Source organism: Colwellia sp. BRX8-7 (assembly GCF_014077275.1).
Lineage (GTDB): Bacteria > Pseudomonadota > Gammaproteobacteria > Enterobacterales > Alteromonadaceae > Colwellia_A.
In genome coordinates this window covers 1-359,700 of the sequence record NZ_JACGVP010000002.1, presented here as the reverse complement: position 1 = coordinate 359,700, position 359,700 = coordinate 1, and the positions used below count along the sequence as shown (strand labels likewise).

The following is a 359,700-nucleotide window of genomic DNA, read 5'->3' as shown; positions in this document are numbered from 1 at the left end:
ATTCGCGCTAAAAAACCGGGGCCCACTATTTTTTTGAGTGCGGCGGTACATGGCGACGAATTAAATGGTATTGAAATTATTCGACGCTTGATCCACGAAAAGAAACTTAAAATAACGCGAGGCACAGTTATTGCTGTTCCTATGGTTAACGTTTATGGCGTGGTTAATCAAAGTCGCTATATGCCTGACCGTCGTGATCTAAATCGCTGTTTTCCCGGCTCTGCGAAAGGCTCTTTAGCAGGGCGTGTCGCGCATATATTTCTCAATGAAATCGTTAAACATTGTGATTACGGTATCGATTTACATACCGGGGCAATTCATCGCTCAAACCTGCCACAAATTAGGGCGGATATGTCTGATCCCGATACCAAAGCCTTGGCGGAAGTGTTTGGCGTACCGGTTGTGTTAAATTCTACTTTAGTTGACGGATCGTTAAGAGAATCAGCCGTTAAAAACGAAACGAAAATACTATTATATGAAGCGGGTGAAGCGCTGCGTTTTGATGAGTTTTCAATTCGAGCGGGCATGAAAGGTATCTTAAATGTTTTACAATATTTAGGTATGACCAGAAAAGTTGTCCGCTCTAAGAAGAAAAAACTTGTGCCTTTTATTGCTAATGGTAGTCAATGGGTGCGCGCTAACGCTAGTGGTATTGTTCATAATATTGTAAATTTGGGCGATCAGATCACTAAAGGTCAAGTGTTAGCCGAAATTGGTAGCCCATATGGTGCAATATTTGATTCGGTTAAAGCAACACGCTCAGGCATTTTAATCGGTAAGCAAAATATACCGCTAGTACAAGATGGAGAAGCTATGTTTCATGTCGCTTATTTCAGTGAAGACGATGAAGAAATCGCTGAACACATTGAAAACGTACAAGAGCAGCTTTTACCTGAAAATGATGACAGTTAGGAAACCGTATGAAAAAAGCAAATAAAGTTGTTATTGGGCGTTTAGAGTCAATAGCTTTGCCAGACTTAGCTATTGATGACTTACAAGTGCGGGTTGATACCGGCGCAAAAACGTCGTCGTTACACGTTGATAATATTACAAAAGTTATTAAAGATGGCAAGCCTTCGGTGATTTTTGATATTCATCCTGATGCGCATAATGTTGATACTATTGTTAAATGTAGTGCGCCAATTAGTGATATCAGAAAAATAAAGTCTTCTAATGGCACCGTAGAGCAACGTTACGTTATTGAAACATTAATCGTACTTGGCGAAGAAAAGTGGTCAATTGAAATAACCTTAACCGATCGCTCTGATATGAGTTATTTAATGCTGTTAGGAAGAGAAGCTTTAGGCAAACGTTTTCTTGTTGATCCATCAAAAGTTTTTTTAGGATCAAAAATAGAAAGTGAGCTAGGTTAAGCCTTATCTATACGTTTTTTATATAAAAAGCGATTCCTTGTCTGCGGTAAACACCACAAAAGATGAATCGCTGTCCGACAATCAACGTTAAAAGTAGCGCGTTATCTGCCGTCAAATAACCTAAAAATATGCAGAACATATTACCGCTACTTTGTTGTCACTAAAAGTTCCTTATTGCTCCCTGTCTGCCAAGACCTTACATTCTAAAGTGCATATTGAGAGCGGCTGCTGAATTATTGTTGCCACTCTTTTTAACTAATATAGCTCACGCTTTAACGAGCTCGTTATAAAAATATCTATTGATTAGTGACTATGTACTTAATTGAAAACACGTATTATAGTTATTAAAAATAATTAGAATAGACTTCATTGACTTGTAATAATTTGGCGCATTCATTTAGAATAAGCTTTATAAGCAGTGGTTGTAGCCGCTAAATAATTAAATTAACTTGGTACTACTTTTGAATATTCCTGACTTACCTAATAATCATGCATTAGCGGTATTACTCATTACCGTATTTGCCTTATACCTCTTTCGTCGAGATGATATCCCTTTAGAAACCTCCTCTTTGGCTGTTATCGCTATATTGTGTTTGGCGTTTGCATTCTTCCCTTTTTATATAGATGGCACACATTTCGAACCTAGCTCATTATTTTTTGGCTTTGGTCATGAAGCCTTAGTGACAGTGTGTTCGTTAATGATCATTGGTCACGGTATTGTGCGTACAGGAGCATTGGAGCCCATTGGTCGATACTTGGCTAAATTATGGAAAATAAGCCCAACATTATCTTTGTTGCTAACACTCGTTTTAGCTGGAGGTTTAAGTGCTTTTATTAATAACACCCCAGTTGTGGTGCTGTTACTGCCTATCTTGATCAGTGTATCACTGCGTACTAAAACAGATTCTTCGCCAATGCTACTGCCGATGGGATTAGCAACCTTAGTTGGGGGAATGGCGACAACTATAGGTACATCGACCAATTTATTAGTGGTTAGTATTGCAAAAAATATGGGGGCGGTTGAGTTTGGGCTCTTTGATTTTATACAACCAGCACTCATTGCTTCTGTTGTTGCCGTACTCTACTTATGGCTAATTGCGCCTAAACTTCTCCCAAGCAGAACACCATCAATGCCTGACACTTCGCCACGTCTGTTTAGCGCTTATCTTAATATAAATGAAGAAAGTGTGGCTAACGAGAAAACAATTACCGAGATAATTGCTTTGACTGATGGCCAGCTAAAAATTGAGAGTATTCAGCGTGGCGCCAACTATCGGAATATAATGCCTTTGCCCGATACCGTGCTTATCGTTGGTGACCGCCTAAAAGTTCATGACTATCCAGACCGTTTAAAAGAATATGAGTCAGTATTAGGAGCCACTTTATTCTCAGGACTGCATAAAGTTGATGACGAACACCCTCTAAAAGCCGAGAAACAAACGTTGGCAGAGATTGTTATTATTGCTGGCTCGGGGGTTGAAGGGCACACTTTACAACAAGTCAATTTTATACAAAAACACAGCATATCAGTGATCGCTTTGCATCGAGCAGGTAAAGCGATGGAAATTGGTCGCAGCAGTATCGGCAATACCCGCCTGAAAATTGGCGATGTCTTACTGGTACAAGGAGAGCAAGAGCAAATTGATTTATTAAAAGCTAAACAAGGACTACTCATTATTGATGGCGCGGAGTCATTACCTCAAACAAGTAAAGCACCCATTGCCTTAGGTACCTTGTTAGCCGTAGTTGTATCGTCAGCCTTGGGTATTTTACCTATAGAAATTAGTGCGGTTTGTGGTGTACTCGTCTTGTTATTAACAAAATGTTTAAATTGGCAAGAAGCTTCATCAGCGCTTAGTACGCAAGTTATTTTAATTGTTGCCGCCTCTTTAGCGTTAGGCTCTGCAATGATGACTACCGGTGGCGCTGAGTACATAGCGCAAGTGTTTGTCGCATTATCATTTGGTTTACCACCAGGAGGTGTCTTATCGGCCCTAATGCTGTTACTCGCGATATTAACTAATATTGTTTCTAACAATGCTGCTGCTGTTATTGGTACGCCTATTGCTATTTCTGTTGCTAGCCAACTCAACCTACCAGCAGAACCTTTTATATTGGCAGTACTCTTTGGTGCTAACTTAAGTTATGCAACGCCTATGGCTTACAAAACTAACCTATTGGTAATGAACGCCGGTGGTTATCGTTTTTCTGATTTTATGCGTGTTGGTATTCCATTGATTATTCTAATGTGGGTAACGCTATCCTTACTGTTAAATTGGTTATATCTTTAAGATAAACAAAGCAGTCTTTTATTTTAGGCTGCGGTCATCTTCGTTAATACACTAATGATGAATGATGAATGATGAATGATGCATTGGTAAGCAAAAAGCCTCATTAATAATGAGGCTTTTTTGTAACGTTGAAGTCGGGTGATGTTTGTTTTGGGGCTTGTAAATAAAGCACAACAAGCTGTTGTGCTTATTGTGTAGTTACAAAGATTAATATCTATCACAAGACGATGTCTGTCGCTCTTTTATTTATTAATACTTTTTAAAGCTTTATTCTCAAACCATAGTTTCATAAAGTCAGACGTTAATTTCTGTTCTATTTCCATAGCACTTTCAGTGGGGCAAAAAATAGTAAAAAACACCTGAGTGTCACCCAGCTCAGAGGTAGCTACTTGAATGTGCGGTTTTGGACCTGCAATTTTTATATCTAAGCGGTTTTCAATAAGATGATTATAACGAACGGCCACATCTTTAAAGTCATGACAATATAAGTCTGCTTTCTCATACAAGGTATCGATAAAGTCAAAGGGGTTAGCACTGTCATCACGTACTATAGTGAAATGATGTACCGCATAACGCTTGAGGAAATTAAGATTTTTAATTACTGAAGTAATTAACTGGCTATTAGGCAAATATAACGTTTTGCCAGTATATTCATAATCATCTTTATTGACCTCTAGTAAAGTAAGTTTAGCCCAATCGGTAGAATGCACCTCACCAACATAGTTACCTACTTGTATCCAGTCACCAATACGAAAGGGTCGACTCGATAATATATAGATAAAGCCAATAAAACACTGAATAAACTCGCGAGTCGCTAATACAATTGCCACAACAAAAGCGGCAATAGAAAAGGCAAACTTTTGGATTTCTTCGGACCATAGATTAAAAAGTAAAATAATGATCAATATGGTGAAAATATTATTCACCATATTAATTTTTAATCTTTTGGTTTGTTTCGATTTTAGTTTTATAACTTTTATGATTAAATTTTTAATCAAAAATGAAGTCATCAACAGTAAAAAAGTAACAATAAATTTATATTCAAACAATAACTCGGTAAAACTGTTTAAATTGAATATTTTGTCTAACCATTCCATTATAAATATTTAACCTGTTTATTTTATATTAGGAAGCATGCCTTTAAGTAGCAAACCAAAAATGTCTGCGCCAGTAATAATACGTTTGGTTTCTCCCCAGATAAGCAATACATCGTGTTCTATCACACCATCAAAGTTTTTGTCAGTAGACGTATTCACTTTCATTTTCAGTATAGCTTCATTTAATGGTGTTGTTTCATCCGTTATCACAACAGGACGATGACAATAATTGTAAGGGTCAAAATCGCCTGGTTGATATAACGCAGCTCGAGAATAACCGTCTGCATCAAGCACGAGTAAAGGGTAGCCAGCTTCATTGGTCAATATTACCCAACTATGGTTAGTTTCATTGACCAGCATTAAAAATGGGTCGTCTGGACCTTGTGTCGTTACCGGAATAATAGGTAAGTCTAACTTTGTCGGTAAGGCAATAATTGATTTAGGATCAATTATCTCACCTTCTTCAGTGACCTGTATCTCATCTAAAGCAAAAAAGTTTAACGCGCCGATACCTTCAACATGATTAAGGTCGGCTTCTTCCGCGGAAATGTGCTGGCGAATAATACTTCTAAGTTCACTTTCTTCAAGATAAGTAATCCCTTCTTTGCCGAGCCAAGCATCTAAAATAAGTGCGGTTGGTTTGGCTACTGGGTAAAAAAGGAACTGATAAAAACGAATGATAGGGGCGAGCATACTGCCCATTTTCAAGGCATTTCTTGAGAAATAAGCTTGCGGAGTAATTTCACCAATAATCGTAATGGCAATAGTTGAAAACAGAAAAGCACTGACGCCAGTAAGAACAGAATCAGAGAGCATTGTTAACAACACATTAATTCCAACATTACCCCATAATATTGTTGTTAATAAAAAATTTGAGTCGTCTCTCAGACGTAAAATAGTTTGTGCTGCTTTATTACCCTTTTTAGCTTCAACTTCTAAATGCAGGCGACTTATAGAAAAAAATGCGAGATTTAATCCTGAGAAAATGGCTGATTGAGTGATACAAAAGGCGATGGCACACCAAGTAATAATGTCAGTTGACATGTAATAATCCTAATAGGAATGTTAATAGCTGTAATTGGATGAATTATTAACTTTACTTGCTGAGATAACAACTAATTATTTGACCTTTACTCTAAAATATTGCTTATAATGGGAAAATTTATAACGTTTACTATCAGTTATTATTTTTAATGCTGACACCCGCATTATTTTGTAATTATACCTAGGATTTATCATGATTAAATGTATGTTAATTTCACCTTCTGCGCCTGTTAAAATTGGTGGCGAAGAATTAGTCAGTGAATGGCAACAAGATGAAAGCACCGTGCTATGGATTGATCTTGATAAAGTCGAAAAATCTCAAGAAAAAGAAATATTAACTCAATTTGGCTGTCACCCATTAGCTATTTTAGATGCTCAAAGAGAAAGACACCCTCCGAAAGTTGAGCTGTTTGATGATTTCATCTTTCTGCTTTACCGTGGCTTTGTTGCCAAAGAAAACAATTTAACCTTTGAACATGTACAAATCAGTATGTTTATCGGTCAACGGGTGTTAATTACCGGTCATCCTGAAAGCTCGATAGCGATAAATACCTTGTTTACTGCCAGCAGTGAAAAGTATTTAGCGAGAAGCCCAGTACACTTAGCATTAAAAATATTTCACAGCAGTTGTGGTAATTATCTACAGCAATTATTTGACTTTGAACAAAATTTAGAAAAAATAGAAGATCAATTTCAAGTCAGTGGTAACGATAAAATGATGCGAGAAATCACTTCACATCGTTCGAGATTGGTTAAAATTAGAAGAACTTTTAATTACCATGTAACTGTTGGTAATACCCTAAACAGTTATCTTGAAGATGACGAAACATCCCTTATTACAGAACAAGAAATACATACAGTAAATGACTTAAGAGAACGACTTGATCGATTATTGAGCCTCTCTCAAATGTATTATGATATTTGTGGAGATTTAATTAACGGTTATATGTCGGTTACTTCACATCAGCTAAACGCAACAATGAGAGTGTTAACGGTTATCACCGCTTTGTTCGTACCTTTGACTTTCCTCGCAGGAATATATGGGATGAATTTTGAATACATACCCGAGCTTAAATTTGAACACGGTTACTTTACTTTACTTGGGGTGATGTCGGTTATCTCTGTTGGTCTTATTGTTTGGTTTAAGAAAAAACGCTGGTTGTAATAACCACTAATTTAATTAAAAAAAGAAGACAGATATTGAGCGATTCAAAAACACTTTATGAAGCAAAAGTCATTAACATCAGAAAAAGACAACCGATAATGGCTTGGTTACTTTCTATAACACTGATTAGTATGGGCTATTATTTGTCAAAAACTCAGTTTTTAGGACTAGAGTGGCTTTCTAGAAGTGGTTGTTTAATTGTTATCATTGGTGTTTGGTCAAGTATTGGCGCCATTATTGCTGAACGTGTTCTTATCAGTAAACTCAATATTCAACATCGCTTGGTATTGTCACGAGCCAAAATGAAACTCAGAAAAATCAATGTGCCAACAGAGTACATCGACAAAGAAATTGCAACGATTGAAGATGACTTTGACGATAAAATTGATGTTGTTAAAGATAATGTTAGATACCAGCTCGGTATTTTAGAAGTTTCATTGTTGATAACAGGCACCTTTATCTGGGGATTTGGCGATTTATTATTTAAAGTTAATTTTTAATGAGTAAACTATGAGTAACAACATCTGGTGGGGCGAGTTTACCTTTGATGACAGTCATGAAAAAAAATGTTGGAGTGTTGGTCAACGCGCGATACTCATAAAGCGCAAGGCAACTGAGTGGAACATTTGGAATATTGAAAATGAAGAAGAAGACCAAGACATTGTGGTTTCTGCTGGCGAAAACTTTGCACTAGAAAGCGATGCTGATATCGGTCGTTTTTTAGAGAAAACCAGCTCTGATAAAATAAAAGTATTTCCAAAATTAGCCGATCGTTCTGTTATCGCACGTCCTTCATCACCGCTAACTATTTTAGCGGGTGAAAAAGTTCAGCTGTTTATTAGTACACCTATTTGGTTTTATGCTGAAACATTTCCAAGTGCTAAATGCTTAGTTGATTTACCTTTTTGGCGTCCGTCAGATTCATGGTTTGGTAGTTCAACCATCGACGGGCAATTGTGCTATGCAAAATATACCTCTGCAAAAACTAAACTTGAAGAGCTTAATTTACATCCCCACCGAGCAACAACGTCAATTACGGTGATTAATAGCCATAACAAAGAACTTATCATCAACAGGATTAATGTTCCTGTTAATTATTTACATTTATATAGTGATGATAAAAACCAACTGTGGACATCTGGCATAACCATTGAAAGAAATAATGAATCGGCCGATATTGAATTAATTATAGAAAGAAATGTTTCAGTTGAATTTCAACCCCTTACCGCGATAAGTTCTCCGCGAGAAACCTCTGAACACGGTAAATTAATTCGCAGAATCAGTAACTTATTTGGGTAAACTTTAGTTAGGTAAATATTATATGGAAGTCATTAATGAGTTTTTTAATATGCTCAAAGCATCTCATTTATACACTTTAACACAGGCACTTATTTTATTTGTGGTCGGCTACTTTATTGCTAAAGCGCTCAGTAGCGCGATGGAAAGAATTGTTAGCAAGAAAATGACGACACACGGAGTGTTCTTGTTAAAAAGAACGGTGTTTTATACCTTACTGGGCTTGTTTGTCTTATCGGCTTTAAAGCATATTGGTATCGACTTAACGATATTACTTGGCGCAGCGGGAATTTTTACTGTCGCGATTGGCTTTGCTTCACAAACATCAGCATCAAATTTAATCAGTGGTATATTTTTGATGATAGAAAGACCTTTCTCAATCGGTGATGTGATTAAAGTGAATGACATCTTAGGGGAAGTTATTTCAATTGATTTATTGTCTGTTAAATTAAGAACCTTTGATAATTTATTTGTTCGAATACCCAATGAAAGCATGATAAAAAGTGCGGTTACCACCATGACAAAATATCCTATTAGAAGGGCAGACTTAAAACTAGGTATTGCTTATAAAGAAGATATTGAAAAAGTGCGTGATTTATTATTAAAAATTGCCGAAAAAAATGTTATTTGTTTGGAAGAGCCAGCACCTTTATTTATTTTGACCGGGTTTGGTTCATCGTCAGTTGATATTCAATTTTCAGTGTGGTCAAGAAGAGAAAATTTTCTTGCGCTTAAAAATGAAATGTATCAGAACATTAAGAAAACATTTGATGAACAGGGCATTGAGATCCCATTCCCGCATATCAGCCTTTATGCCGGGAGTGCAAGTAAACCTTTTAAAGTTGCTATGAATGAGAACTTGAGAAGTACGGCAGATGTTGTATCCAAAGAAGAGTAGTGACTGAATCAACGTTGAGCATTAACCTTACTGGTTAATGCTCATTATTTATTTTACTGTTTAATAAGCAATAAATCACATGGCGGCTCATATAAAAAATTTGAGGTAGTACTTCCCACCCAAAACTTATCCAGCATGTTTCTATTAACTAGACCGATAAATAAAATATCGATATGGTTTTTGTTAATATATGACTTTAAGGCCTCTTCAGGTAAACCTTCAAGTAATTGATATTGATCCCTCTTAATGCGGAACTGATCAGCGAACTCTTTTAAACCGTCTTGGTGCATCGACAGTACTTTGTTTTTGTATTGGTATAAAACTGATGAAATGTAACAACAGTGGATAAGTTTCCATTTTACTGAAAGCGAATCTTCCCAGCTTTTTAAATGCTGAACAATATGTTCATCAATTTTTGCTGGCCGATCATTTTCGTGTAATGGGTCAACAGCGCCAATGGCATTGATGTTTTCTTTCCATACCTTGTCAGTTAATAATAATACGGGTGCGTTTATTTCAGTGAGAGTTTGAAAAATGGGATGTCTTTGTTTAGGTGGTGTGTCTTCTAAAATTAGCAGGCCATTATTTGTTTTTGCTAATTCAGTATTGATTGTTTTTATGTGATCTGCAGACTCTGAAACGATAATTTCAGCTTTAATTGCACTCATTTCTAATGCTTTAAGCAAGGTTTGTTTTTTCTTGTTAATCACCACTAAATCTTCATTAGCCGTTGGTGAGTCGCCAACCATGGCATGCCAATACCACCGTTGGGTAGATTTTACTTTAGCATCGATGATTATTTTAACGCGCATTTTATGAGTGTTGGCGAGGTGAATAACTTTATCTAAAGTAATGCTTTTATAAAAATAACGTCCATCTATAAACCAAATTAATTGCTCAGTTATCATTCTATTCCCTCATTTTGGATGTTAGTTCCCGGGTGGGATTGACCTAATTTTGTTAAAACGGTCTGGCGACTTTGCTGAAGAAGTCAATATTGTGTAAATTTATCGTAAGGTTGAAAGTATAGATAGTTATTTCTACCTTAAAACTTTTCTATCAGCAAAACCACATAAACTGTTATGCTATGCTTTTATTTAATTACTGCAAATTTCACGGATAATCTAGCATAATGTATAGTCGTTTTTTTTTGTTCATCTTGTTTTTTTTAATCTCACCATTTGCAACATCGAACACACTTATCGTTCAACTTTCAGATAACTTATCCAGTGCAGCAAAACAAAATATTTATGCTTATCTAGGCAATTTGCCAGAGAATGACACCGAACGAACAGCATTTGTTTTTACAGCGAAAAAACAAGCCTTAAATGCGCTCAAGGCACTGGGTTATTACCGTGCTGAGGTAACAAGTTCAATTGACAAGAATTTAGATAAAAATATCTGGACGCTTGGTCTTGTCGTGATACTCAATCAGCCAACAAGAATAAAACACGTGCGTATTAACCTAAGTGGCGACGCTTTAGGGGATAGTGCTTTTTCAGATATTATCAAAGAGGTGCCTATTGCCAGCGGAGATATATTACATCATGGCATTTATGAGCAATTTAAAACGGACTTGGTTTCCTTAGGTTTAGAACGAGGTTACTTTGATAGTAAGTTCATTAAAACTAATATCGCTATAAACAAAAATTTGGATACCGCAGAGATTATTGTTCACTTTGACAGTGGACCTCGTTATCGTTTTGGTGAGATAAAGTTTAATGATTTTGATATAAATACAGATATTTTGAAACCTTTGATTTCTTTTAAGCAAGGTGATTTTTATCAACAAACCTCACTGCAAAACTTACAAAATGAACTGGATGAAACTCAATACTTTAGCAATGTTGTTGTTCGCCCTGAAACAGAGAATAGCGCGAATAACATCTTACCAATAGATGTATCGCTGGAAAAAGCGAAACGCCATCAATTTAATTTAGGACTAGGCTACGCGACTGACACCAAAGAAAGGTTTTCTTTCGGCTGGAAAACACCGCTAGTCAACCGTTATGGGCATCGTCAAGAAACAAGGTTGTCCTATTCAACCATTAATCCGACCGGGCATTTTATTTACAGTATTCCTTTGTCACACCCCAACAATGATGTGTTGCAATTACAAACTGAACTAGAAAAAAATGACTATGGAGACTTAACCAGTCGATTTTTTTCTTTTCAAGTAGGACGCGTTTATCTAAAAGATGATATTTTACGCCAACCTTATTTAAGACACTTAGATGAAGAGTGGGAGACTGATAATGTTTACGATGATGCCAGTTATTTTATTCCCGGGTTTACTTGGTCTGATATTGATCGTGATGGCCCTTTACTCGATCCAACTAAGGGATTTAGACAATACTATAATTTAGAAGGAAGCTATGAAGGTTTATCTTCAGAAACCTCATTTTTACGTTTTAATGCGCGTTGGAAATATATTTCTCTGTTTGCTCCTAAGCACCGTATTGTCGCAAGAGTAGAGCTTGGCTATGTTATTGTCGACAAAGACTTTGAAGAGGAACTGTCTCCTTCATTACGGTTTTATGCTGGTGGTGACCAAAGTATTCGAGGATTCGACTATCAATCAATTGGCCCTAAAGTGACTCTTTCAGAAGGTATTAACCAAGGGAAGGAAATCGTTATTGGTGGCACTAATATGGTCGTTGCTAGTTTGGAGTACCAGTACTACTTTTCAAATACATGGCGCGGCGCACTGTTTATTGATGCTGGAAGTGTTAATGATAATGACAAACTTGAACCGGTATACTCTATTGGTCCCGGTCTTCATTATATTTCTCCCATTGGGCCGATCAGGTTTGCTTTAGGGTATTCATTAAGCGAAGAAAACCCATTATGGCGTCTTCATTTTAGTATTGGTGCTGAACTATGACTTATAAACGTGCCAGCTTCACACTTATCGGCGTGTTAACCGGCTTACTGTGTTTCTTTGCCATACTACTTTCAACGCCTTGGGGAGCTCAGTTATCACTTTATTTTGTCGGTAAGGTTTCCTCGCTGCAAGTTGAATACAAAAGTGGTGCCCTTTTAGATGACTTAGCGTTACGTAAACTAAAAATTGAAAACGATAATGCGCTAATTAATGCCAGTAACATTCGTTTAAAATTGCATTTGCGCTGCCTATGGAAAAACCAGATTTGTATTGATGAACTCAGTATAGGCGCACTACAAGTCAACATAAAAGAAGCAAAGCCAGCGGAATCATCTGAGCAACTTGTCGAACAAACGATTAACTCAACCAATTTCACCTTACCCTTTAGCGTTAAATTAAAGAAGTTTTCTTTAGCTCGCGCCCAAATAACAACTCAGGGGCTAGCGATAAACTTAACCGAGTTTTCTAGTGCTTTATCGGTCAATAAGAATGTTGTGAGTAATATCGCTATTAATATAGATAATGCTCGGTTGCTTAAAGCACATATTAATTTATCTGCGGCGAAGACCTCATCAACCCCGCAACCCGTTACCCCTTGGCCACTGGCATCACTGCCTAAGATGTATTTACCAGTTAAGTTAGCGCTAAAGTCGTTGGTGGTAAAAACGCTAATCGTTAATGAATTAGACAATACGGGCAGTGAGAAAACGCTAATTAATACCACGAATAATGTGGCACGTTTATCATGGTTCAAAACGCAATTATCTATTGAAGAATTGTCATCAAAAGTAGCGGCAGTAGGAGAGTTTTCATTAAAAGGAAAAGTTGACTTTGTACCCCCTTATCTTGTTGATTTAGCCTTGAGTAGTTCCATTGATAACTTTGAGTTATTACCACAACTCAGTCATTCTGAACAAAAGGTTTCATTAAAAGGTGATTTAGCTGATTTAGTAACAACGATTAGCAACGTGGGTGAATTAACACTAACCGCTAAAATGTCAGTGGATGTTACTAACGCAAACTTACCTTATAAATTGAAAGCTGATGTTAGCCAGTTTATTTTACCTGATGATATCGCTAATGTTATTACTCCATCAACACTGTTATTAAACAGCGAAGGCGACCTTAACCGACATGTTATTGATTTAAAAAGTAACATTAGTGGCTTTGGTTACCAAGATGCCGCATTGGAACTACAGGCAACTTACAGTGAACAAACCTTTAAAATAAAGACCTTATATTTTGAAGAGTTCAAAGAAAATAGCCGCTTGGATATAACCGGAGAGTTACAGTTAGGCAATCGATTCTTATGGGATGTTAAGGTGAATTCTTCGGGCATTAGCTTACCTAATATTGATAAACGTTTATCGGGTCGACTGCAGGGAAATATTTACAGTAAAGGATTTTGGCAAGATAATGAATGGGCGTTTACGCTTGCTGACTCTAAGGTCAAAGGCGAAATTAATAAAATAGCTTTTAACGCAAACGGTAATGTTGATATTAACCATAAAGGTCAATTAGCGCTAAGTAATATTAAGCTCAATTATGGTGATATAGCGCTTAACATAAAAGGCCATAGCGATACCCATTGGCATGTCGATGGTACGGTTAATGTTGGAGATAGCAGTTTATGGTTAAAGGATATTGAAAGTGGAATAGCGGCCAATATTTCAATATCTGGTCCAATTGAGCAGCCAGAACTCAATCTACAAGGTGAATTAAAAAAGTTGTTAGTGGCTAATCTTGCCAGTGATGCCATTAAGGTCGAGGTCAAATATCGACCGCTGGATAATCATCAACATCAGGTAGCGTTTAGCAGTGCGCTTATCAATTGGAACGATCACACCATCAATGGTGTTAATTTGTCGAGTAGTGGTGATTTAAATCAACAAAAAGTAAAGCTAGCATGGCTTGGCGATTCAGCGATTGACTTGTTAATTAATAGTGACTATTCACCTGTGGGAGAGCAGTGGCGAGTACAAACTGATCAGGTAATTTTTTCGATAGGTGACGATGTTTTTAAATCAAGTCAGCCACTTAATATACTTTATAATAATAGCCTTAAAACGCTTGCTGTTAATAAACATTGCTGGCTTGGTGACGGCGCTCAGCTCTGTCTAAAAGACGATGCCACCTTAAAAGTAGCTCAAGACGAGTTAACGTTAGCCGTTCAATTAGACACAGACCTTTTAACGCCCTTTATTCCTAAAGATATAACTGTGCAGAGCACATTAGCGGGGAATGTTGCTGTGGGTTGGCAACAAAACAAAATGCCAACCGTTAATGCTAAATTACTTATTAGTGATGGCGATATAAAGACAACTAAAGAAGGCGAATTACATCAATTACTTGAGTGGCAAAAGGGTGAGTTAACGTTAAAAGTTGATAATAGCAGTGTTGCAGGCAAACTTGCTTTTTTTGCTCAAGACAGTGCTGAAATAGTCAACCTTAGCAGTACGATTGTCTTTGCCGATAGTCGCACTATAAATAGCCAGCTTAATATTAATGAATTCAACCTTTCACCCTTGCAAGTTTTTTTGCCAGAGTTAACCTCATTGGAAGGCCTATTAAATAGCCGTTTAACTGTGAATGGTGATTTAGATAAGCCAATAATAACAGGTGACATTACGTTAACTAAAGGTAAAGCTAAAATTTTAGGAAATATTAATACCTTAACTGATATTAATATGGCTTTAAAATTTAAAGGTCAACAAGCCGTTATTTCTGGTGGGGTAAATATTAATAATGCCTTAGCTAATCTTAAAGGAGACGTTGACTGGCAAGATGAATTGCAAGGTAATTTTGATTTTGATGGGGAATCATTAAAGTTATCAGTTCCCCCGGATCTTAGCATAACCGTTTCTCCTCACCTTAACGCCCAAATCAAAGCATCAGAGCTGAAAATATCGGGCCGTATAGAAGTGCTCGAAGGTAAATTACTGGTTAATAAATTGCCGCAAGGAAGTGTTAGTTTAAGCAAGGATGTCATTATGGTTAATGATGCAGGCGAACAAGTTGCTAATGAAAAACCATTTAAATTATTTACCAATGTTCGTGTGGTTATTGCCGATGCATTTAAAGTTGAAGGGCAAGGGTTTATAGGTCGTCTAGGCGGCGAATTACAAGTGAGTCAGCAGGCAAATCAACCCTTGCAGCTCTTTGGCAGCTTAAAGATCCCCGAGGGTCGCTATCGCGCTTATGGGCAAGATTTGTCGTTAACTAAAGGTATTATTTCTTTTAATGGCACAGCGAATAACCCCTATGTCTCAATGCAAGCGACACGTAGCATTGAAAAAGAAAACATTATTGTCGGTATTGATGCAACTGGATTAGCCAACAGTTTGAATATCAAGCTGTTTTCAAAGCCAACCATGCAACAATCTGAAACTTTATCGTATCTGGTGAGAGGGCGCGGTTTAGATGCAGAAACCAGCGATAGTAATACGGCTATAGGTGTGGCTTTAGGTTCAGCGTTAACAAACTTTTCTGGTGTGCTCACTCAAATAGAAAAATTACCTTTGATCAATAGAATCGAAATAGACGGAGACAATGAGCAAGCCTCCATCGCTGGCTATTTAGGTGAGCAGGTTTATATTAAATACGGGGTTGGTATTCTGAAGCCTATCAATGAATTAACCGTGAGGTTTTATTTATTAAACAGACTATGGGTTGAAACAGTTTCTGGGCTAGAAAGCTCTGCCGATATTTATTACTCATTCGACATAAAGTAAGCTGGTAACAGGTAAGCTTTATTTGCTAAAAACACTCGATAAGTTAATAAACGCTTAGCTGCGTTAATCAGCAACTGTTGGATTTAAACTAGGAAATAGCAGCACTTTATTACGGCCTTTGTCTTTAGCTGAGTAAAGTGCAATGTCGGCTTGTTTGTATAGTTCGTCGTAATTAGCGTTGTTCATATTACCAAACGTAACACCGATACTTGCTGTGACTTTAGACTGAAAGGGGTGGGCCATTTTTTCAATACTACTTCTGACTCTTTCTGCAAATAAGCAGGCAGACACTTCATTACTATTCATTAATAAAATAACAAACTCTTCTCCACCAATACGTGCAAATAAATCATCTTTTCGACACAGTCTTTTAATTTTATCAGCAATTGCCACCAAGACTTCGTCACCAGCATCATGACCAAAGTTGTCGTTGATATCTTTAAAATAATCTACATCAAGCAGCAAAAAGGCCATTTTTATATCTCGCCCTCTAAAGGTATCAATTTGATGCTCTAAAAAACGACGGTTACCAATGCTTGTTAAATGGTCGGTTTCAGAGGCTTTTTTTAATGTTTTGTTTGTGGCTTCCAAACGAGAGATCACCTGTTTTCTTAGCATTAATACTAGGAATAGCACTAAACTAATCAGTGAAATAACAATAACAGCAAATAGGTACATTGAAGCGTGGCGAGACTCTCGTTCGCTGATCAGTAATTCATCTTGTAGTTTTATGTAATCTCGTTCCAAGAGTAGTTGACTCTCTAATTTTTGTAATAGACCCTTTTGTGTCAACGGTTGAACTTGATTTCTTCTGTTTATGTACTCTGTTTGAATAATCGCTGCTGCTTCAAAATTTTCTTGGCTTAATTCTAATTTTGCTAAATTTTCATAAAGCGCCATTTCACTTTCCACCGATATTTTATTTTTTACCTCAACAATGCCTTTATGGTATAAATCGATGGCGGCTTTTATTTGGTTTGTTTGGATATAAATATCAGCGAGGCCTAAGTATGCTGATGCGACAGCCGGTGGATAAATACTACCTTTCTCATCGTTAATAACAAACTTATATAGAGATTCAGCCGCCGTAAAGTTTTTTAAATATTTATAAACATCAGCTAAGTTGGCTGATGCTTCACTAAAGCTAAAGTCATTGATGTAATCTTTATTTCTTAGCACTTCTTCAAGTAATTCTTGTGCTTTAAGAGGGTTATCGGATCTTAAGTAGGAGACACTTAATCCAACAGAAGCATTCATCTGCATTGCAATATCATTGAGTTCAGTGTTGATTACGATTGACTTTTTAAAATATTTAACAGCATTAGTATAATCATTTTGAGAATTAAGTACATTCCCTAAGTTATTATAAACCATCGCTAAATCTTCTTTTTGATCGCTTAATTTAGCAAACTTCAATGCTTCTATATAATATTTTACTGCATTTTTGTGATCGATAATGAGCTCGTGAAATACTCCCATTGCTCTATTAGAGACTGAGATTAAATGCACGTTCTCACTCTTATTGGCACTATTTATCGCTTGAGTGAGATGTTTGAAAGCTTCAAGGTTTAAACCTTGGTACATCTGTGATTGTCCAAGCAAGCGTAATAGTTTAGCTTTATTGAAATCATTATCTTCAATATTAGTAAAGGCTAGGGCTTGTGTTGCATAAGCGCTTGTTTCTTTTGGAGCGATATAAAGGTAATAGCTTGCTAGCTCAATTAACGGCGCTAAGCGTGCTTTATCATCTTGAGGAAGTGCTGTTAATGTCGCTTTTAATGAATCAACATTTACCTCGTTTGCTAAACTTTGTGAGGTGATAATCAGTGACAGTATCAATGCTATTAACCATTTTATCACTTTAACTCCTAGCGCTGATGTTGTCCTAAGGTTACTTTCTCATATTTTAATCAATAGATAAAACAAAAAAAAAGCTAAATAATGGCTGGAAACTCATTATTCATTATTAACTCAAACTCTTCTTTATAACCAAGCACTCAGTAACGAGCTTAGTGTTAATTACTGCGGGCCATTTAATTTTCAACAAAGGCGGTTAACTTAACCAGCATGATGCTTAACTTAACCAGCATGATGCTTAACCTATTTGCTTTAATTCTTTTCTATATTGATGATTGCTTTGAACGTAATGTGCTGCGCCTGCTGCGATCATCTCTTGGGTTTTTTCGTCGAGTTGTTTAATTACTTTTGCGGGTGAGCCTAAGACTAAACTCCCATCAGGAATGACCATGTTTTCTGTCACTAAAGCATTAGCACCAATTAAGCAGTTTTTACCAATTTTAGCGCCATTTAATACCACCGCATTGATACCAATTAAGCTCCCTTCACCTATCGTACAACCATGAAGCATTACTTTATGACCAATAGTTACATTTTCAGCAATATTAATGGGGAAGCCTTTATCAACATGCAGAATAGAGCCATCTTGAATATTAGAATTTTTCGCTATCTTCACTTGTGCTAAATCGGCTCTGATCACAACATTAAACCAAATACTGACATTTTCGCTTAAGTCTACATTTCCTATTACAGTGGCGTTTGGTGCTATAAAACAGCTTTTTGAAATACGAGGAGAAAGTTCACCTAATTGATAGATCATATCTTGATACCTTAATATTAATGTATTGATTTAATATAACTAATTAGAGATTAACAATCATTAACTTTGTCGCCTAATAATCTGTGGATTGTTGTTGGTATCTCATTAATTAACTAACTCAAGGGGATATATTCGACACTTTCTTTTTAGTCTTAGGCAAAGGCGAAGGATAGGTTTCGTTTAAGTATTTAACAATATTCTGTCTGCCCATGCCTTTATCAACAACTAAAGGGATAACTTCTTTAGTTGTTGATAAAGTAAATAGGGTGGGGCTTAGCACTGTCGTATGAGCAATACGATCCACAAGTATCTTAAAAAATGGCGATTTTTTAGGTAGGAAATGCCCAAACGTAATTATATTGTGTAAGCTCGTCAGATTATTAACGTTTTTATTTAATGGACACTAGGATTTTTATTGTTAGCCATGCCATTCATAGTGTAGTAGATGTCGTTAATCGCAATTAGCTTTTATCACCAATGTTAAAGGGATAACTTGAAGCTAAGGTTTTTATTTACATTACTTTTTGAGGTTTAGCATATGAAGTTTTCATTAGCGTGCTTTTGGGTTGTTGCGTTAGCAGTTTGTGTTAAAGCAAATTCAGTAGAGCGCAGTGAATATACAATGGCCAGTGACGGTCCTTTGCCTATATCTCAGCAGGGTTTAACACTTGACCATGCCGATTTATACTTTCGTATTTTTCCTAAACAAAAAACTATTTCAGGCAAAGGCGTTTTAACCCTTAACAGTCAGCGTGCAATGGGGCAGGTAGGCATAAATCTCGATAATTTTTTTACTATAGAACAAGTGCTGGTAAACGATGTGTTGATAGAAAAAGCACAATACAGCAACCTTGAAGGGCTTCTGGTGATAAATCTTACAACCCCGCTAAAGGGTCAGTTTATCGTCGAAGTACAATATTCTGGTACGCCGCGCGAAGCGGTAAGAGCCCCTTGGGATGGAGGCTTTGTGTGGTCTAAAACATCGACAGGGAAAGACTGGATAGCTACGGCTGTGCAAGGTGAGGGTTGTGATTTGTTTTGGCCTTGTATCGACAACCCTGTTGGTGAGCCTAAAACAACCACAATGCATATTACTGTGCCTAAAGATTTGGTTGCTGCCGCTAACGGAAAGTTAATTTCGGTAACAGAAAATGATACGACTAAAACGTATCATTGGCATAGTTTATCGCAACTAAACACTTATGGTGTCGCCATTAATATTGCACCGTATGAGGTCATTAAAACCACATTTGATAGCCAGTACGGCAATAGTATCCCTGTTGAGTTTTACCATTTACCCGAAAACAAAATGAAAGCGCAGCGTTTGACACAAGAGCTTATTGATATAACAACATTCTTTGAGAGAAAGATCGGGCCATATCCTTTTGCTCAAGACAAAATTGGGATAGCAGAAACCCCACATTTAGGGATGGAGCATCAAACCATTAATGCCTATGGTAACAAGTACCAAGCCGACAAATATGGGTTTGATTGGTTGCTTTTCCATGAATTCGCCCATGAATGGTTTGCTAATCAACTAACCAATAAAAATGCCGATGCTATGTGGCTACATGAAGGTTTTGGCGCCTATATGCATCCGCTATATGAACAGTATCTCCATGGCGAAGTTGCTTATATGGCTCACATGTACGACATGCGTTTGAAAATACGAAATAAAGCTCCTATTGTGAGTAAAACATTGCAAACCGTAGAAGGGGTTTATCAAGAGGAAAAAGGTGGGCCAGGTGCCGATATATACGCTAAAGCGCCTTGGGTACTACATACATTACGTAACCTTATTGGTGATGAGGCTTTCTTTAGTGCAACAACTGAGCTTGTATATGGTGTTGCTGAGCCAAAACCAGGGCTGTTCAAGCCAGTACTGGCTGATACAGATGATTTTCTTAGTATTGTCAATCGTTTAACAGGTCAAAATTATCGCTGGTTTTTTGATGTGTATTTTTATCAGGCTCAATTACCTAAAGTGATTGAAAAAAGAACTGAAAATAGTCTGACGTTGCAATGGAAAATACCACATGATTTATTTTTTCCATTACCGTTGGAAGTATCAGTTAATGGTAAGATCACGACATTAACCATGAATACACCACAAACGATTAAAGTGTCCGCCAATGATTTAGTGATTATTGATCCTATGAGTAAAGTATTAATAGAAAAGCCTCATATTGCGAAATATCAAGATTTTTTGAAAACAAAAGAAAAGTAGCTTTTAGACTCGCACATACCCCACTAATAAAGTGCAAGGAAGCACTGCTATTAATTTAGCCATTCTTTTTTTCTTAACGCCATCATAAAATGAGCGGACTCTGAAATGGTTAAAGTTGCCAATTAGTGTGGTTAAAAATTAGGCCAATAAGATTAGGTCGATAAATGTAAATATTGTTAAATGAGAATGGAATTAGGTTGCATATTTGTTAAATACTTAAAGATGATGGAAGCGCTTTTAGAAAGAGAGAAGAGTATAGTTTCTCTTATTCAGTTTGTTCGGAGTTTATAGCCAGGTAGCATCAAATCCATTACCATCGAACAAAACATTCCTGTATAATCCTTCCCATTAAGCAACTGCCTAAGCAAACACACTAAAGTTAGCTATAAAGACAGTTAAACCAACATTTATGACGCTGCTCTTCATTAGTAAAAGCACCAGTTACACAATAAGAGTAAGTTGAGACACTATATGACCGTAGAACAATTCGATCCACAAGCAACTAAAAAAAGCAGTAATTCAGCCGAGAGCCAGACAACCACATTAGACATTCCGTCTAAGATGATTGAAGAGCAAAAGAATAGTCAACAGCCCTCTAAAGCGGCTAAAATCGGATTTGTTTCATTGGGTTGCCCAAAAAATCTTGTTGATAGCGAGCGCATCCTTACTCAGCTTCGCACTGAAGGTTACGATGTAACCAATAGCTACGATGATGCAGAATTAGTGATTGTAAATACCTGTGGTTTCATTGATTCAGCCGTTCAAGAGTCTTTAGATACAATTGGTGAAGCACTTGCTGCCAACGGTAAAGTATTGGTTACTGGCTGTTTAGGTGTTAAGAAAGACGAAATCATCGAATTACATCCCAATGTTTTAGGTGTTACGGGACCTCATGCTTACGATGAAGTGTTAACACAAGTACACAAACATGTAGCCAAGCCTGTTCATAACCCTTTTATTGATTTAGTGCCGCCACAAGGCGTTAAACTTACCCCTAAGCATTACGCGTATTTAAAAATATCAGAAGGGTGTAACCACCGTTGCACGTTCTGTATTATTCCTTCAATGCGTGGCGACTTAGACTCTCGTCCTATTGGCGATGTCTTAGGTGAAGCCAAACGTTTAGTTGATGCTGGCGTTAAAGAATTATTAGTTATATCTCAAGATACTTCGGCTTACGGCGTTGATGTTAAGCACAAAACTGATTTTTGGGATGGCATGCCGGTTAAGACTCACATGCAGCAGTTATGTGAAGAATTAGCCAAGCGTGGTGTTTGGATCCGTCTCCATTATGTTTACCCATATCCGCATGTTGATAAAATAATTCCTCTTATGGCAGAAGGTAAAATACTGCCGTACTTAGATATTCCTTTTCAGCATGCTAATAAACGTATCTTAAAATTAATGAAACGTCCTGGTAGCTCTGACCGTGTATTAGAACGCATTGCTAAATGGCGTGAGATTTGCCCTGAATTAGTTATTCGTTCAACCTTTATTGTTGGCTTCCCGGGTGAAACAGAAGAAGAATTTGAAGAGTTATTAGAATTCTTAGAAGAAGCGCAATTAGACCGCGTCGGTTGTTTTAAATACTCACCTGTTGAAGGTGCTACGGCTAATGCTTTACCTGATCATAATTCAGACGAAGTAATGGAAGATCGTTTACAACGTTTTATGGCAGTACAAGCGAGAATAAGCGCGGAAAAACTACAAGCACGTATTGGCCAAGAATATTTAATTCTTGTTGATGAAGTAAGTGCCCTTGGTATTGTTGGGCGTTCTTATATGGATGCGCCAGAAGTTGATGGTAAAGTGTATTTGTCTGATGATTATGACGCTAAGCCAGGCGACTTAATGTGGGTCCAAATAATTCATGCCGATGAACATGATGTTTGGGGCATTCGTGTAGAAGATGAAGAAAGCGAAGAAGCTTAAGTCACCTAGGCATAACCCTTAATGTCCCAGTTTTAAATCGCTCTGAAATATAAAGCAATAGCCATAGTGTTATTGCTTTATTTTTTGCCAAAATAACGCTTGTAACATTATATCCGCTATCTTACGGGCTACATATTTCTCCCATCGTTACATCTGCTTTTACACAAAAACCTCTCCTGTTAACCTTTTATTGATGAGTGATGACTTCCATCGAATTGCGCTTTCTTACAATTTTTCACACAACGCTGACATTTGATAGACAAAAAGCCTCAGGAACCGAACGCAATAAGTTTTTATAATACCCCCATAAATTACAAAACATAAACTTTAGGGAACAATTATTATGAACAAATCACTTATTAGCACGGTATTACTTTTAGCTTCATCGACTGTTTTTGCAGAAACTGAATATCCTACCAATCCAATATTAAGACCTTTAACATTAACTGATGGCACCATTGCCGTCAGTGGTGCCTTAGCGTGGGGAGAAGAGAAGGATGAAAGACACGCAGCGCTAAATTTAAATCTGGGCTACGGGCTGACTGACAATTTAACGATTGGTTTGAATGGTATTAGTTACCGACTTTTAGCTCGCCCTGACAATGAAGCAGGCTTTGAGTTAGCGGTTGGGTTAGGTTTAAGGGGCTTTCAAGAATCAACCATTAATGGAGATTCGGTTGCTTATGGTACCGACTTAAAGGGTAAGTATGTCTTTGATAAAAACTTAGCTCTGATTTTTTCTTTAGGTTATGTAAAGTGGGATGAAGAGAAGCTACAAAATAAAGATGAATACCGTTACTCTGTTGGTGTGCAAACCCACTTAGCAAAAGATTGGACGGCTAACGTTAACTATACTTATCGAGATTTAAAAGACTTTCAGCAAAAATCCGCTCATGAAGTTAGTCTTGGTGTTAATTATAATTACAGCAAACAGACCGACATTGGGATGTTTGTTGGTTATTCAAGCTTCGATGCCCAAGAAAATGGTTATCAATATGATAATAATTTTGATCGTGTGGCAGGTGTTTACGCTACCTATCGTTTTTAACTAATTGGGTAACTACCCTTGTTAGTCATATGAAAGTGAGTTGAATAGGCTCACTTTTATCATTAAAAACATCTTCTTTTTAATCATCAGTCGTCACTAAGTCATTTTCTCTTTAACACCAATTTGTTACATTCGTTGGCAAGACACAGCTAATATTCGTTGCTACACTGGCCGATATAAATAAGGATAGTATTATGTGTGGTCGGTTGAATACGACGTTTGATAGCGGTGTAAAAAAGCTTTATACCCGCTTAAAAATAAATAAGGTTATCGATAGGCCGATTGATCGTCGCTTTGTTAAAGCTGCAGACACTGTTTCCATTGTGAGGAATGTGGGTGAACAACGCCGAGTAGAAAATGCTATGTGGTGGTTATTGCTAGATCAAACTGAAAATGACTTTAAACCCTCTCGGTTTACTTCATTTAATACCCGATTTGATAAGCTTAATACTCCCCAAAGTGCAGGTTATCAGGCGTATCGGAGCGCTAGGTGTATTATTGCCGTTAAAGGCTTTGGTGAAACTGAATTTGTCGATAAAAAGCCGGTTCATTACTTTGATATGCAAGCAGAGTCTGGCGGTTTAATATTGGGGGGCTTGTATAGAACATGGCAGCACAATAAAACGGGTGAAATAAAACTCAGTTGCTCGGTGATAACACTGCCCGCACATGAAAAATTAAAACATATCCACAGCAAAGCCATGCCACTGATACTCCCGCAAAATTTATCACTCATAGACAAGTGGTTAGATCCACAATGTGATGAACTTGATCAATTTGAACATTTGTTACATCCGCGTTTGCCTCAGTCTTTGATTGCCCATCAAATTGATAGACCCATGACTCATCAGCCAATTTCTTTGCCGCAAACAATTCCTTATGATTGAAAGTCGATAATACACTAAGTTATCTGAGATAATTGATAGTAGGTGTAAATAGCGTAAAAGGAACAGAAGGTTTTAGCGTAGAAGCACATTTAAAAGCTGGTGTTGTGTGTTTAATAACCGTTTCTTATTTAGACTTAGTTGATGTAATATTTTGAAAAGCCTAAGGTATTATTATTGAGGGGATCAATTTTTAAGAAGGGATAATTACCTTAATTAAAATCGTTTAGAAAGTCTATATCTTGTATACTTCACCAGTTTTCGACTTAAATAATACAATCGTGTTTTAAACTTTTCTAAATCTGGGGGACATGTAAAATGATAGATATTTTAGCGGTTTTTATAACATTCTTTGCTGTTGTAGATCCAATTGGCACAATACCAGTATTTATAGCTGTAACAGCTCAATATGACCAAAAAACTAAGCGTCGTGTTGCCTTACTCGCCACCATTGTCTCTGCGTGTGTGTTGTTGTTTTTCTTGATTGTTGGTGAAATAGTCTTAACGGCGTTATCCATTCCATTACCCGCATTTCAAATATCTGGAGGGATCGTTTTGTTTCTTTTTGCTATCAATATGATTTTTGGCGATAGTAAACCCGATGAAGAAATAAAATCATTACAAAACTCCCATAAAGAAACTGCCATATTTCCACTTGCGGTTCCTTCCATTGCAAGCCCCGGAGCCATGCTAGCGGCCGTACTCTTAACTAAAAATTCTGTATATTCACTCTGGGAGCAAACGCAAACTGCATTAGTTATGTTATCTGTCCTAATTTTAGTTTATATCTTAATGTTACTTGCTGGCTTCATTAACCGCATTATAGGGACAAGTGGAGCAAGTGTGATCAGTCGAGTTATGGGACTCATTCTTTCATCTATTGCTATCACGAATATTTTAGCCGGCTTTGGTGATTATTATAAACTGCTATAGGTAGGGGGAAATTAACTCGCATTTAGGATGAGTGTCTTGTTAATTTTTTATTTAGGATAGAGTATCTTGTTAATTTTTATTAAAGGTAAAATGAACAGTTGGCTTTTTCCGCTTGTTGCGGTGTTAGATGTAAGCGAAATCATCAGCGTTCAACTATTTTAGGCTATTGTTAACATGGACTTTTTTTCTCTAATACTTCTTGTCATAGTTATTCTAATCGTATTATCCATTGTTTGGAGTACGCTGAAAACGGGGATTTCCCCTATGATGAGTTCAAGCAAAGCGTGCAAAACCATGCTTGCTGAAATAGATACGTATGAAAAAGGACCTTTAATTGATCTAGGCTCTGGTTGGGGCACGCTGGTTATAGCTGTTGCCCAAAAACACCCCAATCAGCAAGTTATCGGCTACGAGTTATCTTGGTTTCCGTGGTTGGTTTCAAAAATTTTGAAACACAGTTTACGTTTAGATAACCTTACTCTCTTTCGTAAAGACTTTAAAAACGCTGATCTCAGTACTGCCTCGACCCTAGTTTGTTACCTTTTTCCTGAAGGCATGGTCGCTCTTCAAGAAAAGTTAGTAGATGAAGTCTTTAATAAGGTTACTATTGTGAGTAACACCTTCGCCTTACCTTTATGTCAACCAACAAGAGTCATCAGGCTTAGAGACTTCTATCAAACACCTATTTACGTATACCATTGGCAACCAAAATGAGCTTTGGCTTTATTAAGGCGTAATGACGATATACTATATTCTAAATTTCAGTATCTAGCTGACAAGCCACTCAATAATGAAAACTAACAATTGGCTGTTTTTATTTCGTTCAACATTTCAGTAAACTTTTTACCTCTCCTTATTGGAGCGTAGTTAAATAGTATGGGTGTGTTTCACCCTTGGAGAATAAATGAAAAATGGATTTACGGGCGTTTTTGACATTGTATCAGTAGCAAAAATTTTAGCTCTTTGTATTCTAAGTATCGGCTCATATTTGATATATAAGCTCTACCTGTTGTCTAAGCAAATTAATAAACATACAGCGTTAAAAATATCTAAGACTTTTATTTTTATCACTATATTTTTATATATTATTTCGTTTGGCACTCTAATTCACGCACTAGTAAACTGGCAAGAGCCTGGTATTTTAAATTTCACCTTAGGTTTTCATATTATCTCATCTATTTTCGATATCACCTGGATAATTATGGTGCGTAATCGTATTAATCTAATTGCAGGCGCTAATAAAGGAGACAAACTTTGGTTAAACCCGTTTATTACATCGTTGTTACATGTGGTTTATATGCAACATAAAATAAATCAAGGCTTGGCTAAAACGGCTACTGAGTATCAACGTTGAAGTGCGACCAAATATGAAAGCCCAAATAGCGATACAAATCAACTGTAGAACTAGACGAGTTAATATCTGCAGTTGAAGTACTAATAAACGTAGGCTTCTTCATTATTATTAGTGTGATATTGTTTTTATTAGGTATTATTCTAATTTTTATAGATATAATGAAACACAGTTATAATAAGTTGTTAGCTTAATAAGGGCAGTTAATGGGTGTAGGTGTTAAAAAGTTAGCAGAAGATGATTGTTATTTTACCAGTAAAATCGTTTTATTCGGCGTTGTTATATTATGTGCACTTTTTGGGCTTGGTCTAAGTCTATTGGTTAGTTTAGTTCTACTTGAGCCATCAACAGGGCAGTGGGCTAATTTATTAAGTTCTATTATTTTCCCTGTACTCGCTTCTGGTTATGTTTTGCATTATTACTATAAGCAGGTCTTTACTCGCGCTAAGTAATACAACCATAGCTTCAAACTAAACCAATAGCTTATTTGTGTGACTTATATTAATCACAGACGCTAACTTGGGTTTGTTCAAATAAGCTTAAATCTTCGAGAATAAGTTCACGTGCCTTTTCCATCGTAATAGGCGCAAAGCGTACTTTACCGCCTTGAGATAACTGACCTAATTTGGCGGTATCAAGGGATATAACTGCACCGATTTTAGGATAGCCACCAATTGTTTGACGATCATTCATTAATGCTATTGGTTGGCCATCGCTAGGAATTTGCACGGCACCATGACAAATACCCTCGGATAAGATGCCGTTAATATCAGAGACAATTTTTTGACCTTCTAAACGATAACCCATCCGATCAAAGCTTTTACCAACGCTATATTCACTTGAAAAAAACAATTTTTGCTGTTCTACACTGAAATGATGTTGCTGATAACTAGGAATAATACGCAGCAGTACTTCTTGGCTATATTTAGGTTGGTCTTCTATAGATAAACTAACTAATTGAGAATCTTTTGTTGTTACACAAGGGAGTATATCGTTCGCGGCTAATTTTTTGCCCTTTAATCCCCCGATACCTTCACGGCAAACGGTTGCAGTGCTGCCAAAACTGGGTGTTATATTAAAACCACCAGCAACAGCAAAATAACTTCGCATACCAAGGTTAGTAAAACCTAGTTCGATTAAGTCACCGGCTTTCACCTGATAACTGCGCCATAACGTTTTTACTTGACCGTTAATGGTTAATGGCATGTCAGCGCCTGTTACGGCAATAACAGCATCTACTTGTGCAATGATGGCAAAACCACCAACACTCACTTCAATAGCACTAACATTAAGGGCATTATTACATAAGCGGTTTGCCCAGTGAAAAGCCAGCTTATCAATCGGACCACCATTGGTTAAACCGACATTAAAAGCACCATAACGACCCTCATCTTGAACAAGACTTAACATGCCTGGTCGTTTAACAATAAAACCTAAGTTTATTGCCGGTCTTCTTAAAGAAGCTTTACTTTGACTAATCATATGTTGCACCTAATACACCACCTAGTGCAAAAAATTCATCTTTGGAAATCGCTTTAAATTTAACCCTATCACCTACTTGAACGGGCATTGTCGGCGCTTTATTGGCGTTAAACATTTCAATAGGGCAAAGACCAATAATATTCCAACCACCGGGAGAAGTACTTGGATAAACAGCTGTTTGCCTGTCAGCAATACCAACAGCCCCTTTAGGCACTTTTATACGAGGAGTGCTTAATCTAGGCATCGCAATACGCTGATCAACTTCGCCTAAATAAGCAAAGCCCGGCGCAAAGCCAATCGCATAAACGTTATATTCTTGTTGCTGATGTAGGGTAATTATTTGCTCTATGGTTAAGTCTTTAGATTTAGCCATAGCCGCTAAATCGGGTCCTGACTCGCTCGAATAATAAACAGGTAATTCGATGAGTGCCCCTTGATTATGATTAATTATTGGTGAGTTTATTAATAGCTTTTGCAATTTGTTAGTGATCTGATGATGGTCGATATTGTGTAAATTAAACATCACTAATATTGAAGCATAAGATGGTATTAAATCAATAATATCATTGCTCATCTCTTGCCTGATCAGCCATTGTGCTTGCTGTACTTTTGCGGCAACTTCATCATTAACGGGTTGGTCAAAATAAAGGATCAAGCTGTTTTCACCGGCAATTTCTATTTTAAATGTTGCTGACATTAACGAATAAGCTCCCTAATAGTGGCTATTGCTTCTACGCCCTCGAGGTTGTCACCGTGCACACACAAGCTGTCTACTTCTAAAGGTAAGCGCTTACCATTAATAGTGATGACACTGCTTTGCTCTTTTAACAGTTTAACTTGTGCGATCATTTTTTCTCTATTATGCACCGCACCTGTTATGTTGCGTGATAACAAGCTGCCATCATCGTTGTAGCATCTGTCAGCAAAGGCTTCAGTGAGTATTTCCACGTTAAATTTTTCTGCTTGAGCGCGATGTTTTTTAATATTTGAGCTTGCTTGTATCATTAGCTTAAGTGGTTTGTGATATTGGGCTATGGCTGAAAGTATCGCCTCGCGCACTTCAATATTAGTCATCATGTCGTTATATAGTGCACCATGAGGTTTTACATAGCTAAGCTCAATATCTAAAGACTGAGCAACGCCATCAATAGCCGCCACCTGATATAAAACTAACGCAATAATTTCTTCTGTGGAGCACTTCATTGAGCGACGACCAAAACCAACTAAATCAGGGTAACTAGGATGAGCGCCAACACTAACGTTGTGCTGCTTAGCTAATTGTAATGTTTTTTGCATGACCAAAGGATCGCCAGCATGGAAGCCACAAGCAATATTTGCTTGATCAATGTGCGGCATTACTTTTGCGTCTGAGCCCATATTCCAAGAGCCAAAACTTTCGCCGAGGTCGCAATTTAACTTCATTTCATTTCCTAAAAATATTACCGTATATGCAGTGAAGAATTATGATTACTTTAACGATACTCTGACCAAGCATCCTTATTTCAAATCTTTAGCATGCTATTAAGTGACAAAGATTAGCCAGCATCTTACTAAATTTTAGGTGTATAAGGCTAATGGTATCTAAATAAGAGAGGCTAGTTTACTTAAATCAAATGGCTGAGATAAATATAAAAAGATGTTAATGATACTTTTGAGGAGTGTATAACAATAAAATCAATGCAATAAGACACTTGCCAGTTTAATAAATAATCATTTTTGTGTACTTATTGATCCTACATAACTTATTTTCGCAAGTAATAAGATAAAATGTTACCTGTACATTTCCTTGCATGTGTTAATGTCATCATTTTAGACTTTACCGGCAGTTATGGTCTGTAGTCCTGTTAAGGCAAAGACTTGATTTAATGCTAGGTTTTCAAATAGGTAGTTGCCACTGACATGATAAAATAACAGGGTGTATTGATTACAATCACGGGATGAGTGGCCAGTTGTTTGACGAGCGACTTTACATTAGCAATGCCTGTAAGGTATAAATTGGTATTGTTACCTTTGACCCTAGTAACAAGTAATCGGTCGTTTCTGTTAAAGTTACTGTTAAAGTTAAAAATAAGCTAATCTTTAACAAGCTAAAGGCTGACTATTGTTATAATTATTAACATACCAATAGATCTACTTACATTCTTATGGGGGGGCCTAATTTCACCGTTGAAATTAGGTAAAAACGATGGTGCTAAATGTCGTATAAATATCTATTATTTATTGTTTTTTCATGGTCACTGCAAGTTGGGGCAAATGACACCATAAACATTGCTTCAGACGAATGGTGTCCTTACATTTGTAATGAAGATGATAAGCCAGGTATATTAATTGAAATCATCAGTGAAATTGCTGAAGCTCAAGACTATGATGTTAATTTTACCCTTATGCCGCTGGCTCGTTCATTAAGGCTTCTTCAACAATCAAAGTTAGACATGGTCCTCGCTTTAACAAAAGAACACATTGAAGCTTTTGATTTAAGGCAAAGCCAACAAGTTTATGGCGGCTTGTATAATGACTTTTATGTTAGTAACGAAACTCAATGGAAATTTTCTACCATAGAGAACCTTAAAAACTTCATTGAACAGGGTAATATTCTTGGGCTTATTAATGGCTATGAATACGGCAGTGCAGTGAGTCGCCTAAAAGAAACCTCGGGTGAATTTATATTTTTAGCCTCGGGAGATAAGCCGTTATCCAGTGCTTTAAAAATGCTCAGTAAGCAGCGTATAACTGTGCTGCTTGATTCGCGTTTTAATGTTGAATATGAAATTCAGGATAAAAAAATAACTAACTTACAATATGCCGGTACCCAAGGTATATTTGTTCCTCTTTTTATCGGCTTTGCACCAGACACTAAGCTTAAATATATTAGTGCCTTTGATAAGGGCTTAATAAAACTAAGAAAAAAAGGAAAACTGTCAAAAATATTGCAGCGTTATGGTATCTCAGATTGGCACTCAAAAAGTAGCCAGCCAACGGACTAAATAAAACCCTCAGGCAAATATTTTTACCACTTGTTTACCGGTAAAACCTCCATCAACTTGAATGTGCAGGGCACGAGAAACCTGCTGTGCGTTAAATTCAATTAAGGTAATATCAGGCGTTTGAATACTGCCTTTTGCTAGTGCATCAAGTAATTGATTACTCTTAAAACTCATTTTTTGTTGTGCGCACAAGCTATTGGCTAACCACGCACCAGCGAGTGATACTATGCCGATATTGGGCGCTTTTCTAAACATGAGCTCTTGGTCAATGTTAGGCAAGGGACGCAAGCAAGCAATACGACCACAAAACCTCATCAGCTCAATATTACGCATTGTTGAGTCACCACCAACAGAGTCAAGAACTGCATCAAAACCTTGTGGTCCTAATGCTAGGCGAATTTTTTGACAAAGTTTTTTATCGTGGTAATCAAATATTGCATCAGCACCGAGTTTCTTTACTAATTTATGATTATGCTTAGCAGCCGTGGTAAACACATCTGCACCACGTTCCTTGGCAAACTGAATAGCAAATTGCCCAACAGCACCTGCACCAGCCTCAATTAAAATAGTATCGCCTTGTACTACTTGTAATTTATCTAAAGCAATTAAAGCCGTCATACCGGCACAAGGAAGTGTTGCCGCTTCACTTGCTGTAACATTTTTTGGCACAATAGAAACGGCAAAGTTAGGGACTTTAGCGTACTCACTTAGCACGCCTTGTTGACCAATATTGGCATGCCACATAACGCGGTCGCCAATATTAGGAAACAGGCCTTTTTTAGCTTGAACGACAATGCCAACTGCATCTAAGCCAAGAATATGAGGATATTGCCATTGAGAAAATCCACTTTTAGCGAAATGAGCATCAATAGGATTGAGACCTACATATTCAACCTTAACTAACAGCTCGTGTTCATCGCACTCAGGTAACGGCAATTGCACATCAGATAAATGGATTTTTTCGTTTGCCTTTTCAAGCACTATAGCTCGCATAGAAGTAGGTTGGTCAATGTTGGGCAATATCTCAGTAGTTAGCATAAAAAAACTCAAACTTTACAAGGTGATTAAACCGTAACTCCACCGACCATTAAAAGCCTGATAGGCACTTACTTTGGCCAGAGATGAAGAAATGGTCGCGTTTACTGCATTTTCTTGGGCTATTAAAACATCCTGCCGCGCATCTAACAACTCTAAGTAAGGAATTTGCCCCTCTTGATACATAGCGTTAGCTTGCATAAAAGCTTGATGAGCAAATTGAAAACGTTTATCTGCAAAGCGTTTTTGTTCAAGGTGCTTTGTCAGCAATTGTAACGATAGTTCACTGTCATTAATAGCCGCTAAAACAACCTGCTGATATTGGCTATAAGCCGCTTCACTTAAATATTGCTGCGCGTCACGTTGCGCCAGTAAAGCTGGATAGCTTAATAATGACCATTGTATTTGTGGCGCGACTTGCCATTGATGCTGGCTATTATTTAATTGACTACTGCCAAGGCTTAGCACACCAACAAAGGCACTTAAACTAATGTCAGGTAACAAGGCTTTACTTGCGGCTACACTTAACGAATTAGCTTGGCTAAATTGATATAAGGCTTGGCTAATATCAGGACGTAAAGCTATAGCCGAACTGGGTTGCGCTAAAGTGACCTCAAAGGGTAAGTCAAAGATCTTTTGTTCATTATTAAGCTTTATATCGCCGCTTAAACGACCGGTTAATAAGGCCAACGTAGATAAATCGTTATATAATGCATAACTTGTTTCAGGTAATAATGCTTGTTGTTGACTTAACTGGGCACGAGTGCGGTTTAAGTCAAGTTCATTAGCAATGCCTTCTTCAACTCTGGCGGAAAGAACCAAGATACTTTTTTTAAGCGCAGCAACTTGCAGACTAATAATCTCTTGCTTTTGCATATTGCCCTGATAACTAATGAAACCTTTAACAACAGACGAAATCACTTCGATTTGCAAGGCGCGTAATTGTTCAGCCTGGCTCATCGCTGATGCATTGGCGGCATCAACTAACGCATTAATACGACCAAATAAATCGAGTTGCCAACTTAAGGCTAGATTAGCGCTTGATTGACGACTAATATTATCAGCTATGCTGGTGCGTTGCGCACCAATCTCAAGCCCACCTTGTGGTAGAAAATCACTCTTTTCTACCTTGAGTTTAGCTAAAGCACTTTGCAATTGTAACTGACTTGTTTTTAAGTCATGGTTATTGGTAAGTGCATCTTTAATCAATTGATTCAATTGTACTGAGTTGAGTTGTTGCCACCAATTAATCTCGTCTTGACCGGTCAACTGTGTAGCTATATCAGCATCAGCAATAAAACTTTTCATTAATTGTTGATGCTGTTGCTCATCAATTTTGGTGGCACATCCCGATAATAAGCTGGCGACTAAAACGACACCGACAGTTAACTTCGTTTTTAGCGGTTTAGCGCTAAATTGCTTGGCTTTTAAACTACGGGTAAGTAACTTAATCATTGGCTACTCCTCAACCTTTTTTTGTTTAGTCTTGGTCACTAAAATATAAAATACTGGCGTAAAGAGCAGGCCAAATACAGTCACGCCTATCATGCCTGAGAACACCGCATTACCCATAGCATGGCGCATTTCTGCTCCAGCACCTGTAGCAAAAACTAACGGTAGTACCCCAGCCGTAAAGGCTATCGAAGTCATGAGTATTGGACGTAAACGCAGCTTACATGACTCAATAATAGCGTCAAAGTGAGATAAGCCTTGCTCGTTTTGATCCTTAGCAAACTCTACCATTAAAATAGCATTTTTCGAGGCCAGTGCGACCAGAACAATTAACGCAATTTGGGTGAAAATATTGTTGTCTGAACCAACGAGCCAAACACCTAACAAAGCAGAGAATATAGTCATGGGTACAATGAGAATAATGGCTAAAGGTAAACGCAAACTTTCATATTGTGCAGCTAAAACCATAAAGACTAAAAGCACCACTAGCGGAAAAACATACACCATAGTGTTGCCGGCTAATATTTGTTGGTAAGTCACTTCTGTCCATTCATAAGCAATACCTTTGGGTAGGGTATTGGCCAATATACCTTCTATTGCCGTTTGTGCTTGGTCTGAACTATAACCAGGGGCAGGGCTACCATTAAGCTCAGCACTTGGGTAACCATTGTAATGCATTACACGGTCTGGACCTGTTGTTGGCGTTACGGTTAAAACAGAACCTAACGGCACCATATCACCATGGCGATTGCGCACTTTGAGGTTTAATATTTGTTCAGGGTCTTGGCGAAACTCAGCTTCTGCTTGCGCTTTTACTTGATAAGTACGACCAAACATATTGAAGTCATTGACATAAACTGAGCCTAAATAGACTTGCAGCGCATTAAAGACTTCATCGAGTGGAATTCCTTGTATTAAGGCTTGTTCACGGTCGATATCTATATCCATTTGTGGAACTTGAATTCTAAAACTTGAAAACAGTCCTACCAATGCAGGGTCTTGTCTTGCTTTGTCAATAACTGCCTGTAAGCTATTAAATAACACTTCAAAGCCTTTGTTACCACGGTCTTCAATTTGTAACTTAAAGCCGCCGGTTGTACCTAAACCTTGGATTGGTGGTGGTGTAAATACCGCAACAAAAGCTTCATCTATGGCTGTAAAACGTTGGTTTAATTGCGCTGCAATTGCCATAGCTGATTTACTATCATCAGTTCGCAGAGAAAAAGCATCTAAAGGAAGAAAAACAATCGCACTATTAGGACTATTAGTAAAACCATTGATCGACAAGCCAGGAAAAGCAACAGTATGAGCAACACCTGGTATATCTAGAGCAATTTTTTCCATTTCTCTAACCACCGCATGGGTACGGTCAAGACTTGCTGCGTCAGGTAATTGAGCAATAGCGATAAGATATTGTTTATCCTGTGCTGGAATAAAGCCACCGGGCACACTGCTAAATAACTGTACCGTTCCACCCAAGAGTGCGATATAGGCAACAATAACGATAACACTCATACGCATTAATTTTTTAACCAGCTTCTGATAACCATGGCTACCACGTTCAAAAACACGGTTAAAAGGCGCGAATAACCAACGGCCAAAAAGTTTATTAAGTAGGCGTGTTAATCGGTCTGGTTTACTATCGTGTGATTTTAATAACAATGCCGCCAATGCTGGCGATAACGTTAAAGAGTTAAAGGCCGATATTATCGTTGATATCGTAATAGTTAAGGCAAATTGTTTATAAAATTGCCCCGATAGGCCACTAATAAATGCCGTTGGTATAAATACCGCACTTAATACTAAGGCGATAGCGATAATAGGTCCGGTGACTTCTGTCATGGCAACGCGTGTTGCTTCTAAAGGGCTTAGCCCTTTTTCGATGTTACGCTCGACATTCTCAACGACAACAATAGCGTCATCGACGACAATACCTATTGCCAGTACTAAACCAAAAAGTGATAGGGTGTTAATTGAAACGCCAAGTAATTGCATTACCGCAAAGGTACCAATTAACGACACGGGTACGGCAATTAACGGGATAATTGAAGCACGCCATGTTTGTAAAAATAGTATTACCACAATCACAACTAAAACAATGGCTTCAATTAAGGTCGTTATTACTGCATCGATAGAGTCACGGACGAAAATAGTGGGATCGTAAACTATGTCGTATTCGACACCAGCAGGGAAGTCTTCAGATAATAACGCCATAGTTGCCCGTACTTGATCTGATAACTCAATAGCATTAGAACCAGGTCGTTGAAAAATAGGCATAGCTAAAGCAGGTTGCCCGTCTAACATGGCACGCAAGGCATAAGTATTTTGTCCTAGGTCAACACGAGCGACATCTTTTAATCGAGTAAGCTGGCCTTGTTCGCCGACTTTAATAATAACTTGTTCAAACTCTTCAATGTTATCAAGACGGCCTTTTACATTGAGTAATACTTGAAATTCACTGTCGTTAGCAGCAGGTTGAGAGCCTAAACTACCGGCAGCAACTTGTTGGTTTTGCTCACGTAATGCATTAATAACATCGGTTGCGGTTAATTCACGCGCAGCTAATGCATCTGGGTTAAGCCAAACGCGCATCGAATATTGACCACCACCAAATAATTTTATATCACCAACGCCGGGTAAGCGGGAGATTTTATCTTTAACGTAGAGATCGGCGTAGTTAGATAAATATGCGGTATCATGGCTTTCTTGGGGTGAATATAAATGTACCACCATAGCTAAATCAGGCGATGATTTTTCTGCAACCACACCCAGACGTTGCACTTCTTCTGGTAAGCGAGATAATGCACTATTAACGCTATTTTGTACTTGTACTTGCGCGCGATCTAGATCAGTTCCAAGAGCAAACGTCACCGTTAAGGTCATACGACCATCGCCAGTGGCTTGTGAAAACATGTATAGCATGTTTTCAGTGCCGTTGATTTCTTGCTCAAGTGGGGTTGCCACTGTTTGTGCAATAACCGAAGGATTTGCCCCCGGGTAATTTGCCGTAACCACCACGGTTGGTGGCACAACACCAGGGTATTCACTAACGGGTAGTTGAAAAAGTGAAAGTCCACCAGCAAGCAGAATGACAAATGACAAGACAGCTGCAAATATCGGGCGTTGTATAAAAAAATGGGAAAAATTCATGGTTAACTCTTATTCTTCTGACGTTAGTTTTGCCGTTAAACTGGCATCAGCAACAGGTGATAAAGTAAAGGCAATACCAGCACTATCAATGGTGACATTATTAGGTGCGACAGGTATACCCGGACCTACGCGCGCAGGGCCATTAACAGCAATAACATCTGTTGCTTTTAGCCCAGAAGTAATCGCCTGTAAACTGCCGTAACGCTCACCCAATTTAACCAGCTTATATTGCAAAATATTATTTTCACCAACAGTTAAAACAAAATTATTTTTTAAGTCGGTACCAATAGCGCGTGAAGGCACGATAATTTTTTCGGTAATGGCATTTGCAGCCAACTTGATGCGTGCAAAAGAGCCTGCACGGAGTTGGTTTTTCTCTTCATTAAATACCGCTCTTACCCGCAATGTGCCGGTTGCCGAATTTATTTGGTTATCAATAAAATCAATATAGCCTTGGTAAGCAAACTCACTTTGTCCTACTTTTTGCATCATGACTTTTTGCTGATCGGAGGCACTAATATTAGCAAAATCGCTATTCCAAGTGCGCTCGTCAATGTCAAAGTAAGCAAACATCGCTTGGTTAGAAACAATCGTTGTTAGCACACTTTGTCCGGCGATAATGTTATTGCCTTTGGTAATGTTGGCGCGAGAAATAATACCGTCGATAGGTGAACGAATAGCGGTAAATTCTAAATCAAGTTGTGCTGCTGTTAATTGTGCTTGTAATGCAGCGAGTTGTGCTTCGCGCTGACGTAATGTTGACGTGCGAGACTCTGCTTGTTCAGTGGATATCGCTTTTCGTTGAGTTAAACGTATTGCACGTTCTTCTTCACTTTTTGCTTGATCAAATGCAGCTTTTGCACTGTTTACTTGTGCTTGAAGGCTAGCAACAATAGCTAAAAATGGTCGATCATCTAGTTTAAACAGGAGGTCGCCCGTTTTAATTTGCTGACCCTCATCAAAAGCAATCGACTCTATTACCCCTGAAACACGTGGTTTCAAAGCAACTTGCTCGGGAGCTTCTAAGTGGGTGGTATAGGTGTGCCAATTTTGTACAGATTTGACTAGCACTTCTGCCACATCAATCGACTGTAGTTGTTGCTGCTGTGTTTTTTGACTAGGCGCTTCTGAGCAACCTAATAAAGTTAAGCTTGCCATAGCAATAGCTACTGCGATTAAATGTTTATTCATAATAAGACCTCTTTTAATTTGAGCGCAATTTTACGTAACAAACCTGTTGATAAAAACCATAGATTTTGCATTTGATTAGTGCCAAAATGGCATCAATTGAATTGTGATGGTAATAAAGTATGGATACGACTAGCCGATTATTGATGTTGCTTGAAGTGGTTGAACAAGGTTCTTTTATTAAAGCGGCTGAAGTACGTAATATTGACCGTTCGGTTATTTCTAAACAGCTCAGCCGCCTTGAGGAACAATTAGGCGTTAGATTACTTAATCGCACTACACGTTCATTTTCCTTAACGGCTGCTGGCGCTGAGATGGTTAAAAAAGCAGCTGAACTTAGAGAGTTACTGGGCGAAACAGTACGAATGGCTGAAAATTATCATTTGGAGCCCCAAGGAGTCCTCAAAATAACGTCTTCTACCTTATTTGGGAAACGTTACTTACAGCCAGTCATTAACGATTTTCAAATGCGCTTTCCGCAGGTTGAAGTAGAATTGCGTTTAGATGATCGTGTTATTGATATTGTCTCAGAAGGGTTTGACCTTGCGTTTCGTATCGGAGAGCCCAAAGATTCGTCGTTAATTGCTCGTAAAATAGCGCGTAATCGTTTGTTAATTTTAGCGACCCCGACATTTATTGCTAATTATGGTTTACCTCAAACTATCGAAGATTTAACGCAATTACCGGCGGCAAGTTACGCTAGCACCTCGTTTAAAGTCGAAGGTGTTCGCTACTATGATAAAAATGGTGAAGCCAAGGAACAAAAACTCAATAGTATTTTTAGGGCAAACGATGCCGAAGTTTTATTGATGAAAACATTATCAGGTAGCGCTTTTTTTGTTGCGCCAGCTTTCGTACTTGATAACGAAGTGAAAGATGGTCGTTTAGTACCTTTATTGACCGACGTTAGATTAATGGAGTATGGCGCTATCTATGCAGTATATCCACATCGCGATCTACCCGTTAGAACGCGATTATTTTTTGATGCGGTTCGTGAGTATTTAGGAAAAGAAATACCTATTTGGGAACGGGCTATTCCTAACTTTGAACAGTTATATACCCGGTAGATATTTGTCTGTGCTATTAAATATTAACCCGCCAATTTTACTCGTTTTATTTGCTTGTTTACCTCAGTTAAATTACCTGTCTTAAGCCAAATTCTTGCGCCAGCGCTACCAGCGGTTACCGTTAAGGTATCGCCTAATGGCAAACGTACCCAACTATGCTTTTGTAATAAATCACTGGGTGTTTGTAACTCCCCTGATAACACTAAAACTTCAGCCCCTTGAGTCGCGACAATATTCATTACTGCGCTCGGTTCAAAAGATAAAATAGCGACCTCTTCGATTGTATCTTGGTGTAGTGGGATAATTGAAACGCCTAGTATTTCTGTCGGTGTTGCAGACATTTGCTGTGTTTGTAAACAAACATGGCTTCTATCTTCTGGCTGAAATTGCCAAAGTTTTACAAAAATAATACAGCCTTCATCAGAACGTGGTGTATGAGAAGATTGTGGTGGGTTTCTAATATATGAGCCGACAGGGTAGTCGCCGTGCTCATCTTGAAATACACCTTCAAGTACAATAAATTCTTCACCACCGGTGTGAACGTGGGCAGAAAACTTACTCCCTTTTACATATCTTACTATTGATGTTGCTCTGGCCACTTCACCGCCTACTCGGTCTAATGGTCTTCTGTCTACGCCAGGCATAGGTGAAGCTAACCACGCTAATGAGGTACTGTGCACGATAGCTCTTTGTTCAAAGTTAGCTAAAATTTCCATAATCAATCCTATTTTGAAACAGTAAGGGTGAAAGTGAGCCATTTTACATTTAGTAAAAACCTTCATGTAAAATGACTAACAGTCATTTTTTATTTAACGCTTGGACGTTCAGCAACCTTAGCACGCCAATTGAGTAAATGTGTGTATTCATCGGGTACGGCTATTTTTGCAAAGTCAGCAAAACCAAGACCGGCAAACAGGGTAATATCAGCGACAGTAAAAGTGTCACCTGCGACATAAGTCTGGTTGCTTAAAACAGTGTTAAAGTATTTAAAACCAGCAAGGGCTTTCTCGGCTTGTTTCTTACCCCATTCTTTATTTTGATATGTTTCAAGTTCAGGTCCTAGGCCGTCGGTAGCATGATGAAAATAAGTAGCGACAGCATCAAGTACCATTAATTCAGCTCTTCGTTGCATCATGCTAATAACGGCACGCGATTTTGCCGTTGACCCTGTTAACGATATCCCCTCAAAAGTGTGGTCGATATATTCAATAATAGCAGAACATTCAGCGATGTAAGTTCCATCATTTAATGCCAATACGGGGACGCTGGCTAAGGGGTTCATAGCGAGGAAAGCGTCACTTCGATGTTCTTTGTTCATCACATCAACAGCAATAAAAGTGACCTTGTCAGAGGCGTTTTTCTCTGCTAACGCCATGCGGACACGCAATGGGTTAGGAAAACCTTCTACATCATATATTTTCATTTTATATTTCCAATTAATTTGGTTATCGTTGTTTACTTAACTACCTACTGGTAGGTAGTTTGCGTATTTTTAATTATATTGTCAAATTTTATTTAAAACTCAAGTCTCTTAAAAATTAAAGTTGCTTTTACAAGTCGAGCTAGTTAATATTTATCTATCAGTAGATAGTTTTTTTTAAAGTTTACATATGAATAATAAACGTGTGATTATTGTCGGTGGGGGATTAGCGGGTTTATATACCGCTTATCAACTAGAACAGTTGAATATTCCTTATCTTCTTTTTGAAGCAAAAGATGTTTTTGGTGGCCGTATATATAGCGAGCAACCGAAAGTGTATGATGAAAATGAACCATTACATGATTTAGGTCCGACGTGGATATTTCCGCATCATCATCAGATGAAAGCATTAGTGGCTGACTTGCAAACACATTTGTTTGACCAACATATTGAAGGTGCTGTTGTTTATCATTCGGATCAGCATACTCAGCCACAAATTATTGAAAATGGTCAAGGGCCACTTTTACATCGTTTAGCTGGCGGATTATACAAGCTCATTTTAGCTTTACAGGCTAAGCTATCTAAAGATAACTATCAGCTTAGTTGTCAAGTCGAGCAATTAACAAAAGTGCACGATAGCTGGCAAGTGACAGTAAAAAATACTAAAGATGACTCGACATCTATTTTTGAAACCGACCATTTAGTTTTAGCTTTACCACCGCGGATCATTAATGAATTTTTAACACCCGTTCATTGGGCAAGCAAAGCTTTAACCGCAGCCCTTGTCGCTGTGCCGACTTGGATGGCAAGCCAAGCTAAGTTTATTGCAACTTATGAAGAGGCTTTTTGGCGAACGAAAGGCTTAGCAGGGCAAGCCTTTAGCCGTGTTGGACCTATGATAGAAATTCATGATGCCTCGGCACAAGTACAGCAAGATTTCGCTTTATTTGGTTTTATTGGGCTTTCGTCACAAGCGATAGAAGGTTTATCTGTAGAACGGGTTAAAGCTTTGTGTATTAATCAACTGAGTTTATTATTTGGTGATGAGGCCCAGCAATACTCACAGTGTTATTTAAAAAGCTGGGGTAATGATCATTATGTTGCCGTTGAAAAAGACAGAGTGGAGCCACCAAATCATCCTTATTTTAATATGAAGGGGTTTACTGGCGAATTATCCTCATTAAATTTATATTTAGCCGGTAGCGAATTTGCTCAGCAAGAAGCCGGTTACCTTGAAGGCGCATTATTTGCCGCAAATACAACCATTAAGTCATTAGAAAAGAATTTAATGACCTTAACTAGAGAGAAAATATAATGAGTAAAAGTTCTTATGCTTTATATCACAAGGTTCATTGTCCATATTGCCGACAAGTCATTGCCGCAATGGAAACTAGCAATGTTACGCTTGAATTACGTGACACAGAGAAAAATTTAGCCTTTAATAAAGAGTTAATCGAACAAGGGGGAAAGAAACAGGTACCTTGTTTAAAAATTACAGAAAATGGTCAAGAATCTTGGCTGTATGAATCTGGAGATATTATTAACTATTTGAATAAAATAGCCTAGTCATTGATAATGGATGAAATTATTAAATTTATTTAATAATTTCATCATTTACTTCACCTTCAAATAGCATTTATTTATGAATAAAAAATCTCAAATACTCAAATTAGCTGAAAATAAAGTAAGATCTGGTGGCTATGGTAATTTTAGCTTTAGGGAACTGGCTGATGAAATTGGCATTAAAAGCTCAAGTGTTCATTACTATTTTCGTACAAAAGCTGATTTAGGTGCCGCACTAGCACACCAGTACGTAGATGATTTTTTAGCGTTATTAAATGCTGAGAAAGCAAAGTTAAAGGGCCGTAGCGCGATTAATCTCTATATTAATGCTTTTAAAACGGCATTAGAAAAAGACAATCAAATGTGTTTATGTGGATTATTAGGCGCACAGTCTGATGCACTGCCAGAGCAAGTCAACATAGAAATAAAACGCTTTTTTGAATTAAATATAAACTGGTTACAAGCCGTGTATATAGACGAAAAAGGTTTAGCAGTAGACATTGCCAAAACTAAAGCTATTCAGTTATTAGCTACTTTAGAAGGGATGATGATTTTAGCAAAAGTGTTAGACGATACATCGGCTTTTGACAGCCTTAATGATTATATCAATGAGGACATTTAATCGAGTCTATTGATGATAGTGTTACTTGCCACTCATCATATTTAGCTGATCATTTCTTTACTTCAAAGTGCAGAAAAATAGTGAGGCTAGGTAGTAGATCATAGTTAAGGAGGTTCTTAAAAATATAAAAAATGCCATTAAATATAGAGGCATTTTTACAACACTCTTTTTATCGTGGTAACAACGGCTAAGGGACTGCCAAATGATTAACACTCTTTTCATCTAAACTTTCTTGCCACGTTTCTGGCATTTTCTCCATAATTCGCACTAATAATTGCTTAGCCACTGCCTTATCTTCTAATTGCTCTGATGAGTGTGACAATATTGTTGCCCATAAATAGCTTTTTGCTAAAAGCTTATCTTTATTGATTTGTGCTTTGGTAAACACTTGCCAATACAATAAAGCGGTTGGCATATAAGCTTTTTTGTATTTTCCTAATGCCGCGATTTCATACCAGTGCAAAGCCTCTTTCTCGTCAACATTCATGCCAATTCCTTTATCATAAAATTGTGCTAACAGATAAGCTGAACTGGGCGATTTTTCACTCGCAACATGCTGTAGCCAGTTAAAAGCTTGTTGATAATCTTGCGGGAAATATTGACCATAAAAATACCACTGAGCAAGCTTGTTTTGTGCACTAATCGAGCCTTGCTGAGCGGCCTCAAGGCAAAGCCGTTGCCCAGCCATTAAATCAACTTTAAAGCCATCACCAGAAAGTAATAATTCGCCAGCCTGGCATGCTCCTGACGGTATTCCTTGTTCAAACGCTTTTATAAACCAATGGTAAGCCAATTTTTTGTTTTGCTTAACTCCTTGTCCTTCAAAAAAGCATTGCCCCAATGATTGCATAGCGCCTGGCATATTATTTTTTGCTGCTTTTTGATACCATTGACAGGCGGTTGAACGGTTGGGGGTGATCCCCCAGCCTAGATCGTAAAATAACGCGACAGTAAATTGCGCAAGACCATTTTCTAAATTGGCTTGTTCTTTAAAGGCTATTAATGCGGCTTTATATTGCTGCTTTGCCAGTAATGCTTGGGCATTACTTAATGGGCCTGCCCAATCATCAACATTGTTGGCAAAAACAGGTGGTTTGAAGAGTATTAGTAGAATAAAAATAACAAGGCCGGTAGTTAATCGACCTTGAATTATTTGACCTTTAGATGATTTAGTCATATTAATTACGCGACGGGAAAATACCTTGTAAGGCAATTAACCAAGTGAGCGAAAGGTAAGGGCCGCGAATATTAAAGGCTTGACTACTCCCATTATTATTAACCACGGTATCAGATGTTGAACTTACCTCAACACCTAAACTTAATGCAATCGCATCAGCTCTCATATCGACATTAGGAGCACCATTACTATATATATTTTCCCTATTCGGACTATTTGATAAAACCGCATCCGTCGGTGAATTAGTTGTACTACTTGATGCTAATGCACGTAATGCTATTGTGGTAGCACTGGTATCGACAACATTGCTCGTTGTGGTTGTTGCGGTATGATTATGAGCCGGCATTTGTAAAATATTCAAGACATGAGTTTCTGACCCACCTCTTTGTCCTAAACGGTAATTACCAAGTCCGGGTCCTTGTCCCTGACCAATAGGAGAGCGGCCACGTAAATCGGGTAAGCCAAAAGTTGAACGACCATCGCCCCCAAAGGTTGTGCCAAGAATGGAAAATAACGCGGTATTACTTGAAATAGCCAGTAATTGCCCTTCAGCTTTTGCCCAACTTCGAATAGTAAAATTACCACCAAAAGCGCACATTCCACCCAAATATGGTTGAGAAGAGCAGGCCAATGCTTTCATCGGCATCGTGATAGCCGTGATACTAAATCCTAAAATGCAGCTTAATTTTATTACTTTTACAATGTTCATTTCTATTATCCTTAATTTGTAAAAAACCATTAATTAATTATTTATTTTTCGCTTTACTTGTAATAGTGCCATCGCCATAAAAAACAGTATAAATGTGCTAGGCTCTGGCACTTGTGACGGTGGTTGTACCGCAGTTAAATTATCAGCAGATAAAATACTGATAAACGCGCTACTGCGCCCATTAAAAAAAGCATCATTGCTAAATGCCCCTCCATCCATTCTTACCAACGCTGAGAAGTTATTTGAAGCTCCTGCCGCCAACGTAATATCAAAAAGAAATGTACCACTATCTGATAACGAAGCTCCATTGGTGCCGGGAAATGTGCTACTTAGTACATCACCTATTTCATCACCAAAACGACGATCGGAGGTTAAATCAGAAGCGAATATTTCCTCGGCTAAGTCATCAAAGAGATTAACTTCTGCATTAACAAAAGCATCAGAGCCGTTATCAATAAAAGTACCATTACCTTGTGCATGGGCAGAGACTGAATAGGCTAATTCAAAAAATATTTGATAGGTATCTGTTGCCGAGCTATTGAGTAATGAAAAATCGATATCAAAGAAAAAATCAGGAACTTCACTTATTGCACCCGCAGTAGAAGACCCAATAGCACTAACACCAACGCCATCTCCAAAATCAGTCAATGTCCCTGCTAAAGGGTTTGCACCTGTTGGCGTGAGATTAGCAATAGAGGTAAGTGTCGTGCCGCCACCAATAACAAGTGACATATTGGCACTTTGACTGGCGTTACCTGTGGGAGAAGCTGAATTAAGAGTATCGAGTTCAGCGTTACCGGTAATAGAGATATCTAGCGGAATTAACCCCGCAGTAACTGTTGGTGCAATTAAACTAAAAGCACATAGAATAGAACAAAACCTGAGAACTTTACGCATCCGTGTAATCCTTTTTAAAGTGGTTGATGAGTCATATGCAAGGTTTAAACCCTTTTACTAATTGATTATAAAAACAACAGTTTGTAATGTGTAGCAAAATGACAAAAAGATAAAATGTAAAAAATACTGACATATTTATTGTTTTAAAATCGTTCTATAAAAATATTAGCCAATAAAATAAGTATCTTCTGAACCTTATGTGAATTTCATACGTATTTAGTTTAATTTAATCAATGTTGTATGCTTACTTTTTACTGAATTAGAAAGTATCTTACTGAATTAGAAAGTATCGCTTTATTTTATTGTTTGATCAGGTGTTTAGTCTAACAACTCAATATTGAATGGGCTAAAAACACTCAGGAATAACAGTAGTGAACATTAATAGTTTTTCAATTATAAATAAAAAATGGGATTTATGTATGCCACTAATAATTAAAAATGGTTTTTTGGTGATTTTTAGTTCATTTTTGCTATCAGCCTGCAGTTTTAGTTTTATTTATAACCACTTAGACTGGTGGAGCAATTGGTATCTTGATGATTACGTTACCTTAAGCCAAGAACAGCAAAAAACATTTGATACGACATTTAATGAGCTGCATACATGGCACCGACGAACACAACTCAGTGAATATAGTCGGCAACTTATCACGCTAAAAGACCAAGTAAATCGCGGTATTACCGTAGAAGAAGTCGACGATCAGTTAGTCATCATCAAACAGCATTGGCTTGCAGTGCGAGAGCAAGCAAAACCGGCACTGATATCGTTAGTTCATACCCTGAGTAGTCGCCAAAGAAAACAAGTTGTCGATGAAATTGCCAATAATAATGAAGAACGTCTCGACGACTATGATGAGTTATCTCAAGAGCAATGGCTTAACGAAACATGTATAGAACGACAAGACCAGTTCAAAAAATGGTTGGGGAAGTTAACTGAAAATCAAAAAATTAAGGTATGTCAACTGACCAAAAGTCTATCACCGACATTTAATCATAGAATGGATTATCGAATAAAATGGCACTCAGGTTTAAAACAAGTATTAGCCATGGGATTAGATAGACAAGAATATGAAGTGATGTTTACTGAACTTATTTCTGAACCAGAGTCATTAAAGTCAGAGCAACACAAAACATTATCTAAAAATAATAGTGATACCTCTGTAAAAATATTTCATATTATGATGAACAGCTTAACAGATAAACAATTGAATCGATTTAATAATAAACTTGATGATTTAATTGAGGACTTAAAAGAACTGGCTATAAACACTTAGCACCAAATCTTATTTTAAAGCACTTATATAAGACAACTTTGCGTTGACGTTGTTATTTTCCCTCGTGTTTAATTTTAATGATCTCTTCTTGGTTGTACCCGCCTGAAAATAAAACTATTTTTTCACATGAAAAGTAAACTTAATCTTAGTTTTATCGTATAACATATATTAATTTATACATATCACCGGTAGTAAGTGCGATTAACGTGCAGACACCAGCAAAAATAATTTAAGAGAGTGCTAAATGAACGATATTAATTCACCACAAAAACCGGTGGAAGTGACCCAAAAACCTGTTGTTTGGGGAATACATTTGATTGTAACCATCGTGATTTTTGCTATTGCTTTTGCAATTATTGCAGCGATGTTTGCTAGTAAACCTACTCCACGTAAATGGGGAGGAGGACCGCCGGCTTCTGTTGGTGTTGAAACAGTACAACTAACGGCTACGGATTACCCTGTTTGGATTGAATCTTACGGCTCAGCTGAGCCTTTAACTAGAACGCAATTAGTTTCAGATGTCAGTGGGCGTGTTATTGAGGTCGCTAATAATATTCGTGCAGGAGCATCATTTAAAGCGGGTGATGTTTTACTGGCGATCGACCCTCGTGATTATCAGATAGAAGTTGATGTTGCAAAATCAACGGTCGCTAATGCTTGGGTAAAATACAAAGAAGAGTTGGCTCAAGCAGATGTCGCTGAGCGCGACTGGAATGTTAGACCCGGTAGTAAAGCGGGTCGCGATTTAGCACTTCGCATTCCACAAGTTGCGGCTGCACTCGCTTCTTATGACGCATCTAAAGCGCAATTGGCGAAAGCCAAACTCAACCTTGAGAGAACTCAAGTTAAAGCCCCCTTTGACGGAAAAATTTTGAAGCAAATGGTTGATTTAGGGCAAGTTGTTAATCCTTCTCAAACTATTGCTGAGATATATTCCACTGATTATATTGAAGTAAGATTACCGGTAAAAGCCCAAGACCTAGCGCACATCTACTTACCCGATGAATACAATGCACCAGGCAACGAGCCTACAGACAACAAGGAACATCAATCTGTTGTTCTTTTTGAAGGTGAGTTAGGTGGTAAAACTTATACGTGGAAAGGTAAATTAGTACGTAGCGAAGGAGCTTTTGATTCATCTACTCGTATGCTTTACGTTGTTGCCAAGCTCGATAATCCTTTTGTTAGCTCTCCACAACTCCCCGCATTACGTGTTGGGCAGTTTTTAAGAGCAAAGATTGAAGGCACACAATTGAAGAATGTCTATGCTATTCCAAGAAGAGCCGTAAGTCAGAATAATATGATTGCGGTTGCAGAAGATGGTTTATTGCAAAAACGTGCTATTGAACCTTTATGGACAGATGTTGAGTCTGTCGTTATTTCGGCTTCTTCACTTACTGGCGACATTTATAATTATGCTGGCGCTATTGATTCTACCGATAAGCTTATTTTAACGCCAACGGCCAATTTAGCCGCGGGTACCCGAGTTAAATCACTGAATGACATTAATTCGACAACCAATGAAGAATTAGCTAAAAAGAAAATGACAATACCTGCAAGAAATCAAGAGATACAAGACAGTGATAGTGAAAAGCAAGAAGGTTTACCGGCTTTAAAAAAATCCCCAAGTAATTCATCCACTTCGACTACGGACTAGGAACTCATTATGCATGGTTTAATCGCTTGGTTTGCTCGTAATGACGTCGCTGCTAATCTTCTTATGGTGGTCATCGTTGCCGTTGGACTTTATAGTTTGTCTAACAAAATCCCTGTAGATTTATTTCCTGAATTTGAAATAAATACTGTACAAGTTAGTGCTGTTTTACCTGGCGCTTCACCACAAGAGGTTGAAGAAGGTTTAACCATAAGAGTGGAGGAAGCGATTCAAGATATCGAAGGCATTCGTGAAATGACTTCGCGCTCTAATGAAGGCAGTTCAACCGTGACTGTTGAAGTAGAAGATGGTTTCGACGTTAGAGAAGTACTCGACGAAATGAAAGTTCGCGTAGATGCGATTAATAATTTTCCTGTTGAAGCTGAACGTCCTTTGGTGACAATGCCTAAGCGTATGCGTGACGCCATTGGTGTGGTGATGTATGGCGATTATGACAGCTTAACATTACGCCGCTTTGCTGAAGATGTTCGAGATGAAATAGCTTCGTTGCCTGGGGTTACTCAAGTCAGTGTTGATAACTCTCTGCGTTTTGAAATATCGATTGAAATACCTGAATGGTCATTAAGAAAATATGATATTACCTTAGAGCAGGTTGCCGACGCTTTACGACGTAACTCTACAGATGTATCCGCCGGTAATTTGAAAACTGAAGGCGGAGATATATTTATCCGCAGCATTGGTCAAGCTTATAAAGCAAGTGACTTTAGCCAGCTACCGATATTAACTGATAAAGATGGTACATTAATCCGTTTAGGTGATATTGCTGTTTTACGTGATGAATTTGAAGAAACCCCCTTGAGAACAAGATTTAACGGTATACCCGCAATAGAGGTAGAGGTCTTTCGCGTTGGTGATCAAAGTATTATCGAAGTAACCGATGCCGTTAAAAATTATATCGCAGGTAAACAACAAGCATTACCGGTAGGGTTAACGATGACTTACTGGCGCGATCGCAGTAAGTCGATAAAAGCACGTTTAGCTACGCTTACTACAAGCGCTTGGCAAGGTGCGCTATTAGTTATTCTCCTATTAGCTTTATTTTTACGACCCGCCGTTGCATTTTGGGTGTGTCTTGGCATTCCAATGTCATTTATGGGCGCATTTATATTGATGCCATTTTTTGGTATATCTTTGAATTTAATGAGCCTATTTGCTTTTATTTTGGTGCTAGGTATTGTTGTCGATGATGCGATTGTTACGGGGGAAAATGTTTACGAACATATGCAACGTGGTACTGATCCCCTAACCGCTGCCATTAGAGGTACTCAAGAAGTTGCCGTACCGGTTACCTTTGGTATTTTAACGACTGTTGCGGCCTTTATACCCCTGGCTTTACTTGAAGGACGAGGCAGTTGGTACCAGAGTATTCCTTACGTTATTGTGCCGGTTTTACTCTTTTCATTGATCGAGTCTAAATTGGTATTACCCGCGCATCTTAAACATATTAAACCGCGAACAGGCGCGCCATCGCGGCTAACACGTATTCAAATGGCAATATCGACCTCTTTAGAGACGTTTATTGCTAAATTTTATCAACCAACATTAGCATTAGCGCTGCGCTGGCGTTACGCGACGCTGGCAATTATGTTGTCGTCACTTTTTATAGTTATTGGTGCGCTTTCAAGCGGACAAACAAAATTTGTATTTTTCCCTCGTGTGCAAAGTGAAGTAGCAACAGCAACACTAACAATGCCAACAGGTACCGCCTTTGAAAGTACCGATCGTATTGTTCAACATATGACTACGCAAGCAAAGTTATTACAAGATAAATATATTGATCCCGAATCTGGTGAGTCTATTATTAAGAATATTTATTCTATTAGTGGTGGACGTAATTCAAGTACGGGACGTGTTCGTGTCGAAACAATCCCTCCAGAAGACCGCAGCACAGATATTGGCACGCAACAGATAGTTGCAGAATGGCGTAAAATGGTTGGACAAGTCGCTGGCGCTGAGCAATTAAATTATCGAGCTGAGATTGGTTGGAATAGACCCGCTATTAATATCGAATTGCGTGGCAAGAATGCTAATGATTTAGCTGAGCTAGGCGATAAATTCAAAAGTAAATTAACGCAGTACTCAGCAGTTTCAGATGTTGAAGACTCAATGTCTGATGGCAAAGAAGAACTACAATTAAAACTTAAGCCCGAAGCAACGTTACTTGGACTTAATTTAAATATGGTTGCAAGACAAGTTCGTCAAGCAGTCTACGGTTTTGAAGTTCAGCGTATTCAACGTGGGCGTGAAGAAGTGCGAGTTATGGTGCGCTATCCTATTGCTGCTCGACAGTCGATTGAGACGTTAGAGCAGATGATGATAAGAGTCGAAGCCGGTCAAGAAGTTCCGCTATGGCAGATTGCTGATATCGTGCCTGGATTAAGTCCTTCGAGTATTTTACGTATTGATCGACAGCGAACACTTTCTATTACGGCTGACTTTAACAAAGAACAAGGTAATTTGTCTGCGGTACAGGAAGAGTTAGAAGAATTTTTACAACAATCGATAAGTACGTATCCAGGCATGAATTATGAAATGGCTGGTGAAGCTAGAGATCAAAAAGAGTCTTCTCAAGAACTGAAATTTGGTATGTTTGGCTTGTTATTGGTGATTTATATCCTACTTGCTATTCCGTTTAAAAGTTATTCTCAGCCTTTAGTGGTGATGATGGTTATTCCTTTTGGCATTGTCGGTGCGGTTATAGGTCACTGGATAATGGGCATGGATTTAACCTTATTGAGTCTGATGGGGGTCTTAGCGTTATCGGGTGTGGTGGTTAACGATTCACTGGTCCTGGTCGACTATATTAACAAAAAGCGTGCTGAGGGGAGTGCTGTTTTTGAGGCTGTTTATGCGGCAGGTGGTCGTCGCTTTAGGCCGGTTTTACTGACATCATTAACAACGTTTGCTGGTTTAATGCCACTTTTATTTGAAAAGAGTACTCAAGCACAGTTCTTAATTCCGATGGCAGTAAGTCTGGGATTTGGTATTTTATTTGCGACAATCATTACATTGTTTTTAGTGCCGATAAATTATTTGATTATGGAAGATATCAAACGCTATTGCGCTCGTTATAAAAATGACATGCGTTGGTTAATACGCAAAGGCGTTGATAAAGGAAAGTCGTCATAACGACAGCCGTTAAACGCTTAACTATGTTGTTGCAATAACACTAAAAAATTGCCAACCTTTCATTAGGTTGGCAATTTTTTTATTTATCATAAAAATTTAACTTCACTATTATCTGCAGTGCTGATTTTTTCAAATTTTATTAAAAATATGCTCAGTAGAGTAAACTGTTTACTTAAAATAACGCTTTGGCTACAATATTTCATCAAGGTTAGCTGAAATACTGATATTTATTAAAATATTTCTTGACCAATCCCCCCCCTCAACCCACTCTTTGCCCACGAATTTATTCAAATGTAGAGATTTAATTAGTGAGCCAAGAACTAATGTACGACAAAAATAGCATTATCATTATTATTACCCTTTTTATTTTGATGTTAATTATTAACCAAATAGGCTACAGCTTCGGTTTACGTAATAAAGACGCAGAAAACACCGAGATGAAAAGTCAATCGACGGCTATTCAAGCCGGTATTCTTGGTTTATTGGCTTTGTTGCTGGGTTTCACGTTTAATATGTCGCTGCAACGGTACGATGGACGAAGTAGCGCGGTTATTGAAGAAGCGGGTGCTATTTCAAGAGTAGCCATGCAAGCAAAACTATTGAGTGGTAAAGTAAAAGATGACGTTTTTGATGAATTAGAGTCTTATCTAGCACTACGTATTTCACTGAGCCAAATAGATTTGAGCAATGCAGAACAACGTATGGCTGTAAACAAAAAGGTCAGTAAATCACAAGCGAAACTGATTGAATTAGCACAACAAGAATTAGAAAGTCCAAGATCACTGTTAATTGCAAATGGCTTTTATCAGTCATTGTCTAGCATGATTCAAATTGAAAACAAACGATCGGCTATGCTTAGACTCCATGTGCCCGAACCAGTATTGTTTTTGTTGTTTAGTGTTTTTGTTACTGTTGGCGGCATGCTTGGTTACAATAGCGGGTTAGGGAAGAAGCGTCCCGCATTTCCCACGATATTATTATTCACCTTAATCATCTTGGTGGTCTTTATTATCATTGATTTAGACAGACCTAAGCGCGGTATTATCCAAGTAAACCAAGATAGCCTGCATGATGCGGTTATGACCCTTCAAGATTATAAAACTGAATAATGTTAACGTTTATTTAAGCTAGGGATAATAAAATTTAATAGCTATTTTTGGTCATTTAATAATGAATAGCTATTAGATATTCCCCTTTAAAAGGACAAAATACCTAAGGTTTCGGCTACAACCTCACCTTATATTTGCTCGAAAATATAGATACTAGTCCTGTCGATACTAGCCTACCTAGCTAAGCGCTTTATAGGGACAATAAAGACTATAAAAGTCGATAACGACCAAGCTATTAAAGTTTTTTTATTTAAAAACATCGTCTTGCAAACTTCCTCTTGATTTTTCCTCAATATATTCCCCGATCATTTGTCGAGCTTTCTAAGACGCATTAACACCATCTAATGCAGCCAGTTTTTCAAAGTTCGCCTTTTTATGATCAATGAATACCGTAAGTCTGACTGTTGTTTTTACCACCTTTAATGTTTGTATAGCGACATGTTATTTTCATTATCATTTAATTAGAATTGTATTGTCTTTTAATTGGAATATAATTGTCGTTTTGTTGGCTGTCGTGTGAAATATTAACCGATAAATTACGCTTATATATTGATGATATTTACCCATATTTATTTTATGTAAGCAAGACATGCAGATAAAACCCCAACATACTTATATTATGGCTGTTTTTAATTTTCAGCCTTTAAAAGCGTTAGCCACAGGCTTTTTTTGATGGTGACCGTTGCCTTGTATTATCTTTGCCTACTCTGTCAAAGAAATATCTAATGCAGCGCTGCTCGCTGAGATAAAACGTTTTTTGACAAATTTTAAATTAACTCAGAGAAATATCGTGAAAAAATTAATAACGACTGTATTGCTGCTCCTCTTTGCAACACCTGCTTTTGCCGCTGGAGCCGGTGAAATTGATCTCACTAACACTATTGCAGGATTTACTGCATTAACGATTTTTATTATCGCTTACCTACTGGTTATTAGTGAAGAGTTTCTTCATCTGAGAAAGTCAAAACCGGTATTGGTCGCGGCTGGTGTCATTTGGCTGATTATTGGTTGGATTTACACCCAACACGGCATTCCTAAAGCGGCAGAAGAAGCTTTTAATCATAATTTATTAGAATATGCTCAGTTATTATTATTTTTATTAGTCGCGATGACTTATATAAATGCGATGGAAGAGCGAGGGGTGTTCGATAGCTTACGGGTTTGGATGATTTCTAAAGGGTTAAGTTTACGCAGTTTGTTTTGGGTAACAGGCATGATGGCATTCGCTATTTCTTCATTTGCTAATAATCTAACGACGGCAATGTTGATGTGTGCCATTGTCCTTAAAGTGGCTCCTAAGGACCTTAAGTTTATTAACATTGCCTGTATCAATATAGTGGTAGCCTCTAATGCTGGCGGGGTGTTTAGTCCATTTGGGGATATAACCACTTTAATGATATGGCAGGCAGGCTTAGTTAAGTTTGAGCAATTTTTCGTACTATTTATACCTTCCCTGGTCAACTTTTTAGTCCCTGCTATTATTATGAGCTTTTTTATCTCTAATGAAAGATCAACACCTATAACCGATGAAGACTTCATGCTAAAACGTGGCGCGAAGCGAATTATTTTCTTATTTATACTCACCATAGCTACGTCAGTTGCCACCCATAGTGTTGTTAACATGCCACCCGTGTTAGGAATGATGATGGGCTTAGGTTACCTCAAGTTTTTAGGGTTTTATTTAAGAAGAAGCCTTCCTCGTTCATTAGATAAAAAACGTACCTTAGCAACTATCCGTCATGATGAAAAAGCCCTGAAAAGGTTAGGTAATATCGTTCCTTTTGATATTTTTGAAAAAATAGCACGCGCAGAGTGGGATACCTTACTGTTTTTTTATGGGGTTGTTATGTGTGTTGGTGGCCTCGGTTTTATGGGCTATTTAAGTTTAGTATCAGACTTATTATATACCAACTGGGATCCGACCTATGCCAATATTGCTGTCGGCGTACTTTCAGCCATTATTGATAATATCCCTGTTGTTTTTGCTGTCTTAAGTATGAACCCCGTGATGGATTTACAGCAATGGTTATTAGTTACAATGACCGCTGGGGTAGGGGGAAGTTTACTGTCGGTTGGCTCTGCGGCGGGTGTTGCTTTAATGGGGCAAACGAAAGGCAAATACTCGTTTGTTGGCCACCTTAAATGGAGTTGGGCTATCGCTTTAGGCTATAGCGCCAGTATCTATGTTCATTTTTTAATTAATGGCTAAGTAATCTGGAACACCTTTAATGTAACTGCTTTATATTAAAGGTGTTCTCTTAGGATATTCATCGACTATTAGGCCGTGCTTGGCCCCGCTAAACAAAGTAATAATTCCCGCACGACTTTCGCCGCAAAAACATCACTATTTCCTGTACTGTCAATTTTAGGCGCTAACTCGACTACATCGCAGCCAACAAAATATTTAGATCGCAATATTTTGCATAAGCTAATCAATGAATGAAAATCTTCTCCACCTGGCTCAGGTGTTCCGGTACCTGGAAAAAAGCTTGGATCAAAATAATCTAAATCTAAGGTTAAATAAACAGGAGTATCTTGTGCAATCGCCTCAACACTGGCAAGAAATTCAGCTCTGCTTTTTTTGAGTGTTTGATGTGCTTTCATCCATTGATATTCTTCACGAGTACCTGAGCGAATGCCGTATTGTATTAGCTTATTATCTTTACCAAAATGATCGGTAATACGGCGAATAATAGCGGCATGGGAATAATGATATCCTAAGTAACCATCGCGTAAATCAGCATGTGCGTCGAGATGCAATATGACCAAGTCAGGGTATTCGCTCAAATACTTCTTTATTGGAGCGTAAGAAATAGAATGTTCGCCGCCTAAGGTTACAATGCGAATATTATTTTCTTTTAAAGCAACATTTTCAAATAAGGTGTTAAAAGCATCATTAGCATTACTATAGGCGTTTTCTATATCAGCTTGACAACTTTGTTCATTAATAGATAAATCAATCGGTAAATTACCTAGATCAACAAATGAAATATCTTCAAGGTCTGCGTCTAAATACGGAGAATACGATTCAATACCATCAGAAACGGCTCGAAGTGCGTTAGGCCCAGCTTTAGTGCCTTTTCTAAAGCATGCGGTACCATCAAACTCAAAGCCGATGATGTGGCTGGTATTTTGAAAAATACCTCGCTTATCTTTAGCTCCTTCAAAAGGTGTTGGCGGGGATATTAAACCCACATTAATTTCTTTAACCATATTCATCGAGTCGTGATACCTAACGGCAATATTTTCTTAATTATCCAAAATAAAGGCTAAATGTATAGTTTTATTTATAAAATATAGTGTTGTGAATAAAAGTAGGGCTATTGGATGGCAAGCTTGTTGTTTATTTTTTAGATGTTAGCTACATTATTTTATTGATAAAAATGAAATAATTTGTAAAATGACGCACTATTTTTTTAATGAGGAGTTGTTATGTTTTTTGAGGGTTCAGAAAAAAAAGCTGAAATCTTAATCGATGGTAAGCAGCTTTCTTTACTTAACGATATTGACGACGAATTTTGGTCGGCATTAGTTAATCGTAGTCAAGCTCAAATACTATCTTCGATTGAAAATGAGTATTGCAAAGCTTTTTTACTGTCCGAGTCGAGTTTATTTGTCTGGTCAGATAGAATATTAATATTAACCTGTGGTGAAACGCAGTTAGTTAAAGCGGTAGAGTTTTTTATTCAAAAATTTGGCACAAAAGTGATTAAACAGCTCACTTATCAGCGTAAGAACGAATATTTTTCAAACGCTCAGCCTAGCTGCTTTGGTGATGATATCAAATTAATTAATCAATATTTACCGGGTAAGGCTTATCGTTTTGGTGAAATGGACAGTCACCACAACTACGTTTTTCATTTAGATAACGACTTTACTGCTGATACTGATGACATTACCTACGAGTTACTCGCCTATCAAATAAGTGAGCAGGCTTCGAAACATTTAACACAAGCTAATTTGTCAGCTGAAGAAATTCGTCAGTTTTTGTGTATTGATAGTATTCTACCTGGCTTTATTATTGATGACTTTGTCTTTTCCCCTTACGGTTATTCACTTAATGCGATTAACGAACAGCAATATTTAACCATTCATGTGACGCCTCAAATGGACAGTAGTTATATTAGCTTTGAATCGAATATAGATTTACTTTTGCTTGCGCCAAAACTTTTAGAGATACTGGCACCAAAATCTTTTGATTTAATGAGCTTTAATGAACAAGCTTTTGAGCAAAAATTAAGGGTGTTAATTCCAACACAATATGTGAGTAAATCACGTGTTTGTAAAAAGCTTGATAATGGCTATTTAGTAAACTTTGCCAACTATATTCTGCCACAGACAGTCTTTGCTGAGCCAATTATGATTGATATTTCAGGAGAAAACCATGCACTCTAATTTATGGGTAGAAGAAAAGTTTGAAGACTTTTTGGGGATTAAATTTAAAGTAGAAAAAGTACTTTTCTCTGGGAAAAGTGAATTTCAAACCGTTGATGTTGTTGAAACTAAAGGTCATGGTAAAATGTTACTAAATGACGGTTTGATTATGGTCACCGAGCGAGACGAATTTGCTTATCACGATATGATAAGCCATGTGCCCTTGTTTGTGCATCCTAACCCTAAGAATGTTTTAGTGATTGGTGGTGGTGATGGTGGAACGGCAAGAGAAGTCATTCGTCATCTATCGGTAAAAAAATGTACTATGGTTGAAATCGACGTGATGGTTGTCAACGCCTGTAAAGAGCACATTCCACAAACCGCTTCAGCCCTCGATGATGAACGCATAGATCTTATTATCGGTGATGGTGTGCAATTTGTTAAAGAAACCACTGAGAAGTTTGACGTTATTATTGTCGACAGCACTGATCCGATTGGACCGGCTCAACCTTTATTTGGCGAAGCATTTTATAAAGATGTTTTTAACTGTTTAGCCGATGACGGTATCGTTGTTGCCCAGGGAGAGTCTTCTTGGTATGCTATGGATATTCAACAATCGCTATTGAAAGTATTAAACAATGTCTTTCCTAAAACTTATTTGTATAGTTTTAGTAATTTAACTTATCCAGGCGGCTTATGGAGTTTTACTTTTGCGTCTAAGCAATACCATCCTATTAAGGATTTTAACGCTGAACGGGTTGAAAAGTCAGGCTTAAGTTTTGATTATTATAATGCTCCGCTTCACTCTGCTGCCTTCGCCTTACCTAGCTTTGTCAAAAAAGGTTTGCTGGGTTTAATTGATAATTAAGTCATTTTAAACGGCCAATAATCTTTAGACGTTTGTGTTGCAACTGTGTAAGTAAAAATCACCAGACAAGCTATAGCTAAGTAACTCGCTTATTTTGCTATAGCTTATGATTACTCCCCAAGTGATCCCCTTATTTTGCTATAGCTTATGATTACTCCCCAAGTGATTCCCTTATTTTACTGTAGCTTATGATTATTTCCCAAGTGATCCCCTAATGCTCTTTTACTTATATTTATACTTGTGCAAAGGATATTGTTCATTTTTACAGGGACTCATTAAACTGATGATAACGATTATTTTTACTGATGCTTAATAGGTAAAGCGCTAAGTCTTTTAACATTACTATTATCGTTAAGTATAAGTTATTACACCGTTAACAGGGGATGTATTGATTATTACCTTAATAAAATTAGACTCTTGTCATATGTACAGGTATGATTTAAAACCGAAAAAAAATCATTTTAGGTCATCATGATAATGTTTACGTTTCGATTGTTTATGGTTATATCTTTCTGTTCAGTAGTATTCCTTGAAACTGCTTTTAGCCAAACACTTATAAAAATTGTTGATCAAAATAACGACCCTCTGCCCGATGCTGTTATTGAGTATGTCATACCTCAACCCGTTATAAATCAATCAATCGATGATCGTATCTACGTGATGGATCAAATAAACAAACAATTTTCCCCTCATGTTTTAGTTGTGCCGGTTAATAGTCAGGTTAGCTTTCCCAATAAAGATGATATTAGACATCATGTTTATTCTTTTTCGCTAGCTAAAACATTTGAATTAAAATTGTATTCAGGTAAACCGAAAAGTCCGGTTCGTTTCGAAGATAAAGGTCTTGTCGTCATGGGCTGCAATATCCATGATGCTATGGTTGGCTATATTTATGTTTCAGATGAAAATAATGCCTACTTAAGTGATACCAACGGAGAGGTCTTGTTAACGCAACCATTAGCGTTAGATACCCAGTTAAAAATTTGGCATCCTAATAGCACTGTAGGTTTAACAAAACATACCCTGTTAACCGTTGATCAAAAAATGATTGATAACAATGAAATTTTTATCACTATAAACGTAAATGCACCTCAAGCAAGAGGCAGTTTTGAAGAGTTAGCTTTCCATGAACACTAGGTTTAGTTTTAAAGCACAAATTACTTGGCTATTAACCAGTTTAATTTTATTAACCGTAATTATTTTAACGGGGAGTAATTGGTTTAGGTTTGCTGATTATGCCGAAAACCAAATCGAACGCCAAATGTATTTTGCTCAAAACGTACTCGACCAAACATTAAGGTCGCAAGAGCGAGTGTTAACGACTACCGCCAGTGTTTTAGCCGCAGACTTTGGTTTTAAACAAGCGGTAGCGACTCGCGACAAAAACACCGTGGAGAGTGTTCTCTTTAATCACGGTAAACGTATCAATGCTGATTTGATGTTGATTCTAGACTTAGAAGGTAAGTTATCGACGACCAGTTCATTACACTCATTCGATGAAAAAACAATTCAAGCAAATATTACTAAACTTCCTTTTAGGGAGGTTCATGCTCAAATTCTAAGTATCGAAAATAAAGTTTACCAAGTTATTGTTGTCCCGGTTAAGGCGCCAAGAGTTATTGCTTACACCGTGATTGGCTTTGAATTTGACCAAGTTGCACTATTAAAATTGAAAGACCTCATCGCTTTAGACTTAACATTAGTGCAAAACAATCAACTGATTGAGTCAAGTATCGAACGTGAAGACATTATAAAACAATTGTTACAAGGCACTAAACAACAGTCGCCAAACTTATTGCTAACACGAGCAGATTACTTCCACAAAACCATCAACTTCGGTGGTTCTAAAGATATAAAAGCAACCTTGTCTGTGCCTTTAACACAAATTCAAAGTGATTTTAATCGGCTGATTTTTTCTATGTTGATAATAGCGGTGATTGTCATCGTTATTGCTATCACCTTTTCTCGCCTGTTATCTCGAGGCTTATCTACGCCGTTACATATTTTAATGGAAGTTACGAAAAAAATTGGCCGCGGTGAACTTAATGTGCCTAAATTGGCCAACCGTTTGCCTGTTGAATTTAGCGAACTTTATCAAGGATTTTCATTGATGGGCGCGGCTATTGAGAATCGTGAGCAGTCAATTGTTTATCAGGCAGAGCGCGATATATTAACCGGCTTATACAACCGTCATAAAACATTAACGAAAGTAGCTGACTACTTTAATAAAGATATTCACTTAGTGGTGATTACTTTTAATATTAAAGCCTTTAAGGCACTTAATGACACCATAGGATTGACTAATGGTGATAATATTTTAAAAGAAATTGCTGCCCGTATTTTAGTCTATATTGAAAAATCAAATCATAACTTAGAGCACGATATTATTGCTGCGCGCACTAATTCAGATGAATTTTTATTGGCTGTTCCTATACAGAAAACCAATGAAATAAAACATTTTATCGAATTGCTGCAGAGTGAACTTAATCGTCCTTTTTGGCTTGATGACATTAAAATTAATTTATCACTTTATTTTGGTGTCGCCAACTCTATAGAGCATGGTGTCGATGCGGAGCGATTGATCAGGCGATCAACCATGGCAGTTGCTTCAGCTTATCAAGACCAGGTCTTATTGCGATTTTATCAAGATGGAGAAGACGAGGCTTACCTTTATAAGTTGCGCTTAATAGAAGAGTTAAAAGAGGCACTTGAGTGTGAAGTAAGTCCACTTTTCATGAATTATCAGCCAAAATTAAATATGAATACCGGTAAAATTGATAAACTTGAAGCGTTAATTCGTTGGATAAATAAAGAAGGTAACTTTGTAAACCCAGAATTGTTTATTGATTTAGCTGAAAAGGCCGGTTTGATTGTATCCTTAACACGCTGGGTGATCCTACAAGTTATTCAACAAACTGAACAATGGAATAAGATGGGCTACCGTTTTAAGGTAGCGATTAACTTATCCGCACAAGATATTCAAAATGAGCAATTTGTTGATTATTTACTTAACACAGTAAATAATCACGAAGTGTCAACATCGCAAATCACTTTGGAATTAACAGAGAGAGATATTGCCGAAAACGAAGCATTAGTCGTTGCGCGTTTATCTCACCTAAAATCATTAGGTTTTCTGATTTCAGTCGACGATTATGGTATTGGTCAATCTTCATTAGCTAAGTTAAAAAGTTTACCCGTCGATGAACTGAAAATTGACAAAACCTTCATTTTAAAGTTAGAACAATGCCAGAAAGATCAAGATATTGTTGCCTCAACTATCTCTCTTGGTCATAAACTTGGGCTGAGTGTGGTCGCTGAAGGTGTTGAAAACAAAGAAAGCTTAATGTTATTAAATGACTTTCAGTGTGACTATGCACAAGGTTACTATTTATCAAGACCTGTTAGCGCTGAAAAATTTATAGAATGGTATAAAACTTATGAATCGCCTCTTTAGCCTTATATTACTCCTTTTACCTTTGACTAGCTTCGCTAATGGTAAAATATTAGCAACCCCTGGTGTTTCTCAAGTCGAGGGCTCAGGAGGCGGTGGTCTAGTGCCTTGGGCGCAATTAGCGGGTTATGCAACGGAAGACGAAATAGCCTTTTCTGCCTTTTGTTCGCAGGCTAACGTGAAAGACTTTCAATTAAATAGCTGCGGAGGGCAAATTAATTTTTATGACCGTGTCGAGTTTTCATTTGCTAAGCAAAATTTTCAGGTCGACCCATTATCATTAACCTTATCTCAAAAAATTTTAGGTCTTAAAGTACGTTTGTACGGTGACTTGGTTTATAGCACTTGGCCACAATTATCAGTAGGTATACAGCACAAATCACTATCAACTGCCGATGTCGCTTTTTCATTAGGCGCGAAAGATGACACAGGTACCGATATTTATTTAGCAGCGAGCAAGCTTCATTTAGGTTTGTTGGCCGGCTATAACGTGTTATGGAATGCCACTGCTCGTTACACAAAAGCAAATGAAATGGGGTTACTCGGTTTTAGTGGCCCAAAAGGTAATGGTGCATTACAAACCGAAATGTCAGTAGCCGTATTAATGAATAAACACTTGGCGATTGGCACTGAATATCGCCATAAACCAGACAATTTAGGTCTTGGAGAAGACGACTGGCAAGATGTTTTTGTTGCTTGGTTCCCAAACAAACATTTGAACGTTACTCTCGCCTATCTTAATTTAGGCACTATAGCTGCATTAGCCGATCAAAAGGGTTGGTATTTATCTTTGTCGGGATCTTACTAATGATTAAATATGTTAACGGTTTTTTTATTGTCCTAGTCCTGCAACTTTGCCTTGGCTGTAGTAGTAAGAATTTAATACCAAGTGATGAACTTTATCAAGATATTGGCGGTCATCAAGGGATAGAACAACTTGTTGATGCTTTTGTAAAAAGAATTGTCAAGGATAAAGCAATACTGCCTTATTTTGCCAAGTCGAGCGTCAAACATTTCAAGCACGGTTTTATCAACCATCTGTGTGGTGTGGTTAATGGTCCCTGTAAATATAATGGCGATAGCATGATTGATATTCATACCGGCATGAATATCAATGAAGCTGATTTTAATCGTGTGGTAGAGTTGTTAATAGAGGCGATGGAAGATGTTGATATCTCTTATCAGTCCCAAAATAAAATATTGGTTAAATTAGCTGCTTTGAGACCAGAGATAATAAAAATGTAAAGTCGGCAACTGTTTCTATCTGTTGCTTAAGTTAGCCCTAACAACATTATTTGCGTTTAGTTTTAATCGATTACCTCTATACCTTAATATAAACGAAAAATAAGCAAACATAATGATGTTAATTATGTAATAGCGAAGGTAAAATTGCGCCAATTGTGTCAACAGTCATTTTTATGTTGTCTTGCTAAAGGTAGTTGAAATTTTATGGATTATTTTGAACAGTTAGGCGTGAGTAGGGTGTCAACCACCATCGAAATTAAAAAAGCTTATCGAAAACTTGCCAATAAATATCACCCAGATAGAAATGATAATGTTGAAGCCAAAGAAAAGTTTCAACTTATTCAAAAAGCATATGATGTTATTTCTGATCCAAAAAAACGGTCATTATATTTAAAAAGTAACTATACGGTAATAACCGATCCGCGAGAAATTGCTGATTCTTTTTGGCAAAGTGCTTTTAATCAAGCGCAGAATTAGCCTTTTTACTAGGAGATTTGTATGCAATCCCAAACTAACTTACCAGAATATTTAACGGATGATTTCTCTATGTATTTAGAGAATATGAATTCATTATCGGATCCAGAAAATCCTGATCTATTATCAAATTATTTATCAAATTTGTTTGAACAATTAAAGCAAATGCCTTTATTATTTAATGGCATGGTTGATCAGTTGGCGATGGCTATCTCAACTAAGGTAAGAATCAATAGTAAAAATTTATCGACAATCGAGCTTAACGATGAACCAGAGTGGGCTGACGTTAAGCCTTTTGTCGGCGTTCATGCTGATGCTCGAGCATGTATTACTGAAATAATGGCGCATGCTGAAAACGACTTGAAAAAAGCTGTTTTGCTGATTCATTTCTATAATGGTTATGATGCAACGCCCTTAAAAGCCGAAGAAGATGATTACGCTCAAGTCGATGATGACGATGAATCTAATGATTATGATGAGAACTACTAAGCTTAATCAATAAGAGTATAATTAAGTTTAACTCACCATTAAAAACCGAAATAATCGACAAATAAATATAAGTTTTAAGGAATCAACTTGACAAAAAATGCATTAATTCTAGCTAGCGATATTATAGAACAAGCACAACACAGCGGTAGACGTGCAGGCACTTCATTAGAGGCTATTGCCTCTGAGCACGGCGACGAAAAAATGCTGGCAGTGTTAACCGAGATGGATATTTTAACGGTAGCAAAAATTGTCAGAGAGCACGATGCCACCATTCCCTCTATTGCCACATGGTTAATGGATGCTGAGTCAATAAAACAACTCTTAAATGTTGAACCATCTTACTGGCAAAATATTGATGAAGACCACGTCTTTTGTGCACAAACAGAAGCGCATAGTTTGTTAACGCAAATATTTCTTTCTTCTGATGATGAAGAAAAACAACGAGAAGTATTAACGGCGATAGTTGAAGACGACTTTGGTCTTTTATACTTGTCTTTACCATTCATCGGCCATGATTTTTCAGAAATTGAAGAAGATGAAGAACAAACCTCTGGTAGTATTGAAGAATTATTAATGAAAATAAAATCCTTAAGCGAAGAAGCTTATCGTGAAGTAATGACGGTTAGTACCAATGGCACACTCGATAATATAGAGAATGCATTAAAGCAAAATGCAAATAAACAAAGAGTGACTGCTGTAGAAATGGATACCGACGATATGTTTGCGCCTCTTTAACGCTAAACTGCCACCGTATTTATTTAGCTTATAATAACCGCTTTAATTGATTGGAATTCATCAATGAACATTGCAGAGTTAAGAAATTATCCGTTTTTACTTTTAGTATTAAGAGACGGCGAAAGTGAAGGTTTTTTTACGCCTGAATTTATGCATAAAACCAAGCAACAGTTATCTGATATGTCTTTGAGAATAGCGTCTGATAATCTATCAATAATTTATGCTGATCAAATTAAAAAAGGCTGTGAAATTGTTCTGGGAATGAGTAATTTAGGTTTGTTAGACCTTTGTGATAACGACACAGATAAGGCAAAAGAAATTTTAAAAAGCCAAGGTGTTGTTTATTGCTTTCGGGCAGGCTGGGCAAAGTATGCTCAATTAAAAACAATATCCCCTTCATACTTCGAAGAAATATCTATTCGCCGTTACGCTTTAGCCATCAATGATACAACTGATATCAGAGTAATGCATACAGCGTTAGTTAATGAAGGGTATAAAAGTGCCAAGTTATTACAAGTTTATAAAAGCATTGCCACAGATTATTGTGCAACCAGTTTACTTGTTGACGATGATGAAGAGGTATTGTTGTTTGAATTACAAAAATTTCTAAACACCGCCATTGCATTATTACTTATTGATAGTGATAAAAAAGTTTTTACTACAAGTTTGTACGAGCAGTTGAATACTTACCTGACCAAAACAGATAAACAGGCCCTACTGACTAAAGTCGATACTTGTATTGCCAGTTTTACTGAACAATTATCAGTTTTAACTAAAGGTTACCTGCAAGATATAAAGTTATTAACGTTCACTGAACTTAAGGGCATTATTGATCAACAGGAAAATCTCTCTATTTATATTCAGGAGATATTAGAACTGCCTATCACTGTTGCTAATGAGCTCAATGGCGACTTTGACGGTGGCTATGACTTTCATGCTGACGATGAAGATGATTTGGCTTATTTAAGACCTGAAGGGCAATAATAAAAGTATTAACCAATACTTAAAAGTAAGCGATAACTTGTTAAATAACCGTGCACTAGTGCGGTTATTTCTTTGTGATAACTCAACTCCAGATAAAATTTTCAATGCTATTCATTATTAGCGCTTTTTTTTAGTTTTTGTTAATACAATTAAACCTTCCCTTTATTAAGTTTAGACCTGTCGGTTGAAATATTACTTTCTGTGTTGATAAAATATATCTAAGGCAATTACTTGTACAGATTGGTTGACGTAAAGTTTAGGTTTAAGCTACCTTACTCATCATATTATTATTTTTGGATAAAGGGTTATGGATGAATAGAATAAAGAGGCGTTTTTTACCTGTTGTTTGTTGGGTTGCTGGTAGTGTAATAGTGAGTGCTTGTTCTTCTTTACCTGTTTATCAGAACTTGTCTAGTGACGCGATAGTGGTTAATGCTAAAAAAAACAGCCCTGAGTTAGCCGATGAATTTACAGTAGACATAGGTGATAACTTATTAACTAAAGTGTCAGGTAGCTACTTAGAAAAAAAAACGCAGTCTGTTAGTTTACTTACTCATATTAAATTTATTTACGATGAACACCCAGGATTAAGCAAAGGAAAAACCACCCTGTTAGGCATGAGTCGCTCAGGGGGCAATGCCGCTTGTTTTAATGACGCTGAATATGATGATGGTTTGGTTAAATTTTGTTTATTTGATGAAAACAAAGATGGGTATTTTGAATTGGGAACTTTTGCTGGCGATGAAAGTGTTACTTTAAATATCCCTTATAATATTTTTAGCGATAACAGTAAGACCCCTGAGAAAGGCTATTTCAGAAAAACACTCTCTTATAAAGGATTATCAAACGGTAAAATTAACTTTAACTATGCTGAATACTCAGCAAACATGGCTAAAGCGACTTTTAGCCAAGATTTTTCTATAGAAAATAAAGAAGGTGCGCATATCCTATTTAATTTCAAAGGCGCTGAAATAAAAATCAAGCAAGCGACGTTGTTAAATGTTACCTATGAAGTCATCCAATACTTTAAGTAATTATTTTAGTTCCCATTCTCCCCAATAAAAAAGCCTGATAAGTCAATTATCAGGCTTTTGTCATAAAAAATTATAATGGCATTAAAAGATTAGAAACCACATTGCTTGCCTTTGTTCTTCTCTTTTAACCAGACTTGTAAAGGAGCAAAGTAATCGAGTACTGCGGTTGCGTCCATTTGTTTACTCCCAGTCAACACTTTATAAGCTTCTTGCCAAGGCTGACTAGAGCCCATTTCTAACATGGTATTAAGTGCTTTACCGGCAGCCTTAGAGTTGTAAATTGAACAGCGATGAATGGGATCGGTATTACCTGATATTTCACAAAGCGCTTTATGAAACTCAAATTGTTGAATATGCGCTAAGAAATATCGACTGTAAGGTACGCCACCAGGCACATGGTATTTCGCACCGGGGTCAAATGCATCAACTTCACGAGCTACGGGTGCAGCAATGCCTTGATACTTTTGACGTAATTCCCACCAAGCTGTATTGTAATTCTCTGGTGTAATTTCTCCTGAATAGACTTTCCAACGCCATTGATCAACCATTAAGCCGAAGGGGATGAAGGCTATTTTCTCTAACGCCATTTTCATTAATAAACCAATATCTTTTGATTCGTCAGGGATAGTGTCGATTAAGCCAATTTCTTTCAAGTATTTAGGTGTTACTGAAAGTGCAATGGTGTCACCAATCGCTTCATGAAAACCATCGTTGGCACTATTTTGAAAATAAACGGGTTGATCTTGGTAAGCGCGCTGATAGAAATTATGACCAAGTTCGTGGTGAATAACGTTGAACTCTTCGCCGGTTTTTTGAATACACATTTTAATGCGAATATCATCTTTTGCATCAAGATCCCAAGCGGAAGCATGACAAACAACATCGCGGTCTGCTGGTTTAGTAAATAATGATCGCGTCCAGAATGTTTCAGGTAATGCATCGAACCCTAAAGATGTAAAAAAGGTTTCAGCCCCTGCAACCATTTTAATTTCGTCATAGTTATTTGCAGCTAACTGCTCGGTAACATCATAACCTGGATCTGCATTTTCAGGAGCAACTAACTCATAGATATTCCCCCATGATTGTGCCCACATATTACCCAACAAATGAGCGGGAATAGGTTGGTCTTGTGCTACCTTATCTTCTCCATAGGTTTTGCCTAGTTCGCTGCGAACATAGCAGTGAAGGTCATCGTACAAGGGCTTTACTTGTCCCCATAAACGGTCAAGTTCTTTAGCGAAATCGTCAGCAGGCATATCGTAGTTTGAACGCCACATGGCGCCTAAGTCTTTGTAGCCTAGCCCTTGTGCACCCTCATTGCCTAATTCAGATTGACGAACAAATAAAGGTTTCATCTCTGGACTAATTGTTCGCCAGCCTTGCCACATTTCTAGCAATTCGTCGTAATCACGTGATGTTGCCATCGTCGAAGTCATTTCACCCAAGCTTAATTTTTTTCCAGCTTGGGTCGTGTATGTTCCTTTACCGTACATGCCGCCAAGTTCAGAGCCAATTTTTGCCAGTTCAGCTGACTTTTCAGAATCTTGTGGCGCTGGCATAACTAAGCTTTGCTTTAAGGTATTTAATTTTCTACGTTGTGTCTCTGTAACATCGACATCGTCAAATTTAGCCGCTGCCATAGCGAAACGAACGCCAGCTTCTGTTGATTTTTGGTTTGCTGCCGCAGATAGGGCGGCTGTATCATCGGTAATAAAATTTGAATAAATCCATTCGGCACGGCTCCCCTCAATACCTAGAGCGATTAATTCTTTTTCGGTAGCGTTAAGAAATACATTCGCATCTTTTGCTGTTAATGCTGGAGCTACTTGCGTTTGTGCTTGTTCAGTTTGTGTAGAATTTTCATCATTACATGCAGTAAGTGAGGCCAATACACACAAGGCTACGCTTGTTTGTTTGAATAGTTTTATCATAACAGTCTTATATTTTTATTATTAATAGATAATGAATCGCCAGTATATAAAATTGTCTAGTCAGCTTAAAGCTTTGACCGCAAAAACTGATCAAACTTTTACAATACTCTGTGATTAAGTAAGTTTGAACATTATCTTACTAGGTAATTAACGGGCAAACGTTAACGCGATTAACGTTAAATAAAAGTCGAGATTAAAGATAACCGATGTAGATTAAATCAGATAAACCAGTAGGGAAGTATCAACGTATCTAAACGTTTTAGTTGTTTCGATAAAAAGCACTAAACACTTTTACGTTGAGTGCTTTATATCGCCATATTATGCTCTTTACTTTCAGTGTGTAAAACTTAACCTTAGCGAATGTGATTAAGGTTAAATTAGGCTTATAAACGTAGAATTTAATGCTAGGGCTTAACTTTTATTCTTGGACTGAACTGATCGTCATCTCCAGTACTTTGTACGCTTCAATATTCTCTTCAATAAAGCGTAAAGGTCTACGTTGCGTTTTTTACGAATATAACAACGTTTGGTCTGTATTGTGATCGTTGCCATATTCATCTGGCTGTGAATAGGTAATAGAGGAGGTGGTCATACCAAAACAAAGGCTATCTTGTTGAATTTAAATGTAAATTTATTGATTTGTATATTCATTGTTGCGTTATTTCAAACGCTTGTTTAAACTAGGCTTAATTAATGATGAATATTTTCATTTAGGGCGCAGGTAAGAGGTACCGTTGGCACATGAGTACAAAAAACAAAATTTTAGATGCAGCAGAAAAATTATTCGCAACGCAAGGTTTTAATGGTACATCATTAAGAGAAATTACTAGCCAAGCAGAAGTTAATTTAGCCGCAGTAAATTACCATTTTGGCTCTAAAAAAGAGTTAATAAAATCAGTAATGTCTCGTTATATGAACGAGCTTTCACCTCGTTTAGAATTATCGCTAGTGAATATATGCGAACAAGATGATTTAACCTTACTTGAAGTGTTTTCAGCTTTTATTGAACCCTTGTTATCATTAAATGAATTTAAAGAAAATGGTACCAGTAATTTTTTACAATTATTAGGACGAGGTTATAGCGATAGCCAAGGCTTTTTGCGTTGGTTCTTAACGACACAATACCCAGGCGTTATTAATAACTTTGTTAAAGCGGTGCAAAAAGCTTATCCAGAGCTTACTGCTGAAGAAATGTTTTGGCGTTTGCACTTCACTATGGGCACAGTGGTTTTTACCATGTCTTCGAGTGATGCTTTAATTGATATCGCTAAAAGTGATTTTGATCGTAATATGGACATTGCCGGCGTGATTAAACAAGTTATCCCTTATGTCGCCGCAGGTGTTGCTGCTCCTTTACTTTAATCTTACTCTTTTATCATTTTTATATGATATATCCGTGATACTTCAATCTGTCAGCGATAATTTTCAGGTATCACCGTTATATATCAATATCAGCCTTTGTAATTACTATTGATTTAGGTAAAGTAGCAACATCAAAAACTTATCATCTTCAAAGTGTGTATATGGGTCCTATTATGCTAGATGTGCTTGGCACATCTTTAACGGCAGAAGACAAAGAGCTTCTGCAACATCCTCTTGTTGGCGGGTTAATTTTATTTACTCGTAATTATGAATCCCCTGAACAAATAGCAGAATTGACTGCTGATATCCGCCGTGCCGCTAAAAAGCCATTGATTATTGCCGTTGACCATGAAGGTGGTCGAGTTCAGCGATTTCGTGATGGCTTCTCTCTTATTCCGGCAATGGGTAAGATTTGGCACTTTGCCGAAGAAAATATTAGTGTGGCGCAAGAGCTGGCTAAACAAAGTGCAATATTAATGGCATTAGAAGTTCAAGCCGTCGGTATTGATATCAGTTTTGCACCTATTCTTGATATTAACGATATTAGTGCTGTTATTGGTGATAGAGCTTTTCATAAAAATCCAGAAATTGTTTGTCAACTCGCTAGTGCTTTTGTCGATGGCTTACATTTGGTTGGTATGAAAGCTACGGGTAAGCATTTTCCTGGTCATGGCAGTGTTGAAGCTGATTCTCACCTTGCTTTACCTATTGACTCTCGTTCACGTGATGAAATATTCGCTGTTGATATGTTACCTTTTAAAACGTTAATTAATCGCAATAAGGTCGATGCATTAATGCCTGCCCACGTTATTTTCCCTGACGTTGACCGCGAAGCTGTCGGTTTTTCTCCTTACTGGCTCAAAGATATTTTGCGTAAGCAACTTGGTTTTAGTGGCGTTATTTTCAGTGATGATTTATCGATGGAAGGTGCTGCATGTGTTGGTGGTTATGTTGAACGTGCTGAAGCAGCCCAACAAGCAGGTTGCGACATGCTATTACTGTGTAATAACCGAGATAGCTGTATAGATGTCATTGACCATGCCAATATCACTATTGATGAAAAAAGTAATCAGCGCTTATTACGTTTATTGAAAACGTCTACGAGTGGGCTCAGTGAGTTAAAGGCGAATACTCATTGGCAACATGCTCGACAAGCATTAGCCGAATACTTATAAAATAATTTTGTCGTCCTCTTAAAAATAATAAAAATAGAGAGTTAAATGAAGTTAACTAAACAAAGTTTTATTGTCTTAGCACCCGCACTAGCCTTTGGTTTTTACTTTTTGCTACTTTGGTTAGGCTTAGCAGAAAAACCCGCAACTGCGGCGGCAATAACATTACTCACCGTTATTTGGTGGGTTAGTGAAGCGATCCCCATTCCTGCTACATCTTTAGTCCCTTTCGCTTTGCTGCCATTATTGGGGGTTGTTGATCATAAAACAGTAGCTTCATCATTAGGTAGTCACGTTATTTTATTGTTAATGGGGGCATTTATGCTCTCTAAAGCGATAGAGAAAAGTGGAGCACACCAAAGACTTGCTGTTTACATGGTTAAGTTAGTTGGCGTATCAAGTGGGCGGCGATTAGTCTTTGGTTTTATGTTAGCGTCTGCTTTATTAAGTATGTGGATTTCAAATACCGCAACGACGTTAATTATGCTGCCGATTGCATTAGCTATACTTACTCATGTAGATAACAAAGAACTTAAAGTCGCTTTAATTTTAGGTATTGCCTATGCTGCGTCGGTTGGCGGTATTGGTACCCCGATTGGTACGCCACCCAATGTTATTTTTATGGGCATATATGAAGAAAATACAGGCCGAGAATTTGGGTTTTTATCATGGATGAAAATAGGCGTCCCGATAGTGTTAATCGCTTTACCTATTATGGCATTCTGGCTAACAAGAAAGGTAAAACTCGACCATGAAATAAAGTTACCCGCGCAAGGCGAATGGCGAAGTGAAGAAAAAAGAACACTGTGGGTTTTTGGCCTTACAGCACTCGCATGGATCACTCGCTCAGAGCCCTTTGGTGGCTGGAGTGACCTATTAAATGTTCAAATTGCGGGTGACAGCACCGTCGCTTTATTTGCCGTGGTGTTAATGTTTTTAATCCCTAATGGTAAGGGCTCGCGCCTGCTTGATTGGGACACTGCTAAATCAATACCCTGGGGAATGTTGCTGTTATTTGCTGGCGGTATTGCCATTGCTAAAGGGTTTGTTGAATCAGGTTTAAGCCAGATACTAGGCGAATGGCTGTCTTCGTTGGCTAATTTACCGGTAATTGTGATGATACTGACAATTTGTTTAGTGGTTACTTACCTCACAGAAATTACCAGTAACACCGCGACAGCAACCTTACTTATGCCTATTTTGGCTGTCGTTGCCACCTCTGCTGGTTACGATCCTATGGTATTAATGGTGCCCGCCGCTATGTGCGCGAGTTGCGCTTTTATGCTGCCTGTTGCTACTGCGCCTAATGCAATTGCTTATGGTACCGGTGAACTTGAAATTAAAGATATGGTGAAAGAAGGGGCAATATTAAGTTTTATCTTGTCTTGTTTAATCGCAATTGTTTGCTATTTATTTTTGTTATAACAAAAGTAAGGGGCTAAATTTTAGCCCCTTTATCTTAATTACCTAGCATAAATGTAATGGCAAATTATGCTTCTATTATAACGCCATTATGATTTATGTTGCCGTTAACATTAGCCCCAACATGCCGAGAGTAAAGCCTAACACAGCGCCCATCGGTGGAGCCCAATGATTTTCTAGTTTTACTTGTGGTGCCAAATCTTGAAATATTGAATAAAGAATTCCGCCTGAAGCGAAAAGCATAACCGCGCCAATAATCTTGGGGGACTCAGATAGCCATAAATAGCCAGAAACTGCGGCGATAGGCCCAAGTATTGCCATTAAAGCAAAGACCATGATAATTTTTTGCGGTTTATAACTTGAAGATGCACTTAACTCACGATAAGCGCTAAATCCTTCAGGTAAGTTTTGTAAGGCAATTAAACCAGCTAGCAAATATGCACTACTACTTCCTGTTGCGAATGCTGCTCCAAGTGCTATTGATTCTGGAATGAAATCAGCAAGCATTGCTGCTAGTTGACTGGCAGGTGTATCTATTTTTTTTAGATAAATATCTAGTGCCATAAAGCTAAGCCCGCCAACAATAAACCAAATGCATGCGGGTAATATATCAAGATTTTCCATTCCTTCAGGTACTAATACTAAGGCAACTGCCGACAACAGCGCTCCGCCACCAAAAGCCATAACGCTATGTCTGAGCTCTTGTTCAAGCCAGTCATTGCCAATCTTTTCGAAGCAGGCAAGGGCAGCACCAAGTGGCATAGCCAAACCAGCAAGAAATGTTGATACGATAACAGTGAGTAATATAGACATGATTTTATCACTTAAGCAGTAAGTGCCCCATTGTGAGGCTATTGTTTAATACAATGAGATTAGTTAGGCCATTAAAGGCCTTATAATTTGACTACTGTGTTCTGTGACCCTTTATTAAAAGCAGCGAGTAAATCGACATTTTAAATGATCACAGTGATTTTTTATTGATCAGTTGAGCTAATACAATTACCACTAGCGCAGCAGTAAAACCACCAAAAACAACAATCATCATTTGTGGCATAGTATAACCGAAGAATTGCCAATTTATGTCACCACAATCTCCTGTTGCTTCAAACAAAGAAGGTAACCATTCGTGTAAAGGGGCCCAACTTGGGAAGTTAGGTACAAACTCACAACTATAGAGAAATGATAATGTAGCTGATTGAATTTCAACGTGCTCAATGGCAATCAATAACCCCCATATAGCGCTAACACCCCAGAGTGTCAATGCGACTGAGCGTAAGAGAGTATTTTTATTGCCCATGCTGCCAACTATGCCAGCAAAGAATATTCCCCATAGTGCTGTACGTTGGTAAATACACATAATACAAGGAGCTAAGCCCATTACGTATTGAAAATAAAGAGCCGATAATTCTAAACCAAAAACGGTTAGGCTAAGTAATTGCCAAGCGCGAGTGTTTACTGATAAATCACTTAAAAATTTCAAAAGTTTTCCTTAATCATGTTCAATGTTGTTATTTTAGATTGTTATTTTAGATTGTTATTTTAGATTGTTATCTAGTTAACTATAGGCATCATCACATATTGATACTTAAATTGATGTGATAGTGACATTAGCGTGATAGTTGCTAGCACTTAGTTTTTTGCACAAAAATGACTTGTATCATTAGTATAAATAAAGCGCCATAAGGGCGCTTTATTGATACAAGTTAACAGTAAAACTACTAGATGTTAACTTTAGTGTTCTTGTGAAGATGAAGCCCCACCTTCAGTCATGTGATGCTGAATTAAACCCGAGTCATAAAAATCTTGTGTCGATTGCTCCAAATGACCTGAAGAAATAGCAAGTAAACCAATAATGGTCAATACGATAGTATAAGGGAAAGCCATAATAACCATACGACCATATGACAATCTAACTAAGGGAGCAAGCGCTGAAGTTAATAGGAATAAAAACGCAGCTTGGCCATTTGGCGTAGCAACACTCGGCAAGTTAGTGCCTGTGTTAATAGCAACAGCAAGTAAATCAAATTGGTCACGGCTTATTATTCCTGAAGAAAGTGCTTTTTCAATTTCAGTAATGTATACCGTGCCAACAAATACGTTGTCACTGACCATAGATAATAGGCCATTAGCTAAATAAAACATGACTAATTGCATGTTACCTTCAAAAGTTAATACCCAAGTGATGACGGGCGTAAATAATTGTTGGTCAACAATAACGGCAACGATGGACAAAAACACCACTAATAGCGCGGTAAAAGGTAATGCTTCTTCAAAAGCATGACCAATTTGATGTTCTTCAGTTACACCTGTGAAAACGGTTGCAAGTATAATAACGGATAAACCAATTAAGCCAACTGGCGCTAAATGTAATGCTAAACCAACAATCAACCAAACGGCGATTAATCCTTGCACGACTAATTTTACATTATCACTTTTATTGCGTTTTTTACTTTCTTCAATGTCGAAGTCACGTAATATTTGATAAACATTTTCTGGCAGGGCAAAACCATAACCAAACCATTTGAACTTTTCTAATAAAGCACATGTGATTAAACCTGAAACAAATACAGGAATAGTAACGGGTGACATCCGAATGGTGAATTCAATGAAATCCCAACCGGCTTGCTGACCAATAATCAAATTTTGTGGTTCGCCCACGATAGTACATACACCACCTAAAGCTGTACCAACACCCGCGTGCATCAATAGGTTACGTAAATATCCTCTAAAGCTTTGTAAATCGCTTTTTATATCATCATCATCGGGATTGTCATGGGGATGGTCTTCACCTATAGAGGCAGCTTTATGATAGACAGAATAAAAACCTAGGCCAACGCTGATTATTACCGCAATGACGGTTAATGCATCTAAAAAGGCTGATAAAAATGCCCCTGAAAAACAGAATAATAATGACACCACTATTTTTGAACGGATCTTAGTGACTATTTTCGTGAACAAAAAGAGCAACAAACTCTTCATGAAATATATTCCAGCAACCATAAAAATCAGCAGCAGAAGTACTTCGAAGTTAATCATTAATTCATGTTTTACATGAGCGGGTGAAGTCATCCCTATGGCAATAGCTTCAATCGTTAATAAACCGCCGGGTTGCAGCGGGTAACATTTTAATGCCATTGCTAAAGTGAATATAAACTCTATGACTAATGCCCAACCTGCAATATAGGGGTCAACATAGAAAAAGAGGATAGGGTTAATCACTAAGAATGAGATAATTGCCAGCTTGTACCACTCAGGCGAGTTGCCAAGAAAGTTTTTATAAAATGCACTCATGAAGGATTGTTGCATAATTGACCTGTTTATTTTAAGTATATGACGAATTGTGTCTCGCCTTGAATGGATCTTGTTTCTGTTATTTTGATAAAAAATGCATAGTAGTTTAAGTACCATTGAAAAGCTTGTAAATAATCTATCTTTATAGCGTAATCGTGGCCTTTTCTTCTGAGAATATAAGGCATGAGTCCTTTATATTATTTAATAACTTAGCCGCAGTGATATTTATTGAATTGCCGTTTTGCTTGAAATGCTTCGACTCTGCAGTATTAAATTAAATATTGCCTTTATAAATACACACTTTAGCCCCGCGTTAAACACCATCGATTGAGCTATAAATTCACAATGAGCAAGCTAATTCTAGATTTTCCATGCTATTTCGCAGAATATAGCATGTTAATATTGCTAAATTATTGAGTTAATCGATGTTTATGCATAATAAGTACTTTAATAAGATAAAAATTTATTAGGGGGGCTTTCGTGACTTAACTCATCGCTTCTTATCAGGCATTAGCTTTAAATATTAATAGTTTTTTAGACGCTAGTTCAGTATTGACTTAAAAATAAAATAGTAAATTGCATTTTGACTTACTGACTTTATCTACAAATAAAATTATTTATTATTCTTAAATTAAAGGCTTATCTCTCTACAGCCGCTAATAAACAGGGATTAACTCTGTTGTTTTTCACAAAATATAGTGTGAGGTTGCCACTGAGTATCCACATAAGTGACCAACGTTGACAGTAACGTCGAATTTATCCGCTTGTGCCAAATAGATGTTCTGGTACAATCAGTTAAAATTTTAAGATTAAGATATTGTGTGGAGCAGTATGGTTATCAAAGCACATAGCCCAGCAGGGTTTGCAGAGCAATATATTGTTGAGTCTATTTGGAACGGTGGTTTCCCCCCCGGTTCTATACTTCCGGCTGAACGAGAGTTATCTGAACTCATTGGCGTTACGCGTACAACATTACGTGAAGTTTTACAGCGCTTAGCACGAGATGGCTGGTTGACTATTAAGCACGGTAAACCCACCAAAGTGAATAACTTTTGGGAAACCTCTAGTTTAAATATTCTTGAAACCTTGGCTCAACTCGATCAAGAAGGCATACCTGATCTGGTTGACAATTTAATGTCAGCTCGGACAAATATTAGCGCCATTTATATTCGTGGCGCGATTAAAAATAATGCTGAAAAGGTGATTGAGCTCATTAAAGCTTATGAAGATGTAGAAGATAACGGAGAAGCCTTTGCCGAGTTTGATTATCGATTAAATAAAGAGTTGGTGGTTGCCTCTGGAAATTCTATCTATTTATTAATCTTAAATGGCTTTAGAGGCTTATATTCTCGTCTAGGTACTTTATATTTTTCTCATCCTAAAGGTCGTGAGATATCTCGAGTCTATTATAAGAAATTAATTGAATTAGCTAGCGAAGATAAGTTTGATGAGTCTATATTTGCCGTACGTAAATATGGTATCGAGTCAGGTAAGCTTTGGCTAGAACTTAAAGATGACGTATTAAAAGAGCTATCTGAATAAATTATCTATAGTGATTAAAAGGCAAGGGTTAACTTGCCTTTTAATTATCTTCACTGCTCTCTCATTCTGGATATTGTGCAATAACTTCTTCATCCCCCTCTTCATTGTTCTGTACTAACCGCACGTCAAATTGCCATAAGGTATATAAATGTTTCATCACTTCATCTTTTGAATCGTCTAGCGGAACATTTTGGTGTGGTGTATATTTCAATGTTAGCGATCGGTCACCATCAACATCAGCATTTGTTACCTGAATATTAACCTCTAGATTACTCAAATTATACTGTTCAGATAACGCGCTTCTTACTTTTTTGTAGCCACTTTCATTGTGAATAGCCGCCACGTCAATAAAATTTTCTTTTTCATCATCGTGTAAATAAAATAACTTGAAATCGCGCATTAGTTTTGGTGATAAATATTGACTAATGAAGCTTTCATCTTTGAAATTTTTCATGGCAAAATGTAAAGTATCTAACCAATTACTATTGGCTATTTCTGGAAACCATCGTTTATCTTCTTCTGTTGGGTGTTCACATATTCTTCTAATATCTATAAACATATTAAAGCCTAACGCATAAGGATTAATACCAGAATAATGAGGACTGTTGTAATTGGGTTGAGCGACAACATTGGTATGGTTATGTAAAAATTCCATCATGAACTTATCGGTAACTAAGCCTTCATCATATAAATGGTTTAGCAGTGTGTAATGCCAAAAGCAGGCCCAGCCCTCGTTCATGACTTGTGTTTGTTTTTGCGGATAAAAGTATTGCGAGATTTTTCGAACAATGCGTACAATTTCTCTTTGCCATGGTTTTAGTAAGGGCGCATATTTTTCAATGAAATATAAAATGTTTTCTTGCGGTTCATTTGGAAATGTCGGTTTCTTATCCTTAGCATCATCTTTGTTTTTGGGTAATGTTCGCCATAATGTATTCACCTGCGATTGTAAATATGCTTCACGGTCCTTTTGACGTTGTAACTCTTCCTCTAATGATATCTTTTGTGGACGTTTATAGCGGTCAACACCGTGATTCATTAATGCATGACAAGCATCTAAGCATGATTCAACCTCACTAATGCCAAATTTTTGTTCACATTCGCTAATGTAGTTTTTAGCAAACAATAAGTAGTCAATTATTGAGCTCGCATCAGTCCAGGTTTGGAATAAATAATTACCTTTAAAAAAAGAATTATGTCCGTAACAAGCATGTGCCATAACGAGTGCTTGCATGGTCATAGAATTCTCTTCCATTAAATATGAAATACAAGGATCAGAATTGATAACAATTTCGTAGGCTAATCCCATTTGACCACGTTTATAGTTTTGCTCTGTTTGAATAAATTTTTTACCAAATGTCCAATGGTTATATCCAATAGGCATACCGACACTAGCGTAAGCATCCATCATTTGCTCTGCGGTGATCACTTCAATTTGGTTGGCGTAAGTCTCCAATCGATAATGCTTTGCAACCCGTGCAATTTCAGTTTGATATTGATCAAGTAAATCAAAGTTCCAGTCACACTGGTCACTTAAGGGGTTACGTTTGTTCATTATTTGCCTCCTTTGCCATTATTAACTTAGGCTGCTTTACTCTGATTTTTCTTGAAAAGCTTTCTAAAAACAGGATAAATATCTTCAACGCTTTTAATATGTTGTATTGCAAAATGTTCTGTATATGCTGCAATTTCTTGATATTGCTGCCAAAGTGTTTGATGAGGTCGTTGTGATATTTCAATGTAACTAAAGTAGCGTGCTTTAGGTAGAATATGCTCTGTGAGTAATTTTTGACAACGAGGAGAGTCATCGGCCCAGTTATCTCCATCAGAGGCCTGTGCGGCGTAAATATTCCATTCGCTTTCCTTATAACGCTCATCCATTATTTTAATCATTAAATCTAATGCACTTGAAGCAATAGTGCCGCCAGTTTCTTGCGAATAAAAAAACTCTTCTTCATCAACCTCTTTTGCTTGCGTGTGGTGTCGAATATAGACCACATCAATCGTTTTATAGGTGCGGGTGAGAAACAAATACAATAAGAGATAAAATCGTTTGGCAATATCTTTAGTGGCTTGGTCCATAGAGCCAGAAACATCCATTAAACAGAACATCACCGCCTTTGATGTAGGTAGGGCTTGTTTTGCATAGTTTCTAAAACGTAAATCAAAGGTGTCAATAAAAGGGACTTTACTGATTTTACCTTTAAGCATGTCGATCTGATTGTTTAGGTCTTTAATTTTTTGGACATGATCATGTTTATCAGCCATTAATGCCGCTAAGGCGAGTTCAAGGACTTTTAACTCTTTACGCTTGGTTGATGTCATGGCAATACGTCTTGCTATTGATCCCTGTAGCGACTTTACAATATCTATATTTGAGGGGACGCCTTCAGCACAATAACCCGATCGAACAGTTTTATAATCAATTAACGTATCCAATTGGTTCTTTTCTAAATTTGGCAACTCAAGATCTTCAAAAAGTAAGTTCAAATATTCATCTTTAGAAATAGAAAAAATAAAATCATCATCTCCCTCACCAGTGTTACTGGCATCACCTTTACCGCTACCTTGTCCTTGCTGTTGTGGAGGGCGTTTGATTTTATCGCCGGTTGAAAATTGGTCATTACCCGGGTGAACTCTATCTTTAACCCCCCCTTTGCCCTGGTGAAAAACAGGTTCAGATAAATCTTTTTTGGTGATGGTAATGTCCTCACCACGATCAACATCAGTAACACTGCGTTTATTAATCGCTTGTTCAACGGATTTCTTTATTTGGCTTTTATAGCGTTTAATAAAGCGCTGGCGATTAACCGTGCTTTTGTTTTTGCTATTTAAGCGTCTATCAATAAAATTCGCCATATTGTCCTCCTACTTTATTGGCTTTTTAAAACAATAAAGTACAAGTTAAGAAGACTTTCTTACCCGTAAATACCACTCTGACAGTAACCGCACTTGTTTTTTTGTATAACCTTTACTCATCATGCGTTCTATAAAATCGTCATGTTTTTGCTGGTCGTCATTCGATGTTTTAGTGTTAAACGAAATAACGGGTAATAAATCTTCAGTATTCGAGAACATTTTTTTCTCAATAACCGTGCGCAGTTTTTCGTAACTTGTCCAGTTGGGGTTCTTACCGTTGTTATTGGCTTTAGCACGTAATACAAAATTGACAATTTCATTACGAAAATCTTTAGGGTTACTAATGCCAGCAGGCTTTTCTACTTTTTCTAATTCATTATTTAAGGCTTCTCGGTCGAAAAGCTGTCCAGTTTCAGCATCGCGATACTCTTGGTCTTGTATCCAAAAATCAGCATAAGTGACATAGCGATCAAAGATATTTTGTCCATATTCAGAATAAGACTCTAAATAAGCCGTCTGAATTTCCTTGCCAATAAATTCTATGTATTGAGCTGACAAGTAACCTTTAATGAACTCTAAATATCGCTCGGCTGTTTCTTGGGGTAATTGCTCTCGTTCAATTTGTTGCTCGAGTACATAAAATAAATGTACTGGATTTGCGGCAACTTCTAAATGATCAAAATTAAAAACGCGTGATAATATTTTAAAAGCAAAACGTGTTGATAGCCCAGACATACCTTCATCCATGCCCGCATAATCACGGTATTCTTGATACGACTTAGCTTTTGGGTCGGTGTCTTTTAAGCTTTCGCCGTCATAAACGCGCATTTTAGAATAAATACTAGAGTTCTCGGGATCTTTTAAACGTGATAGTACAGAAAACTGCGCTAAGGTTTCTAACGTATCTGGCGCACAATGTGCATTTTTTAATTCACTGTTTTCGAGTAATTTTTTATAAATTTTTACTTCTTCAGAAACACGCATGCAGTAAGGGACTTTGACCATATAAACGCGGTCCAAAAAGGCTTCGTTGTTTTTGTTATTTCTAAAGGTTTGCCATTCTGACTCATTAGAATGCGCAAGCAAAATGCCATTAAAGGGCAGGGCTGATAATCCTTCTGTTGGATTATAGTTACCTTCTTGTGTTGCTGTTAACAACGGATGCAATACTTTAATGGGGGCTTTGAACATTTCAACAAATTCCATCATGCCTTGATTCGCTCGACACAATGCGCCTGAATAGCTATAGGCATCAGGATCATTTTGTGAAAAGTGCTCTAACTGTCGAATATCAACTTTACCAACCAGGGCTGAAATATCTTGATTGTTATCGTCGCCAGGCTCTGTTTTTGCAATGGCTATTTGATCAAGAATTGAAGGATATAACTTAACCACCTCAAATTTTGCAATATCACCTTGATATTCATGCAGCCTTTTAGCCACCCAAGGCGACATAATGGTCTTTAAATAACGTTCTGGTATTTTATATTCTTTTTTTAATATCTTACCATCTGCATTTGCGTCGAATAAACAAAAAGGGTGGTCATTTACCGGGCTTCTTATGCCATTAGCACTGAGCACATAGATAGGCTCTTGCTGCATTAATGCTTTTAATTTTTCAGCTAATGATGATTTTCCTCCACCCACAGGACCTAATAAATAGAGTATTTGTTTCTGTTCTTCGAGTCCTTGTGAAGCATGCTTAAGGTAGGCAACAATCTGCTCTATAGCTTCTTCCATGCCATAAAATTCCTTAAAGGCAGGATAGCGAGCAATTACCCGATTAGAAAATATACGGCTTAAGGTAGGTTCATTTGAGGTGTCTATCATTTCAGGCTCGCCAATGGCCTTCAATAAGCGCTCAGAAGCGGTGGCGTAAGCAAGTTTGTCTTTTTGACAAATAGCTAAAAATGCTTGAATACTAAAGTTCTCTTCTTTAGCTTCATCGTAACGTGATTGATAATGCTGAAAAATACTCATAACTGCCTCCATAAGGAAAAAATTTGCAGATGAGTAAAAACTTACCGTAGTACAAAGTCGATATTGTTTAACTCATTCAAATAAGACCGAGAAACTATCGATATTCGCCCCAACAAGACACTAAACTTTGCATTGAAACGAGTATGTCTACCATTAAGTCTAGACGGTATTTTTTAAGGTTGAGAATAATTAGAGATTTTTTTTGTAAGCAAAGAGGAAAATATAAAAATCTTTTATATTGAATTAAAAAGAAAAAGGACACTTTTATTGAATTTTAAGCATAAAAAAACCAGAGTAGGTACTCTGGTTTTCAATAAAATTCTTACTTAAAGGTTAATAAATTAATCTTTAATGAATATAAATTAAGCGAAGTTTGCCGCAGCAAAATCCCAGTTAGCTAATGCCCAAAAACCAGCCATGTAGCTTGGACGAAGATTACGGTAATCAATGTAGTAAGCATGTTCCCATAAATCTACTGTTAATAACGGTGTAACGCTCTCATCAGTTAATGGTGTTGCAGCATTTGAAGTGTTAACGATAGCAAGGCTACCATCTGCTTTTTTCACTAACCATGTCCAGCTTGAACCAAAGTTGTTGATTGCACTTTCAGTAAATTTTGTTTTAAATTCAGCGAAAGAACCAAAGCTTGCATTGATTGCATCAGCTAAAGCGCCTGTTGGTTCACCGCCGCCGTTAGGGCTTAAGCTGTTCCAGTAGAATGTGTGATTCCAAATTTGTGCTGCATTATTGAAAATTCCTGCTGATGAAGTCTTCACGATGTCTTCTAAAGACTTGCCTTCAAAATCAGTACCTTCAATTAATCCATTAAGCTTTACAACATAAGTGTTGTGATGCTTACCGTAGTGAAACTCAAGTGTTTCAGCTGAAATATGTGGTACAAGTGCATCTTGTGCATAGGGTAATGCGGGTAATTCAATAGCCATTAGTTTCTCCAGAAATGGGTTATACAAATTTATTTTTGCGCAAAAATAAAGAAGTTGTGTGCTTTTATTTAAAAACCAGTTAAAACCTAGTAAACTAGTCAAGTATTATTAAAGCCTGACTAGTGTACCCATTTATATAGGTTTTGCCAGTGTAAATATCAAGCCTGTTATTGTTTATTCTACTAAATAAGTGCTTTTTAGTCTTTATTACCTTGATTATTTTAGTGTCAGACTCCATTAATCAAAGTAATAAACATTAAATTTTATATTGTAAAGATCGAGGTTTTTTCGGTCGTAATTAGAGGTATCCCATGGAAACTATTGAACGTATCAAAGAACAACTTTCTGAAAACACTATTTTGCTTTATATGAAAGGTTCTCCTAAATTGCCTAGCTGTGGCTTTTCTTCACAAGCATCACAAGCACTAATGCAGTGTGGTGAAAAATTTGCTTATGTTGATATTTTACAAAATCCTGATATTCGTGCCGAATTACCAAAGTATGCTGATTGGCCAACATTCCCACAATTATGGGTTGACGGTGAATTAGTCGGTGGTTGTGACATTATTATGGAAATGTTCCAACAAGGTGAATTACAAACCTTGATCAAAGAAGCTGCAGAAAAAAATAATTCTGAAGAAAAAGCTTAGTATCATTTTTGAAACTGACGTTAGTTAAATTTTTTATTAAAAAAGATGAAAATAAGTTGAAAATCACCTTATCGTCTCAATAATAGATGTACGTCAGTTTTATGATTTAAATCAATTTAATAAAAATATTGGAGAATAGAATGAGTGTATTAGTTGGCCGTGCAGCACCAGATTTTACTGCAGCAGCAGTTTTAGGTAGTGGCGAAATTGTTGATAGCTTTACGTTATCGACAGCAATTAAAGGTAAAAAAGCCGTAGTGTTTTTCTACCCTCTAGATTTTACTTTTGTTTGTCCGTCTGAGTTATTAGCTTTTGATCACCGTATGGAAGAATTCAAAAGCCGTGGTGTTGAAGTTATTGGTGTTTCTATCGATTCACAATTTTCTCATAACGCATGGCGTAACACTCCAGTAAACGAAGGCGGTATTGGCCCAGTACAATATACTTTAGTTGCTGATACAAAGCATGAAATCTGTAAAGCGTACGATGTTGAACATCCTGAAGCGGGTGTTGCATTTCGTGGTTCTTTCTTAATTGATGAAGAAGGCAATGTACGTCATCAAGTGATTAACGATTTACCATTAGGTCGTGACGTTGACGAAATGATCCGTATGGTTGACGCATTACAATTCCACCAAGAGCACGGCGAAGTTTGTCCAGCTGGCTGGAACAAAGGTGATAAAGGTATGACTGCTTCTCCTGAAGGCGTTGCATCTTACTTAGCTAACAATGCTGACAAGCTTTAATATTATAGCTTAGGCTTTAGTTAGCCGATGTAATTATTAAAAGTAATAAAAAACCGCTTAATTGCGGTTTTTTTATGTTCAGGAAGAACGGTATGTCACGGTGCCAAGGATGGCAAAGAGTGACGATGTTCAATCCCGTCATGCTGAATTTATTTCAGTATCTATTTTTTTTTGTCAACAACGAGATCCTGAAACAAGTTCAGGATGACAGTGTCTTTGCGAGTTGTATTTCAGTATCTGTTTTTGTTTTGTCAACAACGAGATCCTGAAACAAGTTCAGGATGACGGTGTCTTTGCGAGTTGTATTTCAGTATCTGTTTTTGTTTTGTCAACAACGAGATCCTGAAACAAGTTCAGGATGACGGTGTCTTTGTGAGTAGTATTTCAGTACTTAAGTATATAAATACAGGCTCTTGAGATCGTCATACTGAATTTATTTCAGTATCTAAAGCACTAGATCCTGAAACAAGTTCAGGATGACGGTGTCTTTGTGAATTGTATTTACGTATATAAATACTGGCCCTTAAGATCGTCATGCTGAATTTATTTCAGTATCTGTTTTTTGTTTTGTCAACAACGAGATCCTGAAACAAGTTCAGGATGACGGTGTCTTTGTGAGTTGTATTTCAGTATTTAAGTATCAACGTATATAAAGTACTGGCCCTTAAGATCGTCATGCTGAATTTATTTCAGTATCTGTTTTTTGTTTTGTCAACAACGAGATCCTGAAACAAGTTCAGGATGACGGTGTCTTTGTGGGTTGTATTTACGTATTTAAGAACTGGCTCTTGAGATCGTCATGCTGAATTTATTTCAGTATCTAAGCACTAGATCCTGAAAAAGTTCAGGATGACGGTGTCTTTCCTCGTTGTATTTTAATATCAGTACGACGGTGGCTTCATTGAGAGGGTAAATAATAGAAAGTGACAGTGTTTAAAATTAAGCCAATCAAAAGTTGAAAATCAACCTACACTTAATTTATCACCTTATTGATTTCTGGAATCGTTTTGTTTGTACCTAAGACGCTTTATGAGAACTTACCGTTCGCGTATTTTATTGTAAGTGGTTATTTACTTACCTTTAATATGACATGGCCTATGCTTATTTCTGCGGCGCTATTTTATAGTGCTGCTTGTGTTACATTAGTTACTCGCTCGGCTTGTCGAAGACTCGATAAACAAAAAAAACTCGGTATAAAAAATAAAATACCTGAACTCTTCTATGAATATTTACCCTATATTTACAACGCTATTGGGGTATTTACCCTGATGGTCACCAAAAATCCACTCTTTCAATTTTTTGCATTCACTTTGATTGTTTTAGCGGTTAGAAATCTATTGTGTCGACATAATAACCGCAGTAGCTCAGCTAAATTATTTTAATCGCTTGCCGGTGTATCACTCTGTTGTTCTTCATCGACTATTGCTAGGGGCCAACCACCCATTTTTTGCCATTTATTAACGATAAAACAAAAAAGTTCAGCGGTTTTTTCGGTATCGTATAATGCCGAATGAGCTTCACTATTATTGAAGTCTAACCCTGCCGCTAAACAGGCTTTTGCAAGAACAGTTTGTCCAAGCGCTAAACCAGATAATGTTGTGGTATCAAAGCTAACAAAAGGATGAAAGGGTGATCGCTTTATCAAACAACGTTCTACGGCTGCATTGACAAATCCCAAATCAAAAGCGGAATTATGAGCAACCATAACGGCACGCTGGCAGCCGGCAATTTTCATCTTTTTTCTAATTAACTTAAAAATCTCTGTTAACGCTTTGTGTTCATCAACAGCACCACGTAATGGGTTTGTTGGGTCTATGCCGGTGAACTCTAATGCCGCTTGCTCTAAATTGGCGCCTTCAAAAGGTTCTACGTTAAAGTGAATTGTTTCATCAAGAGAGAATTGACCTGTACTTTCATCTAGCGATAAAGTTGTCGCTGCTATTTCCAGTAAAGCATCAGTTTGTGAATTGAAACCTGCTGTTTCAACATCGATGACTACTGGGAAATAACCTCTAAAGCGCTGTGCAAAAGCACTTTTAATATTTTTATCAGCAGAACTCTTATTTTTAGTATCAGGATTTATACTCATGTTTACATCTTTTTTAAGTTAGCATTCAATTTCAAGGAGTAAATTATCGCAGAAAAAAAATGTAAACTCTATGCGAACGCTATGATGAAGCTTTAAAGTTATGAAAATATTGCTGATAACTGCTAAAGTTATAGAATATTGGGTCGATAACAGATACGTGGCAGGATAAAAGATAAATATTTTATGAAAAAAACTATCATCACATTATTATTATGCGTATTTGTTAGCCAAGCTAATGCTGGTATTCGTCAGTATGGTGCTGACTTAGAACACGCTAATTGGCAGTTAACTAATAACTCAAGGCTAGAGTGCACCTTATCACACCAAATACCTAATTATGGTGAAGCAAAATTCTACAGTACGGCAAACCGTAAAATGAATATGGAATTTGAACTCGATATGATGCGTTTACCTGATACTTATTCATTAGCAGAGGTTCGTTCTGTTGCGCCTAATTGGCGCCCTGGAAAAAATGGTCGAACTCTTGCCAATATGAAACTTCATAAGCAGTTTGCGCCAAGTCTACCGAAAAAGGTTGCTTGGAATATGCTTAATGAATTAGAGCAGGGCATGAACCCAACGTTTTACTATAACGATTGGTATAGCGACAACGATCTTATTTCTGTTGGTATATCAACGGCTAAGTTTAACCGTGCCTATCAAGAATTTATTGGTTGTGTCAGTAACTTACTTAATTACAATTTTGATGATATTTCTTATACGGTATTAAATTATCAATTTGGTGGTGATAGCTTAACGAAATCATCTAAAAAGCGTTTAACGATGATCGCAGAGTACCTTGCTTTAGATCAAAACTTAGAGTTGGTGCTTATTGACGGTTATACTGACAGTTATGGTGGCAGAAATGATAACTTGAAAATATCAAACCGCCGAGCAAACACGATTCGAGAGCATTTTGTTAAGAGTGGTATTGACCCCAGTCGAATTGAAGCAAAAGGTTATGGCGAAAAGCGTCACATTGCTGCTAACAATACCGTTATTGGTCGTGCACAAAACAGACGTGTTGTTATTAGAATGGAACAACCGTAAAGACGAATGTACTGCAAAAAAATTATTTTATAAAGAATCAGTTGAATAGGCTGGTAGGTTATCTTAATCTATCAGCCTATTTTTTTATTGGATCTTCCATAATGCGACCATTGTTTAAGTCTTTATTTGCACTATTGGTTTTATCGAGCTTTACAAGTTTGGCAAAAACCAATGACGCATACACCTATGCTAATTACGACCAAGTAAAAACAACCCACATCTATTTAGATCTAGCGGTTAATTTTGATGAAAAATCACTCGCTGGTTTTGCAGAATTATCGTTAGAGTGGTTAAGTAAAACTTCGCAGCCGATTATTCTCGATACCCGAGATTTAATCATTGACCGTGTAATGGCTCAAACTGAAGCAGGACAATGGCGTGGGGTAAGTTTCACACTGGCTAATCGTGATAACGTGTTAGGTTCAAAACTCACCATAAACAATACTTTTAAAGCACAAAAAATTCGTGTTTATTACCAATCAACTGAAAAAGCATCAGGTTTGCAATGGTTGTCAGCTGAACAAACGGCAGGGAAAAAGTATCCTTTCCTATTTAGTCAAAATCAAGCGATTCACGCACGTTCATGGATACCTGTGCAAGACACACCTAGTGTTCGCGTAACTTATACCGCTCGTATTACTACGCCTGATAATTTATTAGCGGTAATGAGTGCTAATAACGAACCTAATACCGCTCGTGACGGCGATTACTTTTTTAGTATGCCGCAAGCAATCCCTCCATATTTAATTGCAATTAGTGTCGGCGATTTAGAATTTAAAGCGATGAGCAAGCAAACGGGTATTTATGCTGAAGCCAGCATTTTAGATGCAGCGGTTAGTGAGTTTGACGATACACAAGCGATGATTGATGAGTCAGAAAAAATCTTTGGTCCTTATCGTTGGGGACGTTATGACTTACTGATATTACCGCCTAGTTTTCCTTTTGGTGGTATGGAAAACCCACGTTTGTCTTTTATTACCCCAACAGTTATTGCTGGTGATAAAAGCTTAGTCAATTTAATTGCTCATGAACTCGCTCATTCTTGGTCGGGTAACTTAGTGACGAATGAAAGTTGGCGTGACTTATGGTTAAACGAAGGTTTTACCAGTTATGTTGAAAATCGTATTATGGAAGCGGTATTTGGTGAAGACCGAGCTGTTATGGAACAAGCGCTTGGTGCACAAAGTTTAAATTATGAAATTGCTGAATTAGCGCCGGGTGATACTCAACTTTATATCGACCTTAAAGGACGTGATCCTGATGACGCATTCTCAGGTGTTCCGTATGTGAAAGGTCAGTTGTTTTTAATGTTTTTAGAGGCTAAATTTGGTCGAGATAAATTTGATACTTTTATTTTAGATTACTTCAACAGCCATGCCTTTGAAAGTTTAGGTACTGCCAATTTTGTTATTTATTTGAAAAAAAATCTTACTGATAAATATCCAAATATTGTCAGCGATAAAGAAGTTAATGAATGGATTTATGAACAAGGACTACCTAGTTATGCGCCGCAGCCTACATCAAGTGCATTTACCACTATCGACGGTCAAATTAATAGTCTGTTAAGTGATAAAATAACGTTAGCGCAATTACCAACTAAAGCATGGACCTTGCATGAATGGCTGCATTTTATTAATAACCTACCGGTAACATTACCGACTGAGCGGATGAGTGCACTCGATAAAGCGTTTAACCTTACCGCCAGTACTAATGCTGAAATTGCACATGCTTGGTACTTATTAGCATTAAGAACAGGTTACGATACTGTTTACCCTGCGATGTCAAAATATCTAATTGCTATCGGTCGTCGTAAGTTAATTGTACCGCTTTATAAAGCGTTAGCTGAGACACCTGCAGGTAAAGCTTGGGCACTTAATGTCTATGAAAAAGCGCGTCCTGGTTATCATGGTTTAGCGCAAGGCACTATTGACGGTGTCTTAAAAGCTAAATAACATTCAACTAAAATGATAAAATAAAAACGCCACGTTAACATTTATTAACGTGGCGTTTTTTTATGTGATTTTTTGATGTTTATATTATTTATTGCTGTTTTCTTCAACGATCACATCAACTTGTCGTAGCTTGTTTTGCTGTGAAATAACAACTCGGATGCTATGTTGTTTTTGGTTAAAGTTTAGCGTTAAACGGCCACGTTTCCTTTCTTGGTTTAACGCTTGCCCATATTCTTTTTGATAAAACTGGATAACTTCCTCTTCGGTACTTCTTGTAAAATAGTTTATAACCGCAGGTGTCTCATCGGTAAATTCAGCAAAAACTCGCGCATCACTCATGGCCGGTATGGTCACCATTGCTGTTTCTTCTGCGATAGCAAGGTTGACGTTTATCAACATAAAAGCGACTAATAGTGTTTTCAAGGAACAAGCTAATCGACTTGATAAATTTACGGTACTTAGGTTAAACATAATATTTGATCCTTTAACGGGCTTAGCTAAATCTAGTGTGTTGCTAGGTAATTATCAAGAATATTGTTAATAATCTAATCATTACCGCTATATAAGGCATTGTTTAAATAACAAATAATAATAGCGGTAATAAGTACCTAATCGTATAAATAACGCTAACTAACTGATTAATAATTAATTAACATGAACGGTCAACAAAATCATCTCGAGAGTTCATTCGGTATCAACAAAGTCATTTCTGTAATGATCAACCCATAGCGCGGTTGCACCACATATAGCGACAGGCATGACCACTAGATTAATAATAGGGACCATTGAAAATACTGCCGTTGTGATACCAAAGCTATAACTTAATCCTTGCTTTTGTTTGAGTGCGTAACGCATTTCATTAAAGTCAATTTTATGATTATCAAAAGGATAGTCTTTATATTGAACGGCCATCATCCAAGCTAAAAATAAAAACCAAAATATTTGTCCTATAACCGGCAGTATCCAATAAAGAATAAAAAAACCAATAGCGCGCGGTAAATAGTAACGTAATTTACACCATTCCCTTGATAACGTTCGTGGTACATCTTTTATAACATCGAGGGTTGAAGCGGGTGGTATTGTTTTACCACAGAGCAATAATTCCATCTTTTCTGATAGCAAACCATTAAAAGGTGCGGCAATCCAGTTGGCGACTGAGCTAAATATAAAAGAAAACATCACTAACAAAAATAATAAAGCGACTGGCCATAAGAAAGCACTTAACCAAGACAGCCAATCAGGAAGCCAGTTATCGAGCATAGTCATATAGGTATCAAGTTCCAAAAATAGACCATAAAAGGCGACACTAAATAATACTAAATTAACCAGTAGGGGTATAAACACAAAACGGCGAATACCTTTTTCTCTGATTAATTCAAAGCCCTTAATAAAATATCCGGCACCACTGTTAGCTAACGGTTGATTAATAATTGTATTCATTGGCTGATTTTTATCCTTACATGCTTTCTTTAACTGTGATTATAAAATAAATTGATAAATTGAACAGATGTTTCATGTTACAAAATATAGATAACTCTGGTAAAATTTTATTGCTGAGTATTATCAAAGTATAACAATAAAAGGTTTCTGTGTTTTATGCGTTTAAAGCATATAAAACTTGCTGGTTTTAAATCATTTGTTGACCCGACTAAAGTGCCATTTGAACAAAGAATGACAGCTATTGTTGGGCCAAACGGTTGTGGAAAATCGAATATCATTGACGCTGTTCGTTGGGTACTTGGTGAAAGTTCAGCGAAAAATTTGCGTGGTGATGCCATGACCGATGTGATTTTTAATGGCGCAGCAACACGCAAGCCGGTCGGACAAGCATCTGTTGAATTGTTATTCGATAATATTGATGGTCGCATACAAGGCAATATGGCCGATCGTAATCAAGTTTCTATTCGACGCGTTATAAATCGAGATAGCCAAAATACATATTATTTAAACGGTAGTAAATGCCGCCGTCGAGATATCACCGATATTTTCCTGGGTACCGGTCTTGGTCCTCGCAGTTATGCGATTATTGAGCAAGGTACTATCTCAAAACTTATTGAATCTAAGCCGCAAGAGTTACGAGTTTTTATTGAAGAAGCCGCGGGTATTTCTAAATATAAAGAACGCCGCAGAGACACTGAAAATAGAATCAGACATACGCGAGAAAACCTTGAACGTTTAAACGATATACGTGTAGAGCTTGGTTTACAAATCGACAAACTGCATCAACAGGCAGAAGCCGCTAAGCGTTTTAAAACGTTAAAAACTAGAGAGCGTAAATATAGAGCTGAGTTGACTGTTTTAAAATGGCAAAAATTTGATCAGCAAGCTAAAGAGCAAAAACAACAAGTAAGTCAATATCAAACAGAAATAGAAGCTTTGATTGTTGAACAGAAAAAAATCGATATCCAGTTGTTTGATGCTAAACAAAAAGTGACCATAGGCGGAGAGTCTAGCGGTGAGCTACATCAACAAAAATTACTATTAAGTAATGATATTGCTCGTGCAGAACAAAACATCAAACATTTAAAGCAACAAAAACAGAAAGCCCAACACGATAACAGTGTTACCCAGCAACAGCTGATTAATGCGCAACAATTGGTGCTAGCCGAGCAAGAACAGCTCCAAAAAAGCACTTTAAAAATTACCGAACACGTACCTGAACTTGAACTTATAGAGCAGCAACTGCTTGAGAGTCAAATTCAGTTAGAAGGCTATATTGAACAGCAGCGAAATGAGCATCAGCAATGGCAAGCTTTACAACGCCAACATCAAGATACAAATGATCAACAGTTGAGTGTTAATCAGCGAATCTCTCAGTTAAGCGAGCAGATAAGTCAGCAGCAGCAGCGCCAACAATCATTAACACATTTATTAGCGAATTTAACCAAAGAGAGCTTCAGCGAAAATGTCGAGAGTACTGCTGAGCTTGGAAATAAGCTACTTAAGCAAGAAAAACACCAGCAATCTTTACTAAAACAATATAAAGATAATGAATCAAACCAACTCGTACTCGTTACCCAAATCAGCCTAGCCTCGAAGCAGCAAGCACAGTACAGTGGTGAAATAGCAGCATTAAAGCTTTATTTACAGCAGTTACTGACACAACAAAATCAACAAGCAGGTTGGCGCATTAAGCAAAAAGAATGGTTAAGTGTGCGCGGGCAAAAAGTTCTTGGCGCTGTTTTTCAATTATTAACCGTAGAAACAGCCTGGCAGGCAAGTGTCGAATTAGTGCTACATCATTGGTTACAAGGCGAGTTGGTTGAATATTTCCCCACAGAAGTCACCATTGAACCACTATTTTTAGTGCTTGATCAACAAATAAACAAGACTAGCGCGACTCGTTCAGTGAAAGCAATAACCGGCACATTGGCCGAACAAGTTAAAGGTTTACCGGCAATAACGGCCTTGCTAAATAATATTTTTATTGCCCAAGATTACCAACAAGCGCAACAGATAATGTTAACGCTCGCTGATCACCAGTCAGTTATTTGTAAAGATGGTACTTGGTTAAGTCGATATTTTCTGCGAAAAGGAAGCGCTGAAAATTTTGATGCCTTGCTACAGTTAACGGATAATATCAGCCAGACCTCAGAAAAAGTGACTGAATTAACACTCAGTATTCAAGAATGCCAAGATAAAGAAAGTCAGCTGATAAAAAGCAAAGAACAATTTGTTAGTGACGCTAAGGCACTTAAAACGGCAATCGAACAATCTACTTATCAAGTTCAGGCTTTACAGCAAAAAATTGCTTTGGCTAAACAAGCGGCAGAGCAACGCGATAAACAAAGTACCCTTTATCAACAAGAGCTAACAACGCTAGAAAGTTTACTGAGCCAAAACAAAAAATTATTATCAGTACAAGAAGATGCGCTTACAAAATTACCAAAGCATGATGCCGAACAGCTTATGCATATCAGCAGTGCACAAGAGAGTTTACAAAGAAAAATTCAAGACAGTCAAGAAAGTAGCCAAAGGTTCCATCAACAAAAACATCAGCAAGCGTTAATGATTGAAAAATTGAATCATGAGCAAACTCAAGGCCAATTATCCTTAGTTCGTGCGCAAGAAAGTATTCAACAACTCACCAAACAACAACGCATGCATCAAGAAATCGTTGAAGAGTGTGCATCGCCGTTGCAAGTTGATGAGCAAAAGTTACAAGCATGGTTAATAGACGTTGCGGAACTTGATGGAAAAATAGCAAAGATACAGCATGATACAACAGACTCTAAGACACTGATTAGTGATGCAGAATTAAAAGTTCAGCAACTAACTAGAAATATTAATAGTAAGAAAGAGCAAATTAATGCTGTTCATTTAACCGCAGAAAGTTATCGTTTACGTGCTGATGCGGCACTCGAGCAACTTAATGAAATGCAACAGAATTTATTGGCGGTGCAAACTGCTATGCCAGATCAAGCGAAAGAGCCTTTATGGCAGGCTCATATTGTTAACTTAGGTAAAGATATTAATCGTTTAGGGGCAATAAATCTTGCAGCTATTAATGAATATCAAATACAATTTGAGCGAAAGACCTATCTTGATCAACAAGATGAAGATTTAACCCAAGCGATTAATACGTTAGAATTAGCTATTGCTAAGATAGATAAAGAAAGCCGTCACAAATTTAAAAATACCTTTGAAAAAATTGATAGTGATCTTAAAGCATTATTTCCTAAGGTTTTTGGTGGTGGTAGTGCCTATTTAGCCTTAACAGATGATGATATGCTTGAAACGGGTGTTACTATTATGGCTAGACCGCCAGGTAAAAAAAATAGCACTATTCACTTATTATCTGGTGGCGAAAAAGCGCTGACCGCATTATCATTAGTGTTTGCAATTTTTAGGTTAAATCCTGCACCATTTTGTATGCTTGATGAAGTCGATGCGCCTCTTGATGATGCTAACGTTAGTCGTTTTTGTAACTTGGTGCGAGAGATGTCGCAAACTGTACAGTTTATTTATATCAGCCATAATAAAATAGCGATGGAAATGGCGAGTCAGTTAACCGGTGTTACTATGTTTGAACCGGGCGTATCAAAAATGGTAGCTGTAGATATTGATGAAGCAATCGCTATGGCTGAATTAGAATAAGTACAAAATTAAGCAAAGCTAAACAAAGCTGAAAATAGAATAATAAAAGGCTATCCGATGGAATATAATTTCAGAACTGCATTGATTGTTATCAGTGCTGTGGTTATCACGGCAATATTTGTTCATGGTTTTTGGACCATAAGAAAAAATAAAAACCCTTATAAGCTTAAAGCAAAAGCTGAAAAAGTTGAGCCTAATAACCGAGGTTTTGATGGCTCAGGCTTTGATCAAGATGGTGTTAGTAAACCAAGAGTTGTTGAAAACTCACTTGGTGCTCAATCATATGATGAAGAGATGCCTATGCCATCGACAGCTGAATATGAAGAACAAGCTACATCATATCGCGAATTTAGTGCCGAAGATGATGAACCAAGTTTGGGGGACATGTCTTCTTTTGATGAGACTTCTGCTAAAAAAGATAACAACAGTGCTGATTTACGTGTTCATGATGCATCATTATTTGGCTCGGTTACCGCCAAAGAAGCCGCTGTTATTGAGAGAATTGAAACACCTGTCTATCAAACACCGATAACATCAGCTAAACAACCATTGAAAACGTCGGCGCGTTTTACTGAAAAAGCGCCTGTTAAGCGAGACCAAATAGAGATAAATTTTGGCAGTGAAAGCAAGGAAAGTAAAAGCGCGGCCAAAAAAGAATCGATAATCCCTCAGCATAAAAAAGTGGAAGTTGAACCCGAAGTACTGGTTATTTCAGTGGTTATGCCTGAAAAACAGCAAATGTCAGGTGCCGCACTTTTACCGACATTATTAACCTTGGGTATGAAATACGGAGAGATGAACATCTTTCACCGCCATCAAGATAATGCTGGAAATGGTAAAGTTACCTTTAGTTTAGCAAACATCATGAAACCAGGAACATTTGACCTCGACAATATGGAAAGCTTTACTACACAAGGTATTAGCCTTTTTATGATGTTACCTAATGCGGGTGATGCTTCCGTTGTCTTTGAGCAAATGCTCAACGCAGCAAAGCAACTCGCTTTAGAATTTAATGGTCAATTATTAGATGACAAACGTAATGTTATGACCAAACAAACAGAACAACATTATGTGGGTAAAATTCGCGAATTTACGCGAAGAAATTTAATCGCCTCATCTTAAAACTAAGCAAACTCTGACAGGTTAATTAATTGATTAACCTGTAATTTAAACTCTTTCAAAAGTAATTCATTCTTATGTCATCACCTGCTAATGCGACTCGAGTACAAGAGCTTCATCAACTTATCAATCAATTAAATCATCAATATTACGACCTAGATGAACCCAGTGTTCCTGATGCAGAATATGATCGCTTAATGCGAGAACTTATTTCAATTGAAACAGCAGAGCCAGAATTAAAATTACTTGATTCACCGAGTCAAAAAGTCGGTGGGCAAGCGTTAAAATCTTTCAGTCAAGTGACACACCAAGTACCGATGTTATCGCTTGATAACGTGTTTTCTGGCGATGAATGGCAAGCTTTTGCTAAGCGTGTAAAAGACCGTTTGCTTTCTAAAGAAACTATTAAATACTGTGCTGAGCCAAAACTTGATGGTTTAGCGGTGAGTTTACGCTACGAAAATGGTGTTTTAGTACAAGCAGCTACGCGCGGGGATGGCGCTGTTGGTGAAAATATCACGGTAAATGTTCGCACGATCAAATCGATACCTTTAAAATTAACCGGTGATAACTACCCTGACATATTAGAGGTTCGCGGCGAAGTTTTTATGCCCAAAGCCAGCTTTAATGCGTTAAATGCTAGTGCGCTAAAAAAAGGGGAAAAGATTTTCGCAAACCCAAGAAATGCAGCTGCAGGTAGTTTACGCCAATTAGACTCAAAAATAGCCGCTAAACGCAACTTAGCTTTTTATGTCTATGGTATTGGTTATGTTGAACAAGCATCAAGTCAAACATTAGGTGAAGAGTGGTTAGAAAATTCACACTATCAACGTCTTTGTCAGTTAAAAACATTGGGTTTACCTATGTGCCCAGAAGTTAAGTTGCTGAGTGATTCGTCAGAAGTCGCCAGTTTTTATCAATATATCATGCAAGAACGTGACAATTTAAGCTATGAAATAGATGGCACGGTTTTTAAAGTTGATGATATAGCCCTGCAAAAAAAATTAGGCTTTGTTGCTCGAGCGCCGCGCTGGGCAACCGCTTATAAATTTCCGGCACAGGAAGAGACAACACAATTACTTGATGTTGATTTTCAAGTTGGCCGAACAGGGGCGATTACTCCGGTTGCGCGTTTAAATCCTATTTTTGTTGGTGGTGTAACCGTCAGCAATGCGACCTTACATAATCAGGATGAGATTGAGCGTTTAGGTATCAAAATTAATGATTTTGTTACGATAAGAAGAGCGGGTGATGTCATTCCACAAATTGTCAGTGTTCAATTACAAAAGCGCCCTGAAAATTATCGTGACATCGTTTTTCCGACAACTTGCCCAGTATGTGATTCTGCTGTGGTTAAGGCTGAAGGCGAAGCCGTGTTACGTTGCACGGGGGGCTTATATTGTGGCGCACAACGTAAAGAAGCAATTAAACATTTTTCGTCACGAAAAGCCCTCGATATAGATGGTTTAGGCGATAAATTAGTTGAGCAATTAGTCGACGAAAATTTGATTAAAACCCCTGCTGACTTATTTAAGTTAACAGAACTAGACGTGAGTACCATGGCTCGTATGGGTAAAAAATCGGCAGATAATTTAATTTCAGGTCTAGTAAAAGCAAGAAGTACTACATTGCCTAAATTTATTTATGCACTCGGTATTCGCGAAGTAGGTGAAACCACGGCAACCAATTTAGCCAATTATTTTCTTAACTTCCCTGCAATCAAAGTAGCGAATGAAGATACTTTGCAAAAAGTGCCTGATGTTGGGGCGGTTGTTGCTAAGAATATTATACAATTTTTTCAGCAAGACCATAACATTGAAGTGGTCAGTGAGCTTGAAAGCATAATGTCGTGGTCAGATATTGAAGTGAAATCTGCAGAACAACAGCCCTTGAAAGATAAAACATTTGTCTTAACAGGCACCTTGACACAAATGGGGCGCAACGAAGCTAAAGCAGAATTACAAGCACTGGGCGCTAAAGTCTCAGGCAGTATCTCAGTAAAAACTGACTTTTTGGTCGCTGGTGAAAAGGCTGGGTCAAAGCTAACTAAAGCGCAAGACCTAGGGGTAGATATATTGACCGAAGATGAGCTGGTAACCTTACTTGCAAAACATAAATAAGGTTATTACTGATCCCTAGGTGTTAAATAATAAATAGCCGGTTAAACAATAAATAACCGGTTAAATAACGATCAGTGCGTATACAAACAAAAGCATAGGTAAAGGTAATATAACGGTAAAAATAATGGCCTCACACCATTCGATTGTTGAATAAAACTTTCGCCACGGTTTATTTTCTTGTTTATTTGATTGTAAAGTCACAAAGAAGAAAATAAAACTTGCTACCACTAAGGTCTGTAAAGCCGCAAATAAAATAAATATAGCGAACCACACCAAGACAATAGGGGTGCTTTGTTCAATTTGCTTACTTAACATAAAAAATAGTGCAAACGAGAAACCGCTCCACGCTAATAGTTTCCAGCGATATGAAGAACAAGTAATGGCGATATTATTGAATAGTGCTGGTGTTAACCGATATTTCATATAAATTCTAAAAAATGATAATGATTAATAATTTTGTCACGCTTGCTGCGGGACTTGCAAGATTTAATAAATATTATCAATACATAGAACCTCTTTCTCTAAATAAATTTCATTACTTTTATAATTAATTCTTGTGATGAATTCGTGATAACTTCGTGAAACCTTCGTAATATTTGCTGCGCATACTGAATGTGAAATCATTTAGTCATCAAAGGAAAGTTATGAAATTTTTTAAAGTCGCATCAGCTATCGCATTAGCTTGTTCAAGTTCAGCATTAATGGCACAAACCATTGATATTCAAATTACTAACCTCACCCATGCACAACATTTTACGCCACGCTTAGTTATAGCCCATGATAATTCTGTTGATGCTTTTGAACCCGGTGTTGAAGCTACATCAGCATTAGCATGGCTTGCAGAAGCGGGTGTCATTGATGATGCGCAAAATGCCGCATCAGAAGGTCAAAACTTTGAAGCACTTTTAGGGCCTACAGATACCGATAATACAACGAATACATGGCACCGTTTTGGTGGTTTAGTCGCGCCATCAACGTCTTTAAGTTATGCCTTTGATACGATGGATAAGCCTTATCTTTCAATTTTATCTATGTTGATCCCAACGAATGATGCATTTGTTGGCTTAGACAGTATTAAAATTCCAACTACGCCAGGTACTTATACTTATATGTTGCACGCATATGATGCAGGTACAGAATTAAATGATGAATTAAACAGTATGCGTACTGATATTGTTGAACAAGGTGGTGCTGCACTTGGTGGTTACGGTGTTCCAGGTGTTGCAGGTGCAGGTGCTTCTCCAGTGCCATTAGGTGTTGGCGGAACAGGTGTTGCAGTAAAAGTTGGTTTTGCTGAAGATGGTAGTGCAATTGGTGTTAATGAAGTTGTTGATGGTACCGATGGTCCCGTACATATTCATAGAAATATTCTAGGCGATACCAGTCTTACCGATGGAGCAAGTGATTTGCAATCGACAGAGCATCGTTGGTTGAACCCTGTTGCCCGAGTAACCATTACTATCCCAGCATCTTAATTTAGGGAGAATAGAACATGAATATTAATAAAATAAGTTTAGTGTTATTGCCTCTTATTGCTGTATTAGCTACGGGTTGTGGCGGTGATGATGGAAGTAATGGTACAGCTGGTCAAGCCGGTGCTGCCGGTACTGCGGGTGTTGATGGAACTGATGGTACTAACGGTACTAACGGTGCTAACGGTGCTGATGGTACTAATGGTACTAATGGTAATCTAGCTGTTTTCACTGTTCAGTTAACTAATTTAACCTACAGTCAGCCATTTTCACCTGCGGCGATTATTCTACATGAACCTGGCTACCATGCCTTTATCGATGGTGAAGCCGCCAGCCTTGGTTTAGAGCAGCTCGCTGAAGGTGGTGACCCTACTGAACTTCTTGCTGAAGCTTTAGCTGCAACGCAGTATTTAGATGCTACCACTACAGATGGTGCAACGGGACCTCGCTCTGTTGGTACAATGTCGACACTCGTTGTTCCATTACTTGACGTAGATGATTTAAGACTTAGTTTCACAACAATGTTAGTTGACACTAATGATGCGTTTACCGGTCTTAATGCGGCAGACATAAGTAATATGACCGTCGGACAATCAATGAGCTTTATGGCTCCTACATGGGACTCTGGCACTGAAGCTAATACTGAAACGGCAACGACTATGCCTGGTCCAGCAGCAGGTGCTGCAGGTGGCGGTGGAGCAAGTGCTGGTTTTGATGCAGCACGTGATGATCTTTTTGACTTAGTTCATTTCCATCGCGGTGTTGTCACTAATGCCAATGCTAATGATGAGAGTAAGGAAGGTTTAAGCACGTCGGTATTAACAGAAGCGGATCGCTGGGATAATCCAACGTCACGTATCATAGTAACTCGAACTCGATAAATTGGCTGGCGTCCTTACAGGCGTCGCTATTTCTACATTGCTAGTGATAGATAATAAAGTCAAAGAGTTGATAAAAAATAAAATAATAAATGTATCGAAAGTATTTATGCCCGAGCAAGTTCTTATGCTCAGGCATAAAGAAAAATAATGCAGAACATATTGATGTTGTTGGTATTGGCTTAGGTGTATCGATGGAGAGTTAGCTTAATAATAGCTTAACTTGAATCGATGAAGTTTATAACTCCTGCTTGGCTACCTAATAATATTGATGAGCATTAAAATTGTCCCATAAAGTATATTCAATCAATAGTTGATGATATTTTTTTCTTTGTGCTGTAATTCTTAATAATAAATAGAATAAAACGGAGCAAAGCATGGACACTATTTTAGTGGTTGAAGATGATCAAGATATTGCAGATTTAATGATTTTAAATTTACAAGAACTGTCATTAACGGTTGAACACTGCTTAACCGGAGAGCTAGCGTTGCAGAAACTTGTTGATAATAACTATGCTCTCGTTTTACTGGATGTGATGCTACCAGGAATTTCAGGTTTAGATGTTTGCCGACAACTACGTGAACAAAAACCAGAACAAGTGATCTTAATGATAACCTCTCGTGATAGTGAAATTGATCGTGTATTAGGGCTTGAATTGGGCGCAGACGATTATATGAGTAAGCCTTTTAGTGTGCGTGAATTACAAGCTAGGGTAAGAAGTCAGCTGCGACGTTTACACTTAGCGGCTCAGAGAGAGCAACAACACTCACAACAACAGCAACCAGAACAGCATTTAACAATAGGTGAATTGCAAATTAATAATACCACTCATCGAACGCTATTGGCTGGAAAAGAACTAGAGCTAACCTCCACTGAATTTGACTTACTCTTATTTTTGGCTTCTCATCCTGAGCAAGTGTTTTCTCGAGAACAGCTACTTAGTAATGTCTGGGGATACCACCATAGCGGTTATGAGCATACTGTAAATTCTCATATCAATCGCTTACGTAACAAAGTTGAAAGAAATGCCACTAAACCTGAAATTGTGCAAACAGTTTGGGGGGTGGGTTATAAATTTAATAAAAAAGGTGTTGCCGCATGAAACTGTCTTTATATCACCGTTTGTCTCTTTCTTTATTGGTGGTATTTATTGCAATTATTAGTGTTTTTTATATTTGGGCGCAACAGCTTGAGCAAAAAACAAGATATGAATCAGAGCAAAATTTACACTTATCTTTAGCGGCTAATCTAGCCAGAGACAACCCATTATTACAACAAGGTGTTTATGATCACCAAGCGTTGAAAAATTTATTTCATACCTTAATGGTTTTAGGCCCCGCCTTTGAATTTTATTTTGTTGACCCCGCAGGTAAAATTATAACCCATTCGATTACTCCAACATTAATTAAACGTACAAAAATTGATTTACTCCCACTTATTCAACTAACACAAAATCAAGCTGCGTTACCTATTTATGGCGATGATCCGCAACACATTTCTCGTAAAAAAATATTTTCTGCCGCGCCTGTTTTTAATGGCAGTAGTTTGCAAGGTTACTTATATGTCATTGTTACAGGAGAACGTTATGAATCTGCTTTTAAGCGATTGCAGCCAAGCAGGCAAGCCGAACTTTCTATTCTGGCAATGTTTGGTGCTATGCTATTCTTTTTTGTAGTAATGTTAGGAATATTTGCTTATTTTACTCGCCCATTAAGACGCTTGAGTAGAGATATTAAAGCACTAAGAGCTGTTGGTTTTGACAAAAGTAAAGTGAATCTCGCTAAATGGATGCCTAACAGTCGTAATGAAGTACACCAACTGGGCGAAGCGTTTGAGCAAATGGTTAAACAAATTAATCAACAGTTTGGCATGTTACAAAAAAATGATGAGCATCGACGAGAGCTGTTGGCTGATATATCTCATGATTTACGAACACCACTGTCGTCTCTGCAAGGTTATATTGAAACCCTTGAATTAAAAAATGATCAGGTCACTAAAGAACAACGACAAAAATATATCGAAATAGCATTGAAAAACGCTCAACAATTGAAAGGGCTTATTGATCAAATATTTGAGTTAGCCCATCTTGAAAGTGGTCAAGTTTCTTTGAATCTTGAAGCGTTTAATTTAGCTGAACTTTTATATGATGTTGTTGCTAAATTTAGTTTGCAAACCTCAGCAAAGCATATAGAAATTAATATCGTACCTGAGTGTTCTTACACCCAAGTTCATAGTGATATTGGAAAATTAGAGCGGGTATTAAGTAATTTACTAGAAAATGCTATTCGTCATACTGCTGAGTTAGGAAAAATCACCTTATCTATTTCTGAGGTGGATAAAAACCACTGTCAATTAAATATTACGGATACGGGCACAGGTATTAAAGAAGATGAGCTGCCCTATATTTTTGATACGCGTTATCGTGCAAGTAATGCAGTGCAAGACAAGCAGAAGCATACTGGACTTGGGCTTGCTATCACTAAAAAACTATTGGAATTATTAAAATCTGATATAAAAGTAACGAGTACGTTAGGCGAAGGGACAACATTTTCTATTAATTTAAGTAAAGTTTCGTTATAAATTGAATTTTAACAGTCGAATTGTTTGGCAACATTCCTTAGAATACCTATTAGGATTTCATTTAAAAAATTTCACCTAAGGAAATATCGTGAATAACAAAGCTACCCTCTTATTAACACTTGCTGCGCTTATCGTTTTAGCAAGCTGTGCAAAATCTTCGACTGGACGTAATCAAATAACGCTTTTCTCAAGTTCAGATCTCAATAAAATGGGTGCCAGTTCGTTTGAACAAATGAAAGAAAAAGAAAAAATCAGTACCGATATTGCAGTAAATAATTACGTACAATGTGTCGCGAAAGCCATCACTAAAAACGTGCCTAAATCTGCTCATAAAGGAGAGTGGGAAGTTGTTGTTTTTGACTCTGAACAAGTCAATGCATTCGCTTTACCCGGCGGGAAAATTGGCGTTTATACGGGTATTTTAAAAGTTGCCGAAAATCAAAATCAACTTGGGGCAATTATTGGTCATGAAGTAGGGCATGTTATTGAAAGTCACTCTAATGAGAGGATGTCATCTAGTAAAATTTCTCAAACAGGTATGGCTGTTGTCGATACGGCCCTATCAGTTGGAAATGTTGAAAACCGCAACTTGTGGATGTCTGGTTTAGGCTTAGGGTTACAATACGGTATATTAATGCCCTATGGACGTACCCATGAAAGTGAAGCTGATATAGTTGGGCAAGACTTAATGGCAAAATCAGGATTTGAACCATCGGCAGCTATTAGTTTGTGGCAGAACATGGCTAAACTTTCAAATGGTTCACCACCAGAATTTATGTCAACACATCCATCAAATGAAACCCGTATTACTCAGTTAACAGAACATTTGCCGAAATCCCAAGCTTATTATAAGGCCAGTAACGCACCCAGTTGTAAAAAGCCAAAGAATATTTAAAGACTTATATAGAGTCTTTACGCTCAAATACAGCAGTAATTGATTCTTTTACCTCTAATTGAGAAACGTATTATAATTATATTGATGGCTGGCTTTAGTAACACTGCTACAAATGTTATTGATTTTTGTTTAAACAGTTAAATATCAGAACTTAACATGGTAAAATACGCTATGGTCATTGGAATATAGTTTAATGTAATCTTCTGTTTTTCCTATAAACGTAGTTAATGCAACCTAAGGATTTGCGTATTATGATAAGTGCTGAGCTGCACCCCGAAGAATTACAACGTATTGATGAATTACTCAGATACGAAGTATTAGACACTGAAGATGAAAAGATGCTCGATGAACTTACTCAGTTGGCTAGCGCCATTTGTGGTACTTCTATTTCTCTCATCTCTCTTGTCGACAAAGACCGCCAGTGGTTTAAATCTCGAGTAGGTCTTAATGCTCAGGAAACGCCAAGGAATATCGCTTTTTGTTCACATGCTATTTTACAAGATGACGTTTTTGAAGTACCTGATACCTTAGCGGATGAACGCTTTGTCGATAATCCATTGGTAACAGGTGCTCCAGATATTCGTTTTTATGCGGGAGCACCACTGGTCAGTACAAACGGCATGCCTATCGGCACCTTATGTGTTATTGATACAGTTCCCCATAAACTGGATGAAAAACAACAATTAGCATTAAACACTTTAGCAAAACAAGTGGTTAGCCAATTAGAACTAAGACTACGTAACCGTCAGTTAGAGCGGATGCAAGCAGATCAAGAAAAAATATTTGCTATTTTGTCTCATGATTTACGCTCTCCTTTTAATGGTATTTTAGGGTTATCAAAAATTTTGCATGAAAATGCAGACACTCTTGAGCCTGAGCTTATTGCTGAAATGGCCGATGGAATTTTAGAGTCGTCACTGACTTTTTATCAGCTACTAGACGAAATTTTGCAATGGTCGCGTAATCAATTAGGCGCCGTTCATGCGGAATTAAAAACGATAGCGTTAAAGCCACTGTTAATAGAAACGCTCGACTTGATGACAGAAAGTTTCAATTTAAAAAAAATCAGTATTAAACACAACATCAATGAAAATACTACTGTGATGGCGGACGTTAATTTAACAAAAACTATTATTCGTAATTTATTAGCAAACGCCATTAAATATACGCCAGAGCATGGCAGTATCGACATTGAAGCTAAATCTAGTGATGGCCAGGTTAAACTGGTTATAACAGATACTGGTGAAGGTGTTCCTCAAAATATACAAGACCAACTATTTAGTGATTGTGTTGCTAGTCAGTGCGGTACTCAAGGTGAATCAGGTCATGGCTTAGGATTAAGTTTATGTGGTGATTTTGCCCGCAAGCAGCAAGGTTATCTCTCTCTAGATAAAACCTATACTGGTGGTGCTAAATTAACCCTTAATTTTCCAAAAACTGCTGAATAATAATTAACTAAATGAATGACGGCTTTAGCATAGTATAAATATTGAAAAATAAAGACGTTTACCCAGGCCCCATCTAGGGGCTTTATTTTGCTAACTATTTAATAAGTTTAAGCCATTGGTTGTTTAAATAGTTTTTTGCCTTCGGTTAATAAATGTTGAACCGCTGGATGTTTGACTTTACGTTCGGGTGAGATCAAGTAGTAATGTTCGGTTATATCATTGGTTTTTCCGATAATGCTCACGTTAAACTGTTCCATAACGTGATCTTCAATAATTGTTGGGGCACAAAAAACACCATAACCCGCCTGACCAAAATACTTAGTTAATATCGAATCATCAAACTCTCCAATAATTAATGGCGAGATACTCAATTGATTAAACCAAGAAAGTACACTTAAACGTTGATTTGTACCTTCACCAGCAATGAAAAATGATTGTCCATCGAGTGAGTAAGGAAAGTTAGCCTGTAATTTATCAGCCAAATTATGGTGAGCAAAAAAGCTAAAACCGCTTTTTCCGATAGCATGGCTATATGCCTTTAACGGGGAAGTCGTAGGCAGGGGAGTATCAGTTAATATCGCGTCTAATTTATTTATCGCCAACTCTCCAAGTAATACCTCTAAACTCGTTTCCTTACAGATTAATTTTATCGAACTATCCATGGTATAAATTTGCTTTAGGAAATGAAAAGAAAATACTTTTGCTATCACATCTGTAACACCTATTGAAAAGCGGGAAGCAAAATCTGCTGAGTGATTTTTAAGTGAATAAAGTAATTCGTCTCCTAAACTAAAGATTTCTTCGCTATAACTATATGTCAAGCGTCCCATTTCGTTCAGCACTAAACGTTTCCCTTTTCGTTCAAATAACAGGTAGCCTAATTGATCTTCAAAAGTACTGAGTTGGGCACTCAACGTTTGCGGAGTTATATGAATAATTTTTGATGCTTGGGCAATACTGCCATGTTTTACTATCGCATTAAAATACTGTAGGTGGTGATAGTTTAGTTTGGCCATAATGTTCTCTTAATGATTTACCTATAGCTATTAAAAATAATAATCCTTAGATTTTTTGTCAACTTTTTTCTAATAAAGAAGTAACAACAAACAGCTTTTATTGTTTTACTTTCGGATTGTAAAATATCTAGAAAGATAAAACTGCTTAGGTTAGGATGGTTAAGCACTAAAGTTGGCTATTATTGTAGTTTTTGCCATTACTTGCAGAATATTAATACGAGTGGTTATCTGGAAAATTAATTGAATTAAGGGATTTTAACAATGAAGTTCACTAAAAATTTTATAGCTAAATTTATTTTCGTTGGTTTTTTATTAGCAAGTGGCTCAGTATTTGCCGACTTTAAGTCTGATATTATTAAATCGTGTAAAGCATACCAACAGGGTATAGACCGTAGTGAAATTAATCCATGCAAACTTTATATCGATGGGTTTATCGATTCATCTTTACTTTCAGAAAGTGCGGTAGTAAAACCAGAGGCGTTAATTGATAATCCTCGAGCGCCAGTCAGTGATTTTGTCAAAAGAGCCTACAATACTCGTGTTACAGCGAGGTCATCATTGACAGAGAAAGGCGGTGAACATGAGTTTTGCATTCCTCTTGAAGAAGACCGAAGGAAAGTGGTCTCTAAAGTAGCCAAGTCGATGAAAATAGATGACTTACAGACGAAATCTTTGAAAGAGGTATTATTTGAAGCGTTAGTTTCAGAATTTCCATGTTGATCATCAAGGCAGATAAATCGCTGTCTAGCGGCATGTAGAGCACTTCGCTACTTTGGTGTTTCACTTATCGATAATCACGTTATAACGTCTTATTTACTGTTGTTTAGTGCCGATAGCGCTATGTCGTTAACTTGGCATTTTTATTGTTGCCAACAAACTTGAATTATTGCTCAATAACCCGTAATGCTTAAAGGGCTGTTATATTAGCAGTTAGCTAATATTTAGTGAGTTGTGTAATTAAAAGTATGACAACTCTGCTTACCTTTTTCCTTCGCTTGGTACATAGCCGAATCAGCTTGTTGCATCAGTAATTCCGGTGAGCTAGTTTTATCTTTATTCCATGCCATTCCAACACTTGCGTGGCAATATAAAGATAACTTATCAATAATATAGGGTTCGTTCATTTTAGCTAAAATACGCTCGGTTACCTCATTAATTTCACTAATACAAACAACGTCTTTTAATATAATGGTAAATTCATCACCTCCTAAACGAGTCAATCACGCAAGAATCTAGAATAGAGTAACGAAAGCCTAATATTGGTAAGCTACTTAGTGATGCGCCAAAAAGCTATGCTGGCGACAACTAGCAAGATCATCGGATAAAAAGCACTTGATACCACTTCAATAGGTGATATTTTCAAGGTTGCTCCTAGCAGTAAAGCTTGCGCACCATAAGGCAGTAAACCTTGGTTAATACAAGCGTAAATATCTAATAAACTTGCCGAGTGTGCTGGGCTGACTTGTCCATCTTCTGCTAACTCTTTCGCTGTTTCACCAGTAACAATAATTGATACGGTATTATTTGCGGTAAAAAAGTTACAAGTAAATGCTAACGAAGCGATACCTAAACCGGCGGCACGTTTTTTATTGTTGGGGTTGAGCTTTCGCGCAAAGTGCTCAATTGCATGGGTTAGCGCGGCTAAGCCTCCTTGGCGTTTGATCAGTTCGCTTAAACCACCAATAAACAGCGAAAGAATGAAAATGTCTTGCATACTAGCAAAGCCAGCATTGATATCACTGACCCATGCCGATAATTGATAGCCATTGTCGTACATGCCTATTGCAGCCGCGAGGATAATACCAACAATTAATACGACAAACACATTAAGACCCATTAACGCTAACGTTAGTATGACCAAATAGGGTAATAAGCCAAGTACGTTAATATCTTGGGTTTGTTCATGCAGAATACTAATTCCCATTGAAGCATAAATAATGAGACATAAAATTGCCGCAGGTACGGCAAATTTAAAATTGACTTTAAATTTGTCTTTCATGTGCGCACCCTGACTGCGCGTCGATGCTATGGTGGTGTCAGATATTATTGATAAATTATCGCCAAAAATAGCGCCTGAAATAATACAGCCAGCAACAATTGAAGCGTCTAAATCAGCAGACTCTATAAAGCCTAATGCCACCGGCGCAATCGCAGCGATGGTGCCCATTGAAGTACCCATGGCGGTAGCAATAAAAGCCGCAACTAAAAATAAGCCTGGCAGTAATAAGTAATCAGGGAAAAAAGATAAACCTAGCTGAACGCTCGCATCAACACTCCCAGTTGTTTTGGCAACTGTTGCAAAAGCACCGGCGAGTAGATAAATAACACACATAGTAATAATGTTTGCATGGCCAGCTCCAGAAATAAATTGGCTTACTTGATCATTAATACTGTCTTTACCTAAATATATAGCCACTAAGATGGCTGGAATAATAGCGATGCTGGCGGGGAGTTGATAAAAAGCAAACTCAACGCCTTGTAGGGTAAGGACAATACCGGTGCCCAGAAATAAACCAAGAAAAACCCCAAAAGGTAACAGGCTAAGTAAACGCTTCTCTGGAGAAGAAATAACGATATCTTTATTCATAAAATTTATCTTTAACATTAAGTTAACGCTAGTCTATCGTAAACTAAATCGATAGCAAAATAATAACGAAAGCATAGCCATAACCGGAAATTATATAAAATAACCAAATGTCTTAAGTTCAAGCTACAGACCAGTAGCTGTTTATGTTATCCTATCGCGAATTTTTATCTAATTGCCATTTTTACACAATAACTGTGTCGGCGAAAACATAAGGAATATCATGTCAGAGAATACATTTGAAACAATTGAGCAACGTGTAAGTTACGGCGTAGGTCGTCAATTAGGTGATCAATTACGTAATAACCCTTTTAAAGAGTTTGACGTATCTGCTGTACAAGCAGGTTTGGCCGATGCTATTGCTAATTCAGCAAGCCAAGTATCAGACGAAGATTTAAATGCCGCGTTTTCTGTTGTTTCTAAAAAAATGCAAGAGTTAGAGCAAGCCGCAGCTAAAGAAATGTCAGCTGAAGGCGAAAAATTCTTAGCTGAAAATGCTAAGCGTGATGAAGTAACTGTTACTGAATCTGGCCTTCAATATGAAGTTTTAGCAACAGGCGATGGCGAAAAGCCAACAGCAGCAAGCACAGTTCGTACTCATTATCATGGTACTTTCATCAATGGCGACATTTTTGATAGTTCTGTAGATCGCGGTCAACCTGCTGAATTCCCAATTGGTGGTGTTATCCCAGGTTGGACTGAAGCATTACAGTTAATGACCGAAGGTTCTAAGTGGCGTTTATACGTTCCTTACCATTTGGCATACGGTGAGCAAGGCTCACAAGGTGCTATACCACCTTATTCAACGTTAGTATTTGACGTTGAATTATTAGCAATTGTTAGCTAATTAGTTTTTAAAGCCCTCCGTTGAGGGCTTTTTTATGCCTGTATGTCGTGATGTCATAGATGGCAAAGAACGACGAATACGCTAAAATAATAAAATATAAACCCATAGTGATTAACCATAACAAAGCAATCAAGTAGGGATGTATGTTAGAGCAAGCACTGATCAAATTATTTAAAGATTATATTACTGCCTTTGAACATTGTGATTTAGAGGCAGCCCGCGCTTGTTATCATTTACCTTGTACATTACATACCCCAGATAAAATTGCTTATTTAGTGAATAGTGAAAGTTTCAATCAAGAGTTTAAAGATATCTTTACTGTTTTAACGCATGCAAAAACCCGAAAGATAATACCAACTACAGCAAGTTATAATTATGCAGATAATTCGTCTATCGATATATGTGTTGATTGGGCTTTCTTTGATGACAAAGATCAAGTTTTTGCTGATTTTACCGCATTTTTCCATGTAGTTAAGATAGATGAGCAGTTTAAAATAATGAGTGTGGTTTCACACGACTTATCCAATAGTATTGAATTAGCATTGCCATTAGCGTTAGTACGCTAAAGTAATCTAGTAGATAAAATAATTTTATAGAGATTAAAATGAAAGTAAAAGTAGCCATTTTAGGATGCAGCGGCCGTATGGGCCGTAACTTAATTCAAGCAGCCGTTGAGCATAAGTCTATTGAACTTGTTGGTGGTACGGTTCGAGCGTCTTCATCGTTTGTTAATTTTGACTTAGGCGAACTCGCCGGTATTGGTGCTATTGGCCAAAAAACAGCAACTAACTTAAACGACTTACTCGATGCTGATGTTTTTATTGACTTTACGGCTATTCAAACCACTTTAGACAACCTAAAATGGTGTCAACAACATCATAAAGCTCTCGTTATTGGTACCACGGGCTTCAGTGACGAGCAAGTGAGTATTATTGAAAAAGCAGGCGAACTTATGCCGGTGATTTTAGCGCCAAATACTAGTGTCGGTGTTAATTTAATGTTTAAGCTACTAGAAGTTACCGCAAAAGCAATTGGTGACTATACTGATATAGAAATATTTGAAGCACACCACAGATTTAAGAAAGATGCTCCATCAGGTACAGCAGTAAAAATGGGGCAAGTTATAGCAGACACTTTAGGTAGAGACTTAAATAAAGTGGCTGTTTATGGTCGCGAAGGTATCACAGGAGAACGTGATAAAGAAACCATAGGTTTTGCGACAGTAAGAGCTGGAGATATCGTTGGAGAGCACACCGCTTTTTTTGCTGATATTGGTGAACGGTTAGAAATCACCCATCGCGCAAGTTCAAGAATGACTTTCGCATTAGGTGCTATGAGAGCCGCATTCTGGTTAAGTGAAGCAGATAATGGTTTTTATGATATGCAAGATGTTTTAGGCTTGAAGTAATTTATTTTTAGAGAAAACAGTTACTTTTGGCTGTTTTAACTGAATATTCAATTAAACGCTTAGTTTTTACAATTATCGCTAGACGAACATGTGATACAAGCGTAAAATAAGTGGATTTTGTCAAAAATTTAGTAGTTCTGTTAGTAATAACGAAATTTTTGGCATTTTTTATGGGTGTTTCATTAGGAAACAGCCGACACGTAATTTGTACTTAATGATGTTTTTTAGTTGCATCGTTAAGCTTCTTTCTTCTTTACGGAGGTTAAATTGACTAAATCTGCCATTTTAGTGCTTGAAGACGGCACTGTATTTAAAGGCACCGCTATTGGTGCAGACGGAGCGGCTGTTGGTGAAGTAGTATTCAATACTTCAATGACCGGTTACCAAGAAATTCTTACCGACCCATCATATGCAGAGCAAATTATTACCCTAACTTACCCGCATATTGGTAATACAGGTACCAACAGTGAAGATGAAGAATCAAACACTATTTGGGCAAAAGGTTTAGTTATTCGTGACTTACCGCTATTAGCGAGTAATTTTCGAAATGAACAGAATTTAAGCGACTACCTAAAGGCACGTAATGTTTTAGGTATTGCTGATATTGATACGCGTAAACTAACACGTATTCTTCGGGAGAAAGGTGCTCAAAACGGTTGCATCATGACCATAGATACAATGTCTGAGGCTGCAGAAACAGACGCTTTAGCTCAAGCAAAAGCATTTCCAGGTCTTAAAGGCATGGATTTAGCCAAAGTTGTTTCAACCAAAGAACAATATCAATGGACAGAAGGTAGCTGGGAATTAGGAAAAGGTCATATTACCCCTGAAAACTCGAAGTTTCATGTAGTTGCTTACGATTTTGGTGCCAAACGCAATATTTTGCGTATGTTAGTAGACCGTGGTTGTAAGGTAACAGTAGTGCCAGCACAAACACCAGCCGCTGATGTTTTAGCAATGAATCCAGATGGCATATTCTTATCAAATGGCCCAGGCGATCCAGAGCCTTGTGATTATGCGATTTCTGCTATTCAATCATTTTTAGAAACACAAACGCCAATCTTTGGTATTTGTTTAGGTCATCAACTTCTTGGCTTAGCCAGTGGAGCGGGTACCATTAAAATGAAATTTGGTCATCACGGTGGCAATCACCCCGTGAAAGACTTTGAACGTAATGTCGTGATGATAACTGCGCAGAACCATGGTTTTGCGATTGATGAAAATAAAATGCCCGCGAATTTGAAAGTAACGCATGTGTCATTATTTGACCAATCAATTCAAGGTGTACATCGCACCGATAAGCCTGCATTTAGTTTTCAAGGTCATCCTGAAGCAAGTCCTGGTCCTGCAGATGCGGCACCATTATTTGATCATTTTATCGATTTAATGAACGAAGCCAAAGCTTAGCCCTTAAACAAGATATAGAGAGAACTGAAAAATGCCAAAACGTACCGATTTAAAAAGTATCTTGATCTTAGGCGCTGGCCCAATTGTTATTGGTCAAGCATGTGAATTCGATTATTCAGGCGCACAAGCCTGTAAAGCACTTCGTGAAGAAGGCTACCGAGTTATTTTAGTTAACTCAAACCCTGCAACTATCATGACAGACCCTGAAATGGCCGATGCAACTTACATTGAGCCTATTCACTGGGAAGTTGTGCGCAAGATCATTGAAAAAGAACGTCCTTGTGCGGTTTTACCGACTATGGGTGGGCAAACCGCTTTAAACTGTGCTTTAGAACTTGAAGCAAAAGGCGTATTAAAAGAATTTAATGTTGAAATGATCGGCGCAACAGCTGATGCGATTGATAAAGCTGAAGATCGTTCTCGTTTCGATAAAGCTATGAAAGCAATCGGCTTAGATACGCCAAATGCTGAAATTGTTCATACGATTGAAGAAGCGCACGCCGCTAGTAAAATCTTAGGCTTTCCTTGTATCATTCGACCTTCATTTACTATGGGGGGTACCGGTGGTGGTATCGCTTATAACCGCGAAGAGTTCCATGAAATTTGTACTCGTGGATTAGATCTCTCGCCAACCTCTGAATTATTGATTGATGAATCATTAATTGGTTGGAAAGAGTATGAGATGGAAGTGGTTCGCGACAAAAATGATAACTGTATTATTATTTGTTCGATTGAAAACTTTGACCCTATGGGTATTCATACCGGTGATTCTATTACGGTTGCTCCAGCACAGACGTTAACTGATAAAGAATACCAAATCATGCGTAATGCATCGATTGCGGTTTTACGTGAAATTGGCGTAGAAACAGGCGGATCTAACGTACAGTTTGGTATTTGTCCTAACACTGGCCGCATGGTTATTATCGAGATGAACCCACGTGTTTCACGTTCATCAGCACTTGCTTCAAAAGCAACAGGTTTCCCAATAGCTAAGATTGCTGCAAAATTAGCGGTCGGTTATACGCTTGACGAATTAACTAACGATATTACCGGCGGCGCAACTCCAGCGTCATTTGAACCGACTATTGATTATGTTGTTACTAAGATTCCACGTTTTAATTTTGAAAAATTTGCTGGCTGTGAAGACCGTCTAACCACGCAAATGAAATCTGTTGGCGAAGTAATGGCCATTGGCCGTAACCAACAAGAATCATTACAAAAAGCGTTACGTGGCTTAGAAGTTGGCGTAAATGGTTTTGACTCTATGGTTGATGTTACTCAGCCGGGCGCTAAAACTAAAATTATGCACGAACTTCAAGAAGCTGGCGCTGACCGTATTTGGTATATCGCTGATGCGTTTCGCTTAGGTTTATCAGTTGATGATATTTATCGCTTAACTATGGTCGACCGTTGGTTCCTTATTCAAATCGAAGATATCGTTTTAGAAGAAGCTAAAGTTGCTGCCGGCGGTTTAAAAATATTAACCGCCGACTATTTACGTAAACTTAAACGTAAAGGTTTTGCTGATTCTCGCCTTGCCGATTTAATTGGTATAGCCGAAGCTGAAGTGCGTAAAAAACGTCATAAAGCTAATATTTTCCCGGTATACAAACGTGTTGATACCTGTGCGGCTGAATTTAGTTCAGATACAGCTTACATGTATTCAACCTACGATGAAGAGTGTGAAGCAAACCCAACCGATAAAGAATCAATTATGATCTTAGGTGGCGGCCCAAACCGTATCGGTCAAGGTATTGAATTTGATTACTGTTGTGTACATGCGGCATTAGCATTACGCGAAGACGGTTATGAAACTATCATGGTCAATTGTAACCCTGAAACTGTTTCAACCGATTACGACACATCAGACCGTTTATATTTTGAATCTATCACTTTTGAAGATGTGCTTGAAATTGTTCGTATCGAAAAACCTAAAGGCGTTATTGTGCAATACGGTGGTCAAACACCGCTTAAATTAGCGCGTGCTTTAGAAGCAGCCGGAGTGCCTATTATTGGTACCTCTCCTGATGCAATCGATAGAGCAGAAGATAGAGAACGTTTTCAACAAGCCGTTGAACGCTTAGGTTTATTACAACCAGAAAATGCGACGGTGACTTCATTAGAAGAAGCAATGGCTAAAGCTGAAGGTATTGGCTTTCCGTTAGTTGTTCGTCCATCTTATGTTTTAGGTGGTCGTGCGATGGAAATTGTTTATGACCTAGATGATTTACGTCGATACATGACAGAAGCTGTTAGTGTTTCAAATGATTCACCAGTCTTGCTTGACCATTTTCTTGATGATGCGATTGAAGTCGATATCGACGTTGTTTGTGATGGTACTGACGTTGTTGTTGGCGGTATTATGCAACACATTGAACAAGCGGGTGTTCACTCAGGTGACTCAGCATGTTCATTGCCAGCTTATAGCTTAAGCCAAGAAGTCCAAGATGTTATGCGCAAGCAGGTTACCGACTTAGCATTTGAGTTAGGCGTTATTGGCTTAATGAACACACAAATGGCGGTTAAAGATAACGAAGTTTACATTATTGAAGTAAACCCTCGTGCTGCACGTACCATACCGTTTGTTTCTAAAGCGACATCTGTGCCACTAGCTAAAATTGGCGCACGTGTCATGGCTGGCAAGTCACTAAGAGAACAAGGGATAACGAAAGAAATTATTCCTCCATACTTTTCAGTGAAAGAAGTGGTTATTCCGTTTAACAAGTTTCATGGTAGTGATCCTTTGGTTGGTCCTGAAATGCGCTCTACGGGTGAAGTGATGGGCGTTGGCAAGACATTTGAAGAAGCATACGCAAAAGCTTGTTTAGGTGCCGGTGTATCTGTGCCTAAATCAGGTCGTGCGTTAATCTCTGTTCGTAACAGTGATAAAGTACGTGTGGTTGATTTAGCGAAACAGTTGGTCGCTTTAGGTTATGACGTCGATGCTACTCATGGCACAGCGATTATCCTAGGTGAAGCTAATATTCCATGTCGCTTAGTTAATAAGGTACAAGAAGGTCGTCCGCATATTCTTGATAGAATCAAAAATGGTGAATATAGCTATATTATTAACACCACAGAAGGTCGTAAAGCGATTGAAGATTCTAAAGTCTTGCGTGGAGGAGCATTGCGCTATAAAGTGGCATACACGACTACTTTGAACGCAGCATTTGCAACATGCCAATCTCATGCAGCTGATGATAGAAATACGGTAACATCAATACAAGAATTGCATAAGCAATGTAATTAATATTGAAGTATGTAAGGCATTTATTTATTATGAGATAAATGCTTTATAAAAAATTGTTATATAAGGGTGGTTATACTTTTTAAGTAAGCCACCTTTATCATTTAAAAAGAAGAGAGAAATGACAAAATATCCAATGACACTTCTTGGTGCTGAACAGCTGAAAGAAGAGCTTAGAGTTTTAAAAACAGAAAAACGCCCACGTATTGTTAAAGATATCGCTGTTGCCCGTGAACATGGTGATTTAAAAGAAAATGCAGAATACCATGCGGCTAAAGAAGAGCAGGGCTTTTGTGAAGGCCGAATTCAAGATATTGAAGGTCGACTGTGTAATGCTCAAGTTATCGATATCACTAAGATACCCAATCATGGCAAAGTGCTTTTTGGTACAACAGTTACCTTATTAAACATTGAAACCGAAGTTGAAGTCACTTATAAAATTGTTGGCGATGATGAAGCAGACTTTAAAACCGGTCGTATTTCATTAAACTCACCGATTGCCCGTGGTTTAATTGGTAAAGAAGTTGATTCTGAAGTTGAAATCACCATACCTGGTGGCGTTGTTGAATATGAGATTGTTTCAGTCGAATATATTTAATATACAGCTAGAGTAAACCCAGTTACAAGAGACCAAGCCCATTATGAAAATAATGGGCTTTTTTATGTTAAGCCCTGTTATTTTAGTACCTAAATCACGAAATATTAAGGTTGTTATTTCGTCATGCTGAATTTATGTCAGAATCTAAGTGACGATATCTTAAGGCTTGTTATTTCGTCATGCTGAATTTATTTCAGTATCTAAGTGACTAGATCCTAAGGTCGTCATGCTAAATCTATTTCAGTATCTAAGTAACTCCGTAACCAGATCCTGAAACGAGTTCAGGATGACGGAGCTTTTGTTATCTACAAAAAAGCACTACCACACTATTAAGTTCGTCATGCTGAACTTGTTTCAGTATCTAAGTATCTAAGTACCTCAGTAACCAGATCCTGAGACGAGTTCAGGATGACGGAGTTTTTGTTATCTACAAAAAAGTAGTACTAGACTATTAAGGTTGTCATACTGAATTTATTTCAGCATCTAAGTGACCAGACACTAAGGTCGTCATGCTGAACTTGTTTCAGTATCTCAGTATCTCAGTACATCAGTAACTAGATCCTGAAACGAGTTCAGGATGACGGAGTTTTTGTTATCTACAAAAAAGCACTATTAGACTATTAAGGTCGTCATGCTGAAATTGTTTCAGTATCTAAGTGACGAGATCCTAAGATCGTCATGCTGAATTTATTTCAGTATCTAAGTGACTAGATCCTGAAACAAGTTCAGGATGACGGAGTTTTTGTTGTCTACAAAAAAGCAGTACTTCAGTATTAATTTGAGAGAGCTCAGGTTTAGAATAATATTTATGTCAGTATCTAAGTAACGAGATCTTAATGTCGTCATACTGAATTTATTTCAGTATCTAAATGACCAGATCCTGAAACCAGTTCAGGATGACGGAGTTTTTGTTATCTACAACAAAGTATGAATAATTCCAATCGTGTCAATAACAAAGAAAAATGATGTTTATAAAACGATTACTATTAATTGTTATCAACTTTTCGTAGTATTTAATGAATGAGAATATAGGTTTTATGAGCTGATTTATCGTGGAGATAATATGAAAAAAGTAGCATTTGTTGGTTTAGGCGTTATGGGCTATCCAATGGCCGGACATTTACAAAAGGCAGGCTTTGATGTTTGCGTTTATAACCGTACGACTGCGAAGGCAGAACAATGGGTGCAAGAGTTTGGTGGCTGTTTAGCTCAAAGTCCAAGAGAAGCCGCCCAAGGTTGCGAGATCGTCTTTTCCTGTGTTGGTAATGACAATGATGTTAGGCAAGTTGTTTTGGGGGATGACGGTATATTCGCTGGCTTAGCTGTTGGCGCTATTTTGGTCGATCACACTACCGCTTCAGCAGAGCTGGCAAGAGATCTTGATGCACTAGCAAAATTGCAAAAAAAGCACTTTATTGATGCACCCGTATCCGGTGGCCAAGCAGGCGCAGAGAATGGTGTATTAACGGTTATGGCCGGTGGTGACTTGACTATTTTTGAACAGGTAAAGCCAGTCATGGATGCTTATGCCCGCTTTAGTCAATTAATGGGGCAGGTAGGCTCGGGTCAGTTAGCTAAGATGGTTAATCAAATATGTTTTGTAAACACCGTACAAGGCTTAGCAGAGGGCCTTAACTTTGCCCAGAAGGCAGGTCTTGATACTGATAAGCTAATAGAGACCATTTCTAAAGGTGCAGCAGGTTCATGGCAAATGGATAATCGTGGTAAAACGATGTGTGCCCGAGAATTTGATTTTGGCTTTGCCGTCGATTGGGTGAGAAAAGATTTAGCTATGGCGTTCAGTGAAGCAGAAAAAATCGGCGCTGACTTAACCATTACTAAACAATTAGACGGTTATTATGAAGAGGTACAGAACAAAGGCGGTAGCCGTTGGGATACATCTAGCTTGATCGCTCGTCTAGATGATTAACAAGTTAACTTGTTAATCATCTGACAATTAAGATAGCCAAAATAACTATTAGTATAATTAACGTCTTAAATTTAGAGTAAAAAAAGCCTGCATACAATTGCAGGCTTATCTTATGTGGCTCCTTAGCTCTTTCTTTGACTCTTTCTTTAGCTATGGACTTGAACCAGGGAGAAACGCTGACTTTATATAAGCACAGTCCGTTGCTCTACCAACTGAGCTATTGAGCTTTCTCAGATAATTAAATTTAGTGTAAAAAAAAGCCTGCAAATAATTGCAGGCTTATCTTATGTGGCTCCTCAACCTGGACTTGAACCAGGGACAAACGGATTAACAGTCCGTTGCTCTACCAACTGAGCTATTGAGGAATTGTTCTTTTCTAAAGCCGCTTTAAAATTCAAAGCCACTTATCTTAATTTGGCTCCTCAACCTGGACTTGAACCAGGGACAAACGGATTAACAGTCCGTTGCTCTACCAACTGAGCTATTGAGGAATTGTTTTGTTTGCCAAGGGTCTTGGCTAACGGGGCGAGATATTAAATGTCCGTGGCGGAACTGTCAACACAAAATGTATAAATAAATCATTATTTTGTTTGTTTGCTTGTTTTGTCGACACTCAGTCTGCTTTATCTTCAAGTTCAGTGCTTTTTTTACACTTGGGCTATATAAGTTACTATTACACAAAGTTATCCACTGAATCTGTGGATAACTTTGTGAGTTAAAGTGTAAAAAAGCGTAACTTGGGTGAAGAATGCACGTTACAGCTAAATGGCTATATAAAGATGATTTATCTTTTTATATTTATAACAGTGACTTAGCTAGTTTTGTTGTCTACTTTACTATCTTAGTGTGATTTTTGTTCAACGTCAGTTTTTATACCCATTTGCAGTGAGTTATACAAAAGTAAAGATATTTCAACGTTATTATTTATTTCTTTTTAACATTAAATTTATATAAAAAATTAAAATGAAGTTGAAATAAAATATATACATAGCGAGTCTTATCACTATCTTTTACAATACTTTGCTATTCTCCTGCAAAGACAAGCAAAAGCTACCTTTAAATGACCGAAATAAATAAAAAGAAAAAAATCAATTTACTCGAAGACCCTGTTGCAGAAACCATTAAACGTATGACTATACCTATGATATACGGTATGGTTTTGTTAATGACTTTTAACTTGGTCGATACTTTTTTCGTTGGTTTACTCGGTACACAACCTCTCGCAGCAATCAGCTTTACCTTTCCTATTACCTTTACCGTGATCAGTTTAACCATAGGTTTGGGTATTGGCACATCAGCTGTTATTGCCAAAGCCTTAGGTAAAGGTAATGATGATTCTGCAAAAAACTCAGGCACAGCAGCGATATATTTAGCGGCAATAATTGTCGGTATTATATCTTGTGTTGGTTATTATTTTATTGATGAAACCTTTTTATTACTGGGAGCGAGTGAAAGTTTATTACCGCTTATTCATCAATACATGGATATCTGGTTTATTGGCAGTATTTGTTTAATTGGACCTATGATAGGTAACGCTATTTTAAGAGCATCTGGTGATACCAAAACGCCAAGCATAATTATGGGCAGTGCCGGTTTAATTAATGCGATATTAGATCCTATTTTTATTTTTGGATTAGGTCCTATACCGGCCATGGGAATACAAGGTGCGGCTATTGCGACGCTAATCTCTTGGGTTTTTGGACTCTTATTGGTTTTATATATTGTTGGTATCAAGCGACAATTAATTCACACTACGCTGTTACCTTTGAAAACATTTATTGCGTCGAGTCGAGGTATTTTACATATCGGTTTACCAGCAGCGGGGGCTAATATGCTTACGCCAATAGCCGCAGCTATTTTAACCGCTATTGTAGCAAATTATGGTGAGTCGGCTGTTGCAGCCTTTGGTGTTGGCTCTCGTATTGAATCTATAGCTTGTTTAGTTGTGCTGGCTATGTCGATGACTTTACCTCCTTTTATTAGCCAAAATTTTGGTGCTGGTAATATGCATAGGGTTGAGACAAGCTATAAAGCATCAACAAAGTTTATCATGGTATTACAATTACTTATTTATTTGCTACTGGTGTTAATTGCGCCATTTATCGCCGATGTTTTCTCTAAAGAACAAGCGGTAGCAGATATTATTGTACTTTTTATTTGGATACTTCCCTTAGGTTATGGTTTTCAAGGCGTCATTATTTTAACTAATTCTTCTTTTAATGCACTTCATAAGCCGTTAGTCGCATTAGTGCTTAGCGCTATTCGACTTTTTGTCTGTTATGTTCCTTTAGCCTATTTAGGCAGTGTTTATTATGGTCTTGAAGGGTTTTTCATTGGTGGAGTCTTTGGCAATTTTATTATGGCGATGATCTCATACCGTTTATTTGATAAACAATTTCCGCATGAACTTACCCAAGCAAAGGATGTTTCTTAATGAAATCAATGGATTTAAAGTCAGATTACACCCCTAATGGTGACCAACCAGCAGCGATTAAACAGTTAGTTGATGGTATTGAAGATGGCTTAGCGCATCAAACGCTATTAGGCGTTACTGGCTCAGGAAAAACCTTTACTATTGCCAATGTAGTTGCGACCTTAAATCGTCCGACAATGATGATTGCCCCTAATAAAACCCTTGCTGCACAACTTTATAGTGAGATGAAAGAGTTCTTTCCAAATAATGCGGTCGAATACTTTGTTTCTTATTATGATTATTATCAACCAGAAGCTTACGTGCCAACAACAGATACTTTTATAGAGAAGGACGCCTCTGTAAACGAACATATCGAACAAATGCGCTTGTCGGCTACTAAGGCCTTGCTAGAGCGTAGAGATGTTATCATTATCGCTTCAGTGTCTGCTATTTATGGTTTGGGTGACCCCGACTCGTATTTAAAGATGATGCTACACATTAGTGTTGGCGATATTATCAACCAGCGCGATATTTTACGACGCTTAGCTGAATTACAGTACAAGCGTAACGATGTCGCTTTTCAACGAGCAACTTATCGGGTGCGCGGTGATGTTATTGACATATTTCCTGCTGAATCAGATCGTTTGGCGTTACGTGTTGAATTGTTCGACGAAGAAATAGAACGTTTGTCGATGTTCGATCCGCTGACTGGACAAGTTGACCGCACGCTAGATCGAGTAACCGTATACCCTAAAACACATTACGCGACCCCAAGAGATAAAATTTTATCAGCAATAGATAAAATTAAAATCGAGTTAAAAGAGCGAGCAACTTTTTTAAAGGATAATAACCGCTTAATTGAAGAGCAACGCATCGTGCAACGTACTCAATTCGATATTGAAATGATGACAGAGCTGGGTTATTGCTCGGGTATTGAAAATTATTCTCGTTACTTATCAGGGCGTGGGGAAGGGGAAGCACCACCGACTTTATTTGATTATTTACCTGACGATGGTTTATTAATTATTGATGAATCGCATGTAACCGTGCCGCAAATAGGTGCTATGTATAAAGGCGATCGTTCTCGTAAAGAAAACCTAGTGAACTATGGCTTTCGTTTGCCATCTGCATTGGATAACCGTCCAATGAAGTTTGATGAGTTTGAAGCGTTAGCGCCACAAACTATTTATGTTTCAGCGACACCGAGTAATTACGAGATTGAAAAGTCAGGTAATGAAATTGCTCAGCAATTAGTTCGTCCAACAGGATTACTTGATCCTATCATCGAAGTTCGTCCAGTCGAAACACAAGTTGATGACTTATTATCAGAAATTCGAAAACGTGTCGTGATACAAGAGCGTGTTTTAGCGACCACGCTAACCAAGCGAATGGCAGAAGATCTTACTGATTACTTAGATGAACATAATGTAAAAGCCCGTTATTTACATTCTGACATTGATACCGTCGAGCGTGTTGAAATTATTCGTGACTTTCGTTTAGGTAAGTTTGATGTGCTCGTTGGTATTAACTTATTACGTGAAGGTTTAGATATGCCAGAAGTCTCCTTAGTGGCGATTTTAGATGCAGATAAAGAGGGATTTTTACGCTCAGAGCGTTCACTTATTCAAACGATTGGACGTGCTGCCCGTAATATTAATGGTCGGGCTATTTTATATGCGGCGAAGATCACTGGCTCTATGAAAAAAGCGATTGATGAAACTGAACGAAGACGTGAGATGCAACATCAATACAACCTTGATAATAACATTACGCCTCGGGGAGTCATTAGCAAAATTAGTGATGCACTTCATAATGGTACGGTATCTTCAAGTAACACCTTATTAAATGTAGCTGAGCAAGCTTCAGATTATAAAATATTATCAATTAAAGATATTGATAAAAAAATTAAGCAGCTTGAAAGTGAAATGCTTAACCATGCTCAAAATCTAGAGTTTGAACAAGCTGCTAATTTACGTGATGAAGTGGCAAAATTAAGAGAACAGCAGCTATCTCGTTAAATAGATTTGTCATCACTTAAGCTCAAACATCATATATTGGCTGATGATGTTTGAGACGGACTCACAATTGCAATATGGCAAGTGGCTAATGTCATTGATTATTTTATCTTGAATATCTAAAGGAAACAGCATTAGCTGTTCAAGATAAAGATGTGCTTGAACTTCGTTATTATTATTAACGAAGTCCACCAGTCGACTTGCATGATTCTTCCAAATAACACTCATATACATTACCTCTGAAACTTAAATAACTTTATGCTCCTTTATTCATAAGCCAATCTAACGGTGATTAATGGTATGAGACGATGATCTTACCCCATTAAGCTCAGTTTAAGTTTAGAGTATCTCAGCGGAAGGGTTATATGTTTTAGGAATTAAAACCCTTTGTTTGCAATCTTGTTTTATAAGTAAGAGGGACTTTAGCGCTAACTATGTGATGTTTGATGATATTTAAAATTTTATGATCGCTGTAGACATCTCCATTAAGGTCAATTTAAATTTCCCTTAGGCGTTTTTTATCTCAACAAACGACCCTTTACCGCTTTGTAAAGGGTGTTTTACTCTATCGTAGACAATAAAAAACCAGTCTAGTGACTGGTTTTTTTAATTTTACCTAGTGGTAAATATATACGCTATATAGGCCTATGGTTTAGTTGGACCTGCACCACTACGACTTACTGCGTTAGATACTCTTGCCATTTTACCCGATGAAGCATGCTTGACACGATCTTCACTAGCAATGAAGTCCGTAGGAACTTCATTCATGGTGGTAATTGATTCTGTTTTAGTCATTGGCGCAGATGATTTACCTGGCTTACTACCTTTACTAGAAACTTTCCCTGCCTTTGAGCTCACTTTAGGGCTTGGTTTTCTTGAAATAACGCGCTTTGGCTTTTCAACTGCAGTTTCAACTTCTTGCTCTGCAACTTGAGGTTCATCAAAAGGTAAATCTTGTTGAACTTCTGCTTTGCTTGTTTCAACTACGGTTGTCTCAACCACGGTTGTCTCAACCGTAGTTGTTGCTACAACAGTAGTTTCAACTGCTGGCTTTTCAGCTACCGGTGTATCAACCGTGGTCGTTTCAACGATCGTTGTTTCAACTAACGGTGTAGTAACAACAGTGGTTTCAACAACAGGTGCTTCAACAACAGGCGCTTCAACTACAGGCGTTTCAGGATATCTTGCTTCAACAGGGTCTTCACTAACTTCAGTTGTTACTACTGCTGCGTTAACATCAACTGCCTGATTTTCGGCAGGTTGACGACGACGTTGTCCATTAGAGCGTAAGTGCCTAGGTGAACGACGGTTTCTAGGACGCTGTTCATCACTAGTTTTAGTCTCACTAAGCTCTGGCTGGGTAGCATCGGCTTGTGTAGCTACTGTTTCAACGGTTACCGCTTCGTCGATAGTCGCGACTACTTGAGCCTTTTCTTCTGCGGCTATTTTGCTTAACGCAGCGTTATTAACAACCGTTGAGTTTTCATCAACAATACGTACTTTTTTACTGTTGTTACGACGTTGACGACGTACTGTAGTTTTTTCTTCTTTAGGCTTAGTATTACGCTCTACTGGCGCTTTACGAGGCTGTTTATTCGGCTTGTTATCTTTATTTTCATTAATGTTGTCTTTATTGTCATTAATGACTGGCTTGATATCAGCACGATCTTCATTTTGAGTATCATTACGTTTGTCGTTACGATTAACATTTCTGTTATCGTTGCGGTTTTCGTTACGATTATTATTGTTACGACGTTGACCTTGACGACCACGTTGCGGACGACGTTCACTGTTGTTGCTTTCAGGTTTCTTTGCAGGTTCAACAACTTTAGGTGCAACTTCCTCTTCAGCAGCGAAGAGTGATTTACCCCACTTAATTAAACCATCAAATAAGCCCGCAGATGCTTTTACTGGAGCTACAGGCGCTAAAGGTTTTACGGCGGTTAACGGTGCTGATTGCTTAGGTGAAGACATGCCTTGTAAGGCTGGTTCGTCACGTTTAGCGGCTTGCTTATCGAATTTAGGCATTACAGCTTCTTCAACTGAAGCTTCAGTAATGGTTCTTTCGTAGCTTGCTTCTTCAACACTTTCGTCGGTTCTTACTCTAATGACTTCATATTGTGGTGTGTCCATATGAGGATTAGGAATAATAAGAATATTAACGCCGTGATGTTTTTCGATATGAAATACTGAACGACGCTTTTCATTCAAAAGATAAGTCGCTACAGGTACAGGTACTTGAGCTTGTACATGTTGCGTATTTTCTTTAATGGCTTCTTCTTCCATTAAACGCAAAATAGACAAGGCTAATGATTCAACACTACGTACGTGTCCAGTACCATTACAACGAGGACAAACGCCTTGGCTAGTTTCACCGATAGAAGGGCGTAAACGTTGACGCGACATTTCTAATAAACCAAAACGAGAAATTCGACCTAATTGAATACGAGCTCTATCTTGTTTTACAGCATCACGCATGCGATTTTCAACTTCACGTTGATGACGCACAGGTGTCATGTCAATAAAATCAATAACCACTAAACCACCCAAATCACGTAAACGTAATTGACGAGCAACTTCTTCAGCAGCTTCTAAGTTAGTGTTAAATGCGGTCTCTTCTATATCACTACCTTTAGTTGCGCGGGCAGAGTTAACATCGATTGATGTCATTGCTTCAGTTGGGTCAATAACAATTGAACCACCAGAAGGAAGTCTTACTTCACGCTGAAACGCAGATTCGATTTGTGTTTCAATTTGGTAATGGGTAAATAGGGGAACATCGTTCGTGTAGAGTTTTATTTTACTTAAGAAATCAGGACGAACCACTTCTATATGTTTTTTAACACTTTCGAATGTTTTCGGGCGATCAATTAATACTTCACCGATATCGCGGCGTAAATAGTCACGAATAGCACGAAGGATAACGTTCGTTTCTTGGTGAATTAGGAAGGGAGCAGGTTTAGTTTCTGCTGCTTCTGAAATGGCTTTCCAATGGTGTAAAAGAACGTTTAAATCCCAGTCTAATTCTTCATAGTCTTTACCAACACCAGCAGTGCGAACAATTAAGCCCATGCCTTTAGGTAATTCTAATTTGTTTAAAGAGGTTTTTAAATCTGTGCGTTCATCGCCTTCAATGCGACGAGAAATACCACCAGCACGAGGATTATTTGGCATTAATACCAAGTAACTACCGGCTAAACTGATGAAAGTCGTTAACGCTGCGCCTTTCTGGCCGCGTTCTTCTTTATCAATTTGAACGATAACTTCTTGGCCTTCGCGCAAGACTTCTTTGATATTTGGACGACCCTGAAAGGTATAACCTTTAGGGAAATATTCGCGTGCGATTTCTTTCATCGGTAGGAAACCATGACGTTCGGCGCCATAGTCAACAAATGCAGCTTCTAGAGACGGCTCTATACGCGTAATTTTTGCTTTATAAATATTTGATTTCTTTTGTTGATGACCAGGACTTTCGATATCTAAATCATAAAGTTGTTGACCATCGACAAGTGCTACACGTAACTCTTCCGATTGTGTAGCGTTAATTAACATACGTTTCATAGTTTTAGTGACTCATTTTAGTCACAACACTATAAGCTTCGAACACAAAGCAATTTATCGCTATGGTAACAGCAATTTGTCAGCCTCTCGGGTGTCATATTACAGCGCCATAGTGCGCTGTAAGCTGTTATTTAATCTGATTGTACTCTCAGGTGATATTCACCCAAGAAAAATTGTTTCTTCATGCGCGCAGCAAATTGTGCTGTGCTCGATATTATCAAATTGATATTTGTTGAGCAGTTTGAAATTCGGCGTTTTGGCTTACTATTCGGTTTGTTGCTCGATGGAAATTTATCTAATTTGGTTTATATCATTACAAAATAGCTTTCGTTGCGCGGGACTAAAATGTTTATGCCGTTTTTTGACTTGTTATTCAGGTCAATTCTTGCAATAGGCCGTTCGGTTAATGTGTCGTCGATAATAATTTATCGTGATAACGCACATTAATGTGGCCGCATTTTGCCTCTTACGTTTCGCTAAAAGCTTCTATTTTTTACCTTATTGTCTTAAATAAACAATAACACCAAGATTATCCCACTTAATTGAGGCAAAAGGCAATTAAATCGCTGAGTTAATTACGCTAAAATGAAAATATATATGTTAAACTCGCTTTTATGAATGAAAATACAAAACCCCAAGTTCGATTTTATACAATCGATAGCGAAGACGCTGGTCAAAGAATAGATAACTTTTTATTAAAAACCTTAAAAGGTGTGCCGAAAAGCATGATTTATCGCCTATTAAGAAAAGGCGAGATAAGGGCTAATAAAAAACGGACTAAACCAGAATACAAAATACAAGATGAGGATCTGATTCGTGTTGCGCCCATTCGTATTTCTGAAAATACTAATGAAGTGTCTACTAAGTTAAATATTGTCGCTAATTTAGAAAAACAAATATTGTTCGAAGATGACCGTTTAATTGTTATTAACAAACCCTCCGGCATGGCAGTTCATGGTGGTAGTGGTTTAAGTTTTGGTTTAATTGAAGCCATGCGAGCTTTACGCCCCGACGCAAGAATGCTTGAACTTGTTCATCGACTGGATAGAGATACTTCAGGCTGTTTAGTTATTGCTAAAAAACGTTCAGCTTTACGTCACTTACATGAACAGTTGCGTAATAAAACGGTGCAGAAATTTTATCATGCCTTAGTTAAGGGGCAATGGTCGACGAAATTAACCCGTGTAACGGAAGGCTTGAAAAAGAATGATTTAAAATCGGGTGAACGTGTCGTTGTTGTCGATAACATTAATGGTAAAGAATCAGAAACGCGTTTTAAAGTGTTAAAAAACTTTGAAAATGCCACACTCATTCGCGCCTTTCCGGTTACGGGTCGTACTCATCAAATTCGTGTGCATTGTCAAATTAAAGGTCACCCTATCGCTTGTGATTCAAAATATGGCTATGAAAACTTTGACGAAGATATGAGAAAACTAGGACTTAAGCGCTTATTTTTACATGCGGCTAGTATCGAATTTACTCATCCAAGTACCGATGAAAGAATTAAAATAGAAGCACCGTTAGAGCATTCTTTACAAAATTTACTAACAAAACTAAAGTAATTCCTCTGGCGTGATACTAAAGTAAATTTAGCTTCACGCCATATCTTCCTTATAAACCTAAACACTTCTTAGCAAATAGACCTTAATTATTAAATGACTAAAAGAGAAAATATGCACAACTATAAATTAGTGATTTTTGACTGGGACGGCACATTAATGGACTCTGTCGATCGTATTGTTTTCTCAATGCAAGCCACGGCTGTTGCATTATCACTTGCACCACCGGGTTATCATCAAGCGAAACAAATTATCGGCTTAAGTTTACCTAAAGCAATTGCAACGTTATTTCCTGAGGCTAATGAAGAGCAGGTACAATTATTAACGGCACAATATAAGCACCAATATGTTGAAGTAAATACCACACCAACCCCATTATTTGATCATGCGCTTGAATTATTAGTTAATTTAAAAAATGAAGATAAGTTTTTAGCGGTTGCGACAGGAAAAGCGCGAGCAGGTTTACAACGTGTTTGGTTAACGAGTGATACCGAACACTTTTTCCATGCCTCTCGATGTGCCGATGAAAGTATTTCTAAACCTGATCCAGATATGATCAATAGTTTGTTAAAAGAATTAAAGATTGAAAAGCATCAAGCGGTGATGATAGGTGATACTTCTTTTGACCTTGAAATGGCGCAAAGAGCAGGGGTTGATAGTATTGGGGTAACTTATGGTGTCCACGATGAAGACGTGCTGTCAAAGTATCAACCAAAAGCGATTGTTGGCTCATTGGCTGAACTACATCAATTATTGTTAAATATGGCGGTTAAGGGGTAACACCTGTCGCTATTGTCATTAACGGTTTGCTATTTGATTGCTTAGTCAAATAGCAAACGTTGCTCCCAGCAACTAAGCTCAGTTAACTCGGCTATTATAGACACCGATTAAACGACGGGTACTATTGCTGTTTTCGTTGCTCTTGTAACACATCTAACCCCTGCGCTTTAAGTAAACTAATCAGTCTAATTAACGGTAAACCTATTAGGGTATTAGGATCATCCCCCTCAAGCTTTTCAAATAAGCAAATACCTAGTCCTTCACTTTTAAAACTCCCTGCGCAGTTATAAGGCTCTTCGGCATGCAAATAGGCAGTAATTTCTTGTGCAGAAAGTTCTTTAAAGTGTACGGTGAATAAATCAACCAACGAGAGGCTTTTTCCTGTTGAACTGTCGAACACACATAAACCCGTATGAAACTCTACCGCTTTGCCGCTAAAACTGCTCAGTTGTTTAAAGCCATTTTCAAAAGTATGCGGTTTACCTAATATCTTTCCTGCAGACAAAGCTACTTGATCTGAACCAATAATCAGCGCATTCGGAAATTGACTGGCAACAGCCTTTGCTTTTTCTACGGCTAAACGTTCGACAAGTTCAATGGCTGTTTCGTTAATTAATGGTGTTTCATCGACATTAGGTTTTGCACAATCAAAAGCTAAATTTAACTTTTCTAAAATAATTTTTCGAAAAGGCGATGTAGAAGCTAAAACTAAAGTTTTCACAGGAATTACTCAAAATATAAACAGTTATACAATAATATGTGGGCTTTCTTTAATTTTTAAACAAAAATTGTTATTTTTCTTTTGACAGCAGGGGGCAAGCACATTAATATGCGCGCCTTATGCAAAATCTTAAACTCCCGATAATGATAAACCCCCGAAAGAGCGCCCAACGCAGGTTGGTGTGTGACGGCTTCTTTGAAGTGTCGGGGATGAATAGATTGCTTGAAGTGTGTACTCCATGCAATGAGCAGATGCAGGTTAATGTTAATTTTGATGTGGACGATCTCGGCTTGAATGTCATATCAGGAACAGGATCCGTATCAGTAGCATTAACTTGTCAGCGTTGTACTGAACCATTGATAATAGATTTGGATGTAGAGTTTACTCTAAGTCCTGCTAAAGATGATGAAGCCGCTGAAGCATTGCCGTCATATTATGACGCAATAGAATTAGATGAAAATGGTGAAGTTAACCTGCTAGAATTAGTGGAAGAAGAGTTATTACTCGCAATTCCGTTAATTGCAATGCATGAGCCCAGTCAATGTCAGGCATCAGTTGACAGTGTATGGGGCGAATTGCCTGAAGAGCTTGAAAAACCAAACCCATTTGATATATTACAGAAATTTAAATAAACAACTTATTTAATTAATAACGATTAACCGATTTTTAGGAGTAGCTAATGGCAGTTCAAAAGAGCAAAAAGTCTCGTTCAAGACGTGGCATGCGCCGTTCACATGACGCAGTAACAACAGAAAACTTATCAGTAGATCCAGTATCTGGTGAAACACACCGTCGTCATCATGTAACAGCTGATGGCTTTTACAAAGGTGTTCAAGTAATCAACAAGTAAGCTGATTGCTTTGAAAAGTCTAACCATAGCGTTAGATGTTATGGGGGGCGATAAAGGCCCCCTTATAACAATTCCTGCTGCCATCTTAGCAGTGAAAAACATTCCAGAACTTCATCTCATTCTTTGCGGTGATGTCGATATTATTAACGCTGAATTATCTAGACGTCAGTGTGCTAAACATCCCCAACTAACCATCTTTCCAACCACTCAAATAGTGGCTATGGACGATAAACCTATTGTTGCCTTGCGTAACAAAAAAAATTCTTCAATGCGAAAGTCACTTGACCTTGTTCATGAAAAAAAAGCACAAGCCTGTGTAAGTGCTGGCAATACCGGTGCACTTTTTTCAATGGCCCATTTCGTTTTGAAAACACTTGTTGGTGTTGAACGTCCAGCATTAATTTCTTCTCTTCCTACTCATGATGAAAACAAACATGTTTTTATGCTCGACTTAGGTGCAAATGTTTTTTGTGACTCTAATGTTTTGTATCAGTTTGCTGTTATGGGCTCTGTTATGGCTGAGCAGGTCGATGGCATTAAATCGCCACGTATAGCTTTGTTGAATATGGGTGAAGAAGAAATGAAGGGCAGTGACCATATAAAACAAACCGCAGTAAAATTAGCGCAAAACAGTGACATTAATTATATCGGCTTTGTCGAAGGTAATGATATTTTCACCAACAAAGCAGATGTGATTGTTTGTGATGGCTTTGTCGGTAATGTTGCACTGAAAACCTGTGAAGGTGTTGCTCGTTTAGTCTACCAAAAAATGAATACTGTGCTGTCTCGCAACCTTTTTACCCGAATTGTTGGACGTTTATTGTCCTCAACGTTAAAAAAACTCTTTAAACCCCTGAACCCCGACCAGTATAACGGCGCAAGTCTGATAGGATTACGCGGTATTGTGGTCAAGAGTCACGGTGATGCCAGTTCAAAAGCTTTTTATATGGCGATATTAGAGGCGATAAAAGAAATTGAACGTCAAGTGCCAGAAAAAATAAAAGACAAACTTGAAAATGGTTTTGCTTGTGGTCGCAAATAAATTATTAGTATTGAGTTAACGTAAAGCGTATTTAAAGCATTATCTTTTTATCAAGAAAATAATCCATTAAGTATCATCAATACACCTTTAATTAAAACACAAATAAACATTAGGTAATAAAATGCAAAATAATTTAGCGTTTGTTTTTCCCGGCCAAGGTTCACAAACTGTTGGTATGTTAGCTGATTTTGCTGACAATGAAGTCGTACAAAATACTTTTTCAGAAGCGTCTGCTGCTTTAGGTTATAACCTTTGGCAATTAGTTGCGCAGGGTCCTGTTGAAAAGCTCAATCAAACAAACTTTACTCAACCGGCACTATTAACGGCCAGTGTTGCATTATGGCGTTTATGGTCATCACAGTCTGATTGTAAACCGGCAATGTTAGCGGGTCACAGTTTAGGGGAATATTCGGCATTAGTTTGTGCGGGTGTTATCTCTTTAACAGAAGGTGTTAAGTTAGTAGAGAAACGTGGCGAATTTATGCAAGCCTCTGTACCTGAGGGCGTCGGCGCTATGGCTGCTATTATTGGTCTTGATGACCAAGCGATTATTGATGCCTGTAAAAAAGCACAAGATAACGAAGTAGTTGCGGCTGTTAATTTTAACTCGCCAGGACAAGTCGTTATTGCCGGTCATAAAGCTGCGGTAGAACGTGCCGGTGTCTTATGTAAAGAAGCGGGCGCAAAACGCGTGCTACCTTTACCTGTAAGCGTGCCATCGCATTGCGCATTGATGAAAGATGCCGCTGACAAGCTCGCGGAAGCATTTAATAATATCACTTTTAATACACCAGAAATTCCCGTGGTAAATAATGTTGATGTTGTTGCAGAAACAGATGTTGAAGCAATAAAATTAGCCTTGATAAAGCAATTGTACAGTCCAGTACGTTGGACAGAAACGATAGAGCTACTCGCAAAAAACGGTGTTTCACTCGTCGTAGAAGCTGGCCCAGGTAAAGTGTTACTAGGGTTAATTAAACGTATCGACAAAACAATCACCAGTGTTTCAGTTAATGATCAAGCATCATTAACTAAAGCATTAGAAACAATTAAATAGGGTAAATTATGTTTTCTTTTGAAGGAAAAGTCGTCTTAGTTACTGGCGCAAGTCGCGGTATCGGCAAAGCCATTGCAAGCCAATTTAAAGCTTTAGGTGCAACGGTATTAGGTACAGCAACATCTGCTCATGGCGCTGATAACATTAGTGAATATCTAGGCGAAGGTCATGGTTTAGTGCTTAACGTTACTGACAATGATTCTATTGCCGCTATGTTTGTAGCGATCAAAGAGAATCATGGTGGCATTGATATCTTAGTCAATAATGCGGGTATTACGCGTGACAATTTATTTATGCGAATGAAAGATGATGAATGGCAAGATATTATTGATACTAATCTTTCATCTGTGTTTAAAATCAGTAAAGCGGTTATTCGCGCTATGATGAAAAAACGCAATGGTCGCATTATTAATATTGGCTCAGTAGTTGGCACTATGGGCAATGCAGGGCAAGTAAACTATGCAACCGCAAAAGCTGGATTGATTGGCTTTACAAAATCATTAGCGCGTGAGGTTGCATCTCGTGGCATAACTGTTAATACTGTGTCGCCGGGATTTATCGATACCGATATGACACAAACCTTAACAGATGAGCAAAAAGAAGGTATTTTTTCTCAAGTACCGGCAAATCGCTTAGGTAAGCCAGAAGAAATTGCTAACGCAGTTGTTTTTCTAGCTTCCGATGGTGCAGCATATATTACTGGCGAAACATTGCATGTAAACGGCGGTATGTATATGGTTTAATTAGTTGGCTTAATATTATTGAACCAACAAATTGAACAAATTTAGAGCAGTCAACAGGTTAGACCAGACGAAAATTAAAATTAGAAGCTTGCAAGCTAGGCTGTTGACGAATAAACTACACACAATTACGAAAAATTATATTTTCTAGAAAGGAAAAAAAATGAGTACTATTGAAGAACGCGTAAGAAAAATTACAGTTGAACAATTAGGTGTAAGTGAAGAAGAAGTTAAAATTAGCTCTTCTTTTGTTGACGACCTAGGTGCTGACTCTTTAGACACTGTTGAATTAGTCATGGCGTTAGAAGAAGAATTTGATACTGAAATTCCAGATGAAGAAGCTGAAAAAATCACAACTGTACAAGCAGCTGTTGATTACGTTACTGCTAACCAATAATTACAACGTTAATTATTAGTTTTTAGTTAATGGTTTTCAAGCCAGGCTTTTAAATGAGAATTTAAAGTACACATTCAGGCGGTTTTTACCGCCTGTTTTTTTATCTACGATTCATACTCGTACCACTTCAAGATGCAGGTTTCAGCAGTCGATAAAGAGTAAGCGACACAGGTTATCGTTCCACACATAACTTAAGTACTTATATCCGTATGGCCAAAACATTGATTGAAGAGAATAGTTATTCTATTGTTGAAATCAATAACGTTGCAGATAAGCTATAAAGCGAGCTCAGCGTTACAATACTTGGTAAGGGAATAACTACTGTCCTCGTTCGCGCCTTGTCTGACTTCCTAGCTTAATTCTGAAACTGCATCTTGAAGTGGATCGGGTATATATTGTTATTTTCTCAACATGAGAATATAACGATTTCTTTTCCTTATAAACTCTTAGCGGAGGCACATAGTCATGAGACGCGTTGTTGTTACCGGTCTTGGTATGTTAAGCCCTTTGGGCAACTGTCCTGAATCTACTTGGCAAAATTTACTGCTGGGTAAAAGTGGCATTAGTAATATTGAACATTTTGATACCTCTGTATACACCACTAAGTTTGCAGGTTTAATTAAAAACTTTAATGCAGAAGATTATATTGCACGAAAAGAAGCCAAGAAAATGGATCTTTTTATTCAATATGGTGTTGCCGCAGGTATACAGGCTTTTAAAGACTCAGGTCTTGAAATTGATGATGTAAACACCCACAGAGTTGGTGTTGCTGTTGGTGCTGGTATTGGCGGCCTAGGATTAATTGAAGAAAACGTTGAGAAAATGCTTAATGCAGGTCCTCGCAAGTTATCACCATTTTTTGTGCCTTCCACCATTATAAATATGATTTCTGGTCACTTGTCGATGATGCACGGCTTAAGAGGTCCTAATATTTCTATTGCAACGGCTTGTACAAGTGGTGTGCATAATATTGGTCATGCGGCTCGTATGATATCTTATGGCGATGCTGACGCTATGTTAGCCGGTGGAGCTGAGAAAGCTTCAACACGGACGGGTATTGGCGGTTTTGGTGCTGCACGAGCGTTATCAACGCGTAATGATGCACCAGAGCAAGCTTCACGTCCTTGGGACAAAGACCGTGACGGTTTTGTACTGGGCGATGGCGCAGGTGTTCTAGTGCTTGAAGAATTTGAACATGCAAAAGCGCGTGGTGCAAAAATTTATGCTGAGCTGGTTGGCTTTGGTATGAGTGCAGATGCTTACCATATGACCTCGCCACCTGCCAATGGCGAAGGTGGCGCGCGCGCGATGATTAATGCAATTAATGATGCAAAAGTTGACCAAAGTAAAATTGGTTATATTAATGCTCATGGTACATCAACACCCGCAGGTGATATTGCCGAAACCAACGCAGTAAAATCGGTATTTGGCGACAATGCTTATAAACTTATGATGGGTTCTACAAAGTCAATGACGGGTCATTTGTTGGGCGCAGCAGGTGCGGTTGAAACTATTTTTACTGTGCAAGCCTTAATGAATAATGTGGTACCACCGACAATAAATTTAGATAATCCCAGCGAAGGTTGTGATTTAGATTATATTGCTCATACGGCACGTGATGCCAATTTAGAATATGCTTTATGTAATTCTTTTGGCTTTGGTGGTACGAACGGTTCATTAATCTTTAAAAAAGTTTAAGCGCAATAACCGAGAAATATCATCAACTAAACCTTGCAGTTAATTGTTTAAGCCTGAATACTAGTCATCAGTATTCAGGCTTTTCTATTTCTAATGAAACCCAATATGTATTATCAAAGTGTTAATGGTCAAGTAGAGCAACACCTTTCAATCAATAATCGCGGCTTAGCTTATGGTGACGGCGTTTTTACTACTGCGAAAGTGCTCGATGGTAAAGTTGAACAATTAGCGGCTCACATTGAACGATTAACCATGAGCTGTAAAACGCTCAATATTCCCTTGCCAGATATGAATAAAGTCATTATTGAATTAATGGCTGTAGCAGAGCGTTATACTTTGTCTGTAGCAAAAGTGATTATAACGGCAGGTGATGGCGGGCGAGGATATTCTCGACAAGGCTGCCAAACAAGTAACGTTATTATTACTTTTCACCCTTTTCCTGAACATTATGCAAACATGCAACAACAAGGTCTTCATTTGGGCGTATCTTCATTGAAGTTAGGTATTAGCCCTTTACTCTCAGGGATAAAACACCTTAATCGTCTTGAGCAGGTGCTTGTTCGCCAGGAAGTCGATAACCGAGCAGAAGATGATTTATTAGTACTAAATTATTTTGATAATATTGTTGAAGCAAGTGCGGCGAATGTCTTTTGGCTGAAAAATAATGTTTGGTACACACCAGAACTAAAAGAGTCAGGTGTCGAAGGGTTAATGCGTAATCATATCTTACAGACTACGGGTAATTATTGTAAAATTGAGATCGTTAACGTAAAACTTGCTGCGCTTGTTAATATCCAAGCGATGTTTATTTGCAACAGTGTTATGGGTATTATGCCGGTTAGACAATTTCAACATCAAAAATTAGCATTAATGCCTTGTCGTGATATGGCTAAGTTTATTGAGGATATTTGCTAAAAATGAAAAAAATTAAGATAATATTTGCTGTGTCGTTTTTCACCGTGGTGATGTTAAGCGCCTCTTTAGTTGCCTATACCTTTTATCAAATGAAACAGCCGCTCAATATTTCATCCACCCAACTATTAACCATTAAAGACGGTACCTCGTTTAGTCGATTTTCAGAACAACTGATCAAAAATGGCTGGCTCAATACGCGCTTTTGGATGCGTAATTATGTTCGACTTAAGCCCGAGTATGCGAATATAAAAGCGGGCACTTATCAAATTAATAAAGACGTTTCTGTCGAGGTTTTGTTGGCGCAATTAGTTGCCGGTAAAGAGCATCAATTTAGCGTGACTTTTATTGAAGGAACAACCTTTAAGGAATGGTTAGTGCAGTTGAATGAAACGGATAACCTAGTGCATACGCTTCAGCAAACTTCGGTGGCTGATATCGCGAGTAAACTCAATATTGAACACGTTAATCCCGAAGGGCTGTTCTACCCAGAAACTTACGCGTTTACTGCCGGTACTACCGATATAGAATTGTTAAAACGTGCTCAACAACAAATGTCCGTTGAATTAAATCTAGCGTGGCAAAATCGCGCCGAACCTTTACCTTATAAAAATAAGTATCAAGCGTTGATCATGGCATCGATAATTGAGAAAGAAAGTGGCAAAAATGCCGAGCATGGCATTATTTCATCGGTATTTTTTAACCGTTTAAACAAAAAGATGCGCCTGCAAACTGACCCAACCGTTATTTACGGTTTAGGTGAACGTTACCAAGGAGACATCAAATATCGTCACTTGCGCGAGAAAACACCGTATAATACTTACCGAATTAATGGTTTGCCACCTACACCTATCGCTATGCCTGGTAAAAGTGCCATACATGCCGCGTTAAACCCATTAACAACAGATTATTTATATTTTGTCAGTAATGGCAAAGGTCAGCATATCTTTTCAACTAATTTAAAAGATCATAATGCGGCAGTAAAAAAATATCAGTTGAACTAAAAATTGCATAAGAAGTAAAAAATGAATAAAGGTCAATTTATCGTCATTGAAGGTATTGAAGGGGCAGGAAAATCTTCAGCTATTTCAGTGGTTAAAAAAATACTCACCGAGCATGGTATTGATTTTATTAATACTCGAGAGCCGGGAGGCACTCCTTTAGCGGAGTCATTGCGCGATATCGTGAAATCTGCCGATCACCAAGAAATATTGACACAAGAAACTGAATTATTATTGATGTATGCTAGCCGCAGTCAGCTAATGGCGAATCGAATTCTTCCGGCATTAGAAAAAGGTCAATGGGTCATCGGTGACCGCCATGATTTAAGCTCAAGGGCTTATCAAGGGGGTGGCAGACAATTTAACGATGAACTTATGGACACGATTGCCCAAGTGACCTTAAAAGGCTTTAAGCCGCAGTTAACACTCTATTTAGATATATCTCCTGAGCTAGGTTTAGCAAGAGCGCAAGCTCGAGGGGCATTGGATCGTATCGAATTAGAAAAAATAGAATTCTTTCATCGTGTCCGTAATAAGTATCTTGAAATTGCGTTAGCCGATGAAACGATTAAAATTATTGATGCCAGTGCGCCTATGCCTGTTGTACATAATAATATTCGCTTAGCGGTAAACGAATTTTTAAAAAGTCATTAATGACTATCACCGTTAGCAGGAAACACTAATGCACAGTTGGTTAGAGCAACAGCAACTTTTGTTATCAAAGCAAATAACGCAAATAAAATTACCGCATGCCATCTTGATCAATGGTGTCGAAGGCGCGGGTAAAAGTGATCTTTCGCTATGGCTTATTCAGGTTTTATCTTGTACTAAACCCCAAAACTCGCAGGGTATTATCTTACCGTGCAACGTCTGTAAGGCGTGCTTACTGCATAAAAGTCATACTTACCCAGACCATTTGCTTATTGAAAGTGGCGGAAAAAGTATTGGTGTTGATCAAGTGAGACAAGCGAGTCGTTTTTTCGAAAAAACAGCGCAAATAGGTCATTGTAAAACGACATTAATAACCGCAGCACATCATATGACTATCTCTGCGGCCAATGCCTTATTAAAAACCCTCGAAGAACCTAATGCTAATAACTATATTGTTTTATTAACCTCTGAAGTTGAAACGTTATTGCCGACCATTATTAGTCGTTGTTATGTGATTGATATTCGGCCGCCGGTTGGTGAAAAATTATTAGCTGAGCTTAAGCAATCTGGTAGCGACCCTTTTGTTAACTTGAGTCACTTAAAAGAACTCTCTGACAGTTTTGTTAATGACCAATACCTACATTTTGAGAGCTGTTTCTTTACTTTTTTGCAAAATAAAACCATTAAACGTAGTGAAATATTAAGCTTACTGGTTGATAACACCAATAGCGTTCGCTGGTTAGAAAAAGTCATGGTTAAGTTGATGCGCCAACAATATAATTGGCTAAAAGGCGACATTATCTTGAATGAGCAGGTAATATGGTCAATATATCAATTAGTTTTGTCTGCTATTAAACAACTTAAATTGTTAATGCAAGCAAACAAACAATTCATCTTTGAAAAGCTACTGGTTGACATAACAGCAGTTATAGAAGAAAAATAGAAAAATAAGTGCATGCGAATAGCAAGCAATATTAGCTCAATTCATCTTTGAAAAGCTACTCGTTGACATAACAGCAGTTATCGAAGAAAAATAAGATTATAATAACTAGCTCATAAGATAAATTTTGAGGAATAATGATGAAACAATTTAGCTTAGAATTTTTATCTGACAGAGAATTATATCAATACTATATGCCCTTTGTTAAAAATGGTGGGTTATTTGTTCGCAGTACAGAGCAATTTAATTTGGGCGATGAAGTAACACTTGAAGTCACCTTGCCTGACGCCCTAGAGCCATCAAGTGTTGTAGGCAAAGTATGCTGGTTAACGCCAACAGGTGCTCAAAATGGTACACCAGCGGGTATTGGTGTTAGTTTTGAAGAAGATAATGACAATGTACGTAATCAAATTGAAAAGTTGATAGGGCGCTTACTGAGCTCTTCAGATCCAACATTATCAATGTAGGGTTTTGTTTTAATTAAAAAATTATTGGAGAAAGTTGTTTGTTTATAGATTCACATTGCCACTTAGATAGACTGGATTTAACCGAGTTTGATGGCGAGTTAGACAATGTTTTAAAAGCCGCCGCCGCCGCTCAAGTAGACGAGATTTTGTGTGTTAGCGTAACCTTAGCGGAATTTCCTAGCATGGTAGAAAAAACGGCTAAATATGATAATGTCTGGCTGTCGTGTGGCGCTCACCCACTAAATCAAGATGATTTAATTGACCAAGAAGAGCTTGCCCGTTTATCACAAACCGACAAAGTGATTGCGATTGGTGAAACTGGCTTAGACTATTTTTATGCCCCTGAAACTAAAGCGGTGCAACTCGATTCTTTTCGCAAGCATGTCCGTGTTGCGAATCAATTAAATAAACCGCTAATTATTCATACTCGTGATGCTCAGCAAGATACCTTAGATATTCTTCGTGAAGAAAATGCCGCAAATGTTGGTGGTATTTTACATTGCTTTACCGAAACTTGGGATATGGCAGAGCAAGCGATTGACCTTGGTTTTTATATTTCATTTTCTGGTATCGTTACCTTTAAAAATGCCAGTGAATTACGTGAAGTTGCTAAACTTGTCCCCGATGATCGATTTTTAATTGAAACAGATGCACCTTACTTAGCGCCAGTTCCTCATCGAGGAAAGCAAAATCAACCCGCTTATGTAGTCGATGTCGCTAAATTTTTAGCAAGCGTTCGTGGACAGTCAGTTGAAACGATAGCCGAGCTTTCAACGGCAAATTTCAAACGACTTTTTAAGCTAAAATAAAGGCAAAAAAGTGCCCGAAACTATTGCTAGCTCGGGCCCAAGGGAATGGCTCGTAAAGCATGAGCCGTGCGCTAATAAACACTATTTACATCGATAAAATTCAGTAAAATAAAAATGAAAAATCGCGAGCAATTGATTAATATTTACACTGTGTGATTAATTGTAGTGTAAACTTTTTTAAAAGCTAATTTAAATTTCATTTATTATAAGTTACTGATAAATAGTATTTGTTTTGTTATCTTGTATTTTACGGCTAACACCCACACCGCTAGTGTGCCGTTATTTCTCTCCACTTGTCTACAAGCGTATTTGACTGTAATTACTGCCGCTAATATGTCATGATAATTTCATTATCTATGACTAATAAGATTATCTTTGTGTTAAATCGTTTGTGGATCAGTTTCTTTTTTATTGCTTTTGGCTCGGCGCTTTATCAATGGTTTTTTCTTGATAATCTTTTAATCTTTGAAGAACTCGTGCAAGCGCTTTTTTCAATGTCAAAAGTGACCGTTGACATTGCTATTGGCTTAATTGGTATTTTAAGCTTTTGGTTAGGTATGATGAAAATTGCTGAAAACGCCGGTTTAATGGATAAGCTTGCGCGCGCTATTTCGCCGTTATTCACCCGTTTAATGCCAGGCGTCCCTAAAGGTCATCCGGCTATTGCTTCTATGACGATGAATTTATCGGCTAACTTTTTAGGTTTAGATAATGCAGCAACGCCGCTTGGCTTAAAAGCCATGCAAGATCTTCAGCAATTAAATCCCCAAAAAGATACCGCAACCAATGCACAAATATTATTCCTGGTTTTAAATACCTCAAGCGTTACACTTTTTCCTGTTGCTGTGTTTGTTTATCGCGCTCAGCAGGGAGCTGCTAGCCCTACCGATGTTTTTGTCCCTATTATATTGGCAACGTTTGCTTCAACTTTCGCTGGCTTATTAGCGGTGGCCACAGTGCAAAAAATTAAGCTATATAACTCCATTATATTACTCTATTTATCTGCAGCAATTGCTTTAGTAGGAGGTTTAGTGGTCTATTTTTCGATGCTGACCTCACAAGCACTTGCCGAACAGTCGTCATTTTTAGGTAATTTTTTAATTTTTTCGACCTTAATTATTTTTATTTTGGCAGCGGTTCGAAAAAAGGTCGATGTCTACGACAGCTTTATAGAGGGGGCTAAAGAAGGTTTCGACACCAGTATTAAACTTATTCCTTATTTACTGGCGATGTTGGTCGCTATTGGCGTCTTTCGTGCCAGTGGCGCATTAACACTAATTGTCGACAGTTTTAGAGAGTTAGTGATGTTTTTAGGATTTGACACCCGCTTTGTTGATGCGATGCCTACGGCGTTAATGCAACCGTTAAGTGGCTCTGGTGCCAGAGCTATGATGATTGAAACGATGAAAACCCATGGTGCCGATTCTTTTGCCGGTCGATTAGCATCAATTTTTCAAGGATCAACAGAAACAACTTTTTATGTACTAGCCGTTTATTTTGGCTCTGTGGGTATTCGATATAGTCGACATGCCATTGCCTGTGGCTTACTTGCTGATTTAGCTGGGATTACTGCTGCAATAGCGGTTTGCTATTGGTTTTTTGGTTAACCCCCTCAGCGCCTACACCTAATTTAATGAGTGAATTGTCGACAATTATACTTTGGTCTACTTGACTTTTAAGCTGTGTGCTTTAGTATGATTTTTAAAATCGGTAAATGTCGACAATTACCTCATTAAGACAATTATGGCGCTAGCATACTTATGGCATTAGACAATCCAACCTTACAAGAACCAGTGACCACTGCAGACAAAGTTTTTTATGCCATACTTCATGCGATTGTTGATGGAAAAATAGCGGCAGGCAGTAAAATTAGTGAGCCCGGGTTAGCTAAGCAATATGAAATCAGTCGTTCTACTCTGCGAGAAGCCCTCAATCGTTTAGAAAAATGTCATTTAATTGAGCGTAAAGCCAATGTTGGCTCAAGAGTTGTTGATTGCACCATCGAAGGCTTATTAGAAATATACGTGGTTCGTGAAGCGCTTGAAGGCATGGCTTGTCGAGAAGCGGCAATTAACATGAGCGATGATGAAATAGCCGAAATGCAAGATATGCTCGCTCAACACGCCAACTCACAAGACCTTATTGATGGTGTTGCTTATTATCAAGAAGAGGGCGACTTAGACTTTCACTATAAAGTGATATTAGGTAGCCATAATCAACAATTAATCAATATTCTTTGCGGGCAGCTCTACCACTTAGTGCGTATGTACCGTATTCAATTTGGCATGCATAGCCCACGCGCAACCCGTGCCTTTGAAGAACATTCACATATTATCCAAGCGATTTGTGACCGAGATGGCGAACTTGCTGAAATTTTGATGAGACGTCATATTGCCGCATCAAGAAAAAATATCGAAAAGAAAATAGCGCTACAAAATAGCGCGACACAATAAATAAAAGTAAAGCTGACCAGTGGCTTTAACAAATAGCACAACAATTATTTAACAAAAACTAAGAGGAAACCCTATGTCTACGCAACTTTCACCTGGCGCTAAATTCCGTCAAGCATTAGTAAACAATAAACCTTTACAAGTAGTGGGTACTATCAACGCTTATTGCGCGATGATGGCTGAGCAATTAGGTCACCAAGCGATTTACCTTTCAGGTGGTGGTGTTGCCAATGCTTCATATGGTTTACCAGATTTAGGTATGACGTCATTAAATGATGTTATTGCTGACGTACAACGTATTACTGCTGCTTCAAGTTTGCCTTTGCTGGTTGATATAGATACCGGTTGGGGTGGCGCGTTTAATATCGCTAAAACTATTCGCGATATGGAAAAAGCAGGGGCAGCCGCGGTTCACCTTGAAGACCAGGTGGCACAGAAACGTTGTGGACATCGTCCAAATAAAGAAATTGTTTCAACCCAAGAAATGGTTGACCGTATTAAAGCCGCTGTAGATGCACGTATTGATAAAGACTTCTTTATCATGGCTCGTACTGATGCCTTTGCTCAAGAAGGCTTAGAAGCGGCACTTGAAAGAGCTAAAGCTTATGTGGCAGCGGGGGCCGATGGTATTTTCGCCGAAGCAGTTAAAACAGAAGAACATTATCGCGCTTTTACCGAAGCGTTAGATGTACCAGTGCTCGCTAATATTACCGAATTTGGTCAAACCGAATTGTGGAACAAAGCGCAACTAGGTGAGTGGGGTTGTGCGATGGTACTTTACCCATTATCAGCATTTCGTGCGATGAATAAAGCGGCTGAGTCGGTTTACAAAACCTTACTTGATGATGGTGACCAAAAAGCTGAAATCGACAATATGCAAACGCGTATGGATTTATACGATTACTTGGGTTACCACGACTACGAGCAAAAGCTTGATGCTTTGTTCACCGAAGGCAAAAATAAGTAACAGATATTATAATAAAATAAAATTAAGTTAGCAGCGATACAAGCGACTAACCCAACAAAAGAATATGAGGAAAATAGTATGTCAGATGTAAAAGTAGCAGATAAAAAAATTGGTGGCGCAGGCTTACGTGGTCAAAGTGCGGGTGAAACTTCGCTTTGTACCGTTGGTGAGTCAGGCTCAGGTTTAACCTATTGTGGTTATGATATTGCTGACTTAGCTGAAAACAGTACCTTTGAAGAAGTCGCTTATTTACTCTTTCATGGTGAACTCCCTAATGAAAAAGAACTCGCCACTTATAAAACTGAGTTGTTTGCCATGCGCGACTTACCGCAAGCATTAAAAGCGGTATTAAAACTGATCCCAAAAGAAACTCATCCAATGGATGTTATGCGCACCGGTTGTTCATTTTTAGGTAATTTAGAGCCAGAAAATGATTTTAGCGAGCAAAATCAAGCAGCCAATCGCTTATTAGCCGCATTTCCTGCCATCATGTGTTACTGGTATAAATTCTCCCATGACGGTGTAGAAATTGACTGTACTTCAACCGAAGACTCTTTAGGCGGACATTTCTTGCGCTTATTAAATGGTGAAAGCCCATCAGCACAGCATCAACGTGTTATGGACGTATCATTAATCTTATATGCAGAACATGAGTTTAATGCTTCAACCTTCACGGCGCGTGTATGTGCTTCAACCTTGTCTGATATGTTTTCATGTGTCACCGGCGCTATTGGCACATTACGTGGTCCACTTCATGGTGGTGCTAACGAAGCCGCAATGGATATGATTGAATCATTCTCATCGCCAAGCGACGCTAAAGAAAAAATGGCGGGTATGCTTGAACGTAAAGAAAAAATTATGGGCTTTGGTCACGCAATTTACCGTACTTCAGACCCACGTAATGTCATTATTAAAGCATGGTCTGAAAAGTTAGCGGCTGAAAATGGTGATACGTCACTTTACGATATTTCAGTGGCCTGTGAAGAATTCATGTGGGATACCAAAAAATTATTCTGTAACGCTGATTTTTTCCATGCTTCAACGTACAGCTACATGGGTATTCCAACTAAATTGTTTACCCCTATTTTTGTCTGTTCACGCGTAACAGGTTGGTCTGCTCACATTATGGAGCAACGTTCAAATAACCGTATTATTCGTCCAAGTGCTGACTACAAAGGCGCTAAGCCGAGAACGGTTCCACCTATCAGCGAAAGGTAATGACTATGAATTATGAACATCGCAAACCGCTGCCCGGTTATAAAATTGGTGGCATCAATATAGATTATTTTGATACTCGAGGGGCAGTTGAAGCAATAAGCGCCGGTAGTTACGCAAAACTACCTTATACCTCACGCGTATTAGCTGAACAATTGGTACGCCGTTGTTCACCTGAAATCTTAACAGATTCACTTAAGCAATTAATTGAGCGTAAGCAAGATCTTGATTTTCCATGGTATCCGGCACGTGTTGTTTGTCATGATATTTTAGGTCAAACGGCTTTGGTTGATTTAGCGGGTCTGCGTGATGCCATTGCCGAGCAAGGTGGTGATCCTTCAAAAGTAAACCCGGTTGTGCCGACGCAATTAATTGTTGATCATTCTGTTGCTGTTGAACATGCTGGTTTTGAAAGTGATGCATTTGAAAAAAATCGTGCCATTGAAGACCGCCGCAACGAAGACCGTTTCCATTTTATTGAATGGACCAAAACAGCGTTTAAAAATGTTGATGTTATTCCTGCGGGTAATGGCATTATGCATCAAATCAATTTGGAAAAAATGTCACCGGTTATTCAACTCCGTGACGGTGTTGCTTTTCCTGATACTTGTGTTGGCACCGACAGCCATACCCCGCATATCGATTGCTTGGGTGTTATAGCTATTGGTGTCGGTGGTTTAGAAGCTGAAACCGTCATGTTAGGTCGCCCGTCGATGATGCGCTTACCTGATATTATTGGCGTAAAACTGGTAGGTAAACGCCAACCGGGTATTACAGCTACTGATTTGGTTTTAGCTATTACTGAATTTTTGCGTAATCAAAAAGTGGTATCAAGTTACTTAGAATTCTTTGGTGAAGGTACCAAAGGTTTAACTATAGGTGACCGCGCTACTATTTCGAACATGACACCTGAGTATGGCGCTTCAGCAGGAATGTTTTATATTGATCAACAAACTATTGATTATTTAAAACTGACCGGCCGTGAGCCAGAGCAAGTTGAACTGGTAGAAACCTATGCTAAACATACCGGTTTATGGGCTGATGACTTAGCTGATGTTGAATATGACCGCGTTATCGAGTTTGATTTATCATCAGTTGGTCGTAATATGGCTGGCCCGTCTAATCCGCACAGTCGTTTACCGACCAGCGAATTGTCGTCAAAAGGCATAGCGAAAGACCTTGATGCCTGTAAAGCACAAGAAAAAGCCGGAGAGATGCCAGATGGCGCGGTTATTATTGCCGCTATAACCAGTTGTACTAATACCTCGAACCCTCGCAACGTTGTGGCGGCAGGCTTAGTGGCTAAACGCGCTAACGAGCTTGGCTTATTGCGCAAACCTTGGGTTAAATCATCTTTTGCACCAGGATCAAAAGTCGCGAAACTTTATTTAGAAGAAGCCGGTTTATTATCTGAAATGGAAAAAATGGGTTTTGGTATTGTCGGTTACGCTTGTACAACTTGTAACGGCATGTCGGGCGCGTTAGATCCAAAAATTCAACAAGAAATTATCGACCGTGATCTTTATTCAACGGCGGTTTTATCGGGTAATCGTAACTTTGACGGACGTATTCATCCGTATGCTAAACAAGCCTTTTTAGCTTCACCACCGTTAGTAGTTGCTTATGCTATTGCCGGTACAATGCGTTTCGATATTGAAAAAGATGTACTCGGACAAGATCAACAAGGTAATGATATTACCTTAAAAGATATTTGGCCAACTGACGAAGCCATAGATGCGATAGTTGCAAGCTGTGTTAAGCCAGAGCAGTTCAAGAAAATTTATACGCCGATGTTTGATTTAGGCGCTTTTGAACCGGCTGAATCTCCGCTTTACGATTGGCGAGAAATGAGCACTTACATTCGTCGTCCACCTTATTGGGAAGGCGCCTTAGCGGGTGAACGTACCATGAAAGGTATGCGTCCGTTAGCAGTTTTAGGTGACAACATCACCACAGATCATTTATCACCCTCAAATGCTATTCAACTCGATAGTGCTGCAGGAGCTTATTTAGATAAAATGGGTTTACCCGAAGTAGACTTTAACTCTTATGCAACGCATCGCGGCGATCATTTAACCGCGCAACGAGCAACTTTTGCTAACCCTAAATTGTTAAATGAAATGTGTCGTGATGACAAGGGTGACATTAAACAAGGTTCACTGGCGCGTATAGAGCCAGAGGGCACTGAGTCACGTATGTGGGAAGCGATTGAAACCTACATGGAGCGTAAGCAACCGTTAATTATCGTTGCTGGCGCTGACTATGGTCAAGGTTCATCACGTGATTGGGCGGCTAAAGGTGTTCGTTTAGCCGGCGTTGAAGTGATCGTTGCCGAAGGTTTTGAGCGTATTCATCGTACTAACTTAGTGGGCATGGGCGTTTTACCTTTGCAGTTTGTTAATAACGAAACACGCCATACCTACAATATTGATGGTACCGAAACGTTTGATGTTGCAGGTAACGGGGAAATGTCACCGGGCGCTGAAATGAACGTGTTAATGACCCGTACCAACGGCGAATTATTAACGATACCAGTTAAGTGTCGTTTAGATACCGCCGAAGAAGTGTCAGTTTACAATGCGGGTGGCGTATTGCAAAAGTTTGCGAATGACTTCTTGGAGTCTAATAGATAATTGATTTTTAATGTTTTATCTAGGTTTAAAGTGCTCATTGACCTTAGTCAACGGCGCGTTGGCCTTGATAAAACACTTCTTATAAAAATCAACTCGGTGTAATTTTAATTAAAGCAGCAATTTAGGTAACTAATTTGCTGCTTTTTATTAGTGACAAAATCGTAAAGCAAAAAGCTTTTTAGTCAGGATAATGACAGCAGCATAGACCGCTATGTGACATCATTCAACCTAGCTAAAGCGTCTTTTGAGAAGCGAAAAATATTGAAGGAAAACTTATGATTCATACTCCCCAAGTACACATACCTCAAGTAAAAATTCCTGCTACTTATATGCGTGGCGGCACTTCAAAAGGCGTGTTTTTTAATTTAACTGATTTACCTGAACGTTGTCAGGTTGCCGGCGAAGCACGCGATAATATGCTGCTACGCGTTATTGGTAGTCCAGATCCTTACGGCAAACAAACCGATGGTATGGGCGGCGCAACCTCAAGCACCAGCAAAACCGTTATCTTAGCAAAATCAAACCAAGCCGATCACGATGTTGATTATTTATTTGGTCAAGTAGCAATCGATAAAGCATTTGTTGATTGGAGTGGTAACTGCGGTAACTTAACCGCTGCAGTTGGCTCATTTGCGATTAATTCTGGCCTTGTTGATGCAACGCGTATTCCTGAAAACGGAATTTGTACCGTACGAATTTGGCAAAAAAACATCTCGAAAACGATTATTGCCCAAGTACCTATCACCAACGGTGAAGTACAAGAAACCGGTGATTTCGAGCTCGACGGGGTTACTTTCCCTGCGGCAGAAGTACCGGTTGAATTTATCGCGCCCGTTGATCCATCAGAGGCGATGTTTCCAACGGGAAATATTATTGATGACCTAGAGGTACCCGGTGTTGGTGTTTTTAAAGCAACGATGATCACTGCAGGTATTCCAACCATCTTTTTAAATGCAGATGAAATTGGTTATACCGGCACCGAGTTACAAGAAGCCATTAATGGCGACCCTGCAGCACTAGAACGCTTTGAAACGATTCGTGCTTATGGCGCGATTAAAATGGGCTTAATTACTGAACTTTCAGAAGCAGAGGCTCGCCAACATACCCCCAAAGTTGCTTTTGTTGCACCAGCAAAAGATTATGTTACCTCAAGTGGTAAAGCTGTTTTAGCAAGCGATATTGACTTACACGTTCGCGCATTGTCTATGGGTAAATTACACCATGCGATGATGGGCACAGCTGCAGTGGCTATTGGCGCAGCAGCCGCTATTCCTGGCACTTTAGTTGCTCTTGCTACGGGTAATGCCCCAGGTGAAGGCTCAGAATCTGTGACTTTTGGTCATCCATCAGGCACGCTTAAAGTGGGCGCACAAGCCAGTGAAATTAATGGCGTCTGGATTGTTGATAAAGCCGTAATGAGTCGAAGTGCTCGGGTATTAATGGAAGGTTGGGTACGTATTCCTGGCGATTCATTTTAGCTAAGCGTCTTTCATGCTATCAATAAAATGGAGCGATTAGGCTCCATTTTTATTAAATAATTACCTTATATGAGATACAACATAAATAACAAGGTAATCTTAAGACTGTAAGTATTGATAAAGCGCTTTAAGCACCTTCATTTTTCCTGCATCGCTCTCATGTTCATGCGCTAAATTCTCTAACGTGATCATAAACTCATCAGCACTTAATAAGCCTTTGCCACCAAACTGAATTTTGTCTTGGCAACGCTGCTGCCACTTTTGTTGTTCAGCACTGCTTAAAGTTAATGGATAATTTCTGGCTCGATATAAAAATAATAAAGGCATTAATCGTTCATCTTGAAAAATAAACGGGTGAGTCGCTAATTGTTCAGGTGAAAGCTCACGTAGAATATCCATTTGTGCTTTGTCACCGTGCGAAAAGAAATTACCACCATACAGAGAGTGCTCAGCGTCTGGCTTTGCTTGGTCGCTATAGTCTTCGGCAGCAAATACTTCCGCTAATTTATCTCTTACTTCTAAATGCTGTTTTAACTTAGCCAAATTTGATAAACAAAGTTCGCGAGGGATCTTCAAACGTTCGGCATTTTCAGGCAATAATGTTTTTGCTGGCGCAACAATAGGGCACTTGTTGAGATGAATAAGTTTTATGGGAATGGGTAATTCGTCATCGGCTAATTCATCGTGTCGAGTATACAATCGCGCTTTGATTTCATCGCTACTTAAATCAAATAATGGCTGTGGATCTAACGCTAAGTCTACAGCGATAATGGCATTTTTATTAACAGGATGATAAGCAAAAGGGGCGAACCAGCTGGTACAGCCGTGCTCCGATGAAATTTTACTTGAGGTATGCACAATCGGCGTCATATTATAAACGTCAATTAATTCAGCAACCTGCTTTTTATTTCTCAGATTAAAAATAAAGTCATAAAGCTTAGGCTGTTTTTCTTTAATCAACTTTGCCATCGCAATAGTGGCATAAACATCACTCATCGCATCATGCGCGGCTTCATGAGTAATATCATTGGCTTTAGTTAGTAACTCAAGACGAAAACTAACCACTTGTTCGCCATCTCGCTCAACGGTTGGCCAGTTTATGCCTTCAGGGCGAAGGGCATAACAAGCACGCACCATATCAATAATATCCCAACGAGAATTACCATTTTGCCATTCCCGTGCATAAGGGTCGTAAAAATTACGATAAAGCAGGTAACGGGTAAATTCATCATCAAAACGAATACTGTTATAGCCAGCAACGCAGGTATCAGGTTGGGTAAATAACGTATGAATACGTTCAGCGAACTCAACCTCAGATAAACCCTCTTGCTGAGCTTTCTGCGGAGTAATACCCGTAACTAAACAAGCTTCTGGCTGCGGAAGATAATCTTGTGGCGGCCGACAATAAAACATTTCTGGTTTGCCAATAATGTTTAAATCATGATCGGTTCGTATACCGGCGAACTGAGACGGTTTATCAAACTTCGGCGATATACCAAAAGTTTCATAATCGTGCCAAAGAATAGTAGCTTGGTTACTGATATCGTTCTTTACTGGAGAATATTGTTTAGTCATCCGTATTTACTGGCCTTTAATCAATCCACTGTTATTTGTTTTTTTATTGTCATTAAATGATGTTTTAAATTTTTATTTACTCAGCTGTGCTCATAAAGTTTTTATGTGACTGCAGAAAATATGAAGCTTACAGAAAAAGAATTAAAGAAGCTACTGGACAAACATAAGATAACCCACTGATGTCACCGACCGAGACTCTATAAGCCTTAGGGTATCTAAATAGGTAAAGTTGTTTAGCAATATCGAGATAAATTTAATAATAAGCCTATTCGCTTAATATTAGGATATTACCCTAGCATGTCATTGAGTGAGATACGAAGTAAAGTACATCACTTAAAGGTTTGTTACTCGGCCACACCAGTCTCGCCTCGAAGTTTTAATTAAGTTATATAACTTTAACTCTGTCGGTTACTAATCAAGAAGCATATTTTATCGTTCTTGATAGGTAACCGATATATCTAGCTAAGACCTATTGTTGGTTATCCATTTTTTCAATAGATATTGGTATCGATTTATATGTTGGGGTACCGCATTCATCAGCGATACTTTCTAACGGCACTAAGGGATTTGTTTCTGGATAATAGGCAGCTACACAGCCTGGGGGGATAAGGTATTCAACAATTTTAAAATTAAAGAGCGAACGTTCTATGCCATCGTTTGATACCGTTGTTATTTTGACATAATCTCCATTTTTTAATGCCTGTTTATCTATATCTTTTGCACTCATAAAGATGATGTTACGTTCACCATATACACCACGGTAACGATCATCCATTCCATAAATAGTGGTGTTGTATTGATCGTGTGAACGCAGTGTTTGCAGCGTTAGTACCAGCTTTTTAGTCATTAACTGTGCACGCTCATGTACTAATTGGTCTGGTAATCTAGCATCACTAAAAATGGCTTTTTTTATTGGAGTACGCCAATGACGTTGTGCTGCTGAATTTTCTAGGTGGAAACCTCTACCTGCTTTTATTCGGGTGTTATAGTCATCAAAACCGGGTATAACAGCACTTATTTCTTTACGAATTAACCCGTAATTACCGGCCAACGTATTCCAATCGACTATTTTATCGCCTACTGATGCCATGGCTATTGCAGCAACAATAGCTGTTTCTGAACGAAGAGTGATAGCTGCTGGTTCATTTTGACCCGTTGAACTGTGTACCATACTCATCGAGTCTTCTACCGTAATACATTGTTCGCCGCTAGATTGGCGATCTATTTCTGTACGGCCCAAACACGGGAGAATGAGCGCACGTTTACCTGTTATCACATGGCTTCGATTTAATTTAGTACTGATTTGTACGGTTAAGTCACACTTTTTTAAGGCCTTGTGAGTACGCGTGGTATCAGGTGTTGCCGCTGAAAAATTGCCGCCCAAGGCAATAAATACCTTAGCTTTACCCTCAAGCATGGCATGAATAGACTCAACGGTATTAAAACCATTATCACGAGGAACATTAAAAGAGTAACGATTCTGTAGTGCATCAAGAAAGTCCATTGACGGATTTTCATTGATACCCATAGTACGATTACCTTGCACATTTGAATGACCGCGTACCGGACATGCACCAGCCCCTGCTTTGCCAATATTACCCCTGAGCATTAGTACGTTCAATAACTCTCGTACTGTAGCGACAGAGTGGCGGTGTTGGGTAATCCCCATCGCCCAAGTGAAAATAACCTTATTACTGCTGGCATATATTGTTGCTATTTGTTCAATATTTTCTCGAGTCAAACTACATTGGTCAAGAATTTTGTCCCATTCGCTTGCCGCAACACTTTGTTGATATGCTTCAAAACCATGGCAATGTTTATTGATAAAGTCGATATCGAGTACTGATTTATCATGCTCAAATCTTTCAAATAAACATTTAGCGACGCCACGTAATAACGCCATGTCTCCGCCTAAGCGAGGGGTGAAATAATATTGACTGATGGTAGTGCCAGTTAAGAAGATCATTTCTTTTGGGCTTTGTGGGTCTGAAAACTTTTGCAATCCACGTTCTTTTAAATTGTTAACGGAGACAATTTTAGCTCCGCGTTTACTTGCCTCACGCAAGGTTCCCAACATACGAGGATGATTAGTGCCTGGGTTTTGGCCGAAGACAAAAATGGCGTCAGCTTTAGAAAAGTCGTCCATAGTCACCGTACCTTTACCTGTACCTAGACTATTTTTCATGCCTACGCCAGAGGCTTCATGACACATATTAGAGCAGTCAGGAAAGTTATTTGTGCCTAATACTCGACCAAATAATTGATATAAGTAGGCCACTTCATTACTCGCTCGACCAGAGGTATACAATAATGCTTCATTAGGGGAGGAAAGTTGCTGCAGGCTAGTGCCAATGACTTTAAAAGCTTCTTGCCAATCAATTGGCTGGTAGTGATCACTTATTCCATCGTAATACATAGGTTGGGTTAAACGGCCACTTTTCTCTAGTGAATGATCATCCCATTGTTGTAATTCTGTTATTGAATACTGTTTGAAAAAATTGCTATCAACACGTTTACTGGTGGCTTCCCATGCAATGGCTTTAACGCCATTTTCACAGAAGTCTACTTTCCCGGCAGTGGTAGAATCACCCCATGCACAACCAGGACAATCAAAACCACCTGGCTGATTTGCTCTGAGTAATGCTTTAACGCTTTTCGCGGCATTTTCACTTTGAATTAAGTGTTTAGCTGAGCTTCTTAGTGCTCCCCAACCACCAGCAGGTGAAGAATAGGCAGGATTGTTTTTTGATGACTTAGACATATAAATCCTTTATTAGGCGTAACGTTTTAGTTGCCCATGTTGGAAGCAAAATAAGGCTATTTGAGATTTGCGAGCTGAATTAACAGCTAAGTCAGTCGGCTGTGCTAGCGTGACTAACGTTGTCAGAGATAAGCGAGCTGCCTTGGCAATTAAATCATGACTGCAGCGGCTTGTTATCAAAGCAAAACCATCATAAGTCAGTAATTTTTTATGTGACAAACAACCTAGCAATTTATCTAACGCTGAATGACGACCCACATCCTCTCGAAAGGCGATCATTTTAGCAGATAAATCAAAAAATGCGGCGCAATGATTTCCTCGGACACTCCCCGATTTTTTTAAAATACTAGGTAAGGCATCTCTTGCTTGAATAATAATTTTATCAGAGGGTAATTGAAACGATTTTACCTCTTTTTGATGAGGCTGATGTAATGACATAGCAGCTTCAATAGAGTCAAGCCCACAAAGGCCACAGCCACTTGGCCCAGCCATCGTTCTGCGTCGTTGCTTTAATCGATGCTGAACTCGTGCTAAAACCAGAATATCAACTTGCCATCCAGAGACATGTGAATGAACAATGATATCTAAAACTTCGTTAACCGAATGAATTAAGCCTTCGCTTAAACTAAAGCCAAGTGCAAAGTCTTTCAAATGCTCAGGAGATGCCATCATTACCGCTTGGCTAATGCCATTAATACTAATTGCAATAGCTGCCTCTTTAAGCTGCGCTTGGTGCAACTCTTTCTGAGGAAGTTCAGCAATTTGTTTAGTGCAGCTAAGATGCTCTATAATAAAATTCTCCAAAGTGTTTTTATCTTAAAAGAGTGGCGCTTTGCCATACTATCGACAAAGCCATTCTATTATACAATAGGACCAGTAAGGTTTTTAATTACCTCCCGCATATTTTCTCGAACGCTCAGTGTTTTAAACCATTACACTTAAATCTATAGTATTAATTTCTCTCCAGACATCATCATCAATTTCAATACCATATTCAACAGTAAATTCTTTGTTTTTTTAATTTCTTCAGAACCAATAAAATAACTTTTACTTTTTTGTAAAGAAGAGGTTAAATCTAGCTGTGAGCTAATAATCATCAGAAGAATTAATAAGAGAATTAATAAGACACTCATGTTAAAAAGCTAAACATATGACAAATATACTTCAACATTTATGGAATCCTCACCTATAAGATATATTGTGACAATATACTCATGTATTAAAGAAAGATGTGGTCAATTTGCTCCCAAAATAACAATTTTTTGGCAAGGCTATTTATCCAAAATCATGGTTTTATAATTCACACCTGTTTTTAATGTCTTCAAGCAAAGAGTTTATTGCAATGGCTTAAGTTATGTCGTCGCTTTAATTGCTGATGCTCGCAGTAATCACTCAGCACATCTTCGTGGCCGATAGCACCATGAAATTGTGTTCTAAATTCGGTGGTGATGATTAACCAGTTGTCCGCTGAAATATTCAATCGCTTGAGTATCTCTGGTTGTTTTTGTTCGATGAAACCCCGTTTATCTCCGCTAATACAGCGGCCAGTTAACGTAATTAATTGAAGATAGTCGGCGAGTTCAAAAGGTAGGCCCTTTGGCATGTTTTTCCTGGGGTTACCAATAAAGGGAAATAGGGTATTGGGCTGTTGGCCCTTTTTTGCCCCTTTACAACGACGTTTTATGCTTGTATAGGCTGAGCTCTCTGGTGTCTTTGCGATATTGGCTCGAATAGGGTTTAAATCAACATAGGCCATACAAGACGCTAGCGCAGCTTCATCCAATAACGCTTGGGATTTAAAGCGTCCTTCCCAAAATCTACCTGTGCAGTTATCTTCTTGGTTAGCCGCTCTTGCAATACTTTCATTGATATACCCCATAAACCAACTGATTTTCATCAGGCGTTTTCGATAGACCTTCGCGGTTGCATTAACCTCATCAAGTAAGGGTTGAGCTAAGCGCTCACCGTTGCAATATTGTTTGGTCAGTAACGTGCCTTTGTGTATGCGGTGCCAACGCAAAAGTACGTCAGTCATTGTCCACTGCTTCGCTTTTTCTTCATCAATAAATAACACCACATGATAGTGATTACTCATCACCGCATAAGCACAAACCTCAATCGCAAATACTTGCGTTAGAAAATGCAGTTTGTCTTCCACCCAACCTCGCCGGTGTTCAAAGCTTTGACCTGAAAAGGTATCTTCACCACATAAGAAAGCGCGTCGAACACAACGTGCCACACAATGGTAATAAGGCGTGTCGACTAAACTGATTTGTTGCTTCCTTGGCGTGGCCATAACTCACCTAAGATAAAATAACTTGGTTACTTTAGCTTAGTACAAAGGTAAAACTTGTTCAATTTAGGATGAGTGTCTTGTTAATTTATTTGTTAATTTGTTGTTTGAAGAAACAGCGATTGATGAGGTGATTTATATTTGTTCTAAGTTGTTTCGTTTGTGTATCAAATAAATTAAAAAAAGCAAAATGTGATCACTTTGCTTTCTTGATTGTAATAATTTACTTATACCTAAATTATTTGAAACCAGTATATGTATATGGTTTAAGTATACAACTAGAAACGGTATTCAGCACCGGCGTAGAAATAAGCACCATTAAAACCAAAAGGTGCTGAACGGCGTGAATAAGTAAACACACCAGGACTACTGACAACAACATTACTATTGGCGTCAACAATAGTACCAGAGCGAGAATTTCCTATTTCATTTTTATCAGGGTACACATCAAAAATGTTATTTCCACCAAAGTTAAATGAAAGCTCATCGTTAAATTGATAATTCACGCGTAAATCTGTTAATACTTCTGCGCCATACGTTTGTCTTTCACCATCAAGAACCGTGTATTCACCGTAACGATTAAAGGCTAAGTTAACTGTGAAATCGCCAATTTTATATAAGCCACTTAAACTTATGCGGTCTTGAGGTTGCCATTCTTCAATAATAGAAATCGCCTGCTCTGAAAAAACATCCTCAGGTGAAATTCCACCTAATGCACTACCTGCTGGAGTATAAGTATCGGTAACTTCTGTTTCTGAAAAATTTGCGGCAAATGTTAAGTCTAATGTGCCAGACATTACTTCTGTATTCCATGTTGCTATAATATCAACACCTGTTGTTTTAGTGTCAGCACCATTTAAAAAGAATTGCCCTGCACCTGCTCCAGAAGAAGCTAATGCCGCATCAAGCGCTGACGATAAACCGTTACCTAATGAATTACTCAACACAATGCGGTCTTCAATTTTGATAGAATAAAAGTCAACAGTTAAATTAATATCATCGGTAACTCTTACAACAGAGCCAATACTAAAGTTGGTTGATACTTCTTCTTTTAGCTCAGGAATACCAATAGCTTGCGCTAGAATACTGTCATTTCGGAAAGTACCAATTTGTACTGCAATTTGGTCCCCACCATTAGGATTTGTCTGGAATTGAGTACTAATATTATCAGTATAAAGTTGTTGCATTGACGGAGCTCTAAAGCCAGTACTTGTGGCGCCACGCAATGATACATCATCAGTAATTGACCAATTAGCAGCAAGTTTAAAATTAGTGCTATCACCAAAGCCGTCGTAATCATCATAGCGAACCGCTGTGCTAATAATTAGGTTATCAGTGACTTCTGCTTCTGTGTCAATGTAAAAAGAAATTACATCACGAGATTCATCAACAGATTGTAGTGGGGCTGTACCACCAAATCCTTGTGTTCCTGCACTGCGGTCTGTCTCATATATGCTATTACCGAGTTCATCGGTATCATAGTCTCGGTATGAATATTCATCACCTGCTTTTACTCTGAATTCATCCGTGCGAAACTCGGTACCCATAGCTAAAGAAAACCAATCAAAATTTTGAGTGTAATCCATATTAATTGTTTGTAAGGTGAGTTCTAAGCCGTAAGCAAACGCTTCGCGAGGAATTGAACTACGAATCTCATTAGCGGATAGTGCAGAGGTGTAGATGAGTGAATTAGCATAAGATGAATTTATTGTATCCCGAGTCGTGTAATCAATATTATTTTCACCATAGGTATATGATAAATCTAATGATGAATCATTACTAAATTCAGTTTTATAACCAAAGTTGTATGAAATATCTTTTATTTCAGTATTGATTTTAGGTAAAAATCCAGCAGGAATAGTTGCATCACCATCTTGAAGCTGTGCGTTACCTCCGCCGTTCGCATTATGGCGAAAGAAAGCTGCAGATTCGTTATCACGGCTTGAATAAGTAACAAAGCCATATAAATGACCATCAGCTAAATCGTAGCCAGTATTTATCGTTAGTCCTATTTGCTCGGAGTCTGCGTCGCCAATACGAAATGTTTCACGAGTAGCGGTAGCTTCACGCGGATCGCCTAATAAAAAATCGCCATTATCAAGCTGGGTACAACCTGAAAATTGACATGAACCATGTAAGCCTGCTCTGTCAGAGTAGCCTCTGTCACGTATATTTAACGTGGTATTAAGGAAGCCATTATCGCCAAGTGCAAAACCCTTAGAAATATCGATATTCGTAGTTTCACCATCGCCAGCTGAGTTCTCGCCATAAGAAACACCGACACTTCCACCTTCACTTTGATCTTTAAGAATAATATTAATGACACCGGCAATTGCATCTGAACCATATTGTGCAGCGGCGCCGTCACGTAATACTTCAATACGCTTAATAGATGTGGCAGGAATAGCATTCATATCTGTACCAGCAGTACCACGTCCAACTGAGGTGTTAATGTGAATTAAACTCGCTTGATGGCGGCGTTTGCCGTTGATTAACACTAATGTTTGATCAGGACCTAAGCCACGCAAGGTTGCAGGGCGCAATGCATCAGTTCCATCACTAATCGATGAGCTTGAAAAGTTAAATGATGGGGCTATGGCTTGTAACATTCTACCGACTTCTGTTTGCCCAGTGTTAAGCAAAGCTTCAGCAGACAAAATGTCTACGGGAACAGGTAAGTCTTCTGCAGAACGACCAGCAACACGGCTTCCTATAACCGAAATTTTTTCTACTTCTTGCTCACTGACTTGAGCAGGCTCTTGGGCAAGTGCTGTTTGACTTGCTGCGCTTAGCATTAGTGGAACTAAAGCTGCTTTGAGCATTGTGCTTTTATTCATTGTTATATTACTCCTGAGATGTTTATGTAGTTTTATGCTCAGTTGACCAGCGTTATCTATAACAGCGGTTAAGTTGGTGTTTTTTAAAAGTTGTTGTAAACCGTCTTTAACCGAATATTTGCCCTTTAACTCATTTGCATAATGTTCTTTTGTTAAGTCATAGGAAAATAAAATCGTTTTATTTGCCTGTAATGCAAATGAAATGAGCGCTTTATCAGCACGCTGTTCCTTCACTGTAAAGTTGATCAAGCTTTCGGCAAATGCTCCAGACGTGAATATAAGACAGGTACATATAAAAAATGTAGCGCTTGTTAACGGCCGAAATACAGAAAGTTGAAAACGACAAAATAACTTTTGCCAACCTTGCAGTGTTAATAAACAGTTCAGAAGGAAAATTCCTCTATAATATTTTATAAAAAATATATTGAGTTAAAAGATAGGGAGTATTTAAAGTTATTTCGTAGTATTTAAGCTCAAATGAATTGAGTTTTCATTTACTTTTTCAAATTGAATATTGAAGTTACTACTTAACGATTTAAGGAGTCCATCAATATCATTCGCCTTAAAGTAACCGGCCACTTTTATTTTATTGAGTTCAACATCCTTAATTTCAAAGGTTGTGGTGGTATAACGACTGATTTCGGCTAACGCTTCATCGAGTGGTTTGCCATTAAAAACTAACATACCTTGTTGCCAAGCAAGTTCTCGTTGAATTTGCTCAAATGAAGTTTTTTTATTTGATGTTTGAATATTATTTTCGATGGTGGCAATTTCACCAGATGTTATCAATAAACCAGGTAATTTTTCTTTAGGTAAAGTAGATAACATCTTTGCTATTTTATTTAATGGTTGGTTCGACTTGGTCATTAATACTTGACCTTCAGTGACAACAAGCTCCATGTTTTCATTAGATTTTCTTTTTACATTAAAGATTGTGCCTAACGCGGTAAATGATTTTTCGCCAACTGTTACGGTAAAGGGTCTACTTTTATCTTTGGCAACATCAAAGTTTGCTTCGCCTTTAATCAATGTTAATAAGCGATTGTTTTTTGAATAACTGACTTCAACTAAACTATTGGTATTAAGTTTAATTCTGGAGCCATCGGACAGTGAAAACCGGGTTTGCTGTCCTATCTCTGTTTGCAACGTTCTTACTTCAACAAATCTTTTTTCGATATTGTCATCAATAAAAGGTGTGATGTTCACAAAGAAGTTACCCGCAAATAACAGAATAAAGGCAATGCCTGCTGCAACGGCATATTTAGCGATAACATTATGCTTTTTTTGAATCGGTTTTTCTAATGTAAATAGTGCACTTAACTCATTGAGTACACTTAAATCATCCCAAAGTGCAGCTAAAGAAAATAAGGTTTTACGATGAAAATCACTTTGATTCACCCATAGTTGAAAATCGAGTTTATCCTTGTTGGAAAGACCCCGATCAATTTTGCTTACCCAAAGACTTGCTTGTGCTTTGATGTCGGCTTTACTGGTGAATGGTTTAACTGTTGTCATACAATATTCTTTTTTAATTTATACTTTATTTTATAATTGAACGTGCGTTGTTTTTTAAGGTTGAAGCTTTTGGTGTACTATTTTGCTCAATCCTTTCCATATATTCAGCGCACTTTAATAAGCCCTTAGCGACATGTTTCTCAACCGTACTTTCACTAAGGTTTAAATAGTTAGCTATTTCCTTTTGGCTGAAACCGTAAACTTTTTTTAATATAAATGTTTTGCGGACTACGATAGATAATTGCTCTGTCGCTCGGCAAAATAATAAGAAACGCTCCTTACTCTCAAATTGTTCTTCAAATTTCAGTGAGGTTAATCCAGTCAAAGCGTCAGCAGAATCATCTAATGAATCACTGTATTTATTATCCCACTTATTTACGTGATTTAGCGCAAGATTTTTAGCTGTTTTAAGAATAAAACTACGAGCGTATTTTATTTCTTCTTTGAGATCGGCTTCATAAGTTCGAATAAACGTCTCTTGTATAATATCATCAATGTCATCAGGACTGGCGATTTTATTGATATAGCGTTTAATATTAGCCGTGTAATTAACAAACAGCGTAGTGAATTTATTATTCTGAGCCATTGTTGTTCTTGTTATTCTTATTTTATTGTGAAACCGAGTGTAGGGCGGGAAGCAAAGAATTACAATGACATTAAATAAGATTTAGTTTGTAGATTAAGTGATGACAAATTTGTAACTCTTATTGAACACCTTGATCTATTTACAGAAAAAACTGGGGCAAATTTGAATACCTTAAATGGACGGCAGAGGCTGAGTACTATGATATTAAACATGTCTTACCTAGAAAGTTAAGCTAATTAAGGTTTAAGCTTAAAAGTAAGTGTGTCGTTTTTTGTTTTTGATAATGAAAATAAGCTTCAAGCTACTTCAGTTTAGGATGAGTGTCTTGTTAATTGTTTTATCTATTATACGCAGGCCCTAGTAGATAAAATAATTATATGGTTAATGGAGAAGGGTAAATAATAAACAGATCAGCGGTAGATTATTATTTTATAAAATTTAGACGCGATTATTTGTTGTGCGTAAATGAAATTTGGTCTGCTTAACACAGAATTACCTTTAGACTAGTGGTAGAATTGCAGCTTAGGGTAAGTCGAATTTTTCTATATCTAGGTTTGTGCTGTAAATGAAATGTATATCTTCAAGTGTTTTTGGGCGCTTTATTGGTAAAACTACGAAAATTAATATTACTGAAATCGGCTTATCTATTGATGTTGAAAACACCTTAAGCCAAATTAAATGGCAAGAACTTATAAAACCGCCAATGTTTCATATCAGCTTTTTTGGGCACATAATGACATTGCAAACAGCAGATAAAAGTTATGCTTATAGTATGCTTGCCTTCAATGCTAAACGCGAACATAAGAGCCAGTGTGAGAAACTTTGGGCGTTAGCCAACATTAAGCCAGTTAATGCCTTATTAACGACCATCAAAAAAATTATCACCACTCGCTATTTACGTCAGTCAAATATTGATGTTATTCAGTCATTAGTCAATCAAGAACTCAAACGTTGGTTTCCTTGGATTAACACCAGCAAAATACTGCCGATGGTTGCTAAGCAGCTGCAGCAGCTGTCGAATTACCATCACTGGCAAGAGCAAGCTATAGAGGATTGTCGTGAACGTTATATTAAGCAACAGCTTCAAGCCCACCAAGCTTTCTTTGATCGTATCGAGTCTAATCCTTTAACGTTATGTCAACAGCGCGCCTGTATTATCGACAATGATAATAACTTGTTGTTAGCTGGCGCAGGAACAGGTAAAACCAGTGTGATGGTTGGCCGAGCCGGTTATTTAATTAACAGCCAACAAGCGCAGCATAGTGACATTTTATTATTAGCTTATGGCCGAAAAGCGGCTGATGAAATGGATATAAGAATAAAAGAAAAATTATCGACTAATAAAATTAGTGCAACGACCTTTCATCGTTTAGGCCTTAATATTATTGCTCAAGTTGAGGGAAAAAAGCCTAGTTTATCGGTATTCGCCGAAGATGAAAAAGCAAAAGCTAAGTGGATTCAAAGGTGTTTTGAAACCTTGATTAATGAGCAAGCCCAATATCGTCAACTTATCATAGAGTATTTCAGTAAATACTATTACGTTGAACGTAATGATTCTGACTTTGAAAGCCTAGGTGAGTATTACCAATATTTAAACGATAATGATATTCGTAGTTTAAAAGGAGAGAAGGTTAAACGTTTTGGTGAGCTTTATATTGCCAATTGGTTATTTAACCACGGAATAGAATACCAGTATGAAGCTAGCTACGTTCATGATGTAAAAACAATAGAGCGCAGACAATACCAACCAGACTTTTTTCTACCTGAACTTAATGTTTATATTGAATATTACGGGGTAGATGAGAACGGGAATACAGCGTCTTACATCAATAAAAGTGAATATCACACATCTATTCAGTGGAAACGAGACACCCATAAGAAATTTAACACTCATTGTCTTGAATTTACCTATGCTCAGCATAAAAAAGGGCAATTAATTAGCGCTTTAGAATCATTTTTTAATGCTCATCAAGTTAAATTTGAATTACTCCCTGATGAAGTGATACTCGAAAATTTAAAAGAAAGTGGGCGGATAACAATACTTGCCCAAATGTTTTGTCAGCTAGTAGGACTTTATAAAGCCGCGTGTTTAGACCATTCGTTAGAAAATAATGTGATCATCAATTCTTCTGATCCAAAACAGACCACGAAAGCATTAACGTTACTTAAACCGATTTTAATCGCTTATGATGAACACTTAACATCTCGCGCTGAAATTGATTTTGAAGATATGATTAATAAAGCATTAGGGTATGTGCAAGAGGGGAAATTTAATTCGCCATGGCGTTACATCATGGTCGATGAATTTCAAGATATATCAGAGCCAAGAGCACGGTTAGTTAAAGCCTTACGTGACAATAATAAAGCCTGTTCAGTTTTTGCTGTTGGTGATGATTGGCAGGCGATATATCGCTTTAGTGGCGCTGACATTACCTTAACCACAGGGTTTGCCCATTACTTTGGCGTTACCACTCAATCAGCTTTAGACCAAACCTTTCGATTTAATAATCAAATAGGCAAGGTGGCAACAGATTTTATTAGCCAAAATCCAGCTCAAATTAAGAAAAAAATAAAATCGTTAAAACAAGTTAAAGCACCTGCAGTTTCATTACTTAAACGAGAGAATGGCGCATTAAACTCTTCAAAAAAAGGTATTGTTGATGAAATGGCCAATGGTGCAATCGATGATGTTTTAGCGGCTATTTCAGCTAAAGCGTGTAAGCCGGTAAGTGTTTATTTATTAGCGCGTTTTTGGTTTCAATTACCAGACAAAGTCGATCTAAATCGGTTAAATAATCAATATCCGCTATTAACTATTGAATCTCAATCTTTTCATGCCTCTAAAGGAAAGGAAGCCGATTATGTCATTATTCTTGGACTCAAAAAAGGTGCTCATGGTTTCCCTTCAGAAAAAGTAACGCCAGCATTACTCGACGCCTTACTCGCGAAAAAAGAAGCCTTTGCTTATGCCGAGGAACGACGATTATTTTATGTTGCACTAACGAGGGCTAAAGATAGGGTTTATGTTATTGCCGATATGACTGAAGCAAGCTGTTTTGTTAAAGAGCTTGTTAGCGATCATAACATCGAACTTGATGAATTTGACAGCACAGCCAGTCAATTATTTATAGATGAGATCAACTGCTTGGTTTGTGAAACAGGCACCTTAAAGAAACGAACAGGGCGTTTTGGCGATTTTTATTCATGTTCACACTTTCCTCGCTGCGAGCATAAAGAGAAATCCTGTACTAGCTGCCAAAGTCCGATGACACGAAAACGTCACCCAGGTTTTAAGTTTTGTTTGAATGACGCCTGTAAAAGCGTCATACCGACGTGTGAAAAATGTCATGCTGAAATGGTGTTACGCTCAAGTAAAAGTGGTGAGTTTTGGGGATGTAGAAACTATAAAGGTAATGAACCAATGAGCTGTAAAAATGGCCTTGATACCGACAAAATAAAATGGCCATAATTGGTAAGTTAACTAACGCGAAATAGTTATTAAATGGGATACAGATAAAGCCAATGAATTCTCTATTTAGTCAGCCATCATATTTTTAATAATGATAAAAGCTGTTGATAGAGTCCAGTTTGATTCATTAAAATCCTTTTAAATTTAACACTTTATTAGTTCCAGGATATCTGAAAAGTTATACACCATTATAATTAGCGTGATGAAATATTGAAAAAATTTCATACTTCAGCCATTGTCATCATCTTTGTTTGTATAAGATGTAGCATTTACTATTCATCACAAAAATAGAGGTCAACAAACTTAATTATTAGTTAACTAGGTTGCTGACCTGTATTTACACGTACAAAGACTAGTGTCAGAAAATTTCTAGCACGTCTTTAACATGAGATACGGGTATCAAGGTAACCCCTTTAGTTTCTAAACGTTTATTGTAATTACGTTTGGGTAATATGATGACTTTAAAGTCGTTACGAATTGCTTCTTTGACGCGTTCTTCACCTGAAGGCACGGGTCTTACACTACCGTCTAACCCTATTTCTCCAAAGGCAATAGTATTGACCGAAAACTTATGCTCTCTTGATGACGATATCATTGCGAGGATCAAAGGCAGATCTGAGCCAACATCTTTGGTTAAGTTAACACCTGATACCACGTTTACGTAAATATCATTACCGCCAATATTCACTCCCATGCGACTTCTCAATATGGCTAACAGCATTTGCATGCGTTTATAATCAAAGCCAACACCACCTCTAATAGGATTTTCAGCTTGAGATTCGGTGACCAGCGATTGAATATTGATTAATAAAGTTCTTCCGGTATCGTTTGATGCATAGGCCATATTCCCACTCGATTCAGCACCATCTTTATCTAAAAAGATGGCCGATGGGTTTACAACATCTTGCATACCTTTGGCTGTCATGGCAAAAGTGGCTATTTCTGTGGTGTCACCAAAGCGGTTTTTAGAGGTTCTAAGTGTTCGGTATTTGCTGTCAGCTTCTGGCTCTATTTTACACATACAATCGCCGATGTGCTCAAGTACTCTAGGCCCAGCCATATCTCCGGATTTAGAAACATGACAAACTAATATTACGGTAACGCCATGCTCTTTCGCTAGTCGGTTTAGCATAGCAGCGGATTCTTTGACTTGAGTAACACCGCCAGGAGAATTGGGCAGTGAACTAATAAATGCCGTCTGGATAGAATCAACAACAAGGAATTTATAACCATCGGTGACCATGACATTACAGATAAGCTCAACGTCACCGGAGTTCATTATGTCAATTTTAGAAATGTCGGCTTGTAGCCTTAAACCGCGGTCTCTTACTTGCCCTTTAGATTCTTCGCCTGAGGTATATAAAGATTTACCTATTTGACTTAAATGAGCACATGTTTTTAACAATAATGTACTTTTACCCGCACCAGGGTCACCCGCTACAAGAATAACAGAACCTTCAACAATACCGCCGCCCAACACTCGATTGAATTCAGAGCTACCGGTGTCAAATCGAGTTAAGTCCATATCAGAGACTTCACTCAACTTATCTATCTTTGCATCTTCTTTAGAGTAACCTCGGTGAGCGTTTTTACTTGGTGTGCGCTGGGTTATTACCTTGGACTCTTTAAATTCTGTGATGCTGTTCCAAGCTGAACAACTTGAACATTGACCTAACCATCGAGGATGATTTTCACCACACTCGGTGCAAACATAAGTTGTTTTATCTTTTGCCATAATATTCTTAATAATTTATTTGTGGGGTTATTATATCGCGCTTGTCATACTAGTTTAACTAGCCAGTTACTTGAATCAATACAATTAATCGACTGACAAGTTTTGAGTATATTCATATCGCTCTCGCACATTTAACCATAAGCTCAGGTGAAGAAGCAAAAATATAGTCTATGTCCCATTGGGAGTCTTTTCAGACTAAGCTATAGCTATTTCATTAATGCTATTATATGGAGTATGTCTTGGCGTTAATAGATGATGAAACAACTTTAATTTAGCATGATTTATTTTATTTATTGATGAAAAACCTGTTTATTGATTTCAGGTGAAAAATATTATTAAAGTTATTTTTTATTATTTGCAATTAATATATCACGCACAGACAAACACTAATAAAGAGTGTTTTAGCCTTGCTTTAGATCATGTTATACCTATAAAGCGTTTGATTTTATTAATTTTATAGGTATTATCACAATCATATAACAATGGAAGTACGAGTTCAAAAAATGGAATTACTTGCTAGTCATTTAACATCAAAACTCCCCTTTATTATTGGTATTACTGGCCATAGAGACATACTGACTAATAATGCAGACGCAGTAAATGACAATAGCGCGGAACTTAAATCTACCATTCGAGCAACGCTACTTCACTGGCATCACCAGCTAAACTCAGTAGCTAAACCCAATACAACTTCTGTTAACGAAAGGCAAATAGTCACGCCAATTTGGCTCATGTCTGGTCTAGCAGAAGGAGCAGATTTATTATCTATTGAAGTGGCATTAGATTTACAAGCTGAATTAGGTTGTGAGGCGATAAAAATTATTGGCTGTTTACCTATGCCACTGATAAATTTTGAACAAGACTTTCGACCCAATAGTAATAGTTACTTCCAGCTTAAAAAAATGGTTTTAGCCCTCCAGAAAAATGGTAATGAATTACTCGAAATTAAACACTCGTTGGTTGATAGTGACTATCAGATTGCGATTGATGATCTAGATTATGGCGATCTCAGGAATAGCCTGTACCTTAATCAGGGATTATTTATTGCAAAATATGCCAATGTGTTAGTTGCTTTATGGGATGGATGTGATGCAAATGGATGTGGCGGTACCGCTGATATTGTAAAATATAAACTGGGTATGGAAGTTCATTGGCCTGATAATACTGAAAATCTATCATTAAAAGCCGTTTCCGAATTTGATGGTCAAATTGCAGGCCTTGTTCATCATCTTTTTGTCAAAAGAGTTAGCGTAACTAATAATATATCTCCGTTATTATTAACGGATCTCCCCCAGAGTGACGCATTAGCGCATTTAACACCCGAAGTGGGCGAGCTCTATGCATATAGCTATGCTGGAAATGAAAACGCATTGACTGACTTTATCTCTACAGAGTTTATTCAGTTATTATCTGAGCTACGATTTTATAATAGTTATAGCGCATCAGAGTCGATTGATGTTGCTAATACCTTTACTGCTCCAGACGTCGATAATGGCCTTTCAATTTCAAACCCTATTTTTACGTTAGCCGATGATCTTGCCTTAATTGGACAGCAAAAGTATCGAAAACTTATTAAATTGTTTTTTTGGTTTGCCATTGTTGGATTTGCTTGTTATGAATTAGCGGGTAATTTAGTTAATTCAGAAGAGGGAAGTTGGGTCATTCTAGTGACCTTATTGTCTATTATCGCTTGTTGGCGAGTTATTCGTTACGCCGGTAAAAAAGAATTGAAATGGAAGTATCAGCTTAGTCGAGGTGTCGCAGAAGCCATGCGTATTAGGGGGTTTTTAAACTTGTCTAATATCCCGCCATCGGGAGAGCCTATTATTCCAAGACGTTATCGGAGCCACTTACCATTATTTAATCATGCTATTGCTATAACCGAAATCGATTGGTGGCGCTCATCCGCTGATAAAAACCTCGATGAGATTCGAGATACTTGGATAGGCGATCAGCGAAGCTTTCTTCAAAGCCGATTACAACTAGGAGCTAAAAATTTAGTTGAGCTTCTTTATAAACGACCACTTTATGCGGCATTGCTATGCTCATCGTTCTCAAAGAAGTGCTTTATTCTAGCGATTGGTCTTGGCGCGATTCTTTTATGCTCTATGTTAGCTCAGCAGATATTCAATTTTTCTACCTTAAATGATGCTAATAACATACTGATGATGATTGTGCAGTATAGCCTTATGGTAGGTGGTGTTGTTGCATTGTGGAGTGAATTATTTGGTTATGAAAGCACTGCCAGTGGCTACAGCAGTATGGAAGAACTTTACGCTCGAGCTCAATCTTTATTAAAAGGAGATATGACATCAGCAAAAGAATTAATGCTATTAGCCCTAGCGAGAGAGGCTATGTTTGAACATGTTAACTGGTCAAGTTCAGAATCGAATAACGATATTAAAAATCGTAACTAACTAACTAACTAATAAAGAATACAATAGGATATTAATTCAATGGCCAATAGTTACCAGCGCTATAAAACCCTTACGGATAAAGAGCTAGAAACAGAAGAAGTTAGACGATTAGACTTGGGTATCTATGAGATAGAGTGGGGCTTAGACAATAGCTTTAATTGGGTTTGTAAAGAACAAGATGAAAAGCAAACCATTGCTCGCCACAATGAACGTATCATATGTACCATGGCGCTAATAAATATAGAGTATAAAGATCATTTTTTGACTGTTGATTTAGAGCATGCGATTCAAATTTCTAACAACAAAGATGGTCGATTAGTTAAAAGGCTTAATGGTCATACGGGTAAAGTTATTGGTTTAATTGAACTTCCTAATGGTAACTTACTGTCTGTCAGCTTAGATGGAACGATTAAGCATTGGGACATGAGAAGTTATAAATGTATTGCAACCATTGAGGCTGATGTTAGCTGCTTAGATGATGTTGATTTTGCTAATGCGAAAACACTTATTATTAAGAATAAGTTGGACACAAAAATCTGGCGATTAACGGGTGAATTACTCGCTGAATTAACGGGGTTTACTAAAACTGTAGAGTACATCAAGTGGTTTAAATCAGACACTTGGATTGTCAAACCTAAAAATGAAAATCCAAGTCAATGGTCTGCTAAGGGTGAATTGATTCATCAGTATAAATTCTCTTTTTCTCCTCGTACCGATGTACTTGAATTAGATAATCTTCAACTGTTAATTAAAGATACTCATAATATACTTCAGTTGTGGTCTAAAGATGGGGAATTGTTAGAGAAACATGTTAAAGATGTTGGTATTACTGATTACTTCGATAAGTTAGTGACCGCAAGTAAGGAAAGCGAGAATTGGATTGAATCACATGCCAGTACTGATGATTATCCACTAACATGTAATAGTTTTGAATTTGGAGACTTCCACTTAAAAAGTGGTAAAAAAGAGATTGAAAACCAAGAATTGTTGTTCAAAAAAAGTAGCGGTAATCGCATCATTTGGGATTTCTTTTACCGGCCAATAGAAAGAAATATAAAAACGGCATTAAAAGAAAATATTGATTTGGCGCGTCAAGCTGAAGAAGAGTTAACACTACAAAAATCTAAAACCGAAAAAAGCATAGAAAAACATCGTAGTAAGCGAAAATTTGCTAAATTTACAGCTTTATTTTTCTTTTTTCTCGCGATTACTCTTGGCGGAATTGGTGTGGTAGCACTGTTTTTAACTGATAACTTTGACATGCTTGTCAAATCAATCAGTCCAATAGTAGATAAAATGCTTGAGTCCAAAAACACACTTAAACATATCAAGCTACTAGATTTACAAATTATATTTGCTACAGGTACAGTGGCGTTACTGTTCATTTCCTTGCTCTGGTTTATTCGCAATCGACGTCAGAAAAGTAAGCAGTTTAAAAACGTGGGTAACCTTTCGCTTATTGAAGTGATGTTAACAACCTACGGTAACTTGATTGAAACAATTAAGACACACCGCTCTGAGATACTCAATAATTTACCTAGTCACCAAGATAATGAGTTATTTAGCGGTGTTAAAATAAATAAACTTATTGAACAAAAAATCGAAAATGAAATTCAGCAAGCGGCCATGCAAGAGTGTAATATCGATCAGTCAGATATTACTTATCAACGAAGTGATGGTCAAAAAAGTGAGTCGATTGTTCTGCAAGATTGGTCGTATATCCAAGAAAATAGTCATCCTCGACTTAATAAGCAAAATGAACAAGCGGTTCGTTTTGATAGCAATGGGCAATTAGTTTGTGCGGTAAGATCAATACAATATATTTTCTTAACTAAAGAAAAAGTTGATGTTTTCTCCACCTACTATGATTTTATTGCTGATAAATACATTGGCCGCGAGTCAAACTCTTTTTACTACAAAGATGTCAGCAACGTCACACGTAAAGACGTTCATCGTAATCGCTTTGGCCAAGAATTAACGGGAAGTGAAATTACACTTTCAGTCACTAGTGGGGCAAAAATTAGTCTAACACTGATGAATGATGAGAGTATTAGAGAGTTTTCTGAAACCTTAGCTGAGAATGACGCACATAGTATCGAGCAAGACACCGCCGGTGGAATTGCTGCTGTTAAAGAACGACTTGAAGTTGAATCAGAAGAGTTAACCGTATACTACCAAGCAGAAATCGCTCGTGCTAAAGAAGCAAACAAGAGCGAGTTAGTGAAAATGTTAGATATCACTCAGCAAAAATTAATGAGTTATATCGAAGAACAATGTGATATTTCCAAGAACTATGATCCAGGTGACTCAATAGCAAAGTCTCAATCTAAAGATAGTTTAGTTGATTTAGCTTATAAGAATATCCGTACACAAATAGAAAGTCATAAAAGGTCTGAAGCCGTCTTAAGTTAATTTATTACAACACATGAAGTTAACCGCATCGGAACATTTTAAAAATTTAAATACGGAAAATTAAAGATGAGAAACATATTTTTAAGTTACAGCACCAAAGATTCAGACGCAGCAACCAAGATTGTAGAAGGCTTAAAAGCAGCAGGTCATAAAGTTTGGTTTGCACCCAATAAAATTTTAGGTGGCGAGAATTATGCTGAAAATATTGAAGAGGGTATCGAGCAGTGCGAGCTTTTTGTACTATTAGCTTCAAAGCATTCTATTGGAAATAAATTATTAAAGGTCGCAGCTTCAGAAGAAGTTAGTAACGAAATACAACTCGCTAAAAAACATGGCTTAAAACAAATTCCTTTAAAGTTAGATGACAGTATAGTTTCAGGGGCTGCAGGTGGAAACAATTATCACTTTATTCGTAAGCAATGGATCGATGTTGTTGTCTCATTAGAATCTGGTGACTTTGCTCCAATTGTAGAGCAAATCATAGCAACAGCGGATAACATTGAAACTAAAAGTTTGGATATGCAGTACATAGAAAAAGCGGAAATCGATTTGATTATCGGTGACTTTGAGCAATCTGTTCGAGCACTGGGTGAATACAGCTTTTTAGATAAATATGTTCCGCGAGTAGAATTTATAAGGTTAATTTCAAACTTATTACGTAAAGGTATAAAAAACCTTAATATTAGTGAAGCAGACGAGTTCACTTCTGAATTCCAACGATTACGTAATACCCATATGGCATCTTCTGCAGCATATATGCTGGCGATATTGAAACTATATTGTTATCAGCCAAAGGGGTTTAAAAATGATATTGAAGACTTCGCTACTTTAAAAAATTCAGTGAAGTCATGTAAACCAATAAATGTTAAATATCGATTTGTCGCAGATAAATTATTACCAGCAGATAGTCAGTTTGCCGTTGAATGGTTAATATAGTTACTTTCATATCAAAAGATTAGCAACATGAGCCTAATTGTTCTTAAATAACAAATAGGCTAGGTTAATAATATCATTAACTTTACATCTAAGTTGATGATATTATTAACTATACATTTTTTAGTTACCTATTTGTTAGCCCATACTATTTAAAGAGTGAACTTATGTTGCCTCGTGCATTTCGATTGTTTGTATCTTCAACTTTTTCTGATATGGCTGAGGAACGAACTATACTACAAAATGATGTTTTTCCTGAGCTTGAAGTTTATTGTGCTAATCGGGGCTTTAGTTTCCAGGCTATAGATTTACGTTGGGGAATAACGGAAGAAGCTCAGCTTAATCAAAAAACATTGGATCTTTGCATACGAGAGGTATCTGAATCAAGAGCACATCCACGGCCTAACTTTCTTATTCTCTCTGGCGAACGATACGGCTGGGTGCCATTACCTAGAATAATAACAGAAAAGGATTTTGTTAAAATAAAATCACACCTATATAAGTCTGAACAAATAGTTAATTCATATGTTATTAGTAAATGGTATCAGTTAGATGAAAACTGTGTTCCTGCAGCCTTTGTTTTACAAGGTCGCTACGGCATTGGTAGACAAAGTTTTCAACCTTATGAAAAGTGGTTAGAAGAAGAGAGTAAGTTACGTGCAATTCTGCAGGAAGTTGTAACAGCTATTCGACTTGATTCACGCGAGGTCTATTTTTTATCAGCAACAGAGCAAGAAGTAATAGCAGGTATTCCTGGTTTTAGCACAACAGCAGAAAATATATACTCTAATGCCCCGTGTAGTGAAAATCACCAAATCTTAATGGAAGATATTTATGCTGTTTTACGCTCCGTAAAGCCTTGTGAAGATAAAAAATCGAGTGATTTTTTCGAATTAGGGGGGGTAGCAGCTGAAAGGGTAGAAAAGTTTAGAAATCGACTATTTACTTTTTTGCCTAATGAACAATTAATCCCATTAACAGCATCGTTAGCAACGTTTAATAATGGAGGATTTGATAGCGAATACAAAAAACAATTCAAGTTTATGGTAATTACAAAGCTTAAAAACGCTATAACCAAACAGATTGATACTCTAGCAGAAAAGTACTCAAGCCCAGTGAGTATTGAAAATGAAGAACATTTATCATTTCGTGATAATAGAGCTCGAATTTTTTTTGGACGGGATGATTTATTTAAAGCGATTAACACTTATATTGTTAGCCCCAACGATGCCCCTTTTATAATTTCTGGTCTATCAGGTGCTGGAAAATCTGCATTTATAGCCAAGCTTTCAACTCAACTGGAAGACCAGGGCTACTCTTGTGTTGTTCGCTTCGTAGGAGCAAGTGCAAGAAGTGTTAGTATGCGAGGACTGCTCAGTTCTATTTGTGAAGGTATATCTCTTACAGCAGAACCTATGCAGGCACCAAGATCCTATGAAGGTATCGATTTACAAAGTTTGAGTAAGATTTTTAACCAGAAATTAGCAGAGCTAGCTGAAAAGGGTAAGACACTTATTTTGCTTATTGATGCATTAGATCAGCTCGTCGATAATGAAAATTTGTTATGGATTCCTGAATATTTACCCAGTCACTTGAAATTAGTGATTACTTCATTAGAGGGGCATTATATTGATAACCTGAAAAGTATCTATAAAAAGAAACCATATTATATGCCCGCTCTATCATCTCACGAAGGTGAAATTGTTCTTAATAAATGGTTGGAGTATGAGCAAAGAACACTAAGTACTTTGCAGCGTTCTTATGTTATGGCGCTATTTCAAAATGTAGGGACACCCTTATACCTTCGTTTGGCATTTGACGAAGCAAGTCGCTGGAGTTCGACCTGTATTCCAAAGCTAGCCTCTGATGTGAGTGGCATCATCTGTGAGTTTATTGATAACCTATATCAGATTAGTCACCATAACGTTCTTGTTGTAGAAAGAAGTTTGGCATACCTATGTGCTGGTAGATATGGGATGACAGAAAAAGAACTTTTGGATGTGCTTTCGGATGACCCTGAAGTTATGAAGGCGATTAAAAATGAGTTTCATCAGTTAAATTTACAGAATAAGTTACCGATTGTTATTTGGGCGCGTCTTCGCGCGGAATTAAAACCTTACTTAATGATTCGAAATCTTCAAGATGTTGAGGTGCTTTGCTTTTTTCATCGACAAATAGAGCAAGTAGCTGAAAAAAAGTTAAAAGACAATAGTCATCATTTTCATCTTGCTAAGTATTTTGATAGTCAACCACTTACCTTAGGTGGGCAGATAAAGATTTATAATCAACGTAAATTAGTTGAATTACCCTATCAGTTATTTCAAGCAGGTAACTTAGAACGATTAATTCAAGTTATGGATCAATCATTTATTACTGCAAAAATAAATTCAGGTATGGGATTTGAATGTCTTGATGAAATATCACATCTTTATCAACATATTATTAATCAGAAGCTTCTCAACTTAAAGGTTGAATCTCTTATATTTTCTTTAATTGATGCTTTAGTATCATTAGGCAATGTAGATAGTGATATTCTTAGTGTCGAAGATGTACATGCAAATTTCATTTACCGAGAGAACCTTTGCTTTTATAAAGCATTTTTGAAAACAGGTTCAGAGAATAGGTGGTTAAAATTAAATCAGACCGAGCACAGTAAAAATATTCAGCTTTGTTATCAACAAGCCTTCATGGCTCGTCATGGTAATATGCTACGAAGAGATAATGATCTAAAAGGTGCCACCAAGGTTATTCAAAAGGTTCTTTCTCAGCTCATTGCTACGGCTCAACCAGATCAAGCTGAATGCTCGAGAATCGAGTATGATCTTGGATACATTAATTATCTGAGAGGTGAATTCTGTGAGGCTGCAAATTGGTTAGAAAAAAGTGCTAATCGTGCAGATAATAACGGGAACAAAATAGGTGGCTCTATAAGCCGATGTGTTGAATTTCGTATTCGGTGGTTCGATGATAGCATTTCAACAAATGATTACGTTACACAACTAGATATAGCCTTACAAATATTTCAGGATGAAAGTGATAGAAGCCCAACAGCTAAACGTTGGATCATGAATATTTGGGCTCATAAATTTGAAATAGCTTACCGCTACAAAATTTTGTCAGATGCAGAAGCCGCTTTTAAAAATATTGAGCAAAATCGTTGGTTAAAATCTGAGAGAGGTCCCAAAGAACTATTACCTTATCAGGCTAGATTAGCGTGTTTGAAAAAAAATTCACAAGCAGCTGTTGCATATTGGCAAGATTACTTTTTTGAACGTGATATAGATATAGAGTCTAATCGTGAAGCTGCTGCACGAGATTACTACGATTTTGGCATTGCACTTCGACAAGCTGGAGATGAAACTAAGGCCAAAAATATTTGGCAGCATGCATTAGGGTTTCCATCAGATCCAGGGAATCATTACTGGCATGCAGCGATCAATAAATCACTTGTTTGAAGTTTATAAACTCATTAATGACTGAAAACTATTAATGTAAAGCACACTTGTATCTATTTTTAATATGTTAATTTACAACCTAGCTGGCCAAATAGTCGTCGATTTTCCCTATAATATCTCACTACTAAAGTGAAAAAAACGTACGTTAACCAAGCTCACATTAATGCATTATATTTTACTTTAAAACTTTATGTATAGCTTCACATAAATTTACTGCGACATAGGCTTCAAAATTTTCCGCTGGATCAAATGAACGCTCATGGGTGATATTAATAGAGGCTAAATGCTTGATTAATATTTTGAGTTTTTCTTCTTTTGATTCTGCAGATTCATTTAAGGTATCGCTGATAGAAAATAGTTGTTCCCAAAGGTTATTATTCATCGAAAGGTCTCTCACACACTTATGCCGTAAATAAAGTTATCGGCAGAAAAAATTAGCTTTTAAGCTACAAATTGTGGAGGCGACTTTAAATGAAATAGATAAAAACGTCTACTCTTGTATTAATGATATTTATATTAATAATTAAAGGCTTAAGGTTAACTATTATTGCTAGTTTATTGTGCTGATAAGATAGCGATTAATTTTTTTAATCCTTTACCTTTGTTGGTTATTTTCCATGCCATAAATAAGTCTTGCAGTGGGCGCTCTTCTGCTAATTTAATAACTACCAGCTGGCCTGATTCAATATGATGTTGGATGAGGTTTTTGGGTAAGTATCCGATGCCAATCCCTGCAATAATCGCTTCAATTTTTATCGCAATCGAGCTAACAAAGAAATGTTGACTGCCTTGGATAATATTAACTGACCAGGGGATCTCATGTTGGGCTGAGTCATGAACGACGACATTCCTATATTTTGATAAGTGTGCTGATTCAAGCGGCCCTTTAATAAAGGCTAATTGATGTGCTTTGTTAACCACTAAAACATTTTCAGACACTGTAATTTTTATTGCCCTAATACCTTTTTGATTGGGCACAGGTGAAGGAGCGCCAATAACTAAGTCGACTTTGTCTTCAATTAATGCCTCCCACGTGCCGTTCATTACTTCTTCTCGCACATCAATTTCAATATTTTGATGGGCGAGTAAAAAAGCTTCTATGCCTTTAAAAATAGTTTTTATATCAATAATGGAATCGCAAGCAATACGGATCTTGGGTTCCCAGCCATTAGCAATTGTTTGAGTTTGTTCTGAAAGGGTATTAATGGCCGTTAGTACTTTACGGCCCTCTGATAATAAATGCTTGCCTGCTGGCGTTAATACGGCGCGACGGCCTTGTCGTTGAAAGAGTGTCACGTTTAACTGTTCTTCTAACTTTTGAACGATATAAGAAAGCGCTGAAGGAACTTTATTCAATTGTTCTGCTGCGGCCGCATAAGTGCCACGCGTTTCAATAGCATCTAATACAAGTAATGCTTCAATACTAATAGGTGGCGTTTTCATGGCTATTATCCAGATATTTAATTGTTCAAATTATTTGAACATAACAAACAAATAATAGGGGTTATTCGATATCAACTCAACCTTTACAATAGCTACATATTAAATCATTAGTCATTAAAGAGTATTAAAATGTTATTTATAAATACCATCAATAGTATCACTAAAACTGAACAATCTTTATCAAGCTTACCGCTACGATTAATTGCCGGGTTAATTTTTACCGCTCATGGTGCGCAAAAGTTATTTGCTTGGTTTGGCGGTTATGGATTAGAGGGTACCGGACAGTGGATGCAATCTATAGGGCTTGAGCCGGGTTTCTTTATGGCATTAATGGCTGGTAGTGCTGAGTTTTTTGGTGGCATATTATTATTGATTGGTTTTCTCACTAGACCTGTCAGTTTTGTCTTGGCTATTACTATGATAGTGGCCATCTTTAGTGTTCACATCAGTAATGGCCTGTTTATGAGTAATAACGGTTATGAGTTTGCTTTATCGTTATTAGCGATAACGCTTGCGCTATTTGTGCAAGGTGGCGGAAAATACTCTATTGATCGTCACGTATACCGAAAGCTAATTAAAAATACGTAAAATGTAAAATAGCTAAATCACCTGCCAGTAAGAGTAATAATGGCTAAATAAATAAATTTAAGGAGTTTGTTATGGGATTAATCGTTAACGGTAAATGGGTCGACCAATGGTATGACACGAATAAAAGTAAAGGGCAGTTTGTTCGTCAAGATAGCCGCTTTAGAAGTCAAATTTCATCAGATGTTAATAGTCAATTTAAACCAGAAGCGGGCCGCTACCATTTATATGTTTCGTTGGCGTGCCCTTGGGCACACAGAACACTAATATTTAGAAAGTTAAAACAACTTGAAACAATTATTTCGGTGAGTGTTGTTGAAGCTAAAATGATGGAAAATGGTTGGACGTTTGGTGATAAGGGAGATCCACTTTATAAGTTAGATTATGCCTACCAATTATATTTAAAAGCAGATCCTAGCTATGAAGGACGCGTGACTGTCCCTATTTTATGGGATAAAAAAACTCAGACGATTGTTAATAATGAATCCATTGAAATCAGTAGAATGTTTAATTCAGCATTCAACGAGTTAACAGGTAATGTTGATGATTACTATCCCGTTGAGCAACGAGAAGCCATAGAAACGGTAAATACGCGTATTTATGACACTATTAATAATGGTGTTTATAAAGCAGGTTTTGCGACGACACAAGCGGCTTATAATGACGCATACCACAGCTTATTTGACAGCTTAGATTGGCTAGACGTACTCTTATCAAAACAGCGGTATTTAGTGGCTGACAAAATAACCGAAGCTGATTGGCGCTTGTTCACCACACTGATCCGTTTTGATGCGGTATATCATGGGCACTTTAAGTGTAATCGCCAAAAAATCAGCGAATTTCATCATATTAAGAACTATGTTAATGAACTTTATCAAGTACCTGGCATTAAAGAGACGGTTGACTTGGAATACACTAAGACTCATTACTACGCGAGTCATTTAACGATTAATCCAACAGGTATTGTTCCTTTGGGCGCAGCGGAACACTTTGATGCGCCACATGACCGTAAGCGTCAATACTAAGGGTTAATAGGTTTAAGGTTTGACTGGTAAATGAAGCTAGATAAATAAATACTGAGGAAATTTGATGATAAAACATTATCTTTATAAAAGCTTAGGTAGCGCTAACCATGGCTGGCTTAAATCTAAACATCATTTTAGCTTTGCTAATTATTACAATCCAAGCCGGATGGGGTTTGGAAAGTTACGTGTTGTTAATGATGATTGGGTTGAACAGGGCATGGGCTTTCCTTCGCACCCACACCGTAATATGGAAATTATCAGTTTTATTCGTTCAGGTGCGCTCACTCATCAAGACAGTACCGGCAATAAAGGCACAACGAAAGCGGGCGAAGTTCAAGTGATGAGTGCAGGTACAGGTCTTGTGCATTCAGAATATAATCGCACTAAAAACCCATTAACTTTTTATCAAATTTGGATTGAAACTAATAAAATCGATGTGGCACCTCGCTGGGAAAGTAAGAGATTTCCTACTGAGCAGCTATCAGCACTGACATTGTTAGTATCAGGCTACCCAGCAGATAAAAATAAGGCGCTGTTTATTAACCAAGAAACGCGCATATATGGAGGGAAATTAGCGAAAGGAACCGTTATTGAGCATAACATTGACCATCAAGCTTATATATTAGCTTCAGCAGGTATGTTTAAAGTAGAGGATAGCTCAAAAATTATCACCATGAACGCAGGAGATGGCGCTGAAGTCACTCAGTCAACGACAATTTTACTCAGGGCGTTAATTGACTGTGAAGTGATTATTATCGACACGATTAATTAGCTAAATCAAGTAATGTAAACCACGAACGTTCTCTTAAAATCGTATGTTCTGAACATTTTAAGCGCTGGCGTTCGTGTCTAGCATTCGCTCTTTTATTATCTAGCAATATTTTATTACTACAGTAGACCTAATGTATAACGCGTTGCTGCTTGTCCCAACGACTTCCTTGCCAATGAGTAATCGTTCCACAAGCTTGGCAAGTGTCGCAATGCCATTCAATTAGCCCTAAGGTTATTGATTTAGCTTCAATTTCTCCAGAACACGAGAGTTGCTTAGCACGAGTATTACATTTTAAGTTAACGTGAACGAGCGGTTGCTCAATATTTTCAGAAAGGGCTAATACAATTTTACTCAGAAAAACAAAAACTACTTTTGCTTGGTCAGTAAGTTCGAGTACGTTGCCCTCGTCGTCAATAAAATGTCTAAAATCTGCTGCTAACGTCATCGGTTTTTCCATAGAATACTCATGCCGCTAAGATATAGTAGTTAACGCTCTTGGTACAACACTTCTCAGTAAATATAACATCAGTAATTAATTTAGGTAGCTTGAATGTTATAAATATTAAGTATAAAATTAGTGTTGTTTTAGATATGTGTATTTTCGTTATATATTCAGGCCCGAGTCTCCATCGGGTTTTTTTGTGCCTTAAAATACATAGACGAAAAGCAATAATGGCAAGACTGCCCCTGCAGTAATTTATTAATAGCCCAAGCTTTGTACAATAAGCAATAAGGCCAATAAAGGAAATTCACCATGAAAAAAATAATCACCACCGCATCTGCGATATTATTGCTACAAGCCTGTACAACATTTGATCCCTACACAGGTGAAAGTAAAACCAGTAAAACGGCTATAGGCGCAACTGCAGGCGCAAGCTTAGCAGCAGTCATTGCCTTTATAGACAATAAAGACAAAGACAGCAGAACACGTAACAAACGTATTTTAGCAGCAGCATCAGGTGGCGCCGCAATCGGCGGTGGTATTGGCTACTATATGGACACTCAAGAAGCTAAATTGCGTAAGCAATTACGCGACAGTGGCGTGAGTATTGTGCGTGACGGCGACAAAATTAACCTTGTTATGCCAGGCAACATTACTTTTGCTTCGAACAGCTCAAACATTAACAGCAACTTTACTAGCGTATTAGATTCTGTTTCTTTGGTGCTTGAAGAATATAACCAAACCATTATTGTTGTTTCTGGTCACACTGACTCTAGCGGCTCTGCCCAGCATAACCAGAAATTGTCTGAAGACCGAGCTGGCTCAGTTGCTAATTATCTTCGTGGACAAAAAATCCTTAGTGATCGTTTAGAAACTGTTGGCTTTGGCGAAACACAACCGGCAGTAACGAACAAAACAGCTGCAGGTCGCGAGCTTAACCGCCGTGTTGAAATAACTTTGTTACCGATAGAACAGTCATAAAGCGTCAATAAAATAAAGCCATTATCACCGCGTTATATGCATTGATAATGGCTTATTGCTTAAGACGCTTGGCGTTAAAAGGGCGATACCATTAACATGACTTTATTAGTGTTAACCATCAACATTTCAAATCAATATCTACAATCAACATTTCAAATTAATATCTACAATTAATATCTACAATTAATATCTACAATTAATATTTCAAATCAATAAGTTTTCTAACGCTATCTAAAGTCTCGATAAGCTGGCGACTAAAATTAAAGGTCATGATATGGCTTTCCTTTTTCCCTTGACGTAACAGTTCATTAAAATGGTTGATTTGATGATCGTAGCCATATGTTTTGCCATTAAAAGAGATAACTTCTTCTTTTGTATCGGTTATTAAAGTGACGGTTGAAGGGCTGTTAAAGCCACTGTTAATTTTAATATTGCCTTGTTCACAATAAAACACCGCTTCACTTGGCGTCGACTCCAAGAGTGTCGATTTTAATAAGGCTACCACGTTATTTTTATAGTTAAAGACCATGGAACAGGAAGAGTCTGCGCCATTAGCAAAAAATGTTGCATCAGCGGTCATGGTCTCGGGCACGCCAAGGGTAGTTAGTGCTGCAAAAATAGGATAAATGCCAATATCTAAAAGACTGCCTCCGCCTAATGATTTATTAAACAGCCTAGCTTCTTGGTTAAATTCTCTTGCGAAACCGAAATCTGCTTCAACTTTACGTAGATTGCCGTAAGTTTTATCAGTCAGTTTATTTAAAACAAAATTATAATGGGGAAGAAAATAGGTCCAGAGCCCCTCCATTAGCAGAGTATTATTTGCCGTTGCAGCATCAATCATGCATTGCACTTCATCTGTATTCATGGCAAAAGGTTTTTCACATAGCACCGCGATACCCTGCTCTAAGCACAGCAGCGCATTTTCTTTATGCATTGAATGTGGTGTTGCTATGTAAATAGCGTCAACATTTTCATCATTTACGAGCGCCTTATAACTGCTGTAAGCTTTAGTCGCGTGATATTTATCGGCAAAATCATTGGCTTTTTTCTGTGTTCTTGAAGCGACGGCATATAGCTCAGCATCTTTTACCGTTAATAAGTCTGTTGCAAATTTATTGGCTATGTTACCTAAACCGATAATTCCCCAACGTATGTTTCTATTTTTTAGTGATTTCATTAACTATTACCAAGATAAAAGTACAAAAAAAATTATTTTTTCATCGAGCTGATGCTCTTTGTTCCACAGACTAGCTATCTTTAATAAAGCGTCATTAGCCCATCGATGCTTAAGCTCGATAGTTAAGCCTGATACTAAGCATAATGTTAACCAACATAATCTTGGGCGCAAAATAAAATACCACTCCCTTGCTCTTTTTCCAATAGTATGGGAATAAGTGCGCCGGGCATTACTGAATCGACATCGTTAGGGGCAAATGTGCCGCCAAGGTCTGTTTTTAACCAACCAGGGTCGAGCAAGTTCATTAAGACGTTAGTGCCTAATAGCGTTGGCATCATGTCGCGCACATACCTTTCAAGAGCGGCTTTTGAACAACTATATGCCATCAATTCAGGTTGGTTACTAATACCTGAAGAAACATTAACAATACGTCCCCAATTACGCGTTAGCATGCCTGGAAGAAAAGCATCACATAATTTAGCCGGAGTAATACTATTAACCATAAAACTGTCTAGGTATTCCTCTGCCGTCGGGGCAAAGAGCGGCTGATACTTGGTCATGATTGCTGCATTATTATACAGTATATCTAGGTGATTATTACTCAAGGCTTTCACCTCGGTAATTAAATGCTCTACTTGAGAGATTGAATTAAGTTCAGCCGCTACAGCATAAACTTCATGACCCGCTGTGGTTAATTCATTAAGCAAATCTCTAGTACCAGCTAATTGTCGAGAATGAATGATGAGTTTACAGCCTTGTTTAGCAAGCTCTTTCGCAACACGAAGACCGATCCCTCGACTAGCTCCCGTTACTAGCGCCCATTTATTTTCTATATTTAACATTCTTATGCCTATTTTTATTCAAATTGGTTAATCAAGTTATTGATTTGTCGTTTTTTGTTTTACTATTTTATGCCGTAATACTTTAGTGACTGCATTAGCGTCTGCTGGTGAAATTAATTACAGCCATGCATAAAGCAGGTAATAACAAGACTAGGTATTTTTCACTAAAAATTTGCAAATGAATATATAACAAAATAAAATTCATTGTTTTATATAACACACAATAAGCGCAAAAGATGATGAATAAAGAGCATAAAAAACTTGAGCGATTAATGTTATTTAGTGAAGTTGCCCGCCATTTAAGCTTTACGGTCGCGGCACAACATTTACAAATATCTAGAGGGCATCTATCTGCTCAAATTCGTCGATTAGAAAAGGAGATGGGTTTTGCTTTGTTGATCCGCTCGACACGGAGTGTTCGCTTAACCGCAGAAGGTGAAAGTGTTTTAACGGGTGTAAATAAAATTCGTCATTCTGTTTTAGAACTAGAGCGAAATGCTGGTCATAAAGGCAATGCTATTGAAGGTGTTATAAAAATTACAGCACCAAGCCTCTTTACTAAAAGGTTTTTACTCGACATTTTTTCTAAGTTTAGCGCCTTACATCCAGCCATTGAGTTTTCTATCGATACCAGTTACACCCGTTTTGATTTAAATCGTAGTGATTTTGACTTGGCTTTTCGTGCCACAAACTCCCCGCCTTTAAACATGGTTGCAAAAGCTATCTTGCCCTATAAACATTGCTGTTGTGCTTCTGCTGAATATTTAGATAAATACAGTAAACCAAAGGTGCCCAGCGATTTAAAAACGCATCAATGTTTAAGGGGACAAGAGCAATTAACCTGGTCATTCTTAAACGCTGAGGTGCCTGTAGATGGTTGGTTAAAAATAAACGATAACCATATGCTGAAAACATTAGCATTAAATGGCGAAGGTATTATTAGGGTGCCTGACTATTTAGTCGACCAAGAGATTAAGGAGGGAACGTTAGTCGCTATACTTGAAAGTGAAATGCCAGCAGGGCAGACCATTTTTATGATTTATCCACAATTAATTCACCAGTCGAATAAACTGAACGCTTTTATTGAGTTTACTAAAGAGTATTTTAATAAACTTAATTATTCTCTTTATGGACCTTGATTTATATGAGTAATAATCTAAATTCTACAAGAAGTCTTTACCTTTACGCCATATTTTTATGTGCCTAACATTACGTTAAGATTTAAAAATAATTAAAGTTATGGTCTGAAATATTATTAACTTATTTGGATAATTAACAATATTTAATAAAGAGATAAAATTATTAAAACTAATGTTAATAAGCTCATCTTTTTAACCGTATTTCAGATTTTTTATTAACATTTATTTACGCCTCTTGGATAAGCGTTTCTGTGAATAATCGTTATAGCTTGATTATGTAAATAGACAGTCGAAATAGACTGTGAATCGCGTTATGTTATAGGTAACTCTATTAGCGCTGGGAAAGCGATGGAGGTTACAGCGATTAGCCTACTGGATTTTTTAACTGTTAATTTTAAAAACGTAGCTGAGTTTTTTTACACTCTGTTTAGTAAAAAATAAGTATTCTCGGGGGTATACATAGTGAATTTTCAAGTGATAATACCAAAGATTAAAAGTATAGTTAATGTAGCGATATTTTTAATCGCTACTTCAATGACGCTCGGATCTTTTGTCTGTAGTGCGACTGAAACTGTTACTAGTACTTTAAAATATGATGTTGGCAGCACCAAGGCTTGGGTGCCGTTTGGTTATAGTGGTAATCAACAAAAACCCGGTATTATTATCGCGTTAATTGAGCTTATTATGATACAAGCAGCCATTCCTACTGATACCAGCTATCTCCCAGTAAAAAGAGCGGTTACCGCATTGGAATTAGGACAAATTGACTTCGATGTTGTTAGCCCAAATTGGTTTAAAGATAAAATCATTGGTGTTGATTATGTTAGTAGTGTTCCTTTATTTGAAGTAACAGAATACTTTGTTACATTGCCTAATGTTGCAGTAGAGTTCAATCAACCAGAAATGGCTTATGGGCAGTTAGTCGGCACAGTAGCAGGCTATGCTTATTTTGATGATGACAAATTTATTCGTGCTGATTTTTTATCAGAAAGTGAATTAGTCAAAGGGTTGGTAAAAGGGCGCTTTAAGGTTGCCATTATAGAAGAAAGAGCGGCTCAATATTGGGCTGAAAAACATCAAACGTCTATAGCACTCGCTTCTTTACATACTAAAGGTGATATCGTTATTAGATTAAGAAAAGAACACGAAAATTTACTTCCTCGAATCAACCAAGCTATCTCTGTATTGAAAAATAATGGTCAATTTAAAAAAGTATTTGATGATTACTAACAATAAAGCTGGCGAAGATATTGATCTTATATTAACGCACTATTCTTGTGGTGTAAGGTGTATATAAAGCACAGGGTCTTAAGTTTATTTTATTGTTTGTTATAAAATAAAGCCTTAATGACAGACTACCTATTCTTCTTGTTCAGGGTTATAAGTAATCGCTTTATTGGCAATGGCATATGAAAATCCTTTGGTTGCCGTTAAATGGCGTAAAGCTTTTTGCTTCAACTTTATATCGGTAATAGGCTCTTCACCAAATTTTCTTATTTTTAACGCCAACGCTTTATCAAAATAGTCATCTTCTGACGTTTCAAGTTCATTGACACACTCATTAATGGTTGTTGATTGAAAACCCTTAGCATAAAGTTTCTCTTTTATTTTATTTGGGCCTATTTTACTTTCGGCCAGACTAAGCGTTAGTCTTTTAGCATAACGAGCATCATCTATAATTTCGTGTTCAATTAAATAATCTAAGGCAGTTTGATTATATTGAGTATCATCTTTGAATAATAAATTGGCTTTTTGCAATAAAGATTTTGCTGAGTAATCACCGTATCTCTCGATCATCCACATCATGTATGATTGAACACGTTTGTAAGAAATTTCTTGGGGTTTGGTGCTTTTTTTAGTTTTGTACATACGGCCACTTTTGTTAAGGAACGTATAACCGTTCAGCGTTGGTGTAAATATTGCAAATATGGATGTTTATGTTACGACTAGGTGAGTAAATTGGCCAAGCTATTTTAGCTAAAGCCTACTATAACTTCATCATAGTAACGCCTGACCTGCTTTAGGGTCAAACTTTCCTGTTATCTCTTTGAGGAGATTATTGGCTATAAAGGGGGAGGTTCATTAGTCGATAAACTATTATTGTGCTTTATTAAAAGCGAACATTTAATTTAAGGGGGCATACGTTAACCGTTAGAACTTAAACCGATACTATAGTACTTTATTTTTATAAATATTTAACATTATCCTTATCCTATGTAGTATAATGAGAATCATTCTCAATTGCGTTACAGAGTTATTCATGACTTATTATTTTTCTCGCTATTTTCAAAAATTAATGACTTTTTCAATGCGCTCATTTAAGCGCAAATTTATTCATGTTTTTTTTGTTATTGGTTATCTTATATCAACGCAAACATCGGCAAGCAGCGATACAGAAGGATTACGTCAACTTTTACAACTCACCGAATATATTAGTGTTGATTATGCTTCTGCCATCAGTAATGGCAAAGTTATTGATCAAGGTGAATATCAAGAAATGCTTGATTTTTCTAACATTATTGCTGAAAGATCGGTGAGAGAGCCGGGTGAACAAGCCATGATTACGTTATCGAAATCACTTCTCTCTGCGGTACAAGCGAAAAAAACACTTGTCGAAATACAAATGCTGACCAGTGAATTAAAAAACCTGCTGATAAATAACTCTTCGCAGTTATCGTTACCAACATCTTTACTTTCAGCATCTAGGGTAAAGCAATTATTTCAAAATAATTGTGCCAGTTGTCATGGTGTAACGGGTAAAGGAGACGGGAAGCTTGCAAGGCAACTAAGTCCACAGCCTACTAATTTTAACGAAAGAACACGTGCTTTAGACCGTTCTATTCTAGGATTATATGATGTGGTAACCGGCGGTCTTGACGGCACTGCTATGCCTTCATTTAATAACTTAACGGCAAAACAACGTTGGTCGTTAGCATTTTATACGGGTAGTTTAGCTTTTGTTTTTGATGAAAAACGACAAGAAAATAATGCACTTGAACTCTCACTCGCCGAACTTGTTCAGTATAGCCCTAACGAATTGTATAGGGCGAAAGCTGACTTGGAAAAAGGTTTTGTTGAGCAGCTTAGAGCTAACCCTGAGGAACTGTTTTCTGCAACTAAGGCGCCATTAACAATCGCGCGTGATCAACTTAAAAAAGCACTTGCCGCTTACAAAAATAATGACGTTATACTTGCCCAACAATTTGCGGTGAGTGCCTACTTAGATGGGTTTGAGCTTGTTGAAAATAACCTCGACGCTTATGATAGTTCGTTACGTAAAATGATTGAATTTAACTTGTTAGGCTTGCGTAATGAAATTAACAACGAGGAAGGCTCGGGTGACGTTGCTGTATCTGTATCTGCAATTTTGCTGCAAATAGAACAAGCTGAATTTTTACTCAATGACTCAGCTATATCAGACACAGCTTTATTTAGCGCCAGTTTTATTATTTTGTTACGAGAGGGCTTAGAGGCGCTATTGGTTGTGCTGGTACTTTTTACCATACTGGTACGGTCCAATAAAAAAGAAGCCATTAAATATCTTCATTTTGGCTGGATAGCAGCCTTAATTGCGGGTGGGTTAACTTGGTTAGTGGCACAAAAATTAGTAACGATTAGCGGTGCTAGCCGTGAAACCATGGAGGGGGTTGCCGCGCTGTTAGCTGCAATTGTGCTCTTTTATGTTGGTTTTTGGATGCACAGTAAAACGCAAGCCGATCAATGGCAACGTTATGTTCAACAAAATATTAATAAAAGTTTAAAATCAGGTGCTTTATGGGGAATATCTGGCTTAGCGTTTATTGCGGTTTATCGTGAGGTTTTTGAGACAGTACTGTTTTATCAATCATTGTTAACCCAGACAACCCCCTCACAGCAAGTTGTTCTTTTTAGTGGCTTTGGGGCAGCAGCGGCTATGCTAGTTGTCGTGGCCTGGTTAATGATTAAATATTCTATTAAATTACCAATAGCGCGATTCTTTTCAATAACAACGTATTTACTATTAGCCTTGTCATTTATTCTCGCAGGTAAAGCGATAACAGCGCTGCAAGAAGCCGCTATTATTAGTATTACGCGCTTTCCTATTGACTTTCATTTAGCGTGGCTAGGTATTAATTCAACGTGGCAAGGCATCACGACGCAAGCTTTTATCTTGTTTTTTTCCAGTGCGTTATTCTTTAAACCTTGGTTAAAAAAGACGAGCAGGGGAGATGAATAAATTGAGCATCGACTTGAAAAAAATTTATAGAATAGCAGTAGCGAACCATTTTGAGTATGGATGATAGGTGATTTTTTAACTCGTTAAATGCTAACCCTGCTAAGGGTAAATCAATAAAGCACCGTAGTGATATATATTGATTATAAAAATGACAATAGACTGATATTTCAAGGCGCTAGATCTGCCATAAATATAAGCTAATGGTACTGAGGAGGTACTTATGAAAACCTTAACGACAGACGTTGTAATTATTGGTGCAGGCCCTGTTGGTTTGTTTCAAGTATTTGAGCTTGGTTTACAAGGATTAAAATCGGTTGTTATTGACAGCTTGCCAGAAGTTGGTGGCCAATGCACTGAACTCTATCCAGATAAGCCTATCTATGATATTCCTGCTTTGCCTAATGCTAAGGCAAGCCAAGTTATAGAAAATCTCTATGAGCAAGCGGCTCCCTTTAAGCCAACTTTTTTATTGGGCGAGCGGGTCGAAGACATTAATAAATTGTCGGATGTTTCTTTTTCAGTTACCACGCACAAGAATACGCTTATTCACTGTCGCGCGGTGATTATTGCTGCTGGTAATGGTGCCTTCTCACCCGTTAAATTAAAAATACCCTTAATTGATAAATTTGAAGATAAACAACTGTTCTACCGAATCAATAATATAGAACACTTTAAAGATAAAAACGTCGTTGTGCTAGGTGGCGGAGATGCCGCACTTGATTGGAGTTTGAGCCTACAAAAAACGGCTAATAGTGTCTTGCTTATTCATCGTAGTACAAAATTTAAAGCCGCTACAAGTAGCGTGAATGAAATGTTCGCCTTGTGTGAAGAACTAAAAATGCAATTTTTATGTGGTCAAGTGAGCGACTTTCAGCAAGAAGATAATAAGCTAACTGGCCTAACAGTAAATTCAAAAGATGGCATCAAACGTAGAGTGGAACTTGATGAACTTGTTATATTCTTTGGTATGTCACCCAAGATTGGCCCGATAGCAAATTGGCAACTTGCCATGCACCAACACCAGATAAAAGTAGATACACAATCTTTTCAAACCTCAGTGCCGGGTATCTATGCCGTTGGTGATATTAATTATTACCCAGGTAAACGAAAGTTGATTTTAAGTGGCTTCCACGAAACGGCCTTAGCGGCCTTTTCGATTGCGGAAACTGTTTTAGAAAAAGACCGTATTCCAACGTTATACACCACAACAAGTCCAGTAGTACATCAACGAATGGGCGTTACACATTCACTCGAAAGCCTGTTGGATGATTAACGTAAAAACAGGCAATTGATCATTACTACTTTACTTTTATTGCTGTCTCTTTATCTGCGCGGCATGACTTTGGAGGCTTAGGTGGAGTGTATGTAAGATAATAGCGGCAAACCTAACCGCTACTATTTTATGTTATGACTTAAGCTTTACAGCCTTGTTCGGTAATTTAATAAAGCTGAAGATTAAAGTAACTGTTCAGCTAAGTAATCAACCAGCAGTCTTATTTTAGGCGATAAATGGCGATTCTGAGGGTAAATTGCCCATATTCCTTCATCAGGCGCACGGTAATTATCTAATAGGGTCACCAGTTCACCACTTTCTATGCGTTGTTGAACATAATAATCGGGTAACTGAACTATCCCTAAGCCCTTTAGTGCGGCGTCCATCAGACTGTAGCCATTGTTGTATCTTAATCTACCGGTTACGCGGATACTTTTTTCTCGGTCAGACTCTCTAAAATGCCAGTAGTCTAATGTACCCAACAAACAACTATGTTTATTAAGCTCTGATATAGAATGGGGTACTCCCTGTTTTTCTAAGTATTGTGGTGATGCACAAAGGTAGTTTGTTCTTTTGCCAAGTTTTTTTGCCATCATGGTCGAGTCACTTAACTTACCAAGGCGAATTGCTAGGTCATAGCCTTCTTCAACAATGTCTATTTGGCGGTTGCTTAAATAAGCCGACACTTCAACATCGCTATATTGTTTTATGAAATTATTCACTAGCGGTAATATTTGTTTTTCACCATAGGCAACAGGCGCTGTTAATTTAATTTTGCCTTGGGGTTTTGACTGCAAATTTGTGATGGCCCGCTCAGCAGCATCGAGACCATCGAGAACACTGCGACAATGCTGATAAAAAACACGGCCTTCTTCTGTTAATGATACTTTGCGAGTTGTTCGATAAAATAACTTAATATTAAGGCGTTTTTCTAATGCACTTATCTGTCGACTCACCTGTGCGGTAGATATCGCCATTTCCTTTGAGGCGAGGGTAAAACTTTCATTTTCCGCAACGTAAACAAATTCGCTGATGCCATCCCACTGCATGATTATTACCTATATGTACAAGTGAATTTACAAATTAGCATATTATCATTTATATAGAAATAACTATACTAGCCACCAACAAGACATTGTTAGTGGCCACAAAAGTAGCTTATTTAAAATTACTTTAGACCTTTGACAGTGACCGTTCGTATAACATTATAGGAAATAAAGATGAGTTGGTTATTCCTTTTTTTAGGTGTCGCTGCTGAGGCGATGTCTCATGTAGCATTAAAAGAGACTGATGGTTTTAGTAAACCACTGCCAAGTGCTTTAGTTTTACTTGGACATTTAGCAGCATTCATTTTTTTAGGTCAAGCAATGAAAGGCATGCCAGTTGGTATCGTCCATGCGCTATGGGCCGGGCTTGCCATTATAACCGTGACTTTATTGTCTGCTTTGATTTACCGTCAGCATCTTGATTTAACAACATGGCTAGGCATGGGGTTAGTTGCTGTTGGTATTGCTATGATAAATCTTGCCCAAGGACACAGTCATTAAGATGAATAATGTAGATCAAAATTTTTAACCAAAATGCTTTCACTTTTTGGTAACTATGACCTTTAGATTGTTACCAAGGGGTAAAAGTTAATTACGTATTAGGCGTATTATCATCTTTAAATAAGTTGAGTAAACTAATGTTACTGTAACAAATTCGACTAGATGCTAATCCCATCAAAATATCTATTAATTGAAAAGTGAGAATAACGATGTCAGATAAATTTATAAAATCGAAAGCGGCTATTGCTTGGGGCCCTAATCAGCCACTATCTATCGAAGAAGTCGATGTCATGCTACCTCGCAAAGGAGAGGTGTTAGTTAAGGTTATTGCCTCTGGTGTTTGTCATACCGATGCCTTTACCTTATCTGGAGAGGATCCAGAAGGAATTTTCCCCGTTATTTTAGGTCACGAAGGCGGTGGTATTGTTGAACAAATAGGTGAAGGTGTAACCAGTGTTAAGGTAGGCGATCACGTTATTCCATTATACACACCAGAGTGTGGTGAATGTAAATTCTGTTTATCGGGTAAAACCAACCTTTGCCAAAAAATTCGTGAGACACAAGGCAAAGGTTTGATGCCAGATGGCACGACCCGCTTTTACAAAGATGGTCAGCCTATTTTTCACTATATGGGCTGTTCAACTTTTTCTGAATACACAGTCTTGCCAGAAATTTCATTAGCGAAAGTTAATAAAGAAGCACCATTAGAAGAGGTTTGTCTACTAGGGTGTGGTGTTACCACCGGCATGGGCGCAGTCATGAATACGGCAAAAGTTGAAGAGGGCGCAACTGTTGCTATCTTTGGCCTTGGCGGTATTGGATTGTCTGCAGTGATTGGCGCGACCATGGCGAAAGCTAGTCGAATTATTGCTATCGATATTAACGAAAGTAAATTCGAACTTGCGAAAAAATTGGGTGCTACCGATTTTATTAACCCCAAAGACTACGACAAGCCTATTCAAGATGTGATTGTCGAAATGACCGATGGCGGTGTTGACTACTCTTTTGAATGTATTGGTAACGTTAACCTAATGCGCTCTGCCTTAGAATGTTGCCATAAAGGATGGGGAGAATCAGTGATCATTGGTGTTGCCGGTGCCGGACAAGAAATATCAACCCGTCCATTTCAACTGGTAACGGGGCGAGTATGGCGTGGTTCTGCATTTGGCGGTGTTAGAGGTCGTACTGAGTTGCCAGATTATGTTGAACGTTATTTAGCCGGTGAATTCAACTTGAGCGATTTTATTACTCATACCATGAGTCTTGAAGACATTAATGAAGCGTTTGAGTTAATGCACAAAGGAGAAAGTATTCGCAGTGTTATTCATTTTGATAAATAGGCGATATAAATAACCAGCATCTATCTTTAGAAAGATAGTCACTCACATTAATAGTATGGCGTTCTCCTTTTTTTGCAGTAATTAGCAGGGGAGCGTCTTGAGGTTACCCTATGACAATTGATCCTTTAATTGAAAGTATCAGTGTAAATAAAATTTTTGGTGGCTGGCACAAGCAATATAGCCACCATTCTAAAACCGTAAACGCTAACATGCGCTTTGCCATTTTTTTGCCTCCACAGGCTAATAATGGTAAAAAAGTGCCTGTGCTTTACTGGCTTTCAGGTCTAACCTGTACCGATGAAAACTTTATGCAAAAAGCCGGCGCACTGCGAATAGCTGCTGAGTTAGGCATTGCTATTGTTTCTCCTGATACGAGTCCAAGAGGTGAAGAGGTAGCTGATGACAATAGTTATGATTTGGGTCAGGGCGCAGGATTTTATCTTAATGCCAGCCAAGCACCTTGGAGCCGTCACTATCAGATGTATGATTACGTGGTTAAAGAACTGCCAGCAATTATTGAAGCCACATTTCCAGTGTCAGATAAGCGCGCTATTAGTGGACATTCCATGGGCGGACACGGGGCGCTAACTATTGGTTTGTTAAACGCTGAACGTTATCGTTCAATGTCAGCCTTTAGTCCGATCTGTAACCCGATTAAGGTGCCTTGGGGCAAAAAAGCTTTCAGCGCTTACTTGGGGAAAGACCAAGCAAGTTGGTACCAGCATGATGCCAGTGAATTAATGCGTATAGCAAAACAGTTTATTCCTGCCAAAGTTGATCAAGGTGGTGCAGATGACTTTTTGAAAGAGCAATTAAAACCAGAAACGCTAGAGGCTGCAGCAAAAATGAGTGGTTACCCATTAGAGTTAACCATTCATGAAGGCTATGATCACAGTTACTATTTCATCTCTTCATTTATTGAAGCGCATTTGCGTTTTCATGCCGAGCACTTAGAAAGATAAGTATTAAGGGAAAATGCCCTAAGGGGCAAGCGGTTGATTACACTTAACCAGAACAAAATAATGTTGTTCTTGCTAGGACAAGTGTTTGTTAAATATATTATCCAACATTAGCCAAGCCAATATCCAAGCCAATATTTCGCAGTCCAAGATTCGCCATTTATTTTGCTGATTAAGCACAGGTTTATGCGCTGTCTCCCTGAGACGATCCTCAAAAGTCTATTAATTCAAAACACAGACGTTAACCTAGCACTCGTTAAAGAGGTCTTGGTATTTTATGGCCGAACAATAGGCAAATAAATGAGCTATCTGTTATCATCAATATCTTCAATATTATCAAACGAAAAAAGGCTGCTACCTTGTATCGATTTATTATCGCCACAGCTTTAGTTTTCACAGGCGTTACTTATAATTCCTATGCCGATGACATAAAAGTTGAATTTAGTGGTTTTGCCTCTTTAGCTCTTAGTTATAGTGACGATCCTGATATTGCTTTTAGTCCCAATTATTTGAATATTGACGATACAGGCTGGTCAGCTACCCGTGACTCAATTTTAGGTGGGCAAGCCAATATAACCTTGGCTAATAACTGGGATTCTGTTGTGCAATTTGTCCTAGAAGATCACGCGAATACAGACTTTGAAAACTACCTCGAATTAGCTTTTTTGCGCTACCGTCCTTCTCGTAATTGGGCTATTCGTGCGGGCAGATTAAACAGTGACCTTTATTTACTTTCAGAATACCCGCACGTGGGATACGCTTATTTGTGGGTACGTCCGCCACATGAGTATTACTCTTTTGCAAGTACAGCGGGAAAATTTGATGGTGTAGATATTGAATACAGCCAATCAATTAATGATGGTTTTTTACGGTTAAAATTAGCTGCGGGTAACACGACTGCGAAATTAAAAGCGAGTGGCCAAGATTTTTTTATTGATTTTGACCATTTAATGACTTTTAGCGCAACCTACGTACTTGATGCTTGGACCATGCGATTTTCTATATCACAAGCCGATGCCGGGGATTATAAGTTAGAGGCATTAAATGAGTTTATTGATTTATTAAACTCTGTGCCAGCCCCTGTGTGGCCGCAAGCAGCGTCGCTATCAGCAAGTTTTGACACAAAGAACCATAGTATTGAATATGCTGCTTTAGGATTAACCTACGATAATGATAATTGGTTAATTCAATCTGAAATAGGTATTTCAGAGTCTCCTTGGTTGGTTGCTTCATCAAATATTAATGGCTATGTGAGTGTCGGTTATCGTTTAGATAAAGTGACGCTTTTTTCCAGTGTTTCTATTTCAGAGAACCGCCATAAGATAACCACAGTTACTGCGCCCCAATTTCTTCCTGGTACGCCAATACAAGTAACCTTTCCATTACAACAGTTAGCACTTGCTTCAAAAGAGGCTGTTGACCGATTAGTGGTGCACCAACATTCAATTAATGTTGGTGTAAAATGGCAGGCGTTAGAAAACTTGATCGTTAAAGCGCAAATTGATCACTTTGATATTCAACCTTTTGGTGGTGGGTTATGGGGGATAAGTGATCCGGTAAATGTTGAAAAAGAGCATAGAATCAATGTGTTTACTGTTAGTGCGAACATGGTGTTTTAACGATGAAAAACCCCCTGTTATTAATGATTGGATTGTCTATTTTTAACTTTGATGCTGTGAGTACCGAGTTTGTTGTTGTGGTCAATAAAGACAATGCGATTAACTCATTATCTAAGCGCGAAGTGATTGACATTTATATGGGGCGTTATTTAACTTTTCCTGACGGTGAAATGGCACAGCCACTAGATTTGCCCCCTGAATCGCTATTGAAGAATGACTTTTATCTGCAATTAGTTAATAAAAATGAGCAAAAAATAAACGCTTACTGGGCAAGGTTACTGTTCTCTGGGCGAGCTAAACCGCCGATCGCGGCTATTTCAATTGAAGATGCTTTGAACAAGTTATACAGTTCACCATATTCTATTGGTTATATACCTAAAGACCAGCTCACTGATGCTGTAAAAGTGGTTTATCGATTTAATGAAAATTAGTCAAAATCTTTATGTCAGAGTTCCATTGGCCATCGCTATTGTTGCCGTGCTAGTTGCGTTGGTTTCTTCAACGTTGTCCTATTATGCTGGCCTTCAAGAAAAGAAAGATACTAACTATTTGCTTGTTAAACAATTAGCCCAAACGATGGCAAAAACGGCGACGATATCTGCCTATTTAAATGATCGCGAGCTCGGACAGGAAATTATTAGTGGCTTGTTGAGTAATGATTTAGTTCAAGGGGCTAGACTCTCCGGCGAGGGCGAAATGAGCATTTCCAGTGGTGCTCTTAACAAACCACAAGATGGCATAGTTATCCAATTAATCCATCCTTTTATTGATGATACCCTTGTTGGCACACTTACTGTTTATCCAGACAATAATTATATTCAACAACAGGTAGAAAACTCACTTAAAAAAGAAGTGGCATTGATACTAATACAATCCATCATTATTGCTTTTTTTGTCTCTCTGATCGTGCACAGATGGCTAACTAAGCCGATTCAAAAGTTAACCGATAGCTTTACTACCATCAATCCTAGTATACCTAAAACAATGCGGATGTTGTTGGTGAAGCAAGGTGCCAAAAATGAAATTGGTAAATTAACAAAAGGTATAAACTCTTTGATGCATGAGTTACACCTTACTATTAGTAATGAGCGAGCATTGCGTGAAAAAACTCAAGAGTTAGAGCGTAAATTCAGGCTTATCTTTGAACAAGCGAGTGCTGGAATTTGTTTGCTCGATGAAAAAAACACCATTACCACTTTCAACCCGGCATTTTTACAATACTTCAGTGTTGCAGGACAGACAGACTTGGCCTCTTTACACTTTCCAACCTTATTAAATAATGTCGACAAACTCGAGGAGTTGTTATTGAGTATTCGCGCCGACAAGAATCGTCCACAAGTCACTCTAGACATAGAATGCCGCATCGGCAATAAAACGCTGTGGCTGCACTGTTTATTCGCAAAATTAACGGAGCAGCGCAGCAATGAACGCAGTAGTGATCAAGGTAATTTAGTTGAAGTGATAATACATGACGTTACTGAACGAGCAGAACGGGAATTTCAAACACGTTTTGAAGCGGATCATGACCCTTTAACCCATCTACTTAATCGACGCTCCGGCGACAAAAAATTAGATAATACCTTACTTTATTGTTTAGAAAATCAACAAAGCTTAGTGTTGATGATGATTGATTTAGACAAGTTTAAACCTGTTAACGACACTTATGGCCATGAAGCGGGGGATAAGGTATTAATAGCAATAGCAAAACGTCTTAAAACACATTTTAACTTGGCAACAGACCTCTGTATTCGATGGGGAGGGGATGAATTTATTGTTGCCCGTCAGTTGACGAACTTTGACCAAGAGTTAATGCTTGAACAAGCCAATAATATTCTTGCTGAGATAGAGCAGCCCATTCATATTTCAAATAACATGCAATGCCAGGTAGGCGCAAGTATTGGTATTGTTGTTGCCCCTAAAGACGCTAAGGTACTCCACGAATTGATGGTTAAGGCAGACGACATGATGTACCAAGTTAAAGCATCAGGACGAGGCCAAGTAGCATTCTATCAAAACCCATAATTAGCGTGCCATTGATAATCTTGTGCGGTTAACCTGTTTTAGATAGAGAAAAAATTAGCTGATTGTTTTAAACGTGTTTAAGATTATAACGAGTACTGTTAATAGTTATCATTAATTTTTGTTATCTTTTGGGGCGAAACCAAGGGTAACTCTAAGGTAAAGCAGGTGTTTTTTCCTAACGTACTGGCCACGCTAATTTTACCACCGAGTAAATTGACGACAATATTAAAGATGATGCTCAGGCCTAAACCTGAACCCCCTTCACCAAGCTTAGTAGTAAAAAAAGGTTCAAAAATTTTGTCAATAAACGCTTTTGGTATGCCTTTACCATTATCTTCTATTTTGATAATGACAATTGAATTATTTAGATAAGCTGATATAGCGATAATGCCAGAGTCTGTACTTTCAAAGCCATGAATAATGGCGTTATTAAATAAATTAGTCATCACTTGCCCCAAAGGACCTGGGAAACTGTCCATCTCTATTTTTTCATCGATTACGCAGTCGAAGGTTATCCCGAGGCGTTTTATTTTATGATGATGTATACGGATCACTTCGTCTGCGACATCAGATAAGAAAAATATACGTCTTGCCTCACTCGTTTGGTCAACAGCCACTTGCTTAAAACTCTGAATGAGGACAACAGCTCGGTCTAAAGAATTCAGTAAAATATCTAAGCATTCATTGACTTCTTTTTCGAAATTTTCCAAGTCAGAACGCTTTACTTTTTTTTCTTTAAAACGAATTGAAAACTTTTGAAAGTTATCTTTGATTGTACTGCCTATCGTGACAGCTATACCTAATGGCGTATTAATTTCATGAGAAACTCCTGCAACTAATGAACCTAAAGAGGTTAGTTTCTCTGTTTGGATGAGCTTGTTGTGCGCATGAAATAATGACTTAAGCATAGTATTAAATGACTTAGCTAATTCGCTAATTTCATCTTTACCTTCAATGTCGAGTTGAAGGAGAAGATCACCTGAATGAGTAAGACTTGCTATATGGCACTGTATTTTAAGCAGTGGCTCTAATATTGTGCTGATCAATAGCCAACCAATAAATAAGCCAATGGCAATAATAATAGCGGTAACCAAAATAATAAGAGAACGCGTAGTTTGATGATGTTGATGATGTTGATGATTACTGTTGTATAGGGCTTGAGCTCCATCAATATTAGTTTCTAGCATGCCCGCCATATTGAGTTGCATGTCATTAAAAAGCACACCATATTCTTCATTCGCTAGTCTATCTGCAGCAATATCTTGGTTGCTTTTACTTAAAGTGATAATTCGCTCGGTTAACAACTCAAACGTTGTTAATTGAGTTTTGAATTTATAGAGTAATATGGTTTCTTCGCCACTGTCTAATGTTTGTTCAAATTTAGTCAGTGAAGCACGGAAGTTGGCTGATGCATTACTGATTTTTTGCTCTGTGTCTCTCATAGACTTATCGTCAGGAGAAATAATATGACTTTTTATTAGTACAAACTCTTCATATAAATATTTTCGAGCGTCGGTAAGATTAACAAAACTGACAAAATAATTATCATAAATATCTTGACCGTTTTTGTTAATGGTGTTCGTTGAATTTATTGCAATAAGGGAGATGATTAAAGGTAATATAATAAAAGCACTAATAGATAATGGGATTTTTTGTGAAATTTTCATGTTGCGAAAAAATTCAATCATCAATAAGACTCTTTATAAAATTTACATGTTTCACGGTTTAGCTAATAAAAATACTAATAAATATTAACTGATTAGCTTATTAAAAGCCGATAGTGGTGTGCTGATTACCTTTTAACAATAGCTTAATATGAAGGTTAAAAACATCAGTAAATAACCTTTTGCCGTTAGTTTAAAAGCTATCAGCGGTTACAATAGGCTATGAAGCCTATTTTTAAAGTGTTGCTGCGCTTAATAGTGTTAAAAACTTGCAGCCAATTATATTTTTATTAAAACTTTTTCGCTTTGTGGCTAATAAATATTGATAGTATGAAAATCGATGATATATTTAATTTTAACACATTTAATAACCTGCAATAAATGAGTTGATAAGTTAACTTATCAATTTAAGACTCTACAGGGCATGGCTTATTAGGAGAACTATCAATGATTCGAGAAGATGTAACAAAGTCATTGTCAATGCTAACCCCTGGCTCTGCCATTATTGTCGAAGTCTCAATTCCCCCCAGTAAAAAAATAAAATTTAAAAGTGTTTTTGTTGGTTTTTTACCCAAGCAATTTATGTTGATCCAATTACCTGATTTAAATCGTCATGTTGAGCTTACTGGCAATATTAATCAAGGGGTAGCCTGCACCGTTAGAAGTATTGTAGAAAAGCATGAAGGCGCGGTTGTTGCTTTTGTTACCAGTATAGAGCGCACGATAACTGTTCCAGCAAAAATGATTGTCTTGAACATTCCGCAACAGGTGGCCGTTCGACCGCTACGAAAAGAAGCGCGAATTGATACGCAATTAAATATTGAAGCTTCGGTCAATAATTCGTTATTAAAAGGCATTATGGTTAATCTTTCATTAGAAGGCTGTTTATTAAATGCCAAGAAGGAAGAAAATGTTGTTATCGCCAAAGACGATACTATTACCTTAGCTATTACTGACAAGGCCTTAAGTGATATCACATCAATAAAAGGTATTGTTTGCAATGTTAAGTCATCGCCGACGATTGATTATTTTGGTGTTAAATTTGAAGATGAATCTTATGATGTTATTAAAAATTTGCTGATGAAAGTGATGTTTTCAAATTAGCCCTTACATTTTAGCCGTTAATCACACTTTTGCTGTTTTTTTATCCTTAATTTAGCTTATTAATATATTAATCTAATTGATAAGATGAAATGTATCCAAAGCATGCTCAACAGTGTTAGATTATATTGACCTGAGCAGGGAAATTTACAAACTCAATTATACTTTGATAAAGACGAGAGCCCAATATTGCTAAGCAAGCTTTACACTCTTACAAGGTTAGCATTAGATAGTTGAGTCAAGGAGTTATAGTGCAGCATCATAATATTATTTTATACACGACCGAACGTGAAGATAGCGAGCTGTTAATTAAGGTGTTGATTGAACATTTTGATAAAGTACTTGTTGTTACTGCTTTGCCAGAGCTTGAGAAACAGCTTAAAGATGAAACGCCTAAAATAATTTTAATCGACGCAACCTCTTTTCAACGATCTTTAATGATTTATTATAGCTCGCTTAAATCAGTTTTAGTAGGACAAACGTGCGAACATTTTATTGTTTCTGTTGTTTCTGCAAGGGAAGAAAACGAAGCTTATGAAGCTTATGATAACGATATTATTGATGACTATATAATTACCAATCCGCTTTATGAGAAAAAACGTGCAGTTGTTGTTTGTTCTAATTTACTGACTAAGCTGGGCATTGGTCTCAAAAAAAATGCTGCCTTAGACTATATTTATAACAAAGAGTCATATGCAAAAGAAATTAGAGAAACGGTATTGCACGGCTTAGAGCTGAAAGAAAGACTTAGGTTGTCTTTTGAAGAGAGTATTACCGACGTTGAACTTTCTATCAGTAAAGCAACAGAGCAAATTAAACTCAAACACAATGTTAATATTAATCTTGATGTGGTCAAAAATATTTTAGCGTCGATACGTTCAAACGAAATTCGACCTAGACTGGTGGAGCTGCAAAGTAAAGCATTAGACTTGCTCAGTGGGCTAATCAGTGATGTGGAAAATATAGCACAAGAAAGTAATGACGCGGCTCAATCTGATAAAAGCGGGCAGGTACATCCGCCAACTTCTTTTAACAAGCTTTATAATGCAAGTAACGCCGATGCGGTAAAAGAATTAGATAAGGTACAAGAGGATAATAAATCAGCCGCTATTAATATTCTATTGGTTGAAGATGATCCCATCAGCATACATTTAACCAATACATTGTTGCACAAGTATAAACTTAATGTTCAAACCGCTAGTACCGGGAGAACAGCCTTAATTTGTCTTAATAATATACGTTTTGATATCGTTTTACTCGACGTAAGTCTACCCGATACCAATGGTTTATATATTTTAGGACAAATGAAACAGGGCAACGGCAAAAATGTTGATACGCCACTTATTATGTTAACTGGTAATAAAAATAAGCAAATAGTAAAAAAAGCCATTGAACTAGGCGCAAAAGGTTATCTCATTAAACCTTTAACGCAAGGCGTTGTTACTAAGCTATTTAAGGAAAATAACATACCTTTAATTGAAAAAAGATAAACAATCACAACCTTTAGCTAACTGTTCGTGCCGCGGGTAAGTGGCCGACGATTTCAGCAATTAATACGCTAAATAATAAGAGTATTCAGTAGCGACGTGTGATTGATGAAAACGTTTATAACAATATTTTCAGTCACCGCTATAGATAATCACTGACAAACGCCATAACATGGCTTAAAAGTTTGCCGCTATCTCGTCAGACACTCGAATAAACTCAGCATAAAGTTTATGGCTTAACGTTATAATTTCTTGTGTATTTTCTTCTTTAGCGAATTGTTCCAATTGCTCACAATAATGACCTAGTAATATCGCTCCAGCGCCACGGGTTGAAGATTTAAGCTTGTGTGCCAGTTCCATTACACTCTGCCAATCTTTATCGGTAATGTGCACGGCTAATTCAGCGAATAATGGTTTGCTATGTTTTTGATAAAATTGTAAAAAGCTTTGTTGCGCTTCTTTATCATCACCAAAACATTCAACCAATGCTGAGATGTTTATTGCCGGTTTTGCTATCATTTCAGTGACTTGTTCATCGGTCAATTCAGGTGGTGATTCTATTTTAAATTCACCTTCGAGTTCTTCTTCAACTAACCATTTACTGAGTAAAGCTTTTAAGCTGTCTAGCTTCATTGGCTTAGTCACGTAGTCATTCATGCCAAGTTTAATGCAGTGTTCGGCTTCATTTCGCATCGCGTTAGCGGTGATTGCTATAATAGGTATCTGTGTTGTGCTGCCTTGTTCATTCTCTCGCACCTTTTTGGCAAATTCGAAACCATCCATGATCGGCATTTGACAATCAGTCATGATCAGGGAAAATGAATATTGAGTCATTTTAGTTAAGGCTTCTTCACCATGGTTGGCAATGATCACAGCATAACCAAATAGATTTAGCTGACGCTCTAATACCTGTTGGTTAAAGACATTATCTTCAACAATTAAAATTAGCTTATTACTGGCTTGTGCTTCAGTAACACTGGGTATAGATAACGTCTTAATATCTTGCTTTAGACAACTTATAAGTGGATTTTTTTGATCCATAATACGGGCAATGGTCCAGTATATTTTTTGTGGCAAAAACGGATTACTGGCAATAGTTGTCGCATGTTCAGGGTAAAAGGGTAAGTCGAAGTCATGCCACCTTTCAAGGATCAGTATATTAATATCCTCATCACTGTTGTTGGGTAACTGCATTTTAACTTCTGGCCAAAGGCTAATAACTTGTTCTGCTGAAATAATAATAAGATCATAATTTTCAGCAGAAATAAGCTTGCTTAATTTTGTTGGCGAACTTGGTGCTAAATGACAATGTGCGCCAAGCTCTGTTAGACCTTTGTGCAAGATATTATCGGTAATTCCATCGTAAGCAATGAGTAAAATATTTAAATGATAGAGTTTTACGTTTAGGGCCGATGTCTGTTTATTTTCAGTTGCTATTAAAGGTAAATCGACATGAAATTCTGTACCATCACCTACCACGCTTTGACAACTTATTTGTCCTCCCATCATAGTGGTTAACTTTGAGCAAATAGATAAGCCGAGTCCTGTGCCACCAAACTGACGATGAGTGCTACTGTCTGCCTGTGTGAAAGCATCGAATAAATGAACTTGTTGATCCTCACTAATACCAATACCATTATCTTTAACCGTTAATCGAAATAATTTTTTGTTTTGGCTGTTATTTAAATAATCAAGCTTAACCTCAATAAGGCTTTGCGGCTGTTCATTGTTGTGAGTAAATTTAATCGCATTACCTAATAAATTAAGTACAATTTGTTTTAACCTAATGGGATCGCCTAGCATTGACTCAGTCATATGATGATTAGATGAACAAACCAATAATAATCTTTTGCTTTGTAATTGCGACGATAGTAACTCTGCAGCGCCTTCAATAATCTCTGTCCAGGTGAACGGTATTGACTCTAAAGTCATTTTCCCCGCTTCTATTTTTGAAAAGTCGAGCACGTCATTAATGATTTGTAATAACGCCCATGCTGAATCTTTGGCAACATTGGCTAAATGGTATTGATCATCATCTAGTTCTGATTGCTGCAGTAGCTCTAACATACCAACAACACCATTCATCGGTGTTCTAATTTCATGGCTCATTGTTGCTAAAAACTGCGACTTAGAGTCGCTTGCCGCTTCTGCTGTTAAACGTGCTTGTTCTAATTCTTGCTGAGATTCTTTTAAGTCAGCTAATGTCTTTTCTGTTCTGTTACGTTGGTATTTAACATCAAGCAGCACATTGAGTGTCGCTTGACGAGACTGTTCTTTTTCAGCATCAAGTATTTCACGCTCTATTTCATTCTGTTTAATGTTGGTTATATCTCTGACAATACCTAACATACTTAATGGTTCGCCACTTTCATCACGGGTAACCTCAGTTGATGTATTGATATACCTTAATTGCTTATCGGCTAATATTATTCGGCATTCATAGTTATAAACTTCTAACTTATTTAAGGCTTTCAGTTGGTGTATTCTAAATTGATAACGGTCTTCTGGATGGACAAGATTTACAATAAGCTCTGAAGTCAAAGGCGTAGAATTTTTCTCAATACCTATTAATCTATGCATGCCGTCTGACCAGTAAATGATATCGTTTTTAAGATCTTTTTCCCAACACCCCAAATGAGCAATACGTTCAGCCTCTTTTAAAAAAAGCTGCTGTTTTAGTAGCTTATCTTCATTGGCCTTTTGCCTTGTTATATCTTGATTTATCGCAACAAAATGATCTATTTTACCATTACGGTCTCTAATGGGGGTAATGTCGGTAGTGCCCCAATAACAGCTACCGTCTTTTTTCTTATTGTATAATTGACCACTCCAATGCTGGCCTTCAATGATTTTTTGCCAGAGCTGCTGATATTTATCGGTGTTTTTGTGTCCAGAATCTAGCAGGTTGGCATTTCTCCCTAAAACTTCTGTTTTTGAATAACCGGTAGTTTCACTAAAGGCTTTATTGACGTAGACAATTTTACCAATCAAATTTGTGATCAAAATCGCTGAATGACTTTGTTCAACAGCACTTTCGAGTACCAGAAGTCTTCCTTCTAATTGTTGTATTGTGCTTAAATCAGAAATAATGGCAGTAAAAATATTATCTTGAGTGGTTTTATGACTGCTTATCGCAACACGAGCTGAAAATTCCCGACTGTCACTAGCCTTAGCCTGCATAATTCTGAAACTGTCACATACACTGCTATCATTAATGATGTTTTTTATCCATTCCTGTAAGTTTCTTTGTTCATTTTTCATAAAAAAGTCATTGAAAAACATCGACTCAGCGCCTTTCCTATCAACCAAAAACAGTAAGCCAGCGACTTTATTAAAGCGTATTATTTCCCCTTTTGCGTTAAAAGATATAATGGCATCAGGTGCGTTATTAAGCATAGAATAAAGATACTGCTCTGAATCGAAGATGGCAGCTGCGCTGCGTTTTTGCCAATAAAAAGCAATAACTAAAATAAACAAACTTAATAACACCGTTTGCAATAGCTGCCAGAAAAAGCCATGTACTATTTTCTGTTGAGATTGCAATACATCGACTTCACTGACTTCTGCGCCGATACCTATACCTAAAGTACTGTTCCACAACCAAGCGCCTAATACGGGTTGGCCACGATAATCTAAATAGCTTTCTTCGCTGTAACCTGTGTTGCCTTTTAATGCCGACTGAGCCAATTTTGTATAAATGGGGGCTTGCGTTTGGTCACTAGTCGTTGATTTCGACGGAAGCGTTAATGATATCGCTAAGACGCTAGATTGCTCTTTCGTTAGTATTCCCTCGGACCTAAGTTCTGGCTCAAATTGACTGGCGGTTAATAAACGAGCTTTGGTGTCAAAGAAGTATGTTTGCTCTGAGTTCCAAAAACTGTGCTGCTGTACTGTCGAAGAAAAAGCGCCAAACGGATTTAAACGTATGGCGAGTGCAGCAATAACTTGTTGTTCATTATCAAGTATTGGCGCAATAATAAAAGTTGTTGGATATTTTTGCTGTAGTTTTCCTCGAATGTTGACTAAAGGGGTTTCTGATAAAAGCGGAGGAATAAAAACGAGCTGACCATTGAAAACTTCAGCAAGCCTTTTGGGGTATTGTTTAGCGATTATGTTGGGTTGCCCAATTAAGCCAGCAATATTGGCAGTGAGGTTATTATAGTCAGGGGAAATAACATAAAACCCTTCATTTTCCTCAGCCAGAAGATAAGGTTCTAAAAAAGCAGTTAAATTACCAGTGGCTTTTGTCACCGCAGCAGAGTCGCCAATTGCTTGGGCCGCAACTAACTGTTTGACTTGTTTTACAACAATCGGTGAGGTTGACCAAGCTTTTACCTTGTTAAAATGAGACCTAATCCAACCATTCTCTAGTAAGTCATTACTGACATTCACTCTGGCCTTTAAAACTTCTATTGCTTGTGTTTTTAGGGTGTTTTCAACTTTATTAAGGCTATACCAACCTATTATTGTTGAGCCAATTAAAAATAGCACTACGGCTGCAGTGATTAGATATAGAGGAGATTTATATAAATTTGCGTATCGTGACATAATTACTTAATCCATTATTATAATCTGTATTTTGGCAGTCTTTCACCCGTGATACTTTCTTTTAAAGCGTAAGCTTTGTTAGCGTTTATGTCAGTTTGTAATGAAAAACTTTTAAGCACTCTTTATCGTTTAGTTAATTGCTTGTGGTGTTGTTATATATTTATTAATTAAACGGTTAATGTATGTTAACCAATTAATTTATAACATTATTTTATCCTTAACACTATAACTATAGGTTATTTCAAGATAAATAGATGCCCATAATTTAAATTATTATTGATAACTTTGCTGTGAAAAATACAACGAAAAGAAGGAACTTGAAATGCACTTGCTGTTCTGTTTTGAAATGTGTTTACACATTTTAGCCTTAATAATACAATTAACACATAATTAATTCCAAGGTGGATGAGAGTATCTTTATAACATCAAAAATTCGCTTGTTGCTCAATGAACGTGTCATGGGCTTTTTAGCGCTTGTTTCACTTTTCATTGCTCTAGCGCCAACAGTCGTTGCGACTAATGAGCGATTTTCTCAAGCGAAAGTTTTTTGGAATGGGGGATCCTGGCTCTTTTCATCGTTGAATACGGCGTTAACTTTGTTTTAGCATCAAGTCGCCGTGTGTTTTTACTGGATCCGTGGCGTATCTTAGATTTATTCATCATCTGTACGGGCTTGTTATCCTTGATCCCCATGGCTAATGAACATTTACGTAATATTCCTGCTTTAAGACTGCTTAAATTCATCCGAATGGCTTTATTTGGTGTTCGAATGAAATTCGCTATGTCCTTAGATAACAATAAAGTTTCGACAGTATTGTCACCACCAATACAGTCTTTTAGCGCCTATTCGTTAGTAGATAAAAATATTTGTGGCTACGCTGAATTAACTTGGGGTAGTGTTGTAAAACGATTAAAGTCGTCAAGTAATGACTGGTTATTTGCTGTAGGGCTCAACTCTGAGCAACTCACAGAAGTTGCGGAGATTCTTCAAGCCCCTAAGTCTGCCTTAGATATGCTCTTTAAACATTCGTTGTACCCAAGAATAGAGCGAATGGATGAATACACCGCCATTTTCCTCTGGAGTCCCAAGGTGGTAAAACAGTCCGATGATAGTGTGCCGACCATAGAACGAAGTCCTATTCTTTTATTGGGCGCGAATAATAATATTATTACCTTGTCTGGGACAGAATCATCGCTAGTAGATGAAATAACACTTGATTTAACGGAGGTAGGAATACCTGCACCGCCTCTGATGCAAGCGACAAGTGCGCTTATTCGTGTTCTTGTCGCACAATACACCGATGTTATTGGCACATTAGAACAGACGCTTTTATACCTAGATAAGCATCAAAAAAAATTAGGTGATAAAAGCTTTTTAGACCAAACGTTTCGACTGCGTAATGAAATTACCAATGTTAGGGGTAACCTTAAGCATTTGGCGTCAGTGGTTCACCAACTTGCAGAAAAGCCTCTTGCAATTAAAAGTTTTGAAGTGATGCCTCGACCTATTCTGACGGTATTAGCCGATGACGTTGATGGATTATTTGATAGTGCCGATGACTTAGTAACAACACTGGCAGCATTAGTTGAACTGCGCATTAATATGTCTTCATTTCAAATGAATAAGGTAATGCGATTACTGGCTGTTATCACCACCATAACTTTAATTCCTACCATGGTTGGTGGTCTAATGGGAATGAATTTAATTGACAGCCCTTGGGATTTTACTTTATATGAAGTGACTTTCTTTGTTGGTGTGGCGATGTCTTGTGGTATTTATATTTTTGCCAGTAAGGGATGGTTTCGTTAAAAGATAAAAAATTTTCACCATTATTATCCTAGCGTATACACTTAAATTTATTGACAAAAAATCACTATTTAATTTTTATTAGTAGACGATTACATATAAAACTGATTATCGACAGGAGCTAAACATCAAAAAATTACCAGACATTCAACAACGTATTGATATGGATCTTAGACGTCGTTCGATGACGGGCATCGCCATTTATGCGGTGATGTTACCAGCTGTTTTTTGGCCATTTGATTTTCACACCAAAGAGCCTGCTTTGACCTTGTTTTTTGCTTTAAGCATGCTGGCAATTAGTATAGTACGCTTTGCTCACTGTTTTTTTAGCGATGCTATTTATAATTATTCTCCTAACGTGTGGCGCAATTGCTTTACTGTTTTATCATTGTTACAGGCAAGTGTATTAAGCCTATTCTTTGGCTTAGCGATATACGACCCGCGTTTCACCCCTATTTTACATGTTACTATGTTGGCTATCGGTGGTATTGCCAGCAGTGCCATTGTCGCACTGACACCAAGAATATCTTTAGCCTTATTGAACTTAGGAGTACTTCTAGTTCCATCAATAATAGCGGGTTTTATTATTGAAGATAAACTCCCTTATGCGATTATGATCCTCGTCTATGTAACCTTCATTGGTTTGATGGGCATTCGCTCTTCAGGTGAATATAACCGCTCTTTTGAAATTGAAACTAAACTGGATGGACAGAACAAAATCTTAGAACAACTCAACAAAGTTGACTCACTGACTAATATTTATAATAGGGGATACTTTAACAGTGAATTTGAACGCCAATGGCAAATGGGTAGCCGACATAAAATATCAACAGCATTAATGCTAATAGATGTTGATCACTTCAAAGTATTTAATGATAAGCACGGGCATTTATGTGGGGACGCTTGCTTAATACATGTGGCTAAAGTGATTAAAGAAAATATTAAGCGGTCGACAGATCTCGTTGCGCGCTTTGGAGGTGAGGAGTTTGTGGTATTACTTTCAGGATATAGCGCTAAAGATGCCAAGGAACTGGCAGAAAAAATGAGACTTTCAATTGAAAGTACTCCTTTAGATTATGAGGGTAATACATTTAATGTCACGATAAGTATTGGTTTAGCTTCAACTATTCCCGATAGTCAATATAATAGAATAATTCTACTAGAAGCTGCTGACAAAGCCATGTATAGCGTAAAAAAAGCAGGAAGAAACCAAGTTTCAAGCGTGATTGAATTAGACGCTACCCTCAGACAGTCTAATGATATTTAATTTTGAGGCGCTTTTTTAATACCTGAGTAACCCCTGCTCAATATATAACCAAACCCGTAATATCAAGAGACAGAGTAGTTTGCCCCGATAAGTAAGATAGCAAGTTAGCGGTATTCAAAGTAATGACGTGTCATTAAAAGCGAGTTGATGACTCTACTTATTCTCATCAACTCTATGCAATGTAATGGCTATTATTTCAAATTAGCTCAGCGGTGCTAGCAACGAGCCTAAAATATCATCTGTTAAACTCAGCTTATTATCACTGACTTCTTCAGACAATAAAGCTTTAGCAAGTTCTGCTTTATTTTGCTGTATTTTTTGGATTTTCTCTTCTATTGAATTTTCTATAATATATTTATAAACAAAAACAGGTTTGTCTTGTCCAATTCGATACGCTCTGTCAGTTGCTTGATTCTCTACGGCAGGATTCCACCAAGGGTCAAAATGAATCACGGTATCGGCAGCGGTTAAGTTTAAGCCAACACCACCAGCACGTAAGCTAATCAAAAATACCGGCACTTCACCTTCTTGGAATTTGTCTACCACGGCCTGTCTGTTGGTCGTTGAACCAGTTAGTTTAACAAAATCAATACCTTCTGCCACCAATTCATCTTCTATTAAAGCAAGCATACTGGTGAACTGAGAAAAAATTAATATTTTGCGACCTTCAGCAATTTGCTCAGGTAGCGTTTCCATTAAGTAGTCAAGCTTGGCTGATTGGTTTACTTTTTTAGCGCCTTCAAGCGATAATAATTTAGGGTGATTACAAACCTGTCTTAGTTTTAATAATGCATCCAATACTTCTATCTGACTGCGCTTTAAGCCTTTGTCAGCAATGATATCTTTTAAACGACTGTCCATCGCTAAACGCACTGATTCATAAAGCTCAGCTTGCTGACCTTCAATACGCAATTTTTGAATGATTTCAGTCTTTGGCGGCAACTCAGTGGCTATTTTATCTTTCGTTCTGCGTAAAATAAATGGCTTGATGCGTTGGTTTAATAACTGCTTACGCTCTTGCTCACCATGCTTCTCTATCGGTGTTCTAAAGAGTTTAGTAAATTGTCTTTGGCCACCAAGAAAGCCCGGTAATAAGAAATTAAATTGTGCCCAAAACTCACCTAAATGATTCTCCATCGGTGTACCGGTCAAGCATAATTTATGTTGCGCTTTGAGGGTCAAAAAGGCTTGGTATAATTTTGTTTTAGTGTTCTTTATATAGTGAGCTTCATCGAGCACTAGATAATAAAATTTTTGCTGGCTATAAAGCGCTAAATCTTTAGTAATCAATGCATAGCTGGTGATGATAATATCAACTTGATTCTCAAGTCCTTCAAAACAATCAAAATGCTGCTGGCGTTTACTGCCGTGTAAAACGCGATAAGAAAGTTGTGGGGTAAATTTCTCTATTTCATTTGCCCAGTTAAAAATAACACTGGTTGGTGCCACAATGAGCACGGGCTTAGTAAGGCGGCCTTGTTGTTTTTCAATTAATAGGTGCGCTAAGGTTTGAATCGTTTTACCTAAACCCATATCGTCAGCCAGAATACCATTTAATTGATATTCGCGTAAGAACTGCAACCAGTTTAGCCCTTGATGCTGATATGTTCTTAAGGTCGCATTCAATCCTTCTGGCACAGGAACCGTGGTCACTTGTTGGAAGTCTCTGAGTTTGTCAGCTAAGCTTCTTAACTTACTGGTACCCGTGGCTATCATTCCTTGGTCATCTAACATTGATAATGTTTGATGTCCTTGAAAACGTGATAGCTCCATAGTGCCATTTTTATTTAAAGCATTGGGCATAAACAGCTCAATAAACTGTTTCAATATCGGTTGTACGCTTTGATAACGCAAGGCAACGAAGTCACCATTATCTAAGTCAACGTAAATAGGTGAATCAGGCGAAATAAGTTTTTCTTTTTCGCGGTCAACTAACGCCGATTTAGGGAGTTGTTCAATCGCGCCAAGCAAAATAGGAAATGCCGGCATTTTTTTACCATCAATGGTTAAGTTTAACCCTAATGAGAAAAAGTCATGGTCATCGGTTTGAATAACTTCAGCATCAAAAACACTGTCGGTAGCGAGCGCCTTATAATAAAAATCATCGGTAAAAGTTATATGCCAGCCTAAATTTTTAAGTGGTTGCACTTCTTGATGCAAAAAATGATGCCAAAGGTAGCGCCCTTGCATTAGCATCGAAAATTTAGGCGTTTTATCTTTATTTAAATAGTCTTCATTGGTGAAAGTATAACGCTTAGCTTTGGGCTGAACGGTAAATTTTAACGTCGTCAACTTATCGATAACCGCTTGTTCAAACGTTAAATCTCGATACAGTTTTATTTTTTTATCAGTTTCAGTTTCGTTATCATTTTCACTTGAGTTTTTGGGGGTAACCGTAACACTCTCATTATGTGGGTTGACTAAATTTCCTTGGTAGGAAAAGTTAACCTTTACAAAACCTGATTGTGGATCTGCTTCACGGGGGGTTGAAAAGTGCAAATGTACTTCTGGTTTGGTCAACTCTTGTGAGTATTCTGTTTTGGGTTTAGGCAAACGCTGCACAGCATCACCTAACGACATGGATAACTTATTCATGACCCAAGGTAATTTGTCTTCTTCGAAGATAGGTGAATTGAGTAAGTCTGCCTCAAAATTACATTGTGTATTGGTATTAATTTTCCCAAAGCAATTATTCTTTTCATCATAATAACAAAGTGGCTGTGCTTTGATGATAAGAATATTGGTCGAGGGTTCCATGAAAACAAGTTTTAAGGTGTGTAACTTGTTATCAAGGGCTAACCACTGCCACTGGGCTTCTATGGGATCACCCAAAGTGATCGCTTCATTTAAGTCGTAACTTGTTTGCCAAAAACAGCGATTAGTTTTGATAATACGTTCGAATAAATCAAAATACTTGATGTTATCGCCATATTGATTAGTACGGATCAGTTCGGTAAGTACAGCAACATCATCGTTATTAGCATAAGCACTATTTATTAACGAGCTGGCAGAAAACTCGCTGCCAAGTGAACTACTCCATCCACCACTATTTTTTGGGCGAGCTGATTTTATACCTAAAGTGAAATAGTCATCTTCGTTATAACTGTTAGGCTTTAAAAAGTACAATAGCGACTTTTGTTGGCTATTGGGCTGATATCTACTGGGCTGCGCTTGAAAGCGACTAAGCCATTTATCAATAACCTTTTCAGAAGTCGCAATACTGTTTTGGTCAAAATGTTCGTGAATAAAACACTGCGCTAACGCTGCACCATGCTTACAATCTCGACCAATATAACAATCGCAATAACTGGCAATACCATCATTCTTAATATTTAGCACTAAACGAGTCAAATAAGTGCTTTGGCGAGAGCGTTCACTGTAAACGACACCACGAATTATTTCACCATCAAGGGCGCAGGTTTTAATGCCATTCGCCTGAAAAATACGCGTTCCTTTTTTCCATTCATTTTTGGCAAAGTGTTTTTCAAGTAATTCAGGTGTAAAAGTGTTTGTAGCCATAAGTTTTTAATTATTAAGAATTCAAATAGGTTGTGAATGGATAAATTAGTTTGATATCACTTCTCAATAGAATAAAAATATCAAGAGGATGATAAATATACATTAATTCAACAGCACTTTCAGGACTTACTGCTAATCGTTAATCATTTATTATATCATCTCAATAGTATCACTGAGAATTAAAACCTTCAATTTGTCTTAATACTTGTAATTAAAGGGTAATATTTTTAATGGAAGCTCATCTTAAGCGCCAAGCTTCAATTTAAACACAGGTATCATTTTTTTTAAGGACTATTGAATAGCTAATTATTTGTAATAAAATGGCAAAATCGATAAGTGTTGGTTTTAACTTATGTCGTTAACGATTGTTTGTGGGAGTTAAGTAGCCGCATTGAAATATGATCGATGGCGACATTAAGTAAAGCGGTACAGATGATAAGAATTAATGCACTACTGTAGCGTATTTCACTGAAATTACTGTCGATATAAAAACCTAATGTCATAATACCTAAAATACCAAACACGGCAGTTTCACGGACGATAATCTCGAATCGATAAAACAATAAAGCCATCATATTGGGATAAATGCTTGGCATTATGTAGTAGTTAAACTTATTTAACGTGCTTATCTGCATCAGGGGGGGCGCTATGGCGTTACTTTGTCGAACCGTTAAGTAGGCGATAACACTACCATTATGTATGGCTAGGGCAAGAATAGCAGGTAACATCGACGGGCCAAGTAATATTAAAAAAATAAACGCTAATATGTATTCAGGTACTGAACGACCAATAAGTAAAATGAACTGACCAAAATACGCAAGTGGGGCAGGCCATAGATGCTTACTTGCAATGGCATGGGCATTTAAGCTAACAAAGTGGCTAGCCGCTAATGCTAATAAGGCTAAAGTTAGGGTCGATATCGCCCCGGGGAAAGCCTGTAGCGTGACAATATCGCTAAACCAAGTATAAAGTAATGACCATTGCACGTCGGTAAAACTTAAGGTGTTTACTAACGCAGGAGGAATAATATCTTGGCTAATAAAGCGTATCAGTAAACTGCTATCTAGCGTAGGAATTTCTACCAATGTTATACAAGCAATAATAAGATAAACCCCTAATAACTTAGGAGGGCACCAATAACGAATCGTGCCAATAAGCGCAATAAATATCATCAGTAATGCAGCGCCTTCGCTATAGTTTCCTTGTTTAAAAGCGGTTTCTAAATAATAGCCCAGCGTTGGCATACCAATAAATCCTAGTACAGCGCTACTGCGCAGCGCACATTCAAAACGGTAGCGTGTGTAGGTGATAAGTTGCGGTAAAACTTGAGCTATTTTTCCATAGGTATAGCGGCTAATAATATCTGCTCTGCTGTCAATACTCTCTAATGGATTGTCTGACGATTGATTGATTATATCGTGAAATACCCGAGCAAAAGTGGCGGCAAAGGGAATAGTGATCGCTAAAATGCCTGTTATTGGAGAAAGACCAAAAACTTGTAAAAATAACAGCGCCCAAAAGATCTCATGAATTGCGCGTAAAAAAGCGCAGCAGCCAGATACTAAAGGGTGCGGGTAGATGAGTGCGAGAGGAGCGCCGAGCAGCAGTCCTAAAGATACACCAATAATGGCAAAGTTAAGGGTTTGAATTATCGCTTGAAACAGGTATTCAGTGGCGAAAAAGTCAGCGTGAATAAAACCTTGAGCCATAAGCGACAACTCAAGTAAAGGGTCGAAAGTAACAATTTCTATATCAGCAAAAGGAATAATAACTAAGGCGATAAACCCTATTGATAAGGTGACTTTTTGCCAATATCCTAATGGGTAAACTGTATTTTGTCGCAACGCCATAAAATAAACCTACGCGACTGCGTCAGTTTGATAAAGTTTGCTGATCTGCTGTTGGTTAATTGACTGTTTTTTGCTGTCGAGTACCAACCGACCTTTATCTAAGGCGATAACACGATCGAAAGCGTTCATTGCCAAGGTACGGTCGTGTACAACCATAATGACAGTTTTGTGGCGAGCTAATATTATTTCAAGTATTCTTGACGCCATTAATGGGTCAAGTGCTGAAAAAGGTTCATCGCCAAGAAATATATCTTGCTGCTGATATAAAGCTCTTGCTAATGCGACTCGTTGTCTTTGCCCACCTGAAAGTTTATCTACTGACTTGTCTAAGGGCTCATCTAGTTCTAACTGCTGACAAAGTAGGCCAATATCGTGTAAGTCTTGTTTAAAAGGTCTTATTAAGTTAATAAGATTAAATAACCAGTGGTGGCGAGCTAAAGCACCCATAAATATATTGTGGAAGATGCTTAAGTTATCGACTAAGCCTTGGCGCTGAGAACAAAGCGCTGCGCTGGTTTGTAAACACTGATAAAAATGGTGCAGTAGCGAGGTTTTTCCTGCACCAGAGGGACCAATAATCGCAACTTTTTCACCTTTATTTATCGTCAGACTTAGATCAAAGATGACTTGAGCAGCCCCTTTACGCTTACCTGTATTACTGCTGGTTGTTTTATGATGATAAAGGTTTAGGTTGTCGAGGGTTATCATTAATCGATAAGTCCTATCTTTTTAGCCACTGTTAATACTGGCTCAAAATCTTTATTTTCAGCATTAACAAAAGAAGAACGTGGAAAGCTACTAAGTAGCTCTGGGTTATTCATATTGAGAAGTGCCGCCTGCACTTTATTCGCAAAGCCTTTGCCAAATTCCGCATCAACATTGGCGCGTATCGTCCATTGGTAATCAGGGTAGGTAGGGGTTTCCCAAATAACACTGACTTTATTGGTGTCTATTTTTCCTGCGCTAAGTGCACTTTCCCATACTTTATAATTAACAGCACCAACTTGGTAAGCGCCCGCTTGAACTTGAGCAATAGTGCGGCTATGGTCACCAGAAAAACCAACACGTTTAAACGCTTGTTGTGGCTTTTTAGCTAAATGTTGTTCAATAAAATATTGTGGCATTAATCGACCTGATGTTGAGCCTTTTGAGCCGAAGGTGAAGGTTTTATCATTTATATCAGGGAAATTGTCGTTCATCGTTAACCCCGTACTGTGGTGAGCGATAAAATAGCTCTTAAAAAACTGATCTTCATAGCCTTGAGCAATCGCTTGTGATCCAGGTACTAAAAGTCGGGCTTGTACGCCAGATAAACCACCGAACCAAGCGAGTTGAACTTGGTTGTTTCTAAAGGCTGTTACGGCGGCAGAGTATGACTTTACCGGTACGTATTTTACCTTGACGCCAAGTTTCTTTTCTAAATACAAGGCTACTTTTTCGAAACGAGTTCTTAATTGAGATTCGTCTTCATCAGGGATCGCGGTAAAAGTAAAGGTTTTGGCGATAGCGTTGACACTTACTAAGGTGCTTAGTATTAACGTTAATGATGTGATTAAAGTGGTCAGTATTTTCATGGTATCTCTAGTTATTTTTAACCCAATAGTAACGTCAATATGATGATAATCGATGTTATATTGATGCAGGAAAATTATGGAAGTTTGATGGCGTATTATTACTTAAAAAATAATGATTCACACGCTTTTGCGCAATTTAATCGATACTGTGCATAAAATACCGTTTAGCCATATTTATTATTTAAAATATCTAGCTGTTTCTGTTTATTTGAAAATCAATACACACATCAGTAATACTGAAATCATAATTAAATCCTACCTTTTTACGCTCCTCAGCTAAATCTTAAACATTTACTATTAGCGGCGTTTTAACAACCGTGTTTATTTACTCGGTTTTTTTTCGATATTAACTTGATTGTTAACAAGACGATGCCTCCAGTGAGGGGTTAATATTATTAAAATAGGGGTTTCCCCTGATGGTCATACCAGTATCAAGACTCTACATTGGTAACAACACGTTTACTTTTAGATGTGTACCAAAAACAATAATTAAGTGCTCTATCCTAGAGTAACTTGAGAAACTTAATACTATGTGGAGCCAAAAATGAAAAAGAAATTAATAAGCTTAATGATTTCATCTTGTATTGCACTGCCAGCTATTGCTGCAGAAGACAACGCACTTAGCAATATTATCGTTAGCCTAGATGCTAATCAAATCGCCAGTGTTGCAGACTTTATCGACGATTACGCTATAGCAAGTAAATATACTTACAGCCATGTTTTTACTGGTTTTTCTGCGACGGTTCCGTCAAAAGTACTTGCCCAGCTAAGTCAAGATCAACGTGTTTTGAGTGTTTCAAAAGATGGCAGAGTTCACGCAACAAAAAGTACTTCAAATCAAGTGGCAGCCTGCAGTTTCTTATTTGGTTGCCAGACTAGCCAGCAAGAAACTCCTTGGGGAATTAGTCGCATAGGGGCAAATACCGATGAAAACACCGGTCAGGGGGTTCATGTTTATGTTATTGATACGGGTATAGATTCTGATCATCCAGATTTAGCTAGTAATGTCGCTAATGGTTATAGTGTTGAAATGTGTCTTGGTTTAGATTGTTCAAATAACTGGGATGATGATCAAGGCCATGGCACCCATGTTGCTGGCACCATTGGTGCATTAGATAATAACCTTGATGTTATTGGCGTAGCACCAGCCGTTACTTTACATGCCGTTAAAGTATTAAATGCTGCTGGCAGTGGCTCTAATTCTGGGGTTATTGCTGGTATTGATTGGGTAACACAGCAGGCTGAATCTTTAGGCGTAGCGGTTGTTGCTAACATGAGCTTGGGCGGTGATGGCTCTAAAACAGGTACCTGTACCAATGACGGTTTTATTGGTAATGATAACTTTCATCGCGCTATCTGTAATGCGAAAAATCAAGGGGTTATTTTTGCTGTGGCGGCAGGAAATGACAGCGCAGATGCTTATGGTTCAACGCCAGCAGCTTATGACGATGCGGTGATAACCGTTAGTGCAACCGATATAAATGATGATTGGGCTGGCTTTTCTAACTGGGGCAATGGCTCAGCTAGCTGGACTAGTCATCAATCTGCGCCAGTAGCTATTGCAGCCCCTGGAGCTAATATTTTATCGACTAAAAGTGGCGGTGGCACAACAACGATGAGCGGCACATCAATGGCCGCTCCACATGTTGCGGGTGTTTTAGCGCTTTACTTGGAGTCTATATCACTAAACCCTGATGGCAGCGCTTTTGGCGCAGCAAGAGATTGGTTACTTTACAACAGTGAGTCTAATGCTAATTTAACTAATACAACGGGTCAGCCTCACCAAGAAGATTTTCTTAACGCCGAAATATCTAAATAAAGAAGTAAAGAGTTATTAGTAAAATTTAACTATCTTGTCAGGGTGTTCCCTTAACTTGAATTTAATTCAAGTTAAGGGCTTTCTACTAGGGTTAGTCAATTTTATTAACTTACTGGGGCAAAAATAGGCTAAAATATACTTACTTATTTTAGCCTTGAGCCCTTTATCTTAATGACCTCTATTTCAACCCCAGCCCAGTTTACAGAACTTGGTCTTATTCCCCCCCTATTAGCTCGATTAACTGAGCTCAAATATTTGCAGCCGACGCCTATTCAGGCACAAGCTATTCCAAGTGTTTTAGCAGGACGTGACTTAATTGCAGGGGCAAATACCGGTTCAGGTAAAACAGCCACCTTTGCATTACCACTTTTGCAGCACATTTTTTTACAACTGTCTACTGATACAGCCTCAAATAGCAAGAGTAACAAGGGGAATTATGTTACTGGGCTTATCTTAGTACCTACGCGTGAACTTGCTAAACAAGTAGCAGAGAGCATTAAATCTTATGCCGTGCATTTCAATGGTGCGATAAAAACGGTTGCTGTTTTTGGTGGTGTATCTGTGAATACACAAATGTTGGCATTACGAGGTGGCGCCGATATTCTGGTGGCAACCCCGGGTCGATTACTCGATTTAATTTCAAGTAATGCCATTAAGCTTGATTTGGTTAAGACCTTAGTCCTTGATGAAGCCGATAGGATGTTAAGCTTAGGTTTTACCGAAGAGTTATCTGCACTGTTAGCCTTATTACCGAAGAAAAAACAAATATTATTATTTTCAGCAACCTTTCCCGAACAAGTAAAAGCGTTAACCCAAGAATTACTTAACAACCCGATCGAGATACAAGTTCAAAGTGCTGATGCAAGTACGCTAGTCCAGCGTGTCTTTAGCGTTAATAAAGGCGAAAAAACCGCAGTGTTAGCACATTTAATTGCAGAAAATGAATGGCGACAAGCGCTCATCTTTGTTAATGCTAAACACCACTGTGAGCATTTAGCTGAAAAACTTGCTAAACGTGGTATTACCGCGGCAGTGTTTCATGGTGATAAAGGTCAAGGCGAACGAAGTAGGGTGCTTGATGGTTTTAAAGCTGGCGAGATTGACGTGCTCATTGCCACAGATATAGCCGCTCGCGGACTAGACATTGAAAAACTGCCGGTGGTTATTAATTTCAATTTACCGAGAAGTCCATCAGACTACATGCATCGTATTGGTCGAAGTGGCCGTGCTGGTGAAGTAGGTTTAGCTTTATCATTGATTGACCATGAAGACTTTCATCACTTTAGTATCATCGAAAAGAAAAATAAAATTCGTCTTGAACGTGAGCAAGTCAAAGGTTTTGAAGCCGATGAAGTCAGTAATTATTCAATTACGGCTGCAGAGAAACCCATGGCAAAGCCTGAAGGCACAGGAAAGAAAAAGCGTAAAAAGAAAGGGGCGGTGAATACCATAAACGCTGATATTTGGGCCGGTTATAGCGACACACAATAACAGTGATTAAACTAAGCGGCTGAATGTATATTCAGCCTAATGAGCTAATGTCTTACTTAGTAAATAAAAACATCAGTCATTTATTGGCTTGGTGTTTTTTTATGGTGTTTTAGCAAGATTTAGCCCAATAGAATAAGTGCTAATGCACTTTTATTGACGGTCAATAATCGCTAAATTATAAAGTGTCACCTTTGATCTTCTATACCCTTTTTGACTTCCTGTTATTAATCTCACCCTATGTTACTATCTTAGTATTAAATGGAATTAAGTTAATTTAACGAACTATCTTAATGCAGTTTTTACTTGAATAAAATTTAACCTTCTTTTTAAGTATAATAGGATCATATGTTCAATGTTAAGCGCTTCTGCCTGCTAAAGGCGATCAAGGTTTCGTTCAAAAAATATCGGTATCTTTGCGCTTTTGTTATGCTGTTATTATTTTCAAATGATACTTTTTCAAAGAGTGATTTTAGCGCTATTTTTGAAAGACATAGCGCAGTTATGTTAATCATTGAACCTAAAACTGGTAATATTCTTCAGGCTAATTCAGCCGCTCAACACTTCTATGGGTTCGCAGAAAAAAAACTTGAGTCACTAACTATTCAAGATATTAACCTGTTGAGTGCAGAGCAAGTCGCTTCAGAAAGAGCCTTAGCTAAATCAGAAGATAGAAATTATTTTATTTTTAGACATAAAACCAGTAATGGTGACATCAAAACCGTGTCGTCACATTCTATTCCGATAACTTATAATAATAAAGCTGTGCTCTTTTCCATTATCCAAGATGTGACATCAGAAAGGGAATATCAGCAGGCGCTTTGGCATTATCAAAGTAATTTAGAGAGCTTGGTCGACAAGCAAGTTAATGAAATCGATAAAACTAAAAAAAACTTAATACAACTATTAGTGATAGGTCTCTTGTTATTATCGACCTTGAGTCTGTTTTTACTTTTTATGTTAAAACGAAAAAATGAAGCTGAAGCTCAGCGTTCATTAATTGCTCAGATTGTAGAGCAAAGCCCGGTCTCAATTCAAACCACAGACCTTAATGGTATTATCACTTATGTTAATAAGGAATTTGTTAAAAGTTCTGGATTTCAAGCAACAGAAGTGATCGGTCAAAAAACAAATATTCTTAAATCTGGTTTTCATCAATCTCCGCTCTATGAGAATTTATGGGCAACAATAACATCAGGTAAACACTGGATCGGGGAGTTTTATAATCAGCGAAAAAATGGTGATAATTTTTGGGAGAAAGCCAATGTATATCCCCTCAAAGATGCTAAAAATAGAATCACCAGTTATGTAGGAATTAAAGAAGATATTACCCAAATTAAGCAAGATGAAAAACAGTTGAGACTCGCTTCAACGGTATTTAAAACCGCAACAGAGGCTGTTATGGTTATCGACATTGATAATAATATTGTTGCGGTTAATCAAGCGTTTATATTAATTACTGGCTATGAGGAAAAAGAAGTCTTAGGTAAAAACCCCACATTGTTAAGCTCTGGTCATCATGATACAGAATTTTATCAGCGCATGGCGGCAGATTTGGAAAGCTTGGGGCAGTGGCAAGGTGAAATCTGCAATCGACGTAAAAATGGTGAGGTGTTTTATGAATGGTTATCTGTTACTGCTTTGAGAGATGAGTTTGGGCAATTAGAGTCTTATGTTTCATTATTTAGTGATATTACTAAACGTAAAAAGGCCGAAGATAAAATTTATCGCCAAGCTAATTACGATTCATTGACCGGACTCGCCAATAGAAATCTGTTTGTCGACAGGTTTGAGCATACTTTGGAACTTGCCCAACGGGACAATAATAGAGTTGCGATATTTTTTATTGATTTAGATGGCTTTAAGAATGTTAATGATACCTTTGGCCACGCTAAGGGAGATATGCTGTTAAAATTAACCACAGAGCGTATCAAAGAGTCAGTGAGAAAGGCCGATACGGTCAGTCGTTTGAGTGGTGATGAATTTGCAATAATTTTGTCGGGTGACAATGATGTCTTTAGTTTTGAAAAAATTGCCAGCCAGATACTTGATAAAATAGCCAAACCATTTCATTTAATAGAAATAGAAGCTTATATTACCGCAAGCATAGGTATATCAATATTTCCAGATGATGGCAGTACCTATGAAGAGCTATTGAGTAAAGCTGATAGCGCTATGTATAAAGCCAAAGAAAAGGGTAAAAATAATGTGCAATTTTTTACCAAAGAAATGGACATTAAAGCCCAACAACGAAGGCACCTAGAAGTTGAATTACGCAAGGTTATTATCAACAATGAGTTGATTTTACATTATCAACCTATCCATCAAGTTAGTAGTAATAAAGTTGTTTCTGCCGAGGCCTTAGTTAGATGGCTACACCCAATAAAAGGCTTGGTTCCACCGGTTGATTTTATTGCATTAGCAGAAGATATTGGTTTTATTACTGAAATTGGAGATTGGGTCTTAGAAGAAGCTTGTAAACAAGCTAAATGCTGGCAAAGCCAATTTGACCTTGCGCCAAAGATATCAGTTAATATCTCGAGTGTGCAGTTTCAACGTCAGGATTTTATCAGCAAACTTGAAGCTATCTTAGAAAAAACACAACTTCCTCCAGATTCACTGATCCTTGAAATGACTGAAAGTTTATTAATTCAAGAAGATGATCAAACCCTAATTCAGTTATCAGCTATAAGAGCTATGGGTATAGAACTGTCGATTGATGACTTTGGTACCGGTTATTCGTCACTTAGCTACTTAAAGCGGTTTCCTATTAGCATATTAAAAATAGACCGCGCTTTTATTAAAGATATTTCCTTTAATGCTGAAGATGAAGCTTTGGCTTGCGCTATCTTGTCGATGGCAAAAAGTCTAGGTTTAAAAGTGGTTGCCGAAGGGGTTGAAGATCTTGCTCAGTGTCAATTATTAACTAAGCATCAATGCGATTATATTCAAGGATATTTTTTTAGTCGCCCACTTGAAGAACACGCCTTTATTGCGTATCTCAACGACAATGTTTAGCAATCAAGCGTGCAAGGTAATGGTAATAAAAACTTATCTTAGTTCGTAATGGTTAATTTTTATTAAAAACTATCACTCAAAGATAATCAGAGTTTAGGTTTTTGCCATAAAGTCTATTAACAAAATGTCTATCAATTTAGCTAGGCATAATTATAAAATAACTGATTACTAGGGAAAACCATGAACAATAAAAATTTACTTATTCTTATTCTTACTTTATCAGTAAGCGTTAATTCATTGGCCAATGAAGCCGTTTTTAGACCGGTTGAAGCACTATTTTCTGCGATGTCAGCAGCAGACCATCTTAAAATGAAAGCCGTGGTCACTGACGACTTTCAGTTGTTAGAAGCTGGCGAAGATTGGAGCTTAACCGACCTGATTAACGTTGTTAAACCCTCAGAGTATAAGCGAAGAAACTATTTTAGTGTCATTAAAACAAGGATTTATAGTGATGTTGCATGGGTGAGTTATTGGAATAAAGCAACTTTCAATAATGGCAAGGAAGAAAGTACTGTAGCTTGGTTAGAAAGTGCCGTCATGGTGAAAGTGGCGGGGCAATGGAAAATGCAAATGCTGCATTCAACGCGAATAAAAGCTGAGAGTATTCCTAAAGATATTTTATTGTCTGAATATGTTGATTAACCTGCGAACAACAGATTCAGATGTGACTAAGTATTGAAATTGAAAAATAATGACCTGCAGTCGCGACAAACTGTCTTTTCCTAAAAGCGCTAAAACAGTTTATAATAGCGTCGAAAAATTCGACTGGCAGCTGATCTTGAACATTCAAAGTGATCTCCTTAAACTTTATCCATTTTCTTTTGAATTAAAATAAGTCTTTATTTTAATTCCTTGATTAGTATTTTCGGAAAATTAAAAACCCTATGCTCAAGAAAAACCTACGTTGGTTAACTACATTTTTATCATTGTTTATTTTTATTGCGCTGGGTTCATCAATTAAACATCATTATAACAATAAACTGGTTTCAATGGATGAGAGGCTCACGGAAGTTTCGGGTATTGAATTTGATAAAAAAGGTAAACTTTGGGCAATAAATGATGGTGGTGATAAGCCGAATTTATACCGGGTTGAAGCCGATGGTAAAATAAGTAAAACAGTGTTGATCACTAATGCTAAAAATATTGATTGGGAAGATATGACCCAAGACGATTTCGGCCATTTCTTTTTAGGTGATTTTGGCAATAACGACAATAAGCGAAAATGGCTAACTATCTATAAAATAGAAAACCCCATTGATATTAAAGGGGATAGTACTAGCGCTGAGATAATTAAATTTATGTATCCAGAGCAAAATAGTTATCCGCCAAAAGAACATCAGAAAAAATATGATCTAGAAGCTTTTGTTTTTTACAAAAAGAAATTGTACTTGTTTACAAAGAACAGATCCGTGCCATTTGACGGCGAAACTAATTTGTACCGAATAGGGGCTTATGCGGCTAATCATCAGGCGACAAAACTCAGCTCTTTCACGACTTGTACGCATCATGAAAAACTCTGTTGGATAACTTCTGCGGCGTTAAGCCCCAATAAAAAGAAACTGGTGTTATTAGACTCACAAAGGTTGTGGCTATTTGAAAATTGGCAAGGTGATGACTTTTTTTCAGGCGATGCTTATGAAATTAATCTAGGGACTATTACCCAAAAAGAGTCAGTGACTTTTTTTGATGATAATACCGTTGTTTATACGGACGAAGAATTTATGGGTATTGGCAGAAATGCTTACTTAATTAAACTTGATAAACAAAGAAAAATTCCCGTTCACTCACTCCAGGAGTGAGCTATTTAAATATTGTTATCAATTTTTGCTGTTTTTTAATCATCGAGTCGCTAGGTAAATAACATTTACTGAAAATAGCGTCAATGAATGAGAAAATTAGATTGGTAAATGTCAGTTGAAATAGCGACAATGCTGTTTAGCTAAGTTTTATGTTTTAAGGAAAGGTAATGAATCCTATTATTCAGGCACTAAAAGAATTAAATGTCAGTGAAGAAAAAATTAAAGAACTTTTTCAAGTACTCACTGAAAATCCAATGATGGCGATGATGAATATTCAGGCATTGGGTTTACCACCGGAGAAGTTGCAATCGATTATGATGATGGTCATGTCTAGCCCAGAACTCATTAAAGAAGCGGTAGAAGAGCTAGGTTTAGATTTTGCTAAAGTTGAAGCGGCTAAAGCTAAACTTAAAGAAAATAAATAATAGTTTATTAACTGTTATTGATGGCTAAGCCCAATAAAAAAGCCCCTGAAAAGTCTGTTGATATTTATTGCAGTAAGTGTCGAGCACCTCTGTATAAATACAAAAAAGGCGGTAAAGGGGCATTAGTTAAATGTTTTAAAGCTCGGATAGTTAAAAATTTTACCATGACACCCTGTGTGTGCCCAAGCTGTGCCAGTGTCTTTGCTCGGGAGACGTTAATTCGGGGTACGCCAGCCTTTAAAATGATTGGTGGCAAAGTGACGTATAAATAAAAGTACTTAGCCGATAGATTGATTACAGCGATGGAGGTTGGGTAAATGAATGCAGATGACGTTTTAAATTTTTGGTTTAAAGAAATTGATCAATCACAGTGGTGGCTAAAAGACCTCGCGTTTGATCAGTGTATTATTAGCAAGTTTTCGGCTGTGCATCTGGCAGCAAATAGTGGTGAGTTATTCAAATGGCGACTTACAGCTAAAGGGCGACTTGCTGAAATTATTATTCTAGATCAGTTCTCTAGAAATATGTATCGTGATACGCCAGTTGCTTTTGCCTGTGACCCTTTAGCTTTAGCGCTTGCTCAAGAAGCGATAGCCGTTGGCGCTGATCAAGAGTTAAATCATCTAGAAAGAAATTTTTTGTATATGCCGTTTATGCATAGTGAGTCATTAATGATACATGATATCGCTGTTAAGCTCTTTGTCGATAATGGCGTTGCTTCAAGTATTGATTTTGAAAATAAACATAAAATAATCATTGAAAAATTTGGCCGTTATCCGCATCGCAATAAAATCCTTAACAGGAAGTCTAGTCAAGAAGAACATGAGTTCTTAACACAAGCCAATTCATCTTTTTAAAAAGGAAGCATAGTCTACATGGATCCAATAATCGATTTTACGTCATATACCTTAGAAGAATTATACTCAGCAGCAGAACAAATCGACAGTGAGCAATACCCAGAACGAGCTGCAGAAATTAATAAGTTAATAGTTGAGAAAACAGTTGTTGAACCCGCACCCGCACCTGTAGCTGTAACAGTCGAGCAAACTGTCGCTGAACCGGCGATAGAACAAAATGTGAAAAGAGTGGGTGAAAAAGCAACACGTTTAGACCGTTTTTATGCGGCATTAATTGATGGTCTTATTGGTATATTTGCTGCTGTACCTATTTTTATCACTGTCGGTTTTGATAAATTAGCGGAACCCACTTTTTCTTTAACAGTGATGTTACTCGCTTATGGACTTATTGCTGGCCTTGTCTTACATGGTTACCTGCTTTACCATTATGGACAAACCATAGGTAAGAATTTCATGTCTATTCGAATTGAAAATTTAGATGACAGTAAGGCAAGTTTAACGACAATTTACGTTAAGCGGATGATACCGATGCAACTACTTTCTCTTGTTCCTTTTGGTGGTCAAATTATTTCAGGCCTGGTTAATCCACTCTTTATCTTTGGGAAAGAAAAGCGTTGTCTACATGATTATGTCGCAAAAACAAAAGTCTGTTATACCAACAACTAAACTTATTTAATGATAAAACCTGCATGTTTACTGACTTAGTCTGGTGATAAACATGCAGTCATTTTATAAGCATCGTTTTGGTATTATCTGCTCACCATTATCTTATAAGCCGTTATGATATTGGCTGTTCGTTGATTCAGGTACCATGATATTAAGTGTCTCAGGTACGTTAATATTACCGTTAAGTAATGCTTCAAATTGACTAATTAATAACGCTTTGTCTGGTGTTTCTTTATCACCTGAGCCAATGTTAGTCAGATCAATCATAAAGCCATCAAATAAATCACTTAGGTCTTCAATAATTTCAGTATTTAAAAACTGGTCTTGATTATAAATACTTGGATAGCCGGCTTTTTGTTTATCGATAGCAAACGAAACACCTTTCAAGTTAGTGATACTGGTTGATTTATCACACGACAGCATACAGCCGTTATCAATGCGTGGCTTTTCACAGCCAACACTTTGTTGGAAGAAACATTGTCGGCTGGCCATCAATAAAATAGGGTGGTAAATACTGTAGAAAAGTTTGAAGTTTTCCGGACGAGCAATATTTCTAATTTGTTGACGGTTTATTTCGTTAGAAATAAACGCACCTTTACAATCAAAACCTTCTTGCATTGCAAGTAAAGCGTAAGAGTTAGTCGTATTTAAGAAAGGCCCTGCTATCCACTGAATCCCCAAACGGTTCGCTTCATAAGCGATACCCGTGTTATTGGTTACAATCAGTTGTGGTTTTACTTGTTGTAAAATATTGACCGCGACGTCGTAATCTTTGCCAATTAATACTGAAGGAAACCAAGGGATCAAGCGAGGGTTTTCTTTAAGAAAACCGACATACTTAGTACAACCGCGTTTATATGCATCGGGTAATTTAAAGTAAATATCTGCCGAAGTTAATTTTGCTAATTCAACATCACTTTCATCACAAATAAGAATTGATAGCTCGGCTTTTGCATCACCAGTTGGGGTATGTTTAGGGTGATTGGCTAACTTAGGTAATTGAACCTCAGGTAACACAGCTTTAGAGTTATTCAACAAAAAGGCGGCTTCATTTTTTAATACCGTTAATTCTTTAAAAGGAATGCTTAAGCCATCTTCAAAGTCATCGGTTATTATTTCAATCAAATCGAAATGGGCATTGTTAAAGCTTTTAAAACGCTTTTCAAGGGTTTCTCTGTCAATACTCAGTTTGCCACTTTTTACTAAGTTGCTTTGTGACTTAAGCGCGTAACTTTTAACCTCAAGCCCTTTCTCGCTGTCTTTAGCATCAACAAAAGCTTGCTGTTGAGAAAGTTCTTTTGTCGTTACGGTCAAGGTAAGTGGTTGATCTAATGAACCTGAAATAGCCAGTGTTAGCGGTATCTTGCCAATGGTTAAATGTTTTATTTTATCGTCAACAGAGGCATTGATTAGCTGTTTTTCATCATTAAGTTTTTGTTCAACTTCTTGAATTTGTACAACTGATATCGCATTGCTTTTATCAACAGCATGGTATTTAGAGTTATCCCGTGGGTTTTCAATAAACATTGACTGATTTAAATCACCACGTAAAAAGGCGTTGGAGAAGTCGCGGTTAAAAACTTTATAAAGGCGTTCACCATCTTCGAGTAATTCACCTGTTTTAAGGAAACCATCAATTTGTTTACGAAAGCTATCAACAACAGTATGAACGTAGCTGGCACCTTTTATACGTCCTTCAATTTTAAAGGAATGCACACCCGCTTCGATAAGCGCAGGTAAATCAAAAAAAGCCGAGTTATCTTTTATATTTAACGGGAATTTATTACCGGTTGCTGTTGGTTCATATTCTTCACGACAAGCTTGGCTACAACGACCGCGATTTCCTGAATTGCCAACACTTGCTGATGTTGAATAACAAAGACCAGAGAAAGCAACACAGAGTGAACCATGTACAAAAACTTCTGTTAAGGTATCGTGCGCTTTACCCGCTGCTGCCATTGCGGTAATTTCACGTAAATCTAGCTCTCTTGATAAATTCACTCGTGATGCACCGAGTTTTTTCAAAAAAGGTATTTGACCAACGTTATGGGTGGTTAATTGCGTTGATGCGTGAATATCTAAGGTTGGAAAATGCTGGGTAAGCAGATAGAACATGCCAATATCTTGCACGATAACACCATCAAGTGTGGTGTTGGCAAGTTTAGTTAATAATTTAGCCAGTGAAGCAAATTCACGCTCTAAGATCACCACATTCAAGGTTAAAAATATTTCACATTGATACTGATGAGCTAAACGAATAACGCCAACAAGTTGATCAAAGGAGATATTAGTCGCACGATTACGGGCGTTAAAAGTATCTAGGCCACAGTAAACGGCATCGGCTCCAGCAATAATCGCTGCTTTAATTGCTTCGACATCACCGCCGGGTGCTAATAACTCTATTTTTTGATCCATGGGGTCACTTATTTTCACTTAAATTTAAAGGTGGCGATTTTACCGATATATTTCCTTAATGAATACCGTTAAAGTAACTTATTATTTTATATTTTCTATAAATAAACGCCCATGAAGCCAAACTCGTCGTTACCTGTACTCTATTCCTTAAGAAACTGTCCTTATGCAATGCGCGCAAGAATCGCAATATATTATGCAAAACAGACAGTTGCATTACGTGACCTGGTATTAACCGATAAACCCGATGAAATGATTGCGGTATCACCAAAAGGCACGGTCCCAGTTTTAGTCACCGAACTTGATACGGGAGAGCCGCGGGTGATTGAAGAAAGTCTGGAGGTTATGCTGTGGGCATTAGATAAAAGCGATCCCGATAATCTTCTGCATAGTGATACACCTGATTTATTACCAGAAATGTTATCGTTAATTTCAACATTTGATGATGAATTTAAACAATGTTTTGATAAATATCAGTGTGCAAAACGTTATCATGAAACTTCACTGGCCAGTGACAGAGCTGCGTGTGAAAAATACATAGCCGATTTAGAGCAACGTCTACAACTCACTGAATTTCTTATGTCAGACAAAAACAGTTTGGCCGATATCGCTTTATTGCCTTTTATTCGTAAGTTTTCAAAAGTCGAGCGGCAATGGTATTTACATTCACCGTATCCGAAACTTAGGGCATGGCTAAATAACTATTTACAAAGCCGGATGTTCAGTAAAGTGATGACCCAATACCCCTTATGGTTGGAAAATAAAGCGGTGATAACTTTTGGCGACGACCGTTAAAAAGTCATTATTCAGTTTGTTTAAGTTTTCTTAAGCTTTCCTTAAGGAAACTTAACTAAGATAGCGTCAATTATATTTCTTGATGGTATTTCAGTGAACATACTCAACGCACAACATCCTTATCTAACAGCAAGTTTGGTTATTAAAAGATTGCAATATTTTTTACTTTTGATGCTAACGTCTTTAGCATTACTGAGTCATGCCCAAGCGAATAATCTATCTGAAAGTTCAACTAAAATGCAATTAGATGCCCTAATAGCTCAACACCATGGTGATGTCATTTATGTAGATTTTTGGGCGTCTTGGTGCGGTCCTTGTCGTAAATCATTCCCGTGGATGAATAAAATGCAGAATGAGCATCAAGCACAAGGCTTTACTGTTATTAGCATCAATCTCGATACAGAACAAACATTAGCCGCTGAATTTTTACAAGAGAACCCAGCAAACTTTGCGGTAATTTATGATCCTAAAGGTGAGCTCGCGCGCTTTTTTAAAATTCGGGGATGCCCAGTAGTTTGATCATCAACAAGTTAGGTGAGATTAAATACGCACATAGTGGTTTTTTTACCAACAAAGTTTCACAATACGAACAAGAAATTCAACAGTTACTTGCTCTCTAACGAATAATCTAAAGAGAATAATGAGGTTTTCAATGAACAATAAATTTAAATATTCACTGGTTTTTGCTGCGGTAACTTTAGCATCAGGTTGCTCAAGTTTAGGTGTCGAACCTTGGGAACGTGATTTGTTAGCAAAAGAGCAGATGGCCTTAACATCTTCGCCAATTGATTCGGCACTTGATGATCATATTTATTTCAGCAAAGAAGCGTCAAGCGGCGGTAAAAGCTTCGGTGGAGGAGGTTGTGGATGCAATTAATTAACGAGAGTAAATCGAAAAAAACCATCAATAAAAAGAACCTCAAGGCTGCGTTAACTTTAGCAACTACCGCTTTGTTAGGCAGTGTTCAAGTTAGTGCTGCCCCAACATCAGTAGCAGCAGATAAAGATACTTGGTCTTTTGACTCCGCGTTTTTATATTATAGTGAGGCTGATCGTGTTTCAGCAGCAGAAGCTGTTTTTAATGCTAAAAAAACTTACAGCGACGATAGTATTTTAAACTTGAAGTTAACGGTTGATGCATTAACGGGGGCTTCTGCCAATGGTGCCGTTGCTCAGCCCGATGTTCAAACGTTTACCAGACCCTCGGGTAAAGGAGATTATCAAGTTAAAGCAGGTGAAACACCCCTTGATGACACTTTTCATGATACGCGTGTACAGCTGAATGCTCAGTGGACGCAAGCACTCGCGCCGAATTTTACAGGCAGTGTCGGTGGGCATCTTTCAAAAGAATATGATTACTTATCTTTAGGGGTAAATGGCAATATTGCTTATGACTTTAATAAGAAGAACTCGACTATCTCTTTCGGCTTAAGTCATTTTCAAGACACCTTTACACCAGAAGGGGGCTTACCTAAGCCTTTTGCTTCTATGGCGTTAGCTTATAATGACAGTGAAGATGAAAGTGCTCATGATACCACTAGAATGGGCAGTGATGATGATAAAACCACCTCGGATATTATGGTAGGTTTTACCCAAGTCATTAATAGACGTATGGTCACACAGTTTAATTATTCCTATTCGGTTGTTGATGGCTATTTAACGGACCCTTTTAAAGTCTTAAGTTTGTTAAATAACGAAGGTCTTGCACAAGACTATTTATATGAGAATCGCCCAAATGAGCGGACCAAACAAAGTGTTTTTGCACAAACAAAATATAATTTTGATGAAACTATTTTAGATGTGTCATATCGTTATATGTGGGATGACTGGGATATAAAGTCTCATACGGTAGATACTCGCTTTTATATTCCGTTAGGTAACGGTAGCTATTTAGAGCCACATTTACGTTTTTATCAACAAGGCGCAGCCCAATTTTATCAACCTTTCTTAATGGAAGATGATGCAACACCTGAGTTTGCCAGTGCCGATTACCGCATTGGTGAAATGACCGCTTATACGGTTGGTTTAAAATATGGTATGAAGTTAGCAGATGGTAATGATTTGTCTTTTAGACTTGAATATTATCGCCAAGACCCAAAAAGTGCCGGACATAAAGTGCCTAGTGCTTTAGCTAACATAGATATATATGAAAGCATTGATGCAATAATTGCGCAGGTTAGCTATTCGTTCTAAAGTGTAGTAATAATCTAAATAATACAAGCCCTTATTTAATTACATAAATAGGGGCTTTATCTTTTTATCAAGGTGACAATTGAATAAACTTAGAGAAATAAAACTGGCTAAGCGCTCAGACGGATTCTGTATTCAATTTGATGCTATGGCCAGTCCGTGTGAGGTGATTATTGAAACCTCTGATCCCGCGCTTGCCAAACAGCTTGGTGAACAAGTTAGTACAGAAGTTTGGCGCATCGAAGACAAGTATAGCCGTTACAACTCCGATAGCCTTTGTAGCCAGATAAATCAAAGTCAGGGTAAGCCCATCGCTATTGACGATGAGACTTTTGCTTTATTAAACTTTGCCGATACTTGTTACCAACTTAGCGATGGGATATTTGATATAACCTCAGGCGTGCTAAGAAAAGTCTGGTGTTTTGATTGCTCTGACAATATTCCTACTTCGCTGGCGGTTAAAAAGGCCATGGAGAATGTTGGTTGGCATAAAATAAAATACGATAATCGCCAAGTGACTTTACCGATAAATATGGAAATTGATTTCGGTGGTATTGGTAAAGAGTATGCGGTTGATCGCGCCATAGTCTTAATAAATTTATTAACACAACAACCAGTATTGGTGAATTTAGGTGGCGATTTAGCGACAAATTCATCAAGAAAAAATGGTCAACCTTGGCAAGTTGGAGTAGAGCACCCTGGCTTTGTCGACAAAAAAACCATAGTCGTCTCATTATTTAAAGGTGCACTGGCAACGAGTGGCGATGCAAAGCGCTTTTTAGAGAAAAACGGTCAACGTTACAGCCATATTCTAAATGCTAAAACGGGTTGGCCAATTGAGCATGCACCGCGGTCAATGACTGTTTCAGCACCACAATGCATTCAAGCGGGTATATTGGCAACGTTAGCTCAAATGCAGGGCAAAAATGCAGAACAGTTTTTAACCGAACAAGACATCAAGCACTGGGCTATTCGTTAGTTATTTCAAATACGCTGATTAATAACAGAATTTATCATAAGTTAAATCGCAAATAGTACGAATTAACGATAAGCTAAGCTTTCGTTAATTCTTTTTGTGCAGGTTTTACTGATGACACCTTGGTCTTTTAATTTATTAGCTTGTTTATTTTTTTGTTTTATAAATGTCAACGATGCTGTTGCTGCACAATTGGTGGTGCCTGATGTTTATAAATTGATAAAAGTTAATGGTGAAAAGGCAAGTAGTGATTTCTTTAGCCGAAATACTGTCGTTGATATAAAGCGCGGTGAAAATATTTTAATCGTGCAATATAGCGAGCTTTTTGAAAATTATGATGACGACGACCACGTAACGATAAAGTCTGCTCCCCAAGTTATTTTATTTACTTTAAAAGAAACCGTCCACCAGAAGTACATTATGGTCACGCCCGTTATATCTGACAGCCTTAACGCACGTGAATTTTCCCAATCCCCGACAATTGAAATAAAGTCTCTTAATGAAAACTCAGTTCAACAAGATGCTATATTTGTGCTTAATCAAAGTTTAACTGAATTTGAAGCGGGTTTAGCCTTTAAAAAAATAGCTGAGCATCAAAAGCAGCTGGCTAAAACGCCTGAAAATAACAAACAAAATAGCGATATTAACAAATCAGACGATGCTTTAAATAAATTAAAGTTTTGGTGGCATAAAGCAAATAAAGAACAACAAAAACGATTTGTTGAATCTATTCAACAGAAGTAAAATAGTTAATGTACCTTTTTACAAACAACTCACTATTGGGGGTAAGATGAAATACCTACTCGTTATTATGAGCAGTTTATTTTCATTATCTATCACAGCAGAGCAATACACGACTCAGGGTATTGAAGTCATTGGTAAAGGGTCGGTTAGTGCAAAGCCTGACAAGTTTACTTTTACGGTGACGGTTAGCCAACGCGGCAATGTTGCCAGCAAAGCTAAAGCCTTGGTTGACCACAAAAGCCAGTTAGTGACCCAGATGTATTTATCAATGGGCATTGCTGAGTCTGCTATTGAATCCGCTCGATTAGAATTAATTCCCCGCTATGAAATACCGGCTGATGTGCCAGCGATAATCGTTCATCAGAGGTTGCCTAATCAAGGAGAGTTCGAAAAAGGCAACACGAAAGCGGTTATTAATAGTCATCAATTAGCAGATAACTCAGCGGCTCAGCAAGAAAAAGTTTACTTTGAAGTCTCTCGTACCATAAAAGTGACTTTTACCGACTTTACGCGCTATGACCAATTACTCGATAATGTTGTAAAAATTGGTGTTAATCGAATTTCTGCTTTGCAAACTTCAATAATAAACAATGAAGCTTTGTATCAACAAGCGCTGATCAATGCCTTAATAAATGCGCATCAAAAAGCCATCACTATTGCCAAGCAAATGGGCGTTACCTTAGGTAAAATCTCAAATTTGACTGAGTCTGCTTATCACACACCAAACACTTATGGTGTGGCAGGTAGAAGTAACGGCGGTTTTAATTCACAAGTAGCAGAAAATAATGTTGTTGCTCAAGTGAATGTTACTTTTGCTATAAAAACCGAGAAATAAAGCGGCAGTTAAGCTAATTTGCAGCAATATAAGTTAAAAGTGCATAAAATCTGTAATAATTGCTTTAACTTCGCGGGTTATCGGGTTATGTTATGCGTTTTTTGACCATCACTTATCTTTGATAAACATAAGAATACCGGTATTTATGAATAAAAATGATTTATATCAAGAACTTTACCAACAAGTTGATGCCTTAATCAGCGATGAACCTGATATTATTGCTAACATGGCAAATATCAGCGCCTTACTTTTTGAGCACTTGTCACAAGTAAACTGGGTTGGATTTTATCGTTTAATTGATAATGAACTAGTTTTAGGGCCTTTTCAGGGTAAAGTGGCTTGTATTCGTATTCCTGTTGGCACAGGGGTCTGTGGCACAGCAGTTAGCCAAAGCACCACACAGCGTATTGCCGATGTTCATTCTTTTGATGGTCACATTGCTTGCGATGCAAGTAGTAATTCAGAAATTGTTATTCCGGTAAAAGTCGGTGACAATATTATTGCTGTCCTTGATATAGATAGCACAGCCTATGATCATTTTGATGAAATTGATCAACAAGGTTTGGAAGCAATAATTAATTTATTTGAAAATATGATCATCAAGCATGGCGTGTTAAACTAATGAAAGAAATTATCGTTATTCATGATTATCTCGTTAGCGAAAGTATTGTCGGTGACTGGGATGGCCAAGAAGAATTCGTTGCCGAACGAATAAATGAAATTTATCATCTGATTTATGATTTAGCCGAAGAAGATATTGAACCAGAGATATTAGCGCAATTATTATCTTTGGTTTGGGACACTTGGATTTGCCAAGAATCACTACCTGACATAGATAGTGAAGATATTTATGACTGGTGCCAACATTTGTTGGATAACCGTGAACAGTACCTTCAAGATTTAACCTCTTAGATTTAAGAATTTTTAAAAAGTTGTATTTATGGACACTAAAATAGTAAACGAAGTGAGCAAAACAGAAATGAGTAATACTGAAACTGAAGTAACTACTGACGTTGCAGTTGATACTGACGTTGCACAACAAACACCAGTAGCAGCAGAGCAAGAAACTGAAGTTAAACGGTTAAGCACAAAAGAAATTATTGCTTATTTAGCGGATAAATTTCCAAAGTGTTTCTCGGTTGATGGTCCAGCTAAAGCGCTTAAAATCGGCATCTTTCAAGATTTGTCTGTAAATTTAGCGGAAGATGGCACTGTAAGTAAAACTCGCTTACGCCAAGCATTAAGACATTACACTAGCAGCTGGCGTTATTTGAAAGCGGTTAAGTTGGGTAACTTTCGTGTTGATATCGATGGCAATGACTCTGCTGAGATAGATCAAGAGCAAGCTGACTATGCCAGTAAGACACTAAAAGAAAGCCAAGACAAATTTGGTAACAAAAACAAACACGACAAAGCAAGCAAAAAGCCTTATAAAGGATCTAAGCTTAATAAGTCAGACAATCCTACTGAAGCAAAACCGTCTGCTCACAACCTAGAAGCAAAGCAAGAAAAACAAGCTAAGTTTAAGTCGGTAAAATCAACTAAATCGACGCATACTAAAGCAGAAGTTAAACTTGTTCCTGTTGAAGACAGCGCAGTCGTTGTTGGTAAAAGCGTTAAAGTTAAATTAGGCAACTCGCCTATGAACGCTGTTATCACTGAAGTTGCTGGTAAAGATGTGAGTGTACAATTAAATTCAGGAATGGTTGTTAAGACACAAATTAAAAATATATTTACTGAATAAATTGGAGTGTTTTGGGCATGCTAAAAATTTGTCGTATCGCAATTGCCGTTTCTTTGTCGCTATCAGCAATGAACATCTTTGCTGTCGAAAATCTTGATAAGGTAGAATCGCTACCCATATTGGCTCCTGAAAGCCAGCATGCAGCATCGAGTAAACGCGTTACTGCGCAGTTTACTCGAGCCCATTACTCGAAAGTTGACATGGATGATGCGCTCTCTGAAAAAATATTTGACCGTTATATAAAACAACTTGATTATGCTCGAAATGTTTTTTTAGCGACCGATATAGAAGACTTTCAAAAGCATCGTCTTGAATTTGATCAGATAATCGCTCGTGGAAAGTTAGATATAGCCTATGACATATTTAACTTAAACCTTCAAAGACGTGCCGAGCGTTATGAATATGCATTAAGCCTTTTAGAAAAAGAACCTTTCGACTTTACTGTAAACGAAGTTTATAACTTCGACCGTGAAGAAGCTGATTGGCCAAAAGATAGTGCAGAATTAAATGAGTTATGGCGCTTAAAAGTTAAGTACGACGCTCTAAATTTAACCTTAGCGGGTAAAGAATGGCCTAAAGTGCAAGAAGTTTTAGGCAAACGCTATCGTTATGCGATTAAAAGATTAAAACAAAGTGAAAGTGAAGATGTTTTTCAAGTCGTCATGAATAGCTTTGCTCGCGTTGTTGAACCTCACACCTCTTATTTATCACCAAGAAATGCTGAAAAATTTCAAATGGACATGAATCTGTCTCTTGAAGGGATTGGTGCGGTACTTAGAGCTGAAGAAGACTATACGGTTATCAATAGCGTTGTCCCCGGTGGACCGGCAGACAAATCAAACGAAGTAAAACCTAAAGACCGAATCGTCGGTGTTGCGCAAGACGATGATAAATTTGAAGATGTTATCGGTTGGCGTTTAGATGATGTTGTAGATCTCATTAAAGGACCTAAGGGCACCAAAGTTCGTTTGCAAATTTTGCCAGCGGAAGCGGAAGATGATGCCGTTATTAAAGTTGTTACGATTGTTCGTGATAAAATAGTCCTTGAAGACAGAGCGGCAAAGTCTGAAGTGTATTTTGAAACTAAAGGTGATGAAAAGTCTAAAAAATTAGGCATTATCACTATACCTAGTTTTTATAATAATTTATCGCGCGATGTGAACAAAGAACTCGATAAACTTAAAGCCGAACAAGTCGCTGGTATTATTATTGATTTACGTGGTAATGGCGGTGGTTCGTTACGTGAAGCAACATTATTAACGGGTTTATTTATTGATAAAGGCCCCGTTGTCCAGATACGTGATGGTGCAAACCGAGTACAAGTTAATAGTGATGATGACGGAGTCAGTTCTTATGATGGCTCATTAACCGTGATGGTTGACAGATACAGTGCTTCTGCTTCTGAAATTTTTGCCGCAGCGATTCAAGATTATGGTCGTGGGGTAATCGTAGGCGAACATACCTTTGGTAAAGGTACTGTTCAGCAACATCGTGGACTAGGGCGAGTTTATGACCTTTATGACAATCCATTAGGTAGTATTCAATTTACCATCGCTAAGTTTTACCGTATCAATGGTGGTAGTACTCAGCATAGAGGTGTTTTACCCGATATTTCTTTTCCAACGGCTGTTGACCCAGAAGACTGGGGAGAAAGTCGAGAGAAAAATGCACTACCTTGGGATCAAATCCCTAAGGCAAAATATCAAGCATTAGGTAACTTATCTGCTGACTTAACGTACCTCACTTCACTGCATAGTGAGCGTGTTAAAGGCAATCGTGAGTTTAATTACTTACTTGATGATATTGCGGTTTATCAAAAAGAGAAAGACGATAAAACTATTTCTCTTAAGTTAGATGAACGTAAAGCAAAACGTGAAGAACGAAAAGGGAAGCAACTTATTCGTGTTAATGAACGATTAGTTGTGATGGGTAAAGAAAAAGTGAAATCACTTGAAGACTTACCTGATGAGTTAGAAGAATTGGATCCATTTTTAGATGAAACGGCTAAGATCACTTTTGATTTAATCTCGCTGGGTAAAGTCGCTAAAAAATAATTATTACCCACTCATAAAAGCCGCTTAATTGCGGCTTTTATGTAAGATAAAAGCTAAACTCAATTTCTTCTATAGATTAGCCTATATGCGTTACCCTGACTTTTAGGGGTTTGTGATTAATATCAGCTTGATTAGCGTTGTACTATTTTTCCTAATGAAAAATATTATAAATCGTTAATAAAAACGATATAAACATTAAAAATTATAACTATAAAAAACTTAAGGTCGGCATCGCACATGACAGAGCCAGAAAAAGACAATCAACCCGTAGTAATCAACACCCACAAAGAACCGAGCATGCTAGATGCGTTAATTCCTATTTTTGCATTAGTTGTTATGTTAACAACAGCCGTTTGGTATTTTGCTGACAACTCCTCTTATGGTCCAAATCAAATTGCTTTATTACTCGCTATGGGTATAGCGATTGTGATTGGTATCAAGAATGGTTATTCGTGGCAGTCGATTGAGAAGTCAATTGTCGGTGGTATTTCTATTTCATTGGGGGCAATTTTAATACTGTTAGCGGTTGGCTCATTAATAGGAACTTGGCTACTGTCTGGTACTGTGCCTACGATGGTTTATTATGGCTTACAAATTATTGACCCTAGTTGGTTCTACGCCGCTGCCTGTTTAGTTTGTGGTATTGTCGCAATGAGTATTGGCAGTTCTTGGACTACAGCGGCAACGGTCGGTGTTGCCTTTATAGGCATTGCTAACGGTTTTGAAATGTCGACCGCGGTTACGGCGGGAGCTGTTATTTCAGGTGCTTATTTTGGTGATAAATTATCGCCATTATCTGAAACGACTAACCTTGCTCCTGCAGTAGCAGGCAGTGAATTATTTGAACATATTCGATATATGTTATGGACCACCATACCTTCTATTAGCATAGCCTTGGTGCTGTTTCTTATTATTGGCTTTGATCACTCTTCAAATGTAACTGGAGACACCGCAAGTATTGATGCCTTGTTGACCACACTAGATGCAACTTATAATATTTCTATACTTAATCTTATCCCACTTTTTATCTTACTTTATTTAGCCTTTAAAAAAGTACCGGCATTTCCTGCTGTGGCGATTGGCGCTTTAATTGGCGCTGTTTGGGCGTTAGTTTTTCAGCAAGAGCTTATTTTAAACATGGCTGCAGAAGGCGTTAGTGGCGTTAAAGCATATATAACCGTGGTTTGGACAGCATTTTTTGATGGCGTAGTGGTTAACACCGGCAACAAACAAATTGATGAGTTGCTTAGTCGTGGCGGTATGTCGAGTATGCTAAACACGATTTGGTTGGTAATGTGTGCCTTAAGTTTTGGTGCCGTGTTAGAGCATTTAGGTATGCTAAATAAATTTGTTAAAGCCATTCTCTCAACAGCTAAATCAACGGGAAGCTTAATCGCCAGCACTGTTGCAACTTGTATTGGTACTAACTTAATAACAGCAGATCAATATATGGCGATAGTTATGCCTGGTCGTATGTTTAAAGCTGAATTCAAACGCCGAGGTTTTCATCCAACACTATTAAGTCGTACGTTAGAAGATTCAGGCACTATTACTTCACCGTTAATTCCATGGAACACTTGTGGTGCCTTTATGTTTGGCGCGTTGGCATTAACATCATACGATTATATTTTTTATTGCTTTTTTAATTTAATTAACCCGGTGCTTGCCATCGTTTATGGTTACACCGGTTTTAAAATTAAAATGTTAGCAACAAACAGTGACGAAGCGATAAAGAGCTAACATCAAAGAACATTGCGATAAAAAGAGGATATTCATCCTTTATTTACGCTTCATATCGACTTAATATAAAGCCTGTTTTTACAGGCTTTATATTTTCAAAAAGGAAACGCTCATGACTGACTTTACCGCGCGCTATTTATCTGATTACCAAGTTTCAAATTTTTCTATTACCACCGTCGATCTGACCTTTGAACTTGCTGACACGGCAACCATAGTAACCAGCACTATGACGATTAAACGTGAAAATAAAGAGGCTAAGCAATTAGTGCTTGATGGCGAGCAATTGAAACTTATTTCACTGCAAATTGATCATCAAGACTTGCCTGAAAGTTATTATCAGGTCAGTGACACACAGTTAACCCTAGATATTAGCGCTGATGAATTAACACTAACTATAGTGACTGAAATTGACCCACTTAATAACACCTCACTCGAAGGCTTATTTAAGTCGGGCGGCGCTTTTTGTACACAATGTGAGGCCGAGGGCTTTAGACGTATAACCTATTACCTAGATCGTCCTGATGTGATGTCGACCTTTTCAACCAAAGTCATTGCTGATAAAAAGCGTTACCCTTATTTGTTATCAAATGGCAATAAAACTGCAGAGGGTGATTTACCGCAAGGGAAACATTTTACTTGTTGGCATGACCCTCATCCAAAACCTTGTTATTTATTTGCTCTGGTTGCTGGTGATTTTGACTTACTTGTTGATACCTTTACCACCCAAGATAAACGCGATGTGGCAATAGAGATATTTGTGGATAAAGGTAACTTACCTAAAGCTCACCATGCTATGGCATCACTAAAAAAATCGATGCTTTGGGATGAAGAAACCTTTGGTTTAGTTTATGACCTCGATATCTACATGATTGTAGCCGTCGACTTCTTCAATATGGGGGCGATGGAAAATAAAGGCTTAAATGTTTTTAATTCTAAATTTGTTTTAGCAGATAATGAGAGTGCTACCGATACTGATTTCTTTAATATTGAAGCTGTGATCGGTCATGAATATTTTCACAACTGGACGGGTAATCGGGTAACTTGCCGCGATTGGTTCCAGTTAAGTCTAAAAGAAGGTTTAACAGTATTTCGTGATCAGCAGTTTAGCGCTGATATGCACAGTGCTGCAGTAAACCGTATTAAAAATGTGAGATTGCTGCGTTCAAAACAGTTCGCTGAAGATGCCGGACCTATGGCTCATCCTATTCGTCCTGAAAAAGTACTAGAGATGAATAATTTTTACACCTTAACCGTTTATGAAAAAGGTGCTGAAGTCATCCGCATGATTAACACCTTATTAGGAGAAGTTAAGTTTAGAAAAGGCATGGACTTATATTTTGCTCGCTTCGATGGTATGGCCGTGACCTGTGATGACTTTATTAATGCGATGTCAGATGCCTCGGGTGTTGACCTTGATTTATTTAAAGGCTGGTACTATCAGTCGGGTACGCCGACATTATCTGTAAATGAGCTTTATTCAAAGGGACAGTATCAATTAACCTTGACCCAGAAAAATCCAAATCAAAAAGACGGTAGCGAGGGTAAAGCATTACATATCCCTGTTGCTATTGAACTTATCGAAAACAATAAAGTGATCCGACGTGAGTTACTTGAGTTAACCACTGAGCAGCAAACATGGACCTTTGACAATCTTGCTGATAAACCTGTGCTAGCGATATTGGCAGATTTTTCAGCGCCGGTGAAGCTTACGATTAAGCAAACAGATAAAGAGCTGGCAACCATTATGGCTTTTGCCGATGATGAGTTTTGTCGTTGGGACGCTGGTCAGCAATTGATGTTGAATTATATTAAAGCGCTAGTCGATGACAGTAGCTTTGTTCTGCCACAGAGTTTATTAACGACTTATCAAGCTATTTTTGACGCAAATACCGATAATTCCTTTAAAGCCGAACAATTATCATTGCCTAGCTTTGACGAAGTTGTCGCAGAAATAGCTCAGGTTGATCCAATCAAAGTAGTTAATGCTATTGCCGCAGTGAAGTTATTTTTAGTGACCGGCTTAACCGCTAGTTTTGAGAAAGCCTTTATTGCCAATAAATCTTTTGCCTATAAATATGATGGTGAAGAAGTTGGCCAACGCGCACTAAAAAATGTTTGTTTGTCTTACCTCTCTTTACTTGAGCATCAAAAGAGCAAGGTAGTAGAACAATATCAATCGTCAGATAACATGACTGATACTTTGGCAGCATTAGTCTGCTCAGCTGAAAACAACTCAGCTGACTTAGCAGGGCAGTTACAGCATTTTGAAAAAAAATGGCAGAGTACAGCATTAGTCATGGATAAGTGGTTTAGTCTTGCGGCTCAACAATGTAGCGAAGATATTTTTACTTCATTGGGTAACTTATTAACTCACCCGTTATTTAGCTTAAAGAATCCAAATCGGGCACGTTCATTAGTGGGTAGCTTCAGCGTTAATAATCCGCGTTATTTTCACTGTCAGTCAGGCCAGGGTTATCAGTTTCTCGCAGAGCAAATCGCTTTGTTGAATGAAATAAACCCACAGGTGGCTTCAAGGCTCATTACGCCTTTAATTCAATTTAGATCTTTTGATTTATCTAGACAGGAATTGATGCGCGCAGAATTAGAGAAGTTGACTACACTTAAAAACTTATCAAAAGACTTAAAAGAAAAACTTGATGCGGCCTTAGCGAGCTAACTCTTTTATGAAATATTTCTTTTCAATAAATATGACCACTGCTGAGTTTTTCCCTTATTATGAAGGTAAAGCTCAGCAGATGGTTGTTACTACAACTCAAGGAGTGCGGGTACAATTTCCGGCAATGCATATGCGAAAATATTTATTATCTACAGGTATTAAGGGGCTTTTTTGTCTAGAAACTGAAAATAATAAATTTTTATCTGTGACAAAAATGGCATGATTAGAGTATTAGCTTTAAACAGTGGTCGGACCATTTGATGTGTTTGAAGGCTATTGGCTTGTTTCGCTGTAACACTTAATACAAGTAACTACTTGTTAAAATCTATATGAAGAATTTTTTGTTTTAAACGCTTGTTTAAAACGCTAGTGTCTGATTCGCTTTTTATTGATTAGAAGTCATTAAAACACAGGGTATTATCAATTGTTTTTACCTCTTGCACCATTGATAAAATGATGCAATTATTGTTTTAGACCACTTATTTCAAATAGTAAGTAGCGATGATAAAAATAAAATATAATCTACACGCTCTGGGGAGAGAATAAATGAAATATAGCCCTCGCAATCGGTTTTATAAAAAACCTTTAGCTGCCAGTATAACCGCTGCGCTTGTTTGTTTAGCGACAGTAAGCCAAGCACAAGCAGAGAATTTTACATTAGGCAACTTCGACGTTACTTTTGATTCAACGTTTAGTTACGGTCAAAGTTGGCGTGTAGAAGATCGCAACTGGAATGATAATGTTGGTAAATCAAACAATTTAAATAATGGTTTTGATTTTAGTAATTATCACCCATCATTAAATCCAAATCCTGATCCAGCAACGGTATGGAATGGAAAAGGCGGTTATTCAACCAATGGTGATAACGCTAACCTTAACTATAACGCCGGTGATAGCTTTTCTCAGATAATCAAAGGTTCACACGAACTAGAAGTTCGTTATGAAAACTTTGGTTTGTTCGTTCGTGGCATGTATTTCTATGATTTTGAAATGAGTGACGGCGACCGAGCGTGGACTAATCCTTTATCAGAGGTTAGAAACGATCCTTGTCGTGACGGTGAAGCAAGTGATCAAATATGTAATGACGTAAGATTACTTGATGCTTTCGTTTATGGTGATTTCGTTGTAGGTGACATGCCGCTTTCTGTTCGTGTCGGCCAACAAGTGATCAGCTGGGGTGAAAGTACTTTAATCTCTCACGGTATTAGTGAGTTAAACCCTGTTGATATCGCTCGTCTTCGTGCTCCTGGTTCAGAATTGAAAGAAGCCTTTATTCCTTTCGGTGCAATTTGGGGTTCACTCGGTGTTTCTGAGAATTTCAATATTGAAGCCTTCTACCAGTACAACTGGGAAAAAACAGTGTTACCAGCACCTGGTAGCTACTTCTCAACTAATGACTTTGCTGGTGACGGTGGTCAATTTAATAATGTTCAGTTAGGCTTTGGTAGTAACCCTGATATGGACTTAGATTATCTTATTGAAGGTTTAAATACTCTTAGTGGTGCTATTGCTGCTGGCGCTGTTCCTGCTGAAAGTATCGGCGCAGCCTATTTAGGCGCTTTTCCAACGAAAATTACACTTCGTCAAGATGATGCAGAAAATGAACCTGAAGATGGTGGCCAGTATGGTCTTCGTTTATCATGGTTTTTACCTGACTTCAACGACACCGAAATCAGTCTTTATCACATGAATTACCATAGCCGTCGCCCAATATTTGCTGGTGTTACTGCTGATTTCAGTAACGAAGCTATTGGCCATGATATTGGTATGTTACTTTCAGGCGCTATTACTGAAGAAAATTATACAAATTTGAAAGCATTTTCTCGTGTAGAACTTGATTATGTAGAAGACATTAAAGTTTATGCGATGAGCTTTAATACCGTTTTAGGCACAACTTCTGTTGCCGGTGAAATTACTTACCGCCAAGATGAGCCGTTGCAAATTGACGATGTTGAGTTATTGTTTGCTGCAATGCCACAGCAACTAGCGAATGATCAAGGTCGCACTGAGCTTGATGGTATTTCTCAAATGCCAATATTCCAGGGCGGCGAACATGCTGATGGTTTTGTTCTGTCAGATACTTTGCAAGCACAAACAACGCTAACGCATCTTTGGGGTCCTTCATTTGGTGCCAGCCAGTTAACAACATTAGTTGAAGTGGGTGGTATTAACCTGCAAGACATGCCTGACCAAGACGTATTACGATTAAATGGTCCGGGTACTGCACGTAGCGGTGGCATTGCCGGTAAAGAAGGTTTAGAAATGGCAGTTCAGGACGGTGTTGAAACTAACCCGTTCCCAGACGCATTTGCTTGGGGTTACCGTGCAATTGCTAAGTTAGACTTTAATAACGTTATCGCTGGTATTAACATTTCACCACGTGTGGTTTTCTCTCATGATGTTAAAGGTACCACACCAGATCCATTATTCTTATTTGTTGAAAAACGTAAGTCTGTCGCTTTAGGTATTAACTTTAATTACCAAAGTCGCTGGTCAGCAGACATTAACTATAACGGTTTTTGGGATGGCGTAGGTACAACCAATCAAATAGCAGACCGCGATTACATTTCATTCAGCATTAAATATTCAATATAAGGGCTAAGTTAATGAGCAATATTATGAAAAATTCACTAAAAAAATTAACATTAGCCTCAGTTGCAGTAAGTTTGGCTATTGTGTCAACAGCAACTTTAGCTAAAGTTTCATCGACTGAGGTCGCAAAGTTAAGTAAAGAACTAACACCGATTGGCGCAGTGCGTGCGGCCAATAAAGACGGTTCTATTCCTGTATGGAACGGTGGTATTACTTCTGTTCCTGCTGGCTATACCGTTGGTGATCACCATATAGACCCATTTTCTACCGACAAAGTAAAATACACGATCACTGCCGCTAACGTGGGTGAATATAAAGCCATGTTAACGCCGGGTCAGGTCAAGTTATTTGAAACATACCCTGATACTTATAAAATGAATGTTTACCAATCAAGACGTTCAGCTTCTTACCCTGAGCATGTTTATCAAGCAAGTATTGATAATGCCGGACGTACAGAATTAGTTGAAGGCGGTAATGGTATTGTTAACGCGGCTGTTGGTATCCCATTTCCGGTACCACAAGATGGCTTAGAAGCTATTTGGAATCACATTTTACGTTATCGTGGTGAATCTTTAACACGAGAAGGGGGTCAAGCAGCTCCGACCGCTTCTGGTGATTATACTTATTTAGGTTTTGACGATCAGCTGATGATCCCATATGGGGTTAAAGGTGCTTCAGCAGATAAACTTAAAGAAACAAATATTTTGTTTAAGTTTAAGCAAAAAGTAACTGAACCAGCACGTTTAGCGGGTACCGCATTATTAGTTCATGAAACAATGAACCAAATACAAACACCACGCCAAGCTTGGACATACAACACCGGACAACGTCGTGTTCGCCGTGCACCAAATGTTGCTTATGACACGCCAGGTACAGCGTCTGATGGATTACGTACCACAGATGATTTCGACATGTTTAACGGCGCACCAAACCGTTACAACTGGACATTAAAAGGGAAACAGGAATTATTGATCCCTTACAATGATTATCGTTTACACAGCGACTCATTAAAATATGCGGATATTTTAATGCCAGGCCACATTAACCCAGAACATGTTCGTTATGAAAAACATCGTGTATGGGTTGTCGAAGCTAACTTAAAATCAGATACACGCCATACTTACAAAAAACGTGTTTTCTTTATTGATGAAGATAGCTGGCAAATTGCGGTAACCGATATTTACGATAACCGTGACGAGTTATATCGTGTTGGTGTTGCCCATGGTTTGAATTATTACGAAGTTCCTACACAATGGTCTACACTTGAAGTGTTCCATGATTTACAGTCTCGTCGCTACATAGCAATGGGCTTAGATAATGAAGCTAAAATGTATGACTTTTCAGCTGAGTTAGATGATATATCATTTACTTCTTCAGCATTAAGACGTGAAGGGCGCAGATAACCGCTAGGTTTTAAACATTTATAACGGCTGACAACGGTCAGCCGTTATACTTTAAAAGATAAGAAACTTTAACAATGTCATGGATGATATGATAAAAGTAACACTTTAATTATTAACGAATGAGAATTCTTCTTTATGCAACGTCTGTTGGCTTTCCTTTTTAGCACTTTATTCTTCCTTAATGCTTTTTCACAGCAACTTCCTGCTATGCAAGCACCTTTAGCCAGTAAATCACTTATGCTTGATATTTTTAAAATCAACGATAAGCAGCTTGTCGCTGTAGGTGAACGTGGTCATATTTTACTTTCAAACGACGCAATTACATGGCGTCAAGCTAACGTTCCCGTTCGTTCAACCCTAACTGCAGTATATTTTATTGATGCTACTCATGGTTGGGCTGTTGGACATGATGCAACTATATTATTTTCTAGTGATGGTGGCGAAAATTGGCAAGTACAACAATACTTACCCGCTAAGCAAAAACCTTTACTCGATATTATTTTCAAAGATAAAAATGAAGGCATAGCGATAGGCGCATATGGTCAGCAATACCGCACCAGTGATGGCGGTGAAAATTGGACATTTGAATTTCATGGTGAATTTCTATTCCCTGAAGATCTCGCTTACTTAGAAGAATTAAAAGAACAAGATGAAGAGGCTTATTTAGATGAACAAGGCAGTATACTTGCCCACTTCAATAGTATCTTTAAAGACGGTCGTACTCTTTATATGGTTGGTGAAGTAGGTTTAATTGCTAAAAGCAATGATTTTGCAGAAAAATGGTTGCCGTTTGATAAAATATATCAAGGTTCATTTAATGATATTGCTCGCACTCAGCAAGGAAATTTATTAGTTGTTGGTTTGCGCGGTAATATTTTTCGCAGTTTAAAAAGTGGCAGACCTTGGCAACATATTAATACCAATACCCAAGCGTTATTAAATTCGATAGTGCTCGGTGATAACGGTAGTATTTTTGTCTTAGGAAATAATGGTGTTATTTTAAAAAGTGACGATGATGGCGTTAGCTTCTCTTTAAATATTCAAGCTGACGGTAAAGCGTTAATTAGCGGTGTTTGGTTTAATAACCAGTTAGTCATTGTTTCTGAAGTTGGTCTTAAAGTCATTGCACTGACTAAGTTAAAATAAAAGTAAATCGATAAATACGCTTACCACCAATTCCACTGAAGCAGATGAAGTAAATTAAATGAAAATAGAATCCCTTATTAATGTTATCGAAGCCACTATGTTCCGTAAGAGAGTCATGGTGCTTGTTGCTTTCGTACTAGCCAGTATTTTTCTTGTTTTTCAAGCGAGCCAAATAAAGCTTGATGCGGCTTTTGAAAAGCACATTCCCCTTAATCATACCTACATGAAAACCTATCTTGAATATCGAGAAAACTTTGGTGGCGCTAATAACGTGCTTATCTCAGTTTGTGACACAAAAGGAGATATTTTTAATGAATCTTTCTTTGGCGCGCTAAAGGGTGTTCATGATCAGTTGTTTTTCATTCCTGGTGTTGACCGTATTCAAGTTAAATCATTGTATTCACCGAGTACCCGTTTTGTTGAAATTGTTGAAGACGGTTTTGCCGGTGGTCCGGTTATCCCGGCAAATTTTCAGCCTGATTCACAAGGTTTAGCTGTTGTTAAAGCCAATATTGAGAAAGCAGGTATCGTTGGTAGTATTGTTGCCGACGATTACAGTTGTGCCATGGTAAAAGCGTCCTTAATGGACACAGACCCACAAACAGGGGCACGCTTAGATACACTTGTTATTGCTGAGCAACTTGAGCAGCAAATTAGAGGAAAATTCGAAAAAGATAATATCAGTATCCATATTATTGGTTTTAGTAAGATGGTTGGCGATGTTGCTGAGGGCGCGAAAGGCGTTGTTGCTTTCTTTGCCATTGCAATTGTTATTACCACGCTGATGGTTTTTTGGTTTTGTCGTTCTATTTCTCTAACCCTTTTACCCATAGCATGTTCACTGGTTGCCGTTGTTTGGCAATTAGGTATGTTATCTACCTTAGGGTTTGGACTCGATCCGATGTCGATTCTAGTGCCGTTTTTAGTGTTTGCCATTGGTGTCAGCCATGGTGTACAAATGATTAACTCGGTCTCCAAACTGGTCAGTAAAGGAGCAACATCCAAAGAAGCCGCACAAATGAGCTTTCGCTTGTTGTTGATACCAGGCGGTATCGCCTTGTTGTCTGATACGGTCGGTTTCTTAACGTTACTTTCTATTGATATCGGTATTATTCGTGAATTGGCTATTACTGCATCTCTGGGTGTTGCGATGATTATTTTAACCAATTTAATCTTACTCCCTTTATTGGTTTCTTTTATTCATGTCCCTAAAGTTGAGCCTGAAATAGCAGATAAGAACAAAATTACTGTTTGGGATGTAATGTCTTCGTTTGCCACTAAGCGAATTGCGACAGTCATACTTGTTATAACTGCTGTTTTATATGCTGCTGGATACTATTACTCACAAGACATGAAAATAGGAGAGCTTCATGCGGGTGCTCCATCTTTGCATGAGACATCGCGTTATAATCAAGACACTTTTTTAATTACTGACCGTTATGCCATCAGTGTTGATTATATGTCAGTGATCGTTGAAAGCCCTGCTGATTCATGTACTTTTTACGAGACAATGGACTTAATAGATACCTTTCAATGGCAGATGGAAAATACGGTTGGTGTGCAATCAGCAATCAGTTTAGCGTCAGTTGCTAAAATTGTTAATGCTGGTTATAACGAAGGTAATGCTAGATGGCGTGTTCTATCACGCAACCAACAAACATTAGTGCAATCAATTGCCCGAATACCTTCAACAAGTGGCCTATTGAACAGTAATTGTAGCGTTATGCCAGTGATTCTTTTCTTAGAAGATCACAAAGCTGAAACCATTAATCGAGTTGTTGATAAAGTAAAAGTTGTTACTCAGGCATTAGAAACAGACGAGGTTAAGTTTAAACTTGCCTCAGGCCCTGTTGGTGTTATGGCTGCGACTAATGAAGCGGTTGCTGAAGCGCAAACGCCGATGATGCTTTACGTTTATGGCGCGGTAACTTTATTGTGTTTCATTAGCTTTAGAAGTGTGCGTGCCACGATTGTCGTTATCGTGCCGCTTTATGTCGTGTCAACGTTAGCGCAATGGTTAATGACTGCACTTGATATTGGCCTAACGGTTTCTACACTTCCGGTTATTGCTTTAGGTGTTGGTATTGGTGTCGATTACGGTATTTATATCTTATCAACGATGAGTATAAAATTACGTGAGGGTTACCAAGTTCAAGAAGCTTATTTACTCGCTTTGAAAGAGCGAGGCAGTGCAGTCTTAATAACCGGTGTTACTTTAGCGATTGGCGTTTCAACCTGGTTTTGGTCAGATTTGAAATTTCAAGTCGATATGGGAATACTCTTAACCTTCATGTTCTTGGTGAATATGATCGCTGCTGTACTGGTCCTACCTGCTATTGCTGCTTTTTTATGGCCTAATAAGAAATAAGGTTAATACGTTAAACCTGCATAAATAAACAAGAAAATGACCGAAAGGTCATTTTCTATTTATAACAAGTGAATAAACAATTACTCTCAGTAATTTTGACAAGCCGGTGTAAATAATTAATCACCATAAATAGTAAAATATTCCTCGCAATAGCCTAAAATTCTTAATAAAATCGCACATATAGTCTATTCTTTTAGACAATAATAAATATTTATATAAAAAATTATACAAATTACCCTGTTAATTGTTTTAAATAATCAATTTTGAAATGATTCAGTACAACAGCGTTTTATCCAAAAAGGAAAACGGCATGGCGTTAGTAGACGGTTTACCCTCAGTGATACTCTCGAATGTAGCACAGTTAATTCAGCAAAAAGTTCCCGCTAAAACAGCTCCGCTCGTCGAGCAGTTTGCAGAGCTCCTTTATAGCAATATTTCTACGCTTGATTTAGAGCATCGTAACGATAGTGATATGTACGGTGCAACGTTAAGTCTATGGAATTCGTTAAATGGTCACCAAAATAATGCACCGGTGATTAAAGTTTTTAATCCTCAGGTTTCTAAGCATGGCTGGAAATCAAGTCATACTATTATCGAAGTCATTATCGCCGATATGCCATTTCTTGTTGATTCATTGCGAATTGCCCTTAACCGTTTAGGCTTATCACCACATTTAATGTTAAATAGTCCTATTAATATTATTCGTGATGACAAAAATCAAATTACACGTTTATCGGCAGCCGCTAATAAATCGTTAAAATCGGCAACTGCTGTCGCTGTTTTCTTTATTGAAGTTGACCGTCAAACCGATCAAAAAGTCCTTGATAAAATAACCAAAGAGCTTCATTCAGTGGTTAATGACATTGCGATAACGGTTGATGATTGGCAAGCAATGCGTGCACGTCTTGGTGAAGTGATCACCGAAACAGCCGAAGCAAAATTACCTTGTTCAATCAATGATCATGATGACGTATTAGAGTTCTTAAAGTGGATGTTAAACGATAATTTTACTTTATTAGGCTATCGTTCATACAATGTTAAAACGTTAACAGGTGATATGGCACTCTCGGCCAATGTTGAATCAAGTTTAGGATTAATGAAGCGCTCTGATGGCACAGTAGAACGTTTAATTTCAACATTATCTAGTTCTGCTCGTGAGCTTGCTTTAGGGGTTAACCCGTTAATTTTGACCAAAACCAATTCTAGGTCACGCGTACACCGTCCTGCCCACCTAGATTATATTGGTGTAAAACGTTTTGATGCTAAAGGTAATGTTATTGGTGAAGAACGCTTTGTTGGTTTATTCGGCTCTGCTTATTATACCAATAGTGCCTTAGATTTACCGTTAATAAAGTCTAGAGTAACCACCGTTTGTGAAAGCTCTGGTTTTGCTCGTGGTACTCACGCGTATAAAGCGATGATTAATATTTTAGAAACCTACCCGCGTGACGAAATATTACAAAGTAGCACAGATGAGTTATTAAAAAATGTTTTAGGCATTTTCCAAATGCAAGAGCGTGATTACTCTGGACTCTTTGTTCGCCGTGATGCCTTTGATCGTTTTTACTCTTGTATGGTCTATGTACCCAGAGAACGTTATAACACTGAATTACGTGTAAATACCCAAAAGTTACTCAAAGAAGCATTTGGTAGCGGTCAAGAAGTCGAGTTTACCACTTACTTTTCTGAATCAGCACAAGCGCGTACCCACTATATTGTTCGTGTTAAATCAACTAAAGCAGATATCAACGTGAAACAAATTGAAAAAAACTTAAATGAAGCAGCAAGAAGTTGGGATGATAAACTCGCAGCATCTCTTAACTCTCATAAAGGTGAAGCTAAAGGTAAAACATTAAGTCGTAAATACTGTAGTTTTCCACAATCTTACAAAGATGAAGTGTTACCGGGTACGGCAATTGTTGATATTGAAAAACTTGAGTCGTTATCAGCAGAAAATCCGCTGGAAATGTTGTTTTATCAACCGCAAGAAGAAAGTGCTAACAGCCGCCACGTAAAATTAAAATTGTTCCATACTGGCGACCCCATTCACTTGTCAGATATCTTACCTATCCTTGAAAACTTCGGTTTACGTGTTATTGGTGAAAGCCCTTATTTAGTTAAAACATCAACGGGTGAACATTGTTGGATCTTAGACTTTTCGATGTTACTTACCGGACAAGGTAAGTTCACGCTTGAAATAGTACAAAACTTGTTTCAAGACGCCTTTGCAAAAGTTTGGGCAGGTGATTTAGAAGATGATGGTTTTAACCGTTTAATTTTAGGCGCCGAGCTTGGTGGTCGCGAAGTTTCTATTATCCGTGCTTATGCACGATATGAGCGTCAAATTGGTGGTACCTTTAGCCAAAGTTATATTGAAGATACTTTTGCTCGTTACCCTAATATTGCTGAATTACTGATTAAATTCTTTATATTCCGCTTTGATCCAACGACGAAAATTTCAGAAAAAGCGTTGAATAAAGTCAGTACTGATATTGAAAAATCTCTCGATAATGTCGCTAACTTAGATGATGACCGTATTATCCGCCGTTTTGTTGAAATGATCAGTGCCACCATTCGTACTAACTATTTTCAACCGCATCCGATAACAGGTCAAAAATCTTACATTTCATTTAAGATTTTACCTCGCCAGATAAGTGACGTACCACTACCGCTTCCTGAATTTGAAATATTTGTTTATTCACCACAACTTGAAGGTGTTCATTTACGCGGTGGCAAAGTCGCCCGTGGTGGTTTACGTTGGTCAGACAGACAAGAAGATTTCCGCACCGAGGTTTTAGGCTTGGTAAAAGCTCAACAAGTTAAAAATACGGTTATTGTTCCTGTTGGCGCTAAAGGTGGTTTTGTTTGTAAACAACTCCCTGTAGGCGGTACTAGACAAGAAATATTTGAAGCAGGTAAAGAATGTTACCGTACCTTCATTCGTGGTTTGTTAGATCTTACCGACAACATTATTGATGGCGTAATTGTGCCACCACTTAATGTTGTTCGTCTTGATGATGATGACGCTTATTTGGTAGTTGCTGCCGATAAAGGCACGGCAACCTTCTCAGATACTGCTAATGCGATTTCCGATGAATATAACTTCTGGATGGGCGATGCGTTCGCTTCTGGTGGTAGTGTTGGCTATGACCATAAAGCGATGGGAATTACGGCTAAAGGCGCTTGGGAGTCTGTTAAACGTCATTTTCGCGAAATGGATATTGATTGTCAAACAACTGATTTCACCTGTATTGCTATTGGTGACATGGCGGGTGATGTATTTGGTAATGGTATGTTGTTGTCAAAGCACATCCGTTTACAAGCTGCATTTAACCATATGCATATTTTTATTGACCCTAATCCCGACGCAGCAAGCTCTTATGTAGAGCGTGAACGTTTATTTAATATGCCGGGCTGTACATGGGAAGATTACAACAAAGAATTAATTTCTGAAGGTGGTGCGATTTTCAGCCGTCATGTGAAATCTATCAAGTTAACACCACAAATTAAAAGAATGCTCGGTACGCAAAAACAAACCATGTCACCGATTGATTTAATGCAAGCCATTTTGAAAATGAAAGTGGATTTATTGTGGAATGGCGGTATTGGTACGTATGTTAAAAGTTCAAAAGAAAGCCATCTTGACGTTGGCGACAGAGCGAACGATTCCTTGCGTATCAATGGCAAAGAATTACAAGCCAAAGTTGTTGGTGAGGGTGGTAACTTAGGTTTCACCCAACTGGGTCGTGTTGAGTTTGGTTTACGTGGTGGACGAATTAATACCGATGCTGTTGATAATGCCGGCGGTGTTGATTGTTCTGATAATGAAGTCAACATTAAAATATTATTAAACAGTTTAGTACAAAATGGTGACTTAACCGTTAAACAACGTAATCAGTTACTTTATGATATGACTGATGATGTCGGTAAAATTGTTATAGAAGATTGTTATCGTCAAACCCATTCATTGTCTATTACGGCAATGCGTGGTGTTAAACAATTAAAAGAGCAAGAGCGTTTTATCCATGGCTTAGAAAAAGCGGGGAAATTAGATCGTGCTTTAGAATTTATTCCAACGGATGATGAAATTTCTGAGCGTTTATCTAAAGGTCAAGGCTTGACTCGCCCAGAACTTTCAGTGCTACTTGCCTATGGTAAAATGGTCTTAAAAGAAGATTTGGTTTGTCCAGGTATCACGGACAACCCTTATCACAATCGTTTATTACTTGAAGCTTTCCCTCCACAATTACAGGTTAAGTATCAAGAACAAATGCAACTGCATCCACTGCGTGCTGAAATTATAGCGACAAAATTAGCCAATGATATTGGTAACGATATGGGTTTCAATTTTGTTAATCGTATGCATGAAGAAACAGGTGCAACGGTTGCTGAAATTGCCAATTGTTATGTTATGGCCAGTGAAGTTTTTGAGTTATCAACTATTTGGAACGAAATTACCGAATTAGATAATAAAATTTCGACTTCTATTCAAACTGAAATGTTATTTCAAATGCGCCGTACGGTACGACGAGCAACACGTTGGTTCTTACGCCATCGTAATAAAGCGTTAGGTATTGCTGAAACAATCGCTATGTATCGCCCAACGTTTGAAAATTTAGCCAACAATTTAGATAAGTTATTGGTAACCGCAGAAGTTGAACAACTACAACGTGTTGAAACAGATCTTGTTGGAACAGGCGTTCCAGTGAAAATCGCAAAACGTATTTCACAGTTAAGTTCATTATTTCCAGTAATGGATATTGCTGATATTTCAATAGCGGATAATCGTCCTGTTGAATTAGTTGCTGACTTATACTTCAAGCTAGGTGTTCGTTTAGACTTGCATTGGTTCTTAGATCAAATCACTAGCCAACCGGTATCTAATCACTGGCAAGCGCTTGCTAGAGCTTCATTTAGAGAGGAACTTGATTGGCAGCAACGTTCATTAGCACAAGTAGTATTACGCTGCGATTGTGGTGTTGAACAACCTGAAGTCGAAGCCTTACTTAATAACTGGATTGAGACTAATGCTCAACCACTTGAGCGTTGGAACCAAATCTTAGCTGACTTTAGAATTGGTCGCACGCATGAGTTTGCAAAGTTCTCTGTTGCGCTAAGAGAGTTAATGTTACTGAGTTTAAATTGCGATCCAGCAAAATAAGTCAAAGCCATTAATCAAGCTTTAACGAGATTGATTTAACTGATAAAATCCTCACTACTAAGTGGGGATTTTTTTTAGGTCGTTGTCGATTTTGATTAAAGTTTTTTCGCGTTAACTTATCCGTCCAGAGGCAATATGTTTTATTCCGCAATCCGTAAAGTATTATTCAAGTTTGATCCTGAAGCTATTCATGAGCTGACGATAAAAGGCTTTAAAGCCTCGGGTTCAACACCATTAAATTTACTTTATAAACAAAACATTACTGATAAACCAGTCGAAGCCATGGGTATTACCTTTCCTAATCCTGTTGGTTTAGCGGCTGGATTAGACAAAAATGGCGAATGCATTAACGCGTTTGATGCCATGGGATTTGGCTTTGTTGAGATAGGAACTGTGACACCTAAGCCACAACCGGGTAACCCAAAACCGCGTATTTTCCGCTTACCGACAGCAAATGCAGTTATAAACCGCATGGGCTTTAATAACAAAGGCGTTGATTATTTAATTGATCAAGTACGTAAAGCAAATTTTAAAGGTGTGCTGGGTATTAATATTGGTAAAAATAAAGATACGCCAGATGAGCACGCTAAAGACGATTATCTTATTTGTATACGTAAAGTTTATAACTACGCAACCTATATCACCATAAATATCTCATCACCAAATACGCCAGGTTTGCGTTCATTACAATATGGTGATGCATTAAATGAGCTATTAGCCGCGCTTAAAGCAGAACAAAAAGTACTGACCGAACTGCATAGTAAATATGTACCGTTAGCTGTAAAAATAGCACCAGATTTAAGTAAAGAAGAGATTGAATCGATTGCCCAATGTTTGATTAACAATAATATTGATGGTGTTATTGCCACTAACACCACACTTTCACGTGAAGGTGTGGTTGGTTTAGAGCATGGAGAAGAGCAGGGGGGGCTCAGTGGTGAGCCAGTAAAAGACAAAAGTACCGAGGTTATTCGTTTATTGGCGATAGCCCTAGATAATAAATTACCTATAATCGGTGTTGGTGGTATTTCGAGTGGCCGTGATGCACAAGAGAAAATAGCGGCGGGTGCTAAATTAATACAAGTCTATACTGGCTTTATATACCAAGGTCCTGAACTGGTTAAAGACATAGTGAATAGTCTTTAACTGACGAGTTCAATGGTTTAACGCTATTTCTTAAACTTGTTTATATATGGGGTAGCGTTAACTCACTGGCAATTAAATTTAGTACCTTGTGCAGTTTTACTTGAATATAGCGAGGTAATAATTTTTTCTCTTGCGCTAACAGAGTTAACTCAGCTGGCGTTATCGCAATAAAACACTTTACCTGCTGATGTTCTTTTTGGTAAACACTGAAAACATCATCAGCAAAATAGCTAATCTCTCCCTGATGATCTTTAGTTATCTCTTCATCAACAAATTGCTGAGTTTCTAGATAGAGATTGATTAATAAAATATTTTTTTCATCACCATACCAATTTGCGGTCAATGTTTGAAAATTAAATTGTGCTTCAAGCTTATTACACACTGACTTTATCTGAGTAAACTTTTCTATTAAATCGTTACCCGGCATAATAGCGATCGGTAGCTGTTCTGTCATAGTTTTAAGGTTGCTTTGAATTTCAAATTTAAACATTATCAATATTAATTAGTAACATAAAGCATAAAAGGTTTTTTATTGCCTTTGCCTAACATTATTTTGCTGGTCGTTTTCATCATTAGGATTGATTTTGGACTTTTCTTTCTTTTCTTTAGACCTCTGGGTTTATTTCACTTTACTTGCCGCTGTTATGCAGGCTATTCGCACCGCTGGACAAAAGAAGCTATCGGGACATTTAAGTGCGATGGCGACGACAGGTGTGCGCTATATCTATGCACTGCCTTTTGCTTTTATATATTTGCTCTTTATTACCGAACAGCGAGCAGTGACTTTACCTGTGCTTAACAGTCATTTTCTTATGTACGCGCTTATCGCTTGTCTGATGCAGATTATTGGGACTTTTTGTTTGGTTGCGGCCTTTAAATATCGTAATTTTGCGGTAGCGACAAGTTTAGCTAAAACTGAAGCTATTCAAGTTGCTGTCGTGGGAGCCTTGTTCTTTTCAGTTTCTTTATCATTGCTAGCGTGGTTATCTGTTTTTATTGGTGTGATAGGCGTGTTAATTGTCTCAAAAGTAAAATTTACGGTTACTGATATTTTTAAAAACCCTGGCGCTGGTTTTGGCTTATCTTCAGGCTTAGCCTTAGCTATTACGACCTTATTAATTAGAGAATCAAGCTTGGCCCTAAACACAGATTTAATGGTTAGTGCCGCTGTTACTTTGTTGTTTATGGTTGGCGTACAGTCCGTCATATCAATTATTTATCTTAGTTTAAAAGATAGAAAGCAACTTACCTTAATGGCAAAACATTGGCGTATGTGTTTATTTGTTGGCATAACCAGCGTTATTGGTTCAATTGGTTGGTTTACTGCCGCTAGTTTTCAAAATGCAGCCCATGTGAAGGCACTAGGACAAGTAGAGTTTTTTATTACTTTATTATTAACTTACCGAATTTTTAAGGAACGTATTAGTCGAATTGAATACCTAGGTATGTTATTAATTATTGTTAGTGTGGTTATTTTATTACTTTGGGCATAGTGGCTAGCGTCTGTTTTTGCTACACTCGCAGAAAATTATTATTGTATTAATTAAATTGGATTTAAAATGAAAATTGCAGATAAAACCGTTGTTCAATTTCACTACACCTTAAAAGATGAAGCTGGCAATGAAATTGAATCATCATACGCGGGTGATCCTTTAGCCTATCTTCATGGCTATAAAAATATGTTAGTCGGTGTTGAAAATGCCTTAGTGGGCAAAGAAGTAGGCAACAAATTTTCAGTCACGCTACAACCAGAAGATACTTACGGTGAGCGTAAAGAAGATATGATCCAACGTGTTCCAGCAAAACATCTACAAGACGGTCAAGGGACCACTAAATGGCAAGCTGGCATGACAGCTTCTGTTGAAACCGAGCAAGGTCAACGTCAAGTGACTATTGTTAAAGCGGGTAAGTTTATGGTCACTGTTGATATTAACCCACCCCTTGCTGGTATGGTATTAACCTTTGACTTAGACGTCATTGATGTGCGTGCTGCTACAGATGAAGAAATTGAACATGGTCACGCACATGGCGCTGGCGGTCATCACCACTAAATTTTTTTAGTTAAAGTGGTCATTTATTTTGAATGTTAAAGGTCAGCTCTGCTGACCTTTTTTATATTGAGTTGCTGAGTGTGTTTTAAAGTTAATCATCAACTTTATTTATTGAAAGCACATACATCTCATTATTTAAATTTGCTTGCCAGCATATATTTAAATTATAGAGTTTCATGCCATAGATTTTATCATCGCCTTGTCGCTTTTTATAAGCGGGCCTAGGGTCCTGTGCTAAGACTTGTTCAATAAAAAGTGCTAGCTCTGGATACTCTCGTTGATACTTTTGCATATCATCTTGTGCTTGCTGAGAAAACTTGGTGGTTACTGCGTGCAAGGGTTGTTGTGCAAAGCCGGCCTGTGCACCATCAATACTATCAGAGTAGGGAATATAAGGTTTAATATCAACAACGGGCGTTTGATCAAGCAGGTCTAGTCCAGAAATATTAATAACAGTTTGTTTGTTGTTTTGCGTAATACCCTCTAACTTTACTACCGACATACCAATCGGATTAGGTCTGAATGTAGAGCGAGTGGCTAATACCCCCAGTTTTTTATTTCCTCCCAAGCGAGGTGGTCTCACGAGCGGTTTCCAACCTTGGCGCTGCGTCCCATGAAATATAAACAATACCCACAGATGACTAAATTGCTCAATGCCACGAAGCAACTCTTGGTTATTGGCATCATCAAGTAATAAAATTGAGCCTTGTGCTGCACCCACTAGACCCGGTTGACGAGGAATAGCGAATTTTTCTTTGTAGGGAGAATTAACGCGACCAATATAGTTGAAGGTTACCTGGTTTTCAGGTGATACAGTCATTAGTTAATCTTTTTAAGCGGTTCAACTTGAAAAGACATACCATAGCAGACAAGCGTTGCAATACATTGCTTATTTGCTTGGTCGTCATCAATCAACGCACAACCACTAAAAATTATCGCATTCGCTTGTTGTTGAGCTGCTTGTCTACGTGCTTCAGTTCTTGCCGCTATTTTATCTGGTAAAGCATGATGACTTTTTGCCTGGCAATCTTCGCCCTCAACTAAGCCAATAAGTTTGAAACGGCCAGAAAACTCACTTTCATCTTGAAAAACTTTTACCTGTGCATGGCTAAAGTATGTTTGAAATTTTCCTTTGTCCAAATTTGTTGAAACGGTATATTGAGATGAGCATGCTGATAATCCGATTAAAGTCAGCGTTAGTATTAGTATTAATCTATTGTTGATTTTACTTATTTTTTTCATTTTTATCACTAGGTTACTTACTTACTTATATTTGCTTTAACAGGGGCTTTATTACTAATCCAATAATTAAATAATTTATCAATAACGTTACTTTGTTGTTTCATATTTATCCAATTACGCATAAACAGTTCAAAAGCTTGATCGTTATGATTAATAGGGAATGCCATTGATATAGGTGCTAATACAGGTTTAGGCACAATAACTGTGTACTCAGGATATAATAATGTCCAGGCAGAAGCTGCTGCAGCACCAAATAGCATACCATCAAAATGTTGATGCTTTTCTTTAAAAAATAATCGTGGTGTTGATATTTTCCAGGCCTTATTATGAATAAAGTTGCGTTCAACAGCTGTTTGGTAAAAGAAAGTTTCAGGTATACCGATAATCAGCGCTTTATTCTCAATAATTTTAGACCATTGCTTAAACTCTACACGTCTTTCATCTTTTACAATAAAGGCTAGTGATTGCTGAGAATAAGGCACCGTAAGGGTGAATTTAGTCATATTATCTGGGATAACTGGAATACCTGTCGTGATATCCAAATAGCCTGATTGTAAGAGTGCTTCCGCTTGATGATGAAATATTTTTACAAATTCAACATTTACGTTGAGGTCAATGGCGAGTTGATTCATTATTTCAATATCAAAACCGACCAACTTACCGTTATTGTTATGAAAGGCGTAAGGTAAGTCATCTCTGAAATAGCCAACCCTAATAAAACCACGTTGTTGAATTCGTTTTAGCACAGGAGAAAATGTAGGTTTGGAAACAACATTCGCGGGGCTGTTTTCGAGGTAGTTGCTTTCAACACCAGTGAACAAAAAGTCTCGCTCTATAAATTTGGTATAGCCTTGATACTGGTGACTTATAGTGTCAAAACTGAAACGTAAGGAGATAAATGCCAATACCGAAACAAGCGGGATTATCGCTAAGTTACGCAGCAGTACACGCCATTTTATAGTAAAGCGCTTTAACATTGCCGTGGCAATTAATAGCGGTAAACAGCTAGAAAAGACCACTGAAAAAATAGCACTTAACCGAGCGCCAATAAGGTTCTCTGCCACTAAATAAAAGTCGAACATAGCACCGGAAACATTAAACAATTCTAGTAAATTTTGCATCGCTAATGTTGTGCTACCAAATAACTGTGGCAAGCCAGCAACGACTAGATTGATATGATCTGTAAAAGAAATATGGGCACCAGAGAACCAAGCGGCAAAGAGCACAAAAAGTAAAGCAAGTAGCTTACCACCGACAGGTAAACTAAAAGATATTGGCACAATAATCTCTGATATTTTTTCAAGATCGCTATCTTGAGGATATTTTTGCTTAAGTAATTTTTTAGTGTTTTCAACAATCACGGGTAATACAGAAAAGAAGCTGCCCGTAGCGAAAGCAGTGATCATTGGCTCGCGAGACACACTAACTATTTCTCGATAACCAAAAGGGGTGACGGTTGCAACAATGGCGGGGAATACCACAAAACAAAGCAGAGTTACCAAAACTATTGCACTAAGCATGTAAACAACTAAACCATCGAGTTGGCTTGCATCAAGAGTAACAGCGGCACGCCAACCGATACAAAATATACCCAAGGGGGCAAATTTCATAATAAAACCATTAATGTTTGCGGTTGCTTGTTGTAAGTTTGAAAGCATTAACAAGGTTTGTCTTTTAGATTTAATCTTCATTAAACCAAGACCCATGCAGATACTAAAAAAAACTACCGCAGGGATTAAAGTATTTGCTAAGGCATTAAAAGGATTTGCCGAGATAAACAAGTCAACCAAGCTAAATTCTGGCACAGATTGTATGGTGTTATTAGAATAAAACTCGGCATGTTGCCATTGAGGAAAGGACAAAGGGGTGCTAAAAATAAAAAATAGTACGACCGCTATCATCATTAAGATAATCAATAAACTTTGTTTAGAGACCTTTTTGGCTTTACTCGGGGTAAGCCCACCTATACCAACAACCAGTGACAGCACAATATAAGGCAGTACGGTCATTTGCAGGGCAGTAACAAAAGCATTTGCGGTGTTATCAATCACTGAATATTCGGTTGAAAAGTAATACCCCATCAACAACCCAAGAAACATCGCTAAGATAATTTGTACTAATAACGGTGGTTTAACAAACAACATTAAAATATTGTACTCATAAGTATTTTGCCATAATGATTGTAACGAACTATTTGAAAATTATAATACAAAAAAGCAGTGAACGTTCACTGCTTTTATTTCTTTGGTATTAACAGCTGACTGAGGGGTGTTATTTCACCCGCATACCCGGTTGTGCACCGTCGTCAGGATTTAATATCCATAAATCTTTACCACCAGGGCCTGCCGCAAGCACCATGCCTTCAGACATACCAAAACGCATTTTTCTTGGCGCCAAATTAGCAACCATCACGGTATGTTTACCAATTAAATCTTCTGGTTGATACGCTGACTTTATACCGGCAAACACTTGGCGTGTTTCACCACCTTCTTTTGAATCAAGAGCAAGGGTCAAACGTAACAGTTTATCAGCTTTTTCTACATGCTCGGCATTAATGATTTTTACTATACGCAAATCAATTTTAGCAAAATCGTCAAATTGAATTTCTTCGCTAATAGGATCACACCCTAATGGATCATTAAGAGCCGCACTATTATCGACGATTTTTTCTTTTTTAGCTTTTTTTACCGGTTTTTCAGCGTCATCTTTAACAAGTAAATTGTCTTTCGATGCATCTGTCATTGCGTTAACTTTATCCATGTCGACACGCTGTAGTAAGGCTTTAAATTTATTGATCTTGTGGCTCGTCAATAATTTCTTATGTCCTTCCCAGGTTAATTCATCATTTAAAAACGTCGCGGTGCTATCGGCTAATACGGGTAATACCGGCTTTAAATAAATCATTAAGGTACGAAACATATTGATACCTAGCGAACAGATGTCTTGCACTTCTTGCTGCTTAGTTTCATCTTTCACTAACTGCCATGGTTCTTTTACGGCTATATATTCGTTAACTTTGTCGGCCAATGCCATTATTTCACGCATACCACGGGCAAAATCACGCGCTTCATAGTGAGCGGCAATAGAGTCACCTGCCGCCATGACCTCTTCAGCGAGAGCTGGGTTGTCAATGTTTTCTGACAACATACCATCAAAGCGTTTAGTGATAAAACTGGCACAACGTGAGGCAATATTAACCACTTTACCCACTAAGTCTGAATTAACTCGTTGCGCAAAATCTTCAAGATTTAAATCTAAATCATCAATTTTATGGGTTAATTTAGCCGCATAGTAATAACGTAAATATTCAGGGTTTAAATGATCTAAATAAGTACGACCTTTAATAAAAGTGCCTTTCGACTTAGACATTTTTGCGCCATTAACAGTAACAAAACCATGAGCATGCACTGCCGTTGGTTTTCTAAAACCTGCACCTTCGAGCATAGCTGGCCAGAATAAACTATGAAAATATATAATGTCTTTGCCAATAAAATGGTAGAGTTCAGCTTCTGAGTCAAGCGCCCAAAATGCATCAAAATCGATACCGGTTTTATCACATAAGTTTTTGAAACTGCCCATGTAACCTATAGGAGCGTCTAGCCAGACATAAAAGTATTTGCCCGGAGCATTGGGTATTTCAAAGCCAAAATAAGGAGCGTCACGGCTTATATCCCATTGTTGTAAACCAGACTCAAACCATTCAGCTAACTTATTAGCCATTTCATCTTGCAATGCGCCACTTCGTGTCCAATCTTGCAACATCTCACTAAAAGCAGGCAAGTCAAAGAAGTAGTGCTCTGAATCTTTTAATACTGGCGTTGCGCCAGAAACAACTGAACGAGGGTTTAGCACTTCAGTTGGCGAATACGTCGCGCCACACTCGTCACAGCTATCGCCGTTTTGATCCACTGCCTGACACTTAGGACAAGTACCCTTGACAAAACGGTCAGGTAAAAACATCCCTTTTTCTGGGTCGTATAGTTGAGAGATGACTCTGGTTTTTATATGACCTTTAGCATGCAAACGATTATAAATTTCGTGAGCAAACGCTTCATTCTCTGGACTATGCGTTGAATGATAGTTATCAAAACTAATATGAAAGTCTGCAAAGTCGCTCATATGCTCTTCACGGACACCATTGATCATTTCTTCAGGTGTTACCTCTAACTCATGCGCTTTAAGCATAATAGGCGTGCCATGGGCATCATCAGCACAAACAAAATAAGTTTCATGGCCGCGCATACGTTGAAAACGCACCCAAATATCGGTCTGAATATGTTCAAGTAAATGACCTAAATGAATAGAGCCATTGGCATAAGGCAGCGCACAAGTTACAAGAATTTTACGTTTATTTTTAGCAGTTGATGATGACTCTGATAACGACATATAAAGTTTACATTTATTGGTGGTAATTATGAGGGGAATGGTACAGAATTTGTAATTACTTTTCATTAATAATTATTGCCTAAACGCGATAAAGTGCCTTTTAAAATGTTCTCAAAGATATTTTCGTCAAAAACACTCCCCAGTGACGCTAAACAAACGCTTGTTGATAGCTTAAATCGTTATCGCAGTGAAAATTTTCCTCAAGGAATTCTATATCCTGATATTGACCCTGAAGTTACCTTAGAAAAAGGTAATGATATTGTCATTAAATTGTCTTTACCTTTCCCTTGCAATAGTGAAATACAATTATTAACTGAAATGCTTACTAAAGAAGTTAAGCAGACCGTTCGTTTTGATGTTAAGTACAATGTTAAGCCGGTTCGCCGCCATGAACTCTTAGGTATAAAGAATATTATTGCTATTGCCTCTGGAAAAGGTGGAGTAGGGAAGTCGACGACAGCAGTTAATCTTGCTTATGCGTTAATCGCAGAAGGAGCCTCGGTTGGCATTTTAGACGCTGACATTTATGGCCCATCAGTTCCTACATTACTGGGTTTAAAAGGAGCAAAGCCTAGCTCTGATGATGGTAAGTTACTCACGCCAATAAATGCTAATGGTTTAAGCGCAATGTCGCTGGGTTTTTTAGTCGATGAAGATGATGCAACTGTTTGGCGAGGCCCAATGGCAAGCAGAGCTTTTAGTCAATTACTTAACGAAACTGATTGGCAAGGTATAGATTATTTAATTGTTGATATGCCCCCAGGCACCGGTGATATTCAATTAACGTTATCACAACAAGTACCCGTGGCAGCTTCTGTGGTTATTACCACACCACAAGATATAGCACTGGCTGACGCGATAAAGGGTATTGCGATGTTTGAACAAGTAAAAGTACCTGTGCTCGGTATTATTGAAAATATGAGTTATCACCAATGCGAAAATTGTGGTCATCAATCACACTTGTTTGGTGAAGGTGGAGGTCAACGGGTTGCCAATAAATATGATACGCAACTTTTAGGACAACTGCCGCTTGATGTCAGTATTCGTCGCGATGCAGACCAAGGGGTTTCGCCATTATTAACAGATAACACTAGTAACATCAGTGAGCAATACCGTAAGATAGCGCGAACTATCGCTGCACAGTTATATCTGCAGTTGGATTCACGCAGTCCAAATACCGCAAAACTATTGATTGAAGATTAGCCTTTATAGCTAATTCCCTAACCTTAAAGTAATAACGTAAGAAGAACTAACATGAGATTGTCCGACAAAGACATAGAAACATCGCTTGAAAGAGGTGAAATTATTATTACCCCTGCACCCGATAGCAGTATGATTTCAGGGGTAAGTGTTGATATTCGTTTAGGTAACGAATTTCGCGTTTTTCAAGATCATACCGCACCTTATATCGACTTAAGTGGTCCCAAGGCTGAAATGCAAAAAGCGATGGACTCAGTGATGAGTGAAGAAATTGTTATCGCTGATGGTGAGGCTTTCTTTTTACATCCAGGTGAATTAGCGCTAGCGGTTACCTATGAGTCGGTCACTCTACCTGATAATATCGTTGGTTGGTTGGATGGTCGTTCATCATTAGCGCGCTTGGGCTTAATGGTCCATGTTACCGCACATCGCATCGATCCTGGTTGGTCTGGGCAGATTGTTTTAGAGTTTTATAATAGTGGTAAGCTTCCCTTGGCACTTCGCCCTAAAATGAAGATAGCGGCACTAAACTTTGAAACTATGTCTTCAAGCGCTGCACGTCCTTATAATAAACGTGAAGATGCAAAATATAAAAATCAAACAGGTGCTGTTGCTAGCCGTATTAGTCAAGACGAAGCTTCTAAAAACTAAAAACTAAAAACTAAAAAGCCGTAAAATGAATGATCATTTTACGGCTTTTTATCAGCAGTCTAGAAACTAGGCAGAAATACTATTTTGTTTATCAATACCACTTATGCAAAGTTTTAATGCCTGTAACAGTTTCTCTTTATCATGGTTATGACTGTCTGAACCATTAGAAAGGTCGCAATGAATAACGGGCAAAATAGTAGATGTAACCGTTTCATTTTGACAAATAACACTATCAATAGGTAAGCAGCCAATATTTTCTTTGATCCAATTAAGTTTCTCATCTAATGATAATGCTGCGGCAGGACTGTCTTCTGGAGCTAAGTTCTCAATAAACACACAATGAGCTGAGCTTGCCTGAATCGCTTTAGTAATATCTCGCACTAACAAGGGTGGAATAACGCTGGTAAGAAAGCTCCCAGGGCCTAAAATAATCAAATCAGCAGACCTTATTGACTCAATACACAAAGGCAAGGTTTTAACCAACGGGGCCAATAATAATTTTTCTGGCATTATCGGCATTTTATCAACCGAGAGTTCACCTATTTTACAACGTCCCTTAGGGTAGAAGGCCATTAGATCGGTTGGTGTCTCTGACATCGGATATAAAGGCGTTCTAACCCCTAATAAACGTCTGACAAGCTTTATCGAATCAAGTGGCCGAGATTGCAATTTCCCCAAGGCATATAAAATAAGATTACCTAGATTGTGACCACCCAGTTCATCTTGCCCATCAAATCTAAAGTCAAATAACTGGCTGCCAACAGAGTCCTCATCAACAAGCAATGTTAAGCAATTACGTAGATCACCCCAAGCAATAGAACTACTGCGCCTGCGTAAGCGGCCAGTAGAGCCTCCATTATCGGTTGTGGTTACTATACCCGTTAACTGCTTTTTTAAAAAAGAGAGGGTAGATAACACACGACCTAAACCGTGTCCGCCACCAATAGCGACAACATTTAGCTTTTCTAGCTGCATGAAAAATTCTTATTATTATATCTTAGTACAACTTTAACCCCAATTTTGTCATAAAGAAACTATAAACCCTTATTTCATTGAGCTTGCCTAGATGTATTTTTTGAAATTAGGGAAAAAATAGCACCTTGTAGATAAATAATCGTTTAACATTAGTGACATCGCTTAATTGCAGATAAATAAAAGCGCTTTCGAAAAGTTGATATTGATAAATCACTGATTAAACAAAAAATAGTCAAGTTGATGTTTAAGTAAACACTTAACTAAAAACTTTGCAAAAAACACCTTTTTATCTAAAATAATAGTTGACAGTTTTAGGACGGGTGCTTAGAATGCGCCTCGCTTTCAACGAGTGATTAATCATTTGTTAGGCAATGAATTTATAGCATATTAGGCCATGTTATTAATTTGTAGCGGGGCTATAGCTCAGCTGGGAGAGCGCTTCGCTGGCAGCGAAGAGGTCTGCGGTTCGATCCCGCATAGCTCCACCAAGTTTTAAGTTATTTAATTAAGTTAATCTTTATTTAAATAATATTGGTTTTAAGTGTTTTTTATCACTTAAAATAGAAAAGTTTACTTTTCACGATAGTATTTGTGTCCCTATCGTCTAGAGGCCTAGGACACCGCCCTTTCACGGCGGTAACAGGGGTTCGAATCCCCTTAGGGATGCCACTTATTTTTTTATCGCCATATTGGCAGTAATTAAATAAGTAAACAGGGTATAACAAACTAGGTCTTGTTATCTCCTTTGATTGAAGAATTTTTTCAATGATAAAAACAAGGTGTAAATCTTGTCCGATGCTTTTCTAAGTAATTGAAAATTGTTTATTCAATATTCAGTTACTCAATAGTTTTAGTGTCCCTATCGTCTAGAGGCCTAGGACACCGCCCTTTCACGGCGGTAACAGGGGTTCGAATCCCCTTAGGGATGCCACTTATTTTTTATTTTCTTTATTGGAAGTTAATAAATAGGTAAAAAGGGTATAACAAACTAGGTCTTGTTGTTTCCTTTGATTGAAGAACGTTTCAATCATAAAAGCGAGATAAAAATCTTGTTTGATGCTTTTCTAAGTAGTTGAACCTTGTTTATTCAATGTTCATTTACTCAATAGTTTTAGTGTCCCTATCGTCTAGAGGCCTAGGACACCGCCCTTTCACGGCGGTAACAGGGGTTCGAATCCCCTTAGGGATGCCACTTATTTTTTATTTCCTTTATTGGAAGTTAATAAATAGGTAAAAAGGGTATAACAAACTAGGTCTTGTTGTTTCCTTTGATTGAAGAATGTTTCAATCATAAAAGCAAGATGAAAATCTTGTTTGATGCTTTTCTAAGTAGCTAAACCTTGTTTATTCAATGTTTACTTACTCAATAGTTTTAGTGTCCCTATCGTCTAGAGGCCTAGGACACCGCCCTTTCACGGCGGTAACAGGGGTTCGAATCCCCTTAGGGATGCCACTTATTTTTTATGTAACGAGTTACTAAAGAGTCAGTGCTATAAGTGATATAAAAAAACCGACTTATTGTCGGTTTTTTTATGCCTGAAATTTGATGTTTCCATAAGAATATTACCTTAAGTCTATTTTAAGCAATCTAGTGTTACATTGCTAAGCCTGCAACATACAAAGTGACTTAGGATCACCTTTTTCGAGTTTGTCAGCTAAGGTGCTTTAGCTTTTACGTCGTGGTATCACTATTTTATCGAACATCGTCGAGCAAACCCAGTGATCTTTAGTTGCTGGGTTCACCATCTGACAATCTTATTAGTTTACTGAGCAGCCTAAAGGCGATAGTAAAAGCAAAGTAACAGGATGATCTGTTACTTATTAGCAATCAATCTTTAGTGACCTGATTACTGGTTCAAGTCTTTATATTACTGCTTATTCGGTTTGATCATCGCTAAGCTTTCCTCAGCAAAACCAACGCCAGCCTCAGTATAGAAGTTAAACACTTTATCTACGCCAAAGGTTTCAATTTCTTGGCGCTCATCATCAAACCGAGCAATAGCCGCTATTTGACCCCGATAATTTGCATGTCTTAATTGTAAGGTTATATTTTTAATATCTTGAATTTTTGGCAAAGCGAGCAAGATTAACTCTAGTTTCTCTATTTCTATATTTTCCCAAAAATCAATATTTTCCGCGTCACCACAAAATGCTTGCACGTTATTATCATTCAACCAAGCGATCTTACCTTGGTCGGCATCTAATCCCCATACTTGACCCGTAGCCTGGCTGTCTAAAGCTTTATAAGCACCCATACCAACGCGACCCATACCAATTACAACAATCGGTGCATCACAAGGTTGTATAAAGTTATCTTCGCTGAGTTTACTTTTTCTTTCGTATTTACAAATAAACAATTTATGTCGGGTGAAAATCCGATGAGCAAAGTTATAAGTGATATTAGTAATAATAAACGATAAGGAAACGGCCAAGGACAAAATGACCAACCAATCATTTGTTAACCAACCATTTTTTGTTGATAGCGAAGCGATGATCAAACCAAACTCACTAAAATTGCTTAATGCTAGTGCCGTTAAATAAGAGGTTCTGCCACGTAATTTAAATTGTGTGAATAAGAAAAAGAATAAGAAAAATTTTACAGGGATAAGTAAAGTTAGTAGGCCTGCCATCGCAAGCATTTCTACTGTGGGTAATGCGGTAAAGCCAATAGATAAGAAAAAACCAATTAAAAAGAGATCTTTAAAGCCCATCAATGATTTATTAATTTCACTGGCTTTACTGTGCGAAGCCAAATACATCCCGACGAGCAGGGCGCCTAAATCACCTTTAATGCTCACTAACTCGAAAAGTTCATAGGCACCAAAGGCTAAGAAAAATCCGGTTAGCGGAATAAGCTCACCGTGACCTACTTGGTCAATAAGTTTATTGATTAACGGCTTTATAAAAAAGGCACTCAACAACAGTAAAGCCCATAATGTTGGAGACTTACCGGTCGCCACCACTAAAAATATTACCGCGACAATATCTTGTATCACTAAAATTCCCACGGCTAATTTACCGTGGCGCGTGCGCATTTCGCCGTGATCTTCCATCAGCTTAACGACACAAACCGTACTACTAAAGCTCAAGGCAAAAATAATTAACCCTAAGGTGTAGAAAGACAAGTCAGTAAAGTAACTAATAGCAGCAAGGGCGAGTAATTTTAGCAGCAAAGCACCGATTAACACCCAAGTGACACTATGAGACAAACTACCTAACCAAACTTCTTTTTTTAATAAGTCTTTAACATTGAGTTTTAAGCCAATAGTAAATAACATTAAGGTGATGCCTAGGTTTGCTAATGTATTGATACTGTCGTCGGCTTGAAAACCGAGAAAATTTAGTAAAAACCCTGCAAAGAGATAACCAATTGATGGTGGTAATGAAAATGACTTTGCTGCCATCCCACAACCAAAGGCAAATAGAATCCAAATAAAATCCATATTATTCTTCCATGATTTCTGTAAACTGACTAGCAACAAATTCAGCAATAATTGGCTGAGCTTTAACATTTGGGTGAATGCCATCTTTTTGCATTAAACTGGCGTCGGTGACTAATGGCTCAACAAAAAAAGGTAACAAGTTAATGTTAGTTTCAGCGGCAACATCAATAAATACTTGTTCGAACATTTTATTATAACGAGGCCCATAATTTGGGGTGATTTTGATTTGATAGAGTGACACTGGAATGTTTTTATCTTGAGCGAGCTTTATCATTTGTAACAAATTATTTTTAATTTTCTTTGGTGAGTAGCCTCTAAGGCCATCATTGCCACCAAGTTCTATCACTAAATGGTCAACTTTTTCTTTGGCTAATATCCCAGGTAACCTTGATAAACCGCCTGTTGTAGTCTCACCACTAATGCTAGCATTAGTGATCTTATAAGGACTTTTTTGCGTAGTAAATTGTGTATTTAGCAGGTGAACCCAGCCTTGGTTTTCTTTCATTCCATAGCTTGCACTAACACTATCACCTAGTAGTAAAATAGAATGCTTGGCTGAAGGGTTAGCCAATGTCGAAAAAGATATAGAAATTAAAGCTATTAAGCTTAAAAACAAAATATAAATGGGATGTTTATTCATGAAGTCAAATTCCGAAGCCATATTAAAAGTAAGTGCGTTAACTAAGTCTGTGCAGTTAGAAGAGAAAACTCTTGATCTACTTCAACCTGTTGACCTAACGGTGAATACAGGTGAAACATTAGCAATAGTAGGTTCATCAGGCTCAGGAAAAACAACCTTGTTAGCTATTTTAGCGGGCTTAGATTTACCTACATCAGGTGAAGTTTATCTTAAAAACCACCCATTGCACCAGTTTAATGAAGAGCAACGTAGTCAAGTACGAGCAGATCACGTTGGATTTATCTTCCAGCAATTTTTATTAATTAGCAGTTTAACCGCACTTGAGAATGTTATGTTGCCGGCTGAATTAGCAAATTTACCTGATGCAAAACAACAAGGACTGGCGTTACTTGAAGCTGTAGGTCTTGGTGAACGTGCTGAACACTATCCGTCACAATTATCGGGTGGTGAACAACAACGGGTCGCTATTGCTCGCGCTTTTATTACCAAGCCCGACGTATTATTCGCCGATGAACCTACGGGCAATTTAGATACCAAAACAGGCGTTCATATCGCCGATTTACTTTTTCAATTAAATGAAAAACATGGCACCACCTTAATATTGGTCACTCACGATCCAAAATTAGCCCAGCGCTGTCAACGTCAAGTTGAAATGGACAGCGGCGTTTTACAAGAGGTTAATCTCAACAACGCCAATCAAGATGAACTTCCTGCTCATATGAAAGTAGGTTAACGATGACTGAATTAAGGGTAAAACCATCAAAGACTTGGGTTAAACAATCATTACGACTGTTACATCATGAGTTTCGCCGCGGTGACTTAACCATTATATTTTTAGCGATTGTTCTCGCTGTCGGTACCGTATTTTCATTAACGGGTTTTTCAGAGCAAATTAAGCAAGCTATCATCACCAACAGCGCTAACACCATAGCAGCTGATCGTGTGCTGGGCTCTAACCGAGTAATACCGACCGAATATCTTGATAAAAGTGATAGTTTATCGCTCAATGTCGCTTCGAAAATATTACTCGATTCTATGGTGTTTTCAGGTGATAACATGCTGTTATCTGAACTTGATGTTGTTTCTGAAAAGTATCCTTTGCGCGGCGAGCTTCTTGTTAAAACGTCGCTAGATCAAGAAATACCCAGCTCGGTTGGCGCGCCAAAACAAGGAACGGCTTATGTTGAAGAAAGTATTCTTAGCCGTCTAGATGTTAAAATTGGTGGCACAATAGAAGTCGGGGTTCTCCCGCTGACTGTTGCCGGTGTTATTGTAGAAATTCCTGACCGTTCATACCGTATGTTTGTTGCCGGACCCACTATATTTCTTAATATTAAAGATATTGAGAAAACTCAGTTGATAAAGCCCGGCAGTCGCGTTTATTATCAATATATGTTTGCGGGAGAGCGTGACGATATTGAAACATTTGAAACCTGGATAAAGCCACAACTCAATGAAACTCAAAATTGGTACGATGCTAAATCAGCAAAAAATCGTCTATCAAAGGTCTTAGACAGCTCAGAGAAGTTTTTATCGTTAGCCAGTATGTTAGGTATTGTGCTTGCTGCTGTCGCTGTTGCGGTCGCCAGTCGACGATATGGGCAACGTCATCAACCTATGGTTGCAGTATTTAAAGCGTTAGGCGCTTCAACATCACACGTAAAAAAATTGTATATGCTGCACTGGGGTTTACTGAGCTTAATAAGTATCATAGTAGGGCTTGTTGCTGGTTATATGCTGATGCTCGCGGGTGTGAATGCTATAGAGAGCTACTTGTCATTAGATGAAAGCCAACTAACGTTTAAACCATTTATCACTGCTGTAATAACGGGAGTGCTTTGTGCGGTTGCCTTTGCCATTCATCCTATTACTCAATTAATTTCAACAAAACCACTCGATGTTATTCGCGGTTTTAGCAAAAATGAATTACCAAGGTTTGGTTGGCATCAAGTGATCCCGCTACTGGCACTCTTTGCGTTACTGATGTTATTTAGTCGCGATCTCGTTATGAGTTTGTCATTGTTGTTAGGTGGTATATTAGTTTCTGGTGTTTTATTGCTTTTAGGGCGATTAATCATGGGGGCAGGGCGAAGTGCTGGCGCTAAAGCCGGCAAAGCTTGGCATCTGGCTTTAGCAAACTTAAAGCGCCGCGCCAATGAAAATAGTGTGCAATTAGTCAGTTTTACTATCGCTATTCAGTTATTATTGCTAATAACGGTAATGAAAAGTTCAATTATTGATGAGTGGCAAGCACAATTCCCAGAAAACACGCCTAATCATTATTTACTTAATATTGCCAATGAAGAAGTTGCACCACTGCAAGCTTTTACCGAGCAGTTCAATCTTGATAATCAGGGGTTTTATCCTATTTTTCGAGGACGTTTATCAGCGATCAATGGTGAAAAAACAGTCAAAATTGACGAAGATGAGAAAAAAGATTCAGCAACGACCGACACAGACAAACCCAAGGTAGAGAATAAAGAAAAGCCAAAAGAGCGAAAAGGTGCTGGCCGTGAATTAAGCTTAACATGGCAAGAGCAATTACCTTTGACCAATGAAGTTATCGAAGGGCAATGGTGGCAAATAGAGGATACTTTACCGCAAGTCTCTATGGAAAAAGGTATGGCTGAACGTTTAGATGTTAAACTCGGCGATGAGCTCACTTTTACTATTGGTACTGACGAATTTACCGTGCCGGTTACTAGTATTCGCGACGTTAACTGGAAGAGTCGACAGTTAAATTTTATTATGATTTTCAATGAAGCTGCCGTTATCGATATAGAGTCCACTTCTATTTCGGCGTGGATGATATCAGACCAGCAAAAAAATGAAGTTTATCGCTTTTTAAGCCAATATCCTACCATCTCAATTATGGATTTTGGTGCAATAATGAAACAACTGACCAGCATGATAGAGCAAGTTTCAATCGCGATTGAACTTATTTTAGTGTTAGTTATTTTAGCGGGTAGTTTAGTGTTGGTTGCACAAGTGCAAGCAAGTATGGAGGAGCGTGAGCGAGAGTTAGCGATATTGCGTACCTTAGGTGCAAAAGGTTCACTACTGAGAAATAGTGTGTTGTTTGAGTTTGTTGCACTTGGCGCTGTTGCGGGGTTAATGGCGAGTATTGCGATGGAAATAGCGGTATTTTTCTTGCAAACGCAAGTCTTTGAAATGTCGGCGAGCTTTCATTTTGATTACTGGTTAGTGGGTATCGCTGCTGGCGCTGGATTTGTTGGTATCATGGGCATGCTAAGTTGTTGGCGATTATTGAATATGTCAAGTTTGACCTTGATCCGTCGAACAATGTAAACCGTGCTTGCTTGTTAACAATCGAAACTTAAGTTTATTAACACTAGATTTAAGTTTCAGGTATAGTAAGGTTTTTTAAATGATAAAGTTAACACTATGGGATTAATGGAAAAATCAGGCGGAGCAGTAAAAATGCTGGTAGTAACCGCAGCACTGTTTATTGTTTTTGCAGGGATAAAAACGGCTGCTAATATTTTAGTACCTTTTTTACTTTCTGTTTTTATCGCTATTATTTGTAACCCGCTTATTGCCCGCGCTAGCCGTTATAAAATACCAAAAGTAATAGCGGTACTTTTAGTCATAGCCTTGTTCGTTATTGTTGCTTTATCTCTTGCGGGTTTAGTTGGAAAATCACTCACTGAACTATCCCTCAAACTACCTGAATATCGCGAACAATTAAGAGTACAGTTTATTTGGATAACTGAGCAGTTAGCCGATAAAAATATTATTATATCGTCAGCGTTATTAATGGAGTATTTTGACCCCGCTGCAGCCATGGGCTTAGCAGCCGATATGCTTAGCGGATTAGGCAGTGTGATGGCCAATTTATTTCTTATTATCATCACGGTTATTTTTATGCTTTTTGAAGCCTCGTCTTTACCTAAGAAGTTACATTTTGCCTTAGCAGATCCCGAAATGCGCTTAAAGCAAATAGACCGTTTTCTTACCTCGGTAAATAACTATTTAGCGATTAAAACCTTAGTGAGTATTGCTACCGGTATTATAGTTTCAATAATGCTCTGGGCCTTTGGTTTAGACTTTTATTTGCTTTGGGGAGTGCTTGCTTTCCTGCTTAATTATATTCCTAATATTGGCTCTATTATCGCAGCGGTTCCGGCGATGTCACTGGCCGTATTACAATTGAGTTTGCCTGAGGCCGGCCTTATCGGTTTAGGCTATATCACTATTAATATGGTGATGGGAAATATTGTTGAACCTCGTTATTTAGGAAAAGGCTTAGGGTTGTCAACCCTAGTGATTTTTCTGTCATTAATCTTTTGGGGATGGTTACTCGGCTCAGTGGGGATGTTACTTTCGGTGCCGTTAACCATGATCATTAAAATAGGCTTAGAGAACGCAGAAGAAGGTCGTTGGTTTGCTGTACTATTGTCAGGTGAAGACGATATTAACGAACTTGAACATGTTAAGCGCTAAGCCTAAATTTAATTGGCGTATTTGTCTTTACTTTTTTAAACCAAGCTTACATTGACCATTAGATAAAAATTGCACCGCTTCTTTACGCTTTTTGCCGATAAGAAGTGGTCCATCATCCATAAAAAGAAAGTTTTTCCAACAACGTTGGAAAACAGCCCAAGTTGTTTCAATAACATTGTTTTTTGCACTACAAAAATAAACCACGGTATTATTGTCCCACGCTAAATGACCAACAACTTCTGCAGGCAATTCTGCTTGTTCACTGTCCCAAATACTTTCCCAAGCCAATGTTTTCTGCCAAGTCGTTTCTTCAAATGGCCAATCACCCTTTTTGAAAAAATCAGGATGGTCAACTTGTCGACTAATAAAGGTATCCCAAACAACTTGTGCTCGTGCTTGAACCATAGGTTTTATTTTTGTTTTATCTTTATCATCGATCGGCAGGCTTTTATGTCTAAAAACCCAAGCATTTTTAAGGTCATCTAAAGGAATATAATTCATGAATTCACTAGTGTTTTTTTAATGTTATAAGCAGAAGTAAGCTGATGATACACCATTATGATTGAGTTTTTTATCTTGAACCTGGGTTATTTTTTATATCGCCTGTATAGCCAAGCTAAATAAAACATATTTTTATAAATATTTAACCGCTTAGACATTATCTAACTAAACAAACAGCTATTAAATTAACTGACTTAAATATTTATGATATTGATTTGTCAATTTTATTGAACTAAAGTTATGGTATCTTGATTTAAAGCGCGATTTACAGGGACTTAAAGGGTTAGGTTTTATTTGCGATGATAGCAATTTACCCCTAATATATCGAACTTTAACAATAGTAAAGTTGATGTTAATTATGTCTGTATAACGGGATGAAAATGAATAAAAACAACACACTATTTACATACCTTTTATGTATTTTATTTGCTGAAAGTTTGCTCTTGGCTTTCATCTACGACTCATACCTATCTGTATTTATCATTGGTCTACCCGCATTACTTGTGCCGATATACTTCTATAAAACAGCTGGAGATGGTGCTATCTCCGGTCATGTTTCAGCGCTCGCAGTAATGATATTTGCAGCCTTGCATATTCATCAAGCACAGGGCTTAATTGAAGTGCATTTTGAAATTTTTATCCTTTTAGCATTTTTAATTATTTTTCAAGATTGGCGGGTCTTCATTACCGCTATACTTGTTGTTGCCGTACACCATTTTTCTTTTTACTACTTACAAGTAAATGATACGGGTGTTTATATCTTTGACGAAGATAGATTGCTCTTCTCAACCGTGATAATACATGCTGTTTATGCTATTACTGAGTCTATTATTGCTGGCTACATAGCACATTCTATGAAAGTAGAAAGTGAAACGGGTAAAGAATTATCGTTAGTGGCGACTTCATTAACGGTTGATGTCAATGCGATTGACTTGAGCATCAAGGTGAGGGCCAATAATAATAGAACCTTATTGTCTTTTAATGAATTATTAGATTTATTATCAAAGGTTATTCAAGGGGTAAAAGAGCAAGTTGTCGAATTAAATGCTAACTCACAAAATTTAAATAGAACCAAAGAAGAACTTGAAAGCTCGACAGCACAGCGTCAACAAGAAACTGAAGTGATTGCGACATCGGCAGAAGAAATGGCAGTGACAGTAGCATCTATCGCGCAAGAAACGACCCAGTTAAGTGATCAAATGAAAGAAGCTACTGATTTTACGAAGGCATCTAATAAAGAAATTATTAGCATTAATAATCAAAACAAAAATTTAACATCTGCACTTGAAAAGACCAGTGAACAAGTGAACGATCTTGCTAACTCTACAGAAGCTATTTCGAAGGTATTATCTGAAATAAGTGGTATTGCTGAGCAAACAAATTTATTAGCGTTAAACGCGGCAATAGAAGCAGCAAGAGCAGGAGAGCAAGGTCGAGGTTTTGCTGTTGTTGCCGATGAAGTCCGTGCTTTAGCAACTCGCACTAAAGAAAGTACTGATAAAATAGGTCAAACGCTTTCCCTGTTAAAAAGTTACTCTAAATTAACAACAGACTCAATGACCCATAGTATTGGAATTGTGCAATCAGTCATTGAAAGTGCTGATAAAGCTCAAAAACAAATAGCTCAAGCGTCAGCACTTGTCGAGCATGCCAGTGCTATATCGATTAATGTCGCCGCAGCGGTTGAGCAGCAATCTGTAACCACCGCAGATATAGCAAAAAGTGCTGAAACGCTAAGAGATACAGCTTTAGTCGACAGAGAAAGAGTCCAAGCATTAGCTTTAGAGGCCGATAGTGTTAGTGTTACCTCGAATGCAATGGCACTTAATATTGCTCGTTTTAAGTAAACTAATGTCAAAACTTCAGTGGGGAGTACTTACCGTTTGGATAGCTTTTACGCTATCTGCATTTGGTTACCTGATAAAAGATAGGCTTGTCGAGTTTGATGAGAGTAATAAGTTAGCGGGTGTAGGAAGTCAGGAGCTATCTGGTTATTTGTTACCTTATGCCAAGCTGGCCAATATGACGGGTCAAAAAACACTACTCCATTTCTCTACACCGAGTTGTGAATGCCAACAGTACAGTGAAAAACATATTAAAGACCTCAATAAACTGGCGGGTGCTAATGATTTTTTAATAAAAAATGTTGTCATTAATGAGCACAATACTATTCCCTCCACGCCCTCTGTAGCATTAATAGATGAATCAGGTGAAGTTGTCTATTTTGGTCCTTATGGGCAAGGTTTAGCTTGCTCGCAAACGTCAGGCTATGCCCAGACTATGTTAAATAACTACTTAAAAGGTTATGCCGCTAATCTTGTTGTTAAAGAAGCGAAAGGTTGTTATTGCAATGTATAAAACTACTTTATGTTAATCTATCGCTAACCATTTATTGTCATGGTTATTTTTCTTTACTTAGCTTATTTTTTACTCGGCTTAAACGCTGCAAATAATTTAAGTTATTTTACCAACAAATTTCAAGTGAAAAAATATGAGTAAACACCTTAAATTAGACATTGTCTCCGACGTTTCCTGCCCTTGGTGTATTATTGGTTACCAGTCTTTAAATCAAGCATTAACCAAACTTGCGGATGATATTTCAGTTGATATCACCTGGCAACCGTTTGAGCTCAATCCTGATATGCCAAAAGAAGGTCAGGATATTACCGAACACATTACCGAAAAATACGGCATTAGTGTTGAACAAAGTGAGCAAAATAGACTGATGATCAAGCAACGAGGTTTAGCGCTTGGTTATGAATTTGGTAACCGTGGTGGTGGTCGAATATATAATACATTTGATGCACATCGGCTGCTTCATTGGGCAAAAGAATATAATAAGCAGACTGAACTTAAACTCGCCTTGTTTGATCTATATTTTAAAGAGAGTGGCGATCCCAGTGATCATCAAAAGCTACTCGATGTAGCGCAAAGTGTTGGTTTAGATAAAGAAAAGGCTCAACAAATATTAGCGTCTGATGAATACGAAGAAGAGGTGCGTACTTTGCAACGCCATTATCAATCAATGGGCATAAGCTCAGTGCCTGCCGTGATAGTCAATGATAAGCATTTGATCAGTGGTGGTCAGCCAGCGGATGTTTTTGAACAAGCATTACGTGAAATAGCTAAAGAAAGTTAAGAAACGTTCTCACAACTCTTTATAAATCAACGTTCAAATGGTATTTAAGTGGATTTAATCGGTCTTACATAAGCTGCTATTAGTTTTACAAGGTTCTTATTCGAATGCGCTTAGGTTACATTTTTAACCAATAAACGCTGCCACTTAACTTACCGTCTCATTAATATCACTAGCTGTTGCGCGGCGAAAGCTTATCTAAACGTTAGTTCGCATAACTATCATAAAAGAAATACAGAGTGGTTATAATACTCGCGAAAATAACAAAATACCTGACCTTAGCTTGTGGCAATTTGCGTGAAACATTTGCAGCAATATAACCTCCAGCTAATGTGCCACACAGCACAATAGTTCCTTGATACCAGGCAATCACATCATTGTAAATAAACACTGTGATAGCAATTATTGATACTGCTGAGGATATCAATAGCTTTAAGCCATTCATTGTATTGATATTAGTGTGACCAGCTAATGCCAGATAGCTAAGGGTAATTATGCCTAAACCGGCATTAAAAAAACCACCATAAATAGCGATACCTAACAGAACAATGATCAGTAATAAACTACCTATTGATGAGGCATGTTGGTGATTGGCTGCCAATTTTTTAAGTCCAGCATTAATCTTGCCGCCAAAAACAAACAATACACTCGCAAATAACAGTAACCAAGGGATAGCTTCACGAAACAGCACTTCAGGTGTTTTTAGTAATAACCATGCACCGATAATACCACCGATCACGCTGATTGTTATAATGAGTGGCAGTTGAGCTTTATTAGCAGCAATCTCTTTTCGAAAAGCATAAGTACCGCTCATATAGCCGGCACATGAGGCAAAAGTGTTGGTCGCATTTGCGATAATGGGAGGAAGGCCAACAAAAATAAGTGCGGGGAAGGTAATAAAGCTACCGCCACCAGCAACTGAGTTAAGCACACCACCAAAAAAACCGGCAAAGAACAGAAAAATCAATTCAAATGACATTAAAAATAATAAACCTGAGCGATTAAATTAGCTAGACGATAACATATTTAAATTGAGTCCAATAGCAACATATAGTTTACTGATAATCTAAAAGTTAAAGGGGGTTATAAAGGGGGGGATAGCGCTGTAAAGCTATATAGAAAGGGGCTATTACGTTGCACATTGAGATAATATTTACCTACGTGAAAAATTGTTCATAGCACTAAATATTATCATTGCCTTGGCACTCATTTTTTTTGTGCCAAATAATCTATAAAGATAAAGTCTCTGGTCATTATTATTTATATGATTATCTTGTATAGCATTTATCATTATTGGTGATTTACCTATCTACCCCTTTAGTTATACAGTGTAAGATATAGCGAAGAAATGTTTTTTGGACAAATATGCTACAATTTCACCGAGACAGTAACCACTCAATTTTATTAGCAGGTATCTTAGCCCTTGTGGTTGGGGTAGGTGTCGCTCGTTTTGTTTTTACGTCGCTATTACCGACTATGCTAGAGGAGTCAATCAGCATCGCCTTCGCTGGTGTGCTTGCCTCAATCAATTATCTTGGCTATTTGATGGGCTCTGTTTTTTCTATTTTTATTAAAGATATACATGCCAAGGTTAGGTATTTTAGATTTGGTTTGTGCCTTTGTGTGCTTTCTTCTTTTGTTTTAGGCATTACCGAAAATAATACTCTATGGATAATTGCGCGATTATTAGCGGGATTTGGTGCGGCAATGGCGCTCGTTGTTGGCTCTGCTGTTGTTATGTTAAAGCTAAAAGCCACCAATAAGACTAAGGCGATGGGTATCCACTTTAGCGGTTTAGGTTTTTCAATTGTCATTACTGATTTAGTTATGAGAGCGGTATTTTATTTTGGTGGCGATTGGAAAGATGCATGGCTAGTACTCGCTATCCTTGGCGCTTTTTTATCTTGCTATTCGGCTTATATCTTAAGGTTTGATAGACAACCAAGCAGTGAAGTGGTGAAACACAAATTTGATAAAACGCTTTTTTCACCTATGGTTATTGTCTTAATTTTGGCTTACTTTACCGAAGGTATCGGTATGGTGGTACAAGCAACATTTCTGCCTGATATCGTCAATTCATTAGACGGATTAGCAGGATATGGCGGCTATGTATGGTTAGCCGTTGGTGTTGCTGGCATCCCTTCTTGTATTATATGGATGCGTTTAGCACATCGCTTTGGCAGTATTAATATCATGATGGCCGCTATGTTGTTGCAGATTGTTGGTATTTTAATTCCTACTTTTTCGAATAATATTATTATGAACCTTATTAGTGGTTTGTTTTTTGGCGCAACATTTATAGGTTTAGTTGCTTTGTTTATGAATTTTGCTGGCCAGCTGTCCAATAAAAACCCGGTCTTTATTATGGGCGCAATCACATCAGCTTACGGCCTTGGCCAAATTATTGCCCCCTTGTATTGTGTGGCACTTATTGAACAATTTACCACTTATAACTATGCCTTATATTTAACGGCTATTATCGTTGCGGGTGGTATTTTGTTATTGACTTATGCCAAGCTAAACTTCAAAGAAGCCAATCAAACCATGCTGTAGGTTTTAGTTTATGCTTTATCTGCAGGCACAGATAAAGCGCATTGTAGGTTAACGGTAAGTTTATTATCAAGTGTTACTGCGCATAACGATTGATATTAGTCTCATTTACGGTTGGTGGTTTTTTAAAGGGATGCAGTTAAGGTGGCTTTTTTGAAAAAATGACTTTTCAGTCATAATACTTGAGATTCAACCAAAATATATAGGATCACTTTGTGCGCTTTACATAACGAGTTGAAAAACTTAAGGTCTTCTTAGATACGATAGCTGACTTTAGCCTTGGCTTATCTAGCGACATTTGAACAGATGAAAATCAGCCCTGCGTTAGATAATAGAATTGTTCTAAATTTCATCAGGAATCTATAAAGTCAAAAATTCTAATTTGATTAGAAAATACCAAAGCGGATATTAGATTAATATAATTTTAGGTATTAAATTCTATGGCGCTTCGGGGCACAAAGCGATTTAGGTTATTAACTCTAGTTTAACTGTATTGCAGTGATGTTTATTGTGGTTTTGATTAGGCTAGAAAAATCGCCTGAATTCATTGTAATTCCATGATGATACTCAGCTTTAGTGGTATAAGTTTAAGTTTTTTCGTAGGGGGGAATACCACCAATTCCAATAATAGGTCGCTCATGGTTATAAACCTAACTATCAACTACCTTGAATACAGAAAATGTTTGAACAAGCACTGTTTACTAATTGTTATGTGAATGACCACAGACTTTAGGAGTAAATTTAGGCTCAATTTTTTGCTTGAGGCTCTTTTAACCCAATATCAATTTTGATTATTTAAAACTTTACGTTTCTGGTGCACGTTAAGATACTATTATAAGGTATTAATATTAATCTTATAGTAGTTTACTATAAGATTGCTAAATCTATTTATTCTTTACAATAACTGTTGGTCCAAACTAAGAGAGTTACTAACATTATCAATGTTCACATAATATCTATCCACCTGGTCTGTAGTGGTCGTAAAGAGCTTTCTAGTCAATTTAAGGAATACTAAATGAAGATTCTTGTCGTCGACGACCATGCGCTATTTCGTGAAGGGTTAGTATACGTGCTTAATGGGCTTGAAAATGACCTAACTATTTTAGAAGCGAGTAATTATGATGAAGCGATTATATATTTAAACAGTCATCCGGATCTTGATATGATTTTGTTGGATCTCTCCATGCCGGATAAAGACGGTTTTGTCCTTTTAAGCTATTGTAGAAAAAATTTCCCACTTGTTTCAGCAGTCGTTTTATCAGCATCGAAACAACAAAGTGACTTAAACCGAGCACTTGATGGTGGCGCTTTAGGTTTTATTCCAAAAGACACAACCAGTAAAGTGATGTTAAATGCACTTCGTTTGATTATTTCAGGTGAAATATACATTCCATCATCGATGACTTTACGAAAAAATAATAATCAGAATACACAGGAAACACTCACTCCTCGACAGCAAGAAGTTGTCAATATGATGATGAAAGGACATTCTAATAAGAAAATAGCGTTAGAAATTGGTATTGCTGAAGCAACGATTAAAATGCATGCCACGTCTATTTTTAAACGTCTTGGCGTAAGTAATAGAACCGAAGCTGCACTTATGATACAAAAACTAGAGCTGTTTAAATAACGCGCGTTTTGGTCATTTTATACTACTTAAAAATGATCTAAGTTTCATCGCTGGAACGGGTTTAAATAACACTAGTAACCCACTGTCTTTTATTTCTATTAATCGTTCTTGCATCATATCACCTGTGATTAATAGCGCAGGGATATCCTTGCCATATTTCTCGTGAAGCGCTTTAATAGCATCAATGCCTGTTCTATTTTCTTTTAACCGGTAATCAGAAATAATAACGTCTGGACTTTGATTGTTTTCTTGAAGTTGGTGTATCGCAACAGTAGTATCGACCGCAGCTATTACCTGATATCCCCAAAGTTCTAGCATACATGTGAGCCCTTCACGGATGCTCTCTTCATCATCAATAACTAGTACGAGTTTATTTGTCGGTTGAATTTGTTCGCATATATTGCTTACTTCGGAATTTGCTTTACTCATCATTACTGCTTGCGTAACAACAATTGAAAAAATTGAACCTTTTCCTATTTCGGAGGTTACTGAAATTTCATGATTAAGTAAGTCGGCAGTTCTTTTAATGATAGATAAACCGAGCCCTAAGCCTTTTTGCCGATCCCTTTCAGGATTACTCACCTGATAAAATTCTTCATAAATTTCTTCAAGTGTCTCTTCAGTCATTCCTATACCTGTGTCTGAGATTCGAATGTAAACTTTCCCGTTACGCGCTTCGCAAATAACTTCCACGCAACCTTCACAGGTATATTTAATGGCATTAGACAAATAATTTCTAAGAATACGTTCAAGTAAATCAGGCTCACTGTGAACGGCTGGATATTCAGTGGGCCATATAAACTCTATATTGTTTTCTTGCGCCTCTCTGGAAAATTCCTTAGTTAACTTGTCAAAGATATCACTCAATGCAAAGTCTTGTTTATTTACTATAACCACACCAGCATCAAGTTGAGATATATCAAGTAACTTGTCAAAAAGATTGGTAAGGGCCGTTACTGATGAATTAATTTGTTCAACAACGCGTTTAACTTTTGGGAACTTGATTGTTTCATCTAGTACCGAGGTAAATAATCCTAATGCATAGAGTGGTTGACGAAGATCATGACTGGCTGCAGCAAGAAACTTAGATTTAGCTTTATTAGCTCGCTCTGCTTCTTCTTTTTGTTCTTTGAGTTGTTCAATAAGAAAGAGGTTTTCAAATCTTAGTGCTAATGTTGCCTTGAAATGTTTATTAATTTTTATGTTAAATAGCGTTAGCACTAAGAAGTATGTAACAGAAATAATGCCCAGGGTATTATGAAATTTATCACCAATGATGAAAAATTGAAGGGTTATTGGCAGTAACGTAGCAGGAATATAAGCAAAGTAGCACGGCAAATAAATACTAAATGTGAAGGCAGAACCTCCTGCCATAACCATTAAACCTCCCAAAAGAAAAATTTGGTATATTTGATTGTCTGCAGGTAAATAAAGAAGGCTAAGCGTCGCCCAAAGTACTCCAGCTAACCCGCTACCTATAATGAGAGATAATGCTAAAGGCCTTAAGTCTTTTGAATCAAATTTATCTTTATAGTTGAAGTACAAGCCAGCTCTAACAGCCACCATAACAAACATTAGCCCTAAACAAATTTTAAGTGAAGTCTGCGAAACGACATCTGAAAAACCATAAGACAGTGCCAAAACAACGACAAAATTAGTAAACAAAATTAAAGGAATAGAACTGTGCATTATTTTAATTTGTTCAGCGTGAATTTTATCTTGAATGTGTTCGTCTTTAACTAATTGCAAAATATTCCCTTTGAGTGTTCTAGGTACCGCGAGTAAATGGTGAATATATTAGTATGTTTATCATGCAGTATTTCAATTGATTCGTCCATCTTACTTCCTAAATTCCAATAAAGTGTAAATATCATGATTTTCAGTTAGATAGGATGTAACTACAGACTTTAGTCTGTGGTAGGTAGACCTATGGGGACTTATACGCTGGTAAGGGCAAGCGTATTATAGGTGCATAAGGCCAATGTGTGCTCGGATAAATAACATAGATTTTTCGCTATAAAGCATCAATCGAATATAACGGACTATTACCATGAAAACTTCAGAAATATCTTCTCCTCCAACGATAAGTTTTCCTTATAAGCCTGACTTCAGTTCAACTAAGTTATGGATGGCCACTTGTGTACTGCTTTCTTCAATGGTTATTAACATTCGAGTGAATGTCTCTTGGGGCAATGTATGAAAGTGCTAGTGATATTGGCATTTTGCTTAGTTGCTCTACTGGCATATTTTTTTCAAGAGCCGCTTGTAGAAAAAGAAATTCTAGTTCTAGATAAAACGCTAGTAGCAAGCATTTCAAATAGAAATATTTCTGTAGTAGATCTCATTGAGCGTCTCAAGTCACGTAGTGGTGGTATACGACAACAGATGGCCAGCGAGCAACAAAAACAACTCGTACTCAATGAAATGATTGCTCGTGAAGTACAAGTAATTGCAGCAATGCGCGCTGGTTATAATACTGACCCTAAAATTATAGCCGCCTTTGAGAACCTTATGGTGGCAAAGCTTAGAAACAATCAACTCGACCAGCTTATTAATGAAGTCAATGTAACTGACGATGAAATTTCCGCTTATTATCAAGACAACATCGTAAGATACACTACACCTGCAATGACACGTTTTGCCATGATCCAGTTGGCACTATCCCCACAAGCATCGGCAGAAAAATACGCATCGGTAAAAACCACAGCTGAACAGGTGTATAGCTTAGCGAAAACCTTACCTGATTCGATAAATGGTTTTGGCTCTCTAGCGGCGAAATATTCTGATCATCAAGCCTCACGCTACAGTGGTGGTGATGTGGGTTGGTTAACTTCGGGCAAACAAGGGCAATTTGATATTGTTATTGCTACAGCACTCACACAACTCACCCATAAAGCTAAGTTATCGCCATTAGTACAAGGCATTGATGGCTTTTATTTATTAAAACTTATCGATATAAAGCCTGAACATCAAAAATCGCTAGCGCAGGTATCTGGCAATATTAATAACTTAATAGCAAAGAAAAAACGCAAACAGGTTGAATCTGATTGGTTGCTTTCACTGCAAGAGTTGGCAGCACCGCTCGTTATTAATCAACAAGCAATGCAAAGAATTGATCTTTCTAATGCAGCACAGGTACCTAAAAACATGCAAGCATCACCTTTATTACCACAAGGCTAACTGATGCTATATCCAACAATAATAATCCAGACCTTCTTACTCGGAGTCGAATAATGATTAAGTCAATATCACCTTTTGCCAGTATTAGCGTGTCGTTTGCAATATTCTTAAGCAGTATACTTTTCAGTGGCTCATCAATGGCAACTGTCAGCTGTGTAGAAGGCGGGCAATGTACCCAAACCATTGAGCTCGTGCCAGGATGGAATGCTATATATGTACAGGTAGAGCCTGAAGATGGTGGAACTCAGGCGGTATTTGCAGATTTTGTTGATGAAACCGGCCCACAAATAAACAGCGTGTGGACTTGGCTTGAGCAGCGATCAAAAATCGATTTTATTCAAGACCCTGATCCGGAAAATCTATTAAGTGCGGCTGGTTGGTTACGTTATTTTCCGCCGCAAGCACAACAGTCTTTTTTAACTAACCTGTTTGCTATTTCGTCTAACCGTTCTTACTTGGTTAATCTGGCCGGTAGTGCTAACGCCTCCTTGACCATTAGTGGTAAACCCGTAGTGCCGAAAGCAAATTGGGTGGCAGGGTCATTTAATTTAACGGGTTTTCATATTGACCCTACTAACCCGCCTATTTTCTCCGATTTTTTAGCTAACTCATCCGCACATAATGGCCAGCCTATTTACCGTTTAAATAACAACAGCTGGCAGTTGGTTGACCCTTTAACTACACCGATTGAACCTGATGTAGCGTACTGGATTTTCAGTCAAAGCGGCAGTGATTTTACCGGCCCCATGCATATTGATTTACCGCAGCTAAACCGGCTTGAATACGGCTCTACACTAGCGCGCTTAAAACCAATTTTACATAATCGACAGAACGCTGAGCAAGATGTTAAGTTGCACCTTATTGGCGACGCGCTTGGCTTGCGTTACTCCAACGATAACCCAATTGCAGCAGAGCGATGGTTGGCCTTGCCAGCAAGTCTCAGTAAAACCCTTCCTGCCAGTGGCGAACTGCGTTTTCCTTTGGGCGTACGACGCGCCGATTTTACCACTGAAAACTTTAGTCAAACCCTTGAAGTTATTGGTGGTGCGGGTAGTCGTTGGTTAATACCTGTAAGCGCTTCTGCCCCCAAACTCAATTCTTTGTGGATAGGCACAGTAACGATAAACCAAGTTTCGCAGGTGCAGAATTACAAGCACGATTGCGATATTGCTGCCTATCAAGAAATATCCTCTGTGTTAGTAGACGGTGTACCCGTTACCACTACTACAAATATACCGGCCCAAACTTATGCTTTGTGTGTCGATGATAATCGACTACCCATAACAAAAGATGCCGGCAACGTATTAACGCCGGTTGCCGCTGAATTTTCGTTTCGCATTATTATGCATCGCGACGGCACACAAGTGCGCTTACTTAAAGATGTGATTCAAATGCGTAAAAAAAATCTTGATGGCACTGTGGGTGATTACGTTTTACTTACCGATGACTCACTCATAGCCGACTATACCGGCATAGTTTTACGAGATGGCGAAGCCGTTGGTAAACGTGTTAGCACCATGGCCTATGATTTTGGTTTGGATGATTCAGGCACAGAAATCACCAGTATGGGCATGGAAGGGGGCGGCTCGTTAGATACCCATGTAACTTTTCAGCTGAATTTAGCTGCCACAGCGCCAACAAACCCTTTTGGTCATATTTATCATGCTCAGCATGGTAAAAAAACCATAGATGGCCAAGTGGTATCAAGAGCTTATGCCGTGAACCGAAAAATGGAATTTACCTTTGAGACTATCGAAAATGGACTCGGTGCAGGCTATGACGCTAAAGGTGGAACTTATAGAGAAGTGGTTGATGGGTTACACAAATTACCCATTATTGCTGCAGGCACCTTTACGCTGCGACACGCCGCTCAAATTGATAAATTGAACCAATAAGGCATCAACCAATGAAAACTATACAACCACATAAAACCAATAATTGGTGCCTAAAGTTAGTTTGGGTATTGCTCATTATTTTTGCATCGATACAAAATAGTATGGCGCAATGGCCAGTGCAATTTGGTGGCGACGGTGATGAAGAAATTATCGACATGGCAGTAGACAGCAATGGCAATATTATTGTTGTCGGCATGTTTGACATCAAAAACTACATTCCTCTAGGCACTGATGCTAAGTCACTCATTATAGAATCAGCTGGCGGCAAAGATATTTTCGTTGCCTCTTATAACAGTGGCGGTAATGTCAATTGGGTCAGAACAGTCGGCGGCACGGGCGACGATACGGTCAGCTCAGTAGCCGTTGATCATGAAAATGCTATTTATATTAACGGTAATATTGGCTCTGGCGCTGCAACTTTTGGTAACGACAGAGAAACGAGTCTTAGTGTTAATACCGGTTTTACAGGTAAATTTTTTGCTGGCGGAACAAAAGATTGGGCAAAAACCACAACTTATTCTCATTATACTGCACAAAATGATGTTGATTTAGCCTCGTACACAACCACCACTATTAATGCACAACAACAAGAAGAGTTTGCCAGTGGTCTCTTTAGTGGAAAAACAGCAGTCGCAAAGTCATGGAAAGGATATTTCAACGGTATTGATGCTGATGGACTAAGTTCAACAACATACATGATTGAAGGCGGAGATGGAGAGTTGGAATATAGACAAGAAGTGAGCCGAATAGCAGCATCATCGGCGACTGAGGTTTATGTGTTGGGTGTTATTGCTGGTATTGGAAATACTGGAGGCTCATGGTGTGGTACCAATATAGCAAGTGGTGGTGTTTATCCTTATGAGTCGTGGGTATTTGTCTCAAAATACCAAGAAATTAATGGCGTATGGACATGCCAGTGGTTAACACAAGTCGACGATATTCAATATAGAGGCGACATCGTTACCGATATTGAAGGCGACGTATATTATAGCGCTGCTGGCTTAGTCAAACGCTTAGATGGTGGAAGCGGTACTGAAAGTATTTTAGGTGAAGTAGACGACCGTTCGTTATTTACTAAACCTTCGGCTTATACCGTTAGGTACATGGACCATCTTAGTACAGACTTAGGTGGGTTGGCAGTTGATGACGAACAGAACGTTTATATTTCAGGTGCCTATGTTGGCGCACCAATTTTTACCGATCTTGACGAAGCGAAACAATTAAGAGCAGTAACAACACCGTCTTTATTTGTCGCCAAACTGTCGGCAAATGAGAGAAGTGCTGACCCTTTCGGCTGGAAATGGGCAACCACAACTACAACAATTAACGACGAAGAAGACTACATTGCACAAAAAAACGCACGCATTGGGTTAAGCGCCACTGGCAATACTGTATTTGTGGCAGGTTCTACTTCGGGTCGAGAGCGTTTTAATGACAGTGTTGTTGAGCCAAAAGATCGTCAGGTTCTTAGCTTTGATGGCATTGATGATGCTCTGATAATACCATCGGCAGAAACCGAAAGCATTCTCTCTCCTACCGTAGAATTTAGTTTTGCCTTGCGTTTTGGCAACTTAGCTGAATTTCCTCAAGCGCTAATTAGTGATAATGATCCATCGGGCCAAGTATCCGATGCTAACCGCTTCAGCTTGGTGATGGAGTCGCCTACTGAGTTGGTTTTAAACAATTCAGGCGTTACTGGGGATAAACGTTTAATACTTGCATCGCCACTTAATGATGGTAAAACGCACACTTTACGATTTAATTATCAAGCCAGAGCCGGTGAAAATGGTGCTGATATAACGGTTTGGCTTGATGGTGTTCAGCAAGATACTGGTTGGTATAGTTCTTGTCCTGGCAATTGTTTATTTTATGCCGCAAAGTTGTTTTCTTTGGGCTCTCCTGGTGTGTTAGTGGGTACTCATTATTTTAAAGGTACGCTTGAGTCGTTTTCTTTAAATACATTTCCTGTGAACACCTATCCGGACTGTCCCGGCAACACATGTATAAATGGAGAATGGGATTTCACAAGCTCTGCAGAAAATGGCGATATTAGTGATGTAATAGGCAATAACGATATCCTATTAGCAGATCTAAACGCGGCGCAAACACCTTCAATTGGTATTAATACAGACACTGCCCTTAGCTTTGATGGTATTGATAATGTTATTTCAATGCCAATTCCTTATGACACGGTTACACAACAAATACCCGTTTATGAACTTGGTTTTAAAGTATGGTTTGCTGATAATGCCGACGCGTCTTATCCGCAAGTGTTAATGAGTGATAACACCAGATTTCATTTAATTATGGAATCGCCAACCTTGATAACCCTCATTGAAAATCGTGCAGAAAATACCGAGGGCGCATTTAAATTCAAATTAAATTCGCCGCTACAAAGTGGTCAATGGCATAACATTAAAATTAATCGAGCGCTTGAAATATATGGTGATTTTGACAATGCCGTTAGAGCAACAGTTTGGGTCGATGGTGGGCAAATTTATCGTGAAACTAACACCAGTGAATGGTTATATGAATTTGGAGGCATTGAATACAGTGGCTTTGCCGCACAAACTCTGTTTTTTGGACAAACGAGTAGCACAATAGCAGGGTACACCAATCTAAAACCTTTCAACGGTTATGTTGATGAACTCTATATAAACGCTGAAGTATATTCGTTAGATGCACTACAACTTGCCGATCCAGATGGTCCTGAATATTCACAGGGGCCACTTACCCCAAGTGATTTAAGCCTCAAAGGTTTATGGGAGTTTAATACACCACTAACCAATAGTGTAATTCCCAATTCCGCAAGCTCAGGCACAATGATGGATATTGATATTAGCGGTTTAAGCGCGGCAGAACTTCCTAGCCAAATCATCAATAAATACGATGATCCTCGCGATGGCTATATCTCATTATTAGATGCTGTGTCAGGCTCGTGGTTAATACCGCAAAGCTGGGAAATTGGTGAAGCAATAGCCTTGCCTGATGGAGCATTGCCATTACAACCCGATATTAAAATTGATGGCCAATTAGCTTCCGACTACTCCAGTTACCTATACTGGAGTCCTTCAGAAGGGAAACTATACGTCATTGGTGAAGCACCGGGTATTGTTACAATTGAATGGAAAGTCAGTTCAGATACACAAAATGAAACTAGAGTCACAACGTTAGGCTCGCCAGTTCAAACCAATAAAAATGTACAAACACACGTTGCGGGAACTTCTGTTCTGCTTGAACCTGCAGTAAATAATACAGCGCAACGTTTGGTATTTAGTGGTGTTGTGTATCCAGCAAACTCGAATGATTTAGTGAGTGCGGGTATTCAGGGCAAGGTTTTCAATCGAGCTTCTGTAACGGCAAGTCAGTCTGACTATGTTACCTTGCAATACACAGTTACACCGGAAGGTGAAGCGCCTAATGCACAGCTTCAAGCGTCAGTATTTCAAATCGTTTATACCAAAGACTGGCACGATCCAAGTTTTGACCTTCAGACCGCAGCCGGTAGTTGTGTTATTGGGCAGCCAATAACAGACGATAGGCATAATCTATTGAGCAGTCGCAATGGTCATGTGGTTAATAGTCTTTCTCGCTATGACGGTACCATTCATACAGCAGGCATTGGCCCCATTATACCGGTTAATAAACGTGCCTCTGATGAAATTGACGATTACCTTGGTGTCGTTTGGTATACCGCCAACGATTTTGGACAATATTGGGGCGATACCCCCGCGCAATATAATTGTGCTTGGCCAGAAAATCCTAACAAAATAGTGATTGCGAGCCAACAAGGTTTCGAGCTACTGCCAAATATGAGCAATCCTGTTATTTATCGCCAAAATGACCCTGAGCTAGCCGGTTATAACCCAAACGAAGAGCATGCATTATTTGAAAACGAAAGAGTTTACGCCTTACGCAATGATTTGAATGTAGTGCTTCAAGCAGCAAATTCAGCACAAGGCTCTGATCCTTACGTATTGATAAAATATCAAGACTCAATAGCTGACAATCAATGGGCGTTTGAAGTATTAGCCATTGCAGCAAGTACTAATAACAGACCTTTTAGCCCAATTGATGGCAGTGAACTTTATCGTCAAACTGCCGGCTTATTGTTACAACTGCCACAACCGATGACCCGTATGGCGGTTTGTGAAGAAAATGCAATTACCGTAGATGAATCTACAGCGGCTTGGCAAGATAAAGACGATTTTACCTGGGCAAGAGCCGCAGGTGATGTCACTTTACAATATTACTATCCATTGCAAGGCGGTTTTGATTACGATCTAGATGCCGATGGGTTTCAAGATTTAGAAATAGGTACCTGTATACCTTGGTTAAATAGATTAAACAATAACACCGCTGACTCACCTCCGGTAAATGTTGAATACAGTTTTGAATGGCCAGCATCTGTACCGGTGTTGCAACCGGGTGCCACATTATTCAAACCGAATGGCGAAGTGCCTTGCTCAAATGGCGCCGAGGCTGAAAAAGCATGCTATTTACCCACCATTGACGGCCAAGCTGCCGCACAAATTATTTACGATGAAAGTGTGGAAACAGGTAACGGGCAAGTTGCCGATGCCTTGGTTAAGTTGATGGACCCTTTAAGTGCGCGTAGCGTCGATTTAGAAGAATTAGACGCTACTATTGGCACCTTAAGTCAGCAAGGAAAACTGTTTTTCATCGATCTACCTTTTGTGCTCCGTTCTCGCTTAAGTTATGACAAAATCAATAAACAATTAAGTTTCAAAGGCACGGTTGATTTCCCCTTGTTTGGTGACCCGCACTTACTACCGAACATTATGACAAACAAAGAAAAACAACAAATTTTAGCGCTAAGCATCAACACGCCATTTCAAGACGCAGTAAAGGCCCTATATAACTTAACGCGTAATCCTAATCAACTTGATTTGGTTGCTAACGATGGTGAAGGTGGTGGCTCAGATGGCATACCAGATATTGCCTACTTAATTGGTTTGCAGCCCAAATATTTAGGTAAAGGTATTGATGAAGATGGTGACGGGCTCGCTGACAACTTTGTAGATTTAAACCCTATTAATCAAAAAGATGATCGCTTAGACGACAGTGAATTTAGTTTACCCGGGGGGCAGTTTTTAGCGAGTGCAGTTGACCATACCATAGCAGAGCCACAAGCTATGCTAGGATCTCGTATGGCACTTACAGCTGGCCGCCCAGCTGGCGAAGGCTATGTAACCGTTGTATTTAATAACGACCCTAGTTTAAGTTTACCCATTGAATTAGAAGTTATAAATTTGAGTGCTGATTATGGCGTGTACCAAGGTAATATATGGGTTGTGCCATCAGATAATATTTTTGAAGAAGCATTAACCTTGCGCCATACAGGCGATTTTGCAGGTGATCCTGATGAGATTTCTTTCAATTGGTATTATCAACCGGATACCAGTGGTCAACCTTTTGCACCGCTTAATACAGATTTCGGCCCTGATAATTCTGGAGACTGGGACTTACTCACGCCAGATTCAGGTCTTGGCGCACTGGATATTACTATTCAAGGTCCCGGTTTATTAACCCTGAGTGATAATTGGTTTATTACCCATTATACCGGTTTACCTATTCGAGATAATGCCACGGTTCCTAGTCCGTGGGCAGGTGACCCAACGCAACCACCCAATGCACCCAAAGCAATGTTAGCCATGGGCTGGATAAAACGGGTTATTGCCGGCTTGAATCCATTTGATCAGCGGGTTAATAATTTCCGCACCGATGAAATTAGTACCTTAAGCAGTATGATAGCCCAAGCAGGCAAACCGTATTCAGGTCCTATTCCCTTTAATCCTGACCCAGATGTTGTCAATGCTGTCGGTATTATTGAAGCGTACCAAACAATATTAGAGCGCGGTAAAGACTTAAGTATTCGTTCTGGTTTCGATGATATTGCGGCGAATACGCAGTTGTTGAATGCTTCAACCCGCATTGCTGACTTATATATGCTGCTAGGTAATGAAGCTTATGCTGATGCGCAAGACCCAACTATTGGTTTTGATACCAGCAGCACTGTAGGCAGCTTAGCGTCTTCAATATTTACCTTTCAAAATCAGTTGGTATCGCCGTTAGAAGAAGAACTAGTATTATTGCGTGGTCGTGATGACAGCCGCGCTGGTGTTGCAGGAGCTCCTGTTAATAACCGCTTGTTTTGGAACTTTACTCAAGGCAGTGGCGAAGTTGCTTATGTACAAAGTTACCGAATTACTGATCAGAACGCCGATGGATTCATTAATGAGACCGATGCCAGCATACTTTATCCGCAAGGGCATGGTGATGCTTGGGGCCATTACTTAACCTCGGTTAAAACGAGATACGATCTATTACAAGAGCCAAATTACACTTGGACACCACGCACTGAGTCAGTAACGATTGGTGGCGCGCCCATTGAAATTGACTACTTAGATGAGCGGAAATTTGCCGGTGCAGCAGCAGCTAAAGCACGCGCGGGTGCTGAAATAGTGAACTTAAGTTATCGTGAAAAATATGTCGAAGCGCCTTCAGGTCAATGGCAAGGTTATAAAGATACCGACCGAGAACGTGCTTGGGGTTTAGACGGTTGGGCACGACGTTCTGGACAAGGGGCTTATTTTGATTGGCTTACTGCCAACGCCATACTCCCTTCACAAGACCCTAATCCCGACAATGAGGGAATTGAAAAAATTGACCGCACAACCGTGGTTGAGTTAGCCCAAATAATTTCGGGTTTCAATTCAATTCAAGCACAAGTTGATAAAGCTGACGCTGGTTTAAATCCTTTAGGTTTAGCCAAAGGAGTGGTGCCATTCGATATCGACCCTAGCTTCTTGCAAGTAAGTTCAGCAGTACAAGGCCAGAATCATTTTGACCAAATTGCCAGTCGTGCTCAAAAGGCATTGGATAACGCCCTAGTCGTTTTTGATCACGCCAGTCAACAAACGCAGTCGCTACGAAACGTGCAAGATGATGTTGATAAATTAACCTCACTGGTAAGTGAACAAGAACGAGGCTTTAAAAACCAATTAATTGAAATATTCGGTTATCCGTATGCGGGTGATATGGGCGGAGGAAAAACCTACCCGTCTGATTACGATGGGCCAGACATTCTTCATTATCAGTATGTTAGTTCTGAGTTATCGGGTAATTTACTGCCAAATGCTGAATTTACAACTTTCTTCTCTCCCATGACATTTGGTACTGAAAATAGCTTTATATTTGACGCAGACTCCCTAAATAATGCATACACTAATGTCGATGCTGGAGCAATATTAGAGGTTAACTTTCCTATTGTAACGGGAGCAGACTGGGACTTTATCGCTCCTGTAGCTTGGGGTAAGCGACGGGCACCGGGGCAATTACAAGTAGCCGTGTCAGATTTGCTTCAATCTCAGGCCAATTTAAAGCGAGCTTTAAAGCGACATGAAAACTTATTATTAGATTTAGAAGCCGCTGTAGATTTGGTGGAAGCGGAATACAACACCGCGGCTGAAACAATTACCGTATTACAAAACCAACAGAATTTATCTGATGATTTAGAATCTGCAATTGGGCTTGCAAGAGCTGTACAGCTCTCTGGGCGAACGGCAGCTAAAGTAGGTGAAGAAATCGGTGAAGCAGTTAAAGAATGCTTTCCAAAAGCAGTTGGATTCTCAGTTGACGCTACTTCCGTTCCTAGATGTACTGCTTTGGCTGGTATAGGTGTAGCGGCAAACGTTCTCGGCTTCGCAGCTGCAGATAATGCTGAGATTGCAGAGCTAGATTTAGAACTCCGTAAAGAAGCAGCTGAACTGCAAGCGGGTATTGAACTGATTTCAAATACAACCAATGTTGAGTTGTTAGCGCGGATAAAAGCACTTGAAAATCTTTGGCGCGAAGAAGCTGTACTTCGATTGGAGCTTTTTACTCAAAGTGAAGTGGTCAATCAGACTCAAGGTCGCTATTTCGCAAAACTGGCTGAGGGTGAACGCTTAATTGAAGAACGTAGGGCATTTCGTATAGCCGCTGCCGGAGATACTCAGCAATATCGTTACCGAGATATGACCTTCCGTATTTTCCGCAACGATGCTTTAGCGAAATATAGAGCGCAGTTCGACTTAGCTGCTCGTTATGTGTATTTAGCAGCTGCAGCTTACGATTATGAAACTAACTTATTGGGTAATGAATCTGGATCGGGTCGTGACTTTCTTGCTGATATTGTGCGTCAGCGCAGTTTAGGGCAGGTGATTAACGGTGTACCTATTGCTGGAACACCTGGCCTAGCCGATGTATTGGCGCGTCTCACTCAGAATTTTGATGTCTATCGAGGTCAGTTAGGGTTCAACAACCCCCAAGTTGAAGACAATCGCTTTTCGCTTCGCAAAGAGCTCTTCAGGCTGGCGGGAAATGACGACGCGTGGAGTAAAACTTTAGAAGAGGCTCGTGTCGCTAACCTTTGGGATATACCTGAATTTAAACGTTATGCGCGCCCGTTCACGGTAGAAAGTGCGGGTGAGCAGCCGGGCTTAGTGATCAGGTTTCCAACAACAGTGACCTTCGGTTTAAACTTTTTTGGCCATCAACTCGGTGGAGGAGATAGTGCTTACGACCCCACTAATTTTGCCACTAAAGTTAGGGCAGTAGGCGCTTGGTTTGAAGGTTATGACGGCGCCGCATTGTCTAATACGCCACGGGTTTATTTAATACCTGTAGGTATGGATGTATTACGTTCGCCCTCAGGGGATGACTTTAAAACCAGAGAATGGCATGTTGTTGACCAAAAACTGCCTGCACCTTTTCCATTAGGCGCTTCAGATTTATCTAATCCTGAGTGGATACCTGCCAATGATTCATTAAGCGATACTTATGGCGATATCCGTCGTATGTCGAGCTTTCGTGCCTATCATGACAGCGGTGAATATGTTCCGTCACAATCGATCAGTGATTCTCGTTTGGTTGGACGATCGGTGTGGAATACCGAATGGATGCTGATTATTCCTGGTGGCACTTTGCAGAATGACTCAGACGAAGGACTAAATCGCTTTATTCACGGGCAATTAACACCCGATGGCGTTAATCGCGATGGTTCTGGTATTACAGATATTCTTTTACACTTTCAAACCTACGGTTATTCAGGGAATTAAGGCGATGACAATGAAACAAATTAACGTGTTCACATTGACAAAATGTTTAATGGTTTGTCTATTGTTGCAAACGAACTTCACCCAAGCGGAGATACCTGAACCTGACAATTTATTTTACGGTTCTATTTCTCTCGATAGTCTATTGTTAACGTCGGCTGATACTCATGTCACTATTGTGGTTAAAAATAACGGTGAAGAAATAGCAAGTTATCGTTTGGGGGATAATCCCATTATTGAAAACCGTTATGTATTGAATATTCTGATAGATTCGTTAAATGCGCGAACTGACAAAGTTGCACGCATTGGTGATACGTTGACTTTACATTACCATTCAGGAGATCTCGTCAGCGAAGTAGGAGAAATAGTGATTGAGGAGCAAGGAGTAGCAACTGAATTTAACATAGCATTGCTCTCTTCTGATCTTCATGAGGAGGATGATTTAACTGCTAACGACTCTGATGGTGATGGTATACCTGATGAGGTTGAATTAGCAAACGGATTAAACCCATTTGATGCTTCGGATGCACTTCTAGATAGTGACGGTGATGGTATAGATAATTTAAGTGAATTCTTAGCCGGAACTGATATTCAAAAGGATGAACAGCCACCTTTAGTTATTGCGCCAGGGACACTTGTTGTTTCAGCAACAGGATTATATACCCCGATAAATTTAGGTGTTTCGGCTGCTTTTGATCAAAAAGATGGTGAATTGACCCCATTGCCCGATGGCAATGGATTTTATGCGCCGGGTAAATATACCGTAACTTGGACTTCGTCAGATGCTGAGGGCAATCAAGGAATCGATACACAAATTTTAATGGTAAATCCCTTAGTTAACTTTTATGCAAATAAATTGGTCGCGGAAGGTGAGCGAGTTAACGTAACAGTAGAATTAAACGGTTATGCTGCGAAATACCCTGTAACCATACCTTTTGTGGTCACAGGCACTGCTGAGGCAAATGGAATTGACTATACGTTAATAGAAAGTCAAATTGAGATTGATAGTGGTTTGGTTGGTAGTACTGAATTATTGGTGGTTGACGATATGATATCGGGGGAAAATATTGAGTCTATTATTTTCACTATGGGTACACCAATCAATGCTGTTGTTGGCAATAAAAATACTTTTGTTGCCAGTATCACCGAAGAAAACATTGTCCCTCGTGTCAAACTGGTTGTTGAACAAGATAATAAAAAGACAAATATTGTTGTTATCGGTATGGGAAATATTAACGTTACAGCGGTAGTAGAAGACCCAAATATACAAGATACCCATAGTTATGATTGGTCGTTAAGTGATAGCAACTTAGTAGATGTTGATGGAGATACACTTAATTCTATTTTAGCTGTCGATTCCACTGCCCTGACAGCTGGAATATATAAAATTTCATTGCTGGTAACTGACAGTGAAGGAAATAATACTAACGTTGAACATTATATTGAACTTCTACAGGAAGCGCCTTTATTAACAGACGTTGACAGTGACGGAGATGGGGTTGCTGATAATATTGAAGGTTTTCACGATAGTGATGGCGATGGTATTGCACAATATATGGATGCAATAGCACAAATACATTTAATGCGAGCGAATTCACAAGTGAGTAATGCTTATATAATGGAAACTGAGATAGGCTTACAGATTTCATTAAATGAGGTTTCCTTGAATGTTGGAAATAGTTCGCCTTCGATATCGATGGCGGAGCTGCAAACTGTTTTTCCTAACTTACAAGAAGAAAGTAGAGTTTTTAATGGTGGTATTTTTGACTTTCGTGTCTCAGGTATTTCTGAATCAGGTGCTTCAATAAAAATTATTATCCCTCAATTAGCAGCCATTCCTGATGAGGCTATTTATACTAAATTACATATCGAGGATTTAAGCTGGCATCAATTTGTAGAAGATAATAAAAATATATTATATTCAGCGCCCGGAGCTATGGGCTTCTGTCCTGCGTCAAATGACAGCTCTTATGTAGAAGGTTTAGTTGCAGGGTATTGGTGTGTAATGCTTGAGATAGAAGACGGTGGAGTGAATGATGCTGATGGCAAAGCAAACAAAACAGTTGTTGACCCCGGTGGCGTACAATCACCGATTGTTACCGAGGCACCACCTCCAACACCTGAGCCGTCAATTCCAATAGAATCTAGTAAAAGTAGCAGCGGTGGTAGTTTTGACTTTGGTCTATTGTTTCTACTTGCTCTGTTTTTTACTTGTAATCGTCGTATTTTATTCAGATCAAAGGTTGTGATCTGATAAATTGCTCTGTATTTATAGTTAGGGCTTCTAATGGTCGTAAATAGTCTGTTTTCAATTGGATAGGCTATTTATCTCTTATTTTTTAAGAGAATATTAACTTTTTATAAAAATGGTTTTTCTACTAAAAAAGTTTGTGTCATTTAAAATTTATACAATAAGAAATGTATTTCTTCTTGAATAATTAGGTTGCTATATTAATTTTATATTGCGCTCAGGGGGCGATTACGCCTTAGACTTAATACTCTATATTGATTCAAAACTTAAATAATTCCAATGTCTGCTTTGGGGATTTGAGATCTAACGCCATGCAAAAGTTTTAGTCATAATTTTAGTTGTGAATGGATGTGAATTTAAGTGAAAAAGGAAGCTTTAGGATCTATGAACTACCGTTTTTAAATCAAAAGCTAACTTCCGCTGATGGCTAGTTGAAGAAGTCTCTAATAATCACTAGCTCAATGTTAACAAAGATACGTTAGCGCACGTAGCATCAATAGATATTTAAGCTGTTTAGAGTGTTCATTAGACGTTGAGCTACCGTCATCTTAATAATCAACAACTTCAAAGCCACCAAAGCCGTCATGAGAGTTTACATGCTAAAGACAGGAGATCCGACAAGCCGACCTTATATAAAGTGGACAGTTACAAAAAATATGCCACAGGTTCAGCTAATTAGGTGGCTGAATTAACTATCAACTACATTTAAATAATTACCTATTCTTAATATTTAAACTATAATTCAGACATTTGTGGAATAATCTAAAGTTTGTATGAATCTAATCAAATATTTCTTATTTACCCTTTTATTTATTCCATTTTTATGTTCAGGCGAAGAGTCGATAGATTTATTTGACTTGTCATTAACTGATTTACTTAATTTGAAGGTTTCAATCGCATCAAAAAATGATGAAACAATCAAAAACAGTCCTTCTTCGGTTACTATTTTTACCCGTAATGATATTGATAAAATGGGTATTAGTTCTTGGACTGAACTTATCAGTCAAGTGCCCGGTTTTTATAGTATGGTTAATCCGGTCGAAGGAAACCAATCACATATCGTCATGCGTGGTCACGCACAAACATACGCCAATACACTACTTATTTTACTCAATGGCCATAGAGTGAATGATGATTATACGGGTGGCATTAATTTCTTTATTCAATTTATGGACCTAGCTGATGTTGAAAGGGTTGAAATCATTAGAGGTCCTGGTTCTTCAATATATGGTTCGAATGCATTTAGTGGTGTTATTAATATTTTAACTAAGCCCCAAAATAAAATCTCTGTGGGATTGGGAGACTTTGGTGCTCAAAAATTATTAATAAACACATCACACACATTAGGAGATTGGCAGTTAGGAGCAAGTTTGTCTTTGTTCAAGGATGATGGTTATCACTATAATGATGTTTTCGATCGTAATGAAATTCAAACAACTACACGTGATCCTAGAGAGTCTACTCAACTTCGTGCTTATCTTACTCATAAAGATACAAAATTATTTGCTCAACTTTTAGATACAAAAAGATCCGATTATTATCTTTTTAGACGTTTACGAGATGGGGTAAACATCCTTGAGTTACAACATTTTATGGCCGGTATAGATCAGCGAATATATAATTCTGAGACAATGAGTTGGGATATTAGTACTAGTTACCAGCAAGCAAAAAGACGAGAACTGGGTGCATTGGTACCCAAGGGAGAAGTGCCCTTTGAGCAGGTGGGCTTTCTCTTTGGAACCGACTTTAAATATCATGCGATAGATTTTGCTTTAAATGGTAAATATCAATTAAACGAAGATTTTAAAATAAATACTGGCTTGTCTTACTCTCAAAGTCAGGTTCCTGACGCTTATTTAAGAAGTAATTTTGATATATATGGCGATTCTTCTCAACTACCTGAAGTGATTACGTTTGATCAAGACGAACAAAGAACAGTTTTAGATAAAAAACGAGAAATTTCCAGTGCCTATTTGCAAACGCAGTGGCAAGTAACGTCGGCTCTGCAAATGACAGCGGGCCTTAGATATGATGGTTACAACGATATTAACAGTGCACTTATGCCTAGGTTTGCCTTGGTGCATCATTTAAATGAAAAACAAACGATTAAGTTTCTTCATGGTCAAGCTTATAGAGCCCCATCACTTGGCGATATGTACGATGAAGAGAGTGGTCTCACTCAAGGTAGCCAAGATTTAGAAGCCAGTGAAATTAGTACCACCGAAATTGTTTATCTACATTTATATACACAATCACAGTTTACGGCAACGTTATTTTCTAACAGAAAAACGAATATTATAGGTTATAAAGCCAATGAAAATGGGATCCATGCGTTAGATAATATTGCTAAAAATGATGTTGAAGGTGTTGAATTAGAATTGATTTGGCAACCAATAGATAGCTTTAGATTAGTGTCTTCTGCTACTCATTTATCAAAAAACAAAACACACTTGGAACAATCATCAGGACTACCCAAGTCGGAAGATCTTTCTCCAGATAGTTTGTTGAATTTCAGTGCTTATTACCAATACCAATCTTGGTCGTTCAATCTCAATGGTAATTGGCGCTCTAAGGTAAAAGTATTAGACGAAGGTTCGTTGTGGCTGTTAAATAGCCATATAAAAAATCAACTATCAAAAGAAGTAAGTCTATCGTTAACTATTTCAAATTTACTTGATGAGAGCTATGCCACATCATCACATACATCTTTAGGAGTAGATGAAAACGTACAAGCATTTCCTGCACGAGGACGCCAGACGATACTAAAACTTAGTTATAATTTTTAGTATCATGGTCAACTGAAACTGGACGATTTTAAGTCAATTAAATTTCATAGTGAACTCAATAAAGCAATGGCTCGCCCTTATTTTATGCCCGTATATAAATTAACATTGGGAGCCTAAATTCGAACACTGTGTCTTTCTGCTTTGTTTCCAAAGTGATTTTAAAATACCGAAATAATTTGTGGGATGTAAGAAATAAGGTAAAAGTTAGTGTTTACAAATGAAAGTCCAACGGCAGTTTTGGGCTAAAACCATCCCAACAAGTGAGCAGGAAATCTTGGCTAATATTATTGCTAAATATGATCTAGGATGCACAAAGCTAATGTCGGCTTATGGCTAGTTGAAGAAGTCTCTAATGATCACTAGTTTAATGTTAACAAAGATACAAATATATACGTTAGCTTTGGCTCATCTAGCGACAAGTGTTCCGACATAGCGGTCATTCGCTGATACTTATTTCTGTCCCAAAATGTGTTTAGTCTAAGATTAGATTTTCGACATTCGACATTCGATATACAATAAATGTAATCATGGCTTAAAGTTTACCTGCCCCTGTCTATCAAGTGAGAGGCATATAGGTTGCAAGTATTCTAAACTCAACTTTGTTTTATGTAATTTCGCACCGTAGGCATAATTCTTCGACTTACGGGTACTTCCACTGTGTCGTGCAGTTGCAGGAAGCCTGCACCCGATGTTTCAGTCTGATGTGAGCTTTTGGTATTCAAACTGTTAATAAATTCCACATTCACTAAATATGAACGATGCACTCTTAAAAACGTTTTAGGAAGGCTAGACTCTAACTCTTTTAAACTGCCTGTAAACAAGCGCTGCTGGTGGTCTTTTAGATTTATTTCTACGTAATCACCGGCAGCTTTGCAAAACACCACTTGGTTGCTGGCGATGATCTCTATTTTCCCCGCGCTGTTAATTTTGATTGTACTTGGCTCAGTTTGTTGTTGGTTTTGTTCTAGTTTGAATTGCAGTTTTGCGACTAAGGCTTGTTCTGCTTCCTTGTCTTTTTGTTCTTGGTTGAGCTTTTGCGCTTGAAGAACAAAAAGTAATATTAGCACCCCTGTAATGATGTAATAAAACAGCACATCGTGAAAGGTAGTTAACGTTAATACAATTGTGACTGAAAACAAAACAAACACAGCAGCATAAATTGCCCACTCTTTTGATTTGGTCTTTACAGCTTGAGTCGTTAAAAGTGTGGCACTAATCGCACTTGGGACAAATATCGCCAAAGCGGTTTTAGGGTCAAAACCAGGGGTTAACAACACAGTTAATAAACTAAAACTGCCACCTGCAAAAACCCACAAATACGGCTTGTTCTTTTCTAATTTTAAAATAATAAAAGTCAAAAAACACAAGCCAAATAGAAGCGAGAGCGAAACAATGAGCAACAGTCTGACATCCTGAAATGGATACGGATAAGAAAATAATGAACGGGATATTTCGGCAAATAGCTGTAATGACGCAAACGAGGTCATCAATAAAAATAACAAATTGTTTGGGCGATTTCTGGGGCTGAAACTAGCCACCAAAAAGTAAATAGCGCCTAACAGGAGTGCACCTAGCGGCACTATTGATACACCTAAATTCCGGTGAATAAAGTAAGTAGGGTCGGAATAGATGCCAAAACCGATAAAATTCAGCGGGTTGCTTAAGGTTAAAAATCCGTGATGTGATGACATTTTTATAATGATTTCGTTGATTTTAGGTTTTATTAAATTAGCGGGTACATAAAACATTGCATCTATTTTACCTACCTGTTCTAAGTTAGGAATAACATTAGGTGAGCCGTTACTGCCTAAATATTGACCATTAAAATAGACCTTACTCGCCGCCTTACCTGAAATATAAACACTGTGAGGCTTTTTGTCTTTCAGCATGTCTTCAGGAACATTGACGGTTGTTTTTACCCATAATGCCGTGTTTTGAGGATCTATTTTCCAAGCGTTTGTTGTTTTACATTCTCGTTCACTAAAACTGGGTATCACATTAGAGGAAGAGGTAATCGGGCAGATAATGACTGAGTCTAGATTAATAGTCACTAATGATTGTGAAAAACCAAACCCAGAATACAAGCACAGGATGATACAGAGTTGAAGTAGAAAAATACGTATTGTCATGTTAAATATTATATTAAAAATTCAGTCGTTTTGCTCGACCATTTACCGATTAGTTTATACCACTTAACGGAATAAACGGAAAAAAACATGCCTTTCAACGAGTTATGGATGCATCTATTTGTTACTTAAGCAATAGTGACGACATTAAAACTCGAAGGAAGAAATTATGAATATTAAAAATTTAACCGTTGGTTTGTTGTTATTAACAGTCACATTAATGTCATTTTACAGTTTTGCGGCCAAGACGTTTGGCAATGAGAAAGAAATTCAATTCAAAAGTGGTGAGCAGTCAGTGATGGCTTACGAAGGTTCTATTCAGGTATTGGAAAACCGTAACGATAAAAATAGCCGTACCATTCCACTCACCTATGTACGTTTTCCTGCCACTGGCAATAAAAAAGGGTCACCTATAGTTTATTTGTCGGGAGGACCTGGAGGCTCAGGTATTTCTACTGCGCAGTACCCAAATTTTCGATTCCCACTATTTATGGCGTTAAGAGAGTTTGGCGATGTAATCGCTTTAGATCAGCGTGGAACAGGCAAGTCGCACATTGTCCCTAAGTGTGAATCGAAAAAATCTTTACCATTGAATGAACGTTTATCTGAATCACAAGTGACCAAGATTTATCGTGCTGTGGCAACAGAGTGTGTTGAGTTTTGGAACAAAAAAGGCGCTGATGTACTTGGTTATACTACAGTGCAAAGTGCCCACGACTTAAATGATTTAAGGAAGCACCTACAGGCTGATAAACTTACTTTATGGGGCATTTCTTATGGTACTCATCTAGCACTTGCCAGTCTAAAGGTGATGGAAAATCACATAGACAAAATGGTACTTGCCAGTGCGGAAGGACTAAACCAAACAGTAAAACTACCAGCCAGAACTGAAGCGTATTTTAAGCGTTTGCAGCAAGCTATTAATCAACAGCCTAAAGCCAAAGCAGAATATCCTGATGTTATTGGCTTAGTAAAACGTGTAAACAGAAAATTAGAAGCTAACCCTATTACAGTAACAATGCCGCAAAAAGATGGTGAGCCAATTGAGTTCTTATTTCAAAAAAGTCACATGCAAGGAATAGCGTCTGCAATGATTTCAGATCCGCACCGCTATGTGTCTATGCTGTTGCAAATATACTCAGGTATTGATAGTGGAATAACTGCAATGTTACCTAGCGTTATCGAACGTGCTGGTTTTATGGACTCTAAAATCAGCTTCGACATCATGTCGTTTGGTATGGATGTCGCATCAGGCGTCACAGACGAACGATTAAACTTAATTGAGCAACAAGCTCCCGCTTCATTAGTAGGTAAAATGCTGAATTTCCCAATGCCGCATTTAAACAAAGTTATTCCAAATTTAGACTTAGGTGATGATTTCCGCACTAAACCAAAAAGTGACGTACCGACGTTATTATTAACAGGCACACTAGACGGAAGAACATATGTACAGTCGCAATATGAAGCTACAGCAGGTTTGAGTAACTTAACAAAAGTAACGGTAAATAATGCAGGTCATAACTTGTTTATGGTATCACCCAAAGTAACTGAAACGATTAAAATGTTCTTGAGTGACAAGCCAGTAGAAGGCAAAGAAATCGAGTTTACATTACCGCCATTTGTGAGGTAATAAATCGCATTTAGCTAACGGCTGCAATAGTCTCTGAACAGCCGTTAGTAACTCAAAAGTTAATGTCAGCTTTTGGCTCAGGCTGTGTGAAAACTATTTTGAACTTGCGTAATTTGGAAATATCAACGAAAAAAGGCTCTGTAGATTTAAATCTGTAATAAGTTTAGTGTCAAACTACCTTTGAATTTATATAGCGTTGCATAAAAATTGTAAGCTGAGAGTTTGGGCTATAAGCAGTCTTCTATAGACTGCTTTTTAGTTTCAATATTAGTTCGGCTTTGTACCTTCCTGACATTAGCCTTCATATACTTTTTAATGCATTATTTCTATCATGTTACGGATACTCCTCAGTGAAACACAACTACCGGTTAATTTATGCGTTAGGTTTTGTTTAAATAATAGTTAAATTGATTTTAAGTTTGGGCTATTACGGCGACTTCTCATTAATATTCTAATTATAACGAATGTTATAATTTTTTTGATTTATAATGCCTTGAAATTATGAAACATTACGGCAAGTTAATAAGAAGTTATGAAACGGACATTGCTGAGAAGTCTACATAAGAAGTTTTAGCTTTATTATGCGTACTCTTCAATACACAGTTATTTCAAGGAAAAGTAAAATGAACAAATGGATTGGTGTAATATTAATAAGTTTTGTATTTATACATTTTGATTGTAAATCAAAAGAGGTACAAAAATTTTATTTTGGGGCATCAATAGTCTTAGTTGGCTATACTGATGCAGATATTACTCCTTATAAAATAGGTGCAGGTTACAATTTTGATAAAAATTTCTCTATCGAAGTAAATTCTTTTAAATTTGGAGAGAAAGACCTGTTTTTCGCTTCAGATGAGTTTACGGCAGAAGGATACTCTATTGAAATGCTCGCTAAATATCCTTTTGGTGATTTTTCTTTATATGGGAAATTAGGGGCTTTGCGGTGGTCAGAAGAAGGAATGAAAAATGACTCTCCTATGGAGGAAAATAACTTAATTCACATAAAAGATACAGGAACTGATTTAATCTATGGTTTAGGTTTTAGTTATAGTATTACGGAAAATTTTTCTTTAAAAATTGAATACCTAAAAAGTAACATCAATAAACATGCAGTAAACCCTTTTTCTATTGGATTCGATATTATTTTCTGATAAAAAAATAAAAAGACATTCAAGAATGACAAATAGCAATTGGCTATTAATGGAGTGTTATTAATACTAATCCTAATTCAGTTTTATCGCATTAGTGCTAATGTCTCAAAAGTGGCAAAAATGATCATTAGAAGCCAGTCTCATTTAGTGATTGGTAATCTCAAACATTATGCGCTTGCACACAAGGTGATGATTTTAAGATTATTCATATGATGACCTTGCTTATACTATGCGTTTATTTACGGACTTAATACTTTATTAACTAGTTAACTCTTTGCTGACTATAACTTTTCAACTAAGCCTATCAAACGCCGCCAATACTCGTTTATAATCCAAGTGTCATTCTTAATAAAAGTATAAAAAATGAAAAATAAAATAGCTTTAACCTTATTTACTTTAGCGCTGGTAAGTGGCTGTGGCAAAGAAAGTAATGTTTCAAAAAATACCGAAGTAGATGTTGCGGCGAGTTATCAAAGCATTAACAAAGAACAACTTATTGAGCATATCAAAGTACTTGCTTCAGATGAGTTTGAAGGGCGCGCACCGTCAAGTAAAGGTGAAGCGCTTACGCTTGATTACTTAACTAAACAATTAACGGCAATCGGTTTTAAGCCAGGCAATGGTAATAGTTTCCTGCAGGCTGTACCTATGGTATCAATTGAGGCATCACCAGACATGACATTGTCAATTGGTGATAAAGACTATCAATACGGAACGGATATGGTAATGGGCTCTGCTCGCATAAGTAACCTTGAACAACTTAAAGACTCAGAATTAGTCTTTGTTGGTTACGGTATTAACGCGCCAGAGTACAACTGGAATGATTACCAAGATTTAGATGTTAAAGGTAAAACCGTTGTTATTTTAGTTAATGATCCGGGTTTTGCAACTCAAGACGCTAAACTTTTCAACGGTAATGCGATGACCTATTACGGGCGCTGGACCTATAAATATGAAGAAGCTAGCCGACAAGGTGCTGAAGGTGCGATCATCATTCATGAAACCGCTCCGGCATCATACGATTGGTCGGTAGTAGAACACTCGTGGTCTGGTCCTCAATTTGGCTTTGTGCGTGAAGACAAAAATAAAGACCGTGTTGCGGTTGAAGGTTGGATAAATAGCGATGTTGCCAAAGAATTATTTACTCAAGCCGGTGTCAACTTCGAACAGGCTAAAGTTGAGGCTGCCAAGGGAAGTTATCATCTTGATATGGGTGACTTAACAGCCTCTGTTACCGTAAATAACACCGTGAAAGAATCAGTGTCTTATAACTTTATCGCCACTTTACCTGGAAGCGTTAAGCCTGATGAGCATATTTTATATACCGCACATTGGGATCATTTAGGCAAAGATACCAGCTTAATTGGCGACCAAATTTATAATGGCGCTGTCGATAATGCATCGGGTACTGGGGCACTTATTGAAGTCGCTGAAGCCTTTGCTAAATTGCCTGTTGCACCAGCGCGTTCCATTACCATCATGGCAGTAACTGCAGAAGAACAAGGGTTGTTAGGTTCTAAGTTTTATGCGGCTAATCCTATTATTCCAGCGGCTAAGACAGTTGCAAATATTAATATGGATGCTTTAGGGGTGAATGGTCGAAGTAGTGATGTCTCTGTCTATGGATTAGGGCAGTCAGAACTTGATAACTTTCTTAGTGATGCAGCGAAGAAGCAAAACCGCACTATAGCCGGGGATCCTCGTCCTGCTGCGGGTATCTATTACCGCTCTGATCACTTTGCCTTTGCAAATATCGGCATTCCTGCGTTATATGCTAAAACGGGAGAAACTGCCGTTGATGAAGCGACTAAAGTGTTGCGAACTCAATTAAAGGAAAGTCTTGGTAAGTGTTATCACAACCTTTGTGATGAATATAATGATACATGGGATCTTTCTGGCGCCGAAGAAGATATGCAAGCATTTTTTGACATTGGTTATCAGCTTTCCAAAGAAAATGTGTGGCCACAATGGAGTAAAACATCAGAGTTTAAACGCTAAACGCTAAATATAGCTAAGCGAGTACAAGTCTACTTTATTGATGACTTTGCTCGCTTAACTCGTTAATAAAGTGTTTTTAGATGATTTTTATACCAGCTTCTCAGTAAAAAAGGCTAGGGTGCGATGCCAGGCAAGCTCGGCATTTTCTTTATCATAACGGCTGGTTGAGTCATTATGAAAGCCATGTTTGGCATTTTTATAGATCTGCATTTGATAGGGGGCTTGAACAATTTTTAAGTCACTTTCATAGTCAGGCCAAGAGTTATTAACCCTTTCATCGAGTTCAGCCAATTGAATCAGTAACGAAGCCTTAATATTTTTACGTAATTCTTTTTTGGCTGGTGTGCCATAAAAAGGTACGCCAGCAATAATCAAATCAGACTCCACTGCGGCTAAGTAATTGACTATGTAACCACCAAAACAAAAGCCAACAGCACCAAGCTTTCCATTACTTCTGTGATGTTTTTTGATGAATTTTGCTGCTGCAACAAAGTCATGCTGTATTTTTTCAGCATCCATCGACTTTTGCATAGATCTGCCTTCATCATCATTACCAGGATATCCACCTAAGGGGAACAAAGCATCTGGAGCAAAGGCAAGATACCCGGCTTTAGCTAAACGTCGAGCAACATCTTTTACGTAGGGGTTTAGGCCTCTGTTTTCATGAATAACTAAAACAACAGGCAAGGTTCCTGTTTTGTTGGTTGGTGTTACTAAGTAGCCGACACCTTTACCGTAACCTTCGGGTGAATCGAAAGTTTCATAGGTAGCTTTTATTTCATCATCATTAAAAGAAACTTGTTTGGCTAGGGCATAATTTGGAAGCAATGCTGATGTGAGCATTGTCATTGAGTATCCCACTGCAACTAAAGTCGCTAATTTTGCCATAAAGCTTCTGCGATCCATACCGCCATGAGCGTATTCGTCGTACCAGTCAAATGCTTCTTGAGGGATATCACTAGCTGATTTTTTTGACATTTATTTATCTCACTTATTAATTTAAATAATCTAACCCTTCATAAACACCTTATAAAATATATTTATTTAAGTATTTTCGCAAATTTATTAAGGTAATTTAGTCTTGATTACTTAGACGTTATCCTTGAACTTCGATAATAAAATTTTATAGTTTTTTGCCATAGTTCATTGCTGAAACGAGGCTATTACTCAAGAATAAGGTGACGATATACTTGTAGCCTTAGGGATGGATTTTTTAGTAGATAGGGTAGGTGTGGTTATATTTCATCCGTTTTTATTATAAAGATGTTAAGTAAACTGATCTTAATTGTTTAACAGTACGTAAATATTAGCTGAAACTAAATATTATCCATTAAATAGGAATTAACATGTTCAATAAATTTATTACAACAGGTTTACTCGTAGTTGCCAGCTTAGCTTTTATGCCGACTTCTCATGCAGAACACCATGGTATGAAAAAAGACATTGTTGATGTAGCTGCTGCAAATGGTTCTTTCAATACTCTTGTTGCTGCAGTTAAAGCCGGTGGACTTGTCGATACACTCAAAGGCAAAGGGCCTTTTACTGTATTTGCACCAACGGATGAAGCTTTTGCAAAGTTACCTGCAGGCACGGTTGAAATGCTATTAAAACCTGAAAACAAAGATAAATTAGTATCGATTTTAACTTATCACGTCGTTGCTGGAAAAGTGATGTCTACAGATGTTGTTAAAGTAGACAGTGCTACTACAGTGCAAGGCCAAATGTTGATGGTGAAAGTAGATGGCGGTAATGTAATGATAAACAATGCGAAAGTGATTATGGCTGACGTTAAAGCAAGTAACGGTGTCATACATGTCATTGATACAGTGTTAATGCCTAAGTAAAGTTATTGTAAAGTATTGCTTTAACTACTGATACTTAATCAATTGTTTACTATTAAGCCAGCTTTAGCTGGCTTTTTCTATCGCGGTGCGAATAAAAAACTTTTCACCCGTTTATCTGTTTGCTGATAAATCAATAATAGTGGCAAAAAACCTTGCTGCCCCTCCAAATATAGTGATAATCGGGCAAGGTTCTATTTACTGAGTTTATAAAGTGCAACTATTAGCAGTAACGTGTTTGAATAAAACACTACGATTAGAAGGTTCAATGGCGGGATGGCAACAACTTTTTTGGGACGATCAGTGTGTCTCACAAATTGATGCGGTTGATGGCAACGATACCTTTACCCATCAATTCTCTCTACAAAGTGAGCAAGGTGAATTACATATAGAACTTAAGGGCACACTGCATTGGCAGCCTTTTGCGCTTAAATACCAACTTCTTGTTGATAATAAACTTCAACAAGAAGATACCCTCATTGAAAAAGATATAGAACAACGCCAAGTTAGCAAAGCTAGCAAGCAGCCGATGAAATTTAGTTTCATTGGCATGGCTGGACTTGGCTTGAAATTATTAAAAAGTGCCAAAGTCATCAAAGTGCTATTTGCTGCGGGTAGTTTAGCCGCATATAGCTGGTTATTTTCTATTGAATTTGCCATAGCGCTTATTCTTTGTCTCGTCTTTCATGAATATGGACATATTAAGGCGATGAAATACTTTGGTTTGAAAACCAAAGGTATTTACCTTATTCCCTTTGTCGGAGGTTTAGCATTGAGCGACGATAAAATTAATACCCGCTGGCAAGATGTTGTTATTTCGATAATGGGTCCTTTCTTTGGCCTAATACTCTCTATTGCTTGCTTGGTAGGTTACTGGCTAACCGATTTAGAAATACTAGCCGGTTTAGCGGTTTTTAATGCCTTACTTAATCTATTTAATTTGTTGCCGGTATTACCCTTAGATGGTGGACACATACTCAAGAGTATTGCCTTTTCAATTAATACCCGTGTTGGTTTAGTTGCTTGTGTATTAGGTGCTGCATTAGGTGTTTATATTAGTTATCACTTTGGGTTAGCGCTATTAGGCTTTTTACTTGCTATTGGTAGTATAGAAATTTTCTTTGAATATAAACGTCGACATTTGAGTGACCTATTACCCCTAAACCGTTATGCTCAAATTGTCTCAGTATTATGGTATGTCATTACATTAGGCGGGCTAAGTGGCATTATTTGGTTTGTTGGTCAAACAGGCAACAGTGCGTTGTCATTACCGCTGAAAATACTGGGAAGTTAATTTAACAGCTCAACAATTACCCTCTATTATTACGTTAACGGCAAACGGCCATCTTTTTAAAGCATTCTTTTATCCTCTCTTCGTTAACACCACAATGATAACGGAGGGTCGATAGCTACTGCTTTTATAATATCGGTACGTGAAATAATGCCCACTACTTTGCCATTGTTTTCTAAAATAGGAATTGTGTGCAAACGATTTTTTACTTGCAGGACCGCAATACGTCGGATGTCTGTAACTGGTTCTGCGGTATAAATTTTAGAATGCTCATTGAGAAATAAATCAGCGACGCTTTTTGATTTTGCACTTTTATCAACATCAGTGCCATGCTTTAAAAGATATTCGTAAAGTTGTTGTCTAGATAAGCTCCCCATAAGTTGTTGCTGGCTATTTACAATTGGAAATTCTTGATATGCCCGCTCGGTAAATATCTTAATAACCGTCGTTAAAGTATCACTGGCTGATATTACGGCAACGGGGTAAGTCATAATTTGATAAGCGTGACATATCAACTCTTTTGTCTCAGTTTTACTGATAGCATCTTTATAAGCATCAATGGCTTTTGGGGGCGGCGAATAACCTTTCTTTAGCAAAGGTGAAAGCTCATCGAGTTCCTGAAAACTTCGTGATTGCTCCGTCAATTGTGTTTTTTTAACATGATAGAGCTCTTCCAGTGGGCCTGAAAAGCTTCGTCCATTTGGCGTGTATATTGCGAACATGATTATCTCCTTTTACATAATGTGTTTATTGAATGCCCCATGCGCCAATATAACTATTATTATTTAAGTTTCTAGCGTTATGGTGTTCACTAACCCAGCCATTAAATAAATGAGTAAATAAGTTGCGTTATTTACTCGTTATTTTATCGGTAAGGGGTGAACACAGGGGTTAGCATTGTTAGTTCACCATTAATTCAATACGCTCTAGTTCGACTCTTTTAGAGAGTTCAATATCACTTTTAGGAGACCAAGTCGGATAATTTTTTTGCTGGCGCTTTACCTTTTTTAAAAAACTTGCTCTTGCTCTTGATAGGGCAATATTCACCGCTGACATTACAGAGCTTTGATTATCAGTAACAACAATATCAGGCATACCTTTACTGTAAATAACCACTCTACAGTGCTTGTCTTTACCACCTTTGGGGCCGTTAATATCATCAATGGTCACTTTTATTACTTGAACACGATCATAAAATTTATTAAACATGTGACGTGCTTTATCTCGGATGTGCGACAAGTTTTCTGACGAAAGTTCAATTTTCAGATCGGTAATTGTTAATTCCATAAGTGCCTCGTTTAATTTTAAAAATGATTATTTACTATGACTCAGCGCCAAAGTGTTAACAGCGATGTTATCGCTTAGACAACATCGTTGTTAACTGCTTAGCTGTGTTATTTATAACTAACTATTTACTGCAATTAAAGTCGATTGTAATTGTTTTATTATCAACTAAAAGTTGATAACTGTTTTTTTTAGTAGTGTAAATTACTGACAAGGCGTTAGGGGGTAAAGGGGTATTATGGCTCAGTTTAACCATGCTGTTCAGCGGTGCTTTTATACGACAGTAAGCTAAGGTATGGTGAAAGGAACGATTATCATTTGTAGGTAATACACATACTTGGTGTTTAATTGCCTCTACTCGCTAATAATGCGATGCATGCGCTATTTTATCAACAAGTTAAATACTTGGCTGTTCAGCCGGTATCAACCTTATGAAAAAATTGATTTAATTAGCCCATCATTTAACCTACTTCATTAAGCAGGCTAACTTAACAGTGATTTAGCGAGATAAAATATCGTTTGATATCATTTCTTTTTGTAATAATGAACGGCCATTAGTTTCAATATGAGCAAGAAATTCAGCCGCTAATAAGGTTTGACGTTTTGATTTAGACCAAACAAAAAACCAATGAGCATTTATTGGCAGTTCACTTATTGGTAAACGCACTAGTCCACTTTGTCCACCATACATTAAGGTATGCGCTGATAATATTGAGATGCCAAGCTTTGACATCACCAGATGTTTAATTGCTTCATTACTTTCAATGGTCATTTTTACATTTAGCTTAGTGTTATGATGCTTTAAAAATTCCTCAATGGCATACCTTGTACCTGAACCTTTTTCACGCATAATGAAAGGTTCCTTGCTTAAATCTTTTAAAGTGAGGTTTTTCTTTTTAGCAATGGGGTGGTCTTGATGTGCTATGGCTACCAGCGGATTGGTTAAAAATTCAATCGACTCAGTTTCAATATCAGATGGCGGATGACTAAACACATAGAAGTCGTCAATACCTTGCTTTAGGCGATCAATGGTTTGTTGTCGATTACCAATATTTAACTGTATATCTATATCTGGATATTTTTCTAAAAAAGGTCCCAACAAATGGGGAATAAAATATTTAGAAGTGGTGACAACAGCCAACCTTAAGGTGCCAGACTTAAAACCTTTAATATTGCCTATCGCCATATCAAGTCGTGAAAAACTATCAAGTACCTCTACCGCGGTTTTTACTAACTCTAGGCCTATATCCGTAAATAATATTTGTCTATTGGTATAGTTATATAGAGGAGCTCCCATTGCCTCTGCAAGCTTTTTCATTTGTATTGATACCGTTGGTTGCGTTAGAAAAAGTGCTTTTGACGCTTCTTTAATACTACCTTTATCATGAACTGACAATAATATTTCCAGCTGTCTGATTGTGCCAACATGAGCATGAAGCCTTGATTTCATAATTACACCCCATCAAATAGATTTTTATCTATTTATACTATAGGTAATATCAATTTTTATCTATTTATCTTTTTTGTCATAATATCACTATCAGAATATTTAATTAGCGGATTGATGTTTAACTCAAGCCAGCGCTTAACCATTAAAAATAAGGCCATTTACAATGAAAAAAATTAAAGTCGCAATTATCATGGGATCACAGTCAGATTGGCCAGTGATGAAAAATGCGGTTACAGTTCTTGAAGCACTGGGCATTGAGTATAAAGCTATGGTTGTTTCAGCCCATCGTACCCCTAAACGTTTATATGACTTTGCTGAGAATGCCGATAAAGAGTACAGCGTGATTATAGCGGGTGCTGGTGGCGCCGCACATTTACCCGGTATGGCTGCCGCATTAACTTGGTTACCTGTTATTGGTGTGCCGGTAATGAGCAAAGCACTCAAAGGAATGGACAGTCTATTATCTATCGTACAAATGCCTAAAGGCGTTGCAGTTGCCACCCAAGGTATTGGCGAAGCAGGCGCATTTAATGCGGGGTTAATGGCCTCACAAATCCTTGCCATTAATGATACGGTACTGCAAGGCAAGCTACAAATATGGCGTTCACAGCAAAGTGAAAGTGTCTCATGGGAGGTAGAATAATGCGCATAGCCATTGTAGGTTGTGGACAACTTTCTCGTATGTTGGCACTTGCAGGACTGCCACTAGGGATAAAATTCAGCTTTATTAATGATAATCTCCAGCAAGTAACTGATTGTGTTGACGGTTTAGGTCGAGTGGTTACACTGACTAAAAATTGGCAGGAAGAGCAAAATATTCATAAGCTCTATAACCTCCTCGGAAAGCCTGATGTAATTACCGTAGAAAAAGAACAAGTAGATATAGAATTGCTTAAAGCTCTGCAAGCATATTGTGATGTTTTGCCAAACATTGAAGCAATTTCTGCCTGTCAGCATCGTTATCGAGAAAAGCAATTATTAGAAAAATTATCAATACCCACTTCACCCTTTGCTTATTCGTTGCCAGCTAGTGAAGCATTGAAAGTCTTACAGCTACCTATGGTGGTTAAATCTTGTAGTGATGGCTACGATGGTAAAAACCAATGGGTTCTAAAAACCTTGGCAGATATTGAAGACTTTGACCATTTAAACATCGAAGATTATATTATTGAAGCTTGGATAAAGTTCGAACGAGAAATATCTCTCGTCTCGGTTCGTTCAAAAAATGGCAATATCGAACACTATGCTTTAACAGAGAATACCCATAAAAATGGTATTTTGCTGCAATCTATTGCACCCGCTGTAGATCAAAATAATACGCTAGCGCTTAAAGCTCAAACGTATATGGAAAGCGTATTAAATGCCCTCGACTATGTTGGTGTTCTGGCGATGGAGTGCTTTGTTGTTGATGGTGAATTAATGATCAATGAATTAGCACCTCGTGTTCACAATAGTGGACATTGGACACAAGCAGGGAGTATAACCTGCCAATTTGAAAATCATATAAGAGCGGTTGCTGGCTTAGTGCTAGGTAGCACAGAGTCGCTTGGCACAGCGGGTATGATTAATTTAATCGGTAATGAAAAACCACCAATGACTTCGCTTTCAGCTTTATCAACATTGCATTGGTACAACAAATCAGTAAAACCGCAACGAAAATTGGGTCATGTTAATTTTTTCGATAAAGACCGAGTAAATCTTGTTCAACAAATGGATAATTTTGAGTGCGATCTTAAGTTGAATCATATTCGTTAGGTTCTATGTTTTTCTGTTTACGGGTCAGATAAAATGTTATCTGGCCTGATCATCTTTTTTAGTAAGGATTTGCGCGGTGTTTGGAAATCGTTTTAAAGAGTTCAATCTCAAAGGAGATATGTTTGGTGGTGTAACTACCGCAATTATTTCTTTGCCTTTAGCACTTGCTTTTGGTGTTGCGTCAGGAGCTGGCGCTGAAGCTGGGCTTTGGGGCGCGATAATGGTTGGATTTTTTGCCGCATTGTTTGGTGGTTCATCTAGTTTGATATCAGAGCCTACCGGTCCAATGACCGTTATTATGACAGCCATATTAACCAGCATGATGGCAAAATATCCAGAAACAGGCATGGCAATTTCATTTACTATTGTGATGATGGCCGGTGCATTTCAGATGTTGCTTGGCACACTAAAGCTCGGGAAATATATTACGTTAATGCCTTATAGTGTTATTTCTGGCTTTATGTCAGGCATAGGTGTTATTTTAATTATCTTACAGTTAGCTCCGTTGTTAGGACATCAGACACCTTCTGGTGGCGTTACGGGAAGCTTATCAGCACTGCCTAATATACTCGTAAATATTAAGTTCAGTGAATTATTTTTAGGGGCACTTACTTTAGGTATTTTATTTTACTTACCTAAACATTACCGCAAATATGTTCCGGCTCAACTGGTCGCATTAGTTGTTGTTACTGTACTTTCTTTAATTTTTTTCAACAGCGATGACATCCGCAGAATTGGTGAGATACCGGCAGGTTTACCTTCTTTAGTTATTCCTCATTTCAACGTCGACATCTTTACTACTATGGTGATAGATGCTTTGGTCCTGGGCACACTTGGCTGCATTGATACCTTATTGACTGCTGTGATTGGTGATTCATTAACACGAAAAGAACATGATCCCGACCGGGAGTTACGCGGACAAGGTATCGCTAATATGATCTCCGGCTTGTTCGGTGCTTTACCAGGCGCTGGCGCAACTATGGGTACCGTGACTAATATTCAAGTAGGTGCACGCTCACCTGTGTCAGGTATCATTCGCGCCTTGGTACTTGCATTAGTGGTGTTAGTGGCTGCAGGTCTAACTGAGCCTATCCCCATGGCTGTGTTAGCGGGGATTGCCGTTTATGTAGGTTTTAATATCCTTGACTGGAGCTTTATTCAACGTGCTCATAAAGTCAGTGTTCAGGGCATGGCCATTATGTATGGTGTTATGTTATTAACTATTTTTGTTGATTTAATTGTCGCTGTAGGTCTTGGTGTCTTCATTTCTAATATCATTGTTATTGAGCGTTTAAGTCGAGAGCAAGCCAGAAAGGTTAAAGCAATTAGTGATGCTGATGGCAATGATGTGCCATTAACTGTGCTTGAACGAGGCTTACTCGATAAAGCGAATGGTAAGGTGTTATTTTTTTACTTATCAGGGCCGATGATTTTTAGTGTATCAAAAGCTATTTCTCGTCAGCATACCAGTGTTGCAGATTTTGAGGTCATGATCCTCGATTTAACGGATGTCCCTATGATTGATGAAACGGTAGGACTTGCGCTAGAAAACGCAGTAAAAGATGCTCAAGATGGTCAATGTGAAGTTTTTTTATTGTGCCCAAATAAGCAAACACATCAACAGCTCGAAAAGTGTAATGTATTGGATTTAGTCGCCAATGATAATATCTATTCATTGCGCTATGAAGCTTTAGAAGCCTCGCTAACTTATCTAGAAAAAAAGCACAGTAAGCTTGACTAAATGCTTGCATGACACAAAAACTTATCAACAGAGAAACTTGTGCAATGAATATGCTCAGCTTATCTTGGCTGAACTTATTAAAATAATATAAAAGATAGCAGTTGCTTAGGTAAATAAACGATATACTGACAGCCTAAGTATTAAATAAATAATGAATTTTTAGGGAACAACCACATGTACATGATAATTAAGCATCTACACATAACCATAATTACACTTACTTTTGTTCTTTTTCTCATTAACTTTGTGTTAATGATGAAAGGGTCTGAAAAAGCTAACAACAAACTGTTAAAAATTGGACCACATATTTTATATACGTTATTTGCTGTTACTTTTATTTATTTGGTGATCGTTAACCCGCTTAATTTGTATCCTTTCGTTAATGGTTGGGCATCATCTAAACTTGCGGGTTTTGTTATCTATGTCCTCTCTATTACGTTGGCGCTTAAGTGGGCTAAGACTAATTTGTGGCGTATTGCTGGCTTAATTAGTGCCATATTTTGGCTAGCTATGACGGCGCGACTTGGTTTTGCTGATCATATTAAAACCAAGGGAATGAATGAAGATGTTAACGCTTATATTGACCTTGGGCGGGCTATGATAGCGAATATTTGCTAGTTTCGAGCCGTATTTTCAATATTGATATTTTCTATGATCATAACGTTATGGCTTTATGAACATAGATATATCGATATATTTACCCTGCTTTTCATATAGGAAGATCCATGAGACACGAAGAATTACCTGAAAATCATTCAGATCCATTGTTAAAGGTACTGCATCGCTCGATTCGATTTGCGATAAGAATACTGGCCTTGTTAATGGTATTAGTGATCTATTGGAGTATTGCTGATGTGGTTTATGTACTCTATTTGAAACTATCGATGCCGCCTTATTTTCTTTTAGATATTGATGATATTTTACAAACTTTTGGCGCTTTTATGGTGGTGTTAATCGCGGTTGAAATCTTTATCAATATTCGTTTGTACCTTGGCTCAAACGTTATCCCGGTAGAATTGGTTGTTGCCACAGCATTGATGGCAGTTGCCCGTAAAGTTATTGTGTTAGATCTTAAACTTGTTTCTGCAGATCAAATTGTTGGTCTTGCTTTGGTGACTATTTCTCTTGGAGTAACGTACTGGTTAATAAAAAAGAAAAGTACGCAGGCTAACGAGATAATTAAGCCAGAATCATAATTTATTGACTTCTTACATATAATATTGAGTTGCAGTGTCCGTTTACCCCAATGAAAACATTAATTTTAATGTTAAATTTAACGTTTTCTTATGCGGTTTATCTGCTTGTTAGTATAAGTTATTAAGGCTAAATTCAGCGTATAAGTTAGCCTTAATACTTCGATAAATACGAATTAAACACCTAGTATATTCGAATCTACATTAAATAAATCCGATAATAAATCAAGACTCCTGCTAAGGAATAAGCAGTGAGTCATGATATTTTTGTCTTTTAACTTTTTTCCCCTGTTACCGCCAAAGGTGGCCATGGCTCATTAGTCAATGAGCCTGCGGGTAAAAAATTTTGGCAGCACAATTATCAGGCTAAAGACCGGAGTTGATTATTGAGAACCGACTAGCTTGTCTTGAGTTTTAAGTTCAAAATCACTGGCATCATGGCGTTCATGTAATTGTTCTTCTAACTCTCCCCAAGTACGATTGACCATTAAACCACGCTTAACAGCTGCTCGATTGCCAACTTCTTCGGTCCATCGCAATAAGTTTTTATAGGATTGCGTTTGTAAAAACTCTGCAGCTTCATAGACTTTATTTTGTACTAATGCTCCATACCATGGCCATATAGCGATATCTGCAATAGTGTATTGCTCGCCACACATATATTTATTATTGGCTAAATGACGGTCGAGTACATCGAGTTGTCGTTTAACTTCCATAGTGAAACGTTCTATTGGATATTCAAATTTTTCGGGTGCGTAAGCAAAAAAATGACCAAACCCACCGCCTAAATAAGGGCCACTACCCACTTGCCAAAATAGCCATGATAAGCATTGTGCTTTAAGTAGCGGCTCTTTGGGTATGAAGGCAGCAAACTTTTCAGCCAAATGCAGAAGTATCGCGCCAGATTCAAAAATGGGCAGTTTATTATCGCCACTATTATCAACTAAAGCCGGTATTTTAGAGTTGGGATTGATATCAACAAAGCCTGAGCTAAATTGATCACCGGCCATTATATCAATCAAGTGCGCATCGTATTCGGCTTCTGCTATATTTAACGCTAATAGCTCTTCTAATAAAATGGTGATTTTGACACCATTAGGGGTAGCCAGCGAGTATAGCTGGAAAGGGTGCTTACCTACGGGCAAGTCGCCTTGATGCGTTTCTCCTGCAATAGGGCGATTAATACTGGCAAATTTACCACCAGACTCTTTATTCCATTCCCATATCTTTGGTGGTACATAGGTATCTGTAGACATTGTAGACTCCGTAATTATGATTGAGACCATCATTGAATGATCGTGGCGTTTTTAACTAAGTAGTAGCAAATTATAAACCCATAATATCAGCTTAATCTGCTGAAAATAATGGTGTTAGTAAGCTAAACCCGCAGTGTCTTTAATTTAACTCTATTATTTAAAATTCAATTGATATTTATTGAGTAATTCTTGATAGTAAGGAGACGCTTTTAACTGCTCAGTGAGTTGCCCAAGTGTGGTATTTATTGCTAGAGAGTCTTTTCTCTTCTTAGTTAGCGCCATATATACAGGAGTCATTGATATATATGGCTCTATCGCCTTAACCTGAGCGCCAACCTTTTCTTTTAAAATTAATTGATTAAACACTAATGGGTTACTGATTAACATGTCTATTTGTTTGCCGATCAACAGTTTTAAAAGTACTTCTTCTGTTAATGCGGGCAATTTATTTAGGTAGCTGGCACCATCAAAATATTCGCCGTAGGAATATTCTCTAATAGTGCCGACAGAGTAGGGTGTTAGTTGTTTTAATTTTCCATCAAACTCAAAATCATTATCTTTTAAAGTGAATAATTGATTAATTTCATTAGCATAAGAAGGCTCAATAAAATGATACATTTGTTCGCGCTTCGGTGTTTTAAATAAGGTCAGTATTAAATCGATCCTGCCTTCTGCAACCAAGTGAACGGCCCTTGGCCAAGGAAGAATAATAAACTCAAAATCATAGTTTGAATGCGCTTCAATATAATTAAGAACTTCAACCGAAAAACCTTTTATTTCACCATTTTCTGGATAGTAAAATGGGTAGTAACCAATATTTTCCGTAGCTACGGTTAGAATTGTTTTGCCCTTTTCCAATAACGCCAAATCTGGCTTTGCGTTCGATTGTGCTAATGCACTTAATGAGTAAAGGAAAAGTAAAGGTACTATTTTTATAAATTTCATCATTATAGGTAGTATAAAGCTTTATTTTTATTTATCTAGCAACTATTGATAGTCAGCTTAAAGCCAGTAAAGAACATGATTAGTTGTTAACGTTTATACCAATTATCTGTTTATACCATTTATTTTCACTGACAAAGTCTGTTGTCGACTTTACTTTGTCAATAAAAGTTAAACCGTTCAAAGTCATGCTGAAAAACTGGCTAATTCTTTTTGTTGTTCAATACCTTGTCAGTGATAATATCTGAACCTGATGTCACTGTACCTTGGCACAAAACTGTGCATCTTAGGTACACTTAAACAGTCTTCTCAACCTTTTATTATTTCAGCTGATAAGGTCAATACTTCAGGATTGATCATGGCCGTTGCTGGCACTCCTCATCTTAAATATTTTCAACCTCAACTGCACGAGGCCTTAATACGGCATCGCCAAATTGTGCGATAGAGTAGGGAACGGACTTTAGTTGTTTAATCTTTTGTTTTAATGGTTATTTCAATGTTTTTATTGTCACCGGCAAACCATTTTTGCACATAGATAGACCCTAAAACGGGGGGCATTCCATTCTCAGGTACTTCTTTATATCGAATACTGTTTTTATTGTGCTTTTCAAACTCGAAGTTAATCACTTTCTCAGACACCGGAAATTCACCTTTATTTACTATAAAGATGTATTGTATAAGTGCTGTTAAATAAATTCTAGTACTAGATACTCTCTATATTTCAGCGAAATATCAGCTTGCCTTACTTAGTATTAGAACTCTTTTTATTGTTGGCTATTTTTTATTTTGCCACCCCTGATAACTTAAAAATATGGCTTAGTGATACATTTCGAGAAAAAATAGCGCTATCATTGACGCAACATCCTTTAATAATGCTATTTTGACAGTAAAATTAAGTCACTATTGCTAGATAAACAGCCATTGGCTGTTGAGTAAAACGCGATTGAATGCTGATATAAATATTAATTTTCTTAATCATATTGACAAAATAAGTGCTATTGATTGGCAGGCGTTAAATAATTCACCTAGCCCTTTTCTTGCTTATGAGTTTTTTAGCGCGCTTGAAAAAAGTGACTCAGTTAGTGTTAAACAAGGTTGGCAAGCTCATCATTTAGTGACATCAACAAACGGTGATGTCACAGGTGTGATGCCGATGTACTTGAAAAGCCACTCTTGGGGGGAGTATGTTTTTGATTGGGATTGGGCCGAGGCTTATCAACGCAATGAGATAAATTATTACCCTAAATTAGTCGCAACTATTCCCTTTACCCCCGTAACCAGTAATAAATTACTTTCAGAAAAAATCCAAATAAATGAGTTGTTTGCACCGCTCATTGAACATTGCCAGCAAGAAAATATTAATAGTTGGCATATATTATACTGTGATGAAATAAAAACAGTTTTACCAGCGGATATTTATCAACGTAATACGGTGCAATTTCACTGGTTTAATCGTGATTATAAAACCTTTGACGACTTTCTAGGTACGTTTACTTCGCGCAAAAGAAAAAACACTCGCAAAGAAAGGCTGTCTATTACTCAACAAGAGATTAAAATTCGTCAACTGAAAAATAGCGAAATTAGCCGACAAGAACTTGATTTTTTCTATCTAACTTATCAATTAACTTATTTAAAACGGGGTCATCAACCACACTTGAGCTATGATTTTTTTAAGCAAATAGTGCTTAGTATGACTGATAATATTTTATTGATCATCGCCAGTCATCAGCAAGAAGACATCGCCTGTGCGCTCTTTTTTTATGATGATACTCACTTATATGGGCGATATTGGGGCTGTACTAAACATTATAATAATTTACATTTTGAGCTTTGTTATTATCGAGGTATCGAGTTTTGTATTGAACACAACTTGCAAGTTTTTAACCCGGGTACTCAAGGTGAACACAAAATTCAACGTGGCTTTGAACCGACATTAACCTACTCTTACCACTGGATAAAACACCCAGCTTTTAAGGCAGCAATTAAAAATTTTTGTCATCAAGAGCAACAGCATATGCTAACGTACCAGCAGCAATGCCAGCAGGCGTTACCTTTCAAAACGTTAGCTACCAATGAATCAACTTAAGAAAAATAATGAATAAACCTTTTTCCCAAGCATGTGAAAACAATAAGTTACCTATTTTGAATGTTTTAACGAAAGTGTTTTCAAGTGCTAAGCATGTCCTTGAAATTGGCTCAGGAACAGGGCAACACGCTGCCTTCTTTGGTCCAAATTTACCCCATCTAACCTGGCAAACCAGTGATTTGCTAATAAACCACCAGGGTATTAATGCGTGGCTTGATGAAAGCAAGTGGTTGAATGTAAAAAGGCCGGTCGTCGTTGATTTAAATAGAACTTGGCCTAAGCTTAATCAATATGCCCCCCTTGATGGCGTATATACCGCTAATACACTGCATATCATTAGCTGGCCATTAGTGGTTAAGTTTTTTGAGGGGCTTGCGCAAAACTTATCATCTTCAGCAAGTATTTGTATATACGGACCTTTTAACTATCAAGGGCAGTTCTCTAGTGAGAGTAACGCAGACTTCGATGTGTGGCTTAAAGAAAGAGATAAGGATAGCGGTATTAGAGATATTGAGGCAGTCTTATTATTGGCAACGTCAGCAGGACTTGAGTTAATTGACGATCATCCAATGCCCGCGAATAATCGGCTATTAGTTTTTTCTAAAATATAAAAATTCAATATCGTCAATATTTAACGCCGCTCTCGATTTCAAGCGATTAACAAAAATTGATTAATGGCTTGATGAAAGCCGCTATTTGAAATCGCCGATGTATTTGTTGACGATTGTCTGGATCTCCCCATTACTTTTAAGCTTTTCTACTGATTTTTTTAATATTTTCATTGTCTGGGTATTTATCTTCTTTTTAGAAAAATGAAGTACAAAATCTTTGAAACTTAGTTGTAATGGTGAATTCAATACCTCAGGTTTTATGCCAAGTTGCTTAGCGTTGTAATATAATCCAACATTGGTACCAATACAGCCGTCAATTCGACCACTGATTAACAGTTTTAGCATTTGTGTGTAATTATTGACTTCAACTTTATTAATGGCGGCGTCATTATCAAAATTGACATCAAATTCACCGCCTCGCACCACTCCCACTGTTTTTCCATGGAGATCCTTTAGGCTTCGATAGTGAGTTCCCGCCCTAGACAGGATAATAATTGGCATAGTGATCACTGAGACTAATGGGATAGAGATCGCGGGCAACTGATCATTATTGAAACGTAGCACAAAATCTGATTTGCCTTGTTTCAGGTGAATAATAGTACGAGCATAAGGAATTATCTTATTGGTATAGTTAAGCCCCGCTACTTCGGCAATTCTATTACTTATTTCGAACATCATTCCAGTTGGCTTACTATTGTCCCCAATAAAGCCAAAGGGAGCGACATTGATTGTTTCAATCTGGAGTGTTTGCCCGGAAAGTGGAAAAACATTGCCTATTAACGTCATCAAGGTAATAAATTTTACTAGCATATTTTTATTACGTTGTTTCATTACGGCTCTCTTATTATGAAAAGATAACTGTTCAACTTGCGATTAAACGTATACGAGAATAGTGTTAATAGCACACAGCTAACCACCAATTTTACTGGAATGTGTATTTAATTAATTAAACTCACCATGTTTTTTTGCCACTTCTTCCTGATAGTTAACAATACACCACGTTGCTCAAGTAGCATCATTGCATTAATAAGGTTATCTACAATGACTTGCTCTGTGTTTAAACTGCAAGCAAAATGAAAGTTTAGTGTTAACGCCTTGAACTGAAATACATTTTTATATTTTGTTGTTTCTCCCAAGTTTTTTACTCTATTTCTAAGTAAATCATCATTGAGAACAACTAAATCAATATGGCGACTAGATAGGTCTAATAATTTTAATAAGGCATCATAATTGTCAACCACATAAAGGTTTTGGTTTTCAATAAATTTTTTTGATAATAAAAAATGGTGGGTAACATCATCACGTATCACCGCAATGTTATATTTTTTAGCTTCTTCTATAGCAGAGATAGTTATCTGACTATTATTAAGGGAATAAAGAGAGATGGTACTTGAAGCAATATGTCCAACCCACTTAAACAAAGGCTCACGCTCTGGGATACGAGCAAGTGAATATATACAGGTGTTTTTTCCATGCTGTGCTCTTCTATAAGACAACGCCCATGGGTGAGCACTGATGGCGTATTCATACTGAGCTTGTGCTAACGTCGCTTCGACTATTTCTGTTGACAAGCCTTCTATTGCATTGGTCGTGACAATTTGAAAAGGAGCCAAATGTTCAGTAAGAATGCTGATCTTAGTTGCAGATACTTGGCCGCAGTAAAATACCAATAACAACACTAAGCCAAAAGCTAAATTTTTCTTTAGTCCTTTCATAAATTTTATAATTTCATCCATCATATTTTAAACTATAGCTTAGATAATCATTTTACCAACCCCCTCAGGCAATTAATGTTAACGGGATAAACTTTAAATAGCCGTCGGTACTTATTGATAGATTTTATAAGGTTAATTACCGTAATAATATGGTTATTGGCTTAATGACCCGTAACCACTTATCCCTTAAAGTAACTTTGCGGTTATCACATATCTTTCATTGCTATTACTGCTCGAGTTATTAAAAGGGTAGCAAGTGATTAATATTAATGATGAGTCATCAGCTAGCAGTGGCATTTGACCTGTTGAAGCGTCAACAATGTTAATCGCTTCAACTTGATAAAGCTGGCTTTGACCATATCGGTCAGTTAATGAAATAATATCCTTCATATCTACCTCGTCTAAAAATGAAAAGTGGCTATCTCTATGGCCAGCAACCACAAAAGGTTGAGCACGGCTGACCTGGTTGAAAGGAGCAATAGCCCCGGCTGAAAAAGCGAGTGTGGTTGGGTCGCCGCCATTAAGTATCACCAGAGACTTTGCTAAGCGTTTAAATGAAAGCTCGGCAATAGGGTAGGTATCAGCCCATGGCCAAGGTTTTATTCTTTGCTGTAAAGCCAGTGTCTGATGCCAGCTATAATTAATTAATTGCTGAGATAACCAAGCTTTAGTCGGCAACCAACTGGCTTGTAAACACAGCAAGCTACCGATGATCAATAAGGATGTTTTAATTAATTTTTTCAAGGTTGACCACCCCTTAATTTAATACACTGATAACCCCGCAATATAATAGCCTCGCTCATAGTTACCAATAACAAGAGTGCCATGCCAAGCAGAAATTGTAATTTCCACCCTAATGCTGTTTTAGGCATAGCGACCATTAAACTTTCATGGGCTTGAAAAACGGTATTCTTAGCGAGTAATAATCCGTCTTTTTGCTGTTTCTCTAAGGCTATAAAACTGGTATAGGGCGATATGATTTGATGCTTGAGTGAGGTAGTAATAACCTGAAACTTCACCTTAGCTTTATCTGCTCCGCTGACTAAGCTATCGAGTAAGCTTTCTATTTTTCTACGCGCCCAAAGTGATGAAATACCGGTTGAAGATTGCTCGCTATCAATAATTAATTCTTGGTACCAGGGCGCAGTGACGGTATCACCTGTTAATTGCAAACTCGTGATAGGAAACTGAGATTTTATCGCTATTTGCAAGGGCTCGTCGAAATATAAATCAGGGATGCTTTTAGGATAAACCTCGAGGTGTTGATGAACTCGGCTGTCGATGATTAAGTCGATATTAGTGATTGCGGGTTGACTTATTTTAGTCATAAAGTCGCTCATCTTTTGTTGAACATCACTTTGGCTTTGAATAAAAACATAACGACCCCTACCAAATTGAGCGGCTTTCTTCATAAAGTAACCATTGGGCGCAGCGCCTATGCCAACGGTGTATAAACGAAAATCACCTTGGGCATTTTCAAGCAGTTGCATAAGTTCAAATTCGTTAGCGACAGCTCCGTCGGTAATAAAAACTATTTGGCGAATAGCCTGCGCTGCTTGCACAGCACTTTTTTTCATCATCAAAGCGTTACTCAAGGGACGGTACATTTCAGTGCCACCATCGGCCATTAAGTGACTAATAAATTGTTGTGCTTTTTTAATATGATGACCTGCAGCCATTTTGGTGCCGGAAAAGAGTAATTCGGTAGTGTCATTGAAAGCGATAATATTAAAACTGTCTTTATCGTTAAGTTGTAATATAGCTAACGAGAGACTCGCTTTTGCTTGTTCCATAGCCGAACCTTGCATAGAACCTGAGGTATCAATGATAAAAATGATATCTCGTGCGATCACTTGTGCAAGGTCTGTCTTTGGCGGAAAAAAGGTCAGCAGCGTATAATATTCATCTGCTACTTGTTCAGTAAAACTGCTGATTTTAGCTTGCTCACTGGCTAATAATCGCCAGCTTAGAACGAAACTTTTATTAGCGACCATTTCGGCCTGATTTAAGGTAATAAAGTAAGCATTTTGATGGGAGTTTAACGCGCGCATCACTATTTTATGACTAGCACTGCTAATCGCAGTAATCGCAATACCCGAATTTAAGGAAATATTAATAGATGATTGACTGCTGGCAATTGAAGGTAAGTGGCTAGGCGCTTTTGTGGTTGATGCGTGCAGCTGTGCAGGTAATTTATCTGCAGAGTACGCTATTCGTTGCTCTGTAAGCTCAGAAGCTTTTGCTACTTGTGGATTTTCAGATAATGGCTGGGATAATTTGGGTTGGTACCTTTGAGTCATTGCTAGTGGTAATCGTAGATCAAAATTACCCTGTGAAAAAGAGACTGGCATCATAAAAGTTAGCGTAACAATAACGCTTGCTTGTGGTGGAATATTAGCAATTTTATTGATAAACAAATTAGCTTGTTGTTGATCGAGTAAGCTCGCTTTTCTTCCTTGGCTTTTCGCTTGTTGATATACAACCTTAGCGGTGTTTTTTGCCATTATCTCGCCAACTATTTCATTATCGCCAACCTTTATCATTAACCGTTTTATTGCAGCATCTTCAGGTAAGGGAAATTGATAGGTTCCTTCTAAAGCAATCGCATGAGGATTAACGAAGGTTTGTCTTATTTCTACATAAGCAATTAAACCATTAATCTCAACATTGGTCTGAATATCAAGGGGTAAATTGGCTTGCTTTGCTGGATTTGGGTGATCAAATAATAATTGTGGACCATAAATAAGCCTATTATTATTGGCTGTATTTTCAGTCAAAGCCATTTCACTACTTTGCGCATAACGCACTAAAGCCAAAGAAGACAATAGGATAAGAAACACTAGTAGTGATAACTTTAACCATTTATTTCGACGTTTTTTATATTGTTGTCGGTAATAGTATGAGTCTTGGTAATCTATAAATTGTCTGTTTTTTCTAGAAGTAAACATCACTTGCTCTTTTGTGTAAGTAGTAGATGATATTAAAGCAAAGCATTGAGCGTTAGCGGGGGCGGTATTAGGGCAAAGTACTGACCAAATATGTCAATAATAGGGCAATTAAGCTTTGCTGACGGTTAACACTCTCAGAACATTACAAAATTCTTACAATTTACTCACAATTATTGTATTGCCTATTGGGCTGTTTCGTATTAATTTTACATCTAGCAAATCAAGCGCAGGCTTAGCTAGTAAAGTGTTATAATGTCTTCATCATTAAGGGTTACTTTAAAATTTTATGTGTAAACAGTTATTAATAAAATTTTGTCTTATGTTTTCAGTAGCGACGCTTGTTGGCTGTACATCTATAGGCATGAGTGATTTGTTTTTTGGTTACAGTCAACAGATGCAAGAATCTCGTTCAGCTCAGTTAAGAGGTGATTTCGTTGTTGCGACAACATCAGTTATCTCGGTTAATCGCCAGCATAATAATTATGGCTTGAGCCAACTAGAAAAAGCCCGTTTACAGTTTCTTTCTCATGATTGGCTGGCGAGTCAAAAAAGTTTTGAATTAGCCTACCAACAAGTTCAGGCTGAAGAGCAAGCAGCGAAAATACAAATAAGCAGTGGCTTGAAAAAAGTCAGTGCGGTGGTGACTAATGACAATGCCATTGGCTATGAAATACCTTCATACGAGCAAGGTATGTTGCATTCTTATCAAGCGTTAAATTATTTATATCAAGGCAGTTTAGAGGGCGCTTTGGTTGAAGTGCGCAGAGCTAATTTAGTGCAAGAACGTGCATTAAAAACTAATCAAGCTGAACTCTACAAAGCTGAAGAAGAAATGGCCGAAAAAGGCATCAACAGTAATAAATTATATGAGAACTTCCCATCAATGGATAACTTAATTGGTGATCTAAAAAACAGTTTTCAAAATGCTTATACTTTTTATCTATCGGGTTTATTGTATGAAACAGCTAAAAAGTTTGATGATGCCTATATTGACTATAAGCGAGCGCTAGAAATATATCCCAATAATACGTTTCTGCAACAAGATGTCTTGCGATTAGCTAATAAGCTAAATATGAATGAAGAACTTGCCCGTTTTGAGCAAAGGTTTGGTCGCTATCAAGGGCAAAATAAAATAAACACAGGTCAAATAGTTGTTATTTTTGAACAAGGAATTGTTAGTGCAAAAGAAGAGGCAAGTTTAAATTTACCTATCTTTAATACTCGCTCAGATTTTAAATTTTTCACTTTTGCTTTACCTGTTTATCGAGGGCGCTTACCGGCATTAATACCTTTGAGTATCAGTATTGATGAAAAAAGTTACCTTTCGCAAGAAATTGTCAGGCTTCAGTCTTTAGCAAGCAAAGACTTAAAAGAAAAATTGCCGGGTTTGGTAACAAGACAAGCGATACGTTTAGTCGCCAAAGAGCAGATACGTCAGAATTTGAGCAAGTCGGGTGGCGATGTCGGTAATATTTTAGCCAGCCTTTATAATATTGCTTCAGAAAAAGCCGATACTCGCAGTTGGTCAAGTTTGCCCGATAATGTGCAAATAATGAGGTTGGATAATGTTGTGGTAGGTCAGAAAAAATTGATGATTTCATATGCTGGTAAAAAGCAGGTCGTTGACATTGACGTAGCAGAAAATAGAACAACGCTAATTAATTTTACCGCTCTGGGTAACTTTACCGGTTATCAAACTATAAATTTGTAAGGATAAAAATATGCATTATTTTATAAGAATTTCAGCTATTACCGTGTTCAGCTCAATATTTTTTCTGGGTTGCGCTGCGCCAATAACCTCGGGGATCGGCACCAGTGCGATGACACAAGGTGATGAGTTTTCGAAGCATTTAGAGGTCCATAACCCTAAATTAGCACAACAGCTAAAAATTATTGATGTAAAATCAAGAAAAACCAATGGTTTACTAGAAATAAACCTACAGCTTAACAGTACCTATAAAAAGTCATTGAAATTGCAATACCACTTTAACTGGTTTGATGCGCAAGGATTTGTGATTGAATCACGAAAAACACCCTGGAAGCCACTTGAATTACATGGTTTTCAGTCAACAAGCTTAAGTGGACTCGCACCGAATGAACAGGTTGCTTCGTTCACTGTTTATGTGAGAGAAATCCCAGAAAAAGCTTATAGATATTAAATATTAAATATTAAAATTTATTACGTTATATATTAAGGAAGTACTTATGAAAAAATTAATGATTGCTACTACTGTTGGTTTAGCTATTACCCTTGTGGCGGGTTGTGCACAAAAGTCAGTTGTTCGCTACGGTGATGCGACAGCGGTTGAGACGACCGATATTAACTTTGGCTCTACTGACTTACAAAAAGTTGCTGGAGAAATGACTGACTCGCTATTATTGTCGCCAGTTGTAGGTACGTTAACGCAAAATAAACGTCCGATCATGTTCGTTGAGCGCCTAAAAAATAAAACCAGCGAACATATTGATACTGAATCAATTACTGATTCAATTTCCACAAAGTTACTACGTTCAGGCAAGTTTCGCTTTGTTGATATGGCGCGAGTAGAAGCGGCTCGTGAACAAATAAAATTTCAACAAGACAGTGGTATGGTTGACACCAATAAAGCTGTGCAATTTGGTAAGCAAGTTGGCGCTGAATATATGCTTTATGGGAACTTATCAAGTATTGTAAAATCTAACAAAGACAAGTCTGATGTCTATTATAAATTTACACTACGTTTAATGGATTTAGAAAGTGGCTTAGTTGAATGGGCTGACGAAACTGAAATTCGCAAAACTAAAGTTAAAGCATCAGTGGGTTGGTAAGAGCTGATATTCAATATTTAGGGGGAGATCATGAAAACAAAGCTATTTTCTTGTTTGTGCCTATTAACGATTTTATTAAGTCCAATAGTGAATGCGCAATATGACAGAAACAAAGCCGTACCTGTCGAAAAAGTTCTCTTTGGAAAAGTACAATCGGTTAGAAATATTACTGAAGTAGAACTTATCGAAGATAAAGACAAAGGCTGGAAAGTTTTTGGTGGTGCGCTTATTGGTGGTGCGGTTGGCAATCAATTTGGTAGTGGTAGTGGCCGAGATGTTGCTACTGTCCTTGGTGCTTTATTAGGCGGTTCTATGGCCAATAATAAAAACCCACAATACCACCGTAAGACGCTTCATTTAGTTGAATTAATGATAAAAACTGACCAGGGTAAGGAGTTTATGGTCATACAATACTTAGACTCAAGAATGATTTTTCAACGTAATGACGCTATCCGCCTCATTTATTTGGAAAATGGCTCTGTACGGCTTGATAAACAAATGTAAATATTCAAATAAATATATCAGGCTTGATAAAAAGTGAGTTGGTGTTAGCACCTGCTCATTTTTTTTGTTTAAATAATAACGACTTCGATGTCATTATCCCTATCTTGTTCAAGATATAACTGTGCTAGGTCAGCACTGCCGAATGATTTTTTGATTTTTTGATAAGCAATGAATTTTTGTCTTGCGAGTTTGGGGTCTTTACTTTTAAGCAGAAATAACCAAGTTTTTACCAGAACAGTTGGCATTCTTTTCATATTATTACTCCATTAATAACATTTTGATGGAGTATAGATAATATTAATAAAAAAACGACCTTTATTTTAGAAAAAGGCGCTTAAAGCACGCTAGAGTAGATAAAGAAGTTTTAGCTTGTAGTAAAGTACTTGGCCACTTATCAAGTTAATAACTAAATATATGAGTATTTATCCCCTTCCTTGATAAGAGACAATATCATCGATATAGCCGCTTTCTACTGTCGTAGAATGAGTTTTTTTCCTCTATCAACAAAAAACCGCTAGATATTGCTATCGAGCGGAGAAAAGTATTTAAAACAAGTTGACGAGCTTTTAGTGTTGAATACCACGTTTGTTTTCTTGCCAGCTTTGTTGTAAACCAAAGGTTTTCATCGCTTGTTCAAGGTTATATTTTTCAACCATTTTTACCACTTGCTCTGAGGTTTGACGTTGCCAAGGGATCTGGTCAAGGTTAGCAATACCTAAAATAGTTGCCCCCATAATAGCGGCGTTCAATTTTAATTGTTGTTGGTCTACTTTTTCAAAGGTGTCTGATTGAGCATGATAATTAGATGCATAGTTAGCGTCTGCTTGGTTAGCCACAAGGTTTGCGATACCTTGCATCATAAAGTCATAATTGTCAGTGCCAACAACTGGATCGATTATTTGGCTAAATGAACCCAATTCTGCGTCGGGATGCAAAACACTGTCGATGGTTGCTCTAATTTCTTCACGACCATTAATAAAAAAACCAGTAATAGCACCGGTGCCAATGTCTATGGTTGCGGCTAAGACATGATTATCTAACTCGTCTCTATGTGTTTGAGTGTACCCCCAAGAACCGTACATACCTTGTTCTTCGCCGTTAAAGAGTACAAAGCGAATAGTACGCTTAGGTGTTATAGCAAGCTTAGTGATTTGACGAGCAAGATCTATCACTAGACTAACATTAGCGCCATTATCAAGAGCGCCAGTACCCAAATCAAAAGAATCAATATGAGCACCAATTAAGACAATCTCATCGGGATAGGTGTCACCTTTTATTTCAGCAACAACATTATTAGCTTGATAAGGCTTTTCACCTAATATATTTATTTTCGCTGTTAATTTTAGTGATTCACCTGAGTTCAGTAGGCGTTGAGTGCGAAGGGCACTTTCCCTTTCCATAACAACAATGGCTAATTTATTATCAACCCCTGAGCTAGGTAAGTGGCGGTACAAGAGGTTTTTTGGCCGAGAAGACATATAAATAATACCTGTGGCTTTGACCGCTAACGCTTGTTCTTCGATGATGACCGCATTGTTATACTCTTGAAAAAGGCCTGAGATGCCGCGTTCATCATCCAAAATATCTGTTTCAATAAGTAACCACTTATCTGCTAAGTAATGGTCAATATTCATTTTTTCAAAATCTGCCACGCTACCTTTATTCAGATTGACGATTTTAGCGCTCAGGCCTCGATAATGGGTTTTTTTAGTAAAAGGCATAGCAACAATACGAGGTGAAAAATTTATTTGGCTATTAAATACTTTAGCGCTAATCGTTTTCTCAGACCAAGCTCTTGGCATAGTAAAACTTTCTTTTTTAGCGGTAACACCCGCTTCATGAAATTTTTTCAGCGCCCAGTTAACCGATTTTTTATTTGCCTGAGTACCTGTTAAGCGAGCGCCTATTTCATCCGTTAGTTGCTTCAAGTCTGAAATAACTGGGGTGGGCGCCTTTAATGTGGCAATTAAGTTTTCAATGTCGCTATTAAAAATAGAGGTCGCGTAAGCACAATTGATTAAAAAAGCTGGCATAAGCAGCAAAGGAATAATTTTCATTATATTATTTTCTTTTATTGTTTTAACTATACATAACGCTTGGGGAATAATCAGTCAAGTTTGTTTTCAATAAAATATGATCAGGAGAAAAGATAAAAAGTTAACATCTTAAAGTAACTAGATAGAGATCAGTTAGATATAAGAATTTCTTTAATGATTTATTAAAACTTTACCCGTGAATTTTTAATATAAATCAGTGGTGAAGCTATCAATTAAATTACAACTCATTTTTAGAGTGACTTTATTTATCAATGTGTTGCTAAAAGTTTACAGAAAAAGTAAACCTTTTAAATTTGTTTACTATTTTTGGTATGAATTCTATACGTTTAGGCTAATGTTAGTTTGTTCAGTTTAACTTAAGTTACGTTTAGTTAAGGATATTACGAAGTTGTACTTGAGTGATCAGTGTTAAGGAATTAGCTGAATAATTATAAAAATAAATATAATTAACTAAAGGATAATATTATGACAAAAGCATCCCCAATAGCGAAAGCTATCAAATACGCACTGCTTGCTGGTGTATCTACTTCAATGTTATCAATGCCTGTTTTTGCTGAAGAAGTTGGCGCAGAAAAAGAAGTTGAACGAATTTCCGTTACGGGTTCACGCTTAAAAAAAGCAGAATTTTCAAATGCTTCACCTATCCATGTCATCACGGCTGAAGATGCAATGAAAGCTGGCGTTAGAACAGTCGCTGATTTATTACAAAATACATCAATGGCAAATGGTCAACAATTTGATGGTTCATATAACTCTAACTCTGGTGGCTCTAATGCATCAGAGGCACCGCCAAGTGGTGGTGTCGGCTCATCTAATGTTGGTTTACGTGGTTTAGGCCCAGAGCGAACTCTTATTCTTATTAATGGTCGACGATTGGGCTCATCAGGTGTGCGAGGTGCTCCATCACAACCTGATTTAAGTTTGATCCCGGTTAATATGGTGCAGCGTATTGAAGTGATCACCGAAGGAGCTTCATCTATCTACGGCGCCGATGCTGTTGCGGGGGTTATTAATATTATTCTCAAAGAAAGTTTTGATGGTTTTGAAGTCTCAGCAAATATTTCTGATACGCAACACGGTGGAGGCGCTACAAAAGATTTCTCATTTATTACTGGTTTTGAAGGTAAAAAATCAAAATTCACCCTCTCTGCATCTTATTATGAACGCGATCGCATCGCCGTAAAAGACCGTACCGATTGTATTCGTAAAATATTTGAAGACGACAACGGCAAAAGAACCTCGGTGTGCTCCAGCCGCTTTTGGGATAATTCTATCTTAGATATTACCGGTTACAATGCTGATGATCCAAACGCGCCAGTGATGACCTATCCGCATCCATCAGGTATTGGTTTTTTTACCACCCCTGGCTCATCTGATATTGGTATTCCGGGTTTTAGTTCGGCTTTTGGTTTACCCATTCCAAATGATCCTAACATTGATATTACCAGTTCAGATCAATTTAACCGCCGTATATACTCACCGGCACATTCTGATGCTGTTGACCGTATGGAAGCCGATTTAATTCAACCAGTAACTCGTTTTACTCTGGCGGTAAATGGTAGCTACTCACCTGATTTTTTTGGTGGTGATGAAGAAATATTTTACGAAGGCTATTATTTCCATCGTAATCTAACCAGCTTAGCTTCTACTGAACAAATTTATCCAACAATAGCTGCTAATATCCCCCATGAAGATGCTAATGGTAATTTAGTCACTAACCCTGATGGCTCATTGAATTTAGTTGATAACCCACTAAACCCATTTCCAGATTATGATGTTTCTCACATCATGACTTTAGAAGACTTACCACAGAAACGAGAGGTTGAATTAAATCACTTCCGCTTTGTTACTGGTTTACGTGGTGACTTTACCAGTGACTGGCTATCTAATAAGGGCTGGAGTTATGAGATGTTTGTTTCATACGACCGCGGTGTTGGTGATCAAACTCAACCCGTAATGAATGAAACTAACCTAGCATTAAGCTTAGGGACATTGCGTCTAGATAATGGCGGTAACCCTATTTGTGGAATTAATGCCCCAGCTGGTATTGGTTTTATTACTGCCAATGAATGTGTTCCTGTCGACTTTTTTGCAGAATCTATCTTTAATGGCGGTAGCTACGGTGGTGGTACATTCGCTACACAAGCAGAAAAAGACTTTTTAATCGGTACGCGTATTAATACAACAACTGTTCAGCAATCAATGCTCTCAGGTTTTGTTACCGGTGACGTCTTTGACTTTGAAAAAGGTGCGGCTGCAACCGTTGCCATGGGACTTGAGTACAGAAAAGATCGCATAGATTCTGCGGGTGATATGCTAGGTTCAACAGGGTTAGTCGCGGCAGAGAATCCTTTAACAGAAGGAGCAACCGTTGGCTCTCGTGATGTGAGTGATGTTTTTGCAGAGATATCATTACCGATTGCGGTCGATCAAAACTGGGCAAATTTATTTGAAGTTGAAGCGGCACTTCGTTATACCGATGAGTCTAACTTTGGCAGTGAATTAACCAATCGTGCACGTGTTACCTACAAGCCTTCTGAAACTTTACTATTTAGCACCTCGTATGGTACCTCTTTTCGAGCACCAAATTTACGAGAGCAATTTCTTGCTAACCAATTTGGAGGTGTAAGTGGTAGTGCTGATCCTTGTATGGTCTCTGAATCTTTAACGACAAATAGCCAATATGATCCCTCTAAAGAAAATCGCTCACAAACAATTTTAGATAACTGTAGTGCTCAAGGTGCTGACTTTACTCAAATTGGTTTGAGTGGCGTACCCAGTATCCCAACCTCTTCAAGCGGTAATGCTAAAGACCTAAAACCTGAAACATCAGAAAATATTACGGCAACATTTAAGTGGACACCGGTGTTTGAAGGGGATTACGAGTTTAACTTTGGGGTTACTTATTTCAGCTTAGTGGTTGAAGATACCATTCGAACAATTAGTGCGGCGACTATTTTAAAGCGTTGTTTTGACTCTCCTAATATGGAAAGCTCATTTTGCTCTCGTATTTCAAGAAACAGTGGTAATGCACCCGTGATTAATTTTCCAAATTTAATTGATACCTCGTTTATTAATATTGGTGAAGAGACCTCGAAAGGTGTTGATGTTAATACACGGTTCGTGACTAACTTTGATAATGTAAGAATGACATGGGACAACCAATATACCTTACAAACTGAACGAGAAGTCACTATATTCAAAGGTGAATCATCTGAGGACTTGTTAGAAGATTTTGGTACGCCAGAGCATCGTTTAGTGTCAACCTTGAATTTTTCAATGGATGAATGGAACTGGATGATCATGGCAAATTATATGTCGGGTACTCAATCAGCTGATGATGTGAGAGATACGGCTAAATGTGATGTCTTTATTAAAAATGAAGACTTAGTTGGTAAGCCGCAAACGGTGCCTGTTTGTTCTGCTGATAGTGCGGTTTATGTTAATACATCAGTCACTTATACCGGTGATGACTTTTTAGTGACAGCAGGTATGAAAAATGTCTTTGATAAAGCGCCAGAGTTAGTTGATTTAACTGCTGGCTCGAACCGTGGCAACATGGTGACTTCATCGGGATATGATTTATATGGACGTAGCTTTTTCTTAAATGCTTCGTATCGCTTTTAGTCATTTAAGTAGTCATATTTAAGCAAGTCGATAAAGGGCGATACGAGAGTACCGCTCTTTTTATTCAGGCACTTGTTTGCTACGAATCAAGTTAAGCAGATAACCTTTGTTATTGGCCTAAGCCTATAATTTTAAGTTTTATTCGCATTTAAATCATGGCTAGTTGTTAATAAGGATAAACGCTATCAACTTGTTTTTTTGCATTAAAACGCTAATTTTTTATCATCGGTTCAGGTACACTACCTTTGATAATAATATGACAAAAGGTGAGCTACTTGCAAAAAATCCTTATTTTTGGCAATGCTGCAGCAGGTAAGTCGACTTTAGCTAAAAAAATAGCGGCAAAACAAGGCTTAGCACATTTAGATCTTGATACGCTCGCCTGGCTAGCAACATCTCCACCACAAAGAAAATGCCTGTCAGATTCAGCCACTGAAATTGACACATTTACTCAACAACATGAAAATTGGGTAATAGAAGGATGCTACAGTGACTTACTAGAGCTACTGATTAATAATAATGCAGTAGACCATGACAACGTTAACAAGAAAGCGTTTGCTAACGAAATTATCTACTTAGATATAACAATTAATACATGCATTACCCATGCTGAAAATCGTCCGTGGGAAGCGCATAAATATCCATCAAAGCAAGCTCAGGATGATAATTTAGCCATGCTAATCGATTGGATAAAGGCTTATGATACACGCACCGATACTTTTTCAAAACTAGCTCACCAGCAACTTTATACTCGCTTTGTCGGTAAGAAAAAAACCATAAAAATCCATGAAAAATAACTCACACCTAGGTTTAAAACCTTAAGATAACTTTATGAAATTTCGTATTCTCCATACTTCTGACTGGCATCTAGGCCAAAATTTTTACGGTAAAAGTCGTGCTGCAGAGCATCAAAAATTTTTAAATTGGTTACTCACACAAGTTAGTGAACATGACATTGATGCAGTGATTGTTGCGGGTGATATTTTTGATACCGGCACACCACCTAGCTATGCCCGAGAAATGTATTTTGATTTTATTGTTAATATGCATGAAAAAAACTGCCAATTAATCATTCTGGCCGGTAACCATGACTCTGTTGCCATGCTTGGTGAGTCGAAGCAGTTATTGTCACATCTATCATGTCAGGTGATCACCAGTGTTAGCGATAAGATAAATCAGCAAGTCATTACGCTTAACAATAAACAAGGTCAACCAGGGGCGATATTGTGTGCTATTCCTTTTATCCGCCCGCGCGATATTATTAGCAGCAGTGCGGGGCAATCTGTTAAAGATAAACAACAGTCATTGCAGCAAGCGATTAGTGAACACTATCAAACACTATTTACCCAAGCAGAAGTTATTTCTTCAGTAAATGATGAAAAAAAATTACCGGTTATTGCCACCGGGCATCTAACCACCGTTGGTGTGACCAGTAGTGAGTCGGTGCGCGATATTTATATTGGCACCTTGGAAGCTTTCCCTGCCAATGCTTTTCCGCAAGCCGATTACATAGCGCTTGGCCATATCCATCGCAGTCAACGGGTTGCTAAATCTGAGCATATTCGTTATTGCGGATCGCCAATAGCCTTAAGCTTTGATGAAGCAAGTCAAACTAAAAAAGTCTTAATTGCAGAATTTGAACAAGCAAAACTGAGTCAGGTTATTGAACAAGATATTCCCTGTTTTCAACCTTTATTGATGGTAAAAAGTAAATTAGAACAGCTCAGTGAAGATATCAATAAGCTGGTTAGCGAGCTCAATAGTTCGAAGACCTCATTAGAGAAAGAACAAAAAATTTGGCTTGATATTGAGATTAACAGTGCTGAATATTTACAAGATTTAACCCCTCGCATTGAAGCGCTTGTCAAAGAACTACCGGTAGAGGTCTTGTTGGTGCGACGCAGTAAAACATCTAGGCAGTCGATGCCAGAAAGCCAAAAGAAAATTACCTTAAATGAATTATCTTTAGCCGAGGTGTTCTCAACGCGATTACAGCAAGAAAATTGGCAAACAGACACAGAGATAAGCCAAAAAGATCGACTTGAAAAAATGTTTGCGCAAACGCTAGAGCAAGTGCAACAGCAAAATACCACAGGCGAAAAACACAGTGAAAAATCTCAAGTTGCAGGTGAAATTAAGTGAGAATATTAAGTTTACGATTTGAAAATATCAACTCACTTAAAGGTGCGTGGAAAATTGATTTTAGCCAAGCACCTTTTGACAATAGTGGCTTGTTCGCCATTACAGGACCAACAGGCGCTGGAAAAACCACCATATTAGATGCTATTTGTTTGGCGCTCTACCATCAAACACCCCGTTTAAATATTTCAGATAAGCAAAACCAATTAATGACCCGCCATACGGCGAGTTGTTTAGCTGAAGTTGAATTTGAAGTAAAAGGTAAAGCTTATCGAGCTTTTTGGAGTCAACGACGCGCTAAAAATAGTGTTGAAGGGAATTTACAGAAACCGATTGCGGAACTTGCCGAAATTTCAATGTCGACAGCACAGAATGATCAAATAATAGCAACAAAAGTATCGCAAGTGCGCAATGAAATAGCCAGTTTAACCGGTTTAGATTTTTCTCGTTTTACCAAATCTATGATGCTTTCACAGGGACAGTTTGCCGCTTTTTTAAATGCCCCCAGCAACGAACGAGCTGAACTTTTAGAAGAGTTAACCGGTACTGAAATTTATGGGCAGGTTTCACAGCAAGTCTATCTGAACCATAAAAATGCCAGTAACGACTTAAAAATATTACAAGCACAGAGTCAAGGTACCGTTATATTATCGGCAGAAGAATTAACCTCGTTGACTCAACAACTTGCAACGCTTGGTGATGATGAACAACGAGTGGCCACTGAACATGATTTGTGGCAAAAAGCACATCTTTGGCAACAAAAGTCGCTTGAAAACCATAACAGTATTAATGTGGTTAACAACCAACTTGAGTGTGTAGCACAAAAAGAGCGCGACGCCGAAGATGACTTACGCTTATTGGCTTTAGCTAAGCCGGCTGAGAAATTGCGACCTGTTTTCGAGCAATATCAGCAAAAAATACAATTACAAAAATCATTAGTGGTCAGTAACAATGAACTTTTAATTAGTTGTAAAAATATCGAACAGCAAACAACTATCGCTCAGCAAGCTTATGAAGCCTTAACGAAAGAGCAGGGCATTCAATATTTAGCCGATCAACGCATTGAAAATCTGATCATTGAAGAAGTGATCCCCCTGGATAACAAAATCTTTCATTGGGTTAAACAAAAAGAAGAATCAGCCAATAAATTAGTTGAGTTAGCTAGTGCTCAACAATTATCAAAAAATAATTGTGACAAGTTAGCTAACGAGCAAGAACAACATCAAGTACAGTTTATTAAAAATGAAGGCTTTATTAGCAATAATCAGATATTGAAACTTTTGCCCGAGAAGCTGCCATTATGGCAAAGTCAGTATCAATATTTATCGCTCACTGAAGATGAAGTGCAGCAAATCCTGAGTGACCAAAAAAGCTTACATTTACAACGTCAACAATTAAATGTTCAACAAGAAACCCAGCAAAATTTGATCAATAAACAGCAAAGTGTGCAAGATGGTCTTATTGAGCGATTTGAACAATATCAACAAGAAATAACCGACGTCCTAGCGCAAGTGTCGATGAATGATCGATCAGCTTTACAAAACAAGATACAACAACGACAGGGGCAAATTGCTGAGCAAATAACTGCCCTTGAAAGCGCTCGTCGCTTTAACTTTTTATCAAACGAAATCGCTAATGCTAGTGCCGATAACGCAGAAAAAAAACAGCAATATCAACGCGTTTCTGAACAAGTACTTGAATTAAGAAACCAATATCGACAAGTGCAGATAAGGCGTGATGATGTCATGCTTATTGTCGATCAACAAAAAACTATTTTATCGTTAAATGAACATCGTAAAAATCTTCAGCCCGAGCAAGCGTGTCCATTATGTGGTTCAAATGAGCATCCGGCTATTGACGAATATTCATCATTAGCCGAGGGGGAATCGTCTGAGTACCAGCAAAGGTTTGAGCAGTTAACGCAACAATTAAAACAATTAGAGCAGCAAGGCAAAGCTCAAGCAGAAATACAAGCTCAGCTTAAGGCGGAACTTGGCGTTGCCGATAAGCAACAAGAAGAAAAATTAACAGAGCAACAAGTTTTATTCAGTCAATGGCACTCAAAAGCACAGCCACTCGATCTAGATTGTCCAATAGCAGATTTGGCCTTTATTGAGTCTTTTATTGGCGAGCGAGAAAATAAGCTAGAAAATTTTGTTAACACAAACGTTAGGCTTCAAAAGGCTGAACAACATTTACAGCAGTGCCAGCAGCAATTAGTCGCTGCTGAAAAAGATAAATCAACGCTTGAAAACCAAGCTTTACTGCTGATAAATAATCAAGAAAATGTCCAAATAAGTTTGCAACAATTAACGGTTCTTCTCACACAAAAGCAAAAAATTAAGGCCGAAGGGCTTACTGCTTTTAAAGCCGATATTACCGCCATCGCCAAGCAGGTAAATACCGAGCAAAGTAGCGTATCATTTGCAGCGTTGTTTAACGAAAACACTGAAACGCTAACCAGTAATGAAATTTTTTCTACTTGGTTTACTGAAATAAGCGAACAAGTAAAACACTATCAACAGACGTTGCAACAACAAGAACAGTTCTTGCAGGTCATTACAGGGTTAAAGCAACAGTTGGCTGTTGCACAAATACACCACAATGGGCTCAATGACGACCACGCGCAAGTTAGTCAAACTCACGGGCAAGTTATCAGTGAACTTAAACAAGCTCAACAGCAACGCTTTACTCTTTTTGAAGAAAAAACCATTAGCCAAGTCAGGGCGGATATCACCACTAAGCGTAATGCGGTAGCTGATGAACTTGATAAATTACAACAAATTTTTCAGCAATGCATGCAAACGCACCAACACCAACAAGGTCTTTTAAAAAGCGCTGAACAGCAATTAACACAGCTTAATGAAGAAGTTGAATTATTGACTTCAGCGTGGCAAAACGCCTTATCTAAAAGTGATTTTTCGCAAGAAGTTGATTTTATCAATGCGTTATTACCCCCTGATAAACAAGATGTGTTTCAGCAAGTGTCAGACAGTATTACCCTTGAAAAACAGCGTTCACAAACACTACTTGAACAATATCAGCAACAACTTCAACAATTGACTATTGAGCAAGCTGCGATTCAACAAGCAGGTGTGACTGATTTTAGCACCTTGGCGATCACGGAAAAATTGGCAGCATGTAAAGAGCAATTGAAACAAGCGCAGATACAACTAGGACAATTAGGGCAAACATTAAAACAAGACGACATTCAACGCCAACAACAACAAGGTTTACTTGAAAAAATAACGGCTTTACAAACAGATGTTGATGATTTAGCCCATTTAAACGGCTTAATTGGTTCGGCAGATGGCGCGAAATTTAGAAAGTTTGCTCAAGGATTAACGCTTGCTCATCTCGTTTATTTAGCGAATCAACAGCTCGAGCGCTTACATGCTCGTTATCAACTTAAGTGCCAACAATCGGAGGCATTAACCCTTGAAGTCCTTGATACATGGCAAGCAGATAGCGTACGGGACACCAAAACACTTTCTGGCGGTGAGAGTTTTTTAGTGAGTTTGGCGTTGGCGTTAGCTTTGTCTGATTTGGTCAGCGCCAAAACCAGTATCGACTCTCTTTTTCTTGATGAAGGTTTTGGCACACTTGATAACGATACACTCGAAGTGGCACTTGATGCGTTAGACAGTTTAAATGCTAGTGGCAAAATGATTGGTGTCATAAGTCATGTAGATACGCTTAAAGAACGTATTCCTGTGCAAATAAAAGTTAAAAAATGCAGTGGCTTAGGTGTAAGCGAGCTAGAGAGTCAGTTTAGATTTTAGTCGACAAGGGGCAGGTAAGAGTAGGTTATTAAATAGTAATTAACCTACTCTTGCTTATTTTTACGGTGCTAAGAACCTTCAACGAAAGGAGGTGCTGTTCTCGCAGGTATGTTGCTTAGTGCTTCTAAACTTTCAACTTTTAATAATAATTTTTTATTCTGCTCACTGAGTTGAGTGACACGACTCGCCAGGGCTATTTGCTGTTTATCACGACGTTGAGAGTTTGACTCTATAGCGGATAACTCCAGCGATAAATTTTTAATATTTTCAGTCAACTTTTCTTTTAGCGCGTCTATTGAGAACTCAGTAGCTACTTGCTTATTATTGACCTCGTTTACTGTGGCGTTTGTTGCCACAAGTGTTTTACCTTGAGTTACCGATAAGTCAGTCAATAATTTATTGTCTTTTTGTAAAGTCTTAATTTCAGATTGGTTTCTTCGCCAAGCAGAAGCCCAGAGCTTGTCCATTTCTTCCCACAGTTTATCACTGGTCTTGCCGAGTGTTTCTATGCGTACTTTCATCTCTACTGCAGATTCACCCATTTCTTCGCCTGTAGCGGAAAGTTGGTGCTCTAAGTCGGCAATACGTTGCTCTGCTGAAGCTATAATGGCATTTGTTTTAATATTTTCTTGATAAAGCCAATAGCCAGCACCCGCAATAAATAAATAGATAAAAATAATAGCCGCTTTAGCTATTTTTATTGGTGGTGAACTAGGTGTTTTTTGTGGCTTTACTATTTTAGGCTGAGGTGATGTATTATCAACCGAATTAGCTGAAGCGGGAGAATAAGTTCGAGTATTTTTGAATGCCTCGACCTGATCTTTATCAGGCGTGATACTCGGCATGTTATGGTCGATTTGCTTGGTCAAAATATTTTCCTGTTAGTACTATTTATATCATTTTTATCTTATTGGTTATTCTACACAATTATAATTCTATGTATTCAAATTAATATCATTATTTTAATGAGATAAAAAATTGAAAAAAAAACCAATAAGTCAGACTTATCGGTTTTATAATATTTTAAGGATAAATGCTAGTAACTATCGTTATGAACACTCATTACCGCTCGACCTGAAGGGTCAGCATTATTTTGAAAACTTTCATCCCATGCTAATGCTTCTTCAGTACTACAGGCAACAGATTTACCACCAATAACACAGTCGGCTGCTGAGGAAAGTGGAAACTTATCTTCAAAAACAGTACGATAAAAGTAGGCTTCTTTACTGTCTGGTGTATTCACTGGAAATTTAAAGTTAGCCGTTGCAAGTTGCTGATCGGTCACTTGAGACTCAACATGCGCTTTTAAGCCGTCAATCCAAGAATAACCAACGCCATCAGAAAACTGCTCTTTTTGACGCCACAAGATCTCTTTAGGTAAATAACCTTCAAACGACTCACGTAAAATCGCTTTTTCCATTTTTCCATTGCCACACATTTTATCTTCTGGGTTGATGCGCATGGCAACATCCATAAAGTTTTTATCTAAAAATGGCACTCGGGCTTCAATACCCCAAGCTGACATAGATTTATTGGCACGTAAGCAATCAAACTTATGTAATCTGTCTAACTTACGGTTAAGTTCTTCATGAAACTCTTGTGCGTTAGGCGCCTTATGGAAATATAAGTAACCACCAAAAATTTCATCAGCGCCTTCACCTGAAAGTACCATTTTTATACCCATGGCTTTAATTTTACGCGCCATTAAGTACATAGGGGTAGAAGCTCGAATAGTGGTGACGTCATAAGTCTCTAAGTGATAGATAACTTCTTGTAAGGCATCTATACCTTCTTGCTCAGTAAACACCACGCTGTGATGAATAGTGCCTATGCTGTCTGCTACTGTTTTCGCGGCAATTAAATCTGGTGAGCCTTCAAGACCACAAGCAAAGGAGTGAACCTTTGGCCACCAAGCTTCAGCTAAGTCATTATCTTCAATACGGCGAGCGGCAAATTTTTGCGTTATAGCCGATATTAGCGATGAATCTAAACCACCCGATAATAAAACACCATAAGGTACATCAGTCATTAAATGACTTTTAACCGACTCTTCTAGCGCTTCACGAATTTTTGTTTTACTGGTGGTATTATCTTTTATCGCAGAATATTGTTGCCAGTTACGTTTATAATACTTTTGTAACTTGCCAACACGACTGTCAAGAATATGGCCAGGAGGAAACTCACTCACTGTTTTACAAATAGGCATCAATGCTTTCATTTCAGAGGCAACATAAAAGTTACCGTCTTCATCATAGCCAGTGTAAAGTGGGATAATGCCGATATGATCGCGTGCTATAAGGTAAGAGTTATCAGTTTCGTTGTATAAACAAAAAGCAAACATGCCTTGAAGTTTATCAATAAATTCGACGCCAAATTCTTTATATAGTGGCAGAATAATTTCACAATCTGAGCCAGTTTGAAATTGGTAATCTACCGTTAAGTTTGCTGCTAGGGCTTTATGGTTATAAATTTCACCATTTACAGCGAGAATGTTTGTTTTGTCTTCGTTATATAATGGTTGAGCACCATGCTCAGTATCAACAATTGATAAACGTTCATGCACTAAAATAGCATGTTCGCTGCTGTAAATACCGGACCAATCAGGACCACGGTGACGTAATAAACGAGAATATTCTAGGGCTTTCGGACGAAGTGCGTCTGCACCTGTTTTTATATCTAATATACCAAAGATCGAACACATTGAAGCGCTACTCCTTTAAATTATTAACAAATTGTGAGGTACGTATAAAATTAATCGTTTATACGATAGGGCCACTGTGACAGCTATAAAAATATTATCAAGTGCTATTTTGCTGAATAACTTATATATGGTTATAAAGAGCCATTTTTAATGTAAAAAAACGCTAAAGACTGCAGTCAATAGCGTTTTATTAACCATCAAATGTTATTGATTAAATATTGTTAGTCACATCAACCGACAATTTTATCATTTGACCAGGTTGTAAATATTTTTTGCGATTTAAACTGTTCCAGCGTTCAATATCACTAATTGAGACCCTAAATTTATTGGCAATAAGTGCGAAAGAGTCACCACGTCTTACCTTGTAGGTGATATTTCGCATGATTGCCTGCTCTGGCGGCTGGTAAGATGTTGTGCTGGCTAAATTGTCTTCAACCACAGCGCTTTTCTGCCAAATAACCAGTTTCTGGCCAAGTTTTAAAACATCGCGTGGCGCCATACCGTTCCATTTTGCAATACTTCGGCTACTGACCTTATAGGTTTGTCCTATATCCCATAAAGTATCGCCTGCTACGACAAGGTGTGTTGTTTTCTCTCCACTTCGTTGACGGTTTTTAGTTGTCGCCGTCCGTTGCTTGTGAGAAAAGACATAACTGTCGAGCGACTGCGTCGCTACAGGAATTAATAAATGTTTGCCCGCACGAATTTGTGTGCCTCTAATATTATTAACCTGTTTAATTAACTTGATATCAGTATTAAATTTATGGGCAATTTCACCTAAGTTATCACCTTCTTTAATTTTATAACGCTGCCATGCTAAACGATCTTCTTGGGGAAGTTCAGCAAGCTTCTTCACAAAATTAGCGACTTTATGGTTAGGTATCAATAAACTGTGAGGGCCATCAGGGTCAGTTGCCCAACGATTAAATCCAGGGTTTAAGCGCTGTAATTCAGCCAAAGATAAATCAGCTAACTTAGCCGCTTTTGCTAAATCTAACTGCGATCCTATATCAATATTGGTGATCTGACTCTTGTTTTCAATTTCGTAAAGTTTAATATTGAAATCTTCAGGACGTTTAATTACATCGGCCAACGCAAGTAATTTTGGTACGTAAGCTCTAGTTTCTCTAGGTAAATCTAAAGACCAAAAATCTGTTGGTAAATTCTTACGAGCATTTTTTTTCATTGCGCGTTTTACGCGACCTTCACCAGAATTATACGCAGCGAGCGCTAATAACCAATCACCATCAAAAAATTTGTTTAAATATTTTAAATATTGAATCGCACCTTGTGTTGATGCAATGACATCACGGCGTCCGTCATACCACCAGTTCTGCTTCATATTGAATCGCTTGCCGGTTCCTGGAACAAATTGCCACATACCTGAAGCACGACCATGAGAGTATGCAAAGGGATCAAAAGCACTTTCAACTATAGGTAAAAGCGCTATTTCTAGCGGCATATCATTTTTTTCAAGTTCTTGCACAATATAAAAAATAAAGGGCTCAGCACGTTTTGCTACGCGGTCAAGATATTCAGGATGTTTTACAAACCAATTGCGTTGCTGCGTAAGGCGTTTATCTTCTGGAATTTCAAAGGTAAATTTAGTGCGAATACGTTGCCAGATATCATCGGATACATAAATATCATCAACAATTTCTGGGTCAGTTAAGGTAAATTCTACATCCGCAACCGGATGAATAATGTCAATGTTTTCATCGGCTAATATCGCCTGATTAATTTCAGCAGTGCTAGCGATCATCCGTTGGTCAATATCTGTTGCTTGAGCGCCATCACTATTTTGCACTGACGTCGCTTGACAACCCATTAGCATGACCGAGAAAGCAACAGAAAATGATAGCGGTAGAGCTTTTGCAAAAGTATATTTTTTAGCAGGTGATTTGTTTGATGTTTTTAAGATAAATTTCATGTAGGCACTATATTATTTTACTTAAGGTTAGTTTCACTTATTTAGCCTGCTTATTCAAGCGTGGCTAATACATTAGTCAAAGTGTTCTCGGCTTAGAATTCATTCTTCCACTGCCTAATAACGGTGAAAGTTGCTAAGGTATTTATTGAGTTTTTACCACTATAATCAACAGCGCTTTCGATGATTTCTTGTTGTTGGCAACGTAAAAACGGATTGATTTTTTTCTCAAGTAAAATAGAACTAGGGATGGTGGGAATATTTTTTGCTCGTCGTTCTACTACTTGATTGTAATAGTGAACGAGTTCAGCGTTATTTGGCTCAACCGCTAAAGCAAACTTTAAATTGGCTAAAGTGTATTCGTGCGCGCAGTAAACATGTGTTCGATCGGGTAAGTCGGTTAAACGGGTTAAAGCGCTCAACATCTGTTTTGGTGACCCTTCAAATATCCGCCCACAGCCGCCTGAGAATAAAGTATCACCACAAAAAACAGCATCACCAGTGTAATAACCTATATGATCTAAGGTGTGCCCAGCGAGATCAATGACTTCAAAAGAAGTTTCAAGCGCAGGAATTTCGATTATTTGCTTAGCGACTACCCGAACATCAACATTGGTTATCTTTTTATTTTCAGGCGCATAAACAGTAAGTGGCCAGTTCTTATTTTTACAGTAGCTCTTTAACTCAGCAACACCACCGGTATGATCAGCATGATGATGGGTGATTAAAATAGCGCATAGCTGTAAATTATTTTCCTCTAAATAAGTAATGCAAGGTTTAGCATCTCCGGGATCGACCAGAGCAACGGGTTTTAGCGTTTTATTATCGGTAACGTTTACTTCATGAGAGGTTATTGCCCAAAAATAATTGTCGGTAAAAGCGGGTATTGCCGTAATCAAAATTGGCTTTAGTGTTTGACTTTGCACGTTAAATCGTCCTCAATGAAGGTAGAGTAAGTAGTATACCCGTAAACGAACTAAAAAGGCGTATCTAACTGATGAAACCTGCTTTGGGCTATCGACAACCCCATTACCCAAAATCTTGGCAAGCTTTACCAAACGGCGAGGTCATTGTTAAAGAAATTGAACAAGTGTTAGCGCCGTGGTGGCCAAAATTTTTTGGTTATCATCTATTAAAAATTGGTGCACTCAGTGGTCATATTGACAGCTCAGGCTGTACAATTAAACATCAAATAAATTTAGTCGAGCGAAAACAAACCGGCGATATTATTGCTGATGTAGATGATTTACCCTTTTTAGAACATAGCATTGATGTTTGTTTACTTAGCCACGCCTTAGAATTTTCACTTGACCCTCACCATGTAGTGCGAGAAGCAAACCGAGTATTGATCCCTAATGGTTACTTAGTTATTACTGGTTTTAACCCTTTTAGTTTAGCGGGACTTAATAAATTTATTCCCTATCGTAAACATAACACTCCGTGGAACGAACGTTTTTTTTCGGCAATGCGAGTGAAAGATTGGCTGCATTTAATGGGCTATGAAATATTAGTTGATGAAAAAGTTATTTATTCTTCTTTATCGGGACGGTTAAGCCAAGGTAAAATTGTTCAACTTTGGCAAAAAATCGCGAGTGACTTCTTACCTAATTTAGGGTCTATCTATGTCTTAGTGGCCAAAAAACGTGTTCACCCGTTAACGCCTATTAAGCCTAAATGGGCGATAAGGCCGAAGTTTAAACAGGTAGAAGTGCCTAGTATGAATTCATCACATAAAATTAACTAACTTTTAAGTTCCTAACAAAGAGAATACAGTAATGATCCATCGTAATGATTTAGAGCAGCACCTAAATGCCTTGCTAAAGCCTGAACAAATTAAAGACTTTTGTCCTAATGGTTTACAAGTTCAGGGCAGTGATCAAATCCATAAAATTGTCACGGGCGTAACCGCAACACAAGCGTTAATTGCCAGAGCTATTGATGAAAAAGCAGATGCTTTAGTGGTACACCATGGTTTTTTTTGGAAAAATGAATCTTATGTTATTCGTGGCATGAAATATCAACGAATTAAGGCGTTGCTTGATCACAATATAAGTTTATTTGCCTACCATTTGCCGCTTGATATTCATCCGGTATTAGGAAATAACGCTCAGCTTGCTCAATTATTTGAAATAAATAATGTCCAACCTCTAGAAGTTGGCAATCCTTTAAGTGTCGCTGTACGTGGTGAGTTCTCACATCATATTTCAGGTGATGAACTGAGTACACGTATCTCCCAGCAACTAGCGAGAAATTGCTTGCATATTACACCACCGTCTAATAAAAAAATAAAAACAGTTGCTTGGTGCAGTGGTGGCGGACAAAATTATATCGAGCTTGCTGCAGAGCAGGGCATTGACGCGTTTATTAGTGGTGAAATTTCAGAGCAAACGACCCATGTTGCAACAGAAATGGATATTCATTTTTTTGCTGCTGGCCATCATGCAACCGAGCGTTATGGCGCTAAAGCGTTGGCCAAACATCTTGAAAAAGAATTATCAATACCAACAGTTTTTATTGATATTGATAACCCTGCTTAGAGAATATACTCAGCCTAAGGATTAAACCCTACGTCATCCAGAATGCACCCCATTCGACATATGCCCCCCCATCCGTCATGCTGAATTTATTTCAGTATCAGCATGACGGCGGAGAATACAAAGACCAGATACTGAAACGAGTTCAGCATGACGGCGAGAATACAAAGAGCAGATACTGAAACGAGTCCAGTATGACGGCGAGAATACAAAGACTAGATACTGAAACGAGTCCAGTATGACGGCGGAGAATACAAAGACCAGATACTGAAACGAGTTCAGCATGACGGGCGAAGAACACAAAGACCAGATACAGAAACCGTCATGCTGAATTTATTTCAGTACCAGCATGACGGCGGAGAATACAAAGCCCAGATACTGAATGGGCTCCATTGGTCATATGAGCCCCTTCCGTCATCCTGAATTTATTTCAGGATCTCGTCGTTCATAACATAAAGAGCAGATACTGAAACCGTCATGCTGAATTTATTTCAGTATCAGTATCAGCATAACAGCATAACAGCAATATAAGCCGCTACTAGCTCTTTAACCACTGAACCACGCGGCCTATGCTCTCATACCAGGCATAAGTTGTTTGTTCTAATTTTTTTGGCGTAGGGATATAATCTTGCCAATATTTTTCGTCATTCATTCCTTTGGTCCATTTACCTGCGGGGGCGGCGATGGGGTTAATACCTTCTCGTTGGAAGTACTTTATTGCACGCGGCATGTGGTCAGAATTAGTTACTAAGACAACGTTTTTTCCACTGACCCTTGGCGCCATTAATTGTGCTTCTTCTTCGGTATCTTGTGCAAATCCCTCAACAATTATTTTTCTCTCAGCAACACCTAACAGCATTGCGGCTTGCTTAACCTTCTCGGCATTACTTGTTTCGTCATTGCCGGCATAACCTGAGGTAATTAAGTGCGCTTCAGGGTGAATGCGCAGGATACGCATCGCTTCAACGAGTCGTTGCAACGAACAAACACCTAATTCGCTAGTCGCTGGTAATTGAGCATCTGTGGTGTGCTTGCAGCCTAAAATAATAATATAATCAACAGGTTTACTTGAACGTGTGAACGCGGAGTATTGGCTTTCTAGCGGTGCCATAACTAGATTAGCGACCGGACCTAATGAACCTAGCGTTAATAATAAGGTCGCCAAGATTAAGCAGCTATAACTGAATCTCTTTTTATATTGATAAAAAATAATAGCTAATACCAATAATAGTATAACGATACTTAACGGCATGATCAGCGCGCTAATAATTTTTTTAAGTAAAAATAGATCCATAGTAATTAATCTTAGCTCGTTGTATATTTGAAAAATTATTCGAGATTATAATCATCATTGATGGATATACCAAGTGAAGTCATTGATTGATCACCTAGTGAGAGTTTACATGTCATATTGTTATGAGGTTGCCGTATTTTCTGTTAGTAAAGAAAATCAACAAAGAGTGATTGAATTAAGTCAGTTATTGTTTGAAGAAATGAACAAGGAAAGAGCCGTCTTAATATCACATAGTATATTAAGTAAGACCGATAATGATGAAGAAATTTGTTGGCAATTAGTTTGGTTAGATGAAGCAGCGGTTGAAGAAAATGCTAAAAAGTGGGCTACTTTTCCTAGCAGTGCAGAGCTAGAGTCACTGGTTGGATCACGGCTTTATTACGGACATTTTTTAGCGATTTAAATTTAGGGTAAGCGACTAAAAAAAGCGAAGCAAGTTATGCTTCGCTTAGCTATTCTTTAAATTAAGCTGGTTAACATTTCGGCATTATATTCAACCAAACCTTCACCCGCTCGCACTTTAGCGACGTAATCAGCATTAGCAATAAAAGGTCGTCCGATTGCGACTAAGTCAAACTTATTATCGGCAATGGCATCACTGGCAGTATCTGGAGTATAACTGCCTACACCCACTAATGTTTTAGTGTAGTTGGCGCGGATATAACTTGATGCTTGGCCATCTAAATAATCAAAGACCATAGAATCATCAAAAATACCTAAATGTAAAAATGCCAGCTCACGCTGTTCAAGTTCGGTCAGTAAGTGATCAAATACTTGGCGGTCTCTTGCATCCCCAGACATGAAGAAATAGGCACCTGGGCTTATTCTTAATGCCGTTCTATCTTTACCAATGCTGGCAATAACCGCATCAACAACCGCTAACGGAAAACGTGTCATGTTTTCTGGTGTTTCGCCGTATTCATCGGTGCGACGGTTGCTGTCGTAATGAAGGAACTGGTCAATTAAATAGCCGTTAGCACCATGAATCTCGACACCGTCAAAACCTGCTTCGATAGCATTTTTTGCCGCTTGAGCAAAGTCTGCTATTAACTGCTCAATCTCTTGATGAGTAACAGCTCTTGGCACTTGATAGTTTAAATCGCGCATTCTCGGTACTGTGCCTTCAACACCTACCGCCGATGGCGCTAAAACGTCACTAGAGCCATTATTATTGTGCTCAAAGAAGTGAGGATGAGCAACTCGGCCGGTGTGCCAAAGTTGAGCAAATATTTTACCGCCCTTATCGTGAACTGTCTTGGTGACAAATTTCCAAGCATTGACTTGTTCTTGGGTAAATAAGCCCGGTGTATTCGGATTACCTTGACCATCAGGACGGATTATCGTTGCTTCAGAAATGATTAAACCCGCTTCTGCTCTGCGGCCATAATATTCGGCCATTGCTACCGTAGGCACTAAGTTATCATCGGCCATACAGCGGGTTAATGGCGCCATTAATATACGGTTATTTAAAGTGATGGTGTCATTTAGTGCATAAGGTTGGAATAAATTATCAGTCATTAATTATCTCTATTAATTGATTTCTTTCTTGAATATGCGTTCAAGATAACGTTATTTGAACAATCATTCAAGTATTATTTTTGAATGATTGTTCAAAATTAAGTATCATGTCGTTATCTAGTAGATAAATGAAAAAGTGGTGATCATGAGAAATGCTGAGTTCGACCGAGAAAAAGTGTTAAGAGCAGCGATGAGCTTATTTATGGAAAAAGGCTATAGCAAGACAAGTATGCCTGATTTAAAAAAAGTGACAGGTTTACATCCAGGTTCAATTTATTGTGCATTTGAGAATAAACGCGGTTTACTGTTAGCCGCTATCGCCCAGTATAAAGCTGACCGTAATGCCGAATTTTCACAGTTTTTTTTAAGTGACGAAACCATTCTTGCACAATTAAAAAAATATTTAGACCATATGGTCAATGAATGTGTCAGCGGTGATCCCGCGAAAGGCTGCTTATTTATTAAAACCCTTTACGAGTCAACAGAAGAAGATCAAGAAGTACAAGCCGTTATTGCCGACAATGTTTTACAATGGCAACAAGCGCTAGCTGATAAGTTTTTGCAAGCACAAGCAGCGAAAGAATTATCATTAAATAAAAAGAGTGAACACTTAGCGCAATTTTTAATCATGGGGATTTATGGTTTACGCACTTTTGCTCAATCAAATCCAGATCCAGAGACATTAAAAGCGTTAGCAGAGCAATTATTTAACAGTATTGATAATTAACCGGTCGTTAACTGTAAAGCCGCTATAATAGCCTTATTATTGCAGTTTTTTTCATGGAGTTTTGTATGCGTTTATTTTTATTAGCTTTTTCTATTATCACGGTACTCTCAGGGTGTGGTAAAGAAGAGCAGCCTTTTGAAGAAGTTATTCGTCCTATTGCATGGCAAGAAGTTCAGCAAACCTCATTTGACCAAGTGCGTCGTTTGTCTGGCACTATTTACCCGGTTGAAGAAGCTAATTTAAGTTTTGAGGTTGGTGGAAAAATACAATGGATAAAAGTAAAACTCGGTGATGAAGTTAAGCGAGGCGATGCCCTAGCGCGTTTAGACCAACGAAACTTTAATTTGAGTCGTCAATCAGCACAAGCAAACCTACAAAAAAGCTATGCCGCACTATCTGAAACTGAAAATGAATATAAACGTTACGCCGAGTTATCAGCCAAAGGTTTAGTGTCAAAGTCTGGCTTTGATAATGCCAAAGCAGCTTTTGAGTCAGCAAGCAGTGCCGTAAACATTGCTAAAACTCAACTTGATATCGCCAATAAAGATTTAAGTGATTCAATATTAACGGCCCCTTACAATGGTAAAATAACGAAACGTCTTAGCGAACCTTCTATGCAAATTTCTCCGGGCCAAGCCATTTTTCAAATTGAAGGTGACGATGGTTTAGAGGTGCAAGTCATGGTCCCCGAAACGATGATCAGAGATTTATCTAAAGGAAGCGAAATTAATATTCATTATCCCGCGTTTCCCGGCTTAAACAGTAAAGGCACAATCGCAGAAATTAGTTCTCGCGCCGCTACAGCTAATGCATTTCCGGTGACTATTCTTATTAATTCTGAAACAAAAAATTTGCGAGCAGGCATGACAGCCGAAGTTGACTTTACCTTTCAAGGTATTGGACGAACGGGTTATCAAGGTAAAGCTTTTCGTCTCCCTATTGCAGCACTGGCAGCAGATGAAGGACAAAAGTCGTATGTATTTGTTTATAACGTTGAACAACAAATTTTACAAAAACGTATGGTGCAAACAGAAAGTATTTTAAACAATGAAGTCTTGGTTTCTGCTGGCTTATCGTCAGGAGAAATTATTGCGATTGCCGGTGTCTCGTTTTTACGTGATGGCCAGTCGGTTCGGTTGCTTGATAAGCATGTAAAGCGTTTTAATTAATCACGTTCCCGTATAACTTGAAATTTAGAGACTTTTATGAATTTAACTAAAATTGCTTTTACCTACCGAAAGTCCATTTTAATGGTACTTGCCTTATTATTGATCAACGGTGTTTTTGCTTATTTAACCTTACCAGCACAAGAAAACCCAACAATAACTATACGTAAAGCCATTGTTACCACTTCATACCCAGGCATGGCCCCCGAACGTGTTGAACAATTAATCACGCGTGCCATTGAAAAAGAAATTAGAAAAATTCCTGAAGTTGAAAAACTTACATCGACCTCAATGACGGGACAATCGGTCATTCATGTTGAAATTTACGATCGCTATTTTAATTTAGATAATATTTGGCAAGACTTACGTAATAAAGTTAAACAAGCGCAATTGAATTTGCCAGAAGGGACTAGTCCTCCTTTTGTTAATGACTCATTTGGTGATGTATCTGTTGTCACTTTAGCCTTAACCGCTGACGGTTTTGACTTAGGTGAAATGTATGATATTTCTAAACATATTCGTGACAATTTATACAGTGTTGCAGGTACTAAAAAGGTTGATATTATCGGCGTTCAAGCTGAGCGAATATACCTTGAAGTAAAAACAGCTAAACTCGCTCAATTGGGTATTTCACCGCGTAGCATTATTAGTGAACTACAAAATCAAAATATTATTAGTCCAGGTGGACAAATCGATACGGGTTTACGTTCCATAGTGGTTGAGCCAACGGGTAATTTTTCTTCACTGGAAGAAATAGGTAATACTCATATTAGGATCACCGGGACTGACGATACCATCGCGCTAAAAGATATTGTTAGCCTGCGCCGGGGCTTTATTGATCCGCCAGATAAACCTGCCTACTTTAATGGCGAGCCCGCTATTATGTTTGGCGTTTCCATGCTGCAAAAATATAACTTATTGGAATATGCGCCAAGAGTTAAAAATATGGTCACCAATATTGAAAATACTTTACCGATTGGCTACAAAATCAATATTGCAACTTATCAAGCGGATCAAGTACAGAAATCTATTGAAGGGGTCTCAATCAATGTAATACAAACACTGGTGATTGTATTATTGGTTGTTATTTACTTTTTAGGTTTACGTACCGGTTTAATTGTTGGCTCAATTGTACCTTTTGTGATGCTAACCACATTAGCTATTATGAAGTTCTCTGGTATGACGTTAGAGAAAATGAGCTTAGCAACACTTATCATTGCCTTGGGTTTATTGGTTGATAATGGCATTGTTATTGCTGAAGACTTTAAACGAAGAATTGAACAAGGTATAGACCGCTTTGATGCCATGTGCCAGGGCGGTAAAGAACTTGCCATGCCATTACTCAGTTCATCGGTAACCACGATTTTATTTTTCTTACCCTTAATGCTTGCCGAGCATGTTGCGGGTGAATTCACCCGCTCAGTTTCCCTGGTTATACTGATAACGTTGATGACCAGTTGGGTTTTAGCTTTATGTGTTACTCCAACGCTTTGTTATTTCTTTATCAAAGCTGAAAATAAGGGGTCGGCAACAACAGATAAACCCACTGAAAATTCAACGAAATTCTATCAAATATATGAAAAATTTCTTCATTGGGTTTTAGCACATAAAGCCATTTTTATGACCTTGATGGTCGTTACCTTAATCGTATCTTTAAGTGGCTTTGGCTTACTAAAAAAACAATTCTTTCCTGACTCTGACCGAACTCAGGTGATGATGTACATTGACCTACCTAATGGGACTTCGGCAAGAGAAACTAATCGTCAAATGCAAGAGGTGTTTACTTGGTTAGATGATAAGACGAGTTTTCCTGAGATCAGTAACTATTCGGGGTATTCTGGTTTTAACGGACCGCGTTTTGTATTAACACTTAATCCAGAAGATCCCGCTAATAATAAAGGGTTTGTCGTCATTAATGTTAAAGATGAGACAAAAATTAATACTTTTGTTAATAAATTACATAACGGTATTATTGAAAACTTCCCCAATGTGTCTGGACGCGTTAAGCGGATGTTTGCGGGCCCTTCAGATTCAAGCACAATAAGTATTCAAGTAAAAGGTCCTGATAAAGACATTTTATATGAAAAAGCTAAAGAAATTATGAGCGTTTTACAAGCGGTCCCTCATATTAAAAATGTGCGTACCGATTGGGAAAATCGTATTGTTAAGATGCAAGTTAAAATTGATCAACATCGTGCCCGTCGAGCCGGTGTTACCTCTTCTGACGTAGCTACCGCCTTACAAGGCTACTTTAGCGGCGCTAATGTTACTGAATATCGTGATGGCGATGATATTATTCCCGTGGTGTTTCGCGCAGAAGAAGAAGAGCGTTTTAATCTAGATAGGCTGCGTACCGTTTCAATATTTTCTAATCAAACTGGATCATCAGTGCCCTTATTTCAAGTGGCAGACTTTATTCCAGTTAATCAGTATGCAAAAATTCAACGTGAGAACATGTTTACGACTATCACGATTGAAGCCAGTAATACCCAAATGACAGCGGAAGATCTAAAAGGGGTTATTGACGGCGATATTCAAGCATTAAAAAAAGATTTACCCGTTAACCATTTAATTGAATACGACGGTGTTATTGTCCAGTCTAAAGAAGCGCAACAAGCTCTTGGGGCTAGTATGCCGATGGTTATTGGTTTGGTGCTAATTTTATTGGTTATGCAATTTAATTCATTCCGCCGAGCGTCAATTATTGTGCTGACTATTCCCTTATCACTGATAGGGACGGTTGTTGGTTTATTAGTCATGAATGCGCCTTTTGGATTTATGGTCACCTTAGGTATTTATAGTTTGGCAGGTATTATTATTAATAATGCGATTGTCTTAATTGACCGAATTGAAATTGAACGAGCCACAGGGCAAAGTGACTATCAAGCCATTGTTAATTCGTGTTTAACACGGTTACGCCCAATAACGATGACAACCGTTACCACCATTATGGGGTTATTACCGTTATTGATAGACCCAATGTCAATGTTTTATGGTATGGCAACCGTATTAGCATTCGGCTTAGGCGTTGGCACAATTTTAACCTTAGCGGTTGTACCTGTTTTATATGCCAGTTTCTTTAAGATCAGTCGATGCTAGTTCATGTACTGTTAGTTGAAGATGATCTTGATTTAGCGACAACAATTATTGATTATCTTGAATTAGAAGGCATAACCTGTGATCACGCAGCTAACGGTATTGCTGGCTTAGGATTACTCAGTAATCACCATTTTGATGTGATGATCCTCGATGTGAATATGCCGCGCATGGACGGTTTAACCGTCTGCAAAAAAATGCGCGAGCAAGGAAATAGTACGGCGATTTTGATGTTGACCGCTCGAGATACCTTAGATGATAAACTGGCTGGCTTTGCGGCAGGATCAGATGATTACTTGGTTAAACCGTTTGAAATGCAAGAGCTGATTGCCCGTATTCAGGTGTTAGCAAATCGCCGCAGTGGTCAAACAAACCGATTATCACTGTTCGGTCTTGACGTTGATTTTGGCGCTAAAACATTAAAACGGCAACAACATACGTTACAATTGTCACCAACAGGTTGGAAAATCCTTGAAGTATTGATGCGAAAATCACCTGAGGTTGTTTCAAAAAAACAACTGTTACAAGCTGTTTGGGGTAATGAACAACCAGACAGTGATAGTTTGAAAGTCCATTTGTTTAAATTGAGACAACAAGTCGATACCATCAATGAAAGTAAGCTTATTCATACGGTGGCGGGACAAGGTTTTGTTTTTCGTGCATGATGAGATTAATGAACATTATAATAGCTACTTTATAGTTAATAATTGATATGAGTAAAACTAAGAAAAAACCACAAACCCTTCGTCGATACGTCTTAAAAGTACAAAGCATGATTGCCTTAATTATCGTGCTTAGTTACACCTTAGTGATTAACTTTTATTTTATTCATGGGCTTGATGAAGCTAACTTTCAGGATCTTCATTTAGAAAGTAATGATTTTGCACGTCAATATCAAAAAAACATCGATCATCCATTGCCTAATAACATTCACTTCCAAGGTTTCTTAGATTGGAAAAGTCTTCCCGTCGAAATACGAGAGCATTTTGCTGCCTTTGAAAATGTAAAAAAAATGGCGATGGATAACATTAGACTTTTCAGTGAAGACACTTTTATTTCATGGCCAGAGCAGGCTATATTTGTTATTGCACAGCCCTTATTTGATGGTAAAATTTTTTATTTAGTACGAAAAATAAATATTAAACAATATGATGCTTTAAGCCAAATGGGTATCAGTAAAATGTTCCAGCTAACGTGGCCAATAGCATTGATTTTTTTATTAGTGATGCATTTTTCTGTCCAGTTATTGCTTAAACGAACGTTAACACCCTTTTACCGTATTGGTGATTGGGTTGAAAGTTTAACCCTTGAAAATGTTGAGCAAGACACACCAAACTTTGAATTCTATGAATTAACAGCGATTGCAGTTCAACAACAAAAAGCGCTATTAAGGCTCAGTGCTATGCTTGGTAAAGAACAAGATTTTTTACGCCATGCAAGTCATGAATTACGAACCCCAATAGCGGTTGTTAAAAGTAACAGTGAATTATTAACCCGAATATTCTCTAGCGAAAATAATAAAGACAAAGGTGAACAGTCTTTAGCCCGTATCAGTAGGGCAGCACTCAATATGCAACACACCACAGAAACACTATTATGGCTTAGCCAGGAACACTCGATAGAGCAAAGCAATCAACAAACATTAGCTTTAGTCGAAATAGACTTAAACTTGATGATTAACAACTTGGTTGAAGATAACGCGTACTTATTACAAAGTAAAAAAGTTAAAATAACACTTAAATTGACGCCTACTCATATTAAGGTACTTGAAACACCTTGTCGCTTGATCCTCAACAACTTAATTCGCAATGCATTTCAATATACAGCGGAAGGCGAAGTTATTATTCAATGTAGCCAAGGCCTAGTTATCGTTGAAAATATTAATATAAGTGAAGGTGACTTTGATCACAGTGGTGCTGATTACGGCTATGGTTTAGGTTTAAGGTTAGTTGATAAAATCGTCAATAAAATGCATTGGTCATATCAAAATAACGATGCAAGTGGTGGCCGTAAAGCGACCGTTGATTTTCGAACCCCTATTTAACTATATAACTGTTAAACTATTTAACTATTTAACTATTTAACAAACTAACTAACTTCAACATTATC

The 359,700-nt window shown here is 37.9% G+C and carries 274 protein-coding genes and 7 tRNA genes; 190 read left to right on the top strand and 91 right to left on the bottom strand.

Annotated features, from left to right (window positions below; genetic code table 11):
* The 3 genes from H4J57_RS03630 to H4J57_RS03620 form a co-directional block, all read left to right on the top strand.
* Positions 1 to 912: succinylglutamate desuccinylase/aspartoacylase family protein (locus H4J57_RS03630; protein WP_182216525.1), on the top strand; the 912-nt coding region annotated here is incomplete at its 5' end.
* Between the two features lie 8 nt (positions 913 to 920).
* Entirely contained in the window at positions 921 to 1,373 is a 453-nt protein-coding gene (locus tag H4J57_RS03625; RefSeq protein WP_182216526.1) for a RimK/LysX family protein, read from the top strand.
* Positions 1,374 to 1,834: 461 nt separating this feature from the next.
* On the top strand, positions 1,835 to 3,664 hold the full coding sequence (locus H4J57_RS03620; protein WP_182216528.1) for an SLC13 family permease: 1,830 nt from the start codon (positions 1,835 to 1,837) through the stop codon (positions 3,662 to 3,664).
* Positions 3,665 to 3,906: 242 nt separating this feature from the next.
* Here the strand turns inward: H4J57_RS03620 and H4J57_RS03615 are convergent, their stop codons facing one another.
* Positions 3,907 to 4,593 carry a mechanosensitive ion channel family protein gene (locus H4J57_RS03615; protein ID WP_404842429.1) on the bottom strand — a complete coding sequence of 229 codons (687 nt, stop codon included), beginning with the start codon at positions 4,591 to 4,593 and terminating at the stop codon, positions 3,907 to 3,909.
* A 186-nt stretch (positions 4,594 to 4,779) separates the two neighbouring features.
* Positions 4,780 to 5,805, bottom strand: a complete 1,026-nt coding sequence (locus H4J57_RS03610) for a DUF21 domain-containing protein (protein WP_182241976.1) — start codon at positions 5,803 to 5,805, stop codon at positions 4,780 to 4,782.
* 193 nt (positions 5,806 to 5,998) lie between these two features.
* Between H4J57_RS03610 and H4J57_RS03605 the strand changes: the two genes are divergently transcribed.
* From H4J57_RS03605 to H4J57_RS03590, 4 genes are read left to right on the top strand one after another with little or no spacing between them, the layout of a single operon-like run.
* Positions 5,999 to 6,970, top strand: a complete 972-nt coding sequence (locus H4J57_RS03605) for a magnesium transporter CorA family protein (protein ID WP_182241975.1) — start codon at positions 5,999 to 6,001, stop codon at positions 6,968 to 6,970.
* A 35-nt stretch (positions 6,971 to 7,005) separates the two neighbouring features.
* Positions 7,006 to 7,470, top strand: coding sequence for a hypothetical protein (locus H4J57_RS03600; RefSeq protein WP_182241974.1), 465 nt, complete (start codon positions 7,006 to 7,008; stop codon positions 7,468 to 7,470).
* A gap of 10 nt (positions 7,471 to 7,480) precedes the next feature.
* A complete protein-coding gene (locus H4J57_RS03595; RefSeq protein ID WP_182241973.1) occupies positions 7,481 to 8,269 on the top strand; it encodes a hypothetical protein in 789 nt (262 codons plus the stop codon).
* A gap of 22 nt (positions 8,270 to 8,291) precedes the next feature.
* Positions 8,292 to 9,164, top strand: coding sequence for a mechanosensitive ion channel family protein (locus H4J57_RS03590; RefSeq protein WP_182241972.1), 873 nt, complete (start codon positions 8,292 to 8,294; stop codon positions 9,162 to 9,164).
* 53 nt (positions 9,165 to 9,217) lie between these two features.
* Here H4J57_RS03590 and H4J57_RS03585 read toward each other — a convergent pair whose 3' ends face one another.
* Positions 9,218 to 10,072: a universal stress protein gene (locus tag H4J57_RS03585; RefSeq protein ID WP_182216537.1), complete on the bottom strand. Its 855-nt coding sequence runs from the start codon at positions 10,070 to 10,072 to the stop codon at positions 9,218 to 9,220.
* 224 nt (positions 10,073 to 10,296) lie between these two features.
* On the opposite strand from H4J57_RS03585, the gene H4J57_RS03580 reads away from it, so the two are divergent.
* Both H4J57_RS03580 and H4J57_RS03575 read left to right on the top strand, forming a co-directional pair.
* On the top strand, positions 10,297 to 12,048 hold the full coding sequence (locus H4J57_RS03580; protein WP_182216539.1) for an autotransporter assembly complex family protein: 1,752 nt from the start codon (positions 10,297 to 10,299) through the stop codon (positions 12,046 to 12,048).
* Positions 12,045 to 15,779, top strand: coding sequence for a translocation/assembly module TamB domain-containing protein (locus H4J57_RS03575; RefSeq protein ID WP_182216541.1), 3,735 nt, complete (start codon positions 12,045 to 12,047; stop codon positions 15,777 to 15,779). Before H4J57_RS03580 ends, H4J57_RS03575 begins: the two co-directional genes overlap by 4 nt.
* Before the next feature lie 63 nt (positions 15,780 to 15,842).
* Here H4J57_RS03575 and H4J57_RS03570 read toward each other — a convergent pair whose 3' ends face one another.
* The 3 genes from H4J57_RS03570 to H4J57_RS03560 form a co-directional block, all read right to left on the bottom strand.
* A complete protein-coding gene (locus H4J57_RS03570) occupies positions 15,843 to 17,639 on the bottom strand; it encodes a diguanylate cyclase domain-containing protein (RefSeq protein ID WP_182241971.1) in 1,797 nt (598 codons plus the stop codon).
* Positions 17,640 to 17,874: 235 nt separating this feature from the next.
* The gene (locus H4J57_RS03565) at positions 17,875 to 18,396 is read right to left on the bottom strand and encodes a gamma carbonic anhydrase family protein (protein WP_182216545.1); all 522 of its coding nucleotides are present in this window, start codon (positions 18,394 to 18,396) and stop codon (positions 17,875 to 17,877) included.
* Between the two features lie 118 nt (positions 18,397 to 18,514).
* On the bottom strand, positions 18,515 to 18,700 hold the full coding sequence (locus tag H4J57_RS03560) for a hypothetical protein (RefSeq protein ID WP_182241970.1): 186 nt from the start codon (positions 18,698 to 18,700) through the stop codon (positions 18,515 to 18,517).
* 234 nt (positions 18,701 to 18,934) lie between these two features.
* Between H4J57_RS03560 and H4J57_RS03555 the strand changes: the two genes are divergently transcribed.
* The 8 genes from H4J57_RS03555 (at position 18,935) to H4J57_RS03520 (ending at position 27,223) form a co-directional block, all read left to right on the top strand.
* Positions 18,935 to 20,623 carry a M1 family metallopeptidase gene (locus H4J57_RS03555; RefSeq protein ID WP_182241969.1) on the top strand — a complete coding sequence of 563 codons (1,689 nt, stop codon included), beginning with the start codon at positions 18,935 to 18,937 and terminating at the stop codon, positions 20,621 to 20,623.
* A gap of 471 nt (positions 20,624 to 21,094) precedes the next feature.
* Entirely contained in the window at positions 21,095 to 22,555 is a 1,461-nt protein-coding gene (gene rimO, locus H4J57_RS03550; RefSeq protein ID WP_182241968.1) for a 30S ribosomal protein S12 methylthiotransferase RimO, read from the top strand.
* Between the two features lie 343 nt (positions 22,556 to 22,898).
* Complete coding sequence (locus H4J57_RS03545) at positions 22,899 to 23,603, top strand: porin (RefSeq protein WP_182241967.1); 705 nt, start codon at positions 22,899 to 22,901, stop codon at positions 23,601 to 23,603.
* Positions 23,604 to 23,797: 194 nt separating this feature from the next.
* A complete protein-coding gene (locus H4J57_RS03540) occupies positions 23,798 to 24,490 on the top strand; it encodes an SOS response-associated peptidase family protein (protein ID WP_182241966.1) in 693 nt (230 codons plus the stop codon).
* A 315-nt stretch (positions 24,491 to 24,805) separates the two neighbouring features.
* Positions 24,806 to 25,420, top strand: coding sequence for a MarC family protein (locus tag H4J57_RS03535; protein WP_182241965.1), 615 nt, complete (start codon positions 24,806 to 24,808; stop codon positions 25,418 to 25,420).
* A 264-nt stretch (positions 25,421 to 25,684) separates the two neighbouring features.
* Positions 25,685 to 26,134 carry a methyltransferase gene (locus H4J57_RS03530; protein WP_310733698.1) on the top strand — a complete coding sequence of 150 codons (450 nt, stop codon included), beginning with the start codon at positions 25,685 to 25,687 and terminating at the stop codon, positions 26,132 to 26,134.
* A gap of 190 nt (positions 26,135 to 26,324) precedes the next feature.
* The gene (locus H4J57_RS03525) at positions 26,325 to 26,774 is read left to right on the top strand and encodes a hypothetical protein (RefSeq protein ID WP_182241964.1); all 450 of its coding nucleotides are present in this window, start codon (positions 26,325 to 26,327) and stop codon (positions 26,772 to 26,774) included.
* A 203-nt stretch (positions 26,775 to 26,977) separates the two neighbouring features.
* Positions 26,978 to 27,223: a hypothetical protein gene (locus H4J57_RS03520; protein WP_182230638.1), complete on the top strand. Its 246-nt coding sequence runs from the start codon at positions 26,978 to 26,980 to the stop codon at positions 27,221 to 27,223.
* Positions 27,224 to 27,272: 49 nt separating this feature from the next.
* Here the strand turns inward: H4J57_RS03520 and H4J57_RS03515 are convergent, their stop codons facing one another.
* The 3 genes from H4J57_RS03515 to H4J57_RS03505 are packed head-to-tail and all read right to left on the bottom strand — an operon-like array spanning position 27,273 to position 29,675.
* Positions 27,273 to 28,253, bottom strand: coding sequence for a biotin-dependent carboxyltransferase family protein (locus H4J57_RS03515; protein ID WP_182241963.1), 981 nt, complete (start codon positions 28,251 to 28,253; stop codon positions 27,273 to 27,275).
* Positions 28,246 to 28,950: a 5-oxoprolinase subunit PxpB gene (gene pxpB / locus H4J57_RS03510; RefSeq protein WP_182241962.1), complete on the bottom strand. Its 705-nt coding sequence runs from the start codon at positions 28,948 to 28,950 to the stop codon at positions 28,246 to 28,248. Before pxpB ends, H4J57_RS03515 begins: the two co-directional genes overlap by 8 nt.
* Positions 28,950 to 29,675 carry a 5-oxoprolinase subunit PxpA gene (locus H4J57_RS03505; RefSeq protein ID WP_182222388.1) on the bottom strand — a complete coding sequence of 242 codons (726 nt, stop codon included), beginning with the start codon at positions 29,673 to 29,675 and terminating at the stop codon, positions 28,950 to 28,952. Before H4J57_RS03505 ends, pxpB begins: the two co-directional genes overlap by 1 nt.
* A gap of 773 nt (positions 29,676 to 30,448) precedes the next feature.
* On the opposite strand from H4J57_RS03505, the gene H4J57_RS03500 reads away from it, so the two are divergent.
* Positions 30,449 to 31,237: an ABC transporter substrate-binding protein gene (locus H4J57_RS03500; RefSeq protein ID WP_182241961.1), complete on the top strand. Its 789-nt coding sequence runs from the start codon at positions 30,449 to 30,451 to the stop codon at positions 31,235 to 31,237.
* A gap of 9 nt (positions 31,238 to 31,246) precedes the next feature.
* Here the strand turns inward: H4J57_RS03500 and H4J57_RS03495 are convergent, their stop codons facing one another.
* Genes H4J57_RS03495 through H4J57_RS03480 form a run of 4 tightly spaced genes read right to left on the bottom strand, consistent with a single transcriptional unit; the run spans position 31,247 to position 38,065 of the window.
* Complete coding sequence (locus tag H4J57_RS03495; RefSeq protein ID WP_182175702.1) at positions 31,247 to 32,275, bottom strand: zinc-binding dehydrogenase; 1,029 nt, start codon at positions 32,273 to 32,275, stop codon at positions 31,247 to 31,249.
* Between the two features lie 15 nt (positions 32,276 to 32,290).
* Positions 32,291 to 33,727 carry a TolC family protein gene (locus H4J57_RS03490; protein ID WP_182218258.1) on the bottom strand — a complete coding sequence of 479 codons (1,437 nt, stop codon included), beginning with the start codon at positions 33,725 to 33,727 and terminating at the stop codon, positions 32,291 to 32,293.
* A 3-nt stretch (positions 33,728 to 33,730) separates the two neighbouring features.
* Positions 33,731 to 36,874 (bottom strand): efflux RND transporter permease subunit, encoded by a 3,144-nt coding sequence (locus H4J57_RS03485; RefSeq protein ID WP_182241960.1) that lies wholly within the window; start codon positions 36,872 to 36,874, stop codon positions 33,731 to 33,733.
* 9 nt (positions 36,875 to 36,883) lie between these two features.
* Entirely contained in the window at positions 36,884 to 38,065 is a 1,182-nt protein-coding gene (locus H4J57_RS03480; RefSeq protein ID WP_182241959.1) for an efflux RND transporter periplasmic adaptor subunit, read from the bottom strand.
* A 119-nt stretch (positions 38,066 to 38,184) separates the two neighbouring features.
* On the opposite strand from H4J57_RS03480, the gene H4J57_RS03475 reads away from it, so the two are divergent.
* A complete protein-coding gene (locus tag H4J57_RS03475; protein WP_182218253.1) occupies positions 38,185 to 39,129 on the top strand; it encodes a LysR family transcriptional regulator in 945 nt (314 codons plus the stop codon).
* A gap of 23 nt (positions 39,130 to 39,152) precedes the next feature.
* Here H4J57_RS03475 and H4J57_RS03470 read toward each other — a convergent pair whose 3' ends face one another.
* Together H4J57_RS03470 and H4J57_RS03465 are read right to left on the bottom strand one after the other, a co-directional pair.
* Positions 39,153 to 39,845, bottom strand: a complete 693-nt coding sequence (locus H4J57_RS03470) for a cupin domain-containing protein (protein ID WP_182241958.1) — start codon at positions 39,843 to 39,845, stop codon at positions 39,153 to 39,155.
* Between the two features lie 89 nt (positions 39,846 to 39,934).
* Entirely contained in the window at positions 39,935 to 40,552 is a 618-nt protein-coding gene (locus H4J57_RS03465; protein WP_182241957.1) for a glutathione S-transferase, read from the bottom strand.
* A gap of 187 nt (positions 40,553 to 40,739) precedes the next feature.
* Here H4J57_RS03465 and H4J57_RS03460 point away from each other — a divergent pair, with 187 nt between their 5' ends.
* The 3 genes from H4J57_RS03460 to H4J57_RS03450 all read left to right on the top strand — a co-directional run bounded on the left by H4J57_RS03460 (position 40,740) and on the right by H4J57_RS03450 (position 42,734).
* Positions 40,740 to 41,864, top strand: coding sequence for an FAD-dependent oxidoreductase (locus H4J57_RS03460; protein ID WP_182241956.1), 1,125 nt, complete (start codon positions 40,740 to 40,742; stop codon positions 41,862 to 41,864).
* Positions 41,864 to 42,115 (top strand): glutathione S-transferase N-terminal domain-containing protein, encoded by a 252-nt coding sequence (locus H4J57_RS03455; RefSeq protein ID WP_182241955.1) that lies wholly within the window; start codon positions 41,864 to 41,866, stop codon positions 42,113 to 42,115. The genes H4J57_RS03460 and H4J57_RS03455 overlap by 1 nt, the downstream gene beginning before the upstream one ends.
* 76 nt (positions 42,116 to 42,191) lie before the next feature.
* Entirely contained in the window at positions 42,192 to 42,734 is a 543-nt protein-coding gene (locus tag H4J57_RS03450; RefSeq protein WP_182241954.1) for a TetR/AcrR family transcriptional regulator, read from the top strand.
* Positions 42,735 to 42,921: 187 nt separating this feature from the next.
* Here H4J57_RS03450 and H4J57_RS03445 read toward each other — a convergent pair whose 3' ends face one another.
* From H4J57_RS03445 to H4J57_RS03435, 3 genes are read right to left on the bottom strand one after another with little or no spacing between them, the layout of a single operon-like run.
* Positions 42,922 to 43,911, bottom strand: coding sequence for a tetratricopeptide repeat protein (locus H4J57_RS03445; protein WP_182241953.1), 990 nt, complete (start codon positions 43,909 to 43,911; stop codon positions 42,922 to 42,924).
* Position 43,912: 1 nt separating this feature from the next.
* Positions 43,913 to 44,620, bottom strand: coding sequence for a phage tail protein (locus H4J57_RS03440; RefSeq protein WP_220465957.1), 708 nt, complete (start codon positions 44,618 to 44,620; stop codon positions 43,913 to 43,915).
* 33 nt (positions 44,621 to 44,653) lie between these two features.
* Positions 44,654 to 45,517 (bottom strand): PEP-CTERM sorting domain-containing protein, encoded by an 864-nt coding sequence (locus H4J57_RS03435; protein ID WP_182241952.1) that lies wholly within the window; start codon positions 45,515 to 45,517, stop codon positions 44,654 to 44,656.
* Positions 45,518 to 45,936: 419 nt separating this feature from the next.
* On the opposite strand from H4J57_RS03435, the gene H4J57_RS03430 reads away from it, so the two are divergent.
* The 5 genes from H4J57_RS03430 (at position 45,937) to nhaD (ending at position 54,910) form a co-directional block, all read left to right on the top strand.
* Positions 45,937 to 46,788, top strand: coding sequence for a DUF6279 family lipoprotein (locus H4J57_RS03430; protein ID WP_182241951.1), 852 nt, complete (start codon positions 45,937 to 45,939; stop codon positions 46,786 to 46,788).
* 244 nt (positions 46,789 to 47,032) lie between these two features.
* A complete protein-coding gene (locus tag H4J57_RS03425) occupies positions 47,033 to 48,445 on the top strand; it encodes an efflux RND transporter periplasmic adaptor subunit (protein WP_182241950.1) in 1,413 nt (470 codons plus the stop codon).
* 9 nt (positions 48,446 to 48,454) lie between these two features.
* On the top strand, positions 48,455 to 51,592 hold the full coding sequence (locus H4J57_RS03420) for an efflux RND transporter permease subunit (protein ID WP_182241949.1): 3,138 nt from the start codon (positions 48,455 to 48,457) through the stop codon (positions 51,590 to 51,592).
* Between the two features lie 308 nt (positions 51,593 to 51,900).
* Positions 51,901 to 52,701 (top strand): hypothetical protein, encoded by an 801-nt coding sequence (locus tag H4J57_RS03415; RefSeq protein WP_182230627.1) that lies wholly within the window; start codon positions 51,901 to 51,903, stop codon positions 52,699 to 52,701.
* Positions 52,702 to 53,488: 787 nt separating this feature from the next.
* The gene (gene nhaD, locus H4J57_RS03410; RefSeq protein WP_310733699.1) at positions 53,489 to 54,910 is read left to right on the top strand and encodes a sodium:proton antiporter NhaD; all 1,422 of its coding nucleotides are present in this window, start codon (positions 53,489 to 53,491) and stop codon (positions 54,908 to 54,910) included.
* Positions 54,911 to 54,978: 68 nt separating this feature from the next.
* On the opposite strand, the gene speB is transcribed toward nhaD, so the two are convergent.
* Positions 54,979 to 55,920, bottom strand: a complete 942-nt coding sequence (gene speB, locus H4J57_RS03405; protein WP_259366779.1) for an agmatinase — start codon at positions 55,918 to 55,920, stop codon at positions 54,979 to 54,981.
* 213 nt (positions 55,921 to 56,133) lie between these two features.
* Between speB and H4J57_RS03400 the strand changes: the two genes are divergently transcribed.
* The 11 genes from H4J57_RS03400 (at position 56,134) to H4J57_RS03350 (ending at position 66,355) form a co-directional block, all read left to right on the top strand.
* Positions 56,134 to 57,096, top strand: coding sequence for an adenosylmethionine decarboxylase (locus H4J57_RS03400; protein ID WP_182222377.1), 963 nt, complete (start codon positions 56,134 to 56,136; stop codon positions 57,094 to 57,096).
* Positions 57,086 to 57,943 carry a polyamine aminopropyltransferase gene (gene speE / locus H4J57_RS03395; RefSeq protein WP_182222376.1) on the top strand — a complete coding sequence of 286 codons (858 nt, stop codon included), beginning with the start codon at positions 57,086 to 57,088 and terminating at the stop codon, positions 57,941 to 57,943. Before H4J57_RS03400 ends, speE begins: the two co-directional genes overlap by 11 nt.
* Before the next feature lie 477 nt (positions 57,944 to 58,420).
* Complete coding sequence (locus H4J57_RS03390) at positions 58,421 to 59,080, top strand: methylamine utilization protein (RefSeq protein ID WP_182241948.1); 660 nt, start codon at positions 58,421 to 58,423, stop codon at positions 59,078 to 59,080.
* Positions 59,070 to 61,397, top strand: coding sequence for an EAL domain-containing protein (locus tag H4J57_RS03385; RefSeq protein WP_182230621.1), 2,328 nt, complete (start codon positions 59,070 to 59,072; stop codon positions 61,395 to 61,397). Before H4J57_RS03390 ends, H4J57_RS03385 begins: the two co-directional genes overlap by 11 nt.
* Positions 61,381 to 62,202 carry a DUF3034 family protein gene (locus H4J57_RS03380; RefSeq protein WP_182216345.1) on the top strand — a complete coding sequence of 274 codons (822 nt, stop codon included), beginning with the start codon at positions 61,381 to 61,383 and terminating at the stop codon, positions 62,200 to 62,202. The genes H4J57_RS03385 and H4J57_RS03380 overlap by 17 nt, the downstream gene beginning before the upstream one ends.
* On the top strand, positions 62,202 to 62,639 hold the full coding sequence (locus H4J57_RS03375) for a group 1 truncated hemoglobin (protein WP_182241947.1): 438 nt from the start codon (positions 62,202 to 62,204) through the stop codon (positions 62,637 to 62,639). The genes H4J57_RS03380 and H4J57_RS03375 overlap by 1 nt, the downstream gene beginning before the upstream one ends.
* 204 nt (positions 62,640 to 62,843) lie before the next feature.
* Positions 62,844 to 63,116: a DnaJ domain-containing protein gene (locus tag H4J57_RS03370; RefSeq protein ID WP_070376442.1), complete on the top strand. Its 273-nt coding sequence runs from the start codon at positions 62,844 to 62,846 to the stop codon at positions 63,114 to 63,116.
* 21 nt (positions 63,117 to 63,137) lie between these two features.
* A complete protein-coding gene (locus tag H4J57_RS03365) occupies positions 63,138 to 63,602 on the top strand; it encodes a hypothetical protein (protein ID WP_182241946.1) in 465 nt (154 codons plus the stop codon).
* 87 nt (positions 63,603 to 63,689) lie between these two features.
* Positions 63,690 to 64,337: a hypothetical protein gene (locus H4J57_RS03360; protein WP_070376444.1), complete on the top strand. Its 648-nt coding sequence runs from the start codon at positions 63,690 to 63,692 to the stop codon at positions 64,335 to 64,337.
* Positions 64,338 to 64,400: 63 nt separating this feature from the next.
* Positions 64,401 to 65,321: a hypothetical protein gene (locus tag H4J57_RS03355; RefSeq protein ID WP_070376445.1), complete on the top strand. Its 921-nt coding sequence runs from the start codon at positions 64,401 to 64,403 to the stop codon at positions 65,319 to 65,321.
* Between the two features lie 311 nt (positions 65,322 to 65,632).
* The gene (locus H4J57_RS03350) at positions 65,633 to 66,355 is read left to right on the top strand and encodes a hypothetical protein (RefSeq protein WP_182241945.1); all 723 of its coding nucleotides are present in this window, start codon (positions 65,633 to 65,635) and stop codon (positions 66,353 to 66,355) included.
* Between the two features lie 89 nt (positions 66,356 to 66,444).
* Here H4J57_RS03350 and H4J57_RS03345 read toward each other — a convergent pair whose 3' ends face one another.
* On the bottom strand, positions 66,445 to 68,286 hold the full coding sequence (locus H4J57_RS03345; RefSeq protein ID WP_182241944.1) for a M2 family metallopeptidase: 1,842 nt from the start codon (positions 68,284 to 68,286) through the stop codon (positions 66,445 to 66,447).
* A gap of 741 nt (positions 68,287 to 69,027) precedes the next feature.
* On the opposite strand from H4J57_RS03345, the gene H4J57_RS03340 reads away from it, so the two are divergent.
* The 3 genes from H4J57_RS03340 to H4J57_RS03330 all read left to right on the top strand — a co-directional run bounded on the left by H4J57_RS03340 (position 69,028) and on the right by H4J57_RS03330 (position 72,245).
* Positions 69,028 to 69,648: a TetR/AcrR family transcriptional regulator gene (locus H4J57_RS03340; RefSeq protein ID WP_070376448.1), complete on the top strand. Its 621-nt coding sequence runs from the start codon at positions 69,028 to 69,030 to the stop codon at positions 69,646 to 69,648.
* 161 nt (positions 69,649 to 69,809) lie between these two features.
* A complete protein-coding gene (nagZ, locus tag H4J57_RS03335) occupies positions 69,810 to 70,823 on the top strand; it encodes a beta-N-acetylhexosaminidase (protein ID WP_182241943.1) in 1,014 nt (337 codons plus the stop codon).
* A 45-nt stretch (positions 70,824 to 70,868) separates the two neighbouring features.
* Positions 70,869 to 72,245, top strand: a complete 1,377-nt coding sequence (locus H4J57_RS03330) for a DASS family sodium-coupled anion symporter (RefSeq protein ID WP_182216333.1) — start codon at positions 70,869 to 70,871, stop codon at positions 72,243 to 72,245.
* A gap of 93 nt (positions 72,246 to 72,338) precedes the next feature.
* Here H4J57_RS03330 and H4J57_RS03325 read toward each other — a convergent pair whose 3' ends face one another.
* The 3 genes from H4J57_RS03325 to nhaB form a co-directional block, all read right to left on the bottom strand.
* Positions 72,339 to 73,055 (bottom strand): ZIP family metal transporter, encoded by a 717-nt coding sequence (locus H4J57_RS03325; RefSeq protein WP_182241942.1) that lies wholly within the window; start codon positions 73,053 to 73,055, stop codon positions 72,339 to 72,341.
* A 148-nt stretch (positions 73,056 to 73,203) separates the two neighbouring features.
* The gene (dsbB, locus tag H4J57_RS03320; RefSeq protein ID WP_182241941.1) at positions 73,204 to 73,722 is read right to left on the bottom strand and encodes a disulfide bond formation protein DsbB; all 519 of its coding nucleotides are present in this window, start codon (positions 73,720 to 73,722) and stop codon (positions 73,204 to 73,206) included.
* A gap of 251 nt (positions 73,723 to 73,973) precedes the next feature.
* Entirely contained in the window at positions 73,974 to 75,548 is a 1,575-nt protein-coding gene (gene nhaB, locus H4J57_RS03315) for a sodium/proton antiporter NhaB (protein WP_182241940.1), read from the bottom strand.
* An 816-nt stretch (positions 75,549 to 76,364) separates the two neighbouring features.
* On the opposite strand from nhaB, the gene fadR reads away from it, so the two are divergent.
* Entirely contained in the window at positions 76,365 to 77,075 is a 711-nt protein-coding gene (gene fadR / locus H4J57_RS03310; RefSeq protein ID WP_182216326.1) for a fatty acid metabolism transcriptional regulator FadR, read from the top strand.
* A gap of 61 nt (positions 77,076 to 77,136) precedes the next feature.
* On the opposite strand, the gene H4J57_RS03305 is transcribed toward fadR, so the two are convergent.
* From H4J57_RS03305 to sodB, 4 genes are all read right to left on the bottom strand, one after another.
* Positions 77,137 to 78,630: a SpoVR family protein gene (locus tag H4J57_RS03305; protein ID WP_182241939.1), complete on the bottom strand. Its 1,494-nt coding sequence runs from the start codon at positions 78,628 to 78,630 to the stop codon at positions 77,137 to 77,139.
* A gap of 26 nt (positions 78,631 to 78,656) precedes the next feature.
* On the bottom strand, positions 78,657 to 79,934 hold the full coding sequence (locus H4J57_RS03300) for a YeaH/YhbH family protein (RefSeq protein WP_182241938.1): 1,278 nt from the start codon (positions 79,932 to 79,934) through the stop codon (positions 78,657 to 78,659).
* A gap of 45 nt (positions 79,935 to 79,979) precedes the next feature.
* Entirely contained in the window at positions 79,980 to 81,914 is a 1,935-nt protein-coding gene (locus tag H4J57_RS03295; protein WP_182216320.1) for a PrkA family serine protein kinase, read from the bottom strand.
* A gap of 362 nt (positions 81,915 to 82,276) precedes the next feature.
* Positions 82,277 to 82,858, bottom strand: coding sequence for a superoxide dismutase [Fe] (sodB, locus tag H4J57_RS03290; protein WP_070376458.1), 582 nt, complete (start codon positions 82,856 to 82,858; stop codon positions 82,277 to 82,279).
* A gap of 311 nt (positions 82,859 to 83,169) precedes the next feature.
* On the opposite strand from sodB, the gene H4J57_RS03285 reads away from it, so the two are divergent.
* From H4J57_RS03285 to H4J57_RS03275, 3 genes are all read left to right on the top strand, one after another.
* The gene (locus H4J57_RS03285; protein ID WP_070376459.1) at positions 83,170 to 83,508 is read left to right on the top strand and encodes a Grx4 family monothiol glutaredoxin; all 339 of its coding nucleotides are present in this window, start codon (positions 83,170 to 83,172) and stop codon (positions 83,506 to 83,508) included.
* Positions 83,509 to 83,648: 140 nt separating this feature from the next.
* Positions 83,649 to 84,254 (top strand): peroxiredoxin, encoded by a 606-nt coding sequence (locus H4J57_RS03280; protein WP_070376460.1) that lies wholly within the window; start codon positions 83,649 to 83,651, stop codon positions 84,252 to 84,254.
* Between the two features lie 1,007 nt (positions 84,255 to 85,261).
* Entirely contained in the window at positions 85,262 to 85,636 is a 375-nt protein-coding gene (locus tag H4J57_RS03275) for a hypothetical protein (protein ID WP_182241937.1), read from the top strand.
* On the opposite strand, the gene rnt is transcribed toward H4J57_RS03275, so the two are convergent.
* The gene (gene rnt, locus H4J57_RS03270) at positions 85,633 to 86,343 is read right to left on the bottom strand and encodes a ribonuclease T (protein ID WP_182241936.1); all 711 of its coding nucleotides are present in this window, start codon (positions 86,341 to 86,343) and stop codon (positions 85,633 to 85,635) included. The two genes, H4J57_RS03275 and rnt, sit on opposite strands and share 4 nt — an antisense overlap.
* 183 nt (positions 86,344 to 86,526) lie before the next feature.
* On the opposite strand from rnt, the gene H4J57_RS03265 reads away from it, so the two are divergent.
* Both H4J57_RS03265 and H4J57_RS03260 read left to right on the top strand, forming a co-directional pair.
* A complete protein-coding gene (locus tag H4J57_RS03265; RefSeq protein ID WP_182216315.1) occupies positions 86,527 to 87,393 on the top strand; it encodes an OmpA family protein in 867 nt (288 codons plus the stop codon).
* A 101-nt stretch (positions 87,394 to 87,494) separates the two neighbouring features.
* Positions 87,495 to 89,345: a M1 family metallopeptidase gene (locus H4J57_RS03260; protein WP_182216313.1), complete on the top strand. Its 1,851-nt coding sequence runs from the start codon at positions 87,495 to 87,497 to the stop codon at positions 89,343 to 89,345.
* Between the two features lie 84 nt (positions 89,346 to 89,429).
* Here H4J57_RS03260 and H4J57_RS03255 read toward each other — a convergent pair whose 3' ends face one another.
* Together H4J57_RS03255 and cysZ are read right to left on the bottom strand one after the other, a co-directional pair.
* A complete protein-coding gene (locus H4J57_RS03255) occupies positions 89,430 to 89,816 on the bottom strand; it encodes a hypothetical protein (protein ID WP_182216312.1) in 387 nt (128 codons plus the stop codon).
* Positions 89,817 to 90,029: 213 nt separating this feature from the next.
* Positions 90,030 to 90,785: a sulfate transporter CysZ gene (gene cysZ / locus H4J57_RS03250; protein WP_182241935.1), complete on the bottom strand. Its 756-nt coding sequence runs from the start codon at positions 90,783 to 90,785 to the stop codon at positions 90,030 to 90,032.
* A gap of 156 nt (positions 90,786 to 90,941) precedes the next feature.
* Here cysZ and smc point away from each other — a divergent pair, with 156 nt between their 5' ends.
* The 3 genes from smc (at position 90,942) to ligA (ending at position 97,681) form a co-directional block, all read left to right on the top strand.
* Positions 90,942 to 94,442: a chromosome segregation protein SMC gene (smc, locus tag H4J57_RS03245; RefSeq protein ID WP_182241934.1), complete on the top strand. Its 3,501-nt coding sequence runs from the start codon at positions 90,942 to 90,944 to the stop codon at positions 94,440 to 94,442.
* A 57-nt stretch (positions 94,443 to 94,499) separates the two neighbouring features.
* Positions 94,500 to 95,564 (top strand): cell division protein ZipA, encoded by a 1,065-nt coding sequence (gene zipA, locus H4J57_RS03240; protein ID WP_182241933.1) that lies wholly within the window; start codon positions 94,500 to 94,502, stop codon positions 95,562 to 95,564.
* A gap of 74 nt (positions 95,565 to 95,638) precedes the next feature.
* Positions 95,639 to 97,681: an NAD-dependent DNA ligase LigA gene (gene ligA / locus H4J57_RS03235; protein WP_182241932.1), complete on the top strand. Its 2,043-nt coding sequence runs from the start codon at positions 95,639 to 95,641 to the stop codon at positions 97,679 to 97,681.
* A 60-nt stretch (positions 97,682 to 97,741) separates the two neighbouring features.
* Here ligA and H4J57_RS03230 read toward each other — a convergent pair whose 3' ends face one another.
* The gene (locus H4J57_RS03230) at positions 97,742 to 98,104 is read right to left on the bottom strand and encodes a hypothetical protein (protein ID WP_182175749.1); all 363 of its coding nucleotides are present in this window, start codon (positions 98,102 to 98,104) and stop codon (positions 97,742 to 97,744) included.
* 221 nt (positions 98,105 to 98,325) lie between these two features.
* Here H4J57_RS03230 and H4J57_RS03225 point away from each other — a divergent pair, with 221 nt between their 5' ends.
* From H4J57_RS03225 to H4J57_RS03200, 6 genes are all read left to right on the top strand, one after another.
* On the top strand, positions 98,326 to 99,156 hold the full coding sequence (locus H4J57_RS03225) for a spondin domain-containing protein (RefSeq protein ID WP_182241931.1): 831 nt from the start codon (positions 98,326 to 98,328) through the stop codon (positions 99,154 to 99,156).
* A gap of 17 nt (positions 99,157 to 99,173) precedes the next feature.
* The gene (locus tag H4J57_RS03220) at positions 99,174 to 100,034 is read left to right on the top strand and encodes a spondin domain-containing protein (protein WP_182241930.1); all 861 of its coding nucleotides are present in this window, start codon (positions 99,174 to 99,176) and stop codon (positions 100,032 to 100,034) included.
* A 374-nt stretch (positions 100,035 to 100,408) separates the two neighbouring features.
* Positions 100,409 to 101,134, top strand: coding sequence for a response regulator transcription factor (locus H4J57_RS03215; protein WP_182216299.1), 726 nt, complete (start codon positions 100,409 to 100,411; stop codon positions 101,132 to 101,134).
* Positions 101,131 to 102,612, top strand: coding sequence for a HAMP domain-containing sensor histidine kinase (locus H4J57_RS03210; RefSeq protein ID WP_182216297.1), 1,482 nt, complete (start codon positions 101,131 to 101,133; stop codon positions 102,610 to 102,612). The genes H4J57_RS03215 and H4J57_RS03210 overlap by 4 nt, the downstream gene beginning before the upstream one ends.
* Before the next feature lie 88 nt (positions 102,613 to 102,700).
* Positions 102,701 to 103,507: a M48 family metallopeptidase gene (locus H4J57_RS03205; protein WP_310733599.1), complete on the top strand. Its 807-nt coding sequence runs from the start codon at positions 102,701 to 102,703 to the stop codon at positions 103,505 to 103,507.
* 251 nt (positions 103,508 to 103,758) lie between these two features.
* Complete coding sequence (locus tag H4J57_RS03200) at positions 103,759 to 104,955, top strand: GAF domain-containing sensor histidine kinase (protein ID WP_182222357.1); 1,197 nt, start codon at positions 103,759 to 103,761, stop codon at positions 104,953 to 104,955.
* A 107-nt stretch (positions 104,956 to 105,062) separates the two neighbouring features.
* On the opposite strand, the gene nhaR is transcribed toward H4J57_RS03200, so the two are convergent.
* Entirely contained in the window at positions 105,063 to 105,971 is a 909-nt protein-coding gene (nhaR, locus tag H4J57_RS03195) for a transcriptional activator NhaR (protein WP_182216294.1), read from the bottom strand.
* A 261-nt stretch (positions 105,972 to 106,232) separates the two neighbouring features.
* Here nhaR and H4J57_RS03190 point away from each other — a divergent pair, with 261 nt between their 5' ends.
* Positions 106,233 to 106,691 (top strand): Rap1a/Tai family immunity protein, encoded by a 459-nt coding sequence (locus tag H4J57_RS03190; protein ID WP_182216292.1) that lies wholly within the window; start codon positions 106,233 to 106,235, stop codon positions 106,689 to 106,691.
* Between the two features lie 221 nt (positions 106,692 to 106,912).
* Here H4J57_RS03190 and H4J57_RS03185 read toward each other — a convergent pair whose 3' ends face one another.
* Both H4J57_RS03185 and H4J57_RS03180 read right to left on the bottom strand, forming a co-directional pair.
* Entirely contained in the window at positions 106,913 to 107,191 is a 279-nt protein-coding gene (locus H4J57_RS03185) for a diguanylate cyclase domain-containing protein (protein WP_182222356.1), read from the bottom strand.
* Positions 107,192 to 107,238: 47 nt separating this feature from the next.
* Complete coding sequence (locus tag H4J57_RS03180) at positions 107,239 to 108,558, bottom strand: Na+/H+ antiporter NhaC family protein (RefSeq protein ID WP_182241929.1); 1,320 nt, start codon at positions 108,556 to 108,558, stop codon at positions 107,239 to 107,241.
* 220 nt (positions 108,559 to 108,778) lie between these two features.
* Between H4J57_RS03180 and H4J57_RS03175 the strand changes: the two genes are divergently transcribed.
* The 7 genes from H4J57_RS03175 (at position 108,779) to H4J57_RS03145 (ending at position 117,992) form a co-directional block, all read left to right on the top strand.
* The gene (locus H4J57_RS03175) at positions 108,779 to 109,402 is read left to right on the top strand and encodes an FKBP-type peptidyl-prolyl cis-trans isomerase (RefSeq protein ID WP_182216286.1); all 624 of its coding nucleotides are present in this window, start codon (positions 108,779 to 108,781) and stop codon (positions 109,400 to 109,402) included.
* A 143-nt stretch (positions 109,403 to 109,545) separates the two neighbouring features.
* On the top strand, positions 109,546 to 109,968 hold the full coding sequence (locus H4J57_RS03170; RefSeq protein WP_182222354.1) for a hypothetical protein: 423 nt from the start codon (positions 109,546 to 109,548) through the stop codon (positions 109,966 to 109,968).
* Positions 109,969 to 110,006: 38 nt separating this feature from the next.
* Positions 110,007 to 110,810 (top strand): 4-hydroxy-tetrahydrodipicolinate reductase, encoded by an 804-nt coding sequence (gene dapB / locus H4J57_RS03165; RefSeq protein ID WP_182216282.1) that lies wholly within the window; start codon positions 110,007 to 110,009, stop codon positions 110,808 to 110,810.
* 267 nt (positions 110,811 to 111,077) lie between these two features.
* Positions 111,078 to 112,217 (top strand): glutamine-hydrolyzing carbamoyl-phosphate synthase small subunit, encoded by a 1,140-nt coding sequence (carA, locus tag H4J57_RS03160; protein WP_182241928.1) that lies wholly within the window; start codon positions 111,078 to 111,080, stop codon positions 112,215 to 112,217.
* 31 nt (positions 112,218 to 112,248) lie between these two features.
* Positions 112,249 to 115,467 carry a carbamoyl-phosphate synthase large subunit gene (gene carB / locus H4J57_RS03155; RefSeq protein WP_070376487.1) on the top strand — a complete coding sequence of 1,073 codons (3,219 nt, stop codon included), beginning with the start codon at positions 112,249 to 112,251 and terminating at the stop codon, positions 115,465 to 115,467.
* A 118-nt stretch (positions 115,468 to 115,585) separates the two neighbouring features.
* Positions 115,586 to 116,062, top strand: a complete 477-nt coding sequence (gene greA / locus H4J57_RS03150) for a transcription elongation factor GreA (RefSeq protein ID WP_070376488.1) — start codon at positions 115,586 to 115,588, stop codon at positions 116,060 to 116,062.
* A 1,063-nt stretch (positions 116,063 to 117,125) separates the two neighbouring features.
* Positions 117,126 to 117,992: an NAD(P)-dependent oxidoreductase gene (locus tag H4J57_RS03145; RefSeq protein WP_182216280.1), complete on the top strand. Its 867-nt coding sequence runs from the start codon at positions 117,126 to 117,128 to the stop codon at positions 117,990 to 117,992.
* A 289-nt stretch (positions 117,993 to 118,281) separates the two neighbouring features.
* Here the strand turns inward: H4J57_RS03145 and H4J57_RS03140 are convergent.
* Positions 118,282 to 118,357, bottom strand: a tRNA-Asn gene (locus H4J57_RS03140).
* 50 nt (positions 118,358 to 118,407) lie between these two features.
* A tRNA-Asn gene (locus H4J57_RS03135) sits at positions 118,408 to 118,483 on the bottom strand.
* A gap of 569 nt (positions 118,484 to 119,052) precedes the next feature.
* Here H4J57_RS03135 and H4J57_RS03130 point away from each other — a divergent pair.
* Both H4J57_RS03130 and uvrB read left to right on the top strand, forming a co-directional pair.
* The gene (locus H4J57_RS03130; RefSeq protein WP_182241927.1) at positions 119,053 to 120,426 is read left to right on the top strand and encodes an MATE family efflux transporter; all 1,374 of its coding nucleotides are present in this window, start codon (positions 119,053 to 119,055) and stop codon (positions 120,424 to 120,426) included.
* Positions 120,426 to 122,423, top strand: a complete 1,998-nt coding sequence (gene uvrB / locus H4J57_RS03125; protein ID WP_182222351.1) for an excinuclease ABC subunit UvrB — start codon at positions 120,426 to 120,428, stop codon at positions 122,421 to 122,423. The genes H4J57_RS03130 and uvrB overlap by 1 nt, the downstream gene beginning before the upstream one ends.
* A gap of 642 nt (positions 122,424 to 123,065) precedes the next feature.
* Here uvrB and rne read toward each other — a convergent pair.
* Entirely contained in the window at positions 123,066 to 125,981 is a 2,916-nt protein-coding gene (rne, locus tag H4J57_RS03120; protein WP_182241926.1) for a ribonuclease E, read from the bottom strand.
* 614 nt (positions 125,982 to 126,595) lie between these two features.
* Here rne and rluC point away from each other — a divergent pair.
* On the top strand, positions 126,596 to 127,543 hold the full coding sequence (rluC, locus tag H4J57_RS03115; protein WP_070376494.1) for a 23S rRNA pseudouridine(955/2504/2580) synthase RluC: 948 nt from the start codon (positions 126,596 to 126,598) through the stop codon (positions 127,541 to 127,543).
* 111 nt (positions 127,544 to 127,654) lie between these two features.
* A complete protein-coding gene (locus H4J57_RS03110; RefSeq protein ID WP_182241925.1) occupies positions 127,655 to 128,320 on the top strand; it encodes an HAD-IA family hydrolase in 666 nt (221 codons plus the stop codon).
* Between the two features lie 121 nt (positions 128,321 to 128,441).
* Here H4J57_RS03110 and H4J57_RS03105 read toward each other — a convergent pair whose 3' ends face one another.
* On the bottom strand, positions 128,442 to 129,041 hold the full coding sequence (locus H4J57_RS03105) for a nucleoside triphosphate pyrophosphatase (protein WP_182241924.1): 600 nt from the start codon (positions 129,039 to 129,041) through the stop codon (positions 128,442 to 128,444).
* Positions 129,042 to 129,160: 119 nt separating this feature from the next.
* On the opposite strand from H4J57_RS03105, the gene yceD reads away from it, so the two are divergent.
* The 19 genes from yceD to prpF all read left to right on the top strand — a co-directional run bounded on the left by yceD (position 129,161) and on the right by prpF (position 148,348).
* On the top strand, positions 129,161 to 129,673 hold the full coding sequence (yceD, locus tag H4J57_RS03100) for a 23S rRNA accumulation protein YceD (RefSeq protein ID WP_070376497.1): 513 nt from the start codon (positions 129,161 to 129,163) through the stop codon (positions 129,671 to 129,673).
* 47 nt (positions 129,674 to 129,720) lie between these two features.
* Positions 129,721 to 129,891 carry a 50S ribosomal protein L32 gene (gene rpmF / locus H4J57_RS03095; RefSeq protein ID WP_070376498.1) on the top strand — a complete coding sequence of 57 codons (171 nt, stop codon included), beginning with the start codon at positions 129,721 to 129,723 and terminating at the stop codon, positions 129,889 to 129,891.
* A gap of 40 nt (positions 129,892 to 129,931) precedes the next feature.
* Positions 129,932 to 130,933: a phosphate acyltransferase PlsX gene (gene plsX, locus H4J57_RS03090; RefSeq protein ID WP_409049404.1), complete on the top strand. Its 1,002-nt coding sequence runs from the start codon at positions 129,932 to 129,934 to the stop codon at positions 130,931 to 130,933.
* A 121-nt stretch (positions 130,934 to 131,054) separates the two neighbouring features.
* Complete coding sequence (gene fabD, locus H4J57_RS03085; RefSeq protein ID WP_182241923.1) at positions 131,055 to 131,990, top strand: ACP S-malonyltransferase; 936 nt, start codon at positions 131,055 to 131,057, stop codon at positions 131,988 to 131,990.
* Between the two features lie 8 nt (positions 131,991 to 131,998).
* Positions 131,999 to 132,733, top strand: coding sequence for a 3-oxoacyl-ACP reductase FabG (gene fabG / locus H4J57_RS03080; protein ID WP_070376500.1), 735 nt, complete (start codon positions 131,999 to 132,001; stop codon positions 132,731 to 132,733).
* Positions 132,734 to 132,893: 160 nt separating this feature from the next.
* Positions 132,894 to 133,127 (top strand): acyl carrier protein, encoded by a 234-nt coding sequence (gene acpP / locus H4J57_RS03075; protein WP_070376501.1) that lies wholly within the window; start codon positions 132,894 to 132,896, stop codon positions 133,125 to 133,127.
* Between the two features lie 459 nt (positions 133,128 to 133,586).
* Positions 133,587 to 134,825, top strand: a complete 1,239-nt coding sequence (gene fabF, locus H4J57_RS03070; RefSeq protein ID WP_182216877.1) for a beta-ketoacyl-ACP synthase II — start codon at positions 133,587 to 133,589, stop codon at positions 134,823 to 134,825.
* A 105-nt stretch (positions 134,826 to 134,930) separates the two neighbouring features.
* A complete protein-coding gene (gene pabC / locus H4J57_RS03065) occupies positions 134,931 to 135,740 on the top strand; it encodes an aminodeoxychorismate lyase (RefSeq protein ID WP_182241922.1) in 810 nt (269 codons plus the stop codon).
* Positions 135,741 to 135,742: 2 nt separating this feature from the next.
* Entirely contained in the window at positions 135,743 to 136,741 is a 999-nt protein-coding gene (mltG, locus tag H4J57_RS03060) for an endolytic transglycosylase MltG (protein ID WP_182241921.1), read from the top strand.
* 21 nt (positions 136,742 to 136,762) lie between these two features.
* Positions 136,763 to 137,392 (top strand): dTMP kinase, encoded by a 630-nt coding sequence (gene tmk / locus H4J57_RS03055; protein WP_070376504.1) that lies wholly within the window; start codon positions 136,763 to 136,765, stop codon positions 137,390 to 137,392.
* A gap of 28 nt (positions 137,393 to 137,420) precedes the next feature.
* Positions 137,421 to 138,332, top strand: a complete 912-nt coding sequence (locus H4J57_RS03050; protein WP_182241920.1) for a DNA polymerase III subunit delta' — start codon at positions 137,421 to 137,423, stop codon at positions 138,330 to 138,332.
* 137 nt (positions 138,333 to 138,469) lie between these two features.
* A complete protein-coding gene (locus tag H4J57_RS03045; protein ID WP_182241919.1) occupies positions 138,470 to 138,796 on the top strand; it encodes a PilZ domain-containing protein in 327 nt (108 codons plus the stop codon).
* A 38-nt stretch (positions 138,797 to 138,834) separates the two neighbouring features.
* A complete protein-coding gene (locus H4J57_RS03040; RefSeq protein WP_070376507.1) occupies positions 138,835 to 139,605 on the top strand; it encodes a TatD family hydrolase in 771 nt (256 codons plus the stop codon).
* A 377-nt stretch (positions 139,606 to 139,982) separates the two neighbouring features.
* Positions 139,983 to 141,212 (top strand): nucleoside recognition domain-containing protein, encoded by a 1,230-nt coding sequence (locus H4J57_RS03035; protein WP_182216861.1) that lies wholly within the window; start codon positions 139,983 to 139,985, stop codon positions 141,210 to 141,212.
* Positions 141,213 to 141,365: 153 nt separating this feature from the next.
* On the top strand, positions 141,366 to 142,058 hold the full coding sequence (locus H4J57_RS03030) for a GntR family transcriptional regulator (protein ID WP_182169907.1): 693 nt from the start codon (positions 141,366 to 141,368) through the stop codon (positions 142,056 to 142,058).
* A gap of 73 nt (positions 142,059 to 142,131) precedes the next feature.
* The gene (gene prpB / locus H4J57_RS03025) at positions 142,132 to 143,022 is read left to right on the top strand and encodes a methylisocitrate lyase (protein WP_070376509.1); all 891 of its coding nucleotides are present in this window, start codon (positions 142,132 to 142,134) and stop codon (positions 143,020 to 143,022) included.
* A 78-nt stretch (positions 143,023 to 143,100) separates the two neighbouring features.
* Positions 143,101 to 144,240 (top strand): 2-methylcitrate synthase, encoded by a 1,140-nt coding sequence (gene prpC, locus H4J57_RS03020; protein WP_182221653.1) that lies wholly within the window; start codon positions 143,101 to 143,103, stop codon positions 144,238 to 144,240.
* Positions 144,241 to 144,245: 5 nt separating this feature from the next.
* Positions 144,246 to 146,870: a Fe/S-dependent 2-methylisocitrate dehydratase AcnD gene (gene acnD / locus H4J57_RS03015; RefSeq protein ID WP_182241918.1), complete on the top strand. Its 2,625-nt coding sequence runs from the start codon at positions 144,246 to 144,248 to the stop codon at positions 146,868 to 146,870.
* A 275-nt stretch (positions 146,871 to 147,145) separates the two neighbouring features.
* Entirely contained in the window at positions 147,146 to 148,348 is a 1,203-nt protein-coding gene (gene prpF, locus H4J57_RS03010; protein WP_182241917.1) for a 2-methylaconitate cis-trans isomerase PrpF, read from the top strand.
* A gap of 99 nt (positions 148,349 to 148,447) precedes the next feature.
* Here prpF and sbcB read toward each other — a convergent pair whose 3' ends face one another.
* The 7 genes from sbcB to H4J57_RS02975 form a co-directional block, all read right to left on the bottom strand.
* Positions 148,448 to 149,923 carry an exodeoxyribonuclease I gene (gene sbcB / locus H4J57_RS03005; RefSeq protein ID WP_182241916.1) on the bottom strand — a complete coding sequence of 492 codons (1,476 nt, stop codon included), beginning with the start codon at positions 149,921 to 149,923 and terminating at the stop codon, positions 148,448 to 148,450.
* A gap of 469 nt (positions 149,924 to 150,392) precedes the next feature.
* Positions 150,393 to 152,684: an FdhF/YdeP family oxidoreductase gene (locus H4J57_RS03000; RefSeq protein WP_182241915.1), complete on the bottom strand. Its 2,292-nt coding sequence runs from the start codon at positions 152,682 to 152,684 to the stop codon at positions 150,393 to 150,395.
* 12 nt (positions 152,685 to 152,696) lie between these two features.
* Positions 152,697 to 153,488: a formate dehydrogenase accessory sulfurtransferase FdhD gene (gene fdhD, locus H4J57_RS02995; RefSeq protein WP_182241914.1), complete on the bottom strand. Its 792-nt coding sequence runs from the start codon at positions 153,486 to 153,488 to the stop codon at positions 152,697 to 152,699.
* 517 nt (positions 153,489 to 154,005) lie between these two features.
* On the bottom strand, positions 154,006 to 154,980 hold the full coding sequence (locus H4J57_RS02990; protein ID WP_182241913.1) for a transposase: 975 nt from the start codon (positions 154,978 to 154,980) through the stop codon (positions 154,006 to 154,008).
* A 275-nt stretch (positions 154,981 to 155,255) separates the two neighbouring features.
* Complete coding sequence (locus tag H4J57_RS02985; RefSeq protein WP_259366778.1) at positions 155,256 to 157,814, bottom strand: TonB-dependent siderophore receptor; 2,559 nt, start codon at positions 157,812 to 157,814, stop codon at positions 155,256 to 155,258.
* Between the two features lie 453 nt (positions 157,815 to 158,267).
* On the bottom strand, positions 158,268 to 159,329 hold the full coding sequence (locus H4J57_RS02980; protein WP_182216407.1) for a FecR family protein: 1,062 nt from the start codon (positions 159,327 to 159,329) through the stop codon (positions 158,268 to 158,270).
* A 25-nt stretch (positions 159,330 to 159,354) separates the two neighbouring features.
* Positions 159,355 to 159,915 (bottom strand): RNA polymerase sigma factor, encoded by a 561-nt coding sequence (locus H4J57_RS02975; protein WP_182216409.1) that lies wholly within the window; start codon positions 159,913 to 159,915, stop codon positions 159,355 to 159,357.
* A gap of 565 nt (positions 159,916 to 160,480) precedes the next feature.
* Between H4J57_RS02975 and H4J57_RS02970 the strand changes: the two genes are divergently transcribed.
* Positions 160,481 to 163,384, top strand: coding sequence for a UvrD-helicase domain-containing protein (locus tag H4J57_RS02970; protein WP_182241912.1), 2,904 nt, complete (start codon positions 160,481 to 160,483; stop codon positions 163,382 to 163,384).
* A gap of 358 nt (positions 163,385 to 163,742) precedes the next feature.
* On the opposite strand, the gene radA is transcribed toward H4J57_RS02970, so the two are convergent.
* Positions 163,743 to 165,119, bottom strand: coding sequence for a DNA repair protein RadA (gene radA, locus H4J57_RS02965; protein ID WP_070376542.1), 1,377 nt, complete (start codon positions 165,117 to 165,119; stop codon positions 163,743 to 163,745).
* Positions 165,120 to 165,622: 503 nt separating this feature from the next.
* On the opposite strand from radA, the gene H4J57_RS02960 reads away from it, so the two are divergent.
* From H4J57_RS02960 to H4J57_RS02945, 4 genes are all read left to right on the top strand, one after another.
* On the top strand, positions 165,623 to 167,536 hold the full coding sequence (locus H4J57_RS02960; protein ID WP_182241911.1) for a hypothetical protein: 1,914 nt from the start codon (positions 165,623 to 165,625) through the stop codon (positions 167,534 to 167,536).
* Positions 167,537 to 167,575: 39 nt separating this feature from the next.
* Positions 167,576 to 169,948 (top strand): hypothetical protein, encoded by a 2,373-nt coding sequence (locus tag H4J57_RS02955; RefSeq protein ID WP_182241910.1) that lies wholly within the window; start codon positions 167,576 to 167,578, stop codon positions 169,946 to 169,948.
* Between the two features lie 66 nt (positions 169,949 to 170,014).
* A complete protein-coding gene (locus tag H4J57_RS02950; protein ID WP_182221686.1) occupies positions 170,015 to 170,884 on the top strand; it encodes a toll/interleukin-1 receptor domain-containing protein in 870 nt (289 codons plus the stop codon).
* 164 nt (positions 170,885 to 171,048) lie between these two features.
* Positions 171,049 to 174,336: a DUF4062 domain-containing protein gene (locus tag H4J57_RS02945; RefSeq protein WP_182241909.1), complete on the top strand. Its 3,288-nt coding sequence runs from the start codon at positions 171,049 to 171,051 to the stop codon at positions 174,334 to 174,336.
* A gap of 175 nt (positions 174,337 to 174,511) precedes the next feature.
* On the opposite strand, the gene H4J57_RS02940 is transcribed toward H4J57_RS02945, so the two are convergent.
* Positions 174,512 to 174,718: a hypothetical protein gene (locus H4J57_RS02940; protein ID WP_182170021.1), complete on the bottom strand. Its 207-nt coding sequence runs from the start codon at positions 174,716 to 174,718 to the stop codon at positions 174,512 to 174,514.
* 173 nt (positions 174,719 to 174,891) lie between these two features.
* Entirely contained in the window at positions 174,892 to 175,779 is an 888-nt protein-coding gene (locus H4J57_RS02935; protein ID WP_182241908.1) for a LysR substrate-binding domain-containing protein, read from the bottom strand.
* Positions 175,780 to 175,908: 129 nt separating this feature from the next.
* On the opposite strand from H4J57_RS02935, the gene H4J57_RS02930 reads away from it, so the two are divergent.
* The 3 genes from H4J57_RS02930 to H4J57_RS02920 all read left to right on the top strand — a co-directional run bounded on the left by H4J57_RS02930 (position 175,909) and on the right by H4J57_RS02920 (position 178,161).
* The gene (locus tag H4J57_RS02930; protein ID WP_182241907.1) at positions 175,909 to 176,367 is read left to right on the top strand and encodes a DoxX family protein; all 459 of its coding nucleotides are present in this window, start codon (positions 175,909 to 175,911) and stop codon (positions 176,365 to 176,367) included.
* 71 nt (positions 176,368 to 176,438) lie between these two features.
* Positions 176,439 to 177,389: a glutathione S-transferase family protein gene (locus tag H4J57_RS02925; protein WP_182241906.1), complete on the top strand. Its 951-nt coding sequence runs from the start codon at positions 176,439 to 176,441 to the stop codon at positions 177,387 to 177,389.
* Positions 177,390 to 177,453: 64 nt separating this feature from the next.
* Positions 177,454 to 178,161 carry a pirin-like bicupin family protein gene (locus H4J57_RS02920; protein ID WP_182221691.1) on the top strand — a complete coding sequence of 236 codons (708 nt, stop codon included), beginning with the start codon at positions 177,454 to 177,456 and terminating at the stop codon, positions 178,159 to 178,161.
* Between the two features lie 127 nt (positions 178,162 to 178,288).
* On the opposite strand, the gene H4J57_RS02915 is transcribed toward H4J57_RS02920, so the two are convergent.
* On the bottom strand, positions 178,289 to 178,606 hold the full coding sequence (locus H4J57_RS02915) for a hypothetical protein (protein ID WP_182241905.1): 318 nt from the start codon (positions 178,604 to 178,606) through the stop codon (positions 178,289 to 178,291).
* 309 nt (positions 178,607 to 178,915) lie between these two features.
* Between H4J57_RS02915 and H4J57_RS02910 the strand changes: the two genes are divergently transcribed.
* Positions 178,916 to 179,584 (top strand): OmpA family protein, encoded by a 669-nt coding sequence (locus H4J57_RS02910; protein WP_070376549.1) that lies wholly within the window; start codon positions 178,916 to 178,918, stop codon positions 179,582 to 179,584.
* Between the two features lie 196 nt (positions 179,585 to 179,780).
* Here H4J57_RS02910 and H4J57_RS02905 read toward each other — a convergent pair whose 3' ends face one another.
* Together H4J57_RS02905 and H4J57_RS02900 are read right to left on the bottom strand one after the other, a co-directional pair.
* Positions 179,781 to 180,764: a Gfo/Idh/MocA family protein gene (locus H4J57_RS02905; RefSeq protein ID WP_182241904.1), complete on the bottom strand. Its 984-nt coding sequence runs from the start codon at positions 180,762 to 180,764 to the stop codon at positions 179,781 to 179,783.
* Positions 180,765 to 180,910: 146 nt separating this feature from the next.
* A complete protein-coding gene (locus H4J57_RS02900) occupies positions 180,911 to 181,606 on the bottom strand; it encodes an SDR family oxidoreductase (RefSeq protein ID WP_182241903.1) in 696 nt (231 codons plus the stop codon).
* Positions 181,607 to 181,842: 236 nt separating this feature from the next.
* Between H4J57_RS02900 and H4J57_RS02895 the strand changes: the two genes are divergently transcribed.
* Positions 181,843 to 182,745 carry a LysR substrate-binding domain-containing protein gene (locus H4J57_RS02895; protein WP_310733697.1) on the top strand — a complete coding sequence of 301 codons (903 nt, stop codon included), beginning with the start codon at positions 181,843 to 181,845 and terminating at the stop codon, positions 182,743 to 182,745.
* 462 nt (positions 182,746 to 183,207) lie between these two features.
* A complete protein-coding gene (locus H4J57_RS02890; protein WP_182241902.1) occupies positions 183,208 to 183,975 on the top strand; it encodes an ABC transporter substrate-binding protein in 768 nt (255 codons plus the stop codon).
* A gap of 129 nt (positions 183,976 to 184,104) precedes the next feature.
* Here H4J57_RS02890 and H4J57_RS02885 read toward each other — a convergent pair whose 3' ends face one another.
* Entirely contained in the window at positions 184,105 to 184,614 is a 510-nt protein-coding gene (locus tag H4J57_RS02885) for a regulatory protein RecX (RefSeq protein ID WP_182214158.1), read from the bottom strand.
* A 391-nt stretch (positions 184,615 to 185,005) separates the two neighbouring features.
* Between H4J57_RS02885 and H4J57_RS02880 the strand changes: the two genes are divergently transcribed.
* Both H4J57_RS02880 and H4J57_RS02875 read left to right on the top strand, forming a co-directional pair.
* Positions 185,006 to 186,961 (top strand): FTR1 family protein, encoded by a 1,956-nt coding sequence (locus H4J57_RS02880; protein WP_182241901.1) that lies wholly within the window; start codon positions 185,006 to 185,008, stop codon positions 186,959 to 186,961.
* A 220-nt stretch (positions 186,962 to 187,181) separates the two neighbouring features.
* On the top strand, positions 187,182 to 188,234 hold the full coding sequence (locus H4J57_RS02875) for an NAD(P)/FAD-dependent oxidoreductase (protein ID WP_182241900.1): 1,053 nt from the start codon (positions 187,182 to 187,184) through the stop codon (positions 188,232 to 188,234).
* A 182-nt stretch (positions 188,235 to 188,416) separates the two neighbouring features.
* On the opposite strand, the gene H4J57_RS02870 is transcribed toward H4J57_RS02875, so the two are convergent.
* Complete coding sequence (locus H4J57_RS02870; RefSeq protein ID WP_182241899.1) at positions 188,417 to 189,283, bottom strand: LysR family transcriptional regulator; 867 nt, start codon at positions 189,281 to 189,283, stop codon at positions 188,417 to 188,419.
* Between the two features lie 171 nt (positions 189,284 to 189,454).
* Here H4J57_RS02870 and H4J57_RS02865 point away from each other — a divergent pair, with 171 nt between their 5' ends.
* The 6 genes from H4J57_RS02865 to H4J57_RS02840 all read left to right on the top strand — a co-directional run bounded on the left by H4J57_RS02865 (position 189,455) and on the right by H4J57_RS02840 (position 195,721).
* Positions 189,455 to 189,781 carry a multidrug efflux SMR transporter gene (locus H4J57_RS02865; protein ID WP_146797193.1) on the top strand — a complete coding sequence of 109 codons (327 nt, stop codon included), beginning with the start codon at positions 189,455 to 189,457 and terminating at the stop codon, positions 189,779 to 189,781.
* Positions 189,782 to 189,990: 209 nt separating this feature from the next.
* On the top strand, positions 189,991 to 191,121 hold the full coding sequence (locus H4J57_RS02860) for an S-(hydroxymethyl)glutathione dehydrogenase/class III alcohol dehydrogenase (protein ID WP_220470256.1): 1,131 nt from the start codon (positions 189,991 to 189,993) through the stop codon (positions 191,119 to 191,121).
* Positions 191,122 to 191,231: 110 nt separating this feature from the next.
* Entirely contained in the window at positions 191,232 to 192,083 is an 852-nt protein-coding gene (gene fghA, locus H4J57_RS02855; protein ID WP_220470255.1) for an S-formylglutathione hydrolase, read from the top strand.
* A 356-nt stretch (positions 192,084 to 192,439) separates the two neighbouring features.
* Positions 192,440 to 193,699 (top strand): hypothetical protein, encoded by a 1,260-nt coding sequence (locus H4J57_RS02850; protein WP_220470254.1) that lies wholly within the window; start codon positions 192,440 to 192,442, stop codon positions 193,697 to 193,699.
* 2 nt (positions 193,700 to 193,701) lie between these two features.
* Entirely contained in the window at positions 193,702 to 194,130 is a 429-nt protein-coding gene (locus H4J57_RS02845) for a hypothetical protein (RefSeq protein WP_259366777.1), read from the top strand.
* Entirely contained in the window at positions 194,120 to 195,721 is a 1,602-nt protein-coding gene (locus tag H4J57_RS02840) for a diguanylate cyclase domain-containing protein (RefSeq protein ID WP_182241898.1), read from the top strand. The genes H4J57_RS02845 and H4J57_RS02840 overlap by 11 nt, the downstream gene beginning before the upstream one ends.
* A gap of 98 nt (positions 195,722 to 195,819) precedes the next feature.
* Here H4J57_RS02840 and H4J57_RS02835 read toward each other — a convergent pair whose 3' ends face one another.
* Positions 195,820 to 197,409 (bottom strand): MCP four helix bundle domain-containing protein, encoded by a 1,590-nt coding sequence (locus tag H4J57_RS02835; RefSeq protein ID WP_182241897.1) that lies wholly within the window; start codon positions 197,407 to 197,409, stop codon positions 195,820 to 195,822.
* Positions 197,410 to 197,832: 423 nt separating this feature from the next.
* Here H4J57_RS02835 and H4J57_RS02830 point away from each other — a divergent pair, with 423 nt between their 5' ends.
* Together H4J57_RS02830 and H4J57_RS02825 are read left to right on the top strand one after the other, a co-directional pair.
* Positions 197,833 to 198,489, top strand: a complete 657-nt coding sequence (locus H4J57_RS02830; RefSeq protein ID WP_182241896.1) for a PilZ domain-containing protein — start codon at positions 197,833 to 197,835, stop codon at positions 198,487 to 198,489.
* A gap of 248 nt (positions 198,490 to 198,737) precedes the next feature.
* The gene (locus H4J57_RS02825) at positions 198,738 to 199,976 is read left to right on the top strand and encodes a response regulator (RefSeq protein WP_182241895.1); all 1,239 of its coding nucleotides are present in this window, start codon (positions 198,738 to 198,740) and stop codon (positions 199,974 to 199,976) included.
* 174 nt (positions 199,977 to 200,150) lie between these two features.
* Here the strand turns inward: H4J57_RS02825 and H4J57_RS02820 are convergent, their stop codons facing one another.
* Entirely contained in the window at positions 200,151 to 204,521 is a 4,371-nt protein-coding gene (locus H4J57_RS02820; protein ID WP_182241894.1) for a PAS domain S-box protein, read from the bottom strand.
* Positions 204,522 to 205,068: 547 nt separating this feature from the next.
* Between H4J57_RS02820 and H4J57_RS02815 the strand changes: the two genes are divergently transcribed.
* Both H4J57_RS02815 and H4J57_RS02810 read left to right on the top strand, forming a co-directional pair.
* Positions 205,069 to 206,331, top strand: a complete 1,263-nt coding sequence (locus tag H4J57_RS02815) for a CorA family divalent cation transporter (protein WP_182241893.1) — start codon at positions 205,069 to 205,071, stop codon at positions 206,329 to 206,331.
* A gap of 160 nt (positions 206,332 to 206,491) precedes the next feature.
* The gene (locus H4J57_RS02810) at positions 206,492 to 207,595 is read left to right on the top strand and encodes a GGDEF domain-containing protein (protein WP_182241892.1); all 1,104 of its coding nucleotides are present in this window, start codon (positions 206,492 to 206,494) and stop codon (positions 207,593 to 207,595) included.
* Between the two features lie 201 nt (positions 207,596 to 207,796).
* On the opposite strand, the gene H4J57_RS02805 is transcribed toward H4J57_RS02810, so the two are convergent.
* The 4 genes from H4J57_RS02805 to H4J57_RS02790 all read right to left on the bottom strand — a co-directional run bounded on the left by H4J57_RS02805 (position 207,797) and on the right by H4J57_RS02790 (position 214,538).
* Positions 207,797 to 211,114, bottom strand: coding sequence for a DEAD/DEAH box helicase (locus H4J57_RS02805; protein WP_182214179.1), 3,318 nt, complete (start codon positions 211,112 to 211,114; stop codon positions 207,797 to 207,799).
* A 350-nt stretch (positions 211,115 to 211,464) separates the two neighbouring features.
* Positions 211,465 to 212,964 carry an ABC transporter permease gene (locus H4J57_RS02800; protein ID WP_182241891.1) on the bottom strand — a complete coding sequence of 500 codons (1,500 nt, stop codon included), beginning with the start codon at positions 212,962 to 212,964 and terminating at the stop codon, positions 211,465 to 211,467.
* Positions 212,965 to 212,973: 9 nt separating this feature from the next.
* Positions 212,974 to 213,672 carry an ATP-binding cassette domain-containing protein gene (locus tag H4J57_RS02795; RefSeq protein WP_182241890.1) on the bottom strand — a complete coding sequence of 233 codons (699 nt, stop codon included), beginning with the start codon at positions 213,670 to 213,672 and terminating at the stop codon, positions 212,974 to 212,976.
* Positions 213,672 to 214,538 carry a putative selenate ABC transporter substrate-binding protein gene (locus H4J57_RS02790; protein ID WP_182241889.1) on the bottom strand — a complete coding sequence of 289 codons (867 nt, stop codon included), beginning with the start codon at positions 214,536 to 214,538 and terminating at the stop codon, positions 213,672 to 213,674. Before H4J57_RS02790 ends, H4J57_RS02795 begins: the two co-directional genes overlap by 1 nt.
* A 544-nt stretch (positions 214,539 to 215,082) precedes the next feature.
* On the opposite strand from H4J57_RS02790, the gene H4J57_RS02785 reads away from it, so the two are divergent.
* From H4J57_RS02785 to H4J57_RS02745, 9 genes are all read left to right on the top strand, one after another.
* Positions 215,083 to 216,357, top strand: coding sequence for a S8 family serine peptidase (locus H4J57_RS02785; protein ID WP_182214186.1), 1,275 nt, complete (start codon positions 215,083 to 215,085; stop codon positions 216,355 to 216,357).
* Between the two features lie 171 nt (positions 216,358 to 216,528).
* Positions 216,529 to 217,848 carry a DEAD/DEAH box helicase gene (locus H4J57_RS02780; protein ID WP_182241888.1) on the top strand — a complete coding sequence of 440 codons (1,320 nt, stop codon included), beginning with the start codon at positions 216,529 to 216,531 and terminating at the stop codon, positions 217,846 to 217,848.
* A gap of 345 nt (positions 217,849 to 218,193) precedes the next feature.
* Positions 218,194 to 220,863, top strand: a complete 2,670-nt coding sequence (locus H4J57_RS02775; RefSeq protein WP_310733696.1) for an EAL domain-containing protein — start codon at positions 218,194 to 218,196, stop codon at positions 220,861 to 220,863.
* A gap of 180 nt (positions 220,864 to 221,043) precedes the next feature.
* A complete protein-coding gene (locus tag H4J57_RS02770; RefSeq protein ID WP_182241886.1) occupies positions 221,044 to 221,505 on the top strand; it encodes a nuclear transport factor 2 family protein in 462 nt (153 codons plus the stop codon).
* Between the two features lie 242 nt (positions 221,506 to 221,747).
* Positions 221,748 to 222,662, top strand: a complete 915-nt coding sequence (locus tag H4J57_RS02765; RefSeq protein WP_182214193.1) for a hypothetical protein — start codon at positions 221,748 to 221,750, stop codon at positions 222,660 to 222,662.
* 167 nt (positions 222,663 to 222,829) lie between these two features.
* On the top strand, positions 222,830 to 223,087 hold the full coding sequence (locus H4J57_RS02760; RefSeq protein ID WP_182241885.1) for a DUF2999 family protein: 258 nt from the start codon (positions 222,830 to 222,832) through the stop codon (positions 223,085 to 223,087).
* 20 nt (positions 223,088 to 223,107) lie between these two features.
* A complete protein-coding gene (locus tag H4J57_RS02755) occupies positions 223,108 to 223,359 on the top strand; it encodes a hypothetical protein (protein WP_182241884.1) in 252 nt (83 codons plus the stop codon).
* Positions 223,360 to 223,404: 45 nt separating this feature from the next.
* Positions 223,405 to 223,944 carry a DUF924 family protein gene (locus H4J57_RS02750; RefSeq protein ID WP_182241883.1) on the top strand — a complete coding sequence of 180 codons (540 nt, stop codon included), beginning with the start codon at positions 223,405 to 223,407 and terminating at the stop codon, positions 223,942 to 223,944.
* Positions 223,945 to 223,962: 18 nt separating this feature from the next.
* Positions 223,963 to 224,610, top strand: coding sequence for an RDD family protein (locus H4J57_RS02745; protein ID WP_182241882.1), 648 nt, complete (start codon positions 223,963 to 223,965; stop codon positions 224,608 to 224,610).
* A 102-nt stretch (positions 224,611 to 224,712) separates the two neighbouring features.
* On the opposite strand, the gene H4J57_RS02740 is transcribed toward H4J57_RS02745, so the two are convergent.
* Positions 224,713 to 227,025, bottom strand: coding sequence for a peptidase U32 family protein (locus tag H4J57_RS02740; protein WP_182241881.1), 2,313 nt, complete (start codon positions 227,023 to 227,025; stop codon positions 224,713 to 224,715).
* Between the two features lie 111 nt (positions 227,026 to 227,136).
* Here H4J57_RS02740 and H4J57_RS02735 point away from each other — a divergent pair, with 111 nt between their 5' ends.
* From H4J57_RS02735 to pyrD, 20 genes are all read left to right on the top strand, one after another.
* Positions 227,137 to 227,817 (top strand): glutathione S-transferase, encoded by a 681-nt coding sequence (locus tag H4J57_RS02735; protein ID WP_182221712.1) that lies wholly within the window; start codon positions 227,137 to 227,139, stop codon positions 227,815 to 227,817.
* A 93-nt stretch (positions 227,818 to 227,910) separates the two neighbouring features.
* On the top strand, positions 227,911 to 228,336 hold the full coding sequence (locus H4J57_RS19925; RefSeq protein WP_310733695.1) for a TlpA disulfide reductase family protein: 426 nt from the start codon (positions 227,911 to 227,913) through the stop codon (positions 228,334 to 228,336).
* A gap of 133 nt (positions 228,337 to 228,469) precedes the next feature.
* Positions 228,470 to 228,694, top strand: coding sequence for a DUF4266 domain-containing protein (locus H4J57_RS02725; protein WP_070376578.1), 225 nt, complete (start codon positions 228,470 to 228,472; stop codon positions 228,692 to 228,694).
* Positions 228,685 to 230,010 carry a DUF3570 domain-containing protein gene (locus H4J57_RS02720; RefSeq protein WP_182241880.1) on the top strand — a complete coding sequence of 442 codons (1,326 nt, stop codon included), beginning with the start codon at positions 228,685 to 228,687 and terminating at the stop codon, positions 230,008 to 230,010. The genes H4J57_RS02725 and H4J57_RS02720 overlap by 10 nt, the downstream gene beginning before the upstream one ends.
* Before the next feature lie 79 nt (positions 230,011 to 230,089).
* Complete coding sequence (locus tag H4J57_RS02715) at positions 230,090 to 230,986, top strand: FAD:protein FMN transferase (protein WP_259366775.1); 897 nt, start codon at positions 230,090 to 230,092, stop codon at positions 230,984 to 230,986.
* A 111-nt stretch (positions 230,987 to 231,097) separates the two neighbouring features.
* On the top strand, positions 231,098 to 231,727 hold the full coding sequence (locus tag H4J57_RS02710; RefSeq protein ID WP_182241879.1) for a DUF2057 family protein: 630 nt from the start codon (positions 231,098 to 231,100) through the stop codon (positions 231,725 to 231,727).
* A 46-nt stretch (positions 231,728 to 231,773) separates the two neighbouring features.
* Positions 231,774 to 232,562 (top strand): SIMPL domain-containing protein, encoded by a 789-nt coding sequence (locus H4J57_RS02705; protein ID WP_182241878.1) that lies wholly within the window; start codon positions 231,774 to 231,776, stop codon positions 232,560 to 232,562.
* Between the two features lie 145 nt (positions 232,563 to 232,707).
* On the top strand, positions 232,708 to 233,184 hold the full coding sequence (locus tag H4J57_RS02700; RefSeq protein WP_070376583.1) for a GAF domain-containing protein: 477 nt from the start codon (positions 232,708 to 232,710) through the stop codon (positions 233,182 to 233,184).
* The gene (locus tag H4J57_RS02695) at positions 233,184 to 233,474 is read left to right on the top strand and encodes a hypothetical protein (protein ID WP_070376584.1); all 291 of its coding nucleotides are present in this window, start codon (positions 233,184 to 233,186) and stop codon (positions 233,472 to 233,474) included. Before H4J57_RS02700 ends, H4J57_RS02695 begins: the two co-directional genes overlap by 1 nt.
* Positions 233,475 to 233,502: 28 nt before the next feature.
* The gene (gene proQ, locus H4J57_RS02690; RefSeq protein ID WP_259366774.1) at positions 233,503 to 234,306 is read left to right on the top strand and encodes an RNA chaperone ProQ; all 804 of its coding nucleotides are present in this window, start codon (positions 233,503 to 233,505) and stop codon (positions 234,304 to 234,306) included.
* A gap of 17 nt (positions 234,307 to 234,323) precedes the next feature.
* Entirely contained in the window at positions 234,324 to 236,360 is a 2,037-nt protein-coding gene (gene prc, locus H4J57_RS02685; RefSeq protein WP_182241877.1) for a carboxy terminal-processing peptidase, read from the top strand.
* Between the two features lie 237 nt (positions 236,361 to 236,597).
* Entirely contained in the window at positions 236,598 to 238,100 is a 1,503-nt protein-coding gene (nhaC, locus tag H4J57_RS02680; RefSeq protein ID WP_182241876.1) for a Na+/H+ antiporter NhaC, read from the top strand.
* A 112-nt stretch (positions 238,101 to 238,212) separates the two neighbouring features.
* Positions 238,213 to 240,777, top strand: a complete 2,565-nt coding sequence (gene pepN, locus H4J57_RS02675; RefSeq protein WP_182241875.1) for an aminopeptidase N — start codon at positions 238,213 to 238,215, stop codon at positions 240,775 to 240,777.
* Positions 240,778 to 240,784: 7 nt separating this feature from the next.
* Positions 240,785 to 241,000, top strand: a complete 216-nt coding sequence (locus tag H4J57_RS02670) for a DUF2835 family protein (protein WP_182170154.1) — start codon at positions 240,785 to 240,787, stop codon at positions 240,998 to 241,000.
* A gap of 323 nt (positions 241,001 to 241,323) precedes the next feature.
* The gene (locus H4J57_RS02665; RefSeq protein ID WP_182241874.1) at positions 241,324 to 243,372 is read left to right on the top strand and encodes a DUF1302 domain-containing protein; all 2,049 of its coding nucleotides are present in this window, start codon (positions 241,324 to 241,326) and stop codon (positions 243,370 to 243,372) included.
* 23 nt (positions 243,373 to 243,395) lie between these two features.
* On the top strand, positions 243,396 to 244,772 hold the full coding sequence (locus H4J57_RS02660) for a DUF1329 domain-containing protein (RefSeq protein WP_182241873.1): 1,377 nt from the start codon (positions 243,396 to 243,398) through the stop codon (positions 244,770 to 244,772).
* A gap of 135 nt (positions 244,773 to 244,907) precedes the next feature.
* On the top strand, positions 244,908 to 245,918 hold the full coding sequence (locus H4J57_RS02655) for a YCF48-related protein (RefSeq protein ID WP_182241872.1): 1,011 nt from the start codon (positions 244,908 to 244,910) through the stop codon (positions 245,916 to 245,918).
* Between the two features lie 58 nt (positions 245,919 to 245,976).
* Positions 245,977 to 248,286, top strand: a complete 2,310-nt coding sequence (locus H4J57_RS02650; protein ID WP_182241871.1) for an RND family transporter — start codon at positions 245,977 to 245,979, stop codon at positions 248,284 to 248,286.
* A 310-nt stretch (positions 248,287 to 248,596) separates the two neighbouring features.
* The gene (locus H4J57_RS02645) at positions 248,597 to 253,447 is read left to right on the top strand and encodes an NAD-glutamate dehydrogenase (protein ID WP_182241870.1); all 4,851 of its coding nucleotides are present in this window, start codon (positions 248,597 to 248,599) and stop codon (positions 253,445 to 253,447) included.
* A 135-nt stretch (positions 253,448 to 253,582) separates the two neighbouring features.
* A complete protein-coding gene (gene pyrD / locus H4J57_RS02640; protein WP_182241869.1) occupies positions 253,583 to 254,593 on the top strand; it encodes a quinone-dependent dihydroorotate dehydrogenase in 1,011 nt (336 codons plus the stop codon).
* Positions 254,594 to 254,633: 40 nt separating this feature from the next.
* Here the strand turns inward: pyrD and H4J57_RS02635 are convergent, their stop codons facing one another.
* Positions 254,634 to 255,047: a hypothetical protein gene (locus tag H4J57_RS02635; RefSeq protein WP_182241868.1), complete on the bottom strand. Its 414-nt coding sequence runs from the start codon at positions 255,045 to 255,047 to the stop codon at positions 254,634 to 254,636.
* 130 nt (positions 255,048 to 255,177) lie between these two features.
* Here H4J57_RS02635 and H4J57_RS02630 point away from each other — a divergent pair, with 130 nt between their 5' ends.
* Together H4J57_RS02630 and H4J57_RS02625 are read left to right on the top strand one after the other, a co-directional pair.
* On the top strand, positions 255,178 to 256,086 hold the full coding sequence (locus tag H4J57_RS02630) for a DMT family transporter (RefSeq protein WP_259364617.1): 909 nt from the start codon (positions 255,178 to 255,180) through the stop codon (positions 256,084 to 256,086).
* Positions 256,087 to 256,152: 66 nt separating this feature from the next.
* Positions 256,153 to 256,644, top strand: coding sequence for a peptidylprolyl isomerase (locus H4J57_RS02625; RefSeq protein ID WP_182170177.1), 492 nt, complete (start codon positions 256,153 to 256,155; stop codon positions 256,642 to 256,644).
* Positions 256,645 to 256,735: 91 nt separating this feature from the next.
* Here the strand turns inward: H4J57_RS02625 and tsaA are convergent, their stop codons facing one another.
* From tsaA to metG, 4 genes are all read right to left on the bottom strand, one after another.
* The gene (gene tsaA / locus H4J57_RS02620; RefSeq protein ID WP_182241867.1) at positions 256,736 to 257,464 is read right to left on the bottom strand and encodes a tRNA (N6-threonylcarbamoyladenosine(37)-N6)-methyltransferase TrmO; all 729 of its coding nucleotides are present in this window, start codon (positions 257,462 to 257,464) and stop codon (positions 256,736 to 256,738) included.
* Positions 257,464 to 257,886: an Rcs stress response system protein RcsF gene (gene rcsF, locus H4J57_RS02615; RefSeq protein WP_182241866.1), complete on the bottom strand. Its 423-nt coding sequence runs from the start codon at positions 257,884 to 257,886 to the stop codon at positions 257,464 to 257,466. Before rcsF ends, tsaA begins: the two co-directional genes overlap by 1 nt.
* A 17-nt stretch (positions 257,887 to 257,903) precedes the next feature.
* Positions 257,904 to 260,030, bottom strand: a complete 2,127-nt coding sequence (locus H4J57_RS02610; RefSeq protein ID WP_182241865.1) for a cation:dicarboxylate symporter family transporter — start codon at positions 260,028 to 260,030, stop codon at positions 257,904 to 257,906.
* A 127-nt stretch (positions 260,031 to 260,157) separates the two neighbouring features.
* On the bottom strand, positions 260,158 to 262,272 hold the full coding sequence (gene metG / locus H4J57_RS02605; RefSeq protein WP_182241864.1) for a methionine--tRNA ligase: 2,115 nt from the start codon (positions 262,270 to 262,272) through the stop codon (positions 260,158 to 260,160).
* Between the two features lie 105 nt (positions 262,273 to 262,377).
* Between metG and apbC the strand changes: the two genes are divergently transcribed.
* Positions 262,378 to 263,475: an iron-sulfur cluster carrier protein ApbC gene (gene apbC, locus H4J57_RS02600; protein WP_182241863.1), complete on the top strand. Its 1,098-nt coding sequence runs from the start codon at positions 262,378 to 262,380 to the stop codon at positions 263,473 to 263,475.
* A gap of 51 nt (positions 263,476 to 263,526) precedes the next feature.
* Positions 263,527 to 264,123 (top strand): dCTP deaminase, encoded by a 597-nt coding sequence (gene dcd / locus H4J57_RS02595; RefSeq protein ID WP_182241862.1) that lies wholly within the window; start codon positions 263,527 to 263,529, stop codon positions 264,121 to 264,123.
* Between the two features lie 66 nt (positions 264,124 to 264,189).
* On the opposite strand, the gene yvcK is transcribed toward dcd, so the two are convergent.
* Positions 264,190 to 265,098 (bottom strand): uridine diphosphate-N-acetylglucosamine-binding protein YvcK, encoded by a 909-nt coding sequence (yvcK, locus tag H4J57_RS02590; RefSeq protein ID WP_182214237.1) that lies wholly within the window; start codon positions 265,096 to 265,098, stop codon positions 264,190 to 264,192.
* Between the two features lie 412 nt (positions 265,099 to 265,510).
* On the opposite strand from yvcK, the gene H4J57_RS02585 reads away from it, so the two are divergent.
* The 5 genes from H4J57_RS02585 to H4J57_RS02565 all read left to right on the top strand — a co-directional run bounded on the left by H4J57_RS02585 (position 265,511) and on the right by H4J57_RS02565 (position 266,551).
* A tRNA-Ala gene (locus H4J57_RS02585) sits at positions 265,511 to 265,586 on the top strand.
* A 105-nt stretch (positions 265,587 to 265,691) separates the two neighbouring features.
* Positions 265,692 to 265,767 (top strand) — tRNA-Glu (locus H4J57_RS02580).
* Positions 265,768 to 265,953: 186 nt separating this feature from the next.
* Positions 265,954 to 266,029 (top strand) — tRNA-Glu (locus H4J57_RS02575).
* 185 nt (positions 266,030 to 266,214) lie between these two features.
* Positions 266,215 to 266,290, top strand: a tRNA-Glu gene (locus H4J57_RS02570).
* Between the two features lie 185 nt (positions 266,291 to 266,475).
* Positions 266,476 to 266,551: transfer RNA gene (locus H4J57_RS02565), tRNA-Glu, on the top strand.
* A 415-nt stretch (positions 266,552 to 266,966) separates the two neighbouring features.
* Here the strand turns inward: H4J57_RS02565 and H4J57_RS02560 are convergent.
* Together H4J57_RS02560 and H4J57_RS02555 are read right to left on the bottom strand one after the other, a co-directional pair.
* Positions 266,967 to 268,541 (bottom strand): cation:proton antiporter family protein, encoded by a 1,575-nt coding sequence (locus tag H4J57_RS02560; RefSeq protein WP_182241861.1) that lies wholly within the window; start codon positions 268,539 to 268,541, stop codon positions 266,967 to 266,969.
* 1 nt (position 268,542) lies between these two features.
* Complete coding sequence (locus tag H4J57_RS02555) at positions 268,543 to 269,181, bottom strand: arylesterase (RefSeq protein ID WP_182241860.1); 639 nt, start codon at positions 269,179 to 269,181, stop codon at positions 268,543 to 268,545.
* Here H4J57_RS02555 and H4J57_RS02550 point away from each other — a divergent pair.
* From H4J57_RS02550 to H4J57_RS02540, 3 genes are all read left to right on the top strand, one after another.
* Entirely contained in the window at positions 269,180 to 269,914 is a 735-nt protein-coding gene (locus H4J57_RS02550) for an ABC transporter ATP-binding protein (protein WP_070376606.1), read from the top strand. The two genes, H4J57_RS02555 and H4J57_RS02550, sit on opposite strands and share 2 nt — an antisense overlap.
* Before the next feature lie 2 nt (positions 269,915 to 269,916).
* Entirely contained in the window at positions 269,917 to 272,490 is a 2,574-nt protein-coding gene (locus H4J57_RS02545; protein ID WP_182241859.1) for an ABC transporter permease, read from the top strand.
* Positions 272,491 to 272,595: 105 nt separating this feature from the next.
* On the top strand, positions 272,596 to 273,645 hold the full coding sequence (locus H4J57_RS02540; RefSeq protein WP_070377248.1) for an AI-2E family transporter: 1,050 nt from the start codon (positions 272,596 to 272,598) through the stop codon (positions 273,643 to 273,645).
* A gap of 27 nt (positions 273,646 to 273,672) precedes the next feature.
* Here the strand turns inward: H4J57_RS02540 and H4J57_RS02535 are convergent, their stop codons facing one another.
* Positions 273,673 to 274,146, bottom strand: a complete 474-nt coding sequence (locus tag H4J57_RS02535) for a DUF2947 domain-containing protein (RefSeq protein WP_182241858.1) — start codon at positions 274,144 to 274,146, stop codon at positions 273,673 to 273,675.
* A 380-nt stretch (positions 274,147 to 274,526) separates the two neighbouring features.
* Here H4J57_RS02535 and H4J57_RS02530 point away from each other — a divergent pair, with 380 nt between their 5' ends.
* From H4J57_RS02530 to H4J57_RS02520, 3 genes are all read left to right on the top strand, one after another.
* Positions 274,527 to 275,993 (top strand): methyl-accepting chemotaxis protein, encoded by a 1,467-nt coding sequence (locus H4J57_RS02530; RefSeq protein ID WP_182241857.1) that lies wholly within the window; start codon positions 274,527 to 274,529, stop codon positions 275,991 to 275,993.
* 4 nt (positions 275,994 to 275,997) lie between these two features.
* Positions 275,998 to 276,504, top strand: a complete 507-nt coding sequence (locus H4J57_RS02525; protein ID WP_182241856.1) for a DUF6436 domain-containing protein — start codon at positions 275,998 to 276,000, stop codon at positions 276,502 to 276,504.
* 133 nt (positions 276,505 to 276,637) lie between these two features.
* A complete protein-coding gene (locus H4J57_RS02520; RefSeq protein ID WP_182214251.1) occupies positions 276,638 to 277,285 on the top strand; it encodes a DsbA family oxidoreductase in 648 nt (215 codons plus the stop codon).
* A gap of 202 nt (positions 277,286 to 277,487) precedes the next feature.
* On the opposite strand, the gene H4J57_RS02515 is transcribed toward H4J57_RS02520, so the two are convergent.
* On the bottom strand, positions 277,488 to 278,261 hold the full coding sequence (locus H4J57_RS02515; RefSeq protein WP_182241855.1) for a sulfite exporter TauE/SafE family protein: 774 nt from the start codon (positions 278,259 to 278,261) through the stop codon (positions 277,488 to 277,490).
* A 386-nt stretch (positions 278,262 to 278,647) separates the two neighbouring features.
* Here H4J57_RS02515 and H4J57_RS02510 point away from each other — a divergent pair, with 386 nt between their 5' ends.
* Positions 278,648 to 279,835: a YbfB/YjiJ family MFS transporter gene (locus tag H4J57_RS02510; RefSeq protein WP_182241854.1), complete on the top strand. Its 1,188-nt coding sequence runs from the start codon at positions 278,648 to 278,650 to the stop codon at positions 279,833 to 279,835.
* Positions 279,836 to 280,847: 1,012 nt separating this feature from the next.
* Positions 280,848 to 281,462 carry a response regulator transcription factor gene (locus tag H4J57_RS02505; RefSeq protein WP_182241853.1) on the top strand — a complete coding sequence of 205 codons (615 nt, stop codon included), beginning with the start codon at positions 280,848 to 280,850 and terminating at the stop codon, positions 281,460 to 281,462.
* Positions 281,463 to 281,474: 12 nt separating this feature from the next.
* Here the strand turns inward: H4J57_RS02505 and H4J57_RS02500 are convergent, their stop codons facing one another.
* Positions 281,475 to 283,211 (bottom strand): HAMP domain-containing sensor histidine kinase, encoded by a 1,737-nt coding sequence (locus tag H4J57_RS02500; RefSeq protein WP_182241852.1) that lies wholly within the window; start codon positions 283,209 to 283,211, stop codon positions 281,475 to 281,477.
* Positions 283,212 to 283,512: 301 nt separating this feature from the next.
* On the opposite strand from H4J57_RS02500, the gene H4J57_RS02495 reads away from it, so the two are divergent.
* The 6 genes from H4J57_RS02495 (at position 283,513) to H4J57_RS02470 (ending at position 300,693) form a co-directional block, all read left to right on the top strand.
* Complete coding sequence (locus H4J57_RS02495; RefSeq protein ID WP_182241851.1) at positions 283,513 to 283,662, top strand: hypothetical protein; 150 nt, start codon at positions 283,513 to 283,515, stop codon at positions 283,660 to 283,662.
* Entirely contained in the window at positions 283,659 to 284,642 is a 984-nt protein-coding gene (locus H4J57_RS02490) for a peptidyl-prolyl cis-trans isomerase (protein WP_182241850.1), read from the top strand. Before H4J57_RS02495 ends, H4J57_RS02490 begins: the two co-directional genes overlap by 4 nt.
* Before the next feature lie 53 nt (positions 284,643 to 284,695).
* Complete coding sequence (locus H4J57_RS02485) at positions 284,696 to 286,537, top strand: hypothetical protein (RefSeq protein WP_182241849.1); 1,842 nt, start codon at positions 284,696 to 284,698, stop codon at positions 286,535 to 286,537.
* 11 nt (positions 286,538 to 286,548) lie between these two features.
* Positions 286,549 to 295,659: a hypothetical protein gene (locus tag H4J57_RS02480; RefSeq protein ID WP_182241848.1), complete on the top strand. Its 9,111-nt coding sequence runs from the start codon at positions 286,549 to 286,551 to the stop codon at positions 295,657 to 295,659.
* 10 nt (positions 295,660 to 295,669) lie between these two features.
* Complete coding sequence (locus H4J57_RS02475; RefSeq protein ID WP_182241847.1) at positions 295,670 to 297,910, top strand: thrombospondin type 3 repeat-containing protein; 2,241 nt, start codon at positions 295,670 to 295,672, stop codon at positions 297,908 to 297,910.
* A gap of 770 nt (positions 297,911 to 298,680) precedes the next feature.
* Positions 298,681 to 300,693: a TonB-dependent siderophore receptor gene (locus H4J57_RS02470; protein ID WP_182241846.1), complete on the top strand. Its 2,013-nt coding sequence runs from the start codon at positions 298,681 to 298,683 to the stop codon at positions 300,691 to 300,693.
* A 593-nt stretch (positions 300,694 to 301,286) separates the two neighbouring features.
* Here H4J57_RS02470 and H4J57_RS02465 read toward each other — a convergent pair.
* A complete protein-coding gene (locus H4J57_RS02465; RefSeq protein WP_182241845.1) occupies positions 301,287 to 302,822 on the bottom strand; it encodes a LytTR family DNA-binding domain-containing protein in 1,536 nt (511 codons plus the stop codon).
* Positions 302,823 to 302,988: 166 nt separating this feature from the next.
* Here H4J57_RS02465 and H4J57_RS02460 point away from each other — a divergent pair, with 166 nt between their 5' ends.
* From H4J57_RS02460 to H4J57_RS02450, 3 genes are all read left to right on the top strand, one after another.
* Positions 302,989 to 304,449 carry an alpha/beta fold hydrolase gene (locus tag H4J57_RS02460; protein WP_182241844.1) on the top strand — a complete coding sequence of 487 codons (1,461 nt, stop codon included), beginning with the start codon at positions 302,989 to 302,991 and terminating at the stop codon, positions 304,447 to 304,449.
* 623 nt (positions 304,450 to 305,072) lie between these two features.
* On the top strand, positions 305,073 to 305,600 hold the full coding sequence (locus H4J57_RS02455; RefSeq protein ID WP_182241843.1) for a porin family protein: 528 nt from the start codon (positions 305,073 to 305,075) through the stop codon (positions 305,598 to 305,600).
* A gap of 363 nt (positions 305,601 to 305,963) precedes the next feature.
* The gene (locus tag H4J57_RS02450) at positions 305,964 to 307,598 is read left to right on the top strand and encodes a M28 family metallopeptidase (RefSeq protein ID WP_182241842.1); all 1,635 of its coding nucleotides are present in this window, start codon (positions 305,964 to 305,966) and stop codon (positions 307,596 to 307,598) included.
* 87 nt (positions 307,599 to 307,685) lie between these two features.
* Here the strand turns inward: H4J57_RS02450 and H4J57_RS02445 are convergent, their stop codons facing one another.
* Entirely contained in the window at positions 307,686 to 308,576 is an 891-nt protein-coding gene (locus H4J57_RS02445; protein ID WP_182241841.1) for a dienelactone hydrolase family protein, read from the bottom strand.
* 368 nt (positions 308,577 to 308,944) lie between these two features.
* Between H4J57_RS02445 and H4J57_RS02440 the strand changes: the two genes are divergently transcribed.
* A complete protein-coding gene (locus H4J57_RS02440) occupies positions 308,945 to 309,442 on the top strand; it encodes a fasciclin domain-containing protein (RefSeq protein WP_182214281.1) in 498 nt (165 codons plus the stop codon).
* A 211-nt stretch (positions 309,443 to 309,653) separates the two neighbouring features.
* Complete coding sequence (locus tag H4J57_RS02435) at positions 309,654 to 310,733, top strand: site-2 protease family protein (protein ID WP_182241840.1); 1,080 nt, start codon at positions 309,654 to 309,656, stop codon at positions 310,731 to 310,733.
* A gap of 83 nt (positions 310,734 to 310,816) precedes the next feature.
* Here H4J57_RS02435 and H4J57_RS02430 read toward each other — a convergent pair whose 3' ends face one another.
* The 3 genes from H4J57_RS02430 to H4J57_RS02420 form a co-directional block, all read right to left on the bottom strand.
* On the bottom strand, positions 310,817 to 311,452 hold the full coding sequence (locus H4J57_RS02430; RefSeq protein WP_182241839.1) for an HPP family protein: 636 nt from the start codon (positions 311,450 to 311,452) through the stop codon (positions 310,817 to 310,819).
* A gap of 178 nt (positions 311,453 to 311,630) precedes the next feature.
* Positions 311,631 to 312,017 (bottom strand): hypothetical protein, encoded by a 387-nt coding sequence (locus tag H4J57_RS02425; RefSeq protein WP_182203676.1) that lies wholly within the window; start codon positions 312,015 to 312,017, stop codon positions 311,631 to 311,633.
* A 496-nt stretch (positions 312,018 to 312,513) separates the two neighbouring features.
* Positions 312,514 to 313,464, bottom strand: coding sequence for a LysR family transcriptional regulator (locus H4J57_RS02420; protein ID WP_182214287.1), 951 nt, complete (start codon positions 313,462 to 313,464; stop codon positions 312,514 to 312,516).
* Positions 313,465 to 313,627: 163 nt separating this feature from the next.
* Here H4J57_RS02420 and purE point away from each other — a divergent pair, with 163 nt between their 5' ends.
* From purE to H4J57_RS02395, 5 genes are all read left to right on the top strand, one after another.
* The gene (gene purE, locus H4J57_RS02415; protein ID WP_182170260.1) at positions 313,628 to 314,107 is read left to right on the top strand and encodes a 5-(carboxyamino)imidazole ribonucleotide mutase; all 480 of its coding nucleotides are present in this window, start codon (positions 313,628 to 313,630) and stop codon (positions 314,105 to 314,107) included.
* Positions 314,107 to 315,219: a 5-(carboxyamino)imidazole ribonucleotide synthase gene (locus H4J57_RS02410; RefSeq protein WP_182241838.1), complete on the top strand. Its 1,113-nt coding sequence runs from the start codon at positions 314,107 to 314,109 to the stop codon at positions 315,217 to 315,219. The genes purE and H4J57_RS02410 overlap by 1 nt, the downstream gene beginning before the upstream one ends.
* 118 nt (positions 315,220 to 315,337) lie before the next feature.
* On the top strand, positions 315,338 to 316,960 hold the full coding sequence (locus H4J57_RS02405; RefSeq protein ID WP_220470064.1) for a SulP family inorganic anion transporter: 1,623 nt from the start codon (positions 315,338 to 315,340) through the stop codon (positions 316,958 to 316,960).
* A 174-nt stretch (positions 316,961 to 317,134) separates the two neighbouring features.
* A complete protein-coding gene (locus H4J57_RS02400; RefSeq protein ID WP_182214292.1) occupies positions 317,135 to 317,578 on the top strand; it encodes a SirB2 family protein in 444 nt (147 codons plus the stop codon).
* Positions 317,579 to 317,685: 107 nt separating this feature from the next.
* The gene (locus tag H4J57_RS02395) at positions 317,686 to 318,156 is read left to right on the top strand and encodes a phosphate-starvation-inducible PsiE family protein (RefSeq protein ID WP_182170271.1); all 471 of its coding nucleotides are present in this window, start codon (positions 317,686 to 317,688) and stop codon (positions 318,154 to 318,156) included.
* A gap of 380 nt (positions 318,157 to 318,536) precedes the next feature.
* Here H4J57_RS02395 and yghU read toward each other — a convergent pair whose 3' ends face one another.
* From yghU to H4J57_RS02380, 3 genes are all read right to left on the bottom strand, one after another.
* Positions 318,537 to 319,409 (bottom strand): glutathione-dependent disulfide-bond oxidoreductase, encoded by an 873-nt coding sequence (yghU, locus tag H4J57_RS02390; RefSeq protein ID WP_182241837.1) that lies wholly within the window; start codon positions 319,407 to 319,409, stop codon positions 318,537 to 318,539.
* Between the two features lie 153 nt (positions 319,410 to 319,562).
* Positions 319,563 to 320,357 (bottom strand): ABC transporter substrate-binding protein, encoded by a 795-nt coding sequence (locus tag H4J57_RS02385; protein ID WP_182241836.1) that lies wholly within the window; start codon positions 320,355 to 320,357, stop codon positions 319,563 to 319,565.
* A gap of 462 nt (positions 320,358 to 320,819) precedes the next feature.
* Entirely contained in the window at positions 320,820 to 320,990 is a 171-nt protein-coding gene (locus H4J57_RS02380) for a hypothetical protein (RefSeq protein ID WP_182214298.1), read from the bottom strand.
* Between the two features lie 304 nt (positions 320,991 to 321,294).
* Here H4J57_RS02380 and H4J57_RS02375 point away from each other — a divergent pair, with 304 nt between their 5' ends.
* Positions 321,295 to 322,437, top strand: a complete 1,143-nt coding sequence (locus tag H4J57_RS02375; protein WP_182241835.1) for a GNAT family N-acetyltransferase — start codon at positions 321,295 to 321,297, stop codon at positions 322,435 to 322,437.
* Positions 322,438 to 322,445: 8 nt separating this feature from the next.
* A complete protein-coding gene (locus H4J57_RS02370; RefSeq protein ID WP_182241834.1) occupies positions 322,446 to 323,048 on the top strand; it encodes a DUF938 domain-containing protein in 603 nt (200 codons plus the stop codon).
* Between the two features lie 81 nt (positions 323,049 to 323,129).
* Here H4J57_RS02370 and H4J57_RS02365 read toward each other — a convergent pair whose 3' ends face one another.
* From H4J57_RS02365 to H4J57_RS02350, 4 genes are all read right to left on the bottom strand, one after another.
* Positions 323,130 to 323,879 (bottom strand): ABC transporter substrate-binding protein, encoded by a 750-nt coding sequence (locus H4J57_RS02365; protein WP_182230397.1) that lies wholly within the window; start codon positions 323,877 to 323,879, stop codon positions 323,130 to 323,132.
* A 107-nt stretch (positions 323,880 to 323,986) separates the two neighbouring features.
* Positions 323,987 to 324,787 carry an ABC transporter substrate-binding protein gene (locus tag H4J57_RS02360; RefSeq protein WP_182241833.1) on the bottom strand — a complete coding sequence of 267 codons (801 nt, stop codon included), beginning with the start codon at positions 324,785 to 324,787 and terminating at the stop codon, positions 323,987 to 323,989.
* 162 nt (positions 324,788 to 324,949) lie between these two features.
* Complete coding sequence (locus H4J57_RS02355) at positions 324,950 to 325,507, bottom strand: class GN sortase (protein ID WP_182214307.1); 558 nt, start codon at positions 325,505 to 325,507, stop codon at positions 324,950 to 324,952.
* Entirely contained in the window at positions 325,504 to 327,711 is a 2,208-nt protein-coding gene (locus H4J57_RS02350) for a marine proteobacterial sortase target protein (RefSeq protein ID WP_182241832.1), read from the bottom strand. Before H4J57_RS02350 ends, H4J57_RS02355 begins: the two co-directional genes overlap by 4 nt.
* A gap of 319 nt (positions 327,712 to 328,030) precedes the next feature.
* Here H4J57_RS02350 and H4J57_RS02345 point away from each other — a divergent pair, with 319 nt between their 5' ends.
* The 4 genes from H4J57_RS02345 to H4J57_RS02330 are packed head-to-tail and all read left to right on the top strand — an operon-like array spanning position 328,031 to position 331,023.
* The gene (locus tag H4J57_RS02345) at positions 328,031 to 329,422 is read left to right on the top strand and encodes a COG3014 family protein (RefSeq protein ID WP_220470253.1); all 1,392 of its coding nucleotides are present in this window, start codon (positions 328,031 to 328,033) and stop codon (positions 329,420 to 329,422) included.
* A 10-nt stretch (positions 329,423 to 329,432) separates the two neighbouring features.
* On the top strand, positions 329,433 to 329,870 hold the full coding sequence (locus H4J57_RS02340) for a YcfL family protein (protein WP_182203657.1): 438 nt from the start codon (positions 329,433 to 329,435) through the stop codon (positions 329,868 to 329,870).
* Between the two features lie 46 nt (positions 329,871 to 329,916).
* Positions 329,917 to 330,519 carry a penicillin-binding protein activator LpoB gene (lpoB, locus tag H4J57_RS02335; protein WP_070376678.1) on the top strand — a complete coding sequence of 201 codons (603 nt, stop codon included), beginning with the start codon at positions 329,917 to 329,919 and terminating at the stop codon, positions 330,517 to 330,519.
* Between the two features lie 30 nt (positions 330,520 to 330,549).
* Positions 330,550 to 331,023 carry a glycine zipper 2TM domain-containing protein gene (locus H4J57_RS02330; RefSeq protein WP_182214311.1) on the top strand — a complete coding sequence of 158 codons (474 nt, stop codon included), beginning with the start codon at positions 330,550 to 330,552 and terminating at the stop codon, positions 331,021 to 331,023.
* Positions 331,024 to 331,091: 68 nt separating this feature from the next.
* Here H4J57_RS02330 and H4J57_RS02325 read toward each other — a convergent pair whose 3' ends face one another.
* A complete protein-coding gene (locus H4J57_RS02325) occupies positions 331,092 to 331,277 on the bottom strand; it encodes a hypothetical protein (RefSeq protein WP_182241831.1) in 186 nt (61 codons plus the stop codon).
* 312 nt (positions 331,278 to 331,589) lie between these two features.
* Positions 331,590 to 333,080 (bottom strand): M28 family peptidase, encoded by a 1,491-nt coding sequence (locus H4J57_RS02320; protein WP_182214315.1) that lies wholly within the window; start codon positions 333,078 to 333,080, stop codon positions 331,590 to 331,592.
* 465 nt (positions 333,081 to 333,545) lie between these two features.
* Here H4J57_RS02320 and H4J57_RS02315 point away from each other — a divergent pair, with 465 nt between their 5' ends.
* From H4J57_RS02315 to H4J57_RS20245, 4 genes are all read left to right on the top strand, one after another.
* Positions 333,546 to 336,707, top strand: coding sequence for a TonB-dependent receptor domain-containing protein (locus H4J57_RS02315; protein ID WP_182241830.1), 3,162 nt, complete (start codon positions 333,546 to 333,548; stop codon positions 336,705 to 336,707).
* A gap of 275 nt (positions 336,708 to 336,982) precedes the next feature.
* The gene (locus H4J57_RS02310) at positions 336,983 to 337,504 is read left to right on the top strand and encodes a shikimate kinase (RefSeq protein WP_182241829.1); all 522 of its coding nucleotides are present in this window, start codon (positions 336,983 to 336,985) and stop codon (positions 337,502 to 337,504) included.
* A gap of 34 nt (positions 337,505 to 337,538) precedes the next feature.
* Positions 337,539 to 338,849: an exonuclease subunit SbcD gene (gene sbcD, locus H4J57_RS02305; protein WP_182241828.1), complete on the top strand. Its 1,311-nt coding sequence runs from the start codon at positions 337,539 to 337,541 to the stop codon at positions 338,847 to 338,849.
* Complete coding sequence (locus H4J57_RS20245) at positions 338,846 to 342,628, top strand: AAA family ATPase (RefSeq protein ID WP_182241827.1); 3,783 nt, start codon at positions 338,846 to 338,848, stop codon at positions 342,626 to 342,628. The genes sbcD and H4J57_RS20245 overlap by 4 nt, the downstream gene beginning before the upstream one ends.
* 68 nt (positions 342,629 to 342,696) lie before the next feature.
* Here H4J57_RS20245 and H4J57_RS02295 read toward each other — a convergent pair whose 3' ends face one another.
* The 4 genes from H4J57_RS02295 to gloB form a co-directional block, all read right to left on the bottom strand.
* Positions 342,697 to 343,497, bottom strand: a complete 801-nt coding sequence (locus H4J57_RS02295; RefSeq protein WP_182214324.1) for a hypothetical protein — start codon at positions 343,495 to 343,497, stop codon at positions 342,697 to 342,699.
* Positions 343,498 to 343,664: 167 nt separating this feature from the next.
* Entirely contained in the window at positions 343,665 to 345,329 is a 1,665-nt protein-coding gene (gene asnB, locus H4J57_RS02290; protein ID WP_182241826.1) for an asparagine synthase B, read from the bottom strand.
* Between the two features lie 211 nt (positions 345,330 to 345,540).
* Positions 345,541 to 347,259, bottom strand: coding sequence for a LysM peptidoglycan-binding domain-containing protein (locus tag H4J57_RS02285; protein ID WP_182241825.1), 1,719 nt, complete (start codon positions 347,257 to 347,259; stop codon positions 345,541 to 345,543).
* 92 nt (positions 347,260 to 347,351) lie between these two features.
* Complete coding sequence (gene gloB, locus H4J57_RS02280) at positions 347,352 to 348,182, bottom strand: hydroxyacylglutathione hydrolase (RefSeq protein WP_310733693.1); 831 nt, start codon at positions 348,180 to 348,182, stop codon at positions 347,352 to 347,354.
* Between the two features lie 71 nt (positions 348,183 to 348,253).
* Here gloB and H4J57_RS02275 point away from each other — a divergent pair, with 71 nt between their 5' ends.
* The gene (locus tag H4J57_RS02275; protein WP_182222146.1) at positions 348,254 to 349,000 is read left to right on the top strand and encodes a class I SAM-dependent methyltransferase; all 747 of its coding nucleotides are present in this window, start codon (positions 348,254 to 348,256) and stop codon (positions 348,998 to 349,000) included.
* Between the two features lie 31 nt (positions 349,001 to 349,031).
* Complete coding sequence (locus tag H4J57_RS02270) at positions 349,032 to 349,793, top strand: Nif3-like dinuclear metal center hexameric protein (protein WP_220470252.1); 762 nt, start codon at positions 349,032 to 349,034, stop codon at positions 349,791 to 349,793.
* Positions 349,794 to 350,328: 535 nt separating this feature from the next.
* On the opposite strand, the gene H4J57_RS02265 is transcribed toward H4J57_RS02270, so the two are convergent.
* Complete coding sequence (locus H4J57_RS02265) at positions 350,329 to 351,084, bottom strand: ElyC/SanA/YdcF family protein (protein ID WP_182241824.1); 756 nt, start codon at positions 351,082 to 351,084, stop codon at positions 350,329 to 350,331.
* A 109-nt stretch (positions 351,085 to 351,193) separates the two neighbouring features.
* Between H4J57_RS02265 and H4J57_RS02260 the strand changes: the two genes are divergently transcribed.
* Positions 351,194 to 351,487 carry a hypothetical protein gene (locus H4J57_RS02260; protein ID WP_182241823.1) on the top strand — a complete coding sequence of 98 codons (294 nt, stop codon included), beginning with the start codon at positions 351,194 to 351,196 and terminating at the stop codon, positions 351,485 to 351,487.
* Between the two features lie 56 nt (positions 351,488 to 351,543).
* On the opposite strand, the gene H4J57_RS02255 is transcribed toward H4J57_RS02260, so the two are convergent.
* Positions 351,544 to 352,602 (bottom strand): alkene reductase, encoded by a 1,059-nt coding sequence (locus tag H4J57_RS02255; RefSeq protein WP_182241822.1) that lies wholly within the window; start codon positions 352,600 to 352,602, stop codon positions 351,544 to 351,546.
* Positions 352,603 to 352,747: 145 nt separating this feature from the next.
* Here H4J57_RS02255 and H4J57_RS02250 point away from each other — a divergent pair, with 145 nt between their 5' ends.
* From H4J57_RS02250 to H4J57_RS02230, 5 genes are all read left to right on the top strand, one after another.
* Complete coding sequence (locus H4J57_RS02250; protein ID WP_070376693.1) at positions 352,748 to 353,329, top strand: TetR/AcrR family transcriptional regulator; 582 nt, start codon at positions 352,748 to 352,750, stop codon at positions 353,327 to 353,329.
* Positions 353,330 to 353,394: 65 nt separating this feature from the next.
* Positions 353,395 to 354,498: an efflux RND transporter periplasmic adaptor subunit gene (locus H4J57_RS02245; RefSeq protein ID WP_182241821.1), complete on the top strand. Its 1,104-nt coding sequence runs from the start codon at positions 353,395 to 353,397 to the stop codon at positions 354,496 to 354,498.
* A gap of 36 nt (positions 354,499 to 354,534) precedes the next feature.
* On the top strand, positions 354,535 to 357,594 hold the full coding sequence (locus H4J57_RS02240; protein WP_182241820.1) for an efflux RND transporter permease subunit: 3,060 nt from the start codon (positions 354,535 to 354,537) through the stop codon (positions 357,592 to 357,594).
* On the top strand, positions 357,588 to 358,256 hold the full coding sequence (locus H4J57_RS02235; protein ID WP_182241819.1) for a response regulator transcription factor: 669 nt from the start codon (positions 357,588 to 357,590) through the stop codon (positions 358,254 to 358,256). The genes H4J57_RS02240 and H4J57_RS02235 overlap by 7 nt, the downstream gene beginning before the upstream one ends.
* Before the next feature lie 47 nt (positions 358,257 to 358,303).
* A complete protein-coding gene (locus H4J57_RS02230; RefSeq protein ID WP_182214341.1) occupies positions 358,304 to 359,635 on the top strand; it encodes a HAMP domain-containing sensor histidine kinase in 1,332 nt (443 codons plus the stop codon).
* Positions 359,636 to 359,700 lie beyond the last annotated feature (65 nt).

Excerpts from the sequence above, each read along its gene's own strand:
- H4J57_RS02910 (WP_070376549.1), top strand. The coding sequence starts at position 178,916 with ATGAAAAAAATAATCACCACCGCATCTGCGATATTATTGCTACAAGCC.
- H4J57_RS03110 (WP_182241925.1), top strand. The coding sequence starts at position 127,655 with ATGCACAACTATAAATTAGTGATTTTTGACTGGGACGGCACATTAATG.
- H4J57_RS02370 (WP_182241834.1), top strand. The coding sequence starts at position 322,446 with ATGAATAAACCTTTTTCCCAAGCATGTGAAAACAATAAGTTACCTATT.
- H4J57_RS02885 (WP_182214158.1), bottom strand. The coding sequence starts at position 184,614 with ATGTACAAAACTAAAAAAAGCACCAAACCCCAAGAAATTTCTTACAAA.
- H4J57_RS03475 (WP_182218253.1), top strand. The coding sequence starts at position 38,185 with ATGGATACGACTAGCCGATTATTGATGTTGCTTGAAGTGGTTGAACAA.
- H4J57_RS03400 (WP_182222377.1), top strand. The coding sequence starts at position 56,134 with ATGTTTTTTGAGGGTTCAGAAAAAAAAGCTGAAATCTTAATCGATGGT.
- yghU (WP_182241837.1), bottom strand. The coding sequence starts at position 319,409 with ATGTCTACAGATACCTATGTACCACCAAAGATATGGGAATGGAATAAA.
- sbcD (WP_182241828.1), top strand. The coding sequence starts at position 337,539 with ATGAAATTTCGTATTCTCCATACTTCTGACTGGCATCTAGGCCAAAAT.
- pyrD (WP_182241869.1), top strand. The coding sequence starts at position 253,583 with ATGTTTTATTCCGCAATCCGTAAAGTATTATTCAAGTTTGATCCTGAA.
- rpmF (WP_070376498.1), top strand. The coding sequence starts at position 129,721 with ATGGCAGTTCAAAAGAGCAAAAAGTCTCGTTCAAGACGTGGCATGCGC.
- H4J57_RS02325 (WP_182241831.1), bottom strand. The coding sequence starts at position 331,277 with ATGAAAAGAATGCCAACTGTTCTGGTAAAAACTTGGTTATTTCTGCTT.
- dcd (WP_182241862.1), top strand. The coding sequence starts at position 263,527 with ATGAGATTGTCCGACAAAGACATAGAAACATCGCTTGAAAGAGGTGAA.
- H4J57_RS02970 (WP_182241912.1), top strand. The coding sequence starts at position 160,481 with ATGAAATGTATATCTTCAAGTGTTTTTGGGCGCTTTATTGGTAAAACT.
- H4J57_RS03200 (WP_182222357.1), top strand. The coding sequence starts at position 103,759 with ATGATAAGTGCTGAGCTGCACCCCGAAGAATTACAACGTATTGATGAA.
- H4J57_RS02905 (WP_182241904.1), bottom strand. The coding sequence starts at position 180,764 with ATGAAATCACTAAAAAATAGAAACATACGTTGGGGAATTATCGGTTTA.
- H4J57_RS02710 (WP_182241879.1), top strand. The coding sequence starts at position 231,098 with ATGACACCTTGGTCTTTTAATTTATTAGCTTGTTTATTTTTTTGTTTT.
- H4J57_RS02495 (WP_182241851.1), top strand. The coding sequence starts at position 283,513 with ATGAAAACTTCAGAAATATCTTCTCCTCCAACGATAAGTTTTCCTTAT.
- H4J57_RS02780 (WP_182241888.1), top strand. The coding sequence starts at position 216,529 with ATGACCTCTATTTCAACCCCAGCCCAGTTTACAGAACTTGGTCTTATT.
- H4J57_RS03595 (WP_182241973.1), top strand. The coding sequence starts at position 7,481 with ATGAGTAACAACATCTGGTGGGGCGAGTTTACCTTTGATGACAGTCAT.
- apbC (WP_182241863.1), top strand. The coding sequence starts at position 262,378 with ATGTTCTCAAAGATATTTTCGTCAAAAACACTCCCCAGTGACGCTAAA.
- H4J57_RS02265 (WP_182241824.1), bottom strand. The coding sequence starts at position 351,084 with ATGGATCTATTTTTACTTAAAAAAATTATTAGCGCGCTGATCATGCCG.
- H4J57_RS03520 (WP_182230638.1), top strand. The coding sequence starts at position 26,978 with ATGGGTGTAGGTGTTAAAAAGTTAGCAGAAGATGATTGTTATTTTACC.
- H4J57_RS02845 (WP_259366777.1), top strand. The coding sequence starts at position 193,702 with ATGAAAAACCCCCTGTTATTAATGATTGGATTGTCTATTTTTAACTTT.
- H4J57_RS02935 (WP_182241908.1), bottom strand. The coding sequence starts at position 175,779 with ATGAAAACGCCACCTATTAGTATTGAAGCATTACTTGTATTAGATGCT.
- H4J57_RS02720 (WP_182241880.1), top strand. The coding sequence starts at position 228,685 with ATGCAATTAATTAACGAGAGTAAATCGAAAAAAACCATCAATAAAAAG.
- H4J57_RS03170 (WP_182222354.1), top strand. The coding sequence starts at position 109,546 with ATGTTAGAGCAAGCACTGATCAAATTATTTAAAGATTATATTACTGCC.
- H4J57_RS03605 (WP_182241975.1), top strand. The coding sequence starts at position 5,999 with ATGATTAAATGTATGTTAATTTCACCTTCTGCGCCTGTTAAAATTGGT.
- dapB (WP_182216282.1), top strand. The coding sequence starts at position 110,007 with ATGAAAGTAAAAGTAGCCATTTTAGGATGCAGCGGCCGTATGGGCCGT.
- H4J57_RS03565 (WP_182216545.1), bottom strand. The coding sequence starts at position 18,396 with ATGATCTATCAATTAGGTGAACTTTCTCCTCGTATTTCAAAAAGCTGT.
- H4J57_RS02880 (WP_182241901.1), top strand. The coding sequence starts at position 185,006 with ATGACTTATTATTTTTCTCGCTATTTTCAAAAATTAATGACTTTTTCA.
- nagZ (WP_182241943.1), top strand. The coding sequence starts at position 69,810 with ATGGGTCCTATTATGCTAGATGTGCTTGGCACATCTTTAACGGCAGAA.
- H4J57_RS02400 (WP_182214292.1), top strand. The coding sequence starts at position 317,135 with ATGTACATGATAATTAAGCATCTACACATAACCATAATTACACTTACT.
- H4J57_RS03305 (WP_182241939.1), bottom strand. The coding sequence starts at position 78,630 with ATGAACAAACGTAACCCCTTAAGTGACCAGTGTGACTGGAACTTTGAT.
- H4J57_RS02465 (WP_182241845.1), bottom strand. The coding sequence starts at position 302,822 with ATGACAATACGTATTTTTCTACTTCAACTCTGTATCATCCTGTGCTTG.
- greA (WP_070376488.1), top strand. The coding sequence starts at position 115,586 with ATGACAAAATATCCAATGACACTTCTTGGTGCTGAACAGCTGAAAGAA.
- H4J57_RS02655 (WP_182241872.1), top strand. The coding sequence starts at position 244,908 with ATGCAACGTCTGTTGGCTTTCCTTTTTAGCACTTTATTCTTCCTTAAT.
- H4J57_RS03490 (WP_182218258.1), bottom strand. The coding sequence starts at position 33,727 with ATGATTAAGTTACTTACCCGTAGTTTAAAAGCCAAGCAATTTAGCGCT.
- H4J57_RS02340 (WP_182203657.1), top strand. The coding sequence starts at position 329,433 with ATGCATTATTTTATAAGAATTTCAGCTATTACCGTGTTCAGCTCAATA.
- H4J57_RS02975 (WP_182216409.1), bottom strand. The coding sequence starts at position 159,915 with ATGGCTCAGAATAATAAATTCACTACGCTGTTTGTTAATTACACGGCT.
- H4J57_RS02470 (WP_182241846.1), top strand. The coding sequence starts at position 298,681 with ATGAATCTAATCAAATATTTCTTATTTACCCTTTTATTTATTCCATTT.
- H4J57_RS02485 (WP_182241849.1), top strand. The coding sequence starts at position 284,696 with ATGATTAAGTCAATATCACCTTTTGCCAGTATTAGCGTGTCGTTTGCA.
- tmk (WP_070376504.1), top strand. The coding sequence starts at position 136,763 with ATGAATAAAGGTCAATTTATCGTCATTGAAGGTATTGAAGGGGCAGGA.
- H4J57_RS02725 (WP_070376578.1), top strand. The coding sequence starts at position 228,470 with ATGAACAATAAATTTAAATATTCACTGGTTTTTGCTGCGGTAACTTTA.
- H4J57_RS03495 (WP_182175702.1), bottom strand. The coding sequence starts at position 32,275 with ATGCTAACTACTGAGATATTGCCCAACATTGACCAACCTACTTCTATG.
- yceD (WP_070376497.1), top strand. The coding sequence starts at position 129,161 with ATGCAAAATCTTAAACTCCCGATAATGATAAACCCCCGAAAGAGCGCC.
- H4J57_RS02695 (WP_070376584.1), top strand. The coding sequence starts at position 233,184 with ATGAAAGAAATTATCGTTATTCATGATTATCTCGTTAGCGAAAGTATT.
- H4J57_RS03145 (WP_182216280.1), top strand. The coding sequence starts at position 117,126 with ATGAAAAAAGTAGCATTTGTTGGTTTAGGCGTTATGGGCTATCCAATG.
- mltG (WP_182241921.1), top strand. The coding sequence starts at position 135,743 with ATGAAAAAAATTAAGATAATATTTGCTGTGTCGTTTTTCACCGTGGTG.
- H4J57_RS02530 (WP_182241857.1), top strand. The coding sequence starts at position 274,527 with ATGAATAAAAACAACACACTATTTACATACCTTTTATGTATTTTATTT.
- H4J57_RS03370 (WP_070376442.1), top strand. The coding sequence starts at position 62,844 with ATGGATTATTTTGAACAGTTAGGCGTGAGTAGGGTGTCAACCACCATC.
- H4J57_RS02980 (WP_182216407.1), bottom strand. The coding sequence starts at position 159,329 with ATGACAACAGTTAAACCATTCACCAGTAAAGCCGACATCAAAGCACAA.
- H4J57_RS02895 (WP_310733697.1), top strand. The coding sequence starts at position 181,843 with ATGATGAATAAAGAGCATAAAAAACTTGAGCGATTAATGTTATTTAGT.
- H4J57_RS02670 (WP_182170154.1), top strand. The coding sequence starts at position 240,785 with ATGAAATATTTCTTTTCAATAAATATGACCACTGCTGAGTTTTTCCCT.
- H4J57_RS02840 (WP_182241898.1), top strand. The coding sequence starts at position 194,120 with ATGAAAATTAGTCAAAATCTTTATGTCAGAGTTCCATTGGCCATCGCT.
- H4J57_RS03505 (WP_182222388.1), bottom strand. The coding sequence starts at position 29,675 with ATGAAGTTAAATTGCGACCTCGGCGAAAGTTTTGGCTCTTGGAATATG.
- H4J57_RS03255 (WP_182216312.1), bottom strand. The coding sequence starts at position 89,816 with ATGTTTAACCTAAGTACCGTAAATTTATCAAGTCGATTAGCTTGTTCC.
- H4J57_RS02665 (WP_182241874.1), top strand. The coding sequence starts at position 241,324 with ATGAAATATAGCCCTCGCAATCGGTTTTATAAAAAACCTTTAGCTGCC.
- H4J57_RS03545 (WP_182241967.1), top strand. The coding sequence starts at position 22,899 with ATGAACAAATCACTTATTAGCACGGTATTACTTTTAGCTTCATCGACT.
- H4J57_RS03470 (WP_182241958.1), bottom strand. The coding sequence starts at position 39,845 with ATGGAAATTTTAGCTAACTTTGAACAAAGAGCTATCGTGCACAGTACC.
- carB (WP_070376487.1), top strand. The coding sequence starts at position 112,249 with ATGCCAAAACGTACCGATTTAAAAAGTATCTTGATCTTAGGCGCTGGC.
- H4J57_RS02705 (WP_182241878.1), top strand. The coding sequence starts at position 231,774 with ATGAAATACCTACTCGTTATTATGAGCAGTTTATTTTCATTATCTATC.
- nhaB (WP_182241940.1), bottom strand. The coding sequence starts at position 75,548 with ATGCAACAATCCTTCATGAGTGCATTTTATAAAAACTTTCTTGGCAAC.
- zipA (WP_182241933.1), top strand. The coding sequence starts at position 94,500 with ATGGAATATAATTTCAGAACTGCATTGATTGTTATCAGTGCTGTGGTT.
- H4J57_RS02945 (WP_182241909.1), top strand. The coding sequence starts at position 171,049 with ATGTTGCCTCGTGCATTTCGATTGTTTGTATCTTCAACTTTTTCTGAT.
- H4J57_RS02345 (WP_220470253.1), top strand. The coding sequence starts at position 328,031 with ATGTTTTCAGTAGCGACGCTTGTTGGCTGTACATCTATAGGCATGAGT.
- purE (WP_182170260.1), top strand. The coding sequence starts at position 313,628 with ATGAAAAAAATTAAAGTCGCAATTATCATGGGATCACAGTCAGATTGG.
- H4J57_RS02480 (WP_182241848.1), top strand. The coding sequence starts at position 286,549 with ATGAAAACTATACAACCACATAAAACCAATAATTGGTGCCTAAAGTTA.
- H4J57_RS03050 (WP_182241920.1), top strand. The coding sequence starts at position 137,421 with ATGCACAGTTGGTTAGAGCAACAGCAACTTTTGTTATCAAAGCAAATA.
- H4J57_RS02800 (WP_182241891.1), bottom strand. The coding sequence starts at position 212,964 with ATGGCGTTGCGACAAAATACAGTTTACCCATTAGGATATTGGCAAAAA.
- rne (WP_182241926.1), bottom strand. The coding sequence starts at position 125,981 with ATGAAACGTATGTTAATTAACGCTACACAATCGGAAGAGTTACGTGTA.
- speE (WP_182222376.1), top strand. The coding sequence starts at position 57,086 with ATGCACTCTAATTTATGGGTAGAAGAAAAGTTTGAAGACTTTTTGGGG.
- H4J57_RS02795 (WP_182241890.1), bottom strand. The coding sequence starts at position 213,672 with ATGATAACCCTCGACAACCTAAACCTTTATCATCATAAAACAACCAGC.
- H4J57_RS02395 (WP_182170271.1), top strand. The coding sequence starts at position 317,686 with ATGAGACACGAAGAATTACCTGAAAATCATTCAGATCCATTGTTAAAG.
- H4J57_RS02875 (WP_182241900.1), top strand. The coding sequence starts at position 187,182 with ATGAAAACCTTAACGACAGACGTTGTAATTATTGGTGCAGGCCCTGTT.
- H4J57_RS02555 (WP_182241860.1), bottom strand. The coding sequence starts at position 269,181 with ATGAATAAACATCCCATTTATATTTTGTTTTTAAGCTTAATAGCTTTA.
- H4J57_RS03230 (WP_182175749.1), bottom strand. The coding sequence starts at position 98,104 with ATGAAATATCGGTTAACACCAGCACTATTCAATAATATCGCCATTACT.
- radA (WP_070376542.1), bottom strand. The coding sequence starts at position 165,119 with ATGGCAAAAGATAAAACAACTTATGTTTGCACCGAGTGTGGTGAAAAT.
- rcsF (WP_182241866.1), bottom strand. The coding sequence starts at position 257,886 with ATGAAAAAAATAAGTAAAATCAACAATAGATTAATACTAATACTAACG.
- rnt (WP_182241936.1), bottom strand. The coding sequence starts at position 86,343 with ATGAGTATAAATCCTGATACTAAAAATAAGAGTTCTGCTGATAAAAAT.
- H4J57_RS02760 (WP_182241885.1), top strand. The coding sequence starts at position 222,830 with ATGAATCCTATTATTCAGGCACTAAAAGAATTAAATGTCAGTGAAGAA.
- H4J57_RS02315 (WP_182241830.1), top strand. The coding sequence starts at position 333,546 with ATGACAAAAGCATCCCCAATAGCGAAAGCTATCAAATACGCACTGCTT.
- H4J57_RS02950 (WP_182221686.1), top strand. The coding sequence starts at position 170,015 with ATGAGAAACATATTTTTAAGTTACAGCACCAAAGATTCAGACGCAGCA.
- H4J57_RS03590 (WP_182241972.1), top strand. The coding sequence starts at position 8,292 with ATGGAAGTCATTAATGAGTTTTTTAATATGCTCAAAGCATCTCATTTA.
- pepN (WP_182241875.1), top strand. The coding sequence starts at position 238,213 with ATGACTGACTTTACCGCGCGCTATTTATCTGATTACCAAGTTTCAAAT.
- H4J57_RS02535 (WP_182241858.1), bottom strand. The coding sequence starts at position 274,146 with ATGAATTATATTCCTTTAGATGACCTTAAAAATGCTTGGGTTTTTAGA.
- fabD (WP_182241923.1), top strand. The coding sequence starts at position 131,055 with ATGCAAAATAATTTAGCGTTTGTTTTTCCCGGCCAAGGTTCACAAACT.
- H4J57_RS02420 (WP_182214287.1), bottom strand. The coding sequence starts at position 313,464 with ATGAAATCAAGGCTTCATGCTCATGTTGGCACAATCAGACAGCTGGAA.
- H4J57_RS03465 (WP_182241957.1), bottom strand. The coding sequence starts at position 40,552 with ATGAAAATATATGATGTAGAAGGTTTTCCTAACCCATTGCGTGTCCGC.
- H4J57_RS02350 (WP_182241832.1), bottom strand. The coding sequence starts at position 327,711 with ATGTTTACTTCTAGAAAAAACAGACAATTTATAGATTACCAAGACTCA.
- prpB (WP_070376509.1), top strand. The coding sequence starts at position 142,132 with ATGTCTACGCAACTTTCACCTGGCGCTAAATTCCGTCAAGCATTAGTA.
- H4J57_RS03260 (WP_182216313.1), top strand. The coding sequence starts at position 87,495 with ATGCGACCATTGTTTAAGTCTTTATTTGCACTATTGGTTTTATCGAGC.
- pabC (WP_182241922.1), top strand. The coding sequence starts at position 134,931 with ATGTATTATCAAAGTGTTAATGGTCAAGTAGAGCAACACCTTTCAATC.
- H4J57_RS02505 (WP_182241853.1), top strand. The coding sequence starts at position 280,848 with ATGAAGATTCTTGTCGTCGACGACCATGCGCTATTTCGTGAAGGGTTA.
- H4J57_RS02560 (WP_182241861.1), bottom strand. The coding sequence starts at position 268,541 with ATGGATTTTATTTGGATTCTATTTGCCTTTGGTTGTGGGATGGCAGCA.
- H4J57_RS02490 (WP_182241850.1), top strand. The coding sequence starts at position 283,659 with ATGAAAGTGCTAGTGATATTGGCATTTTGCTTAGTTGCTCTACTGGCA.
- H4J57_RS02475 (WP_182241847.1), top strand. The coding sequence starts at position 295,670 with ATGAAACAAATTAACGTGTTCACATTGACAAAATGTTTAATGGTTTGT.
- speB (WP_259366779.1), bottom strand. The coding sequence starts at position 55,920 with ATGAATATGGTTAAAGAAATTAATGTGGGTTTAATATCCCCGCCAACA.
- H4J57_RS03515 (WP_182241963.1), bottom strand. The coding sequence starts at position 28,253 with ATGATTAGTCAAAGTAAAGCTTCTTTAAGAAGACCGGCAATAAACTTA.
- H4J57_RS03530 (WP_310733698.1), top strand. The coding sequence starts at position 25,685 with ATGATGAGTTCAAGCAAAGCGTGCAAAACCATGCTTGCTGAAATAGAT.
- H4J57_RS03300 (WP_182241938.1), bottom strand. The coding sequence starts at position 79,934 with ATGGCGAATTTTATTGATAGACGCTTAAATAGCAAAAACAAAAGCACG.
- H4J57_RS02245 (WP_182241821.1), top strand. The coding sequence starts at position 353,395 with ATGCGTTTATTTTTATTAGCTTTTTCTATTATCACGGTACTCTCAGGG.
- H4J57_RS02425 (WP_182203676.1), bottom strand. The coding sequence starts at position 312,017 with ATGGAATTAACAATTACCGATCTGAAAATTGAACTTTCGTCAGAAAAC.
- H4J57_RS02270 (WP_220470252.1), top strand. The coding sequence starts at position 349,032 with ATGATCCATCGTAATGATTTAGAGCAGCACCTAAATGCCTTGCTAAAG.
- H4J57_RS02540 (WP_070377248.1), top strand. The coding sequence starts at position 272,596 with ATGGAAAAATCAGGCGGAGCAGTAAAAATGCTGGTAGTAACCGCAGCA.
- H4J57_RS03365 (WP_182241946.1), top strand. The coding sequence starts at position 63,138 with ATGCAATCCCAAACTAACTTACCAGAATATTTAACGGATGATTTCTCT.
- H4J57_RS02940 (WP_182170021.1), bottom strand. The coding sequence starts at position 174,718 with ATGAATAATAACCTTTGGGAACAACTATTTTCTATCAGCGATACCTTA.
- H4J57_RS02235 (WP_182241819.1), top strand. The coding sequence starts at position 357,588 with ATGCTAGTTCATGTACTGTTAGTTGAAGATGATCTTGATTTAGCGACA.
- H4J57_RS03325 (WP_182241942.1), bottom strand. The coding sequence starts at position 73,055 with ATGTCTATATTACTCACTGTTATCGTATCAACATTTCTTGCTGGTTTG.
- H4J57_RS02930 (WP_182241907.1), top strand. The coding sequence starts at position 175,909 with ATGTTATTTATAAATACCATCAATAGTATCACTAAAACTGAACAATCT.
- H4J57_RS03610 (WP_182241976.1), bottom strand. The coding sequence starts at position 5,805 with ATGTCAACTGACATTATTACTTGGTGTGCCATCGCCTTTTGTATCACT.
- H4J57_RS03265 (WP_182216315.1), top strand. The coding sequence starts at position 86,527 with ATGAAAAAAACTATCATCACATTATTATTATGCGTATTTGTTAGCCAA.
- H4J57_RS02515 (WP_182241855.1), bottom strand. The coding sequence starts at position 278,261 with ATGTCATTTGAATTGATTTTTCTGTTCTTTGCCGGTTTTTTTGGTGGT.
- H4J57_RS03460 (WP_182241956.1), top strand. The coding sequence starts at position 40,740 with ATGAATAATAAACGTGTGATTATTGTCGGTGGGGGATTAGCGGGTTTA.
- nhaC (WP_182241876.1), top strand. The coding sequence starts at position 236,598 with ATGACAGAGCCAGAAAAAGACAATCAACCCGTAGTAATCAACACCCAC.
- H4J57_RS03535 (WP_182241965.1), top strand. The coding sequence starts at position 24,806 with ATGATAGATATTTTAGCGGTTTTTATAACATTCTTTGCTGTTGTAGAT.
- H4J57_RS02790 (WP_182241889.1), bottom strand. The coding sequence starts at position 214,538 with ATGAAAATACTGACCACTTTAATCACATCATTAACGTTAATACTAAGC.
- H4J57_RS03625 (WP_182216526.1), top strand. The coding sequence starts at position 921 with ATGAAAAAAGCAAATAAAGTTGTTATTGGGCGTTTAGAGTCAATAGCT.
- H4J57_RS02445 (WP_182241841.1), bottom strand. The coding sequence starts at position 308,576 with ATGTCAAAAAAATCAGCTAGTGATATCCCTCAAGAAGCATTTGACTGG.
- yvcK (WP_182214237.1), bottom strand. The coding sequence starts at position 265,098 with ATGCAGCTAGAAAAGCTAAATGTTGTCGCTATTGGTGGCGGACACGGT.
- H4J57_RS02510 (WP_182241854.1), top strand. The coding sequence starts at position 278,648 with ATGCTACAATTTCACCGAGACAGTAACCACTCAATTTTATTAGCAGGT.
- H4J57_RS02525 (WP_182241856.1), top strand. The coding sequence starts at position 275,998 with ATGTCAAAACTTCAGTGGGGAGTACTTACCGTTTGGATAGCTTTTACG.
- H4J57_RS03485 (WP_182241960.1), bottom strand. The coding sequence starts at position 36,874 with ATGAATTTTTCCCATTTTTTTATACAACGCCCGATATTTGCAGCTGTC.
- H4J57_RS03225 (WP_182241931.1), top strand. The coding sequence starts at position 98,326 with ATGAAATTTTTTAAAGTCGCATCAGCTATCGCATTAGCTTGTTCAAGT.
- H4J57_RS02330 (WP_182214311.1), top strand. The coding sequence starts at position 330,550 with ATGAAAACAAAGCTATTTTCTTGTTTGTGCCTATTAACGATTTTATTA.
- H4J57_RS02285 (WP_182241825.1), bottom strand. The coding sequence starts at position 347,259 with ATGAAATTTATCTTAAAAACATCAAACAAATCACCTGCTAAAAAATAT.
- H4J57_RS03000 (WP_182241915.1), bottom strand. The coding sequence starts at position 152,684 with ATGTCTAAGTCATCAAAAAACAATCCTGCCTATTCTTCACCTGCTGGT.
- metG (WP_182241864.1), bottom strand. The coding sequence starts at position 262,272 with ATGTCGTTATCAGAGTCATCATCAACTGCTAAAAATAAACGTAAAATT.
- acnD (WP_182241918.1), top strand. The coding sequence starts at position 144,246 with ATGAATTATGAACATCGCAAACCGCTGCCCGGTTATAAAATTGGTGGC.
- H4J57_RS02925 (WP_182241906.1), top strand. The coding sequence starts at position 176,439 with ATGGGATTAATCGTTAACGGTAAATGGGTCGACCAATGGTATGACACG.
- H4J57_RS02275 (WP_182222146.1), top strand. The coding sequence starts at position 348,254 with ATGAAACCTGCTTTGGGCTATCGACAACCCCATTACCCAAAATCTTGG.
- H4J57_RS02625 (WP_182170177.1), top strand. The coding sequence starts at position 256,153 with ATGAAAATTGCAGATAAAACCGTTGTTCAATTTCACTACACCTTAAAA.
- H4J57_RS03440 (WP_220465957.1), bottom strand. The coding sequence starts at position 44,620 with ATGAACATTGTAAAAGTAATAAAATTAAGCTGCATTTTAGGATTTAGT.
- acpP (WP_070376501.1), top strand. The coding sequence starts at position 132,894 with ATGAGTACTATTGAAGAACGCGTAAGAAAAATTACAGTTGAACAATTA.
- H4J57_RS03215 (WP_182216299.1), top strand. The coding sequence starts at position 100,409 with ATGGACACTATTTTAGTGGTTGAAGATGATCAAGATATTGCAGATTTA.
- H4J57_RS03500 (WP_182241961.1), top strand. The coding sequence starts at position 30,449 with ATGTCGTATAAATATCTATTATTTATTGTTTTTTCATGGTCACTGCAA.
- pxpB (WP_182241962.1), bottom strand. The coding sequence starts at position 28,950 with ATGTCAGCAACATTTAAAATAGAAATTGCCGGTGAAAACAGCTTGATC.
- H4J57_RS02230 (WP_182214341.1), top strand. The coding sequence starts at position 358,304 with ATGAGTAAAACTAAGAAAAAACCACAAACCCTTCGTCGATACGTCTTA.
- H4J57_RS02520 (WP_182214251.1), top strand. The coding sequence starts at position 276,638 with ATGAGTAAACACCTTAAATTAGACATTGTCTCCGACGTTTCCTGCCCT.
- H4J57_RS03355 (WP_070376445.1), top strand. The coding sequence starts at position 64,401 with ATGAACATTGCAGAGTTAAGAAATTATCCGTTTTTACTTTTAGTATTA.
- H4J57_RS02545 (WP_182241859.1), top strand. The coding sequence starts at position 269,917 with ATGACTGAATTAAGGGTAAAACCATCAAAGACTTGGGTTAAACAATCA.
- H4J57_RS03435 (WP_182241952.1), bottom strand. The coding sequence starts at position 45,517 with ATGCGTAAAGTTCTCAGGTTTTGTTCTATTCTATGTGCTTTTAGTTTA.
- H4J57_RS02920 (WP_182221691.1), top strand. The coding sequence starts at position 177,454 with ATGATAAAACATTATCTTTATAAAAGCTTAGGTAGCGCTAACCATGGC.
- H4J57_RS02740 (WP_182241881.1), bottom strand. The coding sequence starts at position 227,025 with ATGGATCAAAAAATAGAGTTATTAGCACCCGGCGGTGATGTCGAAGCA.
- H4J57_RS03420 (WP_182241949.1), top strand. The coding sequence starts at position 48,455 with ATGCATGGTTTAATCGCTTGGTTTGCTCGTAATGACGTCGCTGCTAAT.
- H4J57_RS02360 (WP_182241833.1), bottom strand. The coding sequence starts at position 324,787 with ATGATGGATGAAATTATAAAATTTATGAAAGGACTAAAGAAAAATTTA.
- H4J57_RS02860 (WP_220470256.1), top strand. The coding sequence starts at position 189,991 with ATGTCAGATAAATTTATAAAATCGAAAGCGGCTATTGCTTGGGGCCCT.
- prpC (WP_182221653.1), top strand. The coding sequence starts at position 143,101 with ATGTCAGATGTAAAAGTAGCAGATAAAAAAATTGGTGGCGCAGGCTTA.
- H4J57_RS03450 (WP_182241954.1), top strand. The coding sequence starts at position 42,192 with ATGAATAAAAAATCTCAAATACTCAAATTAGCTGAAAATAAAGTAAGA.
- H4J57_RS03575 (WP_182216541.1), top strand. The coding sequence starts at position 12,045 with ATGACTTATAAACGTGCCAGCTTCACACTTATCGGCGTGTTAACCGGC.
- H4J57_RS03445 (WP_182241953.1), bottom strand. The coding sequence starts at position 43,911 with ATGACTAAATCATCTAAAGGTCAAATAATTCAAGGTCGATTAACTACC.
- plsX (WP_409049404.1), top strand. The coding sequence starts at position 129,932 with ATGGGGGGCGATAAAGGCCCCCTTATAACAATTCCTGCTGCCATCTTA.
- H4J57_RS02865 (WP_146797193.1), top strand. The coding sequence starts at position 189,455 with ATGAGTTGGTTATTCCTTTTTTTAGGTGTCGCTGCTGAGGCGATGTCT.
- H4J57_RS02700 (WP_070376583.1), top strand. The coding sequence starts at position 232,708 with ATGAATAAAAATGATTTATATCAAGAACTTTACCAACAAGTTGATGCC.
- H4J57_RS03480 (WP_182241959.1), bottom strand. The coding sequence starts at position 38,065 with ATGAATAAACATTTAATCGCAGTAGCTATTGCTATGGCAAGCTTAACT.
- H4J57_RS02870 (WP_182241899.1), bottom strand. The coding sequence starts at position 189,283 with ATGCAGTGGGATGGCATCAGCGAATTTGTTTACGTTGCGGAAAATGAA.
- H4J57_RS02405 (WP_220470064.1), top strand. The coding sequence starts at position 315,338 with ATGTTTGGTGGTGTAACTACCGCAATTATTTCTTTGCCTTTAGCACTT.
- H4J57_RS02755 (WP_182241884.1), top strand. The coding sequence starts at position 223,108 with ATGGCTAAGCCCAATAAAAAAGCCCCTGAAAAGTCTGTTGATATTTAT.
- H4J57_RS02250 (WP_070376693.1), top strand. The coding sequence starts at position 352,748 with ATGAGAAATGCTGAGTTCGACCGAGAAAAAGTGTTAAGAGCAGCGATG.
- H4J57_RS03130 (WP_182241927.1), top strand. The coding sequence starts at position 119,053 with ATGACCGAAATAAATAAAAAGAAAAAAATCAATTTACTCGAAGACCCT.
- H4J57_RS03030 (WP_182169907.1), top strand. The coding sequence starts at position 141,366 with ATGGCATTAGACAATCCAACCTTACAAGAACCAGTGACCACTGCAGAC.
- H4J57_RS02775 (WP_310733696.1), top strand. The coding sequence starts at position 218,194 with ATGTTCAATGTTAAGCGCTTCTGCCTGCTAAAGGCGATCAAGGTTTCG.
- H4J57_RS02835 (WP_182241897.1), bottom strand. The coding sequence starts at position 197,409 with ATGATTGAATTTTTTCGCAACATGAAAATTTCACAAAAAATCCCATTA.
- H4J57_RS03380 (WP_182216345.1), top strand. The coding sequence starts at position 61,381 with ATGAATCGCCTCTTTAGCCTTATATTACTCCTTTTACCTTTGACTAGC.
- nhaR (WP_182216294.1), bottom strand. The coding sequence starts at position 105,971 with ATGGCCAAACTAAACTATCACCACCTACAGTATTTTAATGCGATAGTA.
- H4J57_RS02735 (WP_182221712.1), top strand. The coding sequence starts at position 227,137 with ATGAAGCCAAACTCGTCGTTACCTGTACTCTATTCCTTAAGAAACTGT.
- tsaA (WP_182241867.1), bottom strand. The coding sequence starts at position 257,464 with ATGACTGTATCACCTGAAAACCAGGTAACCTTCAACTATATTGGTCGC.
- H4J57_RS03330 (WP_182216333.1), top strand. The coding sequence starts at position 70,869 with ATGAAGTTAACTAAACAAAGTTTTATTGTCTTAGCACCCGCACTAGCC.
- prpF (WP_182241917.1), top strand. The coding sequence starts at position 147,146 with ATGATTCATACTCCCCAAGTACACATACCTCAAGTAAAAATTCCTGCT.
- prc (WP_182241877.1), top strand. The coding sequence starts at position 234,324 with ATGCTAAAAATTTGTCGTATCGCAATTGCCGTTTCTTTGTCGCTATCA.
- H4J57_RS02810 (WP_182241892.1), top strand. The coding sequence starts at position 206,492 with ATGGATCTTAGACGTCGTTCGATGACGGGCATCGCCATTTATGCGGTG.
- asnB (WP_182241826.1), bottom strand. The coding sequence starts at position 345,329 with ATGTGTTCGATCTTTGGTATATTAGATATAAAAACAGGTGCAGACGCA.
- H4J57_RS03615 (WP_404842429.1), bottom strand. The coding sequence starts at position 4,593 with ATGGTGAATAATATTTTCACCATATTGATCATTATTTTACTTTTTAAT.
- H4J57_RS02750 (WP_182241883.1), top strand. The coding sequence starts at position 223,405 with ATGAATGCAGATGACGTTTTAAATTTTTGGTTTAAAGAAATTGATCAA.
- H4J57_RS03220 (WP_182241930.1), top strand. The coding sequence starts at position 99,174 with ATGAATATTAATAAAATAAGTTTAGTGTTATTGCCTCTTATTGCTGTA.
- H4J57_RS02610 (WP_182241865.1), bottom strand. The coding sequence starts at position 260,030 with ATGTTGTTTGTTAAACCACCGTTATTAGTACAAATTATCTTAGCGATG.
- H4J57_RS02985 (WP_259366778.1), bottom strand. The coding sequence starts at position 157,814 with ATGAATAAAAGCACAATGCTCAAAGCAGCTTTAGTTCCACTAATGCTA.
- H4J57_RS03425 (WP_182241950.1), top strand. The coding sequence starts at position 47,033 with ATGAACGATATTAATTCACCACAAAAACCGGTGGAAGTGACCCAAAAA.
- uvrB (WP_182222351.1), top strand. The coding sequence starts at position 120,426 with ATGAAATCAATGGATTTAAAGTCAGATTACACCCCTAATGGTGACCAA.
- lpoB (WP_070376678.1), top strand. The coding sequence starts at position 329,917 with ATGAAAAAATTAATGATTGCTACTACTGTTGGTTTAGCTATTACCCTT.
- H4J57_RS03180 (WP_182241929.1), bottom strand. The coding sequence starts at position 108,558 with ATGAATAAAGATATCGTTATTTCTTCTCCAGAGAAGCGTTTACTTAGC.
- H4J57_RS02635 (WP_182241868.1), bottom strand. The coding sequence starts at position 255,047 with ATGACAGAACAGCTACCGATCGCTATTATGCCGGGTAACGATTTAATA.
- H4J57_RS02650 (WP_182241871.1), top strand. The coding sequence starts at position 245,977 with ATGAAAATAGAATCCCTTATTAATGTTATCGAAGCCACTATGTTCCGT.
- H4J57_RS02430 (WP_182241839.1), bottom strand. The coding sequence starts at position 311,452 with ATGTTCGCAATATACACGCCAAATGGACGAAGCTTTTCAGGCCCACTG.
- H4J57_RS03280 (WP_070376460.1), top strand. The coding sequence starts at position 83,649 with ATGAGTGTATTAGTTGGCCGTGCAGCACCAGATTTTACTGCAGCAGCA.
- H4J57_RS03455 (WP_182241955.1), top strand. The coding sequence starts at position 41,864 with ATGAGTAAAAGTTCTTATGCTTTATATCACAAGGTTCATTGTCCATAT.
- H4J57_RS02260 (WP_182241823.1), top strand. The coding sequence starts at position 351,194 with ATGTCATATTGTTATGAGGTTGCCGTATTTTCTGTTAGTAAAGAAAAT.
- H4J57_RS02765 (WP_182214193.1), top strand. The coding sequence starts at position 221,748 with ATGCTCAAGAAAAACCTACGTTGGTTAACTACATTTTTATCATTGTTT.
- fadR (WP_182216326.1), top strand. The coding sequence starts at position 76,365 with ATGGTTATCAAAGCACATAGCCCAGCAGGGTTTGCAGAGCAATATATT.
- H4J57_RS02550 (WP_070376606.1), top strand. The coding sequence starts at position 269,180 with ATGAAGTCAAATTCCGAAGCCATATTAAAAGTAAGTGCGTTAACTAAG.
- rluC (WP_070376494.1), top strand. The coding sequence starts at position 126,596 with ATGAATGAAAATACAAAACCCCAAGTTCGATTTTATACAATCGATAGC.
- H4J57_RS02745 (WP_182241882.1), top strand. The coding sequence starts at position 223,963 with ATGGATCCAATAATCGATTTTACGTCATATACCTTAGAAGAATTATAC.
- H4J57_RS03525 (WP_182241964.1), top strand. The coding sequence starts at position 26,325 with ATGAAAAATGGATTTACGGGCGTTTTTGACATTGTATCAGTAGCAAAA.
- fabG (WP_070376500.1), top strand. The coding sequence starts at position 131,999 with ATGTTTTCTTTTGAAGGAAAAGTCGTCTTAGTTACTGGCGCAAGTCGC.
- H4J57_RS03580 (WP_182216539.1), top strand. The coding sequence starts at position 10,297 with ATGTATAGTCGTTTTTTTTTGTTCATCTTGTTTTTTTTAATCTCACCA.
- smc (WP_182241934.1), top strand. The coding sequence starts at position 90,942 with ATGCGTTTAAAGCATATAAAACTTGCTGGTTTTAAATCATTTGTTGAC.
- H4J57_RS02990 (WP_182241913.1), bottom strand. The coding sequence starts at position 154,980 with ATGGCCACGCCAAGGAAGCAACAAATCAGTTTAGTCGACACGCCTTAT.
- H4J57_RS02460 (WP_182241844.1), top strand. The coding sequence starts at position 302,989 with ATGAATATTAAAAATTTAACCGTTGGTTTGTTGTTATTAACAGTCACA.
- H4J57_RS02805 (WP_182214179.1), bottom strand. The coding sequence starts at position 211,114 with ATGGCTACAAACACTTTTACACCTGAATTACTTGAAAAACACTTTGCC.
- H4J57_RS03540 (WP_182241966.1), top strand. The coding sequence starts at position 23,798 with ATGTGTGGTCGGTTGAATACGACGTTTGATAGCGGTGTAAAAAAGCTT.
- H4J57_RS03175 (WP_182216286.1), top strand. The coding sequence starts at position 108,779 with ATGTCAGAGAATACATTTGAAACAATTGAGCAACGTGTAAGTTACGGC.
- H4J57_RS02820 (WP_182241894.1), bottom strand. The coding sequence starts at position 204,521 with ATGTCACGATACGCAAATTTATATAAATCTCCTCTATATCTAATCACT.
- H4J57_RS02320 (WP_182214315.1), bottom strand. The coding sequence starts at position 333,080 with ATGAAAATTATTCCTTTGCTGCTTATGCCAGCTTTTTTAATCAATTGT.
- H4J57_RS02410 (WP_182241838.1), top strand. The coding sequence starts at position 314,107 with ATGCGCATAGCCATTGTAGGTTGTGGACAACTTTCTCGTATGTTGGCA.
- H4J57_RS02955 (WP_182241910.1), top strand. The coding sequence starts at position 167,576 with ATGGCCAATAGTTACCAGCGCTATAAAACCCTTACGGATAAAGAGCTA.
- H4J57_RS03430 (WP_182241951.1), top strand. The coding sequence starts at position 45,937 with ATGCCACTAATAATTAAAAATGGTTTTTTGGTGATTTTTAGTTCATTT.
- H4J57_RS02440 (WP_182214281.1), top strand. The coding sequence starts at position 308,945 with ATGTTCAATAAATTTATTACAACAGGTTTACTCGTAGTTGCCAGCTTA.
- H4J57_RS03295 (WP_182216320.1), bottom strand. The coding sequence starts at position 81,914 with ATGAGTATTTTTCAGCATTATCAATCACGTTACGATGAAGCTAAAGAA.
- H4J57_RS03285 (WP_070376459.1), top strand. The coding sequence starts at position 83,170 with ATGGAAACTATTGAACGTATCAAAGAACAACTTTCTGAAAACACTATT.
- H4J57_RS02785 (WP_182214186.1), top strand. The coding sequence starts at position 215,083 with ATGAAAAAGAAATTAATAAGCTTAATGATTTCATCTTGTATTGCACTG.
- H4J57_RS02455 (WP_182241843.1), top strand. The coding sequence starts at position 305,073 with ATGAACAAATGGATTGGTGTAATATTAATAAGTTTTGTATTTATACAT.
- H4J57_RS03345 (WP_182241944.1), bottom strand. The coding sequence starts at position 68,286 with ATGATAAAACTATTCAAACAAACAAGCGTAGCCTTGTGTGTATTGGCC.
- H4J57_RS03555 (WP_182241969.1), top strand. The coding sequence starts at position 18,935 with ATGAAGTTTTCATTAGCGTGCTTTTGGGTTGTTGCGTTAGCAGTTTGT.
- fghA (WP_220470255.1), top strand. The coding sequence starts at position 191,232 with ATGACAATTGATCCTTTAATTGAAAGTATCAGTGTAAATAAAATTTTT.
- H4J57_RS03375 (WP_182241947.1), top strand. The coding sequence starts at position 62,202 with ATGATTAAATATGTTAACGGTTTTTTTATTGTCCTAGTCCTGCAACTT.
- H4J57_RS03350 (WP_182241945.1), top strand. The coding sequence starts at position 65,633 with ATGAATAGAATAAAGAGGCGTTTTTTACCTGTTGTTTGTTGGGTTGCT.
- H4J57_RS03585 (WP_182216537.1), bottom strand. The coding sequence starts at position 10,072 with ATGATAACTGAGCAATTAATTTGGTTTATAGATGGACGTTATTTTTAT.
- H4J57_RS03390 (WP_182241948.1), top strand. The coding sequence starts at position 58,421 with ATGTTTACGTTTCGATTGTTTATGGTTATATCTTTCTGTTCAGTAGTA.
- ligA (WP_182241932.1), top strand. The coding sequence starts at position 95,639 with ATGTCATCACCTGCTAATGCGACTCGAGTACAAGAGCTTCATCAACTT.
- proQ (WP_259366774.1), top strand. The coding sequence starts at position 233,503 with ATGGACACTAAAATAGTAAACGAAGTGAGCAAAACAGAAATGAGTAAT.
- H4J57_RS03340 (WP_070376448.1), top strand. The coding sequence starts at position 69,028 with ATGAGTACAAAAAACAAAATTTTAGATGCAGCAGAAAAATTATTCGCA.
- H4J57_RS02255 (WP_182241822.1), bottom strand. The coding sequence starts at position 352,602 with ATGACTGATAATTTATTCCAACCTTATGCACTAAATGACACCATCACT.
- H4J57_RS02385 (WP_182241836.1), bottom strand. The coding sequence starts at position 320,357 with ATGATGAAATTTATAAAAATAGTACCTTTACTTTTCCTTTACTCATTA.
- H4J57_RS02770 (WP_182241886.1), top strand. The coding sequence starts at position 221,044 with ATGAACAATAAAAATTTACTTATTCTTATTCTTACTTTATCAGTAAGC.
- sbcB (WP_182241916.1), bottom strand. The coding sequence starts at position 149,923 with ATGACTAAACAATATTCTCCAGTAAAGAACGATATCAGTAACCAAGCT.
- H4J57_RS02645 (WP_182241870.1), top strand. The coding sequence starts at position 248,597 with ATGGCGTTAGTAGACGGTTTACCCTCAGTGATACTCTCGAATGTAGCA.
- H4J57_RS03045 (WP_182241919.1), top strand. The coding sequence starts at position 138,470 with ATGAAACAATTTAGCTTAGAATTTTTATCTGACAGAGAATTATATCAA.
- H4J57_RS02915 (WP_182241905.1), bottom strand. The coding sequence starts at position 178,606 with ATGACGTTAGCAGCAGATTTTAGACATTTTATTGACGACGAGGGCAAC.
- cysZ (WP_182241935.1), bottom strand. The coding sequence starts at position 90,785 with ATGAATACAATTATTAATCAACCGTTAGCTAACAGTGGTGCCGGATAT.
- sodB (WP_070376458.1), bottom strand. The coding sequence starts at position 82,858 with ATGGCTATTGAATTACCCGCATTACCCTATGCACAAGATGCACTTGTA.
- H4J57_RS02830 (WP_182241896.1), top strand. The coding sequence starts at position 197,833 with ATGATTCGAGAAGATGTAACAAAGTCATTGTCAATGCTAACCCCTGGC.
- H4J57_RS02900 (WP_182241903.1), bottom strand. The coding sequence starts at position 181,606 with ATGTTAAATATAGAAAATAAATGGGCGCTAGTAACGGGAGCTAGTCGA.
- H4J57_RS03210 (WP_182216297.1), top strand. The coding sequence starts at position 101,131 with ATGAAACTGTCTTTATATCACCGTTTGTCTCTTTCTTTATTGGTGGTA.
- H4J57_RS02660 (WP_182241873.1), top strand. The coding sequence starts at position 243,396 with ATGAAAAATTCACTAAAAAAATTAACATTAGCCTCAGTTGCAGTAAGT.
- H4J57_RS02450 (WP_182241842.1), top strand. The coding sequence starts at position 305,964 with ATGAAAAATAAAATAGCTTTAACCTTATTTACTTTAGCGCTGGTAAGT.
- rimO (WP_182241968.1), top strand. The coding sequence starts at position 21,095 with ATGACCGTAGAACAATTCGATCCACAAGCAACTAAAAAAAGCAGTAAT.
- H4J57_RS02960 (WP_182241911.1), top strand. The coding sequence starts at position 165,623 with ATGGAATTACTTGCTAGTCATTTAACATCAAAACTCCCCTTTATTATT.
- H4J57_RS02365 (WP_182230397.1), bottom strand. The coding sequence starts at position 323,879 with ATGAAACAACGTAATAAAAATATGCTAGTAAAATTTATTACCTTGATG.
- H4J57_RS03190 (WP_182216292.1), top strand. The coding sequence starts at position 106,233 with ATGAAGTTCACTAAAAATTTTATAGCTAAATTTATTTTCGTTGGTTTT.
- H4J57_RS03385 (WP_182230621.1), top strand. The coding sequence starts at position 59,070 with ATGAACACTAGGTTTAGTTTTAAAGCACAAATTACTTGGCTATTAACC.
- H4J57_RS02240 (WP_182241820.1), top strand. The coding sequence starts at position 354,535 with ATGAATTTAACTAAAATTGCTTTTACCTACCGAAAGTCCATTTTAATG.